Annotated in this window: 403 protein-coding genes, 1 tRNA gene and 1 pseudogene (2 of these 405 cut by a window edge); 172 read left to right on the plus strand and 233 right to left on the minus strand. The window is 69.9% G+C overall.

Annotated elements, in window-relative coordinates; all coding sequences use genetic code 11:
• The 3 genes from ACQP2T_RS41125 to ACQP2T_RS41135 form a co-directional block, all read left to right on the plus strand.
• On the plus strand, positions 1-18 hold the 3' end of the coding sequence (locus ACQP2T_RS41125) for a sensor histidine kinase (protein WP_433510249.1). The gene continues 1305 nt to the left of window position 1, outside the view; only the last 18 of its 1323 coding nucleotides appear in the window; its start codon lies off the left edge, out of view; the stop codon is at positions 16-18.
• A gap of 11 nt (positions 19-29) precedes the next feature.
• Entirely contained in the window at positions 30-674 is a 645-nt protein-coding gene (locus ACQP2T_RS41130) for a LuxR C-terminal-related transcriptional regulator (protein WP_433510250.1), read from the plus strand.
• Between the two features lie 89 nt (positions 675-763).
• Positions 764-1492 (plus strand): HAD family hydrolase, encoded by a 729-nt coding sequence (locus tag ACQP2T_RS41135; RefSeq protein ID WP_433510251.1) that lies wholly within the window; start codon positions 764-766, stop codon positions 1490-1492.
• Positions 1493-1543: 51 nt separating this feature from the next.
• Here the strand turns inward: ACQP2T_RS41135 and ACQP2T_RS41140 are convergent, their stop codons facing one another.
• Positions 1544-2473: an oxidoreductase gene (locus ACQP2T_RS41140; protein ID WP_433510252.1), complete on the minus strand. Its 930-nt coding sequence runs from the start codon at positions 2471-2473 to the stop codon at positions 1544-1546.
• An 81-nt stretch (positions 2474-2554) separates the two neighbouring features.
• Here ACQP2T_RS41140 and ACQP2T_RS41145 point away from each other — a divergent pair, with 81 nt between their 5' ends.
• The gene (locus ACQP2T_RS41145; protein ID WP_433510253.1) at positions 2555-3274 is read left to right on the plus strand and encodes a TetR family transcriptional regulator; all 720 of its coding nucleotides are present in this window, start codon (positions 2555-2557) and stop codon (positions 3272-3274) included.
• Here ACQP2T_RS41145 and ACQP2T_RS41150 read toward each other — a convergent pair.
• Positions 3202-3993, minus strand: coding sequence for a DUF4253 domain-containing protein (locus ACQP2T_RS41150; RefSeq protein WP_433510254.1), 792 nt, complete (start codon positions 3991-3993; stop codon positions 3202-3204). The genes ACQP2T_RS41145 and ACQP2T_RS41150 overlap by 73 nt on opposite strands.
• A 79-nt stretch (positions 3994-4072) precedes the next feature.
• Between ACQP2T_RS41150 and ACQP2T_RS41155 the strand changes: the two genes are divergently transcribed.
• On the plus strand, positions 4073-4903 hold the full coding sequence (locus tag ACQP2T_RS41155) for a helix-turn-helix transcriptional regulator (protein ID WP_433510255.1): 831 nt from the start codon (positions 4073-4075) through the stop codon (positions 4901-4903).
• Positions 4904-4947: 44 nt separating this feature from the next.
• The gene (locus ACQP2T_RS41160; RefSeq protein WP_433510256.1) at positions 4948-5910 is read left to right on the plus strand and encodes a quinone oxidoreductase family protein; all 963 of its coding nucleotides are present in this window, start codon (positions 4948-4950) and stop codon (positions 5908-5910) included.
• A gap of 150 nt (positions 5911-6060) precedes the next feature.
• Here the strand turns inward: ACQP2T_RS41160 and ACQP2T_RS41165 are convergent, their stop codons facing one another.
• Positions 6061-8553 (minus strand): glycoside hydrolase family 2 TIM barrel-domain containing protein, encoded by a 2493-nt coding sequence (locus ACQP2T_RS41165; protein WP_433510257.1) that lies wholly within the window; start codon positions 8551-8553, stop codon positions 6061-6063.
• A gap of 58 nt (positions 8554-8611) precedes the next feature.
• Complete coding sequence (locus tag ACQP2T_RS41170; protein WP_433510258.1) at positions 8612-9913, minus strand: MFS transporter; 1302 nt, start codon at positions 9911-9913, stop codon at positions 8612-8614.
• Positions 9914-10044: 131 nt separating this feature from the next.
• On the opposite strand from ACQP2T_RS41170, the gene ACQP2T_RS41175 reads away from it, so the two are divergent.
• Both ACQP2T_RS41175 and ACQP2T_RS41180 read left to right on the plus strand, forming a co-directional pair.
• On the plus strand, positions 10045-10992 hold the full coding sequence (locus tag ACQP2T_RS41175; protein ID WP_433510259.1) for a LacI family DNA-binding transcriptional regulator: 948 nt from the start codon (positions 10045-10047) through the stop codon (positions 10990-10992).
• 70 nt (positions 10993-11062) lie between these two features.
• Positions 11063-11989 (plus strand): nucleoside hydrolase, encoded by a 927-nt coding sequence (locus tag ACQP2T_RS41180; protein WP_433510260.1) that lies wholly within the window; start codon positions 11063-11065, stop codon positions 11987-11989.
• Positions 11990-12197: 208 nt separating this feature from the next.
• Here the strand turns inward: ACQP2T_RS41180 and ACQP2T_RS41185 are convergent, their stop codons facing one another.
• The 3 genes from ACQP2T_RS41185 to ACQP2T_RS41195 all read right to left on the minus strand — a co-directional run bounded on the left by ACQP2T_RS41185 (position 12198) and on the right by ACQP2T_RS41195 (position 14889).
• The gene (locus ACQP2T_RS41185; protein ID WP_433510261.1) at positions 12198-13106 is read right to left on the minus strand and encodes a hypothetical protein; all 909 of its coding nucleotides are present in this window, start codon (positions 13104-13106) and stop codon (positions 12198-12200) included.
• Between the two features lie 651 nt (positions 13107-13757).
• Positions 13758-13937 (minus strand): DUF397 domain-containing protein, encoded by a 180-nt coding sequence (locus ACQP2T_RS41190; RefSeq protein ID WP_433510262.1) that lies wholly within the window; start codon positions 13935-13937, stop codon positions 13758-13760.
• A gap of 16 nt (positions 13938-13953) precedes the next feature.
• The gene (locus ACQP2T_RS41195; RefSeq protein ID WP_433510263.1) at positions 13954-14889 is read right to left on the minus strand and encodes a helix-turn-helix domain-containing protein; all 936 of its coding nucleotides are present in this window, start codon (positions 14887-14889) and stop codon (positions 13954-13956) included.
• Positions 14890-15098: 209 nt separating this feature from the next.
• Between ACQP2T_RS41195 and ACQP2T_RS41200 the strand changes: the two genes are divergently transcribed.
• On the plus strand, positions 15099-15614 hold the full coding sequence (locus ACQP2T_RS41200) for an ATP-binding protein (RefSeq protein WP_433510264.1): 516 nt from the start codon (positions 15099-15101) through the stop codon (positions 15612-15614).
• A 358-nt stretch (positions 15615-15972) separates the two neighbouring features.
• On the opposite strand, the gene ACQP2T_RS41205 is transcribed toward ACQP2T_RS41200, so the two are convergent.
• On the minus strand, positions 15973-16680 hold the full coding sequence (locus ACQP2T_RS41205) for a DUF3105 domain-containing protein (protein WP_433510265.1): 708 nt from the start codon (positions 16678-16680) through the stop codon (positions 15973-15975).
• Positions 16681-16801: 121 nt separating this feature from the next.
• Here ACQP2T_RS41205 and ACQP2T_RS41210 point away from each other — a divergent pair, with 121 nt between their 5' ends.
• Both ACQP2T_RS41210 and ACQP2T_RS41215 read left to right on the plus strand, forming a co-directional pair.
• Entirely contained in the window at positions 16802-17455 is a 654-nt protein-coding gene (locus ACQP2T_RS41210; protein ID WP_433510266.1) for a DUF305 domain-containing protein, read from the plus strand.
• Positions 17456-17612: 157 nt separating this feature from the next.
• Entirely contained in the window at positions 17613-19010 is a 1398-nt protein-coding gene (locus tag ACQP2T_RS41215; protein WP_433510267.1) for a phytoene desaturase family protein, read from the plus strand.
• Between the two features lie 139 nt (positions 19011-19149).
• Here the strand turns inward: ACQP2T_RS41215 and ACQP2T_RS41220 are convergent, their stop codons facing one another.
• From ACQP2T_RS41220 to ACQP2T_RS41240, 5 genes are all read right to left on the minus strand, one after another.
• A complete protein-coding gene (locus ACQP2T_RS41220) occupies positions 19150-20196 on the minus strand; it encodes a threonine aldolase family protein (protein ID WP_433510268.1) in 1047 nt (348 codons plus the stop codon).
• Positions 20193-20822 (minus strand): SDR family NAD(P)-dependent oxidoreductase, encoded by a 630-nt coding sequence (locus ACQP2T_RS41225; RefSeq protein WP_433510269.1) that lies wholly within the window; start codon positions 20820-20822, stop codon positions 20193-20195. Before ACQP2T_RS41225 ends, ACQP2T_RS41220 begins: the two co-directional genes overlap by 4 nt.
• A complete protein-coding gene (locus ACQP2T_RS41230; RefSeq protein ID WP_433510270.1) occupies positions 20819-22921 on the minus strand; it encodes a DUF6421 family protein in 2103 nt (700 codons plus the stop codon). The genes ACQP2T_RS41225 and ACQP2T_RS41230 overlap by 4 nt, the downstream gene beginning before the upstream one ends.
• Before the next feature lie 88 nt (positions 22922-23009).
• Entirely contained in the window at positions 23010-24515 is a 1506-nt protein-coding gene (locus tag ACQP2T_RS41235; protein WP_433510271.1) for a serine/threonine protein kinase, read from the minus strand.
• Entirely contained in the window at positions 24515-26038 is a 1524-nt protein-coding gene (locus tag ACQP2T_RS41240; RefSeq protein WP_433510272.1) for a hypothetical protein, read from the minus strand. Before ACQP2T_RS41240 ends, ACQP2T_RS41235 begins: the two co-directional genes overlap by 1 nt.
• 106 nt (positions 26039-26144) lie before the next feature.
• Between ACQP2T_RS41240 and ACQP2T_RS41245 the strand changes: the two genes are divergently transcribed.
• A complete protein-coding gene (locus ACQP2T_RS41245) occupies positions 26145-28145 on the plus strand; it encodes a hydantoinase/oxoprolinase family protein (protein ID WP_433510273.1) in 2001 nt (666 codons plus the stop codon).
• Between the two features lie 23 nt (positions 28146-28168).
• Complete coding sequence (locus tag ACQP2T_RS41250; RefSeq protein ID WP_433510274.1) at positions 28169-29938, plus strand: hydantoinase B/oxoprolinase family protein; 1770 nt, start codon at positions 28169-28171, stop codon at positions 29936-29938.
• 407 nt (positions 29939-30345) lie between these two features.
• Here the strand turns inward: ACQP2T_RS41250 and ACQP2T_RS41255 are convergent, their stop codons facing one another.
• The 10 genes from ACQP2T_RS41255 to ACQP2T_RS41300 all read right to left on the minus strand — a co-directional run bounded on the left by ACQP2T_RS41255 (position 30346) and on the right by ACQP2T_RS41300 (position 40478).
• Positions 30346-30996 (minus strand): adenosylcobinamide amidohydrolase, encoded by a 651-nt coding sequence (locus ACQP2T_RS41255; RefSeq protein ID WP_433510275.1) that lies wholly within the window; start codon positions 30994-30996, stop codon positions 30346-30348.
• A gap of 90 nt (positions 30997-31086) precedes the next feature.
• Positions 31087-31890, minus strand: coding sequence for an ABC transporter ATP-binding protein (locus tag ACQP2T_RS41260; RefSeq protein WP_433510276.1), 804 nt, complete (start codon positions 31888-31890; stop codon positions 31087-31089).
• Between the two features lie 106 nt (positions 31891-31996).
• Positions 31997-32995, minus strand: a complete 999-nt coding sequence (locus tag ACQP2T_RS41265) for a FecCD family ABC transporter permease (protein ID WP_433519901.1) — start codon at positions 32993-32995, stop codon at positions 31997-31999.
• A gap of 11 nt (positions 32996-33006) precedes the next feature.
• Positions 33007-33966 carry an ABC transporter substrate-binding protein gene (locus ACQP2T_RS41270; protein ID WP_433510277.1) on the minus strand — a complete coding sequence of 320 codons (960 nt, stop codon included), beginning with the start codon at positions 33964-33966 and terminating at the stop codon, positions 33007-33009.
• Between the two features lie 200 nt (positions 33967-34166).
• Positions 34167-35030 carry a Gfo/Idh/MocA family protein gene (locus ACQP2T_RS41275; protein WP_433510278.1) on the minus strand — a complete coding sequence of 288 codons (864 nt, stop codon included), beginning with the start codon at positions 35028-35030 and terminating at the stop codon, positions 34167-34169.
• Between the two features lie 292 nt (positions 35031-35322).
• A complete protein-coding gene (locus tag ACQP2T_RS41280) occupies positions 35323-36138 on the minus strand; it encodes an SDR family NAD(P)-dependent oxidoreductase (RefSeq protein WP_433510279.1) in 816 nt (271 codons plus the stop codon).
• A gap of 78 nt (positions 36139-36216) precedes the next feature.
• Positions 36217-37503 (minus strand): cytochrome P450, encoded by a 1287-nt coding sequence (locus ACQP2T_RS41285; RefSeq protein WP_433510280.1) that lies wholly within the window; start codon positions 37501-37503, stop codon positions 36217-36219.
• Positions 37500-38456: a phosphotriesterase family protein gene (locus ACQP2T_RS41290; protein ID WP_433510281.1), complete on the minus strand. Its 957-nt coding sequence runs from the start codon at positions 38454-38456 to the stop codon at positions 37500-37502. Before ACQP2T_RS41290 ends, ACQP2T_RS41285 begins: the two co-directional genes overlap by 4 nt.
• An 87-nt stretch (positions 38457-38543) precedes the next feature.
• A complete protein-coding gene (locus ACQP2T_RS41295) occupies positions 38544-39305 on the minus strand; it encodes a phytanoyl-CoA dioxygenase family protein (RefSeq protein WP_433510282.1) in 762 nt (253 codons plus the stop codon).
• A 402-nt stretch (positions 39306-39707) separates the two neighbouring features.
• The gene (locus ACQP2T_RS41300) at positions 39708-40478 is read right to left on the minus strand and encodes a hypothetical protein (protein ID WP_433510283.1); all 771 of its coding nucleotides are present in this window, start codon (positions 40476-40478) and stop codon (positions 39708-39710) included.
• Between the two features lie 174 nt (positions 40479-40652).
• Between ACQP2T_RS41300 and ACQP2T_RS41305 the strand changes: the two genes are divergently transcribed.
• From ACQP2T_RS41305 to ACQP2T_RS41315, 3 genes are all read left to right on the plus strand, one after another.
• Positions 40653-45116: an HAD-IC family P-type ATPase gene (locus ACQP2T_RS41305; protein ID WP_433510284.1), complete on the plus strand. Its 4464-nt coding sequence runs from the start codon at positions 40653-40655 to the stop codon at positions 45114-45116.
• Between the two features lie 112 nt (positions 45117-45228).
• The gene (locus ACQP2T_RS41310) at positions 45229-45354 is read left to right on the plus strand and encodes a hypothetical protein (protein ID WP_433510285.1); all 126 of its coding nucleotides are present in this window, start codon (positions 45229-45231) and stop codon (positions 45352-45354) included.
• A gap of 296 nt (positions 45355-45650) precedes the next feature.
• Positions 45651-46562 (plus strand): TIGR03621 family F420-dependent LLM class oxidoreductase, encoded by a 912-nt coding sequence (locus ACQP2T_RS41315; RefSeq protein ID WP_433510286.1) that lies wholly within the window; start codon positions 45651-45653, stop codon positions 46560-46562.
• Here the strand turns inward: ACQP2T_RS41315 and ACQP2T_RS41320 are convergent.
• Positions 46552-47562, minus strand: coding sequence for a zinc-binding dehydrogenase (locus tag ACQP2T_RS41320; protein WP_433510287.1), 1011 nt, complete (start codon positions 47560-47562; stop codon positions 46552-46554). The genes ACQP2T_RS41315 and ACQP2T_RS41320 overlap by 11 nt on opposite strands.
• A gap of 59 nt (positions 47563-47621) precedes the next feature.
• Between ACQP2T_RS41320 and ACQP2T_RS41325 the strand changes: the two genes are divergently transcribed.
• Positions 47622-48206, plus strand: a complete 585-nt coding sequence (locus tag ACQP2T_RS41325; RefSeq protein ID WP_433510288.1) for a histidine phosphatase family protein — start codon at positions 47622-47624, stop codon at positions 48204-48206.
• Here the strand turns inward: ACQP2T_RS41325 and ACQP2T_RS41330 are convergent.
• The 6 genes from ACQP2T_RS41330 to ACQP2T_RS41355 form a co-directional block, all read right to left on the minus strand.
• Positions 48199-48465 carry a sigma factor gene (locus ACQP2T_RS41330; protein ID WP_433510289.1) on the minus strand — a complete coding sequence of 89 codons (267 nt, stop codon included), beginning with the start codon at positions 48463-48465 and terminating at the stop codon, positions 48199-48201. The two genes, ACQP2T_RS41325 and ACQP2T_RS41330, sit on opposite strands and share 8 nt — an antisense overlap.
• The gene (locus ACQP2T_RS41335; RefSeq protein WP_433510290.1) at positions 48465-49346 is read right to left on the minus strand and encodes a hypothetical protein; all 882 of its coding nucleotides are present in this window, start codon (positions 49344-49346) and stop codon (positions 48465-48467) included. Before ACQP2T_RS41335 ends, ACQP2T_RS41330 begins: the two co-directional genes overlap by 1 nt.
• 21 nt (positions 49347-49367) lie before the next feature.
• Positions 49368-50126, minus strand: coding sequence for a hypothetical protein (locus ACQP2T_RS41340; RefSeq protein ID WP_433510291.1), 759 nt, complete (start codon positions 50124-50126; stop codon positions 49368-49370).
• Positions 50127-50173: 47 nt separating this feature from the next.
• On the minus strand, positions 50174-50425 hold the full coding sequence (locus ACQP2T_RS41345; protein ID WP_357960055.1) for a hypothetical protein: 252 nt from the start codon (positions 50423-50425) through the stop codon (positions 50174-50176).
• Between the two features lie 87 nt (positions 50426-50512).
• The gene (locus ACQP2T_RS41350) at positions 50513-50749 is read right to left on the minus strand and encodes a DUF397 domain-containing protein (protein WP_225299640.1); all 237 of its coding nucleotides are present in this window, start codon (positions 50747-50749) and stop codon (positions 50513-50515) included.
• Positions 50750-51571, minus strand: coding sequence for a helix-turn-helix domain-containing protein (locus tag ACQP2T_RS41355; RefSeq protein WP_225299863.1), 822 nt, complete (start codon positions 51569-51571; stop codon positions 50750-50752). It lies immediately after the preceding gene.
• Between the two features lie 221 nt (positions 51572-51792).
• Here ACQP2T_RS41355 and ACQP2T_RS41360 point away from each other — a divergent pair, with 221 nt between their 5' ends.
• Together ACQP2T_RS41360 and ACQP2T_RS41365 are read left to right on the plus strand one after the other, a co-directional pair.
• The gene (locus ACQP2T_RS41360; RefSeq protein ID WP_433510292.1) at positions 51793-52299 is read left to right on the plus strand and encodes an ATP-binding protein; all 507 of its coding nucleotides are present in this window, start codon (positions 51793-51795) and stop codon (positions 52297-52299) included.
• A gap of 79 nt (positions 52300-52378) precedes the next feature.
• On the plus strand, positions 52379-54799 hold the full coding sequence (locus tag ACQP2T_RS41365) for a helicase-associated domain-containing protein (RefSeq protein WP_433510293.1): 2421 nt from the start codon (positions 52379-52381) through the stop codon (positions 54797-54799).
• Here ACQP2T_RS41365 and ACQP2T_RS41370 read toward each other — a convergent pair.
• Positions 54783-55844, minus strand: a complete 1062-nt coding sequence (locus tag ACQP2T_RS41370) for an ABC transporter substrate-binding protein (RefSeq protein ID WP_433510294.1) — start codon at positions 55842-55844, stop codon at positions 54783-54785. The two genes, ACQP2T_RS41365 and ACQP2T_RS41370, sit on opposite strands and share 17 nt — an antisense overlap.
• Positions 55845-55939: 95 nt before the next feature.
• Here ACQP2T_RS41370 and ACQP2T_RS41375 point away from each other — a divergent pair, with 95 nt between their 5' ends.
• From ACQP2T_RS41375 to ACQP2T_RS41395, 5 genes are all read left to right on the plus strand, one after another.
• The gene (locus ACQP2T_RS41375) at positions 55940-56980 is read left to right on the plus strand and encodes a FecCD family ABC transporter permease (protein ID WP_433519902.1); all 1041 of its coding nucleotides are present in this window, start codon (positions 55940-55942) and stop codon (positions 56978-56980) included.
• A complete protein-coding gene (locus ACQP2T_RS41380; RefSeq protein WP_433510295.1) occupies positions 56977-57984 on the plus strand; it encodes a FecCD family ABC transporter permease in 1008 nt (335 codons plus the stop codon). Before ACQP2T_RS41375 ends, ACQP2T_RS41380 begins: the two co-directional genes overlap by 4 nt.
• A gap of 55 nt (positions 57985-58039) precedes the next feature.
• Positions 58040-58858 carry an ABC transporter ATP-binding protein gene (locus ACQP2T_RS41385; protein WP_433510296.1) on the plus strand — a complete coding sequence of 273 codons (819 nt, stop codon included), beginning with the start codon at positions 58040-58042 and terminating at the stop codon, positions 58856-58858.
• A gap of 45 nt (positions 58859-58903) precedes the next feature.
• Entirely contained in the window at positions 58904-59377 is a 474-nt protein-coding gene (locus ACQP2T_RS41390; RefSeq protein WP_433510297.1) for a hypothetical protein, read from the plus strand.
• A gap of 69 nt (positions 59378-59446) precedes the next feature.
• The gene (locus tag ACQP2T_RS41395; RefSeq protein ID WP_433510298.1) at positions 59447-60562 is read left to right on the plus strand and encodes a hypothetical protein; all 1116 of its coding nucleotides are present in this window, start codon (positions 59447-59449) and stop codon (positions 60560-60562) included.
• A gap of 134 nt (positions 60563-60696) precedes the next feature.
• Here ACQP2T_RS41395 and ACQP2T_RS41400 read toward each other — a convergent pair whose 3' ends face one another.
• The gene (locus tag ACQP2T_RS41400) at positions 60697-61218 is read right to left on the minus strand and encodes an RICIN domain-containing protein (protein WP_433510299.1); all 522 of its coding nucleotides are present in this window, start codon (positions 61216-61218) and stop codon (positions 60697-60699) included.
• A 238-nt stretch (positions 61219-61456) separates the two neighbouring features.
• Between ACQP2T_RS41400 and ACQP2T_RS41405 the strand changes: the two genes are divergently transcribed.
• Positions 61457-64453, plus strand: a complete 2997-nt coding sequence (locus tag ACQP2T_RS41405; protein WP_433510300.1) for a helix-turn-helix transcriptional regulator — start codon at positions 61457-61459, stop codon at positions 64451-64453.
• On the opposite strand, the gene ACQP2T_RS41410 is transcribed toward ACQP2T_RS41405, so the two are convergent.
• Positions 64422-64886 carry a TetR/AcrR family transcriptional regulator gene (locus ACQP2T_RS41410; RefSeq protein WP_433510301.1) on the minus strand — a complete coding sequence of 155 codons (465 nt, stop codon included), beginning with the start codon at positions 64884-64886 and terminating at the stop codon, positions 64422-64424. The genes ACQP2T_RS41405 and ACQP2T_RS41410 overlap by 32 nt on opposite strands.
• Positions 64887-65090: 204 nt before the next feature.
• On the opposite strand from ACQP2T_RS41410, the gene ACQP2T_RS41415 reads away from it, so the two are divergent.
• Both ACQP2T_RS41415 and ACQP2T_RS41420 read left to right on the plus strand, forming a co-directional pair.
• Positions 65091-65405, plus strand: coding sequence for a rhodanese-like domain-containing protein (locus ACQP2T_RS41415; RefSeq protein WP_433510302.1), 315 nt, complete (start codon positions 65091-65093; stop codon positions 65403-65405).
• A 94-nt stretch (positions 65406-65499) separates the two neighbouring features.
• On the plus strand, positions 65500-66795 hold the full coding sequence (locus tag ACQP2T_RS41420) for an FAD-dependent oxidoreductase (protein WP_433510303.1): 1296 nt from the start codon (positions 65500-65502) through the stop codon (positions 66793-66795).
• Here ACQP2T_RS41420 and ACQP2T_RS41425 read toward each other — a convergent pair.
• Positions 66746-67999 (minus strand): ArgE/DapE family deacylase, encoded by a 1254-nt coding sequence (locus ACQP2T_RS41425; protein WP_433510304.1) that lies wholly within the window; start codon positions 67997-67999, stop codon positions 66746-66748. The two genes, ACQP2T_RS41420 and ACQP2T_RS41425, sit on opposite strands and share 50 nt — an antisense overlap.
• Before the next feature lie 66 nt (positions 68000-68065).
• Between ACQP2T_RS41425 and ACQP2T_RS41430 the strand changes: the two genes are divergently transcribed.
• Positions 68066-69001 carry an endonuclease/exonuclease/phosphatase family protein gene (locus tag ACQP2T_RS41430; RefSeq protein ID WP_433510305.1) on the plus strand — a complete coding sequence of 312 codons (936 nt, stop codon included), beginning with the start codon at positions 68066-68068 and terminating at the stop codon, positions 68999-69001.
• A 76-nt stretch (positions 69002-69077) separates the two neighbouring features.
• Entirely contained in the window at positions 69078-69371 is a 294-nt protein-coding gene (locus ACQP2T_RS41435; protein WP_246652531.1) for a GroES family chaperonin, read from the plus strand.
• A gap of 6 nt (positions 69372-69377) precedes the next feature.
• Here ACQP2T_RS41435 and ACQP2T_RS41440 read toward each other — a convergent pair whose 3' ends face one another.
• Both ACQP2T_RS41440 and ACQP2T_RS41445 read right to left on the minus strand, forming a co-directional pair.
• On the minus strand, positions 69378-70376 hold the full coding sequence (locus ACQP2T_RS41440; RefSeq protein WP_433510306.1) for a hypothetical protein: 999 nt from the start codon (positions 70374-70376) through the stop codon (positions 69378-69380).
• A 55-nt stretch (positions 70377-70431) separates the two neighbouring features.
• Positions 70432-70887, minus strand: a complete 456-nt coding sequence (locus tag ACQP2T_RS41445; RefSeq protein ID WP_433510307.1) for a TIGR02611 family protein — start codon at positions 70885-70887, stop codon at positions 70432-70434.
• A gap of 175 nt (positions 70888-71062) precedes the next feature.
• On the opposite strand from ACQP2T_RS41445, the gene ACQP2T_RS41450 reads away from it, so the two are divergent.
• The 3 genes from ACQP2T_RS41450 (at position 71063) to ACQP2T_RS41460 (ending at position 74409) form a co-directional block, all read left to right on the plus strand.
• Positions 71063-71959, plus strand: coding sequence for an aryldialkylphosphatase (locus ACQP2T_RS41450; RefSeq protein ID WP_433510308.1), 897 nt, complete (start codon positions 71063-71065; stop codon positions 71957-71959).
• Between the two features lie 318 nt (positions 71960-72277).
• Positions 72278-73705 (plus strand): sensor histidine kinase, encoded by a 1428-nt coding sequence (locus ACQP2T_RS41455; protein WP_433510309.1) that lies wholly within the window; start codon positions 72278-72280, stop codon positions 73703-73705.
• A 53-nt stretch (positions 73706-73758) separates the two neighbouring features.
• The gene (locus ACQP2T_RS41460) at positions 73759-74409 is read left to right on the plus strand and encodes a response regulator (protein ID WP_433519903.1); all 651 of its coding nucleotides are present in this window, start codon (positions 73759-73761) and stop codon (positions 74407-74409) included.
• A gap of 83 nt (positions 74410-74492) precedes the next feature.
• Here ACQP2T_RS41460 and secY read toward each other — a convergent pair whose 3' ends face one another.
• Positions 74493-75785 (minus strand): preprotein translocase subunit SecY, encoded by a 1293-nt coding sequence (gene secY / locus ACQP2T_RS41465; RefSeq protein ID WP_433510310.1) that lies wholly within the window; start codon positions 75783-75785, stop codon positions 74493-74495.
• An 88-nt stretch (positions 75786-75873) separates the two neighbouring features.
• On the opposite strand from secY, the gene ACQP2T_RS41470 reads away from it, so the two are divergent.
• On the plus strand, positions 75874-76455 hold the full coding sequence (locus ACQP2T_RS41470; protein WP_433510311.1) for an AAA family ATPase: 582 nt from the start codon (positions 75874-75876) through the stop codon (positions 76453-76455).
• A gap of 37 nt (positions 76456-76492) precedes the next feature.
• Here the strand turns inward: ACQP2T_RS41470 and ACQP2T_RS41475 are convergent, their stop codons facing one another.
• Entirely contained in the window at positions 76493-77272 is a 780-nt protein-coding gene (locus tag ACQP2T_RS41475) for a putative hydro-lyase (RefSeq protein WP_433510312.1), read from the minus strand.
• Between the two features lie 75 nt (positions 77273-77347).
• Here ACQP2T_RS41475 and ACQP2T_RS41480 point away from each other — a divergent pair, with 75 nt between their 5' ends.
• Positions 77348-78979, plus strand: coding sequence for a sodium:solute symporter family protein (locus ACQP2T_RS41480; protein ID WP_433510313.1), 1632 nt, complete (start codon positions 77348-77350; stop codon positions 78977-78979).
• Entirely contained in the window at positions 78976-79137 is a 162-nt protein-coding gene (locus ACQP2T_RS41485; RefSeq protein WP_433510314.1) for a hypothetical protein, read from the plus strand. The genes ACQP2T_RS41480 and ACQP2T_RS41485 overlap by 4 nt, the downstream gene beginning before the upstream one ends.
• Before the next feature lie 49 nt (positions 79138-79186).
• Here the strand turns inward: ACQP2T_RS41485 and ACQP2T_RS41490 are convergent, their stop codons facing one another.
• Both ACQP2T_RS41490 and ACQP2T_RS41495 read right to left on the minus strand, forming a co-directional pair.
• The gene (locus ACQP2T_RS41490; protein WP_433510315.1) at positions 79187-79423 is read right to left on the minus strand and encodes a helix-turn-helix domain-containing protein; all 237 of its coding nucleotides are present in this window, start codon (positions 79421-79423) and stop codon (positions 79187-79189) included.
• Positions 79423-79647 carry a DUF6158 family protein gene (locus tag ACQP2T_RS41495; RefSeq protein WP_357959988.1) on the minus strand — a complete coding sequence of 75 codons (225 nt, stop codon included), beginning with the start codon at positions 79645-79647 and terminating at the stop codon, positions 79423-79425. The genes ACQP2T_RS41490 and ACQP2T_RS41495 overlap by 1 nt, the downstream gene beginning before the upstream one ends.
• 97 nt (positions 79648-79744) lie before the next feature.
• Here ACQP2T_RS41495 and ACQP2T_RS41500 point away from each other — a divergent pair, with 97 nt between their 5' ends.
• Entirely contained in the window at positions 79745-80677 is a 933-nt protein-coding gene (locus ACQP2T_RS41500) for a LysR family transcriptional regulator (protein WP_433510316.1), read from the plus strand.
• A 107-nt stretch (positions 80678-80784) separates the two neighbouring features.
• On the opposite strand, the gene ACQP2T_RS41505 is transcribed toward ACQP2T_RS41500, so the two are convergent.
• On the minus strand, positions 80785-81312 hold the full coding sequence (locus tag ACQP2T_RS41505) for a histidine phosphatase family protein (protein WP_433510317.1): 528 nt from the start codon (positions 81310-81312) through the stop codon (positions 80785-80787).
• Between the two features lie 106 nt (positions 81313-81418).
• Between ACQP2T_RS41505 and ACQP2T_RS41510 the strand changes: the two genes are divergently transcribed.
• Positions 81419-81495: transfer RNA gene (locus ACQP2T_RS41510), tRNA-Ile, on the plus strand.
• A 465-nt stretch (positions 81496-81960) separates the two neighbouring features.
• On the opposite strand, the gene ACQP2T_RS41515 is transcribed toward ACQP2T_RS41510, so the two are convergent.
• Both ACQP2T_RS41515 and ACQP2T_RS41520 read right to left on the minus strand, forming a co-directional pair.
• Positions 81961-82389, minus strand: a complete 429-nt coding sequence (locus ACQP2T_RS41515) for a MarR family winged helix-turn-helix transcriptional regulator (protein ID WP_433510318.1) — start codon at positions 82387-82389, stop codon at positions 81961-81963.
• 80 nt (positions 82390-82469) lie between these two features.
• Entirely contained in the window at positions 82470-82607 is a 138-nt protein-coding gene (locus tag ACQP2T_RS41520) for a hypothetical protein (protein WP_433510319.1), read from the minus strand.
• Positions 82608-82698: 91 nt separating this feature from the next.
• On the opposite strand from ACQP2T_RS41520, the gene ACQP2T_RS41525 reads away from it, so the two are divergent.
• Positions 82699-83478 carry an oxidoreductase gene (locus tag ACQP2T_RS41525; RefSeq protein WP_433510320.1) on the plus strand — a complete coding sequence of 260 codons (780 nt, stop codon included), beginning with the start codon at positions 82699-82701 and terminating at the stop codon, positions 83476-83478.
• Here the strand turns inward: ACQP2T_RS41525 and ACQP2T_RS41530 are convergent.
• The 9 genes from ACQP2T_RS41530 to ACQP2T_RS41570 all read right to left on the minus strand — a co-directional run bounded on the left by ACQP2T_RS41530 (position 83442) and on the right by ACQP2T_RS41570 (position 95992).
• Positions 83442-85937, minus strand: coding sequence for a glycoside hydrolase family 2 TIM barrel-domain containing protein (locus ACQP2T_RS41530; protein ID WP_433510321.1), 2496 nt, complete (start codon positions 85935-85937; stop codon positions 83442-83444). The genes ACQP2T_RS41525 and ACQP2T_RS41530 overlap by 37 nt on opposite strands.
• A 62-nt stretch (positions 85938-85999) precedes the next feature.
• Positions 86000-87487: a family 20 glycosylhydrolase gene (locus ACQP2T_RS41535; protein ID WP_433510322.1), complete on the minus strand. Its 1488-nt coding sequence runs from the start codon at positions 87485-87487 to the stop codon at positions 86000-86002.
• Positions 87488-87670: 183 nt separating this feature from the next.
• Entirely contained in the window at positions 87671-89140 is a 1470-nt protein-coding gene (locus tag ACQP2T_RS41540) for a family 43 glycosylhydrolase (protein ID WP_433510323.1), read from the minus strand.
• A complete protein-coding gene (locus tag ACQP2T_RS41545) occupies positions 89137-90060 on the minus strand; it encodes a carbohydrate ABC transporter permease (protein ID WP_433510324.1) in 924 nt (307 codons plus the stop codon). Before ACQP2T_RS41545 ends, ACQP2T_RS41540 begins: the two co-directional genes overlap by 4 nt.
• The gene (locus ACQP2T_RS41550) at positions 90057-90968 is read right to left on the minus strand and encodes a carbohydrate ABC transporter permease (protein WP_433510325.1); all 912 of its coding nucleotides are present in this window, start codon (positions 90966-90968) and stop codon (positions 90057-90059) included. Before ACQP2T_RS41550 ends, ACQP2T_RS41545 begins: the two co-directional genes overlap by 4 nt.
• A 51-nt stretch (positions 90969-91019) precedes the next feature.
• A complete protein-coding gene (locus tag ACQP2T_RS41555) occupies positions 91020-92387 on the minus strand; it encodes an extracellular solute-binding protein (protein ID WP_433510326.1) in 1368 nt (455 codons plus the stop codon).
• A gap of 26 nt (positions 92388-92413) precedes the next feature.
• A complete protein-coding gene (locus ACQP2T_RS41560; RefSeq protein ID WP_433510327.1) occupies positions 92414-94489 on the minus strand; it encodes a beta-galactosidase in 2076 nt (691 codons plus the stop codon).
• Positions 94490-94680: 191 nt separating this feature from the next.
• Positions 94681-95700 (minus strand): LacI family DNA-binding transcriptional regulator, encoded by a 1020-nt coding sequence (locus ACQP2T_RS41565; protein WP_433510328.1) that lies wholly within the window; start codon positions 95698-95700, stop codon positions 94681-94683.
• 19 nt (positions 95701-95719) lie between these two features.
• On the minus strand, positions 95720-95992 hold the full coding sequence (locus tag ACQP2T_RS41570) for a hypothetical protein (RefSeq protein ID WP_433510329.1): 273 nt from the start codon (positions 95990-95992) through the stop codon (positions 95720-95722).
• A gap of 291 nt (positions 95993-96283) precedes the next feature.
• On the opposite strand from ACQP2T_RS41570, the gene ACQP2T_RS41575 reads away from it, so the two are divergent.
• On the plus strand, positions 96284-96847 hold the full coding sequence (locus tag ACQP2T_RS41575) for a TetR family transcriptional regulator (RefSeq protein WP_433510330.1): 564 nt from the start codon (positions 96284-96286) through the stop codon (positions 96845-96847).
• Positions 96848-96861: 14 nt separating this feature from the next.
• Here the strand turns inward: ACQP2T_RS41575 and ACQP2T_RS41580 are convergent, their stop codons facing one another.
• The 12 genes from ACQP2T_RS41580 to ACQP2T_RS41635 all read right to left on the minus strand — a co-directional run bounded on the left by ACQP2T_RS41580 (position 96862) and on the right by ACQP2T_RS41635 (position 109376).
• Entirely contained in the window at positions 96862-97017 is a 156-nt protein-coding gene (locus ACQP2T_RS41580) for a hypothetical protein (protein WP_433510331.1), read from the minus strand.
• Between the two features lie 51 nt (positions 97018-97068).
• The gene (locus ACQP2T_RS41585) at positions 97069-97452 is read right to left on the minus strand and encodes a hypothetical protein (protein ID WP_433510332.1); all 384 of its coding nucleotides are present in this window, start codon (positions 97450-97452) and stop codon (positions 97069-97071) included.
• A gap of 207 nt (positions 97453-97659) precedes the next feature.
• Positions 97660-99453 carry a thiamine pyrophosphate-requiring protein gene (locus ACQP2T_RS41590; RefSeq protein ID WP_433510333.1) on the minus strand — a complete coding sequence of 598 codons (1794 nt, stop codon included), beginning with the start codon at positions 99451-99453 and terminating at the stop codon, positions 97660-97662.
• A 71-nt stretch (positions 99454-99524) separates the two neighbouring features.
• Positions 99525-100664, minus strand: coding sequence for a hypothetical protein (locus ACQP2T_RS41595; RefSeq protein WP_433510334.1), 1140 nt, complete (start codon positions 100662-100664; stop codon positions 99525-99527).
• Positions 100661-101506 carry an acetylxylan esterase gene (locus tag ACQP2T_RS41600; RefSeq protein ID WP_433510335.1) on the minus strand — a complete coding sequence of 282 codons (846 nt, stop codon included), beginning with the start codon at positions 101504-101506 and terminating at the stop codon, positions 100661-100663. Before ACQP2T_RS41600 ends, ACQP2T_RS41595 begins: the two co-directional genes overlap by 4 nt.
• 4 nt (positions 101507-101510) lie before the next feature.
• Positions 101511-102437 (minus strand): acetylxylan esterase, encoded by a 927-nt coding sequence (locus tag ACQP2T_RS41605; protein ID WP_433510336.1) that lies wholly within the window; start codon positions 102435-102437, stop codon positions 101511-101513.
• A complete protein-coding gene (locus ACQP2T_RS41610; RefSeq protein ID WP_433510337.1) occupies positions 102434-103534 on the minus strand; it encodes an ABC transporter ATP-binding protein in 1101 nt (366 codons plus the stop codon). Before ACQP2T_RS41610 ends, ACQP2T_RS41605 begins: the two co-directional genes overlap by 4 nt.
• A 3-nt stretch (positions 103535-103537) precedes the next feature.
• Positions 103538-104431: a carbohydrate ABC transporter permease gene (locus ACQP2T_RS41615; RefSeq protein ID WP_433510338.1), complete on the minus strand. Its 894-nt coding sequence runs from the start codon at positions 104429-104431 to the stop codon at positions 103538-103540.
• Positions 104428-105333, minus strand: a complete 906-nt coding sequence (locus tag ACQP2T_RS41620; RefSeq protein WP_433510339.1) for a carbohydrate ABC transporter permease — start codon at positions 105331-105333, stop codon at positions 104428-104430. The genes ACQP2T_RS41615 and ACQP2T_RS41620 overlap by 4 nt, the downstream gene beginning before the upstream one ends.
• 2 nt (positions 105334-105335) lie before the next feature.
• Positions 105336-106664: an extracellular solute-binding protein gene (locus ACQP2T_RS41625; RefSeq protein ID WP_433510340.1), complete on the minus strand. Its 1329-nt coding sequence runs from the start codon at positions 106662-106664 to the stop codon at positions 105336-105338.
• 11 nt (positions 106665-106675) lie between these two features.
• Positions 106676-107980 (minus strand): hypothetical protein, encoded by a 1305-nt coding sequence (locus tag ACQP2T_RS41630; protein ID WP_433510341.1) that lies wholly within the window; start codon positions 107978-107980, stop codon positions 106676-106678.
• Positions 107981-108152: 172 nt separating this feature from the next.
• On the minus strand, positions 108153-109376 hold the full coding sequence (locus ACQP2T_RS41635) for an oxygenase MpaB family protein (RefSeq protein ID WP_433510342.1): 1224 nt from the start codon (positions 109374-109376) through the stop codon (positions 108153-108155).
• Between the two features lie 156 nt (positions 109377-109532).
• On the opposite strand from ACQP2T_RS41635, the gene ACQP2T_RS41640 reads away from it, so the two are divergent.
• Both ACQP2T_RS41640 and ACQP2T_RS41645 read left to right on the plus strand, forming a co-directional pair.
• Positions 109533-110216 carry a TetR/AcrR family transcriptional regulator gene (locus ACQP2T_RS41640; RefSeq protein WP_433510343.1) on the plus strand — a complete coding sequence of 228 codons (684 nt, stop codon included), beginning with the start codon at positions 109533-109535 and terminating at the stop codon, positions 110214-110216.
• Between the two features lie 48 nt (positions 110217-110264).
• Positions 110265-113102 (plus strand): hypothetical protein, encoded by a 2838-nt coding sequence (locus tag ACQP2T_RS41645; protein WP_433510344.1) that lies wholly within the window; start codon positions 110265-110267, stop codon positions 113100-113102.
• 76 nt (positions 113103-113178) lie between these two features.
• On the opposite strand, the gene ACQP2T_RS41650 is transcribed toward ACQP2T_RS41645, so the two are convergent.
• Both ACQP2T_RS41650 and ACQP2T_RS41655 read right to left on the minus strand, forming a co-directional pair.
• Positions 113179-114213 (minus strand): phosphotransferase family protein, encoded by a 1035-nt coding sequence (locus ACQP2T_RS41650; protein ID WP_433510345.1) that lies wholly within the window; start codon positions 114211-114213, stop codon positions 113179-113181.
• Between the two features lie 36 nt (positions 114214-114249).
• On the minus strand, positions 114250-115443 hold the full coding sequence (locus ACQP2T_RS41655; protein ID WP_433510346.1) for an acyl-CoA dehydrogenase family protein: 1194 nt from the start codon (positions 115441-115443) through the stop codon (positions 114250-114252).
• A gap of 100 nt (positions 115444-115543) precedes the next feature.
• On the opposite strand from ACQP2T_RS41655, the gene ACQP2T_RS41660 reads away from it, so the two are divergent.
• From ACQP2T_RS41660 to ACQP2T_RS41680, 5 genes are all read left to right on the plus strand, one after another.
• On the plus strand, positions 115544-116131 hold the full coding sequence (locus tag ACQP2T_RS41660; RefSeq protein ID WP_433510347.1) for a TetR/AcrR family transcriptional regulator: 588 nt from the start codon (positions 115544-115546) through the stop codon (positions 116129-116131).
• A gap of 71 nt (positions 116132-116202) precedes the next feature.
• On the plus strand, positions 116203-117618 hold the full coding sequence (locus ACQP2T_RS41665) for an FAD-dependent oxidoreductase (RefSeq protein ID WP_433510348.1): 1416 nt from the start codon (positions 116203-116205) through the stop codon (positions 117616-117618).
• 32 nt (positions 117619-117650) lie between these two features.
• On the plus strand, positions 117651-118034 hold the full coding sequence (locus ACQP2T_RS41670; RefSeq protein WP_433510349.1) for a hypothetical protein: 384 nt from the start codon (positions 117651-117653) through the stop codon (positions 118032-118034).
• Positions 118035-118039: 5 nt separating this feature from the next.
• On the plus strand, positions 118040-118822 hold the full coding sequence (locus ACQP2T_RS41675) for an SDR family NAD(P)-dependent oxidoreductase (RefSeq protein ID WP_433510350.1): 783 nt from the start codon (positions 118040-118042) through the stop codon (positions 118820-118822).
• A 40-nt stretch (positions 118823-118862) separates the two neighbouring features.
• Positions 118863-119621, plus strand: a complete 759-nt coding sequence (locus ACQP2T_RS41680; RefSeq protein ID WP_433510351.1) for an SDR family NAD(P)-dependent oxidoreductase — start codon at positions 118863-118865, stop codon at positions 119619-119621.
• Between the two features lie 136 nt (positions 119622-119757).
• Here the strand turns inward: ACQP2T_RS41680 and ACQP2T_RS41685 are convergent, their stop codons facing one another.
• From ACQP2T_RS41685 to ACQP2T_RS41715, 7 genes are all read right to left on the minus strand, one after another.
• The gene (locus ACQP2T_RS41685; protein ID WP_433510352.1) at positions 119758-120798 is read right to left on the minus strand and encodes an MBL fold metallo-hydrolase; all 1041 of its coding nucleotides are present in this window, start codon (positions 120796-120798) and stop codon (positions 119758-119760) included.
• Positions 120795-122288, minus strand: coding sequence for a class I adenylate-forming enzyme family protein (locus ACQP2T_RS41690; protein ID WP_433510353.1), 1494 nt, complete (start codon positions 122286-122288; stop codon positions 120795-120797). Before ACQP2T_RS41690 ends, ACQP2T_RS41685 begins: the two co-directional genes overlap by 4 nt.
• 16 nt (positions 122289-122304) lie before the next feature.
• Entirely contained in the window at positions 122305-122625 is a 321-nt protein-coding gene (locus tag ACQP2T_RS41695; protein ID WP_433510354.1) for an EthD family reductase, read from the minus strand.
• A gap of 4 nt (positions 122626-122629) precedes the next feature.
• The gene (locus ACQP2T_RS41700; protein ID WP_433510355.1) at positions 122630-122998 is read right to left on the minus strand and encodes a hypothetical protein; all 369 of its coding nucleotides are present in this window, start codon (positions 122996-122998) and stop codon (positions 122630-122632) included.
• Between the two features lie 19 nt (positions 122999-123017).
• Entirely contained in the window at positions 123018-124202 is a 1185-nt protein-coding gene (locus ACQP2T_RS41705) for an ABC transporter substrate-binding protein (RefSeq protein ID WP_433510356.1), read from the minus strand.
• 177 nt (positions 124203-124379) lie between these two features.
• Positions 124380-125006 carry a TetR/AcrR family transcriptional regulator gene (locus tag ACQP2T_RS41710; protein ID WP_433510357.1) on the minus strand — a complete coding sequence of 209 codons (627 nt, stop codon included), beginning with the start codon at positions 125004-125006 and terminating at the stop codon, positions 124380-124382.
• 160 nt (positions 125007-125166) lie between these two features.
• Entirely contained in the window at positions 125167-126990 is a 1824-nt protein-coding gene (locus ACQP2T_RS41715) for a CocE/NonD family hydrolase (RefSeq protein ID WP_433510358.1), read from the minus strand.
• Between the two features lie 121 nt (positions 126991-127111).
• Here ACQP2T_RS41715 and ACQP2T_RS41720 point away from each other — a divergent pair, with 121 nt between their 5' ends.
• Complete coding sequence (locus ACQP2T_RS41720; protein ID WP_433510359.1) at positions 127112-127807, plus strand: alpha/beta fold hydrolase; 696 nt, start codon at positions 127112-127114, stop codon at positions 127805-127807.
• Here ACQP2T_RS41720 and ACQP2T_RS41725 read toward each other — a convergent pair whose 3' ends face one another.
• From ACQP2T_RS41725 to ACQP2T_RS41785, 13 genes are all read right to left on the minus strand, one after another.
• Positions 127808-128956: an acetyl-CoA C-acetyltransferase gene (locus ACQP2T_RS41725; RefSeq protein ID WP_433510360.1), complete on the minus strand. Its 1149-nt coding sequence runs from the start codon at positions 128954-128956 to the stop codon at positions 127808-127810. It abuts the gene before it with no gap.
• Between the two features lie 57 nt (positions 128957-129013).
• Complete coding sequence (locus ACQP2T_RS41730; RefSeq protein ID WP_433510361.1) at positions 129014-129841, minus strand: enoyl-CoA hydratase/isomerase family protein; 828 nt, start codon at positions 129839-129841, stop codon at positions 129014-129016.
• On the minus strand, positions 129838-130590 hold the full coding sequence (locus tag ACQP2T_RS41735) for an SDR family NAD(P)-dependent oxidoreductase (RefSeq protein ID WP_433510362.1): 753 nt from the start codon (positions 130588-130590) through the stop codon (positions 129838-129840). The genes ACQP2T_RS41730 and ACQP2T_RS41735 overlap by 4 nt, the downstream gene beginning before the upstream one ends.
• Positions 130587-131357: an SDR family oxidoreductase gene (locus ACQP2T_RS41740; protein WP_433510363.1), complete on the minus strand. Its 771-nt coding sequence runs from the start codon at positions 131355-131357 to the stop codon at positions 130587-130589. The genes ACQP2T_RS41735 and ACQP2T_RS41740 overlap by 4 nt, the downstream gene beginning before the upstream one ends.
• Positions 131354-132571 (minus strand): acyl-CoA dehydrogenase family protein, encoded by a 1218-nt coding sequence (locus tag ACQP2T_RS41745; RefSeq protein ID WP_433510364.1) that lies wholly within the window; start codon positions 132569-132571, stop codon positions 131354-131356. The genes ACQP2T_RS41740 and ACQP2T_RS41745 overlap by 4 nt, the downstream gene beginning before the upstream one ends.
• Positions 132572-133537 carry a phosphotransferase family protein gene (locus ACQP2T_RS41750; RefSeq protein WP_433510365.1) on the minus strand — a complete coding sequence of 322 codons (966 nt, stop codon included), beginning with the start codon at positions 133535-133537 and terminating at the stop codon, positions 132572-132574.
• Positions 133534-134736, minus strand: coding sequence for an acyl-CoA dehydrogenase family protein (locus tag ACQP2T_RS41755; protein WP_433510366.1), 1203 nt, complete (start codon positions 134734-134736; stop codon positions 133534-133536). Before ACQP2T_RS41755 ends, ACQP2T_RS41750 begins: the two co-directional genes overlap by 4 nt.
• A gap of 25 nt (positions 134737-134761) precedes the next feature.
• A complete protein-coding gene (locus tag ACQP2T_RS41760; protein ID WP_433510367.1) occupies positions 134762-135907 on the minus strand; it encodes a thiolase family protein in 1146 nt (381 codons plus the stop codon).
• Entirely contained in the window at positions 135904-136293 is a 390-nt protein-coding gene (locus ACQP2T_RS41765) for a Zn-ribbon domain-containing OB-fold protein (protein ID WP_433519904.1), read from the minus strand. Before ACQP2T_RS41765 ends, ACQP2T_RS41760 begins: the two co-directional genes overlap by 4 nt.
• Before the next feature lie 12 nt (positions 136294-136305).
• Positions 136306-137094, minus strand: a complete 789-nt coding sequence (locus ACQP2T_RS41770) for an enoyl-CoA hydratase/isomerase family protein (RefSeq protein ID WP_433510368.1) — start codon at positions 137092-137094, stop codon at positions 136306-136308.
• An 85-nt stretch (positions 137095-137179) separates the two neighbouring features.
• Positions 137180-138301 (minus strand): acyl-CoA dehydrogenase family protein, encoded by a 1122-nt coding sequence (locus ACQP2T_RS41775; protein WP_433510369.1) that lies wholly within the window; start codon positions 138299-138301, stop codon positions 137180-137182.
• A complete protein-coding gene (locus tag ACQP2T_RS41780; protein ID WP_433510370.1) occupies positions 138301-140850 on the minus strand; it encodes an ATP-binding cassette domain-containing protein in 2550 nt (849 codons plus the stop codon). The genes ACQP2T_RS41775 and ACQP2T_RS41780 overlap by 1 nt, the downstream gene beginning before the upstream one ends.
• A 10-nt stretch (positions 140851-140860) precedes the next feature.
• Complete coding sequence (locus tag ACQP2T_RS41785) at positions 140861-141730, minus strand: branched-chain amino acid ABC transporter permease (protein ID WP_433510371.1); 870 nt, start codon at positions 141728-141730, stop codon at positions 140861-140863.
• 209 nt (positions 141731-141939) lie between these two features.
• Between ACQP2T_RS41785 and ACQP2T_RS41790 the strand changes: the two genes are divergently transcribed.
• Entirely contained in the window at positions 141940-142980 is a 1041-nt protein-coding gene (locus ACQP2T_RS41790; RefSeq protein WP_433510372.1) for an NAD(P)-dependent alcohol dehydrogenase, read from the plus strand.
• Between the two features lie 4 nt (positions 142981-142984).
• On the opposite strand, the gene ACQP2T_RS41795 is transcribed toward ACQP2T_RS41790, so the two are convergent.
• From ACQP2T_RS41795 to ACQP2T_RS41815, 5 genes are all read right to left on the minus strand, one after another.
• Positions 142985-143797 carry an LLM class flavin-dependent oxidoreductase gene (locus ACQP2T_RS41795; RefSeq protein ID WP_433510373.1) on the minus strand — a complete coding sequence of 271 codons (813 nt, stop codon included), beginning with the start codon at positions 143795-143797 and terminating at the stop codon, positions 142985-142987.
• Positions 143794-144711: an alpha/beta fold hydrolase gene (locus ACQP2T_RS41800; protein ID WP_433510374.1), complete on the minus strand. Its 918-nt coding sequence runs from the start codon at positions 144709-144711 to the stop codon at positions 143794-143796. The genes ACQP2T_RS41795 and ACQP2T_RS41800 overlap by 4 nt, the downstream gene beginning before the upstream one ends.
• A 66-nt stretch (positions 144712-144777) precedes the next feature.
• Entirely contained in the window at positions 144778-145689 is a 912-nt protein-coding gene (locus ACQP2T_RS41805; RefSeq protein ID WP_433510375.1) for a LysR family transcriptional regulator, read from the minus strand.
• A gap of 57 nt (positions 145690-145746) precedes the next feature.
• Positions 145747-147033: a S1 family peptidase gene (locus tag ACQP2T_RS41810; RefSeq protein ID WP_433510376.1), complete on the minus strand. Its 1287-nt coding sequence runs from the start codon at positions 147031-147033 to the stop codon at positions 145747-145749.
• A 154-nt stretch (positions 147034-147187) separates the two neighbouring features.
• Positions 147188-148207 carry a LacI family DNA-binding transcriptional regulator gene (locus tag ACQP2T_RS41815; RefSeq protein WP_433510377.1) on the minus strand — a complete coding sequence of 340 codons (1020 nt, stop codon included), beginning with the start codon at positions 148205-148207 and terminating at the stop codon, positions 147188-147190.
• 124 nt (positions 148208-148331) lie between these two features.
• On the opposite strand from ACQP2T_RS41815, the gene ACQP2T_RS41820 reads away from it, so the two are divergent.
• The 5 genes from ACQP2T_RS41820 to ACQP2T_RS41840 are packed head-to-tail and all read left to right on the plus strand — an operon-like array spanning position 148332 to position 154974.
• On the plus strand, positions 148332-149660 hold the full coding sequence (locus ACQP2T_RS41820; RefSeq protein ID WP_433510378.1) for an ABC transporter substrate-binding protein: 1329 nt from the start codon (positions 148332-148334) through the stop codon (positions 149658-149660).
• 29 nt (positions 149661-149689) lie between these two features.
• Entirely contained in the window at positions 149690-150562 is an 873-nt protein-coding gene (locus tag ACQP2T_RS41825) for a carbohydrate ABC transporter permease (protein ID WP_433510379.1), read from the plus strand.
• Entirely contained in the window at positions 150559-151368 is an 810-nt protein-coding gene (locus tag ACQP2T_RS41830; protein WP_433510380.1) for a carbohydrate ABC transporter permease, read from the plus strand. Before ACQP2T_RS41825 ends, ACQP2T_RS41830 begins: the two co-directional genes overlap by 4 nt.
• Positions 151369-151371: 3 nt before the next feature.
• Positions 151372-153498: a family 43 glycosylhydrolase gene (locus ACQP2T_RS41835; RefSeq protein ID WP_433510381.1), complete on the plus strand. Its 2127-nt coding sequence runs from the start codon at positions 151372-151374 to the stop codon at positions 153496-153498.
• 3 nt (positions 153499-153501) lie between these two features.
• A complete protein-coding gene (locus ACQP2T_RS41840; RefSeq protein WP_433510382.1) occupies positions 153502-154974 on the plus strand; it encodes an alpha-N-arabinofuranosidase in 1473 nt (490 codons plus the stop codon).
• Between the two features lie 17 nt (positions 154975-154991).
• Here ACQP2T_RS41840 and vanY-N read toward each other — a convergent pair whose 3' ends face one another.
• Positions 154992-155564 carry a D,D-peptidase/D,D-carboxypeptidase VanY-N gene (gene vanY-N / locus ACQP2T_RS41845; protein ID WP_433510383.1) on the minus strand — a complete coding sequence of 191 codons (573 nt, stop codon included), beginning with the start codon at positions 155562-155564 and terminating at the stop codon, positions 154992-154994.
• A gap of 201 nt (positions 155565-155765) precedes the next feature.
• Here vanY-N and ACQP2T_RS41850 point away from each other — a divergent pair, with 201 nt between their 5' ends.
• Genes ACQP2T_RS41850 through ACQP2T_RS41860 form a run of 3 tightly spaced genes read left to right on the plus strand, consistent with a single transcriptional unit; the run spans position 155766 to position 158411 of the window.
• Positions 155766-156440 carry a response regulator transcription factor gene (locus tag ACQP2T_RS41850; protein WP_358552555.1) on the plus strand — a complete coding sequence of 225 codons (675 nt, stop codon included), beginning with the start codon at positions 155766-155768 and terminating at the stop codon, positions 156438-156440.
• 7 nt (positions 156441-156447) lie between these two features.
• Positions 156448-157923: an ATP-binding protein gene (locus tag ACQP2T_RS41855; RefSeq protein ID WP_433510384.1), complete on the plus strand. Its 1476-nt coding sequence runs from the start codon at positions 156448-156450 to the stop codon at positions 157921-157923.
• Positions 157920-158411, plus strand: coding sequence for a hypothetical protein (locus ACQP2T_RS41860; protein ID WP_433510385.1), 492 nt, complete (start codon positions 157920-157922; stop codon positions 158409-158411). The genes ACQP2T_RS41855 and ACQP2T_RS41860 overlap by 4 nt, the downstream gene beginning before the upstream one ends.
• Positions 158412-158444: 33 nt before the next feature.
• On the opposite strand, the gene ACQP2T_RS41865 is transcribed toward ACQP2T_RS41860, so the two are convergent.
• Complete coding sequence (locus ACQP2T_RS41865; RefSeq protein WP_433510386.1) at positions 158445-159188, minus strand: aminoglycoside phosphotransferase family protein; 744 nt, start codon at positions 159186-159188, stop codon at positions 158445-158447.
• Positions 159189-159244: 56 nt separating this feature from the next.
• Positions 159245-160264 (minus strand): DUF5937 family protein, encoded by a 1020-nt coding sequence (locus ACQP2T_RS41870; protein WP_433510387.1) that lies wholly within the window; start codon positions 160262-160264, stop codon positions 159245-159247.
• Between the two features lie 59 nt (positions 160265-160323).
• On the opposite strand from ACQP2T_RS41870, the gene ACQP2T_RS41875 reads away from it, so the two are divergent.
• A complete protein-coding gene (locus ACQP2T_RS41875; RefSeq protein WP_433510388.1) occupies positions 160324-161535 on the plus strand; it encodes an MFS transporter in 1212 nt (403 codons plus the stop codon).
• A 27-nt stretch (positions 161536-161562) separates the two neighbouring features.
• On the opposite strand, the gene ACQP2T_RS41880 is transcribed toward ACQP2T_RS41875, so the two are convergent.
• Both ACQP2T_RS41880 and ACQP2T_RS41885 read right to left on the minus strand, forming a co-directional pair.
• Entirely contained in the window at positions 161563-162084 is a 522-nt protein-coding gene (locus ACQP2T_RS41880) for an NUDIX hydrolase (RefSeq protein ID WP_433510389.1), read from the minus strand.
• A 76-nt stretch (positions 162085-162160) separates the two neighbouring features.
• Positions 162161-162616, minus strand: a complete 456-nt coding sequence (locus tag ACQP2T_RS41885) for a MarR family winged helix-turn-helix transcriptional regulator (RefSeq protein ID WP_433510390.1) — start codon at positions 162614-162616, stop codon at positions 162161-162163.
• Between the two features lie 100 nt (positions 162617-162716).
• On the opposite strand from ACQP2T_RS41885, the gene ACQP2T_RS41890 reads away from it, so the two are divergent.
• A complete protein-coding gene (locus tag ACQP2T_RS41890; protein WP_433510391.1) occupies positions 162717-163571 on the plus strand; it encodes an NAD(P)H-binding protein in 855 nt (284 codons plus the stop codon).
• Between the two features lie 134 nt (positions 163572-163705).
• Here ACQP2T_RS41890 and ACQP2T_RS41895 read toward each other — a convergent pair whose 3' ends face one another.
• Genes ACQP2T_RS41895 through ACQP2T_RS41915 form a run of 5 tightly spaced genes read right to left on the minus strand, consistent with a single transcriptional unit; the run spans position 163706 to position 169308 of the window.
• A complete protein-coding gene (locus tag ACQP2T_RS41895; protein WP_433510392.1) occupies positions 163706-164419 on the minus strand; it encodes an alpha/beta fold hydrolase in 714 nt (237 codons plus the stop codon).
• Positions 164420-164437: 18 nt separating this feature from the next.
• Positions 164438-165922: a glycoside hydrolase family 43 protein gene (locus tag ACQP2T_RS41900; protein ID WP_433510393.1), complete on the minus strand. Its 1485-nt coding sequence runs from the start codon at positions 165920-165922 to the stop codon at positions 164438-164440.
• 34 nt (positions 165923-165956) lie between these two features.
• Positions 165957-167516 (minus strand): DUF3502 domain-containing protein, encoded by a 1560-nt coding sequence (locus tag ACQP2T_RS41905; protein WP_433510394.1) that lies wholly within the window; start codon positions 167514-167516, stop codon positions 165957-165959.
• 23 nt (positions 167517-167539) lie between these two features.
• Positions 167540-168403: a carbohydrate ABC transporter permease gene (locus ACQP2T_RS41910; RefSeq protein WP_433510395.1), complete on the minus strand. Its 864-nt coding sequence runs from the start codon at positions 168401-168403 to the stop codon at positions 167540-167542.
• Positions 168400-169308, minus strand: coding sequence for an ABC transporter permease (locus ACQP2T_RS41915; RefSeq protein WP_357952524.1), 909 nt, complete (start codon positions 169306-169308; stop codon positions 168400-168402). The genes ACQP2T_RS41910 and ACQP2T_RS41915 overlap by 4 nt, the downstream gene beginning before the upstream one ends.
• A 298-nt stretch (positions 169309-169606) precedes the next feature.
• Between ACQP2T_RS41915 and ACQP2T_RS41920 the strand changes: the two genes are divergently transcribed.
• Entirely contained in the window at positions 169607-170593 is a 987-nt protein-coding gene (locus tag ACQP2T_RS41920) for a hydroxyacid dehydrogenase (RefSeq protein WP_433510396.1), read from the plus strand.
• A complete protein-coding gene (locus tag ACQP2T_RS41925; protein WP_433510397.1) occupies positions 170593-171636 on the plus strand; it encodes a LacI family DNA-binding transcriptional regulator in 1044 nt (347 codons plus the stop codon). Before ACQP2T_RS41920 ends, ACQP2T_RS41925 begins: the two co-directional genes overlap by 1 nt.
• A gap of 17 nt (positions 171637-171653) precedes the next feature.
• Here the strand turns inward: ACQP2T_RS41925 and ACQP2T_RS41930 are convergent, their stop codons facing one another.
• Positions 171654-172223: an ArsR/SmtB family transcription factor gene (locus ACQP2T_RS41930; RefSeq protein ID WP_433510398.1), complete on the minus strand. Its 570-nt coding sequence runs from the start codon at positions 172221-172223 to the stop codon at positions 171654-171656.
• A 130-nt stretch (positions 172224-172353) separates the two neighbouring features.
• Between ACQP2T_RS41930 and ACQP2T_RS41935 the strand changes: the two genes are divergently transcribed.
• Positions 172354-174648 (plus strand): M20/M25/M40 family metallo-hydrolase, encoded by a 2295-nt coding sequence (locus tag ACQP2T_RS41935; protein ID WP_433510399.1) that lies wholly within the window; start codon positions 172354-172356, stop codon positions 174646-174648.
• Between the two features lie 10 nt (positions 174649-174658).
• On the opposite strand, the gene ACQP2T_RS41940 is transcribed toward ACQP2T_RS41935, so the two are convergent.
• Positions 174659-175288, minus strand: a complete 630-nt coding sequence (locus ACQP2T_RS41940) for a methyltransferase domain-containing protein (protein ID WP_357952517.1) — start codon at positions 175286-175288, stop codon at positions 174659-174661.
• The gene (locus ACQP2T_RS41945) at positions 175285-176061 is read right to left on the minus strand and encodes a TIGR04282 family arsenosugar biosynthesis glycosyltransferase (protein ID WP_433510400.1); all 777 of its coding nucleotides are present in this window, start codon (positions 176059-176061) and stop codon (positions 175285-175287) included. The genes ACQP2T_RS41940 and ACQP2T_RS41945 overlap by 4 nt, the downstream gene beginning before the upstream one ends.
• Positions 176062-176202: 141 nt before the next feature.
• Between ACQP2T_RS41945 and ACQP2T_RS41950 the strand changes: the two genes are divergently transcribed.
• The 3 genes from ACQP2T_RS41950 to ACQP2T_RS41960 are packed head-to-tail and all read left to right on the plus strand — an operon-like array spanning position 176203 to position 179023.
• On the plus strand, positions 176203-177510 hold the full coding sequence (locus tag ACQP2T_RS41950) for a hypothetical protein (protein ID WP_433510401.1): 1308 nt from the start codon (positions 176203-176205) through the stop codon (positions 177508-177510).
• Positions 177507-178619: a molybdopterin-dependent oxidoreductase gene (locus ACQP2T_RS41955; RefSeq protein WP_433510402.1), complete on the plus strand. Its 1113-nt coding sequence runs from the start codon at positions 177507-177509 to the stop codon at positions 178617-178619. The genes ACQP2T_RS41950 and ACQP2T_RS41955 overlap by 4 nt, the downstream gene beginning before the upstream one ends.
• Positions 178616-179023, plus strand: a complete 408-nt coding sequence (locus tag ACQP2T_RS41960; RefSeq protein WP_433510403.1) for a hypothetical protein — start codon at positions 178616-178618, stop codon at positions 179021-179023. The genes ACQP2T_RS41955 and ACQP2T_RS41960 overlap by 4 nt, the downstream gene beginning before the upstream one ends.
• Here the strand turns inward: ACQP2T_RS41960 and ACQP2T_RS41965 are convergent.
• Both ACQP2T_RS41965 and ACQP2T_RS41970 read right to left on the minus strand, forming a co-directional pair.
• Positions 178956-179615 carry a glycosyltransferase family 2 protein gene (locus ACQP2T_RS41965; protein ID WP_433510404.1) on the minus strand — a complete coding sequence of 220 codons (660 nt, stop codon included), beginning with the start codon at positions 179613-179615 and terminating at the stop codon, positions 178956-178958. The two genes, ACQP2T_RS41960 and ACQP2T_RS41965, sit on opposite strands and share 68 nt — an antisense overlap.
• Before the next feature lie 17 nt (positions 179616-179632).
• On the minus strand, positions 179633-180628 hold the full coding sequence (locus tag ACQP2T_RS41970) for an NAD-dependent epimerase/dehydratase family protein (protein WP_433510405.1): 996 nt from the start codon (positions 180626-180628) through the stop codon (positions 179633-179635).
• A 389-nt stretch (positions 180629-181017) separates the two neighbouring features.
• On the opposite strand from ACQP2T_RS41970, the gene ACQP2T_RS41975 reads away from it, so the two are divergent.
• The 4 genes from ACQP2T_RS41975 to ACQP2T_RS41990 all read left to right on the plus strand — a co-directional run bounded on the left by ACQP2T_RS41975 (position 181018) and on the right by ACQP2T_RS41990 (position 186640).
• Positions 181018-181977, plus strand: a complete 960-nt coding sequence (locus tag ACQP2T_RS41975) for an AraC family transcriptional regulator N-terminal domain-containing protein (RefSeq protein WP_433510406.1) — start codon at positions 181018-181020, stop codon at positions 181975-181977.
• Between the two features lie 147 nt (positions 181978-182124).
• Complete coding sequence (locus ACQP2T_RS41980; RefSeq protein WP_433510407.1) at positions 182125-185340, plus strand: ATP-binding protein; 3216 nt, start codon at positions 182125-182127, stop codon at positions 185338-185340.
• Positions 185341-185471: 131 nt separating this feature from the next.
• Complete coding sequence (locus ACQP2T_RS41985) at positions 185472-186161, plus strand: type 1 glutamine amidotransferase domain-containing protein (protein ID WP_433510408.1); 690 nt, start codon at positions 185472-185474, stop codon at positions 186159-186161.
• Between the two features lie 44 nt (positions 186162-186205).
• Positions 186206-186640 carry a VOC family protein gene (locus ACQP2T_RS41990; protein ID WP_433510409.1) on the plus strand — a complete coding sequence of 145 codons (435 nt, stop codon included), beginning with the start codon at positions 186206-186208 and terminating at the stop codon, positions 186638-186640.
• 25 nt (positions 186641-186665) lie between these two features.
• On the opposite strand, the gene ACQP2T_RS41995 is transcribed toward ACQP2T_RS41990, so the two are convergent.
• The 6 genes from ACQP2T_RS41995 to ACQP2T_RS42020 form a co-directional block, all read right to left on the minus strand.
• On the minus strand, positions 186666-187715 hold the full coding sequence (locus ACQP2T_RS41995; protein WP_433510410.1) for a LacI family DNA-binding transcriptional regulator: 1050 nt from the start codon (positions 187713-187715) through the stop codon (positions 186666-186668).
• A gap of 82 nt (positions 187716-187797) precedes the next feature.
• Positions 187798-188838, minus strand: a complete 1041-nt coding sequence (locus ACQP2T_RS42000) for a LacI family DNA-binding transcriptional regulator (RefSeq protein WP_433510411.1) — start codon at positions 188836-188838, stop codon at positions 187798-187800.
• An 81-nt stretch (positions 188839-188919) separates the two neighbouring features.
• On the minus strand, positions 188920-190008 hold the full coding sequence (locus ACQP2T_RS42005; RefSeq protein WP_433510412.1) for a LacI family DNA-binding transcriptional regulator: 1089 nt from the start codon (positions 190006-190008) through the stop codon (positions 188920-188922).
• Positions 189992-190906 (minus strand): carbohydrate ABC transporter permease, encoded by a 915-nt coding sequence (locus ACQP2T_RS42010; RefSeq protein ID WP_433510413.1) that lies wholly within the window; start codon positions 190904-190906, stop codon positions 189992-189994. Before ACQP2T_RS42010 ends, ACQP2T_RS42005 begins: the two co-directional genes overlap by 17 nt.
• Positions 190903-191898 carry an ABC transporter permease gene (locus ACQP2T_RS42015; protein ID WP_433510414.1) on the minus strand — a complete coding sequence of 332 codons (996 nt, stop codon included), beginning with the start codon at positions 191896-191898 and terminating at the stop codon, positions 190903-190905. Before ACQP2T_RS42015 ends, ACQP2T_RS42010 begins: the two co-directional genes overlap by 4 nt.
• Before the next feature lie 40 nt (positions 191899-191938).
• Positions 191939-193627 (minus strand): hypothetical protein, encoded by a 1689-nt coding sequence (locus ACQP2T_RS42020; protein WP_433510415.1) that lies wholly within the window; start codon positions 193625-193627, stop codon positions 191939-191941.
• Positions 193628-193927: 300 nt separating this feature from the next.
• On the opposite strand from ACQP2T_RS42020, the gene ACQP2T_RS42025 reads away from it, so the two are divergent.
• Together ACQP2T_RS42025 and ACQP2T_RS42030 are read left to right on the plus strand one after the other, a co-directional pair.
• A complete protein-coding gene (locus tag ACQP2T_RS42025) occupies positions 193928-195382 on the plus strand; it encodes a glycoside hydrolase family 43 protein (protein WP_433510416.1) in 1455 nt (484 codons plus the stop codon).
• A gap of 129 nt (positions 195383-195511) precedes the next feature.
• Positions 195512-197287: a cellulose binding domain-containing protein gene (locus ACQP2T_RS42030; protein ID WP_433510417.1), complete on the plus strand. Its 1776-nt coding sequence runs from the start codon at positions 195512-195514 to the stop codon at positions 197285-197287.
• Positions 197288-197299: 12 nt separating this feature from the next.
• Here the strand turns inward: ACQP2T_RS42030 and ACQP2T_RS42035 are convergent, their stop codons facing one another.
• A complete protein-coding gene (locus tag ACQP2T_RS42035) occupies positions 197300-200089 on the minus strand; it encodes a BTAD domain-containing putative transcriptional regulator (RefSeq protein WP_433510418.1) in 2790 nt (929 codons plus the stop codon).
• 138 nt (positions 200090-200227) lie between these two features.
• The gene (locus ACQP2T_RS42040; RefSeq protein ID WP_433510419.1) at positions 200228-201169 is read right to left on the minus strand and encodes a LacI family DNA-binding transcriptional regulator; all 942 of its coding nucleotides are present in this window, start codon (positions 201167-201169) and stop codon (positions 200228-200230) included.
• 165 nt (positions 201170-201334) lie between these two features.
• Here ACQP2T_RS42040 and ACQP2T_RS42045 point away from each other — a divergent pair, with 165 nt between their 5' ends.
• From ACQP2T_RS42045 to ACQP2T_RS42065, 5 genes are read left to right on the plus strand one after another with little or no spacing between them, the layout of a single operon-like run.
• Complete coding sequence (locus tag ACQP2T_RS42045) at positions 201335-202126, plus strand: ABC transporter permease (protein ID WP_357640695.1); 792 nt, start codon at positions 201335-201337, stop codon at positions 202124-202126.
• Positions 202123-202914 (plus strand): ABC transporter permease, encoded by a 792-nt coding sequence (locus ACQP2T_RS42050; RefSeq protein WP_433510420.1) that lies wholly within the window; start codon positions 202123-202125, stop codon positions 202912-202914. The genes ACQP2T_RS42045 and ACQP2T_RS42050 overlap by 4 nt, the downstream gene beginning before the upstream one ends.
• A complete protein-coding gene (locus tag ACQP2T_RS42055; RefSeq protein WP_357952505.1) occupies positions 202911-203888 on the plus strand; it encodes an ABC transporter ATP-binding protein in 978 nt (325 codons plus the stop codon). Before ACQP2T_RS42050 ends, ACQP2T_RS42055 begins: the two co-directional genes overlap by 4 nt.
• A gap of 13 nt (positions 203889-203901) precedes the next feature.
• On the plus strand, positions 203902-204951 hold the full coding sequence (locus ACQP2T_RS42060) for a polyamine ABC transporter substrate-binding protein (RefSeq protein WP_433510421.1): 1050 nt from the start codon (positions 203902-203904) through the stop codon (positions 204949-204951).
• The gene (locus ACQP2T_RS42065; RefSeq protein WP_433510422.1) at positions 204948-206021 is read left to right on the plus strand and encodes an adenosine deaminase family protein; all 1074 of its coding nucleotides are present in this window, start codon (positions 204948-204950) and stop codon (positions 206019-206021) included. Before ACQP2T_RS42060 ends, ACQP2T_RS42065 begins: the two co-directional genes overlap by 4 nt.
• A gap of 81 nt (positions 206022-206102) precedes the next feature.
• On the opposite strand, the gene ACQP2T_RS42070 is transcribed toward ACQP2T_RS42065, so the two are convergent.
• Positions 206103-207275 (minus strand): serine hydrolase domain-containing protein, encoded by a 1173-nt coding sequence (locus ACQP2T_RS42070; RefSeq protein ID WP_433510423.1) that lies wholly within the window; start codon positions 207273-207275, stop codon positions 206103-206105.
• A gap of 603 nt (positions 207276-207878) precedes the next feature.
• Between ACQP2T_RS42070 and ACQP2T_RS42075 the strand changes: the two genes are divergently transcribed.
• The 5 genes from ACQP2T_RS42075 to ACQP2T_RS42095 all read left to right on the plus strand — a co-directional run bounded on the left by ACQP2T_RS42075 (position 207879) and on the right by ACQP2T_RS42095 (position 213210).
• Complete coding sequence (locus ACQP2T_RS42075) at positions 207879-209762, plus strand: PIG-L family deacetylase (RefSeq protein ID WP_433510424.1); 1884 nt, start codon at positions 207879-207881, stop codon at positions 209760-209762.
• Between the two features lie 370 nt (positions 209763-210132).
• Positions 210133-210315 carry a hypothetical protein gene (locus tag ACQP2T_RS42080; protein ID WP_433510425.1) on the plus strand — a complete coding sequence of 61 codons (183 nt, stop codon included), beginning with the start codon at positions 210133-210135 and terminating at the stop codon, positions 210313-210315.
• A gap of 129 nt (positions 210316-210444) precedes the next feature.
• A complete protein-coding gene (locus ACQP2T_RS42085; protein ID WP_433510426.1) occupies positions 210445-210993 on the plus strand; it encodes a TlpA family protein disulfide reductase in 549 nt (182 codons plus the stop codon).
• Positions 210986-212803 carry an ABC transporter ATP-binding protein gene (locus tag ACQP2T_RS42090; protein ID WP_433510427.1) on the plus strand — a complete coding sequence of 606 codons (1818 nt, stop codon included), beginning with the start codon at positions 210986-210988 and terminating at the stop codon, positions 212801-212803. Before ACQP2T_RS42085 ends, ACQP2T_RS42090 begins: the two co-directional genes overlap by 8 nt.
• Positions 212800-213210, plus strand: a complete 411-nt coding sequence (locus ACQP2T_RS42095; protein ID WP_433510428.1) for a S26 family signal peptidase — start codon at positions 212800-212802, stop codon at positions 213208-213210. The genes ACQP2T_RS42090 and ACQP2T_RS42095 overlap by 4 nt, the downstream gene beginning before the upstream one ends.
• Positions 213211-213267: 57 nt before the next feature.
• Here the strand turns inward: ACQP2T_RS42095 and ACQP2T_RS42100 are convergent, their stop codons facing one another.
• Positions 213268-214818 carry a carbohydrate-binding protein gene (locus ACQP2T_RS42100; RefSeq protein WP_433510429.1) on the minus strand — a complete coding sequence of 517 codons (1551 nt, stop codon included), beginning with the start codon at positions 214816-214818 and terminating at the stop codon, positions 213268-213270.
• Between the two features lie 318 nt (positions 214819-215136).
• On the opposite strand from ACQP2T_RS42100, the gene ACQP2T_RS42105 reads away from it, so the two are divergent.
• The 4 genes from ACQP2T_RS42105 (at position 215137) to ACQP2T_RS42120 (ending at position 218663) form a co-directional block, all read left to right on the plus strand.
• Positions 215137-215610, plus strand: a complete 474-nt coding sequence (locus ACQP2T_RS42105) for a hypothetical protein (protein ID WP_433510430.1) — start codon at positions 215137-215139, stop codon at positions 215608-215610.
• Between the two features lie 115 nt (positions 215611-215725).
• Positions 215726-216580, plus strand: coding sequence for a hypothetical protein (locus tag ACQP2T_RS42110; RefSeq protein ID WP_433510431.1), 855 nt, complete (start codon positions 215726-215728; stop codon positions 216578-216580).
• Positions 216577-217815 carry a WD40 repeat domain-containing protein gene (locus tag ACQP2T_RS42115; RefSeq protein ID WP_433510432.1) on the plus strand — a complete coding sequence of 413 codons (1239 nt, stop codon included), beginning with the start codon at positions 216577-216579 and terminating at the stop codon, positions 217813-217815. Before ACQP2T_RS42110 ends, ACQP2T_RS42115 begins: the two co-directional genes overlap by 4 nt.
• Complete coding sequence (locus ACQP2T_RS42120; RefSeq protein ID WP_433510433.1) at positions 217812-218663, plus strand: hypothetical protein; 852 nt, start codon at positions 217812-217814, stop codon at positions 218661-218663. Before ACQP2T_RS42115 ends, ACQP2T_RS42120 begins: the two co-directional genes overlap by 4 nt.
• A 61-nt stretch (positions 218664-218724) precedes the next feature.
• Here the strand turns inward: ACQP2T_RS42120 and ACQP2T_RS42125 are convergent, their stop codons facing one another.
• Positions 218725-219411, minus strand: a complete 687-nt coding sequence (locus ACQP2T_RS42125) for an SDR family oxidoreductase (protein ID WP_433510434.1) — start codon at positions 219409-219411, stop codon at positions 218725-218727.
• Between the two features lie 98 nt (positions 219412-219509).
• Here ACQP2T_RS42125 and ACQP2T_RS42130 point away from each other — a divergent pair, with 98 nt between their 5' ends.
• Positions 219510-220076 carry a TetR/AcrR family transcriptional regulator gene (locus ACQP2T_RS42130; protein WP_433510435.1) on the plus strand — a complete coding sequence of 189 codons (567 nt, stop codon included), beginning with the start codon at positions 219510-219512 and terminating at the stop codon, positions 220074-220076.
• A gap of 50 nt (positions 220077-220126) precedes the next feature.
• Here the strand turns inward: ACQP2T_RS42130 and ACQP2T_RS42135 are convergent, their stop codons facing one another.
• From ACQP2T_RS42135 to ACQP2T_RS42145, 3 genes are read right to left on the minus strand one after another with little or no spacing between them, the layout of a single operon-like run.
• Positions 220127-221413, minus strand: coding sequence for an NAD(P)/FAD-dependent oxidoreductase (locus ACQP2T_RS42135; RefSeq protein ID WP_433510436.1), 1287 nt, complete (start codon positions 221411-221413; stop codon positions 220127-220129).
• A complete protein-coding gene (locus ACQP2T_RS42140; protein WP_433510437.1) occupies positions 221410-222819 on the minus strand; it encodes an NAD(P)/FAD-dependent oxidoreductase in 1410 nt (469 codons plus the stop codon). The genes ACQP2T_RS42135 and ACQP2T_RS42140 overlap by 4 nt, the downstream gene beginning before the upstream one ends.
• Entirely contained in the window at positions 222816-224237 is a 1422-nt protein-coding gene (locus ACQP2T_RS42145) for an FGGY family carbohydrate kinase (RefSeq protein ID WP_433510438.1), read from the minus strand. Before ACQP2T_RS42145 ends, ACQP2T_RS42140 begins: the two co-directional genes overlap by 4 nt.
• Before the next feature lie 95 nt (positions 224238-224332).
• Between ACQP2T_RS42145 and ACQP2T_RS42150 the strand changes: the two genes are divergently transcribed.
• Positions 224333-225076, plus strand: coding sequence for a GntR family transcriptional regulator (locus ACQP2T_RS42150; protein ID WP_433510439.1), 744 nt, complete (start codon positions 224333-224335; stop codon positions 225074-225076).
• A gap of 16 nt (positions 225077-225092) precedes the next feature.
• Here ACQP2T_RS42150 and ACQP2T_RS42155 read toward each other — a convergent pair whose 3' ends face one another.
• Complete coding sequence (locus tag ACQP2T_RS42155; RefSeq protein WP_433510440.1) at positions 225093-225728, minus strand: TetR/AcrR family transcriptional regulator; 636 nt, start codon at positions 225726-225728, stop codon at positions 225093-225095.
• A gap of 96 nt (positions 225729-225824) precedes the next feature.
• Between ACQP2T_RS42155 and ACQP2T_RS42160 the strand changes: the two genes are divergently transcribed.
• Together ACQP2T_RS42160 and ACQP2T_RS42165 are read left to right on the plus strand one after the other, a co-directional pair.
• Positions 225825-226226, plus strand: coding sequence for a hypothetical protein (locus ACQP2T_RS42160; protein ID WP_433510441.1), 402 nt, complete (start codon positions 225825-225827; stop codon positions 226224-226226).
• A 24-nt stretch (positions 226227-226250) separates the two neighbouring features.
• Positions 226251-226391: a hypothetical protein gene (locus ACQP2T_RS42165; RefSeq protein WP_433510442.1), complete on the plus strand. Its 141-nt coding sequence runs from the start codon at positions 226251-226253 to the stop codon at positions 226389-226391.
• A gap of 95 nt (positions 226392-226486) precedes the next feature.
• Here ACQP2T_RS42165 and ACQP2T_RS42170 read toward each other — a convergent pair whose 3' ends face one another.
• Positions 226487-227125, minus strand: coding sequence for a TetR/AcrR family transcriptional regulator (locus tag ACQP2T_RS42170; RefSeq protein ID WP_433510443.1), 639 nt, complete (start codon positions 227123-227125; stop codon positions 226487-226489).
• A gap of 91 nt (positions 227126-227216) precedes the next feature.
• On the opposite strand from ACQP2T_RS42170, the gene ACQP2T_RS42175 reads away from it, so the two are divergent.
• From ACQP2T_RS42175 to ACQP2T_RS42190, 4 genes are all read left to right on the plus strand, one after another.
• Positions 227217-228116 (plus strand): NADP-dependent oxidoreductase, encoded by a 900-nt coding sequence (locus ACQP2T_RS42175; protein ID WP_433510444.1) that lies wholly within the window; start codon positions 227217-227219, stop codon positions 228114-228116.
• 94 nt (positions 228117-228210) lie between these two features.
• Positions 228211-228816 carry a flavin reductase family protein gene (locus ACQP2T_RS42180; RefSeq protein ID WP_433510445.1) on the plus strand — a complete coding sequence of 202 codons (606 nt, stop codon included), beginning with the start codon at positions 228211-228213 and terminating at the stop codon, positions 228814-228816.
• Between the two features lie 68 nt (positions 228817-228884).
• A complete protein-coding gene (locus tag ACQP2T_RS42185) occupies positions 228885-229205 on the plus strand; it encodes a hypothetical protein (protein ID WP_433510446.1) in 321 nt (106 codons plus the stop codon).
• A 69-nt stretch (positions 229206-229274) separates the two neighbouring features.
• Positions 229275-230741 (plus strand): serine/threonine-protein kinase, encoded by a 1467-nt coding sequence (locus ACQP2T_RS42190; protein WP_433510447.1) that lies wholly within the window; start codon positions 229275-229277, stop codon positions 230739-230741.
• Between the two features lies 1 nt (position 230742).
• On the opposite strand, the gene ACQP2T_RS42195 is transcribed toward ACQP2T_RS42190, so the two are convergent.
• The 3 genes from ACQP2T_RS42195 to ACQP2T_RS42205 form a co-directional block, all read right to left on the minus strand.
• Positions 230743-231564, minus strand: a complete 822-nt coding sequence (locus tag ACQP2T_RS42195) for an SAM-dependent methyltransferase (RefSeq protein ID WP_433510448.1) — start codon at positions 231562-231564, stop codon at positions 230743-230745.
• Positions 231565-231654: 90 nt separating this feature from the next.
• The gene (locus ACQP2T_RS42200) at positions 231655-232407 is read right to left on the minus strand and encodes a peptidylprolyl isomerase (protein WP_433510449.1); all 753 of its coding nucleotides are present in this window, start codon (positions 232405-232407) and stop codon (positions 231655-231657) included.
• 97 nt (positions 232408-232504) lie between these two features.
• Complete coding sequence (locus tag ACQP2T_RS42205; RefSeq protein WP_433510450.1) at positions 232505-235210, minus strand: LuxR C-terminal-related transcriptional regulator; 2706 nt, start codon at positions 235208-235210, stop codon at positions 232505-232507.
• 191 nt (positions 235211-235401) lie between these two features.
• On the opposite strand from ACQP2T_RS42205, the gene ACQP2T_RS42210 reads away from it, so the two are divergent.
• On the plus strand, positions 235402-244968 hold the full coding sequence (locus ACQP2T_RS42210) for a LamG-like jellyroll fold domain-containing protein (RefSeq protein ID WP_433510451.1): 9567 nt from the start codon (positions 235402-235404) through the stop codon (positions 244966-244968).
• A 41-nt stretch (positions 244969-245009) separates the two neighbouring features.
• Positions 245010-245324 (plus strand): hypothetical protein, encoded by a 315-nt coding sequence (locus ACQP2T_RS42215; protein ID WP_433510452.1) that lies wholly within the window; start codon positions 245010-245012, stop codon positions 245322-245324.
• 7 nt (positions 245325-245331) lie between these two features.
• Here ACQP2T_RS42215 and ACQP2T_RS42220 read toward each other — a convergent pair whose 3' ends face one another.
• A complete protein-coding gene (locus tag ACQP2T_RS42220) occupies positions 245332-245685 on the minus strand; it encodes a VOC family protein (protein WP_433510453.1) in 354 nt (117 codons plus the stop codon).
• Positions 245686-245774: 89 nt separating this feature from the next.
• Here ACQP2T_RS42220 and ACQP2T_RS42225 point away from each other — a divergent pair, with 89 nt between their 5' ends.
• Both ACQP2T_RS42225 and ACQP2T_RS42230 read left to right on the plus strand, forming a co-directional pair.
• Positions 245775-246194: a helix-turn-helix domain-containing protein gene (locus tag ACQP2T_RS42225; protein WP_433510454.1), complete on the plus strand. Its 420-nt coding sequence runs from the start codon at positions 245775-245777 to the stop codon at positions 246192-246194.
• 42 nt (positions 246195-246236) lie between these two features.
• Positions 246237-247460, plus strand: a complete 1224-nt coding sequence (locus ACQP2T_RS42230; protein ID WP_433510455.1) for an MAB_1171c family putative transporter — start codon at positions 246237-246239, stop codon at positions 247458-247460.
• On the opposite strand, the gene ACQP2T_RS42235 is transcribed toward ACQP2T_RS42230, so the two are convergent.
• From ACQP2T_RS42235 to ACQP2T_RS42275, 9 genes are all read right to left on the minus strand, one after another.
• On the minus strand, positions 247393-247746 hold the full coding sequence (locus ACQP2T_RS42235) for a hypothetical protein (RefSeq protein ID WP_433510456.1): 354 nt from the start codon (positions 247744-247746) through the stop codon (positions 247393-247395). The two genes, ACQP2T_RS42230 and ACQP2T_RS42235, sit on opposite strands and share 68 nt — an antisense overlap.
• Positions 247747-247758: 12 nt before the next feature.
• Positions 247759-249714 (minus strand): TOMM precursor leader peptide-binding protein, encoded by a 1956-nt coding sequence (locus ACQP2T_RS42240; protein WP_433510457.1) that lies wholly within the window; start codon positions 249712-249714, stop codon positions 247759-247761.
• On the minus strand, positions 249707-251974 hold the full coding sequence (locus ACQP2T_RS42245; protein ID WP_433510458.1) for a YcaO-like family protein: 2268 nt from the start codon (positions 251972-251974) through the stop codon (positions 249707-249709). The genes ACQP2T_RS42240 and ACQP2T_RS42245 overlap by 8 nt, the downstream gene beginning before the upstream one ends.
• A 6-nt stretch (positions 251975-251980) precedes the next feature.
• Positions 251981-253417, minus strand: coding sequence for a SagB family peptide dehydrogenase (locus ACQP2T_RS42250; protein ID WP_433510459.1), 1437 nt, complete (start codon positions 253415-253417; stop codon positions 251981-251983).
• Positions 253414-254442 (minus strand): thiopeptide maturation pyridine synthase, encoded by a 1029-nt coding sequence (locus ACQP2T_RS42255; protein WP_433510460.1) that lies wholly within the window; start codon positions 254440-254442, stop codon positions 253414-253416. The genes ACQP2T_RS42250 and ACQP2T_RS42255 overlap by 4 nt, the downstream gene beginning before the upstream one ends.
• Positions 254443-254445: 3 nt before the next feature.
• Complete coding sequence (locus ACQP2T_RS42260) at positions 254446-255408, minus strand: lantibiotic dehydratase C-terminal domain-containing protein (RefSeq protein WP_433510461.1); 963 nt, start codon at positions 255406-255408, stop codon at positions 254446-254448.
• Entirely contained in the window at positions 255401-258115 is a 2715-nt protein-coding gene (locus ACQP2T_RS42265) for a lantibiotic dehydratase (RefSeq protein ID WP_433510462.1), read from the minus strand. The genes ACQP2T_RS42260 and ACQP2T_RS42265 overlap by 8 nt, the downstream gene beginning before the upstream one ends.
• A gap of 58 nt (positions 258116-258173) precedes the next feature.
• A complete protein-coding gene (locus ACQP2T_RS42270) occupies positions 258174-258362 on the minus strand; it encodes a thiomuracin/GE37468 family thiazolyl RiPP peptide (protein WP_355448036.1) in 189 nt (62 codons plus the stop codon).
• A gap of 179 nt (positions 258363-258541) precedes the next feature.
• Positions 258542-261346 (minus strand): BTAD domain-containing putative transcriptional regulator, encoded by a 2805-nt coding sequence (locus tag ACQP2T_RS42275; RefSeq protein ID WP_433510463.1) that lies wholly within the window; start codon positions 261344-261346, stop codon positions 258542-258544.
• A gap of 205 nt (positions 261347-261551) precedes the next feature.
• Between ACQP2T_RS42275 and ACQP2T_RS42280 the strand changes: the two genes are divergently transcribed.
• Together ACQP2T_RS42280 and ACQP2T_RS42285 are read left to right on the plus strand one after the other, a co-directional pair.
• Positions 261552-262067: an ImmA/IrrE family metallo-endopeptidase gene (locus ACQP2T_RS42280; RefSeq protein WP_433510464.1), complete on the plus strand. Its 516-nt coding sequence runs from the start codon at positions 261552-261554 to the stop codon at positions 262065-262067.
• Positions 262068-262141: 74 nt separating this feature from the next.
• Entirely contained in the window at positions 262142-263155 is a 1014-nt protein-coding gene (locus ACQP2T_RS42285) for a LacI family DNA-binding transcriptional regulator (RefSeq protein WP_433510465.1), read from the plus strand.
• A gap of 80 nt (positions 263156-263235) precedes the next feature.
• On the opposite strand, the gene ACQP2T_RS42290 is transcribed toward ACQP2T_RS42285, so the two are convergent.
• From ACQP2T_RS42290 to ACQP2T_RS42305, 4 genes are all read right to left on the minus strand, one after another.
• Positions 263236-263841 (minus strand): bifunctional 4-hydroxy-2-oxoglutarate aldolase/2-dehydro-3-deoxy-phosphogluconate aldolase, encoded by a 606-nt coding sequence (locus ACQP2T_RS42290; RefSeq protein ID WP_433510466.1) that lies wholly within the window; start codon positions 263839-263841, stop codon positions 263236-263238.
• Positions 263828-264589, minus strand: a complete 762-nt coding sequence (locus ACQP2T_RS42295; protein ID WP_433510467.1) for an IclR family transcriptional regulator — start codon at positions 264587-264589, stop codon at positions 263828-263830. The genes ACQP2T_RS42290 and ACQP2T_RS42295 overlap by 14 nt, the downstream gene beginning before the upstream one ends.
• A complete protein-coding gene (locus ACQP2T_RS42300) occupies positions 264561-265526 on the minus strand; it encodes a sugar kinase (RefSeq protein WP_433510468.1) in 966 nt (321 codons plus the stop codon). Before ACQP2T_RS42300 ends, ACQP2T_RS42295 begins: the two co-directional genes overlap by 29 nt.
• Positions 265527-265726: 200 nt before the next feature.
• Positions 265727-266563 (minus strand): NAD(P)H-binding protein, encoded by an 837-nt coding sequence (locus ACQP2T_RS42305; RefSeq protein WP_433510469.1) that lies wholly within the window; start codon positions 266561-266563, stop codon positions 265727-265729.
• 82 nt (positions 266564-266645) lie between these two features.
• On the opposite strand from ACQP2T_RS42305, the gene ACQP2T_RS42310 reads away from it, so the two are divergent.
• The 7 genes from ACQP2T_RS42310 (at position 266646) to ACQP2T_RS42340 (ending at position 275962) form a co-directional block, all read left to right on the plus strand.
• Positions 266646-267587 carry an AraC family transcriptional regulator gene (locus ACQP2T_RS42310; RefSeq protein WP_433510470.1) on the plus strand — a complete coding sequence of 314 codons (942 nt, stop codon included), beginning with the start codon at positions 266646-266648 and terminating at the stop codon, positions 267585-267587.
• A gap of 199 nt (positions 267588-267786) precedes the next feature.
• Positions 267787-268788, plus strand: coding sequence for an alpha/beta fold hydrolase (locus ACQP2T_RS42315; RefSeq protein ID WP_433510471.1), 1002 nt, complete (start codon positions 267787-267789; stop codon positions 268786-268788).
• A gap of 85 nt (positions 268789-268873) precedes the next feature.
• Entirely contained in the window at positions 268874-269905 is a 1032-nt protein-coding gene (locus tag ACQP2T_RS42320; protein ID WP_433510472.1) for a hypothetical protein, read from the plus strand.
• 154 nt (positions 269906-270059) lie between these two features.
• Positions 270060-271094 carry an LLM class flavin-dependent oxidoreductase gene (locus ACQP2T_RS42325; RefSeq protein WP_433510473.1) on the plus strand — a complete coding sequence of 345 codons (1035 nt, stop codon included), beginning with the start codon at positions 270060-270062 and terminating at the stop codon, positions 271092-271094.
• Between the two features lie 163 nt (positions 271095-271257).
• The gene (locus tag ACQP2T_RS42330) at positions 271258-271428 is read left to right on the plus strand and encodes a hypothetical protein (protein WP_433510474.1); all 171 of its coding nucleotides are present in this window, start codon (positions 271258-271260) and stop codon (positions 271426-271428) included.
• Between the two features lie 61 nt (positions 271429-271489).
• Positions 271490-271786, plus strand: a complete 297-nt coding sequence (locus ACQP2T_RS42335) for a hypothetical protein (protein WP_433510475.1) — start codon at positions 271490-271492, stop codon at positions 271784-271786.
• 6 nt (positions 271787-271792) lie between these two features.
• Entirely contained in the window at positions 271793-275962 is a 4170-nt protein-coding gene (locus tag ACQP2T_RS42340; protein WP_433510476.1) for a hypothetical protein, read from the plus strand.
• 84 nt (positions 275963-276046) lie between these two features.
• Here the strand turns inward: ACQP2T_RS42340 and ACQP2T_RS42345 are convergent, their stop codons facing one another.
• The 7 genes from ACQP2T_RS42345 to ACQP2T_RS42375 are packed head-to-tail and all read right to left on the minus strand — an operon-like array spanning position 276047 to position 288683.
• Positions 276047-278785 (minus strand): endo-beta-N-acetylglucosaminidase, encoded by a 2739-nt coding sequence (locus tag ACQP2T_RS42345; RefSeq protein WP_433510477.1) that lies wholly within the window; start codon positions 278783-278785, stop codon positions 276047-276049.
• An 8-nt stretch (positions 278786-278793) separates the two neighbouring features.
• On the minus strand, positions 278794-281181 hold the full coding sequence (locus ACQP2T_RS42350) for a glycoside hydrolase family 3 N-terminal domain-containing protein (RefSeq protein WP_433510478.1): 2388 nt from the start codon (positions 281179-281181) through the stop codon (positions 278794-278796).
• 25 nt (positions 281182-281206) lie between these two features.
• Positions 281207-282508 (minus strand): glycoside hydrolase 5 family protein, encoded by a 1302-nt coding sequence (locus ACQP2T_RS42355; RefSeq protein WP_433510479.1) that lies wholly within the window; start codon positions 282506-282508, stop codon positions 281207-281209.
• A 1-nt stretch (position 282509) separates the two neighbouring features.
• The gene (locus ACQP2T_RS42360) at positions 282510-283358 is read right to left on the minus strand and encodes a carbohydrate ABC transporter permease (protein ID WP_433510480.1); all 849 of its coding nucleotides are present in this window, start codon (positions 283356-283358) and stop codon (positions 282510-282512) included.
• Positions 283358-284287 carry a carbohydrate ABC transporter permease gene (locus ACQP2T_RS42365; protein WP_433510481.1) on the minus strand — a complete coding sequence of 310 codons (930 nt, stop codon included), beginning with the start codon at positions 284285-284287 and terminating at the stop codon, positions 283358-283360. The genes ACQP2T_RS42360 and ACQP2T_RS42365 overlap by 1 nt, the downstream gene beginning before the upstream one ends.
• A complete protein-coding gene (locus ACQP2T_RS42370; RefSeq protein WP_433510482.1) occupies positions 284284-285576 on the minus strand; it encodes an ABC transporter substrate-binding protein in 1293 nt (430 codons plus the stop codon). Before ACQP2T_RS42370 ends, ACQP2T_RS42365 begins: the two co-directional genes overlap by 4 nt.
• Complete coding sequence (locus tag ACQP2T_RS42375) at positions 285573-288683, minus strand: alpha-mannosidase (protein WP_433510483.1); 3111 nt, start codon at positions 288681-288683, stop codon at positions 285573-285575. The genes ACQP2T_RS42370 and ACQP2T_RS42375 overlap by 4 nt, the downstream gene beginning before the upstream one ends.
• Positions 288684-288821: 138 nt before the next feature.
• On the opposite strand from ACQP2T_RS42375, the gene ACQP2T_RS42380 reads away from it, so the two are divergent.
• Together ACQP2T_RS42380 and ACQP2T_RS42385 are read left to right on the plus strand one after the other, a co-directional pair.
• Complete coding sequence (locus tag ACQP2T_RS42380; protein WP_433510484.1) at positions 288822-289934, plus strand: LacI family DNA-binding transcriptional regulator; 1113 nt, start codon at positions 288822-288824, stop codon at positions 289932-289934.
• A complete protein-coding gene (locus ACQP2T_RS42385) occupies positions 289931-291892 on the plus strand; it encodes a beta-N-acetylhexosaminidase family protein (RefSeq protein ID WP_433510485.1) in 1962 nt (653 codons plus the stop codon). The genes ACQP2T_RS42380 and ACQP2T_RS42385 overlap by 4 nt, the downstream gene beginning before the upstream one ends.
• A 6-nt stretch (positions 291893-291898) precedes the next feature.
• Here the strand turns inward: ACQP2T_RS42385 and ACQP2T_RS42390 are convergent, their stop codons facing one another.
• Positions 291899-293800 carry a beta-galactosidase gene (locus tag ACQP2T_RS42390; RefSeq protein WP_433510486.1) on the minus strand — a complete coding sequence of 634 codons (1902 nt, stop codon included), beginning with the start codon at positions 293798-293800 and terminating at the stop codon, positions 291899-291901.
• A gap of 71 nt (positions 293801-293871) precedes the next feature.
• On the opposite strand from ACQP2T_RS42390, the gene ACQP2T_RS42395 reads away from it, so the two are divergent.
• The 8 genes from ACQP2T_RS42395 to ACQP2T_RS42430 all read left to right on the plus strand — a co-directional run bounded on the left by ACQP2T_RS42395 (position 293872) and on the right by ACQP2T_RS42430 (position 303749).
• Positions 293872-294894, plus strand: coding sequence for a LacI family DNA-binding transcriptional regulator (locus ACQP2T_RS42395; RefSeq protein WP_433510487.1), 1023 nt, complete (start codon positions 293872-293874; stop codon positions 294892-294894).
• 126 nt (positions 294895-295020) lie between these two features.
• Complete coding sequence (locus tag ACQP2T_RS42400; protein WP_433510488.1) at positions 295021-296337, plus strand: carbohydrate ABC transporter substrate-binding protein; 1317 nt, start codon at positions 295021-295023, stop codon at positions 296335-296337.
• Position 296338: 1 nt separating this feature from the next.
• Positions 296339-297286, plus strand: a complete 948-nt coding sequence (locus ACQP2T_RS42405) for a carbohydrate ABC transporter permease (protein WP_433510489.1) — start codon at positions 296339-296341, stop codon at positions 297284-297286.
• Positions 297287-297297: 11 nt separating this feature from the next.
• The gene (locus ACQP2T_RS42410) at positions 297298-298161 is read left to right on the plus strand and encodes a carbohydrate ABC transporter permease (protein ID WP_433510490.1); all 864 of its coding nucleotides are present in this window, start codon (positions 297298-297300) and stop codon (positions 298159-298161) included.
• 15 nt (positions 298162-298176) lie between these two features.
• Positions 298177-299631: an alpha-L-fucosidase gene (locus tag ACQP2T_RS42415; protein WP_433510491.1), complete on the plus strand. Its 1455-nt coding sequence runs from the start codon at positions 298177-298179 to the stop codon at positions 299629-299631.
• Positions 299628-300653 carry a hypothetical protein gene (locus tag ACQP2T_RS42420; RefSeq protein WP_433510492.1) on the plus strand — a complete coding sequence of 342 codons (1026 nt, stop codon included), beginning with the start codon at positions 299628-299630 and terminating at the stop codon, positions 300651-300653. The genes ACQP2T_RS42415 and ACQP2T_RS42420 overlap by 4 nt, the downstream gene beginning before the upstream one ends.
• 47 nt (positions 300654-300700) lie before the next feature.
• Positions 300701-302971 carry a discoidin domain-containing protein gene (locus ACQP2T_RS42425; RefSeq protein WP_433510493.1) on the plus strand — a complete coding sequence of 757 codons (2271 nt, stop codon included), beginning with the start codon at positions 300701-300703 and terminating at the stop codon, positions 302969-302971.
• Positions 302972-302993: 22 nt separating this feature from the next.
• On the plus strand, positions 302994-303749 hold the full coding sequence (locus tag ACQP2T_RS42430; RefSeq protein ID WP_433510494.1) for a hypothetical protein: 756 nt from the start codon (positions 302994-302996) through the stop codon (positions 303747-303749).
• An 83-nt stretch (positions 303750-303832) separates the two neighbouring features.
• On the opposite strand, the gene ACQP2T_RS42435 is transcribed toward ACQP2T_RS42430, so the two are convergent.
• The 5 genes from ACQP2T_RS42435 to ACQP2T_RS42455 form a co-directional block, all read right to left on the minus strand.
• On the minus strand, positions 303833-304843 hold the full coding sequence (locus ACQP2T_RS42435) for a pectate lyase family protein (protein ID WP_433510495.1): 1011 nt from the start codon (positions 304841-304843) through the stop codon (positions 303833-303835).
• A 19-nt stretch (positions 304844-304862) separates the two neighbouring features.
• Complete coding sequence (locus ACQP2T_RS42440; RefSeq protein ID WP_433510496.1) at positions 304863-305858, minus strand: pectinesterase family protein; 996 nt, start codon at positions 305856-305858, stop codon at positions 304863-304865.
• 154 nt (positions 305859-306012) lie between these two features.
• On the minus strand, positions 306013-307764 hold the full coding sequence (locus tag ACQP2T_RS42445) for an acetyl/propionyl/methylcrotonyl-CoA carboxylase subunit alpha (protein WP_433519905.1): 1752 nt from the start codon (positions 307762-307764) through the stop codon (positions 306013-306015).
• A 2-nt stretch (positions 307765-307766) separates the two neighbouring features.
• Positions 307767-308012, minus strand: a complete 246-nt coding sequence (locus ACQP2T_RS42450) for an acyl-CoA carboxylase subunit epsilon (RefSeq protein WP_433510497.1) — start codon at positions 308010-308012, stop codon at positions 307767-307769.
• Positions 308009-309547: an acyl-CoA carboxylase subunit beta gene (locus ACQP2T_RS42455; protein WP_433510498.1), complete on the minus strand. Its 1539-nt coding sequence runs from the start codon at positions 309545-309547 to the stop codon at positions 308009-308011. Before ACQP2T_RS42455 ends, ACQP2T_RS42450 begins: the two co-directional genes overlap by 4 nt.
• 88 nt (positions 309548-309635) lie before the next feature.
• Here ACQP2T_RS42455 and ACQP2T_RS42460 point away from each other — a divergent pair, with 88 nt between their 5' ends.
• A complete protein-coding gene (locus tag ACQP2T_RS42460; RefSeq protein WP_433510499.1) occupies positions 309636-310310 on the plus strand; it encodes a TetR/AcrR family transcriptional regulator in 675 nt (224 codons plus the stop codon).
• A 4-nt stretch (positions 310311-310314) separates the two neighbouring features.
• Here ACQP2T_RS42460 and ACQP2T_RS42465 read toward each other — a convergent pair whose 3' ends face one another.
• The 5 genes from ACQP2T_RS42465 to ACQP2T_RS42485 all read right to left on the minus strand — a co-directional run bounded on the left by ACQP2T_RS42465 (position 310315) and on the right by ACQP2T_RS42485 (position 314885).
• Positions 310315-311337 carry a TIGR03617 family F420-dependent LLM class oxidoreductase gene (locus ACQP2T_RS42465; protein WP_433510500.1) on the minus strand — a complete coding sequence of 341 codons (1023 nt, stop codon included), beginning with the start codon at positions 311335-311337 and terminating at the stop codon, positions 310315-310317.
• A gap of 9 nt (positions 311338-311346) precedes the next feature.
• A complete protein-coding gene (locus ACQP2T_RS42470) occupies positions 311347-312894 on the minus strand; it encodes an AMP-binding protein (RefSeq protein WP_433510501.1) in 1548 nt (515 codons plus the stop codon).
• A 49-nt stretch (positions 312895-312943) separates the two neighbouring features.
• Positions 312944-313861: an SDR family NAD(P)-dependent oxidoreductase gene (locus ACQP2T_RS42475; protein WP_433510502.1), complete on the minus strand. Its 918-nt coding sequence runs from the start codon at positions 313859-313861 to the stop codon at positions 312944-312946.
• Between the two features lie 32 nt (positions 313862-313893).
• Entirely contained in the window at positions 313894-314118 is a 225-nt protein-coding gene (locus ACQP2T_RS42480) for a hypothetical protein (protein ID WP_433510503.1), read from the minus strand.
• Between the two features lie 155 nt (positions 314119-314273).
• Positions 314274-314885, minus strand: coding sequence for a TetR/AcrR family transcriptional regulator (locus tag ACQP2T_RS42485; protein ID WP_433510504.1), 612 nt, complete (start codon positions 314883-314885; stop codon positions 314274-314276).
• 143 nt (positions 314886-315028) lie between these two features.
• Here ACQP2T_RS42485 and ACQP2T_RS42490 point away from each other — a divergent pair, with 143 nt between their 5' ends.
• The gene (locus ACQP2T_RS42490; protein WP_433510505.1) at positions 315029-315325 is read left to right on the plus strand and encodes a DUF3817 domain-containing protein; all 297 of its coding nucleotides are present in this window, start codon (positions 315029-315031) and stop codon (positions 315323-315325) included.
• A gap of 38 nt (positions 315326-315363) precedes the next feature.
• Here the strand turns inward: ACQP2T_RS42490 and ACQP2T_RS42495 are convergent, their stop codons facing one another.
• Positions 315364-316854, minus strand: a complete 1491-nt coding sequence (locus ACQP2T_RS42495; RefSeq protein WP_433510506.1) for a serine/threonine-protein kinase — start codon at positions 316852-316854, stop codon at positions 315364-315366.
• Positions 316855-317006: 152 nt separating this feature from the next.
• Complete coding sequence (locus tag ACQP2T_RS42500; protein WP_433510507.1) at positions 317007-317393, minus strand: PPOX class F420-dependent oxidoreductase; 387 nt, start codon at positions 317391-317393, stop codon at positions 317007-317009.
• 93 nt (positions 317394-317486) lie between these two features.
• Between ACQP2T_RS42500 and ACQP2T_RS42505 the strand changes: the two genes are divergently transcribed.
• A complete protein-coding gene (locus tag ACQP2T_RS42505; protein ID WP_433510508.1) occupies positions 317487-317939 on the plus strand; it encodes a winged helix-turn-helix transcriptional regulator in 453 nt (150 codons plus the stop codon).
• A 74-nt stretch (positions 317940-318013) separates the two neighbouring features.
• On the opposite strand, the gene ACQP2T_RS42510 is transcribed toward ACQP2T_RS42505, so the two are convergent.
• Entirely contained in the window at positions 318014-319138 is a 1125-nt protein-coding gene (locus ACQP2T_RS42510; RefSeq protein WP_433510509.1) for a D-2-hydroxyacid dehydrogenase, read from the minus strand.
• Positions 319110-320180 (minus strand): FadR/GntR family transcriptional regulator, encoded by a 1071-nt coding sequence (locus ACQP2T_RS42515; RefSeq protein ID WP_433510510.1) that lies wholly within the window; start codon positions 320178-320180, stop codon positions 319110-319112. Before ACQP2T_RS42515 ends, ACQP2T_RS42510 begins: the two co-directional genes overlap by 29 nt.
• Between ACQP2T_RS42515 and ACQP2T_RS42520 the strand changes: the two genes are divergently transcribed.
• From ACQP2T_RS42520 to ACQP2T_RS42535, 4 genes are all read left to right on the plus strand, one after another.
• Positions 320167-321249: an ABC transporter substrate-binding protein gene (locus ACQP2T_RS42520; RefSeq protein WP_433510511.1), complete on the plus strand. Its 1083-nt coding sequence runs from the start codon at positions 320167-320169 to the stop codon at positions 321247-321249. The two genes, ACQP2T_RS42515 and ACQP2T_RS42520, sit on opposite strands and share 14 nt — an antisense overlap.
• 68 nt (positions 321250-321317) lie before the next feature.
• Entirely contained in the window at positions 321318-322178 is an 861-nt protein-coding gene (locus tag ACQP2T_RS42525; protein ID WP_433510512.1) for a carbohydrate ABC transporter permease, read from the plus strand.
• Entirely contained in the window at positions 322175-323053 is an 879-nt protein-coding gene (locus ACQP2T_RS42530) for a carbohydrate ABC transporter permease (RefSeq protein WP_433510513.1), read from the plus strand. The genes ACQP2T_RS42525 and ACQP2T_RS42530 overlap by 4 nt, the downstream gene beginning before the upstream one ends.
• A complete protein-coding gene (locus ACQP2T_RS42535) occupies positions 323050-324717 on the plus strand; it encodes an alpha-amylase family glycosyl hydrolase (RefSeq protein WP_433510514.1) in 1668 nt (555 codons plus the stop codon). The genes ACQP2T_RS42530 and ACQP2T_RS42535 overlap by 4 nt, the downstream gene beginning before the upstream one ends.
• Positions 324718-324780: 63 nt before the next feature.
• Here the strand turns inward: ACQP2T_RS42535 and ACQP2T_RS42540 are convergent, their stop codons facing one another.
• The 3 genes from ACQP2T_RS42540 to ACQP2T_RS42550 all read right to left on the minus strand — a co-directional run bounded on the left by ACQP2T_RS42540 (position 324781) and on the right by ACQP2T_RS42550 (position 327221).
• The gene (locus ACQP2T_RS42540; RefSeq protein WP_433510515.1) at positions 324781-325263 is read right to left on the minus strand and encodes a hypothetical protein; all 483 of its coding nucleotides are present in this window, start codon (positions 325261-325263) and stop codon (positions 324781-324783) included.
• A 218-nt stretch (positions 325264-325481) separates the two neighbouring features.
• Positions 325482-325919, minus strand: coding sequence for a MarR family winged helix-turn-helix transcriptional regulator (locus ACQP2T_RS42545; RefSeq protein ID WP_433510516.1), 438 nt, complete (start codon positions 325917-325919; stop codon positions 325482-325484).
• Positions 325920-326069: 150 nt separating this feature from the next.
• On the minus strand, positions 326070-327221 hold the full coding sequence (locus ACQP2T_RS42550; RefSeq protein WP_433510517.1) for a phytoene desaturase family protein: 1152 nt from the start codon (positions 327219-327221) through the stop codon (positions 326070-326072).
• Between the two features lie 108 nt (positions 327222-327329).
• Between ACQP2T_RS42550 and ACQP2T_RS42555 the strand changes: the two genes are divergently transcribed.
• Complete coding sequence (locus ACQP2T_RS42555; RefSeq protein ID WP_433510518.1) at positions 327330-327833, plus strand: RNA polymerase sigma factor; 504 nt, start codon at positions 327330-327332, stop codon at positions 327831-327833.
• Positions 327830-328312, plus strand: coding sequence for a hypothetical protein (locus ACQP2T_RS42560; protein ID WP_433510519.1), 483 nt, complete (start codon positions 327830-327832; stop codon positions 328310-328312). The genes ACQP2T_RS42555 and ACQP2T_RS42560 overlap by 4 nt, the downstream gene beginning before the upstream one ends.
• 117 nt (positions 328313-328429) lie before the next feature.
• On the opposite strand, the gene ACQP2T_RS42565 is transcribed toward ACQP2T_RS42560, so the two are convergent.
• Entirely contained in the window at positions 328430-328732 is a 303-nt protein-coding gene (locus tag ACQP2T_RS42565; protein WP_433510520.1) for a hypothetical protein, read from the minus strand.
• A gap of 223 nt (positions 328733-328955) precedes the next feature.
• Here ACQP2T_RS42565 and ACQP2T_RS42570 point away from each other — a divergent pair, with 223 nt between their 5' ends.
• Positions 328956-329945 carry a GNAT family N-acetyltransferase gene (locus tag ACQP2T_RS42570; RefSeq protein ID WP_433510521.1) on the plus strand — a complete coding sequence of 330 codons (990 nt, stop codon included), beginning with the start codon at positions 328956-328958 and terminating at the stop codon, positions 329943-329945.
• On the opposite strand, the gene ACQP2T_RS42575 is transcribed toward ACQP2T_RS42570, so the two are convergent.
• A complete protein-coding gene (locus tag ACQP2T_RS42575; RefSeq protein ID WP_433510522.1) occupies positions 329942-330886 on the minus strand; it encodes a GlxA family transcriptional regulator in 945 nt (314 codons plus the stop codon). The genes ACQP2T_RS42570 and ACQP2T_RS42575 overlap by 4 nt on opposite strands.
• Before the next feature lie 143 nt (positions 330887-331029).
• Here ACQP2T_RS42575 and ACQP2T_RS42580 point away from each other — a divergent pair, with 143 nt between their 5' ends.
• The gene (locus ACQP2T_RS42580) at positions 331030-331440 is read left to right on the plus strand and encodes a DUF6010 family protein (protein WP_433510523.1); all 411 of its coding nucleotides are present in this window, start codon (positions 331030-331032) and stop codon (positions 331438-331440) included.
• Here the strand turns inward: ACQP2T_RS42580 and ACQP2T_RS42585 are convergent.
• Complete coding sequence (locus ACQP2T_RS42585) at positions 331437-334268, minus strand: BTAD domain-containing putative transcriptional regulator (RefSeq protein WP_433519906.1); 2832 nt, start codon at positions 334266-334268, stop codon at positions 331437-331439. The genes ACQP2T_RS42580 and ACQP2T_RS42585 overlap by 4 nt on opposite strands.
• A 135-nt stretch (positions 334269-334403) precedes the next feature.
• Here ACQP2T_RS42585 and ACQP2T_RS42590 point away from each other — a divergent pair, with 135 nt between their 5' ends.
• Positions 334404-335195 carry an acetoacetate decarboxylase family protein gene (locus ACQP2T_RS42590; protein WP_433510524.1) on the plus strand — a complete coding sequence of 264 codons (792 nt, stop codon included), beginning with the start codon at positions 334404-334406 and terminating at the stop codon, positions 335193-335195.
• A 10-nt stretch (positions 335196-335205) separates the two neighbouring features.
• Here ACQP2T_RS42590 and ACQP2T_RS42595 read toward each other — a convergent pair whose 3' ends face one another.
• Entirely contained in the window at positions 335206-335721 is a 516-nt protein-coding gene (locus ACQP2T_RS42595) for an HAD domain-containing protein (protein WP_433510525.1), read from the minus strand.
• A gap of 51 nt (positions 335722-335772) precedes the next feature.
• Positions 335773-336324 (minus strand): helix-turn-helix domain-containing protein, encoded by a 552-nt coding sequence (locus tag ACQP2T_RS42600; protein ID WP_433510526.1) that lies wholly within the window; start codon positions 336322-336324, stop codon positions 335773-335775.
• A 74-nt stretch (positions 336325-336398) separates the two neighbouring features.
• On the opposite strand from ACQP2T_RS42600, the gene ACQP2T_RS42605 reads away from it, so the two are divergent.
• Positions 336399-337244 carry an alpha/beta fold hydrolase gene (locus tag ACQP2T_RS42605; protein ID WP_433510527.1) on the plus strand — a complete coding sequence of 282 codons (846 nt, stop codon included), beginning with the start codon at positions 336399-336401 and terminating at the stop codon, positions 337242-337244.
• Here ACQP2T_RS42605 and ACQP2T_RS42610 read toward each other — a convergent pair.
• Positions 337177-337770: an ATP-binding protein gene (locus ACQP2T_RS42610; protein WP_433510528.1), complete on the minus strand. Its 594-nt coding sequence runs from the start codon at positions 337768-337770 to the stop codon at positions 337177-337179. The genes ACQP2T_RS42605 and ACQP2T_RS42610 overlap by 68 nt on opposite strands.
• Positions 337771-337968: 198 nt before the next feature.
• Here ACQP2T_RS42610 and ACQP2T_RS42615 point away from each other — a divergent pair, with 198 nt between their 5' ends.
• The 4 genes from ACQP2T_RS42615 to ACQP2T_RS42630 all read left to right on the plus strand — a co-directional run bounded on the left by ACQP2T_RS42615 (position 337969) and on the right by ACQP2T_RS42630 (position 341562).
• Positions 337969-338751: a helix-turn-helix domain-containing protein gene (locus tag ACQP2T_RS42615; RefSeq protein WP_433510529.1), complete on the plus strand. Its 783-nt coding sequence runs from the start codon at positions 337969-337971 to the stop codon at positions 338749-338751.
• Positions 338742-338963 (plus strand): DUF397 domain-containing protein, encoded by a 222-nt coding sequence (locus ACQP2T_RS42620; protein WP_433510530.1) that lies wholly within the window; start codon positions 338742-338744, stop codon positions 338961-338963. The genes ACQP2T_RS42615 and ACQP2T_RS42620 overlap by 10 nt, the downstream gene beginning before the upstream one ends.
• A 722-nt stretch (positions 338964-339685) precedes the next feature.
• The gene (locus tag ACQP2T_RS42625; RefSeq protein ID WP_433510531.1) at positions 339686-340408 is read left to right on the plus strand and encodes a MerR family transcriptional regulator; all 723 of its coding nucleotides are present in this window, start codon (positions 339686-339688) and stop codon (positions 340406-340408) included.
• A gap of 35 nt (positions 340409-340443) precedes the next feature.
• The gene (locus ACQP2T_RS42630) at positions 340444-341562 is read left to right on the plus strand and encodes a serine hydrolase domain-containing protein (protein WP_433510532.1); all 1119 of its coding nucleotides are present in this window, start codon (positions 340444-340446) and stop codon (positions 341560-341562) included.
• Here the strand turns inward: ACQP2T_RS42630 and ACQP2T_RS42635 are convergent.
• Positions 341528-341800 carry a hypothetical protein gene (locus tag ACQP2T_RS42635; protein WP_433510533.1) on the minus strand — a complete coding sequence of 91 codons (273 nt, stop codon included), beginning with the start codon at positions 341798-341800 and terminating at the stop codon, positions 341528-341530. The two genes, ACQP2T_RS42630 and ACQP2T_RS42635, sit on opposite strands and share 35 nt — an antisense overlap.
• A gap of 317 nt (positions 341801-342117) precedes the next feature.
• Between ACQP2T_RS42635 and ACQP2T_RS42640 the strand changes: the two genes are divergently transcribed.
• Positions 342118-343035 carry an aldo/keto reductase family protein gene (locus tag ACQP2T_RS42640; RefSeq protein ID WP_433510534.1) on the plus strand — a complete coding sequence of 306 codons (918 nt, stop codon included), beginning with the start codon at positions 342118-342120 and terminating at the stop codon, positions 343033-343035.
• Between the two features lie 39 nt (positions 343036-343074).
• Here ACQP2T_RS42640 and ACQP2T_RS42645 read toward each other — a convergent pair whose 3' ends face one another.
• Both ACQP2T_RS42645 and ACQP2T_RS42650 read right to left on the minus strand, forming a co-directional pair.
• Complete coding sequence (locus tag ACQP2T_RS42645) at positions 343075-344514, minus strand: dihydrolipoyl dehydrogenase family protein (RefSeq protein WP_433510535.1); 1440 nt, start codon at positions 344512-344514, stop codon at positions 343075-343077.
• 1 nt (position 344515) lies between these two features.
• Positions 344516-345076, minus strand: a complete 561-nt coding sequence (locus ACQP2T_RS42650) for a hypothetical protein (RefSeq protein WP_433510536.1) — start codon at positions 345074-345076, stop codon at positions 344516-344518.
• 127 nt (positions 345077-345203) lie between these two features.
• Between ACQP2T_RS42650 and ACQP2T_RS42655 the strand changes: the two genes are divergently transcribed.
• Together ACQP2T_RS42655 and ACQP2T_RS42660 are read left to right on the plus strand one after the other, a co-directional pair.
• Positions 345204-345806: a TetR/AcrR family transcriptional regulator gene (locus tag ACQP2T_RS42655; RefSeq protein WP_433510537.1), complete on the plus strand. Its 603-nt coding sequence runs from the start codon at positions 345204-345206 to the stop codon at positions 345804-345806.
• A gap of 126 nt (positions 345807-345932) precedes the next feature.
• Complete coding sequence (locus tag ACQP2T_RS42660; RefSeq protein ID WP_433510538.1) at positions 345933-347090, plus strand: glycerophosphodiester phosphodiesterase; 1158 nt, start codon at positions 345933-345935, stop codon at positions 347088-347090.
• 42 nt (positions 347091-347132) lie between these two features.
• Here ACQP2T_RS42660 and ACQP2T_RS42665 read toward each other — a convergent pair whose 3' ends face one another.
• From ACQP2T_RS42665 to ACQP2T_RS42675, 3 genes are all read right to left on the minus strand, one after another.
• Entirely contained in the window at positions 347133-348329 is a 1197-nt protein-coding gene (locus tag ACQP2T_RS42665) for a hypothetical protein (protein ID WP_433510539.1), read from the minus strand.
• On the minus strand, positions 348326-348844 hold the full coding sequence (locus ACQP2T_RS42670; protein WP_433510540.1) for a SigE family RNA polymerase sigma factor: 519 nt from the start codon (positions 348842-348844) through the stop codon (positions 348326-348328). The genes ACQP2T_RS42665 and ACQP2T_RS42670 overlap by 4 nt, the downstream gene beginning before the upstream one ends.
• Before the next feature lie 268 nt (positions 348845-349112).
• Positions 349113-349757 (minus strand): acyl-homoserine-lactone synthase, encoded by a 645-nt coding sequence (locus ACQP2T_RS42675; RefSeq protein WP_433510541.1) that lies wholly within the window; start codon positions 349755-349757, stop codon positions 349113-349115.
• 184 nt (positions 349758-349941) lie between these two features.
• Here ACQP2T_RS42675 and ACQP2T_RS42680 point away from each other — a divergent pair, with 184 nt between their 5' ends.
• Complete coding sequence (locus tag ACQP2T_RS42680) at positions 349942-350379, plus strand: hypothetical protein (RefSeq protein WP_433510542.1); 438 nt, start codon at positions 349942-349944, stop codon at positions 350377-350379.
• A 90-nt stretch (positions 350380-350469) separates the two neighbouring features.
• Positions 350470-352704 (plus strand): Orn/Lys/Arg decarboxylase N-terminal domain-containing protein, encoded by a 2235-nt coding sequence (locus ACQP2T_RS42685; RefSeq protein WP_433510543.1) that lies wholly within the window; start codon positions 350470-350472, stop codon positions 352702-352704.
• Between the two features lie 35 nt (positions 352705-352739).
• On the opposite strand, the gene ACQP2T_RS42690 is transcribed toward ACQP2T_RS42685, so the two are convergent.
• A complete protein-coding gene (locus ACQP2T_RS42690; RefSeq protein ID WP_433510544.1) occupies positions 352740-353582 on the minus strand; it encodes a hypothetical protein in 843 nt (280 codons plus the stop codon).
• Positions 353583-354010: 428 nt separating this feature from the next.
• Between ACQP2T_RS42690 and ACQP2T_RS42695 the strand changes: the two genes are divergently transcribed.
• Both ACQP2T_RS42695 and ACQP2T_RS42700 read left to right on the plus strand, forming a co-directional pair.
• Positions 354011-354940 carry a hypothetical protein gene (locus ACQP2T_RS42695; RefSeq protein ID WP_433510545.1) on the plus strand — a complete coding sequence of 310 codons (930 nt, stop codon included), beginning with the start codon at positions 354011-354013 and terminating at the stop codon, positions 354938-354940.
• On the plus strand, positions 354880-355617 hold the full coding sequence (locus ACQP2T_RS42700; RefSeq protein ID WP_433510546.1) for a phospholipase A2: 738 nt from the start codon (positions 354880-354882) through the stop codon (positions 355615-355617). The genes ACQP2T_RS42695 and ACQP2T_RS42700 overlap by 61 nt, the downstream gene beginning before the upstream one ends.
• A gap of 165 nt (positions 355618-355782) precedes the next feature.
• On the opposite strand, the gene ACQP2T_RS42705 is transcribed toward ACQP2T_RS42700, so the two are convergent.
• Entirely contained in the window at positions 355783-360633 is a 4851-nt protein-coding gene (locus ACQP2T_RS42705) for a DUF4132 domain-containing protein (protein WP_433510547.1), read from the minus strand.
• Between the two features lie 312 nt (positions 360634-360945).
• Here ACQP2T_RS42705 and ACQP2T_RS42710 point away from each other — a divergent pair, with 312 nt between their 5' ends.
• Positions 360946-362334: a cytochrome P450 gene (locus tag ACQP2T_RS42710; RefSeq protein WP_433510548.1), complete on the plus strand. Its 1389-nt coding sequence runs from the start codon at positions 360946-360948 to the stop codon at positions 362332-362334.
• A gap of 54 nt (positions 362335-362388) precedes the next feature.
• On the opposite strand, the gene ACQP2T_RS42715 is transcribed toward ACQP2T_RS42710, so the two are convergent.
• From ACQP2T_RS42715 to ACQP2T_RS42750, 8 genes are all read right to left on the minus strand, one after another.
• Positions 362389-363318 (minus strand): SPFH domain-containing protein, encoded by a 930-nt coding sequence (locus tag ACQP2T_RS42715; RefSeq protein ID WP_433510549.1) that lies wholly within the window; start codon positions 363316-363318, stop codon positions 362389-362391.
• A 90-nt stretch (positions 363319-363408) separates the two neighbouring features.
• The gene (locus ACQP2T_RS42720; RefSeq protein ID WP_433510550.1) at positions 363409-363864 is read right to left on the minus strand and encodes an SRPBCC family protein; all 456 of its coding nucleotides are present in this window, start codon (positions 363862-363864) and stop codon (positions 363409-363411) included.
• Positions 363865-363991: 127 nt separating this feature from the next.
• A complete protein-coding gene (locus ACQP2T_RS42725; RefSeq protein ID WP_433510551.1) occupies positions 363992-364816 on the minus strand; it encodes a hypothetical protein in 825 nt (274 codons plus the stop codon).
• A 256-nt stretch (positions 364817-365072) separates the two neighbouring features.
• Complete coding sequence (locus tag ACQP2T_RS42730) at positions 365073-365555, minus strand: S26 family signal peptidase (protein WP_433510552.1); 483 nt, start codon at positions 365553-365555, stop codon at positions 365073-365075.
• Positions 365552-367405 (minus strand): ABC transporter ATP-binding protein, encoded by a 1854-nt coding sequence (locus ACQP2T_RS42735; RefSeq protein WP_433510553.1) that lies wholly within the window; start codon positions 367403-367405, stop codon positions 365552-365554. Before ACQP2T_RS42735 ends, ACQP2T_RS42730 begins: the two co-directional genes overlap by 4 nt.
• Positions 367402-368004, minus strand: coding sequence for a TlpA family protein disulfide reductase (locus ACQP2T_RS42740; RefSeq protein WP_433510554.1), 603 nt, complete (start codon positions 368002-368004; stop codon positions 367402-367404). Before ACQP2T_RS42740 ends, ACQP2T_RS42735 begins: the two co-directional genes overlap by 4 nt.
• Before the next feature lie 132 nt (positions 368005-368136).
• Positions 368137-368322, minus strand: a complete 186-nt coding sequence (locus tag ACQP2T_RS42745) for a hypothetical protein (protein ID WP_433510555.1) — start codon at positions 368320-368322, stop codon at positions 368137-368139.
• 134 nt (positions 368323-368456) lie between these two features.
• Positions 368457-371186 (minus strand): BTAD domain-containing putative transcriptional regulator, encoded by a 2730-nt coding sequence (locus ACQP2T_RS42750; RefSeq protein WP_433510556.1) that lies wholly within the window; start codon positions 371184-371186, stop codon positions 368457-368459.
• A gap of 84 nt (positions 371187-371270) precedes the next feature.
• On the opposite strand from ACQP2T_RS42750, the gene ACQP2T_RS42755 reads away from it, so the two are divergent.
• The gene (locus tag ACQP2T_RS42755) at positions 371271-371792 is read left to right on the plus strand and encodes a MauE/DoxX family redox-associated membrane protein (protein ID WP_433510557.1); all 522 of its coding nucleotides are present in this window, start codon (positions 371271-371273) and stop codon (positions 371790-371792) included.
• A 47-nt stretch (positions 371793-371839) separates the two neighbouring features.
• On the plus strand, positions 371840-372751 hold the full coding sequence (locus tag ACQP2T_RS42760; protein ID WP_433510558.1) for a LysR family transcriptional regulator: 912 nt from the start codon (positions 371840-371842) through the stop codon (positions 372749-372751).
• A gap of 19 nt (positions 372752-372770) precedes the next feature.
• Here the strand turns inward: ACQP2T_RS42760 and ACQP2T_RS42765 are convergent, their stop codons facing one another.
• From ACQP2T_RS42765 to ACQP2T_RS42830, 14 genes are all read right to left on the minus strand, one after another.
• Positions 372771-373904 (minus strand): HupE/UreJ family protein, encoded by a 1134-nt coding sequence (locus tag ACQP2T_RS42765; RefSeq protein WP_433510559.1) that lies wholly within the window; start codon positions 373902-373904, stop codon positions 372771-372773.
• A 58-nt stretch (positions 373905-373962) separates the two neighbouring features.
• On the minus strand, positions 373963-377928 hold the full coding sequence (locus ACQP2T_RS42770; protein WP_433510560.1) for a metallophosphoesterase: 3966 nt from the start codon (positions 377926-377928) through the stop codon (positions 373963-373965).
• Positions 377929-378163: 235 nt separating this feature from the next.
• Positions 378164-379066, minus strand: a complete 903-nt coding sequence (locus ACQP2T_RS42775) for a CHRD domain-containing protein (protein ID WP_433510561.1) — start codon at positions 379064-379066, stop codon at positions 378164-378166.
• Positions 379067-379206: 140 nt separating this feature from the next.
• Entirely contained in the window at positions 379207-380538 is a 1332-nt protein-coding gene (locus tag ACQP2T_RS42780) for a BNR-4 repeat-containing protein (protein ID WP_433510562.1), read from the minus strand.
• 229 nt (positions 380539-380767) lie between these two features.
• The gene (locus tag ACQP2T_RS42785; protein WP_433510563.1) at positions 380768-382606 is read right to left on the minus strand and encodes a glycoside hydrolase family 97 catalytic domain-containing protein; all 1839 of its coding nucleotides are present in this window, start codon (positions 382604-382606) and stop codon (positions 380768-380770) included.
• 110 nt (positions 382607-382716) lie between these two features.
• Positions 382717-384438, minus strand: coding sequence for a protein kinase domain-containing protein (locus ACQP2T_RS42790; RefSeq protein ID WP_433510564.1), 1722 nt, complete (start codon positions 384436-384438; stop codon positions 382717-382719).
• A gap of 231 nt (positions 384439-384669) precedes the next feature.
• The gene (locus tag ACQP2T_RS42795; RefSeq protein ID WP_433510565.1) at positions 384670-385545 is read right to left on the minus strand and encodes an amidohydrolase family protein; all 876 of its coding nucleotides are present in this window, start codon (positions 385543-385545) and stop codon (positions 384670-384672) included.
• Between the two features lie 15 nt (positions 385546-385560).
• Positions 385561-386745 (minus strand): VWA domain-containing protein, encoded by a 1185-nt coding sequence (locus ACQP2T_RS42800; protein WP_433510566.1) that lies wholly within the window; start codon positions 386743-386745, stop codon positions 385561-385563.
• Complete coding sequence (locus ACQP2T_RS42805; RefSeq protein ID WP_433510567.1) at positions 386738-387613, minus strand: AAA family ATPase; 876 nt, start codon at positions 387611-387613, stop codon at positions 386738-386740. The genes ACQP2T_RS42800 and ACQP2T_RS42805 overlap by 8 nt, the downstream gene beginning before the upstream one ends.
• Positions 387610-387912: an EthD family reductase gene (locus tag ACQP2T_RS42810; RefSeq protein ID WP_225295367.1), complete on the minus strand. Its 303-nt coding sequence runs from the start codon at positions 387910-387912 to the stop codon at positions 387610-387612. Before ACQP2T_RS42810 ends, ACQP2T_RS42805 begins: the two co-directional genes overlap by 4 nt.
• Positions 387906-388925 (minus strand): xanthine dehydrogenase family protein molybdopterin-binding subunit, encoded by a 1020-nt coding sequence (locus tag ACQP2T_RS42815; RefSeq protein WP_433510568.1) that lies wholly within the window; start codon positions 388923-388925, stop codon positions 387906-387908. Before ACQP2T_RS42815 ends, ACQP2T_RS42810 begins: the two co-directional genes overlap by 7 nt.
• A gap of 2 nt (positions 388926-388927) precedes the next feature.
• Complete coding sequence (locus tag ACQP2T_RS42820) at positions 388928-390367, minus strand: xanthine dehydrogenase family protein molybdopterin-binding subunit (protein WP_433510569.1); 1440 nt, start codon at positions 390365-390367, stop codon at positions 388928-388930.
• Positions 390364-390885 (minus strand): (2Fe-2S)-binding protein, encoded by a 522-nt coding sequence (locus ACQP2T_RS42825; RefSeq protein ID WP_433510570.1) that lies wholly within the window; start codon positions 390883-390885, stop codon positions 390364-390366. The genes ACQP2T_RS42820 and ACQP2T_RS42825 overlap by 4 nt, the downstream gene beginning before the upstream one ends.
• 196 nt (positions 390886-391081) lie before the next feature.
• Positions 391082-391900, minus strand: a complete 819-nt coding sequence (locus tag ACQP2T_RS42830) for an FAD binding domain-containing protein (protein WP_433510571.1) — start codon at positions 391898-391900, stop codon at positions 391082-391084.
• Between the two features lie 98 nt (positions 391901-391998).
• Here ACQP2T_RS42830 and ACQP2T_RS42835 point away from each other — a divergent pair, with 98 nt between their 5' ends.
• The 4 genes from ACQP2T_RS42835 to ACQP2T_RS42850 all read left to right on the plus strand — a co-directional run bounded on the left by ACQP2T_RS42835 (position 391999) and on the right by ACQP2T_RS42850 (position 394302).
• Complete coding sequence (locus ACQP2T_RS42835) at positions 391999-392676, plus strand: GntR family transcriptional regulator (protein WP_433510572.1); 678 nt, start codon at positions 391999-392001, stop codon at positions 392674-392676.
• Positions 392677-392890: 214 nt separating this feature from the next.
• Positions 392891-393379 (plus strand): hypothetical protein, encoded by a 489-nt coding sequence (locus tag ACQP2T_RS42840; protein WP_433510573.1) that lies wholly within the window; start codon positions 392891-392893, stop codon positions 393377-393379.
• A 327-nt stretch (positions 393380-393706) separates the two neighbouring features.
• Positions 393707-394057, plus strand: coding sequence for a hypothetical protein (locus tag ACQP2T_RS42845; protein WP_433510574.1), 351 nt, complete (start codon positions 393707-393709; stop codon positions 394055-394057).
• Complete coding sequence (locus ACQP2T_RS42850) at positions 394054-394302, plus strand: hypothetical protein (protein WP_433510575.1); 249 nt, start codon at positions 394054-394056, stop codon at positions 394300-394302. The genes ACQP2T_RS42845 and ACQP2T_RS42850 overlap by 4 nt, the downstream gene beginning before the upstream one ends.
• A gap of 422 nt (positions 394303-394724) precedes the next feature.
• Here the strand turns inward: ACQP2T_RS42850 and ACQP2T_RS42855 are convergent, their stop codons facing one another.
• Positions 394725-395303, minus strand: coding sequence for an HAD family hydrolase (locus ACQP2T_RS42855; protein ID WP_433510576.1), 579 nt, complete (start codon positions 395301-395303; stop codon positions 394725-394727).
• 272 nt (positions 395304-395575) lie between these two features.
• Here ACQP2T_RS42855 and ACQP2T_RS42860 point away from each other — a divergent pair, with 272 nt between their 5' ends.
• The 4 genes from ACQP2T_RS42860 to ACQP2T_RS42875 are packed head-to-tail and all read left to right on the plus strand — an operon-like array spanning position 395576 to position 398929.
• Positions 395576-396796 (plus strand): riboflavin synthase, encoded by a 1221-nt coding sequence (locus ACQP2T_RS42860; protein ID WP_433510577.1) that lies wholly within the window; start codon positions 395576-395578, stop codon positions 396794-396796.
• On the plus strand, positions 396793-397551 hold the full coding sequence (locus ACQP2T_RS42865; protein WP_433510578.1) for a class I SAM-dependent methyltransferase: 759 nt from the start codon (positions 396793-396795) through the stop codon (positions 397549-397551). The genes ACQP2T_RS42860 and ACQP2T_RS42865 overlap by 4 nt, the downstream gene beginning before the upstream one ends.
• Before the next feature lie 8 nt (positions 397552-397559).
• Positions 397560-398426, plus strand: coding sequence for a class I SAM-dependent methyltransferase (locus tag ACQP2T_RS42870; RefSeq protein ID WP_433510579.1), 867 nt, complete (start codon positions 397560-397562; stop codon positions 398424-398426).
• A 2-nt stretch (positions 398427-398428) separates the two neighbouring features.
• Entirely contained in the window at positions 398429-398929 is a 501-nt protein-coding gene (locus tag ACQP2T_RS42875) for a hypothetical protein (protein WP_433510580.1), read from the plus strand.
• Here the strand turns inward: ACQP2T_RS42875 and ACQP2T_RS42880 are convergent.
• The 3 genes from ACQP2T_RS42880 to ACQP2T_RS42890 form a co-directional block, all read right to left on the minus strand.
• A complete protein-coding gene (locus ACQP2T_RS42880) occupies positions 398912-399130 on the minus strand; it encodes a hypothetical protein (protein WP_433510581.1) in 219 nt (72 codons plus the stop codon). The two genes, ACQP2T_RS42875 and ACQP2T_RS42880, sit on opposite strands and share 18 nt — an antisense overlap.
• A 126-nt stretch (positions 399131-399256) precedes the next feature.
• A complete protein-coding gene (locus ACQP2T_RS42885; RefSeq protein ID WP_433510582.1) occupies positions 399257-399988 on the minus strand; it encodes a hypothetical protein in 732 nt (243 codons plus the stop codon).
• A 75-nt stretch (positions 399989-400063) separates the two neighbouring features.
• A complete protein-coding gene (locus ACQP2T_RS42890) occupies positions 400064-400750 on the minus strand; it encodes a hypothetical protein (protein WP_433510583.1) in 687 nt (228 codons plus the stop codon).
• Positions 400751-400999: 249 nt separating this feature from the next.
• Here ACQP2T_RS42890 and ACQP2T_RS42895 point away from each other — a divergent pair, with 249 nt between their 5' ends.
• A complete protein-coding gene (locus ACQP2T_RS42895) occupies positions 401000-402412 on the plus strand; it encodes a hypothetical protein (protein WP_433510584.1) in 1413 nt (470 codons plus the stop codon).
• Between the two features lie 26 nt (positions 402413-402438).
• Here the strand turns inward: ACQP2T_RS42895 and ACQP2T_RS42900 are convergent, their stop codons facing one another.
• The 4 genes from ACQP2T_RS42900 to ACQP2T_RS42915 form a co-directional block, all read right to left on the minus strand.
• Positions 402439-403263: an STAS domain-containing protein gene (locus ACQP2T_RS42900; RefSeq protein ID WP_433510585.1), complete on the minus strand. Its 825-nt coding sequence runs from the start codon at positions 403261-403263 to the stop codon at positions 402439-402441.
• Positions 403253-404122: an MEDS domain-containing protein gene (locus ACQP2T_RS42905; RefSeq protein ID WP_433510586.1), complete on the minus strand. Its 870-nt coding sequence runs from the start codon at positions 404120-404122 to the stop codon at positions 403253-403255. The genes ACQP2T_RS42900 and ACQP2T_RS42905 overlap by 11 nt, the downstream gene beginning before the upstream one ends.
• 327 nt (positions 404123-404449) lie before the next feature.
• Positions 404450-404971, minus strand: coding sequence for an NUDIX hydrolase (locus ACQP2T_RS42910; RefSeq protein WP_433510587.1), 522 nt, complete (start codon positions 404969-404971; stop codon positions 404450-404452).
• A 40-nt stretch (positions 404972-405011) separates the two neighbouring features.
• The gene (locus ACQP2T_RS42915) at positions 405012-406358 is read right to left on the minus strand and encodes a transcriptional regulator (RefSeq protein ID WP_433510588.1); all 1347 of its coding nucleotides are present in this window, start codon (positions 406356-406358) and stop codon (positions 405012-405014) included.
• 182 nt (positions 406359-406540) lie between these two features.
• On the opposite strand from ACQP2T_RS42915, the gene ACQP2T_RS42920 reads away from it, so the two are divergent.
• Positions 406541-406813 carry a hypothetical protein gene (locus tag ACQP2T_RS42920; protein WP_433510589.1) on the plus strand — a complete coding sequence of 91 codons (273 nt, stop codon included), beginning with the start codon at positions 406541-406543 and terminating at the stop codon, positions 406811-406813.
• Between the two features lie 458 nt (positions 406814-407271).
• Here ACQP2T_RS42920 and ACQP2T_RS42925 read toward each other — a convergent pair whose 3' ends face one another.
• On the minus strand, positions 407272-409887 hold the full coding sequence (locus ACQP2T_RS42925; protein WP_433510590.1) for a glycoside hydrolase family 6 protein: 2616 nt from the start codon (positions 409885-409887) through the stop codon (positions 407272-407274).
• Positions 409888-410118: 231 nt separating this feature from the next.
• Here ACQP2T_RS42925 and ACQP2T_RS42930 point away from each other — a divergent pair, with 231 nt between their 5' ends.
• Positions 410119-411036, plus strand: a complete 918-nt coding sequence (locus ACQP2T_RS42930; RefSeq protein ID WP_433510591.1) for an LLM class F420-dependent oxidoreductase — start codon at positions 410119-410121, stop codon at positions 411034-411036.
• A 91-nt stretch (positions 411037-411127) separates the two neighbouring features.
• Here the strand turns inward: ACQP2T_RS42930 and ACQP2T_RS42935 are convergent, their stop codons facing one another.
• The 12 genes and pseudogenes from ACQP2T_RS42935 to ACQP2T_RS42990 all read right to left on the minus strand — a co-directional run bounded on the left by ACQP2T_RS42935 (position 411128) and on the right by ACQP2T_RS42990 (position 424216).
• Positions 411128-412024, minus strand: a complete 897-nt coding sequence (locus tag ACQP2T_RS42935; RefSeq protein ID WP_433510592.1) for an ABC transporter ATP-binding protein — start codon at positions 412022-412024, stop codon at positions 411128-411130.
• Positions 412021-413070 (minus strand): ABC transporter ATP-binding protein, encoded by a 1050-nt coding sequence (locus ACQP2T_RS42940; protein WP_433510593.1) that lies wholly within the window; start codon positions 413068-413070, stop codon positions 412021-412023. Before ACQP2T_RS42940 ends, ACQP2T_RS42935 begins: the two co-directional genes overlap by 4 nt.
• Positions 413067-413936 (minus strand): ABC transporter permease, encoded by an 870-nt coding sequence (locus ACQP2T_RS42945; RefSeq protein ID WP_433510594.1) that lies wholly within the window; start codon positions 413934-413936, stop codon positions 413067-413069. The genes ACQP2T_RS42940 and ACQP2T_RS42945 overlap by 4 nt, the downstream gene beginning before the upstream one ends.
• A 4-nt stretch (positions 413937-413940) precedes the next feature.
• Complete coding sequence (locus ACQP2T_RS42950) at positions 413941-414927, minus strand: ABC transporter permease (RefSeq protein ID WP_358173603.1); 987 nt, start codon at positions 414925-414927, stop codon at positions 413941-413943.
• Positions 414928-414981: 54 nt separating this feature from the next.
• Positions 414982-416673: an ABC transporter substrate-binding protein gene (locus ACQP2T_RS42955; RefSeq protein WP_433510595.1), complete on the minus strand. Its 1692-nt coding sequence runs from the start codon at positions 416671-416673 to the stop codon at positions 414982-414984.
• Positions 416670-419051 carry a glycoside hydrolase family 2 protein gene (locus tag ACQP2T_RS42960; RefSeq protein WP_433510596.1) on the minus strand — a complete coding sequence of 794 codons (2382 nt, stop codon included), beginning with the start codon at positions 419049-419051 and terminating at the stop codon, positions 416670-416672. The genes ACQP2T_RS42955 and ACQP2T_RS42960 overlap by 4 nt, the downstream gene beginning before the upstream one ends.
• 92 nt (positions 419052-419143) lie before the next feature.
• On the minus strand, positions 419144-420166 hold the full coding sequence (locus tag ACQP2T_RS42965) for a LacI family DNA-binding transcriptional regulator (protein ID WP_433510597.1): 1023 nt from the start codon (positions 420164-420166) through the stop codon (positions 419144-419146).
• A complete protein-coding gene (locus ACQP2T_RS42970) occupies positions 420163-421398 on the minus strand; it encodes a CoA transferase (RefSeq protein ID WP_433510598.1) in 1236 nt (411 codons plus the stop codon). Before ACQP2T_RS42970 ends, ACQP2T_RS42965 begins: the two co-directional genes overlap by 4 nt.
• 69 nt (positions 421399-421467) lie before the next feature.
• Positions 421468-421836: a YybH family protein gene (locus tag ACQP2T_RS42975; protein WP_433510599.1), complete on the minus strand. Its 369-nt coding sequence runs from the start codon at positions 421834-421836 to the stop codon at positions 421468-421470.
• 105 nt (positions 421837-421941) lie between these two features.
• Positions 421942-422733 carry a YbfB/YjiJ family MFS transporter gene (locus ACQP2T_RS42980; protein ID WP_433519907.1) on the minus strand — a complete coding sequence of 264 codons (792 nt, stop codon included), beginning with the start codon at positions 422731-422733 and terminating at the stop codon, positions 421942-421944.
• A pseudogene (locus tag ACQP2T_RS42985) lies at positions 422725-423288 on the minus strand (YbfB/YjiJ family MFS transporter); the annotation flags it as partial. The pseudogene ACQP2T_RS42985 and the gene ACQP2T_RS42980, both read right to left, overlap by 9 nt.
• Before the next feature lie 217 nt (positions 423289-423505).
• Complete coding sequence (locus tag ACQP2T_RS42990) at positions 423506-424216, minus strand: SDR family NAD(P)-dependent oxidoreductase (protein ID WP_433510600.1); 711 nt, start codon at positions 424214-424216, stop codon at positions 423506-423508.
• Positions 424217-424428: 212 nt separating this feature from the next.
• Here ACQP2T_RS42990 and ACQP2T_RS42995 point away from each other — a divergent pair, with 212 nt between their 5' ends.
• The 5 genes from ACQP2T_RS42995 (at position 424429) to ACQP2T_RS43015 (ending at position 431763) form a co-directional block, all read left to right on the plus strand.
• Positions 424429-425373, plus strand: a complete 945-nt coding sequence (locus ACQP2T_RS42995) for a LysR family transcriptional regulator (protein ID WP_433510601.1) — start codon at positions 424429-424431, stop codon at positions 425371-425373.
• A 128-nt stretch (positions 425374-425501) separates the two neighbouring features.
• On the plus strand, positions 425502-426905 hold the full coding sequence (locus tag ACQP2T_RS43000) for a glycoside hydrolase family 28 protein (RefSeq protein ID WP_433510602.1): 1404 nt from the start codon (positions 425502-425504) through the stop codon (positions 426903-426905).
• Positions 426906-426993: 88 nt separating this feature from the next.
• Positions 426994-428229 carry a barstar family protein gene (locus tag ACQP2T_RS43005; protein ID WP_433510603.1) on the plus strand — a complete coding sequence of 412 codons (1236 nt, stop codon included), beginning with the start codon at positions 426994-426996 and terminating at the stop codon, positions 428227-428229.
• A 57-nt stretch (positions 428230-428286) separates the two neighbouring features.
• A complete protein-coding gene (locus tag ACQP2T_RS43010; protein ID WP_433510604.1) occupies positions 428287-430890 on the plus strand; it encodes an ATP-binding protein in 2604 nt (867 codons plus the stop codon).
• Positions 430891-431004: 114 nt separating this feature from the next.
• Positions 431005-431763 (plus strand): hypothetical protein, encoded by a 759-nt coding sequence (locus tag ACQP2T_RS43015; RefSeq protein WP_433510605.1) that lies wholly within the window; start codon positions 431005-431007, stop codon positions 431761-431763.
• A gap of 165 nt (positions 431764-431928) precedes the next feature.
• Here ACQP2T_RS43015 and ACQP2T_RS43020 read toward each other — a convergent pair whose 3' ends face one another.
• From ACQP2T_RS43020 to ACQP2T_RS43030, 3 genes are all read right to left on the minus strand, one after another.
• Complete coding sequence (locus ACQP2T_RS43020) at positions 431929-432102, minus strand: hypothetical protein (protein WP_433510606.1); 174 nt, start codon at positions 432100-432102, stop codon at positions 431929-431931.
• Positions 432103-432358: 256 nt separating this feature from the next.
• A complete protein-coding gene (locus tag ACQP2T_RS43025; protein ID WP_433510607.1) occupies positions 432359-432820 on the minus strand; it encodes a GNAT family N-acetyltransferase in 462 nt (153 codons plus the stop codon).
• 75 nt (positions 432821-432895) lie between these two features.
• Complete coding sequence (locus ACQP2T_RS43030) at positions 432896-435637, minus strand: protein kinase domain-containing protein (protein ID WP_433510608.1); 2742 nt, start codon at positions 435635-435637, stop codon at positions 432896-432898.
• Between the two features lie 257 nt (positions 435638-435894).
• Here ACQP2T_RS43030 and ACQP2T_RS43035 point away from each other — a divergent pair, with 257 nt between their 5' ends.
• The 3 genes from ACQP2T_RS43035 to ACQP2T_RS43045 all read left to right on the plus strand — a co-directional run bounded on the left by ACQP2T_RS43035 (position 435895) and on the right by ACQP2T_RS43045 (position 437774).
• Positions 435895-436272, plus strand: a complete 378-nt coding sequence (locus ACQP2T_RS43035; protein WP_433510609.1) for a DUF4440 domain-containing protein — start codon at positions 435895-435897, stop codon at positions 436270-436272.
• Between the two features lie 148 nt (positions 436273-436420).
• Positions 436421-437002, plus strand: coding sequence for a hypothetical protein (locus tag ACQP2T_RS43040; protein ID WP_433510610.1), 582 nt, complete (start codon positions 436421-436423; stop codon positions 437000-437002).
• A gap of 13 nt (positions 437003-437015) precedes the next feature.
• Positions 437016-437774, plus strand: coding sequence for an SDR family NAD(P)-dependent oxidoreductase (locus ACQP2T_RS43045; RefSeq protein WP_433510611.1), 759 nt, complete (start codon positions 437016-437018; stop codon positions 437772-437774).
• 54 nt (positions 437775-437828) lie between these two features.
• Here the strand turns inward: ACQP2T_RS43045 and ACQP2T_RS43050 are convergent, their stop codons facing one another.
• Genes ACQP2T_RS43050 through ACQP2T_RS43065 form a run of 4 tightly spaced genes read right to left on the minus strand, consistent with a single transcriptional unit; the run spans position 437829 to position 442654 of the window.
• Positions 437829-438215, minus strand: coding sequence for a Zn-ribbon domain-containing OB-fold protein (locus ACQP2T_RS43050; protein WP_433510612.1), 387 nt, complete (start codon positions 438213-438215; stop codon positions 437829-437831).
• A gap of 10 nt (positions 438216-438225) precedes the next feature.
• Entirely contained in the window at positions 438226-439389 is a 1164-nt protein-coding gene (locus ACQP2T_RS43055) for a thiolase family protein (protein ID WP_433510613.1), read from the minus strand.
• Positions 439386-440174 (minus strand): crotonase/enoyl-CoA hydratase family protein, encoded by a 789-nt coding sequence (locus tag ACQP2T_RS43060; protein ID WP_433510614.1) that lies wholly within the window; start codon positions 440172-440174, stop codon positions 439386-439388. The genes ACQP2T_RS43055 and ACQP2T_RS43060 overlap by 4 nt, the downstream gene beginning before the upstream one ends.
• 2 nt (positions 440175-440176) lie before the next feature.
• Positions 440177-442654, minus strand: coding sequence for a CaiB/BaiF CoA transferase family protein (locus ACQP2T_RS43065; RefSeq protein ID WP_433510615.1), 2478 nt, complete (start codon positions 442652-442654; stop codon positions 440177-440179).
• A gap of 309 nt (positions 442655-442963) precedes the next feature.
• Here ACQP2T_RS43065 and ACQP2T_RS43070 point away from each other — a divergent pair, with 309 nt between their 5' ends.
• Together ACQP2T_RS43070 and ACQP2T_RS43075 are read left to right on the plus strand one after the other, a co-directional pair.
• The gene (locus ACQP2T_RS43070; protein WP_433510616.1) at positions 442964-443881 is read left to right on the plus strand and encodes a LysR family transcriptional regulator; all 918 of its coding nucleotides are present in this window, start codon (positions 442964-442966) and stop codon (positions 443879-443881) included.
• Between the two features lie 235 nt (positions 443882-444116).
• Complete coding sequence (locus tag ACQP2T_RS43075; protein ID WP_433510617.1) at positions 444117-445508, plus strand: MFS transporter; 1392 nt, start codon at positions 444117-444119, stop codon at positions 445506-445508.
• A 53-nt stretch (positions 445509-445561) separates the two neighbouring features.
• Here the strand turns inward: ACQP2T_RS43075 and ACQP2T_RS43080 are convergent, their stop codons facing one another.
• The 3 genes from ACQP2T_RS43080 to ACQP2T_RS43090 all read right to left on the minus strand — a co-directional run bounded on the left by ACQP2T_RS43080 (position 445562) and on the right by ACQP2T_RS43090 (position 449422).
• Positions 445562-446455: a sugar phosphate isomerase/epimerase family protein gene (locus ACQP2T_RS43080; RefSeq protein ID WP_433510618.1), complete on the minus strand. Its 894-nt coding sequence runs from the start codon at positions 446453-446455 to the stop codon at positions 445562-445564.
• Between the two features lie 10 nt (positions 446456-446465).
• Positions 446466-448589, minus strand: a complete 2124-nt coding sequence (locus tag ACQP2T_RS43085) for a PQQ-dependent sugar dehydrogenase (RefSeq protein WP_433510619.1) — start codon at positions 448587-448589, stop codon at positions 446466-446468.
• A gap of 185 nt (positions 448590-448774) precedes the next feature.
• Positions 448775-449422 (minus strand): TetR/AcrR family transcriptional regulator, encoded by a 648-nt coding sequence (locus ACQP2T_RS43090; RefSeq protein WP_433510620.1) that lies wholly within the window; start codon positions 449420-449422, stop codon positions 448775-448777.
• A gap of 193 nt (positions 449423-449615) precedes the next feature.
• Here ACQP2T_RS43090 and ACQP2T_RS43095 point away from each other — a divergent pair, with 193 nt between their 5' ends.
• From ACQP2T_RS43095 to ACQP2T_RS43105, 3 genes are all read left to right on the plus strand, one after another.
• Positions 449616-451097: an MFS transporter gene (locus tag ACQP2T_RS43095; protein WP_433510621.1), complete on the plus strand. Its 1482-nt coding sequence runs from the start codon at positions 449616-449618 to the stop codon at positions 451095-451097.
• A 212-nt stretch (positions 451098-451309) separates the two neighbouring features.
• A complete protein-coding gene (locus ACQP2T_RS43100) occupies positions 451310-452431 on the plus strand; it encodes a PASTA domain-containing protein (RefSeq protein WP_433510622.1) in 1122 nt (373 codons plus the stop codon).
• A complete protein-coding gene (locus ACQP2T_RS43105) occupies positions 452428-453027 on the plus strand; it encodes a hypothetical protein (RefSeq protein WP_433510623.1) in 600 nt (199 codons plus the stop codon). The genes ACQP2T_RS43100 and ACQP2T_RS43105 overlap by 4 nt, the downstream gene beginning before the upstream one ends.
• Before the next feature lie 85 nt (positions 453028-453112).
• Here ACQP2T_RS43105 and ACQP2T_RS43110 read toward each other — a convergent pair whose 3' ends face one another.
• Positions 453113-453484, minus strand: coding sequence for a winged helix-turn-helix transcriptional regulator (locus tag ACQP2T_RS43110; protein ID WP_433510624.1), 372 nt, complete (start codon positions 453482-453484; stop codon positions 453113-453115).
• 68 nt (positions 453485-453552) lie between these two features.
• On the opposite strand from ACQP2T_RS43110, the gene ACQP2T_RS43115 reads away from it, so the two are divergent.
• The gene (locus ACQP2T_RS43115; protein ID WP_433510625.1) at positions 453553-454389 is read left to right on the plus strand and encodes an SDR family oxidoreductase; all 837 of its coding nucleotides are present in this window, start codon (positions 453553-453555) and stop codon (positions 454387-454389) included.
• 84 nt (positions 454390-454473) lie between these two features.
• Here the strand turns inward: ACQP2T_RS43115 and ACQP2T_RS43120 are convergent, their stop codons facing one another.
• Positions 454474-456075 carry a carboxylesterase/lipase family protein gene (locus tag ACQP2T_RS43120; protein WP_433510626.1) on the minus strand — a complete coding sequence of 534 codons (1602 nt, stop codon included), beginning with the start codon at positions 456073-456075 and terminating at the stop codon, positions 454474-454476.
• Positions 456076-456456: 381 nt separating this feature from the next.
• Here ACQP2T_RS43120 and ACQP2T_RS43125 point away from each other — a divergent pair, with 381 nt between their 5' ends.
• The 5 genes in view from ACQP2T_RS43125 to ACQP2T_RS43145 are tightly spaced (at most 54 nt apart) and all read left to right on the plus strand, a layout consistent with a single transcriptional unit that may run on beyond the window.
• The gene (locus ACQP2T_RS43125; protein ID WP_433510627.1) at positions 456457-459114 is read left to right on the plus strand and encodes a sensor histidine kinase; all 2658 of its coding nucleotides are present in this window, start codon (positions 456457-456459) and stop codon (positions 459112-459114) included.
• A complete protein-coding gene (locus tag ACQP2T_RS43130) occupies positions 459107-459532 on the plus strand; it encodes a roadblock/LC7 domain-containing protein (RefSeq protein WP_357641159.1) in 426 nt (141 codons plus the stop codon). Before ACQP2T_RS43125 ends, ACQP2T_RS43130 begins: the two co-directional genes overlap by 8 nt.
• Complete coding sequence (locus ACQP2T_RS43135; protein ID WP_433510628.1) at positions 459529-459879, plus strand: DUF742 domain-containing protein; 351 nt, start codon at positions 459529-459531, stop codon at positions 459877-459879. Before ACQP2T_RS43130 ends, ACQP2T_RS43135 begins: the two co-directional genes overlap by 4 nt.
• Positions 459860-460441, plus strand: a complete 582-nt coding sequence (locus ACQP2T_RS43140) for a GTP-binding protein (RefSeq protein WP_433510629.1) — start codon at positions 459860-459862, stop codon at positions 460439-460441. The genes ACQP2T_RS43135 and ACQP2T_RS43140 overlap by 20 nt, the downstream gene beginning before the upstream one ends.
• Before the next feature lie 54 nt (positions 460442-460495).
• Positions 460496-461373: the 5' portion of a PucR family transcriptional regulator gene (locus ACQP2T_RS43145; protein ID WP_433510630.1), read on the plus strand. Its footprint extends 682 nt past the window's final position; 878 of the gene's 1560 nt are visible here — the first part of the coding sequence; its start codon is at positions 460496-460498; its stop codon lies off the right edge, out of view.

Consider the following 461373-nt stretch of genomic DNA (forward strand, 5'->3'; position numbering starts at 1 on the left):
CTTCCCCCGCACCTGTGAACGGGCCGCGCATGCGTATCGTGATCGCCGAAGACGTCGTGATGCTCCGCGAGGGCCTGTGCATGCTGCTCACCTCCCACGGCCAGGAGGTGGTGGCCGCGGTGGGCGACGGCGACGCCCTGCGGGCGGCGGTGGCCGAACACCGTCCCGACATCGCCGTGGTCGACGTACGCATGCCCCCTTCGCACACCGACGAGGGCCTGCGCGCCGCGATCCGCATCCGCCGCGATCATCCAGGGGTGGGCGTGCTGGTCTTCTCCCAGTACATCGAGACCCGCTACGCCGCCCAGCTGCTCGCCGACGGCGCCCAGGGGGTGGGATACCTGCTGAAGGAACGAGTCGCCGACGTCAAGGACTTCCTGGCCGCGCTCGACCAGATCGCAGCCGGACAGACCGTCCTCGACCCCGAGGTCGTCACCCAGATCATGGGCGCCAGCCGACGCACGCAGACCCTGAGTACGCTCACCCCCAGGGAACGCGAGGTGCTGTCCATGATGGCGGAAGGACGCTCCAACAACGCCATCGCGAGCGCGCTGTTCCTGTCGTACGGCTCGGTGGAAAAGCACGTGACGCAGATCTTCACCAAGCTCGACCTGTCCCCATCGGACAACGACCACCGCCGCGTACTCGCCGTCCTGCGCTACCTGCAAGGCTGACGGTCCTGCGCTGTCCGCAGGCGTCACGATGGCGGTACACGCTCACGCGGGTCGGCCCAAGCCGCCCGCGCGCCGCTATGTTTGCCGATGTGATCCGTGCCGTGGTGATTGATGTGGACGACACGCTCTGCCTCACCGAGGCGGTGTGTTTCGAGCTGGAAAACGAGGTTTTGGCGCGCATCGGCCGCGAGCCGATGCCTCGAGCCGTGCACCTGTCCACGTGGGGACAGCCCCTGCTCGAAGCGATGCCACAGCGTTCGCCCGGCCTTGACCTCACGACCTTCGCCCCTGTCTATCAGGCGGCGCTCCGGGAGTACGTGGTGGCCGGGCGGCTGGATGTCGTCGCACCGGAGAACCTCCGGGCGCTCGACGATCTCGCCGCCGCAGGGCGCAGCCTCATGCTGCTGACCTCACGCACCGAAGCGGAGGTGGAGCACCTCCTGGCCCCGGACCATGCGCTCACCGGCCGGCTCGCCGCCGTCTACCATGCGGGCAACATGCGCTTCAGCAAGCCCGACGGCCGCGCCTTCGACGAACTTCTGGCCGCCACCGGACTGGAGCCTCGCCAATGCCTGTACGTGGGCGACTCCCCCGGTGACGCGCAGGCGGCCAACGGAGCCGGCTTGCGCTTCATCGCCTGCATGCAGAGCGGTCTCAGGCAGCGCACGGAGTTCGACGCACATCGTGTCGACGCGTTCATCGACACGTTCCCCGACATGGTCGACGCCATAACTCACCTGGAAGGAGGACACGTGCGGCGCTCGCCCTCATACGAGCCCGAAGCTCCGCCTTCGCCACGTACAGCGCGGGGTTACTGAGGGGCGTTGTAACTGGCAGGGGGTGTCGCCGAGGCCTCGCCTCCCTCGGGCTCAGCCAGTGACAGGAAGCGCGTACCGCACAGCGGTCAGCCGTTCCGACAACTCCCACAGCCGGTGTCCAGCCTCGGCGTCGGCGGCGGCCGGGGCCAGTCGCACCCGTGTTGGCGCGCCGCGCAGTTCGCCCATGCCGTCCGGCCCGAAGAACTGCCCGCCGGACGCGTCCGGGGCGGTGGCCGCGTACAACTGGGGAAGTGCGCCCCGGTCCGAGGGCTGGGCGAGCGGGGTGAGGATACGGCCGTACAGCATTTTCACCATGCCGACCGGTGCGCTCGTCTGCAGGTTGGTGGCGGTGTAGCCGGGGTGGGCGAGCATGCTGGCCACCGGGCTGCCGGCGGCGGTCAGGCGGCGGTGGAGTTCCCAGCCGAAGACCGCGTTGGCGAATTTCGACTGGTTGTAGAACTTCATCGGCGCGTACGTTCGCTCGCCGGACAGGTCCTCGAAGAACAAGCGGCCCTGCCGGTGGTTGGTCGAGCTGACGGTGACCACGCGGGGGTCGTCGCCGTCGGCCAGGAGGTCGAGCAGCAGGCCGGTGAGGGCGAAGTGGCCGAGATGGTTGACGGCGAACTGCAGCTCGTGGCCCTGCGCGCTGAGGGTGCGGGGCGGCGCCATCACGCCGGCGTTGTTGATGAGCACGTCCAGCCGTGCGTGGTCGGAGCGCAACCCGTCGGCGAAGGCGCGGACGGAGTCCAGATCGGCCAGATCGAGGCGGCGTATCTCCAGGCGGGCGCCCGGCTGCTCAGCGGCGATCTTCGCGACCGCCTGGCGGGCCTTGAGCTCGTCGCGTACGGCGAGGATGACGTGCCCGCCCTTGCAGGCGAGCGCTTGGGTGGTCGCCAGGCCGAGACCGCTGGTGGCCCCGGTGACGACGAACGTCCGTTTGGTCTGGTCTGGAATGTGCGCGGAGGTCCAGGATTTAGTCACGCGGCACACGCTGCCCTTGAAGGCACTGAGTGTCAAGTCGCGCTTCCGTGCCACCAGCGGCATGGGATGTAAGATGGGCCGGTGACCACCCGCCCCGAAGTGAGCCTGGCCCAGCGCAAACGTCAACTCGTCTCTGACGAGCTGACACAGGCGGCGCTGAATCTGCTGACCCGGAAAGGGTTCGACGCGGTCACGGTCGACGAGATCGTGGCCGCCGCGGGCGTTTCCCGACGCACGTTCTTCCGATATTTCGCTTCAAAGGAGGACGTGGTGGTCCAGTTCCTGGCCGAGATGGGCGCCGGCATGCGTGCGGAGCTGGCGGCCCGCCCCGCCGGGGAACCGCCCTCGGCCGCACTGCGGCACACCGTCTGGGTCTCCGTCAATGCCTGCGCCGGCCATGCCGACCGGGCGCTGCGCGTAGTACAGCTGATTCTGGACACACCGGCCCTGCTCGCCCGTTTCCTGGAGCGCCAGGCGCAGTGGCGTGCGGAGTTGACGGCGGAGCTGGCCCACCGGCTGGAACTCGACCCCGCGACCGACCTGTATCCGCAGATGGCGGCCGGGATGGCACTGACCGCCTTCGACGCCGTGCTGCGGCGGTGGAGCGACAGCGACGGTTCCGAGGACCCCACGGCGCTGATCGGCCAGGCTTTCGCCGTGATCGCGCCGGCGCTGGACACCGTCGATGGCGAAGGCCCTGGACCGCGAACCTTGGCTGCGCCGCGCGATCAGTCCCACCAAAAGGACCAGGCAGGAGCATCCACGATCTCAGCCGCGTACTCTTCGAAGTCGTTGTCCTGACCCAGGTCGGGACAGAACGCGTAATGCTCGACGGCCACGCGGCGCGCGTGCTCAAGAGTGCGGGGCGGCCAGGCAACGGAGACATTGAGTGTGTCGGGGCCGAGTGAGCAGAGCCGCACACCGAACCGCTCCTGCCAGCTGCGCAGCACGACAGTCGCCCTCTCCTCACCCGCCTCTGAGCTCCAGCCGACGGCGATGATGGCCTCGGCACCGTCGCGGGCCGGGACGAGGCCGAGAAAGGGACTATGGTCAGTTCCGGTGAGCAAGCGACGGATGCCCGATGGGGTGGTGGCCAGGTCGAAGGCCCGCCGGTCAGGGTCCAGTCCCTGCTCGCCTGCGGCGGCCAGGCCCGGCCACGTGTCGAACCGGGGTGGCTCTTCCTCGAATTGGCGTGAGAACTCCCGCTCCCGGTCCCACGTCGAGGAGAGCTCTCCTTCCACGTCCAGCTCATCCGCCCAGCTCGACGGAACCGGAGCCAGATCGCCGACGTGCCAGGGGGTGACGTGGTCACCGCGGTTGCCGAGCAGGAGGGGCCACAAGCCGCTCTCGCGATGGCGAGCCAGGAGGTCCGCCCAAAGACGGCCCGCCTCCTGATCATCCAGAAGGTCGTCGGTGATCCATAACACCGGTTCGGTCACGGGCTCTCGAGTCCGGGCCATTGCGGATTTCGGCGTGACCAGGCGGCCCCGCAGCCCGTCCGGCACCTGAAATCTGGTCATCGGCATGTCCTTCCTCGGTGGATCCCCTTGCCGGGTGTACCAGATATCCGCGGTGCATATCGTCGCCTATGGTGTTTTTGTGACTGCCAGTCAGGACCGACGTGACCAGCTCAAAGAGTTCCTGCGTGCCAAACGGGAAGCTCTCTCCCCCGCCGACGTCGGCATGCCCGCCGGAGGGCGCCGCCGCACTCCGGGACTCCGCCGGGAAGAGGTGGCAGTGCTCGCCGGGGTCGGAGTGTCCTGGTACACCTGGCTGGAACAGGGACGCGACATCAAGGTCTCCGATGCCGTGCTGGACGCGGTCGCCCGTGTGCTGAAACTTGACGAGGCGGAGCGGGCGCACCTGTACGTACTCGCCGGGCTGAATCCCCCGGACCCCACAGGCCGGCCGGGCGCACCGGTGACCGATCAGTTGCGCGCGGTGCTGGACGCATGGATGCCCAATCCGGCGCACGTACTGGATCGGCACTACAACCTGGTGGCGATGAACGACGCCGCCAGGTGGGTGTTCGGATTCGACGACGATGTCCGGAACTGCATGGTGGCGTTCTTCACCCACCCGATCTATCGCGGCAGGTTCACCGAATGGCAGGAGTTCGCCCCGGACATGGTGGCCGACTTCCGTGCCAGCGCGGCCCGCTATCACGACGACCCGGTCTTCGGGCAGATCGCCGACGAGCTGTGCGGCGCCAGCGCGGACTTCGCCGAGCTGTGGGCCCGGCCGGATGTCCGTAGCCGCTCCCAGGGGATCAAGGCGATCACCCACCCCGAAGCCGGGAACCTCACCTTCGAGTACTCACTGTTCCGGCTGCCGGATCGTACGGACCTCAATGTGGTGCTGCACACACCGCATCCCGACACCGACACCAAGGAGAAGGTGGAAAGCCTGGTGGTGGCACACCCTGGATGAGCTGACACTGCCTCCCCGGAAGCCGTCCCAGCACGATGGACGGCATGAAGGCAATCACGATTCCCGAATTCGGCAGTGCTGATGTCCTCCGCCTCGACGAGGTCGAGCTCCCCGAGCCCGGCCCCGGGCAGGTCTCCATCGACGTGGCCTACGCGGGCGCCAACTTCGCCGAGATCCTCTACCGGCAGGGCGTGGTGGACGTACCACTGCCCTTCGTGCCCGGCATCGAGGTCTCCGGCCGCATCCGGGCGCTCGGCCCCGGCGTCGAGGGGCTGCGGGTGGGCCAGTCGGTCGCCGCGCTGACGATCGTCGACAGCGGCGGCTACGCGGAGGTGGTGACCACCTCCGCCGACCTGGTGGCCCCATTGGACGGCCACGACCTGGGGCAGGGCACCGCGGCGGCGCTGCCCTCCAACAGCACCACCGCGTTCCTCGTACTCGACCGGGTGGCCCGCATCGAACCAGGGGAAACCGTGCTCGTGCACGCCGCCGCCGGAGGCGTGGGCAGCCAGCTCGGCCAGGCCGCCCGGCTGCTGGGCGCGGGCCGCGTGGTGGGCACCGTAGGCAGCCCCGCCAAGATCGAGACCGCCAAGGCGTTCGGCTACGACGAGGTCGTCCTGCGCGAGCAGGTGGCCGAGGCCGGTCGGTTCGACGTCGTGGTGGACATGGTCGGCGGTACGGCACGACGCAACAGCCTGGACCTGCTCGCGCCGATGGGCCGGATGGTGGTGATGGGCAACGCCTCCGGCGCCGAGGACGTCGGGATTTCGGCCAACGAGCTGTGGTTCACCAACAAGACGGTCTCCGGGTTCAACCTGGCCGCGTTCTCCGCCGCTTTTCCGGCAGAGACGGGCCGGGCGCTGAACCGGGCTGTCGCGGCGGCCGCTGGCGGGGAGCTTCGGGTGCAAGTCGAGTCGCTACGGCTGGAGCAGGCCGCACAGGCGCACCGCCGCATCGAGTCCGGCCGTACGACCGGCAAGCTCGTGCTCGAAGTCGAACGAATCTGATGTTTGCTCGATCCGCCTCGCTCAATGAGGGCGGTTCTCTGAGGAACCGCTCCAGCTCCGCCTGCGACGGAGCACGGCCGGCCCGAGTGGGCTGCCCGCCTGCCGTTGTGCCTGGTGTCCTGGGCCAAGGGCCAGGACACCAGGCATGGGTCACGGGGCTGTGGGTTCGTGAACGGGTGTGATGTCGGGGATGGTGCTGAGCGGCTGGTGGAGACCGATGGTCATCATGGTCGGCTTGAGCCCGTCGGCGTGGGCGGTGACCGTCACCGTACCCTCACTGCCGGTGGGGCGGATCACGGCCAGTGCCTGGCCTTCGTAGGTGGTGCAGGAGGAGCCGAGAAAGGATTCCTCGGTGGAGGGTCTGGCGGTGGCCAGGGCTTGCAGGGTAGCCGGGCCGTCGACGGTGAGGGTGATGGTGCGATCGCCGATCGGGTTGACAGTGCCGTGCTCGTCGGTCAGGGCGATGTCGAGGTAGGCGAGGTCCTGCGGGTCCGCGTTCACCTGCTCGCGGTCGGGGATTAGTCGCAGGTGGGAGGGGGCCGCCGCGGTGGTGAGCCGGCAGTGGCCGGTCTCGGTGCCGTCGCGGTAGGCGACGGCTGCCAGTACGCCGGGTTGGTAGGGCAGTTCGGCCGTGGCCAGGAACGCCTTGTCGCGGCCGACCGGGACGCGTGCGGCGGCCTCGCCGTCGAGCAGGAACTCGATCTCGTCGGCGTCGGCATAGGCCTCCACCACGACGGGGGTGCCGGGCGGGATGTCCCAGGTCCAGCTCGCGACCGAGTCGCTCCAGGCCCAGGCGTTGGCCTTGAAAGGGTGCTCGCGGTGCTCGGGGCGTTGCACGGCCAGGTAGGGAGTGCCGCGCAGGCCGAAGACGATCTCGCGGTAGTAGGAGACCGGGCGTCGTCGGCCGGTGATGTCGAGGTCGCCGGTGGAGGCGGTCAACCACGGGTATGGGGCGCCGAAGGAGGGTCCCTCGCCGGGGTAGACGGGGCGGCCGATGCCGCTTTCGCCCAGGTAGTCCCAGCCGGTCCAGGTGAAGTCGCCGATGATGTGCCCATGCTCGGTGACCAGCTTCCAGTACCGGTCGATCAGCGTCGGGAAGGTCTCTGAGCCGACCACCACCCGGTGAGGGAAGGCTTGCCGGTCGATGAGGTAGCGGGAGTCGCCGTAGTTGAGGCCGACGACGTCGAGCACCGCTGCGGACTCGGCGAGCCGTTCGCCGACTTCGGGCAGGGCCGTAAGCCCCGCCATGACGTCGAGCATGGACCCCTGCGCGTCGTTGAAGCCGCCGCCGGCGGAAGCACCGTCACCCGTCTGTGCCTGTGCGGCGAGTTCGGGCATCTTGTCCAGCACCGTCAGCATGCCATTAAGGGCGTTGGTGAGCAGGCGTGTGGGGTCCTGGGCCCGGACGCGCTCGGCGAGCAGGCGTCCCCAGCGGGCGCCGTGTGGGGTGCCCGCTTCGAGGATCTCGTTGCCGATGGAGTAGAAGATCACGCTGGGATGGTTGAAGTCCTTGGCGACCAGGGCGTCGACGTCCCGCTCCCACCACTGCGGGAACCGCCGCGAGTAGTCGTCGTGGGTCTTGGACTGGGCCCACATGTCGAACGTCTCGTCCATCACCAGCATGCCGAGCCGGTCGCACGCCTCCAGCATCGCGGTGCTGATCGGGTTGTGCGCGGAGCGGATGGCGTTGAATCCGGCGTCCTTGAGCAGTCGGACGCGCCGTTCCTCGGCCCGGCCGATGGCGGCGGCGCCGAGGGGGCCGTTGTCGTGGTGTACACACGCGCCGCGCAGTTTGACGGTGGTGCCGTTGATGCGCAGGCCCCGCAGGGGGTCCACCGACAGGCTGCGGATCCCGAAGGTGGTGCGGGCCTCGTCGGCCTGGCCGTCGGCGTCGATCAGGCGGACGGTGGCCGTGTAGAGGTTCGGCTCCTCGACGCTCCACAGCGCGGGGTCGCGGATGTAGGCCCGCTGCCGGACGACGGCCCGCTCGCCGGCCAGCACCGTGAGCGGGGCGCGGTCGGCGGCCACCAGCGTTCCGGCGCCGTCGTGCACCTCCAGCAGCACCTCGACGGTCCGCGTGGTGGTGTCCTCGTTGGCGACCTCGGTAGCGACCGCGGCGGTGGCCAGCTCGTCGTCGATCTGCGGGGTGGTCACCCGCGGTCCGGTCGGGGTGATGTGCAGCAGGCCGCCGATCAGCAGGTGTACGGGGCGGTGGATGCCGCCGCCGCTGTACCAGCGCGAGTCCTGGCGGGCCTGGGCCTCCACCCGGATGGCGTTGGTCTGGCCGTAGCGCAGGTATGGGTCGGCGGCGATGTGGAAGGTGGCGTAGCCGTTCGCCCACTGCCCGGCGTAGGCGCCGTTGATGAACACCATGGCGTCGCGGTAGACACCCTCGAACTCCAGGGTGACCCGCTTGCCGGCCCAGTCGGCGGGCACGTCGAAGTCCTTTTCGTACTGCCAGGCGCCGGGCCGGTGGTAGCCGGTGTGCGAGCCGTCCGAGCCCTCGGCGGACCTGCCGCCGGCGAGCATCGCGTCGTGCGGCAGCGTCACGCCGACCGCCTCCGCGCCGCCGCCGCCCAGTTGCTCGAAGATGGACGTACGCGGGGCGACACGCCATCCGTCGTTGAAAGTTTCGCGAATCATGGCTCTCCTAGGAACGGGGCCCGCGCCCCGGACGAGCGGCGGGCCGGCGATGTGTCCGTCAGCGGACACCTTTGATGAAGCGCACCGACAGGGCTCCCAGGACGGTGCAGACGATCAGCATCACGAACACCAGCCGGTAGTCGCCCGTGGCGCCCACGACGGCTCCGGCGAGGCTGGGGGCGATGATCTGCGGTCCGGCGTTGGCGATGTTCATGACCCCCAGGTCGCGGCCGGCGTTGTCCACGTTCGGCAGCACCCGCGTGATGAGGGCCTGATCGACCGCCATGTACATGCCGAACGCCGCCCCGGTGATGGCCGTGGCCACCCACGCCCCGGCGAGCGTGGGCACGAACAGGTAGATCAGGCCGGCTGGGACAAACATGAGGGTCGACAACCCCACGAACAGCCGCAGCCGGCCCGCCTTGTCGGAGATCCAGCCGCCGAGCACGGCGAAGGCCAGGCTCAGCAGGGTGCTCACACCCGACAGCGCGACGAGGGTCGTGCCGGCCCGGCCGATGTCACCGATGCCGATGTAGTCACGCAGGATGTACAGCTGGAAGCTGCTGAGCGAGAAGTTGCCCAAGATGAGCAGGAAGCGTCCGGCGAAGGCCCACCAGTAGTCCGGCGCGCTGCGCGGGCCAGGAATCTTGCCCGCGGCCTTGCGCTCGGACTGAGGCATGGCGCGTAGGTCGGGCGCCGGCCGGTCCTTGGTGGTCAGGGCGAAGATCTGGGTCAGCAGCAGGAAGAGCCCGGCGACCAGCAGGTAGCCCATGAAGATATCCTGCGACAGCCCGGCCAGGGCTACTCCGGCGTATCCGCCGATGATGCCGGCCGCTCCCAGCACGCCGGACATGCTGCCCCGCAGCCGCTCGGGCACCCGCTCGGGGAGCACGGCCGTCAGGCTGGCCTGGGTGGCATTCAGCGGCCACATCATCACCGCCCAGACGACGGCGATCGCGATCGTAGAGGTCAGCTGCGACATGGCGATCAGCCCCAGCGCGCTGACGATGCCGGCGCCGAAGATCCACACGTTGCGCCGGCCGAGGAAGCGGGTACGAGTGCGATCCGACAGCCGTCCAGCGATCGGCTGAGAGACCACGCTGGAAACGGCCGACACGCTCAGCGCCAGGCCCAGCGCGGCCGCCGAGGCGGCCGGTCCGGGCACGAGGGCCGCGATCTGCTTGCCGAGCAGCACCTGCATCACGCCGCCCCACACGGTACTCATCCCGACCATGGCCAGCGGATAGATCACCCACAGCCAGCCACCGACGGCGGTCGGCATATCCGGGGAGGCCGTATCGGGGCCGTCACCGGTGGGAGCTGGTGGTGTCGGATCTGGGGGAGGCAGCGTGCTGGCCATGGTCTTCACCCTCTCGAAGCATTCACACGTGTGAATCACACGTGTGAACGGGGAGCGTAGATGGTGACCGGCTGCGCCGTCTAGCATCTGACCAAGGGAAAAACCGCAAGGGACACGGGGAAGAAACGCCGATGACGGTCAGTAGCGAAGACGTCGCCCGGCGTGCGGGCGTGTCCCGTTCGACCGTCAGCTACATCCTCAACGGGCAGGGCGACCGGTTCAGGCCGGCCACGCGCGAGGCCGTCGAGCGAGCCGTGGCCGAGCTCGGCTACCGCCCGCAAGCCGCCGGGCGGACGCTCGTCCGGGGGCAGAGCGACCTGGTTCTCCTCGTGATGCCCATCGCGGCCAACGGCCGCTTCGGACAGGCCATCGACGTGCTCACCGACGCGCTGGCCGAGCACGGCCTGTCCCTGCTGATGCGCTCGGCCACGTCATCCCTGGAGTCCTTCACCGCGATGATCACCACCATCCGGCCTCGAGCGGTCATCGCGCTTTCGGACCTGACCGATGGCGAGCACGCCGTGCTGCGCGCGACCGGCGTGCGTACCCTCGACATCGCCCGGGCCACCTCCCAGCCCGGCGCCTGGAACTGGACCATGGGACGCGCGCAGGCCGAGCACCTCATGCACCGCGGCTACCGGCGCATCACCTACGCCCGTCTTTCCGAAGCCCGCAACGACGTCCTGATGCACGCGCGCGAACTCGGCGTACGCGAGGCGTGCCGGGCCGCCGGGCTGGCGGAGCCCGAGACGATCACCGTGGCGCTCCGCGCGGACGCCGACCTGGAGGCGATCGCCTCGCTGCCCGACAGTACAGGCGTCGCCTGCTACAACGACGACACCGCCGCCGCGGCCCTGGGAGCCGCACGGGTCCTCGGCAGACGGGTGCCGCAGGACCTGGGCTTCATAGGGATGGACGACACCCCGGTGGCCACCCAGACCACGCCCCGTCTGACCACCATCGGCGTCGACATGGACACCGACATGCGCCGCCTCGCCCAAACCGTCATCCAGCAGGACGATTCCCTCGACTTCTCCGGGGTGGGCGAGTACTGGCTCGTACAAGGCGAATCAACCTGAATGGACCCACCCTCTACTCCGGCCGGAAAAGCCGTGGCAGGCCGGCGCGACGGGCGACAGGATGCCTGACATGCGCTTGCACATCGACACCGACCTGGGCGGGGATCCTGATGACCTCTGTGCCCTGGCGATGGTTCTGGGCTGGCCCGGCGTGGAGGTCGTCGGCATCACCACGACCGCCGACCCTGATGGCCGGCGAGCCGGTTACGTCGCGCACTGTCTCCAACCGGTCGGGCGCCCGGACATCCCAGTCGTCGCCGGTGCTGGAAGATCGCTCACCACGGGCCGGCCCATGGGCGACCTACCCGATCACGAGCGGTACTGGGGCGTTCCCGTCGCGCCCCGTCCCGCGCCGCCGGAAGCCGCGATCGACCTGCTTGAGCGCAGCATCCAGCTGGGTGCCACCATCGCGGCCATCGGACCCTTCACCAACCTGGCTCTGCTGCACAAGGCCCGGCCCGGTCGTCTCGACGGGGTGCCAGTAGTGGCCATGGGCGGATGGGTGCACCCCCTCGCCCCTGGGCTGCCCGCGTGGGGCCCGGGGATGGACTGGAACACACAGTGCGACACCCAAGCCGCCCGGCTGCTGGCCGAGCACGCCCGGCTCACCCTGGTCACCCTCCCCGTCGCCTTCAAGGCGCACCTACGGGCCGCTCACCTGACCCGCCTGGCCGCCTCTGGGCCCCTGGGCGAACTACTCGCCCGTCAGTGCAGGGCCTACGCCATAGATGGCGGTATGACGGAGCTCGGCCGCGCCCATGCGGGACTACCCGATGACTTGATCAACATCCACTGGGACCCGGTCGCGTGCGCCGTGGCGCTCGGCTGGAGCGGGGCCGTCGTCCAGGAACAGCGCCTGCGGACCGTCCTCGAAGCGGAGCAGCTGTGCTTCACGGGCGATCCGAACGGGCGGCGGACGCAGGTGCTCGCCGACCTGGATGATCAGGCCTTCAACGAGACCTGGATCGAGGCTGTCGAAAGGGCGCAACAGCAGTAGACCGAACCCGCTCGATCAAGCACGGCACGGTGCGTGGGTGCACGTGCCGTTCACCGGGTGGGTCGCCGAACGCCCTGGCCACTCCGTGCCACATCTTGCGGGAGTCGGTATGCCCGCCGAAGCAGCCGCCGGCCCAGAGCCCGGGATCCGGTCAAGGTCATCGTCGGGAGCAGGTCGTCGAGCCAGCGCCGACCAGGCGGCCTGGCACTCAGCCCACTTCGTCGAACAACCCTTGGAGAGTCTGGGCGGTGGCCGCTCGGGCGAGCCAGGTCTCGAGTTGGGCAAGGTCCGTGCAGGTGACGATCCGGGTGCTCACGTCGTCGGGAACTTTGAAGCCACGGGCGTCCAGTACGAGCAGCACCGACCTACTAGCCTCTTCCGTCTTGCCCTCCGTCCTGCCCTCCACCTTACCTTCGGCCTTGCCTTCTGCTTTCCCGCGGCCGAAGTGCTCGCGGGCGAAGGGGCTGTAGACCGGCCATTCGGTGGACGCGGACTTCATGATCTCCTCCAGGAGGCTGCGGATGTCGGGCCCGGACATGCTGTAAGCGTATTCATAGTACTTCGGAGCGTGTTCGTCGGTCACGTCTGCCAGCGCGGTGGTGAACGCTTCGACGACCTTGCGGTCACGGCCGTGCACCATGACCGACATGGCCGCGAGCTCCGGGTGGGCGGCGGCCTCTTGGGGGTCGGTGATGACCGGGATGTCGTCCGGTCCGAGCACCCAGGGCCGCGGGCGGTAGCCGGTCAGCCCGGACTTGATCGGCTGTGCGTAGTGGTCGGCGGCATTGCGGTCGGGGCAGACGACCAGGATCGAGACGTCGCAACTCAGCATGAGCCACAGGGCGGCGGCGTAGCGCGCGAGTTGCTTCTCGTCCTTGGACTTGTCCCGCTGGACCTCCACGATGATGGCGTGGACGGGCTTCTGCGGCGGCCCCATGACGAAGACCAGATCGGACTCGAGATCATCGGAAGGGCGGGTGTTGAAGGTGCTGCTCTCCCGCCGGATCAGCGGAGTGACGGGCAGGTCCGCCCCCAGGTAGTCGCGCAGGATCTCCACCGCCAGTTGAGGGCGGTTGGCGAACAGATTGACGAGGGCGTCATGTGGGGGAGAGGGCATGGCGCTCATTGTTACATAGAGAACACGTAAAGTGACGATCATTCGCTCACTTGCGGCCTGGCGCCTGCCGGACGTCAAGGCGCCACAGCGTGTCGGCCATCCCCTAGTACTCCAGTGACACCGCCCAACGGATACCCGCGGTCTTCACCATGGCCATCAGCGGCCTCTCCATGGGTGCCGAGCAGCGATAGAAGGCCAGTTCACCGCTGGCTGGATTGCGGCGGATCAGCAGCTACCGGTATCCCTCGGCGGTGGTTTCGTCGATGCGCGCCCAGGCATTACCAGCGCTGGCCTTTGGCGCCTTGGCCGGCGCGGTAGCGGTGCCAGTGCCGATCGGCCACGCCGACGGCGATATCGGCGGTGCTGCTGTCGCTTCCATCCAGTTTCACCCGTCGGTTGCCAGTACGTAGCCGACTCCGCATTGCTCCAGCAGGCCGCTTAGGCGCGGGTCCTGGCCGTAGACCTCATCACCGCGCACCTGCTGGGCCGCCGGTCCAGTGGCCTGTGCCCCCACGTCTGACAGCCGCGACGGGATCGCGTCCGGGGGTAGCGGGGGCCGGCAGGCCCCGCTGAAAGGCGGAGCCCCGAGAAGACGGCGTGAGCGGGCACTTGTGAGAAAAATGCGGAAAGCCTTTAGGGTCGCAGGACCGATCAGAGCAAGTCGTCGAATTCGCCGTCCTTGATGCCACCGAAGAACGCCTTGAGCTCAAGATCGGTGAAAGCCAGGACGGGACCGCAGGGGTTTTCGCTATCGCGGATAAGCACCAGAGGCCCGCGGTCGGCCTTGTGGGGGGCGTCGGAGGGTGCGGCGTCAGAAACTGCGACTTCCACGCACCCATTGCCCCCGTCACTGCGCCGGCTCTTCCGCCAGATGAGGGTGGCAGGGTCGATCGGGTTGCTGTGCATGTTTCGCGGGTCCTCTTTCCAGCTGTAGACGGTCGGCCGCCTGAGAGATCAACTCTGCCGACTCATCAGGGCTCACAGCGATCGCGCGCAGTTGATCAAAGGCAAGGCTAAATCGATGAACCTCACTGTCGTCCTCAATCCACAGGCTACTCGTGAGCGTCTCAATGTAAACCACGTCGGGGTCGTAGACCTCAGGGAAGGCCAGGATGGAGAAAGGAGTGGTCGCGCCGGGGTGTGCGCCCACAGCACTCGTGAGGATCTGAATCGTCACGTTGGGCAGCTCGCTCTGTTGGATCAAGAACTCACACTGCCGCCTCATGATGTCGCGGTCGCCGACCACTCGATAGAGAGCCGCCTGATCGAGGATCATCCAGATATTCAGTGGAGGGTCCTGTTTGAGGATCTTCTGTCGCGTCATCCGAACCTCAACACGACGTTCGATCTCGGCGGCCGGGGCAAACGGTATCAAAGCCGCCCGAATAACCGCGTGGGCGTAGTCTTCGGTCTGCAACAAGCCGTGGACCAGGGTTTGCGAGATGCACCGGATAGACCTGGCCTCAGACTCCAGGCCGATGTAGTTGGCGTATTCCGTCGGGATCGATTCGTAGGTGTCCCACCAACCGCGCTGCGCAGCGGTCCGCGCAAGCTTCGTGAGCACGTCTCGCCTGTCGTCCGACACGCCATACAGCTCGAGAAGAGCCGCGAGGTCGCGGGCCCTGACGCCGACCTGACAGGTCTCGATCCGGCTGATCTTACTGACCGACCATCCGAGTTCGCCGCCTGCCTGCTCCCCGGTGAATCCAGCACGCTCACGCAGGATGCGAAGCTCCGCCGCGAGCCTGCGGCGGCGGAGAGTGGGACCTCGTTCCCCAGTCATGTGCGGCACTCCTTCCGCTGTGACTCACAGTGTTCCGCATGTGACAGGCGCACGTATAACGAGTCACCCAGAAAGAATGGACCAGCAAATTTGCAGTTCCGCTTGCCCTCACTGGATACGGTGCGCCACCATGCGATTACGTTGATGTGAGCTCGGCGCGGATCACGAGGTCGCAGGCCAAGCCCATGACCGGACGGTGAGGTGAGCCTGTGAACGGAACAGCCAATGGCGAGTGGCCCTTGTCTGGAGGAATCCCTTTTGACGCTTTTGCAGCAGACCAGGCGGATCCTTCAAAGGGTGCTGCGGTGAGAAGACACCTGGGTCATTTCCTGCTACCTGGCGCAGATGTTTCGGTCTCGGTAGCGCGAAAGTGCGCGGCGGCAGTACTGGCGGCTGCGGGGTGTCGGAACATCGGTGACGCACTGCTGGTGACGAGCGAGCCGGTGACAAACGCCGTCGTCCATACCCGCTCAAACGAGGGCTGGGTAATGGTGGGAATGCACGACACCGGCAACGGTCTGATCGGCATCGAGGTTCTCGACGACGGCGCCGCGACCGTGCCCTTTCCCCGCTTGCCGGACGACGGCGAGGTCTGTGGGCGGGGGCTCTGGCTGGTGGATGAGCTGTCGGCGAAGTGGGGCGTTCGCCGCACGAACGGCATGCGATCAGCAGTGTGGGCGCTTGTGGACACATCCGAGAAAGCGGCAGCGGCAGACCGGGATTGATCAGTATCGGCGGCCGCATGCGTCTCAGACCGAAAAGTGGTCTGAGTGTCTGCGAGCACGCCGATCGCAAGTCGGAAGCCGGTTCTGCAGACGCCTATGCGGTGTTTGTGATTGCCAGTCCAGGCCGCCGTGACCAGCTATCACTTAATGCTGGATCGTGGCGGTCGCCAACGGTGAAACGCCTGCTGGCTGCCTACGACGGGATCGCGTCCGGGGGTAGCGGGGGCCGGCAGGCCCCCGCCGAAAGGCGGAGCCCCCGAAAAGGCAGCCTGAGCGAAGAGCGAAGACCATGCTTTTTCGGGGGTCGAAGGGGGCGGAGCCCCCTGGGAGACACGTCCGGAGGTCCGCGCTTTGGGGGCTACTTGTTGGTGGGGCTCGGGCTGATCATTTCCGTTGGGGGCTGGCTGGCCTGGCCCTTGGGCTCCGGAGGGAGGGGGGCCTGGTCTGCCGTCGTGGTGATGGCGTCGGGGCCGCCGCAGATGGCGCCGGCTTCAGGGGTGTCCGGGCCGTTCTGGTACTTCTTGATGAACGCCGCGAGCTTCGGGTCGTCGGCCTTGTCGAGCTTCAGTTGGTGGCCCCAGGACGATGCCACGACCGGAGCGGGCAGGTTCGGGTACGGGCTGACCAGCATGTAGTCCTGCTGACCCGTCGAGGTGGCCGTCTTCTTCAGCGCGTCGACCTGCGCCTTGGGCAGGTCGGGGCGGTAGGTGATCCACAGGGCGCCGTGCTCCAGCGAGTGGACGGCGTGCTCGTTGTGGATCGGCTTGTCGTAGACCGCGCACTGCTGCCAGTAGTTGTTGTGCTGGCCGCCGACCGGCGGGTTCTCCTTGTACGTGACCGCGTTCCAGACGTGCTGGCCCGCTTCGTACTTGTAGTTGGCCACGTCCCCCAATGACGTCTCTTTGGCCTGTTTGACCAAGTAGAAACCGACCACTCCGACGAGCAGCACGATGACGAGTCCGCCTGCCCCCCACATCAACAGCGCGGCGCGGCGCTCCTTGCTCTTCTGTTGCGCTCGCATCTTCTGCAGATGCTCGCGCCGCGCCTGCGCCTTCTCCTTCGTCATCGTTCCTCCATCGGCATGCCAACTCCGGGTCACCCTATGCCCTTGGGCAGTATGCGGAGAATAAGAGCGTCTTAAGTACCCGGACACGCCTCGGCGATGAGATGGGTACGCTGGACGAGCCATGGAAAAGCCCGCCAAGAACTCACTGCTCATCGCCTGCGCCGTGCTCATACTCGCCGGAGCGGTGATCTTCCTCGTATGGGGTCGGAGCGGCACCCCCGGCGACGCCTCGGCGGAGGCCGGATTCGCTCGCGACATGGCCACGCATCACGCGCAGGCCGTCGACATGTCGTTCACGATCAGGGACAAGACGCAGTCCAAGGACATCAGAAACCTGGCCTACGACATCATCACCACCCAGTCCAACCAGCGGGGCATGTTCCAGGGGTGGTTGCAGCAATGGGAGCTCGACCAGGCCACCGACCGCCGGCCGATGGCCTGGATGGCCGGGCACGGGCACAGCGGGTCGGGCACGTCGGCCGCCCCCGCGGCCGTTCCCGTGGGCGGGTTGATGCCGGGCATGGCCTCGCCGGACCAGCTGACCCAGCTCAAGGAGTTGCAGGGCACGGCGGCCGAGGTGCTCTTCCTGCAGCTGATGATCCGCCATCATGAGGGCGGGGTGCAGATGGCCGAGGGTCTGCTGAAGCTGTCCACCCGGGACGAGGTGGTCAGCATGGCGCAGAAGATCGTCAATGGGCAGACCGGCGAGATCAAGCTCATGACCGAGATGCTCAAGCAGCGCGGCGCGCAGCCGTACCCGACCATCCTGAAGTGAGCACCAGGCGCCGTGGATTGAGGCGGGCCCGAAGTGAGCGCCAGGCGTCTCAGGGCATTGAGCAGGATTGAGGCGGGCCTCGAGTGGGCTCGCGGCGCCAGGGACTGAAGCGGGGATGAAGTGAGCGCGCGGCGTCACGGATTGAGGCGGCCCTGAGGTGAGTGCCGACGCCGTTGTGGTGGGGTCCGGGCCGAACGGGCTTGTCGCCGCCGTTCTGCTGGCTCAGGCCGGGCGTGAGGTGCTGCTGCTGGAGGCGGCCGATCAGTTCGGCGGGGGGCTGCGGTCGGCGGAGGTGACGTTGCCCGGGCGGGTGCACGATCTGGGTGCGACCGTGATGGCGATGGCGTTGGCCTCACCCGTCTTCAGAGAGCTCGGCCTTGATGGGGTCGAGTTCGTGCATCCCGCTGTGGTCGCCGCTCATCCGCTCGACGATCGCCCTGCCGTGCTCGTGCACCGTGATGCCCGCCGTACCGCGGCGGGTTTGGGGCGGGATGCGGCGGTGTGGGAGCGGACGGTGGGGGCGGCGGCGCGGGGCGGGTTGCCGCTGGTCGATCTGCTGCTCAAGCCGCTCGGGCCCTGGGAGCCACGGCCGCGGGTGTTCGCGCAGGCGGCCAGGTTCGGGGTGGCGGCGGGGCTCCCGGTCACGACGCTCGGGCGGCGGGCGTTCCGGACCGTCGAGGGGCGGGCGGTGCTCGCGGGCATGGCCGCCCACTCCATGCTCGACCTGCGCTCGCCCATGACGAGCGGGTACGGCCTGCTCCTGGCGGCCCTGGCGCACCTGGTGGGGTGGCCGGTGGTGAAGGGCGGGTCGCAGGTCCTGGCCGACGCCCTGGTGGCCAGGCTCAGGGCGCTGGGCGGGGAGGCGGTCACCGGGCATCGGGTACGTCACCTGCGGGAGCTGAACGCCGAGACGGTGGTGCTCGACGTGACCCCCCGGCAGTTCCTGACGATGGCCGAGCTGCCGGTCGGGTATCGCAGGCGGCTGGAGCGCTATCGGTACGGGCCTGGGGTGTTCAAGCTGGACTGGGCGCTCGACGGGCCCGTGCCGTGGCGGGATCCGGCGGTGGCGGCGGCCGGTACGGTACACCTCGGGGGCACGCTGGAGGAGATCGCGCTCAGTGAGGCCGAGATGGCCCACGGGCGGCACTCACCGCGGCCGTACGTGCTGCTCGTGCAGCCGTACGCGGCCGATGACAGCCGAGGCGGGCACACGTTGTGGGCCTACTGTCATGTGCCGAACGGGTCCAGGGTCGACATGACGGACGCCATCGAAAGGCAGATCGAACGGTTCGCGCCGGGGTTCCGCGACAGGGTGCTGGCCAGGCACGCGATGGGGCCCGCCGAGCTGGAGGCGGCCAACCCCAACCTGGTGGGCGGCGACATCGGGGGCGGGCTGGCGAGCCTGGGGCAGTTCGTCAGGCGGCCGGTGTGGTCGGCGGCGCCCTGGCGGACGCCGCTGCCGGGGGTGTTCCTCTGCTCGGCGGCCACCCCGCCCGGGGCGGCCGTGCATGGCATAGGCGGCTGGCAGGCCGCCCGCCTCGCACTCACCCGCTGACTCGCACTCACCCGCTGGCTCTCATTCACCCGCTGAGAGGCGCGCTCAACCCCCGAGAGACCCGAGCGACCCGAGCGCTCCGAGGACACTGTGAGCGCGCGAGCCCAAAGAGCCCGAAGAGCCCGAAGAGCCCGAAGAGTCAGCCCATCTCCTCCCGGATCGCGGCCGCGAACGCGTCCACGTCCGCTTCGGTGGTGTCGAAGGCGCACATCCACCGCACCTCCCCCGTCGCCTCGTTCCAGGTGTAGAACCGGAACCGCTTCTGCAGCCGCTCCGTCACCTCACGCGGCAGCACCGCGAACACCGCGTTCGCCTCCACCGGGCGCGGCACCTCGACGCCGGGGATGTCGCGGACCGCCGCCGCGAGCCGCTGTCCCATGGCGTTGGCCTGGCGGGCGTTGCGCAGCCACAGGTCGCCGGAGAGCAGCGCCTCGAACTGGGCGGACACGAAACGCATCTTCGACGACAGCTGCATGAACGTCTTGCGGATGTAGTCGATGCCACTGGCCGCCTCCGGATTGAGCACCACGACCGCCTCGCCGTACAGCAGGCCGATCTTGGTGCCGCCGAAGGAGAGGACGTCGACGCCCGCATCGGTGGTCAGCGCCCGCAGCGGGACGTCGAGGGCGGCGGCCGCGTTCGTGAGGCGGGAGCCGTCGAGGTGGACGAGGAGGCCGCGCTCGTGCGCGTGGGCGCAGACGGCCGCGATCTCCTCGGGGGTGTAGAGGGTGCCGAGTTCGGTGGTGTTGGAGATGGACACGACGCGGGGCTGGGCGCGGTGGACGTCGCCGAAGCCCCAGGCCTGGCGGTCGATCAGCTCCGGGGTGAGCTTGCCGTCGGGCGTGGGTACGGTCAGCAGCTTGATGCCGCCCACGACCTCCGGCGCGCCGCCCTCGTCGGTGTGGATGTGGGCGGTCTCGGCGCAGATGACCGCCTCCCACTGGGCGGTCATGGCGCGCAGGGAGACGACGTTCGCGGCGGTGCCGTTGAACACCGGCCAGACCTGGGCACGTTCGCCGAAGTGCCGCTGGAAGACGCTCAGCAGGGCCTCGGTGTAGACGTCGTCGCCGTAGGCGATCTGGTGGCCGCCGTTGGCGTCGGCGATGGCGGCCAGGATCTCCGGGTGCACCCCCGCGTAGTTGTCGCTGGCGAAGCTCTTGAGCTGCGGGTCGTGCCGGGGAATCACTGAGTGAGGTCCAATCTGGTGCCGTTGAGCTGCGCGGCGGGCCGGTCGTAGAGGTCGCCGATCGCCTCTGCCAGCGTATTGACGTCGGTGAAGCCGGTGAAACGGGCGTCCGGCTTGGCTGCGCGCATGGCGTCGTTCACCAGGGCCTTGATGACCAGGATCACCGCCGCGCTGTGGGTGTCCTTCAGGGCGTCGGCCAGGGCCAGGGTCCACGCCTCCGCGGCCGCCTTGGCGGCGGCGTAGGGAGCGCCGCCCGCCGTGGGGTGCTGGGCCGCCTTGGCAGAGACGATCACGAACCGGCCATTCTGGCTTTTGCGCAGCAGCGGCTCGAAGGCCAGCGAGACGTGCTGGAGCGTGCGGATCAGCAGGTCGTGCAGGGTGTCCCAGTCGTCGAGGCTGGTCTCGGCGAACGACTTCGCGCCGCGCCAGCCGCCGACCAGGTGCACCACCCCGTCGACGTGGCCGTGCTCGGCGGAGATCCGGTCCGCGAGCGCCTGCACGGCCGCGCGGTCGAGAAGGTCGACGTCGTCCCTGCCGACCCCGATCACAGTGTGCCCATTTTTCCGGAAAAATCCGGAGACGGCCTGACCTGTGGGGCCGCCGGCACCCGTAACCAGAATGATCATGCCCGGATCCCCTTAGTCGATTCGACCACTTCGGCCAGCTTACGGCGCAGTGCCTCATAGAACATGCTCAGCGGGAACTCGTCCGCCAGCACCGCGTCCACCTTGGCCTTCTGCTCCTCCGGCAGCGCCTGGATCCCCTTGGCCCACGTCGATCCGGGGCTCGGCTCGACGTACCCGCTCACCAGCTCGTACGCGGCCAGCCAGTGCGCCAGCTTGGACCGGTCGATGCTGTCCCGGTACAGCTTCTCGACCTCGCCCCGCAGATCGGCGACGCCGCCCGCCACGCGCTCCCAGTCGACCGTGAGCCGGTTGTCGGTCCACCGCACCACGTCGTTGCGGTGCAGGTAGGCGAAGAGCAGCTGCCCGCCGAGCCCGTCGTAGTTGCGCACCCGGTCACCGGTGATCGGGAAGCGGAACAGCCGGTCGAACAGGATGGCGTGCTGGACGTACCGCGCCTGCGGCACACCCTTCTCCTCCAGCCGTACGGCCTCGCCGAACGCCGTCAGGTCGCAGCGCAGCTCTTCGAGCGAGTAGAGCCAGTACGGCATGCGCTGCTTGATCATGAACGGGTCGAACGGCAGGTCACCGTGGCTGTGTGTACGGTCGTGGATCAGGTCCCACATGACGAAGGTGTCCTGGGCCAGCCGCTGCGACTCCAGCAGCCTGGCCGCGTCCGGCGGCAGGTCGAGCTTGAGCGTCGCCGTGGCGGCCGTGGCGACCCGCCGGAACCTGGCGGCCTCACGGTCGGCGAAGATGCCGCCCCAGGTGAACCGCTCGGGCGCCTGACGTACGGCCACCGTCTCCGGGAAGAGCACGGCCGAGTGGGTGTCGTAGCCGGAGGTGAAGTCCTCGAAGGCGATCGGCACGAACATCGGGTTGTCGTAGCCGGAGGACTCCAGCTCGGCCAGCCAGTCCGGCCAGATCGTCCGGAGCCAGACGGCCTCCAGGGTGCGGTTCGGGTTGCCGTTCTGGGTGTACATGGGGAACACGACGAGGTGCTCCAGGCCGTCCACCCGCTGGGTGTCGGGGTGGAACAGCTCCAGGGAGTCGAGGAAGTCCGGTACGCCCAGATCCTCGGCGCTCCACTTGGCCAGGTCGGCGCGGACGGCGGCCAGGTAGGCGGCGTCCTGCGGGAAATATGGCGATATTTCGGCTAGCTGGCTGTCGATCGCAGCCACCAGCTCCTTCGCCTGGGGCTTGTCGGCGGGCACCGAGCCGTCCTTGACCTGGAGCGGGCGGAGCTCTTCGACCGTCGCCTTGAGGGCGGCGAACAGGGCCGCCTTCCGCTCGTCCCGGGAGCCGGTGGCGCCGTCGTCCGGCACGCGGGCCGCCCAGGTGACCACGTTCCCCCACAGGGCGCGGTGGTCGTAGTCCTCGATCGAGTCGTCGCCGAACAGGTCCGAGTCGGCGAACACCACGACCCGGCCGCGCCCGTGCCGCACGGCCACCGCCAGCGGCGCCCCTGCCGGATCGGCGCTCGCCGAACTGGCGAACAGCACGGTCGCGTCCACCGACGAACCCGCACCGGCCGACGCCGCGCCCACCGACGAACCCGCGAGGGTCAGCGCGCCGGAGCGGTAGAAGCAGGCGGCCTTGACCCCGGCCAGCACCCCGTCACTCGAGGCCCGCTCGCCGAGCACCCAGGTCGCCACCCCACGGTGAGCGTGCCCGGGATCCCGCACCGTGGCGTGCGTCACACCCACCCCGAACCGGCCCAGCAACTCCGCCAGGTTGTTGCCGTACTTGTCCTGCTCCTCCTCCGCGAGCACCACCAGCCCACCGCCACCGGCGACGAACGCCTCCACCGCGTCCAGCTCGGCGGCGGAGAACACCGGGCTCCCCTGCCCCGTGGTGCGCTCCCACCGCTCCCCCGACGGATGCGCGATGACCAGCACGTCCTGCTCCTGGAGCGTTCCCGCGTCCAGCGGTCCCGTCAGATGGGCCGCCACCGTGTGCCCCAGGCGCCGCAGCAGCTCGGCCGCGCGGGCGTAGCTGTTGTCGTCGGGGTGGGCCGGGTTGATGGCCTCGGCGACCTCACGCCGGATGGTCCACGACTCGCTGTGGGCCTCGTCGAACAGCACCCTGGGGAACGCCTGCATGAAATATCTCCCGCCATAAGCATCTTCTACGGGAAAATATACATATAGGGATGCCCAAAACCGCCAAACCTGTCCGCATGGTGAGATGTCAGGAGAGGTGGACGCTCTGCCTGACGCGGCCCTCGGTGGCGTCGTCGCAGCGGTTCTTGGCGCAGAAGTACAGCACCAGCAGCGGTTTGGGCCGGCGGTCGATGACGTAGCTGACGAAGCCGAGCCGGTTGCCGCTGTTACGGTCGCGCAGGGAGCCGTCGTACCGGGTGGCATCGCTGTCGCCCGCGCGGTCGGGTACGGGCTGGTCCACCACGATCTCGCCGGGCAGCAGCCCTTCGAGCATGGCCTTCATCTGGGCGGCGGTCGCGCTCGCGCTGAGCGCGTCGGAGACCTGCACGTACACGCCCACGGCGTTGTCGGTGTCGCCGGTGATGACCTGGTTCACCGCGGTCCAGTCCGCGGCCGCGCCGGAGACGAACATCCCCTCGAACTCGGCGGCATGCGGCGAGGCCACCGCGAACAGGTCGCCGTGCGTCTTGACGGTCCAGTCGGCCGGGTACTCGAAGGTGAGCGGCGCGGCGGTGGTGCTCTGGTAGCGGGCCCAGGAGTCGCCCTTCTGGGTCATAACGAGCAGCACGACCAGCGACAGCGCCGCGATGGCCGCGATCACCGTGGCCACCACGAGTGGCAGCCTGCTGGGGCCGGAGGCCGCCTTCTGGCGCTGGCGTACGGCCGACGACGGGGTGGGCGGCGGCCCGGCGGGCTGGCCGCTGATCGCGTCGCGCAGCGCGGTGACGAACGCGGTGCACGACGGATAGCGCTGCTCGGGCGACTTGGCCAGCGCCCGCATCATCACACCGTCGACCTCGACCGGCAGCTCCGGCCTGACCTGTGACAGCGGCGTGGGCTGCTCGGCCAGGTGCGCCCAGAGCAGCGCGATGTCGTTGTCGCGCGGGAACGGCAGCCGCCCCGACAGCGCCTCGTAGGCGACGCAGGCCAGCGCGTACTGGTCGCATCGCCCGTCGATGTGCTCCTTGTTGATCTGCTCGGGCGCCATGTAGCGGGGCGTGCCGATGAACTGGTCGGTCTGGGTCAGCCCGGAGATCGACGTGCGGTGCTTGGTGATGCCGAAGTCGGTCAGGTAGACGTGGTCCCCGGCCAGCAGGATGTTGGCCGGTTTCACGTCGCGGTGGATCAGGTCGTGCGCGTGCGCGGCGTCGAGCGCGGCGGCCACCTGGGAGATGATCTGGTTCGCCTGCGCGATCGGCAGCGCCCCCCGGTCGTAGATGAGGCGGCGCAGGTCGAGCCCGTCGACGTAGCGCATGGCGATGTAGAGCACGCCGTCGGCGTCGGCGTTCGCCTCGTAGATCGGGATGATGTTGGGGTGCTCGATGCTGGCGACCGTCCGGGACTCCAGGATGAAGCGCTGCCTGAACCGGTCGTCGACGCTGAGCACCGGGTTCAGGATCTTCAACGCCACCCGCCGGCTCAGCCTCGGATCGAGCGCCAGGTAGACGACGGCCATGCCGCCCTTGCCCACGATGTCCTCGATGTAATAGCCGGCCACCTCCTGGCCCACGAGCGATCTGTCGTTCACGGGCATCACGTCTCGATGGGGTGGCCGCAGTAGCCGCAGAAGCGGTGCGCGGCCCCCAGCCGCATTCCGCACGCGGTGCAGTATTTGACCGACGGCTGGTCCTGCTCGGTGAGCACCTGCTTCTGCTGTGGGATCACCTGGAAGGGCTGCGACCGGCGGACCACGACGGTCTGGTTCGCACCCTCGTCGAGCGACACCGGCGGTGAGGTCGGCGCGGACGACACCGACGAGGCCGCGGCCGCCGCCGCGGCCGCCGCGACGAGCGGTGGTGGCTGCTCGGGTTGGTCGTCAGGAGTACGGCGGCGCCGCCACAGCAGGAACGCCCCGGCGCCCGCGGCCACGAACAGCACCCCGGCGGCGACGATGAACGGCCAGAGCGGCATGCTCCTGGGCGCCGGTGCCACGGCCTGCCTGCTGCCCGCGTCCTCCGGGCCGCCCCGCTTCTGCAGGGAGGTCTGCAGCAGCGTGGCCGCCACCACGTTGCCCGGATAGAGCTCCAGCACGCGCTGGAAGCCCGGCGCGGCCTCGGTGTAGTACTTGGTGTGGTAGCGGGTCAGTGCCGCCTCGAAGGCGGCGTCGATGGCGCCACGGCGCGGCGCGACCCCGGCCTTGGCCAGCGCGGCGAGGATCTCCCTGACGCCGATCATCCTGGCTTCCTTGCCGCCGCCGATCAGCATGCCGATGACGTGGCCGTCCTTGTCGCCGATGACCGGCGCGCCGAGCAGGCCGCGATCGGCCAGGGCGCCGAGCTTCACGGACTCGTCGACCTTCTTCTCCGGGTCGGCGAACTGCCTGCCGGTCTCGGTGCCGCCGCCACCCTTGCCCAGGTGGGCGATCTCGACGGTCTCCTTGACGTTCGGCCCTGGCCTGCCGGTGAACCCGGCCAGGTTGGTGGGCGAGCCCTGCTGTTCGGGCACCTTGTCAGCGAGTGGAGCCGTGGGCAGGCCGACGCTGCCGACGATCCTGCCGGAGGGCATCAGCACGGCCGGGCTGTCGGGGACGGCGCCCAGCTTGACGATGTCGGCCTTGAGACCCTTGGGGTCGGCCGGGGAGACGTTCGGAAATATCGTGATGTCGGTGGTGATGTTGACGATGCACGTGGCCAGCTTCGTGTAGGGCGGGTAGCACTCCTTCAGGTGGTGGTTCAGAACGTCGTCCTTGACTGTGTGCCGCGCGAAGTCGAGCGGAATCTTCACCTTGTGGTGCTCGGCGAAGATCTTGTTGGCCGCCCACACCGCCACGTCCTTGTCGGTCTTGACCACGCGGGTGAGCGTGACGACCGCGCCATCGGGATTGACCACAATGCCGGTGCCCACACCTATGGGGAGATCGTAGGACCGTTCCACATGTAACAGCTCACCCACGTGATCGAGCAGAGTGATCTCGACGTGCGAGGAGGCTTCCACGCGAACCACGGCCGGGGTGACGAGGTCGGTGATCCCGCTGGGGTGCTCGTGCGCCGCCGCGGGCAGGGCGAGCAGGACGAGTGTCGCCGCGACACCACCGGCAAGAGCTGTGAGACGTGCCATCTCCGCTCCAATTTCGCAGTTATCGAAATAAGGGTCTCAATCACCTGCCGGAAGTCAATAGACGTGTTCATAGACAAGCGCTTGCTTGGACGTCTACGGTACCGGAATGGGCTACGCGATCGGCATCGACGTAGGCGGTACCTTCACCGACGTGGTCCTGCGCGGTCATGCGGGCGAGGTAACGGTAGCCAAGTGTTTGAGCACCCCCTACGACCCCATCGCCGGAATTACGGACGGTGTTACACGCGTGCTCACCGGCGTGAACCCCGCACTGGTCACCCGGGTCGTGCACGCCACCACGCTGGCCACCAACGCCGTGCTCGAACGCAAGGGCGTGCGAGTCGCCTACGTCACCACCCAGGGCTTCCGCTCGGTCGTCCCCCTTGGGCGATACGCCCGGGTCGAGGAGGACCGCTACGACCTGCGTTTCACCCCGCCGCCCCCGCCGGTGGCCGCGGGCGACTGCTTCGAGGTGGTGGAGCGGGTGTCGGCGCGCGGGGCCGTACTGACGCCCCTCGATCTGGAGTCCGTACGGCTGGTGGCGGCGGAGATCGCGCGGCGGGGCATCATGTCGGCGGCGGTATGCCTGATGCACTCCTACGCCAACCCCGACCATGAGCGGCAGGTGGCCGCGATCCTCCGCGAATCGGTCGAGAACGTGGTCGTCTCGTCCGAGGTGTGGCCGGAGATCCGCGAGTACGAGCGGGCCACGACGACCATCATGTCCGCCTACATCGGGCCGATCATGGCCTCGTACCTCTCCAGGCTGCGTGACCAGCTGGCCTCGCTGGGCGTGGTGGCGCCCGTCCACGTGATGGAGTCGAGCGGCGGCGTGATCTCGGCCGAGCTGGCCGCCAGGCGGGCGGTCGCCATGATCGAGTCCGGCCCGGCGGCCGGGGTGCTCGCGGCGGCGGGCAGCGGGTTCGCGAACGTCATCTCCTTCGACATGGGCGGAACGACGGCCAAGACCTGTGTGGTGCGTGACGGACGGCCGGAGATCACGCACGAGTTCCACGTCGGCGGCAAGGGCAGCTTCGGCGGACGACGGGCCGGGACCGGAGTACCGATCAAGACCCCGGCCATCGACCTGGCGGAGGTGGGCGCGGGCGGCGGCAGCATCGCCTGGCTTGACGCCGCCGGAGCGCTGCGCGTCGGCCCGCACTCGGCGGGCTCCGAGCCGGGACCCGCCTGCTATGGCCTGGGCGGCTCCGAGCCGACGGTCACGGACGCGAACCTGGTGCTCGGCTACCTGACGTCGGCGTCGATCCCGCTGTCCGCGCCGCTCGCCGACAAGGCGCTGGAGCGGCTGGCCGGGCCGCTCGGGGTGTCCAGGGCGGCGGCGGCACATGCCGTGCACGAGATCGTCAGCGCCTCGATGGCCGCGGCCGTGCACGTGGTGACCGTGCAGCGGGGGATCGATCCGCGGGGGTACGCGCTGGTGGCCTTCGGCGGGGCGGGGCCGATGCACGCGGCGCGGGTGGCGGAGCGGTTCGGGATCGAGACCGTGGTGGTGCCCGCCCACTGCGGCGTCGCGTCGGCCGCCGGGCTGCTGGTGGGCGACCTGTCGACAGACCGGGTGCTGTCGCGGCTGGACGCCGGGGATCCCTTGGAGGTGTTCGACTCGCTGGCCGCGTCGGCGGCGGAGGATCTCGGGGTGTCGCCGTCCGATCCGGGGGTGCGGCTCTCACGGTCGGTGGACGTACGGTTCCGAGGGCAGTCGCATGATCTGACCGTGCCGTGGAGCTCGTCGCGTACGGAGCTGGAGACGCGGTTCTTCGACCGGTACGAGCGGGTCTACGGGATCTCGCAGCGGGGCGAGGTGGAGATCGTCAGCTACCGGGTCCGCGTCACCCTGCCCGCCGCCCCCGTCCCGGCGGTTACCGACCTCCCCGGGGCTGCCTCGGGGTCTATCGGAGCGCGGTCCGCTTATTTCGCGGAGCTGGGCGGGTATGTCGAGGTGCCGGTGCACACCCGCGACACGCTGGCGGTGCTGCCCGGTCCGGGGATCATCGAGGACGCCGAGTCCACGATCGTGGTGCCGCCCGGGTGGACCGCCACGCTGGGCCCGGCACGGGCCGTACATCTGAGCAGGGAGCCGCATGAGTGACGTGGCTTTTGAAAAGGAGCCGCATGAGTGACGTGTTGACCGCCGAGGTGCTGCGGAACGCGCTGGTGGTGGCCGCTGAGGAGGCCAGCATCGTCGTCGTGCGGTCGGCGTACTCGACGTTCATCGTCGAGGGGTCCGACGCGTCCGCCGCCGTCCTGGACGCGCGCGGGCGGCTGATCGCGCACTCCATGGCCACCACGCTCATGAACAGCATGGCGCTCAAGGTCGCCCTGCCGGAGCTCGTCCGGGACGTGCCGCTGGAGACGATGCGGCCCGGTGACGTGTACGTGCTCAACGACGCCTACCGGGGCGGCGTGCACACCAACGACCTGCTCGTCTACCGGCCCGTCTTCGTCGGGGACCGGCCCGCGTACTTCGCCGCGACCATGATCCACGTGTCGGACCTGGGCGGGCTGTCCGCCGGTGGCATGGCGCCGCTGGCCACCGACATCTTCCTCGAAGGGCTGCAGCTGCCTCCCGTACGGCTGGCCACCTCCACCGGCCTGGAACCGGCCGTGGAGGCCATCCTGCGGGCCAACAGCCGTACGCCGGACAAGGTCATGGGCGACGTGCGGGCGCTCGTGGCGGGCACCGCCGTGGCGGCCGCCCGGGTCGGGGCGCTGGTGGCGGAGTACGGGGCGGCGGGGCTGGCGAGCGGGATCGACGATTACCTCGACTACACGGAGGCCAGGACGCGGACCGCGCTGGCCGACCTCCCGGAGGGCCGCTTCGAGGCGTCGTACCCGATCGACGACGACGGAATAAGTCCCGAAAAATCGCATGATGTTCGGGTAGCCATCACCCTGGAACGCCGCTCCTCTGGTGACGGGCGCGGCGAGCCTCAGGCGCCCGAGACTCGGACGGACGGCGAGCCTCAGGGGCCGGAGATGCGGGCAGGAGTGGATGTCGAACCGCCGGAGATGCGGGCTGTGGTGGACTTCGCCGGGACCGGGGCGCAGGTGCCGGCGGCGATCAACGCGTCCGCGTCGCAATCGCTGGCCGCCGCCGTGTTCGCGGTGCGCTGCTTCCTCGATCCGACGATCCCCATGAACGACGGCTGCCTGCGCGCGATCGAGGTGCGGCTGCCGGAGGGCTCGCTGCTCAACGCCCGCTCCCCCTACCCGTGCGGCGGACGGTACGTGCCGATCTACGCGGCCATGGAGGCCATCTTCCAGGCACTGTCGGACGCCGTACCGGAGCGGGCCATCGCGCCCAGCGGCATCCTCCAGCCGTTCTCGATCGCGGCGGTCGGGGCGCCGTACTGGATCCACCTGTCGTACGACTTCGGCGGCGTCGGCGCGCGGCAGGGGCTCGACGGGCCGGACGCGACAGGCGTGCACTTCGGCATCGGCCGGAACTCGGTGCCGCAGGCCGAGCCGGTGGAGAGCCGCTGCCCGCTGATCGTGGAGTCGATCGAGACCATCCCCGACTCCGGCGGCCCCGGACGGCATCGTGGCGGGCTGGGCTCGCGGACCGTGTACCGGTTCCTGGCGGACTGTCATGTCACGACGCGCGGTGACCGACTGCGCCTGGCCCCGCCGGGCCGCGACGGCGGGCTGCCGGGACGGGTCGGCGGCTTCTTCAAGCGCCACCTGGACGGGACGGTCGAGCGACTGGCGTCGAAGGTGAACAACGTACGGTTCGCCGCGGGTGAGGCGTTCGTGGTGGAGACGACGGGCGGGGGCGGAATGGGCTCCCCGTACGAGCGGGACCGCGAAGCGGTGCTCGCCGACCTCGACGCGGGCCGCGTCACGGAACGCGGCGCCCAGGAGGACTACGGCCTCACCCGCTGATCCGGCGACTGCGGACATTCGCTCTTCCCCACCCCCAGATCCCACCAAAGGTGGCATCCCTCCACGAGGACACCTCAATCCGCTCCCCCGGAGAGGCATTCCCTCGTGCGCCCCAACCACCACGGACCGCCCTACTCTCCCGGAGAGGGCATCCCCGTGGGGCCCCAACCACCACGGACCGCCCCCGTCCCCGCCCCCGAGGGGGGCCATCCTCCGTTGGGACCCAAACCACCACGGACCGCTCCCCTCACCCAGAGAGGGCATCCCCCGTAGGGACCCCAACCACCACAGACCGCCCCCATCCCCTCCCCCGAAGGGGGTATCTCTCCACAAGGACCTCAGCCACCACGGGCCGTCACAGGAGATCGAGACGGCCGTGGGGACGAACCACCCCGGGGGACCTCGTCCTAGATCCGGGGTCGCCAGGAGGCAGCGCCCTGGTGGACGGCGGAGTGGACGGCGCGAGCCAGGCGGGCGCCCCAGGTCGAGCGCGGGCCGCCGAAGAGCTCCTGCGGCCCATCAGCGCGTACGGCCAGGCACAGGGCGTCCGAGGCGGTGCCGGTGCACGGGAAGCCCGCTTCGATCAGCGCCTGCGACTTGGCCTCCGTCATCGTCATCACGGCGTTGACCAGGGCGGCGTCGGTCATCGCGACCGGCACCACGGCCATCAGGTTGATCGTCCCCACGGGCGGCGCGGGGGTGCTGAGCATCGGGGCCAGTTCGGGGTCGGTGGCGCCCTCGGGGGCGGCCGCCCAGGTGGGGACGCGTAACCCGACCGTCGCCACGACCTCCGCGCCGCCGTCCACCGCCCGCGCGTAGCGCTCCACCGAGGCCGCGGTCATCATCCCCACCCCGCTGCCGTCAGGCCCGAGATCGGTCAGGTGCTCGACCGGGTCCATCCGCGAGTAGCCCGCCACGACCTGCGCGTTCAGCACCCACGTACGCTCCCCGATCCCCCCGCCCAGGAGCGCCGACGAGATCATCCGCCACCCCGGCCCGAACTCCCACAGCAGCGACCCGAGCCGCACCCCGTCCTCGACCCGATACGTCAGCTCCACGAGACCCCCTTCAGGACGACATCCTCGACCCGGTAGGCCACCAGACCCCCTTCAGGACGACGCCCCCGACCCGATAGGCCAGCGCCGCTTTCACGAGACACCCCTGACCAGGTGCACCACAGGCCGGCCTCCGGGGCCCGGCGCGATCTCCACCCGGGCGTCGAAGTGGGTGCCGACCAGCGCCTCCGTGAGCACCTGTCCCGGCTGCCCGGCGGCGACGGCCCGGCCGCCGGCGAGCAGGAGGAGCCGGTCGGCGTACTGGCCGGCGAGGGTCAGGTCGTGCAGGGTCGTCACCACGGTCAGCTCGTCGGCGAGCCGGAGCCGGTCGACCAGCTCCAGCACCTGCTGTTGGTGCCCGAGGTCGAGCGCGGTCGTTGGTTCGTCGAGCAGGAGCGCGGGCGCCTCCTGGGCCAATGCCCTGGCCAGGACCACCCGCTGCCGTTCGCCGCCGGACAGCTCCCCCAGCCGGCGCCCGCCGAACTCGGTGAGGTCGAGGCGTTCGAGCACGGACCTGGTGACCTCTTTGTCGTGGCGGCTCTCGCTGCCGAGGTAGGGGATGTACGGGGTGCGGCCGAGCAGGGCGTAGTCGTACACGGTGATGTCGGGCGGCAGCGAGGGCGTCTGAGGGGCGTAGGCGACCAGCCGGGCCCGGTCCCTGGGCCTCAGCGTGCTCGCGGCCCGGCCGCCGACGGTGACGTCGCCCCGGTGGGCGACGACGCCCATGACGGCTTTGAGCAGGGTGGACTTTCCGGCGCCGTTCGGGCCGATGATCGCCAGCCATTCGCCGCGCCGTACCGAGAGGTCGACGTCGGTGAGCACCTCGCGCTCGCCGAGCCGTACGGACAGGCCGCTCGTCTCGATCATCCGGGCCGGCCGGGCCGTGTCGGCGGTCATGTGGCAGCCTGCCGGGACGTGGTGACGGTCTGCCCGAACGTGACGGTCTGCCCGAACGTGACGGTCTGCCTGAACGTGACGGCGGCCTGCTGGGCGGTGGCGGCGGTCATGTGGCGGTCTGCCGGGTCATGCGCAGGACCGCCACGAAGAACGGCGCGCCGACGAACATGGTGACCACCCCGATGGGCAGTTCGGCGGGGGCGATGACGGTGCGCGCGACCAGGTCGGCGAGCACGAGGAAGGCGGCGCCGCCGATCAGCGACAGCGGCAGCACGATGCGGTAGGAGCCGCCCGCCAGCCGCCTGACCACATGCGGAATGACGATGCCGACGAACCCGATGAGCCCGCTCACCGCCACGGCCGCCGCGGTGGCCAGGGAGGCGGCGAGCAGTACCGCCAGCCGTACCCGCCCGGCGCGGACGCCGAGGCTGGTGGCCTCCTCGTCCCCCACGGAGAGCACGTCCAGCATCCGCCCGTGCGCGAGCAGCAGTACGGCCGAGACGGCGGCGTACGGCAGGACCAGCCAGAACTGGTCCCACCCGCCGCCCACGTCGCCCAGGATCCAGGAGTAGATGCGCTGCAACTGCTCGACCTTGAACTGCTGGATGAACGTCTGGATCGCGGTCAGGAACGAGGTGACGGCCACCCCGGCGAGCACCAGCGTAGCGGTGCCGCCCGAGCGTCCGGCGGTGTTGCCGAGCACGTACGCGAGGAACACCCCGCCGACCGCACCCACGAAGGCGGCCACCGGGATGCCGACCGCTGGGGTCGGCACGAGCACGATGACCACGGTGGTGGTCAGCCCGGCTCCAGCTGCGGCGCCCAGCAGGTAGGGGTCGGCCAGCGGGTTGCGGAACACCCCCTGGTAGCCGGCCCCCGCGATGGCCAGCAACCCGCCGACCACGGCCGCCACCAGCACTCTGGGCAGCCGCAGCTCGAACAGCAGCCCCTGCTCCACGGGCGCCAGCCCCGAGTCCACGTGTACGTACGGCAGCCAGTCGAGCACCTGGAGCACCACCTGCCACGGCGAGATGTCGGCGGCCCCGCCGAGCAGCCCGGCGACCATGGAGACGGCGAGCACGGCCAGCGCGCCCGCCGTCCACATCGGTCTGGACCTCACTGGCGGGTGGCCGCCTTGCCGACGGCGTCACTGATGGTCTGCGCCAGGTCGACGACCCGCGGGCCCCAGCGCGAGGCGATGTCGTCGTCGAGCTGGATCACCTGGTCACCCTTGACCGCCGACAGTCCCTTCCAGCCGGGGCGCTTGGCCAGCGTGTCCTTGCTCTGCTGGCAGCACTTCACGTCCGCCAGGAAGATCAGGTCGGGGTCGGCCTGGGCGACGAACTCCGCCGACAGCTTGGGATAGCCGCCCGCCGGGTCCGGCGCCTTGTCGGCGATGTTGGTGAGGCCGAACATAGCGTAGATCTGCCCGATGAACGTGCTCGACGTCGCCGCGTAGGGGGTCTGGTCGAGTTCGTGGTAGTAGGTGAGCTTCTTGTCCTTGGGGGCGTTCGCCGAGAGCTTGTCGAGGGATGTCTTCATGCCTGTCACGACTTGTCCGGCCTTTTCGGTGTTGCCGGTGGCGGCGCCGAGGTCAGTGATCTCGTCGTACGCCTCGTCGAGCTTGGTGGCGGCGGGCTCCAGGAGGACCGGCACGTTCACCTTGCCCAGCTTGGCGACGATGCCGTCGATGTCGTTGGAGACGACCACCAGGTCGGGCTTCTGGGCGACGATGGCCTCGACGTTCGGCTTGAAGCCGGACAGGTCGGTCTTGGGGACGCCGGCCGGGTAGTTGGACTGGTCGTCCACCGCGATGACCTGGGGGCCCGCGCCGATGGCGAAGAGCGTCTCGGTGTGGCTGGCGGAGAGCGAGACGATCCGCTCCGGCCTTTTGGCGATGCTGACCTTGCCGTTGCCAGCCTCGACCGTCACAGGGAAGGCGGCGGAGCCGGTCGTACCGGTGGAGCCGGTGGGGCTCGCGGGGGACGGGGTGGTGGTAGTGCTGGTCTGACCGCATCCGGTCAGAACGAGCGTTCCCAGCAGCGCGCCCGCGAAGGCCGTGCGTACGGGCCTCACGAGAAGTCCTTTCACACTGTCGGAACCGAGAGACCCGCTCGAGAGCGACGGATCACCCTTTTCCACGAGGGTTGATGACGTCAGCGCGGAGGCAGGCGACCTGGCTATGACAGTTGCGGGACAGCGCCGGACTCGCACCGGACTTCGCTGCAACTCTGCGCGTCGGACAGACGCTATCAATGCGCCAGATGGGCGTTAAGTCAAGGGGTGCCCACTTGGGCTTCCGCCTCGGCGATGATCTCTTGCAACCTGAGCCCGTGGGCCGCGTCCAGCGGGTGGCCACCGCCCTGGCGTACGGTCCGCGCGAACTCCTCGGCGACGGTCTCGAACGGATCGTCGTCATCACTGGGCAGCAGCGTCACGCTGCCCGTCCTGCCGTACACCGCGACGCTGGCCGGCGGCAGGTCGCCGGCGGCGGCCATGCACAGCGACGCCTCGCTGGCCGCGCCGCCCTCGTGATCGAGCAGCAGTCCGGTCCAGCCGAGCGGGTTGCCGTGCGCGCGCACGCCGGTCACCCTGCCGAGGGCGGCGTCGAGCAGGTCGATCACGTGCGGCCCGACGTCCAGGAGCGCCCCGCGCTCGAGCCGCCACGGGGTGCCGAAGAGGTGGCCGCCCAGCAGGACATTGGAGATGTTCGCGGCGTGACCGCCGAACGCCTCGATTTCCGCGCAGCGCGCCAGGAACTCCCTGACCTGCTTCATATAACGCATGCTGAGCACCATCTGGGAGGCCACACCGGCCTCGCTCACGGCGTCGGCGAGCCGCCGCGCGTTCTCCAGCGAGTCGGCGAGCGGCTTCTCCAGCAACAGCGCCTTCCCGGCCTTCGCCGCGCGCACCCCCAATTCGGCCTGTACGCCCGGCGGCACGCAGAACGCCACTGCCTCGCACGCCTCGAACAACTCCTCGACCCGCTCGAACACCGGCGCCCCCAGCCGAGCGGCAGCCTCCGGACGCCGAGCCCACACGCCGGCGAACCGGAGATGCGGGCTGTTGACCAGCATGGGCGCATGCGCGCGCTCCGCCCACGGCCCCGCCCCGACCAACCCGACCGACACCGGCTCCATCCATCCCCCTTGATCCGCCACAACCCTAATGCGGTTCCTGGGAATGTTCTCCGGGTATCCGGTCTTCCGCTCCCCCGCAGGGGTGTCCCCTCCGGGGGACTCCCGCCACGACAGACCGTCTTCGGACCGGCTTCCTCCGCAACCCCGGCGCCCTCCAAGGACCCCAGCCACGACGGACCGTCTTCTTCCTCGCCCCCGTAGGGGGTACTTCTCCCAAGGACTCCAGCCACGACAGACCGTCACAGGGATCGAGACAGTCGTGTGACGAACCACTCCGGGGAATCCCGGTGCGTCACCCCGCCGCGTCGCGCCATTGGCGCAGGGCGTGTTCAGGGCGGTGGGCCACCGTGCCCGAGTCGATGACGATGGTCTGTCCCGTGATGCACCGCGACTCGCCCGAAGCGAGGAAGGCGACGAGGTCGGCCACGTCGTCCGGGGTGCAGGCCCAGGGCAGCAGCCGTTCGGCCGCCTTGTCGGCCAGCCGCTCCCGGCCGAGGGCCTGCGCGGCCGCGTCCGTCAGGACCAGCGCGGGCGCGACGGCGTTGCAGCGGATGCCGCGCGAGCCGTACTTGGTGGCCACATAGCGCACGAAACCGGTCAGCGCCGCCTTCGAGGTGCCGTACGCGACGTGCGCGACGTCGCCCAGCAGGCCCGAGACCGACGAAGTGACGACGAACGCGCCGCCGTCGGCCATCACGGGGGCCGCGTGCTTGACCATGAGCAGGCAGCCACGCAGGTTCACCGCCATCGTGCGGTCCCAGACGGCGACGTCGAGATCCTCGAGGTCGCGGTCGCGGCCGTAGGTGCCGGGGTCGAGCGCGGCCGCGTTGGAGTGAACGACGTCCAGACGGCCGAACGAGGCGAGCAGGTCGCCGATCGCCCCGGCCACCTGCTTCTCGTCCGACACGTCACAGACGAGCGCCGTGGCCGTGCCGCCCCTGGCGCGGATGGCGGTGGCGACCGACTTGGCCCCCGCCGCGCGCACGTCCAGGACGCCCACGCAGGCGCCCTCGGCGGCCAGGCGCGACGCGCACGCCGCGCCGATCCCCGACCCCGCCCCCGTCACGAGGGCCACCCGCCCATCGAACCGACCCGTCGCCGCACTCACCACGTCACCTTCCCGCCAAACAAGCCCGGCGCCACGCTCACCACGTCGCCCTCCCGCCAGACGGGCCCAGCACGGCACTCACCACGTCACCCGCAGGGCCGTCAGTCCCCGGCCCACGAGGGACTTGCGGTAGACGATGGGCTCGTCGGCGAGCCTGAGCGAGGGCAGACGGCGGCCGAGCACGTCGAGCGCCGTCCGAAGCTGCAGCCGGCCGAGCGCGGCGCCCACGCAGAAGTGGATGCCGTAGCCGAACACCATGTGGGCGTCGGCGTTGGCCCGGTCGATGACGAACCGGTCCGGGTCGGGGAAGACGGTCTCGTCGTGGGCGGCGGAGTCGGTGGAGAGGAGCACCAACGACTTCTCCGGAATTACCACGTCGTGTAGCGAAATATCCGTAGTGGCGTACCGGAAGGACCCGAGGGAGGCGCCGTCGATGCGCATGCACTCCTCGACCGCGTTCTGGATCAGCGGCGGCGCGACCGGCCAGGCGTTCTCGCGCAGCAGCCGCAGGACGCTGTTGGCGAGCTGGTTCGGCACGGTGTCGTTGCCGCCGAGCAGGATCGTGGAGATTAGCTCCACCACCTCGCGGTGACTGAGCTCGGAGCCGATCAGCGAGGTCATGAGCGAGGTGAAGTCGTCGCGCGGCTCCTTGGCGCGGGCCGCGACCAGCCGATCCACGTAATCCAGATAGGTCAGGAAACTGTCGGCCAGTTCGAGCTGGCGGTCGGGCGGCTGCGGCGACAGGAAGAGCTGGAACCAATCCTTCACATGCGCCTGTACGAACCCCTCGTCCGACTCGGGGACCCCGATGAACCGGGCGGTCAGCTTGATCGACGGCTCGTGCCCGATCTCGGACACGAAGTCGGCCTCGCCCCTGGGCGCCACACGGTCGAGCAGGTCCTCGTTGAGCCGCCGGAAGTGCTGCTCCATGGCCGAGACCGCCCGTGGCGTGAACGCCTTCGACACCGAACGCCGCAGCCTGGTGTGGTCGGGCGGATCGACGTTCGCCACGAAGCTGGACAGGAACGACCCGTGCTCGCCCAGCCTGTCGCGCGTCTCACGGGTGAGGCTGCGGGAGATGGTCAGCGAGCCCTCTGAGGAGAACCGCCTCGGGTCGCCGTACGCCGCGCGCACGTCGGCGTGCCGGGTCAGCACATAGGCGCCGAGGTGCTCGCTGCGGAACACTGGCCGCTCCCGGCGCAGCCTGCCGAGGAACTCGTACGGCGAGGCGACGTGCCAGTCCGAGCCGACGTCGAAGTCCTCGATCTCGTCCCCGATCGTGCCGTCAGTCGCGCCCTCGGTCGTCCCGCCGGTCGTGCCATCGGTCGCGTTCTTGAGCGTCCCGTCGGTCGTGCCCTCGATCATGCGAAGATCCTCCGGGGATTGTCGACGAGCATCTGGTGGATCTGGTCCTCGGTGACGCCCCTCTTGCGCAGCTCGGGCAGGACGTCGCGGGAGATGTGCAGGAGGTGGTAGTTCGGGTGGCGCTGCCGTACGACCTCGGCGTCAAAACGATCGTTGAAGCAGTACGAGTCGTGACTTAGCACCATTTGGTCGGCGTGGCCGCGCGCACACATCGTCGCCACGATCGACACCCGGTCCTCGAACGGCGAGAGCGTCTCGATGCCGAAGCGGTCCATGCCGAGGTAGGAGCCGTTCGCGGCCAGTTCCTCCAGGTAGGCGACGTCGGTCGAGTCGCCCGCGTGGCCGATGACGACCCTGGTGAGGTCGACGCCGAGCTCGCCGAGCAGCCGCTGCTGCTCCAGGCCGCCCCTGGAGGCGCTGTGGGAGTGGGTGGTGATGGGCACACCCGTCTCCAGGTGCGCCTCGGCGACCGCCCGGAACACCCGTTCGGTCCCCTTGGTCATGCCGAGATGGTCGGTGGCGCATTTGAGCATGCCCGCCTTGACCCCGGTCCGGCCGATGCCCTGAACGATGTCCCGTACGAAGAACTCCCCCAGCCGATCAGGCCCCCCGAACAGCGAGCCGGGACCCCGGTTGCCGAAGTACGGAGGGAGGGCGTCGTAGGTGTACAGGCCGGTGGCGGCGACGATGTTCACGCTGGTCAGCTCGGCCACCCGCTGGACGGCGGGGATGTACCTGCCGAGCCCGATGACGGTCAGGTCCACGATCGTGTCGATGCCCTCGGCCCGGAGGTCGTTCAGTTTGGCCGCCGCCTCCCTCGCCCGCTGCTCGAGGTCCCACCCCTCTGGGATGTCCGGCCAGTTCCAGAGAATCTCCGGGCTGAGCCCGAACACGTGCTCATGCATGAGCGTGGCGCCGAGCTCGCCCACCGGCCCTCTCACGGTCTCAGGCATGGGCGTCGTCTCTCATCTGTACGACTGGTCTCATCTGTACGACTGGTCTCGTCTGTACGACTGGTCTCGTCTGTACGTCTGGGGCGCTCACACGCACGGGAACCTCGGGTGGTCGAACGGCCGGTTCACCTCTAGGTCGAGCCCGTCCGTCTGCTGGTACGGCGTGCCGGTGTAGAGGGCGTTCGCGTCGAAGTACGTGACGGTGAACGACAGGCGCGGCTGGTCACGGTGGTTGGCGGGTGCTCCGTGCACGGTCAGCGCGTGATGCACGGTCGCGTCGCCCGCCGCGAGGTCGAGGGGCGGCGACAGCTCCAGTTGCTTGAGCCACGGGTGCTGGCTGAGCTGGTCGTCCCCCGTCCGGGTGAAGCTCCGCCCGAGCAGTCCGTACCGGTGCGAACCGCTGAAGAAGCGCAGCGACCCCATGTCCGCCGGTACGTCCACCAGTGCCAGCCAGACTGTCAGCATCGCCGAGCGGTCCATCGGCATCCACGGGAAGTCCTGGTGGAACTCGGTCGCCGCGTGCTCCCCGGGCTCCTTGACCAGCAGGTTCGTGACCTGCACGCGCACGGCCTCCACACCGTGCAGCAGCCGGGTCGCGTTCTGGCCCATGGCCGGGCTCAGGGCCAGCTCCCGGAACGCCTCGTCGCTCTCGGCGATGTCGCGCGACTGCCCGAACGCCTGGTCCACCAGCGTCCGCCGCTCCTTCGCGCGGGCCGCGAGGTAGCCGGTCGCCCGCTGCCTGAGCTCGGCCACGGCGTCGGGGGGCACAAGGGCGGGCAGCCGCACCCATCCGTGCTCGTGAAAGAAGCCCGCCTCGTCGTCCGACGCGGCGCGCACGGGGATCTCCATGCCCCACAGTCTTGCACCTGAGCAAGCGCTTGGTAAGTGCCCTTGCCCCTTGGGTCAACTAGAGCCCTCAAATACGGAAGGGGAACCATAAAACGGATACACGGCCATAAAAGTGGGCAGGGAACTCTTGTTCGTCGCGCGCGGGGGAGGCGTTCGACGTCCGCGATATGGGGGAGGAATCATGGCCGTTGCCCAGTCTCGAGCGCGTTCGTCCAAAGAACTGGCGATCAATCTGCCGATGATGAGCGTTCAGGTCCATCCCCCGGATCTGCGGATGCCGCACGTCGAGATGCCGCGTCTGGGGTTGCCACGTCTTGGGCTGCCGCGCCTTTCCCGGCGGGAGCTCGGTCACGCCGTGGACGTGGCTCGGACGTTCCTTCCGCCGCCCGAGCGCCTCGCGTACTACGGCGCGCTCGGCGCGCTCGCGGCGTTCGGCGTGCTCGACTGGCCGGTGGCCGCCGCCATCGGTGCCGGTGCGCTGATCGCGCGGCGCGGCCAGGAGGGGCGGCGCGGACAGCGAAGGGAGAGCGGGACACCCGCCCGCGCTACGCAGGCGTCAACGCCCACCACCGCCCGCGCCACGACATCCGGCACCCGCGGCCGCACCACGACCTCCACCACCCGCGGTCGCGCCACCACCTCCGGAACCCGCAGCCGCACCACGACCTCCACCGCCCGTGGTCGCGCCACGACATCCGGCACCCGCAGCCGCACCACATCCGCCACGACCCGCGGCCGTGCCACGACCTCCGCCGCGCGCAGCCGCACCGCGACCGCCACGACCGCCGCGACCGCCACGCCGAAGAGCGACACCGAGCAGAAGCCGGCAACCACGTCCAGGAGCTCGGCCGCACCGAAGAAGACCACCACGTCCAGGAGCGCCACCACACCAAAGAGCACCACCACCTCCAGAAGCACCACCACGCCAAAGAGCACCACCACCTCCAGGAGGACCGCCGCACCGAAGAGCACCGCCTCGGGAGGGACCGCCACCTCGGGTCGGCGTACCGCTTCGGGCAGGCGCGGCACCTCCTCAACGAGCGCCGCCGCGACCACCGGCGCCTCGAAGAGGGCCTCCTCCCAGCGCAAAACCGCCTCTGCCACCACGTCACGGGGTGCTCGGGCGAGCACCACCGGGCGTGCGCGGTCGGGCCGGTGAGACCGGGTTGCCACGTGTTCTGAGTAGCCTGCGCGCCTGCACGGTTCCACCGAGCAGTCTGCGCGCCCGGACGATCCCACCGGGCAACCTGGGCGCCGCCCGGACGGTCCCACCGCGCGGCCTGTGCGCCCGGACGGTTCCACCGAGCAACCTGCGCGCCACCTGGACGGTTCCGCTGAGGGGACGACATGTGGCCGTTCTCCGCTGACACGGTCCTGAGCGTGCTCCCCGAGCCGGTACGGAGCATGCTCCCCCGCCCTCGCCGGATACAGAAGTGCGCGGGTGGCGTACGCATCGAACTGCGGCACGTCGGCGCCCCCGGCACGGATTCGGCCGCCCGCGTCCTCGAAGACCGGCTGCGCGCGGCCGGGGTGGACCGGGCCGAGGTGAACGGCGCGCTCGGCTGCGTGTTCGTGAGCTGCGACGCGGCCACGGCCGATCTGGACAAGCTCGCGACCATCGTCGACGAACTCGACGTGAACGGCGCCGGTGGCCCGGTGGCGCTCGACGGCGTGCAGCAGCAGGCCCGCGCCGCGATGAGCCTCGGCCTGCACGTCCTGGGCACCGGGCTCGCGCTGGCCGGCCGGGTCGCCCGCCTGCCGAGCCTGTCGCCGGCCGTACCCGCCGTCCTGTCGCTGGCCGAGCACACCCCGCGGATCCGGCGCGAGCTGGAGCGGTACATGAGCGTTCCCACCGCGGAGGCGGTGGTCGCGTCCACTCGCCTCGTCTCCCAGACGTTGGCGGTACGGCCCGTGTCGATGCTCGTCGACTCCGTCGCGGCGGCCATCCGCTTCGTCGACTCGTGCGCCGGGCGGCGGGCCTGGGAGCTGCGCGAGGAGGAGTTCGCCGACGCCGACGGGGCGTACCGGCACATCAAGGTCGCGGAGCGGCCTCGGCCTGTTCCGCTGCCGCACGGGCCCGTCGAGCTGTACGCCAATGCCGCGAGCACCGCCACGGTGGTGACGCAGGCGGTCACCACCGTGGCGGGCGGCGGCCACGAGCGGGGGCTCTCCGTGCTCATCACGGGGATCCCGAAGGCCGCGCACTTCGGCAGGGACGCCTTCACCAGCGTTCTCGCGCGCGCCCTGGCCAACCGCGGTGGAATGGTGCTCCATCGCCGCGCGCTGGGCCGCCTGGATCGCGTCGACACGGTCCTCCTCGACGCCGCCGCGCTGACCACGGGCGGGTGGACGATCGACGGCATCGTCCCGCTCGGCGAGAACCTCGGCACGGACCGCCGCGCGAACCACGGCGCGAACCACGGCGCGAGCCTCGGCGCGGACCGCCTCTCGAACCTCGGCACAGACCACCGCACGGCCAGTGGCGCGGACCACCGCATGGGCGTCGGCGTGGACCTCGGCACAGACCACGGCGTGGACAAAGGCCTGGACGAGCTGCACGCGCGGATCTACACGCTGCTCGACCTCACCGATCCGGCGGCCCGGCGCGAGCGGGACGGCTGGTCGGTGGGGCCGTACTCGGCGACGCGCGAGCCCGCGGAGGTGCGGAAGTGGCGCCGCCAGGGGATCCGGCCGATCAGCGTCTCTCGGCAGGGGGTCCCGGTCGCGCTGGTCGGGGTGGCGCCGGAGCTCCACCCGCTGGCCGAAGCCGTGGTCGCCGCCGCGAAGTGCGCGGGTGACGTGGTCCTGGCCGGTGGGGAGGCGTACCTCGGCCCGCGACTCGGTGTGGATCGGGTCGTCGACGGCGGCTCCCGGCTGGTCTCCGCGCTTCGGTCACTGCAGTCCGAAGGGCATGTCGTGGCCGTGGTGTCCCGTACGTCGAGGCGTGGCCTGCGCCAGGCGGACCTGGGCATCGGCGTGCTCAGGGGGGCGCGGCGCGTGCCGTGGGACGCCGACGTGATCAGCGATCTCGACGGGATCCACCTGCTGCTGCGCTGCGTCCCGTACGCGAAGAAGGCCAGCAGGCGCAGCGTGCGGGTGGCCGCCGCGGCGGGGGTCGTCGGCGCGGGCCTGGCCGTGCTCGGCCCGGCCAGGACGGCGGTGGCGCGGGCGCACCTGGTACGCGACTGCACCTCGGTGGCCGCCCTGGTCACCGGGGAGTGGGTGGGACGGAACGTCAGGCGGACGGCGCCGCCGGTGCCCGCCGATCGCACGCCGTGGCACGCGATGGCGGTGCCCGACGTCCTCGCCCTGCTGCGTACCTCGCCACACGGGCTGAACGAGAAGGAGGCCGAGCGCCGCAGGACGAAACCGGCGCGGCCGGATTCCGCCGGGCCCACCTCCCTGGTCATGGCGTCCCTGGAGGAGCTCGCCAACCCGTTGACGCCGGTCCTGGCGGCGGGCGCGGGGCTGTCGGCCTCGGTCGGTTCGGTCCTGGACGCCGTACTGATCGGCGGCGTGATGGTGGTGGACGCCGTCATCGGCGGGGCGCAGCGGCGCGGCGCCGATCGGGAGGTGCACCGGCTGACCGAGGTCACCGCCGTCCGGGTTCGGCTGCGCAGGCCCGGCGGGGGCGTCTCCGGCGTCGCCGACGACCTCGTGAAGGGGGACGTGATCGAGCTGCGCGCCGGTGACGCCGTACCGGCCGACGGCAGGCTGATCCAGGCGGTCGGCCTGGAGATCGACGAGTCCACGCTGACGGGCGAGTCGCAGCTCGTGTCCAAGACAGCGGTGCCCACCGTGGCCGCCGCCGTCGCGGATCGCCGGTCCATGGTGTACGAGGGCACCACAGTGGCGGCCGGACACGGACTGGCCGTGGTCGTGGCGACCGGGGAGGAGACCGAGGCGGGCCGGACCGCCGGACTGGCCGCGGAGGGGCCGCCGGTGAGCGGTGTGGAGCTGCGGCTGCGCAGGCTGAGCCGGCGCATCCTGCCCGCCGCGATCGGGTCGGGCCTGGTCCTGATGGTGACCAACCTGCTGCGTGGTTCGCCCCTGTCCGCGGCCCTCGCCCCCGCGGTGAGCCTGGCCGTCGCCGCGGTCCCCGAAGGGCTGCCCTTCATCGCCACCGTGGCCGAGCTCGCCTCCAGCAAACGGCTCTCCCAGCGCAACACCCTGGTCCGCAACCCGTCGACGATCGAGGCCCTGGGCCGGGTCGACGTGCTCTGCTTCGACAAGACCGGGACGCTGACCGAAGGCCACATCAGCCTGCGCCAGGTCTCGGACGGAAGCCACGCCCGGCCGGTCGAGACGTTGACGCCGGAGCTGAGGGTGATCGTCGGCGCGGCGCTCCGGGCGAGTCCCCGCTTCGAGGGCGGGCGGGCCATCCCCCATCCGACGGACCGCGCCGTCGTGGACGGCGCCGCCAAACTCCACGTGGCACCCAAGGACGGCCTTCGGGAGTGGCACCGGGTCGACGAGCTGCCGTTCGAGCCCGCGCGCGGTTACCACGCGGTGCTCGGCCTGTCCGAGTCGGGTCACCTGCTGAGTGTCAAGGGCGCCCCCGAGGTCGTCCTCGACCGCTGCACCCACCTGATCCGCGGCGGCGAGCAGGTGCCCATGGGCCCGAGGACCAGGCGCGAACTGGAGAAGGAGGTGGAAAGGCAGGCGTTGCAGGGCTTCCGCGTGCTCGCCGTCGCCGAACGCGAGGCGTCCAGCCGCGCCGATCTCGACGAGGCCCGCATCCAGCGCCTGTGCTTCCTCGGTTTCCTCTGCCTGGCCGATCCCGTACGGCCCACGGCGAAGCGGAGCGTCGAGGGGCTGATGCGCGCCGGCGTGCGGGTCATCATGATCACTGGTGACCATCCGAGCACGGCCGAGGCCATCGCCGCCGAGATCCACGTTCTGAACGGTCAGCGGGTGATGACGGGACCCGAGCTGGAGCGGCTGGACGACGACGCCCTGACCAAGGTGCTGCCCGAGGTGGCGGTGTTCGCGCGTACCACGCCCGAGCACAAGGCCCGCATCGTCTCCTGCCTGCGGCGCGCCGGCAAGGTGGTGGCCGTGACCGGTGACGGCGCCAACGACGTTCCCGCGATCCGACTCGCCGACATCGGCATCGCCCTTGGACCGCGTGCCGTCCCGGCCGCCAGGGCCGCCGCCGACATCGTGGTGATCGACGATCGCATCGAGACGATCATCGACGCGATCTCCGAGGGCCGGGCGATGTGGGGCTCCGTCCGCGACTCGCTCGGCATCCTGCTCGGCGGGAACGTCGGAGAGATCGCCTTCACGGTCGGCTCAAGCCTGCTGTCCAGGCGCAGCGCGCTGAACGCCCGCCAGTTGCTCCTGGTCAACCTGCTCACCGACATGCTGCCCGCCATGGCTGTGGCCGTTCGCCCGCCGAACGCCGAGACCCCGGAGAAGCTGCTCGCCGAGGGGCCGGAGGTCTCACTCGGGACCGCCCTGACGCGGGACATCTACGTACGCGCGGTCACCACCGCGGCGGCGGCGACCGCGGCGTGGCTGCTCGGCCGGATGACGGGCACGCCGGGCCGGGCGTCCACCGTCGGGCTCATCGGCCTGGTGGGAGCGCAGCTGTTGCAGACGCTGTCGGTGGGTGACGGGGATCGGCTGGTGTTCCTCGCGTCGGTGTCGTCGCTGGCGGCCCTCATGGTGATCATCTCCGTCCCGGGGCTGAGCCAGGTCTTCGGCTGCCGTCCGGTCGGCCCGTTCGGCTGGGCCATCGGGCTGGGCTGCGCGGTGGCGGCAGCGCTGCTGGCGACAGCGATGGAGCGAGTGAGTATGAGCGAGTGAGTGCGGAGTAGTCATCAGCGGTTCACCAGATAGACACCCGAATTGTGGCCTTATCGCAACTTTTATGGCTGATTATCCTCTTAACGGTAGCTTTACTGATTTGAGGTACTCGGTGTCTGATTTTCTGGCCTCGCTGCTCGCGAAGGCGGGCATGATGCTCTTGGAAATGCTGATCGCGCGGATCATCCATGCGCTGGTCACCTCCCTCGCCGGCCGGGCAGCCTTCCGTCCGGCCTGAACCGCGCACTTCCGTCCGGCCTGAACCGCGCACTTCCGTCCGGCCTGAGCCGTGCGGCGAACCCGCGGAGATGGTCAACTATGCGCACGTAACGGCGCCCGGCCATGTGCGGGTTCAGCGGCCGTTTTCCTGGAGGCCCTCAGCCATGTGCGGCGGGTGGCGGGTGGGGCGGCTGTGCCGTACAGGAAGCAGAGGCCCTGACCGGAAGGCACGCGCGGTGGGTGCCATGGCGGGGTGATCGCCTCTAAGCTGGCAAGTGTCCTAACACAAGCGCTTGCTCAAGCAAGGAGAGGCACGTGCGGCGGTTCAGGTTCGGGGCGGTGGTGCGGCAGGCGGAGTCGGGCAAAGCCTGGGCGGAGAAGGCCAGGCGGCTGGAGGGTGCCGGGTTCGACGTGCTGCTCGTGCCCGACCATCTGGTCGGCCCGCGATTCGCCCCCGTGGCGGCGCTGGCCGCCGCCGCGAGCGTGACGACGCGGCTTCGCGTGGGGACCCTCGTGTTCGCGAACGACTTCCGGCATCCGGCCGTGCTGGCCAAGGAGACGGCGACCCTCGACGTGCTGTCCGACGGGCGGCTCGACGTGGGGCTCGGGACCGGCTGGATGGCCGAGGACTACCAGCGGGCCGGCCTGCCGTTCGAGCCGCCCGGGGTGCGGGTGGACCGGTTGACCGAGGCCGTGGCCGTGCTCAAGGGGCTGTGGGGCGACGGGCCGTACACCTTCGACGGGGCGCACTACCGAATCCGGGCGCTCGACCAGCAGCCCAAGCCCGTGCGGCGGCCGCATCCGCGGCTCCTGCTGGGCGGCGGCGGGCCGCGGATGCTGCGGCTGGCCGCCCGGGAGGCCGACGTGGTGAACCTGGGGATGCGGGTACGCGCCGACGGCACCGGGCCCGACGGGAACGACGGCGGGCGGCAGGCGTTCATGGACAAGCTGCGGACGGTACGCGCGGCCGCCGGCGACCGCTACGACCGGCTGGAGCTGGGCACGAGCGTGGTGCAGGTGGGTGTGCGCAAGCCGGAGGAGACCTGGAGCGCCGCCGACACCTCGCAGCTGGACGAGACGCCACAGGTACTCCTCGGAACCCACCACGACATAGTCGACAAGCTCCGCTATTGGCGGGATGAGCACGATATTTCGTATTTCGTGGTGCACCACGAGCGCGACCTCGACGCCTTCACCCCGATCGTCGAGGAACTCGCTACGGGATGAGGATCACCTTGCCCATGGTGTTCCTGCTCTCCAGCGCCGCATGGGCGGCCGCTGCCTGCTCCAGCGGGAAGGACTGGACGGCGGGCGTGAGCTCGCCGCTCGCCGCCGCCTCCAGCGCCCGGTCCCGCAGGTCGTCCATGCCGCCCTGGCGGCCGAGCAGGTAGGCGATGCCGTCGTACGAGGTCACGCCGCGGGCCTTCAGCTCGGCCTCCTCGGGATGGAACCACTCCCCCGACGCCTGCCCGAACACGACCTGCCGCCCACCTCCGGCGCCCGGCCCCGAAGCGCCCCCACGCTCTGCGGCGTCCCCGCCGAGGAGGTCGAAGGCGGCTCTGCCGAGTTCGCCGCCGACCCCGTCGAAGACGATCGTGACGTCGCCGGCCGACTCCCGCACGACGTCCGTCCAGCCGGGCGTGCCGTAGTCGACCGCCAGGTCGGCGCCCAGCGAGCGGACCCGGGCCGCCTTCGCGGGGCCGCCCGCCGCTCCGACGACCGTCGCGCCCACGCGGTGGGCGTGCTGGACGAGCAGCGTGCCGATCCCCCCGGCGGCGGCCATGACCAGCACGACGTCCGAGGCCGTCACAGGTGCGAGCTCCAGCAGTCCCAGCGTGGTGGCGCCGGTCGAGTGCATGGCGACCGCCGCGTCGTACTCCAGCCCGTCGGGCAGCGTCGTCAGACCGGCGGCGGGCGCGACGGCGAGCGAGGCGTAGCCGCCCGAGGTCACCTCGCTGGTCACCACGCGACTGCCCAGCAGGTCGGAGCCGACGCCCTCACCGACCGACTCCACCACCCCCGCCACTTGGCGGCCGAACGTCGTGGGCAGGTCGGGCGCGGGGTGCGGGCCGATCGGGATGCCCCGCCTGAACAGTGTCTCGATGAAGTGCACACCGACGGCGTGTACGGCGATGCGGATCTCGCCGGGGCCCGGCAAGGGATCGGGGACGGCCTCATAACGGAGGTTCTCGGCAGGGCCGTAGGAATAGAGCCTTATCGCGTGCATGCCGCCCAGCCTGCTACCTGAACCACGGTTGAGGTCAACCGTGCCGGATGATGGAAGTCATGGACGAGATGGTGTTGCTCCGGCACGGCGCTACAGAGTGGAGCAAGGCGGGCAGGCACACGGGACGCACCGATGTGCCGTTGTTGGCCGAAGGCGAGGAGCAGGCGCGGGCGCTGGCGCCGCTGGTCAAGGAGATGACGTTCGACCTGGTGCTGGTGTCCCCCGCCCAGCGGGCCCGCCGGACGGCGGAGTTGGCCGGGCTGGAGGCGTACGAGGTGGACGCGGATCTGTGGGAGTGGGACTACGGCGGCTACGAGGGCATCACCACGCCCGAGATCCGGGAGACCCGGCCGGGCTGGTACCTGTGGCGTGACGGCGTGCCCCCCGGCGACGCCGAGCATCCCGGGGAGAGCGCGACCGACGTGAGCGCGCGCGCCGACCGGGTGATCGCCAGGGCGAAGGCGGCCGATGGGCGGGTGGCGCTGGTGGCGCACGGACACTTCCTGCGCGTGCTGACGGCCCGCTGGCTGGACCTGCCGCCCACCGACGGCCGCCTGTTCAAGCTCGACACCGGCACGTACTCGCGGCTGGGCTACGAACACGCCGAGCCCGTGGTGACGACCTGGAACGCACCGGTCACCTGACCTCTGCCTTCACTGCCGAGGCGTGCAGCGCCTTGCTCACCAGCCAGCCGCGCAGTGAGCCGTTTCGGGGCTCGTACGACAGCGGCCGTTCCCACAGCCCGACGAACACGTCCTGGGTGATCTCCTCGGCGGACACCCGGTTCCCCGTGATCTTGATCGCCACCCCGTACACGAAAGGGCTGTGCTCGTCATAGGCGGCGGCCAGCGCGTCGAGGTCGCCCGCGACCAGCCGGGCGTGCAGGTCCGCGTCGGGGCCCATCAGTCACATCCCAGCGTGGAGGCGGCCCGCATCAGCTCGCGGGCGAGCGCGGGATCGCCCTCGGCCGCGTACGGGAAGGAGTCGGGCGGCCACCGGCCGGCCAGCAGCTTGCAGAAGTGGACGGCGTCCGCCGACACCAGCACGGCGACGCGATCCGGCGTCGGCGAGAGCGGCACCGTCCAGGTGCCGCCGCCGGGCCCGGTCAGCACGACGGTGGCGGCCACGTCGCGGCGCGGCCCCTTGACGGCCCTGGGCAGCATGGCCAGCCCGAACTCGGCGATCATCCGCACGTGCGCGTCGGCCGGGGGCGCCGTGGATCTGGCGGTGGCGGTCCTGATGTCGTCGGCGTGCGTCCAGGTCTCGAACGTCCGCTGGACAATCGCGTGCCGCAGCGGCCCGCGCGCCGGGCTGGTCCCGGCCAGCTCCACTTCGACGCCGAGCAGCACCCCGGTGCTGCCGGAGACGCGTTCGAGCAGGGATCCGGCCTGCTCGCGCCAGCGCCGGTGGACCGGCAGGCCGGCGACAGCCGGTACGCCCATGAAGCCCGCGACACTGGCGTCGTTGGCGGCCAGGTGCTCGACCATGCCGCGCACGGTGCCGTGCTTGGCCAGGGGCGCCTCCCATTGGGCCACGCTGAGCTCGCCCAGGAGTTCGTCCATGAGCGCGACCTGCTGGGCATAGGGAACGGCCACGGCCGCGACCGCCTTCTCGGCGGGGGTGCGCCGCAGCCGCGCCTTGGCCAGCATCGCCTCCCGCAGCCCAGGCGGCGGAGAGGCCGCCTCCCCCTCGGCGTCCAGGAGTGCGATGGCCGCGCCGCAGTCCGGGCATGAGGCGACGTGGTCCTGGGAGCCCTGCCCGTTATAGAGGTACGAGTCCGTCATGGCTACCTCCGCAGCCCGACGCTAACCCGATGTGCCTCCGGGCGCCAGACGGCTGCCGGGGAAGGGCGAAAGGAGGGTCTCGCGCCACGGCCCGTCGAGGAAGTCGCGGGCCCGCTTGGCCCAGTCGAGCAGGCGCGGGTCCGGCGGCACCTCGTCGTCCAGCCCGAGGGCGGCGTCCCGGGCCCGCTGGGTGCGCAGGTGGTCGTCGAGCGACACGCCCCAGACCGTGACGGCCTCGGTGTCGCAGAACAGCACCTCGTACAGGCCGACCAGGTGATGCCCGTGCTCGGCCAGCAGCGGGGCGCGTTCGGTGCGGACCGCCTCCAGGTAGTCGAGGGCGGCGCCGGGTCGTACGCGGGCGCTCTCGAACACGTAGAACTCGGCGGTGGCCACCTCGCTCAGGTCCGGGCAGCCCGGCACGGCGCCGAGCGGGCGGGAGAAGGCGGAGAAGCGCAGGTCGTCGATGTCGGACAGGAACAGACGTTCGTCCACCCCTTGGTAGATCTCCATCATCTGGCGCCAGCCGCCGTCCCAGCCGCCGTGGCAGTCCCACAGCGTGACCGCCTTGAACTGGGGGTGCCCGGTGATGCCCACGGCGTAGAAGGCGCCGGCCAGGTCGATCTCGCGGGACCTGATGGACATGCCGGAGGTCAGCGTGGGCGCCTGGCGGGCCTCGTCCTCGCGCTTGTAGCGGGTCAGCCAGGTGAGGTACTCCATCGGGCGCCGGGAGTTCATCGGCCGGAAGTCGACCTCTTCGAGAAGGTAGATCCCACGCCGCATCCCGGGCTCCTTTGACCAAGCGATTGCTCGGCCTCAACCCTAGCCGATCAAGCGACCGCTTGGGTAGGCTGCGGCCCTCTCCCCGTCAGCCACTCCAGCACCCTGCGGTGCCCGGAGGTGGCGTCCTCGAAGTGGCCCCAGTGCCAGTAGCGCGGCTGGTCACGCAGACCCGTGACCCACGTGCGATAGGAGACGGCGGCACCGGAGGGCGCGACGCCGTAGGTGCGGATCACGACCTTGCCGCCGGGTGCGAAGAGCACGTCGTCGGCGATCGGATAAAGGGTCATCTGGTCGAGCATGTGCTGATCATGGATCCCGCCGGAGGCGGGGTGGTTACGCCTCCGGCGCGCCCCCGTTAAGGGGACGCGCCGGAGGTTAACAGCCTGTTACACCAGGAGGCCGTCGAACTCCCCATCCTTCACTCCGAGCACGAGGGCTCGGATCTCGTCGCGGGTGTAGATCAGGGCCGGGCCATCGGGGAAGCGCGAGTTGCGCACCGCCACCCCGCCGTCGGGGAGCTTCGCGAGCTCGACGCAGTTCCCCTGTGAGTTGCTGTAGTGGCTCTTGCGCCAGGCGACCTGCTGCAGGTCGGTCGCCGGCATGCCGTTGTAGGTCTGCTTCATCTACATCTTTCTGAGAAGACCGCCGATGAGCTCGACGGTGCCCCCTGGCGTGGTGCTCTCCACGCATAACTGCTCCATAGCCGTGAGATATGGATCGATGTCCTCACGCTTGTCCAGGTACAGGGCACCCCAGAGCTGCTCGACATAGACAACGTCCGACAAGTCGGACTCGGGAAATCGCAAGATGCTGAACGCGCCACCTTCAGCGGCGTGCATGCCATATCTGAAGGGCATCACCTGAATGGTGATATTGGGAAGGGCAGCGACTTCCAGCAAGTGCTGAAGCTGCTCGGACATGACCTCCCGCCCGCCGATGGTCCTCTTGAGGGTCGCTTCGTCGATGACCGCCCACAGTCGCGGGCCGTCCTTCTGCGTGAAGCGCTCTTGTCGCTGCATGCGCAGATGCACGCGGCGCTCGATCTGCCCAGGGGTCTCATCGGGGTTGCCGAGTTGGTATACCGCGCGTGCGTATGCGGCCGTCTGCAACAGACCGGGCACGAACTGCACCTCATAGGTACGGATCACGCTGGCTGCTTCCTCTAGCCCCACGTACGTGGTGAACCACGCGGGCAGAACGGCTGAATACTTGTGCCACCACCCGGGGGTGTTGGCTTCGCGGACCATCTCCAGCAGGGCACGGCGCTCGGCGTCGTCGACGACGCCGTACAGGGTGAGCAGGTCCTCGACGTCACGTGTCTTGAATCCGACACGACCGAGTTCCATGCGGCTGATCTTGGACTCGGACGCCCGGATGTGGAATCCGGCCTGGTCGCGGGTGAGCTCGCTGGCTTCACGCAGCCGCCGCAAACTGGCGCCTAGCATGATGCGCCGAACGGTCGAACCTGAACCGGGCGGATCGAGGGACACGCGCTGCTCCTTGGTCGTTTCCTTAGCACACAGTCTGTCACTCCACGGCCGATAGATCATATGCCGCGGACAAGATCCCCTTTCCCACTGATTGACCTTTTGGGGCAACGGTAGCGCTTGCACACGGTGTCTGCACGTGCATTCGCTCTTGCACCTGCACGAGAGTTTGCTCCAGAATGATCAACGTGCAATCCACCACGGCGACGCAGGGCTCGTGGACCACGTTCGACTGGTGGCCCCCGGTCGGGTGGTGGCCGGAGGCCGCGCGTGACCTGCTGGTCCCAGGCCCGGCCTCGAGCGCCACGTTCGTCCTCCCGCCCACGGCGTCCTCGATCCACTCCGTCCGCAGCTTCACCAACGGCACCCTGACGGGATGGGGGCTCGGCGAGCTGATCGAGAACATGGAGCTGGTGGTCTCCGAACTGGCCACCAACGCGCTGCGACATGGATTACGCCTGGCCGAGCCGCATTGCCATCGCCCGGTCCACATGTCTCTGGTGCGCCGCGGCACGCTGGTTACCAGCGCCTTCACCGATCCAGGCTCATCGGTGCCCGTGCTGAGATACCCTGGCCCTCTCGACACCGGCGGCCTCGGACTCCACATCGTCGAATCGCTCAGCCACCGATGGGGCTGGTCCGCACTCGCGCCCCACGGGAAGATCGTCTGGGCAGTCCTCTCCTGACCGGGGGTGATCTGCATTACCGTGGATGGTCATGGCTCACGGTGAGTCCCTGCGTGCGACCCCATGAGAGTGCTGACAGATGGATGATCACCTGCTCGGCTGGCTACGAACACTTGACGAAGACAGGCTGGGCCGCATCCTGGCGACCCGGCCCGACGCCATCGCGGCCCCCTGGCCGCGGCGGCTCGACACCCTTGCCCAACGGCTCGGCAACGGATTCGCCGTGATGGAGGCCCTGCGCGGCCTCCCCCTCCCCTGCCTTGAGCTGGCTCAGGCGTGCCTGGTCGTGCGGCACGCCACTCCCGAGCGACTGGCGGCCTTCCTCGGCGTGCCGGCCGAGGAGCTGAGCCCCTGGCTCGACCTCCTGCATGACCACGCGCTGGCCTGGCCCGACGGCGAGGGCGTCATCCGCCTGGCCGAGCCCGTGTCGCGCTGGTGGACCGCGCCCCTCGGCCTGGGCGAGCCGCTCGACCACTACCTCAACTCCTGGACGATCAGCAACGACACACTGCGCTCGCTCGCCCGAAACCTGGGGCTCCCGCCCGACGGCAACAAGCGCCGCACGGTCAGCCGGGCCAGCGAGGTGCTCGGCGACCCGGCCCGGCTCGACGCGCTGCTGCGCGCCGCCCCCGAGGGCACGGTCCGGCTGCTGGACGGCTTCGCCTGGGAGGGCCCCGTACGCGATGTCGACGGCGGCCGGTTCGTCATGCCCGGCACGCCGGAGAAGTGGGCCGCCGACCACGGCCTCCTCTACCGGCCGAGCTGGCACGTGGCCGAGATGCCGCGCGAGGTGGCGCTCGGCCTGCGCGGTTCCGGCTACCACCCGCCGTTCACCCCCGAACCGCCCGAGGTGGCCACGATCCCGATCGACCCGGAAGAGGTCGACCACCTGATGACGCTGGCCGCTCCGCACGTGGTGGAGCGGTGCGCGGCGCTGCTCGACAACGCCTCCAAGGCGCCGCTGCCGCTGCTCAAGACCGGTGGCGTGGGCGTGCGCGAGGTACGCAGGATGGCCAAGGAGACCGGCTGCGACGAGGACGAGACCCGGCTGCTGCTGGAGATCTGCACCGTGGCCAGGCTGCTGGCCTGGGACGAGCCGTCCGGCGGCATGATCCCCACCGAGCGGTTCGACCGCTGGCGGCTCGACGAGGGCTCGGCCAGGCTGCGGGTTCTGCTGTCGGCCTGGTGGCGCATGGAGCGCTCGTCGCTGCGCAAGATCGACGGCAAGTACGGCACCGTGCTGGGCGACGACCAGTCGGGCGCCGCCGTGGCGCGCGTGCGCCGGGCGGTGCTGTCGGTCCTGTCCCACCTGCCGGCCGGCACGGCCTTCGCCGATCGCGCCGGCCTGGTCCGCAACGTCCGCTGGCACTCCCCAATGCTCGACCAGGACCTGCTGGCCGAGTGCGCGTCCGCGGTGCTCGTCGAGGCGCGGCTGCTCGGCCTGCTGGCCAACGACTCGCTGACCGACCTGGGCCGGGCGCTGGCCGGGCTGGCCGCCAAGGCGGGCGAGGAGAGCGACGACGCGGTGCCGCTGGTCGAGCACGACCCGATACTCGCGGAGGCGTCGACCAGGGCGCTGGCCAGCGTACGCAGGAGCGCGCTGTTCGGCCCCGACCTGACCGCGGTGGTGACGGGACCGCCGTCCGCCGAGCTGGCCGCGCTGCTCGACCGGGTGGCCGAGCGGGAGTCGCGGGGCGCGGCCTCGGTGTGGCGGTTCACCACCGAGAGCGTGCGCCGCGCGCTGGACCACGGCTACGAGGCCGACGAGCTGCTGGAGGAGCTGTCCGACGTCGGCACCATCCCGCAGCCGCTCGAATACCTCGTACGCGACGTGGCCCGCAGGCACGGCGAGGTGACGGTGACCACGGTGGGCTGCGTGGTGCAGGCCTCCGACCCGACCCTGCTCGCCGAGATCGCCGCTCACCGGCGGCTGAGCCGGCTCGGCCTGCGGCTGCTCGCGCCCACCGTGCTGGTGAGCTCGGCGGGCGCCGAGCGGACACTCGCCGCGCTGCGCGAGCACGGCTACTCGCCCGTCCCCGTCGCCGACGGCGGCGAGATCACGATCCGCCGGACCCGCGTCGAGGAGCCCCAGAACGGCAAGCTCATCCTGCTGCCCGGTGGCCAGGTGGCCGAGCTGTCGGAGCTGGCGGCGATCGGCGGGGCCGAGGCGATCCCGCACATCATCGCCGAGCCGATCCCCGACCCGCACGAGCACGCCGCCCGCCTGATCAGCGCCAGCCGGGCGGCGAACGACCGCGCCGGGCGCACCTGGGCCGTCATCGGCCGGATGGCGACCAGGCTGCCCACGGCGCAGCAGTCGCTGCTGGGCTTCGTCGTGGACCGGGGTGTGCGGGCCGGCATCACGCTGACCGACGGCCTGACCGCGACGATCAGCCATGGCGAGCTCAAGGGCGGCGCCCTCGACGCCTGGTGCGAGGAGGCCGGCGACTACCTGGAGTTCCCGCTGGCCGAGATCGTCGAGGTCACCGGAGCTTATTAGCCTTCTTCAGGTTGGCCACGAGGCCCTCCACGAAGTCGGCGTAGCCCTGGTAGCTGTAGGGGGCCTCGGCGCTCCACGGGTAGAGCTGCCCGGCCTTGACGGCGGGCAGCTTGGCGAAGGTGGGCTTCTTCATCATCTCGGCGGGCTTGAGCGACTGGGTGCGGGTGTCGTAGAGGATGACGTCGGCGTCGTAGGTGTCGGCGTTCTCCCAGCTCAGCGTCTGGAAGAAGCCGCCCTCGTCGACCTTGGCGGGTGTGACGACGGTCAGGCCGTTCTGGGTGAGGTGCACGATGTCCGGATATTCCGGCGGGTTCACCACCCACATGGCGTCGGGGCCTGCCGAGACCATGAGGATCTTGAGGTCCTTGAACGCCGCCAGCTCCTTGCCGGCCGCCGCCAGCCGGGCCTTGGCCTCCGGCACCCCCCGCAGATCGGCGCCCAGGGACGTGGCCAGCTCCTCGTACTTGCCGATCACCTCCATGGCGCTGCGCCCGGTGAGCATGATGCCGGCCGTTGGGGCGACCTGCTCGATCGTGGCCTTTGACTTCTCCGGTACGTACCAGAGCGTGCCCTTGATGTACATGCTGCTGACCAGCAGGTCGGGCTGGAGCGCGATGTACTGCTCCACGTTGAACTCGTCCCAGACGTTGCCCAGCCCTGTGACCTTGGTGATGTCGACGTTGCCCACCTGGGGGTCCCTGGCGCCGTCCTTGAGCTTGTGCGGGCCGAAGACACCGATCGGGCGCACGCCGAAGTCCCACAGCGCCGCCGCGGCGCCGACCTGGGCGACCACCCGGGTGGGGCGCTTGGGCAGGCTGAGCTTCTTGTCCCGGTCGTCGGTGAACGTCCATCCGCCGCCCGTGCCCCCCGTGCCCCCCGTGCCCGCCGTGCCCCCCGTGCCCGCCGTGCCCCCCGTGCCCGCCGTGCCGGTCGGGGCCGCCTGGGTGGCGGCGCCCTCGCCGCCGCAGGCCGCCAGCGTCAGGGCCGCCGCGACGCCCGCCGTGGCCGTGAAAAAGCCCCTGCGAGGCAGTACCGGTCCCGACATGTCCATCTCCTAAGGTTAGGCTTGCCTTGGTTGTGGGGCTTTACCTTAGCCTCGCCTAAATGTGACCGTGACGAAAGGGGTGCGGATTGCCCGCGGTGAAAGAGCGCCCGGCCGAGGTCGAGCCCGTGGCGTCCCGGGGGCGTCCGGCGGCGCTGGCCGGTGGGCTGGTGGTCGTGTTCGGCGTGCTGGTGCTGGTGGCGATGGCCAGCGTGGCACTGGGCGCGCGGTCGGTGCCGCTGTCCACGGTGCTGGACGCGCTGACCGCCCCCAACGGATCCGGCGACCACACGGTCATCCGCGAGCTGCGCGTCCCACGGACCCTCCTGGGCATCGGCGTGGGGGCCGCGCTCGGGCTGGCGGGGGCACTGATGCAGAGCCTGACCCGCAACCCGCTGGCCGACCCGGGCCTGCTCGGCATCAACGAGGGCGCCGCGCTGGGCGTCACCCTCGCGCTCGGGCTGTTCGGGCTCACGGACCCGGCCGTCTACGTGTGGTTCGCCTTCGCCGGCGCCGCCGCGGCCTCCGTCGTCGTCTACGCGCTGGGCTCGGCCGGCCGCTCGGGCGCCGGTCCGGTACGCCTGGCGCTGGCCGGCATCGCCGTCGGCATGGTGTTCACGGCGGTGGCCTCGGCCATCCTGCGCATGGACCCGCAGACGTTCGACCGGATGCGGTTCTGGCTCACCGGCTCGCTGGCCGGGCAGACCTCCGACGTGCTGCTGCGGATCGCGCCCTTCATGGCCGTCGGCCTGGTGGTGGGGCTGCTGCTGGCAAGGCCGCTGAACATGCTGGCGCTCGGCGACGACGCCGGCAAGGCCCTGGGCGTGGCCGTCACCCGTACCCGGGTCCTCACGGCCGTGTCGGTCACGCTGCTCTGCGGCTCCGCCACGGCCGCGGCCGGGCCGCTGTGGTTCGTCGGGCTGGCCGTGCCGCACGCCGTACGGGCCGTGGTGGGTCAGGATCAGCGGTGGGTGCTGCCTTACACGGTGCTGGCCGCGCCGGCGCTGCTGCTGGCGGCGGACGTGGCCGGGCGGCTCATCGCCCGGCCCGGCGAGGTGCAGGTGGGCATCATGTGCGCCGTGGTCGGCGCGCCGATCTTCATCCTGATGGCCAGGCGCAGGAGGCTGGCCGCGCTATGAGCATCCGCTTCGGTCCCTGGTCCGTACGGCTGGCGCCGCGGTCCCTCGTCGTCGCCCTGGTTCTCGTCCTGGTCGCGTTCGCCGTGACCGTGGCGGCGATCTCGACCGGCGAGTTCACCGTGTCCGTACCCGATGTGCTGACCGCGCTGTTCGGCCAGGGCACGCCCGTCGCCGAGCTGATCGTGAGCAAGCTGCGCGCGCCCCGGGTGATCACCGGGCTGCTGGTGGGTGCGGCGTTCGGCCTGAGCGGCGCGATCTTCCAGAGCCTGACCAGGAACCCGCTGGGCAGCCCCGACTTCATCGGCTTCACCGCCGGCGCCTCGACGGGCGGCATCCTCGGCGTGATCGCCGGCGGCACGGCGCTGCAGATCGCGGGCGGCGCGCTGGCGGGCTGCGTCGGGACCGCCGTGCTGGTGTACGCGCTGGCCCATCGCGGGGGCGTGCAGGGCTACCGGCTGGTCCTCGTCGGGATCGGCGCGAACGCGCTGCTCCTGTCCGCCAACTCCTACCTGCTGACCAGGGCGAACATCAACGACGCCGCGACCGCGGGGGCGTGGCTCACGGGCAGCCTCAGCGGGCGCGGCTGGGACCACGCGATCCCGGTGGCGCTGGCGCTCGCGGCGCTGCTCCCGGTCTGCGCCGCCGTGTCGCGGCCGATGCGGATGCTGGAGATGGGCGACGACTCGGCGCGGGCCATGGGCATCAGGGTCGAGGCCGTACGGGCCACGGCGATCACCGTGGGCGTGCTGCTGTGCGCGGTCGCCACAGCCGCCGCCGGGCCGGTCATCTTCGTCGCCCTGGCGGCTCCGCAGCTGGCCAGGCGGCTGACCCGGTCGCCCGGCGTGACGATGGGCGCCTCGGCGCTCATGGGCGCCGTCCTCCTGACCGGCGCCGATCTGGCGGCCCAGCGCGTACTCGCCCCCACACAGTTGCCCGTCGGCGTGCTCACGGCCGCGATCGGCGGCGCCTACCTCGCCCTCCTCCTGCGAAAGGACCGCCACTGATGCCCGCGCGAAAGGACCGACGGCCGCTGATGCCCGCGCGAAAGGACCACCGCTGATGGCACTCCCCCAGTCCCAGCCCGCCCGGCTGTCGGGCAGCGACCTCACCCTCGCCTACGACCAGCGCGTCGTGGCGGCCGAGCTGGACGTGACGATCCCCGACGAGTCGTTCACCGTGATCATCGGCCCGAACGCCTGCGGCAAGTCCACCCTCCTGCGCGCCCTGGCCAGAATGCTCAAGCCCAGGAAGGGCGCGGTCCACCTCGACGGCAGCGTGATCACCTCGCTGCCGTCGAAGGAGGTGGCCAGGCGACTCGGGCTGCTGCCGCAGAGCTCGATCGTGCCCGACGGCATCACCGTGACGGACCTGGTGGCCCGCGGCCGCTACCCGCACCAGAAGCTGATGCGGCAGTGGTCACGCGCGGACGAGGCCGCGGTGAGCGAGGCGATGCGCGCCACCGACGTGTCCGAACTGGCCGACCGGATCGTGGACGAGCTGTCCGGCGGCCAGCGACAGCGCGTATGGCTGGCGATGGCGCTGGCCCAGGAGACGCCGATCCTGCTGCTCGACGAGCCGACCACGTTCCTGGACATCTCCCACCAGATCGAGGTGCTGGACCTCTGCGCCGACCTGCACGAGGCCGGCCGCACGATGGTGGCGGTCCTGCACGACCTCAACCAGGCGTGCCGCTACGCCACCCACCTCATCGTCATGCGCGACGGCGCCATCGTGGCCGAGGGCGAACCGGCCGGGATCGTCACGCCCGACCTGGTCGCCCAGGTGTTCGACCTGCGCTGCGAGATCATCGAAGACCCTCAGTCGGGCACCCCGCTCATCATCCCGGAGGCCCGCCGCCAGGTGAGAACGACGGCCTGATCCATCTCTCCCCGGAGGGGTGATCACGTGAGGTAGAACGGCGACATGGACGCCGCAGTACTTGCCCAGATGTTGGACGAGACCTTCGATCACGCCGTCGTGCACCACGGATACACCAGCTACATGCGCGACTACGAGGTCATCGTCTACGTGACGGCAGATCCCCGCACCGGGGTCGAGTCGGCTTACCTGCGGTATCTCTTCAGGTACTGCGTCGAGGCCCGGTGCGAGTCGTCGCTGGCGCCCGAGATCTGGCGTGTCTCTCTCGACGACCGCCTCATCGACTACGAGACCGGTGTCGAGCTCGACGGATACGTCTGGGGTGTGAAGTGGCATGGCTTGTATCCAGGCGCGGAGGTTATCCCTGAGTCGCAAGCGGCCCGCCGTTGGGCACAAGCCGTCGGGATCGACTTCCACGAGGTTCGCCTCGAAACCAATGCGCACCGTCTCACCCTGCTCTTTTCGGACCTGCGGGTCAGCGAGGTCCCGACCGGATACGCCCCCTTCATCACCGGCTAGCGGGCCGATTTCGTCGGAGCCGGCGAATATCGTCATCCCGCCGATCTCCCATCAAGGTCTGGAGGGCTCGTGGCGGGCTTATTGCGTGCGGTTGACGACGAGGTGCCCATCTCCCACCGGCGTTTCGAGCTCTTCGACGAGTGCGGCGAGTTGGATGACGAGGACGCGGTGCAGACGGGCTCGCTGTGCACGAGCATCGCGTCCGTCGAGATCGAGAGCGCGTACGGCGCCGCGAACGCGACCGTTCGGTTGGAGGCGTGGGATGAGGAGCCTCCCCCGCCCGGCGATCTGTGGGTCGGCAAGGGCGAGACCGTCTACTTGAGCGTGACGGGTGTGGTGTCGATGTTCGGTCCGGGGGTGGGCGGCACCGGGGAGAAGCTGCTGATCGGTCCACCGTTCTTCGCCTATGGCCTGCGCGCCTACGCGGCTCCGCCCGCGGATCAGGACGAGTACGGCAGAGCCGTGGCGGAGCCCTGGCTGCTGCGGTTCTGGCCTCTCTGCGACGCGGCTGGGCCGGCCATCGGCCCCGAGTCCGTTGTGCTCGGCGAGGAGGCGCGGCGGATGACCGCGGTGCTTCCGCTGGATCCAAGCGACGCGGACGTGATGGGCGACTGGCCCGCCCTGCGCCCGCTCCCCGCACCCGAGCCCGCGCAAGGCACTCTCGTGGTGAGCTTCGGCCCGCTGTACGAAGGGGGTGACGTCGACCCGGGCCGGTTCGCCATCCCGGAGGAGGAGTCGCACCGTCAGGCCCGGGTCGAGGAGATCCTGGGCGACCTGCGGTTCGAGCTGATGACCGCTCCGCCGCCGCACTTGGAAACCTGGTCCGACGACAGGTTGTCGCGATATCTGACCGAGTTGCAGGCCGATCTGCGGATCGCGCGCGAGCTGAACCCGGACGGGCAGCCGACGCTGCGACTCGACGCCGACGTCCATGTCAGCCTCCCGTTGGGCGGCCCATGGCCCGGCTTCAGTGGGCGTGCGTGGGTCTGGTCCGCCGACGACACCGCCCACTCCGACGTCCTTGCCAGGGATCGCCAGGTGATCACCCGCGATCCGATCCGGCGGTGCACCCTCCTCACGGGCATCGTGACCATCCTCAGAAAGGAGGGCGAGCGCGTCGAGGTGCGCGCGGCGACGGTGGACGAGGCCGAGCGCGTCCTGGCCGCCGAACGCATTCGCGCCTGACCCTTCATGGCGATTCTCCGGATATTTCGCGTCCCGGCCAAAGAATTCGACGGCCCGGCCGGGAAATGACGCGGGCTCCCCGGAATGCCGGCGAAGCCCGCTTCTGATTATGGACCACGTTTGGCGGCGGCGTTCTAGTCCGCCGAGCTGCCGACGAACGCCTGGTTGTTGCCGTTGTGGTAATACCAGGTGTCGATGGCCGCGCCTTGGGCACCGCTCGCGTCCATGACGTCCATGACCAGGCCGCTGGCCACGTTCGTGATGGGGTAACCGATCAAGTTGCCCGGGTTCAGGTTGGTGTCCCAGAGCTGCTGGTCGGTGCCCTTGCAGCGCCACTGGTAGAGCTGGTGGGCGACGCCGCCGTCGCTGGTGATGCACTTGCCGCTGTGCCGGTTGACGATCTGGAAGTGCGATCCGACCGGCTGGAACTGCCAGATCTGGTTGTCACCTGATAACGGCCACTGGATGATCTTGGCGCCGTCTCCCGTGGCGCCCCCTGCGACGTCCACGAACAGGAACGGGTTGGACACCGGAGAGAGCCGGACGTTGAAGCCGCTGGCGGCGTTGGCGCTGCCGGTGCCGGCCAGCAGCGCGGCGGCGGAAACGGCGCCGATCGCCGCGATGGTCTTTGCCGCTTTGAGCGAGGTCTTGAACATTTTATGCTCCTGTCGAATTTCTTCCGGTCGAATTACCGGGTGGCGAAATGAACGTTATTCGCTAAGGAGCCGGCCGCACTTCGGGCAACGACCTTATTCGTGGCCCAGGCCGTACCTTAGATCTGTGGAGGCTCCCCCCTAGCTGCGAGCTTCCAAGGCATCGGGCGGCAGCCCGCCTACGGCGGCTGCCTTATCTCGGATCTGTACAGGATTGTCGGCAGGTGCGAGTGTTGCGGTCATGCGCGGGATGGTGGTCAGCCCGGTCTTCGTGGGACGACACGAGGAGCTCGCGACTCTGGCGAGTGAGCTGTCCAAGGTACGAACGGGACGTGCCTGCTTTGTCTTGGTCGGGGGCGAGGCCGGCGTCGGCAAGACGCGACTGGTCGATGAGGCCACCCGGCTGGCCGAGACGTCCGGTCTGCGTGCCCTCACCGGCCGCTGCGTGGAGCTCGGCCCGGAAGGGCTGCCGCTGGCGCCGCTGGCCGAGGCGTTGCGGACGCTGAGCCGGTCGGCCTCGCCGGAGCAGGTGGACGCGTGGCTTGGGCCTGCCCGGGGCCCGCTGGCCCACGTGCTGCCCAGCCTGGAGCCGATCCCTGGCACGGCCGCCGATCAGGCCGCGCACCTTCCCGAGCTGGTGCTGGGGTTGATCGAACGGCTCAGCGCGGACCGACCGCTGATGCTGGTCCTGGAGGACCTGCGCTGGGCCGACCAGAGCACGCTGAGCCTGCTCACGTACCTGATAAGGACCCTGCGCGAGGCCCCCGTGCTGATGGTGGGGACCTACCGGTCCGACGAGCTCCACCGCAGGCACCCGCTGCGCCCACTGCTGAGCGGCTGGGAGCGGATGCGCCAGGCGCGCCGCCTGGAGCTGGTCAGGTTCCGCCGCGACGAGGTGGCCGCCCAGGTCGCGGCCATCCTCGGCCGGCCCGCCGACCCCGGCACGCTCGACCTGGTGCTGGATCGTTCCGAGGGGAACGCCTTCCTGGTCGAGGAGATGGTCGAGGTGGTACGCGACGGCGGCGGCGATGCCGCGGGGCTGTCCCCGACGCTGCGCGACCTGCTGCTGATCCGGGTCGAGGCGCGCTCGGCGGCGGCCCAGCGATTACTTCGGGCGGTGTCGGCGGCCGGACGGCAGGTGCCCGAGCGGCTGCTGGCTGCGGTGGTCGGTGGGGAGCCGGCGGCGCTGTTCGAGGCGCTGCGCGAACTCGTGGAGAACCATCTGCTGCTGGTGGACGAGGGCGGGCAGGGGTACGCCTTCCGGCACGTCCTGGCCAGGGACGCGGTCTATCACGACATGCTGCCCGGCGAGCGGGCCCACTGGCACGTGGCGTACGCGCGGGCGCTGTCGGCCCATCCCGATCTGGCCGCCGATCAGGCGGAGGTGCCGGCGGCGCTGGCCCATCACTGGCTGGCCGCGCTGGACCTGCCCGCCGCGCTCCCCGCGCTGCTGGCCGCGGCCAAGGCGTCGGCGATGTACGCGCCGGCCGAGCAACTCAAGCATCTGGAGCGGGCTCTGGAGGTCTGGCCCCGGGTGCCGGACGCCGCCGCGCTGACCGGCACCGACCTGATCGAGGTGCTGACGGAGGCCGGGAACGCCGCCTACCGGGCCGGATGGGTGGACCGCTCACGCTCCCTGGTGGGCCAGGCGCTCGCCGAGCTGGGCGAGGACGGCTCGGTCTCCCGGCGGGCACTGCTCATGTGGCGAAGCGGGCGCACGCTGCTCGATCTCGGACAGCATGACGAGGGCATCTCGATCCTGCGGGCGGCGCTCGACCTGCTGCCCGCCGAGCCGCTGGAGTACGCCCACGCCGCGCTGCTGACCCCGCTCGCCGCGACGTACTTGCGCGACGGGTCCATGCGGGAGGCGGCGGCCGTCGCCGAGCGCGCGGTGGCCGTGGCCACGGCGGTGGGTGCGCACACCGAGCAGGCCGAGGCCCTGATCACCCTGGGCTCGATGCGGGCGTTCCTCGGCGAGGCCGAGGCCAGCATCGCCACGCTGATGGACGGGCTGCGGCTGGCCGAGCGGATCGGCGCGGTGGAGACGGCGATGCGCGGCTGGATCAACGCCAGTGACGTGCTGGAGATGTTCGGCCGCCACCAGGAGGCGATCGACAGCGCGAACGTGGGCCTGGAGCTGGCCCGGCGCACCGGCAGCGTCCGCACTTACGGCGCCTACCTGGCCGGGAACATGATCGAGTCCATGGAGCGCCTGGGACGCTGGCAAGAGGCGCGGCGGGCGATCGCGCAGGCGCTGCGCAGCGAGCCGGAAGGGATGTTCTCCGCGTCGCTGCTCGTAAGAGCGGCGAAGATCGCCGTGCTGAGTGGCCGGGGCGAGGAGGCCGCCCGGATCGCCGGCCAGGCCAGGGCTCTGGTGATCGACTCCAACGAGCCCCAGTTCCTGTTCCCGCTGGCCGGTGACCTGGCCGAGGGGCAGCGCCTGGCCGGTGACCTGGACGCCGCCCTCGCGACGATCACCGAGGCGCTACGGCATCCCGGCCATGCCCATCTGGCCCGCTACTCCCTGCCGCTCATCTGGCTGGGCAGCAGGATCGGGATCGACCGCGCGATCCTTGCCCGCGACAGGCGAGAGGCCGGCTCCTCCGACGAGGTCGTCGAAAGGCTGCTGGCCATGGCCGGCGACTTTCCCGCGATCACCCCCGCCGACCGGGGGTACGCCCTGGCGATCGCGGCCGAGCAGACCCGGCTCCCACCGGCCGGTCCCCTGTCCACTCAGGAGTGGCGCGGCGCCGTCACGGCTTGGCGGGCCGCGGACGAGCCGTACATGCTGGCCTACTGCCTGTTCCGACTGGCGGAGCGGCAGTGCGCCATGGGTGATCGGGGCGACGCGGTGCGGTCGGCCGCCGAGGCGTCCCGGCTGGCCGCGGGGCTGGGCGCCGAGCCGCTGTCCGCCGAGATCGACGCCCTGGCCAGGCGGGCCCGGCTGGTGCTCCCCGACGAGCCCTCCGAGCAACCGGCGCCCGCCCCACCGGATCCGATGGCGCAGTTCGGTCTGACCGAGCGTGAGCGCGAGGTCCTCGGCCTGCTCGCCGCCGGGCGGTCCAACTCCCAGATCGCGGCGGAGCTGTTCATCAGCCCCAAAACGGCGAGCGTGCACGTGTCCAACATCCTGGCCAAGCTGGGCGTGACCGGCCGGGTCGAGGCCGCCGCCCTGGCCCACCGGCTCGCCCCCGCTCATCCCGCTCTCAGCCCACCAGGGCACCGACCAGGGCGGTGATCGCGTCGCGGGCGCGGGCCTCGCCGTACTCCTCCCTGAGCACGCCCGCCACCTCCGCCGCGGTGGCCGCCAGCAGCGCGTGGGACAGGACGTCCGCGTCGGACCCCGGGCGCGAGGCCGCCAGCAGGATGGCCGTGTGGCGGTGCCAGAAACGGTAGGCCCCGATCCGGTAGCGGGCGCCCGGACTGGCCGTCTCGGACATGCGTACCAGGTCGAGGTGGGCGAACAGGTAGTCCAGATAGGCGTCGACGAATGCGATGAGCCGGTCGCGCGCGGGCGCACCGGGACCCAGCGGCGGCGGCCCGGACAGAATGCGTTCCTGCAGCACCCGCTCGCGCTCGTCGAGCAGTGCCACCGCCAGCCCCGATTTATCCCCGAATCTGCGGAACAGCGTGCCCTTCCCCACTCCTGCCTCCGTCGCTATCGCGTCCATGGAGACCGCTTCGACACCCTTCTCAGCGAACAGTCTGGCCGCGGCGGCAAGAACCTTCTCCCTGTTGCGTGCCGCGTCCGCACGTTCGTTGACCGGGCCCCCGCGAAGCAGTTCCAGTCTCTGTCTTGACGAACCGGACTGCGGTCCGTTAGCTTTCGAGCCATCCACAAAGCGGACTGTAGTCCATTTGAGCCGGAGGCCACAATGACCATCACCCGCGACGAGCTCCGAGCTGCGCTCGGCACGGTCACCCTACTCGACACACTCGGCGGTGCTTACTACGACCAGCAGCACCTGCCGGGTGCCATCGCGCTCGTCGAGAGCGAGGTCGCCGAGCGGGCACCCGCCCTGCTGCCCGACAAGGACGCGCCGATCGTCACCTACTGCTCGAACCCGGCCTGCAACAACAGCAAGGCCGTCGCCCGCCGCCTGACCGCCCTCGGCTACACGAACGTGCGCAGGTACGTCGAGGGGATCGAGGACTGGGTGACGGCGGGCCTGCCGGTCGAGTCCTCGTAGAACATCGTTCTTGGAGCGTGCCAAAGGACGTGGAAGCGGGCGGCAGGCGCGGGTGACCCTCTGGGAGCCACAACTCATTCAGGGGGGAACCACCATGGATCACGCCATCGTGATCGGGGCGAGCATCGCGGGCCTGCTGTCCGCCGCCGCTCTGCACCGCAGGTACGCCAGAGTCACCGTGATCGACCGCGACACACTGCCCACGGCCGACGCTCATCGCCGGGGCGTCGGCCAGAGCCGCCACGCCCACGGCCTGCTGGCCAAGGGCCGTGAGGTCATGGACGAGCTGCTGCCGGGGCTCACCGCCGAGCTCGTCGCGCAGGGCGCGCTCATGGGCGATCTGCAGAGCCGGGCCCGCTGGATCCACAGCGGGCATACGCACGCCCGCGCGGAGAGCGGCCTGATCGGGCTGTCGGTCAGCCGCACGCTGCTCGAAGGGCAGATCCGCCGCCGCGTCAGCGCCTTGCCGGGGGTGCGGGTGCTGGACGACCGCCCCGTCACCGATCTGCTCGCCAACCGGGGCCGGGTATGCGGCGTGGGGCTGGCGAGTGGTGACCCGATGCCCGCCGACCTGGTCGTCGACGCCTCGGGGCGCGGCTCGCGTACGCCGTACTGGCTGTCCGAGCTCGGCTACGAGCGGCCCGCCGAGGAGCGGGTGACGATCGACCTGAGGTACGGCACGCGCGAGTTCCGCCGCCTGCCGCACGAGCTCGACGGCGACCTGGTGCTCGTGGTGGCGCCCACGGCCGAGATCCCGCGCGGCGGGGTGGCGCTGGCGCTGGAGGGCGACCGCTGGATCGTCACCATGGCCGGGTACGCCGGCAACGGGCCGGAGCTCCCACTCCGGCAGTTCGCCGCGTTCGCCGAGACGCTGCCCGCGCCCGACCTGCACCAGTTGATCACGGTCGCGGAGCCGATCGGGGAGCCGCGCTCGTACCACACCCCGGCCAGCGTCAGGTATCGCTACGAGCGGCTCTCGCGCTTCCCCGAGGGCCTGCTGGTCGTCGGGGACGCCATCTGCGCGTTCAACCCGTTCTACGGCCAGGGCATGTCGGTCGCGGCGCTGGAGGCCAAGGCGCTGCTCGACCCGGATCTGCGGCCGCTGCCGTTCTTCCGGCGGATCACCAAGGTGCTCGACGCGCCATGGGACATCGTGGTCGGTGGTGACCTGCGGCTGCCCGGCGTGGAAGGGGAGCTCACGCCGAAGATCCGGATGATCAACGCCTACCTGGGGCGCTTCCACGCGGCGGCGGCACACGACGCGGACCTGGCCAGGCGCTTCCTCCGCGTGTCGAACCTGATGGACGCGCCGCCGTCGCTGATGAGCCCGGGGGCGCTGCTCAAAGTGTTCCGCAACGGCGCACCACGAGCGTTGCCAGCGCTCGTGTGACCTCGCGCAACTCCCGCAGCTCGACCTGCTCCCTGGGGGCGTGCGCGTACCGTACGTCGCCGGGGCCGTAGTGCAGCGCCGGGATCCCGCCCGCCGCGTAGAGCCGCAGGTCGCTCCCGTACGGTGCGGCCTTCTCCATCGGCCGCGCGCCCGTCGTGTCGGCGATGGCCCCGGCCACCTCCGCCAGCAGCGGGTGCGCCTCGGGCAGCCGCCCGCTGGCGAACTGGCCGCCCGGCCAGGTGATCGCCGGCGGGTGGTCGCGCAGCCATGGGTGCGCGACCGTCAGCACCGCCTCCTCGAACCCGGCCCGCGCCGCCGCCGGGTCCTCGTCGAGCCGCACGCCCATCCGGCCCTCGGCGACGAGCAGGTCGGGCACGCTGCTGGCCCAGTCGCCCGCACGCACGGTGCCGACCTCGATCGGGTACGGCATCGCGTTCCCCGCGAAGATGGCCGGCACGTCGCGGTTGCGCTCGGCCTCCAGGCGCCGGATCGCCTCGAACACCGGCCAGAACACCTCGACCGCGTTGACCCCCTCGTACCGGGTGGCCCCGTGCGCGGCCCGGCCCACCACCTCCAGCCGGAACGTCAGCGCCCCCGCGTTGGCCGTGATGACGGCGCCACTGGTCGGCTCGGTGATGACCGCCGCCTCCGCCGTGTGGCCCCTGGCCAGCGTGGCGAACGCGCCGAGGCCGCCGTCCTCCTCGCTCACCACGCAGTGCACGGCGAGCGGCCGGGCCAGTCGTACCCCTGCCTTCTTGAGCGCGCGGACGACGGCGAGGTTGGCCACCAGCCCGGCCTTCATGTCGCAGGCGCCACGGCCGTGCAGGGTGTCGCCGGTGATCCTGGCGGCGAACGGGTCGTGTCCCGCCCACTGGGCCGGGTCTCCGATGGGCACGACGTCGACGTGGCCCTGCAGGGCCAGTGCCGGGGTGCCTTCGCCGCCGGTCACGGCCACCACGCCGTAGCCCTCGGCCCTCGGCGCCTCGGTGCCGGGGAAGCCCGCGCGACGGCCGAGGTCGTCGAGGTCCAGCTTCCAGACGTCCACGTCCAGATCGGCCTCGGTGAGCACGCGGGCGACGCGGTGCTGCAGCTCGGACTCCGCGTCGGTGCCGGTCACGCTGGGCACTCTGACGGTCTCGGCCAGCAGGTTCACGGTGTCGGTGTCGTCGATGGCCTGGAGGACCCTGGCTTCCGCGTCGCGCATGGAGGCCACCATCTCATGACGTGAACCTCTGTGATGATTCGCGGCAATACATGGGGGGAGGTGCGGGTGCGAACTTTGGTGAGCGTTCTGGTGTGGTTGGTGGTGGCTCCGTTCGCGGTGTGGGCGGCGCTGCGGGTGAGTCCGTACGACGGGTTGTGGCCGTGGGTGCCGATCGTGGCGTTCACGCCGTATGCCGCGGCGGCCTCCGTGCTCGCCCTCGCCCTGGCCGGGGCGCTGCGGCGGTGGGTCGCCGGGGCGGTCGCGCTCGTCACCGTGGCGGCCCTGGCGCTGACCGTACTGCCTCGCTGGTTCGCCGACGGCGAGCCGGCCGCGGGCGGGCGAACGTTGCGGGTGCTTGCGGCCAACCTGATGGTGGGCTCGGCCGACACGGCGGGGCTGATGGACCTGGTCGCCAGGCTCCGGCCGGACCTCCTGACGCTGCAGGAGCTCACCCCCAAGGCCGCGGCCGCCCTCGAGCGGGCGGGGCTGCGCAAGGCGTTGCCGCAGGCCGTGGTCCGGGCGCTGCCCGGCGTGGGCGGCTCCGGCGTCTACTCGCGCTATCCGCTCACGGCGGGGCCGGCCATCCAGTTCGGGGCGTTCGGGCAGGCCAGGGCGGTGCTCACGGAGCCGGGCGGGACGAAGATCGAGGTGGTGTCGGTGCACCCGTGCGCGCCCAAGTACGAGGGACGTACGCCCTGCTGGCAGCAGGGGCTGGTCGCGCTGCCTCGCGGCGGTGGCGCCGCGCGGGTGCTCGCCGGCGACTTCAACGCCACGCTCGACCACGTGCCGATGCGCGACCTGCTGGCCGCCGGCTACCGCGACGCGGCGGACGTCACCGGACGGGGGTTCACCGCGACGTACTGGCCCAGCGGCGGGCGGGCTCCCGGCGTGGTGATCGACCATGTGCTGGCCTCCGCCGGGATGGGGGTACGCGCGTTCTCGGTCGAGTCGCTGGCGAACACCGACCATCGGCCCGTCTTCGCCGAGCTCACACTGCCCTGACGTCGCCATTGCCGGTTCGCGGGGGTCCGGATGACCGTAAACTGAGCGCGTGGTAGCACCCAAGTTCGAGATCCAGATGCTCAACGACCGGGTGATGATCCGGCTTGAGCAAGAGACCGAGGAGCGGCGCAGCGGCTCCGGGATCGTCATCCCCGCGACGGTCAAGATGGCCAACCGGCTGGCCTGGGGCGAGGTCTGCGGGGTCGGCTCGAACGTGCGCGCGGTCAAGGTGGGCGACAAGGTGCTGCTCAATCCGGAGGACCAGTTCGAGGTGGAGCTGCACGCGCAGGTCTACCTCGTCATGCGCGAGCGTGACCTGCACGCCGTCGCCACGCAGGAGACCGACCACGGCACCGGCCTCTACCTGTAGTCGCCGTCAGCGTGGGGTCCGGGTGAAGGCCACCCAGAGCCTCGCATTCCACGTCCGGGACGGGATCTCGGCCAGCACGCGGGTCACCTTGCCCGTCAGATCGACCACCGACAGGCGGTGGGTGCTCTGGTCGGTCATGACCGCGATGACATGGCTCTCGTCCCACCAGCCGAACAGCGTCATCTGGCCGATGGGCAACCGCCTCGTGACGCCGGTGGCCGGGTTCAGCAGGCAGAGCTGCTCCGTGAAGCGTGCCGGGCACCACATGGTCAGGCGGCTGCCCGACGGCGAATAGGCGTCCTCCGGGCCGGTCGGCACCCCGACGCCCACGAACGTACGCAGGGTCGCGCCGTCACCGGCCCGGTAGGTCCGCAGGCCGCCGCCGTACCTGGCGACGAGGTTGCCGCCGGGGTTCCACGAGAAGGCGGCGGCCCCGTCGATCCCGGCGGGACGGACCGTGCGCGCGGTGCCCGTCACCACGTCGACGACGGTGAAGCCGACGGTGCGCCACTTCCCGCCGACCTTCTGCTCGACGGTGAGCGCCACCCGCTTGCTGTCACGCGACCAGGAGATGTACGAAGCGGCCAGCGGCTTCTTGACCGTGCGCACCCGTCGGCCCTTGCCGCTCGCGCGGTCGGTGAGGATCAGGGAGTCGTAGCCCGCCCGGTAGGACTTCGGGACGCCGGCCACCGTGGCGGCGTCGGGCGAGACCGCCGCTTCCGACAGGGTCGGCTGCTCGGCGAACGTGTTGCCGGTCTTGGCCCTGAGGTAGGTGCTCTTGGTGCCCAGGCCGTAGCTGCTGAGCCGTACGGGATCACCCACCTTTTCCTGATATTTCACACTGACGCCTGGAAGGGGCAGTGTGTCCGCTTGGGCGGTCGAGGGCGCGGCCTGGGCGGTCAGGAGCTCGGCGGCACCGGCAGCGTCGGCGGTACCGGCAGCGTCGGCGGGCGAGGCCGGAGCGAGCAGGGCGAGCGACAGGGCGACGGCGATGTGGGCGATCACGCCCCGCAGAATAGGCACCGGCTGGCCTGATTTCCGGCAGCGATAACGACCCGGTCTAGATAACGCGCTGGGCCAGCTCGATCAGATCGATGCCGAGCGTCCTGAGTCCGACGTAGACGATCACGGCCGCGACGACCACGGTGACGATGAGCACGATGACGCGGACCGTCCAGCCCTGCCGTTTGTACCATTCGGTCCAGTCGTGCAGCACCCGCTTGCCGAACTCCAGCGCCCGGCGCGCCCAGTGGAACTCGGTGGCCAGCACGGCCAGCCCCGCGAACACGACCAGCCAGCCCGGCCCGGGGAACGGCACCATGATCAGGCCGCCCACCACCATGATCGCGCCGATGGCGCCGATGACGATCTTCAGTGTGAGCGCGCCCGCGCGGGTGGACCGGATGCCGTCCAGCCAGCCGTGAATGCCCGATCGGCGCTCAGGCATGCTGGAACCATCGGCCGCCTCGGCCTTGATCGCGTCGGCGTCTCCGGTCTCGGAGTCCTGGATCGGCAACGTACTCCCCCGCACGGTCGATGTGCCCCCCAGGATACGGCCCAGCGGCCCTCAAATAGGCTGCCTAACCAACCCGACAACCCGCCAAATCGACAAACCGCTCAAAACGTAAAATTTCATGCTTTTATAGGCGACTTCGGGCAAAAATCGGTTACCGTCTCGTATGCCCGAGGCCATGCTTCGTACCGTCACCGGTCCCGTACCCGCGACCGCCATCGACGGCGCCGTCCTTCCCCGCGAGCACCTGCGCACCGACATGCGCTGGGCGACCGGCATCGACTCCGACCCCTATCGGTGGCTCGACGAGGACCAGACCGTCACCACCGAACTCCGCGAGGTGCGCCAGTCCGACCACCTCGGCTTGATCATCGATCTTACCTGCCTGGGCATGGGCCGCGACGCCGCCGCCCTGGCCAGGATCGCGATGGGCAGCCGGGTTCCGGTGATCGCCTCGACCGGCCTGTTCGCCGGACCGTTCAGCGGTCCCCGCGACACGGACGTCGAGACGCTCACAAGGCGGCTGATGAGCGAGATCTCCGACGGCCTCGACGACATCGGCGTGTTCCCCGGCGTGATCGGCCAGGCCGGCTGCTGCGGCACCGAGCCCACCCCGGCCGAGGAGCGCGGCCTGATCGCCGCCGCCCGCGCCGCACTGGCCTCCCGCCTGCCCGTGGCCACGTACGGGCACAACGGGCTGGCCATGCTGGAGATCCTCCTCGCCCAGGGCCTGGCGGGCGACAGGGTGAGCGTGGGCTACGCGGGCAGCGACCCTGCCGTCGCCCGCAAGATCGCCGAGGCCGGCGCGTACGTCAGCCTGGGCTCACTCAGCCTCGGCACGGACCAGTCGGCCAGGATCGCGCTCGCCCTGATCGAGGACGGCCACGCCGACCGCCTCCTGCTCAGCACCGGTGTGAGCCGGATCGCCCAGGTCAACCGGTACGGCGGGCCCGGCTACGCGCACCTCTTCCACACGCTGCTGCCGCGCCTGCGCGAGTCGGGGGTGACCGAGGACACGATCCGCCTTGTCACCCGGGACAACCCACTGCGCTGGCTCACCAGCGGATCCGCCTGACCCGAACGGCGCTCCAGGCGGAGCCGCCTGACCTGGGCAGCGCTCCAAGCGGCCGTCTGCGCTTCAGGCTGCCGGCTGTGCTCCAGGCGGAGCCGCTTGACCCGAACAGCGCCCCAGGTGGCCGGGATTGCCGACTGCGCTCCAGGTTGCTGGCCGCACCCCTGGTTGGCGGCGCTCCGGGTTGGCGGCGCTTCAGGCGGGCAGCTGACCGCCCACCGCAAGATCGTCTCGCGGAGGTCCAGGCGGTCGGCCGCCAACCGGAGGGCCGGAAACTGGCTAGGATTATGGGCTGAGCGAGCCTGGCCAGGTGGGGGGACGGTGACCGAGCACACGCACAGCGGTGACGGCCCGCGCGGGCCGTTCAAGGCGCTGTCCCGCATGGCCCGGCTGGGTGACGTCCCGGTCGTGATCATGCTGGCCTGGGCCGGCTGGCTGGCCGTCCCGTGGTCCTTCAGCGGCCTGGCCCAGGCACGCGCCGCCGCTGCCGCGGCCGCCGCTGAGGCCGAGCCGCCACCGGTCATCTCCACGGGCACGGCAGGAGCCGGCAGCACCACCGATGCCGTACGAGTCGGTGCGCTCGCGACCGCGACGCCCGCCAGGGCTTGGGGTATCCCGGCGGTCCACAGCCTCGCCCCGGCACACCGCACGGTCCGCGCCCTCCGTGACGACGTCCCCTGTGACGGGGCAGTGGGTGACGCCGCGTCGGATGGCGGGCCCCGGGAGGATGTGCTCGCCGCCGAGCGGGCGCGGATCGCCGGGGAGGTGCACGACGCCGCCGGGCACGGGTTGGCGGCCATCGCCCTCCAGGCCGGGCTCGCGCTCGTCACGCTCGACGACGACCCCGAGCAGGCGCGCGCCTCGCTGCTGGCGATCAGGGAGACCAGCACGACGGCCCTCACCCAGCTACGCGCCGCACTCGACCGGCTCGACCCGCGCGACAGCACCCATGACCCGCACGCCGGCGCCAATGACGCGCGGGACGGCGCCCATGACCTGCCGAGCCTCATCGACGGGGTCCGGGCCGCGGGGCTCGCGGTGGACGTGGAGCCCGCCGACCCCGTCGTGCCCGCCCACCTCGGCGCGACCGTCTACGGGGTGGTGCGCGAGTCGCTCACCAACGTCCTGCGCCACGCCGGCCCGACACAGGCGCTCGTCCGGCTGTCCAGCGACCCGGCCGGGCCGCTCGTCCTGGAGATCGCCGACCGAGGCGCCCTCCGAAGCCCTGGTCTAGGCGCCGACCGGCTTGGAGCGACCGAGGAGCGGAGCCGAGGTGTCGACCAGCTGGAAGCGGCCGAGGAGCGCGACCATGGCGCCGACCGGCCGGGGATAACCGAAGAGCGCGGCCGTGACGCCGACCGGCCGACAACGGCCGAAGAGCGTGTCCAAGCAGGGGCGACCGGAGAGCGCGGGCGAGCAGGCACGATCGAGGAGCGCGGCCGGGCAGGCATGACCGAGGGCCGGGGGCTGGCCGGGATGCGGGCCAGGGTGCTCGCCGCGGGCGGACACTTCACGGCGGGCCCACGGGACGGCGGCGGGTTCCAGGTCCTCGCCACATTCCCGCGGCAACCCGCACTCCGGACCGGCCTGGCTCAGCACAACCAGCAGCCCGCACCCCAGAACGACCCGGCCCAGCACAACCAGCAACCCGCACCCCAGAACGACCCAGCCCACCGCATCTGGCAGCCCGCGCTCCAGAACATCTCAGCCCACCACAACACCGCCGACTCCCCGGCAGACCTCACGTGACCCCCGCCTCAGCCGAGGAACCCGAGGAAGCCAAGGGAACCGAGCCGGGGCCGGTGATCCGGGTGGCCGTAGCCGACGATCAGGCCGTCGTACGGATGGGGCTCAGGGCGTTGCTGGATCGGGAGCCGGGCCTGGAGTGGGTGGGCGAGGCGGCCGACGGCGCGGCGGCGCTCCAGCTCATCCGCCGCACCCGTCCCGACGTACTCCTGCTCGACATCCGCATGCCCGGCATGGACGGCCTGGCGACCCTGCGGGCCATCGCCGGTGACCGCGAGCTGAGCGGCACCAGGATCGTGGTGGTGACCACGTTCGCCGTGGACGAGTACATCTTCGCCGCGCTCCAGGCCGGAGCCAGCGGGTTCCTGCTCAAGGACAGCGCCCCCGACGAGCTGGTCGGCGCGGTCCGGGTGGTGGCCGCGGGCGAGGCGCTGCTGTCGCCCGCGATCACCAGGAAGGTCATCGGCCTGTTCGGCCGCCACGGCACCGAGCCGGTGGAGGGCCTCGACACCCTTACCCCGCGCGAACGCGAACTGGTCGCCTGGGTGGCGACCGGCCGGTCCAACGAGGAGATCGCCAAGAAGCTGGTGATCAGCCCCGACACCGTCCGCACGCACGTCAGCCGGGCCATGGTCAAGCTGCGCGCCCGCGACCGCGCCCAACTGGTCGTGTTCGCCATGCGCGCCGGCCTGGCCGTCCCAACGTAACCAGCCGACCTGGCCGTCCCAACGGAGCCAGACGACCTGGCCGTCCCAACGGAGCCAGACGACCTGGCCGTACACCAACGTGGCTATTTCCTGAGGAAGCCCTCGTAGTTGCGCTGCTGGAGCTGCGCCTCGATCTGTTTCACCGTGTCCAGCCCCACCCCCACCATGATCAGAATGCTGGTCCCCCCGAACGGGAAGTTCTGCTGGGTGCTCGGATCCCGCAGGATCGCGAACGCGAGCAGCGGCAGCAGCGCCAGCACCCCCAGGTAGACGGCCCCGGGCGCGGTCAGCCGCGACAGCACGTACGCCAGATACCGCGCGGTCGGCGTGCCAGGGCGGATGCCCGGCACGAACCCGCTGTACCGCCGCATGTTGTCGGCCACCTCGACGGGATTGAAGGTGATCGACACGTAGAAGTACGCGAATCCCACGATCAGCAGGAAGTATCCGATCATGTAGAGCGGGTGCGTGCCGGCGGTGATGTTCCGCGACACCCAGCCGCCTACCTCATCACCGAGCAGTGGGGCAGCGAGCGTCGGCAGGTACAACAGCGACGTGGCGAAGATGACCGGCACAATGCCCGCCTGATTGACCTTCAGGGGGATGTAGGTGCTGCTCCCGCCGTACATCCGCCGCCCCACCGCCCGCTTGGCGTACTGCACGGGGATGCGCCGCTGCGCCTGCTCGATGAACACCACGGCCGCCACCAGGAACATCCCGGTCACCAGCAGCATGGCGAAGGCGAACGGGCTGAGCACGAAGATGGTCGACATGTACGACGGGAAGAAGGCAACGGTCTGGGTGAACATCAGGATCGACATCCCGTTCCCGATCCCCCGGTCGGTCACCAGCTCGCCCAGCCACATCACCATGCTGGTCCCCGCCACCAGGGTGACCACCACCACCGCGACGCCCAGCAGGCTCTCGTCGCGCAGCAGTGGCCGCGCGCACCCGGGCAGCAGCTGCCCGCCGCGCGCCAGCGCTACCACCGTGGTGGCGTTGAGCACGGCCAGCCCGATGGTCAGGTAACGCGTGTACTGGGTGATCTTCGCCTGCCCCGACTGCCCTTCCTTCCTGAGCGTCTCGAGTCGCGGCACGACGACGGTCAGCAGCTGCATGATGATGCTCGCGGTGACGTACGGCATGACGCCCAGCGCGAAGACCGACAGCTTCAGCATCGCGCCCCCGCTGAGCATCTGGACCATGTCGAACAGCCCGCCACGCGCCGTACCCAGGCACTGCTGGACCGCCACGACGTCCACCCCCGGCGCCGGCAGGATCTGCCCCAGCCGGAACAGCCCGATGACGGCCAGCGTGAACAGTAATTTCTTACGGAGATCCGGCACCCGGAACGCCCTGAACAGCACGGTCAGCATGAGCCGAGTCTGTCGACGCGCCCGCCGCCGGTCGTCCGCCGAGCCGCGTCACCCGCGTACGCAGATCCGCGTACGCGAAACTGACCACATGAGCACGCTTTGGGTGATCAGCGGCCCGCCGGGCGCGGGCAAGTCCACCGTCGCGGCGGCGCTGCTCGCCCGTCTCGACCCGCCGGCCGCCCTGCTCGACAAGGACACCCTGTACGGCGACATCGCCGCCGAGATCCTCCGGGGGTACGGCAGGCACCACGGCGAACGCGAGGGCCCGTGGTACGACGAGCACATCAAGGTGCACGAGTACGCGGGCATGACCAGGACGGCCAGGCAGATCCGCGAGCACGGCTGTCCGGTGCTGCTCGACGGCCCGTTCACCGCCCAGGTGCACTCGGCGGAGCTGTGGGAGCGCTGGGTCGGCGAGCTGGGTGGTGACCCGGTCAGGCTCGTCTGGGTCCGCTCGGACGGGCCGACCCTGCGCGAGCGCCTGGTGGCCAGGGGACTGGAGAGGGACGCGGGCAAGCTGGCGGCGTTCGAGGCGTACCTGGCGGCGATCCGGGTGGCCGAGCCGCCGGCCGTACCGCATCTGGAGATCGACAACCGTCCTGGCGCGCCGCCGGTCGGCGAGCAGCTGACGAGGGCGGGCATCCCACCGCGCCCTTACAAATCAGGTTGACGAGGGCGGGCATCCCACCGCGCCCGGACACGTCAGGTTAGGGAACCCGATACTCGTCGTCGCGCGCGTCGATGATCGCCATGTGGCCCGGCAGGTGGCCGATCGCGAAGTCCACGCCACTGGCCATGATCACCGCCTGCGGCGTCACGCCGCAGGCCCAGAACAGCGGCACCTCGCCGGGCCGTACCTCCACCGGATCGCCGAAGTCGGGCCGGCCGAGGTCGGCGATCCCGATCGCGGCCGGGTCGCCCACGTGCACGGGCGCCCCGTGCACCTGCGGGTAGTGGCCGCTGACCGCGATCGCGACGTCCACCAGCGCCGCCGGGACCGGCCGCATCGACACCACGAGCGGGCCCGACAGCGGGCCGGACGGGTGGCAGGGCACGCTCGTCCGGTACATCGGCACGTTCGTCCCCAGCTCCAGGTGCCTGATCGGCACCCCGGCCCGCAGCAGCGCCTGCTCGAAGGTGAAGCTGCAGCCGATGAGGAAGGCCACGAGGTCGTCACGCCACTCGGCGACCACGTCGTCGAGGTCGGCGACCGGCCGCCCGTCGCGATAGACGCGGTATCCCGGCAGATCGGTACGCAGGTCGCCCGGGAACAGGGCGGTGGACCACGCCCCCGGCTCCCCCACGTCCAGCACCGGGCACGCCTGTGCGTTCAGTTGCGCGAACAGCAGCAGCTCGTAGCCCAGCTCCTTGGGCACAGCGATCAGATTGGCCTGTGTCCAGCCGGAGCACCAGCCCGCGGTCGGTACCCGCTCGCCCGCGCGGAAGCGCTCGCGCGCCTGCGCCGGGGTCAGGTCTGCGACATCCACACCTCGAGATTACGCCCGGTAACTGGGCCCGCAATCGCCGACATACTCTGACTTTTCGGGGTAGTAGGGAACGCCGTGCGCCTTGATGTGAACCTCCTCGACTACGCGCTCATCGCGATCTACTTCGCAACCGTGCTCGGCATCGGCTTCGCCGCCAAGCGGCGGATCAGCTCGAGCCTCGACTTCTTCCTGGCCGGCCGTGGATTACCCCCGTGGATCACCGGGCTGGCCTTCGTCTCGGCCAACCTCGGCGCGATCGAGATCCTCGGAATGGCGGCCAACGGCGCCCAGTACGGCGCCATGACCGTGCACTACTACTGGATCGGCGCGGTGCCCGCGATGGTGTTCCTCGGCATCGTGATGATGCCGTTCTACTACCGCTCGAAGGTACGCAGCGTCCCGGAGTTCCTGGGCCGCCGCTTCAACGGCGCCACCCAACTCCTGAACGCGCTCTCCTTCGCCGTGGCCCAGATCCTCATCGCCGGGGTCAACCTCTACGCGCTCGCGCTGGTCATGGAGGCCCTGCTGGGCTGGCCCCTGCCGGTGTCGGTGGTGGTGGCGGCCGTGATCGTGCTGTCGTACATCACGCTCGGCGGGCTGTCGTCGGCGATCTACAACGAGGTCCTGCAGTTCTTCGTGATCCTGGCCGGGCTGATCCCGCTGACCATCCTCGGGCTGGCCAAGGTGGGCGGCGTCTCCGGCCTGTTCGACAAGGTACGGCAGAGCGCGCTCGGCGAGGCCGGCCTGCACACGTGGGCCGACAGCGCGGGCAAGAACCCGATGGAGGCCCACTGGCTCGGCATCGTGTTCGGCCTGGGCTTCGTGCTGTCCTTCGGCTACTGGACCACGAACTTCGCCGAGGTGCAGCGGGCATTATCCGCCCGCAACACCAACGCCGCCCGGCTCACCCCGATCATCGCGGCCTACCCGAAGCTGTTCATCCCGCTGGTGACCGTACTGCCGGGGTTGATCGCCCTCGTCCTGTTCAAGGACCTGGGCAAGGGCCAGGACTACAACAACGCGATCCCGCTGCTCATGCAGGACCTGCTGCCCAACGGCGTGCTCGGTGTGGCGGTGACCGGGCTGCTGGCCTCGTTCATGGCCGGGATGGCGGCCAACATCAGCGGGTTCAACACCGTGTTCACCAACGACATCTGGCAGGCGCATCTGGCCAAGGACCGCGACGACGGCTACTACCTGCGGGTCGGCAGGATCGCCACCGTCGCGGGCGTCGCGCTGGGCGTCGGCACGGCGTTCATCGCGGCCGGCTACTCCAACATCATGAACTACCTGCAGGCGCTGTTCTCGTTCTTCAACGCGCCGCTGTTCGCGACCTTCATTCTCGGGCTGTTCTGGAAGCGGATGACGCCGTGGGCCGGCTTCTGGGGCCTGCTGGCCGGGACCGCGTCCGCGTTCGCCTCGTACATCGCGTACAAGGCCGGAATGCTGGACTTCGGCACCGAGCTGAACGCCAGTTTCTGGGGCGCGGGCGTGGCCTTCGTCGTCGACCTGCTCGTCTCGGTGGTGGTCACGCTGGTCACCACGCCCAAGCCCGTGGAGGAGCTGCGCGGGCTGGTGTACGGGCTCAGCGCCGTCGACCTGGCGGACGACGCGCTGGCCGGTGACAAGAAGTGGTACCGCTCGCCCGTGATCCTCGGGACGGGCGCGATCGTCCTGGCCGCCGCGATGTACGGGGTGATCCTGTGAGCGACATCAGAATGGTGATCGGCGGGCTGTTCCTGATCTACGGGGTGATCCTGATCATCGCCGGGGTGGTGGGGGCGGCGGTCAACCTGTGGACCGGGCTGGTCATGGCGGTCTTCGGGGGCGCCTTCGTGATCTGGGCCCGCGCCAAGCGCATCTGAACGCCGGAGGGCGGCCGGGCCATCGGCCCGCCGCCCCCTGTCGAGGTTTTCAGTAATCGAGCCCGAACGTATGAGCGCCCAGGCCGAACCCGTTCCCCCGCGGCACTACGTACCCCTGCTCGATCAGCGTCGCCACGCTCCGCCGTACCTCTCCCTCCTCCAGACCGGTCGCGCGGATCAGCGCGCCGAGCTCCGCGCCGCCGGACTCGACCGCCTGCGAGGCGACCGCCTCGTAGACATGGATGTCGATGTCCGACAGTGCCTGCACATCGTGATCTCGGGCCATCAGCGTCGCCTCGCTCCCTCTCTGAGCCGCCCGGGGTCGATGTCGCGCTCCGGGTAGCGGCGCAGGTATTCGCTCTCCAGTTGGTTGGTCCGCGTGGTGTGGCGCGCGAGCGCGTCGTCCGAGCCGTGCAGGAAGGTGTCGGTCCGCGTGGTGTGCAGTTGCCGCAGCTCACGCAGCAGGTCGTCGTCCTGGAGTTGCGCTGGATCGATTCCCATCATCGTCATGGAGTAGCCCCTACCCCAGAAGGCGCCCGACAATATGTGTCACATTTCCTGACATAAGGGCATTGTCGGGAGGAGATCACCGCTTTACCTTCCCGTTATGGACCTCGAGCTCAGGCACCTCAGGATCGTTCGCGCGGTCGCGGACGCGGGAAGTGTGAGCAAGGCCGCGTCCCTGCTCGGGCTGGCGCAACCGGCCCTCACCGCACAGCTCAAACGTATCGAGCGGGTACTCGGCGGCACCCTGTTCGAGCGCGACAGGCACGGCGCCCGGCCCACCCGGCTGGGCGAGCTGGTGCTCGCCCGCGCCCGCGTGCTCCTCCCGGCGGCCAAGGAACTGCAGGACGAGGCCGTACGGTTCGCCCAGGCCCCCTCCCCCGGCTTCCGCATCGGCGCCACCAACGGGCCGATACTCGGCGGCCTCGTCGACCGGCTCGCCGCGGAACGGACGGTGAGCACGTACACCTCATGGTCGGCCGACGAACTCACCGCCATGACCGAGCTCGGCCGGCTCGACTACGCGCTGACCGGCGCCTGCGGCGACGGCGGCACCCCCACGGGCTCGCTGCGATGGGAGACGATCAGCTATGACCCGGTCTTCACACTGCTCGCCGAGACCCACCCGCTGGCCGGCGAGAAGGAGCTGGACCTGTCCGAACTCGCCCTCGAAAGCTGGGCCGTCACGCCCGGCGACGGCTGCTTCGCCGACTGCTTCGCCACCGCCTGCGCCCGCGCCGGCTTCACCCCGGGAACGATCTATGAAACCGACGTGGCCACCTGCACCCATCTCGCCCGGGTCGGCCGGGCCGTGGCACTCTGCCAGGCCACCCACCAGCCCGCTCCCGGCCTTGCCGTGGTCCCGCTCGCGGGCGCGCCATTGCGCTGGCGGCAACTCCTCGGCCACCATCCCGCCGCCCCGGATGCCGCCTGGGTGGCAGAACAGGCCAAACAGACCCACGCGGAGGTGGTACGCCGAAGCACGGTTTATCAGGACTGGCTGGTACGGAACACCGGCTTCGGCACCGCTCCCTAACCTGTCCTGATGTCCAATCTCCGCGCTGGGCCGCGATCTCGTAAGTGAGGGCCGGGGGAGCCACGCCTCCCCGGGCCCGCCAGGGAGCTTCTTGGGGCTCTTGGCGCTCAGGCCAGGGTGTACTCCCACCCCGGCTTCCAGTCGAACGGAGCATCCACAAGCTCCTCCAACGCCACGCCCTCAAGCAGATTCCGCAACGCCCACCGATTGGCCGAGTGCGAGATGACCAGCACCGTACGCCCCTGCCACTTGTCCATCACCTCCTCCAGGAACGCCGCGGTCTCCGCCACCACCTGCCGATAGCTCTGCCCCCCGGGCCACGGCATCTCAATGAACCGCCGCCGCAACCTCGCCACCTCACTGACGGGCCGCCCGTTGTAGATCCCGTAGTCGCACTCCCGCAACCGGGAGTCGAGCCGAATCTCCCGCCCATCCCCGAACGCGACCTCCGCCGTCTGGACCGCCCGCCGCAGATCAGAGGCGTAGACCACATCCACGTCCCGCCGCCGCACCCCCAACTCCACGGCCAACTCCCGCCCGGCCTGGGACAACTCCCCCGGCAACCAGCCGGTGGCGACCCCCGTCTCGTTGTCCACCGTGAGGGAATGCGTCTCGTAGATCAGCTTGACCGCCATGGCCCGACGCTACCCATGGATCCCGGTGTCTGGCGTACGCGCTGAGTGAACGAGGACGATCTATGCTGGCATGAGGGCTCAGGTGTGGAAGACTGCATGTTTGCAAGGGGCGGTAGCTCAGCCGGTCAGAGCATCGGACTCATAATCCGTGGGTCGTGGGTTCAAGTCCCACCCGCCCTACCATCCTTGAGCAGCAAAAAAAGAGCCCCTGACCAGCGGTAACGCAGGTCAAGGGCTCTCTTGTTGTGTGCGGTAGTGTGCGGCTAGCGGCGGGCGACTGCGGGTGATCGTGCCAAATACGTGCGCAAGATTCCGTACCGGTTCCGGATCACTCCTCATCCTTGAGCGCATCGGAGATTCGACGCTTGGCTGCTTCGTCCTGGCCGACGATGCACTTGGCGTAGATCCTCAGGAGCTTGCGAGTTCCTCCGGTGTCCGTCCCGCGCGCACCAGCTCCACCATCTGCCGGCGAAACTCCGGCGGATAGTTGTTCGGCACAGTGAACTCCTTCTTCCGGGAACCAGGGTTCCTCAGAGATCAGGTGTCCACCAAACCGGGGCAAGACCAGTGAGGTTGCGGACCATGAAATGGGCTACGTGGGCCTGGTGTCCGAGATGCCAGCAGATGGGGCTGAACGTCTGGGAGGCTTCAGTGGCGGGAGATGGCTTGCTGCAGCAGGTCCTGGAGTGCGTCTTGCTGCTGCTGGGTCAGGCCGGTCATCAGAAGTTCCTCGCCCCTCAAGGATTCCAGCAGCTTTTCCCGACGCTCGGCGCCTTCGGGGGTGAGCATCAGCTGCTTGGCCCGGCGATCGGTGGGGTGGGGACGCCGTTCGAGCAGCTGCTGACTCTCGAGATTGTCGATCACGACGGTGGCGTTAGACGGTTCGCAGCCCATCCGCTCGGCCAGTTCCCGCATGGTCATCGGGCCCGTCAGCTCGCGTAGCGCGGAGGCCTGCGCGATCGTGAGACCCAGACTGCCCACCCGCTCGCGCTGCCGCGCGTTGTTCTGCAGGTCCAGCTCGTGCACCAGCTTGGCCAGTTCCCAGTCCGCGGCTACCTGCGAATCCGACATGGTCATGAGTCGAGTTTAGCAATCTCCTTCAACCCATGATAGGTATTGTCATAACCTTTCAAGTCATATCTAAATGGAAGTCGGACTCATGCCGGACACGCCGCCTTCGTGATCAGCGCGGGCGGGCACCGGGTGATCGCCTTCGGCGACGCCTTCCACTCCCCGATCCAGATCAGCCACCCGCTGTAGGAGGTCCCCGCCGACCACAACGTTGAACAGTCCACCGGTCGACTCCCTGAGCCGAAGCGGTGCGCCGGCCTAGTTGAAACGCTCGCCATCCATATTTTTTACCGTTAGTTCAAGAATTGGAGTGCCGTGAACCTCAATCTCACCGCCAAGACAGCCGTCGTCACTGGTGCCAGCCGGGGCATCGGACTCGCCACCGTCCGGACCCTGATCGACGAAGGCGTCTGTGTCGTGGGCGCCGCTCGCACCATCACACCTGAGCTGCAGCAAACCGGCGCGTATGCGGTGTCGGCCGACCTGAGCACCGCGGAAGGAGTCTCCGCCCTCATCGACACAGCTCTCGCCGAACTGGGTGGCATCGACCTGCTGGTGAACAACGTGGGAGGCGGGGACAAGGCGACCGTCGGCTTCCTCGATGTCGACGACTCCGAGTGGACCAGCATGTTCGACATCAACGTGCTCGCCACCGTCCGTGCCACGCGTGCGGCGCTGCCCAGCCTGATCGAGCGTCGGGGCGCGATCGTCAACGTCTCGTCCATCGTCCCCCTGATGCCTGGGGGGCTCCCGGTCGCCTTCGCCTCGGCCAAGGCGGCGCTCACCGCGCTCGGCAAGTCCCTGTCCGAGGAGTTCGGGCCCCGAGGCGTACGCGTGAACACCATTTCCCCCGGCCTGGTCCGCACCTCCGTCTACCAGGACCCCAACGGCCAGGTCAGCCAGTGGGCAGCCGCGGCCGGCATGAGCCTTGACGAATTCGTCCAGCAGATGGTGAAGGCCCAGAACGTCACCACCGGCCGTATGACCGAGCCCGAGGAAGTGGCGGCCCTGATCGCCTTCCTCCTGTCCGAGGCGGCCGGAAACATCACCGGCGTCAACTACGTCATCGACGGCGGCGCGATCAAGACGGTCTGAACCGGAAGCATGCCGACCGCTCGCAGACGGCGCCCGGCTTCTCCGCCGCCGTCGAGACTGACCTCGGCCGGCTCGCAGTCCTCGGCCGACACCCGGATGACGATCTCTCCTGAACCCGCGCGTCGTACGATCGCGAGCGCCCGCCCATCGAAGGTCTCGTGCCGGGCGGTGCCGTAGGTCTCGCGAGGAGCGGGGTTTCCGCTTCCCAGCGCCACGAGCTCCGCAGGTCCGGTGACCTCGACCTCCACATCGCGATCCGCGCCGGTGAATACGGTCCCGTCCGAGTCGACCACCGCGATTCGGGCGAACAGCTGCTGTGCCGTGACGTCGGCCTCCTCGACCGTGACCGCCAGGCGCGGCTGTCCGGTGGCCGTAGCGAGGCTGAATGACTCAGCCCGGACCCCGTCCCTGATGGCCGTCGCCGTCAGCGTGCCGGGTTCGAAGGAAACGTCGAACACCGCGGTGTAGCGGTTCGCGCTTCCCGCCGCCGCAGAGCCGATCACCTTTCCGTTCACGGCAAGCTCCACCCGGTCCGCATCGCTGTACACCTCGACGCCGAGCGTCCGGCCATCCTGGCCGGCCCAGGTCCAGCTACCGATGCTGTCGCTCCACGCCCACGGCCCGGCAGAGAGGGCCTTGCCGTCTCCGCCCGGACGCCGCACCGCGATGTAGGGCTCGCGACGCAGGCCGAAGACGATCTCGCGATAGTAGGAGGCCGGCCGGCGCTCGCCGATCAGGTCGAGGTCGCCGCACCAGCCCGCGATCCACGGGTAGGGCGCGTTGGACGGCTGCTCGCCCTCGGCCAGATACTGAGAGCGCCCGAGGCCCACCTCACCCAGGTAGTCGAAGCCCGTCCAGGTGAAGTCGCCGATCACGTGCGCGTTCTCGGTCACGAGGGCCCAGGTGCGGTCGATGGCCGTCGGGAAGGTCTCCGTCCCGACGATGACCCGGTTGGGGAACAGCTTCTTGTCCAGGACGTACCGCGAGTCGATGTAGTTCATCCCCGCGATGTCGAGCAGACCGAAAGACTCTGCGGTCTTCTCGGTGACCAGCGGGGAGGCACTGATCTCGTTCATGATGTCGAGCGGCCCGGCCATGAGGGTGTTGATGCCGGTGGCGTCATCGGCGTCGCCTCCGCGCTGCGCGGCGATTGCCTTCGCGTCGTCCATCACCGCGAGCAGCCCGTTGATGGCGTTCGTCACGAAACGCGTCGGGTCCAGCGCACGTACCTTCTCGGCGAGCGCGCGGCCGATCAGGCCGCCTGCGGGCGAGCCCGTCTCGGTCACCTCGTTACCGATCGAGTACATGAGCACGCTGGGGTGGTTGTAGTCCTTCGTGATCAGGGCCTCGACGTCCCGCTCCCACCACTCGGGGAAGACGAGGGAGTAGTCGTGGTCCATCTTGGGCGCGGTCCACATGTCGAAGGTCTCGTCGATGACGTACATCCCGAGACGGTCGCAGGCCTCCAGCAGCGCGACGCTCATGGGGTTGTGGGCGGAACGGATGGCGTTGAAGCCCGCCTGCTTGAGCAGCCGGACGCGTCGCTCCTCCGCCTCGGGGATCGTGGCGGCCCCGAGAATGCCGTTGTCGTGGTGGATGCAGGCGCCGCGCAGTTTGACGCTCTCGCCGTTCACGCGGAGCCCGTTGACCGGGTCGATCTGGAGCTTCCGGATGCCGAACGTCGCCGCCGTGTCATCCAGCGGCGTCGCGTCGCGGGCGATGCGAGCTTCGGCGGTGTAGAGCGCAGGGTTTTCGGCGCTCCAGAGCTCGGGCGCGCGCACGTAGAGTCGTTGCCTGCTCAGCGAGCTGCCGTGGGGAGGCACCGTGACGGGCACCACTCCCCCGGCGACCTCGGCTCCGCTCGGATCGGCGACGCTGACGGCGACGTCCACGGTGGTCCGCCGGTTGGTCGAGTTCGCGACGTGTACCGCGACTTCCACGATGGCGCCGGCCCCGTCGATGTCCGGTGCGCTCGCGCGCAGCCCGTGCGGGGGGATGTGGACCGGCGAGCCGGCGTGCAGCCAGACGTTCCGGTAGATGCCGGCTCCGGTGTACCAGCGCGAGTCCTGCCCGTTGCGGCATTCCACCCGGATGACATTCTCTTCACCGGGGCGCAGGAACTCGTCGGCGTCGATGGTGAAGAGGGAGTATCCATAAGGACGATGCCCGGCGAAGGTGCCGTTGATGAAGACCGCCGCGTCCCGGTAGACGCCCTCGAACTCGAGCACGATCCGGTGGCCTTCGAGGTCTTCCGGAACCGCGAACGTCTTGCGGTACTCGTAGGTGCCTCCGGGGAAGTAGGCCGCCGCCCTGTCCCCGTGCGGATCGCGCTCGCGTTCGATCATCGCGTCGTGCGGGACGAAGACCTCGACGTAGGGCGCCACCGCTCCGCTCAGTTCGTCGAAGGGGTTCACCTTCTGCCGGAACTGCCAGCCGTCATTGAAGGGAAGGCGCTGCACCGAATTTCCTCTGGTCGGAGGCCGTCCGCGCGCCGGGCGGGCGCGGGCGGCCTCGGGTTGGTTCACTGGTTGTCAGGTGATCCGACTTGGTCGATGATCGGCTGGAAGCCTGTGTAGTCGGCCGCGGGCTGCGGGGAGTTCCACGTCTTCTGCGCCATGATCCGCATCCGCGGGTAGATGTCCGTGGCGGCCTCGTCCGCGGTCCAGGTCCCGCCGCTGTTCCAGACGTTCAGCATGGAACCGCGGTGCGCTTGGGCTCCCACGGCCACCGTCTTCACCGGCAGGTACTTGATGTAGGTGCCGTCCTGCTCGCGGTACAGGTAGCCGTAGAACTGCTCGACCGACCAGGAGTCGTACAGGTAGTTGACGTGAATCTGAGGCGTCTGACCGCCCGACGGGTAGGCGTACGTGGGCAGCAGACTGTCATTGACGATCTGGTAGCCCTTGTCGAGCAGCGTCTGCGGCGTGTACGGGCCGTTCGGGCCGAAGAAGTCCTCACTGTCGGAGTCGGTCCAGTACTGGATGACGACGTTCGTGTCGACTTCGATCGTGGTGCCGGGACCTACGTTGTCGTTCCATGCGCGCCCGATCTTGCCCTTGCCGCGGACGAACGCGTTCATCTCGTTCGCGAACTGGATCACCGAGTCCTTCGCGGTGGCGTCGGGTCCGACGGTCGCCTTGGCGTACTGCTCCAGCTGCGGGTAACGCGCGTACTGGCTGTTGGCAAGGTACTCGTCCTGGCCCAGGTGCCAGTACTTGCCGGGGAACAGCGGCAGGTACTCCGCGACGATGCTCTTCAGCAGATCGCGCGCTGCCGGGATCGTGAAGTCGATCTTGGCCGGTGAGACATTGCCGTCCTTGTCGACGAGCCGGTACTGCGGGTACTTCTGCAGCAGCACGCCGAGGTGAGCGGGCATGTCGATCTCGGGGATCACCCTAATGCGGTATCTGGCCGCGTAGGCCACCAGGTTCTTGATCTCGTTCTTCGTGAGGTACTGAGCCGACTGCAGACCCCGGTCGCTCTCGACGCGCCAGCCCTCGTCGTCGGTCAGATGGAGCTGAAGCGTGTTGAGCTTGAGGTAGGCCATGTCTCGGACGCGGGCCTTGAGCCAGTCCAGCGAGAAGTACATGCGCCCGAGATCGATCATGACGCCACGCTCGGGATAGGTCGGCCAGTCGTGGGCGGTGCCGGCGGGGATCGTGTTCCCGTTCTTCAGCAGTTGCAGGATCGTGCGGGTGCCGTTGAAGGCGCCGTCCACGGTGCCCGCCGTGACTATGGCGCTCTTGGCTACGGCCAGTCTGTAGCCCTGGTCCCCGACGTCGGCGATGCCGTTCTGTAGCCCTAGGACGATGTCGCCTGGGCGGGGCCCGTCGTCGTTGCATGCAACCTCGACCGTTGAGCCGAAGCGGCTGCCGAGTTCGGAGGCGAGGAGGGCGGCGACCGGCTTCAGCTTGGGCAGGTCACCTGGATGGACGAGCACCCGGCTCTTGCCGGTGAACGTGAACTGTCCCGTTCCCGCGGTCCATGAGCGCAGGGCCGGAATCGTCACGGGTGTCGTCGTCGATGAGGTCGCTATGGCGGGCGACGCTACCGCCGCGAGGCTGATTCCCACAGCGGCGACGAGTGTCGCTGCGAGAATACGCACTGTTCTGTACCTGTTCTTCATCCACTTTCCTGTCCATTGTCGGATGTGGGTCTGGGGGGTGCGACTGGATTGCGGATGCCGGGAGCGCTAGGAGAGAAGCCCCTGCGTCTCGGTGAGCGCGGAGTACGAGTCGCTGCCGCGATACACGAACTCGTGCACGACGGCGTCCTGGTTCTCAGCGAGGAGTCCGACGAAGCGTCCGGTGAAACCGCCGGCCACCTCGGTGGAGAGGTATCTGCCGTCAATCCGGCCGAGGTCACGCCACTCACGACCGTCGAAAACGCGCGCGACGATGAGATCCGGGCCGTGCCGCAGGGTGCCCGCGCGTTCAGGTGACGGTTCCGTCCGCAGCTCGATCGTCGAGGTGCCGTCCGCGATCAGTTCGCCGAGTGCTATCGGTATGTCGCCGATCGTCGCCACTGCGCGCACCGACTGGGAGCCGACCCGCACGCTCACGCGGTGGTGCGGGTCGATCCGAAGCTCCAACCCGACGCCCGGCCCGACCTTCGCCCGCGTACTGGTGAACAGGTGCTCCTGCCGCCGCCCGACGAAAGCGTTCTCCCCGAGATGCCATCGCCCGCCCTCGATGCGGAGGAGGTCGGCCGGGAGACCCGACGGCGAGACGAACGACAGCGGGATGCCATCGGCGGTGAGTGCTTCGACGAGCACCTCGTCGCGGTCCGGCTCGATGGCGGCGCCGACGCGGGGCCAGCCGTCGTCCCACGAGAGCCAGGCGGCGAAGGTCTCACGGCCGAGAACGTGCCAGGCGGGCGTCGAGCCCCGTGGCCGCGTGCCGAGGAAGACGATCACCCATGACCCGTCGGCGAGCTGGACGAGATCGGCGTGACCTGTGTTCTGCGTCGGCCGATCCGTTCCCCGAGCCGTCAGGATGGGGTTGAAAGGGCAAGGCTCGAAGGGGCCGTCCGGCGACGAGGAACGCGCCACGGTGACGGCATGCCCGCGCTCGGTGCCGCCCTCGGCGATCACCAGGTACCAGAAGCCGTCCTTCTTGTGGAGATGCGGGCCTTCTGGGAACTGGCCTCCGGTGCCACGCCAGGCGACCGCCGGCTCCGAGAGCAGCGATCCGGTCACGGGGTCGAGCTGCGCCTGGAGGATGCCCTGCTGTCCGGCGGGCAGCTCGCCCGACCATGACAACCAGCAGCGTCCGTCGTCGTCCCAGGCGAGATCGGGGTCGATGCCGTGGGCGTCCATTATGCGCAGCGGGTCCGACCAGGGGCCGGCGGGGTCTTCGACCGTGACCAGCAGCTGGCCGGGTCCATTCGTGACGTTGGTGGTGATCATCCAGAATCGGGCGTCGTGGTGGCGCAGCGTCGGCGCGTAGATGCCGCCGGACGGTCTGGCGTTCACCCGCTCAAGCTGTTCCGGGCGGTCCAGCACATGTCCGATCTGCGTCCATCGACGTAGATCGCTGGAGCTGAAGAGGGGAACGCCGGGGGCGTACTCGAAACTGGACGTAACGAGGTAGTACGTGGAGCCGACGCGGCAGATGGACGGGTCCGGATGGAACCCGGGGATGATCGGCGTTTCGGGGATCATCCCTTCACCCCTCCGGTCGCGAGCCCGGACTGCCAGTACCGCTGCAGGAAGATGAACGACGCGATGAGCGGCAGGACGGAGACGAAGGACCCAGTCAGCACGGTGGAGAACAGCACCTGGGCGCCGCCTCCCGCGGACGCGGTGCCCTGCCACTGGGCCAGGCCGACCGTCACCGGGAACAGCGACGGCGTGTTCAGCATGATCAGTGGCAGGAAGTAGTTGTTCCAGGTGGCCACCAATTGGAACAGCAGGACGGTGACGATGCCCGGGGCGAGCAGCCGCAGCCCGATGGTGAAGAAGATCCGGAACTCTCCGGCGCCGTCGACGCGAGCGGCCTCCAGGAGGCTGTCGTCCACGGCGTCGGCCGCGTAGACGCGCATCAGGTACACGCCGAACGGGCTGACGAGCGAGGGCAGGATGATCGCCCACACGGTGTCGGTCAGATTGGCCGCCGCGAACAGCAGGTAGGTCGGCAGCGCGAGGGCGGTGAGCGGCACCATGATGGAGCCGAGGATCACCGAGAACACCACCGTGCCGCCGCGGAAGCGGTACTTCGCGAGCGCGTAACCGGCCGCGGTCGCGAGCATCGCCGCGCCGACCGAGCTGATCACGGCGTACATGACGGTGTTGAGCATCCACTGCCAGAAGACGCCGCCCTGGAAGGTGAACAGGCTGCCGATGTTGTCGAAGAACTCGAAGTTCTTGCCGAACCACAGGCCGAACGTCGCGAACAGATCGCTGTTGTCCTTGGTCGTGGAGATCGTCAACCAGAGCAGCGGAACGAGGAAGTAGGCGACCGAGATCCAGACGAAGAGCGTCAGCAGGGTGCTTCTGCGCTTGTCCCGTGCTGCGCCTCCACGGCGCTTCGGCGGACGGGCGACGGGCGCGGCCTCGGTGGCGAAGGGTGTGGTGGTGGTCATCGAATTCGCTCCCTTCGGCTGGAGGCCGTCTGGACCACGAAGGAAACGATCATGATGATGATGCCCAGGAGGAAGGCGATGGCTGCCGCGTAGTTCACTTCCTGGTGCTTGAAGGCGATGTTGTAGGCGTACAGGTTGGGGGTGAAGTCCGTCCCGATCGCGTTGGGCGCGATGTTGAACAGCAGGTTCGGCTCGTTGAAGAGCTGGAAGGATCCGATGATCGAGAAGATGATCGTGAGGAGGATCGCGGGCCGGATGGCCGGGAGTTTGATGCTCCACGCGATGCGCCACTGCCCCGCCCCGTCGATCTCCGCCGCCTCGTAGAGATCCGTCGGTATCGAGCGGAGAGCCGCGTAGAGAACGATCATGTTGTAGCCGATGAACTCCCACCAGACGACGTTCATGGTCGAACCCAGCACGTTCTGCGGAGAGAGCAGGTTGGGCGCCTGCACCCCGAGGCCCTCGAAGATCTGGGTGATGAGGCCGAAGTCGGCCCCGTAGAGATAGCCCCACATCAGCGCGGCGACCACGGACGGGATCGCGTAGGGGACGAAGATGAGCAGGCGGGCGGCCTTGCCGCCGCGGACCCGTCCGCTGTCCAGCGCCAGAGCGAAGAAGATCGACGCGACCAGCCCGATCGGCACCTGGATGAGGAGGAACAGGGTCACGCGCCTGAGGCCCGCCCAAAAGCTCGGGTCCTCCAGTGCCCGCGCATAGTTGGCGAACCCGCTGAAGACCTCACCCCCCACGAGTTGAGAGGTGAAGAGGCTGATGTACGCGGAGTACACCAGCGGCACGATGAACATCGCCGCGAAGACGAGAAGGAACGGGATGACAAGCAGCCACGCGGCTCGTGTCTGCCCGCGCCGGAGAGAGAAGGCTTTCCGGCGCATGGGGAGTGAGGCCATGGATTCTCCAGGAGACTGGCCCGGGCGAGGAAACCGGGCCGGTCGGATCGTTTACTTGACGGTGAAGCCCTGCCGCTTCGCGTAGGACACCAGATCGTCCTGCCACTGCGAGAGCCCGGCCACGAGGTCTCCCTTCTCGGAGATCGCCTTGCCCAGCGTGTCGTTGAAGCTGGTGTTGGCGTAGTCCATGAAAGGCAGCCACGCGAAGTCCTTGTCGACCGTCTTCGACACGTCGGAGAAGAACTGGTTGACCTTTTGCCCGCCGTAGAACTCGCCGGCCTGGCCGGTGAACTTCGGGTCCTCGAGGGTGGCCTTCTTGGTCGGGAAGAGGAACTGCTCGTTGGCGAGCTTCAGCGTGGACTCGGGGTCGTGGTTGATGAACTTCGCCAGCTGGTACGCCGCGATCGGGTTCTGCGACGAGGCGAGCACGGCGTTCGACGACCCGCCCCAGTTGCCGGAGACGTCCTGGCCGGCCTGCCACTGAGGGATCTTCCCGGCGCGCCACTTCCCGGCGGTGTCCTTCGCGGTTCCCTGCAGGAACACCGGCCCCCACGCGGCCACGAGCCAGCTCGCGTACTTGTCGCGGGACAGGCCCTGGTAGAACTCGTCGGTGAAGTCGGCGTCCGTCGACACCAGGTCCTTCTTGATCAGGTCCTGCCAGTACGACATGACCTTCTTCTCGACGTCACCGGGGAGGTCGATTCCGACGGTCTTGTCGCCGTCGTAGGAGAAGGGCTTGGCTCCGGCCTGCCAGAACAGGCTGATGATCTGCGGCATGTCGTTGCCCGGCAGGTTGGTGATGTACGCCCCGGTCTTCGACTTCACCTGCTCGGCCGCCTTCGCGAAGTCGTCCCAGGTCGCCGGGGCGCCGTCGAGTCCGGCCTTGCGGAAGAGGTCGTCGCGGTACAGGGTGCCGAGGGGCCCGGAGTCCTGGGGGATCGCCCAGACACCCTTGGAGTCGGCTACCTGGTTCCAGACCCAATCGACGTAGTCGCCGGCGAGTTCCTTGCCACCGTAAGGCGTCAGATCGAGCAGGCTGTTGGTCTGCTTGAAGGAGCCGATGTAGTCGTAACCGATCTGGGTGACGTCGGGCGCTCCCTTGCCGGCCTTCAACGCCGCGCGCACCTTGGTGTAGCTGCGGGTCGCGTCCGTTGTGTTGACGAGGTTGACCTTGATCTTCGGGTACTTCTTCTCGAAGAGATCGACTTCCTTCTGGAGGTCGGGCAGCCATGCCCAGAGGGTGAGCGTGGTCGGGGTGTTCATCGCCTTGTCGATGTCCGCCTGCGTGACGTTCTTGATCTGCTTGTCGCCCGAGCCGGAAGCGGAGCTGGAACCGGAGCCGGAACAGCCGGTGAGCGCCAACGCGGCCGTGATCACCAGTGCTCCCAGCGCCCCCGCTGTCTTATGTGCAGGCATCATGGGCCTCTTTCGTGAAGATATTCGAGCTACTCGGGCGAGTAGCCGGTGGCCTCGAGCAGCAACGCGGCGCGCCGCTCGAGTGGAATGTGGGCGCCGAGCTCCCAGTCCTCGCCGGTGACGACGTCACGAACGGCGAACGGCGCCGTGACCTGCGTCGGCTCGGCGGACCAGTTGGAGACGAACGCCAGGCGACGCCCGTTCGCCTCGCCGGTGGAGACCGTGACGGAGGTGCTCGCCGCCCATGTGGTCGTCGCTCGATGGGGAACCAGCCAGCGCGCGAGGCTGCGCGACAGCGGAGGGTTGGGCACGGTGGCCACGTAGGTGACCCGTCCCGCCTCGAAGGGACATGTCGAGATCGCGGCCTGCGCGCCGAGTTCCGTCCGGTCGAACTCGGCGAGGACTTCAGCGTCGTCGACGCGAAGGACCTCCACCCACGCGGTGGCCGCGGTGCCCTCTTCCAGCTTAAGACCACTGGTCGAGCGGACAGTGAGCGGAGTGTCGATGTTGCTGTACTCGTCGTAGCTGATGCCCGCCGCGTCCGCGAGAAAGGCGGGAGCGACCGCCAGCCGCGCGCGAACGAGCTCGTCGGCGTATCCGGTGCGGATGCCTACGACGAGATGCCCTCCGGACGCCGCGTACGCCCGAAGATGCTGGAGCGTCTCATCGTCGGCGACGTAGATCGCTGGGGCGACGATGACCGGATACCGGGCGACGAGTTCCTCAACCGGCGTCGCGAGGAACTGGCGCGTGTGCTTGACCCGGACCTGCGCGCCCGCCTCGAACAGTCCGCGGTAGAAGGCGTCGAAGATGTTGAGGTAGGCCGCCGTGTCGGGGCCGCCGCCTGGCAGCGGCAGCGGCGGATGTGCCTCGAACGACCACTTGGTGTCCGTGGAGTACAGGAGGAGAACGTCGGCGTCCGGCACGTACGCGTCCAGCGCCGGTCCGATCGCCTGCAACGCGGCACCGAGCTCTGCCACCTCCCGGTAGATGCGCCCGGGCTGCTGGCTGTGCGGCAGGACCCCGCCCCAGTACGTCTCGGCGCCGAAATGCAGCGTGTGCCAGTGCCAGTACGCCACCATCCGAGCCCCGCGGGCCAGGAGCGCGAACGCCGCCTGCTTGATCTGCCCGGGGTACGGGGGGTGGTTCTGCCACGGGTCGCCGACGGACTGGGCGTTGGTCTCGGTGACGAGGAACTGCGTCTGGGCCGACGAGTAGGCGCGGTCGCCCCATTGGAAGAGCGCCCACACCCCGGTGTGCCACCACAGCACTTCCCGCGGCACGTCCACGCCGGCCTCGAGCCCGTCCTGCATCTTGTAGTACGCGTTGCCGGCGACCACGTCGAGGGACGCGACCAGTTCGTCATCGGAGACCTGCGGCCGTGGATAGGAGATGCATGTCGTGACGAACTGGTCCTCGCGCGCGTACTCCCGGACCACGTCGGCCTGCCAGCCGATGAGCTCGGTGGCGAGCGTCGACTGGAAGCGGCGCCACTCGATCTGGTACTGCGGAGTGGTGTTCGCGTCGGGCCGCCACAGGTCGGCCCAGTCCGAAAGCCGGTGCGACCAGTAGACGAGCCCCCACTCCCGGTTGAGGTTCTCGACATCCCCGTAGCGGGCCTTGAGCCAGTTGACGAAGCGCTGGAAGGTGTGCTCGTTGTGCGGCAGATGCAGGCCCGGCTCATTGTCCACCTGGAAGCCGATCACCGCGGGATGATCGGCGTACCGGCTGACGACCTTGCGGACGACGCGCTCGGCGTAGAAGCGGTACGCCGGGTGGCTCTGGTCCATCTCCTGCCGGGCGCCCCACCCGTTGCGGACGCCGGTCTTCGACTCGGCGGCGATCTCCGGGTGAAGACGCTGCAGCCACGGCGGCACGGCATAGGTGGGAGTGCCGAGGATGACCGCGATTCCTCGTGCGTGGGCGGCATCGAGCACAGGCTGCAGCCAGTCGAGGTCGAACTCTCCTTCGCGGGGCTCCCACGTGGACCACACCGACTCCCCCACGCGGATGGCGCTGAATCCCGCCGCACGCATCAGGTCGAGATCGCGTTCGAGCGTGCCTTCCGGCTGGTACTCGGCGTAGTACGCAGCGCCGAAGAGCACGCCAGAAAAGGTGGGATTGGCGGTCATGGACACCCTAACTTCAGAAGATGTTGTCGACAACATTGCCGTGAGGCTACGGAGTCGGCAACCGAAAGCGCAAGCCACGCCCCGAGCTTGTTACCTAGCTGAGGCATGAAGCCGGGCCGTCATGGATGAAGCCCGCGGCGCCGCCGGGACGCCATGCGGGAGCGTCAGGCGACCCGCGCCGTGGAGCTCCGAACGATCAGGTTGGGGCTGTACTGCTCCTCGTCGGCGCTGCTCACCGGGCTGGCCTCCCGCTCCGAACCGGCCGCCGAGATCCGGTCGATCAATTGGGCTGCGAGGTGAGCCCCTTCCCCCTCGAAGTCCAGTTGCACCGTGGTCAGCGCCGGCCGCATGAAACGACCTTCCTCGAGATCGTCGATCCCGATGACGCTGAGCTGCTCGGGTATGGCTCGGCCGTCGTCCAGGGCGGCGGCCATCACACCGATCGCCATGGCGTCGTTCGCCGCCGCCACCGCCGTCACAGCTCGTTCCTGATCAGCGAGGGCTTGCCATGCTCGGTATCCGGAGTCAGCAGACCAGTCGCCTTCCCGTATCCATACGACTTCCCCTCCCGCATCTTCGACAGCCGCGAAGAAGCCTGCCGCCCTGTCGCGTGCCGCGAACCAGCCTTCTGGGCCGCTCACGTACCCGATCCGCCGATGACCGAGCTCGAGAAGGTGTTCTGCCGCTCTCCTGCCGACAAGTTGACCGATCAGAACGCCGCTCACCGGGTCGACGATTTGAGCATCGATGATCATGGGAACCTCAAGGATGCGACGCTGCAGTCGTTCCAGCACAACGTCCGTCTGCGCGGTGGCCAGAATCCCCGCCACCTGGTGTTCGGTCGCAAGGTCTATGGCGGCGTCGACCGATTCCGGACCTTCGCCATCGACGGCGATGATGTCGCTGACGAACCCCCGCTTCTGGACCATCTCCGTCACGCCCCGGACAATCAGAGCCGGGCCGCCCTGGCCGATTCTGTCCGCCAGGACCGCTATGCGGTTGGACTTGCGCAGGCGGAGTTGCCGCGCAGCCAGGTTCGGACGGTACTGGAGCCGCTCGAGTGCCGCCTCCACCCGCTGACGCGTGCTGGCGCGGATCCCCTCGTATCCCTGGAGATAGCGGGTGACGGTCTGGTGCGACACTCCCGCTTCCCGCGCGACGTCGTAGATCGTGGGAGGCTTCATGGGTTCATTCATACAGTGCTCACAGCCGAAGCACCGCAACGACAGTCGTCAGCAGAACTTGTACGGCGTCCTCACAGCGCTCCCCAGAAACAGTTGAGGCTGACCGCGGCTTGCGGCCAGTATAGCCAGTGTTGTCGACAACATCGACGGCGGCCGGATCGGTGACGTCCACGACCAGGTCGGCGCCTTCGGTCACCTCGAGGGTGATCACCTTGACGCCGTCGGCCTCGAGGCGGATGGCGGCGGCCTCGCCCAGACCGCTGACGCCGCCGGTGATGAGCGCGGTGCGCATGAGGGGGTCCTTTCAGTGGGATGCGCGCGGCACGGCGCCACCGCTGGAGCCTATGAGGAAGTCGAGGTCGGCGCCGGTGTCGGCCTGCTGGCTACTGGGCGGTCGCGGCACTGCACCACGGCCCCGAGCTGGCCGAGGGCGTCGACGCCTTCCTCGAACGCAGGCGGGCACGTTTCAACCGCTGACCAGCAGAACGAGCGCGCCGCGACCCGCCGTACAATCAGTTGTTAACCGAACGTGGGAGGACGGTTGACAACGCGGAAGGAAAGACAGGCCAAGCGAAGCGGACCTGTGTCGCCGGAGCTCATCGAAGAAGCGGCGATCAAGCTCTTCAGCGAGAAGACCTACCCGGTCGTGGGCATGCGGGACATCAGCGACGCCGTCGGGCTCCTGCCGGGCAGCCTCTACGTCCACATCAGCAAGAAGGAGGACCTGCTCCAGAGCATCGTGGAGAACGGCATCCAGCGCTACCTCGACGCGATCGAGCCGGTGGTGGAGTCGGACCAGACCGCGCCGGAGCGCCTGCGCGGCGCGATCAACGCGCACATGGGCGTGCTCGCCGAATCTCTGGAACAGACCCGCGTCGCCTTCCACCAATGGACCTACCTCGCCTCCACCGGCAGGCGCCGCGTCGTCAAGCTTCGCCGCCGGTACGAGGCCCTCTTCTCACAGATCATCGACGAGGGCATCGAGGCGGGCGAGTTCAGGGCGGTCAAGAGCGCGCGGGTGACGGTGCTGGCCATCATCGGCATGCTCAACTCGGCCACGGAGTGGTTCTCCCCGACCGGCGAACTCACCGCGGAGCAGATCGCCGAGGTCCTCACCGACGGGATGCTCACCGGCCTGGAGGCCTGAGGCCGCACCTCGGCTCACTTAACAAACGCTTGTTCATCCCCCACTTTGCGCTTCAGCCAGCCGATCCTGTGCCTGCCGAAATTCCATCCATACAGGTCAATGGTCGCGCCAAGGGCATCGGCGGCACCCGCGCCGGCGCGCTGCGCAGGGCCAAGATCCACTTTCGACACACGCTGACTCGTTCAGCCCACGCCGGTAAGCGAACCCGAGAATGCCCTTTGTCAGCGGGAAGGGGCAGGACCAAGCGATTCGATCCAGGACGCGAAGTCCGCGGACACGACGTCGAAGTCCGCAGGCTCCAGATCGCCCAGACCGGAGGAGAACACAGCGGAGTCCGGGTCATCGGCACGCAGGAGGAATCCGTGGCCACCACTGTCATCGCCGACGAGGAGGAATCCTGGTGCATACCGCGCGACTTCGTAAGTGGCGTTGCGTTCACCGATGTCCCCTGCCGAGTACACCGCGACACCGGACGCTGTGAGAAGGCCGTCCCTCACGCTCCACAGTGCGAGCAGCGGAGCTGGAAGGCTCATCGCCGTCTCGGCCCGCGCCCGCATCACATCGTCCGGCGTTGCCGCCGCCAGCCTCGAAACCGACCCCGCCACCCCGCACCCCTCCCAACAGACCCCGGGCGCCCTGACCAGCAGCGGCACAGCCACTCACACCAGGACCGCTCCCAAGCAAACCACTACAACCGGCCGACGGCGGCCCCAACATGATCACGATCTCAGTGAACGAAATCGTGGATGACCGCGAGGTAGAGCGCGAACAGCACCGCCCACCACGTAACCGGTTCGAGGGCGTCCCGGCGCTCAGCCCCTGCCGCGCGTGAACAGCTCCTGGGCCTTGGTCTTCAGGCCCTTCTTGACCACGCCGATCGCGTCGGGGTCGCCCTTGATGATGGCCTCGGCGGCGTCCTTGATCTGCTCGAAGTCCGTGTGCGGCGGGATCGGCGGGATGTCGGGGTCGCAGTGGACGTCCAGGACGACGGGCCGGTCCGCGGCCAGGGCGCGGTCCCAGGCCGGGCCGATCGCCTCGGGCTTCTCGACCTCGATCCCCTCCAGATCCAGCGAGCGGGCGAAGCCGGCGTAGGACACGTCCGGCAGGGTCTGGGACTCCTCGAACTTGGGCGCGCCGCCCATGGCCCGCAGTTCCCAGGTGACCTGGTTCAGGTCGTTGTTGTGCAGGACCGCCACGATCAGGCGCGGATCGGCCCACTGGGCGGCGTACCGCTTGATCGTGATGAGCTCGGCCAGCCCGTTCATCTGCATGGCGCCGTCGCCGACGAAGGCGATGACGGGCCGGTCGGGGTGGCCGAACTTGGCGCCGATCGCGTACGGCACGCCCGGCCCCATCGTCGCCAGCGTCCCCGACAGCGAGCCGCGCACGCCGGCGCGGATCTTCAGGTCGCGCGCGTACCAGTTCGCGGCCGAGCCGGAGTCGGCGGTCACGATGGCGTTGTCGGGGAGCCGCGGGTTCAGCTCCCAGAACAGCAGCATCGGGTTGATCGGGTCGGCCTCCACCTTGGCCTGCCGTTCGACCGTGCTCCACCAGCGCGCGAGGTTCCCCTCGACGGTGTCGCGCCAGGACCGGTCCTGTTTGCGGTTCAGGCGCGGGATCAGCGCCCGCAGCGTCTCGGCGGCGTCGCCGACGAGGTTGACCTCGGTCGGGTAGCGCATGCCGATCATGCGGCCGTCGATGTCGATCTGCACGCCGCGCGCCTCGCCGAAGGGCGGCAGGAACTGCGTGTACGGGAAGTTGGACCCGACGATCAGCAGCGTGTCGCAGTCGCGCATGAGCTCGTAGGAGGGCCGGGTGCCGAGCAGGCCGATGGACCCCGTGACGTACGGCAGGTCGTCGGGCAGGACGTCCTTGCCGAGCAGCGCCTTGGCCACCCCGGCCCCGGTGAGCTCGGCGAGCTCCATGACCTCGGCGGCGGCCGCGCGGGCCCCCTGGCCGACCAGGATCGCCACCTTCGACCCGGCGTTGAGGACCTCGGCCGCGCGGCCGATCTCCTCGTCCGGCGCGCGGGTCACCGGCGGCGTGTAGCCGGGGGCCGACGACGGCACGTTCTTGAACGCGTGTGCGGGCGGCTCGTAGGGCTCCTCCTGCAGGTCGGAGGGGATGATCACGGCGGTCGGAGCGCGCTCGGCGACGGCGATGCGCATGGCGCGGTCGATGAGGTTGGGCAGCTGCGCCGGGACGGTCGCCATCTGTACATACGCGCTCGCGACGTCCTTGAACAGGCTCAGCAGGTCCACTTCCTGCTGGTAGTTGCCGCCCATGGCGCTGCGGGCCGTCTGGCCGACGATCGCCACGACCGGGACATGGTCGAGTTTGGCGTCGTACAGGCCGTTCAGCAGGTGGATCGCGCCGGGCCCGCTGGTGGCCAGGCACACCCCGGGTTTGCCGGTGAACTTGGCGTATCCGACGGCCTCGAACGCGGACATCTCCTCGTGCCGGGACTGGACGAACCGCGGGCGGTCGTCGGCGCGTCCCAGCGCCGCGATGATCCCGTTGATACCGTCGCCCGGATAGCCGAACAGGTGCTCCACACCCCACTGACGCAAGCGTATGAGCAGGTAATCGGCAACGGTAGGAGCCATGACCAGGTCCTCCCTGCGATAGCGGCTTTCCCTGGGCCCTGCCCGGGCCACCAGATTGAAACTGGGGCCCGTCACGCGTCCCGTCCGGCTCTTTCGCCATCTCCGGAGCTCAGGTGCCGAACCAGTGCGTCGAGGACCACCAGGTCCTCCCCCGGCTCGATCGTCTGCGGGTTCAGCGCGATCGCGTCGTCGGGTACGCCGGACACACCGACCGCGATCCGCGGGTCTCCCTCCCACAAAGCCCGCACCAACCCGTCCCGGGTCCAGCCGCTGGATGTCAGCAGTCGGACAACCGCTCGCCCGTGCGGCTGGCCCGCCTCACTCGGGTACCCGCGCTCGGCGATGACACCCGGCACTGCGCGCAAGCCGGCGATCCACCGGTCGACCATCTGCTCATAGCTCGCGAGCAGTGCCTCCTCGTCCTGCTCCAGCGTCCACTCGACCGCGGCGTACAGCCCGAGCAGCTCTTCCTTCCCGACCTTCATCCCGCGCCCGATCTGCTGATTCGGCGACGCGTGCGCCCGGCACCTGTCGACGATCCACCGCTTCCCCAGCACCAGCCCACTGGACTGCGGCCCGCGCAGCCCTTTCCCACCGCTGAAGATCACGGCATCCGCACCGAGCTCCGTGGTGAATCGCCACAGCGAGGAGACGGGTGGGATCTGGGCCGCCGCGTCCACGATCACCGGCACAACCGGTGGACCGACGGGGGCCGGGCCGGTCGAGGCGAGTTCCCGGGCGGCTCGGAGCACGTCCTCTATCGGCAGAGCATCCGCCGCGTAGTGGGCGCCGGCGAACCACAGTACGCAGGCGGGGCGGCGTACCAGGGCGGCCCGGAGCTCCTCGATCGACGGACCGACTTCTACGACGCGGGCGCCGGTCAGGCGGGCCGCGTAGTCGTAGCCGTTGCGCTGGCCGGTGAACATGACGACCTCGGCATCGGCCGGGAACGCCTGCGCGGGCTCACCGACACACGACGCGACCGTGAGGGTGATCGCCGCCGCGGCGCCGGACGTCACGCAGGCCGCCTCGTTGCGGGTGAGCGCGGCCAGGCGCTCACCGACGCGGTCGTGGAGTTCGGGCAGGTCGACGAAGTGGGCCGCCGCCTCCGTCATCGCCTTCAGCACCGAGGGCGGCATCAGCGAGCCGCCCAGTGCGGTGAGTGTCGCGGAGGCGTTGACGACGGGCCGGACCCCGAACGGATTGGTCATACGAGGAATCTCGACATCGGTGGCACACCGGCGAGTTCGGCCAGCCAGGCATCCAGGAAGTCGTTGTCGGTGCCGTCGAAGTGGGTCAGCTTGTAGACGCTCGCGGCGGGCAAGGCCCCGACCAGTGCGGCGCACCAGTCCGGATCATCGACGGCGAGCAACGTCCGAGCGGTCACCGCGGACGCGTGCCGGACCGGGTCGAAGTAGGCAAGAGTGTTGTCAACAATCTGCGCCGACGAGCCGGCACGGAGGTGATCGTTGAGCTCCTCGAGCGGATAGCGGCTCGACTTCAGCCGTGCCTCCGCCGCCCGGTAGAACAGCAGCTCCGAGAGCCGGACCGCGCTGAACCCGGGCCGCCGGGCGGCCGTCAGCAGCGCCAGGTCGTCCCCGCTCACGGCCACCCGCGCCGGGTCGACCTCCTCCAGGCTCATCAGGAACTCCGCGGCCCGCAGGCAGTCCGCCGCGATCCCGCGATAGATGTAGGACGCCGGGTCGTCGATGCCCATCGTCAGCAATCCCGGGTACGCCGCCGAGAACCCTTCGTCGGCCAGCCGCTGACCACGGTGCGTCAGGGCGAACACGACGTACCGGCTGCGATCGTTCGGGTGCGGCACGAGGTTGACGCTCCCGTGGCGCGGCGTCTGCAGGAGCGCGGGGAACGGCCCGTCACCGGCCGGGATGCTGAGATGACCGAAGACGCGGTACGGCCCGGTGCTGGTGAGCCGCACGGTGTAGCTGGTCGCCTCGTCCGTCGTCTGCGCCGGCGCCAGGTCGAGCGCGGGCCGAGCGGAGATCGCGGCCAGCTCCTCATCGATGGCGGACCAGTAGCCGTCGAAGTCCATCGGTTCACCGTCCCGGCGTGAGGTGTTCGGCAAGGAAGTCCTCCACGATCCGCATCACGCCTGGCAGCCCGGCGTGGTGCGCGCAGTGCGGGTAGGTGTGCAGGGTGGTCTCACAGGTCAGCACCCGGTGCAGCGCGAACCCGGTCTCCGGCGGGCACACGTCGTCCTCGAGCCCGAGGTATATCAGCGTCGGCGCCCGCACCTTCGGCGCGAAGTTGAGCCCGTCGTAGTACGCGACCGTCTCCCGCACCCGGTCGACGTCCTTCGGGTGCGTCCGCAAGTACTCGTTGATCTCCTCGTACGGATACGACCGGGTCAGTGTCGGTGCGGTCATGATCCCGCACAGGTACGGCGCTCCCGCCGCGACGCACCGGATCACGTCCGGCAGGAGTGCGGCCGTCGAGATCCCGAGGCCACCGCCCTGACTCGACCCCTGCAGTCCGATCCGCAGATCATCGACTTCCGGACGATCGAGCAGTACCTCGACCGCCCGCACCACGTCGAGGTAGAACCCGCGATACCCGTAGGTGTTGTGGTCGATGATGTTGTGCGTCAGCAGTCCCGGGTAGCCCGGGTTGAACACGTCGTTCGAGCGCAGCTTTCCGCGCGGCGCGACCGCGAGCGCGGCGTACCCGAGCTCGGACCATTCCTTCGGGATCGCCGGCTCGGAGATGTAGCCGGGGATCGTCACCAGCGCCGGGTGCGGGGCCGGCCGATCGCGCGGGACGGTGTACCAGCCCGCGATCCGCAGACCGCCATAGCTGGTGTAGCGCAGATCGTGGACGATCACCTTGTCCGTGGACAGCGATGGCATTTCGGTGAGGACCGGGTCCAGCGGGTACGACGCGCAATCCGCCAGGCCGGCCGCCCAGAAGTCGTCGAAGTCGTCCGGCAGCTCGACCTCGACGATCGCGTTCTCGGGGTCTCTCAAGAGCGTTCCTCTCGATGGGGGGCATGCAGCGCGGTGCCGTCGGAGGCCTTGAACAGATGCAGGCGGTTCTGGTTGAAGCCGACGTACACCGTGCTGTCATGACCCAGCCGGAACGGCACCGGGACGCGGGCCTTCAGCAGCTCGCCGTCGATCCGGACCGTGACGAGCACGTCCGGACCGAGCGGCTCGGACACGAACACCTTCCCGGGCTGGTAGCCCGCGACCGGGGTCGGCGACAACGTCACGTCCTCCGGCCGGACGCCCAGGACGACGGCCGGGTCGTCCGGCGAAACGTCGTACCGGCCCAGCTCCTGGCTCAACGCGCCGCTGCGGAAGGTACGGACGCCGTCCACGTCGGCCAGTTCACCGGTGACGAAGTTCATCGGCGGCGAGCCCATGAACGACGCGACGAACCGGTTCGCCGGTCGTTCGTAGATCTCCCCCGGCGTCGCGCACTGCTGGACGACGCCGTCGCGCATCACCGCGATCCGGTCCGACATCGTCATCGCCTCGACCTGGTCGTGGGTGACGTAGATGAAGGTCCGGGCGACGTCCACGTGCAGCCGCTTGATCTCCGCGCGCATCAGCACCCGGAGCTGCGCGTCTAGGTTGGACAGCGGCTCGTCGAGCAGATACGCGCCGGCGTCCCGTACGATCGCGCGACCCAGTGCGACCCGTTGCCGTTGACCACCGGACAGCTCGCGCGGCTTGCGATCCAGCAGGTCCTCGATGTCCAGCGTCCGGGCCGCCCGCAGCACCTGCTCGTCGATCATCGCCTTGGGCACCCGCATCATCTTCAGCGCGAACCCGATGTTCTGCCGGACCGTCTTGTGCGGGTAGAGCGCGTAGCTCTGGAACACCATCGCGACGTCGCGCTTGTTGGCCGGCAGCCAGCTGACCGGCTTGCCGTCGAAGAAGATGTTGCCCGCGGAGGCCCGTTCCAGGCCGCAGATCATCCGCAGGGTTGTCGACTTCCCGCAACCGGACGGGCCGACCAGGGTGAGGAACTCCTGATCCTCGATGGTCAGATTCAGGTCCTTCACCACGGTCTTGGCGCCGAACGACTTGGTGACGCCTTCGAGTCGAACCTCTGCCATCTGTCAGCCCTTCACGGATCCGGCGGCCATGCCCTGGACCAGCTTGCGCTGGAAGAGCAGGGCCAATGCCAGGGGTGGGACGACCGCGAGCACGCCGGCCGCGGCCATGACGGTGAACTGGGTGTTGAAGTCGGTGGCGAAGTTCGCCGCCACCACCGGGATCGTCTTCGCCGCCTTCGTGCTGGTCAGGAACAACGCGAACATGAACTCGTTCCACGCGGTCATGAACGCGAACACCGCGGCCGCGACCAGCCCCGGCGCCGCGACCGGCAGGAACACCGACCACATGGTCCGGAACCAGCCGCACCGATCCACCCGGGCCGCCTCCTCCAGCTCGCGCGGCACCGAGCGGAAGAAGTCCTTCAGGATCCAGATCGTGATCGGCAGCGCGAACGTCGTGTACGAAAGGATCAGCGCCAGGTAGGTGTCCAGCAGCCCGAACGTCCGCATCAGCAGGTAGAACGGGATGATGATCGCGATCCCCGGCACCATCCGGGTGAGCAGGTAGAGCATGAGCAGCACCTGACTGCCCCGGAACTTCAGCCGCGAGAACGAGTACGCCGCGAACGTGGCCAGCGCGAGATTCAGGATCGCCGTCGAGGTGGCGACGATCAGGCTGTTGCGCAAGGAGTACGGCGTCTCGTCGATCGCCCGGCCGCCGACGAGTTGCTGGGCCTCACTCGGATGAACGAAACCGAGATAGTTCTCCAGCGTCGGGCGGTCCGGAACCCAGTGCGGCGGAACGGAGATCGCGTCCACCTCGTGCATGAAGCTCATCGCGACGATCCAGTAGAACGGCAACACCAGATACAGCGCGAACACGACCGCCAGCACGTACAGGACGATCTTCTTCCAGGGGATCCGGTAGCGCAGGGGAACCTTCACCACGGTGCTCATACCTCGAAGTCCCCCTTCCGGTAGAGCAGGCCGATGTAGCCGACCGAGATCAGCAGGGTGATCGCGGTGATCACCCAGGCGTAGGCGCTGCCCAGGCCGAAGTCGGTGAAGGTCAGGACGGTCTGCACGTCGAGCAGGGCGATGGTGGTGGTCGCGTCACCCGGTCCGCCGCCGGTCAGCACGTAGATGGTGTCGAAGGCGCGGAAGGCGTTCATCGTCTCGAGGATCAGCACGATCAGCAGGGGGTGCAGCAACCACGGCACCGTCACCTGGACGAACCGCTGCACCGCACCCGCCCGGTCGACGGTGGCGGCGTCGTACAGCTCCGAAGGGATCGTCGACAGTCCGGCGAGCAGGATGATGACCGAGAACGGGAGCGTGTTCCACACCTGGGCCAGCGCGGTGAACAGGAACGCGCCGGTCCCGGACGTCAGCCAGGCCTGGTATTCGTCGATCAGCCCGAGCTGCGTCAGCAGACCGTTCAGGGCGCCGGTCTTCGCGTCGAAGATGGTCCGCCACATCAGGCCGTTGACCACCCCCGGCATCGCCCAAGGCAGCAAGGCCAGGCTGAGCAACAGACCGCGGCCGCGGAACTGCTCGTTCAGCACCAGCGCCAGGATCAGCGCGAGGACGACGGTCAGCCCGAGCACCACGAGGACGAACAGGGCCGACACCTTCAGCGCGGACAGGAAAGCCTGATCGCTGAGCAGGGCCTGGTAGTTGTCGAAGCCGATGAAGCTCTTCGCCCGCGGGCGCTTCAGGTTGTTGCGTTGCAGGCTGACCCAGAACGAGTACGCGATCGGGTAGGCGACCAGCAGGGCGATCACGATCATGGCCGGCGCGTTCAGCGCCCAGGCCTTGGCGTTGTCGCCCAGCGGCCGGCGTTCGTCGAGGACGGCCATCCTCAGCTGTACTTCTTCTTCAGCGTCTCGGCGGACTGCGCCAGGCTCGCCACCGCCGCGGCCGGCTGCGTCTGGTTGCTCAGCACGCCCTGTACGACCTTGTGCATCTCGGTTTCGAACTCGGTGTACCACGGCATGCCGAGCACGTTGCGCGGCTTGGCGATCTCGCCCAGGTGGGCGTAGATCTCCGGGTCGGCGAACTTCTTCAGCGACGCGGTGATCTCCGGGTCGGTCGCCATCGACTTGTAGGCGAACCCGAGACCACGCTGCAGGAACCAGAACTTCGCGGTATTAGGCTGCTTGTTCGCGTCGAGCCCGCCCAGATAGGTGAGCAGCTTGAACGCGTTGTCCTTCACCTCGGTGTCCTTGGCCAGCGCATAGAGCCGGGTGTTGCTGACCGTCCCGTGCACCTGACCGTCGAGGCTCGGTATCAGCGCCATCCGGATCTTGCCCGCGGCCTTGGACTTGGTCGCGTCGTTGTAGTCGCGGCTGGCGTACCGCGCGCCGATCGTGTACGCGTACCGGTTCGCCTTCATCGCGTTGTCGATCGGGACCGGCAGCAGCTGCAGGCAGGCCGGGTCGATCACCTTCGACTTGTTCGCCGCCTGCTGCAGCCAGGCGAAGACGTCCTTCACCACGGTGTCGGTGGTGTTCATGATCGGCGCCTGCTGGTCGTCGAACATGTTGCCGCCGCTGCCGTAGACCAGCGCCCACACCCAGGACCACCAGGTGTCGGACAGTTGCGCCGGTACGCCGATCGGGTACTTCAGGAGGCCGGCGTTCTTGATCTTGACCGCCTGCGCTTCCAGCTCCTCCAGGCTGGCAGGCGGTTTCGTGATCCCGGCCTTGGCCAGGATGTCGGCGTTGTAGGTCAGGGCGTTGGAGTCGGTGTAGTACGGCAGGCCGTAGCGCTTGCCCTGGTAGGTCATCGCGGTCGCGTTGCCCGGGTAGATCGCGTTGTACACCTCGTCGACGCCGGGCATGCCGTCGAGCGGCTGGAGGTAGTCCCCCTCGACCCAGCCGGCGAGGGAATCGTCGTACACGTAAAGGGCGTCCGGGCCGCCGCCGCCGGTGAACTCGGCGACTACTTTCTGAACGTACTGCGCACTCGTGATCGGGGTGTAGTTGACCTTGATCTTGCTGGTCTTGGTGAAGTTGTCGAGGTTCTGCTGGACGAGTGCGGCCTCGTAGTCCCAGCCCTCGAACTTCACGCTGCCGTCGCCGGAGCCCGCCGACTTGTCGTTGGAGCAGGCGGACAGCAGGGGCGATGCGGCGGGCAGGGCCAGGCCGAGGCCGGCGTACTTCAGGATCTGGCGGCGGTTGAACTCCATGGGGGGTCCCTTCAACGGGAGGAGCGCGGTAGCGCTTGGGCGATGCGTAGTCGGTACAGACGCGTCGGGCGTCCTTTCGGATGGTGCTGAGCAGTGCCTTCGACGCTCACCAGGCCCCCAGCGTCGAGTGTCCGGATCAGTCGGCGCCCGCTCTGATCCGTGATGCCGAGATGGTCGGCGAGCTCACCGGGCGAGATCGCGCGACCTTCCAGTTCGTGCTCCAGTGCCGCCAGCCGGGAGACGGTCGCGGCGCTGAGGCCGACGGACTTCGCGAGCCGTTCGACGTCGTCGCCGTGCTCGCGGTAGGAGTAGCTGAGCGCCGCCCGGACCGGACCCATCGGGCCGATGATCACGCCGCTGTCCTCGATCAGGTAGCCGCATGGCTCGCTCTCCCGCTCGGCTCGGGCGGCCGCCTGTTCGGCCAGGGCCACGCAGCCGCGGGCGGACGCGCCGACGCCGAACCCGGCCGAGACCTGCGCGCCGAGCGCCGTGGCCGCCTCGGCGAGCGCGGGTACGGCGACCCAGTTGCGGGTGATGCGCTCGAACAGGGCCTTGTGGGCGAAGACGACGACACCGCGCCGGCCGCGGTCCTCGATCCACGCGCCGGCGAACTCGGGGGTGTTGAGCAACAGGTTCATCAGGCCGATCCGGGCCCGTTCCTCGTCCTGCGAATGCGAGATCAGGAAGACTCCGGCGGCGAAGCGTTGTGCGCTGGCCCGCTCGGACTCGATCCGGAGCGCGAGCTCGTGCAGCTCGGTCCGGATCGTCGCCGGCACCGGCATGCCGCTCATGATCGGGATCTCGCCGGACAGTCGCTCGCGGACGGCCGCGCGGACGCTGATCACGTAGCTGCGCTCGCCGAACCGGTGGTACGCGGAACGGTGGAACTCGACGATGTCCGCCACGGATTGCGTGGGGGCGTACGGCAGGCAGTCGATGGCGTCGGCGTCGAGCTCGAGCGCGAGGGCGACCGCCTCGACCGCCTCGGCGGGAAAGGTGTCGATGCTGACCGGGGTGCGACCCCAGCCACGCTCCTGGGCGCGGTAGAGCGCGAGGGTCAGGTCGAGCGCCGACGAGCGGATCACGCCGACCGGGAGGCCGGGTGGGAGGAGTTCGCGGCTGGCCGTGTACGGGACCGGGCCGGCCAGGAAGCCGTCGAGCCGGGTCGTGCTCAGGAACTCGGCGACCTTGGCGCGGATCTCGTCCTCGTGGTCGTAGCTGACCCATTCCAGGTCGACCCCACGAAGCGTGTTCGCGGCTTCCCGGAACAACTTCCCGTGCATGGAGTGGGTCACCACTCCGATCACCATCGCCACGACACCCCTTTACGAACTAGGTTCGTAAATGACTCGTAAATCCGATTCCGACCAAACTCTCCCCTCGCAGGGGTCCAGGTCAAGGGATCAGCCAAAAGAAATTCCCCGGCGGCAAGCCTGCCGCCGGGGACCGATGGTGTACCGAAGGAATGTCGAAGCAGCCGGACCGTGATCAGCTGGGCCGGTTGCCCGTCGGAATCACGATCTTGGTTTGCGCCCCCTTGGTGAGGTAGTACGTGGTCCACTTCTTGACCATCTCGTCGATGAGCCAGGCGGCGGCGGGCACCAGCGGCAGCCCGATCAGACCCTCCCGGAACCGCACCAGTAGCGGCCACGCGGTCTTGATCACCGGGTCCCACAGCGGCTCGTGCCGGATGCCGTTCCAGTCGGCCACCTGGTCGCCGGTGAGGTACCTGGAGAACGCGTTGACGAGAGGTTTGTCAAGGCCACCGGGGCTGGTCAGCTCCGCGAGCATGTCCCGCAGTATGGCGTTGAGCTCCACCCCTTCCGAGGTCGGCCCCATGTTCCTGGGCAGGACCAGATCCGACTGGGTGTAGGAGGATTCCCAGGTGGCGGGGAGGAACTCGTCCCTGATGCCGAGCATGTGCCCCAGCATCTGTACCGAGTGCAGGTACGCCGCGGCCTCGGCGGAGGAGATGCGCACCTGCCACTCCCGCATCCCGCGCATGGAGTAGGTCGCCAGGGTGTGCCACGTGACGAGCATGTCCTCCTGGCTGATCGGGATGGGGCCGGACCAGTGGGGAGAGGACTTCAGCAGGTGCCGCACCGCCGCGTGCACCAGCCGGGTCTTCACGGCCTCGACCACGGCCGTGCCCCCGGCACCCCAGGCGTTCTGGGGTCTGACCGCGTACGCCAGGATGTTCGTCTTGGCGATCCGATCCTTCAGATCCGCACCGCCCGCGGAGTAATAGACGGCGCGCGCCTCCTTGGGGATGGCGGTGGCCAGCATCCCGGCGCCGACGATGGTGAGGACGACGATGTAGTTGCCCTTGAGCGCGTGGAAGCGCCCCGCGGCATCCAGCTTGGCCGGGTCGGCCCACGATGGCAGCTGACGCGCCTGCTCGATGAAGGCCCGCAGATCCTCCGGCAGCCCCGCGGGCAGGGGCTGGTCGTTGCGGTTCCAGTCGTACAGCAGCCGGTTGACCTCGGGTATGGCACCGCGGTCGAGCAGGGAGGCGAGGAGCGGGTCGGCCACGTCGTCCCACACCCATCGGGGGTCGGCGCCGCTGCCGGAACCCGCGATCGAACCACTGGCCGGCCAGCCCCAGTCGCCGAACAGGGAGTCCGCCTGGGCCGGGGAGGCCATCCCTAACGCGCCGAGCGCCCCCAAGGCGGTGCCCGAGATCAGTACTTCGCGCCTGCTCAACTCTGCCATGCTCCGCACTCCTTCGAGGTGGGGGGTTCTGCTCAGGGCACGCGAGAAATGGTTGATACGGAGAAACAGGTCATGAGTCTGTGTATCATCATCAGAGCACAGTGTGACGAGCATCACAAGACCGCGTTTGAGGCAGAATTCCCCTAGGAGGTGACCGTGGAATCTGTGCTGTCCGGATTCATGGCGCCGTCGGACTCCGATTCGCTGCTGGAGCGCGCCTATGTCGATGCCGTCGAGCGCGTCGACGACAGCGACGAGCTACGGGCGCGCATCCTCGACGCGGCGTACGAGCAGTTCTGCCGGATGGGCATCAGGCGCTCTACCATGGAGGACGTCGCCCGGCTGGCGAAGGTGTCGCGGATCACGGTCTACCGCCGGTTCGACACCAAGGACACGCTGATCGAACACGTGGTGCGCCGGGAGTTCCGCCGCTATTTCGACCAGTTCCTCATCGACATAGAACAAGCCGGCACCGCCGCCGACAGGGTAGTGCTGGGCTTCGTAACCTCATTGCGGGCAATTCGCGGCAACCCACTGATCGGCGGACTCATCGCCACGGAACCGGACCTGCTGGTCCCCTCCATGACGGCCGACGGGGGTCAGACCCTCGCCACCGTGCGGCATTTCGTCGCCGGTCAGCTCCGCAGCGAGCAACGCGCGGGCAACGTGTCGAGCGGCCTCGACGTCGACCTCGTGGCCGAGATGATGGTGCGGATCTCCACGTCTTTCCTGACGATCCCCAGCACCATCATCAACCTGGACGACGACGAGGAACTGGCCGCGGTGGCCCGGCGATTCCTCGTGCCCATGCTCGAGCCACCAGCGGCCGGATCCGTCTGAGTAGCGTCTACTCATGCGGCTCACGCAGTGGCCGCTGATAGTGGCCGCATGCAGATCAAGCCGGCAATCCGCTACGCGGTCGCGCTGGTCGTGGCGCTGGCCGGGGTGTTCGTCACCTCGCCACCGGCCACGGCCGAGACGGCCTTCCAACCGCTGACCTTACGCGTGCTCCTGGTGAACTGTGTGGACCCGTGCCGCAACGAGGGCCTGGAGGCCGCGGACGAGAGCGCTCCGGACTTCTACGCCGAGATCACCTTCGACGGGTTCGACACCTACACCACGCCCAGAGCGCCGGACGACCAGGTCCAGGTCGCGCCGAACTGGTCGCTGACCAAGCAGATCCCGACCACCAAGACCGAGCAGAAGATCAGCGTCCTGATCAAGGACCACGACGACACCAGCCCTGACGACTGGGGGGACGCCTCGCCGCGCCACGACGACCCGTACGCGCGCTTCACTGTGAACCTCATCCACGGCACCGTCACCGGCGACCTGACCTCCTCGACGGGCTGCGTGGCGGGCAACGGCGAGCCCGGCGGCGGGATCTTCGGGCCGGACCCGAAGCCCTCGGTCCAGGTCTGCGTGGACATCACGCCGTACCCCAGCGCGGACACCGACGGGGACGGGTTCACCGACTACGAGGAGTACCGGGGCCGGGACTTCAACAACGACAACGTGGTCGACCTGACGCTGCCGGGCGCGGACGCCGAGCGCAGGGACGTCTACGTCGAGGTGGACTGGATGCAGGGCGAGGCCCCGCAGACGGGTGTGCTGCAGGACGTCGAGGGTGTCTTCAACAACGCGCCCGTGATCAACGATCAGCACAGGACGGGCATCGGGCTGCACCTGCTGGCCGACGAGGCGGTACCGCACGTCGCCACGCTGGAGTTCAACGACCATCCCGCCGGCACCCTGGACGACTTCGACGACCTCAAGCTCGGCAACCCGGAGCGGGCGTGCGGCCCCACCGCCACCGGTCACTTCGGCACCGCGCGGGACAGGTCCAGCCCGTTGTGCGAGGACATCATGCTGTTCAAGCGGCTGCACTTCCGGTACGGGATGTTCATCGACTCGCTGCCCACCTTCAACTCGGGAATGGCGGAGCTGGACGAACGCGGCAGCAACGACTTCGTGGTGGCGGTGGACGGCCTCGGGTCCTCGCTGATCAACACCCTCGGGGGCAGGAAGGTGGCCGAGGAGTCGACGTTCCTGCACGAGCTGGGCCACACGCTCGGCCTGGGGCACGGCGGCCGCTTCGACAACGGTGACCTCGACCGGCACAACTGCAAGCCCAACTACCTGAGCGTGATGAACTACCTGTACCAGTTCCCCGACGTCGACACCACGCGCCCGCTGGACCTGGCCACGGTCGCCACGGACACGCTGACGGAGAACGGCGGGCTCGACGAGATCAGGTCGCCCGCGCTCGCTCGGGCCGGCTCGCGGCTGATCGTCCACGGCGTGGGCGGCAAGCCCGCCAACCACCCGGCGAACAAGGCCATCCATTGGGCCGGCGAGGACGGCTCCTACTCCGACCACGCCACCGAGGACGTCAACTTCATCCCCGTCTACGGCCCTGAATGCGCCACCGCCAGCCCCGGCGACACGCTGCTCAGCCACACCGATTGGGACCGGCTCCAGTTCAACTTCACCAGCAGCAGATACTTCTCCGAGGGCGCGCACGGTCAGGCCATCGACGAGCTCAGCGCGGCGGACCTGGAGCGCGTCCATTCCATCGACCTGGCCGTGACCAAGACCGTGGACAAGAGCGACGCCCAGGCTGGCGACACGCTCACCTACACCGTGCGAGGCACGAACAAGTCCGCCAACGAGGCCTCCTCGGTCACCCTCACCGACACGCCGCCGAGCGGCGAGCCGATCACGAGGGCGGTCAGCGCCCTGCCCGCCACCGAAACCTTCACCTACCAGGTTCCCTGTACGGCGGTGGACGGCAGCACGCTCACCAACACCGTGAAGATCTCCGGCCGCAACGCCGCCGGCGAGCCCGAGGTCGAGACGACCCTGGCGGACAACACCGCCACCGCTTCGACCACCGCCCACGCCCCGGTCCTGACCCTGTCGCAGACCGCGACGCCGTCGGCCGAGCCCGGGGAGGCGATCACGTACACGCTGGCGTACCGCAACACCGGCAGCGCCCAGGCGACCGGCGCCACGCTGACCCAGACGCTGCCCGCCGACCTGTACTACAGCCAGGCCCTGGACAAGGGCTCCGGCCCGCGCCCGGGCACGGTCACCCGCAACGCCGACGGCACCACCACGCTGACCTGGACCGTGGGCGCCCTCGCCCCGGACGCCACGGGAAGCGTCACCGTCACCGCCCGGCCGAGCCTGCTGACCCCGCCGGGACCGCTGACCGTCCAGGCCGCCCTGCGGTACGGCGGGCAGAACGGCTGCGCGTTCACCCCCGCCACCGCCCAGGCCACCACCCAGGTCACCGAACCGGCTCCCACCAAGAACCCGCAGCTCACCGCGGTCTGGGCGCTGCGCGGTGACCTTCGTACCCCTGAGGTGCTGGCCCGCGTCCAGGCGACGGACACCCGATTCGACGGGGCCGACGGCAGCACCCCGGACGGGGCGCTGTCCCAGGCGGAGGCCACGGCCGTCCTGACGCTGCCGGTTCTGCAGCCGCGCACGCTGCGGGCCGAACTGCTGGCCACCACGCTCAACCTGGCCACTCACCGGATCAACGCCGGCACGGCCATCCGCACGATCACCATCGAACGGCTCGGCCTCCACACGGTCGCCGACGCCTACCGCTTCACGGCGGCCACCCTGGCGCTGCCCGTCCTGCCGAACGCGATCCGCTACACCGACAACACACTGGCCCTGACCGAGATCAACTCCAACCTCGCCGAACGATATTGACCGCCTCTCGCGTCGGCCCCGGCGCTTCGCCGGGGCCGCGCCCGCGCTTGCCGACCGCCATCCGGTACTGCGGCCTTCAGGCGGGCCTCGCCAGGGCGTGCAGACCGGCGGCGGCCAGCGGCGCGACCGCCTGGCCGACGGATTCGAAGCCCGATCCCCGCGTCATGCCGCGCTGGAAGCGGGCGTGGATCCCTTCCGCGATGACGGCGATCTTGAAGTAGCCGAGACCGAGATAGAAGTCGAGCCGGCCGAGGTCGCGGCCACTGATCGTGGCGTATCGCTGGGCGAGTTCGGCCGGCGGGGGCAGGCGGTCGCTGGTGGAGGCCGCTGCGCCGCCGATGACGGGGGCGAACGCCGGATCCGCGTACACAAGGTGCAGTCCCAGGTCGGCCAGCGGGTCGCCGAGCGTGGCCATCTCCCAGTCCACCACCGCCCTGATCTGGGCGGGGTCCTGGTGGGAGAGGATGGCGTTGTCGATGCGATAGTCGCCGTGGACGATCGAGCCGCCGCTCTCCTCGGGGCACGCCTCGGCCAGCCGCGCGTGCAGCCGCTCGATGTCGGCCAGGGGGCGGGTCCGGACCCGTTGCCACTGGTCGTGCCAGCGCCGCACCTGCCTGGCCAGGTAGCCGTGGGGACGGCCGAAGGCCCCCAGCCCGACGGCCTCGGCATCGACCGCGTGCAAGCGGGCCAGCACCTCGAGCAGGCTGTCCGCGCATCGGGCGATATCGCCCTGGGACAGGGTGAGCAACTCGTCCGTAGTCCGGATCACGGTCCCTTCTACGTGCTCGACCACCGAGAAGGGCACGCCCAGCACCTCGGCATCGGCCAGGGCGACCGCGCGTGCGACCGGGACGTGGCTGCCGGCCAGGGCCTCGACGACGCGGTACTCGCGGCCCATGTCGTGTGCCGACGGTGTGAGCGCGCCCAGCGGCGGACGGCGCAGCACCCACTTGTGCCGGCCGTCGCCGAGCAGGTACGTCAGGTTCGACCGCCCGCCATGGAGCAACTCGGCGGTGAGGCGACCGGCGAAGCCGGGCACGCGCTCGGCGAAGAACCTTTCGAGCGCGGGAAGATCCAGGCCGTCGAGCGCGGACCGGTCAGTGTCCGTCATCGCGCCGCCTCCACGTCCCGCCAGTCTTCACGCCGGTCATCGCGCCGCCGCCGCGTCGTGGCGGCGCAGGACGCGCCTGGCGATGGCCCAGCGGTGAGTCTCCGACGACCCGTCATAGATCCTGAACGGGCGCACCTCCCGCAGGTAGCGGCTCAGCAGAACGTCGCCCGAGATGCCGAGGGCGCCACAGATCTGCACGGCACGATCGACGACGCGCCAGATCGCCTCCGCGCAGAAGGTCTTGGCGACGGCGGTGGACTGCGACGCGCTGTGGCCTTGATCGAGCTCCCAGCACGCCCGCAGGATGAGGCCACGGGACGCGGCGATGTCGATCTCGTTGTCGGCGATCATCTGCTGGACCATGCCGAGCTCGCCCAGCCGCGACCCGAACAGCCGGCGCTCCGCGGCCCGCGCCACCGCGATGTCCTGCGCCCGTCGCGCGATGCCCAGCCAGCGCATGCAGTGCGTCATGCGGGCCGGGCCGAGCCTGACCTGGGCGTAGCGGAAGCCCTCGTCGACCTCGCCGAGTATCGCGTCCTCCCCCACCACGCAGCCGTCGAAGACCAGCTCGACGTGGCCTCCGTACAGGCTCTCGTCGAGGGTGTCGATGTGCCGGACCGTCTTCATCCCGGGGTTGTCGCCGTCGACCAGGAACATCGTCGCGCCGCCCGCCTCGCCCGGTTGCCCGGAGGTCCTGGCCATGCAGATCGCGAAGCCCGCCCCGTCAGCGCCGGTGATGAACCACTTGTGGCCGTCGATACGCCATCCGTCGGCCGTACGCGTGGCACGCGTGGTGAGGGCGCTCGGATCCGAGCCCGCGCCCGGGGCGGGCTCGGTCATCGCGAAGCACGAGCGGACCTCGCCCGCGGCGAGTGGCCGCAGGTAACGTTCCTTCTGCTCGTCGGTGGCGATGGCCTCAAGCATGTGCATGTTTCCCTCGTCGGGCGCCGCGATGTTCAGCGCGAGCGGTCCGAGCAGGGAGTAGCCGGCCTCCTCGAACACGGCGGCCCGGCCGCGCATGTCGAGCCCGAGCCCGCCGTACTCCCGCGCGACGTGCGGGGCGAAGACACCGGCCTCCTTCGCGGCCTGCTGCAGCGTCCTGCGGACCTCCTCCGACCGCGCGACGCCGTGTTGCTCCTCCTCGACCGGAATCACCGCCTCGCGAATGAACGTCGCGGTGCGCCGGGCGACGTCGGCGACATCTGGTTCGGGGGCAAGGTCGACGGCCATGGGGTCTCCCATCTGGCTAATGAGCGTTAGCCGAACCGTAGCCTCTGGCGGTGGCAATGCGCCATCATTGCAGCTAACCAATGTTAGCCGAGGAGTCGATGTGGACCGGGTCGAGCACATTCGTTCGGTGGCGCTGGAGTTGTTCGCCGACAAGGGGTACGAGGCCACCACGATGGCCGACATCGGCGAAGCGGTGGGGATACGCGCGCCCAGCCTGTACAAGCACGTCGCCTCCAAGCAGGAGTTGCTCGCCCAGATCATGGAGGCGACGATGCGCGAACTGCTCGCCGCCAACCGCGCCGCGGTCGCGACCACGACCGACCCCGTCGAGCGCCTGCGGCGGGCGACCGAGGCCCACGTCCGCTATCACGCCCGGCACCGGCTTGAGGCGTTCGTCGGCAACCGGGAGATCCGCAGTCTCACCGAACCGCATCGCGGCCGGGTGCTGGAGCTTCGCACCGAGTACGAGACCCGGTTTCGTGATCTCGTACAGGCGGGATCGCGACAGGGGGTTTTCGCCGTGGCCTCGGCGCGGTTGGCGTCGTACGCGATCCTCGACCTCGGCATGGGCTTGGCGGCCTGGTATCGAGAAGACGGCGAGCACGGCGAGGACGCCGTCGTGTGGCAGTACAGCGAGTTCGCCCTCCGTCTCGTCGGTGCGGGAGGGCCTGCTCTTGAATTGAATTGAGTTTGGTCTATTGTGGCACGCGAGACGCCTGGCAGTCCGCTGAGCAGCAGGGACCGATGGAGGAGAGCCGCGTGCGCGCAGAAGCAGAAGCCGTCGATCTGCTGATCATCGGCGCCGGCATGGCTGGGCTGACGGCTGGTGCGCGAGCCGTGCGCGACGGTCTGTCGGTGTTGATCGCCGAGATCGGCGGCGACGTCGGCGGATCGGCGCGCTTCGCCGGGTACGCGTGGACCGCTCCCAGCCACGAGATCATGGATCAGCACAATCCGCGCGGAGAGGCCGCGCTGAAACGCGCCCTGGTGGACCGGTTCGCCGACGGCGTCTCCTGGATCCGCTCCATCGGCGTCGAGACCGGGGACGAGCAGGGAATTCTCAGTTTCGGCCGCGGGCATCGGTTCGACACCAACCACTACCTCGACACCTGCCGCCGGCTCATCCTCCAGGGCGGCGGCGAGCTGCTGCTCGACACCGACACCGAACGTCTGGTGACGGAGAACGGTGTCGTGGCCGGGGCGGAGCTGAGGTCGGCCGACGGCACGCGGAAAACGGTGCGGGCTCGCTCGACGCTCATCGCGACCGGCGGGTTCCAGGGCGACCTCGCGCTCCGTACCGCCCACGTGCACCCGCGAGCCGACCGTATGGAGCTGCGCTCGAATCCACACAGCCGTGGTGGCGGCTACCGCCTGGCCACCCAGGCCGGCGCGGCCACCGGTCACGAGGACGCCGGCTTCTACGGTCACCTCATCCCCAGCGGCATCCCCTTCGCCGATCCGGCGGACTTCGTCGACCTGTCGCTGTACTACAGCGAGCACGCGCTCCTGTTCAACCTGAACAACGAACGGTTCACGGACGAGACGCTGGGCGATCACCTCACCACCATGGCGTTGCTGGAGCAGCCCGGAAGCCGCGGCCTGCTCGTCGCCGACGCCCGGGTGTTCCGTGACTGGATCGTCGGCTCCTATGTCGAGGGCGCCGTCGCCGTCGACAAGTTCGCCCTGGCCAGCAGGCGGGGCGGTCGCGTCGGGCTCGCCCAGGACCTGGACGAGCTGGCCTTCCTGCCCGAGGAATGGGGCTACCACGGCAAGGCCGTCCGCGACGGCGTCGAGCTCTTCAACCAGCGCGCCTCGGCGGGGCTCGACCTGCGGCCCGGCCGCGAGCTGGACCGCCTGCCACTCGACGAGCCGCCGTACTACGTCATCGAGGCGGTGCCGGCCATCACGTTCCCGTTCCACGGCGTGCGCGTCGACGACCGCGCCCGCGTCCTGGGCGAGGACGGCGAGCCGATCGGCGGGCTGCTCGCGGCGGGGTCGGACGTCGGCGGTTTGTGGAACCGCGCGTACGCGGGCGGCATCGCCGCGGCTCTCGTCTTCGGCCTGACCGCCGCCGACACGGCCACCGAGACAACCGGCAGAACCGCCACCGGCGCAGCCACCGAGACAACCGGCCAAGCCGCCGCTGGCGCGGCCACCAGCGCCGCCGACGCCTAGAAGACTTCAGGAAGACGCTTAGAAGGAGCCCCATGACCACCGACACCCCCCTGCTCGACGCGTGGTTCGCCACGATGGACTCCGACGAGCCAGAACGCGTGCTCACGAAGATCACTGACGACTTCGAGATGTCCGTGGTGTTCTCCAAGGGCGGCGGGCAGACCGCCGAGTTCCGCGGCGACCGTGCGGGCCTGGTCGGCTATCTCGAACAACGCGAGAAGAACGCGCTGGTCCATCACCTGGTCCGGGCCACGGCCGTCGGCGACGTCGAGCTGGGGTTGGGGACGGTGACGCGAGACGGACGGTTCGAGGCGTCGTTCAACGTGACCGCGCTCGTGGACCCCGCCTCAGGTAAGTGCCGGCGGCTGCTGATCTGCCGTACGCCGGAAATAGCCTTCCCCATGAGCGACCAGTGAGTGGCATGAGCAGGTTCGAGGGGGCGGTCGCGCTGGTCACCGGAGGCGGGTCCGGGATCGGAGCCGCGGTCGTACAACAGCTGGATCGCGAGCGGTGCGCCGCGGTCTACGTGGCGGACGTCAACGAGGTCGGAGCGCGTACGGTGGCCGTCACGACCAGGTCCGGCCGCCCGGTCGCCCTGGACGTCACCGTCGCCGCCGATGTGGAGGCGCAGGTCGAACGGATCGTCGCGGCACACGGCCGGCTGGACGTCGTCGTGAACACCGCGGGGGTCGACGATCCACGCGCCAAGGAGCGGATCCTGGCCGCCCAGCAGTCGGGCGAGCCCCTTGACGTGTTCCGGCACCTGGAGGACGAACAGTGGCGCCGGGTCATGGCGATCAATCTCGACGGGTCATTCCATGTCCTGCGGGCCGCGGTGCGGGCGATGATCCCGGCCGGTCGCGGCGCCGTCGTCATGGTGGGGTCGTCGGCGGCCTTCGACACGCTGGTGGGCTACGCCCACTACGCCGCGTCCAAGGCGGGCGTGCACGCGCTCGCGCAGTCGGTGGCCAAGGAGGCGGCGGCCTTCGGGGTACGGGTCAACGTGGTCGCGCCGGGTCCCGTGGACACCCCTATGGCGGCTCGGACCCCGGCGGCCGTCCGGCAGGCGATGGCGGCCTCAGGGCCGATCGGGTACGCCTCACCCGAGGAGCTGGCGGACAACATCCTGTACCTCGCCTCCCCCGCCGCATCGAACGTGGTGGGCGCCGTGCTGCTCAGCAACGGCGGCCGGTTCACGGTCTGAGGACCGCAGTTTCGCATTGAGATCGACAGAGGAGATCGCCGTGAAAGCTCGACTGTCCGGCCGCGTGGCACTGGTGACCGGCGCGACCGGCGGGATCGGGGAGGCCGTCGTCCGGCGGTTCGCCGAGGAGGACGCGACGGTCGTGATCACCGATGTGGACGCCGAACGTTGTGAAGAGGCCGCCGACCAGCTCACGAAGGCGGGCGGACGGGCCATCGGCCTCGGCCTCGACGTCACCGACGAGGGCGCCTGGGAAGCGGTCGTGAACGAGGTGGCCGAACGGCTCGGCGGCATCTCCGTGCTGGTCAACAACGCCGGCATCGCCAAGATGACGGACGTGGAGACGGAGACGCTGGAGACGTGGGAAGCCGTCGTCGCGGTCACCCAGCGCGGGGTCTGGCTCGGGATGAAGCACGCCGGCCCGGTGATCGAGCGTTCCGGCGGGGGGTCGATCGTCAACGTCTCGTCGATATTCGGCGCTGTCGGCGGATTCGGCGGCCAGTTCTCCTACCACGCCGCCAAGGGCGCGGTCCGGCTGATGACCAAGAACGCGGCGCTGCACTGGGCGCAGCGTGGGGTCAGGGTCAACTCGCTGCATCCGGGATTCATCGAGACCCCGCTGTCACGCAAGCTCTGGCGGGGTACGCCCAGGCTCGACCTGATGCTCGACAACACGCCGATGGGGCGGCTGGGCCGTACCGACGAGGTGGCGAACGCCGCGCTCTTCCTGGCCTGCGACGAGTCGAGCTTCGTCACCGGCTCCGAGCTGTACGTCGACGGCGGCTACACCGCCCGCTGAGCTCCAGGACGCGCGGCGGCTACACCGCCCGCTGAGCCCCGGGACCGCACGGTGCCGCACCACCCGCTGAGCTTCCGGGACCGCACAGCGGCCGCACCGCCCGCTGTGTCCCAGGACAGTACGACGGCGCGGTCGATCACTCCGCGTCGCCGTCCACGCGCGTGTACTCGCTCACGCCGCCGTCGACCGTGACGATCACCTGTCCGCGCGCCGCGAGAACGTCGAGGTGCGCGACCGTCTCGTTGACCGCGAGCATCTGGTTGAAGTCGTCCAGGCTCGCGAACGACACCTCGCGCCGGGTCCAGGTCAATTGCCGCGCCACCGCGTACGCGTTCAGCGTCCGGTCGCCAAGGGCCCGCAGCGCCTGCGCCAGTCGTACATCGTGGTGGGTCAGCAGTTCGGCGACGCGCGCGTGGGCGCTCCCGGTGACCGGGCCGTGCGCGGGCAGCAGCCGCGCGTCGGCGAAGCAGGTCATCAGCCGCAGCGAGGCGAGATAGTCCGCCAGCGGAAACCCGGGGTCGCCGAGCTCGAAGCCGATGGACGGCGTGATGTGCGGCAGCACGTGGTCACCGGAGAACAGCAGGCCCGCCGCCTCGTCCAGGTACACCACGTGTCCCCTGGTGTGGCCGGGGGTGGGGATGACGCGCAGGCTCCTGCGGCCGAGGTCGAGGACGCCCGCGCCGATCCAGCCGTCCGGCGCCTCCCAGTCGCTTTCGGCGAAGAGGCCGTAGTCCAGGCGGGAGAGCCGGTCGGCGAGGTCGCCCGCGCCGCCGTGGCGGAGCACCTCCAGGGAGGTGACCGGCACGTTGCTGCGCACCTCGCCCAGCGTGTCCAGGCCGGGTCGCTCGCCGGCGCCGAGGTACACCCGCGACCCCAGGAGCCGGCGCAACGCCACCGCCTGCGTGTAGTGGTCGCGATGGATGTGGGTGACGAAGATCTTCGTGATCCGGCCGAGGTCGTGCCCCAGTGACGCCATGGCCTGCTCAAGGACATGACGGGATTCGGGCAGCGCCCAGCCGCCGTCGATCATGACGATGCCGTCGTCCTCTTCGAGCAGATAGACGTTGACGGCGCGCAGACCGTCTCCGGGAAGCGGCAGCGGGACGCGGTGCACGCCGGGCCGGATCGTCTCCGCTCCGGCCTCGGCCCACTGGCCGCTCCGGGCCGGCGCTCTCACGCCTCCGCCTTGCCCGCCGGGCTGGGCAGGCGGGCGAGCAGGTCACGGGCGAGGTCGCGGGCGCCCGCCCGGGAGATCTTGCCGACCGTGGTCTGCGGCAGCGCGTCGACGGCGAACACCAGCTCGGGCCACTTGGTCTTGGAAAGTCCGACGCTCCGCAGATGCCGGGTGATCTCCTCGAGCCCGATCCCGTCTCCGTCGGTGAGGGTCACCAGCGCGGCCACCCGTTCGCCGAGGATCTCGTCGGGGACCGGCACCACGCAGACTTGCCATATGCCCGGGTGGGTCGCGACGGCGCGCTCCACCTCGGTGACGTCGATGTTGCGTCCGCCCCGGATGATCACGTCCTTCTCCCGGCCCATGACGCTGACGGTCCCGTCCTCGTTGGCCATCATGAGATCGCCGGTGGGGAAGAACCCGTCCGCGGTGAGCGCCGGCGGCTCCGGCCTGCCCTCGTGCGCGTACCCGAGGAACAGTGACGGCCCGCGGACCTGGGCCCGGCCGACCTCTCCCCGCGGCACCTGGCGACCGTCCGGGCCGACCATCCGCAGCTCCGTGCCGGGGAACGGGCGCCCGTCACGGCCGAGCCGGATCTCCACCGGCTCCTCCGGCGACGGCGAGGTGTGGCCCAGGCACTCCGACATCCCGAACACCCGCAGGATCCTGGTGCCCAGCGACTCCTCGGCACGGGCGAGGGCCCCGACGTCCATCGGACCGCCGCCGACCGTCATCGAACGCACGCCCTGGAGCGCCCGCGATCCGGCGGCGGTCGCGCCGAGCTGGAGCGCCATGGTCGGCACGCACATGGTCCACCGCACCCGCGTCGCGGCCATCCGGGTCAGCGCCGTGGCGGGGTCCCACCTGCTCCACAGCACCAGCGGGCCCGCCAGCGTCAGAGCCATGAAGACGCCGAAGCAGTACGCCGCGGTCGAGGACAGCGGCACGAGCGCCGCGACCGCGTCCCCTTGGCTCAGGCCGTTGACGGCGATGGTCCGCGAGCAGGCGTAGCGCAGGGCGTCCTCGGACTGGACCACTCCCTTGGGCCGCCCCGTCGAGCCGGAGGTCAGCCCGATCAGCGAGCCACCGGACCACCGCGAGACGTCCCGCGGCCCGCCGTCCGACCACACCCCCCAGCCGTCCCAGACGCCCCCGGCCGCGGGCACGGACCACTCCGCGAGAGCGGACGGTTCGGCCACCATGGCGTCGGGCCGGATGTCCTCGAAGGCCGCAGCGAACTCGGCGGCGGTCGTGTGGCGGTTGACCACCGCCAGCACGCCCCCGCTCATCCCCACGGCCAGGGTCGCCGCGACGGTCCGCCAGGAGTTGTCGGCCTGCAGGAGCACGGTCCCGGCGCCGCCGCCCAGGGATTCGGCGAGCCGCGTGGCGCGGGCGAGCAGGTCCCGCGCCGTGTGCTCGCCCGAATCGTCGATGACGGCGACGAAGTCCGACTCCTCGGCCCGACGCCGGAACTCACTCACCAGTTGCCGCATTCGGCCCCTTCCACAATCAGCTGGTGAACATCTCCAGCTCGGTCCCCATCACCGCGATCCGGCGGCCCCTCATGTCGCCGACCTGGGCGACCGCCGCCGCCCACTCGGGGCTGTCCAAAGCCTTACGGAGATCTTCCGGGCTGTCGAAGCTCAGCACCGACATCCCGTCCCACCCTTCGGACCGGCTTCCCAGCGCCGCCTCTATCTCGGTGTGCCGCCACGCCCGCAGGCCCGGCAGCCGACGGGTGAGCTCCGCGTGGTCATTCCGCCACCAGGCGATGAACCGGTCGTGGGTCCACTCCGGCGGTCGCGCGGCCAGAAGCACGAGGTTGTACATGCCATCACTCCGATCCGGGCGCCGCCGGCCAGTCCAGCAGCTCGAACGAGGTCGTGAAGAACGACTGGTAACGCAGCATCCGCCCGTTGGCCGACACCACGGCGGCGGAGTGGAACGCTCCGGTGGGCCTGCCCGACTCGGTGACCACCCCGTAGACCATCTCAACGTTCCCGTCGACCGCCGAGCGCAGGACGTTGTGCACGCGTTCGACCGCTTCGCGGCCGGTGATGTACCGGGCGAAGTCCTCCTTGGACTGCCCGCTCACCTGCCCGCCGGGAAGGGCGAGCAGGAAACGGAAGTCCGGCTCCACGTACTCGAGCGCCTTCTCCGGGTTCTGGCCGTCCATGCGGGCCATGTACTCAAGCAGCACCATATGTACATCCTTCCTGGTCTCAGCGGTCCGGCGGGGTGAAGAAGTCGCCCTCAGAGACGAACTGGCCGCCCTTCACGACCACTTTCTGCACCGCGCGGGTGCCCAGGTGGTTGGCCGCGCTGAAGTTCATGACGGGCGCGACACCGGGGTCGATGTTGCCCGCCTTCTCGTACGCCGCGACGAGCGACTGCGAGGTGACCGGACCCTGGACGGTCTGCGCGATCTGGACGAACACCTTGGCGGCGGTCCACCCCCACAGGGCGATGAAGTCCGCGGGCTGTTTCGGCTCGTACTTGGCCATCGCGTCGCGGAACTCCTTGACGGCCGGATCCTCGTCGCTGGGTACCTTGACCAGTTGGACCGCCTTGAAGCCCTCGGCGGCGTCACCCGCGAGGGTGAGCGTGGAGGCCGCGGCGGTGGGCGCGTACCCGTACGTCGGCACCGACAGGCCCTGCAGCTTGGCCTCCTTGAGGAAGGCCGCGGCCTCCGGCGAGGCGAGGATGACGATCACCGCGTCGGGTTTCTTGGCCTTCACCTGCGTGATCGTCGGGCTCCAGTCGGTGGACTGGAACTTCACCGACAGCAGTTCGGCGGTGCTGCCCGGGCTGACCTTCTGCAGGACGGGCCCCACCTGCTTGGCCACGTTGACGAACGCGGCGGGGTCGCTGTGCACCACCAGCACCTTCTTGGCGCCGTCCTCCGCCGCCCAGGCCGCCAGGGCCGCCGCCTGGTCCTCATAGAGGGTCTGGGTGCCGAACAGGCCGGGACGCGGCGGCGTGTACCAGGTGGCGGCCCCGCCCAGCTCGTTGAGGATCGGCACCTTCGACTGCTGCAGGACGAACGGGAAGCTCGCCTCGCCCTGCGCGGTGCCGTTGGCGGCGACGATGGCCACGACCTTCTCCTGGCCGATCAGCTCCCGGGCGATCTGCACGGTCTGCTGCGGGTCGAAGGCGTTGTCCTTGACGATCCAGTTGATCTTGCGGCCGTTGACGCCGCCCTTGTCGTTGATCATCTTGAAGTACGCGTCGGCGCCCGCGCGCTGCGGGACGCCGGAGGCCGCCACGGCACCCGTAAGGGGATACCAGGCGCCGATCTTGATCTCTTTGTCGCTCGCGGCGCTGGAGCCGCCCCCGCCGCAGGCGCCCACGGCAAGGACGAGGGCCGCGACGCAGGTGGTGAGAAGGTGTGTGGAACGGAGGCGCATGACGTTCTCCCACAACTGAGTTCAGTTCAGTTTACGAGACTGTATCGCCGCGCTCACCATGGGGCAATAGCGGAATGCCGGGAAAAGGAAACATCGGGCGCGCGACTCGCCCCAGGCCCGGAACAGAGCGACCGGCACGACCTTAGGCGCAGGTCGTGCCGGTCATTGTGGCCAGCGTTACGGCGCGACCATCCGCACGCAGCAGTCTTCGGTCAGCTCGCTCACGGAGGACAACGTCACCAGGCCCTTGGGGCGATACCAGCGCCAGACGCTCACGATCATGCCGAGCATGTTCAGGGCCAGCGTGTGCGCGTCACGGCGCGCGAAGACCCCCTCGGCCATCCCGCGCTCCAGCAACTCGGTCCAGGCCGCCTCGATGCCGTGCACGAGCTCGCGAGCCGCGAGCCGCTCGGCCTCCTCCTTCTTGGAGTTGCGGGGCACCGCGAGAATGGCCAGGTTGTTCTGCAGGATCCGCATCTGCAGCACATTCTGCTCGGACACCGCGTACGCCGAACGCACCGCCGCCCGCAAGGCCTCCATCGAGTCGGGCTGATCGGCGGTCGCCTTCGTGAACATCTCCAGCGAACGCTGGAGCTCAAGCCGCATGATCGTGAGCAGGCAATGCGCCTTCGACTCGAAGTAGTGATAGAGCGCGGTCTGCCCGATCCCCACCTGATCGGCGACCACCGACCACTTGGTGGCCTCGTAGCCGGTCTTACCGAAGTTCTTGACCGCGGCCGCCAGGATCGCCCGCCGCTTGGAACGGGGGCTTTCGTCCGGCTCGACGATCTTCGTCGCCTTCATCACCGCACCCCCCATGTATGCGCCTGGGAAACGTCGCGGCCCGGCCGGCCGCTGCCGCCGACCTGACTTGAACTCGGTTCTAGTTTCATTCCCCGTCATCTTACCCATCGAAGGTGCTCGCGCGTCCCGGTTGTCGGTCAAGCGACCGCTACACCCGCCATTAGCGCTGGCAAGGGTGGCCCGGCCGTTCGGCGGACCAGTCCATGGGCTGGGAGAGGCCACCGCTCGTCGGGGTGACCGCACTGGCTGCCGTACGGAAGCATTCTGCGGGCAGGAGCGGCAGGCTCACCGAGGACGACCCGCGTCGCACTTGGTAGACGCCACCGGGCACCGTGGCCTGCGCCGGCGCGGTGAGCGCGCACGGAAGGACGTTGGCGCCCGCGCAAGCGGCGGCGGGGGTCTGGGTGGTGAGCGTGAGGCGAACGGAATGTCCGGGGCGCACCGCCCAGAGGCGCGGGTGGAGCGCTATGTCGAAACGGGTGACCTCGCCCGGTGTCAGGTAGCTGTCGCCGGTCTGCCGGGTGTAGGGGCGGATGATCGTCCCGTCGCGGTCACGCCAGGTCTTCCCGGGATCGAGGGCGCGCTGGCTGCCGAGCACCGCCCCGAACGTGATGGGCGCCGCCGTCCCGTCCGGTGCGACGTCGGAGAGGGTGGCGATCAGCTCGAGGTTGGTGTTGCTGGAACTGGCGTACACGGCCGCGCTGACGGGTCCCGCCAGGGTGGCGCCGTCGGCGAGAGGAGGCGTCGAGTAGGTGAGCGTGCCGCCCGCCGCGTCCGGCGCGGCCCACGCGATCGGGTCGCCGCCCTCGGCCGACCGGGTGGGCTTGAGCGCCCCGTTCGCGTGGAGGTAGTACGTGGTGTAGTCGGTGACGATCGGGTATCGTGCCGCGTTGACCCAGCGGTCGGTCCGCAGTTCGTACAGGTGCATCGGGGTGCCCGTCCGGTCGATGCCGGTGTTGGCGTGCTTCAACCACGTGTCGTACCACTCGAGCATGATGGTGTTGTCGAGCCCCTGACCGTGCCCCCAAGGGCCGACGATGATCTGATAGCGCCCGGTCACCGGCTGGCCGGGATCCATCGCGGCCTGGACGGGGCGGTCGTGGTAGGCGTTCTGCAACCCCGTGTAGAACTCGGTCGCGCCTCGAATGACCACGTCGTCCCATCCGCTCCACAGCAGGGCGGGGATGTCGTTGTCCACGATGTCCTGGGCGAAGGTGATGGGCTGGCGCGAACGCCAGAAGTCACGGTTGTAGGCGGCGTCGCCTCCGCTCTCGATCTCCGTGACCAGGCCGGCGAAGAAGGACTTCGCCGAGGGGGTGTCGCCGACGGAGGCGGCCGCGCGCTTGAGGAACGGGAAGTCCCCCGTCAGGATCCCGTCCACCAGGAATGTCTCGCGCAGGTAGTCCTGCGCGGTGCAGGTGGGGATGATCGTCTTCAGGGGCGAGCCGCGGCCGATGCCGGCGGCGGTGTAGAGCTGGGTCTCCCCGGCGTAGGAGCAGCCGTATCCACCGACGACGCCGTTGGAGCCGTCCAGTTCACGGGCGGCCCAGTAGACGGTCCGGACGCCGTCGCGGTGGTCGCGGGCCGACACGTAGCCGAACTCGCCACCGGACGTCCCGGTCCCCCGTGACCGGACGGTCGCGAAGATGTATCCGTACGGGACGAAGAACGGATTGACCGCGTCCGTGTACGGCGTCTGCTGCAGGATCACCGGGAACCGGCCGGAGGCGCGCCGCCCGGTCGCCGGATCCGTCGGATAGGCGACCGTGGCCGTGAGGGTCACGCCGTCGTCCATCCGGACGGGAACGTCCGAGACGACCGTGGTGCCGTAGCGGGCGGGTCCCGGCTCCCATCGCCCGCCCGGCCATGGAGTGGGCGCCTGCCGGTCGGCCCGTGCGGGGGCCTGACCCCCGGCGAGCAGGACCGCGGCGAGCACGCCCGCGAGGACGACGGACCAGGCCCGCCGATGCCAAGATGTGGCCATCTCGCACCTTCCCGAACTGAATTCACTTGATCTAAGAAGCAGTGTGCGACAGGAGCGGTCCTGTACGCCAGAGCTGAATTCAATTAGGGTTCGCTGGTAGTCATCCACGAGGAGGCCTCCCATGCCGTTCGTACTCATCCATGGCGCCGGCTTCGGCGCGAACTGCTGGGACGAGCTGATCCCCCATCTGAACGCCGAGGCGCTGGCCGTCGACCTTCCCGGCCGTGGCACGCGCGCCGGAGCCGACCTGCGCACGGTCACCCTCGCCGACTGCGCCGAAGCCGTCCGCGAGGACGTCGAGGCGAAGGACCTGCGCGACATCGTGCTGGTCGGTCACTCCTTCGCCGGGGTCACCGTGCCACGCGTGCTGGACCTCGTGCCGGAGCGGATCCGGGCCGTCGTTCTCGTGTCGGCCGTCGTGCCTCCCGACCGCTCACGGGTGCTCGACCAGATCGATCCGGGCGTACGGGACCTGGTCGAGCGGTCCATCGCCGGTGGCGTCTACCACCAGACCCGCGAGGGGGCCGCCGCGATGCTGTGCGACGACATGGACGAGGCGACCACCACGGCGACCCTGGACCGGCTGATCGACGACTCGGCCGCGCTGCTGAGCGAGGTCGTGGACCTGAGCGGCTACCACCGCGCGATCCGGCGCACGTACGTGCACCTCACCCGGGACCTGTGCTACGTCGAGGAGCTGCAGCAACGATCCATCGCGCTGCTCCGCCCGGAGGTCGTCGATCTCGACACCGGGCACATGGCGATGATCAGCGCGCCGGACAGGCTCGCCGCCATCCTCAACGCCGTCCACGGCTGATCACATCCGTTCGATGATCGTGGCGTTGGCCATGCCGCCTCCCTCGCACATCGTCTGCAGGCCGTAGCGTCCCCCGGTGCGCCGCAACTGGTGCACCAGGGTCGTCATCAGCCGCGCCCCGGTGGCGCCCAGCGGGTGGCCGAGCGCGATCGCTCCCCCGAACGCGTTGGTCCGCTCGGGCGCCGCCCCGATCTCCTTGCGCCAGGCCAGCACCACCGACGCGAACGCCTCGTTGATCTCGATCAGATCGATGTCGCCGATGGACAGACCAGCACGATCCAGGATCTTCTCGGTGGCCGGGATGGGCCCGGTGAGCATGTAGATCGGGTCCGAGCCGACGACGGCCATGCTGTGGACCCGGGCCAGCGGCGTGAGCCCGTAGCGGCGCACCGCGTCCTGCGAGGCGACGAGCAACGCGGCGGCGCCGTCCGAGATCTGGCTCGACACCGCGGCGGTCAGCCGGCCGCCCTCGCTGAGGGTCCTCAGCCCCGCCATCTTCTCCAAGCTGGTGTCGCCCCGCGGCCCCTCGTCGGCCTCCAGGCCGAACGCGGGCACGACCTCCTCGCCGAAAACCCCGTCCGACCATGCCGCGACCGCGCGCCGATGACTGTCCAGGGCGAAATGCTCCATGTCCAGCCGCGAGACGTCCCACTTTCGCGCGATCAGCTCGGCGCCACGAAACTGCGACACCTCCTCCTCGCCGAAGCGAGCCCGCCAGCCCGCCCCGTCGTACGGCGCGCCCATGCCCTCACGCTCCCCCAGGACGGCCGGGCTTGAGATGGGCACCAGACTCATGACCTCGACGCCGCCGGCGACGACGAGGTCGGCGGTGCCGGACATGACGGCCTGGGCGGCGAAGTGGACGGCCTGCTGCGACGAGCCGCACTGCCGGTCGATGGTGGTGCCGGGCACGTGCTGGGGCAGCCCGGCGGTCAGCCATGACGTACGGGCGATGTTGCCCGTCTGCGCGCCGATCTGGCCGACGCAGCCGAAGAAGACGTCATCGACGGCCCCGGGGTCGATCCCGGTGCGGGCGATGAGCGAACGCATCACGTGGGCGCCCAGGTCGGCGGGGTGAACCCCGCTCAGCGCCCCGTTGCGGCGTCCGACAGGGGTACGGACGGCATCGACGATGAAGGCTTCGGCCACAATGATCCACTCCGGTCAGTCAATAAGGGAGATAAGGGAAAGGTCTGGCGGCTCGGGTCACAGGCCGCGCTGCTCGGTGCCGCCCAGGAAGCGAGCGGGGCGCTTGCCCAGGAAGGCGGCCACGCCCTCCTCCCCTTCGGGGGAGGTCGCCGCCGAGGCCAGAGCGCGGGCCTCACGGTCCAGGTGCGCGTCGAGGTCGCTGGACAGCGCGTCGGACACCAGCCGCCGGGTCGCGCCGAAGGCGCCGGTCGCCCCCCGCGCGAGCGTGGCGGCCACCCGCCGAGCCTCTGCCGGCAGCCGCTCGGCGGCCACCACGGTCGTCACGAGCCCCATGTCGGCCGCTTCCCGCGCGGAGATCCGGCGGTTGGTGAGCAGCAGGTCCAGCGCCCGCTTGGGACCGACCAGCCGAGGCAGCGACCAGGTCACCCCGGCGTCCGGCGAGTAGCCGATGCCGGTGTAGGCGAGCGTGAACGTCGCGTCGTCCGCCGCGATGGTGAGGTCCGCGGCGGCGGCCAGTCCGACTCCGGCACCGGCGACGGCTCCCTGCACCTGCGCGACGAGCGGCGCGTCCATCGTGGCGAAGATCCGCAACGCTCCGTGCAGCGCGTCCGTCACCTCGATCAGGTGCTCCTCCAGCGCTCTTCCCCGCAGACCGGAGAACTCGCGCAGATCGCCGCCGACGCAGAAGGCTCGCCCCGCGCCGCGCAGCAGAACCGCCCGGACGTTCTCGCTCAGGCAGACCTGGGCGGCGTTCCGCAGCTCGCGCGCCAGATCCAGATCGATGGCGTTGCCGCGCTCGCCCCGGCACAGGACGATGTCCGCCACCCCGTCCAGGACCTCCACCGTGACACTCTTCTCGCCGACACTCTTCTCGCCGACGCTCATCTAGCCGTCCAGCCGCCGTCTACGACCAGAACCTGTCCGGTGCAGTACGAGGAGGCGTCCGAGGCGAGGAAGAGCAGGGCGCCGTCGAGCTCGGCGGGATCCCCGCCACGGCCCAGCATCGTGTTCCTCTCGACCCACCGACTGGACCGAGCGTCGGCGAACAGCTCCTCGGTCATCTCGGATCGGAACCAGCCCGGCGCCAGCGCGTTGACCCGCACGCCGGCCTGACCCCACTGGCCGGCCAGCTCGCGAGTCAGCCCCACCAGCCCCGCCTTGGAGGCCGCGTAGCTCGCGCCGCCCATCGGGGCCGCCGACACCAGGCCCAGGATGGAGGCGACGTTCACGATGCTGCGGCCGGTGCCGGACGTCGCGGCCATGAGGTTGGCCATATGGAACGGAGCGACCAGGTTCACGGCGAGAACGTCGGCGAAGTCCTGCGAGCTCTCGTCCTCGGCGCGGGTTCCGCCCGCGACACCGGCGTTGTTGATCAGGACGTCGAACCGGCCGGTCTCCGCCACGGCGGTCGCGACCAGCCGTTCGCGATCGTCTTCGCGGCTGACGTCGCAGGCCACCGGGTGGATACGGGGATCACCGGCCGCCAGCTCCGCCAGCCGGTCGGCCCGCCTGGCCGCCGCGAACACGGTCGCCCCGGAGGCGGCCAGGACCGCCGCGAATCGGGCCCCGAGTCCGGAGGAGGCCCCGGTGACCACGGCCGTCCGCCCGCTCAGGGAGAACAGGTGGTCGATCACCCGTCGACCCCGATCGGCAGAGCCAGCGCGCCGCCGTCGATGACGAGGGTCTGGCCGGTGATCCAGGAGGAGGCGTCCGAGGCCAGGAAGAGCGCCGCGCTCGCCACGTCCTCGGGCGTGCCCAGCCGCCGCAGCGGCAGCTTCGCGGTGAGAATGGGCTCGCGCGCCTCCCAGACGGCCCGCGCCAGCTCGGTCTTGATCAGTCCCGGTGCGATGGCGTTGACGCGCGCCTTGGGGCCGAGCTCGTAGGCGAGCTGCCGAGTCATGTGGATCATGGCGGCCTTGGTGGCGTTGTAGTAGCCGATGTGCGGGTCGACGATCAGCCCGCCCACCGAGGCGATGTTGACGACGGCGCCTCCGTGTTCGGCCATCGAGGCGTTCCAGGCGCATCGGGTCCAGGCGATCATCCCGTACTGGTTGACCCGCACCGTCTTCTCCGCGCGGGGCAGGTCGAGGTCGAGCAGGTCGCCGTGGTACGGGTTGGTGGCGGCGTTGTTGACCAGGACGTCCACCCGGCCGTAGCGCTCCATCGTCTCGTCGATGCAGCGCTGTGCCTGCTCCGGCTCGCCGGCGTTGGCCACGACCGTGTGCACGTCCCCGCCCGCCTCGGTGCGCAGCAGCTCGGCACGGGCGCCGGCCAGCCCCTCCGCCTTGCGCGCGGCGATGACCACGTGCGCTCCCGCGGCCCGGTAGGCGTGCGCGATGGCCAGCCCGATGCCGCGGGACCCACCGGTGATCACCGCTGTCCGGCCGTCGAGCTCGTTCATGCCGCCCCCTTGTTTCGGTATTTGGCCAGTTCCTGGCGGGCGACGGTACGCAGGTGGACCTCGTCGGGCCCGTCGGCGATGCGCAGCGCCCTGGTGATCGCGAACAGCCGGGCCAGGACGGTGTCGTCGCTGACCCCGGCCGCGCCGAACGCCTGGACGGCCCGGTCCACCACCCGGTGCGCCGTCTCCAGCGCCGCCACCTTGATGGCCGCGACCTCCATGCGGGCCGCGGAGTTGCCGACGGTGTCCATCAGCCACGCGGACTTGAGCACCAGCAGCCGCACCTGTTCGACCTCGATGCGGCTGCGCCCGATCCATTCGCGCACGACGCCCTGGTCGGCCAGCGGGCCGCCGAACGCCTCGCGGTCGAGCACGCGACGGCACATGAGCGCGAGGGCCCGTTCGGCGAACCCGACCGCGCGCATGGCGTAGTGCATCCGCCCTGGTCCGAGCCGCCCTTGGGCGAGCGCGAAGCCGTCGCCCTCGCCGCCGAGCAGGTTGGCGGCGGGTACGCGTACGTCCTCGAAGAGCACGTCACCGTGCCCGAGCCGGTCGGTGTAGCCGAACATGGGCAGGTCTCGCAGCACCGTGATGCCGGGGGTGTCCCGGGGGACGAGCAACATGCTCTGGCGCCGGTACGGGTCGGCGTCCGGGTCGGTCACCCCCATGAGGATGATCAGCTTGCAGTCCGGGTCGAGGATACCCGAGGTGTACCACTTGTGGCCGTTGACCAGGTAGCTGTCGCCGTCGCGGGTGATCCTGGTGCGCAGGTTCCGGGGGTCGGAGCTGGCCACGTCGGGCTCGGTCATGGCGAAGCACGACCGTATCTCGGCCGCCAGCAACGGGCGCAGCCACCGCTCCTGCTGCTCGGGGGTGCCGAACAGGGCCAGCAGCTCCATGTTCCCGGTGTCCGGGGCGGAGCAGTTGAACACCTCCGGCCCGAAGACGCAGCCGCCGGCCAGTTCGGCGAGCGGCGCGTACTCCAGGTTCGTCAGGTTGGCACCCCAGTCGCCGTGGGACATGAACAGGTTCCACAGGCCCTCGGCGCGCGCCTTCTCCTTGAGTTCGAGCATCACGGGGGGCAGGGCGTGCGGGTCGCCGGCGGTGGCGAGCTGCCGGTCGTAGACGGGTTCGGCGGGGTAGACGTGCTGCTCCATGAAGGACCGCATCCGAGTCTGGAGCTCGCGTGCGCGGGGCGAGTAGGCGAAATCCACTTATGTCCCTAGAAAGTCGTGCGCTGTGCGGATCATGGCGGCGATGGTCGGCGGCAGGCGTTCCTGGTCGGGGTCGTGGATCCGGCCCTCGCGGTGCCGCCGCAGGTTGTGGCCCATGATCGCGGCCATCTTCATCCGGCCGAGCGCGCGGAACCAGTCGAAGCGGGGCAGCGGCGCGGCGCCCGCGAGGTAGGCGTCCAGCAGCTCCGCCTCGGTGGGCAGTCCGGGCAGTTCCCTGCCCAGCGAGGGGAAGTTGCGGTGGTCGGCGAACAGCAGGAACCAGGCCAGGTCCGTACGCGGGTCGCCGACGCTCCAGATCTCCCAGTCGACGACGGCCGCCGCCTCCCGCGCCCGGTACAGGACGTTGCCGAGCCGGAAGTCGCCGTGCACCAGGACCGGCGGCAGATCGGCCGGCACGTCCTGGGCGAGCCGGTGGAGCAGGTCGTCGGATCCGGGGCGCAGCTCGGCGGGAACGGCGCGCATCGTGCGGCTCCACTGGCCGAGCTCGGCGACCGCGTCGCGAGGCGGTGGCGCGTCCAGCGTCAGGGAGGCGACGTCGAGATCGTGCAGCCGCCGCAGGACGCGGGCGGCTTCCAGCATGCGGGCGCGGGCCAGCTCCGGAGTGAGATCGTGCTCGTCGAGCACCGGTTCCGCGGCCTCACCGGGGACGAACTCCATGGCGAACCAAGCCGGTCGCCGCTCGTCGACCGCCACCACCTCCGGGACGGGCACCGCCGTACCGGCCAGCGCCTGGAGCACCCGGGCCTGGCGGAGCATGTCGTTGCGGCCCACCGGCCGCTCGGCGGGCGGAACCGCCTTGACGACGTGCTTGCGCTCTCCCACCGTGACCACGTAGGTGAGTCCGGAGTGGCCGCCGGCGAGCGTCTCCAGCGGGCCCACCCGCTGCCCGGGGAACGCGCCGGCGACCCGGTCGGCCAGGTCTGGCGAAGCGAGGTCGGCGGTCATCGTACGGGCTCCTTGGGCAGGCCGAGCACCCGCTCGGACAGGATGGTGCGCTGGATCTCGTCGGTCCCGCCGGCGATGCTGTAGCCGGGCGCGCCCAGCAGGTGCTCGGTCCAGGCGAAGGTGCCCCACTCCCCGGTGTCGGCGACCAGGCGCGGCCCGAGGAGTTGCAGGACCAGGTCGCTGGTGCGGCGCATGGTCTCGGTGGCGTAGAGCTTGCCCACCGACGCCTCGGCTCCCGGTTCACGGCCGGAGACCAGCGCCGCGGTCACGCGCAGGCCGATGAGGCGCTGGACGAGCGTGCGTACGTACAGGTCGGCCGCGAGGTTCTGCTCGTGGCCGGTGAGCGGCCGCGGCAGGTGCCGGGCCAGCTCGACGGCGCGGTCGGCGTTGTCCAGGCCGAGGGCGCCGGAGTCGAGCCGTTCGGCGGCCAGCACCGTCAGGGTGACCCGCCATCCCTCGCCGACGGGGCCCAGCCGATAGGTGTCGGGGACGACGACGCCGTCGAGGTATACCTCGTTGAAGCTGATCCCGCCGGTCATCTGCCGGATGGGGCGAATGGTGACGCCCGGGGCGTCCATCGGAACCATGAACACCGTGATGCCCGCGTGTTTGCGCACGTCAGGATCGGTACGGCAGACGGCCACGCCCCAGGACGCGACCGTCGCCCCCGAGGTCCACACCTTGTGCCCGTCGAGCACCCAGGTGTCGCCGTCGCGAACCGCCCGCGTACGGACCGCGGCCAGATCGGACCCGGCCTCGGTCTCGGAGAACAGCTGGCAGGCCAGCTCGTCCGCGCGCAGCATCGGCCTGATCCAGCGCTCCCGCTGCTCCGGCGTGCCCCAGATCCGGACGGCCGGGGCCACCAGTTGCTGGGTGACCGGGAAGATCTCGGTGCGGCGCGGGACGTCGAAGGCGGCCTCCTCCTGCCGGTAGAGCTGCTCGTAGAACACGGGCAGGCCGCGTCCGCCGAACTCGGCCGGCCAGCTCAGCGCGCCCCAGCCCGCCTCGAACCGGGTCACCTCCCAGGCTCGGATCCGTTCGGTGTGCTCGCGCTCCTCCTGTTCGGACCAGTTCTCGAACACCGCGACCGAGTCGTCGCCGGTGCCCCAGGCACCGTTCGCCCGCCGCGGCCGGGCGACCGACGCGAGCCAGTCGCGGGCCTCTGCCCTGAACTTCTCAGATGCCGGACTATCGCTCATCAGTTCCTCTATCGGGACAGCACCGTTATAGGGACAACACCGTGCAGGCGCTCACGCCCGGGGCGCCGTACACGTGGGTGAATCCGACTCTCGGCCGGCCGGGCACCTGCCGGTCTCCGGCCTGTCCGCGCAGTTGCCGGACCACCTCGCAGACCTGGCGCAGACCCGACGCGCCGATGGGCTCGCCGTTGGCGATGCAGCCGCCGTCGGTGTTGACCGGCAACGAGCCGCCGATCTCGGTGGCGCGCGAGGCGATCAGCTTCTCCTGCTCACCGTCCTCGCAGAACCCGCACTCGGCCATGTGCATCACCTCGGCACCGCTCTCGGTGTCCTGCAGCTGGCACACATCGACGTCGCCGGGGGCGACCCCGGCCGCCTCGAACGCTGCCGCCGCGGCGTCCCTGGTCACGCTGCTCAGCTCGCCACCGGCGATCCACGGGCTGAAGACCTCGAACGAGCCGAAGCGGCGCGAGCGCACGACCGCCGATCGCAGGGTCACCGGAACGCTCGTCAGCTTCCCGGCTACCTCGGCGCTGCACAGCACCAGCGCGGCCGCGCCTTCTCCTGGGGAGCAGAACATGTAGCGGGTCAGCGGGTCGCTGACCAGGCCGGAGGCGAGGATCTCGTCGGCGGTCATCGGCGTGCGCCGCCAGGCGTTGGGGTTGCGGGCGCCGTTGCGGTAGGCCTTCTCCGCGACCAGCGCGAGGGTACGGGAGCTGATCCCGTGGTCGTGCATGTAGCGGCGGATCTTCATGCCGAAGAACTGGGTGGTGACCATCAGCCCGTCGCGCCCGTAGGCCTCGTCCAGGCCCCAGTCGGCCGGCATCGGGTCGAAGGCGCCGCGTGGGTGCTTGTCGAACCCGACGGCCAGCACCACGTCGGCCATGCCGGCGCGGATGGCGTTCACCGCCGACACCAGGGCGCTGCCGCCCGTCGCGCAGCCGTTCTTGACGTTGACGAACGGCAGGCCGGTCAGACCCAGCTGGGCCACCAGGGTGTCGGCCAGCCCGGCGGCGTCGCTGCCGCCGAACGCCGCTCCCACCCGTGACCACGCGATCCCGGCGTCGGCGAGTGCGGCGTTCACCGCGTGCACGGCATGCCGGCGGCCGGTCGTGTGCTCGGTGCGCCCGAAGGGCGACATGCCGGCACCGGCGATCAGGACGTCCGTCATCGGGCGCCCTCGATCGGGACAGCGCGTGGCACTCCGGTGGCGGGCTCGGTCGGGACCGCGCGTGGCACTCCGGTGGCGGGCTCGATCCGCAGCGGCATGCCGATCCGGATCGAGTCGAGGTCGCCGACGTCGAGCACCGCCGCGACGCGGACGCCCTCCGGCAGCTCCACATACCCCACGGCGAACGGCCGGAAGCCCTCCGGCGGCGGCGCGTACGGGGGTGATTTCGGGGCGAACCGCTGAACGGTCCACGTCCACAGCTCCCCCGCCGAGGACAGCGTCACCTCGGACGTCGCCCGCCCGCACCGCGGACAGGCGTCGTCGGCCGGGTAGACCGTCACCGCGCACTCACCGCACCGCGAGCCCCGCAGGCCGGCCGGTGCCATCGTCGACACCGGTCAGCGACCCTTCCACTTCGGCTCGCGCTTCTCCAGGAACGCGGCCACGCCCTCGGCGGCGTCCTGGGAGTTGAGCGTCACGCCGACGGCCAGGTGCTCCATCACCATCAGCGACTGGATGTCGGCCTCCAGGCTGCGGTCGATGGTCATCTTGGTGATCCGCATCTGGAAGGGGCTCTTGTCGGTCAGGTGGCTGATGAACTCATCGACCGTGGCATCGAGCTCCGCCGCGGGCGCCGACTTGTTGATCAGGTCGAAGTCGGCCGCCTCGACGCCGCTCAGCAGCTTGCCGGTGAGCATCAGCTCCTTGGTCTTGCGGATGCCGATCATGCGGGGCACCCGGTAGATCGGTCCCGCGCCGCCGAACAGCGCCCGGCGGATGTGGAAGTCGCCGATCTTGGCGTCGTCCGCGGCGATCGCGAAGTCACAGGAGATCATGAGCTCGAACCCGCCGGCCGTGACATGACCCTCCAGCACCGCCACCGAGGGGGTGCTCATCGAGTACAGCCGGTCGCAGACCTTCGCCGAGATGACCGCCACGTCCATGGCCGTGCTGCTGCCGATGTAGTCGGCCTGCAACTCGTCGAGGTCGAAGCCCGAGCAGAACGTGCCGCCCCGGCCGCGCAGCACCAGGACGCGTAGTTCGGGGTCGGCGTCGACCTCGGTGATGATCTCGTCGAGCCGCTTGAGTATCGGCAGGGTTACACAGTTCTTCTTCCACGGGCGGTTGAGCCAGACTCTCGCGACGTTGCCATCGCGCTCGAACTGGATCTCTTCGTCTACCGACAACGTTCCTCCTTGAACTGAATTCAGTACAGTTCTATGGGCCGACTGCGGCCCTGTCAATAGCGGGTATTGTGCGAAATCTCGCCTGTCAGACCGCGTTCAGGCCGAGCAGACCGCCCAGTCGCGCCCGGTGGTCACCGGCCGTGCCGAACAACACCTCCGCCGCTCGGGCGCGGCGTAGATAAAGGTGGGCGGGGTGCTCCCAGGTGAACCCGATCCCGCCGTGCAGTTGCACGTATTCGGCCGTCGCCCGGCTGTACACGCCGGAGCAGACCACCTTCGCCGTACTGGCCGCCGCCGGCAGATCCGGCGACGAGGCGGTGACGCACGCCACCGCGTAGACCGCGGCCGAACGTGCCGCCTCGATCTCGACCAGCAGGTCGGCCAGCCGATGCTTGATCGCCTGGAACGAGCCGATCTGCCGGCCGAACTGACGGCGCTCCAGCACGTACGACACGCTCGCGTCGAGCGCGTGCGCGCTCCCGCCGACCTGCTCGGCGGCCAGCGCGGCCCGCCCGATGTCGAGCACCCGCCCGGTGAACGCGGCGGCGTTCCCCTGCTGCCCGATCGGTACGAACGGAGCGTCCGCGAAAGCGACCAGGGCCTGGGGGCGGGTGCCGTCCAGAACCGTCCGGGCCGTCCGGGTGACGCCTTCCGCGCCAGGCTCGCACGCGAAGAGACCGGCTCCATCGGCGGTCCGCGCCGCGACGAGGATCAGGTCGGCCCCGCACCCGTCGAGCACGAAGTCGGCCGTCCCGCTGCCGGTCCACCCGCCCTCCCCCGGCCTGGCTCGTAGCACGCCGCCGTCGTCGAAGCCCGCGACCGTCGCGGTGAGGGTGCCCGCGGCGATGCCGGGAAGGTAACGGGCGCAGGCTTCGCGATCTCCGCTGAGCAGCAGGGCGTAGGTCGCGAGCACGTTGGTGGAGAGCAAGGGGGCGCACAGCAGCGCCCGGCCCGCCTCCTCGAAGACCACCGCGAGCTCCGCGAACGAGAAGCCCGACCCGCCGTACTCCTCCGGTATCGCCAGGCCCTGGACGCCGAGCTCCGTGGCCATCCGCGCCCACAGCGCCGGGTCGTGTCCGCGGCCGGTCGCCAGGTGCTCGCGTACGTCCTCCGACGCGACGGCCTCGGCGAAGAAGTCGCGCAGGACCTCCCGTAGCTGCTTGCGTTCATCGGTGTCGCCGAGCAGCGCCGGATCGACGTCGAGCATCAGGCCTCCAGTTCGTTCACATCGCTTAGCTTGAGCTCACTTAGCTTGAGCAAGGTCGCGGCCTCCCCACCGAAGTAGGCCAGCTCCGCGGTCTCGGCGAACGAGGGGTCCGACGCGTCTCCGCACGCGGCCACCCGGCCCTCGTGCAGCACCACCACCTCATGGCAGGAGGTGAGCGCCCTGCTGAGCAGTTGCTCCAGGAGCACGATCGTCATCCCCTCGCGGGCGAGCTGGTTGATCCGGGCGTAGACCTCGTCGACCAGGGCCGGCGCCAGCCCCAGCGCGGGCTCGTCGAGGATCAGCACGTCCGGCCGGGCCATGAGGGCTCGTGCGATGGCCAGGATCTGCTGCTCTCCTCCGCTCAGCCCGGCCGCGGCCACCGACAGGCGGCCGCGCAGCCGCTCCGGCAGCCATGCGGCGGTCTCGTCGAGGCGGGTGCGCAGGGCCGAGCCATGGACGCCCGCGGCGTAACCGGCCACTTCGAGGTTCTCCCGCAACGAAAGGGTCTTGAAGAGGGCACGGCCTTCGGGGACCAGGCTGCCGCGGACCGGGGGCGCGCCGGACTCGCCGATCCGCACCTGCCCCGACGACGGGCGCAGCGAGCCATGAATGATCTTGCCGAGCGTGCTCTTGCCCGCGCCGTTCGCCCCGACGACGCCGATGACCGAGCCCTTGCCGATGTCCAGGTGGACGTCGTGCAGGGCGGCGACACCACCGTAGTGGTGGCTGACGTCGCGCAGGGCGATGGCGACGGTCTCGTCGGGGCGGTCCGGCAGTTCGGCGCGGGTGGCGGTCAGGCCGAGGTACGACGAGCGCACTTTCGGGTCCGCCAGAATGGCGCCCGGCTCGCCGGAACCGATCGGCTTGCCGAAGTCGAAGGCGACCACCCTGTCGGCGACGGCGAAGAGGTCGTCCAGAACGTGATCGATGATCACGACGGCGGCGCCCCGCGCACGCAGGCGGACGATCTGCTGGGCGGCCAGTTGACGCTCTGTGGCGTCCAGGCCGCCGAACGGTTCGTCAAGGATCAGCAGCTTCGGCTCCTCGGCGATCGCCCGGGCCAGGTCCAGGCGCTTCTGCAGCCCGAACGGCAGTTCGGCCGGGTAGCGGTCGGCCACGTCGGCCAGCCCGGTGAGGGCGAGCAGCTCATCGGCCCGGGCGCGGTCCGCCGTGCCGACCCAGCGCTTGGTGCACAGCACGTTCTCCGCGACCGTGAGCTCCGAGAAGGTCTCCGCGTGCTGGAAGGTGCGGGCGATGCCCAGCCCGCGCCGTGCGGTGGCCCTCGTCCCCATCAGGTTCACACCCGCGTAGCCGACCGCACCGCTGATCCGCGCACCGCCGATGAGCCCTGAGACGGCGTTGAGCAGCGTGGTCTTGCCGGCGCCGTTCGGGCCGATGATGGCGAGCACCTCGCCAGGCCGTACGTCGAGCGACGCGCTCTCAAGGGCGTTCAGACCGCCGAATCGCACGGACAGGCCATCGACGACCAGCAACGGCGCCACGTCGTCCGCGGCCGGGGTGGCGGGAGCGCTCTCCCCGCTGTCGGCGGCTGTCGCGCTGACGTGGTGCTCGCCGTCTAGAGGGCCGGGGGCTCGCCTGCCCAGCGCTCTTCGTACCAGCGTGCCCAGGAACGGGACCACTCCACCGGGGAGGAAGATCAGCGCGGCGATCAGCAGAACGCCCTGCACCACCGGCTGCGGCACCGACACGGCGTCGGCTACCGTCGGCACCCATACCAGGTAGACCCCGCCCACCACGGCGCCGAACACCGTGCCGACGCCGCCGAGCACGCAGGCCGCGATGATGGTGACGCCGAAGTTCAGCGAGAACGTATCAGGGCTGACGAAGCCGGTGATCAGGCCCAGCAGCACGCCGGCCAGGCCGGTGAACGCCGCGCTGACCGCGAACGACAGAGCGGTCTGCGCCTCGGGCACGATGCCCACGGAACGGGCGACCAGCGGGTGTGCCTTCGCCGCGACCAGTCGCATGCGCAGCGCGGTCGACCTGGCGAAGATCGCAACCGCGAACACCACTCCCGCCACGAGGACGGCGAGATACTGGGCCTCGCCGCCGCCACTCGGGACCGCGCCGAACACACTGTCCAGCGGGGCCACCGCCACGCCCTGGTCGCCGCCGGTCACGCTGGTCCACCGGTTGATCACCTCAAGGGAGACCAGGCTGAACGCCAGCGTCAGCAGGGCGATATAGAGCACCGAGAACCTGGCGCCGGCGTACCCGAGGAAGGCGCCCATCAGCGCGCACGACCCGATCGCCCCCACGATCACCCACTCCAGCGGCCACTGGTGCGCTCCGCCGTACGCCGCGAAGTAGGCGCCCACGGCGACGAACGCGGGATGACCCACGGACCACACCCCCGACCAGCCGGCCAGCAGACCGACCGAGAGGACGACGATCGCGTAGACCGCGGCGAGCCCGACCGAATAGGCCTGATAGGCGGGGATCGCCCCAGATTGCATCAGCGCGACGAGGGCCAGCCCGGCGACCGGGCCGAGCGCGGCCATCGCGAGATTCGAGCGGGTGAATACCATGTGCTGCTCCTCAGACCCGCTGGAAGGTGCGTGTGCCGAACAGGCCCTGCGGGCGGATCAGCAACACGAGGACGGTGAAGGAGAACACGAAGGTGTCGCGGAAGCTGGCCGAGACGTAGCTGGCCGCGAGGTTCTCCAGCACCCCGACGGTCAGGCCGCCGATGACGGCTCCGTACATGCTCGTGAGCCCGCCGAGGAAGATCCCGGCGAACGCGCGGAACAGTGGAGCCGCCAGCACCGTGGGCACCAGCCCCGACCTGGGCGCGTACAGGCAGGCGGCGAGGGCGGCCAGAGCGAGGCCGAGCGCCCACGCGATCCGCGCGACGCGTTGCGCGCTGATGCCGATGAGCTGGGCGGTGTCGGCGGACTCGGCGACGGCCCGCATCGCCGACCCCAGCGTGGTGCGCCCGAACAGGAACGCGACGGCCGCCATCGCCACCGCCGCGATGCCGATGGTCACCAGGCTCTGCGCCGGCAGCGCCGCGTCACCCCATCGGACGGTGCCGTCCACCAGGCTGGGAAAGGTCTTCGGCTGGGTGCCCCAGATCGAGTCCACCACGCTCTCGACGATGAGCGAGACACCCATCGTCACCACGAGCGCGGAGAACAGCTGCCCCTGTCCGAGCGGCCGGATCACCACCTCCCGGACGAGCACCCCGGCCAGCGCGGTCACGGCGATCGCGGCGAGCACGCACAGGAGCATCGCGACGCCGCTGTCACGGAAGGTGATCGCGGCGTAGAGTCCCAGTGTGGCCAGGGCGGCGAGGGCGAAGTTCACCACGTCCGTCGCCCGGTAGATGATCACCAAGCCGAGGCCCATCAAACCGTAGATCGCGCCGCTGGCGACGCCGCTCACCAGGACGAGCAGGAACTGATCCATTCCGACCGTCACCCTCTCGCAGGGCGATTCACGCGCTCCGCGCCCCGTCACCCAAAATGAACTCAGTTCGAAAACCTTAGACGACCAGCCACCCTCCAGCAAGGGGTCGCCTCCGATACTGAACCAACTTCAGTTTGCTACTGTGTCGCCATGCTGGTGCCGACCATGACAGAAGCCGAGATCCGCCTCACGGCGCATCGGACGGCGCGGTGAGAGCGCTCCGGCTGCCGGGCTGGGGTCTGCCGCCCGTCCTCACCGACGTCGAGCAGCCGGCCCCGCGAGAGCTCGAGGTCCTCCTGCGTGTGGAAGCCGCCGGACTCTGCCACTCCGACCTGCATGTTCTCGACGCGGGTCCGGGTGACATGCCCTTCCCCGCGCCGTTCACCCTCGGCCATGAGGTCGCCGGCCGGGTCGCGGCGGTGGGCTCGGCCGTCACCGGGATCACCGTCGGCGAGCGGTACGTGGTGTACGGCCCCTGGGGCTGCGGCGAATGCCGGCGCTGCGTGGCGGGCCGGGAGAACTACTGCGACCGCCGGGCGGAACTGCCGTGGGCCGGGATGGGACTGGGCCGCGACGGCGGGATGGCCGACTACGTCCTCGTGCCGGCGGCCCGCCACCTCCAGCCGATCGGCGAACTGGATCCCGTGCAGGCCGCCCCGCTGTCCGATGCCGGTCTGACGCCCTACCACGCCATCCAGCGGTGCCGGGCGTCCTTGGACGACGAATCGACGGTCGCCGTCATCGGGGTCGGCGGCCTCGGGCACCTGGCCATTCAGATCCTGCGCGCGTTGACGCCGAGCCGGGTGTTCGCCGTCGACGTGCGCGAGGAGGCCCTGGCCGTCGCCGACAGGTGCGGCGCCCACCTGAGCACCCGCCTTTCGCCGGACACCGGCCGCATCCTGCGGGCGGCGAGCGGCGGCAGCGGCGTCGACGTCGTGCTCGACTTCGCGGGCAGCCAATCAACGGTCGACCTGGCCGCCGCCGGCCTGCGCGCCGGCGGTGACCTCGTCATCGTCGGCAACGGCGGCGGGCACCTGACCGTCCGCAAACCGGGTCCGCTGCCCCCGGGCGGCAGGATCTCGCTGCCGTTCTGGGGCACCCTGCCCGAACTCGCGGAGGTGATCGCCCTCGGCCGCTCCGGGGCGCTGCACGTCGAGGTCGAGCGGTTTCCGCTGTCGGCCGCCCATGAGGCGCTGGCCCGGCTGCGCGCCGGAGAGCTCAGGGGACGCGCCGTCCTGACGCCCGGCTGACGCGTCACCCAACCGGGCCGTCGCGGAGTACGCCACGCACGACGTCGAGCCGTACGCCCGGGTCGAACTCCGGCAGCCACCAGGTCGCGCCGGCCTTCGCGTACGGCTCGGGATCGACGCCGAGCGGCAGGCTGATGGCGATGTCGTACGAGTCCATCTCACCTTGGCGCAGTTGGGTGAGGGTGGCGACGACCTCGGTGAGCTGGTCGGGGTGCTCGAGATTGACCGGGAAGAAGCCATCGAGCCGGGCGGCGCGGCGGATCGGCTTGGCGTTGCCCGGGAATCCGGCGGCCCACACCGGCACGCCGAGCCGCTGAACCGGCCGTGGCAGGAACGCGATGTCGTCGACGGTGTAGTGCTCGCCGCGATGGCGCACCGGCTCGCCGGACCAGGCGGCGGCCAGGATGGCCAGGGACTCGTCGAGCATCTGTCCGCGCCGCCGGTCGTCGAGTTGCTCGCCGGTCTTGGACAGCTCGCCGGCGAAACGGTCGCTTCCCAGACCGACGCCGAGGGTCAGGCGGCCGTCGCTGAGCCGATCAAGCGTCGCGGTCTCCCGCGCGACCTTGGCCGGCCGTCGACGGGGAAGCGCCGACACCATCGGGCCGAGCCGCAGCCGCTCGGTCGCCATCGCGATCGCCGCCAGCGCGATCCACGGATCAGCGACCTGCCGGACCGGCGCTCGCCAGCACAGCTGATCCCATACGAAGCAGCCGTCCCAGCCGGCTGCCTCCGCGTCGGCGGCAAGGCGCGCGACCGCTCGCGGGTCGGCGAGGTCGTCGAAGAGCGGCAGCCAGAGCGCCGACCGTAGCCGGTTCATGAGCGGCCCTCCTCCGTGTGCCGTACCGGGGGTTCCGTGCGCCGAACCGGAGGTTCGGTGTGCCGTACCAAGGGTTCGGTGTGCCGTACCAGGGCCGACACGAGGTCATTCCATACCGGGCGCGGCAGGTCGTGTCCGGCCCCTTCCAGGACCAGCAGCTCGGCGCCGGGGATGGCGTCGCGGAGCGCCTGGCCGTGCGGCAGCGGCAGGAGCGGGTCGTGGTCGCCGTGGGCCACGAGTGTCGGCGCCGCGATGTCGCCGAAGCCGCCCTGGGTCGGCTCGTCGAACTCGATGGCGTAGTGATTGGCCAGAGTCGAGGCGTAGTTCCTGGCACGCGCCACATCACGTTCGGCCAACGCGCGGATCGCGGCCTCGTCGAAGTACGGCGAGCCACCGGCGCAGGCCCTCGCGCCGGCGACCACGTACTCCACGAGCGCGGGCGCGTCGAAGGAGTCCGGCTCGGCCGGCATGGCCAGATCGCTCGAGGGCGGCGGCAGGTCGTCGGCACCGGTCGAGGTCGAGACGAACATCAGCGACGCGACCCGATCGGGATGGTCCACACCGAGAATGAGTCCGATCCCGCCGGACATCGACTGACAGACCACGTGGGCGCGATCGATGCCCAGGGCGTCCTGAATGCCGAGCACGTCCAGGGCCAGGTCGGCGAGGGAATAGGCGGGCTGTCCCGGCGGGTGGCAGGTCGACCGGCCGGTGTCTCGATGGTCGTACCGGACCACGAACCGGCCACGGGCGGCGATGCGTTCGCACAGTTCGGCGTCCCACCACAGCATCGAGGCGGCCGCCCCGGCCACCAACACGATCGCCGAGCTCGCGCGATCTCCGAAGGTCTCCACGCACAGCTCGACGCCGTTGATCGGCAGGAGCTGCTCGCCATGGGATTGATGAGCGTTCATGCCTGGAAGGCTAAGTACCGCGACTCCATCGTGAAAAGCGATGATTATCGATCAACATGATCGTCTCTAGCGATGAATCTGGCTGGCCAGCTCTTTTGCGCCTTCGACGGCCATGGCGATGGCTCGGGTCGCGAGCGGCGACTGGGTGCGTCCGGCCGGCCAGTACAGATACCACGTGGTAGCGGGCGATGGTCGCAGTTGGTGGATGCTGAGCCGGTCGTCGGACCAGGCGTCGGATCCGTGAAGGGCGAGCCACGGCAGCACCGCCGACCCTATGCCCGCCCGCACCATGGACACGATGGTTTCGTGGCCGGCGGTTCGGAACACGATCCGTGGCCGCGCGCCGGCGCCGGCCAGCTCTCGCTCCAACCATGTCTGGTGATAGGTGGGAGGCCAGGCGACCAGCGGAGCATCGTCGAGCAAAGTCACCCGTACTGGACCATCGGGAAACGCGCCGGCGCCGGCCACCAGGAGATACGGCTCGTCGAGCAGCTCGACGTGCTCGACGTCGCCTTCGATCCGGCCGTAGTGGAACAGCAGGTCGAGATCCCCGATCTGTGGATCCTCCGGTTCCACCTCGGACAGCCTGATGTCGCAGCCGGGATGCTCGATCAGCAGCCGGCGCACGACGGCCGGCAGGATCAGGTTGGTCGCGCCCTGAAAGGTGCCGATGTCGATCCGGCCGTTACCCGCCCTGAAGCGATCGACGGCGTCGGCCAGCGTCTCCGCCTGCGTGAGCAGATCGCGCCCGTGGGCCAAGACCACCTCGCCAAGGCGAGTGATTCGTACCGGCCTGGGACCTCCAGGCCGATCGAAGACGGCGCCACCGACGGCCTTCTCCAGCGCGGCGATCTGCTGACTCACCGACGATTGGGTGTAGCCGAGCCGAACCGCCGCCCGCCCGAATGTCCCCTCCTCGGCTATGGCAGCCATGGTCCTCAGGTGGCGTAGCTCGACATCAGCCATGACGTCGAGCATAGCGAACGGCGATCGACTTGATCAGAGACAATCGTTTCTCTTAATGTGTCGACGCTGTTACGGGTTGGGGTCGGTGACCAGCTTGAAGGTAAGACCGGATTTCTTCGCCATGTTGAAGATGTACGTAAGCGATGACCAGTACGACGTTTTATCAAGCCCACAGATCAGCCCTGAAGACCCATGCAGGATCCCGTAGGCCTTGTTGTCGACCTCACTGTACAGCGGGCTGCCGCTGTCCCCAGCGTTGGTGCAGATGTTCGACTGGAAGCCTCCATCCTTTTTCGTGATTTCGCCGCACCTGGTGTTGTCCGACCTCGCGCCGGTCGAACACACGGACCAGCCCTTGAGGACGTCGTCATACCCCCACATTCCGTACATCGGGAATGCCTTGTTGCCATAGTGAATCACCGTGTTATACGGCCATATCGCCCAGATTTTAACGTATTCTTGGAAGCCCCTGGTGACGAATGGCATGAGCGCTCCATCCGCCGGATATTCCGAATTCATGGTCAAGGGTTCGCGACGGCCGACGAAAACGTCGGTGTGCTTCGTGTAATAGCCCGGACCCGTGAGACAATGTCCCGCCGTAAGCGTGTACTTCCACCCGTTCGAGCCCTGCACATTGAAGCCGCTGGTGCAGTAGTCTCCCTGGATCTTGTTGTAGTTCACGTCGTAGAGGTCCAGCCTCAAGCCGCCGCGCATCGGGGGAAAACACGCCTGGATCTCACACGGACCCCGCTGGGGCGTGATGGCCGGCGGATCGATCACGGTAACGTCCAGGTCGCCGGCTGTGGCGATCCGGTCGGCCGATCCGCGCACCGCGGCCGCGGCCTGGTTGTGCAGTTCGACGCGATTCTCCTGCTCGTTGATCACCGGCGCCTGCTCGGGCGTGAGCCCGAGGCGGGCGCTGACGTCGGCGGCCTTCGCCTTCAGCTCCTTGAGGGAGTGCCGCGCGGCCGCGACGCGGATGTGGTCGCGGTCCGGGATCGCTCTCAGCGCGGGGGCCAGCGCGTCGGCGGCGGTGCTCTCGACGACCAGCACACCGCCGTTTTCCTGGTCGATCCAGGACCCCGCATAGGTGTCGGCATAGTCGCGGGCGAGCACAGCGTGCAATGCTCCGGAGGTTCGCTGCAACTCCAGCCGGCGCATCGCCTCGTCGACACTGACGCCGTATTTCTTCGTCAGGTAGTCGACGGAACCGGAAACGTCCGCCACCCGTAACTTCGCCGGGGCGGCCAGCCGGATAGCGGGGGCGGCCAGCGCCGTATCCGGAACGGCGACCAGGCCGGTGACGACGATCAGGCAGAATGCCGTGGCCAGTCTCCAGCTCGCTCTTTTTCGCACGCGGGTCGAACCTTTCTCTGCTCTGGAAGCTCAGACCTTTCGCGTCGACTTTGTCAGGCGGCTGTGAATACGAAGTGGATGGATACTTCACGGGTGCTGTATCGGCGGACCAGACGCAGGCGCTGCGCACGATCGCCCGCAGCCACAGCCTTGGCTACTTCCCCGGCAAATCCGTGCTCTCCCGAAATGCCAGTCGATGCGGCACGCACACCTCGTGCGCCTTCTCCGTCCCGCCGCCCAGTCGCTCGGCCAGCAGGTCCACCGCCGCCTGCGCGATCAGCGCCTTGTCGGGTGCCACGGTCGACAGTGTGGGCGTGGCGAACCGCCCGTCCTGGATGTCGTCGAACCCCATCACCATCACCTCGCCCGGCACCTCGTACCCCCGCTTGAGCAGCGTTCGCAGGGCGCCCAACGCGAGCGTGTCGTTGAAGCAGAAGACCGCGTCCGGCGCGCCGGAGTCGAGCAGGCGGCCCATGGCCTCGGCGCCGTCGGCGCGCCCCCAGCTCGCGACCGGCGCGACCAGCGACGGGTCGGCGGGGAAGCCGGCCTCGGCGAGCGCCTGCTGGTAGCCCTTCAACCGCAGGCGGCCCGTCGCGGCGACGGCCGTGCGCTGCGTGCCGATGGCGGCGATCCTGCGCGCGCCGCGCTCGGCCAGGTGCAGGGTGGCCGCCCGCGCGGCGGCCACGTTGTCGATGCCGACGTGATCGTACGGCGAGCGGCCCATCCCGACGCGCTCACCGAGCAGCACCATCGGCGTACGCTCGTCACGCCCGGCCAGGTCCTTGCCCGTCAGCGCGAGCGGGCTGAACAGCAGCCCGTCGATGAGGTGGTCGCGGATCCCGGAGACCACCACGCGTTCCTTGGCCCGGTCGCCCTGGGTCTGGTCGATGAGCACGGTCCAGCCTCGCCGGTCGGCCGCCTCGATGACGTTCGTGGCCAGTTCGGCGAAGTAGGGGTTGTCCAGGTCGGGCACCGCCAGCGCGACCACGCCGGAGCGGCCCTGGCGCAGGCTGCGCGCCGACAGGTTCGGCCGGTAGGAGAGCTCGGCTATCGCCGCCTCCACCCGGGCCCGTGTCTCGCCGCTGACATGGGGATAGTCGTTGACCACGTTGGACACGGTCTTGATCGACACCCCGGCCAGTTCGGCGACGTCCTTAAGCCTCGGCCGCACCATGCCCCCTTCGCCGTCCGAACCCTACCTGGTTTACAACGATGTAACGAACTGGCGCCAGACAATTTACAACGTTGGAACCAACGTTGTAGAACGTCCGTAACCTCACGGGCAGGAGTGATCTGGCATGTCCCTCGACAACCTCTCCAGGCGGCACGCACTGGGACTGGGCCTCGGAGCGCTGGTCATCAGCGCGGCGGGCTGCGGCGGAGGCGGCGGCCCCAAGCAGGCGCAGGCGCCGGCCACCACGGCGGCGCCCACCGAATACACCGGCGCCTCGGTCTCGCTGAAGTTCTGGAACGGCTTCACCGGCGGCGACGGCCCGGTCATGAAGAAGCTGGTGGACCAGTTCAACGCCGAGCACCAGAACATCAAGGTGTCGATGAACGTCTACAAGTGGGAGGACTACTACGCGAAGGTCCCCGCGGCCGTCTCCGCTGGTCAAGGCCCCGACATCGGCATCATGCACGTCGACAGCGTCGCCACCAACGCGGCACGTCAGGTGGTCCTGCCCCTCGACGACGTGGCCAACGCGCTCAACCTCACCGAGGCGGACTTCTCCCCGCCGGTCTGGAAGGCCGGCGTCTACAAGGGCGCGCGCTACTCGATCCCGCTCGACGTGCACCCGCTCGGCTTCTTCTACAACAAGACGGTCATGAAACAGGCCGGGCTCGACCCGGAGCAGCCGCCCAAGACCGGCGAGGAGTACATGAAGGCGCTGGAGGCGCTGAAGAAGGCGGGCATCCAGGGACACTGGGCCACACCGTTCCAGTTCACCGGAAGCATGCAGTTCGGGTCGCTGCTCTACCAGCACGGCGGCCAGCACTTCGCCGACGACGCCAGCGTCTCGCGCTTCGCCGAGGACCCCGGTGTGCAGGCCCTGACCTGGCTCGTCGACCTCGTCAACAAGGGCTACAGCCCCAAGAACGTCGGCCAGGACGCCGACTTCATCGCCCTGCAGAACGGCAAGGCCGCCTTCAACTGGAACGGCATCTGGTCCATCAACACGCTCAAGGAGATCAAGAACCTGGAGTGGGGCGTCGCGCCGCTCCCGCAGATCGGGGCGAAACCGGCGGCGTGGGCGGGCTCGCACCAGTTCGTGGTGTTCAAGCAGCGTACGCCCGACCAGAACAAGCTGACCGCGGCCAAGGTGTTCATCAACTGGATCAGCGGCCACTCCCTGGAGTGGGCCAAGGGCGGCCAGGTGCCGGCCCGCAAGTCGATCCGCGACGGCGCGGAGTTCGCGGCGCTGAAGGAGCAGGCCACGATCGGCACCCAGATCGACTACCTGTACTTCCCGCCGTCGGTGGCGGGCATCGGGGACGCCTTCGCGGCCGTCGACCAGGCGATCAACGCGGCGATCCTGCTCAAGAAAAGCCCCAAGGACGCGCTCACGGAGGCCGCCGCCAAGGCCGACAAGATCCTTGAGGCCAACCGGAAGAAGTACGGCGCCTGATGGTCGCGACCTCTGTGAAAGGGCCGGGCGTGCGCGTTCCCCGGTCGGGCAAGGCGACGCCGTACCTGTTCCTGGCGCCGTACCTGATCCTGTTCTCCGTGTTCGTGCTGGCCCCGGCCCTGTTCGGGATCTGGGTGAGCCTGCACGACTGGGACTACATGCTCGAGGGCAAGCCGTTCGTCGGCCTGGACAACTACACGGCGCTGTTCGACGAGCAGTCGCCCGTCTACGGCGACTTCTGGATGTCGATGCGGGCGACCGGGATCTTCACCGTGTTCAGCGTGCCGTTCCTGGTCGTGCTGCCGCTCGGGGTGGCGTTGCTGCTCAACCGGCCCTTCCGGGGCAGGACGTTCTTCCGGGGGCTGTTCTTCGCGCCGTTCGTGCTCGGCGTGGCGGTGGTGTGCCTGATGTGGCGGCTGCTGCTCGACCCGAACCTCGGCCTGGTCGCCTGGATACTCGGCACGCCGATCCCCTGGACCACCGCCACGCCGTGGGCCTGGATCGCGCTGGTCGGGGTGACGGTCTGGTGGACGCTCGGCTTCAACGCGGTGATCTACCTGGCCGGGATGCAGGACATCCCGCGCGAGCTGTACGACGCGGCGAAGGTGGACGGCGCGGGGCGGTGGGGCGAGTTCGTCCACGTCACACTGCCGGGGCTGCGGCCCGTCGCGCTGTTCGTGGTGACCACGACGATCCTGGCCTCGGCGAACATGTTCGGCCAGTCGTACCTGCTGACCCAGGGGGCGCCGGGCGGGGAGACGCGGACCGCGATCATGTACATGCTCCAGCAGGGGCTCAGGGAGTACAAGATGGGCACCGCCTCGGCCATGAGCTACCTGCTCACCCTGCTGCTGATCTTGATCAGCGTGGTCAACTTCCGGCTGTTCAGGACCCGGTCGTGAAGCGCTACACGGGCCCGCTGGCCCTCGCCGTGGTGTTCGTGGGGCCGCTGGTGTGGGCCTTGGGCGTGTCGTTCAAGACGCAGACCGAGGCCACCCGGGTGCCGCCCACGCTGCTGCCCGCCGAGCCGACGACGTCCGCGTACGGGACGGTCTTCCAGGGCACCACGGACACGCCGGTGCTGCGCTGGTTCGCCAACAGTGTCATCGCCGCCACCGGGCACATGCTGCTGGTGCTCGCGGTGTCGTCGCTGGCCGCGTACGCGCTGGCCAGGCTGGAGTTCCGCGGCAAGAAGCTGATGTTCGGGATGATCGTCGGCACGCTGCTGGTGCCGGGGTTCGTCTTCCTCATCCCGCAGTTCCTGATCGTCGACCGGCTCGGCTGGCTGGACAGCCTGACGGCGCTCATCGTGCCGGGGTCGGCGGGCGCGTTCGGGGTGTTCTTCCTGCGGCAGTTCTTCGTCGGGCTGCCGCGTGAGCTGGACGAGGCCGCGCTGATGGAGGGCGCCAACCACTGGCACATCTTCTGGCGGATCACGCTGCCGCTGTCGCGGCCCGCGCTGGCCACGCTGGCCGTGCTGAGCTTCCTGTCCAACTGGAACGACTTCATCTGGCCGATCTACGTGATCTTCAGTCCCGAGTACTTCACGCTGCCGCCGGGACTGTCGATCCTCCAGGGCGCGTACACGATCCACTATCCGGTGATCATGGCGGGCGCGGTGCTGGCCAGCATCCCCGTCCTGATCCTCTTCAGTCTGACCCAGCGGTACGTCATCGAAGGCATCTCTCGTAGTGGCCTGAAGGGCTGACACATGCACCCATTGGCTGTCATCGCCACACTGATCCTCTCCCTCTTCACCAATCCGGTGTCCAACTCCTTCTCCGACACGTTCGCCGACCCGTCGGTGATCCGCGGGCAGGACGGCTACTGGTACTCCTACGGCACCTCGGACCCGCTGCGCGAGGGTGAGAAGGTCCTGCACAGGCTGCCGATCTCCCGCTCCAGCGACCTGGTCAACTGGACCTACGTGGGCGACGCGTTCGGGCCGGACAACCTGCCGTCGTACGCGGCGCCGGGAAGTCTGTTCTGGGCCCCGGACATCCGTTACCTCGACGGCCGGTACGTCATGTACTTCACCGTCACCGACACCGCCACCACGCCCGCCAACTGGGACTACTCGATCGGCGCCGCCACGGCGCCCACGCCGACCGGGCCGTGGACGCACATCGACGCCCCGGTCGTCGCCCCGCGCCCCTCGGGCAACTCCTACTGGAACACGATCGACCCCGCGCAGTTCACCGACGTGGACGGGCGCAAGTACCTGTACTTCGGCGGGTTCTTCGGCGGCCTGTGGGTGACCGAGCTGTCCGCCGACGGGCTGCGCGCCACCGGGCAGCCGCAGCAGGTCGCGATCGACAACAAGTTCGAGGGCGCGTACGTGGTGCGCCACGACGGCTACTACTACCTGCTCGGCTCCTCGGCGAACTGCTGTGCCGGGCCGACCACCGGCTACTCGGTGCTGGCCGGGCGCTCGACCAGCCCGCGCGGCCCGTTCGCCGACCGCGAGGGCGTGCCGCTGCTGGCCTCGCGCGCCGGTGGCACACCCGTCCTGGACCAGAACGGCAACCGCTTCATCGGCACCGGCCACCACGCCCAGCTCACCGACCTTTCCGGTCAGGACTGGATGCTCTACCACGCAATTGATCGAAACGACCCGTTCCTGGACGAGCCTTACGGGATCAACGAGCGGCCCATGCTGCTGGACCGGCTGGACTGGATCGACGGCTGGCCTACCGTGCGTGCGGGGGCCGGGCCTTCCGAGCAGTCGCGGGAGACGCCGGTGACCCGCGGGGTCGTGGACGATCGGTTCGCGGGCGATCTGTCGGGCTGGCGGAACACGGCCGGCTGGACCGTACAGGATGGGTATGTCCGCGGCCAGGGCACGCTCATCAGCCGCAGGTCGCTCGGCGGGGACGTCCGCGTCGAGACCGACCTCAAGACGGACAAGTCCGCTGGGATTCGCCTAGGTGGCACGACCGCGGTCGTCTCGCGCGACGGGTTGACGCTCACCTCGGGCGGCGCGTCCCGTACGGTGGCGCTGCCCGGAGGGGCCGCGACCTGGCACAACCTGGCCGTCACGGTCAAGGGACGGACGATCACCGCCGAGGTGACCGAGGCCCGGCTGCGTGACCCGCGGGCGAGCGTCACCGTCACGGGCCACGCCAACGGCCCGATCGGGCTGGTCGCCGACGGGGGCGCCGACTTCGACAACGTCTCCGCCGCCCCGCTGTTCAAGGCCGTCACCAAGGCGGCGCCGACGCCGCGTACGGGCAGGCTGCTGGACGCCGACGAGTTCGACGGGCCGCTCGACTCCCGCTGGACCTGGGTGCGGCAGGACGCCGCGGCCAGGACCGAGGAAGGCGTGCTGCGCTGGCCCGTCCAGGGCAGCGACCTGGTCGGGGCCGGCAACAAGGCGTCGGCGCTGCTGCGCGAGGCCCCCAAGGGCGACTACGTCGTGGAGACCAAGGTCACGCTCGACCTGGGCGAGGACGCCGTACGCAACTACCAGCAGGCCGGGCTGATCGCCTACGCCTCCGACGACGACTTCGCCCGCCTGTCCCAGGTCGCCATCTGGAACACCCGCCAGGTCGAGTACGGCCGCGAGCTGACCTTCGCCGACCGCCTGTCCTACGGCGGCAACATCGTCGGCCCACCCGCCAAGACCACCTGGCTGCGGCTGGCGCACCACGCGGACCCGGCCAACGGGGAGCACGAGTTCCGCGCCGGATCCAGCCGCGACGGCAAGACCTGGACCTGGGGCGGCGTGTGGACCTTCCCCAAGGACACGGACGTGCGCGTCGGCCTGGTCGCCCACGGAGGGGCCCAGCCGGCCGTCAACGCCGACTTCGACTACGTACGCGTCTACCGAGGAGCCTGACCTGTGCCACAAGCACACCTGACCCTTGACCCCTCTTTCCGCATCGCCCCCGTCGACCGGCGCCTGTTCGGCTCGTTCGTCGAGCACATGGGCCGGTGCGTCTACACCGGCATCTACGAACCGGGCCACCCGGCGGCGGACGACAACGGCTTCCGCACCGACGTGCTGGAGCTGACCCGCGAGATGGGCGTGAGCGTGGTCCGCTATCCGGGAGGCAACTTCGTCTCCGGCTACCGCTGGGAGGACGGCGTCGGCCCCGACCGGCCCTCCCGGCTGGACCTGGCCTGGCGGCAGATCGAGACGAACGCGTTCGGGCTCAACGAGTTCATGACCTGGGCCCGGGTCGCCGGGGTGGAGCCGATGATGGCCGTCAACCTCGGCACCCGGGGCATCCAGGAGGCCTGTGACCTGCTCGAATACGCCAACCACCCCTCGGGTACGCAGTGGTCGGACCTGCGAGTCAAACACGGAGTGACCAACCCGTACGGGATCAAGCTCTGGTGTCTCGGCAACGAGATGGACGGGCCCTGGCAGATCGGTCACAAGACCGCGCACGAGTACGGACGGCTCGCGAACGAGACCGCCAAGGCCATGCGGCTCGTCGACCCCGGCATCGAGCTGGTGCTGGCCGGCAGCTCCAACAGCGGGATGCCGACGTTCGGCGCGTGGGAGGCCACCGTGCTCGAACACGCCTACGACGCGGTCGACTACCTGTCGCTGCACAACTACTACGAGGAGAACGGCGATCTGCCCGGCTTCCTCTGCAGCGCCGTGGACATGGACCGCTACATCTCGGCCATCGTGGCCACGGCCGACCACGTCGGGGCGAAGCTCAGGCGCAAGAAGAAGATCAACCTGTCCTTCGACGAGTGGAACGTCTGGAACCAGAGCCGGTTCACCGGGCGCGAGCGCTCGCCGTTCCAGGAGGCGCCGGAGCTGATCGAGGACACCTTCACCGCCGCCGACGCCGTGGTGGTGGGGGACTTCCTGATCACGCTGCTGCGGCACGCCGACCGGGTGAGCATCGCCTGCCAGGCGCAGCTCGCCAACATCATCGCGCCGATCAGGACCGAGCCCGGCGGCCCGGCCTGGCGTCAGACGATCTTCCACCCGTTCGCGCTGACGGCCCGGCACGCGCGCGGCACCGTGCTGCGGGTGGAACCGTCCGGGCCGCTCCTGGAGACCGAACGGTACGGCGAGGCGCCCGCGCTGTCGGCGGTGGCCACCGTCGAGGGGTCCCAGGTGGCACTGTTCGCCGTCAACCGGTCGCCCGACCAGGACCTCGACCTCACCGTCCGGCTCCCGGCGGCGGTCAGGCCGGTGTCGGCCTCGGTGATCGCCGCCGAAGACGACCCGCACCGGGTGGAGGCTCTTCCGCAGTCGCTGGCCGTACAGGCTGACGGTGACCGGCTGACGGCACGGTTGCCCGCAGCCTCGTGGACGATGATCCTCGCGGAGTGCGACAGCGGCAACTAGCGACCTCTGCGCATGGGCTACGTCTGACCCCCGTTCTCGATGACGTAGCCCATGCCGGGGTGGGGACGCCGACGTGGTGGCGTGCCGCACCTGTCCGGGCGGTGCTCGAAGTGCCACCACTCGTTGTCGTACATGCGGTAGAGGTCGTAGCGGGCGCCGTATTCCTCGAGCCAGCGCGCGCCTTCGTGCGGGCGCACGTCCAGCGCGATGCCCTTGACGTGGCTGGACTCCGCCGGGGGCAGCACGAGCATGCGGGCCGAGGCCGGGGAGCCGGAGCGGCGCACCTCCTCGTCGAACATCCGCTGCTGGACGACGGGATCGCGGTATCCCGAGGTGAGGCCGATGAGCTGGCCGTGACGCCACAGCGCCTCGGTACGCGCCGCGGTGAACGCCGCCATGGCGCCGTCGGTGAGCCCGGTGAGGTCCTCGGCGGGGAATCGCATCCACAGCGCCCAGCGGCAGGCCAGTTCGCGGGCGCGGCCGGGGCGGCGGACGAACGCCGCGGGCAGCAGGAGCACGGCGAGCACCAGCGTGATCGCGGCGTACAGCCGATCTCGGGGCCGAGGTGGGATCGTGCGTGGCTCGTTCATGGCGACTAGGCTTGACGCCGAATGTGCGTGCGTTGTCAGCCGCATGTCACCGTTTCTCGACGGCGACCTTCCGCCAGCACGCGTGGCCATGACTGTGACACAACGATGACATGGCGCGGACGAGGCGGGGACACGACCGGCCGACAGTGGATGGGGTTGACCGACAGGCAAGTTACGGAGCGTGCTGTGATACTCGGCGGCGTGTCGCGAGTGTTGTTGATCGAGGATGACCCGGCCGTACGAGAGGGCCTTGAGCTGGCCCTGACCCGGCAGGGGCATCGGGTGCGCGCGGTGGAGTCCGGCGAGGAGGGGCTGGACCGGCTGCGTGCGGATCTACCCGACGTCGTCGTGCTCGATCTGATGTTGCCTGGCATGGACGGGTTCGAGGTCTGCCGCCGCATTCGGGCCGCCCGTGAGGTGCCGATCATCATGCTGACCGCGCGCGGCGACGACATGGACGTGGTGGCCGGGTTGGAGGCGGGCGCCGACGACTACGTGGTCAAGCCGGTGCAGCCCAGGGTGCTCGAGGCGCGCATTCGCGCGATACTCCGGCGGATCGGCCGGGACCAGGCGGAGCTGGAGCGGCACGGTGACCTGACCATCGATCGGGCCGGGCTGGTGGTCGTCAACCGCGGCGTACCGGTCAGCCTCGCCCCGACCGAGCTGCGCCTGCTGCTCGAACTCTCCGGCACGCCGGGCCGGGTGCACAGCCGCCAGCAGCTGCTGGAGTCGGTGTGGGAGCAGGGGTATTTCGGCGACTCGCGTCTCGTGGACGCGTGCGTGCAGCGGTTGCGCGCGAAGATCGAGGACGACTCGGCGGCGCCGGTCTACGTGCAGACGGTGCGTGGGTTCGGGTACCGGTTCGGGCCGGTATAGGCCGCCCGTGACACCTCAGCTGAACCTGGGGCTGCGTACCCGGCTGCTGTTCGCGTTCGCCCTGCTGTGTGTGGTCACCACGGCGGCGGTGGCCGGCGGGCTCTACGTCCAGGCCCGCAACGACATCCTGCAGCGCGCCCAGGATGCCACGGTGCAGACGATGAGAAGCCGCCTGGCGGCGCTCTACCCGTTGCGGAGTCCGGTGCCGGGCCAGAACGAGCTCGACGCCATCGCCGCCGCCGTGCCCGACCAGGACAGCGTGGAGTACGCGGTCGCCATCTACCACGAGACGCACTCGCCGGTCGCCCCGCCGGGAGGCTTGAGGCCGGGCGGAAGGGTGCTGGCCTTGGATCTCGGGGTGATTTCCCCACAGTTGCGGCAGGCGGTGGCCGACGGCCAGATCGCGTGGCAACGCGTGGTACGGCAGGACACACCCTGGCTGATCATCGGCGCGCCGTTGCTGATCACCGAGCCGGGCCGTACGACGCGGGTGTCCGGCATCGAGGTGTACGCCGCGCGCAGCCTGCTCGCCGAACAACGCAGCATCGACGGGCTCACCGCGTCCGCCTGGCTCATCGGCGGGGCGGCCCTGGCGTTCGCGGTCGTCCTGGCGTTGCTGGCCACCCGTGGCGTGCTGCGCCCGGTGCGCGAGCTCGGCCGGGCGGCGCGCCTGCTGGGCGAGGGCGAGATGCGGACCAGGATCGCGGTCCGCGGCTCCGACGAGCTGGCCGACGTGGCCCGCACGTTCAACCACACCGCCGCGGAGCTGGAACGGCACGTCAAGCAGCTGCGCGAGATGGAGGCCGACGCCCGCAGGTTCGTGGCCGACGTGTCCCACGAGCTGCGCACCCCGCTGGCCGCGCTCACCGCGGTCGCCGACGTCCTCGACGAGGAGGCGGCCCAGCTGCCCGAGCCCGCCGGCCGGGCCGCCAGACTGGTCAGCCAGGAGACGCTCAACCTCACCGGGCTGGTGAACGACCTCATCGAGATCAGCCGGTTCGACTCCGGCGTCGCGGCCCTCGCGCTCAACGAGATCGACGTGGCGGAGCTGGTGCGCGCGAGCCTGCGTACCCGGGGCTGGACGGAGCAGGTGCGCACCGAGCTTCCACCCGAGGTGACGGCCCGGCTGGACCCGCGCCGAGTGGACGTCATCCTCGCGAACCTGGTCGGCAACGCCCTGCGGCACGGCGAGCCACCGGTGTCGGTACGGCTTTCCGCCGACCCGCAATGGATCGCTCTCGAGGTCCGCGACCACGGACCGGGGCTGAGGGAAACGGTGCTGCCGCACGTGTTCGACCGGTTCTACAAGGCCAGCGCGGCCAGGGCCAGGTCCGAGGGCAGCGGCCTCGGCCTCGCCATCGCGCGGGAGAACGCGCGCCTGCACCAAGGCGACCTCACCGTCATCAACGCCCCGGACTGCGGCGCCATCTTCACGCTGCGCCTGCCACGCCGGACGCACGATCAGGACGGAGGCCCCGAGTGAAGACCTGGCTCGCCCGCCGCGTGCTCGCCGCGGGCCTCGTATCGCTCATCGCCGTGGCCGGCTGCGGCGTGCGACCCTCCGACGTCATCCGCGTCGGCGACCCGCCGAGCGGACCCGTCGCACGACTCACGACGACCACCCTCTACCTGGTGAAGAACGGCCGGCTCAGCGCGGTGACGCGGTACGGTCCGCCGCGGTCCCAAGCGGACACGCTCGCGCTGCTGGCAATCGGCCCCACCCCGAGCGAACAGGCGTACGGACTCACCACCGACGTGCCGCCCGAAGCCGCCCCGTTCTCGGTGACCGACGCGCCAGGCCGTCAGCCCGGCCACCTGGCGGTGAACCCGTCCACTCCAGCCGGCAAACTGTCCACATTGGCCGTGGAGCAGATCGTGTGCACGGCCGCCGCCACGGCACCGCAAAGCCCTGTCTGGGTCACTGTCGTCGGTGCCGGGCAGAACGTCGGCCGCCGGAACTGCCCGGGGTAACGGTACGCTCGTGGCCGCCAGGCTCGTGCGGCCTCACATCCGGGATCTCAGCACGTCGACCTCGCAGCCTGGCAGGAACGGGTCGAAGCCGTGCTCGGCCAGCCAGCGGACCGCCAGCAGGCTGCGCAACGACCACCACGCGCGGATCACGTCGAGGTCGACGTCCGTGCCATAGCCGGCGACGACGTCACCAAGGCGCTCCTCGTGCCCGAACGTCAAGATGGCCAGGTCATGCAGGGCGTCGCCCCGGGCCGCCTCGGACCAGTCGAGCACGCCGGTGATCTCGTCACCGTCGACGAACACGTGGGTCACCTGCAGGTCGCCGTGCGTGAACACCGGCGTCCACGGCCGGAGCGCGTCCTCGGCGATCCGGCGGTTGCGCGTGACCAGGTCGGCGGGAAGGACACCGTTCGACACGAGCCGCTCGCATTCGCCGTCGAGGCGGGCTGCGATCTCGTCGATGCTCCGGCCGGGCCATGGCGGCAGCGGCGCGTCGTGCAGCATCCGTACGGCGGCACCCGCCGCGGCCCACGCCGACGACGACGCGGCCGACGGCTCGCCGAGGCGGCCGAGCGCCGTCCCGGGGAGGGCGGCGAGCGCGAGCACGGGCGGCTTGCGCCACAGGACCTCCGGAGTCGGGATCGGCGCCATGGCCATCGCCTCGACCTCGACGTCGATGCGCGTCTGATCGGCGTCGATCTTCAGGAACACGTCGCCGACGCGCAGGGTCGCGCGCTCGTTATGGGCGACGACGACCTGGACCTCCTCCATGTCCATGTCCACCTCCTAAACGTCAGCCATTGTCGCGGGATGACCATCGACGTCGCCACGAGTTAATCGCGAGCGGCTGCTTGATCGCGGGCCGCCAGGGCCGCGCCCAGCGGCGTGTGCTCGTAGCGGACGGCCCGGCCGGCGCGGGTGCGGGTGACCAGGCCGGCATCGCGCAGCACCGCCAGATGGCTGCCGACGGTGCCCAGGCTCAGGCCGAGCTGGGCGACCAGCTGCGTCGTCGTCGCGGGTACGTCCAGCGCGCGCAGCACGTCCGCGCGGTGCGGGCCGACCAGCCGGCTCAGGGCCGCACCGCCCGGTGCGCGCGCCGCAGGACCGAGCAGGTCCGCGATGCCCCGGGCGGGATAGACCAGGGCGTAGGGCCATGGCGGCTCGACGTAGCTGATCAGAGTGCCGAACACCGTCGGCATCAGCAGCAGGCCCTTGCCGGCCAGCCGGTGCCGGTCCCACTCGGTACGCGAGCCCGTACGCACCTCGATGGTCCCGGCCTGCCCCTCGGAGCGCCAGCGCACCCGCGGGTCGAGATCGGACAGCGCCGCCGCCCAGCCGTACATCGCCAGGTGCCCGGCGCGGCGGACCAGGTCACGCTCCAGCACCGTCCGCAGCCGCGGCCAGTCGGGCTCGACCAGCGCCTGCCAGCTCGCCTCGAGCGCGTCGGCGAGCCGGGTGACCACGTCCGGCGCGTCGAGGAGGCGCCGCACGTAGCGTGGGGGCGTCCGCAGTCCCGCCAGGTTGCGGGCCAGTTCCAGGCGGGCACGGGGCAGCGGCGTGGCGCGAACGGCGGCCAGCTCGGCGGCGAAGTCGCCGCCGGAGCCCGACGGCGGCGGATGGATGAAGTCGGCGTTGTAGCCGCCGCGCCGGAACAGCGCCGTCAGCGCCCCGACCGCGGGCACCTGCCGGCGCAACTCCGCGTACCGGGGCGCGATCCGCTCGGCCCACGGCCGGAGCGGTCCTGCGGCCTGCACGCCGGCCGCGACGCGCAGCGCCTGCATCGCCTCGCCCAGCGGCGAGATCGCGTAGCGGGTGTGCGCCACGTCGACGGGCCCTACCTCGATGGCCAGCATGTTTAGCCTCCACGCGAAAGCATAGCCACCATGGCCGGGCTGCCGTGATGCTGTCGGCCATGACCGCCACGTCCGTCGCGCCACGCCCGGCCACCTACCGCGAGGTGTTCGCCGTGGGCCAGTTCCGCGTGCTGTTCGGCAGCTACACGCTCTTCCTGATCGGCGAGACGGTGCGGATGCTCGCACTGTCCGTGACCGTCTACGCGGCGACCGGGTCGCCGCTGATGTCGGCGCTGGCGTACGCGGCGGGCTTCCTGCCCTATGCCCTGGGCGGCACGCTGCTGCTGGCTTTCGCCGACCGCTGGCCCCCGCGCACCGTCATGATCGGCTACGAGGTGCTGCGCACCGCGGTCAGCGCCGTGCTCGCGGCCGGTCTCCTGCCGGTACCGGCCATGCTGGCGCTGGTGTTCGTCACGGGTTTACCCAGTGCCGTCGCCTCCGCTTCGCGCACCGCCCTGCTGCCCGATCTGCTGGACGGCGACCGCTACGTGCTCGGCCGTGCCGTGTTCTCCATGGCGGCCGGCGGCACGCAGGTGCTCGGCTTCGCCGTCGGCGGCGTGCTGATCGCCGCTGTCGGCGCGCCGGGCGCGCTCTGGATCACCGCCGCGACCTGCCTGGCCTCGGCGGGGCTGCTGCGGCTGCGCCTGGCCGACCACCCACGCCGCCGCACCGGCGGTCCGGCCGGCATCAGCGAGACCTGGCAGGTGAACCGGGCGCTGCTGCGCCGGCCCGCGGTCCGGGCGCTGCTGCTGGCGCACTGGCTGGCACCGGCGCTGATGGTCGGCGCCGAGGGCGTGCTGGTCCCGTACGCCACGCAGGCCGGCGCGCCTGACGCGGCCGGTCTGCTGTTCGCGGCGGTCGCCGCCGGGATGTTCGCCGGCAACCTGATCGTCGGCCGTCTGGTACGCCCTGCCGGCCGGGAGCGACTGGCCGGCCCCCTCGCGCTCGCGCTCGGATTGCCGCTGCTGGGGTTCGCGCCGCACCCCGCACCGGGATACGCCGCCATCCTGATGGCACTGTCCGGTTTCGGCGTCGCCTACCAGCTCGGGCTGGCCCGCAGGTTTCTCGACGCGGTGCCCGAGACGCACCGTGGTCAGGCGTTCGGCCTGCTGCTGACCGGGACGATGACGCTGCAGGGCCTGGCCGCCGCGGCCGGCGGCGCGCTGGGCGAAGTCGCGACCCCGGGGCTGGTCGTCACACTGGCCGGCGCGGCCTCGGCCATCGCCGCCCTGACGTCCTGGCGAACGCTGTCGCCCACACGGCGACCCTGACCACGACCCACGCACCGAACGCGCCGATCACCTGGCTCCCACCCCGCCCGCACCGCCGCCGAATCCGGACCGCAGATATCGGCGCAGAGCTTCCCGCCCTCCCGGGACGAAAGACCATTGATCAACGACCGCAAGCAGCTCGCTCACTGTCAGCCAGTCCTGCCAGTCGATCTCACCCGGGTCCGGGACCAGGACCTCCGTCACGACGGCCTCATGCACCCCGAACCAGATGGGGCTGATCCCTTCCCGGCAAAAAAACTTGAACAGGAAGCGCACCGGCACCCGAACGCCCAGCTCTTCAGCCAGCTCGCGGACCGCCGCCTCCTCATACGACTCGCCCACGTCCACGGCACCGCCGACCAACACGTCGTAGTAGCCCGGGAATCGGGACAACGTCCGGGCTCGTCGCAGCACCAGGATCCGCCCCTCGCGATCACGGCAGATCGTCACCGCGATGCGGTGCGGCCAGTTCTCGCGCACCGCCTCCTCACGCTCGACGACTCCCAGCACGCGGTCATGCTCATCGACATGCTCAACCAGTTCGCCCACAGAGGCACGATCTCAGCCCGCACCGACAACACGGCCGGGCCTCACGAGCGACGATGGAGGGTGATACGTCGCGGCGTCAGGTGGTGGCCGGGTCGCGGTCGTCGATGGGGGCGTCCAGCAGGGCGGCCGCCGCCCCGTGGATCTTCGTCAGCGCGTTGAGCAGATGTTCGCGCTCGGCCTCCGTGAGATCGGCGGTGACCTGCTCTTCGAGCAGCCGGCGCTCCCTCTCGACGGGAGCTTGCAGGGCACGCCCGGCGTCGGTGAGCCACAGCCGGACCAGCCGGTTGTCGCGGTCGTCGCGGCGCCGGGTGAGCAGCCCGGCCGTGGTCATCCGGGTGGCCGCCTTGACCACGTTGGGGGTGGTGACGTTCAGCGCGGCGGCGACCTCCCCCGGAGTGCGGCCGTCCTGCCGCCACAGCACCGCGAGCAGGTGGTCTTGCCCCAGGTGCAGTCCGTGGCGCCGCACGGCCGTCTCGGCCGCCGCCCGCAGCGCCTTCGACATCTTGCTGTGCAGGTCCAGGAACTCGGGCACGTCGAGGCCTCCGGTGATGTCGCGGCGCGATTGACAACCAAATCATGAACCGGTTAACGTTCTGCTCGATCATTAACCGGTACACGATCTAGGAGTCCTCATGATACTGGTCACCGGCGCGACCGGGAACATCGGCCGCGAGCTCGTCCGCCAACTGGACGAACTCGGCGTGCCGTTCCGCATCCTGATCCGCGACCCCGCCCGCGCCGCCACACTGCCCGAGCGGGCCGAACGGGTCGCGGCCGACCTGAGCGACCCGGCGACGCTGCCGCCCGCCTTCGCCGGAGTCGACCGGCTGTTCCTGCTCACCCCCGGCATCGGCCTCGACCACACCAGGCACGCCGTCGCCGCCGCCCGGGCCGTGGGGGTGCGCCATATCGTGCACCTGTCCTCGTTCAACGTGCTCGGCGACCCGATGCCCGCGATGGGCCGCTGGCACCACGAACGCGAGCAGACCATCCGGGCCTCCGGCATCCCGGCCACGTTCCTGCGGCCCGGCGGTTTCATGACCAACGCCTTCGACTGGCTGCCCACCATCCACGAGGCGGGTTATGTACTCGATCCGGTCGGCCCCGGCCGATACGCGCCGATCGACCCCGCCGACATCGCCGCCGTGGCCGCCCTGGCCCTGACCGGTGACGGCCACCAAGGCCAGGAATATGTCATCACCGGCGAGGAACTGTTCACCATCACCGAACAGGTCAAGATCCTGGCCGCGGCGGCCGGCCGGGACATCGCGATCCGGCCGGTGACCACCGCGGAGGAGGCCGTAGCCTCCCGATTCCCCAACGGGGCACCTCCGGCGCTGGCCGAGGCCATCATCGAGGGGTTCCACCTCATGCGCGCCGACACCGCCGGATTCCGCACCGACACCGTGGAGCGCCTGCTCGGGCGCAAGCCCCGCACCTTCGCCGACTGGTGCGCACGCAATGCCGACGCCTTCCGGACCACCTGATCCGCATCAAGCCGCAGCAGTCCGGGGAGACACCGTCATCGTGACGGCGTCTCCCCGGCTCATCGCATGGTTCCGACTGGCCGGACGCGAGCGGCAAGGCGATGACAGGGTGTGATCATGCTGTCACCGCGAACTCAGCGTCCCCACGCGGACAGCACGACCTCGACGAACCTCTCCGGCTGTTCCAGGTGCAGGAAATGCCCCGCCTCCGGCCACACCACGGTCGCCGAGCCGGAGTGCGCGGGCAGGCTCGCCTCCCACCGCGCGGCCTCCGGCACGTTGTGGACGGCGAGCACGGGGCAGTCGCGCCTGGCCAGGTAGCGCTCCGACTCCCTGCGCACCCCGAACGCGCCGGGCCCCGCGTACATCCCGGCGTAGCACTCGGCCAGCACATGGCCGGGTGTGGCGGCCAGTTGCTCGGCGATCGGCCCGGGCAGCGGCCCGAGCTGCCGCGACGCCACGTCCGCGCCATCGGCGCGCAACGCCGCCAGCCGCCCCGGGATGAGCCGCTCCTCCGCCTCGTCCGCTCCGTACGCGGGAGCGACGACCACCAGCGCGCTGACCAGCTCCGGATGCTCGACCGCCAGAGCGGTGACCACCTGCGCGCCCATGGAGTGCCCGATGGCCACCACCGGCCCGTCCAGCAGCGGCACCAGGTCGCGGGCCAGGTCGACGGGCCGGTATCCGCGGGCGGGAACCGGGGACCTGCCGTGGCCACGCAGGTCGGGAGCGATCACCCGGCGCTCGCCGAAGTCCAGGGCGCGCCACGTCCGGTGGTCTCCGCCCCAACCGTGCACCAGAAGCAGTGCGGGCCCGTCGTGGCCCCGGGTCTCAACGTACGGCTTCATACCGAAGTACCCCGAGTCTCAACGTGCGGCTTCATACCGAATCCGCTCGAAGCGCGCCGTGCAGCCCTCGCCCGCCAGGTCCTGCACCCAGAACCCGGCGAACGCGCCGGTGAAGCCGAAAGCGCGCATCTGGCCGTCGACGCGCTCGTCGGCATGCTCGTCCGACAGGACCGTCGCGTCCAGCTCGGGGCCGTGGTTGAAGCGCACGACCGGCCCGTCGAACTCCACCCGCAGCCTGACCTCGCCCGCCGCGGGGCCGAGCAGGTGCTCGGTGCGGGCGCCCCGATCGCTGCTGGTCAGCACGAGCCCCTCGGCGGTCACCGCGAGATAGAACCAGTTACGCGAGTTGTAGTACGCGGTGATGCCGGCGGACTGATGGACGGTGCCCGGCTCGAACCGCATGACCGCCTCCAGCGAGCACTTCTGAGCGGTGACCCGGTGGGCGACCAGGCTCGGGCCGCGCAATCCGTACGGCGACTGACCGCCGTGCACGGTGAGGCCGTCGTGGTCGGCGGCCAGCCAGTCGGGCGAGGGGGGTCGCCGCAGCGTGCTCCAGTCCCGCTCCAGCCCGTTCCAGCCGTCGGCCGCCGGCCACGGGTGGGCGGGCAGCGCGGGCGCGGCCACCTCCACGGCGGGTACGCCGCCCGCCACGCGCGGCCAGCCGTCCACCCACTCCACGCGCTGCAGCGCGCTCTCGCGGCCGAGCACGCAGGTGCGGTTGTGGTAGGGCCGGGCCACGAGGTGGGCGACGTACCACTCCCCCGCCGGCGTCTCGACGAGGCAGCCGTGGCCCGCCTTCTGCAGCTCCAGGCTCGGGTCGTGGCGCGAGGTGAGCATCGGCCCGGCCGGGTCCTCCTCGTACGGCCCCGCCATCGAACGGGAACGCAGCACCGTGACCCCGTGCTCGTACCCCGTGCCGCCCTCGGCCACCATCAGGTAGTACCAGCCGTCGATCTTGTACAGGTGCGGACCTTCGGTGATGTTGCGGTTGGGCAGGATCAGCTGGGGTTTGCCGCCTTCGAGGGGTTGCAGCTCGATCCCGGCGAACCCGCGTCCGGGGCGGGAGTCGAAGACCATGTTGAGCAGCCAGCTCCGGCCGTCCTCGTGGTAGAGGGAGGCATCGAAGCCGCGGCCGGGCAGCCGGACCGGGTCGGACCACGGCCCCTCGATCGAGGGCGCGGTGACCAGGTAGTTGGCGATGTCCTTGTAGCCGAGGGCGTAGTTGTCCATCACGCCGTAGACCAGGTGGAACAGCCCGTCGTGGTAGGTCAGGTCGGGCGCCCAGACGCCGCCGGAGTCCGGCACGCCGGACAGGTCGAGCCGGCCGCGCTCGGTCAGGATGCCGCCGAGCGGGCGCCAGTTCACCAGGTCGCGGGAGTGGTGGACGCGTACGCCGGGATACCACTCGAAGGTCGAGGTGGCCAGGTAGTAGTCCTCCCCCACCCGCACGATCGACGGGTCGGGGTGGAAGCCGGGTAGGACGGGATTGCGGATCAAGCTCATTCCTCCGAGAAAAGCACGAGTGCTACCTCGCTGTTCACTGACCCTTGAGATACGCGTCGGCCTGCTTGGCCATCTCCGCCTGGAGCTTGGCCAGGCCCGCCCGGTCCAGCGCCTTCTTCAGCTTGTCCAGGCCCTGGTCGACGTCCACCGCGCCGATGAACAGCGGGTTGGCGAACTGCGTCATGGCGGCGGTGACCTGGGCGTTCTCCCGCTTCACCGGCTCAGGGTCGGGGACGAAGCTGGCGTACGGGTCGATGGTGAAGTTGTTGATGTCCTGCGCCCAGTCGAACCACTTGGCCTCGGACTCGGTCATGTCCTTGATCCGGCGCTCCAGCTTGGCCCGCCAGGCGAGGGCGAAGCCGGGGAAGGTGTAGGTGGAGACCTTCTCATACTTGTCGTCGCCGACGGGCTTCCAGTCCTTGCCGGGGATGCCGTAGTTGAGCAGGTCGTGGTTCTCCTTGATCGACGCCCAGTCCTGCAGCTGCATGGCCTTCTCGTTGCTCTGGCCCTTGGCGTTGAGCACGACGAAGTTGTCGCTCTGGAAGGTCTGGTACGGCTTGGCGTTCTCACCGCCCTTGAGCGGCATCACGTTCGCGATCATCGCGCCGGGGACGTTCTTGGTCAGCTCGGGCAGGGCCGCGGAGGACAGGCCGTCGGTCATGGCCCAGGCGGTGGCGACGCGGCCGGCCTTGAACTGGGAGTCCAGCGCCTTCGAGTCGAGGGTGAGCGCGTTCTTGTTGAACAGCCCGTCCTGGTAGTACTTCCGGACCAGGCGCAGCGCGTCCATCATCCCCGGAGCCTCCCAGAACGGGATCGGGTGGGACGAGCCGGTCTGCTTGCCGTCGGCCGCCAGCACGAAGTTGAGCGACTCGCCGGTGAAGGAGGCGAGGCTCATGGTGGGGTTCTCCCACATGTACGGGTTGAGCCAGCCGACCGGGTTCCACGCCACCAGCAACTTGGGCAGGCGGGAGTTCAGCCCGATCGGGGTGATGTCCTTGTTCTTCTGCTTGACGTCGTACCAGAACTTCTCCAGCCCCGCGAAATCCGTGATGTCGCTCATGCCGTACTTGTCGGCCAGGTCCTGGCGGATGCTGAAGTGGTGGAAACGAGCGACCGAGTTGATCTGGGGCAGGCCGTAGAGTTTGCCGCTCCACCGGTTCAACTCGATGATCTTCGGGTCGATCGTGGCGGTCAGGTTGGGGTATTTGCCGCTGGACAGCAGGCTGCTCAGTTCGACGATCGAGCCGCTCGCCGCCAGCTGGGTCATGTTGAGCCAGCGCGCCTGCAGCGCGGTGTCGAACTTCTCCCCCGCGGTGAACTTCAGCAGCGCCTGCTGGCCGTAGCTGGTCCACGGGATGAACTGCGGTTTGATGGTGAAGCCCAGGTCGGCCTGGAGCTTCTTGTTGACCTCGGCCAGCACGGCGTCCCAGCCGGCCGGCACGTCACCGGGCAGCAGCAGGCTCAGCGCGAGCGCGCCGCCGGCCTGGTTGTCGGCGGTCTTCGGCTGGGAGGAGCAGGCGGCGAGGAAGGCGGCCACGGACAGGCCGCCGCCGGCGGCCAGCAGGCCGCGCCGGGACATGGTGGGGTTGGACACGGTAACTCCAGAAGGTGGGGGGATCAGCCTTTGGTCGCGCCGAGGGTGATGCCCTTGACGAAGTAGCGCTGGGCGAAGGGGTAGGCGAGCAGGATCGGCCCGATGGCGACGGTGGTCAGGGCCAGCCGGAGCTGGTAGACGGGAGTGGCCGTCTCTGCCAGCTGCGGCAGCATCTGCGTGAAGGAGATGTTGGAGATGAGGTTCTGCAGCACCAGCGGGAGCGGGAACTTGTGCACGTCGTCGATGAACAGCAGCGCCATGAACCAGTCGTTCCAGTAGTGCACGGCGTAGAACAGGCCCACGACGGCCAGGATCGGCTTGGACAGCGGCAACGCGATCGTGAAGAACATGCGCAGTTCACCCGCGCCGTCGATCTTGGCCGATTCAAAAATCGACTCCGGCAGCTGACGGAAGGCGCTGACCTGGACGAAGACCAGGAAGGGCATGACCAGCAGCGGCAGGATGACCGAGAAGTAGCTGTTCTGCAGGTGCAGATACTGCGTGACCAGCAGGTAGAGGGGGACGAGGCCGCCGGAGAACAGCATCGGCAGGTAGGAGAAGACGGTCAGCGGCCGGCTGATGCCGGGCACCCGGCGGGCGATCACCCAGCTCAGGCCCGAGGTCACCGCCAGGGACAGCGCCGTGCCCACAACGGTGATGAAGACACTGGCGAGGTAGGCGTCCAGCACCGCGGGACCCGTGAAGATCATTTTGTAGGCGGTGAGATCGAAATCCGGGAAAAGGCTGTATCCGGTCGTGGCCAGCACGGACTCGCTGGTGAACGAGCCTGAGATGATCATCCAGAAGGGGACGGCGCAGGCCAGCACGGCCAGGCCGACGCCGACGATGCTGAAGACGGTGAACGGTTCCAGCTTTCTGCCGCTCATAGGATGCTGGTCTCCTTGGAGTACTTACGCTGGATCAGCACCGCGATCACCACGAGGATGAAGCCGACGACCGACTGGAACAGGCCGATCGCGCCGGTGGTGCCGAAGTCGCCGAGCTGGCGCAGGGCGCGGAAGACATAGGTGTCGATGACGTCGGTGTTCTCGAACAGGGTGCCGTTGTCGCCGATGATCGCGTAGATGGTGCCGAAGTCGCCGTAGAAGATCCGGCCGACTCCCAGGACCAGCAGCACCGCGGCGGTGGGCTTGAGCAGCGGCAGGGTGATGCGCCAGGCCATCTGGGCCCGCGAGGCTCCGTCGATCATCCCTGCCTCGTAGACCTCCTCGGGGATGCCGGTGATCGCGGCCAGGAAGATGACGCTGAGGTAGCCGCCGAGCTGCCAGACCTTCACCACGGTGAGGATCCACGGCCACGGTCCCGGCTCGTTGTACCAGTCCACCGTGGGCAGCCCGAGGCCGGTCATGGCGTCGTTGACCGCTCCTCCCCCGCCGGAGGCCCCGGCGAGCAGGACCTGCAGGATGATGCTGATCACGACCGGGGAGACGAAGTAGGGGAAGAAGACCACGGACTGGGAGGCCCGCTTGAAGAAGGTGCCGCGGATCTCGTTCAGCATGATCGCCAGAAGGATCCCGGCAGCCAGCGTCGCGCCCAGGAACAGCACGTTGAGGAAGAGCGTGTTGAACAGGATCCGCGCCGCGTCCCCGGACTCCAGGAAGTAGGCGAAGTTCGCCAGCCCGTTCCATGGGCTGCCGAAGATCCCCAGGTTGACGTCGAACTCCTTGAACGCCACCACCAGCCCGGCCATCGGCAGGTAGTTGAAGACCAGGAAGAAGACGACCGCCGGCAGCGCGAGCAGCCCGACCGACCAACCCGTCCGGCCCGTCACCTTGCCACGTGTACGGCGTTCGCGGGCGGGCGGCCCGGAAGGCGGACTCGTCTGAGACTCATGCCTCGTCTGTAGCGTGCTCATCACCTAGGTCCCGTCTGAGGGGCAGCAGCTGACTCTCGAAGTTCGATAGAAACCGGTCGCTGCGAACGCTACGACTGAGTGACGCCTGCCTACAAGGCCGCGTTACGAATACGTTACATATAGGTGCATGTACTGCTGTGACGTCATCCGTTGACCGGAAGTGGCCGCGCCTCTAGCGTAGAAACCGATGTCTATCGAATGGAGGGCTACCCCCGTGTCCCCACGCCCGAAGGCGCTGTTCGCCATGCGCGAGGAACACCTCGCACTGCTCTTCCCCGCGCCCTTGCTGCGGCGGCTGGACACGCTGGCCGACATCGACGTGACACTGGTCGCCGAGCGTTTCGACGATCCGCGGCTCGACCTGGCCGACACCGAGATCCTCATCACCGGCTGGGGCTGCCCGCCGGTGGACGAGGCGGTGCTGGCCGCCGCCCCCCGCCTGCGGGCCGTGCTGCACGCCGCCGGTTCGGTGAAGGGCCTGGTCACCCCCGCTTGCTGGGAACGCGGCCTGCTGATCTCCTCGGCGGCCGCGGCCAACGCCGTCCCGGTGGCGGAGTACACCGTCGGCACGATCCTGCTGGCCGGCAAGGGGGTCTTCGCTCTGGGCGAGCGCTACCGGCGCGAACGCGGCTTCACCCTGGCCAAGATCGAGCCGCTGGTCGGCAACAACGGCCGCAGGGTCGGCATCGTGGGCGCCTCGCGAATCGGACGCCGGGTGATCGAGCTGCTGGCGCCGTACGATCTAGATATGTGCCTGTACGACCCGTACACACGGGTTCCCGGAGTGCGGCAAGCCTCCCTCGAGGAGTTGCTGCGCGGCAGTGACATCGTCAGCCTGCACGCGCCCGCCATCCCGGAGACCCGGCACATGCTGGATCGCGCCCGGCTGGCGCTGATGCCGGACGGCGCGGTGCTGATCAACACCGCCCGTGGATCGCTGGTCGACACCGACGCGCTGGTCGCCGAGCTGAAGTCCGGACGGCTGTCGGCGATCCTCGACGTCACCGAGCCCGAGCCACTGCCGCCCGGCTCGCCGCTGTTCGACCTGCCCAACGCCTTTCTCACTCCACACATCGCCGGCTCGCACGGCAACGAGGTGGCCCGGATGGGGACCCTGGTCCTGGACGAGTTGGAACGCCTGACCGCCGGGCAGCCTCTGGCGCACCGGGTGACCGATGACGACCTGGACCGGGTGGCTTGATGAACGACGATCGTGCCACCGTCCGCGACGTGGCCGCCCGGGCCGGAGTCTCCCCCTCCACGGTGTCCCGGGTGATCAAGGGGGACTACCCGGTCGCCCAGTCCACCAAGACACGGGTGCTGCGGGCCATGCGAGAGCTGGACTACGTGCTCAACGTGCACGCCCGCGCCCTGTCCGGGGCCAGCACCAAGACGGTGGCGTTCGTGCTGGACGACGTCACCGGCCCGTCCTTCGCCTACGTCGCCAAGGGCGTGGAGCAGCAGGCCACCGCCGAGGGACGCCTGTGCATGGTGTGCGCCACGAACGGCGACCCCGCCCGGGAGCTGGCCGTGGTCGAGGCCATGCGCGAGCAGCGCGCCGACGCGGTCATCCTGGTCGGCGGCGGCGCGCTGGACGACGCCTACCGCGAACGCATGTCCCACTTCGCCCACGCCCTGGACAAGGCCGGCTCCCGGCTCGTGCTGTGCGGCCGCCCCCCGCTGGGCGACGACGTGCCGACCACCGTGGTCGAGTACGACAACGAGGGCGGCGCCTACGCCATGACCAGCCACCTGCTCTCCCAGGGGCACCGGCACATCGCCCTGATCGGCGCCGACCACCCCGGCCAGGCGAGCACGACCAAGCTCGACCGGGTGCGCGGGTTCGTCCGGGCTCACGAGTCGTTCGGGGTGCCCTACGACCCGGACCTGATCGTCCCGGCCGGCTTCGACCGCGCCGACGGACAGGCCGCCGCCCGCCGGCTGATCACCCTCGGCGCCCGGTTCACCGCCGTCTTCGCCGCCACCGACATGGTCGCCATCGGCGTGCTCGCCGCACTGCGCGAGGCCGGACTACGCGTGCCCGAAGACGTGTCGCTGGCCGGCTACGACGACATCCCGTTCGCCGCCGACCTCTCCCCCGGCCTCACCACCGTACGCATCCCCACTGAAGAGCTGGGCAGGACCGCGGTCAGGCTCGCGCTCGACCGCCGGCAACCCCAGCACGTCGTCCTGGGCACCCACATCGTGGTCCGCGGCTCGGTCGGCCCCGCCACCCCACGCTGACCGTACGGGACCTGTCGTCAGGACGGCGGGTCCTCGGAGGCGGGCATCGTGAAGAATCTCAGGAACACCGGCCGCGCCCCCGGCGAGGCGTCCTCCTGCGCGCGGCCGAATCTGGACAGCAGTTCCATGTACGCCTCGAAGAACTCGTCGAGCTCTTCCCGGGTCAGGTGAGTGAGCCCACGGGACGCCTTCGCCCACTCCCCGTACCGCTGGTGGTCTCGGAAGAAGCGCCGGGCGAGTTCCAGCTCCTGCTCGACCTTGAACTCGGTGATCTCGTCGAGGAGCTTCTGTGATTCCTCGTCCATCTCACCCGCCGGCGGCCACCTCAGGTCGGCGCTGATCTGCCGCCACCAGCGCTCCTTTCCGGTCGACCGCTCGGGGATCTCCTCGATGAACCCGTTGCGCTCAAGCTGGCGCAGGTGATAGCTGAGCGTCCCGGTGTTCTCACCGAGCGCCCGGCCGAGCGTGGTGGACGTGGCCGGGCCGTGGATGCCGAGATGCCGCAGGATCCGCTGTCGCAGCGGATGGCCGAGCGCCTTGTGCGCACCTGGATCACTGAGCTGCCGGATCGACGGTCTGTTCGCCACGCAGTGAGCCTACCGCCCCCCGCTCCCACATTGCAGAATTTTCGCTGCAGCATTTCTTCTGCAATACTCCATCGCCGTGACCTCCGATGCCACGACACACAGGACACACGAGCCCGGGGAGTGACCGAGGATGACATCAGACGAGCATGTAGCCAGACGGCGCTCACTCGTTGCCGGGCTGCTGGCCCTGGGCGTGCTCCTGCTGATCGCCGTCGGCGCGATCAGGGACACCACCCCCACCGCGGTGAGCCCGGCCACCGCCCCCGACCGGGAATTCAGCGCGCAGCGGGCCTTCGCCCAGGTCGAGCGCTTCGCCGTCAAACCCCACCCGGTCGGCACGGCCGAGCACACCCGGGTCCGCGACTACCTGGTCGGCGAGTTGCGGCGGCTGGGCCTGCGGCCCGAGGTGCAGGAGGCGGTGGGCGTCTCACCCATGGACGAGCGGGGCGACCCCGTCACCGCCGGGCGCGTCTTCAACATCGTCACCGTGATACCCGGGACCGCTCCCACGGGCCGGGTCTTCGTCACCGCTCACTACGACTCGGTCCCCGAGGGACCGGGTGCCAACGACGACGGGGCCGGTACGGCGGCGGCGATCGAGACGGCCAGGGCGCTGGTCGCGGACGGCGCGCGGTTGCGCAATGACATCGTGTTCCTCATCACCGACGCCGAGGAGGCCGGGCTCCTGGGTTCGGAGGCGTTCGTCAAAAACCACCCGCCCGCACGGGGGCGGAGCGTGGTGCTCAACAACGAGGCGCGCGGGGCCAAGGGGCCGGTGCTGATGTTCCGGAGTACGGAGTCGAACGCCGGCCTGATCTCCATGTTCGGATCGGCGGCGCCCATGCCCGTGGCCGACTCCGTGTACGCCGAGCTCATGAAACTGCTCAACAACGACACCGACTTCACCGCTTTCAAACCCGGCGGGATGGCCGTGCTGGACTCCGCCTACGCCAACGCGGGGACCCTGTACCACAGCGTTCTCGACGACCCCGCGCACGTCGATCTCGCGGCGCTGCAGCAGATGGGCGACAACACGCTGGCGCTCGTGCGCGCGTTCGGCGGCACCGACCTGGCGCGGCTGACCACCGGGAACGACCTGGTCTACTTCAACCTCCCGCCCGGCCTGCTGGTTCGCTATCCGACCTGGGCGGCCACGCTGCTGGGCGCCGTCGCGCCGCTGGCGGCGCTGGCACTGATCCTCCTGGCCCGCCGCCGGAGCGTGGTCACCTTGCGGCGTACGTTCCTCGGCACCGCGCTCGCCCTGATCCCGATCGGACTCGGGGTGGTTGCCGGTGTCTACTTCTGGGACCTGCTCAAGGCGATCCGGCCCGAGCTCAGCGGCACCGCCACCACGACGCCGTACCGGCCGGAACTGTTGTGGCTCGCCGTACTGATGGTCGCGAGCACGATCCTCATCGCCTGGTACGCGCTGCTGCGCCGTCGCGTCGGCCCCGCCGAACTGGCGCTGGGCATGCTGACCTGCGTGGCCCTGATCGGTCTCGGGCTCGGCATCGTGTCGCCAGGAGCATCGCACCTCGCCGCCTGGCCCGCCTTGGGCGCGGCACTGGGCGGACTGGCCGCACTCCGCTGCTCGCCGCGGTGGCGCGTCCTCGTTCTCGCCGCCGCTCTCGTACCGGGCGCCCTGATCCTGCTGCCCAGCGCGTGGAACAGCCTGCCGACGGGCCTGCAGTACGCGGGCTACGCCCCCATGCCGCTGATGATCCTGTTCGGCGGCCTCCTGCTGCCGCTGATCGAGGTGGTCTGGCCTCACAGGCGTACCCCGCTGATCCCGCTGACCGCGCTGGTCGTCTCCATCGCCCTGGTGGCGGCGGGCCTGCTGGTCGAGCCGGTCGACAAGGAGCACCCGCGGCGAACCAGCCTGGCGTACGGCCTCGACGCGGACACCGGCGAGGCCGTCTGGCTGACCTCGAAGGCGCCCGACCAGTGGGCCCGCCGCTATGGCGGCGCCAACGCGGCCGGCCAGCCGCTCGCGGAGCTGTGGGGCGGCGGGTCCAAGCTCCTCAGCCCGGCGAAGGCCGCCGCGCTGCCGGCGCCCTCGCTGCGGGTGCTCGCGGACACGACGGGGCAGGGCGTGCGAACCCTGCGCGTCCGGATCCGCTCCGAGCGCGGAGCGGACATGGTCGGCCTGCGGGTGTACGGGGACACCTCGACGGTCCGTTCGCTGACCGTCGAGGGCCGCTCCATAACGCCCGATCCGGCGGGCTTCGTCTTCCACGCCCCGGGGCCGGCGGGAGTCGAGGCGTCGCTGACCATAAAGGCTTCCGGCGACAAGGTCCGGCTGCGGGTCACCGATACGAGCCGGGATCCCAGTGAGATGTCCGCGCTTCCCGGCTTCATCGCCCCACCGGACTGGCTGTTCCTCGGCGACACCAAGATCTCCGTCACCAAGGCGTACACCATGTGACGGCACGGGGTCACCCCAGCGGGCGTGCTGGGCGCAGGGCGGCGAACCAGCGGCCCTGCTCCTGCCAGCTCTCGGCCAGGTCGAAGCCGCTGGATTCGGCGAGCCGGCCGATGTCGTCGGCCGACACCACGGCCCAGGCGAACCAGTCGCCCGCGATGTCGGCACGGCGCAGGCGGACGCGGTCGACCCGGCTGGTCACGCCCGGGGGTTCGACCTCGGCGACGACCTCACCTCCTGGCCGTACCAGCTCGCGAACCCGGCGCAGCAGGACACGTGGATGTCCGCCGATGCCGATGTTGCCGTCGGCGAGCAACGCGGTCTGCCAGCTTCCCGTGCGGGGGATCACGTCGAAGACGCTCCGGAGCAGCGCGTAGCCGCCCGCTCGCCGGGTCAGGTGTACGGCGCGCGGCGCGATGTCGATGCCGAGAGCGTGCACGCCCCGGTGGTTCAACGCGACGGTCAGCCGGCCGGGACCCGATCCGATGTCGAGTGTGGGGCCCGCGCACCGGCTCAGCATCGCCTCGTCACCGTCGATCGGCTCGAACCAGCCGGCCACGTTCAGCGGCCGACGGGTCCCGTCGGCGTGCTCGATCTCGACGGTGGCGCCGGACAGTGCCTCGGCGTAGATCTCGCCTATCATCGGCCCGCGCCCGCCTCGGCCGTCGGTGCCACCCTGGCGGCCGGTGTCAGCTGGGCCGACGGCGCCACCTCCGCCAGCGGTGTCACCTGAGCCGACAGCGCCACCTGAGCCGACGGCGCCACCTCCGCCAGCGATGCCACCTCGGCCAGTGTCGCCGCGAAGCGGGAGCCGGGAGCTTCGGCGGCGACGTGGAAGGCGTCGGCCGCCGTGTCGACGTCGGTCAGCTCGGGCAGGTGCCGAACGCTCAGGCCGGCTTCCGTGAGCCGGTCGAGCTGGGCGCGGCCGGTGTACGGCTGGGACATGGGCACCCCGAGGAGCAGGCGCGGATCGGGCCGCCGCAGGCCGAGCAGCCAGAAGCCGCCGTCGGCCGACGGGCCGTAGACCGCGTCGTGCTCGACCAGGGCGCTGGTGGCCGCGTCCAGCAGGGCGGGGCTGACCTGCGGGGTGTCCATGCCGATGAGCACGACCGGCTCGGGGCGCAGCCGGTAGGTGTCGGCGAAGGCGGCGGCCAGGCGTTCGTCCAGGCCGTTCCCGCGCTGCGGGATGACCACGAAGCCGTCGGGCAGCCAGTTGCCGGGCAGTCCGTCCAGGGCCAGGACACGTTGGGTGGCGGGCGCCCGTGCCACGGTGGTCAGGCTGTCTTCGAGCGACGCCTCGGCCAGGCGGGCCGCCTGGCCTGGCGTGAACGGTGGCGTCAGGCGGGTCTTGACGCGGCCCGCGATCGGTTCCTTGGCGATGACCACGAGCTGCGCCGCCCCTGGAGTGATCTTCATGGTCCGACAGTAGGGCCGGTGACCTGGGGCGACTCTTACGGGATTGTTACGGGTGGCCGTCTCTTACGCTGTCTCTTACGGGGTTGTTACGGGTCGCCGTGGCGACGGCCTCAAGCGGGCAGAGGGTGACACGCTCGGTTCGTGAGCAGACACACGGTGTTCGCCGGCGCGACGCTGGTCGCCCTGGTGCTCGTCCTGATCAGGATGGCGTTGGGCGGGCCCGGCCTGCTCGGCTGGTACCTGCTGGCATGGGGCTTGTTCGCGGCCGCCTTCTGGTGGGCGCGCAAGGTGCCGAAGCGGGAGCTGACCCTGCTGGTCGTGGCGGGCGGGATCATGGTGACCGCCACCGGCCTGGTCGCGCCGCCGAGCACGAGCACCGACTCCTTCCGGTACGCGTGGGACGGCCGGGTGCAGGCAGCCGGGCACTCACCGTACGACTACACGCCCGCCGATCCGGCGCTCGGCCCGCTGCGCGATGACTGGCTCTTCCCCGATGACTGCGCCGCGCCCGACCTCGCCCACCTGGCGGAGGGAGTCTGCACGCGCATCAACAGGCCGCTCGTGCACACCATCTACCCGCCGCTGGCCGAGGGTTATTTCCGGCTGGTGCACTGGTTGTCGCCGGATGGGGCGCGGCACAAGCCGTACCAGGTGGGTGGCGCGCTGATGGCGATCGCGGTGCTGCTGGCGCTGTTGCGATGGATGGGCGTCAGACAGGCCGCGTGCTGGGCGTGGTGCCCGGCCGTGCCCGCGGAGGCGGTCAACAACGCGCACGTCGACATGCTGGGCGTGCTGCTGGTGGTGCTCGCCTTCTGCGTGGTCCGGGGCAGAGGGGCGCTGCTCGGCGCCGGGATCGCGGCCAAACTGCTGCCGGCCGTCACGCTTCCCGGCGCGCTGTCCGGGGTGTTGCGCGACGGGGTCGCCTGGCGGCGTGTCCTGGCGATCGTGCTGCCCGCCGGGGCCGTCGTCGTGCTGAGCTATCTGCCGTACGTGCTCGCCTCGCGGGCTTCCGTGCTGGGCTACCTGTTCGGCTACCTCCAGGAGGAGGGCTACGAGGCGCCGTCGGCGAGAGCGCGGTACGGGGTGTTGCGGCTGGTCATGCCGGATTCCTGGACGCCGTTCGCCGCCATCGCCGTCCTGGGGCTGGTGGTCTGGCTGGTGCTACGCCACGGCGACCCGGACCGCCCGTGGGCGGGGGCGCTGCTGGTCAGCGGATCGCTCCTGCTCCTGCTCACCCCGGCCTACTCCTGGTACGCGCTCCTGGTCGTCGCGCTGGCCGCCATGGACGGGCGATGGGAGTGGCTGGGCGTGGCGCTGGCCGGCGCGGTCGCCTACCTGTTCGGCCCGTCCACCCTGGCCTATGCCCTGGCCACGGTGGGGGTCGTCGCGGGCTGGGCCGTACGGCAGAGGCGAGCGGCCGGCACCCTCGAGGAGGCAGGAGCACGATGATGTTCATCCAGACGCTCTCGGCCAGATTCACCAGCCGCCTGAGGTCGGAGCAGGTGTCGGCCAGGCTGGGCATGTGGCTGGGGATCAGCTTCACGCTCGCCTTCGCGACGGGGCTGTTCAGCCACTTCACCCAGCATCCGCCCGCCTGGCTGCTGTGGCCGTCGCGGCCGGTCAACCTGTATCGCGTCACGCAGGGCCTGCACGTCATCGGCGGCATCGCCACGGTGCCGCTGCTCCTGGCGAAACTGTGGGCCGTCTACCCGAAGCTGTGGCAGTGGCCGCCGCTGCGCTCCGTGGGCCACGCGGCCGAGCGGTTGTTCGTCCTGCTCCTGGTGGCGGGGGCGCTGTTCGAGCTCGTCACCGGGCTGATGAACATCGCCTACGACTACGCCTGGCCGTTCGGTTTCATCCAGGCGCACTACTGGACGGCTTTCATCGTCTACGGCGCGCTCGTCGTCCACGTCGTCAACGAGTGGGCCAAGCTCCGGCGGCACCTGTGGACCAGGGTCCAGGAGCCTGACCGCCGTCGCTTCCTGTACACGATCGCCGCCGCCTGCGGCGTGGCCGCCCTGGTCACCGCGGGCGAGACCGTCGCCCCGCTGGGACGGCTGGCCGTACTGGCGCCACGCAACCCGCGCATCGGCTCCCAGGGGGTGCCCGTGAACAGGTCCGCGCTCGCCGCCGGCATCACCGGGGCGATCGGCGACCCAGGCTACCGGCTGGTCGTGATGGGCGCCGTCCGCACGCCGCTCTCCCTCACCTACGCCGATCTGGTACGACTGCCGCAGCACACGGTCAGCCTGCCCATCTCGTGCGTGGAGGGCTGGAGCGTGGAGTGCGAATGGACCGGAATCCGGCTGCGCGACCTGATCGCCCAGGCAGGCGGCGCCCCCGAGGCGTACCTGACGGTCGAGTCACTCGAACAGAACGGCTACTACCGCAGCAGCGAGATCCGGCCACCGCACTGGAACGATCCGCTGACCCTGCTCGCACTGAAGATGAACGGCCGGGCCCTGGACGCCGACCACGGCTACCCGGTCCGGCTGATCGCGCCGAACCGGCCCGGGGTCATGCAGACCAAATGGGTCACGAAGGTGAGGGTGTCATGAGGTGGCTCGGATACGCGTTCGGCGGCGCCCTGGTGGCGCTCGGCTTCGCCGGGCTGCTCATGGACAGCGACCCGCCCGGCTGGGCGTTGTGGTTCGGCGGCGTCCTGATCGCGCACGACGCCGTGCTGGCGCCCGCGGTGCTGCTCGCCGGCGTACTCGTGGCCAGGGCGGGCGCGGCGCTGAGGGCATGGCTGATCGTGGCGGGGCTGGTGACGCTCGCGACGCTGCCGACGGTCCTGGCGGTGGGCAGGCGGGCGGACAACCCGTCGATCCTGCCGTACGACTACGCGCTCAACCTGCTGATCGTCCTGGCCGGGACCGGGCTCGTCGCCGCCGTCATCCGTCTCGCAGGACGGCTCGCATGTCGGAGATCGCCCGAACGGTCCCGCGAACGGTCCCGGTGACCTTCGACCGCCCGCGACGGGCCAGGTAGTCGATGTCGACCTCGGCGATCCGCCACCCGCCGCCCGCCGCCCGCAGCACCATCTCCAGCGGGTAGCCGAACCTGCGGTCCCGCAGCCCGAGCGCGAGGAGTTCGGCCCGGCTGCAGGCTCGCATCGGCCCCAGGTCGTGCAGCGCCGCACCGGTACGGCGGCGCAGCTTCGCGGCCAGCACCGCGTTGCCCAGCCTGGCGTGCAATGGCCACGACGCGCCGGGCCGGCGCACCCTCCTGCCGAGCACCAGATCGCTCTCCCCGCCCAGGACCGGGGCGACGACCTCGGGCAACTGCCGCGGATCGAGGGAGGCGTCGGCGTCCATGAAGCACACCAGCTCGGACGTGGCGGCCAGCAGCCCCGCGTGACAGGCCGCCCCGAACCCGCGCCGCGGCTCGCTCACCACGAGCGCGCCCAACTCCGCGGCGATCTTCGCCGAGGAGTCGGTGGAGCCGTTGTCGGCCACGATCGGGCGGTAGCCCGGCGGCATCCGCTCAAGCACCCAGGCGAGGGCGGCTTCCTCGTTCAGGCAGGGCAGCACTACATCGATGGTCGTTGTCATGGCGTCCCCAGAGCTGGTCATGGCGTCCCCAGAGCGGCGGTGGCGAACTCCTTCATGCCGGTCTCGAAGCCGATCTCGGCCTCGAACCCGAGCTCGGCGCGGGCCCGGCCGGGCGCGGCGACGATGTGCCGGACGTCGCCCAGCCGGTATTCGCCGGTGACGACGGGCTCGGGCCCACCGCGCTCCGCCGCCAGGGCGGCGGCCATCTGCCCGACGGAGTGCGGGACGCCGCTGGCGATGTTGTACGCGACCAGGCCGCCCGCGACCGGCTCGGCCTCGGCGGCCGCCAGGTTCGCCCGCGCCACGTCGCGCACGTGCACGAAGTCGCGCATCTGACAGCCGTCCTCGAACACCCGGGGCGCCCGTCCGGCTTCCAGCGCCGACCTGAAGATGGCGGCGACACCCGCGTAGGGCGTGTCGCGCGGCATCCGCGGCCCGTACACGTTGTGGTATCTCAGCGCCACCGCGCTCCCGCCGGTCTCTCTCGCCCAGTTCGCGGCCAGGTGTTCCTGGGCCAGCTTGGTCGTGGCGTAGGCGTTGCGCGGGTCCATCGGCGCGTCCTCCCCGATCACGGCCGAGCGCACCGCCTCGCCGCAGACAGGGCAGGACGGGTCGAACCGCCCCCGCTCCAGGTCGGCCGCCGAGCGCGGGCCGGGCCTGACCCGGCCGTGTTCGGCGCAGTCGTAGGCGCCTTCGCCGTAGACCACCATCGAGGAGGCCATCACCAGCCGCCCGACGCGATGTGCGGCCATCGCGGCCAGCAGCACGGCGGTGCCGTACACGTTGACCGAGGCGTAGTCCGGCAGGTCGGCCACGTTCACGCCGAGCCCGACCTTCGCCGCCTGGTGCACGACCAGATCCACTTCGGGCAGCAGCCGATCCAGGGTGTCCCGGTCGCGCAGATCGGCCCCGTCGCGCAGATCGAGTCCCGACACCTCATGCCCGGCCGCCTCGAACGACTCGACGACATGACTTCCAATGAAACCGGCTGAACCGGTGACCATCACCTTCACCTAACTGACAGTAATGATCGGAACCGGTCGGCCGAAGGAGGCTGGGGCTCACGTTCGCAACCTGTAAGAACCTCGAAGAGAAAGCCGATCGTGGCGTTACCGAGGAGAAGGAGCGCACGGACAGGCGTCGGCGGTGAAACCCAGGTTCCTTGGGATGTGGAAAATTACATGGTCATCCCCACCGGGACTCCGGCAAGCTCCTCGCGGGCTCCGCGATCTGGGCGACGTCCTCGAACGAGGGCCCGAAATGACTATCCGAGCTCCTCAGCGGAGCGAGGGCCGCGTCTCCAGCTTTCGCCAGGCGTTGCGCTGACCTGACAGCACGTGCTGGAGTCGGGATCGGGACGCAAGATGTGCTTCACATATTCGTGGCCGCAGGAAGGCTCACCATGACGACCTCGGAGATCGAGCACCGCGAGAGTTCGGCGGACCTCATCTCGGTGCTGGACGCGCGCACGCCCAAGACCGGCGGCAACGACGGCGGCTGGCCAGGTCTGACTCTTTACCGCTTCACCGAGCCGGTGGCTCCCGCCTGGGAGGAGATTCAGTCACTGTCGCTCGGGATCGTTTCGCAGGGCAGCAAGGCGGTGATCGTGGATGGCAGTCGCTACGTCTATGACCCGTTCCATTACCTCGTGCTCGGCGGCAATCTGCATTTCCAGGCCGAGATCCTGCAGGCCAGCCCCCGCGAGCCGTTCCTGTCCTTTGTGCTGGAGATCGATCCGGCGCTGGTGCGAAAAGTCTCCACCGACATGCTCGGCCGGCGCCCCAGCGCGTTCGGCGCGGTTTCGGAGCCGGGCGAGGCCGACCGGTGCGTCGTCTCCCCCCTCGATCCAGAGCTCATGGCGGCGGTCCTGCGGTTTCTGCGCTCGCTCGACAGCGGCGCCGATCGACGGGTGCTGGCGCCGATGTGCGTGGAGGAGATGGTCTATCGCGTCTTACGCCGCGAGCAGTTCTCCCGGATGCTGCACCTCGCGGCCAGGCAGGCCGCGCGCACCCCGATCTCCGCCGCGCTCACATTCGCCCGAGCGCACTACGCGGAGCCGTTGACGGTCAATGACCTGGCCAAACAGGTGGCCTTGAGCCCGTCCGCGTTCTCGGCCCTGTTCCGCGAGGCCACCGGCCGCACGCCGTATCGGTTTCTCAAGGACTACCGGCTCGACCGGGCGCGCGAGCTGCTTGTCGATCGCCGGATGACGGTCTCCGAAGTGTCCCGTCACGTGGGCTACGCGAGCGTTTCGCATTTCATCAAGGAATTCCGCAACCGCTTCGGAGATACACCGGCGGCCTACGTCGACGCGCACAACCTGGAGGCAGAGCTACGCAGGATGCGCTCAGACGTCGAGTAAGGCCGGCCGCACTGACCGCCCATAGTCATGGATTTCCTATACGGGTTCAGCGTCGTAAACTCATCCCGCGCAGGGTGGGTACGTACGACCGTGGCCCGCACAGTCGGCGATCCGTCATATCAATCCAGGGGGTTGGCAGGCGTGGCTGTGCCAGTTCGTCCGGGGGGCGGCGAGGCCGGGCCGGCCTCCGGCGTACGTCTGCAGATTCTCGGTCCGTTGCGACTTTGGCGTGATGGTGTCGAGCTGGACACCGGCCCCCGGCAGCAGGCCTACCTGCTCGCGCTGCTCCTGGCCCGTGAGGGCCGGCTGGTCAGCACGAGCGAGCTGGTCGAGCTGATCTGGGACGGCGGCGATCCCGCCAGTGCCGTCAACGTCATCCACAAGTATGTCGGCGCGCTGCGGCGATTACTCGAGCCCGCGCTGCCGATCCGCGGCACCGGCTCGTACCTGCGGCGGAGGGGTAACGGGTATCTGTTCGTCGCCGGGACCGGCATGCTGGATCTGGTCGTCTTCCGGCAGCGTGTCCAGGCCGCCGGCGCGGCACTCGCGGAGCAGCGGCGCGAGGCGGCGCTGGACTCATACGTGGCGGCGTTGGAGCTCTGGCAGGGCTCCGCGGGCGAGGGGCTGGCCTACGGACCGGCCGCGATGTCGATCTTCGCAGGGCTGGATGACGAGTTCTTCGCCGCGTGCGCGGCGGCCGCCGAACTTGCGATGTCGCTGGGCCGGCCGGAGCGCGTGCTGCCCCACGTGCAACTGGCCGCCTCGATGGCGCCGCTGCACGAGCCCGTGCAGGCGAGTCTCATCTCCACCCTGGGCGCCGCCGGACAACCGGCGCAGGCGCTGGCGGTATACCGGACGGTCCGTACGCGTCTGGTCGAGGAGCTCGGCATCGATCCCGGCCCGGCGTTGCGGGCGGCGCACCGGCGGGTGCTGAGCGAGACTTCGACGACGGCCGATGGGCAGCCGTCGACAACGGGGCAGACGGCCGCGGCATCCGAGCCGCAGCCTGCCGGTGGCCTGGTCGGCCGGGCCGAGGAACTCGCGGTGCTCCGGCAGGCGGCGGAGTCGGCGATGGCCGGAGGCAGAGGGCTCGTCGTCGTCGACGGCGAGCCGGGGGTGGGCAAGACCCGCCTGCTGGAGGAGATCGCCGCCGAGGCGGATCGGCGTGGTGCGCTCGTCGTCTGGGGCCGGTGCCTGGAGGGCGAGGGAACGCCGTCGATGTGGCCGTGGGTGCAGGTGGTCGGCACGGTCCTGGAGGCGCTGCCCACGGCGGCGCGGGCGAAGTGGCTCTCCGGCGCGCTCGGCCGGCTCGTCGACCCGCGCGAGCACGGCATCGACGCGCCGACGCTGTCGGAAGGCGGCGCCCAGTTCCGCCTGTTCGAACGGGTCGTGGCCGCCATCGGCGAGCTCTCGGCGCGGCGGCCGGTGCTGCTCGTCATCGACGACCTTCAGTGGGCCGACGTCGCCTCGCTGCATCTGTTCAGCCATCTGGCGGCCCGGCTGCCGGGTGGCGCCGTGATCATCGGGGCGCTCCGCGACCGCGCGCCCGTGCCAGGCACGGAGCTGTCGCGGATGCTCGCCGCGGCGAGCCGGGTGTCCGGCCAGCGCCGCGTCCACCTCGGCCCGCTCAACCTGGCCGAGGTGACCGAGATCGTCCGTGGCGAGATCGGCCAGGTCCCGGGCCCGGACGCCGCCAGTGGCATCCACGCCCGTACCGCCGGCAACCCGTTCTTCGTCCGGGAACTGTCCCGGCTGCTCGCCGACGGCGGCGCGCTGACCGCGGACGCCGTGGCCCGGGCAGGAGTGCCGTCCACCGTGCGTGACGTCGTACGCGACCGGATGGCCGGTCTCGACGACGGTGCCCGGGGCCTGCTCCAGATGGCCGCGCTCATCGGCCGGGACGTCGACCTCCGCCTGCTCACCCGCACCGCCGGCCTCGACATCCCGACCTGCCTGGACCGCCTCGAACCGTTGGAGGCGCTCGGCCTGCTCGGGCCGGCCCTCGATGACCCGTACTCGTTGCGTTTCGCGCACGACCTGGTCCGCGAGTCGGTCGCCGGGACCACGCCGCGGCGGCGCACGCCCCGGCTGCACCTGAGCGTCGCGGACGCGCTGGAGGGCATCGACTCCGAGGGCGAGTCCGGCGCCGAACGCCTCGCCTACCACCTGTGGGCGGCCGGCCCGCTGGCGGACCCGGCCCGGACCGCGGGGGCCCTGGTGCGCGCGGGCCGCCGTGCGGCGGCCAAGTCCGCGTTCGAGGCCGCCGAGCGGCAGTTGCGGACGGCCGCGCAGGTCGCGCGGACGGCGGGCCTGGCCGAAGTGGAGTTGTCCGCGCTGTCGCAGCTCACCGCGGTCGTCGGGATGCGTTCGATGTACGGGGCCGCGGCACTCGAGCTGCTCGAACGCGCCGAGCACCTGGCCCGTGACCTCGGCCGGGAGCTGGAGGCCACCGACTTCCTCTTCTCCCGCTGGGTCGTGCACGCTCAGGGCATCCAGCTCGACCGCAGCGGCACGCTGGCCCGCCAGCTGCTAGATCACGGCCAGGCGTCCAGCGACCCGATCGTGTACGCGTACGGCCTGGAAGCCTGGGGCCTTCACCAGTGGGACGTGGGCAACATCGGGGAGGCTTTCCACTTCCTGAACAAGTCCCACCAGATCATGCTGAACGGCCTCGCCAGGCGCGAGGAGAACCCGGTCCGGCACGACCTGCAACTGCTCATGGCCGGAATGCTCGCGGAGATAACCGCGCTCCATGGTGACGTCGAAACAGGGCGGGCGCTGCTCGACAAGCTGGAGACCGAGGCGGGCGACGCCACCTACGCGGTGACGATCTGGTCCGCCATCGCCGTGCGGATGGCAGCGATCAGCGGTGACCCGGCCGGGGCGTTCCGCGCGGCGGAGCGGGGGATCGCCGCGGACCCCGAGTTCTCCTTCGTCTTCCTTGGCACCTACCAGCGGCTGGCCCGGTGCTGGGCGCTGGCCATGACCGGCGAGGACCCGGCCGGCGCCGCGGCGGAGGCCGAGCGGATCATCGTCGCGCACCTCGTCGACCCGCCGCTCTCGTGCGTCGCCACCTGGTACGGGCTGCTCGGCGAGATGCGGCTCGCCGCCGGGATGCCGGCCGAGGCCGCCGCGGCGCTGGACCGGGCCGACTACTACCTCGACGCCTACGGCCAGCGCTACTCGGAAGGGCTGATCCTGCTGCTACGAGCGCGACTGCTGCAGGCTCTCGGCGAGCCCGTCGCGGTCGTCCGGGCCGCCGCCGAGAAGGCCCGGGTGTTGTCCGCCGAACGTGCGGCCCATCTGTTCACCCGCCGCGCCGAGGAGTTCCTGGCGGAACTCGGCGCTGATCGCGCCCGGTGATGGGTTGAGTACGGGTTCACTAGTCATCAACAAGGGTGTGCGCGCGGGTTCCACTTGCCGTCCAGTAGCCGTCAAGCACGTACCTCGTATGTTTCGGGCGTAGCCGACGAACGACACGAGGAGCGGGAACCGTGAAGGTTTTGATCGTGCTGACCTCGCATGACCAGCTGGGTGACACCGGACGCAAGACCGGGTTCTGGCTGGAGGAGCTTGCCGCGCCGTACTACCACTTCAAGGACGCCGGGTGGGAGATCACGCTGGCCTCACCGAAGGGCGGGCGGGCGCCCTTGGACCCGAAGAGCAATGAGGAACAGTTCAAGACCGACCAGACCCGCCGGTTCGAGGCCGACGCCGCCGCCGAGGCTCAGCTGGACCAGACGGTGCGGCTGGAGTCGGTGTCGGCCGACGACTTCGACACGGTCTTCTACCCGGGCGGGCATGGCCCGCTATGGGACCTGGCCGAGGACGAGGCGTCGATCAGGCTGATCGAACGGATCGTCGACACGGGCAAGCCCCTGTCGATGGTGTGCCACGCGCCGGGCGCGCTGCGTCACGCCAAGAAGCCGGACGGCACCCCACTGGTGGCCGGCCGCAGGCTGACCGGCTTCACCGACAGCGAGGAAGAGGCCATGGGCCTGACCAAGGTCGTGCCCTTCCTGGTGGAGGACGAGCTCATCGCCAAGGGCGCCGACTTCTCCAAGGCCGGCGACTTCGCGTCGTACGTGGTGACCGACGGACTGCTCATCACCGGACAGAACCCCGCCTCCTCCGGACCCGCCGCACTCGAGCTGATCGCACTGGTCGGCAAGAGCGCGGCCTAGCCCTCCCGTCAACTCCCGAATGACTCACAGATGAGGAACCACGAATGAGCGATGCCACCGCACCCCCCTTCGCCGGCCTGGCCCATTTCGCCTTCACCGTCAGGGATCTCGAGGCCAGCGTGGCGTGGTACCAGAAGGTCTTCCAGGCCGAACTCGTGAACGGCAAGCTTCCCCACTACGGCCGCGAGTGGACCGGATACGCGGAGCTCGTCATCGAGCCCCGCACCGGCCTGGCCATCGGCCTGCACCACAACGCGGGCAACCAGGGCGAGGAGTTCGACGAGGTGCGGACCGGCCTCGACCACATCTCCCTGAAGGTGGACGGCCGCGAAGGACTGCTCGCCTGGTCGGACTGGCTCGACAGGCTCGGCGTCGCGCACTCCGGCATCCAGAGCGTGAAGGAGCCCTTCGTCTACTCGGTGGTCATCTTCCGGGACATCGACAACATTCAACTCGAGGTCATGGCCGTCGGCGTCTGACGCTGTCACCGCCAGGCGACCCTGGTCAGTCGCCTGGCGGTGGAGCGGTGCTCTGCCGGATCGTGAGGGTGGTGGCCAGTTCGAGGCCGGTCCGCGGCGTCTCCTCTCCGCGGCCCAAGGCGAGGGCCAGTTCGGTGGCGGCCGCGGCCATCTCGGTCAGTGGCTGGTGAACGGTGGTCAGCGGAGGATCGACCAGGGCGGCCACAGGCAGGTCATCGAAGCCCACCACGCTCAGGTCCGCCGGGATCCGCAGCCCCAGCGCCCGCGCGGCCTGGTAGACGCCGAGCGCCTGCAGGTCGTTGCAGGCGAAGATCGCCGTGGGGCGCTCCGGGCGGTTCAGCAGGTCGAGCGCGGCCACGCGGCCGTCCTCCATGGTGAGGTCGGTGCGTACGACGAGGTCCGCGTCCACCGGCAGGCCGGCGGCATCCAGCGCGGAGCGATAGCCGTCCAGCCGGGCCCGGCAGCACAGCACCTCGTCGGGGCCGCTGATCATCGCGATCCCGCGGTGTCCCAGCTCGATCAGGTGACGGGTGGCCGAGCGGCCGCCGGACCAGTTCGTCGCTCCCACGAAAGGGACGTCGTCCGGCAGCTCGGTGGTGGGGTCGAAGACCACGAACGGGATGCCTCTGGCCCGCAGCTGCTCGCGCTGCTCCTGCGACAGCTGCGCCACCGTCACGACGCAGGCCGGGCGGCGGGCCAGGGTGTCGTCGTTCGGGTAGCCGACCGCGTCACCCCGCGGGCCGAACTCCGTCAGCACGACTCCGACCCGCTGCCGGCGGGCCACCCGCTCGACGCCGCGGATGATCTCGATGCCCCACATGTCTTCGAGCTCGTCGAAGACCAGTTCCATGATGTTGCTGCGGTTGGACCTGCGGTAGCCGTACTCGTTGATCAGCGCCTCGACGCGGGCGCGCGTGTCGGAGGACACGCCGGAACGGCCGTTGATGACCTTAGAGACCGTCGGGATCGACACCCCGGCGGTCTCGGCGATGTAGGAGATCGTCACGGGTCTGGCCGGATCGCCGCGCGGGCGTTCCCGGTCGGCCACCGGTTCGCCCGACTCGGCGTACGACAATGGGGCTTCCCTCCCTCACCGCCGGCCCGGTGCGGTCACCCGTCGCGGGCCCGTTCTCGGCGCAAGAATAACCTGTCGCGCCTCACCCCTTGGGGGGAGCGGTGCTGTTCCGGACCGTGAGTGTGGTGGCGATTTCCAAGCCGACCTGTGCCGGTTCCTCGCCCCGGCCGAGAGCCAGTGCCAGCTCTGTCGCGGCCACCGCCATCTCGGTCAGCGGCTGGTGGACGGTGGTCATCGGCGGGTCGACCCAGGCCACGACCGGCAGGTCGTCGAAGCCCACCACGCTCAGGTCGTCCGGGATGTGCAGGCCGAGCTCGCGGGCCGCCTTGTAGACGCCCAGCGCCTGCAGGTCGTTCGCGGCGAAGATGGCCGTAGGGCGGTCGGGGCGAGTCAGCAGAGCCTGCGCCGCGGCGCAGCCGTCCTCGCTGGTGAGCGGGGAGTGGACGATCAGGCCGGGGTCCACGGGCAGTCCGGCCGCCTCCAGCGCCGAGCCGTAGCCCGCCTGGCGGGCGCGGAAGCACGAGACGTCCTCCGGTCCGCCGATCATGGCGATGCGCCGGTGCCCCAGCTCGATCAGGTGGCGGGTCGCGGATCGGCCGCCCCGCCAGTTGGTGGCGCCGACGAACGGCACGTCATCGGGCAACTCGGCGGTCGGGTCGAAGACGACGAAGGGGATGCCTTTGGCTTTCAGCTGGTCGCGCTCGGCCTCCGACAGCTGGGCCACCGAAAGTACGCAGTGCGGGCGCCGCTCCGTCACGTCGCCCAGGGTGCGGCCGGGGGCGTCATGGAGACCGAACTCGGAGACCATGACCCCGACCCGGTTCTTGCGGGCCACCCGCTCGACGCCTCGGATGATCTCCACCGCCCACATGCTCTCCAGCTCGCGGAACACCAGCTCCACGGTATTGTTGCGGCTGCCGGGCGGCTTGCGGTAGCCGTACCTGTTGATCAGCTCCTCGACGCGGGCCCTGGTGTCGTCGGACACTCCCGTCCGGCCGTTGAGCACCTTCGAGACGGTGGGGATCGACACGCCCGCCGACTCCGCGATGTAGGCGATGGTGACCGGCCCCTGCGCGGCATCCCGCGGACCCTGGCCGTTGTCCGCCGGTAGGTTGTCCGCCACGGCGCTTTCCCCCGTCACCATCTCGTTACCGCCTGCCTCGCGGGAGGACATCCGCCCCGCCCGCCGTCGCCGCCGCCGCTTTCATACTGGCAGATCTGAGGGACCGCCCAGCGCGCCGCCGACCGCCGGCCCGCCGGTGAACCTGGCTCCCGAGGAGCCCCGTACGACGAGCCTCGGCGGAATCAGCGTGGCCCCGGCCATCGGCCGGCCGGACAGTCGCGCCATGGCGAGCCGGATGGCGCCGCGGCCCATCTCCTCCGCGGGGATCGGCACACTCGTGAGGCGCGGCGAGGTCTGGAGCGCCACCTGGTCCGGGCAGATCGCGACGACCGACACGTCCTGCGGAACGCCGCGCCCGAACTGCCGCAGCAGGTTCATCAGCGGGCCGACGGCCTCCTCGTTCTGCACGACGATCCCGCTCGTCGCGGGCCGCTCGTCGAGGATCCGGGTGAGCGCGTGCGCGGCCGAGTCGAAGGTGCCGTCGCACGGGGTGTGCGTGGCGCGCAGGCCGCGTTCCCGCGCCCGGTTCATGAAGCCGCTGACCGTACGGGCGGCGAATCCGGTGCGCCGGTGGTAGACGCCTGCGCTGAGGCCGATCAGCGCGACGTCGTCGTGCCCGAGGTCGGCCAGGTGGTCGGCGCAGACCCCACCGGCCGCCTCGAAGTCCAGGTCGATGCTGGCCAGGTCACCGGGCTCGGAGGGGAGTCCCACCGTCACGGCGGGCATGGACATCTCGCGCAGCACCGGAATGCGCTCGTCGTGGAGCTCGACGTCCATGAGCACGGCGGCGTCGGCGAGGCCGCTGGCCGCGACCCGCCGCACGCCGTCCGTGCCCTCGTCTCCGGTCAGCAGCAGGATGTCCTTGCCGTGTGTACGCGCGGCGGTGGTCATGGCCATCAGGATCTCCATGATCACCGGTACGTACATGCCGGTGCGCAGGGGCACCATGACCGCTATGACGTTCGACTGGCTCGACGCCAGTGACCGGGCCCCGGCGTGCGGGTGGTAGCCGAGGTCCGCGACGGCCCGCATGACGCGTTCCCGGGTCGGCCCGGAGATCCGGCGCTTGCCGCTGAGCGCGTAGGACACGGTGCTCATGGACACACCGGCGTGCGCGGCGACGTCCGCGATCGTCACCCCCGCCGCCCGGCCCTCAGCCCTTGATGGCACCCGTGAGAGCTCCCTTGGCGAAGTGCTTCTGCATGAAGGGGTAGACGATCATGATGGGGATCAGCGTGAGGACGACCACCGCCATCTGCAGGGCCAGGGGCGCGGGCTGCCCGTGACCCGCCACGTCGTGGGCGGCGGCGGCACCGGGCATGAAGGCGCCCTGGTTGACGTACTCGTACAGCACATACTGGATGGGCCATTTGCGGTCGTTGGCCGGCATGTACAGCATCACGTTGAACCAGCTGTTCCAGTAGCCGACGCCGTAGAAGAGGGCCATCACCGCGTTCACGGCCTTGGAGGTGGGCAGGACCACCGACCACAGGATCCGCCAGTCGCCCGCGCCGTCGATCCGCGCGGCGTCGATCAGGTCGCGCGCCGTGCTCATGTAGAACGCCCTGATGATCAGGATGTTGAACACCGACACCGCGCTGGGCAGGATCAGCGCCCAGTACTGCTCGTAGCCGCCGAAGAGGTTGGCGACCACGATGAACGTGGGGATCAGGCCGCCGCTGAAGAACATCGTGACGACGAAGGTCAGCAGGATCGTACGGTGGCCGAAGGAGTTCTGCCGGGACAGTCCGTACGCGCAGAGCACGGACACGACCATGGAGATCGCCGTGCCCACGAGCGTGATCCCGAGGGCGATGATCATCGCTCTGGTCACCACCCCGCCGCCCAGCATCTCGCTGTAGGCCTGGAGGGTCAGCCCGTGGGTGGGGACGATGACGATCCCGCCGGCCTCGTTGATGGAGGCCTGCGTGGAGAAGCTGGTGATCACCACGCAGTAGAGGGGAACCAGGATCAGCAGCAGCACGACGGCCAGGCTCAGACCCTTGGTGAGCTGCCCGAGGACGGTGGGCTTCTCCTCCCACACCGGGCGCGAGGATGTGATGGTCACTTGCTCCTCCTGTACATGCCGTCTTCGCCGAGGAGGTGCGCGACCTTGTTGGCCGCGAGGATGAGGATCAGCGACACGACTCCCTTGAAGAGCCCGGCCGCCGCGCCGACCCCGTAGTTGTTGGCGACGACGCCGTAGTAGTACGCGTACGTGTCGAGCACCTCGGACACGCCCGAACCGACCCCGTTGCGCTGGATCAGGAACTGTTCGAAGCCGACGCTCAACGCGTTGCCGAGGCGCAGCACCAGCATCAGCACGATGACGCCGCGCATGCCGGGCAGCGTGATGTGCCACATGCGGCGCCAGCGCCCGGCGCCGTCGGCCGCCGCGGCCTCGTAGAGGCTCGGGTTGATCCCGGCGATGGCCGCCAGGAAGACGATGATCCCCCAGCCGGCCTCCTTCCAGACCGCCTGCGCGGTGACCAGGTACTTGAAGGCGCCGGGATCGGTCATGATGCCCCAGGTGCCCAGGTCGTGCAGGCGCAGGAAGTGGTTGAGCACACCGGCGCCGCCCAGCATCTCCTGGAACAGCGTGATGACGAGCACCCAGGAGAAGAAGTGCGGAAGGTACACGACCGCCTGGAAGAACGAACGGACCTTGGAGCTCAGCACCGAGTTCAGCATGATCGCGAGGGCGATCGGGACCGGGAAGAAGAGGACAAGCTGGACGAAGCTCAGAACCAGGGTGTTCTGGAGCGCGTGCCAGAAGTTCGCGTCCATGAAGAGCTGCTGGAAGTTGTCCAGACCGGCCCAAGGGCTGGCGAAGAAGCCGGAGATGTAGTCGTAGTACTGGAACGCCGTGACCGTGCCGAACATCGGCAGGTAGTTGAAGGCGATGATCAACGCCAGCGCCGGCAGCGTCATGATGATCAGCGTCTTGTCGTGGCGCAGGCGTACGCGCCAATTCAGCCCCGGCTGTTTCGCGCCTTTCCCTCCGGCGGCTCCCTCACCGACGTCAGGACCTGCCGTCCCGCCCCTGGTCAGCGTTGCCACAGCGTCCTCCTCGCCGGACCGTCCGGCCGTTCGGCGGCCGTCACTGTCCGGTGCCGTACTTGTCGAGGACATTGGTCTGGTACCAGGCGATGAGCTGGTCGCCGCCGGCCGCCTTCCACGTCTTGACGGTCTCCTTGAAGTCGGCGACCGTCTTGGTCCCGCAGGTCACCTGAGTCATGATGTCGATGACCTGCTGCGCGGTGTGGACGCTCGCGAAGCGGCTGGGGACGGTCACGTTCATGTTCCAGAACACCGGTTTGACGGCGTACTTGACCGCGTCCGCCGACCAGGCGCAGTAGGCCTGGGTGATGGCGTTGAAGCCGGGATTGCTCACGACGCTCTCGGGCGCGCACAGGAACTGGTAGGTGACCTGGTTGGCTTCCTTCCGCCCCTTTTCGGTGTACTCCGGGCCGTTGTCGCCCCTTTTCCAGTCGACCCCTTCGACGCCGTAGTTGAGCAGCGTGTACTCGTAGGTGCCGAACGGCGCGGCCAGGAAGTCCGCGATACGCAGGCACTCCTCGATCTGCTTCTGCGACAGACTCTTGTTGAGGTAGCTCATCTGGCTCGTGGGCGCGCCCAGCAGGATCGTGGGGGTGCCGCCGTCCGCCGAGAAGACCTTGAACGCGCCGCGTACGTAGGATGGCTCGGCCGCCATGCCGGTCTGCGCGTCCATGACGTTCCAGCCGCCCTTGCCACCGGGCTGCACCAGCTCCTTGCCGCTGTAGAAGCGCTGCGTCGCGCTGCTGGTGTCGTTGGCCAGGGCGTTGGGGTGCACATACCCCGACTTGGCGAGCTTGTAGGCGAACTCCAGCGCCGCCTCCATCTGGGGTGACTCGTAGCTGCTGTGGAGCTTGCCGCCTTCCACGTAGAACTCGGACGGCACCTTGTACATCTGCTGGAGCATCAGCCAGAGGTTGTCGAAGGCCCACACGTTGGACTTCGCCGCGGTCAGCTGGCCACCCAGGTGGTACAGGTCGTCGGCGGACCTGACCTCGTCGGGGTTGATGCCCCGGGCGTCGAAGACGTCCTTGCGGAAGTAGAGGACGCCGGCCAGCTCCTGCTCCGTCGCGAACGACGGGATGCCGTAGAGCTTGCCCTCCCACGCGCCGGCCGCCCAGCCGCCGGTGGGGATGGCGGCGAGGTTCGGATATTTCTTGATGTTGCCGCCCGACAGGTACGGCGTCAGGTCGGCGAACCTCTTGGCGGCCAGCTCGCCTGTGTTGAACATGGCGTTCCACCAGGTGGGCAGCTGGATCCAGTCCGGCAGCTTGTCGCCGGCGACCAGCGTCGGAATGGTGGTCGCGTACGTGTTGCCGTTGGCGGGGCTGACGACGAGCTCCGCGCCGAGCGCCTTGTTGACGGCCTGGTAGTACGCGTTGCCCGAGCGGGGTATCGAACCCCACAGTGGCGTGATCGCCTTGTAGGTCCCGCCGGCCCCGGGAGTCTGCTTCACGGTCTTGACCAGATCGGCCGGATAGTTCAGGAACCCGGGGGTGGTCCTGGCTCCGGAGGCGCCCGGGACGCTCGCGAGGTCCGGCTTCACTCCGCCGGTCGAGGGCACGTACTCGGGCAGCACCGCCGCGAGCCCCTTCTTGTCGCTGACGCCTCCGGCGGTACCGGAGCCGCCGCAGGCCGCGAGCAAGGGCGTGGCGAACGCCGCGGCACCCAGCGTGAGCGCGGAGTCACGCAGGAACCCTCTGCGGCTGAGCCCTGTGGAGTCATTCCCCATCGGATGAGCCTTTCTCGTGGAAAGTTTCCGAAGCGTGGCAGCCGACATGGAGCACCCTGGTGGCACGGAGGAGTGCGGCGCGATGCCCGGACTGCCCGACGAACGCCCTCGGATCAGCCGCGACCATGCGGAAGAGGGAGGCGTGTGGTTGTCGAAACGCTTGAATGTTGCCGTGAGGTTAAGCGCCTCCCGCGGCGCCGCGCAAGGGTCTCGCCCAGAAACATAAACATCTCACGATGTTTCTATTGCCATGAAACTTTCTCTTGACGGCCCGACCGGTGCGTGCCAGCGTCGAGACGCATGACGAACCCCGTGATCCCGGGCTTTCACCCCGATCCGACGATCTGCCGCGTCGGACCGGATTACTACCTGGCGTGCTCCAGCTTCGCCTACTTCCCGGGCGTCCCGATCTTCCACAGCCGCGACCTCGTGAACTGGGCCCAGATCGGCAACGCGCTGGAACGGCCGAGCCAGCTGCGCCTGCCGGTCACCGGCTCGTTCTCCGGCGGCGTCTACGCCCCCACCCTGCGCCACCACGACGGCCGGTTCTGGCTGATCACCACGAACGTGGACGACGGCGGGAACCTCCTGTTCACCGCGACGGATCCCGCCGGGCCCTGGTCGGATCCCATCCGGGTCCCGGGAGTGACCGGCATCGACCCGGACCTGGCCTGGGACGATGACGGCAATTGCTGGTGCACGTACGCCGGGATATGGCAGGTGCGGATCGACCCGGAGAGCGGCCGCACCTTCGGCTCGCCGCGACGGCTCTGGTCGGGCACCCCGGGGGCGCTGGCTCCCGAAGGACCTCATCTGTACCGGATCGACGACCAGTGGTACCTGCTCATCGCGGAGGGCGGGACCGAGCGGGGCCACAGCGTCTCCATCGCCCGCGGCCCGAGCCCGCAGGGCCCGTTCGAGCCGTGCCCCGCCAACCCGATCCTCACGCATCGCAGCACCGACCGGCCCGTCCAGAACACCGGCCACGGCGATCTCGTGCAGGCGCCCGACGGGTCGTGGTGGCTGGTGCTGCTCGGCGTCCGGCCGCGCGGCGGCACGCCCGGCTGGCATGTCCTCGGGAGGGAGACGTTCCTGGCGCCGGTGCGCTGGGCCGACGGCTGGCCCGTCATCGGCGAGCTGACGTCCGCCGTCGACGCCCCCGCACCGCCTGTACGCGATGACTTCGACCAGGAGGAGCTGCACCCACGGTGGCTGTCACTGCGCGGCCGTTCCTCAGAAGTGTGCACTGCCGGGGAGCGTCCCGGCTGGCTGACGCTGCACGCGCGCGGCGCCTCGCTCGACGAGCCCGACGTCACCTTCGTGGGACGGCGTCAGCAGCATCTCTCGTGCCGGGCCCGGACGTTGATCGACCCGGCCGACGGTACGGGCGGGCTCTGCGTCCTTCAGGACGACCGCCATCACTACGAGATCGAGGCCACCGGAACCGAGGTCCGCGTCACCGCGAGGGTCGGATCGCTGCGCACGACGGTCGCCGCCCAGGCGGTAGCCCCCGGCCCGGTGGTCCTGCGCGCCGACGTCCTGGCGAACAAGGGCGGCGGCGACGCGCGGGCCGAGCCGGACACCCTGGAGCTCGGCGTGGAGGACGAGGACGGCGCGTTCACGGTTCTCGCCTCGCTCGACGGCCGCTACCTGTCCACGGAGGTGGCGGGCGGATTCACCGGCCGGGTCATCGGCATGTACGCGGCCACCGGCACCGTGCGCTTCGACTGGCTCGACTACGAGCCCGCCGACTGAAACTTTCAGCCCCTTGGCCCGATGAACCCCAGGCCCGCGCGATCACCGGCACGGACGCGTTGACGGCTCCCTCCCGCCTCATTACGCTCCGCTCGAAACTATCGGGATATCGAGCGAGAAAGTTTCTCCATGCCTAGTCGCTTACCGAAACGTGTCGCCCGGCTGCTCTCTCTCGTGACCCTCGCCGCGGCCGGCCTGACCGCGAGCACCACGCCACCGGCATCCGCCGCGGCGACCGCCACCGTCTCGATCGACGCCAACCAGCGGCTGGCCACCATCCCCGCCGCGGGTGTCGGCATGAACGTCGCGGTGTGGGACGGCCGCATGAACGATCCGGTGACGTCCACCCTGCTGAAGGACGCGGGCGTCACCGCCGTCCGCTACCCGGGCGGCAGCTACGCCGACGGCTACCACTGGCAGACGCACACCACCGAAGGCGGCTGGTACATCGCCGCCAACACCGAATTCGACAAGTACGTCGCCACGACCCGCGCGGCCGGCGCCCAGCCGATCGTCACCGCCAACTACGGCTCCGGCACCCCGCAGGAGGCCGCCGACTGGGTGCGGTCGGCCAACATCACCAAGGGCTACGGCATCAAGTACTGGGAGATCGGCAACGAGGTCTACGGCAACGGCCACTACGGCGCCGAATGGGAGATGGACAAGCACGCCAGCAAGACCCCGGCCACGTACGCCACGAACCTGGTGCAGTACGCGAACGCCATGAAGGCGGTGGACCCGACCATCAAGATCGGCGCGGTGCTGACCACGCCGGGCAACTGGCCGGACGGCATCGTCGGCTCCGGCGACACGATGGACTGGAACAACACCGTCATGTCCATCGCCGGCTCGCGGATCGACTACGTGATCGTCCATCACTACCCCAACAGCGCCAACGAGGGCGAACTGCTGACCAAGCCGCAGACCGAGGTCGCGACCATGACGAGGGCGCTGCGCGACCTCATCACCCGGTACGCGGGCGCCAACGCGCCCAACGTCGGCATCGCCGTCACCGAGGAGAGCTCCAACTTCGCGCTGAACACCTCGCCGTCCGGCCTGTACGCCCCGGACGTCTACCTGACCTGGCTGGAGAACGGCGCCTTCAACATCGACTGGTGGAACCTGCGCAACGGCACCGACTGCAAGAACGTCAAGACCATCCAGGGCGCGACCGACTACAACGACGGCGGCGTGGTCTCCAGCGGGGAGACCTGCGAGCCGGCGGCCAACACGCCGTTCCCGCCGTACTACGGCATCCAGATGATGACCAAGCTCGGCGGCCCCGGCGACACCCTGGTGCGGGCCACCTCGTCCGGCTCACTGCTGTCGGAGCACGCGGTCAAGCGCGCCAACGGCGACCTGACCGTCATGCTGATCAACAAGGACCCGGCCAACGCCGCGACGGTCAACCTCTCCTACAGCGGCTACACGCCGTCGTCCGCCGCGCCGACCGTGTACTCCTACCTGAAGAACGCCTCGGCGATCGGCACGGCGACCACCGGCACCGCGGCCACCCAGACCGTGCCCGCCTACTCCATCGCGGTCGTCCGGCTGCGCGCGGGTGGCGGTGGCGACCCCGGCGACCCCGGCACCGGTGCCTGCCGGGTCGACTACACCAAGAGCGAATGGCAGGGCGGGCTGACCGCGAACGTGACCATCAGGAACACCGGCGGCAGCCCGGTCAATGGATGGCGGCTCACTTTCACCTTCCCCGGCGACACCCGGATCACCCAGCCCTGGAACGCGAACGTGACGCAGAGCGGTGCGGCGGTGACCGCGACCAACGTGACGTACAACGGCGACATACCGGCGGGCGGCTCGCAATCGTTCGGCTTCCAGGGCACCTGGAGCAGCAACGACGCCAACCCGACCGGCTTCGCGCTCAACGGCTCCCCCTGTAGCTGAACCTGGAACCGGTCAGGGGCCACCGCGGCAGGAGCGTCTAACTCGTCGCTCGGCGCCCACCAGGTCGGGCAGGTCGAGATAGTGGAGCTTGTCGCGGATATCGCCCGCCGTCGCCGGATCGACCTCGTCGACCAGGGTCAGGGCGCGTTGCCAGTCGGCCCTGGCCGCGTCCTGGTCACCGGCCGCGCGGTGGCTGTCGCCGAGGTGGCGCAGGGTGCCGACCTCGTTGTAGCGGTCGCCGATCTCCCGGTAGAGGGTCAGGGCGTGCCCGTAGTACACGATCGCCCGCTCGTACTCGCCCATCCGGTGCAGGGCGTAGCCGAGGCCGTCCAGGACCCCGGCGTCGCCGTAGCGGTTGCTCAGGCCGTTCAGCTTGATCAGCGCCTCCTGGAGGTAGGAGGCGGCCCGGCAGTTCTGGTCCAGCCTGATGTGGGTCCAGGCGAGCGCGTGCAGCATGCTGGCCTCGCCGGCCGGGTTACCGGTGACCGCGTAGAGGTCGAGCGCCCGTTCGGCCTGGACGATCGACTCCTCGTACCGTCCGACGCGGTCGAGCAGCCACGCGTGGCTGCGGTGGGCGGTGGCCAGCCCGCTCAGGTCGCCCAGTTCCTCATACAGCCGCAGTGAATGCCGGATGCCCTGCCAGGCCACGTCATAGTCTCCCAGTCGCGCGGAGGCGCGGGCCAGTGCCCGATGGAGGTGCGCCTGCGCGGTCCTGTGTCCCAGCCGCTGGGCGGCTTCGAGCCCGTGGCGCTGTACGGTGGCGCAGTCGCGCCAGTGGCCCTGCTGGTCGAGGAAGCGCTCCAGCGCCCAGGCCAGTTGCCAGCTGTGCGTGTCGTACCCGCCCTGGGCCGCCAGCTCCACCACCGGCATCAGGACGGGGTGCTCGGCGGTGAACCAGGCCAGCGCCTGCCGGTCGTCATCGAAGTCCGGCACGGGCCCGGACAGCTCCGGACGCACCCAGAACGGGGCGAATCTCCTGCCGGCCCCATGCGCCTGTCGCGTGTAGTGGTCGAGCAGCCGTCGTACGGCCGCGGGCCGATCGTCCTCGGCGTCCTCCAGGAGCTCGGTGGCGTACGCGCGCAGCAGATCGTGCGCGATGTACCGGCCAGGAGCGTGCTCGGTGAGCAGGCTGGCCATGGTCAGCTCGGTCAGCGGACGCCGTACGGGTTCACCCGCGAGAGCGGCGGCCGCCCCGGCGCTGACGTCCGGCCCCGGATGCAGCGCCAGCAGCCGGAACAGGCGGGCCGCCCCCGCGCTGAGCGATCGGTACGACCACGAGAACACCGCCCGCACGTCAACGGCCGGATCTCCGTCCGCGAAGGCGTCCAGTGTTCCGGGCGTCTCGCGCAGCTCGGCGGCGATCGCGGAGAGCGGGAAGGCCGGGTTGGCGGCGGCGCGGGCGGCCACCACGGCCAAGGCCAGCGGCAGCCCGCCACACCGGTCGACGAGCTCGTCCACCGCCGACGGCTCTCGCAGAACCCGCTCCGCGCCCAGGCGCCGGACCAGCGACTCCCGCGCGTCCTCGGCCGGGAGCAGGTCCAGGGTCATCGGAAACGCGCCCTCTGTCGCCACCAGGCCGGGCAACCGGTCCCTGCTGGTGACGAGCACCAGGCAGCCGGGGCTGCCGGGCAGCAGCGGGCGTACCTGGTCGGCGTCGCGGGCATTGTCCAGCAGGATCAGCACCCGGCGCTCGGCCAGCAGGCTCCGGTACAACCCGACCCGCGCGTCCATCGCGACCGGGATCCGGTGCGGCGGCACGCCGAGCACCTCCAGGAAGCTCCGCAGGGCCTCGGCGGGGTTCATGGCGGAGCCGAGGCGGTCGAAGCCGCGCAGGTTCACGTACAGCTGGCCGTCCGGGAAGCGGTGGGCCACCTGGTGCGCCCAGCGCACCGCCAGCGTCGTCTTGCCGATGCCCGCCATGCCGCCGATGGCGCTGATCACGACCGTCTTCAGCGCGTCACCGTCGAGCAGGGCGAGGGCCCCGGCCAGGTCGGCCCGCCGGCCCGCGAAGACGGCGAGATCGGCGGGCAACTGAGCGGGCCGAACCACAGCGGCCGCCTCTTCCCTTTCGTCCACCGGCTCGTCCACCGGCGCCCCCGTCGGCCCGGCCGCCTCGCTCAGTACGCGCTGCTGTGCGGCGCGTAACTCGGGGCCCGGTTCGATGCCCAGCTCTTCGGCGAGTTCGTCACGGACCGCCTGCCAGGTGTCCAGCGCCTCGGCCTGGCGGCCGGTGGCGGCCAGGGCGAGCACCAACCTGGCCTGGAGCCGCTCGTCCAGCGGATGCCGGGTGGCCGCCGCGCTCAGCGCGGGCAGCAACGCCACCGTCCCGCCGTGTTCCAGCGCCAGGTCGGCCGCCGCCAGCGCGAGCGTGACCCTCTCCTGCTCCAGAGCGGCGAACACCGGCCTGGACCGTACCTCGGCCGGAATGCCGGACGCCGCCTCTCCTCGCCATAGGTCCAGCGCGTCCGTGTACAGCTTCACCGCCTCCGCGGGGGCGGCCGAGCGGGCCTGTTCGGCCAGGTGGCGGAAGCGCAGCAGGTCGAGCGTGCCGGTGTCGGCCTTCAGGTGGTACCCGCCCGCGCCGCCGAGCAGCCACTCTCCCTTGGCCCTGGTCGGCAGTCCCGGCTCCAGCAACCGGCGCAGGTTGCCCACGTACCTGTGGACGATGTTGGTGGAGCTGACCGGCGGGTCCCGCTCCCAAAGGACGTCGACCATCTCCTCCAGGCTCACGGGCCGTCCCGCGTACGCCAGCAGGAGGGCGAGCAGGGCCCGTTGCTGCGGCGGACCGGCGTTCAGCTCCACGTCTCCTCGCCAGAGGCGCACAGGCCCCAGCACCGCGAACCGCATCCGCCGTATCCCCCTCTGTCGCCACTGACATTCGGGAGTATTTTGGACCGGCCATGCAATCGGATTGCAGCGGACTGGATATCGGGCAACGCCCTAGCTGATCGGTACCGTGAGGCGGCGTCTGGTGGGCGGTGGCTCCTTGCGCTCGCCGAGGAGGGTCATGAGCTGGTCCATGGCCACCTCACCGAGCTTCTCGCCGTCCACGTCGATCGCGGGGACGTCGTCCAGGCCCAGGCTCTCGACGATCATGCGCTCCGAGCTGACCACGACATCGCGGATTCCCCGGCTGAGCAGGGCGAACATCAGGCCGAGACCGATCGAGGTCGCGTAGGGGACCACGGCGGTGGCGCGGGCGGCCACCACGGCCTCCGCCGTCCCCACTCCAGCGGCGAACGTCGAGGGGTACGGGCCGAGCATGGTCAGCGTCGCGCCGCTCGACTCGGTGGCGGCGCGGACGGCGGCCTGGCGCTGGCGGTCCTGCCACGAGCCCGCCGGGCCGCCGATGTAGACGATGCGCTCGTGACCCTTCTCGACGAACCAGGAGACGAGCGCGCCGAAGGCGCTGGCCGTGTCGGCGACCGCCGAGGTCATGCCCTTGATCTCGCGGTCGATGAGCACGGTCGGCTTGAACGACGCGGCGGCGCGGACGATCTCGTCCGAACCTCGGGGCGCGGTGAGCAGGAAGCCGTCGACCTGGTGCGCGAGCTGCTCGATCGCGGCGATCTGGGCCTTGTGCTCCAGAGAGTGCACCGAGATGGTCAGCTGCATCCCCGAGTCGGCCGCGCGCGCCTGGGCCCCGCCGATGATCGGGGTGAAGAAGGTATTGTCGAGCGTGGGCACCACGACGGCGACCACCCCGGTCCGCCCGCGGGCCAGCTGGGTGGCCGCCCGGTTGGGGACGAAGCCGAGCTCCTCGGCGGCCGCGCGGACGCGGGCCACCGTCTCCGGGGCGGCCTGGTCCGGCCGGCCCAGCGCGCGGGAGGCCGTCGCCTTCGAAACCCCGGCCAGCGCGGCGACGTCCGCGAGTGTCGGCACTCATCCTCCTAGGTTCGTTACCTGAATTTCACACAGGGGTTTGTGCGCGAGGCCGCTCATAACTTATGGTCAGGGCTCGTGGAACCGGTTCCGCAACCGGTTCCAGGCAAGCGTACGCCACTGAGAAAGGACGCCGACATCTCCCGCACATCGGCCTTTCTACTGGTGCCTGGTCTCGTCCTTCTCGTCGCAGGCTTCCTCATCCCCTCCGCCGCGATGCTCTTCGCGCCGCCGGACGTGGCGACCAGCGAGATCTTCGCGCGCCTGGGCGAGATGCTCACGGATCCCTACGACCTTGAGGTGATCGGGCGCACTGTCGGGTTGGCGCTGGCTGTCACGATCATCTGCGTCGTCCTCGGCTTCCCCATCGCTTACTGGCTCGCCCGCTCGCCGTCCCGCTGGAGCGGGGTCTTCCTGGCTGTGGCGATCTTCCCATTGATGCTGAGCAATGTGGTGCGAACCTTCGGCTGGCTGGTGATCCTCGGCTCCAAAGGGGCGCTCGGCCAGCTGCTCGTCCAGCTCGGCATCGTCGAGGTGGCGCCGCAGCTGCTCTACACCAAGCTGGCGATCATCCTCGGACTCACCCAGCTGTTCCTGCCGCTGGCGATCATCTCCTGCTACTCGGCCGTCGCCCAGGTCGATCCCGGCCTGGACGACGCCTCGCGCGGGCTCGGCGGGAGCAGGATCCGCACGATGTGGAGCGTCGTCATCCCGCTGACCATGCCGGGCATCGTGGTGGCCGCCACCCTGGTCTTCGCGGGGTCCGTCACCGCCTACACCACGCCCTATCTGCTCGGCGGGTCCAGCCAGCGGATGCTCTCGACGCAGCTGTTCAACTACGCGAGCACCACGGTCGACTGGGCCTCCGCCTCGGCGACGGCGCTCATCATGACGGTGCTGGTCTTCCTGGTCTCCGGACTGTCCTCGCTGATCGGGCGGAAGGGGGCCACCTCATGAAGCGGCCCATCACCGCGGCGCTCGCGGTCATCGGCTACGTCATCATGATCGTGCCGATCATCTTCGTGGTCGCCACCGCCTTCACAGCGGGCAGCACTCTGAGGTTCCCGCCCGACGGGATCTCGCTGCGCTGGTTCGACGAGGCGCTCGGCTACGAGCCGTTCATCGGGGCCGCGCTCTCCAGCCTGGAGCTCGCCGTGCTCGCCACCGCGCTCGCGCTGCTGGTCGGCGTGCCTGTCACGCTCGCCATCCACCGGGGGAAACTCCCTGGCAAGGGGCTGGTCGAGGGGTTGTTCCTGTCGCCGCTCATCGTCCCCGAGCTGGTCGTCGGGCTCGCGCTGTTCCAGCAGCTGATGGTCGGCCTGGACCTGGACAACTTCAGCACCCTGCTGGTCGGGCACACGGCGCTGATGCTGCCTTATGCCGTACGCGTGACCGGCGCCTCGCTCGCGCTGGCCGACCCCGGGCTGGAGGAGGCCGCCCGCGGGCTCGGCGCCTCGCCGCTGCGCGCGTTCTTCAACGTGACGCTGCCCATCCTGCGGCCGGGCATCTTCTCCGCCGGGTTGCTCAGCGTGGTCACCTCCTTCAACAACGTGCCGCTGTCGCTCCTGCTGCAGGGACGCGACTTCCGTACGTTGCCGGTGACGATGCTCGACTACGTCCAGCAGTCCTACGACCCGATGGTCGCCGCCGCGTCCACCCTCGTCCTGGCCACCACCGTGGTCATCGCGGTGATCGCCGAGCGCACGGTCGGATTCGCCAAGATCTTCGGAGGGATCAACCAATGACCGCCGCCGCCGAGCTGATCGGAGTCACCCAGAGGTTCGGCTCCTTCACCGCCGTCGACGAGATCGACCTCACCGTGCCGTCCGGGCAGCTGACGACGCTGCTGGGCCCGAGCGGATGCGGCAAGACCACCACGCTGAGGATGATCGCGGGCTACTCGGCACCGACGTCGGGGACGATCCGCATCGACGGGGTCGACAGCACGCGGACGCCGCCGGAGAAGCGGAATCTGGGGATGGTCTTCCAGTCGTACGCGCTGTTCCCGCACATGACGGTGGCAGACAACGTCGGTTACGGGCTCAAACTGCGCAAGGTGCCCTCCGCGGAACGACGGTCGCGGGTCATGGAGACGCTGGAGCTCGTCGGGCTCGCGCACCTGGCCGACCGCAAGCCGAAGAAGCTCTCCGGCGGTCAGCAGCAGCGCGTGGCGCTGGCCAGGGCCATCGCGATCAGGCCCAAGCTCCTGCTGCTCGACGAGCCGCTGTCCAACCTCGACGCCCGCCTGCGCGTCCAGATGCGGGCCGAGATCAGGCGCATCCAGGCGGAGACCAAGCTGACCGTCATCCTCGTCACCCACGACCAGGACGAGGCGCTGGAGATGTCCGACGAGATGGTCATCATGAACGAGGGCCGGATCGTGCAGCAGGGCTCTCCTCAGCAGATCTTCCCCCGTCCGGCCGACCGCTTCGTCGCCGAGTTCCTCGGCTACGAGAACTTCCTCACCGCGGCCGACGGCACCCCGCTGACCATCCGGCCCGAGCATCTGCGCCTCGCCGAGCAAGGTCAGGGCCTTGACGCCAAGGTGGTCGACGTGGCCTTCCGCGGCGTCGACCTGCTGGTCTCGCTCGACGTGGTCGACCCGTCCGGCGCGACCGTCAGGCTGCTCGCCGACGTACGCAGCGGCACGCCACTGACTCCCGGATCGAGCGTCTCGGTCATCGCGCCGGACGACCATCTGGTCTCCCTCCCCCGCTGAAAGAAGGAACTCCATGCCAACGCGCCGTGCCGTACTGGCCGCTGCCCTGACGCTGCTCGCCGCAGCCGGATGCTCCGGCTCTGGCTCCAGCTCCGCCGAGAAGCAGAACACCATCGTCGTCAGCACCTTCCCCTTCGGAGTGAAGGAGTTCGAGCAGGCGGTCGTCGCTCCGTTCACCAAGCAGACGGGGATCAAGGTCGAGCTGGACACCGGGTCCAACTCCGACCGGCTGTCGAAGCTGCGGCTCGCCAAGGGCAAGCCGGAGGCGGACGTGGTGCTGATCTCCGACTACTTCGCCGCGCTCGGGCAGAAGGACGGCCTCTTCCAGAAGGTCGACGTGCCCAACATCAAGGAGCTCGCGCCGTTCGCGACCGAGGGCGCCTTCGAGGGGCCGGCCTACACCCACCAGCTCAACGGGATCATCTACAACACCGGCAAGCTGAGCCAGAAGCAGGCCGCAGACTGGGCGCTGTTCGCGGACGCGGCCAACAAGGGCAAGGTCGCCCTTCCCGATATTTCAGTGACCGCCGGACAACTCATGATCTCGGGCGTCGGTGAGTCGTACGGCAAGGGCCCCTACGACATCGACACCTCGTTGAAGACCCTGTCCGGCTGGGCGCCGAACGTCCTGCAGTTCTACACCTCCTCGACCGAGGTCACGAACCTGCTGACCCAAGGCGAGATCGTCGCCGCCGACGCGCTGAGCGGCTTCGCCACCAAGCTGGTCACCTCGGGCGAGCCGATCGCCTGGACCGCTCCCGCCAAGGGCCGCTACATGGCCACCAACCGGGCGATGATCCCCAAGGGCGCGCAGAACCAGCAGGGGGCCGCGAAGTTCATCGACTACATGCTGTCGGCCGAGGCGCAGAGCGCCATGGCGAAGGCCGCCGGTGACCTGCCCACGAACCCGAAGGCCGAGATCCCGGCCGACGTCGCCAAGGTGACGGGCGAGGCGGCGAAGGACCCCGTGGCCGCCGGGTTCAAGACCCTCGACCCCGCCCAGCTCGTCGACACCCGCACCACCTGGGTCGACCGCTTCACCCGCGAGGTGGCCGGCAAGTGAACCTCGACCTGATGCCCAAGGTCGATCTGCACTGCCACCTCATCGGCACCGTGCGGGCCTCGACCTTCGCCGAGCTGGCCAGGCGCGAGGGGCTCGACCTGCCCGACACGCCCGAGCGGATCTACGCGGACGTGAACTCGCTCCCGCCGGACCCGGCCCTCTACCTGAACACCCGGATCCCGGTTCCGCAGGGCAGGAGCGCGGACGAGCCCGCGGTCTCCTACTCGCTGTTCCAGGTGTCCTCGTGGGTTCTCCAGGTCCTGCGCGACGCCGACGATCTCACCAGGATCACCTACGAGGCGTTCGAGGACGCCCACCGGACCAGCGCGACCAGGCATCTCGAGGTCTCCTTCGACACGCTGACCGCACACCAGGAGAAGCTCGGCTACGCCACGGTGGTCGAGGCGTACGCCGAGGGCATCAGGATGGCCGAACGCGACTTCGGCATGTCGGGCCGGCTCATCGCGGCCGTCGACCGGAGCACTTCGGGCGAGGAGGCGCTCTCCTGGATCCGTACGGTGGTGGACAACCCCCACGACTACGTGGCCGGGATCGGGCTGGACAACCTGGAGACCGCCGGGCCGCCCGAGCGGTTCGAGGCCGCCTTCCGGCTCGCCGGTGAAGCCGGGCTCCGCCGAACCGCTCACTCCTCCGAGCACGCGCCGGTCGCCGTCAACACGGTCACCTGCCTCGACGTGCTCGGGTGCGACCGGATCGACCATGGCTATTTCGTCCTCGAGGACGACGAGGTCGTCGCCAGGGTCAGGGACGAGCAGGTCCCGTTCACGGTCATCTCGACCACCTCGCGGCGCTCGTGGCGGCCGTGGCGGCGGGCGTCGATCGCGGCGATGCTGGAGGCCGGGCTCAACGTCATTCCGGCTTCCGACGACCCTGGGATGTTCCCGACGTCGCTGGCTCAGGAGTATCGGATCCTGTCCGATCAGCTCGCCGTACCGGATGAGCGGTTGCGAGCGATGGCGCTGGCCGGAGTGGAGGCGTGCTGGCTGCCGAAGCCGGAGAAGGACGCGCTGCGCGGGCGTTTTGCGAGCGAGCTCGCGAACCTGGAGTGATCGGCGCGGCGGGCGCGCGTGCGCACGCCGGGATCGGTCATCGCGACCTGCGGCGGGCGCACGTGCGCGCGTCGGGATCGCTCATCGCGACTTCGCCGCCCCACCAGGCAGTTTGTACGGCTCGCCGCAGAAGTAGCGGTTGAGCGCGTCAACGGCGGCCAGCAGCATGCGCGCGACCGCAGGATCGTTGCGATGCACATTGACCGACAGCGTCATCCGGCGCTTGCCCGTGGCATCGGCGAAGCTGAAGGTCTCGTAGCCGGGGATCGAGCCGGTCGCGCCCCACATCTCGCCGCAGGTGAGCCCTACCGCCTCCAGCCCGAGCCCGTACCGGGGGAAGATCGGGGCCTGGGGCGTGGCGACGCCGGTGCGCATCTGCGTCAGCAGGTTCTGGCTGACCAGCCGGCCGCTGAAAAGCGCCTGGTAGAAGCGGTTCAGGTCGCGAGCGTCGGACACCACTCCGTACGCCGCCCAGGCGAAGGATGGGTTCAGCCGCGTGATGGGCCGCAGGGCGCCCGGCTGTCCGGGGTCGGCGCCCGTGGGCAGGTGGTAGCCGGTGGCGTGTGGGCCACGGATGCCGTCCCAGGTCGCGGGCAGGTAGGAGCGCGTCATCCCGGCCGGCCGGAAGATCCTCCGGTCGAGCTCGCCGCTCAGCTTGTGGCCTGTCACCTTCTCCACGAGCAGCCCGAGCAGGATGTAGCCGGTGTTGGAGTAGGCGAAGCGGCCCCGCTCGGGCTGGGGCAGCCGCTCGGCCTCGTCGATGAGCCGCTGCGGGGTGTAAGTCCGCTTGCCGTACTGCTCGGGGTCGGCGAACTCGGCAGCATTGTCGTAGGTGGCCAGGCCGCCGGTGTGGTTCAGCAGCGCCCGCACCGTGATCTGGTCACCGCCGTCGATCTGGCCGGGCAGCCGGTCGCCGATCGGCTCGTCCAGACTCAGCCTGCCTTCCTGGACCAGTTGCAGGACGGTGGCGGCGACCATGCTCTTGGTCACGCTGGCGACCCGGAAGCGCGCCTCGCGCGGCACCGGCTTCCGGGTGTCCAGATCGGCGGTCCCGCTGGTGCCGATCCAGGTCCCGCGGTCGTCGTCGATCCGGGCCAGGATGCCAGGGGCGCCGGCGGCCACGGTCGCGTCGAGCGCCTGCCGTAGTCCGGCGGGCTCTTCGTGCCGCACCTGCGCGCCGGCCGGGACGGGCGACAGCAGGCCCGCGGCGACGAGCACGGCGACCGTTATGCGCTTACCGTTCATTGAGGACATACGCCTTTTCTTTGGTGGAGATCGTGGAACGATCTCCACTCTGGCGGCACCGGCAGTCGCCCTCGTCCACACTCGTGATGATCTGTGCCTGCGACCGTAGTCGCACCGGGTAATACTCCAGGCCGACCAAGATCGGCGCCGAAGGCGGGATCCGCGAACTCGGCCTGAGGACCGGCACGACCTCGCAGGACACCGCGGCACCGGTCCGGACCGGCGGGGCATTTCGTCGAATTCTGACCGGCCGTCAAATTCAATGAACAGCGAAAATGCTTCGAATCCTTCGCGAAATTCCTCGTCCCATGGGATTTTATAAAGAATTTATACCGGCGGCTCAGTCGATCTCAAAAGAGAACACCAGGCACGCCCATTCGTTCACGTCGAGGGCGGCCGGAGCACCAGGTCCGCAACCACCCAAACGCGTCGCCCCAGGCCAGAGCCGCTTTCTCAAGAAATTCGGAGCGCGTTACGCAGTTGTTATCAAGCTTCCCCTTGCTCTCGACTCAAGAACTATTCACTATTCGACCCTGGACCCTAGAACCCTTTGTCCGGTACGGCCTGCGTGGGGGGAACAACATGCGCGGAGGCAGATCAACATCGTTCTGGGTGCGGCTGTTAGCCGTGCTCGCGACGCTCGTCGTGTTGGTGCCGATGGGCGGGGTGGCCGTCGCCACGCCTGCCATCGCACCCGGCGCGTTCATGCAGATCGTGGCGCATGAGGACGACGACATCCTGTTCATGAACCCCGACATCGACGACTCGATCCAGTCGGGGGCGGCGAACGTGACGGTCTTCATCACCGCGGGGCAGGTCACCGGAGACGGTGACACCGACGAGCAGCGGGCCCGCAATAGGCAGCGCGGAATGATGGACGCCTACGCCCGGATGGCGGGAGCGCCGGATGTGGATCCGGCCGCCCAGGAGGAGTGGACCGGGGTGGCCTGGACGATCGCGGACCGGCAGGTCGAGCGATACACGCTCACGAGTCATCCGCAGATCCAGCTGGTGTTCATGAACATGCGGGACAACGAGATCGGCTGGTTCAACGTCGTGGACGACTTCGTCGATCACACGATCATCCCGGAGAACGGCCTGGTGAGCGAGTCGTACACGTACGAGCGCGCTGACGTGATCGCCGTACTCGCGGGGTTGATGAACCACTACCAGCCCAACGTGCTCCGCGCCCAGGACCCCATCGTCGACAGCCGCTACGACCCGGGCCACGGCGACCACGTGGCCGCGGGACGGCTGGCCGGGGACGCCGCCCAGGCGTCGGGCTTACCGATTCTGCTGGTGAACTACCGCGACTACAACATCGCCGACGCGCCCATGAACCTGACGACCGCGATCAGCGCCCGCAAGAGCGCGATCATCGATCACTACATCCAGTACGACCACGCGTTCGACCCGAACGTGTGGCCGACGCGGATGTACTACCGCTGGGCCAGGGGAACCCATTGGGCAGGCCGGAACGCTGACGGCAGACCCCAGATCTTCGTGGTCCGAAACGGTGTGGTGACCACCTACGGGCAGACCCCGGCCGGAGCGTGGGACGGCCCGTACACGCTGGCCGGCGCGGGCGGCGCTGTGGCACCCGCGATCAGCGTGGGCAAACAGGCCGACGGCCGCCTGGCGATCTTCGCCAGGCGGATGACCGACCACCACATCGTCACCATGTCCCAGACCGCGGCCAACGGCGCCTGGACAGGGAACTGGACCGACCTTGGCAATCCCCACTCGAACTGGGAAGTCCAGGAACAGATCGGTCTGCCCGTTGTCGCCTCCAACGCCAACGGCCGCATGCAGATGTTCGTCAAGAACGGCAATGGCGGGGTCAGCAGCCGCGTCCAGACCGCGGCCAACGGCGGCTGGGGCGCGTGGCAGAACCAGGGCGGCACCGACGTGCAGGACGGCCTCAGCGCCATCACCACGCCACTGGGCCGCATCGAGCTGTTCGCCAGTTCCAGGACCCGGCTGCTGCGCTGGTATCAGTCCGTCCCCAACGGCACTTTCACCCGCGACACCACCGTCCCGTCGATGACCCCGGCCAGCCCGCCCTCGCTCGCTCTGTCCCAGGACGGGCGCCTCCACGTGGCCTACCGCCGCGCCGGCACCGCCGCGATGGTCGTCAGCTACCAGCTCGTCGCCGGTCTCGCCTGGAGCACCACGCCTGCCGTGATCGGGGGACACGCGGGGGTCGGTGAGCCCGCGCTGGTCACCACGCCGCCTGGTCTGGACTCGCGGATCCTGATGTTCGAGCGCAACGCCGCGACCGGGGTCAGCATGACCAAGCAGTCGATCGCGAACGGCAGCGGTTATGGCACGTGGGCCGACCTCGGCGGGACCATCGTCGATTACCCGGCGGCCACCCTTGACGCGAACGGGGCCGCGGTGATGTTCGCCGTGGGGACCGACGGCGTTGTCCATGCTCGCAGGCAATCGGCTCCGGGAGCCGACAGTCCGTTCGGGGACTGGGAAGCTCTGCCCTGAGCGGGTCCTCACCACCGCCGGGCGGCGCAGGCGGGCCGCCCGGCAATCGAAGGACCTGGGGAAATTCCGGTGAACAATATTTCACGATTTGGAGGCCTTGACGGACACATGCACGGCTGCTTGACTCCGTGTGATCAAGACCGTGCAATGTCCAGAAAGGGGGTAATGGCGCGCTCACTCCTATTCCCCAGGACCAGTTCGGCAGCAAGCCCTGTCCCGGAACGAGGCGGAGTGCGGCATAGCTGACCAGCGCCCATAACGCTCTGAATCCATGCCTGCGCGTCGCCAAAAGCGCATTTCAGGCATTTCCCTTTCGCATTATCAGCAAATGCGATATTCACCGTTCTGCATTCTCAGAAGTGAGGGATTCATGCGTATCTTCAAGGACCTCAGTGACCGTATGGTCGCCATGCTCGTCCCGAATGTCAAGGCCGCCGCCGGCTGCCCGCCGGACTGCTACCAGCAGTGGAAGGGGTCGGGCACCTGCTACGTGCGTACCTGCTGCTACACCGGCGCCTGCGCGGTCAACTGCAGCGCCTGGAGCAAGTGCTAGTCGTCAGCCGACTCCGCAGTCCGGGCCGCACCTCAATGGGCCCGGCCTGCTCAACTTTCCGGGCGGCATGCTCGTGATCTGTCTCGCCCCGGCAGCCGGGTGGGACCTGTTCGTGATGAGGAGCTCGTGATGGATTTCGCTCTGTGGGCGGCAGTGTTCGTCTTCGGCCTGGTGTCCCTGCTCAACCTGGTGCTGATGGTCGGCGTCATCCGCCGGCTGCGCGAGCACACGGAGCGGCTCGACGGCCTGTACGAGCGAACCGGCAACCCGGGGTCTGGGCTGGAGGCCGGCGAGGTGGCGGGCGAGTTCGAGGCTACGACCAGCGAGGGCGAGACGCTGTCGGCCGCCGCTCTGGGTGAGCGGACCCTCATCGGCTTCTTCTCTCCCTCGTGCGCGCCGTGCAAGGAGCTCGCGCCCAAGTTCGCCGAGCTGGCCGCCGGGCGTGACGGGGTGATCGCTGTGATCGCGGGGTTCCCCGAGGAGATGGGCGGCATGCTCGACCTGCTCTCCCCGGTCGCCAAGGTCGTCAGTGGCGATCCGGATGGCGGGCCGCTCGCCAAGGCGTTCAAGGTGGAGGCCTTCCCCCGGGTGTTCATGGTCGACGAGACCCGCACGGTGCTGGCCGCCGGTCACACGCTCGACGCGCTGGACGGTGTCCTCACCCCCGCCCGTGGCTGACCGCCCCTGGCCGCGCGCGCTGACCGCGGTCGCGGGGCTGGCCTGGCGCAGCGCGCCGGCGATGGTGGTGCTCTACGCGGCCGCCACCCTCGCGCAGGCCATCCTTCCCGTCGCCATCACCTTGCTCACCAAAACGCTGCTCGACGCGCTGACAACACGACAAGGGTCGGTGCTCGGCGCCGTGCTCGGGCTGGCCGCGTGCGGGCTGGCCGCCGGGCTGCTGCCGGGCATCTCCACGTACGCCAACTCGGCGCTGGGCCGGTCGGTCGGGCTGCGCGCGACCGACCGGCTGTTCGCGGCGACCGAGAGGTTCGTCGGGCTGCGGTACTTCGAGGATCCCGACTTCCTCGACCGGCTGCGCCTCGGGCAGCAGGCCACGCTCACCTGCCACGGGCTGCTCGGCTCGGCGTTCGAGAGCGCGCGGTCGACGCTGACGCTCGCCGGGTTCGTGGGCGCGCTCATCGTGATCAACCCTTGGATGACGGCGATCGTCCTGGCCACGCTCGTGCCGACGCTCGCCGTACAACTGCGCCTGGCCAGGCAGCGGACGGCGATGATGTGGCAGACCAGCCCCGCGCAGCGCCGCGAGTTCTTCTACAGCCAGCTGCTGACCGGCGAGGAGGCCGCCAAGGAGATCAGGCTCTTCGGCGTCGGGGCGTTCCTGCGCGAGCGCATGGTGCGCGAACGCGGCCTGGTCAACGCCGCGCAGCGCCGCATGGACCTGCGGCAGCTCACCATGAACGGCGCGCTGGAGCTGCTCACCGCGCTCATCGCGGGCGGCGGCCTGGTGTGGGCGGGCCTGGCCGCGCGCGACGGCGCGCTCAGCGTCGGCGACGTGGTGATGTTCGCGGGCGCGGTCGCCGGCGCGCAGCTGGGACTGAACACGCTGGTGCAGACGATCGCGCAGATCGCGCAGAACCTGCTGCTGTTCGGCCACTACCTCGACGTCACCGAGACCGCCTCCGACCTGCCCGTGCCTCTCCAGGCCGCGCCGCTGCCCGCGCTGAGGCGCGGCATCGAGCTGCGCGACCTCTGGTTCCGCTACAGCGACGACCATCCCTGGATCCTGCGGGGCCTCACCCTTTCCATCCCGTACGGCGAAGCCGTCGCGCTCGTCGGACTCAACGGCGCGGGCAAGAGCACGCTGGTCAAGCTGCTCTGCCGCTTCTACGACCCGACCAAGGGCACGATCCTCTGGGACGGAGTGGACATCCGCGACGTCGACCCCGCCGAGCTGCGTGCCAGGGTGAGCGCCGTGTTCCAGGACCACATGTCCTACGATCTGTCGGCGGCCGAGAACGTCGGCCTCGGCGACCTGCGGCGCATCGAGGACCGGCCGGCCGTCGAGAGGGCGGCGCGGCAGGCGGGCGTCCACGACCTGCTGGCGTCGCTGCCGCAGGGCTACGAGACGCTGCTGACCCGCGTGTTCTTCGGCGTCTCCGAGGAGGACGACGACACGCGGGCCGCGGGCGTGGTCCTGTCGGGCGGGCAGTGGCAGCGGGTGGCGATCGCCAGGGCGATGCTGCGTGACCAGCCGGAGCTGATGATCCTCGACGAGCCGAGCTCGGGGCTGGACCCGGAGGCCGAGTACGACATCCACGCCAGGATGCGGGCGAGCAGGGCGGGCCGTACGAGCCTGCTGATCTCGCACCGGCTCAACACGGTCAGGGACGCCGACCTCATCGTGGTCCTGGAGGAGGGCAGGATCGTCGAGCAGGGGCGGCACGACGAGCTGATGGAGCGGCAGAGCGCGTATGCCAGACTTTTCACCCTGCAGTCCACGGGCTACGTGACGGAGAGCGCGGAATGAGAGTCGCGGCGGTCGGTATCGGAGTGGCGGGGCTGGTCATCGGGGGCGTGCTGCTGTGGCTGCGGAGGCGGCTCATGGTGGTCACGGTCGTGGGTCTCAGCATGGAGCCCACGCTGCGTGCGGGCGAGCGGCTGCTGGCCAGACGGGGCGCCGCGGTGACCCGCGACATCGTGGTGATCCGCAATCCCAAGAGCGACCCGCCACTGCTGGTCAAGCGGCTGGTCGCGAGTGCGGGCGAGGAACTGCCCGCCGCGCTCGGCGGCGGGGTCGTACCCGCGGGCAGGGTCGCTGTGCTGGGCGACAACGCCCAGCACAGCCTGGATTCCCGGCACTTCGGGCTGCTTCCCGTCGAGGACGTGGTGGGGGTCGCGCTCCGGCGGATCGGCGGCGGCGCGCTGAACGTCTGAGGGGACCACGGCCCATGGATCACGGCCGGCCATCGGGGTCGGTCGTGGCGTCGCCGGCTAGCCGAAGGTGACCACGAGGCGGCCGTCCGCGGCGAAGGACCAGTGCAGGGCACCCGAGTAGGAGGAGCATCGAGACCCGTTCGAACCGGACCAGAACTGGTTGGAGCTGTCGGCGTTGCCCACGATCCTGTCGTTGGTCCCGCTGCCGCTGCGGCACGAGACGTTGTTGCGGAACACCGAGGTGCCGGCGTCGAAGGAGTAGTTGCGCTCGGTGTTGTCGATGCTGACGTTGTCCGAGATCGACATCGTGCCGGGGTTGCGGTTGTAGGTGAACCCGTGCTTGCCGTTGCGGTAGGCGATGCTGCGCCGGATCACGTGATTGACCGCGATGTCCTCGCCACCGAGCTTGTAGCCGTTGCGGTCACCGTTGCCGTTCTGGGTGCCGTTGCTGAGAGTGCCGTTGTTGTAGGAGAGGGAGTCCTCGATGGTGACCGGGCCGATGGCTCCGGTGTCCGTCTTGGTGTAGAGGTCCCAGCCGTCGTCGATGTTGTTGTGGGACACCGCGTAGCGGAAGACGTTGCCGGGGCCGGAGGTGAGCTTCGCGGCGAAGCCGTCCGCGTCCTCGCCGTCGGAGTCGGCGTTGTCGTGCGACTCCGAGCTCAGGATGAGGTTGTTGGCCGGCCACTGGCTCTGGGGGGTGTCAGAGGCGATCCGTGAGATCTGCAGCCCCGAGTCACGGTTGAAGCGCGTCACCGTACGCTCGATGATGTTGTTGCTGCCGCCGACGAAGATCCCGTTGTCACCGGCCCGCTCGACGACGATGCCGTAGAGGTGCCAGTACGACCCGTTCAGGGCAAGCCCGCGGTTGGCCGAGTCCTCGCTCATGGCCGAGAAGTTCAGTACGGGCGTCTCCCCCGGGTAGGCGGACAGTTTCTTGCGGGCGCTCGAGGTGCCGTTGTTGCCCGCCGCGATGGTCAGCGTCTGCGAGAGGTTGTACGTCCCGCCGCGCGCGTAGATCACCCCGCCCGCGGTGACGCGGGTGATCGCCGAGGCGAGCGTCGTCGGGGCCGACTCCGTTCCGGGCGCGCTCGCGCTGCCGTTCGGCGAGGCGTACAGCGTGCCGGTGGGCGGCGGCGTGCTTCCGGTCGTGACCTCGAGGTAGTCGATGTTCGCCAGGCCGGTGCTGCCCGTGGGGTCGAGCCGGATGGTGTTGCTGCCCGAGGCCAGGTTGACGGTCAACGTCTTGGTGGTCCAGGCGTCCCATGTACCCGTGCCTTCGAACGACACCGACTGCACGGTCGTACCGTTGACCAGCAGGTTGGTGGGACGGGCGCTGGTGGTGCCGTTGGCGAACCGCACCCCGAGCGTCGCCGAACCGGCCGCCGAAGTAGTGACCGTGTACTGGACGTAGGCGCCCGCGGCATTGGTGCCGTTGCAGAAGCCGCTGCCGGAGTAGCCCGCCCAGTTGGAGTCGATCGTCCCGGTGCAGACCGCCGGAGAGGTCTCGGCCTCGTACCGGGTGGTCGCGGCATTCGCGATGGATGGTGACAGTGCGACGAGCACGCCGGCCAGCAGGCCGGCGCACGCCATGACGGCTTTTAGGCGCATCCTTCGTCTCCGTGAGCTTGGTAAGCGCTTTCCGATGGATGAGCGAAGCTAAGCACGCACCGTTGAGCCTGGAAAGGTCTCACGTACGCGGACGCTCCTGCGGCCTCAACCCGGAGACGGCACGTCAGCCGAGGTCACAGGCGGTGGAGAGCATGGGGAGAGCCTCATCCTCATGCGGTGCGGCGGTGAAACTTTCAGCGACGACGACAGATCGTCGGCACGGCGGAGCGACGCGCTGGGCGTGAGAGACTACGCCGACCTTGACGTCGAGTTGTGGAGTTCTGTTTCGTGCGGTCACGAGTCATTGCCTGTGTTCCGGTGCTGTTGCTCTTCCTGAGCGCCTGCGGGGAGAAATCCGAGCCGGAGGCGGCACCGTCCGCCACCCTGGCACCGTCCTCTACCCCGGCACCGTCCTCCGCCCTGGCGACGCCCACCACACCGACACCGGAATCCCCCAAGACGAAAGCACCGGAGACGGCGGCGCCGACGACTCGGCCCTCACCCTCGCGCAAGCTCGCCGGGCCTGGGACCGTGTGTGGTGAGCTTCAGCCGCCCGGCGGCGGGCCCATGGCCGCGGTCGCCGTGTCCGCGGGGCGGGCCGATTGCCGTACGGCAGTGAAGGTCTTCCGGACCTACTACCGGCCGGACACCCCCAAGCAGGGCAGCGCCGGGGTGGCGACCGTCGGTGGCTGGCGTTGCGCCAGCAACTCGGCCGCGCAGGCGAGCATGAGTGGGCGTCTCTCCTCGTGCCAGAAGGCCGCCGCCAGGATCGTGGCGGACGTCATCCCGTAGGTCATTGGGCGCGCCAGGGGCAGCAAGGGCACGACCGCAATCTGATCGCAATCGGTCGTTCCTAGTATTCGATCTCGTGTCGGGCACCTGGTCTCACTTAGCCAGGCGGTCCCGGGTGCGCTATCGCATTCGGGTGGCCGCCGTTCTTCTCGCGACAGCCGGAGGCGTCCTCCTCCTGTTGGCCCTCTGGCCGCGCAGTACCGGTCAGCCCATCGTGTACGGCGAGGCGTCCGACTGCGGCGACGCGGCGTGTCACGGATGGAGCCTGCGTCTCGCCTCAGGCGAGGTCTACCCGCTTCCGTACGCCGCCCAGGAGCCCGAGATCGCGATCAGCGACGACGGGCACCGGGTGGTCTACCTGGATCTGGCCGATCGCCGGGTGATGGCCCGCGACCTGCGGGACGGCACGTTCCGCTCCCTCTCGCCCGAGCTCACTGCGGATCAGGCCGTGAACATCGGCGGCTTCGTCTTCTCCCACGACGGCGGCCTCGTCGCTTACTCGGCTCAGTCCGACAGCCGGATCATGGACTTCGGCACCGGGAAGGTCCGGACGATCGCCGGGATCTGCCAGGTGTTCGGGCTCAGCAAAGACCTCATCTGGGGAGTCCCACGCTGCGGGCCCGGCAGTGGGGAGAACCGCCGGATTGTCGCGATCCGCGCCGACGGCAGCGGCTTCCTCGTGCCGGGGTTGGATGACGAGGGCGTCCTCCTCTCTCCCGACGGCCGGCGACTGCTGCGAGTCGGCATCGACTACAACGAGATCGTCGACGCCGTCACCGGAAAGAGGCTGGCCCGGATGAAGAGCGGCGGTTGCGAGCGGGTCGAGAGATGGCTCAACGACCGCGAGGTGCTGTGCAAGCGCTCGAAGAGCTACCAGGCGATCGACATCGCGCGGGCGACAAGCCGGACCGTCACGGGGGTGCCCGCCAGATGGGGCACAGGTTTCGTACTCGGGAGAGTGGAGCGGTGAGCGAATGGGAGACGCCGCTGCTGCGCACGGCGACGCTGCTGGTGGGCGACCCGTCCAAGGCGGAGAGGATCACGGCGATCGCGCTGCTCAAGCACGGGGACAACAAGAGTGCATATTTCACGCTCTATCGGAAGGCGCGTGCTGAGCGGGCGGTCCAGGTGGCGCTGCACTACGACGGGTGGAGCGAGGAGGACACCGCCGACCTGACCGGATTGAGCGTCGTGAAGGTCCGGGCGCTGGCAGGGGAGGTCCCGCTGGAAGCCGCCCCCGAGGTCGATCCGTCGGGCTTGCCGCGACGCAAACGACTGATCCGCCGACACCGCAGGCTTGTGGCGAGCGCCTGTCTCCTCCTCGCCGGAGCGGCGGTGTTCACGATGCTGTGGCCGAAGCACCACTTGCTCGAACCGGAACCGGCCACCCCGCGTCTCTCGCCCGTCCTGGCCGCGACCACCAAGACTCCCATCCGGTACGGCCTGCGGGTCGAGGACTCCTTCCCCGAGGCGCCCGCCCCGTGGAACGCTTTCCCGGGCAGGAGCGGCTGCGCGGTGATCGACGTGACCGGAGCCCGGTGGCGGATCCCCGACGCCGACGGGCTGTCCGGTGTCGAGGTGAGCCCGGACGGGCACAAGCTGGCCTACTACAGCCTCTCCCGCCACCAGGTGATCGTCCGCGATCTCACCACCGGCTCGGTCGTACCGGTCCCCACCGACTTCACCGCGAACACGCTCCGCTTCTCCGCCGACGGCCGCTATCTGGCGGCCCAGGGACCCTCGGAGCTGACCCTCGTGATCGCCGACACCTCGACGGGAGAGCTCCGGCGCGTGGCTGTCCCGGAGCAAGAGCTGCAGGGCTGGGCGGGTCACCAACTCGTCCTCGACGACGGCACCACCTTCCGGATCGGCGAACACACCATCCGCGACCCCTTCGACGGAGGAGGCGATGTCGCCGCCTCTCCCGACGGGAGGTCCATGGCGGTCTTCCCCTGGGAGAAGAACCAGATCCGCCTGATCGATCCGGCCACCGGCAGGACAATCCGCGAGATCCGCCCGCAGCTGCCACCGACCGCCGTAATGAGCCGCCTGTACCGGTGGGCGGGGGCGAACGAGGTGGTGGTCTTCGCACCGGGATACCACTCGGCGGCCGTCTACGTGGTGAATCTGGCCACCGGCGCGGCCCGGGGCGTGCCGTACCTGCCGGACATGTCATCAGCAGACCTGACCATCGGAGCGGTATGAAGCGCGCGGTGATCCTCCTGGTGCTCGCCTTGGCGGCCTGCACGCCCGAACCGAGCGCGCCTCCGGAGAAGGGCGTCGTCGCCTTCCATCCGACGACGGCGCCCATCCGCTGGACCGACTTCGCGGAGGGCGGCCTGAGCCTCCACCTCGCGACGGGCGAGGACATACTGATCAAGGATGCCGACCGGGAGATCGTGGTCAGCATCGACGGGCATCGCCTCGCCTACCTCGACTCCGCCACGAACCAGTACGTCGCCCTGGACCTGCGCGATGGCCGGTCGCGTCCCCTCACCCGCCGGCTCACCGCCGCGGAGCTGGACAGGCAGAGTCCTGGCCCCACTCCCCTGGCGGTCTCCGCGGACGGCAGGCTGTTCGCGGCCGCCATCGCGGCGGAGCAACGGATGATCATCACCGACTTCGAGACTGGCGGCACCCGGACCATCCCGAAGCTGTGCGTGGTGTTCGGAGTGACCAGAGACAAGATCGTCGGCTCCCGGGAGTGCGGCTGGGACGGTGCGATCATCTCCGTCGACAACCGGGGCAAGGCCAGGACCGTTTCCGAGTACATCAACGCCGAGAGGGTGAAGAGCCTCTCCCCCGACGGGAAGCTCCTGATGGGCTGCCACGGCTTGATCACCTTCTGGGACGCCACGACCGGCGCCCGGGTCAGGGATTTCCCTACCCCGGGCTGCGGCGAACTCGTCCAGTGGCTCGACGACCGGCGCGTCATCCTGAACTCCATCCGCGGCTTCCTCGTCATCGACGTACGGACCGGAGCGCTCACCAAAGCCCCTGGTCTGCCGGCCTACCTGGACCACCGCATGGTCGTCGGCATCGTGCCGGAGTGAGGGTGTGAGGGCGCCGCCCTCAGCCTCCGTCGCCGTCCTTGACGGCCGCTTCAGGCCTGATTCAGACCGGGTTCAGCGTGGTGGACAGGCTCTGCTTGATGTTCCGGGTGACCTCGTCGGCGAGGATTTCGGGTCGGCCGTTCTCGATGCCGCGCAGGACCTGGGCGGCGACGTCGGCGGGGTCGGCCTTCTGGTCGGCGGGAACGCCGGCCGCCATGTCGGTGTCCATGTACCCGACGTGCAGCGCCGAGACGGTGATGCCGCGCGGCGCCAGTTCCTCGCGGACCGCGTTGGTCTGCGCCCAGGCAGCGGCCTTGGCCGCGGCGTAGGCCCCGGTGACGGCCGGGTGCCACCAGGACAGCACGGACAGGACGTTGACCACGGCGCCGCCGCCGTTGCCCTCGATGACCGGGGCGAAGGTGCGCGTCACGGCGAGGGGGCCGAAGTAGTTCGTCTCCATCTCCAGGCGCACCGCCTCCAGGTCGCTGGTGATCAGCGGGGTGCCGGTGGAGATTCCGGCGTTGTTGATCAGCAGAGTCGCGTCCGATGCGCGGCGGGCCGCGGCGCGGATGGACTCTTCGTCGGTCACGTCCAGGCGCAGCGGGATGGCGCCGGCCACGTCCACGCTCTCCGGGCGGCGGGCCGCCGCGTACACCTTCGCTCCGCGCTCCAGAAGCTGGACGGCCAGGTGGCGGCCCAGTCCTCGGTTGGCGCCCGTGACCACGGCGACCGCGTTCTCCAGTTCCATGTCTGCTCCCAGCGTTGCGGATCCATTTAGATTGCGTTCGTAATCTAAGCTGGAGCATAGGATAGATGACAGCCGACATCCAAATGAGGGGGTGGCCGATGGGCCGCGTGTCACAGGCGAAGGCGCAGGAGAACCGCAGGCGGATCGTGGAAACCGCCTCCCGGCTGTTCCGGGAGCAGGGCACACATGTCAGCGTCGCCGACCTCATGAAGGCGGCCGGACTGACCCACGGCGGCTTCTACAAGCAGTTCGCCTCCAAGGAGGCGCTCATCGACGAGGCCACCAGCCATGCTTTCGCCGAACTCGCCCAACACCACACCGCCGCGTTCGAACAGCACACCGGACAACCCGACGCCGCCCAGCAGGCGTTGATCGACGCCTATCTCTCCATCAAGCACCGCGACAACCCCTCGGACGGCTGCCCCGTCGCGGCGCTCGCCGGCGACATGGCGCGCGAACCCGGCAACCACGAGGCCCACCGCGTCTACACCCAGGGAGTCAGCGACTTCGCCGACGCGCTCGCCACCCCTGACCAGGACGGCATCACCCGGCTGTGCATCATGCTCGGCGCACTCGTCCTGGCCCGCGCCACCAAGGACTCCCCCCTGTCCGAAGAGATCCTCGCCACCGCGCACGCCGCCCTGACAGCGACAGCGACTCCGTGATCAGGCGCCGACGGTCATTTCCGTGCGAGCGGTCAGTCCGGCGCGAGCGGTCAGTCCAGTGCGAGTCGTACGGGCCCGCCCGCCGGGTCGGCGCCCGTCACGAGGGTGAAAGGTACGCGGAAGACCCGGCCTGGGGCGGCGGGCCAGGGTAGGCGGGTACGGCCGAGGAGGCGCCCGTCCTGGGTCGCGGCGATCCGTGGGAACCTCCGGAAAGCGTCGGACCACAGCAGGAGCCTCCCCCTGGAGGGCGGCGGCCCGCCGGGGCGTACGATCTGCGGCGCGACCCAGCGCAGCGGCGCCTCGGCCACCAGCGGCACCCCGCCGGCCGGGGCGGGGTGCCCGGCCAGATGCCGCAGGACGGCGGCGGCCACGTGGCGGCCGTCGAGCGCGGCGATGTCGGCGGTGTCGACCGGGTGCAGGAGGTTCCCCGCCGCGAACACGCCGGGCAGGCTCGTGGCCAGGGAGGTGTCCACGCGCGGCCCGAGTGTGGACTCGTCCATGTCCAGGCCGCCGGTACGGGCCAGCTCGTGGTCGGGGATCCAGTCGCCGGTGGTGATCACGGTGTCGCAGGGGACGCGGTGGCGTGCACCGGTGTCGAGGTTCTCGATGTCGACCGAGGTCACGCGGCCCTTGCCGTTGACGGCGACCAGCCGGGTGCGGGTGCGGACGAGCACGCCGAAGGCCAGCCGGCCCGGGACGTGGAAGGCGGTGTAGGCCTCGGGTTTGGCGTACTCGCTGGTCATCAGCACGGTACGGCAGCCCGCCTCGCGCAGGGTCAGCACCGCTGACCAGCTGACCAGCTCCGCGCCGACGACCACGGCGCGCCGCCCGACCTCGCGATGGTGCAGGTGTACGAGGTTCTGCAGCTGGCCGGTGGTGTAGACGCCGTCGGGCCGGTCACCGGCGATGAGCCGGGCCGAACGAGGCCGCTCCCGCGCCCCGGTCGCCAGAACCACCGCGTCGGCCTGGACGAGGCGGCGGCCGCGCGGCGAGGTCACCTCCAGGGTCCGCGGTTCGGCCCCTCCGGTGACAAGGGTTCGCGGTTCGGCCCCTCCAGTAGGCAGAGCCCATCCGGTGACCATGGCCTCCGTCTCCAGCCGCGCCCCGGCCTCGTGGGCGGCGCGGGTCAGCCGGCGCGCGTACTCGGGGCCGGAGACGAATCGGCGCAGGTCGCGCATGCCGTAGCCGGGATGGTCGCTGTGCCGGGGGATGCCGCCGGTCTCCGGCTCGCGCTCCAGGACCAGGACGTCGCCGTCCACTGCGGGGGCGAGGGCGGCGGCGGCCGTCAGTCCCGCCGGTCCACCGCCGATGACGGCCACGCGTACCCGCTCGGTCATTCCGTCTCCCCCTCGAAGATCTCTCCCTCGTAGATCTCTCCCTCGTAGATCTCGCGTACCCGGGCTCCGCAGAAGAAGCCCTGGCAGCGTCCGTTCATGGCTCTGGTGCGACGGCGCAGGCCGTCCAGCCCGGCGGGCGGGATCACCGACGTCATCGCGTCGCGGATCTCCCCCCGCGTCACCCGCTCGCAGAAACAGACGATGCGGCCGTACTCGGGGTCGGCGGCGATCGCGGCGGCGTCCTGGTACGGGCGCGCGAACGCCTCGCCCAGGTTGGGCATGCGCGGCGGCGCGGGCAGGCCGGCGCGCGCGGTGAGGTCCAGATGGCCGGCGAGCAGGTCCCCGATGTGTTCGGCGATCGCCATCCCGGCGGTCAGGCCGGTGGAGCGGATGCCGCCGATCAGGAGGTAGCGCTGTGCGGCGTCGAGGTCGATGAGGTAGTCGTCGTACCCGATCGAGGCCCGCAGGCCCGCGTACGTCGCGGTGACCTCCTCCTTCATCAGCCGGGGCATGAGCGCCGCGCCCTTCTCGCGCAGGAACGCCAGCCCCGCTTCGGAGGTGCCGGTGGCGCCGCGGTCGGTCAGGTCCTCGGCGGTCGGCCCGACCATGACGTTGCCGTAGATCGTGGGGCTGACGAGCACGCCCTTGCCCGCCGACGAGGGCACCGGCAGCACGATGCAGGGCGCCAGCGGCCGGGCGAGCTTGTCGAGGACGAGCAGTTCGCCGCGGCGCGGCGTGACAGTGAAGCGGTCGTTGCCGAAGAGGGCGTCGAGCGTGTCGGCGCCGAGTCCGGCGGCGTTGACCACCCAGCGGGCGGTGACCTCGCCCGCGGTGGTCGCCAGCCGGGTGGTGTCCGCGCCGACGTGGACCTCGGTGACGCGGTGGCCGCGCAGCAGCGTCACGCCGCGGTTGACGGCGTCGGTGGCCAGGGCGAGGTTGGTGGTCCAGGTGCAGATGATGGACTCGCCGGGAACGGTCAGGCCGCCGAGGGCACCAGGGCCGAGGGCGGGGACCCGGCGGTAGACCTCGGCCGCGTCGACGGTCTCGCAGGCGGTGTAGCCGTTGCGCTCGGCCTTGGCGCGCAGCTCGGGCAGGGCGTCGAGCTGTTCGGGGGTCCAGGCGACGAGCAGCGCTCCGGTACGTTCGACCGGGATCCCGGTGACCTCCGCGTAGTCGCCGAGCAGGTCGTAGCCACGGGCGACCAGGCGGGATTCGAGGGTGCCGGGTTTGGCGTCGAAGCCGGTGTGCAGGATGGCGGTGTTGGCCTTGCTGGTGCCGTCGCCCACGTCGTCGCGCGCCTCCAGGAGCGCCACCGACAGGGCGGTGCCGCCCAGCAGCCGCGCGATGGCCGAGCCGACGATGCCGCCGCCGATCACGGCCACATCGTAGGTACGGGGTGCGTTCACGAAATCTCCTTCGACAAGCGGGCAGCCGCCTGCCATCGCTCCAGATGCTCGGCGGCGCGAGCGGCTGGCCAGGCGGGCTCGTAGACGGCCGACGGCCGCCAGCCGCCGACCACCGTGGCCGCGTCCAGCGAGGGGTCGAGGGCCATCAGGGCGCAGGCGGCGGCGCCGAGCGGCGTGGCGTGCGGTGACGGGTAGACCTCCACGGGGAGCTGGGCGAGGTCGGCCTGCGCCTGCATGAGGACGCGCGAGCGGGTCAGGCCGCCGTCGACGCGCAGCCGGGACAGCGGCGCGCCGAGGTCCGCGCCGACCAGCGCGGTCAGCGCGGCGACCTGGGCGGCGACGCCCTCCAGGAGTGCCCGTACGAGGTGCCCGCGGCCGGTGCTGAGCGTCATGCCGGTGAAGGAGGCGGTGGCGGCGGCGTCCCACCACGGTGCGGCCAGGCCGGCGAGCGCGGGCACGCACAGCACGCCGTCGCTGGAGGGTGCCGCGACGGCGTCGAGTTGTTCGGCGCCGGAGATGAGGCCGAGGTCGGCGAGCCAGCGGACGGCCGAGGCCGCGGTGTAGACCTGGCCGTCCACGCAGTAGCGGGTCTCCTCGCGCAGCCGCCAGGCGATCGACGTCGCCAGGCCCGACGTCGATCGGGTGGGGGACGTACCGAGCTGGGCGAGCAGGAAGGCCCCGGTGCCGTAGGTGCACTTGGCGGTGCCCGCCTCAAGGCACGCCTCGGCCAGGAGCGCGGCCTGCTGGTCGACGATCAGGCCGGTCACCGGGATCTCCGGCCCGAAGGCGGTGGTCGTACCGACGACGGCGTCACTGGCGACGATCTCGGGGAGCCGTTCGGAGCCGAGCCCGAAGACGTCGAGCAGCTCACCGCTCCACCGCCCGTCCGCCAGGCCGAGCAGCAGCGACCGACCGGCGGTGGCGGCGTCGGTGACGAACGCCCCGCACAGCCGGTGCACCAGCCAGGTGTCGGTGGTCGTCACGACGCCTTCGGTGGTGAGCTCATCACGGATCCAGCGCATCTTCGGCGCGGAGAAGTAGGGGTCGAGCACGAGGCCGGTGAGCGCGGCGACCCGGTCGGCGTACGGAGCCCTGGCCGCGCACAGCCGTTCGGCCCGGCGGTCCTGCCAGACGATGGCCGGAGTGAGCGGCTCGCCGGTGGCCGGGTCCCAGGCCAGGACGGTCTCGCCCTGGTTGGCCAGGGCGACGGCGGCCAGCGGCACGCCCGCCGCCGCGCCGGCCCGCCGTCCGGCGGTCAGGACGGAGTCGAGCAGGGCGTGCGGGTCCTGTTCGACACCGCCGCCCTCCAGATAGCGCGGGCGCAGGGCCTCCTCGGCGATCGCCAGGACGGCCCCGCCCCCGTCCACGACGATGGCCTTGGTCCCGGACGTACCCTGGTCGATCGCGAGGATGTACATCGTCAGATCTGCTCCTTTTGCCCGAAATCGCCCTTTGGTATATACCATGTGGCTTAGACCATAAGGTATCGTCCAAGCGGGCTAGGGTGTCAACCATGGGGACGAAAGTTCACAAGGGCGCAGCCTCGCCGCGTTACGTGACGATCGCCGCGGAGCTCCGCGACCGCATCACCGGCGAGAAGCTCGGCCCGCACACGCTCATGCCGTCAGAACGGGAACTCAGCGAGACCTACGGCGTCAGCCGGATGACGGCCCGGCAGGCCCTGGCGCTGCTGGAGAAGGAGGGCTACGTCTACCGGCGGCCGCCGCGCGGGACGTTCGTGGCCGAAGCGCGGGTGCCCTTCCACATCGGCAGCTTCTCCGACGAGATCATCCTGGCCGGACGGCGCCCTTCCGCCCAGCTCATCTGGGCCGAGGAACGCCCGCCCACCCCCTCGGCCCGCGAGGCGCTCGACCTGGCCGGCGAGGAGACCGTGCACGCCCTGCACCGGCTGCGGTTCGCCGACGACGAGCCGATCGCGCTGGAGACCACCTACTTCCCCAGCGCCCTCACGCCCGGACTGCTGGAGCAGCCTCTCACCGGGTCGCTCTGGCACATCCTGCGCACCCACTACCGTGTCGTACCGGCCGACGCCTCCGCCGTCATCGAGTCCATCGTCATCGACGACGCCTCCTGCGCCCGGCTGAAGATCCGCAGCGCCTCCAACGGGATCCTGCTGACCCGCCGCACCTACACCGCCGATGGGCGGTGCGTCGAGTTCGCCCGCGACGTGTACCGCGCGGACCGCGCGTCGTTCAAGGTCGAGGCCCGGATTCCCGTACCGGTCGAAGACGTCTGAGCCCCAGCGACGGCTCTCAGCTCTGGGCTGAGAGCCAGGGCGGCGACGCCGCATCGGTGGCGGACGCGTGCAGGCGTCTCTGGATGGCGCTCCTGGCCCGCCGGTAGGCGACGGGATCGTCGTGCAACAGTGAGACGGCGTTGGCGGTCTCCATGAACGCGATCAGTTCGAAGGCGAGCTGATCGGGTTCGGTGTCCTCGGTGAGCTCTCCGAGCCCGCGCGCGTCGCCGACGGCGCCGGCGACCAGCAGGTTCCACTCGCGACCCGCGGCGGCGACGGTGTCCCGTACGCGACCGGGGCGGGCGTCGAACTCGGCGGTGACCGTGAAGAAGAAGCACCCTCCGGGGAAGACCCGCCGCTCCGAGTAGCTCAGCCAGCGCTCGCACAACTGCCACACCCGCCCCAGGCCCGGCGGCTCCGCCAGGGCGGGGTGGACGACCTCGCCGAGGTAGACACCCGTCGCGGCCCGGATCGTGGCGAGCTGGAGCTCTTCCTTGGAGCCGAAGTAGCCGAAGAGCCCGCTCTTGCTCACGCCGAGGTCGACGGCCAGCCGCCCGATCGACAGGCCCTCCAGCCCGTCCTTGGAGGCGATGTCCGCCGCTCGGCGCAGGATCGCGTTCCGCGTCCCCTCGTCTCGTGGCCGGCCCGCCATTGCCACCCCTTTCGCGCACGAACGTTCGGTCAATTATGCCGCACCGTGATACCGTCCCATCCAAGCACGAACGTTCGTGCTGAAAAAGGAGGTGTCATGAGCATGCTGAGAAGCCGTTGGACCTCGGGGCCGGCCGTGGACATCGCCGGGCCCGTGCTGGTCGCGGTGACCGCGTACCAGGCCGACAGAGCATGGGACCTGCCCGGTATCTACCGGTCCGGGATCGCGCTGCGCCGGGCCTGGCCCCAGCTGGAGGGCGCGGTCGGGATGTGGCTGTGGACGCGGCCGCTGGAGCTCAGGTGCGGCTCGGTGTCGATCTGGCAGGACGAGCAGGCCCTGCGGCGGTTCGTGGGGTGGCCGGAGCACGTCGCGATCGTGCGGCGCTACCGCGGGCGGGGGCGGCTGACGTCCACCACCTGGAACGCCGCCGGCTTCGAGCCCGCGGCCATCTGGGCCGAGGCTCGGCCGCACCTCCAGCACAGAGCACCTGCCCAATAACCGTTCCTTCCGGGAGGAGTCCCCGTGCTGAGACCCTTGTTCTATTCCGGTCCTCCGCTGGAAGTGCTGCATGAGCAGTACGCCAAGAATGACCGCATCGATGCCACCGCCCCCATCCGGGCGGTCACCCGGGTCATCGTCGACACGGGCCTAGAGGCCGTGTGACGCGTGCTGGCCGACCCACAGTGACGGACCTGCCTTCGGACAGGTTCGTGCTCCCCGGTCGCCGTCCGCGCCGAGCTGAGAGGAAGCCGGCTCGGCTACCGGCAGGCATCATCCGACGCGGGCGCGGGGCCGCGCAGCAGGGTCATGAGCTGGTCGTGCGCGATGCGGCGGTAGTCCTCCGACAGCGGGTCGACGCCGAGGATCGCCGCGACGTGGTCGGGCAGCGCGAGAGGCGCGAAGGTCAGCGCGTACGCGAGCAGCATCACGAACTCCGGTGACGGCGCGTCGCTGATCTCCCCGTCGCGCTGCCGCCGGCGCAGCCGCTCGATGCCGTCGCGCAGCTGCTCGCGCTGGGCATTGGACATGCCGCCGCCCTCGCCGGGATCGTCGCCGAGTGCCTGCCAGAGCACCATGCGCGCCCATTGGGGCCGTTCGAGCGTGGCGTCGAGGACGGCGGCGAAGGAGTCGGCGAAGGAGGACTCCGGCGGCGGCAGCCCGGCCCCGGTCTCGGTCCACCGTCTGCGCAGCTCCGTCAGCAGGCCCTGCTTGCCACCGAAGTGGTAGCTGATGAGCTGCTGGTTGACCCCGGCTCTGGCGGCGATGGCCGCCGTGCGGGCTCCGGAGTAGCCCTTGGCCCCGAACTCCTCCAGCGCCGCCCGCAGGATCCGCTCCCGGGTCCGCTCCGCGGCGGTCCCCCGCTCGTCCTCGGTCACCGCACGTCGCCGCGTCGTCATGGCCGCCATCCTAGCGATTCAATCGTTCAGTTGACAAAATTCATCCAAATGGGTGAGTCTTTGGCCCATGACACGACGAAGGGATCACCCGATGAGCAAGGCCATCGTCTTCAACACCTACGGCGGCACCGACGTCCTGGAACTCGTGGACACCGAACCGCCCGTGCCGGGACCGGGCCAGGTACGCCTGCGCGTACGGGCGGCCGGCGTCCAGCCGTTCGACAACCTCTTCCGCGACGGCTCCGCGTCGCGGTACGCGCCCGCCATCTTCCCCCAGCGCCTGGGCAACGAGGCGGCCGGGATCGTGGAGGCGGTCGGACCCGGCGTCACGGACTTCGCCGTGGGCGACGAACTGCTCGGGCCCGTCACGCTCGCGGCGTTCGCCGAACACGCCGTGGCCGACACCGAACAGCTCGTCCGCAAGCCCGAGTGGCTGCCGTGGAACGAGGCGGGCGCCCTGTCGGCCTCCGGGCAGACCGCCCACACCGCGCTGCGCGAGCTGGGCGTGGGCGCGGGCGACACGGTCCTCATCCACGCCGCCGCCGGGGGCGTCGGCCACCTCGCGGCCCAGATCGCCATCGCGTGGGGCGCCAGGGTCATCGGTACGGCCGGCACAGGCAACCACGACTTCCTGCGCACGCTCGGGGCCGAGCCGGTGACCTACGGGCCGGGGCTGGCCGAGCGGGTGCGCGAGCTGGGCGGCCGGGTGGACGCCGCGCTGGACTGCGTGGCCACGCCCGACTCCCTGGACGCCTCCGCCGAGCTGGTCAAGGACCCCGGCCGGGTGGGCACGATCGCCTTCTCCCCGCTCGCCAACGCGCGCGGCGTCCGCCGCCTGGGCACTTCCCGCTCGGCCGAACGCCTGGCCGAACTGCTGGAGCTGGGCGTCAGGGTGTCGGTGCAGGCGACGTACCCACTGGAGCGGACGGCGGCGGCCTGCGCGGCGGTCGAGTCGGGACACGTACGCGGCAAGGTGGTCGTCACGCCGTAGCGGCCCTCCAGAGGCGCGGCTTTCGCACAAGCTTCAGGTCCGCCGCCCGCGTGGCGATTGGCGAACAGGGCGCGAACGACGAATATTGATCATCATGCGCGTCGACTTCGATCCTGCGGAGATGGGCGGGCCGGCTTTCTACAGGTTCCTGACCTCGGTCGTCGTCCCGCGCCCGATCGCGTGGGTCTCCACCGTCACGCCGGACGGAACCGTCGAGAACCTCGCCCCGCACTCGTTCTTCAGCATCGCCAGCACCGATCCGCCGATCGTGCAGTTCACCTCGATCGGCCGCAAGGATTCCCTGCGCAACGTGGAGGACACCGGCGAGTTCGTCGTCAACTTCTCCGCCGAACCGCTGCTACAGCTGATCAACGCCACCGCGACCGACTTCCCGCGGACCTTCAGCGAATTCGACTACGCGGGAATCGAACGCGAACCCAGCCGTCATGTGCGGCCGCCCAGGGTGGCGGTCTCGCCCGTGGTCATGGAGTGCCGTTCGCACACGACCCTGCACATGGGCAACTCCACCCTGGTCTTCGGACGGGTGTTCCTCGCTTCGGTGCACGAGGACTACATCGTCAACGGCCGGCCCGACGCCGAGCTGCTGCGCCCGCTGACCAAGCTCGGCGGGGACGAGTGGGGGACGCTGGGCACGATCCTGCACCTGAGCCGCATCCCTTACGAAGAGCCGGCGATGTGACGCGGCTGTTTCGTGGTTCTCGTCGGGGTAGGGGCCGTAAGGTCTGACGGTTCTCATGAGGAGGGGAAATGCCTCGCGGATCGAGCAAGAAGCGGGAACGCCAGTACGAGCACATCAAGGACAGCGCCAAGAAGCGGGGAGAAAGCACCAAGCGCGCGACCGAGATCGCCGCCCGTACCGTGAACAAGGAGCGGGCCAGGGCCGGTGAGTCCCGGACCGCGAGCCGCACATCCACCAAGGACATCTCGTCGAGCCGCCGGGGCGGGCTGCGCTCCCATTCCGGCGCGGGCGGTCGTACCAGGGATCAGCTGTACGCCGAAGCCAAGAGCCGCAACATCAAGGGCCGCTCGAAGATGAGCAAGGCACAGCTGGAAAAGGCCCTTGGCTGACCCGGGTCGTACGGGGGCCCTGTGACACAAGAGGCTGAATTGTAGAATATACGTCCGTATAATCGCGTGATGGCCATCGTCGCGAGCCGCTACCGACTCCTGGCACCGCTCGGTCAGGGCGGCATGGGCACGGTCTGGCGGGCCGTGGACGAACTGCTCCGGCAGGAGGTCGCGGTCAAGGAGGTGCGCCTGCCGCCGGAGCTCGACCACGCGGCCCGGGCCGAGCTCACCGAGCGCACGCTGCGCGAGGCCAGGGCGGCGGCGCGGCTGCGCTCACACCCCTCGATCGTCACCGTGCACGACGTGGTCATGGACGGCGGGCGGCCATGGATCGTGATGGAGCTGATCCACGGCCGCTCCCTCGACCAGATCGTGCGTACGGACGGCCCGCTGTCGCCGCGCCAGGCCGCCTGGGTGGGCCGGCATGTGCTCGACGCGCTCGGTGCCGCGCATGCGATGGGCGTGCTGCACCGCGACGTCAAGCCCGGCAACGTGCTGCTGACCGACGACGGCCGCGTGCTGCTGACCGACTTCGGCATCGCCACGGTCGCCGGGGACGCCGCGCTGACCCAGACCGGCCTGCTCAACGGCTCGCCCGGCTACATCGCCCCAGAACGGTTACGCGGCGAGGACGACGGGCCCGCCGCCGACTTATGGTCGCTCGGCGCCACGCTCTACACGGCGGTGGAGGGCAGCCCGGGGTTCTCCGGTCCCAACGCGGCCGCGGTCATGGCCGCGGTGCTGATGCGCGATCCGGCCCCCGCCAGGTTGGCGGGTCCGCTCGCGCCCCTGCTCGCGGCCTTGCTGGAGAAGGATCCCCAGCGCCGGTGTACGGCCGAGCAGACGGCCCACTGGCTCCACGACGTCACCCAAGGCGACACCCCGGCCACGATCCCCGCACGCCGCGAAGCCCCCGTGAAGCGCCGCCGTACCCTCGTCGTGGCGGGCGCGCTGGCGGTGGCGGTGTGCGGCACGGCCGCCACGGCGATCTGGCTCAATCTGCCGCCCGCGACTACGGACGCGCTCGCCGAGCCGTCATCGAAGTCTCCGGCGTCCGCGAAGCCGTCCCCGACGAAGACCGCCGTGAAGCTGTTCCGCCAACCGCCCAGCACCTGCAAGCTCCTGACCAACGCGCAGGCGCGCACGCTGCTCGGGGGCACGGCGCGACGCCAGCCCCCGTCCACCATGCGGTGCCAGTGGCAGGGTGTCGGCAACGCCAGTGTGACGGTGACGACGTACCGCAACCCGACCGTCAAGAGCTGCGGCCTCAACCTCGATGGCATGGTCACCCTGGCCAAGGACGAGCGTGCGCGCCACCCCGACACCAAGCTGCGCTCGATGCGGGTCGTCGGCGACAGGACGTACGCCTACACCCGCCGCGACCCCGATGTGGCCGCGGGCTTCCACAACACGCAGGTGTCGTTCTGCCTGGCCAACGTGCTGGCGTACGTCAACTACCTGGGTCCACGGCCGGGCTACGGGACCGCCGACCAGGCGGCCAAGCACGTCGCCGCGGCCTTGAAGGCCCTCCGCTAGGTCAGGGGACCCGGCCGACGCCGCCCAGGATGCCGCCCTTCTCCAGCCCTGGGACGATGAACGGGTCGTCATCGCGCCAGTCCTGCACCGGCACGACGCCGGGTTCGAGCAGCTCCAGCCCGTCGAAATACGTGCGCACCATGTCGCGGTCCCGCAAGTGCAGCGCGCCGGAGGTCGTACGCCGGTAGACGCCCTCCGTTTCGATCCGCCGGCCGGGGGTGCTCTGGTCCCTCTCCACGTACGCGTGGGTGATGATCAGGTGACTCCCCGGCACCAGCGGCTCGCGCAGAGCCCGGACGATGCCGGCCACCTCGTCATCGCTGCTGAAGTAGTGGAACAGCGCGACGGCCAGGACCGCCACCGGCTGGCTGAAGTCGAGGTGCTGGGCGGCGGCGGCCAGGAGGCCCTTGGGGTCGTGCGCGTCGCCGTCGATGATCACCGTGTCGGGGTTGTCGGCCAGCAAGGCGCGGGCGTGGACCAGCACGATCGGGTCGTTGTCCGAGTAGACGACCTTGGCGTCGGGGATGATCCGGTGCGCGACCTGGTGCACGTTGTCCTGAGTGGGCAGGCCGGTGCCGATGTCGAGGAACTGCCGCACACCGGCCCTGGCGACCGTGTCCACGGCGCGGATCAGGAAACCACGGTTCGCCCTGGCCATCTCCCGTACGTCCGCGCCGCCCTCGCGGCTCAGCTCGATGATCCGCTCGGCCGCCTCGCGGTCAGCCGGGAAGTTGTCCTTCCCGCCGAGGAAATAGTCGTACATTCGGGCGACGGTCGGGACGGTCGGATCGATCTTCCCCGGAGGCCGCTCAGGCTCGGTCACGCTCCACCTTTCATCATCTATGACGGCATCTTATGGGGAATCTGCGGATTTGTGATCAGGACCGGCCAGGTGCCCGATATTAAAGACGGCCTACCTGCGGCACACCCGGGCGTCTCGGATGTCGGCCGGAAGCACGGGCTTGCCGTCCACCGGCGGTGTGGGACCGTCCGGCTCCGGCTGGATGCCGCCGGCGGCGATGCGGTCGAGGACGGCGAGCCCGGCGGCGTCGACCGTACCGAAGATCGTGTAGTTGGGCGCCAGTCCGGAATCACCGTAGACCAGGAAGAACTGGCTGCCGTTGGTGTTCGGGCCGGCGTTGGCCATGGCCAGCACCCCGCGCGCGTACGTCTTGCGCACCCCGGTCGTATCGCCCGGCCACGGCGGCAGGTCCGTGGGCAGCTCGTCCTTGTACTTGTAGCCCGGCCCGCCCTCACCGGTGAAACTGGGGTCGCCGCACTGCAACACCTTCAGCCGGTCGTACGCGGTGAGCCGGTGGCACGACGTGGCGTCATAGAACCGGTGCTGGATCAGGTGCACGAAGCTCTGCACCGTGCACGGCGCCTTGGCCGGGTCGAGGGCGAGCCCGATGTCGCCGTGGTTGGTCCGGAGCACCGCGGAGACCGGACGCGTGGGCGTGCGGCGCGGGTCCGGCGGCAGCGGCACGTCACGCACGGCCGGGTCGTCGGGGGTCTCGGTGTACTGGCACGGCCCCTTGGTCGTTCGAGGCGGCTTGTCCAAGGCCGCCGCCGAGGCCGGCAGCGCACCGATCGCGATCAGCGAGCCCGTCGTGACCGCGGATAACGCGGCGCGGGCCGCGAGTCGTACGAATGCTCTGCCGGACATCTGTCCTCCACTGCGTGATGATCGCTGGGTTTCCTGAGGTCTAGTCGATCTGACCAGCGCGGTCAAGGGTTCGGTACGCGCCTGTCCACCCTGGACGTCACTCGGCGGCCGGCGTGATCGTCCCGATGCCGGTGGCGGCTTGCCGTACCAGATCCGCCAACTCGGTCCGGGAGGTGATGCCCAGCTTGGGAAAGGCGCGATAGAGGTGGAAGCCGACGGTCCGCGGGCTGAGGAAGAGCTGGGCGGCGATCTCCCGGTTGGACGACCCCTGCGCGGCGAGGAACACCACGTGCCGCTCCTGCGGCGTCAGCCCGCGCAGCGCTTCCGGCAGCGGCCCCGCGGAGCTCGACTCCCCCGAGGCGCTCAGTTCGGCCGCGGCGCGCTCCGCCCAAGGGGCCGCCCCCAACTGCTCGAACGCGGCACGCGCGGCCCGCAGATGAGAGCGGGCTTCGGACCTGCGCCGGATACGGCGGAGCCACTGCCCGTAGGCGAGCTCGGTCCTGGCCCGCTGGAAAGCGGTCAGGGACGGGCTGTGCAGGTCGAGCGCGCCGAGGAAGAGCGGCTCCGCCTCGCTGTCCGGCGCGGTCAGCGCCCGGCAGCGCAGCGCCACCGCGCCCACCCAGCGCTGGCGCGTGTCCCCCGCCCACCGCTCCAGCAGGGCGAGCGGCTCGACGGTGGCGCCTGGCAGGTCGGCCTGTACGGCCGCGTCCACCAGATCGGCCGCGCAGTGGACGGCGATCACCGGGTGGTGCGCGGGGCCCGCGACCACCCGCTCGAGGTGCGCCACAGCGGCGCCCGCCCGGCCCAGCCCCAGCTCCAGCAGGCCGAGCGCCCAGGTGGCCAGCGCCGCGCTGGCCGGCGCGTCGTGGTCGGCGCAGTAGTCCAGGCTCGATTCGGCGTAGGCCCGGCAGCGCTTCTCATCGCCGCTCAACGCGGCGATCAGCGCGACCAGGCCGCTCAGGTGCCCGACTCGGTGGGTCTGGCCGAGGTCGCCGGCGAGCTTCAGCCCCTCGGTGGCCAGGCTGAGCGCTTCGGCGATGCGGCCGCTCAGCATGAGGGCCTGGGCCTGGAGTTGCAGGGCGTACGGCAGGAGGCCCAGCAGGTCCTGGTGGCGGCAGTCGGCCACCAGTGTGGAGGTCAGACGCAGCGCCGAGCCGGCGTCGGCGGCCATCAAACCCAACGAGGTGGCGGTGATGGCTTGCTGGGTCGCCAGGGCGGGCGTGTGCTCGACCAGCTCACCGATGGCGGCGAAGCCGCTGAACGGGTCACCGGCCATGATCTTCGCCAGCGTGGGCAGCGACCGGGCCAGCGGAGCGGACCAGGTGGGCTGGGCCCCTGACCCCGCCGGTGCCGACCAGACGGCGGCGGCGATCTCGGCCGCGAGCCCCTCGTCGCCGCTGTAGCCGAACAGGCGGATCGCGTCGGCGATCATGACGATGGCCATGGCGTGGTCGTCGTCGCCGATCCTGGCCGCCGCGTCCAGCAGCATCCGCGCGGCCTTGGTCGGCGAGCCGATCTCGGACTCCACGGTGGCCAGCACGCGGGCGGCCGAGGCCAGCGTCGAGGGTTCGGCGCTCAGCTTGGTCGCGTACGTCGCCAGGTCCGCCGCGCGGCGCAACTGGCCGGCGTCGCACGCGGCGACCGCGGCGGCGGCATAGCGCCGGGCGCGGGGCTCGGGGTCGATGGTCAGCTCGGCCGCGCGCTCCAGCGCCGACGACGTCCCGACGGCCTCCAGCTCGCACGCGATCTCCTCATCCGGCCCCAGCACGGCGGCGGCGAGGTGCCAGACCCACCGCTCGGACGACGCCTCGGCCAGGGCCCGGTGCGCGGCGATGCGGGCCGAGACCGGCGCGGACTGGTAGGCGGCGACCAGGATCAGCAGGTGGCGAGGGGTGAGCTTGTCCGGCCGCACCTCCACCAGCCCAGCGGTCTCGGCGGGCTCCAGATCAGCCGGAGTCGCTCCGGTGGCGGCGAGCAGTTCGGGCAGGGAGGCCGCGGGGTCGGCGGCGGCCAGCAGGAGGAGGAAGCGAGTGCGCTCAGGTAGGGCCCGTAAGCGCGCGCCGTACAACTGATCGGCCCGCCGCGACCGCCCGGCCCAGCCGGTGTGCAGGCCCAGCGGTGACAGCCTGCCCTCGACCTGCGCGGGGCTGATCCCCGTGGCCAGCTCGCGCAGGGCCAGCGGATTGCCGCGAGCCTCCTCGACGATCCGCTCACGCACCTGCGGGACGATGCCCGGCCGGCACTCGGCGACGATGTCCAGCGCCGCCTGTCTGTCGACACCGGGCAGGTCCAGCTCGTCGGTCCCCTGGAGCGCGGGGACCTCGCCTCCGGCGGCCACCAGGATCACCACGCGCGCGGCGGCCAGGCGGCGGACGCAGAAGGACAGGACCGCCAGGCTCTCCCGGTCCAGCCAGTGCGCGTCGTCGATCAGGCAGAGCACCGGCCGCTTGCCCGCCAGGTGGCGCAGGAGGTTCCAAACAGGTAGGTACGGCGAGGCAGGTTCGCCGCTGTCGAAAGGCCCCGGCTCGCCCAGCTGGTCGAGGACGTCGCGCTGCTGGGCGGGCAGGTGTTTCCAGCGCGGGCGGGTGGTGGCCAGCAGCATGTGCAGGCCGCCGTACGGAAGGTGCGACTCCTCCGGGCTGCCCGAGGCGCGCAGCACGATTTGATCACTCGCGAGCTCGGCCGCGAAGGCGAGCAACGCGCTCTTGCCCGCCCCGGCTTCCCCGCGCACCATCAGGGCGCCGCTCTCACCAGCGAGAAGTCGCGTGATCCTGGCCTGCTCCGCGATGCGCCCGTGCAGCACCAGGCGAGAGTACCGGACTCGGAGTTGATCTCATACCTAACCCGGAGCATTCCGACACCCTCGAACCAGGTCATCCGTACAGATGTGGGACGGATAGCCGACTACTACGGTCGCCGCCGGAGGTCGGCATGAGGAATCGTTGGGCCACTCGTCTTTGCTCGGCACTGACAGTGACCACCCTTGTCATCAGCATGGCAGGTCAGGGAGCCCACGCGGCTGCCAAGGAGCCGACGCTGCCCGAGCAGCGTCTGGGCTCGGCGGCGAACCGCGCGCACCAGGTGGCGGCGGACGCGACCCGGGCGCAGACCGAGTTGCCGGAGAAGAAGGCCGCCAAGCTGCCCAAGGGGGTCGTGCCCCGGGAGGCCCAGCAGCCGCCCAAGCTGGTCTCCCGCCTGTCGAACAAGCCGCAGCTGGTGGGCAAGGCGACCGGCAAGCCCGGCAACGGGGAAGTGCACGGGTTCGACGCCAAGCAGAGCCGGGTGGCCCCCAAGCTGGGCGACGCGACGTCGAAGGTCTTCCAGAACCCCGATCAGACCTACACCGTGCGTACGTACTCCAGGCCAGTGAGGTATCGGACGGCCACCGGTGAGTGGGCCGACATCGACCTCAACCTGACCGGCGCGGACGGACGCTGGCGGCCAAGAGCCAACGACGTCGGGGCCGAGCTGGCCGACGACGCCGCCGACCCCAGGCTCCAGTCGCTCACCTTGGACAACGAGCACAGCCTGTCCTTCGCCCTCCAAGGGGCAAAGAGCACCAAAGCCAATATTTCGGGAAATATCGCGAAGTACGGTGAGGTGCTGCCGGGGACGAACCTCGAGGTCGAGGCCGCCTGGAACGGGATCAAGGAGTCGCTCGTCCTGACCTCGCGCCAGGCCGCGACGGGCCCCTGGGACTTCCCCTTCCAGGCCAAGGGCCTGACGCCACGGAACTCGCCGCAGGGCGTGGAGTTCGTCGACGAGCAGGGCGCGGTGCGCGTCACCGTCCCCGCCGGATTCATGCGCGACGCCAAGGGCGCCCGCTCCGACGCGGTCCACTACACCCTCGTCGGCGACGTCCTGCGGGTCAGCGCCGACCAGAAGTGGCTGCACGCCAAGGACCGCGCGTTCCCGGTGGTCATCGACCCCTCCTCCTACGTACGCACCACCAGCGGCGCCTCCTCCGACACCTACGTCGACAACCACTCCGGCGCCAACCACTCCGGCGGCGACCAGCTCCTGGTCGGCTCCCAGGACGGCACCAAGCGCAACAACGCCTACATCAACTTCAACCTCGCCGCGCAGATCCCCCACGCGTACGTGACCGGCGCCGCGCTCTTCCTCTACAACACCCTGTCGAACTCCTGCGCGGCCAACCCCGTCACGGTGAAGCAGATCACCAGCAGCTGGAACGTCGGCACGATCTCCTCCTATCCCGGCGTGAGCCTCGGCGACACCTGGGGGTCGGCCAGCTTCAGCGGCGGCGTCACCTGCGGCGGCGCGGGCTGGGCGTGGATCGGGATCAACAGCTCGGGCCTGTCGGCCCTGTCGGACTGGTCCAACGGCGCGGGCAACAACGGCCTGGCGCTGACCGCCGACAGCTTCAAGGAGTTCGCCAGCGCCAACTCGGCCAACCCGCCGTATCTCCAGGTGGACTACAGCCCCTGGCGGGCGCTGTACGCGATCGACTCCGGTGCCACGATCGACCCGCCGGTGACGGCCAACAGCTTCGGCAGGCTGCCCGTCACGGTGATCAACAACGGGATGAACTCCTGGTCCCCCGGCTCGGTGAAGCTGGGCTACAAGGTGTACACCCTCGGCGGCAGCTTCGTGGGCAGCTCCACCGCGGCCGCCACGCTGCCCGCCACCATTGGCAACAACGGCTCGGCGAAGGTGAGCGCCACGATCGACCCGCTCAATCCGGGCTCGTACCAGGTCTGCTGGGACATGGTGGCCAACGGGCAGTTCTTCTCCGACTGGGGCGTACCCGTCTGGTGCGTGAGCCTGAGCGTGGTCAACGTGCCGCCCCAGATCGACTCGATGTGGCCGGGCAGCGGGTACGTGGAGTCCACGCTGATGCCGGAGTTCACGGTCACCGGCCATGACCAGGACGAGTGGCCCGGCGGAGAGCTGAACTTCATCTTCAACATCTGCCTGGTCTCGGCCCCCAGCACGTGCCCGGCGACCGGCCTGGTCACGGGCGACTCCAACACCGGTGCGCAGACCGCGAACTGGACGGTGCCGCAGGGCAAGCTCAAATGGGGCGAGCAGTACATGTGGCAGGCCCTGGTCACCGACGGCAAGACCTCAAGCCCGGCGACCGGATGGAGCACCTTCCGCACGGTCGTGCCGCAACCCCTGGTCTCCTCGCACGTCTCCGACAGCGCCGGCACGGCCGCCGTCAAGGGCATCGACCCGCTGACCGGCCAGTACGCGGCCACCACCACGGACGCGAGCCTGACCACCGCCGGTCCCGCCCTGGCGATCACCCGCTCGTACAACAGCCTGAACTCCCGTTCGGGGCTGTTCGGCGTGGGCTGGACCACGGCCTACGACATGAAGATCGTCACCGACAGCGACCTGACGGGCAACGTCGTGGTCACCTACCCGGACGGGCGGCAGGCGCGCTTCGGCCGTAACTCCGACGGCACGTACGCGCCGCCCGAGGGCCGGTCGGTGAGCCTGGTGAAGGCCGACACGGCGTGGTTCCTGCGTGACAAGTCCGGCGGCGCGTACGTGTTCGACACGAACGGCCGGTTGACCGCGATCTACGACGACGACCAGCACGGCGAGTTCCTCACCTACAACGGAGACGGCACCCTGGCCAAGGTCGTGAACAAGGTCAGCGGCCGCGGCCTCTACTTCACCTGGACCAGCGGGCTGGTGACCTCGGTCGCCACCGATCCCGCCCAGGGCGCACCCGCGTGGACGTACGGCTACGGCTACGGCCTGCTCGCCCAGGTCTGCCCGCCGGGCACGACGACGGCTTGTACGAAGTACACCTACAAGATGCTGTCCCACCACCGGACGGCCGTCGTGGACGCCGCCCCCGCGATGTACTACCGGCTCCACCAGAGCACGACCAACGAGACCCAGATGTTCGTCGGCCAGGACGACGCGCAGGCGGTCAACCTGACCTACGGCGCGGCGGGCGCCCCGGCCGGGACGACGGACGGCTCGGCGACGTTCAACGGCACGAGCTCCTACGTGCGCATGCCGTACAACATCACCGACGACACCACCTACGCGGCCGTCGGGATGTGGTTCAAGACCACGAAGGCCGGCGTGCTGTACGGCGCGCAGATGAACACGCTGGAGGACTCCCGGGGCCCGCTCCCCTGGGGCTTCCTGCCGATGCTCTACGTCGGGACCGACGGGAAGCTGCACGGCCAGATGGCCGACGACGGCAGCTGCGGAGGGATGACATCGACCGCGGCGGTGAGCGACGGGGCCTGGCACCATGTGGTGCTGACCGCGAGCGGGACCTGGCAGGGCATGTACCTGGATGGGGCGATCGTGGGCAGCCGCTTCAACCAGGTCAAGGCGACCCACCTGCCGAACGCCAGCATCGGCGCGGGCTACGTGAACACCTCGGGCTGGTGCCCCGCCGCGCCCACGGACACGCGCGGCCACTTCACCGGCCAGATCGACGACCCCGCCTTCTACACCCATCCGCTCGGCCCCACGTCCGTCGCCGCCCAGTACGCGGCCGGGCAGTACACGGGCGCGCTGGAGACGGTCAAGCTGCCCTCGGGCAAGCTGCAGGCCACCCTCGCCTACGACACCCAGAGCGACCGCGTCGCGTCGATGACCGACGCCAACGGCGGGCAGTGGAAGGTCTACCCCGCCCAGACGCAGGCCAGCACGGAGTACTACCCGAACGCGGTCCTGAGCGCCCGGCCGCGCGAGTACTACCGCCTCGCCGAGTTCTCCGGCACCCAGGCGGCCAGCGCCGCGTACGGCGACGGGCGCGACACCGACGCGACCTACCACAACGTCACCCTGAACCAGAGCCCACCCATCGTCCTGGCCACCGGCGGCGACACGGCCGCCGGGTTCAACGGCTCCAGCTCCTACCTGGAGCTGCCCGAGGGCGAGATCAAGGGCGGCGGCGACCTGTCGGCGGAGCTGTGGTTCAAGACCGCCAAGCCCGGCGTCCTGCTCGCCTACCAGGCCCAGGCCATCACCGACCCGGCCGGGCCGCAGGCGAACTACACGCCCGCGCTGTACGTCGGGACGGACGGCAAGCTGCGCGGCCAGTTCTGGGACGGCGCCGCGGTGGCGCCGATCACCACGAGCGCGGCCGTGACCGACGCGAGCTGGCACCACGCCGTCCTGACGGCCTCCGGTGACACCCAGTGGCTCTGGCTGGACGGTGCCGTGGTCGGGACCAGGTCCAAGGGCCCGGTGTCCACGATCGCGCAGAACCATGTCTACGTCGGCGCCGGTTTCATCGCGGGCAACTGGCCCGCCAAGCCCTCGGACACGCTGGGCCACTTCAACGGCAGCATCGACGAGGTGGCGATCTACTGGAACAGCCTGCACACCGACGCGATCCAGGCGCACTACAAGGACGTCGCGACGTTCGGCATTCCCGCCACCACCGTGCTCGCCGCCGATCCGCGCGGCAAGGCGATGGTCTACAGCTACGACCCCAAGAACGGCGGCCGGCCGACCTCGCTGTACGACGCCTCGGGCGGCACCACGCGCTACGGCTACGACCTCAACGGCAACCTGGCCACGGTGAGCGACCCGGACGGGCACACCACGCAGCTGTACAACGACGACCGCGGCAACCCGGTCATGAAGGTGACCTGCCGCGGGCCGCGCTCCTGCCAGACCTCCTACTTCACCTACTACCTGGACGCCGGCGACCCGCTGAACCCCCGCAACGACAAGCTCACCGGCGCGTACGACGCCCGCGCCAGCGCCGGGAACGACGCGGCGCACCGCACCAGCTACACCTACGACATCTCGGGCGACCTGCTCAGCGTCACCACGCCTCCCGTGGCCGGAGCCACCAACGGCGGCACCACCAATTACGCCTACACCGATGGCGACGAGGCCGCCACGGACGGCGGCACCGTCCCGGACGGGCTGCTCGCCTCCACGACCACCCCCGGCGGCAAGACCACCCGCTACAGCTACCGCCAGAACGGCGACCTCGCCCAGGTGGTGGACGCCGCGGGGCTCACCACGAAGTACGACTACGACAGCGCCGGCCGCCCCATCTCCGAGACGAAGATCTCCGACACCTTCCCGAACGGCGTCAGCACCTCCATGGGCTACGACGCCCTGAACCACCTCACCGCCACCGTCGGCCCCACGACCACAGACGTGATCAACGGCGTCAAGCATCTCCCGTGGGTCATCTACACCTACGACGTCGACGGCAACGTCACCAAGGCCGAGCGGACAGACCCCACCGGCAAGGACGTCACCCGCACCACGAACTACACCTACGACTCCGCCGCCCGCGTCTCGTCCGTCAAGGACCCCGAGGGCAAGACCACCACCTACGGGTATGACGTCTACGGCAACCTCACCAGCACCGTGGACGCCACCGGCGCCGACTTCCGGCACACCTACGGACCGACCGGTCTGCCGCTGACCACAAGCCTGGCCAACTGGGTGGGCGACCCGCTGGACAACGACGCAGCCAAGGAACTGGTCCTCGAATCCCGCGCCTACGACCCGGCCGGGCGCCTGGCCACGGTCACCGACGCCATGGGCCGGACCACCCGCTACCGCTACTACGACGACAACCTGCTCGAATCGGTCTGGGCCGAGGGCTTCCGCAACGCCGACGGAACCACCCGGGACATCCCGCTGCAGCAGAACACCTACGACAGCGCGGGCAACCTGATCAAGCGGGTCACCGGCAACGGCAAGAGCACGACCGCCTACACCGTGGACGCCGCCAACCGGGTCACCGAGGCGCTGCTGGACCCCTCCGGCATCAAGCGCAAGACCACGTACGGCTACGACGCCGACGGCGGCGTGGTCTCCCTGGTCCAGGCGCAGGACAGCGGCTACACCTGGACCGCGTTCGACCTCGACGCGCTGGGCCGGCCCCTGTCCCAGAAGGTCTGGGACGGCGCCGAATGGCTCACGACGTCGTGGACCAGGGACCAGCGGGGCCTGCCGAAGACGATGACCGACCCCCGTGGCGCGGTGACCGACTACACCTACGACGAGGCGGGCCGGCTCACCACGACCAAGGCGCCGACGGTGGCCATCGAGCACTCGGGCGGCACGCCGTACAACGTCAGGCCGACGACGCGGTCCGGCTACAACAGCTTCGGCGACGTCGTGACGAGCGAGGACGCCGAGGGCTACCGGACCACGATCACCTACGACGGCATGAGCCGGCCGCGCGTCGTCACCTTGCCCCCCTACCGGCAGCTCGGCGCCGGTGCCACGGTGACGGCGAGCTCCACCACGACGTACGACGCGCTGGGCCGCGTGACGCGCGTCGAGGACGCGCTCGGCCACGGCGACACCCACACCTACGACCAGCTGGGCAACCGGGTGGCCACCACCGACTCGGCGGGCAACCAGTCGCGCTCGGGCTTCGACGTGGCCGGGGAATGGCTCTGGACACGGGACCAGGCGGGCCGGGTGACCGGGGCGACGTACGACGACCTCGGCCGCCGGATCTCCAGCACCGCCGTCGACCGCACACCGGCCGCGGCGGGATACACCACCGCCTACGAGTACGACGACGCGGGGAACCTGACCTACGTCACCACACCGTCGGGCGCGCGCACCCAGTACGGCTACAACGCGGCGGGCGAGGTCGTGGTCGACGTCAACCCGCTGACCCAGGGCCACTGGTACACCCGCGACCACGCCGGCCGGGCGACCAAGGTCGCCAACCCGGACGGCACCAGCAGCACGCTCACCTTCGACGGCGCCGGCCGGGCGACCGCGACGGCCGATTTCGACGCGGCGGGCAAGCAACTGCGGTCCACGACGATCGGCTACGACGACGCGAGCAACCCGGTCACCGTCAGCAAGCCCGGCGGCGGAGTCACCACCTACGACTACGACGCCCTGAACCGGCTGACCGGCCAGCACGAGAAGTCCACGGCGACGCACACCATCAACACGACCTTCGGCTACGACGCGGTCGGCAACCGCACCCGCTTCACCGACGGCAACGGCAACGCGACCGTGTACGGCTACAACCCGTGGAACCTCCAGACGACGATGCTCGTCCCGACGACCACGGCCTACACCACGCCGGCCGACCGCCAGACGATCACCGACTACGACGCGGCCGCCCGCCCGGTCCAGGTCACCAAGCCGGGCGGGGTCACCGTCGCCCGCACCTTCGACCCGCTGAACCAGGTCACGGCGGAGACCGGCGCGGGCGCCGAGACCGCCACGACCGCCCACAGTTTCGGCTACGACACCGTGGGCCGGCTGACCTCGGCCGGGGGCAACACCTTCGGCTACGACGATCGCGATCACCTCGTCAGCACGGCGGGGCCGTCCGGCACGGCGTCCTTCACCTATGACGCCGACGGCCGCATGAAGACCCGTACCGACAAGGCGGGCACGGCCGCCTACGACTACGACGCGGGCAGCCGCCTCACCACGGTCCGCGACCCGCTCACCGGCGGCACCTCCATCTACTCCTACGACACGATGGACCAGCTCAAGGGCGTGGACTACGGAGGCGCCAAGCGCTCCTTCGACTACGACGCGCTGCACCGGCCCACCTCCGACACGCTCAAGACCACCGCGGGCGCGTCACTGGCCGGCATCACCTACGGCTACGACGACGCCGACCGGCTCACCACCAAGACCACGACCGGTACGGCGGGCGCCGCCGCCAACACCTACGGCTACGACCTGGCGGGCCGGCTGACGTCGTGGAACTCGGCCGCCTACGAGTACGACGACGCGGGCAACCGAACCAAGGCCGGCCCGGCCGCCTCCGTCTACGACGCGCGCAACCAGCTGGTCTCCGACGGATCGGCCGGCTACGCCTACTCGGCGCGCGGCACCCTGAAGTCCAGGACGCCGAACGGCGGGAGCGCGAGCGCGGCGAGCTACGACGCGTTCGACCGGATGATCACCGACGGGGCCTCGACCTACGCCTATGACGGGCTGGACCGGCTCGCGTCCGCCGCGGGCCGCACGTTCAGCTACTCCGGCATGGGCAACACCCCGGCCGCGGCGGGTGCCGAGCTCTACGGCAGGGACCCGGCGGGCGACATCGTCTCCGTCGCGGGCCTGTACGCCTACACCGACCGGCACGGCGACCTCACCGCCACCTTCACCGGCGCGGGTGTGCTGACCGATTCGGCGGCCTACGACCCGTACGGGAAGACCGTCGCGAGCTCGGGCACCAAGCGGGACGTCGGCTACCAGGGCGGCTGGACCGACCCGGCCACCGGCAAGGTCAACATGGCCGCCCGCTGGTACGACCCCGGAACCGGGGCGTTCCCCAGCAGGGACACACTCGACGTGAACCCGATGCCGTCGATGAAGGGCAACCGCTTCGCCTACGCGGACGGCGACCCGCTCAACCAGATGGACCCGACCGGTCACTTCGGCTGCCCCGCCTTCGTGTGCGGCACCGCCAAGCAGGTGGCCAAGGTCGTCTGGAAGGACATCGCCAGGCCGGCCTGGAACGCGGCCGACTACGTCCTCACCGGTGGCGGGGAGTTCGGCGCGGCCGCGCGCAGCTCGCGGTTCTGCGGTCCGGCCTGGCTCTACTGCCTCGCGGCGGTCGGCGTCACCGCCGGCGCGGCCTACTACGGGGCGAAGTGGTGGAGGGACAACTGGTGGAAGGGCTGGCCGGACGGCAGCGGGCCGTACCTCCAGTACCCGGACGGCGGCGGCTCCCCCGGCAAGGGCAAGTCCGACGACGGACCTGGCGACGACGGGCCCGGCGACTCGCCCCACAAGGGCCCGAAGGGCACACCCAAGGCGGACCCGCCGCCGCCTCCGCCGCCCACGCCCCAGGAGCTGGCCGACATCGCCGCGAAGACGCGCGCGAACAAGCCAGGCCCGGTCGACCACGACCAGCTGCCCGGTCCGGCGGGCATCTCGCTCGCCGACGCGCTCGACAAGGGGCTCAACCACCGGGTCGACAACGCCATCGACAAGATCCTGGACAAGGTCGGCGTGGCCTTCACGCCGATCGAGGCCCAGGCGGGCGACGGGCAGCCCAACGGCGGCCTCGACCCAGCCCCGCATGTCGTCGGCCAGTGCTCAGGGGTGTTCGGCGCGGACGCGATGCAGGACTGCCGCGTCGACCCGGGCCCCGGCGTCCCGCCGGACCCGGCGGTGCAGCTGGCCCCCTGCCGTGGCGTGACGGGCGCCGGCGCCGCCTGCTCCTCCTCCGAGGAGACCGCGGCGGACCTGGGGAGTGCGGGCGCCGGCTTCGGCGACAACTTCCTGACGCTGGCCCGCCGCCCCGGCGATCGGCCGAAGTGGAGCGAGAGGCTCCCGATGAACATGGACACGGTCCGGCGGGTGGCCCAGGACTGGGACATCCGGATCGACGACCTGACCATCAGGATCGACAAGGTGAAGGACGGGCAGGCCGGCGTGACCTTCCCCAACCAGATGGTCCTGCTGCGGCGAGCCGCTTTCCGCAGCGAGGAACTGCTGGCCCGCACCCTCGCCCACGAGCGGTTCCACGTGGAGGACATACGCGGGGGCGGCGTCTTCCCGAAGACCATGAAAGAGGCGGAACCATGGGAAGACCGGGCCTATGCCTTCGAGGACGACTGGTGGGACAACCATCCACGTAACCAGTGAGGGACCATGGGCGAAACGGCTCAAGCACCGAGGTGACCCCAGTGTCGAACACTCATGACGAGGCGCTCCGATGGGAGAGCTGGCTGCACGCTTATGAGCAGGCACGGGACGAGCTGCCCGGACCGATCACCAGGCGTTGCCCGAACTGCGGACGGGCCTGCCTCCGCCTGGTGTATCGGCTCCGGATCCCCCACCTGCTCATCGGTGACGCCCACTTCTGGTGCGACCACTGCCTGCGGGGGCCGTACCTCGGCCGCGTGGAGATCCCCGAAGCCGCCGCGGCGGCTTCGGGGGAGCAGGAGTATCAGCGGGTGAGACCCACGATCCCGAACTACGAGCTCATTCCCCCCGCGTGAGGCGCTGTCAGCTGGGCTGCCACAGCTCGATCCGATTGCCCTCAGGATCGGTGACCCAGCCGAACCGGCCGACACCCTCCATGTCCTGAGTCTCCTTGGCCACGTCCGCGCCCTTGTCACGCAGTTGCGCGAGCATCGCGTCCAGGTCGCGGACCCGGAAGTTGAGCATCGCCTGCTGGGCGCGGGAGCCGAAGTATTCGGTCTCGGACTCGAAAGTCGCGAACACCGTCTCCCCGGCCTGCTGACGCCACAGGCCGTTCTCATCGGCGTCCAGGCCCAGGCAGTCGCGATACCACGCGCCCAGGGCCACCGGGTCGGCAGCGCGCAGGAAGTATCCGCCGATTCCAAGCACACGTTCCATGCCGTTATCTTGCCAGGACCCGCCCGTCAACCTCTGTGTAGGATGACGGCAAAATCGCTAAACTCTGGCTGTTAAGGATCGGCACTCCGATGAGCGTTGATGAGACTCCCCGGACGCTGGCCGACAAGCTGAACCGGCTGTTCCAGACGGTTCGCCGCCAAGGTGACGCCGAATACAGCAACGTCGCGGTCGCGGAGGCCATCAGCAAGGACCAGGACGTACAGATCTCGCACACCTACATCTGGCAGTTGCGCACGGGCCGGCGGGTCAATCCCACGATCATGCACCTGACGGCGCTGGCCGCGTTCTTCGGGGTGCCGGTCGCCTACTTCCTGGACGACGCGGAGACCGCCAAGATCGACAAGGATCTGGAGCTGCTGGCCGGCATGCGGAAGGCGGGTGTCACGCACATCGCCCTGCGCAGCGCCGAGCTGACCCAGGGCAGCCGCGCCGCCATCACCGAAATGGTCAATCAGCTCTGGAAGCTGGAGAATCCCTCCGATGAATGATCTCTTGGCGGCCGATCTTCGGCGTCTCGTGGCGCGCCCATCTTGATCGGCCTGGCCGTCGCCGGCTGGATCGCGGTGGGCATCAAGCTGTTCCACCTCCGCGCCCAACCTGACTGCCGGTCGACGCGCTGGCTGTGTGCCGCGCTGCTGGCGCTCTCGGTGTCGATCTGCTTGCAGGACCAGACCGTCCACGAGGTGATCGACGACCACACGGCGCTCAACACCGCGGGCACCCTCTCCAACTGCCTGACCTTGATCGCCGCGACCTCCGGGCAGTGCGCGTTTCTCCACATGGTCTACCCGGCGGAGCAGGCCATGCTTAGCGCCCGGCTACGCCTACGGCTGCTGACCGGCGTCCTGGCACTGATCGGCGTTCTGCACGCGACGACACCGTCCAACTACGCGGCGGCCCTGGCCAGTCAGCGGCTGGCCGAGCAGATCCCGGTGATCTCGGCCGGCGCCTACGTCTATGTCGCCTATCTGGCGTTGACCGTCACCGAGATCGCGCGCGCCACGCACTACCGCGCGAGCGCCGCGAGAGGCTTCTCCCTCCGCAACGGCCTGCGGCTGCTGCTGCTCGGCCTCGCCTGCACCATCGCCTACGCCGGGCTGCGGTTCGCCGCCATGTCCGCCCACCTTCTCGGATGGCACGTGCCGTGGCTGAACGGCAACCTGATCGGGGATGTGTTCCGCCTGGCGATCCTGTTCGTCGTGGCCGGCATTCTGCTGCCCGTCACGGGCCCGCGACTGGGCCTGGACCATCTCGCCCGGTGGTGGTCGCTCGACCGCTCCTATCGCAAGCTCTTCCCGCTCTGGAAATCGCTGTACGACGAATTCCCGGCCATCGCCCTCGATCCACCGAGGACCCGGCACGTCGATTTCCGGGAACCGGAGCAGGCCCTGTACCGGCGGATCGTGGAAATCTGGGACGGCCGCCTGCTGCTCCTCCCCTATTTCGACCCACGCGTCGCCGAAACGCGAGGCGCGCGGGCCACGGGCCTGTCCGATGACGCGCGCACAATCGCCGTCGAGGCCGCGCTGATCACCTCCGCCCTGCGCCGCAGCAGGCTCGGCGAGCGGCCGGACCCGCGCGGACCGGCGATCCCCGACAACAGCCCGGCCGACCCCGATACCGAACTCGACTGGCTGATCCGGTTGGCGGCGGCAGTCAGGGCCGACGAACGGCAGGCGAACCCGCTCATCCTGCGTGCAGGTGGTCTCCTTCCAGCGCGGCGCCGAGCCCTGCGAGACTCTCGTACACACTGATGCCCTCCGCGATGGCTTCGAGCTGGAAGACGCTCACCGACGTGGGCGGGTAGCCGATGAGCTCGATGACGCGGCTCACCCGGGCGGGCCCGTCCATGGCCTCGGCGGAGTCCCAGAGGTAGACCGCCCCCCAGGTCTGGCGGGCGGGATTGGAGAACCACGCCTTCAGCCGCATCCCCTCCAACGTGGCGTAGGCGTCGACGGCGTAGTCCCGCAGGTAGTCGCGCAGGCTCTCCACGGTCTCCGTGGACCTGCTGAGATCCCAGGCGACGATCGATACGAACATGGGCCGGCCCTTCTAAGGGAAAGCGTGCGGGTACGGGTTGACGTCCTGCGGCTCCAGAGGCCGATCCCGGTAGCCGAGCCGGTACGGCACCTCGTACAACCTCGGCAGCCCGTCGACCCGCCGGTAGTCGTGGCCGAAGGTGACCGGCAGGGTGCCGGGAATGACGACCTTCACGCAGGCCAGGTCGGACACCTCGTGCTCGGGGGTCGTCTGATCCACCACGATGACGTCGGCACCGGTGACGAGGTAGCGGTCGACCAGCTCGATCAGGTCGTCCCGGAGATCGGCGTTGCGGAGTTCCGCCGGCGACGGAAGGTCGTCGATGTGCCGCCGCCGTGGCGTCTCGGTGAGGAAGCGCAGCCGGTCGTACGTCCGGTGGTCGCCGTACAACAGGCGATGGTCCTCCATCTCCTTCACCAGCGACGAGTCATCCACCATCCGGGCGGCCTCGTCCATGTGGTCGGGATAGCGCTTGATGAGATCGGCGAGGAGCGGGCCGAGCTCGTTGAGCGCGTTCTCGATCGCGCGTTCCGGAACGGGGTGGGCGCCCGCCGAGCAGGCGGCCTTCGGGCGTTTCTCGTCGTCGCCGAGATCGACGGCCATCGCCCAGACGCAAGGGATGCCCTGTTCGAGGGTGGTGTCGAAGAGCATCACCTGGTAGCCGCTCTCGGCCTCGATGGCTTCGATGATCAGCGGGATCATCGAGTCGCGGGCGGAGGTCACGTCGATCCGCGGGACCGGCATGCGCGCGTACCACGTCATCATGAAGGCGTCGCGCTCGGCCACTTCGAGGATCCCGTGGAAGACGGCCTCCTCCAGGCTGCCGCCCAGGGCGCAGCCGTTGGAGACCTCCTGGACGAACGGTGGGCGTTCGGCGTCGTGGTGGCGGGCCCGGTAATAGGCGTAGGTCTCGGGGACCAGCACGGGAGCGCCGCGGGCGAAGGAGTACCCCCAGACCCAGCGGCACACCTGCGCCTCGTCGAACGGACGGTACGGGAAACCGGGGATCCGATGCCGCTCCGCCGGATAGAGGCCGAGCGTCCGGGGGTCGATCGCGTCATGTCGGACCTCGGCGTAACTGGCCGACACCGTGGTGCGCTTTCCCCCTGGTTCCATGCCGCCGTGCCGTTCCAGCGTCTCCAGCATGGCGGTGACCTGGCTGCCCTGGTAGTTACGGGTACGTCCGAAGCCGTACTCGGTGGAGCCCTGGCGCAGGCCCATGGGCGCCGCGGCGACCACGATGCCGCCTTCGGTGCTCTTGAGCACGGATCGGATGAGACCGCTCTCGCCGTCGACGTACCTGGCCTTGAGCGTGTCCACCTCGCCGGTCATCGAGCGAAGCCGGTAGACGTCCGGGGCCGGTTTGGGACGGGACCGGAGGGAGATGTCCGCCCGCGAACGGTCGTCGGGCGGCAGCGTCCCGCAGGTGCCGCAGAGCGGGTCGGGCAGGAACGGGTGCGGCTCGACGGCCAGCGTCTCCAGATCCAGGTAGACGAAGGCGGACCTCGTGCGCGCGGTGACCACGGCTTCCCGGTTGACGAGCCGTGCGACCTCCTCGGTGACCAAGGTGGCGGCGAGATCGGCCGCGAGTCCGGTGAGCCAGGCCGACGGCAACACGGACAGGGTGGCCCCCTGCTCCCGCCACACTGTCTCGTGCCCGTCCGGCTGGAGATGGGCCAGTCGCCGCCGGAACTCACCGCAGTCCACGCAGCCGGGAAGCCCGTCCTCCTCCAGGGGGCCGAGGACGACTCGCCCTAATTCAGCACGTACCGGCAACCAGGGCACGCCCGCCTCTGCGGCGGCGGCTCTGACCTCGGCGTAGCCGGACAGGTCCCAGCGGTCGCGAGCCACGACGGCCGCGACCGCACCGGACGTCAGGAACGGCGAGACGGAGGAGCCGCCGCCTGACAGCGCCGCGACAATGCTCTCCCTCAGCAGCCCTTCACCGAGGACGGCGATCTCATGCATGGGTCAGCACCACGCGGACGGTGTACGGCATGATCGAATGAACCTCACGGTCGTGGTCGAGGGGCACCGCCACCGGCGAGAGACCGCGTCTGACCAGCGCGGACACCAGACTCGCCGAGTCGGTACGGGAGGCGTCGGGCAGACGGCGGATCGCCGAACCGCGCAGCTCGGGCGGTATGCCCGGCGGTGCGGGTGGTGCGTAGGCGGGCTGGGCGTTCTGCCGCGCCTGGTAGTGGAGGAGGGCCTGTTCGAGCGCGCCGGTCACGGCTTCGGCCGCCGACGACCCACCGGCGTATCCGACAGGCGTGTCACCCAGGTAACTCACGGCGGCCGGAATCTCCGCCGGCCCGGTGAGGTCGTAGCAGGTGACCACCTCGCCCGTGGCCTGGATCATGGACCTGTACCGTTCGCCTCGCGGTGGAAGCCACCCGCTGTCCAGGTCGAACCGGGGCAACGGCGTCGTCCGGTGCTCCAGGTCGGCGAGCGCCAGCCGTCCCGCCTGCTCGGCCAGCGCGACGTCGACGGCCTCCTGCCAGCTGTATCCCGCGGCGATGCCCGCAGTGGTTCGTGCGGCGATGCCCGCAGCGGCTCCCGCAGTGATTCCAGCAGTGGCTCCCGCAGTCTGGGCCGGCGCCCGGCCGTCGGCCAGGCTCGTACCGGACAGCACGGGGAAGGCGACGTCGGCGGCGACGGCTAGCCTTCCGCCGTCGGCGAGCCGGTGGCCGAGGACGAACCCGCTGATCCTGCCGGCTCGCAGGCCCGCGAGCAGGACATCGGGGTCGGACTCCGGCACGGCCAGCGGCGTGCGGCCGTCCGCCGAGAGCAGTCGGCGCGGATCCACCATCAGCGAGGCGTAGACGGCGAACGCCTTCAGGGCGGCCTGGTGGCGCGCGGACTCGAAGTCGAGGCCCGTGCCGACGACCCTTGAGACGGCACCACCGAGCAGCCCGACCGGGTCGGGCACCTCCACCTCGCTGACGTGCAGGGGAATCTGCGCATAATCGCGTTCGGTCGGCTCCCCGAACACACCAAGGAGATCGTCGGCGCACACCACCGCCCGCCGAGAGAACCCCTCCCGACCGAGAACCGCACCGTCGCGGGCCGGGTCAGCAGATCCGGGGAGCGCGAGTTCAGGGAGCGCGGATCCGGGAAGCACCGATCCGGGGAGCGCGGCTTCGGGGAGCGCGGCTTCGGGGAGCGCAGGTTCGGCCGACCGGGCGTAAGGGTGCGGGACGAAGGCATGTGACGTCCGGCGCAGCGTGGCAAGGTCGATCCTGGTCAGCCGGGCACGGCGGTCGTCCAGCAACCCGGTGGCGGTCCGAAAGGCCATTTGGACCAAGGCGGCGGCGATGGCGACGGCCCGCGTCTCCGCGACGACCCCGGCAGGGGCGAGCGTCTCGACGGCAACCTCCGTCTCGGCGACGACCCCGGCAGCAGCGTGCCTCGCGGCGGCGATGGGCGGGCGTGGCGCGGGCCGGGCCGCCACCCGGCGGCGGTCCGCCGTCCAGCTCGTCACCCGGCGCAGGCCCGCCGTCCAACTCGCCGCCGATCGCGTGCCGAGGTCCTCTGGGCCGAGCCAGACCTCGCCGTCCAGCATGACCACCTGCGCCAGCGGGATCCCCCGCTCCACGCAGAGCCGGTCGAGCAGCCGTTCATGCGCCGCGCCGCCGGAGACGTGCAGGACGAGGTCCGCGCTGTCGAGCAGGGGCGCCAACCCCTCCTCGTTGAAGTCGGCGAGGAAGTGCCGCTCGACCTTCTGGTCAGGGGTACGCCGCCCGCGCTCGACCCATTCGACGCCCAAGTGCTCCAGGCTCGCCATCTTCACCAGGCGCGACCCCGTCCGTACAGCGGCACGCGCCACCCACGGCACCATGTCCCCCGCTCCCAGAACGAGCACCACTTTATCCCGATATGCCCGAAATATGCTTATAGGCGAGTCTCGGAAATGCCCGATGAAAGCCACCTCATGGCGATATTCCGGATATTCCAGGGCGGCCTCCGGGTCCGCAGTGCCGACGTCTCTCACGACGCCCCGCTCCACCAAGGCCGTGAGCAGGCTCTCCACGGCGGCCCGTCGCTCGGGCGGCAACTCCTCCGTCAGCTCGGCCAGCGTGTGCCGCCCGTCGAGATAGGGCTTCAGCAGGTCGAGCAGCGGGCCGACAGATCGGCCTTTCAGATGGCTGGATCCCCGATACGTGAGCAGGTACATCCCCGCCGAATCCGGGGCATAGAACGCATCCGGGCGTAGCAGTAGGCCCACGTTCGTTTACTCCTGTTCCTCGTCGGCGGCCGGTTCCTCGTCGGCCGCCAGGCTCGGCCGGCTCCCGAGCATGAACTCGCCCACGCTGGCCTCGACCACCGGATCGGCTCCCGTGGCCCCGTTGAAGGCCGGCGCGTCACCTCCGCCAAGACCGGAGGCGGCCAGCCCCATCGCGGTCGCGACCAGGTACATGGTCTGGAAAAGCACCCCGACATGCTTGAGAATCAGGGCGTACGGCATCTCCTCGTACGTCCACATCACCCGCCCGAACCTGGCCGACACCACGATCAGGACCTGGGGCCACGTAGTGGTGGCCGCCGCCCGGCTCGCGGTCGCGAGCAGCCGCCCGACCGCCGGGCCGGGGTCAGAGACGAGGCGCAATCGGTGCTCGTGCCCGTCGTAGTGGTACATGCCGGGCGCCAGGCCTGCGACATTCCGGACGACCGGGTACAACTCCAGCTCGTCGACCCCGCCACCGGCGGGACGGGGCGTGTCGACGTACTCCACGCCCTCCCACATGTTGACCTGGCGTACCCGGGCACATCGGTAGAGCAGCTCCGCGAGCTGATCGACCGTGATCGGGTGCTCGTCGTCGTGCTCGCGGATCGAGCGCCGCTCCTCGATGGCGTCGGTCAGCCCGAGGTCGCGCACGCGGATCTCGTCCAGGTCCGGCACCCGCAGGTCGATCGCGGGTCCCGGATAGGGTTCCCGGCGCGCGGGGAGCGGCGGGAACTGTCCTTGTCCCCATTTCGTCCGGCCGAATCCGGCGTCGAAGTAGCCGCCGTTCCCGTTGCGGCTGCGCGAGTGGAACCACAGGTCGTGCGGTCGCCACTGGCGTAGGCGCCACTCCGACTCCGCGTCGCTCCCGGCGGGGATCGCGATGCCGGTCCAGCGCAGGTCCCGCAGCAGCCTGGCGATCAGCTCTTCGGGCAGCGGGCCCTTCAACGTGGCAGTCGAGAGCGGCCGCGCCATCTCCGTGAGCATGGCCGCGACCTCCGGGTCATGGATCAGCACCTGTGCCCACGAGGTCGGCGCCTCGGCGAGGATGTCGTCCCCTTCACGCCGGAACACCGCGAAGCCGGACAGCCGCACCTCGTGGTCGATGTCCTGGTCCTCGTCGGGGTCGGGCGCTCGGACGGGCTGCACGGTGTATAACGGCCTGCCGAGGTGGCTCAGCGTGGTCGTCACCCATCCCCCGCTCCGCAGGGCCCCGAGGAAGTCCGGGTCGGACGCGCTGATCGCCGTCAGCTCCGACGGCGGGCACGGCCCCTCGGCCAGGCGACGCAGTACGGCCCGACCGCCCGCGCCCACCGGCCCGAACGACGCCACCCTCCGCCACAGATCATGACGGAACAGGTGCAGCTCGCCGTTCGCGCCCGTCGCGCTGTAGACCCCCGGCCGCAGCCGCAGATGTTCCTCGTACGCCGGAGCCTCGCCGCTCATGATCCACTTCCTTCCAGGTACGCCTCCACGGTGTTGGCGAGCAGATGACACAGGAGAAAGCGCTCGACCGGCACGAGGCCGAGCCGGGTCATGTGCAGGTAAGCGAGGTTGAGCATCAGCCGATACAGAAGGAACTCGGGTGCGTCCCGGATCTCGGCCCACACCGGATCGGCGTAACCCGCCCGATGAAAGGGACTCGACTCGGCCAGCTTCGACTCCTGCTCGGCGCTGACGGTCGGCACAAGGAACGCGCCCTGTTCGAGGAGCCGCGCCCCCCGCCGTCGATACGGGATGAGCGCGGTCTCCCAGTCCGCCAGCAGCGCGGCGTCCACGTCGTCGCCGCCGAGCACCGCCCGCAGCTGGGCGAGGAGGGTCAGGTGGTGTTCGCGGTAGTAGCCGTCCCACATCGGCCTCATCCCGCGCGCTTCAGGAAAGGTCGACAGGAACGCCTCGGCGTGGGACCTGAAGGTGAAGTATCCCTGGGAGATGTCGGTGCCCGACAGGCGGTGCGCCGTCGCCACCATCAGCTTGAACGCCAGCTGCCGCCGTCGCGCGCCGCCCCCGGCCTCGGTCATCGCGAAGGCGAGGTCGGTGGTGTCGGCGTAGAAGTCCGCCACGAGGTCGGCCATGTGCGGCCCGCCCAGCACCTCTGTCCGGTCGTCGTACTCGGCGACGCGGAGGGTGTTGTCGGGGAACCACGGCGTCAGAGGGCCGGAGTCCCGTTCCAGCTCGGCCAGCCGCTGATGCGCGGAGAGCTCCTGCTGGGGGTCGAGCGGCAGCGATGAAGGGTGCTCGGCCAGGCAGTCGCCGATGATCTTTTCCGCGGCGGGCCGCACCACGTGCGTGAAGGTGTCGTGGTCGGTGCGGAAATTGAGCCGCAGATGCGGTCCCTGCCGCCAGTGCCGGGTGTAGGAGAGCCCCGCCACCTGCCCGGCCAGCTCGCGGAAGAGCGGGCGCACTCCGTGCAGGATCAGCGGGTCCTTGTCGTGGTCGTAGTAGCGGACGTGAATGCTGTTCCAGCGCACGTACTATCTCCCCTCCCCCGCGAGCACGGCCACCGCGTCCGCGCACAGCAGCCGGACGGCCCCCTCTTCCTGCACGGTCACGCCCAGCCGGTTGCAGACCAGATGGGCGCAGATGTCGAGAACGGTGAGGACCTGCCGCGTCTTGACCGCGCCCTCCCCCTCCCAGCCTCGGGGCGGCGGCTCGAACCGGCCGGCGGCGGCCTCGACGGCCAGCGCGTCACGGAGCGTGGACACCGATCGGGCCCACTCCGCCAGGGAGCCCGGCCCGGAGACGTGCTCCAGGCGCGTGGCCAGCTCCCTCATCCCACGAGCCAGACCGACGACGCGATCACGCTGGCGCCCGGTCGGTCGCGCAGCTGGTTGGGTGAAGCCGGGCCGGTCCTGGTCGACGCTGACCCACGGCGCCAGCCGGGACACATTCCGTTCGCCGCAGAACCAGGTGAGCAGGATCATCGCGGCTCCCGCCGTGGTGCGGTCCTCCGGCCGCAGGCCGTCGCGCAGCAGGCCGAGGGCGATGTGGCTGGACTCCGCGAAGTGCCGCTCCACCGCCTCCATCGAGGCCCCGGTGCCATAGCGGTCGTGCTCACGCCGGTACGGGATGAACGACAGCGAATTGTTCGGAAAGAGCCGCTCGGTATGGCCGGGAAGCCCCTCCCACTGCGCCAGGGCTTCGCCTATGCCGGCATAGTCCCGCTGGCTCATGGCACGACCCGCCGGGTTCTCGGCGAGGTACTTCTCGAACCGCTCCGCGATGACCCGTTCCACCTCGGTCCGGTGCGCGGGGTCGGCAGGCAGCGCGCGGAAGCGCAGGTGCGGCCCTCCGTCCCAGTACCTCAGGAAGAACGTGGCCTCCGCGAGCCCGCTCCCGGCCAGTTCGGCGATCAGCGGACCGGCCGCGTTCGTCAGCAGCGGGTCCAGGTTCTCGTGATAGAAGACGTGGGCGCTGACCCAGTCCGATTCATGCATGCCGGCCGTCCTGGTCAGAGATCTCGATGAGAAATTCGGTGACGCTGGGGTCATCGGGGTCCGGCCCCAGCGCGTCCTCGAAGTCGGGCAGCACCTCGTCGAAGATCACCATCGGCCCTGAACTCGCGAGCATCTTCTCGAAGGCCGTGACCAGGAACCAGTTGGCGAAGTCGACGTAGACGGGCTTGCGGGATTTGTCGAAAATCCACTGCGTCCAGTCCTCCGTCCCCTCGCCCGCGCCCCCGTCCGGGCGGGCGAAGCGGACGAAGGATCGCACCGGGATGTCGTGCTCGTGCAGCCACGACGCCAGGCGCAGCAGATAGGCGGCGTCGGTCTCGCCCTTCGCCCGTTCCGGAAGCGTCTCCTTCGGCACGATCCAGCGGGCGCGCTGGATCACCACGCCGCCGATCTCCACCCGGGGATAGGCCACCAACGACGAGGGGTGGAGGTCCAGATCGGCCGGATCCGCCAGCAACGGAATGCTGGGATGCACGTAGTGCGTCTCTCCCGAGACCTGGATCAGCAGGCGGGCCGCCGGTGGGAGCAGCAGGTCGGACATCATGCCCAGATGCAGTGCGGACAGATCGGCGCCCAGCCGCTCCGAGACCACTTTGAGCAGGCCGCCGCGCGGATCGAGGACCACCCCGAGGTCTCCCAGCGGGATGCGCTCCTCCGTGGGACGGCTGCTGACCGCGAACGGATAGTCGATCTCGTACGCCACGTGCGGCACGCGTCTGTTCAACGCCGACGCGGCCACTCCGCCCAGTTCGGCGAGCACGCGGCCACTCGGCCGGCGCTCCGTGGCCTGGCTCTCGCCCGTGGCCTCCGCCATCAGGGCCAGCACGCGGCTCCGTCCACGGCCGTAACCGGTGTGCGCCGCATTGAGCACCAGGCCGATCCCGCCGTGGCCGGGGACGACCTGCACGTAGCAGGCGAGGGAGCGCGGCGGGATCACCCATGACGGCCAGTCCTCCGTCAGCTTCCTGATGAGCTCCGCCGGGACGCTCACGACACCGTCCTTCTCCGGCTGGGCGAGCACCGCCTGACGTGCCTCCCGCTGGATCGCGGCCAGCTCCCGCAGCCGTGGCAGCCGGCTCTCGGACAGCGCGCCGCCCGCCCCCATGGACGGGCCCATCAGCCGGGCGACCTCGCGCGCCGCATGGCTCGGCTCGGCGGCTTCGCCGTCCTGCTCGCGCGCCGCATGGCTCGGCTCGGCGGCTTCGCCGTCCCGGGCGAGCACCTCCTGGAGCGCTCGGTGCAAGACCAGGAGGGGAACGCGGGCATCCGGGCCGAACCGCTCGGAGAAGTAGGCGCCGAGGGCGATCCGGAACGGCAGCGTCAGGTCGAAGGCGCCCAGCCAGCGCCGTACCACGTCCAGATCCTCCAGAGCCGGACGCCATGCCGCCGACCCGGCCTCCGCCACCGGAGCCGTGAAGACGGCGTTCTCGCGGAAGGTGTGCCGTCCCTGCCCGTCGAGCGCGGCCGGCTCGAAGCCGAGCGGTTCCGCCAGGTCGGTGAGCGCGGTTTCCAGTTCGTGCTGCCGTTTCCAGTGGCCCTCGACGTCGTCCACGACCACGGGCAGCCGCGCCTGCCCACGTACGCGCCGCAACGCCTGGACGACGTCCGCGAACTCGGCTCCCCCATGGTCGGCGACCCATTCGGCCAGGTCGCCCAGCGGGTCGGCCGACTGGTCGGCGACGGGGTGCTGCTCCTCCAGGAGCCCGGCCCGCACCAACGCCTGGAGGAACGCCTCGACCGGGGACTCGTCGGCGGCGCCGCCCGCCAGGCGGGAGCGGAGCTCGGCCAGCGTGGATCCCGGGCGACGCGCCGCCAGGTTCAGGCATGCCTCGACCGCGGCGGTGGCCGGCAGGGTCACGATGGGTTCCTCGGTGGAGCGCCCGATGAAGCTGACGGTCCCGTCCCGGAAGGTCGCGCTCGGGTTGACCCGCAGGGTCAGGTGCCGGGCCAGACGTGGATCGCGGGTGAGCGTCTCGCCGATCCGCTGGAGGAGGAAGGTGTGGATCTCGAGCACTCCATGGACCTCGGCGGGGGTGAACCGTACGGGTGACTCACCGTCCGCCCACGTCCCCGTGCCACTGGCCATGAAGGTGCCGTACGGGCTCGTCTTGGCGGCCGCTCTCGCCAGGTACTTCGCCAGCCGGGCCATGGACTGCCTGCGCGGTCGCCGCCGCGCGTCGGCCAGCCACTTGGCCAGCTCGCCGAACAGGGCCGGGCTGGCCTGGGACAGTGCCCGGCGGAAGCCCGGATGACCGGCCACATCGCGCAGGACGAGCTCCTTCTCCCGCAGTTCGACGGCGAACACGTCGTCGAGCGCGCGGCGCCCCTCGTCGAGGCGGTGCCTGGTGACGATCCAGGATTCGATCGCGTCGCCGATGTCGGCGGGGACGAGCGCGGCGACACGCGCGTTCCATTCGGTGTCGCGGGGCAGTCGTCGCTGGTGCAGCGCCCGGCGCAGGCCGACCAGCGCCGGCTTGGCCGCGCCGGGGTCCAGCGCTCCGATCAGGGGATACAGTGCCTCCGCCAGCTCCTCGCCGTCGCGCCGTAACGTGGCCGCCTGCCGGGCCAGCTCTTCCGCCCGGCCGTACGCGCTGTCCAGGCGCAGTCGCGACAACGCCGCCACCGGCACACCCGCGACCCGCACCACGACAGACGACTCCACGTGGGCGCCGCTCGTTAAGATCACCATTTCCTCCGGAAGCGCCAGAGCCGGGCCGCCCGCGCCACGCCGACGGCCCGGCCGGGAATCAGCTGCTGCTCGAGCTCGTCGACGACGTCGAGGTGCTGCAGACGCTCGGGCAGAGCACGGACGCGCCGTTCTCCGCCATCCCGTGGCCCGCGGTCAGCGACTCGATGGCGAGGCCGCTGTCGGCGAGGTCGAAAACGTCCATCGGCAGGTTCTTGAGGTCGAAGTCGAGCTTCTGGGAAACGCTCATTCTCTTTTCAGCCTTTCTCTGGAGAAAATCGCAGGACCCATAGCCGCGAATAATCCGCCAGGAGAACATGCGGCTATCGGCTTCCGACGGAAGGCTAACTCCGCCGCGCGGAGAACCGCCTTTCGCCGACCTGTCACCGACCTGTCGGCGCGCTGAAACGCTCCCTGGAAAGGCCGCTCTCACCCGGCGGACGCGAGAACGGCCTCGATGTCGTGGGCTCGCTGGTCGGCCAGCCCGGTCATCAGGTCGAGCGCCGTCCGCAGGATGCCGCGCGCCAGCACGTCGTGTCCGGCCCCGTTGAGCGCGTGGCCGAGATCGGCGAGGGTGATCGCCTCCCAGCGCTGGTTCCTCGTACGGCGGAACAGGTCGATGGACTGGCGGAAGGCGCGGACGGCCTCACGGGTGTCGCCCGTCATGACGTAGGCGCGGCCCAGGTGGCGCAGGCACATCGCGTCGGAGGTGTACTCCCTGAGCCGCAGGTTGATCCGGTGCGCCTGCTTGAACGCCTTGACCGCGCATCGGTAATGGCCCGCCACGGTCTGCGCGATTCCGATGTTGTCCAGGGCCAGGGCGATGCCACGGGGATATTCGTTGCGCACGTGCAGATCCAGCGCGCGCATCAAATGCCGCTGCGCCTTTCCGTATTCGCCGGCCTCGCCATATGTCATGCCGAGATTGCAGAGCGCCATGGCCTCGCCGTACGGGCTCTTGCTCCGCTTGAAATGAATGAGCGCTTCGCGGAAATGCCGCTCCGCCAGATCGACGTCACCTCTGTCGGAGTAGATGCAGCCCACGGAGTTGAGGGTGTACGCCTCGCCGATGGGCTCGCTCGCGGCCCGAGCCGCGCGCACCGCCGACTTCAGGCTGTCCAGGCCGTCGGACCACGGGATGCGCGCGTCGTAGAAGCTGGTCATGGCCATGGTCGTACGCCATGAGTAGTGAGCCCACCCGTTCGTGGCCGCCCACGACATCACCGCCCGGAGGGAGTCGTACTCCAGCTCCAGCCACGCCATCGCCTCGTCGGCGTCGGCGAACGCGAGCGGGCGCCGGCGCGGCCGCAGCGGCGCGAGGAAGTCGCGGCGGCGGTACGGCACCAGGTGCCGGTCGGCGCTCACGGCGGTGAAGAGGTAGTGATCGAGGAACCGCCGCACGGCGGCCTGCCGCTCGCCGGGCGGCATGTGCAGCCGCGCCTGATCGACGGCGTACAACCGGATCAGGTCGTGCAGCTGGTAGCGGCAGGGACGGCGCTGTTGGAGCAGATGGGCCGCCACGAGCTGGTCCAGGCCCCGCTTGACCTCGGCGGGCGGAAGGCCGACCAGTGCCTCGACCGTCTCCAGCGCGATGTCACTGGCGGGGTGCAGGCCGAGCGCGTGGAACGTGGCGGCCGCCGCCGGGCTGAGCGCTCCGTAGGACCAGGACAGAACGGCACGCAGGTCGATGTTCGGATCGTTCTCGCCGGTCCCCAGGTTGTCGAGGCGGGCCTTCTCGTCCGCCAGCCCCTCGACGACTTCGGCGAGCGTGGCGGCGCGCTGCGCGCGTTCGGCGATGATGGCCAGCGCGAGGGGCAGATGGTCGCACAGCTCGACCAGCCGGGAGGCCGCCGCGGGCTCGCGGGCGACCCGGGCGGGGCCGACGGCCGCCGCCAGCAGCTCGACGGCCTGGGATTCCGGCATCGCGCCCAGCGTGACGCGGTGCGCGCCGTCACGGATCGACAGAGACCGTAGCTGGTCGCGGCTGGTCACGATGACCAGGCCGCTGGCGCCCGGAAGCAGCGGGCGCACCTGGTCGGCGTTGCGGGCGTTGTCCAGCAGGATGAGCGCGTGCCGGTCGGCGAGGATGGTACGCAGCAACGCGCACCGCTCGTCCACGTCGACGGGGATGGCCTCGCTCTCCACGCCGAGACCGCGCAGGAGGCTCTCCGCCGCGGCGGCCGGGGTCATCGGCTCGCTCGGCCCGTAGCCGCGCAGATTGAGGTAGAGCTGGGCGTCGGGGTAGTGATGGGCGACTCGGTGGGCCCAGTGCGCGGCCAGCGTCGTCTTGCCCGCCCCGGGAGCGCCGTCGATGGTCACGATGATCGGGGCGTTCGCGCCCGCGCCGTTCCGGCCCGATGCCGCCACGCCTGAGGGCAGCCGGTCCAGTGCCGCCAGCTCCTCTTCCCGGCCGGTGAAGCGGGCGATGCCGTGGGGCAACTGCCGAGGGCTCGGTGTCCTTCGCCGGACGGCCGTGCTGCCCGGGTGGTCGTCGGCGTCGCCCAGGAGAACCGTCTGGTGCAGCTGGACCAGTTCTTCGCTCGGGTCCAGGCCGAGCTCCTCGCGCAGCACCGTGCGTACGCGCTGGTAGGCGCTCAACGCCTCCGCCCGCCTGCCGCTGCGGTGCAGCGCGGTGATCAGGCGCGTCCACAGCGGCTCGCGGCTCGGGTAACGCTTGGTCAGCTCCGTCAGCTCGGCGATGAGGCGCCCCGGCGGCTCGCTGGCCAGCTCCAGGTCGATCCGGCGCTCGGTGGCGCCGAACCACTCCTCGGTCAGGAGGGGTATCACCTCGTGTTCCAGCCAGGGGCCGCTGGCGTTGCCGAAGGGCTGACCGCGCCACAACCGCAGCGACTCGCGTAACAGGTCCATCTCCTCCTGCGCGGAGCCGGCGTCGTCGGCGCGGCGCACGAGGCCGCGGAACCGGTGCAGGTCCACCGCGTCGGGCTCGACCTGGAGCTGGTAGCCGTCCGGCTCGGTCTGGATGAGGTCCGCCCCGATCAACCGCCGCAGCCTGGTGACATAGGTGTGCACGGCACCGCGCGGCCAGCCCGGCCCCTCGCCCGGCCAGAGCCGCTCGGCGAGCGTGGGCGTCGAGACCGACTGGCCGACCGACAGCAGCAACGACGCGAGGACCGTCCGCAACTGGCCGACGGGCACCGCCACCGCGCCCTGACCGACCCGCACCTCCCAGGGCCCCAGGACGCCGAAGCTGACATCGCCGCCATGTGCTCCCACAGCCGTTCCGGATGACGCGCCTGCCAAAGCCTGACCTCCCACGGCATGGATGGTGGATGAACGGCAGTTGCGCGCCACGATGCCGCGAAGCCGCCGCCCCCATCAATCTAAGCTACGACTTGCGGCCGTGCGCTTAAACATCTGTTGAAGCATTGCGAGCGCTTATGATGTGGATGTTGTGGCCGGTGCGCCCATGAGGAGGTTCGTGAGCGGCGAACGCCTGGAAGAGATCGTCGAGCGGCTGGAGATCACGCACCCGTTCGACATCGTGGAGTTCACCCACCAGGTGGCGCGGGCCCGGGAGCGCCGCATCGAGCTCAGGCCCGTCGACACCGCCGCGGACGGCCCCAGCGGCATGTGGCTGGCCACCGACACGGTCGACTACATCTGCTACGAGCAGCGGACCAGCCGCTCCCATAGGGAGCACATCATCCTGCACGAACTCGGCCACATGCTGTGCGAGCACGCGTCGGCGCCGATCGCCCCCGACGACCTGCTGCGCATCCTGCTGCCGACGCTGGACCCGGCCATGGTCCGCTCGGTGCTCGGCCGGACGACATACTCCGAGCCGCAGGAACACGAGGCCGAACGGTTCGCGATGCTGGTGCTGCGGCAAGCCGGCCGTCTTCCCACGATGCGCAGGCCGCCGCTCTCGGCCGAGGCGGCCGGGATCCATGACCGCATCCAGGCGGCACTGGCCCCGCGCACCAGGCCATCCTGACGTCCGCGGGACTTGGCGAGAAGGGATACCCCATGGTCGCGCCCGAGCGACGACGACGAGTGACCATTTCCGACGTGGCGAAACACGCCGGGGTCTCCAAGGCGGCGGTCTCGAAGGTCATCCGCAACGACTACGGGGTCAGCGAGGCCATGCGCGACCGCGTCCAGCGGGCCATCGAGGAGCTGGGCTACCGGCCCCAGGCCGCCGCGCGAGCGCTGCGCGGACGGGCGTACACCATCGGCGTGCTCCTGCGGCACATCGGGATCCCGTTCTACGCCGAGATCATGACCGGCCTGGTGGAGCACCTCGCGGAGTCCGGCTATCAGGCGATCATGATCCAGGGCGGCACCGAGGACAAGACCGAGGAACGCGCGATCGACGCCCTGATAGATCGGCAGGTGGACGGCATCCTCATGATCGCCCCGCTCGCCAGGCGCACCCGGCTGGAGCAGGTCGCTCGCGAGATCCCCACCGTGGTGCTCGGCCGGCACGACCGGTCCTCGGCGTACGACTCGATCGTCGATGACGACCGGACCGGCTCCGAGCTCGTCATGGAGCATCTGATCGCACTCGGCCACCGGCGCATCGGGCACATCACCTTCCAGCAGGACCAGCGGCAGCCCGCCGACCAGGTGCCGCACATCAGGGCCGAGAGCTACGAGCGCGTGATGCGCGATCACGGCCTGGCCGAGGAGATCGCCGTGGTCGCGACCTCATATTCCGAAGAGGGCGGCCATCGCGGCGCCCATGAGCTGCTGAGCCGGTCGCCACGCCCCACCGCGATCTTCGCGGGCTCCGACGAGGCGGCTCTCGGCGTCCTCGCCGCCCTCCATGAGGTCGCTCTCTCCGTCCCCGGCGACGTCTCCGTCGCCGGCTACGACAACACCCGACTGGCCGCCCATCCCAACATCGCGCTGACCACGGTCGATCAGGACGGAGCGGTCATGGGCCGGACGGCGGGACGGCTGCTGCTGGAGCGCATCGAAGGCCGCACGTCGGCGGTGCACTTCTCCGTCACGCCGACCTTGGTCGTCCGCCGCTCCACCGCGCCTCCCGGCGGCCAGGCCCAGGACTCGGCATCCGTTTGACAGGACCGCTTCCTCCCGGTTCAGACGACTTCAGATGACAAGCGGCGCACTCACTGGCTGCGACAGCCGAAGTACGGCCGTCAACGATTCGTCACCTCGCGCAGCCGTTCCAGGGCGTCCGGGTCGTTCAGCGCCGAGCCCAGGGCGACACCCCGGCATCCGGCCGCGAGGAAAGCGGCGGCGTTGGAGGCGTCGATGCCCCCCGTCGCGACGAAGCTGACTCCGGGGAACGGCGCGAGCTGCGCCTTGATCCAATCGGCGCCGAGCTGCGCCGCGGGGAACGCCTTCAGCCAGGTGAAGCCGCGAGCCAGGGCGGTGGCGATCTCCGTGGAGGTGGCCACCCCCGGCAGGTGCGGCAGTCCGAGCCGCAGCGATTCCGTCGCGACCTCGGGATGCAGTCCGGGCGCGACCGTGAAGGCGACGCCCAGCTCACTGACGGCCGCCAGCTGCTCCGCCGTGGTCACCGTGCCCGCGCCGACGCTCTTTCCGTTGGCCCTGGCCGCGTCCAGTGCCGCGCGCAGCGACGGGAACGCGTCGGCCGTCTGCACGGGCACCTCGATGAGCTCGATGCCGGACGCCCAGGCGCGCTCGCACATCCGTACGGTGGCCCGGGGGTCGAGGTTGCGGAAGATGCCGAGGACCGGGTTGCGGCCGAGGTGGCTGCCGAAGAACTCAGCGGCGTCCATATTCGTCTCCTGTCCAGCCCAGAGTCTTGGAGACCTCGTGGGCCGCTTGGCGGAAGTCGTCGATGTGCTCACGCAGCCGCTCCAGCGGCGCGACCGCGCGCAGGGCGGTGATGGAGACGGCGTGGGTGACCTTGCCGCGGGCGTCGAACACCGGCAGGGCCACGCAGTTGATGTAGTCCTCGTGCTCGCCGTCGTCCTCGGCCCAGCCCCGCTGCCGCGTCAGGGTGAGCTCGGCTTCGAACGTGCCCGCGTCGGTGGTCGTCGTGGGGGTGAAGCGGGTGAAGGCGGCGTGTTCCAGGACGCGGGCGCGGGTCCTGTCGTCCTGGTAGGCGAGGATGACCTTGGCGACGGCCGCGGTGTGCGCCTGGGCGGGCAGCCCGATGCGGGAGCCCATGGCCACACTGCCCCGGCCGTCGATCTTGTCCACGTACACGACCTGGTCTCCGGCCAGCTCCCCCAGGTGGACCGTGTGGCCGTACCTCTCGCTCAGGTCGTTCAGGATCGGGTGTGCCAGCGAGCGGGCCTCGACCTGGTCGAGGGCCAGCTGGCCGAGCGCGATGAGCTGGAATCCCATGCCGTACGCGCTGCCGGGGACGCGCCGCACGAAACCGCCCTCCTCCAGCGTCTGCAGCAGCCGCAGCGCGGTCGACTTGTGCACGCCCAAGTGCTCGGCGATCTCACCGAGTGTGCGATGTCGTACGGAGACGAACCCGATGATGTCAATGGCACGAGCGACGGTCTGCGACATGGTGCTGCCCTCCTTCCGCGAGCAGCGAGACGACCTCGTCAGCGGGGGGAAGATCGGCCAGATCGGCCGGGGACATCAGCACCCGGGAGGCCGCGTAGTGCCCCAGGCGCAGCCGCGTGACCTCGTCGCGGCCGTCCAGGAATCCGCTCAGCCACCCGGCCGCGAACGCGTCGCCCGCGCCGACCGCGTCGATGACCTCGACCGGCAGGGACGGCGCCCGGTGCACCCCTGTCGGGGTGAAGCCGACCGCCTCGATCGCGGCGTCCTTGACGATCAGGTACGTGGGCCCGCCGAGCAGCGCGCGCACGCTTTCGGCGTCCGTGGTGCCCCACAGGGCCGCGGCCTCGTCGCGGCCGACGAAGACGATGTCGGCCCGCTGCGCGAGCTCCAGCAGCACGGACGCGGCGTCGGCGCCGTCCCACAGGCGCGGCCGGTGGTTGACGTCGAAGCTCACCACGGACGGCCGCAGCGGCCGGTCGAACACGATGTGCCTGGTCAGCTCCCGGCACTGCGGGGAGATCGCCGCGGTGATGCCGGAGATGTGCGTCACCCTCGCCGGCCGCGCGGCCCAACCCGCGACGTCGGCGACGGTCATGACCGAGGCGGCCGAACCGCGCCGGTAGTAGTAGACGGCGGTGCCCGAGGCGGTCGGGTCCTTGAAGTACACGGCGGTGGGCCGCTCGTCGTCGCGGTGAACGAGGCCGACGTCCACGCCTCGGGCGCGGAGCGAGTCGACCACGAGGTCGCCGAGCGGATCGCGGCCGACCGCACTGGCCCAGGCCGTGGTGTGGCCGAGCTGGGCGAGCAGCGCGGCGACGTTGGACTCCGCGCCGCCGGGGCGCAGGATGAAGCTGCTGTCGGCGTCGAGGCGGCCGCCGGCGGTCGGGGTGACCATCACCATGGTCTCGCCGATCGCGAGCACGTCTGCGGGTCTCATCGGCCGCTCATCCCTCATAGGCGCTGGAGTCGATGCACATGTGATCTTGTTGCATTATTTGCAATGACCGTGCTTCATTTGCAATGATAGTCGACGCTTCCGCCTACCACGGATCGGGGTACGGGTCCGGTGGGACCATGTCACGCGGCGCCCACCGGCCTCCGCCTGACATGGTGCCCACCACAATGGTCGGCGCCCGATCAGTTCCAGTGACCGGCCGCGACAGCCTCGGTGACGTAGTCCTCGAAGGACCTGGCCCGGCGGCCGAGGGCTCGTTCCACGTCGCCGGAGACCTCGGTGCCCCCGCCGTCGCGAACGGCCACCAGGACGCCGGCGAGCAGCGACGCGGCCTCAGGCGGAACACCGAAACCCACCTGACGCTCGACGAAGACCTCGGGAGCGACGTCGACGTGCCGGACCGTACGCCCGGCGGCCTTGCCGATCAGATCCGCCGCCTCACCGAAGCCGATCGCACGCGGTCCGGTCAGCTGATAGGTCTGGCCGTGGTGGCGGTCTTCCGTCAGCGCCGCCGCGGCGACCTCGGCGATGTCCTCGGCGTCGATGAACGGAACGCGCCCGTCGCCGGTGGGCAGGGCCAGGGTGCCCGCCATAACCCCTGGCAGCCAGGGGCCCTCGCTGAAGTTCTGCGCGAACCAATCGGGCCGCAGGATGGTCCAGCTCACACCGGAGCCGCGCACGGCCTGCTCGGCCGCCTTGAGGGGATGATCGTCGATCTGGTCGACGCCGGCGGCGGTCAGCAGCACCAGCCGCCGCACACCAGCGGCGACCGCTTCGGACACGAACCTGGGGATGCGCTCCCGGCCCTCGGCGCTGCTCTGCAAACTGGGCTCCATGACGTAGGCGGCGGTGACGCCGTCGAGCGCGGGTGCCCAGGTCGCCGGGTCGCCCAGGTCGAGGCGGACGTCACCGGTGGCGCGTGACGCTGTGCGTACGGGCTGACCGGCGGCCCTGAGGTGCTGGGCGATGCGGCGGCCGGTCTTCCCGTTGCCGCCGCCCAAGATGAGGATGTTCGTCATGTGCCTAGCGAACTCCAGGGAGGCCAAGACGGTCCATGGGAGAAAGTCCGGGATACCTTTGTGATCGTCTACGGTGGGCCTCATGGACGTCCTGAGCGATCTGCTGCATCGGGCCCGCGCCGGCAACGCGACGATCAGGCAGCTGATCCAGCGGCCGCCGTGGTCGCTGACCTTCGCCGACGCCCCTCCGCTCACGATCGTGGCCACGCTCGGCGGCCACGCGTCGGTCCGCCTCGACGAGGCCGATGCCGCACCGGTGCTCCTGTCCGCGGGCGATCTCGCCCTCATCAGCGGCACCGGTCGTCACACGATCGCCGACGACCCGTCCACTCCACCCCAGGTCATGCTGTACCAGGGCAGGAAACAGCTTCTCGACGGAAGCGAGGTGCCTCCGGGGGCCCAGCGGAGGCTGGCTCCCCGCACCTACGGCGACGGTCTGCCGGGGGCCACGACCATGATCCGGGGCGGCTACGACCTCTACGGCGACGTGGGTGACCGCCTGCTGACCATGCTCCCGCCGCTCGCGGTCATCCCCGCCGGCCCCCGTACCCGGGCAGCGCTGGATCTGCTCGCCGCCGAGATCGCCCGCGAGGAGCCCGGTCAGGACGCCGTCCTGGGCCGCCTGCTGGATCTGGTGCTCGTACTGGCGCTGCGGGCCTGGTGCGCCACCCCACAGGCGGCATCCCCCGCCTGGTATCGGGCGCTGACCGTTCCCGCCATCGGCGACGCGCTGCGCCTGCTCCACGAGGAACCCGCGCACCGGTGGACGGTCGCCGGGCTGGCCGCCAAGGTCGGCATGTCCCGCGCCGCCTTCGCCGCCCGCTTCACCGACCTGGTCGGCGAACCCCCGCTCACCTACCTCACCGGCTGGCGGATGACCTTGGGGTCGGACCTGCTCCGCGACACCGACATGAGCATCGCCGCCGTGGCCCGTGCGATCGGGTACGAGGACCCGTTCGCCTTCAGTGTGGCGTTCAAGCGCGCCCGCGGCGTCAGCCCGTCTCTCTGGCGCCGAGCGCGCTGATCTTGAGTCAACGCGACGTAGTATCCCCGAGCGGGTTTGCCAAAGCGGCAACCCGATTCGCGGCGGGCTCACTGCCTCCCGGATGATTCCGCGAAAGCCGCCGGCCGGTGGTGGCACTCGGCCGGGGAGGATCGAAAGTCTTGGAGGATCGATGGTGCGACCCGCTTCGGACACGAAGCTCACAAGCCTTGGAGGATCGATGACGGAGCTTACACATCGGCTGGTCAAGACGCGCGCCGGCCGCGTCCATCTGATGGAGCAGGGCTCCGGGCCGCTGGTGCTCTTGGTGCACGGCTTCCCTGAGTCCTGGTACTCCTGGCGCCACCAGCTGCCGGCACTGGCCGCGGCCGGCTACCGGGCGGTCGCGATCGATGTACGTGGCTATGGCCGCTCCTCCAAGCCTGCGGACATAGCCGCGTACCGGATGCTCGACCTGGTCGAGGACAACGTCGACGTGGTGCACGCCCTGGGCGAGCGGACGGCGGTGATCGTGGGCCACGACTGGGGCGCGCCCATCGCCGCCAACTCCGCCCTTGTCAGGCCGGACGTCTTCCGCGCGGTCGGGCTGCTCAGCGTGCCGTACACCCCGCGCGGCGGGCCGCGGCCCAGCGAGATGTTCGCGCGCATGGGCGGGGAGGAGGAGTTCTATGTCGGCTACTTCCAGGCGCCCGGCCGGGCCGAGGCCGAGATCGAGCCCGACGTCCGCGGCTGGCTCGCCGGCCTCTACGCCGCCCTGTCCGCCGACACCATGCCGCCCGCTGACGCCCCCCATCCGCTTCTCGTCTCCCGTGGCGGGACGCTGCGCGAGCGCTTCCCCACCGATCGGCTGCCCGCCTGGCTCAGTGAGGACGACCTCGACGTCTACGCCGCGGAGTTCGAGCGGACCGGGATGAGCGGGGCGCTCAACCGCTACCGGAACATGGACCGGGACTGGGAGGACCTCGCCGACTTCGACGGCGCCCCCATCACCCAGCCGTCCCTGTTCATCGGCGGCGCGCTGGACGCCTCCACCGCCACCTGGCTGGCCGGCGCCATCAAGGCGTTCCCGGCGACCCTGCCGGGCCTGGTCTCCTCACACATCCTCGACGGCTGCGGGCACTGGGTCCAGCAGGAACGCCCCGCGGAGGTCAACGAGATCCTGACCGGCTGGCTCGCCGACCTGCCGGCACCGCAGACCGGGAGTTCCAACAATCGTGACTGACCGCTATGAACATAGGCCAAACAGTGAGGTATCGGGGGGTCGCATAGGCAAGAATCGGTAAAGACCGTATTCGAGGAGGTTCTCCGTGCGCGCGTTTCTCACCGCCGTGCTCGCGACGCTCACCCTGTTGGCCCCCATGGCCACCTCGGCAAGCGCCGCACCATCCCAGTCGTCCTTGCCCGGCGGGAAGGCCAACTTTGTGGTCTCGCAGGGCTTCCTGCGCACCGGGTCCACCCAGAACTGGGTGCGTCTGGGTACGTACCAGTTCAAGACCGGCGGCACCGTCAGCGCGAACACCTACCTCTGGTGGCAGCGCAAACCCGAGAGCAGGCAGAAGACCGGTGTCGTCCCGGATTCGAGCTGCGCGACCAAGGCGGGCGGCTCCAGCACCCGCGTACGCGCCTGCGACGTGCTGACCGCCGCCGGTTTCACCGGCGCCCCGGACGAATCCCGCACGGGAACGTACACGCTGGCCGGCGACGTGCTGAGCATCAGGTGGAAGATCGCCCAGACCTGGACCGAGAAGTGGCGCGTGAAGCTGTCGCCTGACGGCAAGCTCGCCCAGCTGCAGTTCGCCGGCGGCACCCTGGCCACCAACGGATACGGCTACGGGAGCAACGCCTCGCTCACCACCCGCCGCGCGATGAGCTCCGTGCGAGCCTTCTCCGGAACGCTCAAGCAGGACCTGGTCTCCTGGGCTGGCAATAACATCGTGAAGTCGGACGGCCAGGTCTTCAAGCAGTCCTCCTTCCGCAACTGCGCCACGACGACCTGGTGCCTGACGTACCTGCAGCCGTCGTCGCCGGGCGCCTGCCAGAAGTCCGGCGGTTGCCCCAACGTCGGCGGCGGCACCAAGGCGAACATCAGCTCCATCCAGTATTACCTCGTCAAAGTCTCCAACCGCGATCGCCGCGACACCCTGTGGCACTGGTGCACCTGCCTGGCCATGGAAGCCAAGCAGTTCTGCTACTCGGGCAACTCCCACGTCAAACCGCTTGAGCAGATCATCGACGACAGCGGAGCCTTCCGCGGCTGGGTGGGCGCCGAGGCGTCCTTCGGCTCCGGGGCCAGGACCAAGGACATGATGGCCGTGTTCCGCGTGTCCGACTTCCGCTGACACGTGCGCGCCGGTGGCGCTCGGCCCCCGCACAGGGGTCGGCGCCGCCGACGCCCCGGGTCCGGAGCGGCCCGAGATCGGCGACCCGGTGGCGCGGGCGCGCCGAGCCCGCGGCTATTCTCCCGCTGCCAGGAATGACGAGGGAGGAACCACCGTGCCGCTACCCACGCGACCGCTGCGCAAGCTGGGTTTCCTGACGATCGGGCTGTTCGACGGTGACGACCCGCGCCCCGGCCACGAGTCGACGCTGCGGATCATCGAGCTGGGCGAACGGCTGGGCTTCGACAGCGCGTGGGTGCGCCACCGTCACCTCCAGTACGGCATCTCCTCCCCCGTCGCCGTCCTGGCGGCGGCCTCCCAGCGCACCACCCGCATCGAGCTGGGCACCGCGGTCATCCCCCTCGGCTGGGAGAACCCGCTGCGGCTGGCCGAAGACCTGGCCACGGTGGACATCCTGTCCGGCGGCCGGCTCAACCCGGGCGTCAGCGTCGGCCCGCCGCTCCACTACGACCAGGTCAAGGACGCGCTCCACCCCGGCACCGCCGACCAGGAGGACTTCAGTTACGAACGGGTGCGGCGGCTGCTGTCCTTCGTCCGTGGCGAGCCGGCCACCGACTTCAGCGGTGTGGAGGGCTTCGAGGTCTTCTCCGATCGGGTCCAGCCCCACGCGCCCGGCCTGGGCGCCCGCATGTGGTACGGCGGCGCCAGCCTCCGCTCGGCCGCCTGGGCGGGTGAACACGCCATGAACTTCCTGACCAGCAGCGTCGTGAAGGCGGAGGAGTCGGAGGACTTCGTCGAGATCCAGCTCTCCCACGTACGGGCGTTCCGCGAGCGGCACCCTGAGGGTGAGCGGGCCCGCGTCTCCCAGGGCCTGGTCGTCATCCCCACGGACACGGCCACGCCGGAGCAGCGAGCCAGGTATCAGGCGTACGCCGACAAGCGCACGCCCCGCACCGCCACGCCGCAGGGGCCGGCCCGCATGATGTTCGCACCCGACCTCGTGGGCAGCTCCGCCGAGATCGCCGAGCGGCTGTACGCGCACGCCGCCTTCCGGGAGATCGACGAGGTGGCTTTCGCGCTGCCGTTCACCTTCGAGCACGACGATTACGTGCAGATCCTCACCGACATGGCCACCCGGCTCGGGCCCCAACTCGGCTGGCGGCCCGCCGCGGACCGCGGCCCGCGGTGAGGCTCGGCGCTGCGGCTCCCCCGCCTGACGTGGATCTCCGCCAGATCACGCTCCAGCTGCGACAAGGAGCCGGCCACACCAACTCCCTCCGTCTCCCCGGTGGGACAACGCGACACCCACCGCTGGTTCGAGCAACCGGGAGTGCGCCCTGTAGATTCGAGGCATGAGCGCGGAAGACCGGCGGCCTCCGCTCTTCGAGGTCCTCCCGGACCAGGACGAGCGGCCTGAGCCGATCACTATGCACACCTCGGACGGCACCCTGAGTGTGGCGGCCGACCTGAGCGCCGAGGAGTTCGAGATCCTCGACGAGCTCCGGCGGGCGGCGGCCAAGTGACAAGGATGAGGCATCGGGGTGAGCTGTACGATGCTCAGGTGATCTCTGGCGGCACAGAGGAATGACGGGCCCCGGTTACAACGCGCGGCCGCACGGCATCCGTCAGCAGGGGAAGGCTTCCGCCGAGGAGGCCGAGCGCATCCGGGGCATCCTGCGCGACGTACGCGAAGCGTTCGCGGCGGCGGGGCGGCCGATGGGACATGACCAGTACGGCGCCCAGATGGAGAAGGACTTCCCCAGCATGCGCGACGGCGTCATCAACGCCTTCAACGACCACATCGACCGGCTTGAGGGCGTCGGCGACGGTATGCATGTGACGGCTGCGAACTACCAGGTCGCAGAGCACCCCGGGACCTGACGGGCGGTGCTGCTCGACGGGGAGATACCCGGCTGGATGCGGCCGTGGATCGGCTGGGTCGTCGGCATGGACTGGCCCGAGGGCGACGAGTCCAAGCTGTTCGCGCTGGCCGACGCGCTGGCGGATGCGGCCTACCGGGTCGCGGAGGGTAGTGGCGTCGCCGTTCCCGACCGGGACACCTGGGACGGCGAAGCGCTCCAGGCCTTCGTCAGGAACGCCTCGCTCAAGGTCGGCGAAAGCGAGGCCAACCTGCTCAAGCGTCTCGCGGGGATGGCGATGGCGCTGAACGACCTCGGCGTGCAGGTCCAGTACACCAAGCGGCTGATCAAGCTGTCGATCGGGTTCCTGGTCTTCCAGCTGTGGACGCTGGTGCCGGTCATCGCGAACCCGGCCACGGCCGGGACCGGGCTGGCGGCCGCGGGGTGGCGCGCCCGCTTCACCCGGGCGATCGTCAGGCAGCTGGCCAAGCGGCTGCTGTTCAACATCGGGCTGTTCGGCGGCCTGATGCTCGCGATGGACCTGGGCGTGCAGGCGAGCCAGGAGCGGCGCGACAAGATCGACTGGGGCCAGGCGCTGACCTCGCTGGGCACGGGCGCGCTGAACGGCGTGTTCCTGACCGGCGCGACCTGGCTCGCGCCGCCGCGGACACTGCTGGGCTTCATGCTCGCCTCCGGCGCGGCGGGCGGCCTGACCGACGCGACCACGCAGGCGTTCGACGGGCAGCCGTTCGACCTGGAACGGCTGCTCAAGGGCGTCTCCTCCGGCGCCATCGGCGCCGCGGACGCGCACTGGGCCAGCTGGAACCCACACCTCGGCAGGTCAGGCGGCGACGGCCCGCCGATCCCCGACCCCCGCGGAGGCCCCAACAACCACGGCGGCCCCGATCCCGAGCCCTCCCCCACAGGCAGGTCCGACGCGACCGACCTGGCTGGGTGGCGCCACGGTGCCGAGGACCCGGCGTTCTCAGGCGGACCCGATCCAGCCGGTTCCCGCCACGACCCGGTGCCGCGCCCTGGGGAGGCGGCCGCGCAGCGTCAGCAGTTCCTCATCCGCCACTTCAGAGAGGAGACCTGGTCCGGCCTGTGGTTCCGCAACCGGGAAAGCACCGACATGAGCGTCACGGGCGACATGCGCCGCCGCCCGCCACTGCCCGGCCACGTGGACATCGGCATCCGCGCCACCTCCGACGGCTTCCTGGTCGGCGGCTTCCGCCGGCTGCCCGCCGACGTGCCGCCCGCCCTGCGCGAGCTCGTACCGGGCCGTGGCATCCACATCGACGCCGCCGACCTGGCGAGCGTGTTGCGCGAGGACCGGCGGCTGACGGCCCAGCCGGACGCCGCGCTGCGGATGTTCGGGCCGCACGCCCGCCATGACGCCCTGCTGCTGCAGGACCTGGCCGACCGTACGGGCCGCGTCGTGGTCGCCGCCGACAACGGCATGCCGTACGGCACCGCCCAGGGGTATCGCGGCCCGTTAGAAGGCCGCTGGCAGCGCTTCGAGCCGCAGGTCACCGATGCCCCACGCGCCGAGCCCCGCGGCCGAATCGAGAGCATGCTCAACTGGGGCCAGGACCGGCCGGCCGGCAACCCACCGCGGCCCCAGTCCGAGTTCGATCAGGCAGCCGCCAAAGGGACGAAGGGCCCATGGGAGCCCGCCGGTCTCGAGAGCGCCAGGGTCACGCTCTCCGACGGCTCGCCCGCGATGCGCATCGACTTCGCCACCCGGGAGGCCAGAGACGCCAAGGTGCTGGTCGCCTCGCTCGGCGAGGAGCTCGGACTCAAGATGCCCTCGATCCACCCCATTGGAGACACCCGGCTGCTGCTCGAGTGGGTGTACGGCGATCCGAACCACATGAGCTGGAGCGGCGAGGCGTGGAACCTGCCCGGCACCGTGGCCACTCGCGACGGCGTCCTGGCCGGACTGCTCGGTGCCCTGTTCAAGGACGACCCCGTGCTGCTGGACGCGCTGTCCGGCGAGGCCGCCCTCATGCCGCAGCCCGCCATGGCCAAGCTGATGAGCCGGTTGTTCGTCCGCGAGGTGGGCACCCTCCCGGAGGGGTGGGCGGCCAACCCGCTCACGCCGGCGGACGTCGTCAGGATCCAGCGCGCCGTGAAAATGCTGGGGCTCGACTTCGCGGACGCGGGTCTGGCGGAGTCGCACCGGCGGATCACCGACTCCCTGCGGATGATCGCGGACAACGCGGTCGGCACCGACTCCATCTTCAAGGTCCGTTCCGACGAGACCCTGCCCGAGATCACCACGCGGCAGCTCAACGACCGGGCCGAGCGGCTCGCCGACCTGGCCGCCGACCTCAGGGACACCACCCCGCCAGGCGCGGGACACCCCCTCGTGGACCCCGTACAGCGACTGGTGGACAACCTCGACGACGTCGTGGCCTCGCGCGAGTCCGGTCTGGGGCGCGTCGTGACGTTCGGCGACGGATCGCAGGCACTGGCACTGACCGGCACGGCCGCCGCCGACGCGCTGGAGTCCGCACTGGCCCGGCGTGCGCTCGGTCTGGACGGCCCCGCGGTCCACCAGGCGAGCGATGGCACCGTGTACCAGACGCACGGCAGCGACCGGCTCCGCGCCGCCCTGGCCACCGGCGTCCGCGAGAGCGACGTGGTGTCGCTGACCGGGAACAGTGCGGAGGTGGTGACGTTCAACGACGGAACCAGGGCCCTGCGTCACGAGTTCGTCAGCATCGCCGACGCGGACGAGTTCGAGGGGCGCGCCCATGCGGCGCACGCCACCATGGACGGCGTACAAGGCGTCTACCGGGCCGCGCCCACCGTCGTGTACGAGCACCGCATCAGCCCGTGGCACTGGAACGACGAGACGCGCGCCGTGCCGGCGTCCCTGCGGCACGAACTGGACAGGCGAGCGCTCCATGCCTGGATCACCCCCACGGACCTGTCCACAACACATTCGATGGGCAACCCGCGCATGGAGCACCTCGTGCCGGGCAAGGCGCTGCTCACCGAGGCCGACAGCGCCGCGTTACGCGCCAGGTTCGAGGCGCTGCGACCGGAGTACGAGAGCTACGGGCTCGCCGACCGCTACCAGCAGCACCTCGACCTGATCAGCCATGTGTCCCCGCACGCCCCGCTCGATCTCGGCCCGCTACACGACCACTCCCCGCTGGTCCCCGACTTCCGGGAGACTCCATGGCGGCCGCCCGGCGGCCAGGTGCCCGCCCTGCCGCACCTCCTGGAGGGCGGCAACCTACGCCAGGTGAACGAACTGGCCGTCGGACGCGCGGACGACCCCTCACTCGTTCCCTCGGCCGAGGCGATGCTCGACAGGGCCGACGCCGAACTCGCCACCAGGGCGACCACGTCGGGCCACGTCTCCGCCCGCGTCCCCGCGGACTGGCTGCCGCGCGCCGTCCGGCCGGGCGAGGAGGTCGTCTTTCACGGACTCCTGGAGGGCGTCGACGATCCCGGCAAGCTGGGCGATCTGCCCGACAGCGTCCGGCTGACGATCAGGGCGAGCGAGTACGCCGACGTCGAGGACCTGTCGGGCAAGCCCGCCCACGCGCTGTTCAGGTCCGGGGTCAGGCTGAAGGTGCTGGCCGTGCAGGAGTCGTTAGGCGAGCGGCACCTCCTGGCCATCCAGGTCCCCCAGGGCCGCAGCGCCGACTCCATGGCGCTGCGGGTGCCGCGGATGAGGCCTCCCCTCACCGCCGAGCTGAAGCACCACCTCAAGCAGCACGTCGAGGAGACCGACGCGGGTGTCTGGCTGCGCGACCTCGACCACCCGCACGACGCCGGCCTGGCCTCCTCCGCGCGCAAGGTGCGGCGCGTCGACGGCGCCCTCTACGTGGACGGGCACGGCTCGAAGAAGGGAAACAGGATCGGCGACCAGACCCTGGACGCGGCGCAGATCTCGGACCTCCTCCTGAACCTGCCGAAGCTGAAGCCGAGCGACGTCATTCTGCTGGCCAACTGCGACATCGGAACCGGCCAGCACCCCCTGAACGTCGCCCGGCGCACCGGACACGTCGTGATCGCCGCCGATTCGGCGATCGTCGTCACGAAGGAAGGCCACATGAGCGCGGTCTCCAGCGAGTACGGCCATCTGGGCGGCCGCGGCCAGTTGCGCATCTACCTGCCGAGCGACCCCGTCTCCGGCCGGACGTACGACACGATCAACGCCTGGTTCCAGGCGCCCTGACGATGGGGACGTACCGGCGGCGAGTCGGCTTGTGATCGACGTGGGCGCCCAGGGGGGCGCCCACGTCTCCTCTCGCCTTCGTACTCAGTTGCCGCGAAGCACCGTCGTGGCCTTGTTGCCGGCGTAGTCCTCCAGAATGGCGATCACCTTGCTGGTGGCGCCGGACATGGTCACCGTTTCGGCGGCACGCGTGGTGCGGCCACGGATGATGTACGGCTTGGCGCCCGAGCCGTACGTCGTCGCGAACGACTTCGCCTGGCCGTCCTCAAGGATGGTCAGGGTGTGCCAGTCCGGAAGCGTCGGCCGGGAGAACGTGAAGGTGTTCCCGTTGATCGCCACCGCCGAGGCCGGGTAGGGGCTGATCTCGGTGTCGGCGAACGTCCCGCGTACCCCGGTGACCGTGCCCGTTCCCGCCCGCAGCGTCAGGAGGTAGCCGTCGCCGTTGACGGGCACGCCGGTCAGCGTCGTGGTCGAGCTCGTTCCGGGAACTTCGACCTGCTTGGTGTACGGGTGGGCGGTATCGAGACTTTTGACCGTCAGCGTGATCGGCTGCCCGCTCGCTGGAGGCGTCCAGGCGGCCGTCAGCGTGCCGTCCGGCTTCGCCGACGCCTGCACCTTGCCCGGCGCCGTGGACAGGTCGAACGACGTGGTCGCCGCCGGGCTCTCCGAGCCGTCCGGGCCGACCGCCACCAGCTTGATCGTCCCCGAGGTGGCCGTGAAGCGCTTGACGTAGTAGACGTCGTCGTAGGCGCCACCCAGGTAGGTGTCGTCCAGGTAGACGTCGTAGCGGCGTACCTTGTCGTAGCCGGAGCGCTTCCAGGACAGGAACAGTTCGCCGGTCCCGGGGAGCAGCTCGGTGATACGCAGGTCCTGCGGCGCGGCGGGGGTGCGGTTCGTGCCGTCACGCAGGGCCAGTGCGCCGAGGTTGACCTGGTAGCCCGCGATGGGGCGGGCGCCGGCGGCGACGACCAGGCCGAGCGCGGCCACCTTCTGACCGGCGTACGCCGACAGGTCGGCCGACCGGGTCGTCCAGCCCGTGGTGCGCCGGCCCGAGCCGGTCAGCGGAAGCTGGATCACCTTCGCAGTGCTCATGGTCGCGCTCCCTACGGGCCCGGCCTGGTCACGCAAGCTACCGCTGCCGAGCCCTACTCGCCGCTCCGGGTCGGAGGCGAGGACGAGGCCGAGCCGGAGTTCGGAATCGTCGCTGGCCGAGGGCTTGTTGTAGGTCAGGTCGAGGGTCGAACCCTTGTTGATCCGCAGGTCCGTCTTGTAGAGACGCACGGTGTTGTCGCCGGCGAGCGTCCCGCTGAGGACGAGGGAGCTGCCGCCGTTGTAGGCGCCGATCTTCTGGTAGGAGAACCGGCTCGCCGGTGTGTACGCGGGGCCGTAGTCGAAGTCGGCGCTGAGCGGCGTACCGGCCGCGTCCACCCACCACTGCCAGGTCACCGGGATGTCCTGGAGGTTGATGTTGCCCCACTCCCGCTGGTTGGACAGCCGGCCCTTGGTCCAGGTGGACAGGCCGTGGCCGGTGTTGAAGGAGGTGGCGAACGTGGTGCCGCCGATGACAGAGCGTTCGGCGACGTACTTGGACATTCCCTTCCAGGTGCCCTCCGGCGTGGTGGTGCCGGCCGAGGAGCCGGTCCACCAGCGGCGTTCCCGGTCGAAGACGTCCCGCTGGGCGGCGTCGTCGGTCTTGTTCGCGTAGTCGGACGAGACGAAGTCGGCGCCGAGGGTGGCGATGGCGTTCATCGGCGCGCCGTTGGCGTCGAGGTTGTCATCGAGGTTGTACGGCTGGTTGAACTGGTACTGCCCGGCCTCGACACCGGCGAAGACGCTCTTGCGGGAGTCCAGCCCAAGGCCGGCGGCGTAGCTCTTGGAGTTGGTGAGCTTGGTCCTGTTCCACCAGTAGTTGAGGAAGATGGAGTCGGACACGTCGCCGAGTTTCGCGTCGCGCACGAACGGGCCGTTGACCGCGTTGAACTCGTTCTGGTACGAGATGGCGCCAGTGGAGTTGTCGATGGAGTCGTACCACTGCACGTACAGGCCGCCCTCGCGCAGCTGCCGCAGAAACTCCTTGTACACCGGGATGTCGGCCGGCGCGACCCGCGCCTCCTGGTTGATGAAGTAGCCGTCGAACCCGTAGAACTTGGCCGTCTGGATCAGCTTGGCGGCGACGGGGAACCCGCCGTTCGCGTCACGGACCAGGAGCTCGTTGTAGGTCTGGTCGCCGCGGTCGTTGTCGGAGAAAAAGAGGCAGCCCAGCGAGCGCACCCCGTTCGCGTGGGCCGCGTTGGTATATCCGGGGTTCGGCAGATTGAGCATCCCGAACTCGAACCACTTCTCCCGCCAGTCCTTGGTCGGGTCGTAGTAGCTCGTCGGCACCCCCTCTGTGGGCATGCCGTGCCAGGAGCCGTAGAAGTCGGCGTACTGCCAGTAGGAGAACAGGTACTGGCTGAACTCGTTGGTGTAGGGGTGGCTTTCGAAGAAGGCGTTGCCGTAGTCGCCCGCCAAGGTGAGCTGCTGGGTGGTGGCGGGCAGCGCCGGGTTCCGCTGCGTGGCGGCGTTGGCGGCGTTGCGCTTCTGGAGCGGCACCTTGGCGCGCAGGAGCTCGGCGTGGGCGTCGTCGGCGGGGTTCCAGCGCAGCAGGTCGGTGACGGAGTAGCCGTGCTGGTACGGCTGGTTGGCGCCGACCGCGCTGTCGCCCGTCCAGGGCAGCGTGTCGCTGGCGGCGGCACCGCCGGCGGCGAGCACGACGGCGAGCATGGCCGCCAGGGCGGCGGTGCCCGCGCGGGCCGTCGCCCGTCTGCGATGTGATCGGGCCATCACAACTCCTAACTGTCGGGAATGGGCTCGGCCGATCCGGAGTGGATGGCGGCCTGGGGGTGACTGACCTGGGGGTGACTGAATGGTCGGATGGTCGCGTGCAGGTCTTCGACGTACAGGTCGGTGACGGCCCGGTCCGTCGCGCCCTCGGCGAAGCAGCGCGCCGCGGGCAGGTTCCAGACGACGGTGGTACGAGCGCCCGGCGGGACGGTGACCCGGCGGAAGGCGAGCAGTTCGCGCAGGCGGGGCAGTACGACGCCTCCGGTACGCCGCCCGAACAGCGGCACGATGGCCTCGGCTTCGGCCGCGCCGGGGTTGACGACCTCGACGCTGACCTCGACCGTGTCCGCGTGTGCCGTCGCGGTCAGGCGGTCGAACCGGACGGGCCGGTAGCGCAGGCCGGAGCCGAAGGGGAAGAGCACCGGGCCCGGCACGTCCTGGTAGACGCCGTGGGCCGGGTGCCGGTCGTTGTGACGTACCGGCACGGCCCCCGGATGGCGTGGCGCGGTGAACGGCAGGCGGCCGACCGGCTCGTAGCCGCCGAGCAGCACCTCGACGATCGCGGGGCCGCCGTGCGGACCGGGGTAGCCGGCCCACAGCAGGGCGTCGGTGTGGGCCAGCACGCCGGTGAGCACGTGCGGCCGACCAGCGATGACCACGGCCACCACGGGGCAGCGGGCCCGCGCGCGGACGGCGGCGACCAGGTCGTCCTGACCGCCTGGCAGGGATATGTCGGCCAGGTCGACCCCCTCCCCGGCGGTCGCGACGGTCGCCGGTCCGGTGATCGCTCCGTTGGCGGCGAAGTCCTCCGCGTACGTGCGGTGACTCGTCCCGCCGAGCGCAAGGATCACGACGTCGGCGCCGCTCAGCTCGGCCGCCGTGGGCGCTTCTGAGGCGCACACCACCTCGGCGTCCGGTAGCGCCTGCCGCAGTGCCAGGTCCAGTCCGGCGGCCGACCCCGTGGGCAGCGGCGGTACGTAGTCGCCCAGCAGGGCGGTGACGTCGCGGGCGTTCGGACCGGCGAGAACCACCTTGGTCAGGGTCCGCCGGTCGAGGGGCAGGAGGGCGTCGGCGTTGTGGAGCAGGACCAGCGACTGCCGGGCCAGGCGACGCGAGTGGCCGTCGGCGACACGAGAGGCCCGCGCGAGGTCGTCGGCGGTGCGAGCGACCAAGGTGACCCTTTCGCGAGCGGCCGGGGTGGCGGAACCGGTCGCGGGTGTTGCCGGACCCGTCGCGGACGTGATCGGACCCGTCGCCGACGTGATCGGACCCGTCGCCGACGTGGCCGGACCCGTCGCCGACGGGCGGTTCGCGAGCAGGCCGACACGTTGCTTGAGGGTGAGCACCCGGCGGCAGGCGTTGTCGACCAGCTCGGCCACTCGCGGGTCCTCGGCGGCAGCCTGTTCCAGCAGGCCGAAGGAGTCGTCCCAGAGCGACAGATCCACGCCGGCCTCGATCGCGGCCACGGCGGCGGTCGTCCCGTCGCCCGTCATCGCGATGAGCCGATCCACCGCCAGGCCGTCGGCCATGACGATCCCGTCGAAACCGCACTCGGCCCGCAGGAAGCCGGTGAGGAGGTCGCGGTTGGCGCAGCACGGCACCCCGTCAATGTCGTTGTAGGCCGCCATGAACCCCATGGCCCCGGCCTCCACTGCGGCCCGGACGGCCGGGAGGTGCAGCTCGCGCAGGTCGCGGGGACCGATGACGGCGGATTGGCCGTTGCGCCCGCCGACGGCCTCGCCTTGGGCGGCCAGATGCTTGAGCACGATCGCGACCCCGCCACGACCCACCGCGCCACGATCGCCACCCTGCATGCCGATCACCAGCGCCCTGGTGAGCTCCGCGGCCAGCAGCGGGTCCTCTCCGAAGCACTCCTCCGCCCGGCCCCAGCGCGGGTCGCGCAGCAGGTCGAGCGCGGACACCAGGGCCAGGTGCACCCCGCTCGCCGCGAGCTCGGCCGCGACGGCGGCCGCGGCCTCGGTCAGCAGCTCCGGATCCCAGCCCGCGGCCACCGCGAGGTTGGTGGGCAGCAGCGTCCCGCCCAGCGCCTGGTGCCCGTGCGGGGCCTCTTCCGACAGCAGCACCCCGATGCGGTGCCCGCCGGCCCGCGACACCTCGTCCTGGACCAGGGCCGCGACCTCGGCGCGCTCCTCCGGCCGGATCCCGTCAGCCCACGAGCGGCCCGACCAGGCGTCGGCGCGGAAGACCCCGTACAGGGCACCGAGCCCGCCCCACCGATCGAGCTCGGCGCGGGCGAGGTCGGTGAGCCGGAACCCGCCTCCTCGTGCGGCCCGCTCGACGGCCTGCCAGCCGAAGAGCCGCTGGTTGAGCTGGCCGACCTTCTCCCGCAGGGACAGCTCGCTGAGCAGCCGCTCCACGGGCTCACCGCTCCGCACGCGCGGCTCCACGGGCTCGACGTGCTCAGCGTTCCGCATGTGCGGCCGTCCGGTTGAGTACCTCCACGTCGCTGACGGAGCTGTAGAACGTGCGCCCCGTCGGCTCGGCGTGGACGAGCCGTTCGACGCCGCGAGCCCGCAGCGCCGACGGGTCGGCCGCGACCGTGGAGGTGACCACAGTGGGGCGGGCTCCGGCGCGGGCGCGGCCCATCCAGGTCTCGAAGACGCCGCCCCCGGGCGACAGCTCCGCCCGGGACACGGGAACGTCCTCGGAGTCGACCGGTACGACGACCGCCTCCCGCCGTGGGGAAGGCCGCGGCCGGTCCCGCAGCTCGGCGGCCAAGTCGGCGAAGCGCCGGCCGATCGGTTTGACGGTGGCGTCGGCGTCGATCAGGCCGAGGCTGTACTCCAGGCCGGGGAAGTCGCCCAGCCGGCGTTCCACGTCGTGCGAGCACCACCACGTGACACCCCACAGGGCGTCGCTGTCGGCCGCCGCGCGCACGGTCGCCTCACAGAAGTCCGGCGCCTGGTCCTCCGTGAGGTGGTTGAGCGGCGCGCCGACCTCCTGCAGCCACACCGGGCGGGCCGGGTCGAGGGCGAAGGCGCGCGACAGTTCGATGAGGTACGCGGCGTGGCTGACGCTTTCGTGCGACATCGCGCCGTACCCCTGCGCCGTGCCGTTGAAGATCCACGAGTGGATCACGCTCATCCGGCCGTGCCGGGCGGAGTGCGCGGGGGTGAAGGCGTGACCGTCGGCGTACCAGACGGCGTCGTATTCGGCGTTGAGCCGGAAATGACGCCGGTCGCGCGGGCCGTCGCCGTGCAGCGCCCGCAGCCAGGCCGTGACCTGCCGCGCGGTGGCCGGCATCGGGCTCGGGTGCAGGGCGGAGGTGAACTGGTTGACCTCGTTGCCCAGGGTCAGGCCGAGGAAGTTGGGCAGGTCGTACAGGTGCCCGTCGAGGGCTTCGACCAGCTCGGCCTGCGCGACGATGGCGTCGGGGTCGGTGAACATGCTGCGCCGGTGCCAGTCCGTCAGCCAGCTCGGCACGAAGTCGAACCCCGACAGGTGTCCCTGCAGGACGTCCACGCTGGCGTCCAGGCCGGCCTCGCCGGCGATCTCCACGACGCGGCGCACGTCGTCGAGGGCGCGGCGGCGGATCAGCGTCCGGTTCGGCTGCAGAACGGGCCACAGCGGCATGACCCGGACGTGGTCCAGGCCGAGACCGGCCAGTGCCTCCATGTCGCGCCGGGTGACCGCCCAGTCCGGATCCAGCCAGGAGTAGAACCAGTCCCGGGAAGGCGTGTAGTTGACCCCGAATCTCAGCATTTCACCCTTTCAAGCCTCCCGCTTCGAGCCCGCGGAAGAAGTAGCGCTGCAACATGGCGAAGAACGTGACGATGGGCACCAGGGCGATGATCGTGCCGGCCGCGATGAGGCGTGGATCGTCGTAGAAGGTGCCGCGCAGGCGGTTCAGTCCGACGGTGAGGGTGTAGTTGTCCTCGTCGGACAGCACGATGAGGGGCCACAGGAAGTCGTTCCAGGAGCCGACGAAGGCGAAGATCGCCACGACGGTGATGACGCCCTTGACCTGGGGGACGGAGACGCGGATGAACCGCTGCCAGGCGTTGGCGCCGTCGATGACGGCCGCCTCGTCGAACTCGGCTGGCAGGTTGGCGAAGGCGTTGCGCATGAGCAGGACGTTCAGCGCGGCCACGATCGTCGGCAGGACGACACCCAGCAGGGTGTTGGCCAGACCGGCACCCCTGACCAGCAGGAACTGGGAGATGAGGACGGTCTCGGCCGGGACGAGCAGGGCCGCGACGAAGATCCCGGCCGCCACCCCGCGCCCGCGGAAGCGCAGCTTGCCCAGGGCGTAGCCGGCGCAGGTGGCCCCCACCACGTTGCCCGCGACGGCCATGGCGGCCACCAGCAGGGAGTTGACCAGGTAGTGGGGTACCGGGATGCGGTCGAGGACCGTGGCGAAGTTCGCCAGGGTGGGATGGCCGGGGATCAGCTCGGGCGGCCGGGCGTACAAGTCGTCGCCGACGCCCTTGAGCGACAGTGAGAGCTGCCAGATCAGGGGGCCGGCCAGCAGTACGGCCATCAGGATGAGAATCAGGTAGCGGCCGACGACGCCCGGCGTGACGCGCCGCCGTCCGGCGGCGGAGGTGGGCATCAGAAGGTCCTCTGCTTGCGCTGCATGACGAGCTGCGCGATCAGCAGCGCGCCGAGGATGACGGACATGACCAGGCTGATCGCGCCGGCGTATCCGGTACGCGCCTGCAGGCCGGTGCCTTCGCGCTGGATGAGCATGGTCATCGTGAGGTCGCCGCCGCCCACGCCCCCGGTGCCGTCCGTGAGCACGTAGATCTCACCGAAGACACGGAAGGCCGCCACGGAGGACAGGACGCCGATGAGCGCCATCGTCGAGCGCACGCCCGGGACGGTGACGTTCAGGAAGGTACGCACCGGGCCGGCTCCGTCCATCGCCGCCGCGTCGTACAGGCTGGGGTCGATGTTCGCCAGCGCGGCCAGGTAGATGACCATGTAGTAGCCCAGGCCCGTCCACACGGTGACGAACATCGCGCTGAACAGCAGCAGCCAGCGGTCGGTGAGGAACGGCACCGGCTGGGCGGCGAGCTTGAGCGTGCCGAGCAGCTCGTTCACCAGGCCCTGCTTGTCGAGCAGGTTCGTCCAGATCAGGCCGACGATCACCGGCGACATGATCACCGGCAGGTACATGGTGGTGCGGAAGAACCCCATCAACCGCCCGGCTCCGCTGAGCAGCGCGGCGAGAATGAGCGGCAGCACCACCATGAACGGCACCACGCACACCACGTACAGGCTGGAGTTCAGCAGCGCGGTGCCGAACCGCTCGTCGTCGAACATCCGCCGGAAGTTGTCCAGCCCGACGAAGTCCCCCGGCCGCAGCAGCATCGAGTCCGTGAACGCCAGCCGCAGCGTGTTCACGAACGGCACGAGGACCAGGAGAACGACGACGGCCAGCCCCGGCAGCAGGAACAGCCACGGAGTCGCCCGCCACCGGTGGGTGGCCAGAGCGGTGTCCCCGCCGCGTGGCGGGGACACCTTGTGCTTGGGTGTCATCCGTGCGAGGCCAGCCGGTCGTTGGAGTACTTCACCGACGCGTCCAGCGCCTCTTTCACCGTCTTCTTGCCCAGCAGCGCCTGGGCGATCTGCTCGCGCAGCGTCTCGGCGTCGGTCGAGCCGGAGAACGCCGGGGGCCACCACACGATCGCCTTCTTGACCTGGGCGGCGCTCTCCAGCCGCACCTTCGTGGCGGGGTCGCCGTCGTCCTTGGTGAAGTACTCGTCGTCCATCGACCCGGCCGACGAGGGGAACACCGAGGCCTTCTTGCCGAAGGCGAGCTGGTTGGCGGGGTTGGTCACGTACTTGGCGAAGGCCATGGCCAGCGGCTGGTTCTTGCCGGTGGCGTTCACGACGAGCGACTCGATGTACATGTTGGGCGCGGCGGTGCTGATCCGCGGCCCGATCCCGAGATTCTTGTAGATGTCGGGCGCGGTGTCCTTCAGGTCGTTGAGCGTGTACGAGCTGCCCGACAGGTACGCCAGCCGCCCGGCCTTGAACTCCTCCACCTCCTTGGTCTGGAGGTTGTTCAGCGACTCCTGGGTCAGGCCCCTGCCGGCGTACAGCTTCTTGTAGCGCTCGACGAACTCCACGCCCTTGGCGTCGTTGTAGGTGAACTGCTTGCCCGCGGCGTCCATGAGGGGCACGCCGTACTCGCCGAAGTTCTCGATGGCCGGCATCCTGACGATCATCGACACGTCCGAGCAGTTCTTGGCCATGGTCTCGGCCTGGGTGAACAGCTCGTCATAGGTGGCGGGCAGCTTCTCCGGGTCCAGGCCGCACTTCTTGAACAGCGCCTTGTTGAAGAACGACGGCCCGGTGTTCAGGTACCACGGGTAACCGTAAGTCCCGCCGCCCAAGCCGCTGAACGTCATCGCCTGCCACGCCTTGTCCAGGAACAGGCCCTTGGCCTGGGGGTCGGCCTTGTTGAGGTCGAGCAGGACCCCGGCCTGGGCCAGGGTGTAGGCGGCCTCGGGTCCCATGTCGACGACGTCGGGCAGCGCCCCCGCCGCGGCGTCGGCGGACAGCTTGTCCTGGTAACCCTCGGCGGGCTGGTCCACCCACTTGATGTCGGTGCCCGGATTGCTCTTCTTGAAGGCGGCGATGAGCTCGGTGAAGTAGGGCGTGAACTTGTCGTTCTTCAGGTTCCAGGTCTGGAACGTGATCGAACCCGACAGCTTCCCGTCCGACGCCTTCTGCGTCGTGTCACCGCCGCCGCATCCGGACAGCAGCAGCGATCCCAGGGCGAGTGCCGCTACGCCGGTCCAGCCTCTTCCGATTCTGGTCATTGGGGGTCCTCCTTAGGTGATGCGTGGGGGGCGATCCGCAGGGTCGCCACCTGGAAGGGGCCGAGCTCCAGCCGGGCCTCGCTCACGGGACGGCGTCCCCCGGCCAGTGCCGCGGGCAGTGCCATGGACGGGTCCTCGTCGCCGCCGGGCTCCCGTGCGTCGCCGCTGAGCTCGCGTTCGAGCAGGTCGGTCTCCCACAGGACGGCTCCCGTGGCGAGTTCCTCGTGGCAGTGCAGCCGGGCGCTCGCCCGTCCGCCCCACGTCTCGTACACCCGTACGACCAGGTCCCCGGAGCCGTCGTCGGCCAGCTTCACCCAGTCGATGAGCGCGTGCCCAGTGAGCGGTTCCAGCCGTACCAGCGGAGCCGGCCACGACAGCCCGGCGATGTCGGGCGCGTTGAACGCGTAGGCGGCCTCGGCCGCGGCGGGCACGTCCGCGCCGGGCAGCACCGCCCAGTGGAAGGCATGGGTGCCCTGGTCGGCGCGGGGATCGGGGAAGCGCGCGCTCCGCAGCAGGGACAGCCGGACCACGGTGGAGTCGCCGTCGGCGCGGGCGTCGGCTCCGTACATCGAGTCGTTGACGATCGCGACGCCGAAGTCGCCGTCGCCCACCTGGACGTAGCGGTGCATCGCCGCCTCGAACATCGCCTCCTCTGTCGCGGTGTTCGGCAGCAGCGGGCGTTCGACGTATCCGTACTGGGTCTCGAACCGCGCGGTCCGTGCCATGACCCGCGTCGGGACGGCCACCTTCAGCAGGCGTTCGCGCTCCTGCCAGTCGACGGCGCACTCGGTCTCGAACCGCCCGGTGCCGGCGCGCAGCCACATGGTCAGCGTGATCGTCGACGTGCCGACCCGCCGGACCAGCTCCACCCCGGCGTCGGGCCCGTCGCGGACCACTCTGCGGCCGGTGACCTGGTCGAGCACCTGGGGGTGGCGCAGCGTGTGCCGGTCCACGTCCCAGGCGTCCCAGCGCACCGGCTCGTCGCGGAAGAGCTGCAGCTCGTTGAGTCGCCGGCCGGGCGGAACGACCTCCCGGCCGCTGCGCAGGTCGAGGAGCGAGGTGACGTGGCCGTCGTCGCCGATCACGACGCGCAGCAGGCCGTCCTCCAGTACGGTGCCGCCGTCGTCGGTGACCTCGACGGCGCGCGCGTCCGGTTCCGCTGTGGTGAACGGGGGGAGCAGAGGGCCGCTTTCACCGTCGCCCAGTGCCGCGCTCGCCTGCTTGATCAGGTCGTGCAGGCGTTCCTCGACCGCCCGATAGGTGTCGCGGGCCTCGCGGTGCACCCAGGCGATCGAGGTGCCCGGGAGGATGTCGTGGAACTGGTGCAGCAGCACGGTGCGCCAGATGTCGTCGAGGTCGGCATGCGGATAGGGCGCCCCGCGCAGTGCGCTCGCCGCCGCGCTGAGATATTCCGCCGCCCGCAGCAGCGACTCGCAGCGCCGGTTGTGCCGCTTCATGGCCGCCTGCGAGGTCAGGGTGCCCCGGTGCAGCTCCAGGTAGAGCTCACCGCGATAGACCGGCTCCAGCGGCCCGGCGTCGCGCAGTTCGGCCTCGGCCTCCTGGAAGAACTCCGCCGGCGACCTGGAGGTCACGCGGGGCGCGCCTTCCAGGTCGGCGAAGCGGCGTAGCCGCTCGGCCATCTCCCTGGTGGGTCCGCCGCCTCCGTCGCCGTACCCGTAGGGCAGCAGCGAATGGGAGGCGATCGCCTTGTCCTTGAAGGTGGTGACGGCGTGCCGGAGTTCGGCGGCGGTCACCTCGGCGGCGTACGTCTCCGCGGGCGGGAAGTGGGTGAAGATCCGGGTGCCGTCGATGCCCTCCCACCAGAAGGAGTGGTGGGGAAAGACCGTGGTGTCGTTCCAGGAGATCTTCTGGGTCAGGAACCATCGGGACCCGGCCCGGCGGGCCAGCTGTGGCAGGGCGCCCGAGTAGCCGAAGGAGTCGGGCAGCCACATCTCCCGTGGTTCCCGGCCGAATCGGTCGATGAAGTACCTCTTGCCGTAGGTCAGCTGGCGCACCATCGACTCGCCGGTGGGAATGACGCCGTCCGCTTCGACCCACATGCCGCCGACCGGTACGAACCGGCCCTGCTCGACATGGTGCCGCACCCTCTCGAACAGCTCCGGATAGTGCTCTTCGAGCCAGCTGAAGTGCTGCGCCGCCGACATCGTGTACACCAGCGAGGGGTCCGCGTCGAGCAGGGCGAGCGCGTTGGAGACCGTACGGGCGAGCTTGCGTACGGTCTCGCGCAGCGGCCACAGCCACGCCGTGTCCATGTGCGCGTGCCCGACGGCGGTGATCCGGTGGGCGCTGGCGTGCGCCGGCGCGGCCAGGAGCGGGGCGAGGATCGCGCGCGCCCGCCGGGCGCCGGCCTCGGCGTCCGCCTCGTCGTAGGCGTCCAGTGCCTCCTCTATCGCGCGCAGCAGCCGCCAGTGACGCGGCTCGTCCGGGCTCAGCTCGGCGGCGAGCCCGCCGGCGACGTCCAGGTCACAGCTCAGGGCGTGGATCTCGGGCGAGAACGCGGCGACCTCCGCGCGGCGCAGCCTGAACTGCTCGAACGGCTCCTCCCCCTGCTTCTCGCCCAGCTCAGTGACGACGAACGGCGGTAACCCGAGCAGCAGGGGGTTCGCCGCCGCCTCGAGGTAGAGCAGGAACGCGCCGTCGTCGTCGAGCACACCGGGGACGGCTCCGTCACCACGTAACCGGATGGTGGACTGCCGAGGGTGCAGGCCCTTGACGATCGTCCCGTCCGGGGTGAAGACCAGGCCCTCGCAATGACCGCCCACGGAGTGGTCGAACCAGCCCAGGTCGAGCACGAGGTCGACGGGGGTGTCCCCCTGCGGTCCGACCGTGCCCCGAATCCGGAACCAGGTCGTCGACCACGCCTCCCCCCAGGCCGCGCCCAGCGGGAAGGGGCGGTAGCCGGGAGGGGTGCGGCCGGGGTCTTGGGCGAGCCCGAGGGCATGCCGGGCGCTCACCGGCTCCCCGTCGTCCGCGACCGTCCATGCCTCGACCTCGGCACCCGACAGCCGGGTGTGCGTCCGGGACAGGATCCGTTCGCGCTTCACGCGGGCGAGCCGCTCAAGCGTGCGGCTGAGGTGGTTGTGCATCTGTACCTCTCCGTAGCGGAGATATGACAATATGCCTGATACGTTTTAGTTGTCCTGAGTGACCGCAGACTAATACGTTTGAGTCCCCAAGGTCACCGGGGAGGATCGTCTCGTTTGCGTAACGACGATGGAGGAGCGATGCCGCCGAAAGATGAGGTTCCGTCCCAGGACGCCGCCGCTTCATCGGACCCTCCCGCGAGTGCCGCGCCGGCCCGGCTGCGGAGCACCGACATCGCGCGACTGGCAGGGGTCTCCGTCTCGGCGGTGTCGCTGGCGTTCAACCAGCGTCCCGGCATCAGCGACGCGACGCGCAAGCGCATCCTCGACGTCGCCGAGGAGCTCAACTGGCGCCCGCACCGGGCCGCCCGCGCACTGAAGGGGGCCAACAACGACGCGGTCGGCATCGTCATCGCACGTCCGGCGCGCACGCTGGGCGTCGAGCCGTTCTTCGCGCACGTCCTGTCCGGCCTGCAGTCCCGCCTGTCCAACGAGGGCATCGCCACGCAACTCCTCATCGTCGAGGACACCCAGGCGGAGGTGGCGGTCTATCGTCGCTGGGCCGCCGAGAACCGGGTCGACGGGCTCGTGCTCTTCGACCTCGCGGTGGACGACGTCCGGCCGCGGCTCGTCGCCGACCTCCGCATTCCCGCCGTCGTCCTGGGCGGCCACGGGGCCCCCTTGCCGCTGAGCAGCGTCTGGGTCGACGACCACGCGGCGATGACGCGCGTCCTCGCCTACCTCGCCGGGCTCGGCCACCGGCACATCGGCCACGTCGGCGGCATCCCCTCCTACCAGCACACGCGACGCCGCCTCCAAGCCATCGCCGACGGGCGCGAAACGCTCGGCATCGACATCGTGAGCGTGGCGACCGACTACTCCGACACCCAAGGCGCCTCGGCCACCCGCAGGCTGCTGGCGTCGAGCCCTCCGTGCACGGCGATCATCTACGACAGCGACGTCATGGCGGCGGCGGGCCTGGGCGTGGCTACCGAGCTGGCCGTACGGGTGCCCGATGACATCTCCATCGTGTCCTTCGACGACTCCATCCTCACCCAGCTGCCGCATCCGTCGATCACCGCGCTCACCCGCGACACGTTCGCGCTCGGCACGCTCACCGCGACCGAACTGCTCCACGTGCTGGCCGAGCGTCCGGAGCCCCGTGCTGTACAGGCTCCCACCCCCGACCTCGTCCTACGCGCCAGCACCGCTCCTCCTCCTTCAGCCGGCACTGACGAATGGAGAGTTCCGTGAGAAGACGCAAGATCACCCCCACCGCGGTCCTCGCACTGGCCGCGACCCTGTGCGCCGGGGCACTCCTGCCCATCCCCGCGGCCTACTCCGCTCCTGTTCCGAACGGCTCCTTACCCTCGGTGTCGCCGACTCCGCAGTCGCTGAGCGGCATCGGCGCGGCCGCCGTCGTCACCAGCCGGGTGCTCGTGATCGCCGACGACCAGACCGACCCCGCCGCCCGCGACCGCCTCGTACGGGAACTCAAGGCACACGGCGCCGGCCGGGTGGACATCATCGCCCCTGACCGGACCCCCACGGCCGGCCTGCTCACCGTGCGCCTCGGCCCGGCGGCACGCCCGGACATCGCGCGGGCGCTCGGCGACGCGGTCGTGCCCGACAAAGCCGAGGGATACGCGTTACGGGTCTCCGGCGGCCGGTCGCGCCAGATCGCTCTCGGCGGGAGGGACGCGGCGGGCCAGTTCTACGCCGTACAGACGCTGCGCCAGTTGTTCGTCCCCTCCGGCGACGGCTGGCAGGTGGCGGGGGTCCTGGTCAGCGACTTCCCGTCCATGCCGCTGCGCGGCACCATCGAGGGCTTCTACGGCGCTCCGTGGACACACGCCGAACGCCTCGACCAGATGAACTTCTACGGCGACGTCAAGGCCAACACCTACATCTACGCCCCCAAGGACGATCCCTACCACCGGGAGAAGTGGCGCGATCCCTACCCGGCGGACAAGCTCGCCGAGCTGGGCGAGCTGGTGGCACGGGCCGCCGCGAACCATGTCCGCTTCACCTTCGCCCTCTCCCCCGGCGTGTCCATCTGCTACTCCGACCAGGCGGATCGGACCGTCCTCAAGCAGAAGCTGCAGGCGCTCTATGACCTGGGCGCCAGGGCGTTCTCCATCCCGCTGGACGACATCAGCTACACCAGCTGGAACTGCGCGGCGGACGAGGCCGCGTACGGCACGGCCGGGCGCACCGCCGCGGCGAAGGCCCAGGTCGATCTGCTCAACGACCTGCAGCGGAACTTCATCGCGACCCACGAGGGCGCCCAGCGGCTGCAGATGGTGCCCACCGAGTACGGCGATCTGACCGACACCACGTACAAGCAGACCATGCGGGCCTCCCTCGATCCCGCGATCGAGGTGATGTGGACCGGCACCGACACCGTGCCCCCGGAGATCACCAACGCGCAGGCCGAGAAGGCGGCGGAGCTGTTCGGCCGCAAGGTCTTCGTGTGGGACAACTACCCGGTCAACGACTACGGCAACACCAGCGGGCGGCTGCTGCTGGCCCCCTACGACAAGCGTGAGGGCGGCCTGGCCGCGCATCTGTCCGGCATCGTGGCCAACCCGATGAACCAGCCGTACGCGAGCAAGGTCGCCGTCTTCGGCGCCGCTGACTTCACCTGGAACGACCAGGCGTATGACGCGCGGAAGAGCTGGCCGCGCGCGATGGCCTATCTCGCCGGCGGCGACAAGGCGGCCACCGAGGCTCTGCTGGTCTTCGGCGACCTGCAGCACATAGCCCCGACCTTCGGCGGCACCCCCTGGCAGCCCCAGGCGCCCGTGCTCGCCGCGCGGGTGGCCGAGTTCTGGCGGGCATGGGACGGCGGGCGGCCCGCCGACGCGCTCGCCGCGCTGCGTCCGTACGCGAAAGCCATCGCCACGGCGCCGGCCACCATCCGCGGCGGGTCGGTGCAGAAGGGCTTCACCGATGACGCCGCGTCATGGCTGAACGCCACCGAGCTGTGGGGCCGGGCGATGGTGACCACGCTCGACGCGCTCCAGGCTCGGCAGGCCGGAGACGGGACCAAGGCCGCCGCGCTGTTCGCCGAGTCGCGTGAGCTGCAGCGGCAGGCCCGCGCGATCCGGGTCAGCCCGCCGCGCAACCGCTGGGGCGCGGCCCAGCCCCAGGTCGGTGACGGGGTGCTCGACGTCTTCCTGGCCCAGGCCGAGGCCCGGCCGCAGGGGTGACGCGGGTCAGCCGAACTCCTCGACGTACTCCTCCGTAGGTCCCAGCTCGGGGCGGTCCCGCAACTCCAGGACCGCTCCGAGCCGTTCCAGTTCGAGGACGGTCACGATGTTCTCGCCCGCGCGGAGCAGGGGCGCCGGGCAGTACAGCGTGACCTGCGGCCCGATCTCCCAGTAGCGGCCCAGCAGGAACCCGTTGACCCAGACGAGGCCCCGGCTCGAACCCGGCAGGGCGACGAAGGTGTCCGCGGGCGTTTCGACGTGCACGGCCGCGACGGCGAACCCGGCGTGCGCGGCCGGGCCGCCCGCGTCCGCGGTCACGGCGCCGGGGGCGTGCGTGGGCGCGGGGCCGGGGGCGGCCGCGCGGGTCAGCTCCGTGGCGGACCACTCCTGCAGGGCGATCGGCGTGCTCTCCCAGCCCTGTACGATGCGCCGGTCGACGAGGACGGGACCGAGCAGGCCCTTGTGCCGGCCGATGCCCGGCCCGTAGTTCACCCGGCCAAGGCTCTCGACCAGGATCTCCAGGCGTACGACATCGCCGGTTCCGTGTATCGGAAGGTCCGCGTCACCGGCCTCCGCGACGCCCAGAAGGGCGCCGTCGACGAAGACCAGGGCCCGGTCGCGTACGTCGGTGAGGACGAGCCGGTGCTCGCCCGCCGGGATACGCGGGCGCGCGGTGTACAGGACCATCCCCGCGTCGAGCCCGAGCCGCTCGAACGAGGCCGGGCGCGGGCCGGTCGAGGTGGGCGCGGGCACGGCCCTGAGGCCCGCGAGCAGGTCGGCGCGATGGACGAGCGGGACACGGGCCGGCGGCAGCGTCGGCATCCTGGCGGGCATCCGAACCGGGCCGCGAGCGCCGAGCGCCTCCCGCACGGCGAAGAACTTGGCGGTGAGCGTGCCGTCCTCGGCGACCGGCGCGTCGGAGTCGTAGCTGGTCACAGTGGGCTGCAGGCGCCCCTCGTGCTCGTTGGCGCCCGCCCAGAGCCCGAAGTTCGTCCCGCCGTGCGCCATGTAGACGCTCACGCTGCCGCCGTCGGCGACGATCCCCTCAAGCGCGCGTACGACGCTGCCGGCATCGCGGACGTGGTGCCGCTCGCCCCAGTGGTCGAACCAGCCGTTCCAGAACTCGGCGACGACGAACGGCTCGTCCGGCCGCCGCGCCGCGAGGAGCCGCCGGGCGGCGTCGGGGTCTGAGCCCAGGGTGACGGCGGTCAGAGTTCCCTGCAGGGCGCCGCCGTCCAGCATCAGCTCGGTCGGCCCGTCGGCGGTGAACAGCAGCTCCCGGATGCCACGCGCGGTCAGAGCGTCGCGGCTCCAGCGCAGGTACGCATGGTCGTCGCCGAAGCTGCCGAACTCGTTCTCCACCTGCACCGCCACGACCGGTCCGCCCTCGGCGGCCTGCAGCGCGGCGACGCGCGGGACCAGCTCGTCGAACCAGCGGCCGACCGCGGTGGTGAACGCGGGGTCGGAGCTGCGGATCGCCGCGTCGCGGCCGGTGAGCCAGCTCGGCAGGCCGCCGTTCGACCACTCCGCGCAGATGTACGGGCCGGGCCGGACGACGACGTCGAGACCCTCCTCCCCCACCATGCGGATGAACCGCTCCAGGTCCCGCCAGCCGTCGAAGCGCGGCGCCTCGTCCTCGCGGGGCTGATGGAAGTTCCACGCGACGTAGGTGTCGACCGTGTTGAGCCCGAGGTCGGCGACCCGGCGGATCCGGTCTCGCCAGAGGTCGGGGTGGACGCGGAAGTAGTGCAGCGCCCCGGACAGGATGCGGTGGGGGACACCGTGCCGGTACAGGCGGCGCCCGCGCCAGGTGAGCGCGCTCGCGTCCGGCGCCGCATCAACCGTGGGTGTGGTGGTCGTGGTCGTCGTCGGGGCCGGTGAGATGTCCGGCGCGGGCAGCTCGATCACGATGGCAGCCTATGTTATCGATGCCATACGTAACAGAGCCGCTAGAATCTGGCGACGGCGAGAGGAGCGCTATGACCAGAGCCACCGAGCGGCCCGCGCGGCAGCCGAGCATGGCCGACGTGGCCGTGGCCGCCGGAGTGTCGGCGCAGACCGTCTCGCGCACGCTCCGCGACTCGCCGAACGTCAACCCGGAGACCAGGAGGCGCGTGCTCGCCGCCGTCGAACGGCTCGGCTACCGCTTCAACAACGCGGCCCGGGTGCTCTCCTCCGGGCGCAGCCACACCATCGGGCTCGTGCTGCTGCAGTCCGGCGGCTACTACTCGCGCTCGGCGGTGACCGCCGGCGTCGAGGCGGCCGCGGGACAGGCCGGATACGCGGTGAGCATCGCGACCATCGCCGGGCTCGACACCGGCCTGATGGAGCGTTCCCTGTCCAAGCTCGCCGACCAGGGCGTGGACGGCATCGTCATCGCCGTGCCGCTCATCTCGGTGACGCAGAAGATGGAGGACATCACCCAGGCCATCCCGACCGTCACGCTCGACGGCTCCCGCACGGCCAGCGCCCGGGTGCTCGGGATCGACCAGGAGGAGGCGGGCCGCATCGCCACGCAGCACCTGCTCGACCTCGGGCATCGCCAGGTGTGGCACGTCTCCGGACCGGACGAGTGGATCGAGGCGCGCCAGCGGCGACAGGGCTGGCAGGAGTGCCTGGCCGCGGCCGGGATCCAGGCGCCGCCCCCGCTGGAGGGAGACTGGTCGCCCGACTCGGGATACCGGCAGGGTCAGGTGCTCGCGATGATCCCGGACGTGACCGCCGTCTTCGCCGCCAGCGACGAGATGGCCTTCGGGGTGATCCGCGCCCTGCGCGAGCGTGGCCGGTCGGTGCCCGGCGACGTGTCCATCGTGAGTGTCGACGACATCGCCCTGGCGGCCTACTGCCAGCCGCCGCTGACCACCGTACGGCAGGACTTCTACCGCTCCGGCGCGGCGGCCGTCGCCCTGCTGCTGCGCGGAACCGACGCCGAGCCCACTGAGTCTCTCGCCACCGTGTCCCTGTCGGTGCGCGACTCCACGGCTCCGCCACGTCGTCACTGAGCCAGGGCACGACTGTCCGTAAAGTGCCTCTTGCGCCCTCATGTTATCGATGCCACTGTAACAACATCCGGACCCGGACTCGTTCCCACCGCCCCCCGCAGATGTCCATGGGAAGGATCCAGAACCATGAGGAGATCACTCGTCCTCGTGAGCGTCGCACTGCTCGGACTGCTCACCGGTTGCTCGGCCGACGGGGGCGGCACAGTCTCCGGCAAGACCACCCTTGACGTCGCCGCTTTGGAAGGCGGCTACGGCCGGGACATGTACGCCCAGGTCGTCCAGGCGTACAAGGCCACGCATCCGAACGTCGACGTGCGGTTGCAGATCTCGAAGAGCATCGAGGACGAGATCACCCCGAACATGAAGGCCGGGCGGTTCCCGGACGTCGTGGTGCTCGGCCAGGGCCGCAAGGCCGCGCTCACCGAGACGCTCATCAAGGACAAGGCTCTCGAAGACCTCACGCCCGTGCTGAAGGCGAAGGTGCCCGGCGAGGACAAGACCGTGGGCGACAAGCTCATCGAGGGCATCGTCGGCAACCTCAACACCAACCCCTACGGCACGGACCAGACGTACACGATGCCGATGTACTACGCGCCGAGCGGGCTCTTCTACAACAAGGGGCTGTTCGCCGAGAAGGGCTGGAAGGTCCCGGCGACCTGGGAGGAGATGTTCGCGCTGGGCGGGTCGGTGAAGGAGCAGGGGTTCTCGCTGTTCACCTATCCGACCGCCGGATACCTCGACGCGTACTTCTTCGCGCTCCTCGCCGACGTCGGCGGGGAGCAGTTCTACAAAGACGCCATGACGTACAAGCAGGGCGTGTGGCGGACACCCCAGGCCCGGCAGGCGCTCGACATCACCACCCGGCTGCTGAAGTACGCCGCGCCGACCACGGTCGGGTACGCCAACGAGCAGGACTTCACCAAGAACCAGCAGTCGATCCTCGACAACAAGACGCTGTTCATGCCGAACGGAACGTGGGTCGTCGGCGAGATGAAGGACGCCCCGCGGGCGAAGGGCTTCCAGTGGGGCCTGACGCCGCTGCCGCCGGTCGTCGTGGGCAGCCCGCGCTACCTCACGACGTCGGTCGAGTCGGTCTGGATCCCCCAAGCCGCCCAGCACAAGGACGCGGCCAAGGAGTTCGTCGCCTACCTGTACTCCGACGAGGCCGCGAAGATCTTCGCCAAGTCGAACGCGATCCAGCCGATCAAGGGCCTCGCGAGCAGCCTGACCGGGGAGAACGCCGAGTTCTACAAGATCTACGAGGACCCGGCGGTCAAGGCGCTCGTCGGCGGGTTCGCGAGCACCGCGCCGGTCCAGGGCGTCGACATCAAGGCCACGCTCTTCGACACCGCCAACAGCGTCATCAGCGGCGACAAGACCGAGGACCAGTGGCAGAACGCGCTCGACGCCGCCAGCGAGAAGCTGCGCCAGGCGGGTGGCTGACGTGCCCGTGCCCTTGCCGGACCCTGGCACCACCGCGGCCGGCTTCCCCGCAGCGGCGACGGTCCGCAGGCGGGGCAACGGCGGGTTCGTGCTCGCCTGTCTCCTGCCCGCGCTCGTACTGTTCGCGGTGTTCATGGTCGTCCCGACCGTGAACGTGTTCCGGATGTCCTTCTACACCTGGAGCGGCTTCTCCCCGGACATGCGCTGGGTGGGGCTGGACAACTTCACCCGGCTCCTCGACGACGCGCAGTTCGTCCGCGCGTTCCAGAACACGATCGCGCTCCTGGTCGTCGTGACGGTCGTGACGATGGGCATGGGCCTGTTCCTCGCCGCGATCATGACCCGGCAACGGCTGCGCGGACGGGCCCTCTACCGGTTCGTCCTCTACATCCCGAGCGTGCTGTCCGTGGTCGTCATCGCGGCCATCTTCTCCGCCGTCTTCGACCAGGAGAACGGCCTGCTCAACGGCACACTGAGGCTGCTGTCGCTCGACGCCCTGCGCCAGGTCTGGCTCGGCGACCAGGGGCTCGTGCTCTGGTCCGTCGCGATCGCGATGATCTGGCAGTCGCTCGGCTACTACATGGTCCTCTACATGGCGGGCATGTCCGCCATCCCGGAGGAGCTCTACGAGGCGTCCGCGCTCGACGGCGCCTCCCCCGGCCGGCAGTTCTTCGCGATCACGCTGCCGCTCATCTGGCAGAACCTCCGCACGACGCTGACCTTCTTCGTCATGAGCGCGGTCAACCTCAGCTTCGTCCTCGTCCGCGCGATGACCGGCGGCGGGCCCGACGGCGCCTCCGAGGTCCTGCTGAGCTACATGTACAAGCAGGCGTACACGAACTCCTCCTACGGCTACGGCATGGCCATCGGCGTCGTCATCTTCGCGTTCTCGTTCCTCGTGTCGCTCCTGGTGAGCCGGGCGACGCGGCGCGAACCCATCCAGTTCTGAGGACGGCCACCATGACCACGATCTCCCCGCGCCGGGTGCTGACCTACGTCCTCGTCACCGCGGTCGCCCTGGCCATCGCGGTCCCGGTCGCCTGGGTGCTCTTCGCCTCGGTCAAAGGGAAGAGCGAGTTCTACGGCAGCCCCTGGGCGCTGCCGGAGGGCCTGCGTCTGCAGAACTACGTGGACGCGTTCGTCACCGCGCGCATGGGCCAGTACTTCCTGACCTCCGTGCTCGTCACGCTGCTCGGGCTGGTGTTCGTCGTGGCGGTCTCCGTGCCGGCGGCCTACGTCATCGCCAGGTACGACTTCCGCGGCCGGGGCGTCGTGGAGGTCGCGCTGCTGGCCGGGTTGTTCGTCAACGTCAACTACATCGTCGTACCGATCTTCCTCATGCTCGTCGGCTGGGACCGCGCGCTCGTCGACGTGCTCCCTGGCGGCTTCTTCATCGACAACCCCGCGGTCCTGTCGCTCGTGTACGCGGCCACGTCGATCCCGTTCACCATCTACCTGCTCACCGCACACTTCCGGTCGATACCGGCGGACTTCGAGGAGGCCGCTGCCCTGGACGGGGCCTCCCGCCTCCAGGTGATGGTCAGGGTCATGCTGCCGATGGCGCGGCCGGCGCTCACGACCGTGATCCTGTTCAACTTCCTGGCCTACTGGAACGACTTCATCATCGCGCTCACTCTGCTCCCCGGCGAGGGCAAGACGCTGCAGGTGGGCCTGCTCAACCTGATGACCGCGCAGAAGGCGGCGGCCGACTACGGGCGGCTGTACGCCGGCATGGTCATCGTGATCGTCCCCGTCCTCATCTTCTATGCGCTCATCCAGCGCCGGCTCATCGAAGGCATGGCGTCCGGCGGTGTGAAGGGCTGACACGGAGGAAGGCTCATGCAGGAATCGACGCGCACCAGAACGACCGGGGGTGCGCTCGACGGGCCGGCGCTTGCCGCGGTCCGGCCGAGCGGACGCCAGCTCGCGTGGCAGGCGATGGAGTTTTACGGGTTCGTCCACTTCGGCATGAACACGATGACCGACCGCGAGTGGGGCGAGGGACACGACGACCCGGCCGCCTTCGACCCGGCCGGGCTCGACGCCGACCAGTGGATCACGGCGCTCAAGGCCGCCGGGATGACCGGCGTGATCTTGACGTGCAAGCACCACGACGGCTTCTGCCTGTGGCCGAGCGACGTCACCACGTACACGGTCGCCTCGTCGCCCTGGCGCGAAGGGCGAGGTGACGTGGTCGCGGAGGTCGCGGACGCGGCCCGGCGGCACGGCCTGCGGTTCGGGATCTACCTGTCGCCCTGGGACCGGACCGAGGCGTCCTACGGCACCGGGGCCGCGTACGACGACTTCTACGTCGCCCAGCTCACCGAGCTGCTCACCTGGTACGGGCCGGTGTTCTCGGTGTGGCTCGACGGCGCGAACGGCGAGGGGCCGAACGGCAAGCGCCAGGTCTACGACTGGGAGCGCTACTACGCGGTGGCCCGCGAGCTGCAGCCGGACGCGGTCATCAGCGTGTGCGGCCCCGACGTCCGCTGGTGCGGCAACGAGGCCGGGAACAGCCGCCCCGACGAGTGGAGCGTGGTCCCGCGCGCCCTGCGGGACGCCGAGCGGATCGCGGACCACTCGCAGCAGACGGACGACGGCGCCTTCGCCCGGCTGGTCCGCAGCGACGACCGCGACCTCGGCAGCCGCGCCGCCCTGTCGGGGCACGCGGACGACCTGATCTGGTATCCGGCCGAGGTGAACACCTCGATCCGTCCCGGCTGGTTCCATCACCCGGCCGAGGACGCCGCGGTCCGCTCCGTGGACGAGCTGTTCGGCATCTACCTGCGCGCCGTCGGCGGCAACTCCTGCTTTCTGCTCAACGTCCCACCGGCTCGTGACGGGCTGGTACGGGACACCGACGTGGCGGTGCTGGAGCAGCTCGGACGGCGCATCGCCGACTTCCGGGCGCGGCGCGTCGAGGCGACCGCGACGGTGTCGTCCGGATCTCCGGGCGACGTCGCGACCGCGTGGCCCGGCAGAGGGCGTACGCCGTGGCGGCCGGACGACTCGGACCCGCTGCCCGGTGTGACGCTCGCCTTCGCCCGGCCCCGCTCGGTCGAGGCGGTCGTCGTGGGTGAGGACATCACGCGGGGGCAACGCGTCGAGCACGTCGTCGTCCGGGGCCGCCGCCGGGACGGCCGGTGGACGACGCTCGCGGAGGCTAACGCGGTGGGATACCAGCGCATCCTGACATTTACGCCGATCGAGGTCGACGCCGTGCTGGTCGAGGTGTCCCAAGCCCGTGACACACCCGTCATCACCCACGTGACAGCGATCGGAGCGACCTCATGAAGGCCGTGGTCCTGGTCGCCGGTATGGTGACCGCTCTGGCCGCTCTGCTGGTCGCCGGAGTGGCGCTCACCCATCGCACCGACAGGGTCGCCGCCATCGACGGCCATGCCGTGACCCACGACGAGCTGCTCTTCCACATGCGCCGCCTCGCTCCACGGGTGCAGAACGACCTACGCAACCAGTACCACCTCCAGGACGGCTCGATCGACTGGACCGCCAAGGCAGGCGACAAGACGGCGCTCCAGCGGCTCGCGGCGCGCGCCCTCGACGAGATCCGGCGGGACAAGACCACGCTCGTCCTCGCGAACGAGGAGGGGCTGATCGGCTCCGTCGACCACGCGGACTTCCTCGGCGAGCTGGCCGCCGAGAACAGGCGACGCGCCGATGCCATCGCCAAGGGCGAGGTCGTCTACGGCCTGGCGGAGTTCTCCCCCGAGGAGTACTACTCGCACCGGCTCACCGAGCTCACGACGGCCCTGAAGCAGCGGCTCGGCACGAAGTCGGACGGCCCGCTCAAGGTCACCGACGCCGATGTCCGGAGCGCGTTCGACGCCGACCGGGACGCCTGGAGCGCCAACGCGACCACGTACACGTACGCCAAGCTCGTGGTGCCGGTGCCCGACGGCGCGTCGGCGGCGTACGCGGCCGGGCTCCAGCGGCGGGTGGCCGCGGCGGACCGGCTGGCGGAGGTCGCGGACCGGGAGCCCGGCGCCCGCCTCACGACCGCCACGCAGGACGGAGGCGGCTCGACCGCCCGCGACCAGGACCTCATGGCGGTGCTCGGCAAGCTCGCTGCGGGCCAGATCTCCGCCCCGGTCCCGAGCGCCGGCCAGATCACCTACTACGAACTCAGCGGCAAGACCGTCGACGAGAAGGCGGCGTTCGCCGCGTACTCCCGGCGGATCCGGCAGTCCCTCATCGAGGAGAGGTTCGACCAGTTCCTCCAGCGCCGGGTGGACGTCAGTGACCTCGAAGTCGACGCGGCGGCGGTGGACGCCATCAACGCAGAGGATGTGCAATGAAACCTGTCGGCACCACACCTCGCCCCCCGGCACGGAGGGCACCGCGCATGGTCCTCGCGGCCCTGCTCGCCGCGCTGCTCGCGGGATCGCTCGCGCCCGCCGCGGCGGCCGCGGACCGCTCCCCCACCGCCGTCAAGGCGGACTTACCGGGCAACACGCCGAACCAGACGGGTGGCAAGGACTACTTCATCGACGCCAGGAACGGCCGCGACAGCGCGGCGGGCACCTCGCCGCAGACCGCCTGGCGCAGCCTGACCAAGGCGAACGCGACGACGTTCCGGCCCGGCGACCGCGTCCTGCTCAAGGCCGGCGAGCAGTGGAACGACCAGCAGCTGTGGCCGAAGGGCTCGGGCAGCGCGGGCAAGCCGATCACCATCTCGGCGTACGGTGACGCGCGCGCCCGCCGACCGTACATCGCGACGAACGGCAAGGTGCCGAACCCCTTCCGGGCCGACGGCACGAAGAACTCCGACACGGTCGGCCGCACCGGGGCCATCGTGCTGCGCAACCAGCAGTACTTCGAGATCAACAACGTCGAGCTGTCCAACGACGACGACTTCGCCACCGACATCACGACCGGGTCCTACGTGCGCGACGGCATCATGGTCTCCATCAACGCCGACCTCCTGCCGGCCGGCGCGGACAGCATCATGGACCACTTCCGGATCTCCAACGTGTACGTCCACGATCTCGACGGCCCGAGCACCTGGCAGAAGATCCACTACGGCGGCGTCGACTTCCAGGTCTTCGGCAGCCGAAGCTACAAGGACTACGGCACCGGCGGCTACTACTTCAAGGACGTCCGGATCGAGAACAACACCTTCACGAAGGTCGAGCTGCACGCCGTGCAGTTCGCGTTCAACTGGTTCGCCGCCGACGGCGCGGGCGCCGGACAGTACGACGAGAGCGGCAAGTTCCACGAGGGCTGGGAGCAGCTCTGGGTGCGCACCCGCGACCTGTACAGCCGGGACGTCTACATCGGCCACAACTACGCCGAGAGCGTCGGCCAGGGCGCGATCCAACTGGCCAACACGAAGAACATGACCGTCGAGTACAACGAGGTCAACGGCTTCCTCAAGCGGTATGCCGCGGTGTCCTGCGGGCTCTATCTGTGGGCGGGCGCCGATTCGGTCATGCAGTTCAACGAGGTCTACGGCGGCCCGGACAACGAGTATGACGGCACCCCGTGGGATCTGGAGTACACCAACTTCAACGTCACCTACCAGTTCAACTACTCGCACGACAACGCGGCGGGCTGGATGGCGTACATGGGCAACAGCTCCAACTCCGTCGCCCGCTACAACCTGAGCGTCAACGACAACGGCGTCCTGGTGAAGAACATGCTGTCGACGAACTACTCGCCGACCTACTTCGCGAACAACACCTTCGTGTACGACGGCGCGGACCTCGGCTACGTCCACGACGAGACGTTCCTGAGCAAGGTCTACTTCCTGAACAACATCTTCTACAACTCCTCCAGGACGAAGTCGACGCCCTGGTACCGCCGTACCGGCGCCCTGCGCCAGGCCGTGTTCGCCAACAACGACTACTACGAGGCGAGCGGCACCCACTCCGGCCAGGAGCCGGTCGACCGGGCCGGGCCGCGGCTCGACCCCAGGTTCGCAGGCGACCCGGCGAAGTACGTCACCGGGGCGGGCGTGGACAACATCCGGACGGCCGCGGCGCACTTCAAGCTGCGCGACGACTCACCACTCATCGACGCCGGACGCTACAACCCCCACCTGGGCACCGAGGACTTCCTCGGCACTCACATCTACTACGGCAAGGCGCCGGACATCGGCATCGCGGAGAGCCCGATCGGTGTGAAGGTCACCAACCCGGTGGACACAGACCCCATCGAGGACGATCCAGGCGACAACCGGGTCAACCTCGCCCTCGGCAAGCCGGTCACCGCGAGCTCGACCCACCCGGGCGCGGGCGGCACGCTCGGCGCGGAGAAGCTGACCGACGGGAATCCGGCGACCCGCTGGGCGGCTGCCGATGACGCGACCTACCCGATCACGCTCGACATCGACTTCGGCGCGGCCACCACCTTCGACGAGGTGGACCTCGACGAGTACACCGACTCAGGCACCAACCCGCGCGTCCAGACCTTCGATCTGCGGCGATGGGACGCCGGGACCGGCGCGTGGGTGACGTTCGCGAGCCGTGCCAACGGGATCGGACACGACCTGGCCGTGACCGGCTTCGGCAGCGTCACGACCTCCCGGCTCCGGGTGGCGCTCACCGGGAAGGTGCCGACGGAGGTGTACACCCCGACTCTGACCGAGATCGCCGTTCACCGGGCTGGCGAGTAGGTTTGATCGCTAATGTACCGGGATGAGTGAAGCGTTCCCCAGACATGTGTTGTGCGTACTCGGCTCCGGGCTGGCCCTTTCAGAGATGGAACGGATCGCGTCCGGCTTCGGCGGGTTCGTCCTCGACCGTGAGTACTCCGAGGCCGAACCCGACCCCCGGATGCCGGAGGCGTTCGAGGCCAGCATGGCCGCGGCCTCGTTCGACGAGTCGGACTGGGCCGCGGTCGAGTCGCACGACACGGTCGGCTACCTGCTGTCCATGCCGATGATGCGGGAGCTGGCGTTCGACACGTCCCGGCGGCTGCTGGCGGTGACGGCCGCGCTGCTGCGGTCCGGCGCCACGGCGGTGAAGAACGAGAGCAGCGGGATCACGCACGGCCGGGACCGCTGGCTCGCGCTGGCCGACCGGGCGGCTGACGCCAAGGACGAGGACCTGGCCGACGCGCTCGCCTCCGCCTGGGTGAAGCGGCCGATCTACGACGGCCAGGTGCTCTACAGCTGCGGCATGCACCTGCTCGGCGCGCCCGAGGTGGAGATCGAGGTCGGTCCGGAGCCGCCGACGAAGGACGAGCTGCCTGAGCTGGTCGAGCACCTGGACACGCTGGCGATCTACCTGCTGACCGATCCGCGCGCGGCGGAGATCGAGGACGGCGCCGGCTTCCGGATGACCGAGGACGCACCCCGATGGCTGCTGCGCACCGGCCCGTGCGACCGTTACGACGAGGACGATCTGTTCTTCAACCCGTACGGATACGTCCGGCTGACTCGCTCGGAGTGACGGACGCCAGTCCCCTTCCGGGATCTCAGTCGCCGGCCGCCCGCGTCCCAGGTGGTGGACGCGCGCGGCCCGCGACGTGAGCGTCAGGTGCCGATGTTCGCCTGGGGTCCCGCGTACGTCCTGAGCAGGGACGGGACGTCGGCGGCCGGGTCGAGCGTGTAGGAGTAGAACGAGCCGGGGGTGAAGGCCGAGCCGCTGGTGGTGCGCTTGCCCGTGCAGCTGACGCAGACGCTGCCGCTCTGGCGGAGCTGGGCGGTGGTGTCGGGGTAGTAGGGGTCCTTGACGTGGTCGTAGTAGCTGTTCTCGATCACCATCTTGGTGGCGCCGCGTGAGTAGTTGCCGTAGCCGGTGATGTTCTGCAGGTAGTTGTTGTAGAGGTGGGCGTAGGCGACATTGTCCGTGCTGGGGTTGCGCTGGTTGTTGTCGTGAATCCAGTTGTGGTGGATGGTCATGCGGGCGGTGACGTTGTCGGTCCAGCCGATGCCGAACGACTTGTTGTTCTCGGCCATGACGTTCCAGGAGACCGTGAGGTAGCTGGTGTCCTTGCGGCTGTCGATCAGGCCGTCGTTCATCCGGATGACGCGGTTGTGGTCGATCCAGACGTGGTGGGCGGTGTCCAGCTGGATGCCGTCGTAGTCGTAGAGCTTGTCGTCGGGGTCGTCGTCGGCCATGCGGGTGTCGCGGATGGTCAGGTTGCGGATGATCACGTTGCTGACGCCGGCGCCCAGGAAGAAGCCGCCGTTGACGATGTGGCCGCTGGTGCCGACGCCGACGATGGTCTTGTTGGCGGCGACCTTGATCTCGGTGCCGTACGGGGTGACGGTGATCGCGCCGTTGACCCGGATGGTGTACGGGGTGGCGGAGGTGGCGTACTTGACCAGGTCGGCGTAGGTGGTGACGGTCACCGTGGCACCGGCCGCGCCGCCGGTGGTGGTGCTCAGGCCGTTTCCGCTGGTGGCGGCGAAACCGTCGGCGGTGCTCGGCCAGGTACGGGCGGCGGTCACCGGGTCGAAGGCCCGTCCGTCCGCGGCGGGAGCGGCCACCCCGAGCGTGGCCACGACGGTCAGCGCGGTGAGCGTTGCACGGAAGTTCATGATTCTCCTTTGCGGGATGTCAGGAGATGGGGTTCCAGCCGTCGGAGCCGGCCAGATACCTCTGGGGCGTGTAGTTCGCGGCCTGGGCGTCGCTGTACTGCGGCCGGTTGGCGTTCGAGCCCGCCCCCGAGCCGTTGTTCCGGTACTCGAAGAAGCGGGCGTTCTTCCACGAGTTGCCGGACATGTCGGTCCACGGCTGGGCGGTTTTGATCACCGAACTGAGCGTGGACTCCCGGTAGAGCACCTGGGCATTGGGCCGCCAGGGACGGCCCAGCGTGGTGGTCCCGGCCGAGGACCCTCCGGAGATCCGCGACCTGTAGAACAGGAAGCCGTAGGTCTTGGCCGCGTCGGTGCTCGCGGCGGTGATCGGGCCGCCGGTGCTGCGCTTCTCGTAGACGTCGCAGTTGTCGAAGACGATGGTGCCGCCGCCGAAGATGAAGTCGACGGTGCCCTCGACGTAGGAGCCGGCGACGTAGGCGCGGGCCGCGTTGTTGACCAGGAAGGTGTCCTGGTCGCCGAGCAGGCGTACGTTGCGCAGGACCGCGCGGTCGGCGTTCAGGTTGAGCGCGACCGCCTGATGGCCGGTGACGTTCGGGTTCTCGTCGAAGTCGTTGGAGATCGTCAGGTTGGTGGCGACGAAGTCGTGGCCATCGACGAAGGCGGTGGCGCTGTTGAATGTCCCGTACTGGCCCGCGTAGTGATTGTTAACGATCACAGTCTGGGCCGCCGAAGATCCAAGCCCCTGGAGCGTGATGTACGGCTTGTTCGACGGGACCCGGACGATCTCGCGATACGACCCGGGCGCGATGGTGATCGTCACCCGGCCGGCATTGCCCGCGGGCACGGCGTCGACGGCGGCCTGCACGGTCCGGTAGGTGCCGGAGCCGTCCGCCGCCACCGTGGGCTTGGCCAGGGAATCGAAGGTGCCGGTGTCGGCCGCCGCCTGCGGTACGGCTCCGCAGACCATCGCCGTGGCCGCCAGCAAGGCGGCGCCTGCATGCTTGCGTACGAACATGTCGCGTTCCCCTTCCTCTCGTCGTCACCGAGGAAGAGGCACCTTGACCGGGAAGTCAACTCAACGAGGGCAGGCGAGTCGAAATCCCAAGGTCACGCGTGAAGCTTTCAGGCCGGCGCGGACGCCCCGGCGACCAACCGCCGGGGCGACGGGGTCACGACGGGTCCTTGATCTCGCAGATCACCGCGCCCGCCGCGACCGTGGCCCCCACGTGGGCGGACATCCCGACCACGGTGCCGTCCTTGTGGGCGGTCAGCGGCTGCTCCATCTTCATGGCCTCCAGGACCACGATGGTGTCGCCCTCTCGCACGGTGTCGCCGTCGGCGGCCACCAGCTTGACGATGGTGCCCTGCATCGGGCTGACCAGGGCGTCTCCGCTGGGCGCGGACCGAGCGGCGCTCGCGCCTCGGCGGCGCGGGGCGGCGGGCCTGGGCGCGCCGGCGCTCCGCGGACCGCCGAGACCGGCGGGCAGGACGACCTCCAGGCGCTTGCCCGCCACCTCCACGGTGACCCGCTCCCGCTCCGCCGGTTCCGCCGTGGCGGCCGGTCCGGCGTACGGGGTGAGGTGGTTGTCGAACTCGGTCTCGATCCAGCGGGTGTGGACGGTGAACGGCTCGGCGGTGAACGCCGGGTCGTCCACGACCGCCCGGTGGAAGGGCAGCGCGGTGGGCATGCCGTCGACCTCGAACTCGGCCAGCGCCCGGCGGGCGCGCTGCAGCGCCTGCTCGCGGGTGGCGCCGGTGACGATCAGCTTGGCGACCAGGGAGTCGAAGGAGCCGGGCACGGTCTCGCCCTGCTCGTAGCCGCCGTCGAGACGGACGCCGGGGCCGGAGGGGGCGTGCCAGCGGGTGATCATGCCGGGGGCGGGCAGGAAGCCGCGGCCGGGGTCCTCGGCGTTGATCCGGAACTCGATCGAGTGGCCGCGGGCCGGCGGGTCGTCGTAGCCCAGCGGCTCGCCGTCGGCGACGCGGAACATCTCGCGTACGAGGTCGATGCCGGTGACCTCCTCGCTGACCGGGTGCTCGACCTGCAGGCGGGTGTTGACCTCCAGGAAGGAGATCGTGCCGTCCTGGCCGACGAGGAACTCGCAGGTCCCGGCGCCGACGTAGCCGGCCTCGCGCAGGATGGCCTTGGAGCTGTCGCGCAGCAGGGCCTCCTGCTCCGTGCTGAGGAACGGCGCGGGCGCCTCTTCGACCAGCTTCTGGTGGCGGCGCTGGAGCGAGCAGTCGCGGGTGCTGACCACGACCACGCCGCCGTGGGCGTCGGCCAGGCACTGGGTCTCGACGTGGCGGGGCCGGTCGAGGTAGCGCTCGACGAAGCACTCGCCCCGCCCGAAGGCCGCCACGGCCTCGCGGACCGCGCTGTCGTACAGGTCGGGGATCTCCTCCAGGGTGCGGGCGACCTTGAGCCCGCGCCCGCCGCCGCCGAACGCCGCCTTGATGGCGATCGGCAGGCCATGCTCCCGCGCGAACGCCAGTACCTCGTCCGCCCCGGACACCGGGTCGGCCGTTCCGGCCACCAGCGGCGCCCCTACCTTCTGGGCGATGTGCCGGGCCTCGACCTTGTCGCCGAGTGCGGTGATCGCGGACGGCGGCGGGCCGATCCAGACCAGCCCGGCGTCGATGACCGCCTGGGCGAAGGTGGCGTTCTCCGCCAGAAAGCCATAACCGGGATGTACGGCGTCGGCGCCCGACCGCGCCGCCACCTCGATGATCTTGTCGATCGACAGGTACGTCTCCCCCGGCGTGGCGCCGTCCAGCGCGTACGCCTCGTCGGCCATGCGGACGTACAGCGCGTCGCGGTCGGGATCGGCGTAGACGGCCACGCAGCCGATGCCTGCGTCCCGGCAGGCGCGGACGATGCGGACGGCGATCTCGCCGCGGTTGGCGATCAGCACTTTGCGCAGGCTCACAGGTGTCCTCCCAGGTTCCAGCTCGACTCCCGCCAGCCGCGCGGGCCTGGCACGAGGGGACGGCGCAGCACGCGCCGTGGGCGGGTGACCGCCGGTCGCGGAGCGTCGGCCGCCGGTCGCGCCAGGCGCAGGGCCACGACCAGGGCGGCGAGCTCCTCCGGCGTCGGAGCGCCCTTCACCACGCGCACCTCGGCTTCGGGCGCCCGCTCGGCTCCCTCGTCCCCGGGCTTGATGTCGCTCACAGCGGGATGTTCCCGTGCTTCTTGGGCGGCAGGGCGTCGCGCTTGCCGCGCAGCAGCCGCAGCGCCCTGGTCACCTCGCGGCGGGTCTCGCTCGGCCGGATGACGGCGTCCACATAGCCGCGTTCGGCCGCCAGGTACGGGGTCGCGAGGGTGTCCTCGTACTCGTGGACCAGCTCGGCGCGCAGCGCGTCGGGGTCGTCGGCGGCGGCCAGTCGCTTGCGGTGCAGGATGTTGACCGCGCCCTGGGCACCCATGACCGCGATCTGGGCGGTCGACCAGGCCAGGTTGACGTCGGCGCCCAGGTGCTTGGAGCCCATCACGTCGTACGCGCCGCCATAGGCCTTGCGGGTGATGACGGTGACGAGCGGGACGGTGGCCTCGCCGTAGGCGTACAGGAGTTTGGCGCCGCGCCGGATGATGCCGTTCCACTCCTGGTCGGTGCCGGGCAGGAAGCCGGGCACGTCCACCAGCGTGAGCACCGGGACGCTGAAGGCATCGCAGGTGCGGACGAACCGGGCGGCCTTCTCGGAGGCGTCGATGTCGAGCGTCCCGGCCAGCCGCATCGGCTGGTTGGCCACCACGCCGACCGGCCGGCCCTCGATCCGGCCGAAGCCGACCACGATGTTGGGCGCGAACAGCCCCTGCACCTCCAGGAACTCGCCGTCGTCCAGCAGCGCGCCGATCACCTCGTGCATGTCGTACGGCTGGTTCGGCGAGTCCGGGACCAGCACGTCCAGCGCCAGGTCGTCGGCGGAAGCCTCCAGGTCCGCCTCGAACACCGGGTGCGGCGGCTCGTCGAGGTTGTTGTCCGGCAGGTACGACAGCAACGCCCGGACGTAGTCCAGCGCGTCGTCCTCGTCGTGCGCCAGGTAGTGGGCCACGCCGCTGCGGCTGTTGTGCACCCGCCCGCCGCCGAGCTCCTCGAACGTGACGTCCTCGCCGGTCACGGTCTTGATCACGTCCGGGCCCGTGACGAACATGTGCGAGGACTCGTCCACCATGACCGTGAAGTCGGTGAGCGCCGGCGAGTACACGTGACCGCCCGCGCAGGCGCCCATGATGAGGGAGATCTGCGGGATCACGCCGGAGGCGCGGATGTTGCGGCGGAAGATCTCGCCGTACAGCCCGAGCGAGACCACACCCTCCTGGATGCGCGCCCCGGCGCCCTCGTTGATGCCGACGATCGGGCACCCGTTGCGCATCGCCAGGTCCATGACCTTGCAGATCTTCTGCCCGTACACCTCCCCCAGGCTGCCACCCGCGACCGTGAAGTCCTGCGAGAACACGCACACCTGGCGGCCGTCCACCGTCCCGTACCCGGTCACCACGCCGTCGCCGTAACCGAGCGAACCCTTCATGAGGGCGTCCAGTTCGACGAACGAGCCGTCGTCCAGCAGCCGCTCGATCCGCTCGCGGGCGGTCAGCCTGCCCTTGGCGTGCTGCTTGGTCGCGGCCCGCGCCTCGGCGACGTGGACGGCCTCGTCGAGCCGCTCCTTCAGGCGGGCGAGGCTGCCCGCGGTGTCAGGTGGTCTCATCCATCACCGTCCATGGGACTGAGTTTCATAAGTACGGTACTGAGTTTCGTACGTTTTGGACACCCCTGAATCCGGAAGAATGGCCCCTGTGCCGAACCCGAGCATCAGCCACCGCCTGGCCGAAGCCGCCGTCGCCCTGTTCGACGAGAACGGCTACGACGCCACGACCGTGGACGACATCGCCGCCCGGGCGGGCGTGAGCCGCAGCACGTTCTTCCGCCATTACCACTCCAAGGAAGACGCGATCTTCCCCGACCACGATGCGCTGCTGGCCAAGATCGACACCCGTCTGCGCGCCTCCGCGGCCGACACCGCGATCGTGGCCATCACCGACGCCGTGCGCCTCGTGCTCGCCCACTACGTCGACGACGCCGAGGTGTCGCTGCGCCGCTACCGCCTGGTCCGGGAGGTGCCCGCGCTGCGCGACCGGGAGATCGCCAGCGTGGCCCGCTACCAGCGGCTGTTCCGGGAGTTCGTCGGCGAATGGCTCGGCGACTCGCCCGACGCCGGACTGCGGGCCGAGCTCATGGCCGCCTCCGTCGTGGCGGCGCACAACCAGGTCCTGCGCGGCTGGCTGCGGGCAGGCGGCGCCTACGATCCCTTCGGGCTCCTGGACCACGCTCTCGGCTACGTGATCGCCACGTTCCGCCACCTGGAGCAGCCCCAGGAGAAGGGCGAGCAGGTGGTGGTGGCCACCTTCAGCCGCTCGGCCTCGCCGCGGGCCGTGATGGACGCCATCCAAGCCCACCTTGAGGCCCGCTGAGAGCTCACCCGTCGTGGAGGGTGGCCAGGGCCGCGCGGATCTCCGTCTCCGGCGTGCCCGCCGGCGGATGGAGGTGCACCTGGTCGACCAGCCCGCCGAACCGGCGGCGCAGCTCCGCCGCGACTTCGGGCAGCGTGCCGCTCGTACAGAACGTGTCGAGCACCTCGTCATCGACGAGGTCGGCCATCCGGTCCCAGCGGTCGGCCTCCGGACGGACCGACAGCGCGTGGAGCCGCTCGTGCAGCTCCTCCCAGCCGTGGAGGGCGAGAACCCCTCGGTAGGCGGGGGTGGAGCCGTAGAAGGCGACCCGGCCGCGCAGCATCTGCCGCTGCTCGTCGACGGAGCCCTCCGGTGCGTACACGTGCGCGAAGCCGGGACAGTGGACGCTCATCTCGGACCGGTCACGACCGGCCCGTTCCAAACCCTCCTCCAGAGCCGGCAGGGTGACCTCGCGGAAATACCGTTCGGTGCTGAAGCCGTGCGGTATCAGCCCGTCCGCCACCTCACCGGCCAGCCGCGTCATGGCCGGGCCGACCGCGGCGAGGTGGATCGGCGGATTGTCGTGACCGTGCGGCGCCGGGCGGAAGGTCGCCGTCATGAGCGTGTGCCGGTAGTACTCCCCCGTGTGCCGGACCTCCTCGCCCTTGTTCCAGTCGTTCCAGATCGCGCGCAGGGCGGTGATGTACTCCCGCATCCGGGTCACCGGTTTGCCCCACTCCATGCTGAAGCGGCGGGTGATGTGGGGCTTGGTCTGGGTGCCGAGGCCGAGGACGAAGCGCCCTCCGGACAGCGTCTGAAGGTCGTTGGTGATGTACGCCAACGCCATCGGCGTGCGCGCGAAGGCGACCGCGATGCCCGTCGCGAGCCGCACCCGGCTGGTCGCCTGGGCGGCCAGCGTCAGTAGCAGGAAGGGGTCGTGATCGACCTCGGCGCTGGTGACGACGTCGAAGCCGGACTCCTCGGCCCATCCGGCGAACCGCGCGACCTCCGACGACGGCGGGCCGCCGACATGCACACCTACCTTCACGTCCACTCCTTAGATGTAGGCATCGCGCAGCTTGCGGCGTTGCAGCTTGCCCGTCTCGGTCCGCGGGAAGTCGGCGCGGAACTCGTACCGGCGCGGGATCTTGAACGAGGCCAGGTACTCGGCGCAGTGCGCGCGGAGTTCGGCGGCCAGCTCGTCACCGGGCACCGCGCCGGCGACCGGCTGGACGACCGCGAGCACGCTCTGGCCCCAGTCCGGGTCCGGTACGCCGATGACCGCGACGTCGGCGACCGCCGGGTGTGTGATCAGGGCCTGCTCGATCTCGGCCGGATAGATGTTCACGCCGCCGGAGATGATCAGGTCCGTCCGCCGGTCCAGCAGGAACAGGTAACCGTCCTCGTCGAAGTAGCCGTAGTCGCCGACGGTCGCCAGGTCACCTCGGCGGCCGGCGGCGGTCTTGGCCGGGTCGTTGTTGTACTCGAAGGCCGGGCGCCTCCCCGGCGTACCGAAATAGATCGTGCCCGCCTCGCCGGTGGGCACCTCCTTGCCGTCCTCGTCGAGGATCTTCACGTCCGTGTTCGGCACCGGCCGTCCCACGGTGCCGGGCTTGCGCAGCCACTCGCGCGGGCTCACCAGGGAGACACTGCCCTCGGTCGACCCCAGGTACTCCCACACCAGCGGGCCCAGCCACTCCAGCATCTGCTGCTTGATCGGCACCGGGCACGGCGCGCCCGCGTGGATGACCGCCTCCAGGCTGGACAGGTCGTACGCGGACCGTACCTCCTCCGGCAGGCGCAGCAGGCGGTGGAAGTGCGTGGGAACCATGTGCACGCTGGTCACCCGGTGCTGTTCGATGGCCCGCAGCACCCCCTCGGGATCGAACCGGCCCTGGATCAGCACCGTGTGACCGCTGTGCAGGAAGGCGAAGGCGTGCCCGCTGGGCGCGGCGTGGTAGATCGGCGAGCACACCAGGTGTATCCCCTCGGCCACGTTGATCTCGTAGCGGGCGGCCAGTCCGGTGAACGACCTGATCACCGTCTCCGGAAGGACGTCCGGCAAGGCGACCCGTACTCCCTTGGGGCTGCCCGTGGTACCCGAGGTGTAGCCCATGACGGACCCGAGCCGGCGCTGCGGCGGCGCGTCGGACGACTCGCCCGGGCCCAGCTCCGGATAGGGCCGCCAGCCGTCCACCGCGCCGCCGACCACGAACCGGTGCTCCGGCGGCGACTCGGGCGGCAGCGTCGCCGCCTGCTCGGCGTCCATGACCACGACCTTGGCTCCGGAGTCCTGGATGATGTACCGCATCTCGGCCGGGGTCAGCCGCCAGTTCACCGGGACCAGGTACATGCCGATCTGTCCCGTGGCCAGCGACAGCTCCAGATACTCGTGGCCGTTGTGCACCGCCACCGCCACGGCGTCGCCCGTCGTGAGGCCGTGCGAGCGCAGGGCGCGCGAGACGCGGTTGACCCGCGCCAGCAGCTCGCCGAAGGTGAGAGCCGATCCGTCCGGGTCTATGACGGCCACCCGGCCGGGGTCGGCGGCGGCGATCTCGTAGAAGCCGATGGGTGCCGTGGTGGTCGATGGGGTGGTAGAGGACATAGCGCTTCCCTCTCCTGTCGGCATGAACTGGCCTGAGGTGCTGATCGGCTCACTTGGGGATCTGGGCCATGAAGAGCGATGGCGGCAGGCCGTCGGCCTTGGGGCGGAACGACTTCGCGACCTTGTCCGCGAGGTCCTGGAGGTCCCACGGACCGTCCGAGGCGACGGTCTCGACGACCTCGGGGGTGTTCCACAGCCTGACCTCGTACCCGGCGGCGCCGAGCGTACGCCCCGACAGCCAGTCCGACTCGGTACCGGCGATGTAGGTGACGATCGGCCCGATGTTGTCCGGCGACATGACCTCCGCGAGGCGGGAGTCGTCGCCGAGCTTCTTGTCGTCCGGGACGGTGGCGGTCAGGCGGGTGGCCGCGCCGGGGGCGATGGCGTTCGCGGTCACGCCGTACCTGGCCAGGCCGTTGGCGAGTGAGGCGGTCAGGCCGATGATGCCCATCTTCGCGGCGGCGTAGTTGGGCTGGCCCGGGGAGCCCTGGAGCGCCGAGTCCGAGGTGAAGTTGATGACGCGGTAGTGGCCGTCCGGGTTGCGCTGCCCGCGCCAGTACGCGGCCGCGGGCTTGATCGTGCTGTAGTGGCCGCGCAGGTGCACCCGGATGACCGCGTCCCAGTCCTCCTCGGGCAGATTGAAGATCATCTTGTCGCGGAGGATGCCGGCGACGTTGACGACGATGTCGAGCCCGCCGTAGTTCTCCACGGCCAGGTCGACCAGGCGCCGGCCGGTCGCGGTCTCGGCGATGTCGCCGGTGTCGGCGACGGCCTGGCCGCCGAGGTCGTTAATCTCCTTGGCGATGTCCCGTACGGGACCGGCGTCGCCGCCCGTGCCGTCCGGGCCGGCGCCGAGGTCGTTGAGCACGAGCTTCGCGCCCTGGGCGGCGAACATCCGGCCGATGGAGGCGCCGATGCCGCGGCCCGCGCCGGTGATGATGGCGATCCTGCCGTCGAGAGCTCCCATGGAATGCCCTTCCTGTGTGCGACGCAGCGGTGTTAGGACCGTTCAGTTGGGATCGGTTCTGTCAGGTAGGCGAACACGGCGGAGGAGAGCAGGGTGGCGGTGACGACCCACGAGGCGTCCGAGACCGAGGCCGACAGCAGCTCGGGCAGTTTCGGGATGACGGCCGCCACGAGGGTGAGCATCATGGAGACGACCATGCCGCCGAAGGCCGGCACCGCGACGATCCGGCCGGGGCGGCTCTCGTCTGTGAGCGTCACGGGCTGGGGGCCATGTCTGTGCTCCTTCCGGGAGACCGCGTCAGGGCCGAATCCGTGAGCCGATCAAGCCGTTTGGCGCGCTGATCCGCACGCTAATACAGACGAACTTGGTCTGTAAATAGCCGCTCCGCAAGTGCCCGATTGTCCTGGAACAGTCAGACCGCTGACCGGTAGCCGACGGCCGACAGCACGAAGTCGACGGTCTCCTCGGCGAACTTCTCCTTGCGCTTGATCAGCGCGGGCATCTGGCTGGCCGGAGTCGACAGAACGTGGTTGGTGAGAATGCCCGCGACCGCGTCCAGCACCCGAGCCGGGGACGTCCCCGCCGGAAGTTCGCCTCGGTCGATGGCGCTCACCACGATGGCGCGGCCGTCCCTGATGCGCTCTCGCTGGAGCCGCTCCAGCGCATGACCGAACAGCTCCGGATAGACCTTGGCCTCGATCTGCGCCCGCAGGATGACCAGACCCCGGCGGTCGAAGTAGCCGTCGAGGATGTTCACGGCCATGACGACCAGGTCCTCCCGCAACAGCCCCGACCGCTTCGGGGCATTCGGGTCAGGATCGGGGTGCATGGCCGTCAGCGCGTCGACGATCAGCTTCTCCTTGCTGCCCCACCTGCTGTAGAGGGCCGCCTTCCCCACCCGCGCCCGTCGCGCCACCACGTCCAGGCTGAACCCCGCCCAGCCCACCTCGCCGTACAGGTCGAGCGCCGCGGCATGGACCCGGGCTTCGAGGTCCGGGTCCGGCGGGCGACCTCGTCCACTCATGGACTCAGTGTGCCAGACGATCATGCACCCCAGAACGCCCCGCTCCCCGGCCGGCGGTTGAGCGCGCGCGCAGGTGCGCACCACCCTCGCCATCCTCTACAGCCTGTAGAGTATCCGCGTCATTTCGGGCGAAAGGGTGAGAAATGCTGGGTTGGTTCCGGGTCGTGGCGGTGGCCGAGGCATGCTCGTGGGCAGGGCTGCTGGTCGGGATGTTCTTCAAGTACGTGACCGCGACCGGCGAACTCGGCGTGAAGGTGTTCGGCCCGATCCACGGAGCGCTGTTCGTGCTGTACGTGATCGGCGTGCTGCTCTCGGCACGCGAGGCGGGCTGGAGCCGGGGCGCGGTGGTGCTCGGCCTGGCGTGCTCGGTGCCGCCGTTCTGCTCCCTGTGGTTCGAACGGCGGATGGCGGCGCGCGCGGCGGCCGATCAGCCCGCCTAAGGGCGACGGGCGCCGCGCCGACCGTCGGCCGGGCCGGGCTACAACGCCTGGATCAGGGCCACGATCACCGAGGTCAGCGCGATCGGCCCCATCACGGCCACCGACACCACGATCGCGGTGCGGCCGGGCAGGAAGCGGGCGAGGATGTCCGAGGCGGCCCACCGCACCGTCCCCGAGCCGGGCAGCACGAACAGCCCCAGCGTGAACGCACCGGCGGCCAAGGACTCCGCGTTGCCGACGCTCAACCGGCTCATGTGCAGGAAGGTAACGGCGGCGATGCCGAACGCCAGCGACCCGAGTATGTGGCCCCCCGCCACGAGGGCCTCTCTGGACAACGTCCGCTCGTTGCCCGCCAGGAAGTATTCGGCGACGCGCAACGCCACCGTGAGCGCCGCCGCCAGCAGGCCCACGGCGACCGGCATGAGCATGGTCAACGCCACCAGCGTCACGACCGCGAGCGCCCCGACGAACCCGCTACCGGCCAAGAACCGCTGGAGGTCGAAGGGTTCCTTGGGAGCCGGGGCCGGGCGGCGCTCCTCCGGCTGATCTGTGTGGACGGTCGGCGCCGGGGCGGGTACGTACGGCGGCGGCTCGTGGCGGGCGTAGTCGACCGGCGGGAGCAGGTCGGAGACGGCGTCCATGGTGAGCGTGCTGTCTCCGAGCCCCTTGGCCGCGCCCGGGCGGCCCGCCGGCGTACGATCTCCGTGCCATCCGGCCTGAGCCGGGCGGCCCGCCGGATCGAGCGCCCTGGCCATTCGCAGCAGCTCCCGCGCGTCGGGCCGAGCCGCCGGATCGACCTCGAGCGCCCGGCCGAGCCAGTCCCGCAGCCACACCGGCGCCTTGTCGAGCTGCGCCCGCCCTTCCATCGTGTTGAAGCAGACCGTCTCGAACGCCCCCGTACCGAACGGCGGCAGCCCCGTGGCGGCGAAGAACACCGTCGAGGCCAGCGCGTGCACGTCGGCCGCCTGGGTGATCTGCGAGTCACGGATGATCTCCGGCGCCAGATACCCCGGCGTCCCCACGAACATGCCCGTCACCGTGAGCCGGGTCGCGTTCACCAGATGCGCGATGCCGAAGTCGATGACCAGCGGCTCGCCGCCGACCAGCATGACGTTGGACGGCTTGAGGTCCCGATGGATCACACCGGCCGCGTGCACGTCCACCAGCGCCTGGCACAGCCCCTGGGCGAGCCTGATGACCTCGCGCGCCTCCATCGGCCCCTGGGACAGCACGGTGTCCTCCAGCGTGCGGCCCGCAGCGAAATGGGTCACCACATACGGCCGGCCGCCCGTCAGCTCGGCGTCGATCACCTCGGCGACGTACGGGCTGCGCACCCGCCGCATGGTCTCCACCTCGCGGACCAGCCGGTCACGGGCCTTGAGGTCGGCGGCCACGTGCTGGTGCAGCACCTTGATCGCGACTTTGCGGCCCGCGCCGTCGAGACCGAGATGGACGACCCCCATGCCGCCCTCACCGATCTTCTCGATCATCCGATAAGGGCCGAGCTGCTCCTGAGCCTGAGTGCTCATTCCCGACGTCATCCTCCGTGATCCCCCTGGCACGCCGCGCATTCTTACGCCCTCGCTCGGACATTCTGCCTCAGCGATTTCCCCGAGATGCACAGTTAAGCGAAGATCGATGCTTCTCCGCGCCAAGCGAGATGACATGCGGCAGGGCGGTCTCAGCCCATGGTCTGCCGATCGGGCTCGATGAGCGCGACGACCCGCTCCACATCGCGCGTGTAGGGGCCGCCGATGTACTTCGCCGAGATCCGGTCGACGATCTCCCAGGCGGCGTCGCCCTCGATCCACTCGACGACCCTGCCACGGACGAGGACCGGCTGGAACGGGTTGTCGGGCGGCGTCAGGGAGAGCGCGACCCGGGGGTCGCGCCGCAGGTTGCGGGCCTTCTGGGAGCCCGGGCCTGTCATGATCGCGACTTGGTCGCCGTACGTGCCGACCCAGACCGGAACGGAGTGCGGAGCGCCGTCGGGGAGAACGCTGGCGAGGTGGGCGAGCGAGGTGCCGTCGAGCACGCGGCGTACGTCGGCGTCGAGCATCGTGATCATCTCCTGGCGCGAGTTCTTCGGGTTCCTTGAAGAGACTCCACGACCGTAACACTCGAAGTTCCCTGAGGGAACCCCAATTGTTAGACTCCGCTCATGCAACGCACGAACTTCAGGGAGATTGCCTGCTCCATCGCACGCACTCTCGACGTGATCGGGGAGCCGTGGTCGCCGCTGATCCTGCGTGACGTGTGGGCCGGGGTGAGCAGGTTCGACCAGATCCAGGCCGACCTCGGGATCTCCCGCAAGGTGCTGACCGAGCGGCTCAACCACCTCGTCGACCAGGGCGTGCTGGAGCGCCACGCCTACGACCTGCGGCCGCGCTATGAGTACCACCTGACGGCGAAGGGCGGCGAGCTCGTCGACCTGCTCATGGTCATGGCCGGCTGGGGGGACAAGTGGCTCGCGGGCGAGGCCGGCCCGCCGGTGCTCTACCGCCATCACGCGTGCGGTGAGATCAGCGGCGTCGACCTGCGCTGCGCCCACTGCGGCGAGCCGATGCACGCGGGCGACGTCGACCTGCTGCCGGGCCCCGGCGCGGCCGGGTGATCGAGGCGGGGACGGCGTCACTCCTTCCGCGAACCCGGCACGTCGGCAGAACTCACCTTCACGAACCCGGCAGGTCAGTAGAACTCGACCGTGTCGACGACGTTCACGAGCGGATGCCCGTCGAGCAGCCGCGTGGCGTTGTCGGCGAACAGCTCGACGACGGCCGCCTCCTCATCGACGGCGAGGGCCGCCGTATGCGGGCTGATCAGGACGTTCGGCATGGTCCAGAGCGGGCTCTCGGCGGGCAGCGGCTCGACCTCGAACACATCGAGGGCGGCGAAACCGATCCGTCCGTCCTCCAGCGCCGCGATGAGCGCCGATTCGTCGACCACGGTGCCTCGGCCCACATTCACGAATGTGGCACCGGGTTTGACCCGGGCGAGCAGTCGTTCTCCGACGATTCCTTTCGTCAGATCGGTGCCCGGCAGCGCGCACACGATCGCGTCCATGTCTCCGATTGCCTCGGTCAATTCATCGACGCTGACAAATCTGTCGACATCGGGGTGCTTGGCGTCGGTACGGCGCGAGGTGGCCGTAACACTCATGCCCAGCGCCGAGAGAGATCGAGCAACGGCCCGGCCGATCCCGCCGAAGCCAAGAATCAACACCTTTTGCCGGGAGATTTGCCGAGACATCCACCGTTCGCTCCAGCGGCGCTGGCTTTTCAATCGCAGCAGCCGGGGAAGGTCTTTGGCACCACTGAGAATGCCCAGCACCACGAACTCCGACAGCGACGACCCATGCACGCCGGCAGAGGTGGTGAAGGTGACCCTCTCGAGGTCCGACGGGCTCAGTCCGGCCCTCCCGACCTGCTGACCACCGCCGGCCGAGGTCGCGTGCACCCAGCGAAGACGTGGGTTCGACCGCACCGCCCGGCCCAGCGCCGCGGCATCGACGTCAGGGATCCCGAGCAGCGCGTCGGCTGAATCGAGGAGGGCTTCGAATTCCGCCTGCTGTTCAGGGGTCCGCCGGAATTCGGGGTCGCCGGAGAAATCCGCCCTGTGCCGTATCGGGGGAAGCAGTGAGAGATCATTGAGCAGGGTCACACGGGGTTCGCGCTCTGTGATGCGCTGGTAGGACTCCTCATGAAGAGGATTGGCAACAACTACGCGAAGGCGTTTCTGGCCGGGCAAAAGTCGTTCCTCGTTCAGTTTTTCGTCGTTACTAAATTCAGCTCTCGACAAAGAGCCGTTGCGCACGCTTCCAAGCCTCTACGGAAGTCTCCATGTGCACCTTCATCGCGTGCCGCGCCTGATCAGGGTCGCGTTGTTCGATCGCGCGCAGGATCTCCGTGTGCTCCTCCAGCGCCAGTGAGATCGCGCCAGGAAGACGATCAGTAAGCTGACGCGCGTTCAGGAGAAGATCGCCCACGCCTTCGAGCACGTTGCGGAACGCCACGTTGTGACTGGCGACCGCCAGCGCCGCGTGAAAGGCGACGTCGGCGCGGTAGGCGCCGTGGCCGTCCCGGTGGGCGCGCTCGTAGTCCTGCAGGGCGAGGCCGATCGCTTCAAGGTCGGCGGACGTCGCCTCGGTCGCCGCACGCTCGGCGATCGCCGTCTCCAGCACCCGCCGCAGTTCATAGATGTCCCCAACGGCCTCCCCTGCCAGTAATGCCGAGATGGCCGCGGACTCGACGGCCTCGTCCACCGGTACGGAGGTCACCCTCGCCCCGACGCGTGGGCGGACATCGAGGTACCCCATGGTCACGAGCGACTGAACCGCCTCCCGGACGGTGTTGCGGCCGACCCCATAAGCCGCCATGAGCTCCTTCTCGTTCGGCACCTTCGAGCCCGGTGGCAGCTGACCGCTCTTGATCTTGAACAGGAGATCGTCGGCGATCGAGGCCGACAGGTTCCTCCTGGTCGCCTTGACACGAGGTTCGATCATGTGCTCTACTCCATTCATCCTACAAATGGGATTAATCGGAATACTAGCGAGATTCCGACATATCAGCAAATCCCCGCCGACTTGATTTGTGGCGCTCCGACGACACACCTCACAAGCAACCAGAGAAAGCACAATGATGTTGACAGGTGAACGACGTCTGTTCCGTGCCGTTTCGGTGATCGGGGCGGTCTCAGCGCTGGCTGTAGCTCTCACAGCGTGTTCCGACTCCCAGAAGTCGGACACCACCAGTGCGCCGCTCGATTCCGCGCAGGCCAAGTCGGCGAAGGGAAATATCTCGGTCTGCGGGCCGACGGACTCGTCGGGCGTCTGGAAGGCGACGATGGCGGCCTTCAATAAGGCGCACCCGGAGGCATCGGCCAATTACGTGGAGCTGGGAGCGTCGGCCGACGACCAGCTTCAGCAGATCACGCAGCGAATGCAGACGAAGTCCACCCAGTGCGACGTCGTCCGGCTGGATGTCGTTTGGACGGCACAGCTGGCCGCTCAGGGATGGCTCGCGGACATGAGCAACGTCATCAAGTCCAAGCTGGACAAGCTCATCCCCTCCACGGCCGGCACCCTGCTCTACAAGGACAAATACTGGGGCGTCCCGTTCTATTCGAATACGGGCCTGCTCTTTTACCGCACCGACCAGGTCAAGGCTCCGAAGACCTGGCAGGAGCTCTACTCCTACGGTGAGGCGGACCCCAAGAAGGGATTCCTCTACCAGGCGTCGCAGAGCGAGTCGCTCACCGTCAGCTTCCTTGAGCAGCTGTACAGCGCGGGCGGCGAGGTGCTGAACGACAAGGGCGAGGTCGCCATCAACTCGCCGAAGACGGTCGAGGTGCTGACGTTCATGCAGAACGGCATCACCAAGGGCGCCGCGCCGAAGACCGTGCTGACGTACGACGAGGACGCGACCCGCCTCGCGTTCGAGGGCGGCGCCGGGGCGACGATGCGTAACTACCCCTACGCCTATGCCGCCGGTCAGAAGTCGGCGATCGCCGGCAAGTTCGCCGTGACGCCGCTGCCCGCATGGCAGACGGCGGGCGAGGGCGTCGGCGTGCTCGGCGGCAGCAACGTCGCCGTCAGCGCGTTCTCCAAGAACCAGGCGGGCGCCCTCGCGATGATCGACTTCATGACCAGCGACGACTGGCAGGAGCAGATCGCCGTCAAGAACTCGCTCGCTCCCGCCATCGCGGCGGCCTACACCTCCGAGCCCGTCAAGAAGGCTCTGCCGTTCTCGGACGTGCTGCTGAAGGCACTGACGAACGCGAAGTCCCGGCCCGTGTCGCCCGTCTATCCGCAGATCTCGCAGGCCATCTACCAGACTGTGGGCAAGGTGCTCTCCGGAGAACTGGCTCCGCAGCAGGGGGCCACGCAGATGGCAGACAAGGTCGCCAGCGCACTGAAGACGTTCTGATAGCGATGCTGTTCTCCCGATCCTCGAGGCACCTCTCCGAATCCAACGAGAGGCGCCTCGCAGGGCGTATGGTCGCGCCCGCCCTCATCCTCATGGCCGGCGTCGCCGGCTATCCCGTGCTCTACGCGATCTGGCTTTCGCTGCACCAGTACAGCGTCATCACCCCCGGGCTCTCCCGGTCCGTCGGCCTCGGAAACTACATTGAGCAGCTCACCTCGCCGACGTGGTGGAAAGCCGTCGGCAACACCTTCCTTTTCACGCTAATCTCGGTTCCGCTTGAGCTGGCCATCGGCATCGGACTGGCGCTCATGCTGAACGTCGCGTTCCGGTTCAGGACGCTGCTGCGCAGCATCGTGTTGCTGCCGTACGCGATTCTGACCGTCGTGAGCGCCATTACCTGGCGGACCATCTTCGACCCGGACCTGGGTCTCGTGTCCACCTTGCTCAGCTCCCTCGGCGCCACCGACTCCGGCGTGGTCTGGCTGGGTCAGAGCGGATACGCGATGGCGGTGGTGATCCTGGCGGACGTCTGGAAGACGGCGCCCTTCGTCGCGCTTCTCGTGCTCGCCGGGCTCCAGGTCATTCCCGCGGATCTGCGCGAGGCCTCGCAGATCGACGGCGCCGGCGCATTCCGGCACTTCCTGAGCATCACGCTGCCGCTGCTCTGGCCGGCGATCGCACTGGCGATGATTTTCCGGACCCTCGACGCACTGCGCGTTTTCGACCTGCCGTTCGTGCTGACGCGTGGCGCTTATGGCACGGAGACGATGTCCGTACTGGCCTATCAGACCTTGCGCGGCAACCAGCTGATCGGCGAAGGATCCGCGGTGTCGATCCTCACCTTCGCCATCGTCATGCTCGTGTCCTTCATCTATATCCGCTTCGCCGGCGGCAACATCCGTTCGGTCGCCAAGGGAGGCTCGCGATGACCAAGCCGGACACCCGCCGGCGGCCATCAACCCGGCGCAAGCCCCGACGGCGCGGAGCGGAGCACAATCCGCTGTTCTGGTGTGCCGTCATCGTCGTCATGATCTTCTCGCTCGTGCCGCTCTATTGGCTGATCAACACCTCGTTGAAATCGGGCCCCGATCTCTCCACGGCGAGTCTCACCCCGCCCCACCCAACTCTCGGGAATTACCTGGCGATCCTCGGCGACAGCCATTTCCTGGGCGCCCTGGTCAATTCCGTCATCGTGGCGTCGACGACGACCATCCTCGCGCTCGCCGTCGCGTCGTTCGCCGCCTATCCCCTTGCCCGGCTCAGGATGCGCGGTAAGTTCCTCATCCTGAGCATCGTGCTCTCGGTGACGACTTTCCCGGGCATCGCGATCGCCGCGCCGATGTTCGCCCTGTGGAACGATCTGGGGCTCTACAACACGCTCGTCGGGCTGATCATCCCCTACCTGACGTTCACGCTGCCGCTGTCGATCTACACCCTCGTGTCCTTCTTCAAAGAGATCCCCGTGGAACTCGAAGAGGCGGCCTACATCGACGGCACCTCTCCATTCCAGGCGTACTACAAGGTCATCCTGCCGCTCGCCGCCCCCGGCATCGCCACCGTGGGAATCCTCGCCTTCATCTTCGCCTGGAACGAGTTCCTGCTCGCGGCCACGCTGACCTACAGCCCCGAGGCGCGCACGGTTCCGGTCGCCATCGCGTTCTTCACGGGCGCGAGTGAGTACGAACAGCCGCTCGGCACGATCAGCGCCGCGTCCGTGATCATCTCCATCCCGCTCGTCCTCCTGGTGCTGGTCTTCCAGAAGAAGATCGTCTCCGGCCTCACCGCAGGGGCGGTGAAGGGATGACCACCCGGGAACCAGGACAGTGGTGGCGCGAAGGGGCCTTCTACCAGGTGTACGTGCCGTCGTTCCAGGACGGTGACGGGGACGGGTTCGGCGATCTGCGGGGCGTGGAGCGGCGCCTCGACTACATCGCGGCACTCGGCGTGACCGCGATCTGGCTGAGCCCGATCTACGCTTCGCCGCTGCTGGACTTCGGCTACGACGTGTCCGGATACACGGAGGTCGGGGCGGTGTTCGGCGATCTGGCGACCTTCGAGCGGATCGTCCGGGGGGCGCACGATCGAGGACTGCGGGTCGTACTCGACTACGTGCCCCAGCACACCTCCAGCGAGCATCCATGGTTCCGTGACGCCCTGTCGAGCCGCGACAGCGCGCACCGGGACTGGTATCTCTGGCACGACCCGAAGCCGGACGGCGGCCCGCCCAGCAACTGGGCCTCCGCGTTCGGCGGCTCCTCCTGGACCTTCCACGAGCCGACCGGCCAGTACTACTACCACGCGCATCTGCCGGAGCAGCCGAGCCTGAACTGGCGCAACCCGGACGTCAAGAACGCGATGTTCGACGTGATGAGATTCTGGCTCGACCGTGGGGTCGACGGGTTCCGCGTGGACGCGGTGTGGCGGCTCATCAAGGACGCGCGCCTTCGCGACAATCCGATGGATGACGGCAGCGAGTCGTTCGAGATCGGCGGCGCGGCGGCCCACACGACGGTGCGGCAGATTCAGAAGTACACCGCCGACCAACCCGAACTTCCGGGCCTCCTCGCGGAGATGCACACGGTCACCGAGGACTATGCCGACCGGATGCTGATGGGTGAGCTCCATCTCAAACTCGAACGCGTCGCCGCGCTCGGGTCGCGAGGGCTGGACATCGCGATGAACTTCTCCCTCATCGACACCCCCTGGAACGGCGTCGACCTGGCAGAGCTCATTGAGCGCTATTACGCCGCGCTCCCGGCCGGCTCGCACCCCAACTGGGTGCTGAGCAATCACGACCGCTCTCGTCTGGCCAGCCGAATCGGAACGGAACGCGTACCCGGCGCACTGACCCTGCTGCTCACCCTCAAGGGAACGCCGACGCTCTATTACGGCGACGAACTCGGCCTCCCCGATTCCCCCGTCGACGGCGAGCACGCCCGCGACTGCGCCGAACTACGCGCGCCCGGTCTCGGCCTCGGCCGCGACCCGCAGCGGATGCCCATGCCGTGGCAGGAGAAGCCGGCGCACGCCGGATTCAGTCCCGATGACGTCGAGACCTGGCTGCCCATACCTTCGTGGGCGGGAGAGCTCAGCGTCGAGAGCCAGGAATTCGACCCCGGCTCGGTCCTCTCCCTCGTCAAAGAACTCCTGTCGCTCCGGAAAGAGCTGGCCGTAATGCGCGAAGGCGGTATCAGCGTGTTGTCCGCCCACCCGGACCATCTCGTCTATCGCCGGGGTGACGGCGAAGACGCGGTTCTCGTGGCGGTGAACCTTTCCGACCGTGACCAGAGAATCGCATTTCCCGGATCCACGAGCACGCTTTGGTCCTCGCACGCGATCGTCGACGAGCGAGACCAGCCGACCGACGCGGTCACGCTCGCGCCTTTCGAGGCACGGCTCCTTACCGGGCCTCAGGGGAATGGTTTCGCATCCGCCGTACGACCAGCAGTCCACCGACGCCCGGAATGACGGCGCGCCGGCGGACGCCCGGCGGGAGGGCGGCCGCGGCGAGCCGCAACGTACGCAGGAGGGTCATGCCGTGGCCGAGCCGGGACGGACGATCATCAGCACGACGACGGTCGCCCACAGCAGGTTGTAGATCCCGGCGAGCATGGAGAGCTTGCGCAGTCGCTCGCCACCGTCGGGGGTGGCGAGCGCTTCGCTTTGCCGGGGGTAGATCTGCAGGGCCAGCAGGCCACCCGCCACCGCGGTGAGGATCATGGAGACGGTGATCCAGATCTCGCCGATCCGGCCCTGGACCATGGCCGCGGCGATCCCGACCACCGGCACGACGATGCCGAACAGGCCGTAGCCCCGGGTGACCCGGTGCAGCGCGACGGCCACGGCCCGATTCCGCTCAGTTGGGACCGGCGTCGGCGCGTCGACGGCCGCCGAACCCACGGCAACCTCGGCGGCGACGGGTGCGTAGCGGGGAAACAGGCTGGCCGCGATGGCCGATCCGCCGACGAACACGATGCCGGCGAGTACGTGTATCGACAGCAACAGACCTTCCATGGATGCTCCCTCATAGCCTTCAGGTAGCCTGAAGGCTAACACGAAAGCTTCAGTGAGACTGAAGGTCGTGTGAGCGAGATGTGCCACTGAGCCGCGCGATCAGCCGACGCGCGAACCGGCAGCCGGCAGCGCTCGACGGAGTCAGCGACGCTTGAGGCGGCCGGCGAGCCTCGAAGCAGTCAGCGACGCTCGGTGCAGCCGGTGACCCTCGAAAACAATCAGCGGGCCTCGAAGGCGGCTCGGACGGCGTCGGCGATCTGCCGCTGGATCGGGTCGGACTCGGGGCCGAACAGGTGCTCATCGACTCCGGCCACCGCCTCTTTGGCCGCCTCGAGGAGGCGCGCACCCTCAGGCGTGAGCTCGATTGTCGAGGCGGAACCGGCGCGGGCGACACTGTCACTCACGAGCCCAGCGGCGGCCAGCGCCTTCACCGCGCTGTGCGCGCTCTGCACCGTGGTCCCCGACATCCGCGCCAGATCGCTGAACGACACCCCGGGCACACCGGCGATGTGACCCAGCAGCCCGAGCTTGCTGACCGTGAGGTCGAGCGCGGCCAGAGCGGCGTTGAGCTCGGCCTCGATCCGGCGCGCCAGAGTCAGCAGCACGACGGAGACACTGGTCACGGGCGGACCGGGACGGCCGTTCTCGGTGGTCATCCCTCCAGTTTCCCGCACCTGGAGCAGCCGCGCCGACACAGGGAGACGCGCGGCTTCGCACTGCCGAGGAAGTACGCCGAGCCGCAACACCGGAACCGGAATCGCGCAGCCGACCCTGGCCACTGGGATCGGCCTCGATCGTGGCGAGTATCAGGCTCGGGTGAGGGCCTTGGCGGGCCTGGGGGTTTCGCCGAGCTGCTGGAGGGCGAGTTGCGCGGCGGCGATTCCGACCTCGGCCAGCAGTCCGGGCGCGGCGGATTGGTCTGTGGCGACGGTGAGGGTGTCGCCGCGGCTGATGGCCGGGCGGTCGTGCCAGGTCGTCCCGGGCAGGTCGAGGGCTCCTGTGCAGTCCGTACGCAGGGCGCTGCGGTACCACTGCACCCTGGCGCGCCAGCCGGGCCAGGACTCGTCGAGAAGGTGCCGCACCCGGCGTTCGGCATCGGCTTTCCGCTCGCCCGGGGCGCATGCGGCGGAGATCTGGATGAGTTCGTGCCCGGGCGGGGCCAAGGTGAGGTCGGCGAGGCTGTAGCGGGCGACGTAGATCCGGTCGTCGAGGTCCATGACCCGGAACCAGTCCGGTCCGTCGTCGGCCCGCAGGCCCAGGTCGATTGTTGCCACGCGGGCACTGGGCCAGGTGAGCGATTGGTCGCCGGTCAGCTGACGCGCGGTGGCCAGGCTGGTGGCCAGGATCGTCGGGCCTGCGGGCAGGGCGGATACCCGCGTGTGAGTCCGTATCCGCACCCCGAGGTCGGCGGCTCGCTCGGCCAGAAGATCGACCAGGGTGGACCAACCTCCGGTCACGTACCGGACGTATCCGGCCAGCGCCCGTCGCAGGCGCTGGTGAGCGAAGGCGGCCGAAAGCCGCCCGGGGTCGTGGTCGAAGGTGAAGATGAAGGCGACTCCGATGATGGCCTCAGCCGTCTTGGCGTCGACGTACCGGAGCAGCCAGACACGAAACGCTTCATCTGCTGGGGCCTCGGCGGGTAGCGCGGCGATGGCCTGGCTGAGTTCGGCCGGCCACGGGCCGAGCCGGCCTCCGGCCCGGACGAGGCCGACATGGCGCGGCGCTCCCACGATGGGCGGGGTGAGGTCGCGGCGCTCCAGCCACGCCCACCACGGCCCGTCCACGTAGACCGCGTGCGTGCCGAGGTTGGCCCGGTAGGGGTTGGCCAGCGTGCGTGCCCGCCCGCCCGGCCGGGAATGCGCCTCGGCGACCGTCACCCGCCGGCCGTGCTCGGCCGCCTCGATGGCGGCGGTGAGCCCGGTCAGGCCGGCGCCGACGATGTGCAGATCTGGTTTCACAAGATGGTCCTCTCCGCGTGATGTCCTCCTGATTGGAAAGTGGCGGGGAACCCGCGAAAGGTTCCAGCCGATCTTCTCGTAATCACTCGTTCTTGTAATCTTCCTGGCGTGGACCCCGAGCTCGTCGTCGCCGCTCAGCAGGGGGACGCGCTCGCGTTGGACCGGCTTCTCGATGAACTGGCCCCGTACGTCCGCCGATTGTGCGCACGGATCGCCCCGGCGGCGGCCGACGACGCGACGCAGGAGGCCCTGCTGGCGATCTTCCGGGGCCTGCCTTCGCTGCAGGCTCCTGAGGCGATCCTGACCTGGGCACGGTCGGTCACCGTCAGGACGGCGATCCGGCTCGCCCGCCGGCAAGACATGGAGGCCCCCACGGACGCGACAGCGGAGGCAACGCTTACGGGCCGCCACGCCCCCTCTCAGGAAGGGCTGGTGGACATCGACGACGCCCTGGCGCGTCTGCCGATCTCCCAGCGCGTCGTGCTGGTCTTGCGTACCCGGGAAGGCCTCAGCGAAGAAGAGATCGCCACCACTCTGGGGATCCCCGCAGGAACCGTGAAATCCCGGCTGCATCGGGCCAGGGCCGCGTTCCGGGAGGTGTGGGAATCATGAACGATCCCGGCGCGCACCCCGATATCGACCCGATCGACCGCCTGGCCATTCTCGCGGCCGCCTTGCCCGGCGCCGCTGTTGGGCAGCGCCACATCGCCGCCCCCTTCGAGGCGGTGTGGCAGCTCATCGCGGACCTGGAACACTCCACCCCCCGCTACGAACCCGATGTCGCCCAGGTGCGCGTCATCGAGCAGCGCGGCGAGTTCCTGAGCCTGCTGGTGCGGGACACCGCCGGCCGCGAGGACGCGATGGACGCCAGGCTCCGCCCGGGCTGGTGCGTCATGCAATCCGCCACCGTCGTCATCGCCTTCGCCGCCCGCCGCCTGGGCGACGAGACCCTGCTGGCACACCTTGAACACCGGCGCGGGCAGGCTCCGGCGCCCGGCCCGAGCGGACCGGAGACCCGCCGCGCCGCTCTCGCGAAAATCGACCAGGAGCTCCACACCATCGAACGGCTCGTTACCCGGTCTGAGCGCTGAGTTCCGGGAGCTCAGCCGGCGAGGTCCCCACGGTGCGGAATGTCCGGATCTGTGGCGCCAGTACCGCGGCCGCAGAAATGCGAGCGGAGGGCCGGACACCCAGCCCTCCGCTTTCCGTCAGTCTTCGCCGTGATAGGCGCGCAGTTCGCGGCGCGCCTGGCGACGGCTGCGGCGACGTCCTTCGCGCCGGAAGAAGTACCACTCCCGGCCGCCTTCGCCACCACCGCAGTCGAACCAGTAGTGGTCGCTGGCCCGCCAGTGACAGCCGCTTGTACGGTGGTTCAGGGACGCGCTGACAGCGGTGATCTCGTCCGGGAGCGTGCATGGCCCGAACCGATGATCATGGATGGGCAGACAGGTCACCATCGGCTCGTCGGCGATCCGCACCCACCAGGGCCGGGTCTTGTCGGTCTTGCTCATACGGTCACCTTTCGGCTCCGTGACACCCCGGGATGGGGCTGTCATGAGACCGGATGCACCGTGATCACCTCCAACTTGACGCATGCCATATCAGGGCAGACATCGACATCGACCCCGATTCCAACATCACCACGAAGACTAGCCAACAGGAAATCTCAGCAGCGGCGGGCGAGGCCGGTTCTGTAGGTTGATGGCGACATGGACCGGCCTTCGGGGAGGCTCAGTGCGAGATGGGCAGTGGATGATCCAGCCGATCGATCTCGACCAGCCGGGCGACCTGGTCACAGACCTGTACGACGCGTTCGTGGCCGGCAACGACGACGACCACGGCCCCGTACCGTCCCTGCCCTGGTTCTCCTACGTCGTCCGTACGGGCGGAGCGGGCGGGCGGTCCGAAGCGTGGGTGGCGGCCGAGGGCGGCAGGGTGGTCGGCGGGTACGCGCTGGCGCTGCCCGAGGACGACAACACCCACGTGGGCCGGCTGTTCACCCTCGTGGTGCGGCCGGAGCGGCGCGGCCGGGGCCTGGGCTCGGCGTTGTTCGAGCATGCCCTTGAGCGGCTGCGCGCCCGCGGTCGGACGCTGGTCCTGGCCGCGACGCCCGACACCGGGTCGGGCGCCCGCTTCGCCGCCGCGCGCGGGATGACGCTCTCGCTCACGGAAGCCCGCCGCACGCTCGACCTGCGTACGGCCGACTGGGCAGCGCTGGAGCGGATGCGGCCCGAGGTGGACGGCTACCACCTGGAGCGCTGGGTCGGCCCGGCCGGCCCCGAGTCGCTGCAGGATCTGGCCACGCTGATGGACGGCATGAACGACGCACCGCGCGACGCGGACATCGAGGCCGCGAACTTCTCCGTCGACCGCGTGCGCGACCGCGAGCAGGCCCTTCCGGTCATCGGCCGCATTCCGTACACCATGATCGCCAGGCGCACGTCCGACGGCGCCCCCGCCGGCTACACGCGCATCCTGGTCGACCAGGACCGCTCCGGCGGCTGGGGCTATCAGGGGGACACGACCGTGCTGCGCGAGCACCGGGGCCACCGCCTGGGCCTGCTTCTCAAGATCGGCAACCTGCTCTGGCTGCGCGAGCGGGAGCCCCGCATCGAGCGTGTCATCACATGGAACGCCGTCTCCAACGCCCACATGCTGGCCATCAACGAGGCCATGGGATTCGAGTTCTTCGACGAGCAGAGGGAGTGGCGGTCAGAGATTTAGGCGCTCCGGAAGGAGGCGCGATAGGCCTGCGGGGTGACGCCGACGACGCGCTTGAACCGCTCCCGGAAGGCGGTGGGCGAACCGAACCCGGCCTGCGTCGCGACGCGCTCGACGCCATGGTCGGTGGTCTCCAGCAGGAGCTGCGCCCGGCGTACGCGGGCTCGTAGGAGCCACTGCAGCGGAGTGGTGCCGGTCTGCTCCCGGAAGCGGCGGCTGAAGGTCCGCTCGCTGAGCCCGCCGCGCCTGGCCATCTCCGCCAGGGTCACCTCCCGGGCGAGGTTGTCCTCGATCCACGCCAGTACGGGCTCCAGCAGCGAGCCCTGGGGCACCGGCGGCTGAGCGTGCGTGATGAACTGCGCCTGTCCGCCCTCTCGTTCCAGCGGCATCACCGACAGCCGGGCCGAGTCGGCGGCCATCGCAGAGCCGAAGTCCCGCCGGATGAGGTGCAGGCACAGGTCCAGGCCGGCCGCGGCGCCGGCCGAGGTCAGGATCTGGCCGTTGTCGACGTACAGAACGTCCGGCCGTACATCCACCCGTGGGAACAGCTCGGCAAGCCGATGGGCCGCGATCCAGTGCGTGGTCGCGCTCAGCCCGTCGAGCAGCCCGGCCGCGGCGAGGGTGAACGCCCCCGCGCAGATGGAGGCGATCCGGGTTCCCGCGGCCGCCGCCGCGCGCAGGGCGTCGAGTGCTTCCCGGTCCGGCGGGGCGGCCTGTTCCGAGCAGCCGGGCACGACGATCGTGTCCGCCTCCCGCAGCGCCTCCAGCCCGTACGGGGCGAGGAGCGTGAACGCGTCACTGGCCACCTGCGGCGTCGCCGCACAGACCAGGACCCGGTACGGGCGGCGCCCGTCCGCCAGCCGGGCCCGCCCGAACACCTCGATCGGGGTCGCCATGTCGGCCGCCACCACATGGTCCAGAGCCAGAACCGCCACCGTGTGCATAGGGACACCGTAGGCCGCGCCGGATGGCGGGAACCCGTTGGAAATTGTCGATTCAGCCCATGGGGCCGAGCGGGCGAGCCGATCTAGCCTGGCGCTGCTTTCGACTTCGCCTCGCATGTTCGCAGAACGGATCATCACTCTTCATGTCCATCCTCATGCCGATCCTGATCGGTCTGATCGCCGTCTCCCTCGTCTCCCTGATCCCCGAGCCGCACCGGCGCCGCGCGAATGCCCTGGGAGTCGCCGGCGCGGGCGCCGCCTATCTCAGCGGTGGCGGGCTCGGTTACTGGGAGTTCGTGCTGCCGGTCGTCATGTGGTACGTCGCCTACCGGGGGCTGGAAAGCTGGACGTTCATCGGTATCGGCTGGCTGCTCCACACCGCCTGGGACGTACTGCACCATCTCCAGGGCAGCCCGATCCTCCCCTTCGCCGCGGACTCCTCCTTCGGCTGCGCCATCTGTGACCCGGTGATAGCGCTCTGGTGCTTCGCGGGCGGGCCTTCGGTCTTCGGATGGCTCCGCACCCGCCTGTCCCGCCGCCGGCCTGCGATTTAGGGCTCTCCGCGGGCGATGTCGATCATATGGCGCGCACGCGCGGGCCAGGTCGGATGTCCGTGTCTGTTCATGAGGTCGTGGCAGCGTACGAAGTGCTCCGCCGCCGCCTGCCGCTCCCCGCGTTCAAGGCTGAGTTCGCCGAGGAAATAGGCGGACAGCGCCTCGCCGTACATGTCGCCTGCCTTCGCCGACATGGCCGACAGCTGGTGCATGGTGTTCACCGCGTCATCGTGTCTTCCGACGGCGTGATAGACCTCGCCCAGCCTGCGTAGCACATAGCGTTCGCCCGGACCCCAGCCCAGGTCGTGAGTGAGGTCAAGGCAGTCCTGGTAACGAGCGATGGCCGCTTGCGGGGCGTCTTGGCGAAAGAGGGTGATTCCCTTGATCAGGGTGCGGAGGAAATCCATGACGGGTTCGCGGCACTGCGGGTTCTGGGCAAGAAGTAATGCCTGCCGGAAGATGCGAATGACTTCCTGATGCTCCTGCGGCTGTGCTCCGCAAATGGCGATCAGGCTGTCGAGCAGATTGTCGATGCCGTCAGCGGACTTGAACCGCGAGAGGACTTCCCGGATGCTGGTTCGCGGTCGTTGATCGGGTTCTGCTGCCAGGAGATCGCAGGCGACCAGGCCGGTGAGCGCGTAGGCGGCCGAATGGGCGTCATCCCCCAGGTCGAAGTGGTCGAACGCTGTCTGGAACATGGTCCGCGCCGGCTGGAAATGCCGCCGTTCCAGCTCGATGTCGGCCAGGGCGAGGTGCGCGAGCATGGCGGTGCCGTGGACGCGTGCTCGCTGGGCGACGTTCCGCAGGAGGCATTCGGCGTCCGGCTGGAAACCGTTCGTGATGAGGAACGGAGCAAGGCGAAGGGCGAGTTCGGCCGCGGCCTCGGAATCCGCGACCCGGGTAACCGTCAAGAGCGTCTCCCGCTCCGCGGACAACCATTGAGAAGGCTTGTTGGTACCCGCCGGCGTCATCAAGGGAACCACCGGTGGTGGATATTCCAGACCCGCTACACGTACTCGCGCCAGACACTCGTCGACCAGCCGTCGCAGCGCCATGTCGCGTTGCTCAGGTGAATCCTCGTCCTGCGCGCGCTCACGTGCGAATTTCCGCAGGAGATCGTGCATGCGGTAACGCGATTGACCGCTCTGATCGACTTCGCCGGTGCTCAGCAGGCCGGCCGCGACGAGCGCTTCCAGCGACGCGTCCGCCTCGCGGGAGGATTCGCCCAGCAGCGCCGTCGTGATCCACTCCGCGGCGCTGTCGATCCCGGCGAGGCCGATCAGCCGGAAGGCGCGGCGGGGCATGTCCGGCAACAGCCGATAGCTCACGGCGAAGGTTTCCCGGATGTCCAGCTCGCCCAAAGCCAGCTCATCCAGCGGGCGGCCGCCTGTCAATCGCGTGGCGAGCTCCCGCAGCGGCCAGCTCGGCCTCGTGGAGAGCCTGGCCCCGGCCACCCTGATGGCCAACGGCAGGCGGCCACAGGCCAGCACGATCGTACGTGCCGCGTCGGGTTCGGCCCGTACCCGATCCGCTCCGGCGATCCGCTCCAGCAGCGACCGGCCCGCCACCTCGGACGGCACATCGAGCGGTATGCGAGCGGCGCCTGCCAGGGTGGAGAGCGGGCCTCGGCTGGTGACCAGAACGGCGCTGCGCGGCGTGCCGGGCAGCAGGCAGCGCACCTGGCCCTCGTCCTGGGCGTCGTCGAGGACGACGAGCACGGCTCGATCGGCCAGCAGCGACCGATAAAGCGCCGCCCTGCCTTCGGTGGAGTCCGGGATCTCCGGCCCCGGCAGCCGCAACGAGCGCAGCGCGTCGGCGAGGAGAACGGCGGGCTCGCGTGCGGTGTTACCAGTCCTGAGGCTCAGATAGAGCTGACCGTCGCGAAAATGGTCGCGTAGCCGGTGGGCGGCGTGCACGGCCAGGGTGCTCTTGCCCACGCCGGGCGGCCCGGTCAGTACGGCGATGGCCGGCGCGGTGCGGACGGCCGCCGGGTGCAATGCCGTGATCACATGATCGAGCTCTTCGGCTCTGCCCACGAAGTCCGCGATGGCCGGCGGAAGCTGGCAGATTCGCTGCCACGTATCCGACTCCTCGACGATCACGGTGTCGGCCAGGATGTCGGCCTGGAGCCGCTGAAGCTGCCGGCCGGGCTCGATGCCGAGCTGATCGATGAGCGCCGCGCGGGCGCGCCGGTAAGCGTCCAGGGCCGCATCACGCTGCCCGGCCTGCGAAAGGGCCAGCATGAGCAGACGCCACGCGTGTTCGCTCAGTGGCTGCTCGGCCACGAAGGCGCGGAGAGCTTCGACCACCTCCGCGGACCGGCCCAGGCCGAGCTTCATCTCGGCCCAGCGCAGCCGTACGGCCGCGCGCCGCTCTTCCACCTGGGTGGCACGGGCGAGGGCCGGGCCCGCGAGCTCGGTCCCTTCGGCCAGCCTCCCTCGCCATAACGCGAGCGCTCGCTCGTACTGATGGACGGCGCCCCAGACGTTTCCCTGGGCATGCTCGGCTTCCGCCAGCCGTACCGTCTGTTCGAAGGCGAGCAGGTCCACCTCCTCAGAGGTCGCCTCGAAGAGGTATCCCGCTGCCCTGGTGACAAGCCGGGTGCCTGACGGGAGGGCTCGGCGCAACTGGGCGATGTAGGTCTGCAGGTTGGAAACGGCCGAGGCGGGAGGAACCTCCCACAGCGCCTCCATCAACCGTTGCTTGGAGACCAGGACGTTGACATGGAGCAGCAGGCTGGCCAGCACGGCGCGCTGCTTGCCGCTCAACGAGGCCTCCCGCCCATCTGACCAGCGCACTCCCACCGGTCCCAGGATCGTGAAGGTCACCTCGCCCAAGTCCAGCTCCCGCCTGTGCTCACTTCATGGTGCAAATGTGGCGCCAGGGCCCATTGTTGGTCACGAGTCGCTCGCGGTCGAGGCTCACTGTGAAATGAAGCGCATCGTCCCTTTTGGAGGCATTCCATGCTGCACGGCTACACCCTTCCCCTCTCCCCGCGCGGCGAGGCCAACCTGGTTGGCGCACCCCCTTGGCACTATGCGGGTGACGTGGTCGGGGTGGAGTTCTGGACCAGCTCCGAAGCCGCGGCCGCCACGCTACCTCCGGGCTTGACTCCGGATCCGTCCGCATCCGGACATGCCACCGCCATGTTCATCGACTGGCAGTTCTCGGCCGCCGGCCAGGACTACCTTGATCCGGTACGCAGCCAGTACCGCGAATTCATGGTCCTCATCGATGCCATGTGGCAGGAAACGCCCGTCGCCTGGTGCCCGTACATCTACGTCGACAACGACGCCGCTCTGGCCCGCGGGTGGATCCAGGGCTTCCCCAAGAAGCTCGGAACCGTACACCAGACCAGGGCCTTCGCCGCGCAGGGTCCGGCCACGCCGCAGGTCGGCCCGGGCGGCCGGTTCGCCGCCACCGCCTCGGCCGCCGGACAGCGCATCGCCGAAGCCCTGGTCACCTTGGACCAGCCCGTCCCCGACGCGGCGGCGTTGCTGTCCCGGCCCACCGTCAATCTGCGCCACTTTCCCCAGCTCAGCGCCGGCCGGCACGACAAGCCCGCCGTACACGAGTTGGTGATGGCCGTCTTCGACGACGTCCGAGTCGACAACGCCTGGATCGGTGCGGGGGAACTGTCCTTCCTTCCCGCACGTGGTGAGGAATTGGCGGCGCTCGCTCCGGTACGCACAGGGATGGGATTCCGCGCGTCCCTGTCCTACACGGTCAACGACCTGCACGTTCTCGACAGCTGAGTTTCGCGGGTCACGAGTTGCTTGACGTCTCCCGAAGCCAGGCGTCAAGGATGGCGAAGTCCTCGTGGGTGAGACCGTTCGCGGAGTCGACGCGGTGAAGAAGGGCCGGTCCGCGATGGTGTCTGGCGACCCATATCCGGTCGAGGTCGGTGATCTCATCGTCGACCCAGACGAACGGACGGCCGGCGGCGGTCTCGACGAGCGCTTGTGTCTTCCAGTGCAGCACACCGGGGTCGTCTTCCTCCGGGGCATCCGGAAGATCGGCCACCGGAAGCTCCGGCAGGCCGAGCAGTGGAGCGATCACCTCATTGGCGTCGTGCATCCACGCCGTGGCCCAGACGAGCTCGCAGGACAGCGCCAGCAACCGCGGGCTGTGCGCAAGATCGAGCTTCGCCAGCTGCGGATTGGCCGCGTCCTGCCATGCCGCCCACTCATCGAGGGATGACGGGCGCCGCCCGCCTCCATGGGGCAGGAGCGTCCCGTCGACGTCCAGGAACAGCAGTGGGCGCTGGACAAGATCGGTCATGGCCGCACAATATCGGCCGGAGTGCGCGCTTTGCGTCGGGACCGACAGCGACTAACCACCGACTTCAGGCGCGGGCGGCTGCTCCGCAGGGAACAAGATCGCACTGAGCAGGTACGGCGTGCGGCCCGGCGAGGGCGTGTTGGCCAGCCGGTCGCGCAGCACCACGAGGAGGTCGGCCAGCATTTCAGCGAGCTCGTCCGGGCTCAGCCAGACGGTGCCCTGCCGATAGGAGACCGAGTCGGCCTCCGGGCTGGCGCCGTCGCGGTCCAGATAGGCGTTGAACTCGGCGATCAGGACGGCCATGGCCGCGGCGAATCCCCGGCGGTGGTCGTCGAGCGACATCGTGGCGGCCTCGCCGGCGCCGATCCTGGGCCGGTCCTGACGCAGCCGGTAGCGGCGCTCGACGGCGCCGCGCACCCGCTGCTCGCCGTCCACTTCCAGGAATCCTCCCTCGGTCAGCTGGGCGACCTGCCGGTACATCGTGATCTTCGGCACCTCGGGCATGCGGGCGCACATTTGCGCGATCGTCAGCGCGCCCGCTGCGGACAGGGCGTGCACGATGCGCAGCCGCACCGGGTGCAACAGCTGCTCGACAGGATCCATGGCTCAACGATTTCATATGAGATACCGTTATCCAAAATGAAAACGTTGTGCTCGAAGGACTCGAAGGAGGAGCCATGCGAGACGCCCCCGGACAGCTGGTGCCCGTCAACGGCCGGACCGTCTATGTCGAGGAGTCCGGCCAGGGGCAGGACTGGGTGGTCTTCGAGGCGGGCAGCGGCTGCGGCCGGACCTTCTGGGACCCGGTGCTGCCACCACTGGCCGGCAAGGCGCGGCTGGTGACCTACGACCGCGCCGGGCGCGGGCTCAGCGGCCGTACCACCCAGCAGCTCGGCATCGATGACCTGGCCGCCGACCTGGTCGCGATGACCGAGGCCGTCGTCCCGGGCGAGTTCGTGATCGTCGGGCACAGCATGGGCGGGCTGGTCGCCCGCCGCGCCGCCGAGCGCCTGGGATCCCGGCTGCGGGGGCTCCTGCTGGTCGACCCCACACCGGAGACCTCGCCGGTGTACGACGCGTGGGACCAGACCACCAAGAAGATCGACCGCATGCTGGCCGTGACGCAGACGCTCAGCCGCTTCCGCCCTCTGGCGCGGCTGTTCAGCGGCAACATCCGGCCCTTGTTCTCCGCCGACACCTACGAGGCCATGCTCGCCGAGAATTTCAGCCCCGCCGGGACCGCTCAGACCCGCAAAGAGATGCAGGCGGTGGCCGACGCCATCCCGCGATTCCGCGCCCAGCCGCCCCAGCTCCCGAAATGCCCGACGATCGTGCTGTCGGCGGCGCGCGCCGCCAAAGGGCGGGAGCGGCAGAACGCCGCCATCCGCGAGCACCAGCGGCGGTACGCCGAGACTCTGCCCGACGGGCGTTACGAAGTCGTCGACTCGGCGCACTTCATCCAGGCCGAGCAGCCGCACCTCGTCGCCGACCGGATAGGCCGGCTCCTCGGCCGCGACTCCTGATCACGCGTGCGCTTGCCTGATCGACGATCTGCTCTGGCGCGTCCAGGCATGCCATGCTCGCCGCGACAGGGCCCAGCTCGAACCATATGGTCCGGCCGACCCAGTGCCTTCTGACGCCCCATTTCGTCGCCACGGCCGCCAAGATCTGCAGCCCTCGCCCGCCGGTCTCGTTCGCGTCGTCGCGGAGTCGCGGCCCCGTCCACCAGCCCTGGTCGCTGACCTCGACACGGATCCGGCCGCCGCCACCGAGCCACATGCGGACGCGAAAAGCTCCGTTTCTCCAGCGGCCAGAAATAGTATGCCTTATCGCATTGGTGGCGATTTCGCTGACCAGAAGCCGTACGTTATCCAGAAGGTTCGCATCGTCGGCGGCTTCAGGCAGCTCCCTGACCAGCCAGCTAGCGGCATAAATCCGCACATCGCTAACGACCTCGGGGCGTCCGGGAAACCGCATGTCGCCGACGATCCGCATGCCGACTTCTGTCATTTTTACCACCCATTTCCCACCCGTCGTGGTTTGGCGCATCCCACCATCGCTCGCGCCAGGATCCTGTTATGAGAATTGCCACTTCAAACAGTGCAGGCAACGGGCTACATTGTGTGGGGAAAAAATCCCAGAGCGGTCCCAGACTTCTCCTGGCATCAAACCAGAAGAGCTGGAACAGTCGCGGCCACAGGGGGATCGATGCCAGCACCCAAAGAGCTCGACCCAACCATCGGACCAATGGCACGCTTCGGTGCCGATCTACGGAAATACCGATACGCAGCTAAATGGACTCAGGCGCAGCTCGCCGAGCGCATCGGCTACAGCAAGAGTCGTATTGGCAACGTAGAACGCGGAGACGAGAAGCCCACGCGCGAACTGATCGAGCTCTGCGAAAAGGCGCTGGGGCTGGACGGCGCGCTGCTCACGCACTGGCCGGCCATCAGCGGCAACCGGATACCCCAGTGGTATCGGCAGTGGCCACCGATCGAGCGAAAGGCGGATCAAATCATCAGTGTTGCCCCATTGATCGTGCCGGGGCTGGCACAGACCGAGGAGTACGCTCGTGCGATCTTCGCCGGGGAGCCACAAACGACACCGGAGCAGGTAGAGGAAGCCATCCAAGCCCGATTGGAACGGCAAACTATCTTCAACCGGCCTATTCCTCCCCAATACCTCGCTGTCGTGGACGAAGGCATCCTGTATCGTCCAATTGGCGACGGCTCCGTGACCCGCCGTCAGCTGGAACACCTGATCGCCATGGCCGAGAACAACTGGTTCAGCGTCCAACTCGTCCCATACGAAGCTCTGTGCACGGCAGCCCTGGTGGGGCCGGTCGTTCTCGCCCAGGAGAATGGAGTGACGATCGCTGCGTATGTCGAATCCGCTCTCCACGGTCACGTCATCGACAAACCCGCCGAGATCAAGCGACTGGTGGATCGGCTCGAATGCATACGCAAGGCGGCACTTCCCGAGTACCTGTCGATGCAGCGGATCAAGGGGAGAGTGGCAGCATGGAGTTGAGCGAGAAGATCGGGCTAGAGATCGCGAGCCCCACCGGATGGATCACCGCGTCCAGCGGTCAGGGCGGCGAGTGCCTGGAAGCCAAGCATCTGTCCGACGGCCGCGTCGCCCTACGCGACACTGAGCAACCGGACGCCGAGCCCTGGGTGGTCCGCCGGGCGGTCTGGGACAAGTTCGTAGCAGGCGCGAAGAACGGAATCTTCGACTTCTAACGCCATCAACCATGCGGCCCCCGACAAATCCATCGGGGGCCGCACCCGTTGATCACATCCCTCTAGGCCGGATGTCGGCGTTTGGTATGTGCGGCGGCTTTGTCGAGCTCCTGAGTACGGGGTTGAGGAACCCAGGAACAGCGGTTGGCGCTGAGAATGATCATGGTGCGGGAGGCGGTACCGGGTCTCGATGTGGTGAAGGTGCAGCGGGCGGTTGGCGGGGGTTCTGGGACGATCCGAGGCATGGTGCGTGGTGATGGTGGCGGCAGGGACGGCCGGGGTGAGCCTGAGTAGCGGCCGGTGAGCGACGTGGACATGATGACCGCGGTCGTGCTGGAGCAGTTGGGTGTCAACCGTGAGCAGTTGCGGACCCTGGAGCCGGCGCGGCGTGGGCATCAAGACCTTGGCGGGGACGCTGGCCCGGCAGGCGAACCAGTTCCCGGACGCGTCGCCGGTGCAGGTCCGCCGGGGACGCGGGCGCGGCATCGCTGGCCTCGGCCGCCCGGGAGACCGGCCTGGACCTCGTCGAAGCCCTCGCCCAGCTGGCATGGGCGACCAAAGGCTCCCCCTCCTCGCCGCCGGCGCCGGGCCGGACCCCATCACCCCCGCCGGCGGGCTTCGCGTCACGGTACAACTACCCGCCGCACCACCATTCGGCGCCAGACGTACAAAACGCTAGGCTCAAGATCTCGAACCAGAGCGCGCGTGCTAGAGGGGCTGGATTGCTGACCATCGGGCAGCTGGCCGCACGGGTGGGCGTGACCATCCGTGCCATCCGGCATTACCACCAGCGTGGCCTGCTACCCGAGCCCGAACGCGACGCCTCGGGTTACCGCCGCTACGGCCCGCGAGCCGTGGTCGATTTAATCCGGATCAAGACGCTGGTGGCCGCGGGCGTGCCGCTCGCGCGGGTCGAATACTTGCTCGCCGGCGGCCAGGACAAGTTCGCCGCCGCGATCGCGGAGATCGACCGGCAGATGGCGGCCAAGGTTGCCGAGCTGGAGGAGCATCGCGCCCGGCTGGCCGAGCTGGTCGCCGGCGATCGGCTGTTCCTGCCGCCGGAGGTGATCGAGCTCCTCGACCGGCAGCGGGCCCTCGGGGTGAGCGAGCGCATGAACGACATCGAGCGCGACTCCTGGATCATGATTACCGCGCTGGCGCCCGACCAGGTGCTGGAGTGGGCGGCCACCAAGAACGCCGCCTTGGAGGATCCCGAGCTCGTCCGCCTCTACCTGGCCATGGACCAGGCGTGGGACTGGCCGGCCGACGATCCGCGACTCCCGGGACTGGCCGAAGCGATCATGGCCTGGGACGGTCGCAACCCGCGGCGAGATGAGGCACCGGAGGGACTGGCCGCCCTGATGAACTCCAACGCGTTCGGATCCTCGCCATCCTGGGCGCGGCTGCGGAGGCTGATGGCCGCTCGATCCGCGAAACACCCTTGACATTGACCCTGCGTCAGGGTTCGAGCATCGGATCCATGACGAACTCAACGACATCGAAGACGTACGACCGATCGGTACTGGAGGCCGACCTGAGGGCCATCCACGACCAGGGCGTCCCCGGGCTGCTCGCCGCGGCGCACACCGGACGGGAGCTGCTGACCGTCCGGTACGGCGTGGCCGAGCTCAATTCCGATCGGCCGATCGCCTACGACAGCTACTTCCGGATGGGCAGCACGAGCAAGACGTTCACCGCCACCGCGGTACTCCAGCTCGTGGGCGAGGGAGTGCTCACGCTTGATGACCTCGTCGAGGACTGGCTTCCGGGGGTGGTCCATGGCAACGGCAACGACGGCACCAAGATCACTATCAGGCGGCTGCTCCAGCAGACCAGCGGGCTGCCCGAATACATGTACGATGTGCCGATCTGGTCGGCGAAGGACTTCCGGGAGCATCGGTTCGACTCCTACACCCCGGAGGAACTCGTCGCCATCGCCATGCGGCACGAACCCAACTGGGTGCCGGCACCAGGCGACCAGCGCTGGAGCTACTCCAACACCAACTACATCCTCCTTGGAATGATCCTTAAGAAGGTCGCCGGAGCCGAGCGATCACAGGTGGTGACGGATCGGATCATCCGTCCCCTCGGACTCGATCACACCTTCATCCCAGGGGATGATCCCCGGCTTCCGGAGCCGCACCCGAAGGGCTACACCGAGTTCCCCGACAGTACCGAGCCGGTGGAGACGACCGAGTGGAACCTGACCCCGGCGGACGCCGCGGGCGATCTCGTCACCACGGCGGCCGACCTCGTCCGGTTCTGGCAGGCTTTGCTCGGAGGCGAACTCCTCGCGCCCGCTCAGCTCACTGCGATGAAGGAGACCGTCCCCGCTCCCGAATGGGACCCCGTCTTCCCCGGCGCGTCCTACGGCCTGGGAATCGCTCGGTTCCGGTCTCCCTGCGGCCCGTACTGGGGCCACGCCGGAAACACCCCCGGCCACACCGCCCACAGCGGCTTCACCGAGGACGGCCGCCGCGGCATGGTGCTGTTCACGACGTTCTGGGCACCGAACGAGCACGCCCTCCCGATCGAGAAGCTGGTCAATGACGCGATGGACCACCTCATGTGCAGCGCTGACGGCCCACGCACGAGATGAGGGATCGATGCCGTACGGCTGGCGCGTCACGCCATTCCGGTCGATGCCCTTGCCAGCCGTCCGGTGTCCCGGGATCGGCGCTGTAGTACTCGACGCTGACCCCGGCCAGCGTCGCGACCTCGCCTCGGCGCAGGCCGGGCACGCGCCGCTGCCCGTACGCGGGCAGACCCGCCTCCTCCGGCGTGATCTTGTCGCGGCGGGATCTCAGGAAAGTGCAGACCTCAGCCGGGTTGTCCATAACCCCAGCACAGGAAGGACGTAGCGGCCAGTTAGGGCGCGTGAAGGCCCAAGGTAAACCGGGCTCCCGGTCAAGAAGGCCCGCGAAGGAGTCCCTAGCAGCACCCCCATGTCTCGCCGTAGGACCCGCCATCCGGCATTAAAGTCGGAATCAGATCACTCGTTGGCGCAAACACGCAGGCCACACGGGCCGGCGGCGCCGCCGGCACAGCAGCATGCTCCTTCCAGGCAACACGCCGAAGGTGACGACGACAACCAGGCCGCCAACGCGCGCACCACCGTCATGGCCGCAACCCGAGCACACATCCAGGAGGACCCGTGACCACCTCACACAGCAGGACACTCGCACCTGGGGTCGACATCCCGCTCCTCGGGTTCGGCACCTACCTCATCCCCGACGCGGAAGCCGCCGACGCCGTCGAGGCGGCGCTGCGCGCCGGCTACCGCCACATCGACACCGCGGAGGTCTACCAGAACGAACGCGGCGTCGGTGAAGGCCTTCGCCGCGGGATGGCCGCCGAAGGACTCACCCGCGAGGACCTGTTCATCACGACCAAGCTGTGGCCGGGAGACGGAGACGAGTCCTTCAAGTCGACGCAGCAGGCCGTCGACGCCTTCGAGGAGAGTCTCCGGAGGCTCGGCCTCGACCACGTCGACCTGTACCTGATCCACGCGCCGTTCAACCGGGCGCAGCGGCTGGAGCAGTGGCGTGCGCTGGTCGAGCTGTACGAGAAGCACAAGGCGCGGGCGATCGGCGTGTCCAACTTCAGTGCCGCGCACATCGAGGAACTGACCGCGGCGGGCCTCCCCTTGCCACACGCGAACCAGATCGAACTACACCCGTGGTCTCAGAAGCCCGAACTCGTGCGCTTCCTCGACGAGAACGGCATCGTACCCATCGCCTACAGCAGCTTGGTGCCACTCTCGACCTGGCGGACCGCCCCGGGCCATCACAGTGGCAAGACGGATGAGATGCGGGCCGACAGCGCCAGTGGAGATTCGCCGTTCAAGCTCCTTGCCGCCAAGTACGGGGTCACCGAGGCGCGGCTGTTGCTGCGGTGGGGCATCCAGAACGGGTACCCGGTCCTGCCCAAGAGCACCAACCCCGCACGTATGCGGGAGAACGCGGACTTGTTCTCGTTCGCCATCGACGACGAGGACATGCGGGCCATCACCGCGATGGACCGCGGCCAGGGCGTCGCGTGGGGATCATCCGACCCCACGCACGCCACTTGATCGCCGCACTCAACCCATCGCAGCCTGGTGAGCGTACGGTCAGCGGCCGTACGCCTCCAGCAGCCGCAGCCACACCTCGCTGACCGTGGGGTACGACGGAACCGCGTGCCACAGCCGGTCCAGCGGAACCTCGCCGACAACCGCGATCGTCGCGGCGTGCAGCAGTTCCGCGACGTCCGGACCCACGAGCGTGAAGCCGACGATCACTTTCCGGTCCTCGTCGACGACCATGCGGGCGTGCCCCTGGTATCCGTCGGCGTGCAGGGCGGATCCGGCGACGGCGCCCAGGTCGTAGTCGACGACGCGGATCCGTGTCCCGGCGGCCTCGGCGGCGGCCGCGGTCAGCCCCACCGACGCGATCTCCGGATCGGTGAAGACCACCTGGGGCACCGCGCGCTCGTCGGCCGTGGCCGCGTGCCGGCCCCAGCGGCCGTCCTCCACCGCCTCGCCCTTCGCACGCGCCACGATGACGTCGCCGACCGCGCGGGCCTGGTATTTGCCCTGGTGGGTCAGCAGCACTCGCCGGTTGACGTCACCGGCGGCGTACAGCCACCCGTCACCGATCGGTGCCCCGTCCTCCCCGACCACGCGCAGCGTGTCGTCCACCGTGAGCCAGGCGCCCGGCGTCAGGCCGACGGCGCCGAGACCGATGTCCTGGGTGTTCGGTGTCCGGCCGATCGCCACCAGAACCTCGTCGGCCTCGACCTGCTCGCCGTCGGTCATCGTGATGTGCGCCGTTCCGGCCTCGTCGCGGTGCACCGATGCGGCTTCCGCGCCGGGGCGCACCGACACACCGGCCTCCCGCAACGACTCGGTGACCCGCTCGCCGGCGAACGGCTCGGCCAGCGGCAGCACACCGTCACGGACCAGCATCGTCACCGAGGCCCCCAGGGCGGCGAAGGCGGTGGCCATCTCCGACGCCACCACGCCACCGCCGATGATCGCGAGCCGCCCGGGGACCGCGCTCGCGGCGGCCGCCTCCCGGCTGGTCCACGGCGCGGCCTCCCGCAAACCGGGAATGCCGGGCAGCAGCGCGCCGCTTCCGGTCGCGATGACCACCGCGTGCCGGGCCGTCAACGTGATGGCGACGCCGTCGTCGCCGGTCACCTCGACCACGCCCGCGGCCACGATCCGGCCCTGGCCACGGTGCAGGGCGATCGCGGCCGAATCGAGCCAGCCGACCTGACCGTCGTCCTTCCAGTCCGAGGCGAAACGATCCCGCCGGCCCAGCACCGCGGCCGCGTCGAGACCACCGGTCACCGCCTCGCGCGCACCCGGCACCTGACCTGCTGCCCGTAACGCCGCCGCGCTGCGCAGCAACGCCTTGGTCGGCATGCAGGCCCAGTAGGAGCATTCCCCGCCGACGAGCTCGCGCTCGACGACGGCGGCGCTCAAGCCGCCCCGCACCACCCGGTCGGCGACGTTCTCCCCGACCGGACCGGCCCCGATGACGACGACGTCGTACGTTGTGCCGTCCACGTCAGTTCCCCTTCGCGGCGCGGCCGAGGCGGAAGGCCGAGATGAGGAAGAAGACGCCGCCGGGGATGGCGTAGCCGGCCGCGTTGGCCAGCGTCGGGTTGGCCGCGGCGGCGCCGACGACGAACGACGCACCGGCGAGTACGGAGATGCCGCCGCTGATGATCATCGGCCACTGGCCGCCCATCCTGCGCCGGGTGACACCCACGATCAACTGGACCAGCCCGGCGACGACCGCCCAGGCGCCCCACACGCGCAGCACCGCCGGGATGCCGGACGCGCAGGCGATGGCCACACCGATGGCGGTGATCAGGCTGACGGCGACGTTCACGTACAGCAGGGCAGGTGATCCGGTGGCGCGCGACGCGCGGGCGTCGATGACGGCGGCGGCCACGTCGAACAGTGGGTAGAGCACGAGCAGGGTGACGGCGAGCGGGCCCAGGTTCGCGGCGGTCGTGAACATCGCGAGGGCCCAGACGATGGCGAACGCGAACCGGACGAAGTACAGCCGCCGCAGCGCGGACGCGGTCCCGGAAATACCGGGCGACGCGGCGATGGTGCTCATGTTGATCCTTTCAGCGGATGAGCGCTTCAGCGTTCCTCGGGTAGACAGAACGTTCTATCGCGGCACAGCATGGCAATCTGCGGCACGGTCTGTCAAGACCGAACGTTCTATCCGCTAGGCTGGCGACATGCCCACCGCACCCGAAGGCCGGCCGTCCGAAGCGCGGTCCCGGCTGCTCAACACGGCCACCCGGCTCTTCTACGCGGAGGGCATCCACTCCGTCGGCATCGATCGCATCGTCGCGGAAGCGCAGGTGACGAGGGCCACCCTCTACCGGCATTTCCCCGGCAAGGAAGACCTTGTCCTCGCCTACCTGAACGAGGTCGACCGGGCCATGCGGGGACAGGCGGACGAGGCCGTCACCGCCGGGCTACCGGCCGCCGGCACCATCCGGGCCCTCAGCGAGTCCATCGCCCAAGGCATCCAGTCCGCCGGATTCCGGGGATGCGCCTTCCTCAACGCCGCCGCCGAATATCCCGACCCGGAGTCCCCGGTGCACAAGGCCGTGCTCGCCCATCGCGAATGGTTCCTGGACACGGTCACGGAGCTGCTGGCCAAGATCCAGGAGACCGGCGCCGAGCCCGCCGCCCGCCACTTCGTGATGATGCGCGACGGCGCCATGGCCGCCGGCTGCCTGTTCGACCCGGTGCTGATCTGCGAGACGTTCCTGCACGGAGTCGAGAGGCTCCTGACGGTCTATGCCGCCACCGACTACAGCGACCCAGCCTGATGGGGATGGCTCGTCACCGGAAATTCCGCCGTTATTGGCCCATAGCTAGATTTCGGTCATTACCATAATCCCTCGCGGTGATCATCGGTGAGAGTCTCCGGTACAGATGCCGCAGGGAGTTCCAACGTGCGGAAGATCGCAGCCACCACCCTCGCCGTCCTCGCCGGAATCGGAGCTGGAGCCGGCACAGCTCCAGCAGCAGCCCAGTCCGCACCCGACCGGTCCCAGATCGTCATCATCGGCCACCGCGGCGCGGCGGGCCACCGCCCCGAGCACACGCAGGGCGGCTATGAGCTGGCCGTGGCCATGGGCGCCGACTGGATCGAGCCCGACCTGGTGCCGACCAAGGACCACAAGCTGGTCGTCAGGCACGAGAACGAGATCTCCGGCACCACCGACGTGTCGCTGCGCCCCGAGTTCGCCGCGCGCAAGACCACCAAGGTCGTCGACGGGCGCAACGTGACCGGGTGGTTCACCGAGGACTTCACCCTGGCCGAGCTGAAGACGCTGCGCGCGGTCGAGCGGCTGCCCGCGATCCGCCAGCGCAACACCGTGTACAACGGCTACTACCAGGTGCTCACCTTCCAGGAGGTGCTCGACCTGGCCAAACGGCTCTCGCGCCAGTACGGCAAGCAGGTCGGCGTCTTTCCCGAGACCAAGCACCCGACCTACTTCAGGTCGATCGGGCTGCCGCTGGAGGAGCCGCTGATCGAGACCGTCAAGCGCAACGGGCTCAACCGGCCGGACAGCCCGGTGGTGGTGCAGTCGTTCGAGCCGTCCAGCCTGAAGCGGGTGGCGAAGGAGCTCCGCGTGCCGCTGTGGCAGGCCCTGGGCACCACCGGCCAGCCGTACGATCTGACCGCCGCGGGAGACCCGACGACCTACGCGGACATGATGAAGCCCGAAGGGCTGGCCAAGATCGCGCAGTACGCGAAGTGGATCGGGCCGGACAAGTCATCGGCGATCCCGCTCAACCCGGACGGCAGCTCGGGCACCCCGACGACTCTGGTGTCCGACGCGCACAAGGCCGGGCTGAAGATCGGCGTGTACACCTTCCGCAGCGAGAACCAGTACCTCCCCCTCCAGCTCCGTCGCGGCCAGACCCCGACGGACCACGGTGACGCGCTGGCGGAGTACCGGGCGCACATAGACCTGGGCGTGGACGCCTTCGTCACCGACTATCCCGACGCCGCCGCCCTGGCGAAGGCTGAGCAGGGCAAGCCGCGCGAGCAAGTACAGCCGAAGCAGTTCGACAACGGCCTGCCGGAAGAGGGGCAGGAGTAGCCAATTACCCCGCCTCCCGGCCGGCCGGGAGGCGTCCACACGTCACAGGGTCCCGGGGTTGCCGGGGAGCACGATGGCGAAGAAGTCCTGGGCGGTGTAGGTGGCGAGCTTCCTGGCCTGGCCGGTCTTGACGTTCACCGCGTAGGCGGTGAAGGGAAGGTACGGAGGTTCCAGGGTCGAGACAGGGTCGGAGGGGCCGCTCTTCTTGCACACAAGGGTCTGGGCAAGGGCGGTGACCTCCTGAGGGCCGGTCCAACCGCGCAGATAGACGCGATTGCTGGTCGTGAACAGGCCCCGTATGGGGACCCTCCGGGCCACCTTGCCGGTTTCCCGGTCCAGCTGCACAAGATCCCGGCCGCTTCTGAAGCATCCGGTGCCGGGCACCTCTTCGCTCTCCACCGCGATGACGGTCTTCCCATCGGGACCGAGCCCGCCGACCAGGTAGTCGCCGGTGACGTCGACGGTCTTCACGATGACCGCCTTGGCCGGTTGCCAGAGGCCGGAGATGGTCCGCAGCCGCGTCCTGCCCGCGTGCTCCGCCAGGGTGATCGTGCCCCCGTCCGAGGACAGGCCGATGGGATTCCCGCCGTTCGGCAATGGCTGGACCCTGCGCTCGCGCATGTCGAACAGCATGGCCGGGTCCTTCAGCGGCGGTCTCTTGGTGAAGGCCAGGAAGCGGCCGTCGTCCGACAGCAGGAGATGGGCGATGCTGCCGAGCTGGGCCTTGGACACCTTCGCCGGGGCCATCAGCACGGATCCGGAGGCGAGGTCGCGCACCGCGAAGGTGCGGGCCCCGACGTCGTAGTAGGCGATCTTGCTGCCGTCCCCGCTGATCGCCAGGGGGCTGGTCACGAGAGTGGGCTGGGTACCGCGCAGGGCCTGCGCCACTCGGTAGGTCCTGCCGCTGCGGGTGACCACCCGCCAGCCACCGTCCACGCACCCGGCCGGCACCTCGCCGCTCTGCGGATGGCAGAACGTCATATAGGCGTGGCTCAGTGGCTCCACCCCGCGGGCCGGCAGGTCGGACACCGCCTTGGGGTCGGTGGCCGCCTCCGGCTCCGCCGGCAGCAGTCGTACGACGGCCGTCGCGGCGAGCGCGGCGGCGATGACCGCGGCGGCCGCCACGAGCGGAGCGATCCTGCGCCGCCGCCGCTCGCGGGTTCTGATCGTCCGCTCGGTCAGGTCCACCTGGGGCGCGTCGTCGGCCACGTCGTTCAGCGCGTCTCGCAGCCAGGTCATCGGTGTGCCCCCTTCAGCTCTTCCATCTCGGCGAACTTCGGTGCCAGCTCCGGCGCGAGCGCCCGTAATCGGGCCAAGGCGTCGTGAGTCTGGCTCTTGACGGTGCCGAGTGAGCAGTTCAGCAGCCTGGCGGTGTCGTGTTCGGTGAGATCCTCGTAGTAGCGCAGGACGATCACCGCCCGTTGCCTGGGTGGCAGCCGCGCGAGCGCCTGCCGCATCGCGAGCCGGGCGATCGTGGACTCCTCGCTGGAGTAGGGCCGCTCCGGTGGCTCGGCGATCGGCAGCTCAGTCGTCCAGACCAGCCGACGACGCCAGGAGATGTACTGGTTGACCAGCGCCTTGCGGGCGTACGCCTGAGGGCTGGCCAGCTTGGGCCAGCGCCCGAGCAGCTTGACCAGCACGCTCTGCAGCAGGTCCTCGGCGTGGTGGGCATCCCCCGTGAGCAGATACGCCGTCCGCATCAGCGACTGCTGGTGTACGGCCATGAACTCGCGGAAGCTGTCATTGTGGTCCAAGACGACTCCTCTCGCCGTTAGCGACGCGGTCCGGCGGGCGAAAGGTTGGGCCGAGGCAGTCGTTCAGTGTCTCAGGAGATCGGAAACCGGGCGGCGGCGTTGGCGTGGCCACTGGGTTCACTCATGCCGACGCCCCGGCCTCCAGCGAGACCGGGGCGTCTTCACCCGTACGTTTTGGTGCCTCAGGGCCCCCGACTGAGGCATGTCGAGATTATTCCTCCAAGTCCGTTTTGTACAGCTTTTCGCAGATGGAGCTGCCGTAGCGCCCTCAGCGCCGCCCGTCCAGGCAGTGCGGATCCCCTTCCGGCACGGGGAGCGCGTTCTCCAGGAAATCCCTGGTCGACGTGGTGTAGGCCGAGCAGAGAAGCTTGCCGAAGCGGGTCGCCTTGCCGTCGCCGAGGCGCCGGGTACGAACGCCCATGGCATGCACACTGCGTTCCACGGCCACGCTGGAGACCGCGACGATCGTGTCACCGCGCCGGTCGACCCAGCGGAACGCCTCCCAGAGCAACGCGCGGGCGCGGGGACCGAAACCCGCCACCACGCTACGGGACCAGGCCCGAGCGGTGGCCAGGCGGCTGAGCTCCCAGACGGCCGGATCGTGCGGAGCCGGGTCACCACGTAACGCCTCGGGGAAGACATCGCGGAGCATGTAAGGGCCATCGCTGGGCAGCAGGCGGCAGCACCCCGTGATCTCCCGGCAGCGTTCCGCATAGCTGATCACATAGACCGGATCGCAGTCGTCGAAGGAATCGCGCTCCCTTCCGTGGAGGCTGTGGACGTCCCAGCGGAGGCGTTCGTGGAACACCTCGTGACGCAGGCGGAACATACCGTCGAGCAGCCATGCCGGCAGTTCGCCCGCACGGCCGGCGACGATCTGTTGCGTGCATTCCCCCACCGACGGATCGTCCATGTGCACCCTCCGCGAAAGAAGCGACTCTGGTGATCGCTTTTCTTTCCGTCATTCGCGGAATCGCGGTTTCCGGATGGCAATTGACGCAATCGCCGGCGACTCGTCAGAGCGCTGAAAGCGCATTGCAGGCGGCGTGCCCGTCAATGGTTACGCATACGGTTCACGCCGTCACCAAGGAGATCCGATGAAGCGCATCATCCGTACCATGCTCGGAGTCGCCGCCACCGCCGGCATCCTCGCCCTGGGCGTCCCGGCCTTCACCGGCGCCGCGAACGCGTCGACCATGTCCACCACGTCCGCCACCTCGTCCGCCGGTCTCAGGCAGGGTCAGTCCTTCCTGTTCAATTACACCTTCAACGGCCATCTCAAGGTCGCCGGCGGCAATTTCACGGTCGATCACCGGGTCTACCTGGTCGTCAAGTTCAACACCGGCCGGGTGGCGTTCTCCAAGTGGGAGATCGCCCGGACGCACCCCATCACTCCCGGCGGGGCCATTTATGTGGAGACGACGATCGCGGCGCCCTGCGCGCCGGGCAACAACGGCTACGCCCGCGCGTATGACGAGGCCACCAGGACATGGTCTCCGAAGCTGCCGGTGACCATCTGCCAGCGGATCGACTGACCTTCGCAGGACCGGCCGGGCACCCTGAGTGACGATCAACGACTCAGGGTAAAGAGCGGAGCGACAGTCCCCCCGGCCATGGAGTTTCGCATGGAACGTACGGTTCTCGCCGCAGTCGCCGAGCGCCCCGACGCCGACACGGCACTCGCCGAGCAGATCCGCCGCGTCGGCGCGGCGATGGACGGCCTCGGCGTCCAGGTGCGCTGGACGCATCGCACGCAGGACGCGCTGGCGGTGATCGGCTCGGACGCCTCACTGTCCGGGATGCTGGCCGACTGGGACGCGCCCGGCGCCGATCAGGTGCTGGGCGCGGTCACCCAGCGCTTCCGCGGCCTGCCGGTCTTCCTCATGACCGCCGAACAGGAGCTCCCCCTGTGGGTGTACGAGGTCATCCAGGGCTATGTGTTCCCACTTGAGGACACACCCGACTTCATCGCCGGCCGCATCGCGCACGCCGCCGAGGAGTACGCCGAGCGGATCCTGCCGCCGTTCTTCCGCGCGCTGCGCAAGCTGCAGGACCACCACCAGTACTCCTGGCACACCCCGGCGCACGCCGGCGGCGTCGCGTTCCTGAAGTCGCCGGTCGGGCGGGCGTTCTTCGACTTCTACGGCGAGCGCCTGCTGCGCACCGACCTGTCCATCTCCGTCCCCGAACTCGGCTCACCGCTGGACCACACCGGCCCGATCGGCGAGGCCGAACGCAATGCCGCCCGCGTCTTCGGCGCCGACCGCACCTTCTTCGTGATGAACGGCAACGCCACCGCCAACCGCATCGTCGGCCACCACGCCATCGCCCGCGACGAGACTGCCCTGGTGGACCGCAACTGCCACAAATCCCTCCAGCACGCGCTGACCATCAGCGGCGCCCGCCCCGTCTACCTGGTGCCAGAACGCAACGGCCTCGGCCTGGCCGGTCCCATCCCGCCCGCCGCGCTGCGGGCCGACGCCCTGCGCGCCCGCCTGGCCGGCCACCCGCTCGCGCGGACCGACCCGGCCTACGCCGTGATCACCAACTCCACGTACGACGGGCTCTGCTACGACGCCGTACGGGTCGCCGAGCTGCTGAGCGAGAGCGTCCCCCGCGTGCACTTCGACGAGGCGTGGTTCGCCTACGCCCGCTTCAACCCCCTGTACGCCCGCCGCTACGGCATGGCCGTGGACGAGCGGACGCTGCCGGGGCCGCGGCGCCCCACCGTGTTCGCCACCCAGTCCACGCACAAGCTCCTGGCCGCTCTGTCGCAGTCGGCGATGCTGCACGTCCGGTCGGCCGATCGTGCCCCGGTGGACTACGAGCGGCTCAACGAGACGTACCTGATGCACTGCTCCACCTCGCCGCTCTACCCGATGATCGCCTCGCTGGACGTGGCGGCGGGGATGATGGACGGTCCGGCCGGGCCGTACCTGACGGGCGAGGCCGTCATCGAGGCGGTACGGTTCCGGCAGGCCATGGTCCGGCTGGCCGCCCGCATCCGGGAGGACGGCCGGCGGCCGGACTGGTACTTCGGCGTCTGGCAGCCCACGCATGTCACCGACCCCCACACCGGCCGGCCCGTCTCCTTCGCCGAAGCCGACCCCGTCCTGCTGAGCACGGATCCGGCGTGCTGGACGCTGGAGCCCGGCGCCGCCTGGCACGGCTTCCAGGGCCTGACCGACGGCTACTGCCTGCTCGACCCCATCAAGGTGACGATCACCTGCCCCGGCGCCGACGCCGCAGAAGGCACGCTCGACTGGGGCATTCCCGCTCGGATCGTCGCCACCTACCTGCGGGAGCGCGGCATCGCCGTGGAGAAGACGGGGGATCACACGCTGCTGGTGCTGTTCTCGATGGGCATCACCAAGGGCAAGTGGGGCACGCTGATCGACGCGCTCACCGACTTCAAACGCGCCTACGACGACGACCTGCCCCTGGCCGAGGTGCTACCGGGCTTCGGCCCGCCGGCCATCACGCTGCGCCGTTTCTGCTCCGACGTACACGACAAGCTCCGCGCGCTCGAACTCGGCGCGCTCCTCGACCAGATCTTCACCACCCTCCCTCAGCCCGTCCGCACCCCGGCCGACAGCTACCAGGCCCTGATCCGCTCACGCACCGAACGCGTCCCGCTCGCCGACCTGCCCGGCCGTGTCTCGGCCGCCACGGTCGTGGTCACGCCGCCGGGGATCCCCATGCTGATGCCCGGGGAGGCGACCGGGCCGGCCGACGGCCCGCTGATGGCGTACCTGCACGCCTTGGAGGACTTCGACCGCTCCTTCCCGGACCTGGCCACCGACATCCACGGCGCGCACCGCAGCGACGACGGCCGCTACCACGTCGAAGTCGAACGCTGAGGAGCGGTCACCGGCCGGGCCGGCGCTGGTGGGGTTCAGTCCTCGTGGAGCCTGGCCAGCTCCCCGGCCTCGACGGGGTGCAACGAGCGCAGCGCGGCGAGCAGCTCTTTCTTGCCCAGCGTCGGGCTCTCGATCCGCACCAAGTCGTCGCCGTACCACGCGAAGATGACCTTCTGGGCGCCACTGGAAACGAGCCATGCCCCCGGTGACACCTGCCGGCACTTGTCCTCCTCTGGGAGGTAGTAGTTCAGCGCGGCATAGTCGCAGGCGCCCTTGGGGCTATCCGTGCTCCCTGACTCAACGGCGACGTCAACCCGCGAGACCAAGTCATCGCGGGCGTACCTGAGCTCCAGCCGCCCATCCACGCCCTTCAAGGACCAGAGCTGGTAATCCGGCAGCGTGGGCGCGACAAGCGGGACCCCGGAGCGGGTCAGTCTGTGGGCGCGCGCCGAGTCGGCGAGCACGTCCTGTGCCGACCACACGGCCAGGTACGCCACGGCGACGCCCGCGACCGTCAGGACACGGAGTCTCCGGTGCACCGGCATGACCAGACCGCCCGCGGCCAGGTAGGCGGTCGCGCCCAGAGCCACGAATGACAGACCCATCTGCCAGTCACCCGAGTCCATGGTCTCGGTGGCGCTTACGAGGGGGAGATCGGCGAGGAGGAATATCACGATGACGGCCGGGCCCACCAGACCCACCCCCCACCAGCTCGGCAGACCGCCCCACCAGGACAGGAAGAACCCCAGGCCGGAGGACAGGAAGACCGTCATCAGCAGGTCGAGCATTCCTATGTCGTCTCCCCGCCAGCAGAGGAGGACGAACTGGGCCAGTCCGACCACTGCCCCTACGAGCGCGGCCCGCAGCGATGCGTTCATGTTCCGATCATGTCGAAAGAACTGCGTCCATGGCGGAAATCAGGCGATTTGGTGCGACGACCACCGCCGCCCGCCCTGCGGCCACCGGCGCGCCCACGGACCCTGGCGGGCGACTTCAATGCCACGTTGGGCCATGCCTGCACATTTTTGAAACAGCCATCACAGCCGCCCTGAAACGTCTTTACATTACACAAAGAGAATTATCCGCGAAGGTGCCACATAATCACTATATTTCCGCCACACAGGTGCTTCTACCAGCGCTTATACATATCAGTTGACGCACAGAAACCTTTCAGAAATCGCCTTCCAAGGGTGGCTTCGTACGCGATTTGAACATCGAATTAAACATCTGTCCAGACCCTTGTTGAGCGACTTTCCATCATTTACTGTCCAGGGGATCAATTCGCTCTCTTAATGAGGAGGACCGGTTGCGTCGATTAACATTCACCGTCGCTGTCGCGGCAGTGCTACTCCCCCTGCTCTCCCCCACTGCATCCGCCGTCACCACGACCACCAATGAGGCGGACCCGGACAACGTCCAACAGGTCGGTCCGGGGCTGTACTTCACCGACACCGACACCTTCAAGATCAGCGAGACCGACGTAGCGGCCGGGGCGATCGGCCGCTCGCACGGCGTGGCCACCGGAGGCGGCGACCTGGCCCGACCGCAGTCGGCCCTGGCCTCCCGCCCCGAGATGGCGGTGTTCGGGCCCGGCTGGACGGCGGAGTTCCTCGGCGGGATGGTCGACCGGAAACTGGAGACCCAGAACGGCGCCATCGTCGTCACCGAACTCGACGGCGGCACCACCTCGCGCTACGACCTCAAGAGCAGCATCTCCTTCCCCGACGGTGGCGGCGTCCAGCGCTACGAGACCACCGACGGCTCCAAGATCACCGAAACGACCCGGTGGGACGCCGCCGCCGGAGCGATGCGCACCTCCATCACCGAGACCATCGCGATGGACAAGGGCGCCACGGAGGCCGGCGACGACACCTTCACCCAGAGCAACGCCGACCTCAGCCTCACCTACACCTGGAGCAAGATCGACGGCCTGCAGGGCACCGACACCTGGCGCGCGACCAGCACCGGCAACACCGCGTACGGCACCTCATCGGTGACCTACGATCCCCAGGGCCGCATCAGCAGCATCAAGGAACCGGCCGGCGGCGAGACCCCCGAGGAAACCTCACCATCCACTACGCCGCCACGACCACGGCCACCGGCGCCTCCTTCGGCGACTTCGCGGGCCGGCTCAAAGACATCACCCTCACCTCCGGCTCGGCCGCCCCGCAGACCGTGGCCCAGTACGGATACGACGCCAACGGTCTGCTGCGTACCGTGGCCGACCCCGGCCTGAGCAGCACCCCCGCCGCCACCTATGGCTACGACCAGCTCGGCCGCCTGAACTCCATCGACTCCCCCACCGACGGCAGCTGGCAGCTGGCCTTCGCCAACGGCACCGCCTCCCCCACCGCGACCGCCACCGGCACCGCCCAGCCGACCCCTGGCGACCCGATGCAGGGCGCGACCGGCATCAACGACCCCAACGCCACGGAGCCGTCCCCGGGCGACTTCCTGCCCGGCGACGTCTCCAACCCCCAGGCGTACCCGTCGTACTGCAACGACGCCTGGAAGTGGCTGTACTACCAGCGGGCCGGCTGTTCGTCCTGGGTCGCGCACAACGGCTGGCACAAGCCGCTGTGGAAGAAGCTCCCCAGCAAGCGTTATGTCGTCGGCATCACCTTCGACCACTGCACCAACGCCCCCGACCGGCCGACGGGCTTCGACTTCCGGCCCGCCTGCGACATGCACGACTACGGGTACGGCCTGATCGGCAACACCTACAAGCACTACAAGTACTACCTCGACAGGTACCGCAAGTCCCAGGTGGACGACGTCTTCTACAGCACGCTCAAGAACTGGACCTGCAACGCCTACTTCATCCTCGTCCGGCCCGCCTGCCGGAGATGGGCCTTCATCTACCGCCAGGGGGTTCGCCTCGGCAACCCCAAGAACGGCGCTGACAAGACCTGACCTGGAGCACACTCTGATCTGAGAAGGCCGGCCGGATGGTGTGATCGCTCGCCATCCGGCCGGCCTTCGTCGCATGACCGCCTTGATCCCTGTAACGGTCCGTCGTGGCTGAGGGCCTTGGGGATGTACCCCCTCCGGGGGAGCGAAGAAAACGGTCCGGGAACGTCACTCCAGCCGGGCCGCGGCCTCAAGTGGCTCGGACGAACGGAGGAAGCGCAGGTCTTCCATGACCAGGGCCGCATCGGTGGCGCCGCCGCGGCGGAGGGCCGGCGCCAGCGCGTCCAGGTCGGACCAGCGGGACGGGCGGAGGTAGACGCGGTAGCCGTCTCCGGCGGGCTCCAGGGTGAGGGCTTCGCCGATGGCGAGCCTGCTCTCCGGGAGGTGGGCCGCGGTCGCTCCGGCGGCTCGCTCCAGGGCGGTGACCGAGGTGACCCCGGCGGCGATGGGCAGGGCCGTGTCCGGGCCGGTGACGTGTTCGTGCAGGTCACGCAGGCGGGCGGCGGCGGTCGTACGGGCGGGGTGGTCCTTGGGCAGGCGGTCGGCCAGGAGCCTCGCGGCGCGGGCGATGTGACCCAGCGGAGGCACGGACGCACGCTCGCCGAGCAGGGCGATCAGCGCCTCCAGGGCGTCCTCGGCGCCGGAGGCGAGGATGACCCACTGTTTGGTGGTGAGCGGGGTGAGCCTCGGGTGGCGTTCCGTCCAGTACGCGACCGCCCGGTCCAGGTCGGGGCCCGTACGCCAGAGGTCGGCGGGGTCGTCGGGCATGAGCAGCTCGACGACTTCGACGGCCTCGTCGGCGGTGGTGAGCGCCTCCAGGGAGAGCGCGGCGATGCGCAGTTCGATCTCGGTGAGGTCGAGTTCGCGGGCGCGGGCGCGGTCGCCCTTGCGGAAGGCGGCGACGCGGCCCCGTGCCCAGCCGTCCGGCCAGGAGAGCGTGCGGGCCGAGGTGGAGAGCAAGATCAGGCACTGGGCCGGTGACAGGCCGGTGGCCTCGGCGAACGCCCGTACGGTCGCCTCCCGGTCCACGGGCGGCGGGCCGTTCTCGGTGATCAGGTCGAGGGCCCGCCGGAGCCGGTCCTGGTCACCCCAGCCGCGGCAGGTCCGCAGCTCGACGGCGCGGTTGCGGGTGAACAGGAGCGGGTCGGGGCCGTCCGGGGTGTAGAGGAGTGCCGTGACCGCGTACCCGTGCCCCACCTGCTCGTAGTCGGCGACGGCGGCGGCCGCGATGGGGCCGAGGCCCGAGCGGATCCGCCCGAGTTCGTACTCCGGGCGCAGCCGGGCGACGTGCCAGGTGCCGTCGGTTCGGAGGAGTTCGGGGACGGCGGTCAGTTCCAGAAGCTGCGCGCGCCCGCCGCCGTTGCCCCACGCGGCCTTCAGGACGGCGGCGCCGAGGCGGCCCAGAGTGTTCTCGACCCCCTTGGTGGCGGAGGCGTTGAATGTCGCGATCGTCGTGTCGTACGGCACATCGACGGCGGCACGGGTGAAGTGGACGATCCTCTCGTACGCGGACTCAGGTCCCGGATCGTCCGGCTCGGGGGACTTCTCGGACCGGACGGCGGGCGCCGCGGCGGCGGGCGCCGAGCGCAGGTGGGGCGGCGGGGTCAGCGCCAGGCGTTCCAGCAGGGCGAACGCGCGCTCGCGGCATTCGACGGCCGTCCACACCAGGGACGTGACGCCCTTCCGGAGCGACTCGTCGGTGATCTCCGGCAGGAGCGGGCGGAGCCGTCCCGCCAGCTCGTCGCGGACGGCGACCTGCTCCTGGTACCGGCTCTCGGGGTCCAGCACCCGCATGAGGTCGGCGGCGAGCGCGGCGTCCGCGACGTCGATCAGGGCCTGCGCCTGCTTCTCGTCGACGGCGCGCAGCGCCCTGGATCCTTCGGGGTCGCGCGGCCGCATCGCCGACCACCGGCCGGGCGGCGCGACCAGGCGAGTCCCGGACGCGTAGCGGTGGTGCTCGACCGTGCTGATGTTCTCGGCGCCGTCGTGCTCGGGCACCCTGCCCCAGCCGCGGACGTAGCGGCCGATGGTCCGCCCGGCCGGGTCCCGCAGCTCGATGATCCGCCCCTGGCCGCGCCACACGGTGGCCTCGGCGCCACCGGGGAAGACGACTCGTTCGCCGTCGGCCGGTACGACGCGGCGGGCGGCGGGGTGCGCGCTGCCGTGCGGGCAGTGCGGGCCGCCGTGGTCAAGTACGGTCACCCGGCCGTTCACGGCGATCAGGCAGCGGTCGTAGAGGTCGCGCGCCTCGGCCCGTTCGTGGGACCGGCTGGAGATGACCTCGTACGTTCCGAAGCCGTGGCCCGGACCGACTCCATCCGGTGTGACGACGGAGGCGCGGAACTTGTGCTCCCAGAGCCGGCCGGACTGGATCAGAAGCAGGTCTGTGCCGCTCTCTTCCAGGTAGTTGGTGATGGTTCTGACGTGGCCGGGGACGAAGGCGGGCAGCTCCAGTTCGTCGAGGACGCCGCCGCTCAGCGTGGCGGCGAGCGCCCGGGCCGGATCTGTCCCAGTCGCGATCGTCCGGACGCTGTCCAGGAGAGGGCCGGGGACCCCGGCGATGGTGAACCGTTCGGCGTCGCACAGGGCGGCGTGCGCGTCCGGAAGCCCTTGATGGAGAATCCGCCCGGCATGCTCGGCCAGGATGGCAGCGACGATCCGCGCCGTTCCCGGCGTCGCGGTCAGGGCCCGTACGGTCTCGGGGGCGGTCTGCTTCGGGACGGCGGGCTCGGTGACGTTCAGCTGGTTGGTCACGTTGCCCACGATCGCGTCGCGCAGCAGCGGAGCCCAGTCCGGGTCGGCGGCGACGGCGGCCAGGTCCGTGCCCGCTCCGGAGGCGAGCCGGTCGTACAGCTTGAACGTGTGCAGCAACCGGGGTCGCGCGAGCGGGACGCCGCGGTCAAGGAGAAGATCGAGGAGGGGGAGGTCGGCGGCGGTCTCCTCCCAGCGGTTGACCTCGTCCTCGTCCACTCCCAGCACCGCCTCGTGGCCGTCGCAGGTGAGGCCCTCCGCGCGCAGCCGCGTACCGGCGTCGTGCAGGAGGTCGCCGAGACCGGCGACGGGGAGCGCGAGCCCCGCGTACCGCTTCAGGAAGCGGCCGAGCCAGTCCGCCACCGCCAACCCAGGGGACGTGCTGAACGGGGCGGTCAGGCCCGCGCCCGCGAGGTTACCGAGCAGGAGAGACACTGCCGCGCTCTTGGCCTTGGGGGTGTCCCCGACGGGCAACGGCAGGACGCCGAGGAGCGCGCGGCCGATGCCCGCGTCCGCCCGTGCCATCGGGCCGAGCAACGGAAGGATGAACTTCCAGAGGGCCTGCGGAGCCGACTCCATGCAGCCGCTCTCCAGCAGGGCCCGTACGGCGCGTTCGTCCTCGGGCCCGCCGAGCGCGTGCCCGGCGGCCTTCGCCAGGGCCGCCCAGCCGTCGGCCAGGGCCAGCGCGCCGTCCGCGCCGTCCGGGACTTCCTCGCACCACTCGATGAGCAGGCGGCGGTGCCAGAGGTACGCGCCGGGGGCGGGATGGCGGGCGGCGAGCCGCTTGCCGTGCTTCTTGAGTGTGGCCGTTCCGGCGGCGTCCGGTCCCGCGGCGAGGTGCGCCGCGACGAGCGCGGCCTCGTCGACCAGCAGCGCGTGCGCGCCCTCGGCGGCGCGGGCCTTCTCGAAGAAGGCGGCGGCGAAGCGGGCGCTGCCCGCGGCGGCCATGATCCGCGCGCACTCCTCGTAGAACGGCGGCAGCAGCTCGGGCGCGTGCGTCTCCAGGTCGTCGCCGGTACGGGTGAGCGCGGTGCGCGCGAGGCCGGGCTTGCGGGCGGCCAGACCGTGAACGGCCCGCAGGTCGGTGTGCGCGGCCAGGATGCGGGCGCGGTGCGCCGGGTAGCGGTGCAGGGCGGAGGCGAGGAAGCCGAGCGGGCCCGCGTGCACGGTGCCGACGCCGGTCTTCGCCACCGGGTCCAGGTCGTACAGCGACTTCTCGGCCTTGTCGCCGTCGACGGCCGCGCGCCGGACGAGTGCGACGACCGGCTCGTCCAGGACGGAGTGCTCGTAGCGGACGGCGACGCACATGTCCTCGTCGGAGCCGGCGGGCGGGCCCGGCAGCACCGCCCCGGCGCGCAGCAGCACCTCGCGGGTCGGGGCGGCGATGCCGGAGGGCACCACGGTGCCGGGCTCGCCTTGGTGGGCGTCGCAGTAGCGGGAGTACGCGTCGGCTGCCTCCACCACCGGCTCCGTCTCCTCCACGGTGCGGTCCGCGTACAGAGCCATGAGAATGCGGATGCCCTCGGACCAGGCGATGTCGCCGATCTCCCGGCCACCCGCGGCGAAGCTCAGCCCGTCCATGTAGGCCGGGCTCATCGGCCCGTTCCAGTGCAGGTCGATCTCGATGCCGAGCGGCTCGGGCGCGTGCACGGTGAACCGCGCCCTGTTTCCCCTGACGCGCCCGCCCAACTCGTGTACGCGGCGCTCGAACACGCCGCCGCTGTCGTACCAGGCATACATGTAACCAAAAGTGTTGACCATGCCGAACGCACGGTCCATGCTCGCGGGACGCGTCCACACCTCACGGCGTAACTGCTCGACGACCTGCGTGAGGTTCCGTCCCCGCCAGATGGGCAGCTCGTCTCCGAGCAGCAGCGGGTGCGGGATCGCGAAGGCGTTCGCGCCCGTCCACGCGCCCTCGCGCAGGAGCGCACAGCGGGCGAGGTCGGGCGTGCCGTCGACGATCGGGGCGATGACCAGGTCGGTGAGCGTCTCGCGCCACACCGGGTCGTCCCACACGGCCGCGAACACCGCGGCCGGGACGGGCAGCGACCGTACCATCCAGGACTCGACCCGGTCGTGCACCGCCCGCGCGTGCTCGCCGAGCCGGTCGCGGAGGGCGGCGAGGCGTACCGCGATCGGATCCTTCCTGACGTTGGCGGGCACCTTGGCCAGCACGCGGCCCGCGGCCGTCCGGCAGGCGAGCACCGGCCGCCGCGTCCCCTCGACGGTGAGCTCGTGGCCCGTCGCGATCCCGATCCATCTCATGGCGCCATTCTTGATCATCCCTACGACATTCCGCTGTTGATCTCCCGGAGCAGCTGTTCGTCGCCGAGATGGCCGATCGGCCGATTCTCGTATTGACCGGGCAGAAAACGTGATTCATAGTCACGTTATCCCGCTCGATCAGGAAGGATGGTGACACAGAGCCGTGCGACTGTTACGCCATATGGCTGCCCGCCTCGTCGGCAAGGTTCGCGTCAGCGGTCGATACATCTACTGGCCGTACCACCACGGTAAGTAAGTAAGCCCAGCCAGTTGGACACAGCACGCCCACCGGGGCCTCGCGGTCACTGGCTGATGGGCAATGCGGTCGATTACGACAAGGACCGCATCTCTTTTCTCCGTCGCCATCATCGTGAGTACGGCGACGTGTTCTCCTTCGACGACCGGGTCGTCTTCACCATCGACCCGCGGCTCACCCACCAGGTCCTGACCGCCACCAACCGCGACTACGTCACGGAGTTGGCACCGTTCGCGGGCTCGTCGGCGCTGCTCGGCGCCGGCGAGATGATCGACCCGTGGATGGGAGCGCGCCGCGTGGTGCGCCCCGCTCTCGCCGATGACGCGGTGGCGGGCATGGACGGCCGGATCGTCGCGATCCTGGACGCCGTGCTCGACGCGACGGCGGGCCGGCCTGTCGACGTGCTGCCGGTGATGCTCGACTTCGCCGGGCAGGTGGTGGCCGATCTGTGCTTCGGCGAGGACGCGGCGGGCATCCCCGAGTTGCTCGCGGCCAACCACGCGGCGTTGCTCCCGTTCGAGAACGCCGGCTTCCAGCTTCCCGCGTGGGTGCCGTCGCCGCGCAATCGCCGGTTCTTCCGCGTCCACCGCCGCACGGTCGAGACGCTGACCCGGTTGGTCGCCGCCAGACGCGCCGAGCCCGCCCGGCGACGGCATCGGGATCTGCTCGACGTCCTGCTCGGAACCCCGTACGACCCCCGTCCGGCAACGACCGAGGACCCGGCCGGCCCCGGGAGTTCGACGGTGAGCGACAAGTCGGTGGTGACCACCCTGTGGAGCATCCTGATCGGTGGGCACGGCGTGCCTGCTGCGGCGTTGACGTCCATGGTCCGCGAGCTCGCGATCCGCCCACGTCTGGCCGCCGCCCTCGCGGCAGAGGCCGGCGCGTCGGTGGGAGCCGAATGCCCGGCGGACCGTCTTCCACCGGCCGGGGCTGAAGGTCTACACGCCCGCCGTCCGCTGACCGAGGCCGGATACCCGCACGCCCGTCTTCCGCTGGCCGAGGCGGTGGTCAAAGAGGCTCTCCGGCTGACTCCCCCGGCGTGGATGATGACCCGGGTCGCGCGCACCGACGTCGCGCTCGGCGAGTGGCGGTTGGGGCCGGGAGACGAGGTGTTGATCACCCCGTACCTGATCCATCGCGACCCTCGCTGGTGGTCTCACCCGGACGAGTTCGACCCGTCTCGATGGGACACCGTCCGCCCGGCCCCCGGGACCTACATACCGTTCGGCTCCGGGCCTCGCTACTGTCCCGGCTCGGCGGCGGCGATGCGTCAGCTCACCCTCGCCACGTCCCGGATCGCCCAGCGCTTCCACGTACACGCGCCGAACGCGGACGCCGCGGAACCCGAGTTCTGCGGACGCCTCGCGCCGTCGGGCCTGCGCGCGGCGTTTCTCCCGGTCGACCTGCGCGCCGACTTCCGCCCGACCGGCCTTGGGTCTTGACGGGTACCGCTCGAATGCCTGCGTCCTGGTCTATGCGTCTATGTGTCTATGCATCTATGTGGCGCGTGAGGCCCCGTTCTTCGCGGCGGAGCGTTCGAAGGAGGGCGGAGTCAGCTCGGGCGTGGCCGAGTCAGTCACGGCCTGCTGCTCCGGCGAATCAGCGGCGTCCACAGCCCGCTGCTCCTCGGCCTGCGCCGCCACCGAGCCCGCGGCGTCCACAGCCGGCCCGCTTCTCGCGGAGCGCTCGAAGAAGCGCAGCAGCTCCACGGGTAGCGGCATGACCAGCGTGGAGGTCTTCTCGGCCGCCACCTCAACCACGGTCTGCAGCAGCCGTAGCTGAAGCGCGCCGGGCGCCTCGGTCATGATGGCCGCGGCGTCGGAGAGCTTCCGCGCGGCCTGGAACTCTCCGTCCGCGGTGATCACCCGCGCCCTGCGTTCCCGCTCGGCCTCGGCCTGGCGGGCGATGGATCGCTTCATGCCCTCGGGCAGATGGACATCCTTGATCTCCACGCGGTCGATGTGGATGCCCCAGCCGAGCGCCGGGCTGTCGATCATCAGCGCGAGGCCCTTGTTCAGCTGCTCGCGGTTGGACAGCAGGTCGTCCAGATCGCTCTTGCCGATGATCGAGCGCAGTGAGGTCTGCGCCACCTGCTCGATCGCGAACAGATAGTCCTGCACCGCGATGGCCGCCCGCAGCGGCTCCACCACGCGGAAATAGGCGACGGCGTCGACCTGAACGGAGACGTTGTCACGGGTGATGCCCTCCTGCGTGGGCACCGGCATCGTGACAATCTGTACGTTCACCTTCTTCATCCGATCCGCGACCGGAATGAGGAAGGTGATCCCTGGCGGGCGGACCTCCCGCTGAGCCCTGCCGAAGCGGAAGACCACACCGCGCTCCACCTGGTTGACGACCCTGATGGAACTGACGGCCACCCAGACCGTCAGCAGGACGATCAGCCCGAGCACGATATTGATGATCATGGCGTGCCCCTTCCAGCTCAAGGCTAGATCCGGGGACGCACCTGTCAGGCAAGGAGGGCGTCAAGTCCTGGTCAACGGCACGAACAAAGCTCAGACCCGGCCCGCCTGCGCGTCGGCATGGAGCAGATCGGCCAGGCGACGGATGTCGGCACGGATCGCCCGCCGCAGCAGCCACCCCAGCACCGGCTCCAGCAGCCTCTCAGAGGCGGCGCGCGGAGTGACGCGTACGTGGAAGGCGAAGCGGCACCGGTCCGCGCCGAGCGGCACGACGCTCCTGCCCCCTTCGGCGTCGATCCCCGAGGTGGTGTGCCAGTCGAACGAGCGCCCCGGCTCGACTCCGGTGACCTCCCCACCGTTGCGGTAGGTCCGGCCCGCGAACCGCATCACCTCCGCGGTGGTCGTGCCCACCCGGACGATCCCGTCAGGGCGCGGAGCCATCGTTTCGACGCCCTTGCGCCAGCGCGGGTCCTGCCCGTAGTCGGCGACGACCGCCCACACGGCCGCGGCCGGGCAGGAGATCTCGCCGTGCTCACGCACTTCGATCACTGGGTGATGATACGGCCGCGGCGGAACCCGAGTTCGGCGGGTCCGCAGGCCGAGCTTGGGTTCCGCCCGAGGGCCCGAGGAGGGTGACGGCGCGCAGTCGTCGCTCTCCTCGGGCGTCATCGATGGCTCAGCTGGGCGGGATCATTCCGTTCTTGGAGACCGGCACGGCCAGTTGCAGAGCGCCGGTCAGTGTGGCGTTCTCGGCCGGCAGGTTCCCCAGCACCGGGTTGAGGTGCTTCAGGGTCAGCGACACCGGCGTGATGGCCGAGGCGGTGATGTCGAACTTCTCCAGGTCGACCCACCGCACGATGTTCATGATGTCGCCCGGGATGTCGTCACCGGCCTTCTGCACCGGCACGCAGAGCTGGCGGGCGGCGCCGACCCGGGCGTCCGAGGTCGGGATCTGGCTGGTCAGCACCGGGTTGAGCTGGGTGAGGGTAAGGCCGACGTTCATGAGCGGGTTCGGGGTGTGGGCGTAGCACAGCAGGTCGATGTGGGAGATGAGCCGCACGACGTCCGGGGCGGGCACCACGCCGTTCTTGGAGACCGGGACGCACAGATGCTCGGGCACGTTCAGGACGACCCCGATGCCCGGTACGTTCGCCAGCACCGGGTTGAGATGGCGCAGCGCCAGGCTCCGGTTGATCGAGGGGCCGGTGACCCGGTAACACGACAGGTCGACGAACCTGACGAAATCGAGGACGCCCGGCGGCGGGATCACATTGTTCTTGGCTACCGGAACGCACAGTTGCTCGCGCTGTCCGAGCGTGACCTGGACGGGCGGCAGATTGGCGAGCACGGGGTTGAGGTGCCGCAGATTCAGGGTGGTGGCCGGCGGCTGGTACGGGGTGGTCTTGAAGCATTCCAGGTCGAGGTTCGACACGAATGCATTCGGCGTCGGCAGGGCCAGGGCCTGCGCGGGCGGCGCGACGAGGAAGGCCACGACGAACATGGCGATTCCAGCGGAGAAGAGACGTCGCACGAGGTTTTTCGCGCGGCGTTGTGGTGCGACCGTTCCGTCCATAAATAGCACTCCATTCTGGTAGACGGTGCCTTGACTGTGCGCCCGCGCGACCGGCCCAACAAGGCCGGTGACCGCTTTTTGCCATAATGGAGAAACGACCGGGGCCGATGAAAAGACTGGCCCATTTTCGGCCAGAAATATCCGGCCTATTCTTCGCGTATTCAATAGCGAATCGGCGAAGCGGCTAGCCGACCTTGCGGAGCACCACGCCGAGCAAGCGGTCCGTCGTCAGATATCCGGCGCGGCGGGAGTCGTACGAACGGTCCGCGTTGTCCCCCAGCACGACCAGGTGGCCGGCGGGCACATGGGTGCCCGGCGCGGTCCGCAGCGCGGGCACCGTGTCCCTCGGTATCGGGTCACCCGGGACGGCCGCGACGCGCTTGACGATCCAGCCCGTGCCCGCCTCGTCCGCGAGCGACCCTCCCACCGCGCCGGCGCGAGACCCTCTCGCCGCTCCCGGGCGCGACCCTTTCGCCACGCCCGCGAGCACCACGATCTGCCCGGTACGCAGTGAACGGGGTGATGTCCGCCGGACGACCAGGCGCTCGCCCGGCCGATACGTCGGCAGCATGCTCTCCCCATGAACGGTCACCACCACATACCGCCTGCGCAGCCACAGGACGATGACGAGCGCCACCACGGCGACGCCGATGAGCGCGCCGATCAACGCGCCGCTCCCGTCGGGTGAACCTCGTCCCGGTAACCGGTGGCCTGCCGGGTGAACAGCCGCGCGTACGTCCCCCCGTCCGCCAGCAGGGCGGTATGCGTGCCCTCCTCGGTGACCACGCCGTCGGCCAGCACCACGATCAGGTCGGCGTCGCGCACCGCGCCGAGGCGATGGGAGATCACCACGCTGGTGCGCCCGGCCCGCAGGCCGGCGAGCTGACTGTGCACCTCGTACTCGGCCTCGGGATCCAGCCCGGCGCTGGGCTCGTCGAGGATCATCAGGTCGCGGTCGCGGCGCAGGAACGCCCGCGCCAGCGCCACCCGCTGCCACTGCCCGCCCGACAGCAGCACGCCCGCCTCCTCCTCGCCTTCCTCCTCCGGGGTGAATTGGCGGCTCAGGAGCGTGCGATAGCCGTGCGGCAGCGCCGCGACGGTGTCGTGGACGCCGGCGTCCCGTGCCGCTCGTTCGACGCGCGTCCGGTCCTCGGTGGCGGCCGGGTCGCCCAGCGCGATGTTGTCGGTCGCCGTCATCTCGTAGGCCACGAAGTCCTGGAAGACCGCGCCGACCCGGGCGCGCAGCGTCTCCGGCGCCACGTCGCGGAGGTCCACGCCGTCCCACAGGATCGCGCCGCGCGTCGGGTCGTAGAAGCGGCACAGCAATTTCACCAGCGTGCTCTTGCCGCCGCCGTTACGGCCGACGAGCGCGACCGTCCGGCCGTACGGGATGAACAGGTTGACGCCGCGTAGGACCCACGGATGGTCGTCGCTGTACCTGAACCAGACGTCCCGCAGTTCGATGCCCCGGCGCAGCGGCGCGAGCGGCCTGGGCTCGCCCGGCACCGGCAGGTCGGGGCCGGCGGTCACGATCGTGACGTGGTGGTGGAAGGTCAACAGCTGTTCGTAGGCCATCACGCCGGCCGACACCATGACGTTCAGCGCGGCCTGCACACCGGCGACGGCCGCCACGAACATCGACACGTCGCCCACACTGAGCTGCCCGCGACCCGCCGCGAGGATGGTCCAGACGAGTCCCACGCCGGCCACGGCCGCCGACGTGCCCGACAGGCTCGCCTGTACGAGGAACTCCCGCCGGTCCATCCGCCGGCGGGCCACGTTGGCGGTCCGCAGCTCGGCCAGCATGCGCAGGCGCAGGAACGCGCCGAGGTCGAACAGGCGGATCTCCTTGGCGGCGTCCGCGGTCGACATCAGGTGCGCGTAGAACAGCTCCCGCCGCTCGGCCGGCCCGATCCGCCACATCATCGCGACCCGCTGTCGCGACAGCCGCAGCTCGATCAGCAGAGCCGGTACGGCCGACAGCAGGACCAGGACGGTGAACGCGGGACTGATAAGCGCCAGAGAGCCGACGAACCCGACGACGGTCACCGTGCCGCGCGCGGCGGAGCACGCGGTGTCCACCAGCCGGCCCGGGTTGCTCGCACTCTGCTGGGCCAGGCGCAGCCGGTCGAGGAAGGCGGGGCTCTCGAACGGGGCCAGTCCCGTGAAGCGGGTCACCGCCGCGAACAGCTCGTCCTTGGCGCGCTGTGCCGCCCGGCGGTCCACCTCGGCCCGCAGGTAGTGCGCGGCGTGCGTCACCGCCACTGCGGCCGTCGTCACGACGGCGATCGTCACCGCCAGGCCGAGCAGCATGGTGGTCCGGCGGTCCGCCAGGCCGTCCAGTACGGCCTTCGTCAGCCAGGCCAGGGCGATCGGGGCGACCGCGCCCACGAGCGTGACCGCCAGATATCCGAGTACGTGGGCCGGCGCCGACCGCCACACCATCCCGGCGGCGCGCAGCCCGCATCCCGCCAGGACCCGGGGCGCCGGCGCCGTCCCCGGCCGGCGATCGCTCACGCCGGCTGCTCTTCGGCCTGCCGCTCCGACGAACCAGCGGTGGCCACGGCCGGCGAACCGGCCGTCAACCGAGAGATGCGGGGCGCCCTCGCGAGCAGCTTGCCGCCCTCGGCCACCTGGAAGAAGGTCGGGAACGACTGAACCCGGAACGCGTTGGCGACCCGCGAGGGCGCCTCCTCCACGATCACCTGGGCGACGGGCGACAGCTTGGTGACCAGGGGCGCGGGATCACCCGAGCGCCCGTCGACCACCGCGAGCACCCGCGACCGGTCCTGCCCCGCAGCCCAGGAGGCCACCTCGGGAAGCTGCTCATGGCAGCCTTGGCAGTCCGGCGACATGAACGCGACGACCGTCCCCTCGGGCAGGAGGTCACGTGTCACGCGGGCGCCGTCCACGGTCGTCGCGTCGAAGTCACCGACGACCTCTCCGACGGGCAGACCGGAGTCCGCTCCGGCCAGGACGCCCGTGCCGACGGCTTCGTACAGCGCGTCGATCAGCTTCGTCTGCTCCCGGAGCCGCCGGATGACGCCGAGGGTCAGCAGCAGGTCCAGCAGACACAGGGCGCCGACGAGAACCACGATGGCGATCAGGTAAGGCACTAGACATCTCCGTGTCGAAAGCTCATGAGGGTGTGCCCGGCCGCGGCCGACCACCGCCGGGCACCGGTCATCGCGGCGTACTCGTCACCGTGAAGGCCCGCGCGCTACGTGAGCGGGCTCGGGGACGAGTGGTTACGAGCAGTAGATGTAGCTCTTACACCCGCCACACGACACGTGACCGTTCGGGTAGTAGCAGCAGTACTTCGCGGTGAACGCGGGGAAGCTGCAGCACTCGTAGGCGCAGTCGGCAGCCCGGGCCACAGTGTGCGGCGCGACCAGCTCAAGGAGTCGGTCGGCCATTTTGGTCACGATGCTCATCGAACCTCCATATCGGCGGCGGTTCCGGCGGGCCATCGCCCGGCCGGCACGGCAGAGAACGGACGGCCCACGCCGACCGTCCCGCCGCGCCACGCAGCCTGCACCCGGGGGCTGAGCGATTTCTCAACGAATTCTTAACGCTCCTGGTCATGGGCGGCGATGCGGTCACGCACCTTGTCGGCCTGCGCGTCACCGAGGGCGTCATAGCATTCCGCCGCCCGCTTCCAGGCGTCGAGCGCGGCGGCGGTGTCGTCGGCCCGCAGGTGCGTCTCGCCCAGCCGGACCAGCGTCTCGGCGGCCGGGTGGAGGTCGTCGCAGCCACGCAGCAACTCCACCGCCCGCTCGTAGGACGCCACGGCCTGCGCGAAGTCGCCCTTGGCCTCCAGTACGACGGCGATGCTGTCCCAGGTGTGGCCCTCGCCCTGGGCGTACCCGAGCTCGGCCAGGATGCGCTGTGCCCGGCGGCAGTCGGCCAGCGCCTGGTCGTACTCGCCGAGCCGGGCCCGCAACCAGCCCGCGTTGTTCAATGCCCGCGCCTCGCCGATGGCATCGCCGGCCTGCCGGAACAGCTCCCGCGCGCGCAGCGTGTGGTCCAGTTGCCCGGCCGGTCGCACCCGGTTCAGCGAGACCGTCAAGCCCAGGTGGACGTGCGCTTCCAGGACCGGCTCGTCGAGGTCGCGATGCAGCTCGATCGCCCGCTGGAAGTGCTCGACGGCCACCAGGTCGCGGCCGAGCCTGACGTGGGCGCGCGCGACGCAGTTGTGGCACCGGGCCTGGGCCAGCCGGTCGCCGAGCCGCTCGGCGGCGTCCAACGCCACCGCCTGAACGCCCAGCACCTGCTCCCATGGGCCGCGGCGCTGCATGAACTCCGAGAACGCCCACGCCAGCTGCCACACGTGCCGGTCCAGCCCGGCCTCGGTCGCCTCTGTCAGCAACGCGGGCAACGCCACCGACTCGTCGGCGTACCAGCGCAGGGCCTCCGCCTGATCGGCGAACGGCTCCGTCACGGCACCTCGCGCCCGCGGTTCCAGGTCGAGCTTTTCGCGGTGCGGGTAGCAGACCTCGCTGGCCGCGCACGCCGAATGCAGGTAGTGGTCCAGCAGCCGCCTGGTCGTCCCCCGCCGTACCGTCCGGCTGTCGGCGGCCCGCTCCTGCTCCGACGCGTACACGCGCAGCAGGTCGTGCAGGTGCAGGCGGCCGGGCGCGCGAAGGTCGACCAGGTTGGCGCGGTCGAGCCGCGCGGCCAGCTCCCGGGTGCGGTCCACCGGCAGGGCGGCCAGACTCGCCGCCGCGGCGAGCGACGCGTGCGGCCCGGGGTGGCGACCGAGGCGCCGGAACAGCCGGATCGCGGGCTCGGGCAGGTCCCGATACGAGCGCCCGAACACTCCGCGCAGGTCGATCGCCGGGTCGCTGTGGGCGAACGGCTCCAGATCGGCGCCGGGCCGCGCGAGGTCCGCGGCGACCTCGGCCAGCGGCAGGTCGGTGTGCCGCGCCAGTTGCGCCGCGACGATCGCCAGGGCCAGCGGCAGCCGGCCGCACCGGCGAATGATCAGCGCGGCGGCCTCGGGCTCCGCCGTCAGCCTGGGCTCGCCCAGCCGCGCCGCCAGCAGGCGGTAGGCGTCGTCGTCCGGCAGGACGTCCAGGCGTAGCAGGGAGGCGCCCGAGGTGACCGCCAGGCCGGTCAGCTCGGCCCGGCTGGTGATCAGCGTCAGGCACCCCGGCGCGCCGGCCAGCAGCGGGCGTACCTGCTCGGCGCCGCGGGCGTCGTCGAGCACGACGAGGACCCGCCGGGAGGCCAGCAGGCTGCGGTAGAGCCCGATCCGGGCCTCGACGTCCGACGGGATCCGGGCTTCCGGGACCGCGAGCGCGCCGAGGAAGCGGGGCAGGACCACGGCCGCGTCGGCCGGGTCGACCGTGCTGAGGTCGGCGTACAGCTGCCCGTCCGGGAAGCGGTCGCGATTGAGGTGCGCCCAGCGCAGCGCGAGCGAGGACTTGCCCACTCCGGGCGGTCCCGAGATCGCGCAGACCGCCGCGCTCGCCGGCCGGTCGCCGGTCGCGGCCTCGGCCAGCCGGTCCAGCTCCGCCGCCCGTCCGACGAAGCCTCTCAGGTCGACCGGCAGCTGGGCCGGGACCACGTGCGTGGTCTCGGCCACGTCACCGGAGCGCAGCAGCATCCGGTGGACGCGCCGTAATGCCGTACCGGGCTCGACGCCCAGCTCGTCGGCGAGCGTCCGGCGTACCCGGGCGAAGTGCGCCAGTGCCTCGGCGGTCCGCCCCCACGTGTGCAGCGCCTCGATCAGCGCGGCCGCCAGCAGTTCGTCCAGCGGGTGTTCGTCGGCCAGCGGCGTCAGCGCCGCCACGGCGGCCGCGGCGTCGCGGCCGGTCACCGTGCGCGCCCACCGCAGCATGGTCGCCTTGCGCTCGTCACCCAGACGGTGACGGGCGCGCTCGGCCCATTCGCCGGGCAGCCCGGTCAGCGGGTCTCCGCGCCACAGCGCCAGAGCCTCTCCCAGCAACGGCGCCGGGTCCGGCTCGGCCATCGCCTGGTAGGCGAGGCTCCGGAAGCGCGACACATCCACCGCGGACTCGTCCACGTCGAGCAGATAGCCGCCGGTCCGCTGGACGACGGCGCCATCGCCGGCCAGTACGTCGCGGCGGATGCGGGTGATGACGGTATACAGGGTGCGCCTGGCGCCGGGCGGAACCTGCTCGCCCCAGACCCGGGCGAGGAGCGTCTCGACGGACACGACCCGGCCGACCTCCCACGCGAGCGCGGCCAGGGCGAGCGCGACCTGCGGTGGCCGTACGGGGCGGGTCTGGCCCGAACGCTCCACCTCGACGGGTCCGAGCAACCGAATCAGCACGACGGTCTACTCCCTGCTCGTGGATCTTCGAGCGAAACGCGGCCCCTCTTGCTGGATCCGCTCGCCCGTGGCTACCTTGTGATCATGCAGTACGTCGACGTGGCGAGCAGACTGCTGCTGCTCACGATGTTCACACTCGCGCTGGTGGGCAAGGTCTCCAGCCGCCGGGCCTGGGACGAGTTCGTCGTGTCGGTCGGCGCGATGGGGCTGGTCGGCGCCGTGAAGGTCCCGGCGGCGGTCGCCACGGTGGTGGCCGAGGGCGGGGTCATCGTGCTGGCCGCGATTCCCCTTCGCTGGGCAGGATCGGCGTCGTTCGTCCTCGCGGCCGGGCTGCTCGCGTGTCTGGCCGTCGCCGTGGCGCTGGTCGTCCGGAGGGGCAACAAGGTGGCCTGCCGCTGCTTCGGCCCCACCCAGACGCCCTTGGGCGTGGAACACGTGGTGCGCAACGTCGTGCTCGTCGTGATCGCTCTGCTCGGGCTGGCGGGGTCGCTGGTGAGCGGTTCCTTCGACCCGGCGCTCAGCGTGGTGGTCGGCGTCTTCGGCGCTGTCCTGGGCCTGCTGTTCTCCCGATGGGACGATCTCGTCTCGTTGCTGGCGCCGTCGTGATCAGTGCGGGTGATTGATCGCCGGGGGCCGTCGCTACTCTGAGCGAGATGGACATCCAGCAGCTCCGTTACTTCGTGGCCGTGGCCGGGGAGCTCCACTTCGGGCGCGCCGCCGAACGGCTGCACGTGACGTCGTCCCCGCTCAGCCGCCGCATCCGGGAGCTGGAGAAGGAGCTCGGCAAGGATCTGTTCGACCGGGGCTACCACCACGTCGAGCTGACCGCCTTCGGGCGGGCGTTCCTGGAGCCGGCCCGCGACGTGCTGGCCCGCTTCGACGCGCTGGCGGACCTCGCGGCCGGGCCCGCCGTCGTCGCCCCGGCCGTGCGGGTGGGTGCCACGCCGCTCGCTCCCACCCAGGTGCTGGACCTGGTGCTGGAGACGTTCGCGCGGGTGAGCCCCGGGATCGAGCTGCCGGTGAGCCTGGAGCCGTCGGCGGGGCTGCTCGCCCTGCTGGCGGCGCACCGGCTGGACATCGCCGTCGTCCACCTGCCGGTGGACGCCCCCGGCCTCGACAGCCTCGCCCTCGCCGAATACCGCTTCGCCATCGCCATGCGGGCCGACGACCCGCTGGCCGGCCGGACCCGGGTCACGCTCGGCGACCTGGCCGACCGGCAGATGCTGCTCACCTCGTTCAAGGTGCACCCGCTGGTGATGAAGGGGCTGCGCGACCACCTGCGCGAGGGCGGGGTCACCCGGATCCGGGAGATGCCGCACAGCGACGTCGTACAGATGGCCGCGCACATCACCCACTCGCGCGCTCTGTCCCTGACCCCGGCCAGCACGATCGCGGGCCGCGTCCTGACCGAGTCCGGGCTCGTCCTCGTGCCGCTGGACGACCCGGACCTGCACTTCCGGCTCGGCGTGGTCTGGCCCGCGGGCGCGGCGGATCGCGGCGGCCCGCTCGCGCGCGTCGTCACCGCCCTGCGCGAACGCGCCGCCGACCCGCTCACCATCCTCTGATCGCCTTGGCTGGTTCCGCTCAGAGAGGCAGCGGGATGCGATCGACGAACCAGTACAGGCTGACCGCCACGATGGGGACCGACAGCGCGACCACCCCCCAGCGAGCGGCGGGTGTGCGGCGCAGCAGCACCAGCAGCGGAAAGAGCACGGCGATGATCGCGAGCTGCGCGGCTTCGACGCCGAGGTTGAAGCTCAGCAGCGACAGGAGCAGCTCCCACGATCCGCTCTGGTCGATGTCCAGCGCGCCCGCGAAGCCGAGCCCGTGCACCAGGCCGAACGCGAACACGATGGGCAGCCGCCACCTGCCCAGCCGGTCCTCGCCGCGACCCAGGAGGTTGGCGAGGGCCACGACGATGATCGAGCCCGCGATGATCGGCTCGACGATCTGGCCGGGCACGTCCACGACCCCCATCGCCGCCAGCAGGAACGTGATGCTGTGGGCGGCGGTGAAAGCCGAGGCCGTGATGACGACGTCCCGCAGGCGGCGCGCGCCGATGAGCAGCGCGAGCAGGAAGAGGACGTGGTCGAGGCCGAACAGCAGGTGCTCGGCGCCGAGCAGGAAGAACTCCCCGATCTGGTTCGGCGCCGGATGCTCGCCGACCTTGAGCGTCGGGTTCTGCGCGGCCAGGACGGCGGAGCCCTTCTCGCCGTCGACGTCGTAGCGGACGATGGTCTTCGTCCCCTGGACGAAGCCCTCGGTGTCGGGGAACAGCGCGCTGGAGATCGCGTGCGCTCCCCCGCCGTCGCCCTGGCAGGCGTAGGCGTAGGTCAGCACGGCGAAGGCCACCTTGTCGCGCAGGCGGATGTCCGCCGCGCCCACCTGCGTGGGCGCGCACGGCTTGTCCTCGTACGCCACGGCGAAGCGGCGCGTGACGTACGTGGTCACGGCGTCGCGGTTGATCGTGAGCTGGCGCAGCTGCTCGGCCCGTTCCTTGGCCTCGTACGCCTCCGCGTAGAGCCAGGCCGACTTCATGAGCAGGTCGTACTCGAGGTCGAGCACGACTTTGACGTTCGTCCCCGTGCCGGTCACCTCGGCCTGGGCGGTCGTCGTGACGCCGTGCGCCGCCGCCGGGGCGGGACGCGCCAGACCGGCCAGCACGCCGCCGAGGACGACGGCGAGGACAAGGGTGGCCAGCCGCCGCATATGGGGCATGTCTTGTGTCTCCAAGAAGGGGATGCCGCCCCGGACCAGGTCCGGGGCGGCGGATGGATCAGCGGTTGAACCAGTGGTACATGGGCGAGTCAGGTCCCCACTTGCCCGGACGGCCGTCCTTGTCCTTCGTGACGAAGACGCTCGGCTCGGAGGCGGTCACACCGCCGCCGGACGAACGTGCCGTGACGAACCAGGCGTAGGCCGTGTCGTCCTTGAGCCGGTCCCAGGTGACCGAGGCCACCTCGCCCGACGTCACCGTGCTCTTGCCGATGATCCGGCTGGGCTTGTAGAGCGCCAGGGAGTCGGTCTGGAAGCTCGTCGTACGGGAGGTGAGATCGACCGGCAGCACCATGTTGTCCTCCTTGCCGTTGTAACGGCGCAGCGGATCGAACTCGGTGGCGCCGAAGTCGTTGAGCAGCGGCGAGTAGGTGTCCACGCTCAGCTCCGCCCGCTTGACGTTGAACGACAGCAGCCGGAAGAAGCTCGCGCCGAACTGGAGCTGGTCGTCCGGCTTGTACCCGCCGATCTCGGTGAGCCCGAGACGGTCGGCCGAAACCGTGTAGAACTGGTAGTCCGCCAGCAGCTCGACGACGCCGTTGCCGACCTGGCCCACCTTCGGCTTCACGTTGGTGCCCACGCCGTGCTCGTGACCGGCGAGGATCAGGAAGACGTTCGGGTTCTTCTCGACCACCGTCTTGTACAGCATCGAGCCGTCGGGCGCGGAGAATCCGGCGCCGCGCCCGTCGGGGTTGGTGCTCGGCACGAGGTAGTCGTGGGAGAGCAGGATGCCGTTGCGGCCCGGGAACTTCTTGAAGATGGAGTCGGCCCATTCGGCCTCGTCCCTCGTCACGCCGTACGACAGGCCGACCACCACGAAGTCCAGCCCGCCGGCGGAGAACAGGTCGTAGTGGTTCTGGTTGTCGCCTTCCTTCCACGGGCCGCCGTACTTGGCGTGCTGCCAGCCCTGTGAGGCGTCCTGGTACCGATTGGGGCCGTAGTACTTGTTGTAAATGGCCTCCGGTCCCTCCTCGGTGCCCGACTGGTTGTCGTGGTTGCCGGCGATCACGCCGTTGGGGATGTTCGCCTCGTCCAGCACGCGCTGCTGCTTCGACGACACCTCGAACTCGCCTGCGACCTGCTTCTGCGTGGCCTCGTCCGCGGGCTTGCGGATGTTGTTCTCGATGATGTCGCCGGTGTGCGCGACGTAGGAGATCTTGCGCTGGTCCTTGTTCGCCTTGATCCAGTCGACGATGCCGGAGTAGGCGCGCTCCCACACCGCGCGCTCCTCGGGCGTCTCCTGTTCGACCGCGCCCTCGGAGATGTACTGGGTGTCGGTGAAGTGGACCATCGAGAAGTCGTACGTGGCGGGGTCGGCGAAGCCGTTCGGGTCGCCGGGCTCGACGTCGTCGGCGAACGGGTCCTCACCTGTCACCATGACGTGGACCTGCCGCTTGTCGATGTACTTGGTGTCGACCACGGCCGTGAGGGCGGTCTTGCCCGTGGCGGCGCCGCGGGCGCTCGTCAGCAGGTCCCACGCCTTGTCCTTGGTGTTCCACACCCGCAGCGCGACCAGGCGCTCGGGGTCGATGGCACCCTCCCACCGCAGGACCGGCGCGTCCACGTGCCCCTCGACCTGGACGTCGAACCGCTGGTACGTGATGTCCCGGCCGGTAGGCGCGTCGAGCGTCTTGCCGTCGGCCGGGTCGAGCCCGTCCGTCCTGACGCGCTTCTCACCCGGAACCTGCAGGGTCGTGGGAAGGGACTGGGTCGTGCCCTGGTACGCCTGGTCCGGCGCCAGGATCTTGGCCTCCGAGAACGTCGCCGTCAGCCGGCCGCCATCGGGCTCGGCGACCTTCGCCGAGAGCTTGACCGGATCCGAGACGTCGACGGTCCCCAGCGCCGGGGTCAGCTCGGCGGGGACGTCCGGGATGCCGGCGGACTCGAAGACGACCTCGCGGACCGCGGTGTTGCCGAGACCGTCGGCGCCGGTCACGGCCAGCGTGTGCTTGCCGGCTCGAAGACCGGGCCCCACCTTGGCGCCCAGTTCGATCGGCTGGCCGTCGAGCTTGACGTCCGGACCGGACACCACGGCCGAGGCGTCCTCCAGCTTGACGTCCAGGATCACCGCGGCGGTGATCTTCTCGTTCGCGGCCGGGACGCTCTTGGCGACCTTCGGCGCCGAGTTGTCCGTGACCAGCAGGCGCGTGGCGGCCTTGCCCGCGGCCGAGGTGGCCTCCAGCGTGTGCTTGCCGTCCTTGATGGCCTTGGTGTCGAGGTCGGCGCGCAGGCCGCGGGCCTGGGCGTCCACCAGGAACTCCAGGTCGATCTCGGTCAGCGGGTTCACGTTGTCGCCGCAGTTGCCGTCGCCCATCCCGTACGAGGTCTTGACCATCTGACCGGTCGCCGTGCCGCCCACCGGGGTGAGGGCGATGTTCGAGATCGCGAAGTCGTCGCGGTTGCTGCCGCACGAGGTCGGGAAGGTGCCGGCCACGAAGTCGATGGTGTTCCAGCCGGGCACCAGGAACTCGTTCGGGATGGTGAAATCGACGCGGCGGCTGACGAAGTCGCCGTCGAGCACGACCTTCTGGCCGTTGACGAGCAGGTAGTTCTGGTAGCGCGCCTCGATCGAGTTGGTGCCCACGTTGAAGCTGAGGGTCGCGTCGCCCGAGCCGAGCGTCTCGATGACGTGCACCGCCGGGGCGTCGATCGTGTAGCGCAGCTCGGCCTCGCGCAGGGCGCTCTGGTCGCTGCCGCAGGTGCCGTCGCCCATCTCGTACGACGACTTGATGTCCTGGCCCTTCACCGTGGCGCCGTCCAGAGCGAGGTCGAGGTTGGTGATGGTGAAGTCGTCGCGGCCGTTGCCGCAGGTCTCCTTGTAGTCGCCGGTGACGAGCTTGATCGTGTTGTCGCCGGGGACCAGGAACCTGGCCGGGACCGCGACGGTCACCCGCCGGCTCACCCAGGAGCCGCCCAGGTCGACGCGCTTGCCGTTGACGAGCAGGAAGTTGTCGTACTTGTCGTCGATCGAGTCCGCGCCCACGTCGAAACTGAGCTTCGCGGCGCCGTTGCCGAGCGTGGCCTTCGTGACGGGCCCGGCGCCGTCGACGGTGAGCGACTTGACGCCGCCCTCGCCGATGGCCGGGACGTTCGCGAAGACCGGCTTGGTGCCCGCCACGAGTGTGCCGTCCGTGGGCATCAGCCGCGGCGCGCCGGCCGGGGCGTTGTTCACGGTCACGGTGTTCTTGACGCTCGCCCCGGCCGCGGTCGTGGCGGTGATGGCGTGCTCGCCGTTGGCCAGCGTCGTCGTGTCCACCTCCGCCGCGAGACCGGTGGTGCCCTGCGGGTCGGCCTGGACGAAGAACTTGAGCGTGGCGCGCTTCAGCAGCGAGGTGTTCGTGCCGCAGCTGCCGTCGCCGAAGGACAGCGTGTACGGGTTGTCCTCGCCGTCCGCGACCTCGCCGAGCAGTTCGAGGCCCACGTCGGACAGCACGAAGTCGTCGTAGTTGGTGCCGCAGGAGGACTGGACGGTGCCGACGACGATCTCAACGGTGTTCTCGCCCTTGACGAGCTGCTCGTTGGGGATGTCGATGGTGGCCCGTTCGTTCACGTAGTCGCCGATGTCGCTGCGATGCGCGCCATTGACGAGGACGTAGCTGTGGTACTGCGCTTCCGTGGAGTTGGAGCCCACGTCGAAGCGGAGCTTGGAGACGCCCACGGTCTTGGTGGCGTTGACCGCGGCGCCGTCGATGGCGAGCTTCGTGACACTGTCCCCGGCCGCGACCGGGGTCGCGGCGACCTTCACCTTGCCCTCGAGGTAGGACCCGCTGATGGGAGTGAGCGTCGGTGGGCTCTGGGAAGTGGTCGGCGTCGGGGTGGGCCTTCCCCGGTCCGATTCCGCCGGGCCCGGGTCGGCGTACGCCGCCGTCACGAGGCTGCTCACGAGTAGCGCCACGGCCGTGCCGACGGCGGCCAGGCGCCCCCGGCTCCGTACGCCGCCGAATAAATGTCTTGCTGCTGGCCGCATCAGGCGCAGTCCCTTCACTTGCATGCACGCACGGGCAACCGGCCAAGCCGGTTGCCCTCGAGCGGACACGTTGGAGGGCACGTGTGAACGGTGTGCAGAGAGAGACTGACGGGAAGAAGAACTGTGGGTGCTCGCTGCCGCCGCCGTCGGCCATGACCTGGTCGATCACCCGCTTCCAAAAGGCTCACGCGCCGTGCTTCCACGGCGCGTGAGCCTTGCGTTGCGGGGGGACGGCTTACCAGTCGCCCTTGTAGAGCTGGCCGCGTACCGCGCCGCCCGGGAACGCGGCGGTGTGCAGGTTCGCGTACCAGTTCTTGGGCTTCTTCCAGATGCGGCGGGCCACCGCCGTAGAGGTGGTCGTGCTGCCGGCGATGCCGTTGACGCTGGCGGGCAGGCCCTTCTCGGCGGCGAAGAAGGGCACGACCACCGGCCCGTTCTTGCCCTTCGGGGCGCGGTGGATGTGCGCGCCGACCGGCGGCCCGACCCCCGCCCAGGCGGCGGCGAACCACACGCGGTTGCCCTCCGGCTGCACCAGCCACCCGGCGCGCCCGTCGCGGTCGCCGACCTTCATGCCGGGTGCCGGTATCTCCTGGCGCCCGTCGGCCCGCGTGGTGAGCGTGGCACCGAACCCGTGCGAAAGTATCGACTCCAGCTCCACCGGGCGGATCCGGGTCAGCTGGGCCCGTACGGCGCCGCCGCCGAACTCGGCGTTGTGCAGGTTGGCGTACCACTTTCCGGGGTGACTGACGATGCGGCTGAGCAGCGCGCCGTCCTGCACCTGGACCGTGCCCTTGACGGCGTGGAACGTGGTGGGCAGCGCCTCGACGAAGAACGGGACCCTGACGTCGCCGTTCTCACCCGCCTCGCCACGGTGGATGTGGAACCCGCTGGGCGCGTCCACTTTGCTCCACCGGACGGCGTAGTCGACCCGGTTGCCATGGATGCGGAACACGGCGAGCGCGCTTCCGTCCGCGTCACCTACCTTCATGCCCTGGGCGGGCACTTCGTTCGAGCCTTTTAGCGACGCGGCCAGGTAGACCGGGGTGGTGGTCGCTTGTGCGGAAATCGGGCTGAGCGAGGAAGCGATCAGTACGAGGGAGGCAGCAATGCCGGGGACAATGAGGGTGCGCATGTTCATGATTACCCTTTCCGTTCTCTCTCGGCCTGGTACGGCTGCCTCCCTCGTGGGGTTCAACTGCGGATGAATGCGCGTTCTCGGTGATTTACGGAAAAGGCCGTGTCGCAGAGGCGCTGACCTGAGGAAACATGGCGCCCGATTCAGGCCGGGCCCGCCACGTAGACGTCGCCGTCGGCCACGGTGACCTCGCGGGCGCTCGACGCTCCGGTGGCCAGGATCCTGGCCGGGTCGCGGAAGCGGGTGATGAGCTCGATCCGCTGGACCGGCTTCGGGGTGGGGATCACGGTCTCGGGCGTCCACCGCCGGCCGTGATCCAGCCGATGGGTCGCGATACCGGGCTGCCCGTCCACTGTCGTGTAGACCCGCCACGTGTCCGGCCCGATCTGCTCCATCTCCCTGGTACGCAGCCCGGTGGCCACCTCGCTGGTCTGCCAGCCGCGCGGCGTCCACACCGAGGCGAAGTCGTGGAATCCGAGGGCGGCGTCCCTGGTGAACCAGACCACGAACGGCCGACCGATCCGTAGCCAGCCGACCAGCTGGATGTAGTCGGGCGAGACGACGTCGGCCGGGCGCTCAAGCGGCGTCACCGCCACCTTGCAGGGCCCCTCCATCTCGTCGTTGGTCAGCTGCGGCCCGAGATCGGTGCCGTCGGCCGCGTGGAAGGTCAGCGCGCTGGGGTCGAACCAGGCGTAGTGGATGTCTTTGTGGAAGTAGTCGTGCCGGTGCTGGGCCGGACCGCCGCCGGCCAGCGTCCACACCAGGTGCACACGCTCGGGCCATCGCTGGTATCTCAGCTGCCCGACGTAGATCTCGTTGAGGTTGTCCGCCCTGTCGGTCGAGCCGAGCACGTACGGCAGGCCAGTGAGCTGCTTGGAGCTCTGCCAGGTGACCCCGTGGTCGGTGGACCTCATGAACAGCATCGGCCGGTTGTCCGTCGGCGCGCTCGGATCCACGGTCCGGGTGGTCTCCCGGAGGAACACGAACAGGTGCCCGTTGGCCGCCTTGAACGGCATCGGATAGCTGGCCGCCGCGCCCTCCGCGACGACCCGGGCGCTCCATTCGCCGTCGATGGTGTGCGGCTGCGGGGACCTGGCGACCACGGTCTCGCCGTTGTGCATCCCGACGACCACCACGAGATGCCCGTCGTCCGCCTGGACCATGGTCGGGTAGTTGTGGGAGTCGCCCCGCCCGTCGATGATCTTCAGCGGCGCCGACCAGCGGCCGTGGCGGAACGCCTGGACGTAGCTGTCCTCGTTCGTCCCGCCCCAGGAGACGAACGTCGTCCCCGCCTTCGGGTCGTGGACTCCCCCCGCGACGGGTCGCCGGTCGGTCCTCGCCGCCACGCCGGTCGCGGCCGTCATCACCCGGAAACTCACCTCTCGGGCCGCCGACGCCGGTCCGGGTAAGCCGCCGGCCAGCAGTGCGCTCCCGGCCAGGACGCCCCCGGCCTTCAGCAGGTCTCGCCGATCCATAGGGTGCCCCTCATCGTGAATAGATCGGAGGTGTTAGGCACCAATGACGGTATTTCCGGCGTGGAGTGCGGTCAAGGCTCGGTAAAGATCCGAGTTTCTGGCTTCTGCAACCGCTTGCCGAACTACTTGTTCATGGTCGGCCAGGGACGCGGGCTTGGGTGCCCGCGTCCCTGGCCGCTGTTTCCTCAGCGAGCGCATCGGCCGGGGCGCCCGTGCTGTTTCCTCAGCCTCAGCGGGCGCAGGTCGTCAGGCCGGGGCGCCAGCGGCAGGCGATGGCGGCGAACCCGCCCTCCGCCTTGACCTCCACCGGCAGCGTGCCACCGTTCACCACGTGCGACTCGCGGACGAGCCCGTCGGCGCCGTCGCCGGTCACCTCGACCAGCCACCGGCCCCGCAGGAAGCCCGTCGGCACCTGCAGCGTCCGGGCCGCTCCGGAGACTCCGGCGCCGATGAACCAGCGGTCGCCGCTGCGCCGGGCCATCACCGTGTGGTCGGCCGGCTTGCCGGACAGCAGCCGCGTCTCGTCCCACACGGTAGGCACCTGATCGAGGAAGCGCTCGGCCTCGGGCCGCGCCTGGTATGCCTCCAGCGACCCGGCCAGGTTCTCCAGCCCCGACTCGAACACCACCGACAGCGCCAGTTCGTGCGCGTCGGAGGTGGGCCGGCTGGGGCGCTGGAAGGCCATCGGCGTGTAGTCCATCGAGCCGATCTCGTTCCTCGTGTACGGCAGGGCCGCCAGGTGGCTCGTGGTCAGGTTCGACGACTTCTCCGCGCCGTGCACGCCTTCCATGCTCATGACCTGGGGCCATGTGCGGTTGATCCCCTTGGGCACGGTCGAGCCGTGGAAGTTGACCATGAGCTGGTTGTCGGCCAGGTCGCGCAGCGTCCCGTCGTACCACTGCAGCCGTTCCTGCGCCTCGGAGTCGATGAAGTCCAGCTTGACACCCTTGACACCCCATTGGTGCAGCAGCCCGAAGCGCTGGACGCGCTTGTCGTGGGTGTCGAAGTCGGAGAATCGCAGCCAGGTCATGATGCCGACGCCGCGCGCCTTGCCGTACTCGACGAGCTCGGGTATCCAGGTGAATTCGGCCGTCCGATCCGTCCAGGCCCGCTCGCCGGTGACCGGATCGTCGTACCAGCCGGCGTCCACCAGCACGTACGGCCAGCGGTGCCGCGCGGCGTAGTCGACGAACTCCTTCTGCTTCTCAAGGCTCTGCTGCACGCTCCGGCCACCGGCCAGCCAGCTCCACAGCACCTTGCCGGGCTTGATCCACGAGGTGTCGGCGACCTGGGATCCGGGCGCGAGGTCGTCGACGAGGGTGGACTCGGTGACGGTCGCGAGGTCGCCCGTGACCATGACCCGCCAGGGCGTGGTCAGACCGTGGTCGTAGGGGACCCGCGCGTCCCAGAGGGCGATCTTGTAGGTGCCCTGGTCGCTCACAAGGCGGGGACCCGTGTAGGAGCCGTTCAGCGCCGATTCGGCCAGCAGGAGGTAGCTCTGGCCCACTCCGAACAGGGCGGGCATCTGATATTCGGCCGGGGGGACGTCGGCGTACTGGATGAACGGGTTCTCGTAGTCGCGGCGGTGGCCGGCCAGCCAGGCGGTGGACCCGGCGGGGACGGCGAACGCCGAAGCCTCGCTGAGGACGGCGCCCGCGCCGGGCAGCTCATAGCGGTAGGCGACGCCGTCGCGGGCGGCCCTGACGACCAGGTCGAGCTTGGCGTCTCCGCGGGCGAAGCGGAAGCGGGTCTCGTTCATCACGGACAGGCGATTGAGGCGCTTGCCGGCCGTGGTCGTGTACTTCTCGACGACCACGCGGCCGGAGCGGCCGGCCAGGCTCAGGCCGGTGGTGAGGTCGGCCCGTTCCGTGGTGAGGCCGAGCGGGCTGGGTTCGAGTATGGTCGCGCCGTCCCGCGACACGGCCACGGACGGTCGGCCCTGCGTGTCGAGGTGGACGGTGGCGACGGGCCCGCCTGTGGGGGCCTTGACGGTCCAGGTGTCGGCAGGGGTGGTGGTGGGGGCGGTGAGCAATCCGGCCAGCAGTGTGCCGGCGATAACCCAGTGCAACTGGTGCCTCCCGAGAGGGCTGGGGTGTGCAACCGATTGTACTGGTAATTAACTTCCTCAAGAATTGAATTGTCCAGCCGTGGGGTCAAGGGGACCCCGGGGGCCAGGGGTCAGCACATGGTCCACGACGTGGACTTGGTGCGCTGTGTCGGCGAGGTGAGCCGGAAGACGACCGTGTGCTTGGTACCGAGCTCGGGGGTGATCTGCTTCTTCGACCCGAAATAGTCGCTTCGGCCGTAGGACGGGATCCGCCTGGAGCCGCTCTCGATCACCTGGCCGTCGACGATCCACTGGTAGGAGAACGGCGCGCCCATCTCGGAGGAGTCAATGCCGATGCCGAAGCCCAACGAGCCCCTGTAGCAGGTGATCCCCTCGTCGTTGATCTTCGACGAGCCGGCGACCCGCACGTAGGCGAGGCTGAAGGAGGCGGTCTTGGTCTTCTTGGTCGCGGTCGGCGACGGTCGGGTTGTCGTCGGTTTCTTCGTCGCCGTGCTCGTGGGCTTGTTCGTGGGCGTGCTCGTGGGCCTCGGCGTGTTCTTGGGCGTGTTCTTGGGGGTGGAGCGGACGGGCGTGCGCTCCTGCGACGGCTCGGGGGTGGAGAGCGGGTGCGTGGGCTTGGGGGTGGAGCGCGAGTGCGTGGGTTTGGGAGTGATCGGTGAGGTCTGTGTTTTCTTGGGCGCGGCGGTCTTTTTGTGCTTGGTCGGGGTGGCGGAGGGAGACGGCTCGCTGGAGTTCGCGGCCAGAGCCGAGAGAGCTTGGCCCCCGTTCAGCGGGCCCTTCCAGACGATGACGCCAGCCGCCAAGCACACGGCGACCGCTCCGGAGACGCCCGCGACCAGCGGAAAGCGGCGCCGCAGATGCGTGGGACGCTGACGCGTGGGACGCTGACCGCCACCTGCGGGGGCGTGCCCCAGGCCGGGAGGGACGTGCCCAGGGCCGAGTGAGGCGTACCCGGGGCCGGGCGGAGTGTGTCCCGGGCCGGGCGGGGCGTACCCCGGGCCGGATGGGGCATGCTGGGCCGCTGGCGGCATGTGCTGGTTTCCGGCGCTGTTGGCGCCGCCGAGCAGGCGTAGCAGAACGTCCTGCATCTGTGGGCGGGCGGCCGGGTCCTTGGCCAGGCAGGTGTACACGACCGAGCGCAGCGGCTCCGGCAGGTCGCCCAGGAAGGGCTCCTGGCTCAGGATGCGGTTGATGACCGCGGGCAGCGAATCCTCGCCGAACGGCGGCGTGCCCGTCGCCGCGTACACCATGACCGAAGCCCAGGCGAAGACGTCCGCCGCCGGGCCGACGTACGCGCCCGCCAACTGCTCGGGGGCCATGTACGCGGGCGTTCCGACGACGCTGCTGGTGACGGTGACGGCGGAGTCGGCGACGCGGGCGAGGCCGAAGTCGACCACCCGCGGCCCGTCGCGGCCGAGCAGCACGTTGGCGGGCTTGAAGTCGCGGTGCACGATGCCCGCCTGGTGGATGGCGGTCAGCGCCGTAGCCGTGCTGACGGCCAGGCGCTGCAGATCGCCGCCGCTATGGCGGCCCGCCTGTTGCAGGGAGGGGCCTTCGACGTACTCGCTGACGATGTACGGACGGCCGCCCATCGACGCGTCGAGCACCTGGGCGATGCAGAACGGCTCCACGCGCCGGGCCGCGGCGATCTCCTTGGCGAAGCGGTCGTCGCCGCCGACGGACTGCCGCAGCACCTTGACGGCCACCGGCCGTCCGTCCGGGGCCTGACCCAGGTAGACGATGCCCTGGCCGCCCTCACCGAGACGCCCGACGATCCGGTAGGCCGCGATCACCTCGGGGTCGCCGGGGCGCAGCGGTTCGGCATTCGGCATGAGTGGAGTGACTCCTGTGACGGCCGGAACGGACCCCAAGCACCTTAACGGGATAGATCCCGATTTTCAGGCACGTTACGCGATCTCCACCACCGGCGCGGGCGCACGCTGGCGCGGCGCCGTGAGCGGTCGCGGGCGGGCGCGGGCGTCGCGGGCGGGCGCGGGCGGGCGCGGGCGTCGCGGGCGGGCGCGGGCGTCGCGGGCGGGCGCGGGCGTCGCGGGCGGAGCCGGTCAGAGGCGGTAGACGCGGGTGGCCGTCGCGGCGAACACGTCCCGGGTCTCCTCGGCTGATCGCCCCGAGAGCACGTCCTGCCAGGTAGAGAGCAGGGTGGGCAGGTCGGTCCAGAGCTTCTCGATCGGGAAGTTGCTGCCCCACATGCAGCGACCGGAGCCGAACAGCTCCAGGCACGTGACCGCCACCCGCTCGATCAGCGATCGGTCCACCCGATGCACGAAGGTGCCCTGGCCGGTGAGCTTCACCACGACGTTCGGCCGCTCGGCCAGCAGCCTCAGGCCGGCGGTCCACTCCGCGACGGCCGGCGGCTCGGTGCCCACCGGCATACCGGCGTGGACCAGCACGAACGTCACGTCCGGGAAGTCGGACACGAGAGCCGCGGCATCGGCCATCTGGGCGGGGAACACCTGCAGCTCGAACAGCCACCCCAGCTCGGCGAGCACGCCGATGTTGCGCCGGAAGACAGGATCCTTCATGCGGTCGGGGGCGGCGGCGAAGCGGAACTCCGGCCGTTCGTGCCAGTGCAGTTGCAGCCGGGTGCCGCGCACGAGCGGGGTGATGGCGGCCTGCCGGCGCAGCACGTCGGCCGCGCCCTCGTCGAACAGGTCGGCCGAACCCACCACGGCGGTGGGCCAACCGGTCTCGGCGTGCACCTCGCGCAGCCACCGCACCTCGTCCACGGAGCGGTCAAGCGCCCAGTTGGCCTGCACGTAGACGGCCGAGGTGATGCCGCAGGCGGTGGCCTCCTCGACGTACTCGGAGGCGGGGTAGTCGCGGCGAATCGGCTCGTACGGCCCGAAGATGCGCGGGACCATCTCCCCCTGGAGCCAGGGCAGGTCGGCGGCCCGCCAGATGTGATGATGCGCGTCCACGATTCCGTCCAAGACTCAAGCTCCCAAGGGTCGTGCGGTGGACCAGCGCCGCGCCGCGGTGTGGCGAGGGCCGGACAGGACGGCGGGAAGGCGGCGTACCTCCGCCAACGCGGTGGGCAGATCGCGTACGCCGCCGAGGTGGTCCAGGCTCGGGAGCTGGGCGGCCATGGCGCGCGTGGCGGGGCGGTAGGTCGGCGAGCAGGCCAGCGGGGACCACCAGACGAGCCGGTGGCCGAGCCGTGACAGGCGGGCCGTGGCGCTCACCATGGGGGTGCAGTCGCCGCGTTCGAGCCCGTCGGACAGCACGATCACGAGCGCGCCTCGGGCCAGCGCCGCGAAGCGCGGGTTGCCCAGGAAACGCGCCAGCGCCGCGCCGATCGCCGTACCGCCGTCCGCGTCCGTGACCAGCCCCGACACGGCCCGCAGCGCCTGATCGGCGTGCGGGTGCGACAGCGCGGCGGTGATCCGGGTGAGGCGGGTGCCGAAGGTGAACACCTCCGTACGGGCCGGCGCCGCGCGCAGCGCGGTGTGCGCGACGCGGAGCAGGTCCGGGGTGTGCAGCCGCAGCGAGCCGGAGACGTCGACCAGGATCAGCAGGCGGCGCGGACGCGGCGGGCGGGCCAGGCGGCGCAGCTCGATGATCTCCCCGTCATGGCGATGGGCGCGCCGCCACGCGTGCCGCACGTCCAGCCGGTCCCCCGACCGGGCCGGACGGCGCCGCCGTGACGGCGTGGCGGGGAGCACGGCGGGCCAGGCGGCTTCGAGCGTGCGCATGAGCGCGTGCCGCTGTTCGCCGGTCCGGCCGAACTCGCGCGTGCCGTAGGTGCTCAAGGTGCTGGCCTCGATGCCGTCGCCCGGCCGTACCTCACGTGGCGGGTCGTCCTCGCCGGGTCCGCCGGGGGACGGCGCCTCGCCGTCGTCGCCTTCGGGCGGCGAATCGGCGAACCCGGGTCCGCCCTGCCGGAACCAGGCGTCGAAGACCCGGTCGAAGGCGGGCAGGTCGCCGATGTCCTGGAGCAGGGTGATCCGGGCATACCAGTACAGCGTGGTCAGGTCGGGCGGCGGGGACTCGGCGATCACCCGCAGCAGGTCCGCGCGCTTGGTCGGTGCGGCGGGCACGCCCACGCCGCGCAGCGCGGTGAGGAATCCCCAGAGATGATCCGCGGCGAGTACGACAGCGGCGAGGGCCGGGTCAGGCATCGTCGAACACCTCCTCCGCGTGCGCGAGGAGCAGCCGGGTGTCCTCCTCGTCCTTGATCAGCAGGCCGAGTGCCCGGCGCAGCGCCACGGGCCACGCGCTACCGCCGTCGGCCAGCGCCAGCGCGCCGCGCGCCCACTCCACCGACTCGGCGATGCCGGGCCGCTTGAGCAGCGGCAGCCGGCGTACGCGCTGCACCGCCCGTACGAGCCCCTCCGCCGCCCGCTCCTCGAGCCCGGGAACGGCCGCGCGCAGGATCGCCCGCTCGCGGTCCGGCTCGGGGAAGGCGATCCAGTGGTAGAGGCAGCGCCGCTTGAGCGCGTCGTGCAGCTCGCGCGTGCGGTTGGAGGTCAGCACGACGATCGGCGGCGTGCGCGCCCGAACCGTGCCCAGCTCCGGGATCGTGATCTGGAAGTCGCCCAGGAACTCCAGCAGGAACGCCTCGAACTCGCTGTCGGCCCGGTCGATCTCGTCGATCAGCAGCACCGCGCCCCGCTCGGCCTGTACGGCGCGCAGCAGCGGCCGGCGCAGCAGGAACTCCTCCCTGTACAGGTCGCCGACGTCCTGGCCGCGGCTCTCGGCCACCCGGACCTGGAGGAGTTGCTTGGGGTAGTCCCACTCGTACAGCGCCTGGCCGGAGTCCAGCCCCTCGAAGCACTGCAGGCGGATCAGGTCCAGGCCGGTGACGCGCGAGAGCACCGCGGCGACCTCGGTCTTGCCGACGCCCGGCTCGCCCTCCAGCAGGAGCGGCCGGCCCAGCCGTAACGCCAGGTGGATGGCCGTGCACAGCCCCTCGTCGGCGAAGTAGCCCGCCCCCTCCAGCGCGGCGGCCAGCTCGCGCTCGCGCCAGAGCCCGGCGGCGGCGGTCACAGCTGGGCGTGCTCGGTGGTCAGCAGGTGGACGCGCTGGGAGGTGTGCGCGGCGGCGTCGGCCGCGGCGGCCTTGCCGTCCTCGGAGCCGAACGCGGCGGCGCGGGCGTCCTCGTCGTCGAAGTACAGCTCGTTCACCGAGTCGTAGGCCCCGCCGTCGCCGGTGGTGACGCTGACCGTGTACTTGCGCAGGCCGGGCAGCCTCTTGGCGAACTCGACGTGGTCCTCCACCACCCACTTGGCGAACTCCTCGTGGGACAGCCCCTCGGCCCGCTTGAGCAGGGAGACGACTTTCAGCATGATTCCTCCACTTTCAGGCGCAGGGCGTCGAGCCCGCGCAGGACGCGTTCGGGGGTGAACGGCATCGACTCCAGGCGCACGCCGCAGGCGTCGAAGATCGCGTTGGCGATGGCCGGGATCGGGGCGTTCGCCGTCATCTCGCCGATCCCCTTCGCGCCGTACGGGCCGTTTCCGGCCGGGCGCTCAAGGAACAGGCTGTGCTGTACGGGAATGTCGGCGGGGCCGGGCATCAGGTACCCGGCGAAGTCGCGCGGCCCGTGCTCGCGCGACGGGTAGTAGGGCTCGGTGGTCTCGAACAGGGCGTGCGACACGCCCATCCACGCCCCACCCTCCACCTGCTGCGTCGCCATGGCCGGGTTGAGCGCCCGCCCGATCTCGTACGCGTTGTACAGCTCCAGCACCTCCACCACCCCGGTCTCGTCGTCGACCTCGACGACGGCGGCCGTACACGCGTGCGCATGGCAGGAGTCGGGGTCCATCTCCCCCGTCTCGGGCACCGGCGCGCTCGGCTCCTTGAGGTAGATGCCGCGACCGGAGATCGTCCGCCCGTGCTTGAAGTGCGCCGCCATCGCCAGGTCGGTGATGTGGATGCGCTTCTCCTCCGCGCCCTTGAGCCGGATGAAGCCGGTGCCGTCGGTCTCCAGATCGGCGGCGTCGACCTCCAGCTCCTCGGCGGCGACCTCCAGCATCACGCCGCGCGCCTCGGCGGCGGCCATGATGACGGCGTTGCCGACGCGGTGGGTGCCGCGGCTGGCGAAGGTGCCCATGCAGTGCGGGCCGGTGTCGGTGTCGGCGGTGTCGACGAGCACGTTCCCGATCGGCAGGCCGAGCGTCTCGGCGGCGCACTGGGCGGCGATCGTCTTGATGCCCTGACCCAGGTCCACCGAGGAAAGCGAGATCACGAACGTGCCCGTGGTCGTGGCGTGGATCAGCGCCTGCGAGGGGTCGCCGCCCAGGTTCATACCGGTCGGGTAGTTGACCGACGCGTACCCGCGCCCGCGCAGCAGCGTCATCGCTACAGCCCCTCTCGGGTTGTGGAGGACATGCGGCGGTACGCCTCGGGCAGCTCGTGCCCGGCCATCTCCGCCGCCTTCTGGATCACCTCGATCAGGGCCGTACCCTCGGCGACCTTGCGGTGGGCCTTGATGTCGCCGTCGCGGTAGGCGTTGAGCAGGCGTAGTCGCAGCGGGTCCAGGTCCAGCGCGCGGGCGATCCGGTCCATCTGCGACTCCAGCGCGAAGTCGGCGATGGTCACACCGAACCCGCGCATGGCGCTGGAGGGCGTGCGGTTGGTGAAGACGCAGTGGCAGTCGGCCCACACGTTCGGGATCGAGTAGGGGCCGGGCAGGTGGGCGGCGGCCTTGGTGGTGCCGTACGGGGTGTGGCGGGCGTACGCGCCGGCGTCGACGTACAGCGTGACCTTGCGGCCGATGATCCGGCCGTCGGCCATCACGGCGTCCTTGATGTAGATGCGCTCGGCCGCGCGCGGCGAGGAGACCTGCATCTCCTCGGCACGGTCGTACACGAACTTGACCGGCCGGTCGGCCGCCATCGCGGCCACGCACGCGACCGGCTCGACCACCACGTCCACCTTGCCGCCGAAGCCGCCGCCGACCGTACCGCCGACGATGCGTAACTTGTTGAACGGCGTCTCCAGGATCAGCGCGGTGTTGTCCAGGGTGAAGAAGCACGCCTGGGTGTCGGAGTGGATGCGCAGCCGCCCGTCGGCCTGCGGGACCACGACGCAGCCGGTGGTCTCGGTGGGAGCCTGCTCGATCGGCGCGGACTGGTAGCGCCACTCGAAGACGTGATCGGCCCGCGCGAACGCCGCCTCCACATCGCCGAACCGGATCCGCCGGCAGTGGTGGCCCTCGTAGATGAAGTGGTTCTGCCCGTGGTACTCGTTGACCAGCGGCGCGCCCTCCCGCAACGCCTCCTCGACGTCGAAGACCGGCGGCAGGTCCTCATAGGCGACCCTGACCCTGGCCGCACCCTCCAGCGCGGCCGCCTCGGTCTCGGCGACCACGGCACAAATGGGCTCACCGAGGTAGCGCACCTTGTCCACGGCCAGGATGGGCTCGTCGTCGGGCCCGACGCCGATCAGCTTGAGCGGGGTGTAGAGGTTGTTCGGGATGTCGGCGTGGGTGAGAATCCGCAGGACACCGGGCACGGCCAGAGCCTCGGTCAGGTCGACGTCCAGGATCCTGGCGTGGTGCCGGTCGGAGCGGTGCATCTTGAGGTGGGCGAGCCGCGCCGGGGCCACGTCCTCGAAGAACTCGGTACGGCCGGTGACATGGCCGCGCGCGTCGGACCGCTGGACCACCGAGCCGATCACGGTGAAATCGCCGCCGCCGTCCACCCCGGTGCGCGCGGCGGCCCGCTCGTCGGCGAACGTACTCGTGTCAATGGGGGCGAGCCGGTACGTCGTCTCGGTAGGGGCGTGCCGGTAGGTCATCGCGCCACCGCCTCCTCCTTTTGCTGAGGCTCCTTTTGCTGAGGCTGGGCCCGCCGACGCCTGGCCGCCTCCAGGATGGCGATCACGATGGGCCGGTAGCCGGTGCACCGGCAGACGTTGCCCGAGATCGCCTCCACGACGTCCTCCTCACTCGGATCGGGATCCCGCTCGAGCAGCGCCTCGGCGACCATGATCATGCCGGCCGTACAGAAGCCGCACTGAGTGGCGAAGCAGTCGACAAAGGCGCTCTGCACCTCGTCCAGCTCACCACCGGCGGCGACCCCCTCCAGCGTGCGGACCTCGCGGTCGGCGACGGTCTCCACCGCGACCAGGCAGGCCACCTCGGGCCGACCATCGACCAGGACGGTGCAGGTACCGCAGGCACCCTGTGAACAGCCGCGCTTGGCCGCGGTGAGCCCCAGCGACTCACGCAGACTCGCGAGCAGCGTGGCCCCTGGCGCGGCGATGAACTCCCGCCGCTCCCCGTTGACTACGAGCGAGACGATCTGTGACGGCACGGTCCACCTCTTTCTGACGCGCGGGCATCCGTTCTTCCACTCCCCGAAGGGGCCTCTTCCTGGCAGCCCAGCCACGACGGACCGCCTTCCTCCGCGCCTCCGAAGGAGGTATCCCACCCAAGGGACCCCAACCACCACGGACCGTCGCGGAGATCGAGACGGTCGCGTGACGAACCCACCCGGGAAACCATCGTGGTCACCGCACCACGGGCGGAATGAACGCGCGCCGCAGATGCACAGGCAGCACCCGCCTCCGGTACCACGCACTGGCGTAAGCGTCATCGAACGGGTCGATGTCACCACGGGCGGCCGCCTCACCCGCCTCGGTGAGGACCTCGTGGGTCAGCTGACGCCCCCGCAGCAGCCGCTCGGCCGACACCGCGCGCACCGGACGCGGGGCGACACCGCCGAGCGCGATCGTGGCGGAGGTGACCAGGCTGTCATCGGTACGGGTCACGGAGGCGACGGTCACGATCGCCGCCGAGTTGAGGCGGCGGCGCATGGCCTTGTGGTAGTACCAGGTGCCCAGCTCAGGCACCGTAGCCCGTACCGCCACGACGACCTCACCCGAGCCGACCCCGAAGCCCAGCACGTCGGCCACCGGCACGTCGCGGGGCCCGTCCGGCCCGGCGATCTCGCAGGTCGCGTCGAGGGCGAGCAGGCACACGGCCAGGTCACCGTACGGCTGCGCGACGAACAGGTTGCCACCCACGGTGGCCTGGTTGCGGATGGTCGGAGAGGCGATCGTCCGCAACGCGGGACGCAGGAAGGCGAGCCCGGGATGCTCGCCGACGGCGGCGAGCGTGGCCGCCGCCCCGATCCTGGCCACCCCGTCGCGTACCTCGACTCCGTCCAGCCCCGCCCGGCGCAGACTGACCAACTCGGTCGCGGGCGAGGCGCCGCTGTTCACCAGCGGCATCACGACGGTCCCGCCACCCATGATCCAGCCACCCCGTGCCGAGCAGGCGACCACGGCCTCGGCGGACTCCGGCACATGCACCGCCTGGATCACCATGTCGCGGCCCTCCCAGCCCTCGGCGTGTAATTATCGATAATTGATTATCGAGGTATCGTCAGTCAAGACGGCTATCGATAATCGGTAGGATCACTCACATGGCTGATGAGCCCTCCAAGCTGCCGCGTCTCACGCTGGCCCGGCAGATCCGTGACTCGCTGGTCGGCAGGATCGTGTCCGGCCAGTTCAGGCCCGGCGAACGGCTGGTGGAGACCCGGCTCGCGGCGACGTACGGCACCAGTCAGGCGCCCGTACGCGAGGCGCTGCGGGAGCTTGAGGTGATGCGACTGGTGGAGACCCAGCCGCGCCGCGGCACCTTCGTCCGGCCCTTCGTCCAGGAGACACTCCGCGAGAGCTACGTCGTACGGGCGGCGCTGGAGGAGACGGCCACCCGGCTCGCCCTGCTGGCCGGGACCATGCCGGTGGAGGCGTTGCGTACGGACGTGGCGGCGATGCGGGCCGCCGCCGAGAGCGGTGACGGCGAGGCGTCGGCGCGGGCCAGCGTGTCCTTCCACCGGCGCATCGTCGAGGCCGCGCACAACGAGCTGCTCAAGCTCTCATGGGAGGGCCTGCAGATCGAGGCGCGCACGTCGGTCACGATGGTCGCCACCGAGGTCGACCTGTACGACATCGTCCGCGACCACGCCGACCTGCTGGCCACGATCGAGGACGGCGACCTGGAGACCGCCTGCCGGCACGCCCGCGACCACCAGTGGCACTACGCCGACCTCCCACACGACGCCCACGGCCGCACCCGCGACTCCGCCGCAGGCTGACCACCGGCCTCCCACTGGTGACGGCACACTCCAACGCCCGGCTTACTACGGCTGGTTGACGTCGGACGTGCGCTACCGCGGTTGGTAGAGGCGAATGTCCACTCAGCGGTTGACGACCGCCGAGTGGCTGACGGATAGCTTCGTCAGCACGGCAGACCTCAGGCTCGGCACGACGTTCGACTCGTCGTGACTTCGATCAACAGGGAGAGTGGCCATGCACATCACCCGCGCGATCAAGACCCCGCTACCCGGCCTGGCCTGTGCGGCGACACTCACGCTGGGTCTCGTCTCCTTCTCGACCTCCGCGAGCGCGACCTCAACCTCCGCGAGCGCGACCCAAGCGACAGTAGTGGCCGAGCACGCGGAGAGGGGTCCCGTGGCAGCCGGCAAATGGATCAACCTCTGGCACGACTCTCATTCGCCGACCAAGAGCTGGAAGACCCGCAGCTGGAAGTCCAAGGCCCGCGTGCTCCAGATCGCCGCCCGATGCTGGGGCGCGGGCGCGCACATGACGGTCTATCTCCAGTACGAGCGGCCCGGCCCACTCGGGTACAAGATCGTCAAGGATGGCAAGTGGGACTGCACCGGCGCCAACGGCTACATTCGCGTGCACAATGCGAAGATCGGCGGCACGTTCCGCGCCTACTTCGTGCTCAACCGCAAGCACACTGTTGAGTATTGGGCGCAAAACTGGATGCCCTAGAGGGTGTCTTCGAACCCAAATCGTTCGCCCCAAGAACGCAATTGTCTGCCTGAGCATCCCCCTGGGGTCGCTGGTCATGCCCACGCCCGCTCAGGCCGCCGGGCCCGTTCTGCCGGCGTCGGTCCAGGCTCAGGCTCAGGGTCGCTGGATCAACCTTGGCCCACCGGCACCGAGCTTGGCACCGGCGAGACCTCCGCTGTCACTGACATCGCATGTCGCAGACCACTGACCACTTCATGGATCCTGAACAATCCTCGACAAGGCGCGGCCTGGCTTCACTCCTGCAACCCGCTCGACACGAGCGGATTCACGAGCGAAGGAGACGGCATGAAGGCCGTCACGAAGATCCAGGCCGGGCTGCTGGGCGTCGCCTCGGCGGCGGCCCTGTCCCTGGCCTCGGCCCCCGCCCAGGCGACCGCCCTCACGCAGCAGGCTACAACCGCCGCCGCGCCGAGCACGGTCCAGAGGGCCGCGGCGGTCTTCGGCCAGGCGGCCGCCAAACGCGCCAAGTGGGTCACCCTCAAGCACCAGTCGAAGCGGGTCAACAGCTGGAGCGTGGTCTGGGATCGCAAGTACGGGCACCGGGTGATGCAGGTCAAGGCCCGCTGCTGGGGCAAGGGCCGAACCATGAACACCGCATTCGAGTACCGGAACCGGTGGCGGCCTGGAGGATCATGAAGACGGCCAAGTGGCCCTGCGACGGCGCTCCCCGCTACCTGCGCGTCACCAACGCCGGGCACAAGAAGTACGGCGCGCGCGCCACCGCGGTTGTGTCGGGTCATCGCCTTGAACGCGGCCTCTGGCCGGCGCAGCAGATCGGTCGCCTGGTCTCATCGCTGATGCTGGCGAGGATCTTGTGGATGCCGTCCGACACCCGCATAGGTGCGATTCCCAGCGCTTTGTCGCCTTTACCGACCTGCTGAGCAGTAAGAATCGCTCTGACCTGCGACTATGCGTCGCGTACATGTACGCGACGTAGGCATTCCAGTGGCCATGCCGAGCTGAGCGCCTTCCCAAGTCGCCACCAGCACTCAGACCTGATTGCGCGCACTACGCCAGACGATCAAGTACGCCACCGCACTCCGGCTGGGCAGCACTGAGTCCCATCAAATGCTGCGCCGCTTCACTCGGCGGCGGCCCAATCCCCGCCTACCAGGCGACCGAGGAACCCGGCCGCGTCGACAGATGATCTTCAACGTGACTACCCAGCCCACGAGGCACTGCGGAGGAAATTGGCGAGGGCCTGAACGTGGTGGAGGACCTGGCGGTGGCCTTTGGCCTGCAGCTGAAGGCCACGACGATTTCACAAAGATCCCACAACACAGTGGCAGGCACCAGGCCGTCGCTAGGTCATCACCGCGGCGAGGTCGCTCACCGTGCGGTAGTGGACGCCGGTCATGCCGAGCGATCTGGCCGCCTCCACGTTCTCCAGCCGGTCGTCCACGAACAGACAGCGCTCGGGCGCGGCACCGGCGAGTTCTGCCGCGATCTCGTAGATGCGCTGGTCGCGCTTGGCCACCCCGATCCGGGCACTGCTGACCACGGCGTCGGCGAAGTGAGTGAGTCCGACTCGGTCCAGGTGCTCGTCCAAGGTGTCCGTGGCATTGGTCATCAGCACCACCGGCACCCGCTCTTGTGCCTTCGCCAGCAGCGCCCTGACTTCCTCGTCCACCGTGAACGGTACGGCGATGAACTCGGCGACCGCGCACCTTGCCCGTTCGTCTCCGCCCAGGGCTACGGCGACCGACTCAGCCCATTCCTCTTCGGTGATCAGGCCGAGTGTGGCCGGCCCGATAAGGGCGGGGTCGAAGGCGGTCCGCATCAGCGGCAGCCCGTAACGGGCCTCGATCTCGGCCTGAACGGCATGGTCGAACTGGCGGAGCACGCCGTCAAGGTCGCAGAGCACTGCGTCGAAGGGCATCATGGCCCTTTATTGTGCGGTGTGGCCCGATGAGTGGGTTCCACCGCCCGAGCTCACCAATCCGTTGATCTTGACGGCGGTTGGGTGATATACGTGGATTGGTGCGATTCCAAGGTGCGGCGGTGACAGCCCGCCGGTTCCGCTGATTGCGGCGGGACGACTCGGTGTGATTCCGGGCCACGCGGTGACACCCCGCCACCTCTCGGGCCCTGCTCACGGCCCCTGATTCTTCATGCGGCGAGGACCGTCCTCCCGCTGTCGAGAGGTGGTGTCAGATGTTCACCGGGCACATCCAGGAAGTCGGCACGGTGGTGGCCGTCGACCAAGCGCGGATCGCGGTCAGAGCGCCCAAGGCCGCCGCGAGCGCGCTGGATGCGATCTGCCTGAACGGCGTCGGGCTGATGATCGTCCAGACCGAGCACGAGACGGACGTCCTGGAAGCCAGGCTTACGGCCGAGACCCGCCGCAGATCGACCCTCGACCAGATCCAACCCGGCACGCGGGTCAACGTGGAGGCGCCCTTGGCCCTGGGCGACCCGCTGGGTGGCCACCTGGTCCAGGGCGCCGTGGATGCCGTGGGCAAGGTCGTGAGAGCCGACGACGAGGGAAATGCACGGCGGCTGTGGATCAAGCCGCCGGAGCGGTTCCTCCCGCTGGTCGTCCCGAAAGGGCAGATCGCGGTCGACGGCGTCAGCCTGACCGTCGCCGAGGTGTCCCGCGACCGGTTCTCGGTGGCGCTGATCCCCGCGACGTTGCAGGCCACTGCGCTGGCGGAGCTGTCGGCCGGTGACCGCGTGAACCTGGAGTCCGACCTGCTCACCCGTCTGGTGCGGCGTTGGCCGGCCGACCCGGGGCGGGCGGTGAGCGAGGTGGTCGCGGCGCTGCCATGGGCGGGACGGGTCTCGGGCGGGCAAGGCATACAGAAAGCGCTGGCGCAGCTCGCGTCCGGAGGGGCAGTGGTGATCTGGGATCCCGACCGCGAAGGCGAGGGCGATGTGGTGTTCGCGGGGGCGCGGTTGCGGCCGGAGGCATTCACCTTCCTGCTCACCCAGGTCTGCGGCCATCCGACCGTGCCGTGCGCGCCCGAGGTCCTCGACCGTCTGGAGATCGGGCCCATCCCCGGGCCAGGTGATCGGCACGGCACCCGGCCGCACGTCCCGGTGGATCTGGCCGCCGGGACCGGCACCGGGGTGTCGGCGGCCGAGCGCGCCGCGACCGTACGCCGCCTGGCCCACCCGGAGTCCAGATCGTCCGACTTCCTCCGGCCCGGACATGTCTTCCCGCTGGCGGCACGCCCTGGAGGTCTCGCCGAGCGCCCCGGTCATACCGAGGCCACCGTCGCCCTGTGCGTGGCGGCCGGGCTGCCACCCGTCGGGGTGTGCTGTGAGGTCATGAACCCCGACGGGACCATGGCGAAGGCCGCCGAGTTGGAGGTCGCGGCGCTGCGCTGGGGTCTGCCGCTGCTCGACGTGGACGACCTGAGGAAGCACCTGTGATCACGGCGGGCCGCGATCTCTACGACGATCCCCACTTCTTCGAGGGCTACCGCCGGCTCAAGGATTCCGGTGCCGGGATCAACGAGGCCGTCGAGATCCCGCCCATGAGCCGGATGCTCCCTCCCCTGGCGGGCGCCGCCGTCGTCGATTTGGGCTGCGGTGCGGGCGCGCTCGCCCGTCGGCTGGCCGACGCGGGAGCGGCGAACGTGGTGGCGGTGGACTCCTCCCAGCAGATGCTGGCGCTGGCCGCCCCACATCCGCGGGTCCGCTACCTGCGCGCCGACCTGGACGAGCTTACGCTGCCCGCCCGTTCCCGCCGACCTGGTCGCCAGCAGCCTGGCGCTGCACTACGTCGCCGACTACCCGGGGCTGGTCCGGCGCGTCACGCACTGGCTGCGGCCGGGTGGACGGTTCGTCCTCTCGATCGAACACCCCATCTGCACGGCCGCCGATCCGATGACCGGATGGCGGAGAACCGGAGAGGGCACGGTATGGGCGGTCGGCGACTAGCCGCGGAAGGGCCTCGGACCCAGAACTGGATCATCGAGGGTGTGGAGAAACACCACAGGCAGGTGGCCACGCTGATCGGCGGCCTGCTCTCCGCCGGCCTAGAGCTGACCGGTATCGACGAACCCGTTCCCGGCCCCGCCACTCTCCAGCGCCATCCTCACCTCGCCGAACATCTCAGACGTCCGCCGCTGCTGGTGCTGGGGACTCGCCGCGGGCACGTCGATCCCGCCAGCAGAGAGGAGTGACGAGTGTCGTGAACGCCAACCCATACGAGACGATCGGCTTTGGCTACTCCCGCCACCGGCGCCCCGACCCCCGTATCGCCGACCAGATCAACCAGGCCCTGGGCTCCGCCACAACGGTGATCAATGTAGGCGCCGGGACCGGCTCCTACGAGCCCCGCGGCAGGCAGGTCACCGCCGTGGAGCCGTCCACGGTGATGATGCGCCAGCGTCCCCCCGGCTCAGCGCCGGTCATCCAGGGATACGCCGAGTCCCTCCCGTTCCCTGGCAAGTCGTTCGACGCCGCGATGGCCATCCTCACCGTCCACCACTGGACCGACGCGGCCGCCGGCCTCGCCGAGCTGCGCCGGGTGTCCGGCCGGCAGGTCGTCCTCACCTGGGACCCAGCCGTCACCGCACGATTCTGGCTGGTCGAGGAATACCTCCCGCAGATCGCCGAAACCGATGCCGGACTCGCCTCTCTCGACATTGTCCAGACCTGGTTCCGGCGCGACGGCGCACGGGTGAGCGTCGTCCCCGTGCCGGTGGCCGCCGACTGCACCGACGGATTCCTGGGCGCGTACTGGCGACGCCCGCACTGCTACCTCAACACCCGAGTTCGCGCCGGCATCTCCGCGCTGGCGAACCTCGACCAGCACCTTGTCGAGCGCGCGATGCGACGCCTCGAGATCGACCTCGCCACCCGACGCTGGCATGAACGCCACCAGAATCTCCTCGACACCGGCACCCTCGACCTCGGCTACCGCCTCGTCACGGCGAACCCACCCACCCGCGCCGATCAGCCGGACGCGAGCAGCACCGTTGCCGTGTGGAGGGCCGCTGCGCAAGCGGACTTGCCGGACTGGACAGCCGACCACATCGACGGGAACGAGGAATAGCCGTGCCGATCATCGACGCCTGGGCGCAACACCCGACCCAGCGCTTCCTCCAGGACGACATGTTCGATTCGCTGCGCCGCTGGCGCGGCACGTCGATCCCGGCCGAGCAACCGCCGGTCTCGGCCACGCTCGCCGCCATGGACGCAGCCGGCGTCGACCTCGCCCTGATCAGCGCCTGGTACGGCCCGCAAGGCGCGTTGATCTCCAACGACGAGGTGGCCGCCTTCGTCGCCGAGGTGCAGCCCGCAGAGCTCGCCGACCCGGAAGCCTCCATCGGCCAGCCGGTCCCGTGCCGCCGGCCGCGCCTCCACCAGGCGTTGGCGGGTTCCCTCGGGAAGGAGCTTCGGAGGGCGCAGCCGCACTGTCTTGGACGGCGTGAGCGGGTTGGCCGGCATCGTCGTCAGTGCCGGTCCGCCATGGCCGGCCGAACGGGCCTGCGTACTCGGCGCCGAGAGCCCCCATGTACCGCTGCAGGTCCCGCAGCGTCACCGTCTCCAGAGTGAGCCCACGAACTCCAGCCACCGCAGGTGATCGACCAGCAGGTAGGCGTAGACGCGGTCGGTGCCGCCCTCGCGGGTGCGCAGGAACCCATCCGCCGCCCGGTGCACCTCTCCGCCCGGCAGGACGACGGTGTACGTTCGCCGACCGTCGCCTCGTACTACTTGCCGAACCCGGACATCCCCGATGACCAGCCGACCAGCCATGCGTCCCCCGACGTGCTGCTGACGTCCCGAACATTCCGTCCGAAACCCAACAGTCCGCCCTTTCAAACAGGGCCAGGTCGTCTTCGATCGTGATCGTTCCGGCGAACCTCCTCAGGTCGCCGGACGTCAGAACATCACGGCGCGCCGGGCGATCACGAGCCACACCGCGAGCGTCGGGCCGAGCACCGCCATCAGCACGTACAGGTTGAAGCGTTCCTCGTTGTCGTCGTTGACAGCCTTTTCCCGGTGCCACGCGTACGCCGTGAACCCGGTCGAAAAGCTGGCGATCAGGAGCGCCACGACCGTGAACCAGAGGCTGACGGTCAGCTGCGCGCGCCCCATGGGGGTCGTGTAGTCCTTGGCCAGGTCGTCATATGCGAAGATCCCGCCGAGGGCGGAGAGGCCCAAGAAGCCCCCGATCACCAGGGACGCCGGCGCGATGTAGGCCCGCAGGTCAGGGACGAAAACGCGCGCGGCATCCTCGGACGGGGCGTCCGGTGGCGGAGCAGCGGGGCGGGATTCCGCCTGCGGATCCGGGCGCGGGTGGGGCTGCGGATCGAGGCGCCGATGGGCGTCTTGTTCGTGGCGCTGACGGGCCTCTTGTTCATGGCGCTGACGGGGCTCTGCGATCGGTGGCTCGGTGGGGGCGTCGTGGGGTGGCTGTGCGGAGCCGGGGGAAGCCGTCGGCTCGGTGCGCGTGGCAGCCGCAGGCGACGTTGGACGCGGCGCGTTCTCGGCCCCGCGTGTCCGCCAGGGTGCCGCCTGATTCCGGGAAAGGCGCACCTGCTGCCAGGCGAGGTAGATCTGTGGAACGCCGATCGCGATCGAGACGACCAGACTGATGATGCCTAAATCCACCGCTCCAGCTTGCCGCCCATGCTCATGGACTCGCAAGAGAGGGCGGTTCGGCAACTCAGCCGGCGTAGAAGCGAGTCACCTGCTGTGGGATTGGATGGGCAGGGGACTTCGAGTCCAGCGCGGGTCGACGGCGTAGTTCTCGATCGTCGACATAGCGACCAGGAATTGGTTCTTGCGGCGGATCTTTTGCCAATCGGCGAGCCATGGCTTCCCCTCGACGACCCAGTGATAAGGGTCGTCGATGCCAGAGTCGGGATCCATGATGATGGCGCCTGGCTTCAGCGTTTCGAGATCCCGCTGTGGTGTCGCGGAGGTGGCGAATTCGATCTCAACGGCGCTGCACTCCAAACCCGGCAGGTCGCCGGCGTCATAGGTGCGCGCGAGGTCTCCCGGGGCCGGTTTCCCGCGCAGTTTTCGCCAGTCGTCCCTGTTCATGGAGGTGTATTCGCACTTGGGGAACCGGTCGAGGAAGCCGTTCACCTCTCCATCCCAGACATACGCCCGTTGCTGGATGATGCTGCAGATCGACAGGAAGTCCTCGGTGTTCTTCGCGTCGTCGTTGCCTCGCCTGCATCGGTCGATGGTCAGACGGCTTATCTCCTTGGTCACGCCGGCGGTGCGTCTGGCTTGGTCGAGCCGGGCCACGACAGTACGCCGGACGGCATCCCTGCGCTTGGCCACGTTCCCATCGGACGGATCGATAGTGCGCGATTGTAAGTAGCCGCAGGCCGAGAGTCCCTCGATGGCCAATGTCGCCGTCACGAGCGCTATCACGATACGCCTGGACCTTCGAGACAGGAGCCGAGCCACCGAGGTTCCTTTCGGACGGAGGTATCTCCCGCCACATCGCCAATGACTGGACGCAGCCTGCTGAACCTCTCCAGCTGCCCCGCCACGGCGCTGATCATTTCAAATGGTGATCAACATAACAAGATCGGCAGCCGACTGCCGACCTCGCGACAAAGGCCGTTAGGCTGCTCCGGCCCCCTACACAGAGCGCGGAAAGCCCCGATGCGCGTAATGAAGTTCTTCTGGTCGGCAGCGGTGGCGCTGTCGCTGTGGAAACTGCTGGTCGAGCCGCTGCTCACTGAAACAGTGATGGTCACCTGCAGCAGCGCCGGACCGATGGACTGGCCCCAGCCCGTTCCGGTGGCCCAGGTGGCCAGTTTCCTCGGTGACTGGGCCGTCTGGCTCCAGCCCGTACTGCTGGGTCTGACCGCGTGCTGGGCGATCCGGTCGCGGCCCCAGGGCGGTCCCGACGCGGGCCGGGGCGGTTCCTTGCTCCCCGTCACGCTGGGACTGCTGGTCGCTCTGCTCCCCGCCGCGCTGGACGAGGCCGAGGACCGGCTGTCTCCCGACCTGCCCTTCGCCTGGCAGGAGTGCCTGCATGCGCAGATAACGCCGCCGTCCTTCGTGGCCGCACGCCTGACCCTGGCCTGGCTGCTCTCCCCCGCGGCCATGGTCCTGCTGGCCGGGATCGCGGGCGCGGGCATTCGGCCGCGTCTGACCGAGTTGCGCGCCGCCGGGCTGGGGGTGGCGGCCGTCGTACTGGCCGTGTTCCTGCCCGCCGCGCTGATCGGGCTGCCGGTCAACGCCGACGGCACTCCGCGGTACGCGGTGGCCGGCGTGGGCCGGCCGTACGTGCTCGACCTGAAGACCGGTGAGCCGGTGAGCCTGCTGCCGCAGGCGACGCCCACCTACGCTCAGTACGATCTCGTCGTCCGCGACACCGAACCCGGCCACTACGTGGCGGCGCTCACCAGCCTGTCCGGCCGCTACTCCCGTCTCTACCGGCTGTCCATGGGCGACGACGGCCGGATCACGGTCGGCGAGCGGCTCACCCCCACCCTCGAAGGCATGATCAACGGTCTGGCCGTCTCCGCCGAAGGCCGCATCGCCTACGGCCGGATGACGGACAAAGCCAGCTTCGCGGGCACTCTGGAACGCGAATGGCCGGTCAGCGGCTACGGTCTCCAGTGGCTGGACGCCCGGATCCTCGTCCTCCCCGATCACAGCGTCCCGGCCGGCGCCGTGGCCACCCTCGACGTGGGCACGGGCACGATCGGGGAGGTCGCCGCGCCGGCCGAGCACGAGAACACCCGTCCGCTCCTTCCCCTGCCGGGCGGGCGGCAACTGCGCGCGCTCGGCTGGCCGACCCGCACGCTCGTCCTGCATGAGGGGACGCGGCTGGTCAGGAAGGTCCTGGCGTTGGACTGCGGCCACATCCAATCGCTGGCGCTCGACCCGACCGGCCGCTACGTGCTGGTCGGTGTCGACCGGCAGGCCGACGAGATGGACCGGTCGCCTCTGGCCGGACTGCCTCCGTGTGGCGGCGTACGCTCGCAGCTGCTGCGCCTCGACCTCGAAACCGGTCGTACCCAGGTGGTGCCCGACGAGCAGGACCCCTCGGTCCAGGCATGGTGACAACGGAAACCGTTGCGGTCACCGCTCTAGTGGCTGGTGTCGTCGTAGGTGAAGGAGATGAATCCGAGGGAGTCAAGGCGTCCCCGGTGCTCCGTCGAGAGCCCGGCCAGGGCCATGGTCGCGCCCCGCGCGGCGGCGACGTGCTCCTGTGAGGTGACGAGGGCGGTGATGCCGGTGGAGTCCCAGAACGTCATGCCGCTCAGGTCCAGGACCAGCCGGAGCGGCTTGGTCGTCGAGATCAGGTCCTCGACGGTGGCGATGACGTCCGGAGCCGTCCGCTGGTCGAGGTCGCCGACCAGGCTAAGTGTGGTGCGGCCGTTCTGGGCGTGGCGGGTCAGCTTGAAGGCCGGGCGGAGCGGGCTGGGCAGCGCGAAACCCACGGTGACGACGGTGCCACTGGGGCCATGGCTCACGGTGTGGCAGTCGCTGAGGAAGCGGGCCATCCACAGCCCGTGCCCGAACTGGTACGGCCATCCAGGAGTCCCCTGCTCCGGGTGGGCGGCGCCGCTGTCGATGACCTCGCAGCACAGCATGCCGTCCGTGACCTCCAGGCGTACCCATCCGTTCCCGGAGCCGTGCAGGATGACATTGCTGGCCAGCTCGTGCCCGATGAGGACCATGTCCGAGGTTCGGCCCTCGGGCAGCCCCGCCTGGCTCGCGTGCGCCTCCAGTGTCGCCCGTAGCGCGTAGAGCGAGTCGCGGTCGAAGGGCTGGTCCAGGAGTACGGCCGACTCGACCGGCCCCGCTGAATGCCGCTGATCCTCCAGATCCCGCTGGCTCTCCAGACGCCGCTGATCCTCCAGCTCGCCGGAGGACGACGCCGGAGGGTCAGGTGGCCGGTTACCCGTCATGAGTGGCCACCAAGCTGAGTCCGGGCACCGCGGAAGCGCCGAGCAGGGCGAACCGCGGGTGGATGGCAGGGCTGCAGCGCAGTGTCGCTTTGCGAGGCGCGGGCAGGCTGTGAACGGCGTCAATGATCATACGAGCGCTGGCCAGGTCGATGAAGGAGAGTTCGGCCATGTTAACGGTGATGTCGTCATCGACCCGGATGGTCTCGCTCAAGGCCAGCCGGAGCGCGTCTTCGGCCGACCGGTCGAGCTGCCCGGCCAGCCGTATGCCCGGCGGGGCGTACTGACGGCAGATGCGCAGCAGCGCGTCGTGGTGATAGGTGGCCGCGGCGACCGTGTGGGTGTGATAGCCCGAGACCGAGGCGAGGGTGACCGGGTCGAAGCGTTCGCGGTCATACTGGCACAGGACCGCCGCGCCGCCGCCCGCCAGCGTCGCCGCGATCTCCTCCTCGAAGGCCGGCAACTGCTCGATGCCGCTCACCGGCGTTAAGGCCCAGCTCATGTCGAGCGCCACCCGCAGTCCGGGGTAACCCTCGCGCGCCGTGCGTACCATCTGATCGCGCAGCCACCGCGTGGCGTGCTCCGCGGTGAACGCCTGCCCGTCCAGCAGCCCGTCCTTGCAGGTCATGACCATCATTCGCCCAGCCGTCGTCGCCTCCCGCGCGACCACTCCCCGCCGGCCCAGCTCCGCCAGACTGCGCGCCGGCTCCTCTGCCAGCCAGACGACGCGCTGTCCCTCGGCCAGTCCGTCCCGTACGAAGGCGGTGGTGAGGTCGAGCAACTCCTCATGCTCCCCGAACGTCAGGCAGGCATGATCGTTGATGGTCAGATCCGTGATCTGCGTTTCAGCACCGACCGTCACCCATGCCACCTTCCCGATCGCGGCCACCTCCCGGAGCACGCATCGTTGCGGAACTTAGAGTAGTGACCAGCAGACCGTAAGGCATTCGGGGTGCCGCCCGTAACTCTTCCCCGCCCCACCTGCCCGATGAGCGCCCTCATAATCCGTGAATCGCGGATTCAGACGCCACCCCCGTACCACTCTGACGTGCTGTTTCTCGGCTCAGGCCGCCGCCCTGCAGCGAGTCTATGACCCCTGTGTGACGCGCCAGTCTCTGGCGTCCATACAGAGCACCAGAGGACACGAAGCGGCGAAAGCCGCTGACACCACCACAGCGGCCGCGTGCCGCTACATCCCCGTTACGTAGAGCAGAGCGTTCATGCTGGTTCCGCTGACGATGTCGCGCTTGTCGATCAGACGGCGGATGTCCGTAAGGGGGACCCACTCGATGCGTTCCGCCTCCCATGCTTCGGTGGGCGGCCCGATGTGCTGGGCGCTGTCGGCGCGGAAGATGTGGTGCTCGGAGTCGGAGATGCCGTTGGTGGGCTGGGTGTAGAGCAGTGGCGACAAGGGGCCGGGGCGCCAGCCGGTCTCTTCTTCGACCTCGCGGGCGGCGGCAACGATCGGCTCCTCGCCCTCCTCGATCTTGCCGATCGGGATTTCCCAACCCCAGGTGTCGGTGATGAAGCGGTGCCGCCAGATGAGCAGTACACGGTTCTGCTCGTCGGTGACGACAGCACCCGCTCCGGGCGCGGTACGAAGGAGCCGGTGATCGAGATGTCTTCCGTCCGGAAGCTCCACGTCGGCCACCCGAACGTCAAGCCAGCGGTCGGTATAGAGCGGTTCTTCCGAGTGGACCTGCCAGCGCATGCGGCTGCTCCCCTGGGTGGACGCCTGGACCGACACCACGCTACAAGGGGATGCCCGCCTGCCGCCTCGCGCGGGCGACAAACGCCTTGACCGGTTGCGTGTCGTAGGCGCTCAGGGCTGTCGTCACCGATTGGATGCGCTCGGCAAGGCGCTCGGACTCCATGCCTTCGGTGCAGTCGAGCATGCTTTCCGCGGTGGAGGCAGCCTGTTCCAGCTCTCCGCGTTCGGCCAGGATCAAGGCGAGAGTCGCCTGCCGGTGAGCTTGCCCCCGCAGATGGCACGTGCCGGCCAAACGCAGAGCTTCCTCTGCGTACGCCTGGGCAGGCGTCAGGTCGCCGAGACGTCGCAGGGTCTCGGCGTGCTGGCACTCAAGCAGACCCGGTTGTACGTAGCCGGTTTCCGGGGGCTCCTCTCCTTGCCGGATCTGTCCCGCCGTGGCCTCCGACAGGCGCATGTGCGCATGGCAGCTCGCCCGATCGCCAAGACGTGCGTACGCCTTGGCCTGGAGGATGTGGAGGTCTGTCGAGAGGGCGGGACTCAGGTGACCTCGTGCTCCCCGTAGCGCTGTCTCGCAGTACTGAATGACGCGCCGGTACTTCGCCTGCGCCATCGCCTGGTTCGCCAGCAACGCGATCACGTAACCGCCGAAGGCCGGGTTGCTCGACGCCTTGGCCATCCTGAGCGCGTGAAACAGGTAGCGCTGCGACAGCGCCTGCCTGTCGGAGTCGTACGCGCAGATGCCCGCGAGCGCGACCAGCCCACCAGCGACCCGGAACAGTCGCCTGCCGATCTCGTCGTCATGGCTACCTCTGAGCAACGGCGTCACGCCGGTGTTGAGGAAGGCCACGAGGCGCGGCCGTACCGGGACGCCGCCTACCCTGCGGTACATCTGCTCATAGCGCCCACGCGCGTCCTTGAGCACCTGGACGTCGTCCATCGACACTGCGCGCGGACCTCGCCGCGAGACATCGATCTCGTACGGCGGGTTCTCCCACTCGAAGACCGGTGCGATGGCGGCTGAGCCCTCGATCAGCGACGCGCCTACGGGGAAGACCTTGTTCCCCAGGTCCCCTCGCCACAGAGCGACGGCCTGGTCAACAGCTTTGGGCAGCCCCATTTCACAGTCGTCACCGGCCGTTCTCGCCATTCCGATATCTGACAGTGCGAGGACCCGCCCGACCTTGGGACCGATGATCTCGCAGATGATCTCCGGAACGTCGCCCCTCGGGATGGCGTTGTCTCTGACCCATCGGGCTACGGCCGTGTGGTCGTAGCGCGTAGGGCGACGGGCGGTCGCGGTGGCCTTGTTGATCCGTGCGGCCAGTCCCGCGTGCGAGATGCCCGCCTCCTCAAGCAAGGCATCCAACAGGATGTTCGGCTCACTCACTTCGGCCCCTCCATCAAGCGTCCATATCCGGAGTGTAAGCAGATAATCACAGAACGAATATGCAGGTTGACAGGCGAGCGCATCACAGCTTCATCGCATTCACACAGGGTGTGAACCGACTCCCACCACCCGTCTCGATCACGCGCTTATGAGGGCGATCCCGCGCCGAGTCCACTGGCTCCATGACCCGAAACCAACCAGAAATTACTCCCCCACCTCACCCCTTGCACGCCGCCCGTGACATAGGCCAAGCCCTTGTCGCACTCGGCGTCCCTGCTGACATCCACGATGGATACGGGCTGGCCCTCGTGTCGGTCTGGGTGGGCCTGGTGGTCTGGTGCGATGGCGACCGCTACTGGTGGCGTACCGGCTGGGACCCGCACCGCAAACGGGTCATCTACGCCTACCACCCCGCGCTCACCGTGCCAGGCTCATCGGGCGTAGCGGCACAGTGATCAGCATCCTCACCCACGGAACCAACGCCTTGATCCGACTTGACGGGGATCACTTCGACCTGCCCGTCGGCATTCGCCGCTGGCCTGTCCATTGGGATGACCTCACCATCGAGCCCGTTGCCGATGCGGGAACAGCACCCCCGCGCGAGTACCGGACGGGCGTCTCCGGAAGCAGGCCCGCCGTACTACATGCCGTGCTCCCCGGCACATCCACCGGCCTGTGCGCGGAGCCGGTCAAGCCCTCTGCCGATCTGCGGCTGGTCTCTGCCGTTCGCCCCGACCTCTCGCCGCGCCTGCGTCCGATGCGTGGCGTCGCTGGTGTCTTCGTCTTCACCGGCCGCCATTCGGTGATCAACTGGACGTCAGCAGGGCGTGCTCCGAGTCGGGTGCGGCACGAATATCTGCCTTCCTCCAGTTCAAAGCAACACATTTGCTGTTGGGCGGTAGAGCGGCCGCCGCTATGGGGCACCGGTCGGCAGCGGCGGAACCGCGTTCCGTGCCCGCTCAAGGGCCTGGTCGGGCCACCACTGGCCGGCGGCCGGGGTGACGATGCCGTACGCCGGGTCCGCCGGTCCACCGGTGCCCCGCGTGCACTGGCCGTTGGAGAACCCCGGGCTGTTGAGCCACAGCGACGCGTCGGCCAGCGGGGTGCCGGTGTCGGCGGTCGGGCGGGCGCCCGCGCCCCTGCCCGGAGGGTTGCACCATTCGTCCGGTGCCGGGAACCGGCCGGCCGGCGGCTGCCACTCGCCCGTACCGTTGCGGCTCGTGTCGACGACGAAGTGCGGCAGGCCGGGCGTGTCGTCCGGCACGGCGGCGAGGGCCGCGTCGGCGCACGGGGCCGTCCGCGACGCCGCCCTCAGGTAGACGCACTTGGACAGCTTCGCGGCGTACGCGAGTGACCGGGCGGTCGGGCGGTAACCGACCGCGTTGACGTAGAAGCCGTCGGCGCGGACCGCCCCCGCGTTGACCAGCCGGTCGGCGATCTGCGTGAACGCCGGCCACCCCGCCAGCCCACCGTCGAGGTAGACGGCGGTGCCGGCCAGGCCGGTGAGGGTCTCCACAGCGTAGGAGAGGTCGGCGTACCGCTGGACGGCGGCGGCCTCCCCGCCCTGCGGGCACTCCGGGCTGCCGGGCAGCCGGGCCAGGGCGCTGGGCTCCAGGGCGACGACGGCGGACCGGTTTCCGATGCCCTCGGCAACGGCGTCGATCCAGGTGCGGTAGGTGCCGGTGTTCGGGGCGCCGCCGTTCCAGCAATCACGTCCCGGGATGTTGTTGGTGACGAACACCGGGACGGTCCGCTGCCGGTCCGCCTCAGTGACCGTTTCGCGGACCGTACGGGAGATGTCGGCGGGCGAGCCGCCGCTGAGCCAGATGGCCTGGGGGACCTCCGACAGGGCCCGCATCAGGGCGGCGTCGGCCGTTCTGCCCTGTGCCGACCAGGTCCGCGCCTGGCGGGCCGCGTCGGTGTCCGGTTGGACGTAGAAGCGGACGTCGGCGACGCGAAGGGGGTTCTCGCCGGGGAGTTTCCGCCACCGCGTGGCCGCGTCCTGCGCCACGGCGGGGTTTCCGGCGGGTCGCGCGGACAAGCCGGGGAGCAGCGGGTCTCCTGGGGTGATCGCCAGGGAGGTGAAGACGGCACCCGCCGTCACCAGGGCGAGGGCGCCGCCGCCCCACACCCACCGTCGTCTCGACACCCGCCGTCGCGATGTGGCCCTGCGGCGGTGTTGCCGATCCTTGCCCGCCCCGGCGGCGACGCCACCGCCGCCTGGCTCTGGGGTCGTCGGCTGGCTCCTGGAATCGTCGCCCGGCGGCTCGGCCCCCAACGCTCCCGGTGCTGCGCGCGGCAACTCACCCCCGAACGCTCCCGGTGTTGCGCGGGGCAACTCACCCCCGAACGCTCCCGGTGCCGCGCGCGGGGACTCGGTCCCCCGCGCTCCGATCGACCCGCCCGGCGACGTGGGGTCGAGTGCGCCGGCCGGGGTCTCACCTACGGGGGCAGGTGGCCGTGCGCCGACACGGGGCTCGGTCGCGAGCGCGTCCGCCGGAGCCGGAGCCGGAGCCGGAGCGGCGTCGGGCGGGCCGACGGTGGGCGGGCCGACGGTGGGCGAGGCAGTGGTAGGTGAGGCAGTGGTGGTCGGGGCGGCGGCAGAAGCGGTAGCAGGCGGAGCGGCGGGCGGAGCGGCAGCGGACGGAGCAGCCGCAGGCGAGGCGGCGGTGGGCGGGAGGCGTCTCGTCGGGCCCTCACCGAACGCGTCCACGAGCTCCGCCGCCGTCGGCCGCGCCGCCGGGTCCTTGCTCAGCGCCCTCGGCACCAGCTCCCCGAGAACCCCCTCCAGCTTGGGGAGTACGGGATCGTCGTGGACCACCCGATAGAGCACCTCGTGCCCCGCCCCGTAGCCGAACGGCGGCTGCCCGCAGGCCGCGAAGACCACGACCCCGCCCCAGGCGAAGACGTCGGAGGCCGTCGCGAGCGGCAGCCCCCGTACCTGCTCCGGAGACATGTACGCCGGCGTGCCCATCCTGGTGACGGAGAGCGTGGTGGAGTCGGCCGCGAAGGCGAGGCCGAAGTCGATGACCTTCGGCCCCGCAGGGGACAGCAGCACGTTGGACGGTTTGAGGTCCCGGTGAACGACGCCCGCCGCGTGGATCGCCCCCAGCGCGACCGCCATGCTCATGGCGAGCCCTTCGAGCTCCGAGCCCACCATCGGGCCCCATTCCCTGACCGCGCTGTACAGCGTCGGCCCCGGCACGTACTCGGTCACCACATAGGCCAGGTCGCCGTCCAGATCGGCCTCAAGGACGGGAGCCGTGGAGAAGCGGGCGACCCGCTGCGCGGTGGCGACCTCGCGGCGGAAGCGCCGGCGGAACTCCGGGTCGCCGGCGAGGTGCCGGTGAATGACCTTGATCGCCACCAGTGTCCGCGTCCCGCCTGTCCGCGCCCCGCCCTCTGCGAGGTAGACCACGCCCATCCCGCCCGCGCCGAGCCGGCGGATGATGCGATGGCCGCCGACCCGCCGGGGGTCACCGCCGGTCGTCCCGTTCACCGCGTCGCCGTGCTTGGTGCCGTGTGCCATCGCCTGCCCATCTAGAAGAAGGACGCATAGGCGCCAGGTCCTGCTGACGCCTGCACGCAACAGGACTTTCCGCTCCAGACAGTCGTCAGAAGGTACGGCTCCCACGGCACCCGGGTTCAGGCACACTGCGGACCGCCGGAATACGGCAACGCGTGAATCGGGCATTAACCTGCCCCGATGATCCTTTACATATCGTGAGATCCACGGTGACAACGAGGCGGGGGAGTTGTGATGCCCGATACGACGATTGATGTCGCGGCGCTGAAGCGGCGCATGGGCCGGGTAGGGGTCTGGAACAGCACGCTGGGCGGCGAGTCGGCCTCGTTCGAGCGGGACGCGGCTGCCGAGATCGAGAGCCTGGGCTACGGGACCCTGTGGGTGGGTGAGGGGCCGAAGGCCAAGGAGGCGCTGGTCCATTCGGCGATCCTGCTGGGCGGCACGCGGCAGATGATGATCGCCACTGGCATCGCCAACATCTGGGCCCGGGACGCCACCGCCATCGCGACCGGGGCCAACGCCCTCGCGGAGGCGTACGATGGCCGGTTCGTGCTCGGCCTCGGCGTGAGCCACGCGCCTTTGGTGTCGGCGCGAGGCCACGACTACAGCAAGCCTGTGTCGGCGATGCGCGCGTACCTCGATGCCATGGACGCGTCGGAGTACGGCGGCCCCCTGCCGGAGCCGGCGCCGCGCCTGCTGGCCGCGCTTCGGCCGAAGATGCTGGACCTGGCCGCGAAGCGCGCCCAGGGCGCACACCCCTATTTCGTCACCCCGGAGCACACCGCGCGCGCCCGCGCGGTCCTCGGCCCCGATCCGGTCCTGGCGCCGGAGCAGACGGTCGTGCTCGACGCCGACCCGGAGCGGGCCAGGCGGACCGCCCGTCGTTTCATGGCGCTCTACCTCGCGCTGCCCAACTACGCCAACAACCTGCGCGAGCTGGGCTGGGACGACAAGGACCTGGCCGACGGCGGCAGCGACGCCCTGGTCGACGCCATCGTGGCCTGGGGCGACCCGGAGACGATCATCGGGCGGGTACGGGCCCACCTCGACGCCGGGGCGGACCACGTCTGCATCCAGCCGCTCGCCGAGACCGCCGGCGACATGCTGGAACACCTGCGCATCCTTGCCCGAAGCGACATCGTCTCAAGCTGACGCCTCACGGAGCGAGCTCGCCGTCGGACGCCGCGGGCTCGTCGTCCCCCACGACACCTCACGCCGCGGGCTCGTCGTCCCCCACGACACCTCACGCCGCGGGCTCGCCCTCCCCCAGGACGCATCGGACGCGGTGCTCCTCGCCGTAGGTGGGGATCTGGCCGGCGCACGCGTCGGCGGCGTACGGGCAGCGGTTGCGGAACAGGCACCCATCGGCGACGGGCGGGCCGCTTCTGCGCTCCTGCCGGGCGGGCCGCCCGTCCTCGTGCGCCGCCCAGGGGTCGGGGGCGGCCTCGGCCAGCAGCCGGGTGTACGGGTGCCGCGGCGCGAGGATGACGTCGTCGGCCGGGCCGCGCTCGACGATCTGCCCCCGGTACATGACCATGATGTCGCGAGCGAAGTAGCGCGCGGTGGCCAGGTCGTGCGTGACATAGAGGACGGCCAGCTCCTCCTCCCTCTTGAGCCGGTCGATCAGGTTGAGGATCTCCAGCCTGATCGACACGTCCAGCATCGAGACCGGCTCGTCGGCCAGCAGCACCTTGGGGCGCGGTGCCAGCGCGCGGGCGATGGCCACCCGCTGCCGCTGGCCGCCGGACAGCTCGTGCGGATACCTGCGGGCGTAGGCGGTGGGCAGGTTGACCCGCTCCAGCAGCTCTTCGGCCGTGCCCGGTGTCTTGTGGATCTCCAGGGGGCGGCGCAGGTGGTAGCCGATCGTGTGGGCCGGGTTGAGCGACGCGAACGGGTCCTGGAAGACCATCTGTACGTCTTTGCGGTAGTTCGAGGTCTCCAACCGGATCTCGCCCGAGGTGGGCTTGGCGAGTCTGGCCAGCATGCGGGCGATCGTGGACTTACCGCTGCCGCTCTCCCCCACCAGCGCGGTGGTCTCGCCGGAGCGCAGCTCGAAGGAGACGTCGTCGACCGCCCGAAGACGCTCCTTCCTGGACAGCTTGAAGGTCTTGCTCAGGCGGCTGACCGTCATCGTCGTCATGAGGTCACCTCGTGCTCAGAGTGGTTGACTTGCTCGAACTGGCGCTCCCGCAGGCGCCGGTCGGGGCGGGCGGGGTGCAGCCTGCGGTCGTACTGCAGGCAGGCGACCAGCGAGTCCTGGATCGAGTCCAGCTCGGGCTCGTGGGTGTGGCAGCCCTCGAACGCGTACGGGCAGCGGGGCGTGAACGAGCAGCCCGTCAGCTCCTTCGACAGGTCGGGCGGGCTGCCGGGGATGCCGTGCAGCGCCTGCCGTTCGCCGCGCAGGCTGGGGAAGGAGTTGAGCAGGCCGACCGTGTACGGGTGGCGGGGCTGGAGGAGGGTGTCCTTGCTGGTGCCGTACTCGACGATGCGGCCGCCGTACATGATCGCGAGATGGTCGCTGATCTCCAGCAGCAGCGACAGGTCATGCGTGATGAAGACGACGGCGAAGCCGAACATCTCCCGCAGCCGGTCGATCTCCTCCAGGATGTCGCGCTGCACCACCACGTCCAGCGCCGTCGTGGGCTCGTCCAGGACGACCACGTCGGGGTTGAGCGCCATGGCCATCGCGATCAGCACCCGCTGGCGCATGCCGCCCGACAGTTCGTGCGGGTAGGCGCCGATGCGTCCCGGGTCGATGCCGACCAGCTCCAGGAGCTCGCGGGAGCGCTCCTCCCGCTCGCGCCTGGACATCGACGGCTCGTGGGTGGTGAACACGTCGTGGAGCTGGCGCCGGACGCTGAGCACGGGATTGAGCGCGTTCATGGCGCTTTGGAAGACCATGGCCACCCGCCGCCACCGGAAGCGCCGCAGCTCCTCGCCCTCCAGGGCCAGCACGTCGATGGGGTCGCCGTCCTTGGGGTGGAAGACGACCTCGCCGGAGGTGGTCCGGCCGGGTGGCTGCAGCAGCCGGTTGATCGCGTACGCCAGGGTCGACTTGCCGCAGCCGCTCTCGCCCGCGATGCCGAGGACCTGACCGCGGCCCAGCTCGAAGCTCACGCCGCGGACCGCGCGGGTCTGCCCGTAGGCCACACTCAGATCGCGTACGGACAGGACGGTGTCGTTCATGCGGCCGCCTTTCGCAGTCGCGGGTTCATCAGCTCGTCGATGCTGAAGTTGATCAGTGAGAGCCCGGTGCCGAGCGCGGCGATGAACACCCCCGGCGGTACGAACCACCACCAGGCACCCATGGAGAGCGCGGAGCCGTTCTGGGCGAAGTAGAGCATGCCGCCCCAGGAGGTGACCGCGCCGCCGCCGAGGCCGAGCGCGGACAGTCCCGACTCGGTGAGAATGGCGCCGATGATCGCCCAGACGAAGCCGGAGGCGATGACGGGGACGAGGTTCGGCAGGATCTGGAAGACCATGATCCGCCAGCCGGGCTCGCCGCTCACCCTGGCCGCGTCCACGTAGTCGCGGTTGCGCAGCGACATGACCTGGGAGCGGATGACCCGCGCGGGGCCCGCCCAGCTGATCATCGAGATGATCATGGCGTAGGTGAAGGGGCCGCTGTCCTCGACGTAGTCGGCGACCAGGATCAGCAGCGGCAGCGTGGGGATGACCAGGGCGACGTTGCTGAGCAGGGAGAACGCCTCGTCCACCCAGCCGCCGAAATATCCGCCGACGACGCCGATGAGCAGCGAGCCCACCGTGCCCAGCACCCCGGCGATCACGCCGATCAGCATCGACCCGCGCGTGGCGTGCATCAGCTGGGCCAGCACGCTCTGCCCGGTGTCGGTCGAGCCGAGCCAGTGCTCCGCCGACGGTGGTTCGAGCCGGCCGGCCACCAGGGCCTCGGGGTCGCCGGCCAGGATGGGGCCGGCGATGGCGAGCAGGGCGAAGAAGCCGACGATCACCAGTCCGGCGACGAGCTTGCCCGATCTGGGCAGGCCGAGCACCCGGTCCCGGGGAGCGGCCAGGGTCACAACAGCGGTCACTGCCTCAGCCCGCCTTCCGCACTCGGGGGTCGATCAGCCCGTACAGCAGGTCGACCAGGAGGTTGGCGGCCAGCACGGCCACCGAGATGATCAGGAAGAGGCCCTGCATGAGCGGATAGTCGGCGCTGCCGACGGCCTGCAGCAGCGCGAACCCCACGCCCGGGTAGGAGAAGACGACCTCGGTGGCGACCTGGCCGCCGACGAAGAAGCCGAGCGTGATCGCGAACCCGGTCACGCTGGGCAGGACGGCGTTGCGGGCCGCGTACGCGACCATCACCCGGCGCGGCCGTAACCCCTTGGCCTGCGCCATGACCACGTAGTCCTCGGCCATGGTCGAGACCATCATGTTGCGCATCCCGAGCAGCCAGCCCGCGATGCCGGAGATCACCAGCGTGAGCGCGGGCAACGCGCCGTGGTAGAGCACACTGCCGATGAAGTCGCCGGTGAAGCCCATGCGTACGTGGGCGTAGTCGTAGGCGCCGTTCAGCGGGAACCAGCCGAGCCCGGCCCCGAGGAAGAACAGCAAGAGCAGGGCCAGCCAGAAGTACGGGATCGCGGCCAGGAACGTCGTGGTCGGGATCAGCCCGTCCAGCCAGCTCCCCCGCCGCCACCCGGCCACCATGCCCAGGCCGACGCCGAGCCCGACCGTGATCAGCAGCGCTATCGAGACCAGCCCGAGCGTCCAGGGCATCGCCTGGCCGATCACGGTGCCCACCGGGGCGGGGTAGTAGGTGACGGAGGTGCCCAGGTTCCCGGTGGCCAGCTGGCGGAGGTAGGCGAAGTACTGGACCCACAGCGGGTCGTCGCTCACCCCGAACATGACCTCCAGGGTCTTGCGGAACTCCGGCGGCGGGGGCTGCCTGCTCTGGAAGCGCGACAGGATGATGTCGACCGGGTTGCCCCTGATCAGGCGCGGGATGAGGAAGTTGATCGTGAGTGCGGCCCACAGCGCCACCGCGTAGAAGCCGAGCTTGCGCCAAAGGTATGCCATGTGATTCTCCCCGGGCGACCGGGGCGCGCGGCCCCGGTCGCGTCCTCGTCGTACTTACTGCACCGGCTGGAGGTTCTTGGCCACGATGCCGTTGTCGGGGTGGGAGAAGGGCAGGCCGAGCGCGTACGGGTTCTGCTCGCTGGGCCAGCCGGTGACGTTGGTGGTCCGGAATTCGGCCAGGGCGCTGGACTGCTGCAGCGGGATGTAGGGCAGGTCGGCCACGACGGCGTCCTGGATGGCGTAGATCGCCTGCTTGATCGTGTCCGTCTGCTCCGGCGGGGTGTCGGCGATGACCTTCAGCGCGGCGTCGACGGCCGGGTTCTTGTAGCGGGCCATGTTCTGGTTGGCCGGGGGGATGTTCTTGCTGTTGAGGATGTTGTCGTACATGTAGTACGGGTGCGGTCCGCCGTAGGCGTTCCACATCATCAGCTGGAAGTCGCCCTTCTGCTGCATGTCGACGAAGGCGTTGAAGGAGACCTCCTTCGACCTGAACTCGATGCCGATCTCCTTGAGCTGCTGCTTGATGACCTGGGCGGCCGAGACGTAGTCGGTCCAGCCGCTCACCAGGTGGCAGGTCAGCGACAGGCGCTTGCCGTCCTTGGCGTAGTAGCCGTCGCCGTCCTTGGCGTATCCGGCCGCCTCCAGGGTCTGGCGGGCCTTGTCCTGGTTGTACTCCAGCTTCGCGGTGGCGTACTTGGGCGAGAGGTAGTCCTGGAAGAGCGGCAGCACGATGCCCGCCGGGCTGGCCGGCTTGCCGAGCCCGGCGAACGCCAATTCGATGATCTTGTCGCGGTCGAGCCCGAGGTTGATGGCCTGCCGCACGGCCAGGTCGTTCATGGGGGCCTTGGTCAGGTTCGGCACCAGGTTGGTGACGTACAGCTGGGACTCGTTCTTGTAGGCGTTGTGCTCGGGGTCCTTGGCCACGAACTGCTTGTCGGGGTCGGCCATGAACATGCCGCCCCAGTCGAGCTGCCCGGTGACCATCGCCTGGAGGGAGGCGTCGTTGTTGTTGTACGACCAGAAGCGCATTCCGGCGATCTTGGGCTTGCCGGTGTCCCAGTGGGTCGGGTTCTTGACCATCGTGTAGCTCTGCGGCGTGAACTCGCCCATCATGAACGGCCCGGTGCCCACCGGCTTGGTGTTGGTCTCCTTGCCGGGCTTGTCGATCTTCTCCCAGATGTGCTTGGGCACCATGTACTGGTGACCGGCCACGTCCCACAGTTTGGTGTACATCTTCTCGGTGAAGCTGATCTTCACTGAGGTGGGGCTGAGGACCTGGGCGTCCTTGATGTTGGTGCCGGCCGCGTTCAGGTCCTTCTTGTCGCGGCGGTAGAGGAAGTTGAAGGCGACGTCCTCGGCGGTGAACGGCTTGCCGTCGCTCCACTTCACCCCGTCGCGGAGGGTGAAGGTGATCGACTTGCCCTCGTCGCCGAACTCGTACTTGGTGGCCAGCAGAGGCTGGACGTCACCCGACTTCGACTGGTTGAAGAACATGAGCGTCTCGTAGATCATCCCCCAGGTGCCCAGGAGGTTGGGCGCGCCCTGGACCAGGGGGTTGAGGTTCTCGTTGAACTGGCCGGTGCCGGCGATGACGTTCACGATGGTGTCCTTGGCGGCGCCTCCGGAGGCCGACGCCGGGCCTGAGGAGGGGGCGGTGCTGCCGGCGGTCAGTGGCACCCCGCCGCCCGAGCAGGCGGTGAGGAGGGCAAGCGCCGCCGCTGCCACGATCACCATGGTTCTTCTCATGTACTTCTCCCAGGGGGGTTAGGAAGGAGAGCGGAGCGGTCGTTCACCCACCTCATGGGCACATCAGCCCCGATTTCCCGATTTATCGTGAAGCGATGGCTTTCGCCGGGCAGGAGGGTGATGAGCTGGTCATCCACCTCGGCGTCGGGGTGCACCTGGTCAGGGAAGATCGCCAGATCCCGTACGAGCGTGTGCGCGCTGACGATCACGTCACGCCCCTCGACCGTCACCGTGCACCGCCCCCCGGGCAGGTCGAGGTCCTTGTCCGGCAGGAAGAACCACAGCGCCCTGCGCTCCCCCGCGCGCACCGCGATCAGCTCCCTCGCCGGGTCGGCCGGCTCGCCCACGCCAAGAGGTACCGTCACCACGCCGCGCGGCGGCACCTCGAGGTCGAAGCTCTCGGCCCGCAGCTCCGTACCGTCCACGCCGAGCCGCGCGGCCACCGCGCCGCTCACCCACGGCTCGTCGGTGTCGTTGACCGCCACGAGCGCCAGGCCGCCGTCGCGCGGCTGCACGGTCAGCAGCCGGTCGGCGTACGCCCGGCGCAGCGCGTGGTACAGCGGCTTCCTGCGCCCGTCACCGTCGATCGCGGACCACGAGGTGACGGGCCAGCAGTCGTTGAGCTGCCACACGATCGTGCCCGCGCAGTGCGGCCACAAGGACCTGAAGTGCTCGACCCCGAGCTGGATCGCCCTGGCCTGGTTGACCTGCGTCAGGTAGTGCCAGTCGGCGAAGCCCGTGGGCGGCGCGAAGTGCGGCTTGAGCCCGGCGGCCAGCTTGAGGTCACCGTCGATCGCCTTCTGGTGGAGGCGCATACCTGGCGAGTCGGGCGTGAGCGGCTCGTCGCTGATGGCCCGCTTGATGGTCGCGTACGTCGCGGGCCCCTGGAAGCCGAACTCCGCGACGAAGCGGGGCCGGTATTCGCGGTAGGCCGTGTAGTCGCGTTCGTTCCAGACGTCCCAGATGTGGATGTTGTGGTGGTCGGGGTCGTTGGGGTGGACGTCCATCGACCCCGAGTACGGGCTGCCCGGCCAGTACGCCCGGCCCGGATCGAGCTCGGCCACGATGCCGGGCAGCAGGTCGAGGTAGTAGCCCCCGCCCCAGGTGCGCCCGGCCAGCCGCTCGGGCCAGTGCCAGTCGAACAGGCCCCAGATGTTCTCGTTGTTGCCGCACCACAGGGCCAGGCTCGGATGCGGCATGAGGCGGGTGACGTTCTCGCGGGCCTCGGCCTCGACCTCCGAGCGCAGCGGCTCCTCCTCCGGATAGGCGGCGCAGGCGAAGGGGAAGTCCTGCCAGACCAGCAGCCCCAGCTCGTCGCACAGGTCGTAGAAGTCGTCGCTCTCGTACAGCCCGCCGCCCCAGACGCGCATCAAGTTGACGCCCACCTCGCAGGCCTGCGCGAGACGCTCGGCGTAGCGGGCGCGGTCGATCCTGACCGGGAAGCAGTCGTCGGGGATCCAGTTGACGCCCTTGGTGAAGATCAGGCGGCCGTTGACCACGATCGTGAAGGCGCCGTCGGCCGTGTCCAGCTCGACCGTCCTGAAGCCGATCTTCCCCTGCCATCTGTCGAGGTCGTCGCCGAGCGTCACGGTCAGCTCGTGCAGCGGCTGCTCGCCGTACCCGCGTGGCCACCAGAGCTCGGGCTGGTGAATGTCGACCTCAAGTACCGCCGTGTCCGATGGGAGCGCTCCCACGACAGACCTGCCGCAGACAGTGGCGGTGATCTGCAGTTCCTCCTGTACGGCGCGCTCGACCTCGATGTGCACGGCGACCCGGGCGACACCGTCCTCGACGGTCACCACCGGCCGCACGGCGGCCAGCCGGGCGCCGCTCCACTCGTGCAGCCCGATCGACCGCCAGATGCCCGCCGTGACCAGGGTCGGCCCCCAGTCCCAGCCGAAGCTGCAGGCCATCTTCCTGATGAAGTTGTAGGGCTCGGTGTAGGCGCCCGGCCGGTCGCCGAGCTCCTCCTTCAACCGCTCGGCGTACTCCCGAGCCGGCCGGAAGGTCACCGCCAGCCGGTTACTGCCGATGCGCAGCGCGGGGCGGACGTCGAACCGGTAGGAGCGGTGCATGTTCGCGGTCTCGCCCACGCGCACGCCGTTGAGCTCGATCTCGGCCACGGTGTCGAGCCCTTCGCAGACCAGATCGGTGCGCTCGTGCTCGGTGCCGTCCCACGAGAACTCCGTCTCGTAACGCCACTCCGTACGCCCCACCCAGGCCAGGCGGGTCTCGTTGTCGTCGAGGTAGGGATCCGGGATCAGACCGGCGGCGAGGAGATCGGTGTGCACGCAACCGGGCACGGTGGCCGGAGCCCGCACGTCGCCGCTCGCCGAGCGGACGGTCCAGGAATCGGTCAAGGGGCGGAACGGGGTCATCAACCCTCCGGATTCGAGCAGCGGAGATTAGCCGCCATGCCATCACTAAACCCGTTTAGTTGCAATGACTGATCGCGGACATTTCCGCGCGATTACTGAACCGATTCAGGGCAGGGGGCCGTGCTCCCCCTGTTCACCAGGCGCGGCTCGGCCTGCCGCGAGTCGGCCACCTCCCGGCCCTGGACCAGGCTGAGCAGCGACCGGGCGGCGTTCGCGCCGAACGCGGCGATATCCCTGCTCACCGCCGTCAGGTGCGGCCGGGCCAGCAGGCACAGGGCGGAGTCGTCCCAGGCCACGACGGACAGCTCGGCGGGCACCGAGAAACCCGCCTCGCGAGCGGCGGCGGTGCCGGCCACGGCCATCACGTCGTTGTCGTACACGATGGCGGTCGGCCGTTCGGGTCCGCGCAGCAGGTCGAGGGTGGCCCGCTCGCCGCTCTCACCGCTGTAGTCGGCGTACACGGTGACGGCCGTCACGCCCAGCCTGGCCGCCGCCTCCCGCATCGCGGCGGTCCTGACCTGGGTGTGCCTGAGCTCCTCCTGTCCCGCGACCCTGGCGATCCTGCGGTGCCCCAGCCCGGCCAGGTGCGCCATCACGACGCCGATCGCGCCGGCGTCGTCGCTCCAGATGGCGGGCAGCCGCCCGGTACCCTCTGGTCCGCCGATGACCACGGCGGGCAGCTTCAGCTCCTCAAGCACGGCGATCCTGGAGTCCTCGGCCCGCAGGTCGACGACGAAAACCCCGGCGACCCGGTGCTGCGCCCACCATTTCCGATAAATCGCGATTTCGGTTTCGGGGTCCTCGGTCATCTGCAGCAGCAGCCCCACGGACTCCGCCGACAGCGTGGCCTCGATGCCGGAGATCAGCTGCATGAAGAACGGCTCCAGCCCGAGCGTACGCGCCGGCCGGTCCACGACGAGGCCCAGCACGTCGGGCCGCCCGTCGAACAGGGCCCGTGCCAGGCTGTTCGGCTGCCAGCCCAACTCGGCGGCGATGGCCTGGATACGGCGGCGAGTCTCGCTGGAGACACCGGGACGGCCGTTCAACGCGAACGACACCGCGCCCTTCGACACGCCGGCCCGGCGGGCGATGTCGTCGATGGTGGGTCGCTTCATTCGGCCGTCCCTGGATTTACCGGTTCAGTTATAACCCCATGCTCGCGCAGCGTCGCGACGTCCTGGGCCGACAGTCCGAGCTCGGCCCGCAGCACCTCGCCGGTGTGCCGGCCCACCTGCGGCGCCGCCGCGGGCGGCGACTGCTCCCCGTCCATCACCACGGGCGAGCCGGGCGCCCAGTGCTCGCCGACTCCCGGCTGCTCGACCACGCCCATCAGCGGGTTCTCGCCCAGCTGCGCGGCCAGCTCGGTGAAGCCGCGATATCTCGACCACAGCACTCGGCCGGCCCGCAGCGCCGACTCGGCCTCGGCGAGCGTACGGGCCTCGAACCAGCCCGCGAGCAGTTCGCCGAGCACCTTGCGATGCCGGTAGCGGGCCGGCTCGTCGGCGAAGTCCACCCCGAGCGCGGTGGCCAGCGCGCTGACCACGTCGGTCAGGCCGGTCGCGGCCAGCAGCCCGCGCCAGTGCCGGGCGGTCAGCGCCACGACCATCAGCCGCCCGCCGTCGGCCGTGGTGAAGTCGCGGCCGAAGGTGCCGTAGACGTAGTTGCCGCCGCGTTCTCTCGGAGTGCCGCTCAGCTGCGCCTCGGCGAGGTAGCCGAGGTTCCCGGCGGTGGCCAGGGCGACGTCCTCCAGCGCGACCCGTACCTGCTGCCCCTCGCCCGTCAGCAGGCGGTGCCGCTCCGCGGCCAGCAGCCCGACCGCCAGGTACAGCCCCGCGGTCACGTCCCAGGCGGGCACCAGGCTGTTCACCGGCTCCGCCACGTCCTCCGGGCCGGTCAGCAGGGGGAACCCGGTCGCCGCCTGCACCGTGTAGTCCACCGCGGCCCCGCCGTCCCGGCGGCCGGTGAGCAGCACGTGGATCACGTCGGGGCGGCGGGCGCGCAACGCCTCGAAGGACAGCTCCGGGTAGCGCTCGGAGTTGCTGATCACGATCCCGCCGCGTGGCCCGCCGCTGACGATCAGCTCGCCCACGAGCGCGCGGCCCTCCTCGGCGGACAGGTCCACCTCGATGGCCCGCTTGCCCTTGTTCAGCCCCGACCAGTACAGGCTCGTCCCGCTCTCGGCCAGCGGCCAGCGCGTACGGTCGACCGCGCCGCCGATCGGCTCGACCCGGATCACGTCGGCACCCAGCTGGGCCAGCGTCATCCCGCTCAGCGGGGTCGCCACATAGCTGGAGATCTCGACGATCCGCAGGCCGCTCAACGGCTGCGAGCGCCGGGTGTCCGTCACCGGGCCGCCCCCTTCAGCACGAGGACATCAGCAGTGAGACGATAGCCGCCCTTTCCGCGCTTCAAGGGATCAAGGCAGCCGTGAGACCTGATAGTGATCGATCAGCCAGTTGTCGCCGGCCCGCCGCGCCAGCACGCACAGGTTGACCGTCACGACCGGCCGGTCGGTGAAGGTGAAATCGACGTGCAGGTAGCCGAGGACGAGGTTGTCGGCCATCCGCCGGGTCTCCAGGATGTTGTACGCGGCGGTCATGCCGAGCGGCTGCGAGTCGTAGTACTCGGCGACGCTCTCGGGACCGATGCCGTACGGGTGCAGACCTTGGAAGATCGCGTCGTCGGTGAAGTACGACGCCACGCGCTTGGGGTCGTGCGCGTCGACGGCGCTCTTCCATCGGTCGAGGACGGTGTGGAGGATCTCGGCCTCGGCGGTACTGGTCATGGCGCTCTCCTGTCGGTGGTCGGTCGGATGCCGGTGGTCGGTCGGATGCCGGTGGTCGGTCGGATGTCAGCGGTGGGCTGGGTGGATCGTGATGGGCATCGGCGCTCAGCTCCCGCGGGCGGTGTCGACCCGTCGGGGCAGGGGGCCGAGGTGATGCGGGAAGCGGTGGCGCAGCGCGGCGGTCGCGACCGCGGCCAGCGCGACGAGGGCGGCGCCGACGAGCAACGCCTGGTTGTAGCCGTGGTGCAGGAGCGGGGTGACGACCAGGGGGCCGAGGATCTGCCCGACGCTGTAGCCGGTGGTGAGGATCGCGACCGCCCGCGGGATCCGCAGATGGGCGCCGACGGCCAGGGTGAGGGAGGCGATGCCGAGGAACGTGGCGCCGAACAGCACCGCCGAGACCAGAGCCGCCGCGACCCCGCTGACCAGGACCGGTAGCGCGATGCCGACGGCCTGTACGACGAGCGCGACGAGAAGGAGCGTCGGCCGCGACCACGTACGGCTGAGCCAGGCCCACAGGGCCGACGACGGCAGGGCGCCCAGTCCGACGAGGATCCAGGCGGAGCTGCCGACCCAGCCGGGCGCGGTCTGATCGATCGCGGCGACCAGGAAGGTGCCGGCGATGATGTACCCGGTCCCTTCGAGGGTGTAGCCGACCAGCAACGCGCCGAACCAGCGCAGCCCGACCGCGCCACCGCGCCCGGACGGGACAGGCGCCGCATCGCGCGGGACCGGCGCCGCGTGAGACGGGACCCGCACCACGTGGGACGACGTCGGAGCCGCGTGGGACGGGACCGGGCCCGCGCCGGTCGGGACCCGCACCGCGTCGGACGACGTCGACGCGGCGTGGGACGACGTCGGACCGGCGTGCAGCGGCCAGGCCAGGACCGTGAACACGGCGGTCAGTGCGGCCGTGGTCCACCACGCCTCCTGCCACGTACCGGCGGTGCGGAGGATCAGCACGACGACGCCGGACAGGGCGATCCCGGCGCCGATGCCGCCGAAGGCCCAGCCGGTGAGGTGGTGGGCGTGGCCGCGTAGCCCGGTGAGCATCGCGTTGACCGCGACGACGAAGATCAGCGAGCTCGCGACCCCGGCGACCAGCCGGAGCAGCCACCAGAGCGCGCCGACGTGCGTGAGCGGCATCAGGGCCAGCGTGGCGATCAGGATCACCAGCGACAGGCGCAGCGTCGTCCGGGAGGCGGCCATCGTGGGGGCGATGATCGCGGCGACCGCGCCGAGGAGGTAGCCGATGTAGTTCGCGGTGGCCAGGCTCGCGCCGAGCTGCGGCGACAGCCCGGCTTGCGCGAGCATCAGGGGCAGGATCGCGGTGTAGGCGAAGCGGCCGATGCCCATGCCCGCCGCCAGCGCCGCCGCGCCCTGCCCGACGACCCGCCAGGGCCGCGCCGACGAGGTCGCCTCGATCGTCTGCTCCGGTACGGCTGTCAACATGCGCCTTTCTCTCGGCTCTTACGGCCATCGGGGCGGTCGGCGCCTTTACGGCGAGTGGGCCTTTCGGCAGGTGGGGCGGTCGGCGTCTTTACGGCGGGTGGGGCGGTCGGCGTCTTTACGGCAGGTGGGGCGGGCAGCGGCTCTTTCGGCAGGTTGGGGGCGGGCGGCGCCTGGGGTCACCGACCGCCCCCGCCCTGCCTCGGGCCCAAGGACCAGCTCAGTGACCGGCGCTCTGGCCGCCGTCGACGTGCAGAATCTCGCCGGTGACGAACGGAGCGTGCTCGAGATAGATGATCGCGTCGACGATGTCGCTGATCTCGCCCATCCGCCCGACGGGATGCAGTGCGGCCAGGAATTCGTGGGTCTCGACCGGGTGCATCGGAGTGCGGATGACGCCGGGCGCTACCGCGTTGACCCGGATGCCCCGGGTGGCGTACTCGGTGGCCAGCGACTTGGTGACCGCGTTGAGGCCACCCTTGGTCAGCGACGCCAGCGCGGACGGCACCTTCTTGTCAGCGTGATCCACCAGGCTGGTCGTGATGTTGACCACGTGTCCACCATTGCCCTGGTTGAGCATCGCCTCGATGGCCCGCTGGGAGATCTCGAAGAACCCGCGCAGGTTGACCCCGGTCACGAGGTCGTAGTCCTCGTCGGTGTAGTCGGTGAACGGCTTGGACACGAAGACGCCGGCGTTGTTGACCAACGTGTCGATGCGGCCGAACGCCTTCAGCCCCTGCTCGATGACATGCGCCCCGACGGCCGGGGCGGCGATGTCGCCGGCGACGGCCCGCACCATGGGGTCGTCGGAATCCGCGATCGACCGGGAGTTGGCGACGACCGCGTAGCCGAGCTTGCGGTAGGCGGTCACCAGCGCCGCGCCTATGCCCTGGGAGGCACCGGTGATCACGGCGACCTTTGGCGTACTCATTGCTTCCCCCTCGTGAGTGATGGTGGACGTGTGGCACCCGCACCGCTCCTGGGCGGTGCCGGCGTGGGGGGAATGGCTCAGACAGTGGGCGGCCGGGTCCCGACCTGCCCTGGGGCCATGGATTCCATCGTGCACCCAGCGGTCGCCGTGGCGCCACGACGGGCTTGCTCTCTGCTGGTAGGCATAGCCTCCTACCGCACTACGATGGGCGGGTGGAGCTACGCCAGCTGCGCTATTTCGTGGCGGTGGCCGAGGAGCTGAACTTCGGCCGCGCCGCGGCCCGGCTGCGCATCGCCGGCCCGTCGCTCTCCCAGCAGATCAAGGCGCTGGAGCGGGACCTGGGGGTGCGGCTGTTCGACCGGGACCGCCGCTCGGTCACGATGACCCCGGCCGGAGAGGCGCTGCTGGCCCCGACCCGGGCGCTGCTCGAACAGGCCGACGAGTTGCGCGCGTCCGCGGCCCGCCTGTCCGCCCCCGAACCGGTCCGGCTCGGGTACGTGAACTGGCGGCCCCCCGACCTGGCCACCCGCATGTCCGGCATAGCGCAGCTGCACGTCGACGCGTGGGTCATGCCGTCGCACACCCAGGTCGGCCGGGTCGCCGACGGCAGCATCGATCTGGCCATCTGCTGGGTTCAGGCCGACGATCTGGCCGCCTACGAGCTCGACGCTCGGCTGATCGGCGCGGATCGGCTCCACGCGGTCTCCGCGGGCACCGACGCGTCCGCGGTCCGAGCCAGGGAGACCCTGGTGCTGCTGGACACCGACACCGTCACCTGGGATTCCTGGAACCGCTACGCCAAGGAGTTCGCCCGCGACACCGGATCCCGGACCGTGCACATCGACGACGGCGGCATCACTGGCGCGGCGTTCTTCGACCACGTACGCCGATTGCGCCGCCCCGTCATCAACTCACCGAAGGGTCAGACCACTCCCCTGCCGCCCGATCTCGTCCGGCGGCCGGTGGTGGACCCGTCGCCGTACTGGACCTGGGCCCTGGTGTGCCGCCACGGCGAGAAGCGCGGCGCTGTACGGGCCGCCGTCGAAGCCCTGACCCGTGACGTCGGCAGGCTCGGCCTGGACGCCGATACGGCCTGGCTGCCGGTCGGCGACCCGTTCCGCCCGCCCGCACCGGGCGGGGGTCACAGCGACGATTAGCCCCGCGCCGCAGAGGCCGGCAGGAGATCAAGCGAATCTCATCATTTCCTTCGTCAAGAATTGAATTCCGTCCGGACCGCATTTACGCTCCAGAGATCCGATGTCTCCGCACCCCCCCGGTGGTGACCATGCCATCCAGACGATCTCTATTGAAGGCCGGCGGCGCTCTGGCCGCCGCAACACTCGTCCCCGGAACCGCGTCGGCGCAGGCCGAGGCCCGATCAGCGGATCCCTGGCACCAGCTGCCGGGCATCCTGCGCAAAATCCGGCCTCCTCGCTTCCCCAACCGAAGGTGGGATGTCACCGCGTTCGGCGCCGTGGGTAACGGCACGACCGACTGCACGGCCGCGTTCAAGGCTGCGATCAGCGAGTGCCACCGCAAGGGCGGCGGCCGGGTCGTGGTCCCGCCGGGACGCTTCCTCACTGGGGCCATCCATCTGCTCAGCAACGTGGAGCTGCACGTGTCCGAGGGCGGCGTGATCGCCTTCAGCACCGATCCGAACGCCTACCTGCCGGTCGTCTTCACCCGGTGGGAGGGCACGGAATGCTACAACTACAGCCCGTTCATCTACGCCCACGGTCAGCGGAACATCGCCGTCACGGGCAAGGGCACGCTCGACGGCCAGGCCAGGCAGGGCCCGTGGGAGAGCTGGTACGCCAACAGCGGCCCACAGGGCGCCGACCAGAGGGCACTGCGCAAGATGGGCGACGACGGCGTACCGGTCGAGCAGCGTGTGTTCGGGGCAGGCCACTATCTGCGCCCCGCCATGGTCCAGTTCGTGAAATGTCAGAACATCCTGGTCAGCGACCTCACGATCCTCGAACCGGCCATGTGGACCGTGAACCCGGTCCTGTCCACGAACGTCACCGTGCGCGGCATCACCGTCGTCAGCACGCTGTACAACACGGACGGCTGCGATCCGGAGGCGTCGTCGTACGTGCACATCCATGACTGCCGCTTCAACACCAACGACGACTGCGTGGCGGTCAAGTCGGGCCGCGACGCCGATGGCCGCCGGGTGGGCGTGCCCAGCGAGAACATCGTCGTCCAGGACTGCGCCTTCTCCGGCCGCTGGGGCGGCATCACGGTCGGCAGCGAGATGTCCGGCGGCGTCCGCAACGTCTTCGCCGAGCGGTGCGTGATCAATTCCCCGGACTTCCCCGGCAACTACCCGGTGAAGTACCCCGTCTACATCAAGGCCAGCAAGAAGCGCGGCGCCTACATCGAGGGCGTCTACGTACGCGACTTCACCGGCCAGAACGTGGACCGCGAGGTGATGTTCGTCAACATGGCCTACAACAGCAACGAAGGAGGCACCGAGCCGGTGTCGGTCCGCGACATCCGGATGGAGCGGACCAGGCTCGACGGCGCCGACGCCGTACTCAACCTCGTCGGCCTGGAGACCGACCACCTGACCGGGGTGCGCTTGGAGAAGTGCGCGTTCACGAACATCACCGGCACGAACACGATCGCGTTCACCGACGACCTGACCCTGCGCAAGGTGTTCGTGAACGGCGTGGAACAGCACTGAGTGGCCTTACCTTCAACGGGCATACGATGATCGGCACGCGCGGCAAGGTCTGGCCGGGAACGGTAGCTCGTCGGTGATCGGGGGTCGCATGAAGCCGGTGTGGACGTGGGATCAGGACGGGCCGCCGCGGTGGCTGCTGATCGACGAGTACACCGATTCCCCCGATGTCACTCTGGGGGTATGCGCTGACATCGACGGGCTGTTCGTCGATCCCGAGCCGCTGTCGGCGCCGGAGACGTACACCCTGCTCGGCTGCGAGCCGGTCGGCCCGCTGCTCGAAGCGCTGCGGGGACCCAGTGGCGCGAGCGCCTGGCTGCCCAGCGTCGTCCTGAGCCCGATCCACGATCCGCGACGGCCGCGGTCGGGTTGCCTGGACTACGGCTATTCCTGTTCATGCGAGGAAGAGCTTTTCGACGTCACCGTCATCGGCCACCGCCGGTCGAAGGTGCGGGATGGCCTGCTGGATATCGAATTACGGGGATATATCCGCTTTGACGAGGACAGCGAATATCCGTCGGAAGAGCCGCCCGATGGGACCGGGTTCCGGCTCTGCGGCGTCGATGACCAACCGCTGGGCACCTGCCTGGACACCGTCGGGGTCTTCCACGCGCGGCCGCTCCCGGACGCGCATCCGGTGACGCTGATCGGCTGCCGTCCCGAAGCGCCACTGCGAGCCGCAACCGAGGCCCGCTCCCCCAAGCGACGCCTGGTCCAAGCCTCGATCCAAGCCGTCGACGCCGCCGGTCTCGCGGTGGGGACACACAGCATGTTCAGCGCCACCGTCGTCGAATCACGTCCCTCGCGCCTGGGTGACGGGCTCGTCGACATCACGTTCGACGAGCCCGTCCACAACCCTCTGCCCGTCGGTGCCCGCCCGATCTGGCAGATGTGGTACGAGGGCCGCCCGACAGAGCCCAACCTGTGGGCCCACCTCGACCGAACCCTGCAGCACACGTGGTCGCGCGCGGCCCTGGCACACCATCCGTACGAGCGACCGGACCGTCCGGCCGGGCGCACGTACCAGCTCGATGGCCGGTACGTCACCAGCATCGACAGCTTCTACTGCGCCATCGGCGAGGCGATCAACGGCCCGGGCGGCTACTTCGGCTGGAACACCGGTGCCCTTGCGGACTGCCTCAGCTGGAAGTGGGGGGCCAGGACGCCGTTCCGGCTCATCTGGCACGACGCGGACGTGGCGCGTCGGCACCTCGTCCCCGGATACGACCGGCCGGAGTACAGCCGATGGACATGGGGACCGGCGATCACCCTGGAAGACCTGCTCAGCATCTTCACCGAGAAGGGGGTCGAGGTCGAACTGCGCTGAGCGGCGCCGCCCCCGAACGGCCTTACGGTTTCCGAGGATTTATCGGATACTGCGGGCATGCGGTTGCTGGAGCGGGAGCCGTCGCTGGCGGCGCTGGCTGAGTACGCGGCCGAGGCCAGGCAGGGTGCCGGGCGGCTGGTTCTGGTCTCGGGTGAGGCGGGCGTCGGGAAGTCGGCGCTGGTGGAGCGCTTCCAGGAAGAGCTGCCGGATGCCCGTTGGTCGTGGGGGATGTGCGACGGGCTGTTCACTCCGCGCCCGCTCGGGCCGCTCTTCGACGTGGCGGACCAGCGTCGCGGCGCGCTGCTGGAGCTGTGTCGCGCGGGGGCCGGACGTGAGGAGTTGTTCCGCGGGTTGCTGCACGAGGTCAGTGAGCCCGGGACGCTGAACGTGGTCGCGGTCGAGGACGTCCACTGGGCCGACGAGGCCACCCTCGACATGCTGCGCTTCCTCAGCCGGCGGCTCTGGAACGCCCCGGTGCTGGTCATCGCCACCTACCGGGACGAGGGCCTGGCAGCGGATGATCTGTTCCGGGTCGCCCTGGGCGATCTGGCTTCGCAGCGGTCGACGCGGCGGCTCGCGCTGGCGCCGCTGTCCGCCGACGCGGTGGGGCTGCTGGCCCGTGGGAGCGGGTGGGAGGCGTCCGCGCTGCACCGGCTGACCGGCGGGAACCCGTTCTACGTGACCGAGGTCGTACAGGCCGGGGTCACAGAGGTGCCCCCATCTGCGCGGGACGCGGTGCTGGCACGCGCGACGCGCCTGGACGGCGGGTCCCGTCAAGTGCTGGACGTGGCGGCGCTGACCGGGACCAGGGTCGAGTCGCGATTACTGGAGTCGGTGACCGGCTGCCCGCCGTCCGCCCTGGACGAGCTGCTCGGGTGTGGGCTGGTGATCGAGGACGGCCCGTGGCTGAGGTTCCGTCATGAGATCGCGCGGCTGGCAGTGGCGGGGGCGGTCTCGGCGCATCGCGGCCGGGCCATTCACGGCCTCGTCCTGACCGCGCTGGCCGACCTGGGGTGCGACGACGAGGCCCGGATGGCCTTCCACGCCGAGGCGGCCGGCGATGCCGAGGCGGTCCTGCGGCACGCGCCCGCCGCCGCCCGCCGTGCGGCGTGGCTGGCCTCGCATCGTGAGGCGGCGGCGCAGTTCCGGCGCGCCCTGCGGTTCGCGGACGGGGCGGACGCCTCGACGATCGCCCGGCTGTACGAGGGGCTGGCCGACGAGGCGGCGCTGCTCGACCAGTGGGAGGACGCGGCCGACGCCTGCGAGCACGCGCTGGCGCAGTGGCGCGCGGCGGGTGATCGGCTGCGGGAGGGCGACGCGCTGCGGCGGCTGTCGCGCACCCTGTGGAACCTTGTCCGCGCGGATCAGGCGGTCGCCGCCGTCGAAGCCGCCGTGTCGGTCCTGGAACCGCTCGGGCCGAGCGTCGAGCTGGCCTGGGCGTACGCCATCTTCGCCAACCGGCGCATGCTGCAGGCCCAGCACGACGCGGCCATCGACCTGGCACGGCGGGCGCAGACGATCGCCGAGCGTCTGGGCGCCACCGACGTGCTCAGCGATGTGCTCAACACCATGGCGGCGTCGGCCGCGGCCAAGGGCGAGGACTGGGTGGGGGGCATGCGCCGGGCGTTGGACCTCGGTCTGTCCGGGCATCACCAAGATCAGGCGGGCCGGGCGTTCGCGAACTTCTGCGCCACGTACGTGAGCGAGCGGCAGTTCGCCGAAGCCGAGCCTTTGCTGGTCGAGGGCCTCGCCTATTGCGATGAGCGGGATCTCACCACGTACGCGATGCACCTGCGCAGCGAGCAGGCCACCATGATGGAGCGGACGGGACGCTGGGACGAGGCGGTGACGCTCTGCGCCGAGATCCTCGCCGTCACGCCGCTCTCCTCGTGCAGCCGGTTGTGCATCGTACGCAAACTCGGTGCGATCCACGCCCGCCGGGGCGAGCCCGGCGTCTGGGCGTATCTCGACGAGGCAGCCGAGATCGCCGACCGTACCCGCGAGCCGCAGCAGATCGTGCCCGTACGGCTCACCCGCGCCGAGGCGTACTGGCTGGAGGGGAAGGCGGAGCACGCCCGCCGCGAGGCCGAACTGGCCGCGGACACCTCCGAAGGGTGCGACGCCTGGGATCTCGGCGCGGTCGCCGTCTGGCTGCGGCGGACCGGCTCTCGCCGCCGGGCGCATGGCGCGCACGCCGAGCCGTACCGGCTGGAACTCGGCGGTGACGTGGCCAAGGCCGCGCATGCCTGGACCGAGCTGCGCTGCCCGTACGACGCCGCGCTGGCCCTGGCACAGGCGCCACGGGAGCCGGAGCTCCGTCAGGCCCTGGAGATCCTCACCGGCCTCGGCGCCTTCCCCGCCACCCGCATCGTCAGGCGCAAGCTCCGCGAACTCGGCGCCCGGTCCCTCCCTGCCGGGCCGCGGGCGGCGACCCGAGGGCATCCGTTCGGGCTGACCCGGCGCGAACACGAAGTGCTCGCCCTGCTCTGCGCCCGGTGCACCAATGCCGAGATCGCCGCGAAGTTATTCATCTCCGCCAAGACCGTCGGTCACCACGTCTCGTCCATCCTCGCCAAACTGGGCGCCCCGAGCCGCAACGCCGCCGCCGACCAGGCCATCAGGCTCGGCCTGGCCGAGAGGGAGCCCAGGGCGGAAAGTTAGGCATCGCCCGCCGCAATATAGGGATCGGCCACCGATCCCCACCGCCGCCCCGTCCTCGTACGGTCGAGCCACTCACCACGGCACGGGGACTCACTACGGGGATAAGGGGGCGGCATGACGCGGAGTACCAGCCCGTCTGTCATGGACATGGACATGCGGCCGATCATCAGCGAGGGTCGCGCCGACCTGCTCATGGAGCTGCTGCGGCACATCATCGACCTGTTCCAGCCCACGGACTCGCGCGCCGAGCGGTGCCTGCTGGAACTGGGCGCCCTGCTGGCACGGCAGGATCATCCGCCGGTCGGAGGTATCGGCCGGTCGGCCGCGTCCTGCCACCGCTGGGGACGGCAATGGCGGATCGAGCTGGCCGGCCGGACCGCGTACGTCGAGCACAGCGTGGGGATGAACCACCTGGCGCTCCTGCTGGCCAACCCGTACCAGGAGATCTCCGCCCTCGAACTGGCCGCCGGATCCACGCTCCCCGGCCAGTCGGCGGGCCGTGACGGCGAAAGCGCCCAGCCGGTGCTCGACGACCTGGCCAAACGCCGCTACATGCAACGGCTGTCGCACCTACAGGCCGAGATCGACGAGCTCGAGTCGATGAACGACGCGGAACGGGTCGCCGCGGTACGCGCCGAGCGCGACTGGCTGCTCGACGAGCTGGCCGCGGCCACCGGCCTCGGCGAACGGACCCGCCACTTCACCGGCAGCGCCGAGCGCGCCAGGGTCGCGGTGGGCAAGGCCATCAGACGTACGCTGAACCGCATCGCGGAGGCCGATCCGGTTATCGGGGATGAACTGCGCACCACCGTGCAGACGGGCATGCGCTGCTGCTACCAGCCCAGTTGGCCACGGGCCTACCAGGACAGGTGAACCTAGTGGTCCGGCCGGCTGCGCCATGAGGTCGAGCTCGGCGAGACGGTCGATGGGTGTACGCGTTGTCCAACGATTTCGCGCGCGTGCCATGCCTCAGCGGCCGGCGGTGCTGGGGCGCCGAGAAAGGGGCCCAACCTGGTGAAGGGCTGGGTCCCTTCGCGGCTAATGGTGGTGCTTGAAACAGCCGAGCAGCCCCCACAGAACGGCGCCGCCGGCGGCGAGACCGGTCAGGAGTGCGGCGGGCCACGTGGAGCCGTCCGCGAGCATGAGAGCGGTCGAGATGCTGGTGGAGGCGACTATCGCGAGCGCTATGAGCAACGCGCGTTGCAAGTCCATACGAACCAACTCCTGTCCAACGAAGAACCCCATCCGAAGCAGGCTCCATGCGCGCCGTGCGCAGTGGACGCCGTCCGGGGTGGATCCAGTAGGAGAAGGCCCTCTACCTGGCACGATACGGGGCCTTGCCGCACGAGCCCCCGTTTTCGCGCAGTTTTGACATTGGCGTGTCTCAACGAAAACGCGCCCTACCGAATCGCCGATGGCGCGATCACCAACTTCTACGCCATTCGCAATCCAGACACCCGGTTCCGCGTCAGATCAGCCGATAGGAGCGTTCAGGGACCCTGCGGACCATGAACACGTCCACCGGGTCCTCGGTCTCCAGGGTGAACCCGTGCCGCTCGTACAGCCGCCGGGCCGGGCTTCCCTGCAACACGTTCAACCGGACAGGGACACCGTCACGGTCGCACCGATCCAGCAGCTCGCGCAGGACACCCGAACCGATGCCGGAACCCTGCAGGTGCGGGGCCAGGAAGAAGTGCTCCAGCCAGCGGGCGTCCTCGGCTTCCCGTAGCGCCACGCAGCCGGCGAACTCGCCGCCGACTTCGATCACCCAGGTGTGCGACGGGTCGTAGGCGTCCCTCATGCGCTGCCGTACTCGCTGCTCGTCGTACCGGCCGAGCCGCTCCAGATCCGCCCGCATCACCACGGCGCGTAGCTCGACCATCGCCTCGATGTCCGCCGCCAAAGCCCGCCGAATGCCCCAATCCACCATGATGCGGCACTTTACGGCACACGTGCCGCCCTCCGTAGCCAGGGATGCGGTGCAGATCCGGCGCGTTCTGCGGTGCTATGTGGCGCGCTTGGCGTCTGGGCCGCTCGCCGAGCCCATGGCCTGCTTGGTGATCGATGCGACGAGGGCGTTGAGCGCCGTGTTCCGCAGGGAGTCGTCGGTGATCTCCCGGGCGAACTGCTCGGCGCGGTGGACATCTGTCGCCGCGAACGCGGCAGCCGCGATGTACCGCAGATGATCCCGGCCGGGACCGTGGTATTCCCGCAGGAGCCGCTCAACGGCCTGCGGGTTCGGCAGGGCGGTCTCAGTGATCGACAGGTACGCGGTCGATCGCGCGGCCAGGGCGACCTCCAGCAGGTGGCGCAGGATGGGAACGGTTCGTTCGGGCCCGGAGTCGGCCCATGCTGTCGCCACGGCCAGCAGAGTTCTGGCGACGCGCTGCAGAGCATTCTTGTCGAGCCGTGTCTTGCCGGGCTGTCGCGCTCGGGTCTCAGCGAGGTCGATGAGGCGCATGGCCAGCTCCGGGTCGGCGGCGACGACGTCTTGGGCGACCGTTGTCAGCCGCCACGCGTCCAGGTCCGTGGCGTCGACGCGGCTCGTGAGGTACTGGGTGGCCTGCTGCGCGGTTTCCGGGGCCACGGTGGCGCCGACCTGCGCGATCTTTCCCATCGCGAGGAGCGCCCATGTCGCCTCGGCTTCGAGGGCGGTCTGGTACGCGGTGTCGAGCCACCACCGTGCCTGCAGAGGGTTGGTCTCGGCGATCTCGGCGGTCATGCCGGCGAATGCCTCACTCCGATCTCGGGCATCAGTGATCAGCGAGGCGATGGTTTCGGCCCGCGACGGGTCACACCATGCCGCGCCGATGGCGATGTAGCTCAGATGCGACGGACCGTAGTACCTCTTGTCGGCGCCTGCCTTGGGCCGGACTCCCCAGCGGGCCCACCAGGGTTCGGGCTTCACCGGGGCCGGTTCCTGGGCTGCGAGTTTCGCGAAGCTCTGTTCGGCCGCGTCGAGCAGAGGCCGATGATCCTGCCCGGCCGAGGCCGCCGCCTTGAGGCTGTCGCCCCAGGCAGATGAGCGAATGTACGCCTCCCGGATCTTGCTGATGATCTGTTCCGCCCGGGCGGGATCGACCTTCGCGACCTCCACAGCGGTCCACTTGAGTGCGAAGTTCCGCTCGCTGTCCTGGCCCGTAACGTCGAGCGCGGTCGCTTCGGCGAGATCGATCAACTGCTCGGCGTGCCGCCGATCGGCGGCGTAGCCGATCTTGGCGATCTCCGCCAGCGTTTGGGGCAGGACGAACGTGTAGCCCGGGTCGGGTGGGATCATGCGGGCTGCTTCTACTGCCTGGGCCATCAGCCTGGTGGCGCGGTCAGGCGCATTGACGGCCATCTTGTCGGCCATGGCCGCCAGCGCCCTGGCTCGCGGCTCGGGATCGTCAAAGGCCACGACACGCCGCTCAACGCCGTCGAGCAACGCAAGCGCTCGCTCAGGATCCACCGCGATGAGCTGGCCGACCAAGTACTCGAGCATCTCGTGTGCCATGGGGTTCGAGTCATCGTCCAGGAGCTGAACGATGAGTTGTTCGGCGTGACCGATCAGCCGCTGGACGCGGTCGGTGTCGGGCAGTTTCTCGGCGAGGGCCAGCAGAGCCGCTGCTCGACATCCCTCCGAGGGGATGCGCCGCAGATACTGCTCCGCGTGGTCGGGATCGGCCTCGACGATCGCGAGGGCGACTCCGTACAGCGCCTCTTCTCGCTCATCGGGATCGTCGATGGATCGAGCGATCTGCAGGGCGTGGTCGATCTCCGGATGGCGCCCCGGATCGACGGCCCGCCCAGGGATCGAGGCGGCCCGCCCAGGGATCGAGGCGGCCCGCCCAGGGATCGAGGCGGCCCGCCCAGGGATGGAAGCATCGCCAGAAGGCTCGGAGAGGTCCTCTTCGAGCTGGGTGATCAGCGCGGTGACCGTGGGCGGGAGCCATGGCATGGTGCTTTCGGCCGACGCGGCGAGCCGGTCGAGGAGATCGACGGGACCGGGCCGGTGCTCAGGAGTCTTGGCCAGGCAGGCGCCCACCAGGTCGACCAGGTCCTTCGGCAGGCCGGTGAGGTCGGGGTCGTCATGGAGGATGCGGTACATGACCGCGTGGCCCTGGCCGGTCCCGAACGGGCCGCAGCCGGTGGCGGCGAACACCAGCACCAACCCCAGCGAGAACACATCGCTGGCGGGACCCACCTTGTCACTTCGGATCTGTTCGGGGGACATGAACGCCGGAGTGCCGATCACGGCCCCCGTGACGGTGTGGGAGGTGGCCTCCAAAGCGCGGGCGATGCCGAAGTCGATGACCCGGGGACCATCGACGGCCAGGATCACGTTGCCGGGTTTGAGGTCGCGGTGCACTAGTTGGTGTTCGTGGATCTCGACCAAGCTCTCGGCCAGGCCCGCGCCCAGCACACCGATCGCCGCAGACGGCAGCGGTCCGTGCGTGGCGACGGCCTGGTGCAGGGACGGGCCGGGGATGTAGGCGGTGGCCAGCCACGGCGGATCGGCGCCGGTGTCGGCCTTCACCACCTCCGCGGTGTAGATTCCGCCGACCTTCCGGGCCGCCGCCACCTCGTCCGCGAACCGGCGCCGGAACTCCGCATCACCGGCCAGGTCCGACCGCACCACCTTCACCGCGACCGGCCGGCCTCCCCGGGACCAGCCCAAGTACACCTGCCCCATACCGCCGCCGCCCAGCCGTCTCGTCAGCCGGTATGGCCCCACCTGGCGTGGATCATCGGCCCACAGCGGCTCCATATGCCACCCTTTCCGCTGAACAACCCGGTACGCACGACAAGCACACCCTTTCAAGAAACGAACTGTCCGGGGATCGACTTGGTTCCATGCGCACGACTGATCAGCGGCTCACGTTGTCACCGGGCGGGCCCGAGATGACGTGACGCGGGCCAATTTTCGGCCATCGCCAGGAAGGCAGTCCAGGGCATTAACCGGACAAATTGGGAGGGCATTTTGTCCGGTGACCATTCCGGTTCTCCCGCTTATGCTCGGAGAACATGGAGACCACGGAGAAAGAGACGGTTCTCGACCTTCAACGGCAGTTCGACGCGGCGGAGCTGGCCGCCGACGCCGGACGCCTGCGTGAGTTACTGGCCGACGACTTCCAGTCGATCGGGCCCAAGGGATACGTGCTCGACAAGGAGCAGTGGATCGGTCGCCACGCCCAATTCCAGTACCACGCCCTGGACACCAGCCAGATCGACATCCGGATGTACGGCGACGCCGCGATCGTGCGCAACGTGCAGAGCAACCAGGCGACCTCTCACGGGCGGGCGGTGGCGCTGCGGGTGCGGGTGTCCCAGACGTGGGTCAGGCAGGAGGGTTCGTGGCGGCTGGCGGGCATCCAGTTCAGCCCGATGGCCGACGACGCATAGCCCATCCCCATCTCCGCATATGCCGCCTTATGTCCGGCAAATGTCCTAGCCCAATGTCCGGTAAATGTCCGGTTGCTGTCCTGGCCCGGTGATCCGCCGGGATAGAAGATGAAGGCCACTGCGCGATCCCCCCAAGGCGGTAACCACGATGACGACACAGACGACCCCTCCACTCGGCCGGGTGCTGCGGCACTGGCCGATTCTGGTCGGGGTCGCGACCGCCGTGCTCATGATCCTCGACATGGCCACGGGCCTCGAACTGGCCAAGGTACTGGCCGCCTCCGCGGTGGTCTACCTGGGCGCGGCCGCGTTCGGGAAACCCGGCTCGACCTGGCCCGTGTTCTTCCTGACCTTCGCCGTCATCCTGGCCGCGGACCTCATCGATGACGACTTCGAGGCGACCTGGGCGGTGCTGGGCCTGGGCGTCCTGCTGGGTGGCTACGGTCTGCTGCGCGGCTACGGCCCCCTGCGCGGTACGCGCCCTGAGCCCGGTGGGCTGCCGTTACAGCTGCTCGCCATGCTCGGTTTCGGCGCCGCGGCCACGATCGCGCTGTTCGTCAACCCGGCGGTGGGCAGCTACCTGGTGGCGCTGGGCCTGCTCGGCCACGCCGCATGGGACGTCTACCACTACCGGGCGAACCGAGTGGTGACCCGGTCGCTCGCCGAGTTCTGTCTCGTGCTCGACACCGCCCTGGCCGTGGCGATCATCGTCCTGACGGCGACGGCCTGACCCCGGAGGAACGATGAGCCTTCTCAAGGACCGGGTCGCCCTGGTCACCGGCAGCTCCCGAGGGATCGGGGCCGCCGTCGCGACCACGTTCGCGCAGGCCGGCGCCCGAGTCGTGCTGCACGGCCGCGACGAGGCCGCGCTCGCCGCGGTCCAGGCGCGCGTCGACGACCTCGGCGGCGAGGCCATCAGCGTGACCGGAGACGTCACCGTCGCCGCCGACCTCGATCGAATCCGGGGGCAGATCCTCGACCGGTACGGCCACGTCGACGTGCTGGTCGTAAACGCCGGCAGCACAGCCAGCCGCCCCACGCCCATCGAGGACATCACGGAGGAGAGCTGGCGGGCCGACATCGACCGGAACCTCACCGGCACCTTCCTGACCGTCAAGTGCTTCCTGCCCGGCATGAAGGAGCGCCGGACCGGCAACATCATCACCCTGTCCTCGGCGGCCGGGCGCAAGCCCAGCGAACGGACGATCGTCGCGTACGCCGCGGCGAAGGCCGGTGTGCAGCTCTTCACCCAGGATCTGGCCGCGCAGGTGGGCCCGTTCGGCATCCGGGCCAACTGCCTCGCCCCGGAGACGATCCTCACCGACACGAACCAGCAGTGGATACCGGCCGATGTCCAGCGCTCGCTGGCCGAGTCACACCCGCTGCGGCGGCTCGGCACGTCCGAAGACGTCGCCCGGGCCGCGCTCTTCCTCGCCTCCGACGATTCGAGCTGGATCACCGGCGTCATCGTCGACATCGCCGGTGGCGCGGTGCTGGTGTGACCCGTGGCTCGTGACTCGTGACCCGTGGCTCGTGAAACCGGCCTGATCAGCGGCTCACGATGACGCCGGGCGGAAGACCGGGACCGCTTCGCCGCCCTCGGGGTGCTCGAAGGCGACGCGGACCGGCATCCCGGCGTACACGTCCTCGGGCGCGGCGTCCGCGATCTGGAGCTGCAGCCATGGCTCCTCCGCCAGCTCGACGATCGCGACCACGGTCGGCGGCGCGCCCTTGGTGTGCACCACCGACCAGCTCACCACCGACCCTGTCCCGGAGGCGGCCGTCCAGGACAGCTCGGGTGAGCCGCACCTCGGGCACGTACGCGCCTGCGGAGCGGAGAAGCCGCCGCACTGATCGCAGTGCCGGATCAACAGTTCGCCGCGCGCGGTGCCGTCGAAGAACTCGGCGGTGGCCGCGTCGCGGTGGACGATTCCCACGGGCATCGGCATGCTCCTATCGCGCGTGCGGGCTGAGGATGAGGGTGGAGTGGTGGTCGAGTACGCCGCCGTTGCCGCTGACCAGCACCATGTCGTTGCGCGGGGCCTGACGGTCGCCGCCCTGGCCGCGGGCCTGGATGACGGCCTCCGACAGCGGGGTCATCCCCCACATGTAATAGGAGGAGAGCTGGCCGCCGCCGGTATTGACGGCCAGCGTCCCCTCCGGTCCCAGTACGCCGCTCGCGACGAAGGGGCCGCCCTCGCCCTTGGCGCAGAAGCCGTAGTCCTCCAGGGAGATGAGCGCGGTGTAGGTGTAGCAGTCGTACAGCTCGGCGACGTCGATGTCGCCGATCGACACCCCGGTCATCTTCAGCGCCGTCGGCCCTGACAGGGCGGCCCCGCTGACCAGGCCGAACTCGCTGTCCCTGCCCATGACGTACCCCGGGTGCGCCTGTCCCCAGCCGCGGATGTGCACGGCGGGCTGGGCGAGGTCGGCGGCCCGGTCGGCGGAGGTGACGATGACCGCGACGCCGCCGTTGCTGACCAGGCAGCAGTCGAGGAGGTGGAACGGCTCGGCGATCCACCGGGAGCTCTGGTGGTCCTCAAGAGTGATCGGGGTCCGCATCTGGGCCAGGGGGTTCCTGGCCGCCCAGGCGCGCTGCGCGACGGCTATGTGCCCCAGTTGCTCGCTGGTCGTGCCGTACTTCCGCATGTGCCGGCGGGCGGCCAGCGCGTACATGGTGTTGGCGCTGTAGATCCCGGAGGCCGCGGTCAGCCCTTGCCAGCCGGCCAGTCTGCGGCCCGCGCCGGCGTAGGCCGCGCCGCCCCCGGACGCCTTGTCCTTGAGCGGCGCGTCGGCGAAGACGCAGGCCACGACGTCGGCCATGCCGGAGGCGACGGCCATGGCGGCGTACTGGACCATGGCGCCGGCCGACGAGCCGTACGCCTGCACCTCCGACAGCAGGCGCAACTCGCGCAGCCCCAGGTCCCGCTGGAGGCTCAGGCCGACGTCGGCGGTGAGGCCGGTGTTGGTCAGCAGGCCGTCCACCTGACGCAGGTCGAGACCGGCGTCGGCGGCGGCGAGCCGTACGGCGTCGGCGGCGAACTCGGGCGCGCTCCGGCCGTAGACCTTGCCCATCTCGGTGATGCCGAGACCGGCGATGACCGATGTGCGGTTCATCGTCCCTCCCAAACCGGGGCGCGCTTCTCGGCGAAGGCGCGTGGCCCCTCCTTGGCGTCCGCCGACCGCATGAGCGCGGCGCTCTCGGCGGCGGTCCGTTCCCAGGCGGCCTGCTCGGACGGGATGGTGCCGTCGGAGATGCCGCGCGCGATCCGCTTGCTGGCCTGCACGGACAGCGGGGCGTTCGCGCTGACCGTCTCGGCCAGGGCGAACGCGGCGGTCAGCAGCTCGGCCGGCGGTACGACCCGGTTGACCAGGCCGAGCCGCAGGGCCTCGGCGGCGGTGACGGGCTCGCCGGTCAGCAGGATCTCCATGGCGATCTTCGTGGGCAGCTGCGCGGCCAGCCGGAACGCGCCGCCCGCGCCCGCGAGGATCCCGCGCTTGACCTCCGGCAGCCCGAACGCGGCGGTCTCGGCGGCCACCACCAGGTCGGCCCACAGGGCGATCTCGGTGCCGCCGCCGAGCGCGAACCCGTTCACAGCGGCGATGACCGGCTTGGCGATGGGATGCGTGACACACCCGGCGAAGCCCCAGTGCGGCTTGAGCCCTTCAGCGGAGAACTCCCCGCGGGCCACCGCCTTCAGGTCGGCACCGGCGCAGAACGCCTTGTCCCCCGCCCCGGTCAGCACCACGGCACGCACCGACGCGTCCGCGTCGGCCTCGTCCAGGGCCTCACCGACGGCGCGGGTCAGCTCCGCGTTCACGGCGTTGCGGACTTCGGGCCGGTTCAATGTGATCAATACGATGTGGTCGCGGCGCTCGACGAGCGCGGCGGGCTCACCCATGGTCAACTCCTCTTAGGTACGGTTGCTTCTTCCAGCACGCCCGCGTCGATGAGCGCCTGAATCTCGGACTCGGCCAGGCCGAGCAGCTTGGCGGCCACCAGCCGCGTGTGCTCCCCCGCCAGCGGCGCGGGGCGCAACTCGGGGTCGGCGACCCCACGGAAGGTGGCCGGGGCGTTCTCGGTACGCAGGGCGTGCTCGATGTACGGATGGCGCGTCTCCCGCAGGAACCCACGGGCGATGAGCTGGGGATCGTCCAGATACTCGATGACCCGCCGCATCATCCCGGCGGGCACCCCGGCCTCCTGCAGCCGCTCCATGGCCGCTCCCGGCGGGGTCACAGCCGTCCACCCGGTCACGGCCGCGTCCACGACGTCGCGGTGCGCGCGGCGGCCCGCGGCGGTGGCCAGCCGCGCGTCGGCGCGCAGGTCGGCGCGGCCGATCACCTCGCACAGGCGCCGCCACTGCTCGTCGCCGTCGACGCTCACCACGCACCACTCGTCGTCGCCCGCGCACGGGTAGACCCCCTGGGGCGCGTCCCACTCGCCGCTGTTGCCGTGGGCGGTGAACGAGCCGGGTTCCAGTGATTCGCGCAGGAAGCCGGTGGACAGCTGGGTGAGGATCGTCTCGGCCTGGGCGACGCTGACCGTTCCGCCCTTCCCGGTACGCCGCCGCTCGATGAGCGCGGCGAGCACGGCGACGGCGCCGACCCGCGCGGCGATGTGGTCGGGATAGATGGTGATGCCGTCGCAGAACCCGGCCTCGACCTCGGTGTCCCGCCAGAGCCCGGTCAGCCCGGCGGAGGCGCGGACGAGCGGGCCGTAGCCCATGCGCCTGCTCCACGGCCCGGTCGGGCCCAGGGCGCTGCTGTCGGCCATGATGATCTCGGGGTTCAGCTCGCTGATGACGTCGTAGCCGAGACCCAGCGACTCCAGCGTGCCCGGCTTGAAGTTGGACAGGATGACGTCGGAGCCGGCGGCGAGCCGCTTGAAGAGATCCAGGCCCTCGGGCGAGCGGAGGTTGATCCCGGCGCTGAGCTTGTTGCGGTGGCCCCAGGCGAAGCCGACGCTGATGACCTCGTCGCCGAGCGACTGGCGGCTGCCGTCCGGGTAGGCCCGGCTCTCGATCTTGATGACCTCGGCGCCCTGGTCGGCGAGCAACCGGCCCAGCTCCGCGCCGACCACGATGACACCCAGGTCCAGCACCCGGAGCCCGTCGAGGGGCCGCCGCGGCGCAACCTCGGCCGAGTCGGTGGTGACCGGCCTTCCGAGAGCCGAGTCCGTGGTGACCGGCCTATCGAGGGCCGTGCCGGAGGTGACCGGCCTGCCGGGTGTCACCGCGCCGAAGACCTCGTCGTCGTGCTCCCCCGGCTCGGGGGCCCGGTGCCGGAACCCGGCCCGTACCCCGTTCACCTCGACATACCCGGACGGCACCCGGCCGGTCAGCCCCGGGGCGATCTCGGTGTCGACCAGGCTGCCCCGCGCCCGGAAGTGCGGGCTGTCGAGCACCTCGCCGGGGTCGAGCAGCGCCGCGATCGGCACGCCGCGCTCCTGGCCCTGGGCCACGAGCTCGTCCCTGGTCCGGTCCCTGAACAGCTCTCCCATGAGGACGCGCAGCCGCTCAGCGGCTCCGAACCGGGCGGCCATGCTGTCGTACTTGGGGTCGGCGAACTCCTCCGGTTCCTTCAGCCAGCCGAACATCCCGCGCCACTGCCGTTTGGCCAGCACGCAGATCCGGACGTACCCATCGGCGCACGGGAAGATCGGGTACAGGTCGCCCGCCTGCGGACGGCCGCGCGGCAGGCGGGTGGCCGGGACCCCACCGGTGGCCGAGCCGCCCATGCCGAAGCCCGGGTCCAGGACCTGCGCGGTCATCTCGTACACCGAGCAGTCGACGTGGTCGCCGCGACCGGTGTCGAGCCGGTTCAGGTACGCCAGCAGGCCCGCCCACGCGGCCTGGACGGCCGCCGACTCGTAGGCCAGCGGGCCGGGCGGCATGACCGGCCGACGGCCGGGGATGCCGGAGCGCGACAGCACCCCGCCGAGCGCCAGGTGCGTCCAGTCGGTGCCGATCCAGTCCCGGTACGGGCCGGTCTGCCCGAAGTCGGTGATCGAGACGACGACCAGCGCCGGGTTGCGCGCCAGCAGCGCGTCCGCGCCGAGACCGAGGCCGTCGAGGGTGCCGGGGCGTTCGGTCTCGATGAGGAAGTCCGCCCCGGCGGCCAGGTCGAGCAGCCGGTCACGGCCGGCGGGGTCGCGCAGGTCCAGGGTGACGCCGCGCTTGTTGGCGTTGTGCGTGGCGAAGTAGAGGCTCACGCCGTCGTGGACGGGCTCCCAGTGACGGGTCGGCGCGCCGCCGGGCGGCTCGACACGGATGACGTCGGCGCCGAGGTCGGCGAGGAAGCGGCCGCACATCTCGGCCTTGCCGTCGGCCAGGTCGATGACCCGAAGACCGGCGAGGGGAAGGCCCCTGGCTGCGGGCATGGTGAATCACCCCACGGTGTGAAGGATGCGCGAGTACGCCGGACATGACCTGTCGCGGCGGAGGGATCCCGGCCCGCGAGCGGCGGTTCAGGGCCGCGTGCCAGGACCGTCGAGCGGTTCGGGACCGCTCGCCAGGATTTCGAGCGGTTCATGGCCGCTCGCCAGGATTGTTGCGAACAGGTTTCCTACAACCGTGAGGATGCCACCCAGTTTTCAGTCTGAAAACGTCCGAATCGGCAACGTGCTACGCGTCCCGATCGGCAACATGCCGGTTGACGCGCGGCGACGGCCCGCCACAGACTCCCGCTCATGGACGTACAGCAGCTGCGATGCTTTCTCGCCGTCGCCGAGGAGCTCCACTTCGGTCGCGCGGCGGAGCGGCTGCACCTGACTCCGTCGCCGGTCAGCCGGGCCGTCAAGGACCTTGAGCGCGAGCTGGGGGCCGAGCTGTTCGTCCGCCGCTACCACCAGGTGGAGCTCACCGCCGGCGGCACGGTCCTGGTCGAGCGGGTACGCGGCATCCTGGAGCAGGTGGACGGCCTGAAGGACGTGCTCCGGGAGGCGTCCGGCACCAGGAGCCGGGTGGTCCGCGTGGGCGGCACGCACCTGTGCCCGCCGGCCGTGATGGACCGGTTCTTGGCCGTGACGGAGCAGGCGTTCCCCTCGTTCGCGGTGGACGCGACGGCGGCGCCGTCCGCCGAGCTCCTGCCGGCGCTGGAGCGCGGCGGGCTCGACGCGGCCCTGGTCCACCTCCCGTTGGACCGGCCCGAGCTCGACAGTCTCGTCGTGGCCCGCTACGTGTTCTCGGCGGCGATGCGGGCCGACGACCCGCTGGCCGGCGCCGGCGAGCTGACGTTGCGGGACCTCAAGCACCGGATCTTGACCGTCGGCCCGCTCACGCCCCAGCCCCTGGCGATGGACCGGCTGCACCGGCGGCTGAAGAGCGCCGGCATCACCTCGCTCCACGAGATGCCGGACAACGACTCCGTCATGCTGGCCAGCCACATCCGCCGCAGCCACGGCGTCACGCTGACGCTCGACCCGCGCAACGGCGGCGCCGCCCGGGTCTTCGACGACCCGGCCTTCGTGATCGTCCCGCTCCGCGACGACCTGGAATTCCTGCTCGGCGTGGCCTGGCACCGGTCGCGGGCGGGGCAGGACGACGTCGTACGCCGGCTCGTCCACGCGCTGCGTCACGAGTGGTCCGGGCAGGCACTCACCCTTTAGGGCGTCCCCTTCGTTGCGTTTTCGCGCATGTGCACATGCGCCAAACCGCGATGGTCACCACCGCCGGGACCTGCCTACGGTTCCCAGCACCACCTCTACGTGAGCCCTGTCACAGCCCCCATCCCGCCGGCGCGGACCGCTCACCGCTTCATGTCCGCTCACTGCTCATGTCCTGGAAACCGCAGGAGAGCGCCTCCAGCTCGTGCTCCGTTTGCCCCATTCCAAGGAGGCCGCCATGTCTCAGACGCCCCTCGACTCGCCCGCCCCGGAACCGCCGGTGTCGGCCCGCAGCGTGGATGCCCGCATCGACGCCATGCCGAAAGTCGGGCTCAGCCGCGCGGGCTGGCTCGCCCTCATGCTCTGCTTCTTCTTCGCCAACTACGACATCTCCGTCCTGACCATCACGCTGCCCTCCATGCGGAGCGCGTTCGGGCTGGCCGGGGCCGAGCTGGGTTACCCGATCACGTGGAACCTCGTCGGTTACTGCATCGGCGCGTACGCGTTCGGGCACATCGCGGACCGGCACGGCCGGCAGAAGGGCCTGGCGCTGACCATCCTGGCGCTCGGCATCGGCGGGCTCCTCACGGCGTTCTCGTGGGACGTGTGGTCACTGACCTTCTTCCGGTTCCTGACCGGGTGCGGGATGGGAGCGGTGCTCGCGCTCTGCTCGGCCTACATCGGCGAGCTGGCACCCAAGAACCAGCGCGGCGGCTACCTGTCGCGCCTGTACATGGTGGGCACGGTGCTGCTCCTGGCGATCGGGTTCGTCTCGCTGCTGGTCCTGGGCGCCTCCCCCGACGGGTGGCGCTACCTGCTGGCCTTCGGCGGCCTGGTGCTCCTGGTGCTGCCGCTGGTCAGCAGGCACGCGCTGGTGGAGTCGCCGCGCTGGCTGGTGGCCACGGGCCGCACGGAGGAGGCCGACCGCATCGTCCGCGAGATGGAGACCCGTGTCGGCCTGCCGCCGGGCGGCGTCGTCCCCGCTGACGAGGAGGAGCCCTTGGAGACGGCTCCCGCCGAGGAGACGGTGCCGGCCCGCGCCCTGTTCAAGGCCCCGTACCTGGGTCGCATGCTGATCGTGCTGGGTTTCTGGTTCATCTTCTACATCGCGATGTACGGCTACGCCAGCTACCTGCCGCTCATCCTTGAGGGCATCGGCATCTCGACCTCCGACGCGGTCCTGGTCAGCGTGCTCACCCGGGCCATGCCGCTGGTCTCCACCGTCGCGGCCGTACTGCTGGTGGAGCGGATGGAACGCCGCACCATGGTCATCATCGGCACGCTGGTCTTCGCGGCCTCCCTGCTGCTCATCACCCTGGACATGGGCGAGGCGGTCGCCACCATCGGTGCCCTGTTCAGCTCGTTCGGCATCGCCTTCATGGCGACCCCCGCCTACACCTACACGGCCGAGGTGTTCCCCACCCGGGCACGGGGCACGGCGTCGGCCATCGCGGACGGAGTCGGGCATCTGGGCGGTGCGGTCACCCCCTTCGTCGTGCTGCCCATCCTGACCGGCTTCGGCGCGCGACCGGCGTCGTTCGTCCTGGTGGGGCTGCTGGTGGTCGCCGCCGGCATCATCCGCCTGGGCGTCCGCACCCGCGACCGCTCACTGACCGATATCGCCGCCTGACCCGGACGCCCAAGGAACCGGGCGCCCAAGTACCTGGGCGCCCGGAACAAACCTTAGAACCGCACCTTCCGCAGGTAGCGATATCCGACCTCGGCGGTACGCCGGGGAGTCACATCGGGAGTGTCGTTCTCCACGATGTACTCCAGCACGCGGTGCTTGTCGAAGATGCGCCGGAAGTCGATGGTCCCGGTGCCGAGGTCGGCCATGTCGCCGTCGGGCGCTCGATCCTTGACGTGGAACTGCAGCACCCGCTGCGGCGCCCTGCGGATGACGTCGAGCGCGAAGCGCACGGGGTCGGGGGCCCCGCTCCCGACGCCTCCGGTGACCACCCAATAGAGGTCGATCTCCAGATGGACCAGGTGCGGATCGAGCTCGGCGGTGAGCACGTCCCAGGGCGTCTTGCCGCCGCCGAGGTCGGTGGTGAACTCGTGGGCGTGGTTGTGGTAGCCGTAGCGCAGCCCGGCCGAGCGGGCGGCCCGCGCCTCGACGTTCATGCGCTCGGCCCACGCCTTCCACTCGTCCTCGCTGGTGGAGTTCAGGTAGGGCACGACCATGAAGGACTGGCCGAGGGTCAGCGCGTTGGAGATCTTCGTGTCAAGACCGGCCTGGTCGGTGGTGAGGCCGTCGTGGCTGGAGCTGGCCCGGATGCCGATCCCGTCGAGGAACTGGCGGAGCTGCTGGGCCGTACGACCGAAGTAGCCGAGCGCCAGCTCGACCTTCCGGTAGCCGGTCTCGGCCAGGTAGGTGAGCGTGGCGTCGTAGTTCTGGGCGAGGTCGTCGCGTACCGTCCAGAGCTGGATGCTGATCTGGTTCGGCGGGATGCACTCCCCGCCGGAGCGGCGCGGCGTCGCCGCGGCGGCGGGCGAAGCGGCGGCCAGCGCGGCCGCCCCGAGTCCGAGGCCCGCGGCGAGCAGGGAGCGCCTGCTGGGGCCATAGCCGAAGCACATGGGGAAACTCCTAACGTGTGGGCTGGAGGACGACCTGGTCGCTGCCGGTCAGCGGGGGCAGGTCGGTGCCGCCGGGGTCGGTGTAGCCGGCGACGAAGACGCCGGTGAGATGGTCGGTCTCCGGATCGTGTCCGCTCGGCAACGTGGTCTGGATGGAGCCCGTGCAGCCGCGGGCCGTGGTCTGCGGGTGGCCGTGGTCGTCGTGGCCGAGGATGTAGTCCACGGTCACCTTGGCGCAGTCCACCGGCTGGTCGTCGGTGACCCGTACCTCGAACTCGACGACGTCGCCGAAGTGGAAAGCCTGCCCTTCGGCGGGCCGGACCAGCTCCACGACCGGGGCGGCGTTGCCGACCACGATCCGTACCGACGTCGCCGCGGACATGCCGGCGGTGTCGGTGACCTTGAGCGTGGCGTTGTAGAGGCCGTTCTTCTGGTAGGTGTACGACGCCTCGGGGCTGCGGGAGTCGACCTTGCCGTCGGCGTCGAAGTCCCAGGCGTAGCGGAGCCTGTCGCCGTCGGGGTCGGTCGTACCCGCGCTGGTGAAGCGGACGGTCAGGGGCGCGTGGCCGTCGGTCGGCGTCCCGGTGGCGGCCGGGACGGGAGTGTGGTTGCCGGTGTTGCCGATGTAGTCGTAGCGCGCGAGCTGGGCGTCCGGGTTCTCCTGGAAGTAGCCGTCGCCGTACTCCAGCACGTAGAGCGCGCCGTCAGGGCCGAACTCCATGTCCATCGGGTTGTCGAAGACGAACGAGGGCAGCACGTCCTCGATCCGCCCGTCACGGTGGAACGCCTTGACGTAGTCGCGGGTCCACTCGTAGAAGAGCGGAACGCCGTCGAAGTACTTCGGCCACCCCACGGCAGTCCGGCCGCGCGTGTTACGCGGGTCGAAGTGGTACGCCGGACCGGCCATCGGCCCGATGCCGCCGGTGCCCAGCTGCGGGAACTCCGCCGAAGCCCCGTAGGAGTACCACACGTTCGGCTGCGTCACCGGTGGCAGCGCGCGCAGGCCGGTGTTGTGCGGCGACTCGTTGACGGGCGCGGCGCAGTTGAACGCCGCGCCTGACGTACCGGTCGCGAAGTCGTAGTCGACGTACGGGAGCCGCGCCGTCGCACAGTACGGCCAGCCGTAGTTGCCGGCCTTGCGGATCACCGTCCACTTGCCGGTCCCCGAGGGGCCGCGCTGGGGATCGGCCTCCCGCGCGTCGGGCGAGTAGTCGGCGACGTAGAGCTCGCCCGTGGACCGGTTGAGCTCGATGCGGAAGGGATTGCGCAGGCCCATCGCGTAGATCTCCGGCCGGGTGCGCGCCGTGCCGGGCAGGAACAGGTTGCCGCGCGGAATCGTGTAGGACCCGTCGGCGCGGACCTTGATGCGAAGGACCTTGCCGCGCAGGTCGTTGGTGTTGCCGGCGCTGCGCTGGGCGTCGAAGGCGGGGTTGTGGTCGGGCCGCTCGTCGATGGGGTTGTAGCCGTCGGAGGAGAATGGGTTGGTGTCGTCGCCGGTGGACAGGTAGAGGTTGCCGTCGGCGTCGAAGACGATGTCCCCGCCGACGTGGCAGCAGATGCCGCGGTTCACCGGCACGTCGAGGATGCGCTGTTCGGTACGGAGGTCGATGGTGGTGCCGGTGAAGCGGAAGCGGGACAGCCGGATCAGCCCGTTGAACGGCGCGAAGTCCGCCGGCGTGCCGGTGACCGGGGCGTCGCCCTCGTTGAAGTCCGGCGTCGCCGGGTCGTCGACGGGCGTGTTGAGCGGCGGGGAGTAGTAGAGGTAGACCCAGTCGTCGGCCTTGGAGCCCTTACCGAAGCCAGGGCTGAGGGCGATGCTCTGCAGTCCCTCCTCGTCGTGCCGGTAGACGTTGAGCCGGGCGGCCTCCGTGTTGAGGCCGGTCTTCGGATCGTGTAACCAGACCACACCGGGCCGGGTGGTGTGCAGGACCCTCGAATCCGGTAACACCGCCAGGTCCATGGGCTCGCCCGGATTGTCGTTCAGCGTCACCTTCTGGAACTGGCTGTCGGGCGGCGGAGCCGCGACGGTCCCACCGGCGTTCGTGGTGGCGGCGGCGGTCCCGGTGGCGTTGGCGGCGGCCGGCATGAGGATCGCCGCAGCGATCAGGGCGGCGAGCGCGGTTCTCGTTCTCATGCCTCTCCCTTCGTTCTGCTCAGGGGGATAAGAGAGGGCAAATTAACGTGAATGTAACCCGGCTTACGCCGATCGAGGAGGGCCTAATTACGCACGATCAAACAGCTTTCGCCTTAGATCGGACTAAGTACCGCACGCCGCTGGACCGTTCAGGTGCGGTGAGCTCTACCTGAACGGTCCAGCGGTTACGAGCGGGGCGTGACCGGAGCCAGCCAGAGACCGACGATCGCGTCGATCAGCCCGGTCGCGGCGTCGTGCCAGCTGGACCGGGGTGTGGGGGTGCCTTCGGCGAGCGCGCGCTCACGCTCGGCGATCATGTGCACCATCAGCTGACGCGCCATGTCGCCGCGTTCGAGGCGTACCTCCAGCGGGAGATCGGGAAGACACCGGTTGAGCCCGTCGATCGCTTGGCGCAACGACGGCGAGCTGATCGTCTCCTCGATCATGATCTCGCGCAGCGCGGGATCGGTCATCACCTGGGCGCTGAACCGGGCGAACCAGGTGGGGTTTCCCAAAGCGCCCAGGTGCTCGGTGACCGGGCGCAACAGACAGCCCACCCAGTCCCGCGCGTCCGTGGAGCCGGCCGTCTCGGCCAGCATCCGCAGGCGCAGCCGCTCCATCGGCTCGGTGTGCTTGCGCACGATGGCGCGTACGAGATCCGCCTTGGTGCCGAAGTGGTAGCCGACCGCCGCCGTGTTGCCCTGGCCGGCGGCCTCGCTGACCTGGCGGTTGGACACGGCGAAGACCCCGTGCTCGGCGAACAGCCGCTCCGCCGCCGTCAGGATCTGCTCTCGCGTCGCGCTCACGCGCTCGGCCCGGGCGGTTCTCTCCATCAGGTCACCACCGTACTGGAAGCTCGCTCAGTCCGCCGACGAGGCACGAATGAGCCCCGGCCCACCGTACGTCCTCCTCGAATTCGGCCCTCGGTACGCGCCCAGTCAACCGGCCCTGCTAATTTAAGTCAAACAGTTGATTTAAGTTGTGGCCGGATCGCAGATATCCGGCCGCTCGGACGGAGACCTTTCCATGCGCCATGCAAACGCTCAGCCCGTCGAGGCCGAGCCGCCCGGCCCGCCGCGGACCAATGCCGTCGTGGTGGTGCTGGCCTTCGCCGGGATCGTGGTCGCGCTGATGCAGACCCTGGTGATCCCGCTGATCCCCCAGCTCCCCCGGCTCCTGAGCGCCTCGCCCTCCGACGCCACCTGGGCCATCACCGCGACGCTGCTCGCCGGCGCCGTCGCCACCCCGGTCATGGGACGACTGGGCGACATGTACGGCAAGCGGCTCATGCTGCTCATCAGCCTGACCCTGCTGGTGGCCGGCTCGACCGTCGCCGCCCTCAGCGACTCCCTGGCGCCGATGGTCGTCGGACGGGCCCTTCAAGGGCTGGCGGCGGGCGTCATCCCCCTGGGCATCAGCATCATGCGCGACGAACTGCCGGCCGAACGCCTCGGCTCGGCCACCGCGCTGATGAGCGCCTCACTCGGCGTGGGCGGCGCGCTCGGCCTGCCCGCGGCCGCCTTCCTGGCCGAGCGCACCGACTGGCACGTGCTGTTCTGGACCGCGGCGGGATTCGGCGCCGTGGCCGCCGTGCTCGTGCTCACGCTCGTACCCGAGTCCAGTGTCCGCAGCGGGGGACGCTTCGACCTGGTGGGCGCGGCCGGACTGTCGGCCGCGCTGGTGTGCCTGCTGCTGGCCATCTCCCAGGGCGCCGGGTGGGGCTGGACCAGCGGCCGTACCGTCGGGCTGTTCGCGGCCTCGGTCGTCGTCCTGCTGCTGTGGGGCTGGTGGGAGCTGCGTACCAGGCAGCCGCTGGTCGACCTGCGCGCCACCGCGCGCCGTCAGGTGCTGCTCACGAACCTCGCCTCCGCCGTGTTCGGGTTCGCGATGTTCGCGATGTCCCTGGTGCTCCCCCAGTTGCTGCAGCTGCCCGAGGCCACCGGTTACGGGCTCGGCCAGTCGATGCTGGTCGCGGGCCTGGTGATGGGTCCGTCGGGCCTGGTGATGATGGCCATGGCACCGCTGTCCGCGCGCATCTCCAGGGCCAGGGGGCCCAAGACGACGCTGATGGTCGGCGCCGTCGTGGTCGCCGCCGGCTATGGCCTGGGCACCATGCTGATGTCCGCGATCTGGCAGCTCGTGCTCGTCTCCGCCGTCATCGGGGCCGGCATCGGGCTGGCGTACGGGGCCATGCCCGCGCTCATCATGGCCGCCGTGCCCCTGTCCGAGACGGCCGCCGCCAACAGCCTCAACACCCTGATGCGCTCGATCGGCACCTCGATCTCCAGCGCCGTCTCGGGCGCCATCCTGGCCCAGCTGACCATGTCCCTCGGCCCTGTGATCGTCCCGTCCCAGAACGGTTTCCGCGTCGTCTTGGCCCTCGGCGCCGTCATGGCCCTCATCGCCCTGGTGATCATGTCCTTCATCCCCGGGCGCCGCCCGGCCGCCCTCGCGGGGACGACGCGCACCGCCGTCCCCGCGCATGCCAAGGAGCCTTCCGCGGGCTGATTCACTCCGGCGGCCCTGAGGGGAGGCTGCCACGCAAGCAGGTTGACGTGCTCCTCGCCCTGTCACCGCCCGCCCGGCGGCCTCGTCGTACTGATGAATCCAGGAAGTGATCTCACGGCAGGGCACTCACCTGCCTGAGTTGAGTAGAGGCCTACTCATGACCCGGCCGGGCTGCGCGCCTAGCGTCAAAGCCCTGAGCCGGGGAGGTGGCGATGCGCCGGTACGGCCTGGTGGCCTACGTACTTGCCGCGAGCGTGATGGCGTTGATGGCCGCGTGCGTGATCGGGCTGAGCCCGGCGACAGCCGGGGCAGCGGGGGCGGCGGAGCCGACGGCCGAGGCGACGGAGGGGGCACCGACGGCCGAGCCGTCCTGCCCGACCCTGTCCGAGTGGAACAGCGTGACGCATGACGGCACCCGCTCGGGGCCGGTGCCGAACGTCATGGGGATGACCCGGGACAGCGCGGTCGCCGCGCTGGCCCAGGGTGGCTTCGCCACGGAGTCGACACCTTCCGACGCGGCGGGCGACTGGACCGTCACCGACCAGACCCCCACCAGCGAGGAGCTCGCGAACTGCGGCTCCACCGTCACCATCGACCTGCAGGCGCCGACCGTGGCGGTCCCGGATGTCGTGGGCGACCGGCAGGACGCGGCGGAGAAGAAGATCCGCGACAAAGGACTCGTCCCCTCGGTGGCCGAGGGAGAGGGGACGGGCGTGGTGGACGCCCAGGATCCCGCCGCCGGCACGCAGGTGCCCAGCGGCAGCACCGTGACGCTGACCCTGCGTCCCCCCGCGCCGACGTCCCCGACACCTGACGACCGCGTCGAGGTCCCCGACCTGAACGGGCTCAGCGCGAACGTGGCGCGGCGGCAGCTTCAGGGCCTGGGGCTCACGCTCGTCGTGGGCAGCGGGAACTCGGGCCGCGTGATCGAGCAGGATCCGGCCGCCGGCACCATCGTCGACCGCGGCAGCTCCGTCACCGTCACGCTGGCGGCGAGGCCCACGCCGACCGACCCCGCGAGCCCGGACGTCACCCCCACCGGCACCGACGAGTCGCCGCGGGTCAGCGACATCGACTCGGAAGAGACCGACTCGTCGAGCACGCCGCTGCCCGGCTTACTGGTGGGCGCGCTCGTGGCGGTGGGCGTAGTGGTCTGGGCGCTGCGCCGCGCCCGCCGAGGCCGGCGGAACTCCACGACGCCCTCCGTGGTCTGCGTCCCGTACGCCGACCTCTCGCCGAGCTTGCGGATCCGTGAGTTCGCGCCCTCGCTCAACCTCGACTTCGTCTGCCACCACGACCCGGGCCGGCAGGAGATCAGGGAGATCGTACGGTGACCGTTACCTTAATCACCCACCCCAGCACCGCCGACCTGCTGCTCTACGCCGACCCGAAACAGGCGGCCCAGGAGCTGGCGCGGGCCGTGGACGCCCGCCGGGTGCTCGACGAGATCAACCGGCAGGTCCAGACGCCGCCCGGCGAGCTGGCACGCCGGGCCGCGGAGGCGGGCGCCGACCTGCTCGGCGGCATCGATGTGGGGTCGGTGCTGCTGGGCGGCTGGGCGAAATACCGCAGCCTGCGCGCCGCGGCCCGCAGTACCTTGGACAACCCGGGCATGGGGAAGGTCGTGCCGCTGGCCGAGCACGAGGTCGTCTCCCACCACGAGCCCTATGTCGAGGTACAGGTCAACGGCCGGCCGGTCGGCCGGCTGACCTTCGGCGTGGACCTCATCCTGCATCTCACGGTGGTGCAGGCCAGGGTGCGCGGCGGCCGGCTGATGGGGCTGACCGGGGGCGACTGCACGGCCGCCATCGCCTGCAAGATCCAGGGCGTCGAGGTGGCCAGGAAGGAGTTCGTGGTGGTCACGCTGCCGATCAACCGCGACTTCGGGCAGGGCTTCGCTCTGCTGCCGGAGGCACGTACGGCGAACTGACGGCCGGCTGACACACCCGGCACGGACGACTCGGACGGCGAGCTGACGTGCCAGCGCGGACGGCCAGCTGATGTATCAGCGCGCCCTAACGGCCCTGGTAGCCCTCGCGGGCGGTCACGACGTCGGGCATGCGGTCCTCCAGCCAGGTGATGAGGGGGATCAGCCGCTCGGCGGCCTCGCGACCCATCGAGGTGAGGCTGTATTCGACCCGGGGCGGAATCGTGTGCTCGGCCACCCGCAGCACCATGCCATCGCGTTCCAGGGTCTGGAGGGTCTGGGACAGCATCTTCTCGCTCACCCCGTCGACGCGGCGGCGCAGCGCGTTGAAGCGGTAGGGCCCCTCGTAGAGGGCCACCAGCGCCAGGATCGCCCAGCGGCCGGTGATCGTCTCCAGCACCGACCGAGAGGTGCACTTGCGCGAGAAGACGTCGGCCACCAGGTTCTCGAACTCCTCCATGCGTGCTAGCTTACAGTGCTTTCTGATAGAAAGTACTAACCGTAAGTTCGTACTGAGAGGGAGTAATCATGATCGTGGTAACCGGAGCCAGCGGACACCTCGGCCGGCTGGTGGTCGAGGAGCTCAAGAAGCGGGTTCCCGCCGGGCAGATCGTCGCGGCGGCGCGTACCCAGGAGAAGGCCGCGGATCTCGGCGTAGAGGTCCGCGAGGCCTCCTATGACCGGCCCGAGACGCTCAAGAGCGCGTTCGAGGGCGCCACCAAGGTGCTGCTCGTCTCCGGCACCGAGGGCAACCGGCTCCAGCAGCACTCGGCGGTCGTCGACGCGGCCAAGGCGGCCGGCGCCACGCTCACCTACACAAGCGCACCCAAGGCCGACACCACCGAGGCCGGCCTCGCCGCCGACCACAAGGCGACCGAGGACTACATCAAGGCGTCCGGCGTGACGTACACGATCTTGCGCAACAACTGGTACCACGAGAACTACGAGCAGTCGATCGCGACCGCTCCCCAGCTCGGCGCGGTTTACGGCGCCGCGGGCGACGGCCGGATCGCCTCCGCCTCGCGCGCGGACTACGCCGCGGCCACGGCCGCCGTGCTGGCCGGAGACGGCCACGACGGCAAGATCTACGAGCTGAGCGGCGACACCGCCTGGACGCTCGCCGACCTGGCCGCCGAGATCTCCAAGGTCACCGGCAAAGAGGTCGCCTACCAGAACCTGCCGAAGGACGACTTCGCGGGCGTTCTGGCCGGCGCCGGTCTTCCGGCTCCGTTCGCGGCGCTCTTGGCCGACGTGGACGTCAACATCTCCCGTGGCTGGCTCGCCGACACTCCCGGCACGCTGAGCGAGCTCAGCGGCCGGCCGACCCAGCCGATCGGCGAGTATGTCCGCTCCCTACTCGGCTAGTCACAGCAGCATGCACCCCGCCCAGGGCCGGGGTTGTCGCCCCGGCCCTAGGCGTATCAACAGAAGTCGTACCAATAGCAGCGGTCAGAGCGCGTCCCACAGGTCGCAGTTGTGCTCGGTGGCCATCTCGGTGGCCGGGACCATCACCGACCGTCCGCCGGCCCGCAGTGACATGACGCGCGAGGTGCGGTTGTAGTCCGGCCACGGCGACGCGTACGGCGCCTGCGGCCGGGCGAGCCGGGTGAACGAGCCCCAGTAGTGCACCATGTCCGCCGCCAACCGGCGCTCGGCCGCGTCGAAGGTGGGCGCGATCGGCGTGCCGTTGTCGAAGCTCGGCCACAGGTAGGCCAGCTCGGCGGCGTGCCCGGCGCCCCACTCGTAGCCGACCGGCTCGGGGGTGAGGCCCGGCCCCGTACGGTGGTCGAACCGGTAGGCGAACACGCGGGTGTAGGCGGACAGGTCCTTGATGAACTTGAGCGTCGGGCAGCCGCCCAGACCGGCGATGAACCCCGAGTCGGTGAAGATCGCCGCCGCCAGGTACGCGCCGGTGAACCGGTCGGGCGTCGCCGGCCAGGGATACCGGCGCAGGATGGCGTCGGCGTTGGCGCCGTACAGGGACCGGACGAAGTTCTCGTACTGCGTTTGGGTCCAGTCCAGATTGCCCTGCGCGAACGTACGACCCTCGTCGCGGGTGGAGCCCACGATCAGGGGCACGCGCTGGAAGTGACCCGCCCGGACGGCGTCACCGGGAGCCTCCGGAAACACCGGGCCGCCGTGCACGAACGAGCTGAACTGCGGCCCGTCGACGAGCCGCGCCGGGGACAGCGCGCGCAGGCAGGCGACGGCGGTCGCGTCGTCGGCGCAGCCGAGCTGGCCGGCGATGGAGGTGCCGGACTGCTCCCCCTGGCTGACGGGCTGGCTGATGCAGGCGCCGCTCTGGATGATCGCGCGGTTGAAGAGCCCGCTCGATCCGGGGGCGGTGAGGTGGCCGCAGACGGAGAACCCGCCGGCCGACTCGCCGTCGATGGTGACCTGCCGGGGGTCTCCGCCGAAGGCGGCGATGTTGCGTTGCACCCAGCGCAGCGCCGCCTGCTGGTCGAGGAAGCCGTAGTTGCCGGACTGACCGGCCTCGCGGGTGAGCGCCGGGTGGGCCAGGAAGCCGAACACGCCCAGGCGGTAGTTGATGCTCACCACCACGACGTTCTCGAGCCGGGCGATCAGGCTGCCGTCGTGCTGGTTGCCGGAGCCGTTGACCAGGCCGCCGCCGTGGATCCAGAACAGCACGGGCAGCCGCTGCCCGGCCTTGGTGCCGGCGGGCCTGAACACGTTGAGGTACAGGCAGTCCTCGGTCTCGGAGCGCGGTCCGTTGGTGCTGGCCGCGGCGGGACAGCGGTTGCCCCACTCGGCGGCGTCGCGGACGCCCGTCCACGCGCGGGCCGGGCGTGGTGCGCTCCAGCGCAGGTCGCCGACCGGCGGCTGCGCGTACGGTACGGCCAGGAACCGGTCCACGCGATCGGCCACGGCGCCCTTGAGCAGACCGGTCTCCGCCCGCACCACCGGGCGGGCCGCGCCGGCGAGGGCGGGGGTCGCGGGGAGTCCTAAGAGAAGGGCGGCGACGGCGGTCAGCAGCGCGACGACGCGACGGCTCGTTCTCCTTTTCGGTGTAGGAACGAGGGTTTCAGGCATGTACGCAACTCCTTCGGGACGGGCCGGAGGGAATCAGGCGCCTGAAACATAGCTCTGGTCCGATCTCCCGAATAGCGCTCTCCCGGTGGATGGAAGGCTTTTACCGCAAACCCCGGCTGGGACGGGGATCCGGGCCGCGGCGGCGTCGACGCTCGTCACTGTGCGTCAGACGCAAACCGTCACGATCACGAACCGTGCACTGACGAGGAGTCAACCCGCCATTGTGCACGAATCTTCACATCTGGAGCTTGAAGTACATCTGCCCCATCGGCATAGTGGACGCACCACAGGCGTATCAGTCGTGGCGGGCATCCTGGGGGGCCGCTACCAGTTCACGACTGCCTAGCGGCGCACCACTACGCGCGGAATTGGACACGATGGATGAGCTCGCCTCCGCCGATCCGCACCAAACTGCTGAGGATCCTGCTGCTTCCGCTGGTCTCGATGATCGCCTTATGGGGGTTCATCGCCTACTCCAGTGTGGATGAGATCGCCGCGGTCTCCCAGACGCAGGACCGGTGGGACGCCATCGGGTCGCCGGTTCTGGAGCTGATCATCGAACTGCAGCAGGAGCGGCAGCTTTCGGCGGCGGCGCCGCGCGGCACCCGCACGTACGCGCTGCTGGCCGAGCAGCGGCCGATCACCGATGGCAAGGTCGCGCGGCTGCGCGACGCCATCGGATCCATCGGCACGGGTGGCGAGGAGTCGGAGGACGACACCCCGGCCGAGGTGCGGGAGCTGGTACGGGCGCTCGACGGCCTCCAGTCGCTGCGCGAGCGCGCGGACGAGGGCGCGCTGTCCCCGCCGCTGAAGATCATCGACGCGTACAGCAACCTGATCAGCATCGCCAACCGGCAGTTCACCGACTCCGACGCATTGAGCAGCCTCTCCTCCTACCGCGCGGTGCGCGGCATGGCGGCCTACAGCGCCACGGCGGAATACCTGGGCCAGGAGCACGCCGTGCTCACCAGCACGATCGTGCGCAGCAAGATGACCCCCACGGACCGTGCCTCGTTCGTCGCCGCCATGACCGGCCGCCGGCTCGTCTTCGCCAACGCCGAACGCGACGCGGGCCCCGAACTGCGGGAGAACTACGACAAGCTGGTCGCCAGTGCCCCGTACAAGCGGCTGCTGGCGGTGGAAGACCGGCTGTTCGGCTGGGACACCAACGGGTCGCCGCCGGTGGACCCCGACGAGTGGAAGTCCGACGCCGAGACCCTCCTCAGCGCGATCAACCTCGACACGCACGCCGAGCTGGGCCGCACCTCGGTGGAGGCCGAGGACCAGAAGACCGGGGCGTACTGGCGGATCTGGCTGGTCCTGATCCTGGGCCTGGCCGCGGTGGTCGCGTCGGTGGCGCTGTCGTACCGGTTCGGCCAGTCGCTGATCAGTGAGCTCAGACGGCTTCAGGCCTCCGCGGTCGAACTCGCCGAACAACGGCTGCCCCGGCTGGTCGAGCGGCTGCGCCGCGGCGACGACGTCGATCCGGCCACGGAGGCCCCCGGCCTCGACCCGGCCCACACCGCCGAGGTCGATCGCGTGGTGAACGCGTTCGCCGCCGTACGCCGGACCGCGGTCGAGGCCGCGGTGGGCCAGGCGACCCTGCGCAAGGGCGTCGCCCAGGTCTTCCTCAACCTGGCCTGGCGCAACCAGGCGCTGCTGCATCGCCAGCTCGCGCTGCTCGACACCATGGAGCGCCGGGTCGACGATCCGGAGGTCCTGGAAGACCTCTTCAAGCTCGACCACCTGACCACCCGCATGCGGCGGCACGCGGAGAACCTCATCATCCTGTCCGACTCCGCCCCCGCCCGCCGCTGGCGCGACCCCGTGCCGCTGTTCGACGTCGTACGGGCGGCGGTGCTGGAGGTAGAGGACTACACCCGCGTCACCATCGCGCCGATGCCGGACTCCCCGTTGCTGGTCGGCGCCGCGGTCACCGACGTGATCCACCTGATCGCCGAGCTGGTGGAGAACGCCGCCGTCTTCTCCCCGCCCGACACGACCGTGCACGTCCGCAGCATGACGGCGGCCAACGGCTTCGCGCTCGAGGTGGAGGACCGGGGCCTGGGGATGAACCAGGAGACCCTCGACGAGCTCAACGCCCGGCTGGTCGACCCGCCGGAGTTCGACCTGGCCGACAGCGACCGGCTCGGCCTGTTCGTGGTGTCCAGGCTCGCGGCCCGGCACAACATCAAGATCATGCTGCGCCGCTCGCCGTACGACGGGACCACCGCGATCCTGCTGCTCCCCACGGCCCTGCTCGCCAACGCCGAGGCCCTGGCCGTCGCCGCGGCGCACCCGGTGGGCCACGGCGGTCGCGCGCCCAGGCCCATGCGCGCGATCGGCACCGCGCCCGCCGAGGCCCGGCCCCGCGTGGTGTCCCTGTCCCCGGAGCCGTTCTCTCCGGAGCCCTTCTCTCCCGTCGCCTCGGATGCCTTCTCCGCTTCGGACGCCTACTCCGCCTCGGATGCCTTCTCCGCTCGCGGGGCGGAGGCCGTGAACGGCCGACAGGTCCCCGGCGACCCCGGCGGCCACGGGGTCTCGGCAGACCCGGACGGCCCGCCGGACGCGCCCACCCCCGCTCCGGAGCCCGAGCGCGCGACCTGGTTCGACGCCGGCCCCGTGCCGAGGCCGGCACCCGGCCCGGCGAGCGATGGGCTAGGGAGCGATGGGCTAGAGAACGGACCGGCGACCGGGCCGGGGAGCGAGGCCGTCGCCGAGCCGAGTACCGGACCGATCTCCAGGCGAGGGGTCGGCTCGGCCGGATCCCCCGGCCCATCCGTAGAGTGGAGCCGCACGGTGCCCGCCCAGGAGGCCGACGAGGACCTCGACGGGCTGCCCATGCGCGTACCTCAAGCCAACATGGCTCCTCAGCTGCGCACCGCGCGGCGCACAGACCGCAGCGCGGTCTCAGTGCGCTCGCCTGAGGAGCTTGCACAGATCATGTCGTCCATGCAACGCGGCTGGCAGCAGGGCCGCGGCCAGACGGAGCAGGAACACGACGTGTGGAACCGAAAGGACGACCAACCCGATGCCTGACGCCAGAAGTGAACTGAGCTGGCTCCTCGACGACCTCACCCAGCGGGTCCCCGGCATCCGGCACGCCATCGTGCTGTCCGCCGACGGGCTGGCGATGGGCGGGTCCCGGGAGCTGACGCGGGAGGACTCCGAGCACCTGTCCGCCATCTCCGCCGGCAGCCACAGCCTCGCCATGGGCGCGGGACGGCACTTCGGCCTGGGCGGCGTACGACAGACCATCATCGAACTGGAAGGCGGCTTCCTGTTCGTCACCGCGGCGGGCCAGGGCGCCCGGCTGGCCGTGCTCGCCTCGGGTGACGCCGAGCTGGGCATGGTCACCTACGAGATGGCGCTCATGGTCAAGCGCGTCGGGGAGCACCTCTCCTCTCAGCCGAGGGGAGCGGCACCGGCACCCGCCTGGAACGGCGCGAGACCGTGACCGGGGAGGATCCCGGGCCGCTGATCCGGCTCTTCGGGCTGACCGGAGGCAGGGCGCGACCTCGTGGCGAGACGTTCGACCTGGTGGCCATCGTCACCACGGTCGGCGGTTCCCACGAGCCCGCGGACCTGATCCCGGAGCATCGCACCGTGCTGTCGGTGTGCCGCAGGCCCACACCAGTGGCGGATGTCGCGGCCCACCTCAAGCTGCCGCTCAACATCACGCGGGTGATTCTGGGCGACCTGCGACGCGAGGGTCTTGTCACCATCGAGCGCCCGCGCCCCGCGGCGCAGACGATCGACGAACGCATCTACAGGGAAGTGCTGCATGGGCTACGCAGCCTCTGAGCCGGGGGCGACCGCGGTCGCCTCGGCCTTGGCCATCAAGATCCTCATCGCGGGCGGCTTCGGCGTCGGCAAGACCACCATGGTCGGCACCATCAGTGAGATCCGGCCGCTGCACACCGAGGAGCTCCTGAGCGAGCGGGGCATCGGGGTGGACGACACCTCCGGCGTCGACTCCAAGGTCACCACCACCGTGGCGCTGGACTTCGGCCGCATCACCATCCGCGACGGCTTGTGGCTGTACCTGTTCGGCACCCCCGGGCAGGACCGGTTCTGGTTCATGTGGGATGAGCTGTCGGTCGGCGCGCTCGGTGCCGTCGTGCTCACCGACACCCGCCGCCTGCAGGACTGCTTCCCTGCGGTGGACTACTTCGAGCAGCGCGGCATCCCTTTCCTGGTCGCCGTGAACTGCTTCGACGGGGCCAAGCGCTACGACCCGGCCAAGGTACGGCGGGCGCTCGGCCTGGCCGAGACCACCCCGGTGGTGCTGTGCGACGTACGCGAGCGCGAGTCGGTCAAGGAAGTGCTCACGTCGCTGGTCACGTACGCGGTGGAAGGGGCCTGACCCCCATCGGAGGAAGCTCCATAGAATCAGGTGCTGGCTGTCTATAGTTACACCGTGTTCACGCTTCAAGCCCTGGTGGATCGCGCCTCACTCGAACTGCGGGTGCTGGTGCCGGGCCGGCCAGGCGCGCTGGACGAGCCGGTCGCCTGGGTGCACAACACCGAGCTGGCCGACCCTTCGCACTACGTACGCGAAGGCGAGCTCGTCCTGACGAACGGCCTGTGGATCGACCAGGTGCCGCCGGAGCACTTCGTACGCAATGTCATGAAGGCCAAGGCCGGCGGCATCGTGTTCGGCCTGCGCGCCGAGACGCCCGCCACTCCCCCGGAGCTCGTCGAGGCCTGCCGCGAGGGGGAGCTGCCGCTGCTGGAGATCTCCATCGCGGTGCCGTTCACGGCGGTTTCGCAGGCCGTGGCCGACATGCTGACCGACGAGCGCAAGCAGTCGCTGGTCGGCATGGTGCGCCGGGGAGACGCCCTGGCCACGGCGATCTCCCGGGGAGCCGGCGCCTCCGGGGTGCTCGACGTCCTGCGGCGCGACCACGACCTGCCGCTCGCGGTGGTCGACAGGATGGCGCGGTCGCTCGCGATGGCCGGCGCCGATCTCGACGCGGACCAGTTGCACGCCGTGGCCACGGGGCTGGCCAAGAGACCGCCGGCTCTGGAGGTGGATCTGGGGGACGCGGGACGCGCGGCGCTGTTCCCGGTGGGCGCCGTCGGCGACATCGACGCGGCTCTCATCTGCCTGCGCCCCTTGCGCGAGCTCGCGGCGGACGAGCGGGCGGCGCTGGAGCAGACGGCCCGCTTCCTCAGCCTGGAGGTCGCGAAGCAGCAGGCGGTCCAGGCGATCGAGATGCGCTTCGCCAGCGAGCTCCTGGAGATGATCCTGTCAGGAGGCCGACGCTCCGCCGAGGTCCCCGGCCGGCTGCGCGC

The sequence above is a fragment of the Nonomuraea sp. CA-143628 genome (genome assembly GCF_050942315.1).
Classification (GTDB): Bacteria; Actinomycetota; Actinomycetes; order Streptosporangiales; family Streptosporangiaceae; genus Nonomuraea.

Excerpts from the sequence above, each read along its gene's own strand:
- ACQP2T_RS41635 (WP_433510342.1), bottom strand. The coding sequence starts at position 109,376 with ATGGCAGAGTTGAGCAGGCGCGAAGTACTGATCTCGGGCACCGCCTTG.
- ACQP2T_RS42655 (WP_433510537.1), top strand. The coding sequence starts at position 345,204 with ATGCCCACCGCACCCGAAGGCCGGCCGTCCGAAGCGCGGTCCCGGCTG.
- ACQP2T_RS42155 (WP_433510440.1), bottom strand. The coding sequence starts at position 225,728 with ATGGCGGGCCGGCCACGAGACGAGGGGACGCGGAACGCGATCCTGCGC.
- ACQP2T_RS42910 (WP_433510587.1), bottom strand. The coding sequence starts at position 404,971 with ATGCGCTGGCAGGTCCACTCGGAAGAACCGCTCTATACCGACCGCTGG.
- ACQP2T_RS41250 (WP_433510274.1), top strand. The coding sequence starts at position 28,169 with ATGAGTGACGTGTTGACCGCCGAGGTGCTGCGGAACGCGCTGGTGGTG.
- ACQP2T_RS42265 (WP_433510462.1), bottom strand. The coding sequence starts at position 258,115 with ATGGTGATCTTAACGAGCGGCGCCCACGTGGAGTCGTCTGTCGTGGTG.
- ACQP2T_RS42525 (WP_433510512.1), top strand. The coding sequence starts at position 321,318 with ATGGTCGCGCCCGCCCTCATCCTCATGGCCGGCGTCGCCGGCTATCCC.
- ACQP2T_RS41405 (WP_433510300.1), top strand. The coding sequence starts at position 61,457 with ATGCGCGGGATGGTGGTCAGCCCGGTCTTCGTGGGACGACACGAGGAG.
- ACQP2T_RS41705 (WP_433510356.1), bottom strand. The coding sequence starts at position 124,202 with ATGCGCCTCCGTTCCACACACCTTCTCACCACCTGCGTCGCGGCCCTC.
- ACQP2T_RS41610 (WP_433510337.1), bottom strand. The coding sequence starts at position 103,534 with ATGGCAGAGGTTCGACTCGAAGGCGTCACCAAGTCGTTCGGCGCCAAG.
- ACQP2T_RS42835 (WP_433510572.1), top strand. The coding sequence starts at position 391,999 with ATGGCTGATGAGCCCTCCAAGCTGCCGCGTCTCACGCTGGCCCGGCAG.
- ACQP2T_RS42790 (WP_433510564.1), bottom strand. The coding sequence starts at position 384,438 with ATGCCGAATGCCGAACCGCTGCGCCCCGGCGACCCCGAGGTGATCGCG.
- ACQP2T_RS42310 (WP_433510470.1), top strand. The coding sequence starts at position 266,646 with ATGGACGTCCTGAGCGATCTGCTGCATCGGGCCCGCGCCGGCAACGCG.
- ACQP2T_RS41185 (WP_433510261.1), bottom strand. The coding sequence starts at position 13,106 with ATGCCCTCTCCCCCACATGACGCCCTCGTCAATCTGTTCGCCAACCGC.
- ACQP2T_RS42800 (WP_433510566.1), bottom strand. The coding sequence starts at position 386,745 with ATGCCTGACCCGGCCCTCGCCGCTGTCGTACTCGCCGCGGATCATCTC.
- ACQP2T_RS41600 (WP_433510335.1), bottom strand. The coding sequence starts at position 101,506 with ATGGACTTCGACGGCTACTGGTCCGCCATCGATGAGGAGCTGGCCGCG.
- ACQP2T_RS41700 (WP_433510355.1), bottom strand. The coding sequence starts at position 122,998 with ATGGTGCTGCTTGAGTACATGGCCCGCATGGACGGCCAGAACCCGGAG.
- ACQP2T_RS41175 (WP_433510259.1), top strand. The coding sequence starts at position 10,045 with ATGACGGTCAGTAGCGAAGACGTCGCCCGGCGTGCGGGCGTGTCCCGT.
- ACQP2T_RS41205 (WP_433510265.1), bottom strand. The coding sequence starts at position 16,680 with ATGACGAAGGAGAAGGCGCAGGCGCGGCGCGAGCATCTGCAGAAGATG.
- ACQP2T_RS41940 (WP_357952517.1), bottom strand. The coding sequence starts at position 175,288 with ATGATAGGCGAGATCTACGCCGAGGCACTGTCCGGCGCCACCGTCGAG.
- secY (WP_433510310.1), bottom strand. The coding sequence starts at position 75,785 with ATGCTGACCGTGCTGTTCAGGGCGTTCCGGGTGCCGGATCTCCGTAAG.
- ACQP2T_RS42755 (WP_433510557.1), top strand. The coding sequence starts at position 371,271 with ATGCAGTACGTCGACGTGGCGAGCAGACTGCTGCTGCTCACGATGTTC.
- ACQP2T_RS42935 (WP_433510592.1), bottom strand. The coding sequence starts at position 412,024 with ATGACGACGATGACGGTCAGCCGCCTGAGCAAGACCTTCAAGCTGTCC.
- ACQP2T_RS41805 (WP_433510375.1), bottom strand. The coding sequence starts at position 145,689 with ATGCTCGACGTCATGGCTGATGTCGAGCTACGCCACCTGAGGACCATG.
- ACQP2T_RS43110 (WP_433510624.1), bottom strand. The coding sequence starts at position 453,484 with ATGGAGGAGTTCGAGAACCTGGTGGCCGACGTCTTCTCGCGCAAGTGC.
- ACQP2T_RS42425 (WP_433510493.1), top strand. The coding sequence starts at position 300,701 with ATGGTCCTCGCGGCCCTGCTCGCCGCGCTGCTCGCGGGATCGCTCGCG.
- ACQP2T_RS42130 (WP_433510435.1), top strand. The coding sequence starts at position 219,510 with ATGGGCCGCGTGTCACAGGCGAAGGCGCAGGAGAACCGCAGGCGGATC.
- ACQP2T_RS42235 (WP_433510456.1), bottom strand. The coding sequence starts at position 247,746 with ATGTTCGTATCGATCGTCGCCTGGGATCTCAGCAGGTCCACGGAGACC.
- ACQP2T_RS42025 (WP_433510416.1), top strand. The coding sequence starts at position 193,928 with ATGACGAACCCCGTGATCCCGGGCTTTCACCCCGATCCGACGATCTGC.
- ACQP2T_RS41330 (WP_433510289.1), bottom strand. The coding sequence starts at position 48,465 with ATGGGCCCCGACGCGGACCTGCACGCCCGGCTGGTCGCGGGCGACCTC.
- ACQP2T_RS42760 (WP_433510558.1), top strand. The coding sequence starts at position 371,840 with ATGGACATCCAGCAGCTCCGTTACTTCGTGGCCGTGGCCGGGGAGCTC.
- ACQP2T_RS42630 (WP_433510532.1), top strand. The coding sequence starts at position 340,444 with ATGACGAACTCAACGACATCGAAGACGTACGACCGATCGGTACTGGAG.
- ACQP2T_RS42940 (WP_433510593.1), bottom strand. The coding sequence starts at position 413,070 with ATGAACGACACCGTCCTGTCCGTACGCGATCTGAGTGTGGCCTACGGG.
- ACQP2T_RS41570 (WP_433510329.1), bottom strand. The coding sequence starts at position 95,992 with ATGCGCACCGCGCTCATCACCGGCGGCGTCAGCGGTCTGGGCGAGGCC.
- ACQP2T_RS41965 (WP_433510404.1), bottom strand. The coding sequence starts at position 179,615 with ATGACAACGACCATCGATGTAGTGCTGCCCTGCCTGAACGAGGAAGCC.
- ACQP2T_RS42895 (WP_433510584.1), top strand. The coding sequence starts at position 401,000 with ATGCGCGTAATGAAGTTCTTCTGGTCGGCAGCGGTGGCGCTGTCGCTG.
- ACQP2T_RS42610 (WP_433510528.1), bottom strand. The coding sequence starts at position 337,770 with ATGCGCCAAACCACGACGGGTGGGAAATGGGTGGTAAAAATGACAGAA.
- ACQP2T_RS41235 (WP_433510271.1), bottom strand. The coding sequence starts at position 24,515 with ATGCCCGTGAACGACAGATCGCTCGTGGGCCAGGAGGTGGCCGGCTAT.
- ACQP2T_RS42650 (WP_433510536.1), bottom strand. The coding sequence starts at position 345,076 with ATGAGCACCATCGCCGCGTCGCCCGGTATTTCCGGGACCGCGTCCGCG.
- ACQP2T_RS42675 (WP_433510541.1), bottom strand. The coding sequence starts at position 349,757 with ATGGACGATCCGTCGGTGGGGGAATGCACGCAACAGATCGTCGCCGGC.
- ACQP2T_RS41650 (WP_433510345.1), bottom strand. The coding sequence starts at position 114,213 with ATGACGGACACTGACCGGTCCGCGCTCGACGGCCTGGATCTTCCCGCG.
- ACQP2T_RS41645 (WP_433510344.1), top strand. The coding sequence starts at position 110,265 with ATGCAGATCAAGCCGGCAATCCGCTACGCGGTCGCGCTGGTCGTGGCG.
- ACQP2T_RS42520 (WP_433510511.1), top strand. The coding sequence starts at position 320,167 with ATGGCGGCCTTCAATAAGGCGCACCCGGAGGCATCGGCCAATTACGTG.
- ACQP2T_RS42845 (WP_433510574.1), top strand. The coding sequence starts at position 393,707 with ATGAAGGCCGTCACGAAGATCCAGGCCGGGCTGCTGGGCGTCGCCTCG.
- ACQP2T_RS42410 (WP_433510490.1), top strand. The coding sequence starts at position 297,298 with ATGACCACGATCTCCCCGCGCCGGGTGCTGACCTACGTCCTCGTCACC.
- ACQP2T_RS43020 (WP_433510606.1), bottom strand. The coding sequence starts at position 432,102 with ATGGACTTGCAACGCGCGTTGCTCATAGCGCTCGCGATAGTCGCCTCC.
- ACQP2T_RS41800 (WP_433510374.1), bottom strand. The coding sequence starts at position 144,711 with ATGAACGCTCATCAATCCCATGGCGAGCAGCTCCTGCCGATCAACGGC.
- ACQP2T_RS41910 (WP_433510395.1), bottom strand. The coding sequence starts at position 168,403 with ATGAGCGGCAGAAAGCTGGAACCGTTCACCGTCTTCAGCATCGTCGGC.
- ACQP2T_RS41295 (WP_433510282.1), bottom strand. The coding sequence starts at position 39,305 with ATGGAGATCCCCGTGCGCGCCGCGTCGGACGACGAGGCGGGCTTCTTT.
- ACQP2T_RS42580 (WP_433510523.1), top strand. The coding sequence starts at position 331,030 with ATGTCCATCCTCATGCCGATCCTGATCGGTCTGATCGCCGTCTCCCTC.
- ACQP2T_RS41625 (WP_433510340.1), bottom strand. The coding sequence starts at position 106,664 with ATGGAGTTCAACCGCCGCCAGATCCTGAAGTACGCCGGCCTCGGCCTG.
- ACQP2T_RS43040 (WP_433510610.1), top strand. The coding sequence starts at position 436,421 with ATGACGACACAGACGACCCCTCCACTCGGCCGGGTGCTGCGGCACTGG.
- ACQP2T_RS41925 (WP_433510397.1), top strand. The coding sequence starts at position 170,593 with ATGAACGACGATCGTGCCACCGTCCGCGACGTGGCCGCCCGGGCCGGA.
- ACQP2T_RS41555 (WP_433510326.1), bottom strand. The coding sequence starts at position 92,387 with ATGATGCCTGCACATAAGACAGCGGGGGCGCTGGGAGCACTGGTGATC.
- ACQP2T_RS42685 (WP_433510543.1), top strand. The coding sequence starts at position 350,470 with ATGGAACGTACGGTTCTCGCCGCAGTCGCCGAGCGCCCCGACGCCGAC.
- ACQP2T_RS42455 (WP_433510498.1), bottom strand. The coding sequence starts at position 309,547 with ATGAGACCACCTGACACCGCGGGCAGCCTCGCCCGCCTGAAGGAGCGG.
- ACQP2T_RS42170 (WP_433510443.1), bottom strand. The coding sequence starts at position 227,125 with ATGACGACGCGGCGACGTGCGGTGACCGAGGACGAGCGGGGGACCGCC.
- ACQP2T_RS41350 (WP_225299640.1), bottom strand. The coding sequence starts at position 50,749 with ATGAAGCAGACCTACAACGGCATGCCGGCGACCGACCTGCAGCAGGTC.
- ACQP2T_RS42710 (WP_433510548.1), top strand. The coding sequence starts at position 360,946 with ATGGGCAATGCGGTCGATTACGACAAGGACCGCATCTCTTTTCTCCGT.
- ACQP2T_RS41320 (WP_433510287.1), bottom strand. The coding sequence starts at position 47,562 with ATGCACGCGATAAGGCTCTATTCCTACGGCCCTGCCGAGAACCTCCGT.
- ACQP2T_RS41355 (WP_225299863.1), bottom strand. The coding sequence starts at position 51,571 with ATGCTAGGCGCCAGTTTGCGGCGGCTGCGTGAAGCCAGCGAGCTCACC.
- ACQP2T_RS42990 (WP_433510600.1), bottom strand. The coding sequence starts at position 424,216 with ATGAGTACGCCAAAGGTCGCCGTGATCACCGGTGCCTCCCAGGGCATA.
- ACQP2T_RS41435 (WP_246652531.1), top strand. The coding sequence starts at position 69,078 with ATGCTCAACGACCGGGTGATGATCCGGCTTGAGCAAGAGACCGAGGAG.
- ACQP2T_RS42590 (WP_433510524.1), top strand. The coding sequence starts at position 334,404 with ATGCTGCACGGCTACACCCTTCCCCTCTCCCCGCGCGGCGAGGCCAAC.
- ACQP2T_RS43080 (WP_433510618.1), bottom strand. The coding sequence starts at position 446,455 with ATGTGCTTCGGCTATGGCCCCAGCAGGCGCTCCCTGCTCGCCGCGGGC.
- ACQP2T_RS42100 (WP_433510429.1), bottom strand. The coding sequence starts at position 214,818 with ATGCGCCTAAAAGCCGTCATGGCGTGCGCCGGCCTGCTGGCCGGCGTG.
- ACQP2T_RS41990 (WP_433510409.1), top strand. The coding sequence starts at position 186,206 with ATGAGCGATGCCACCGCACCCCCCTTCGCCGGCCTGGCCCATTTCGCC.
- ACQP2T_RS43025 (WP_433510607.1), bottom strand. The coding sequence starts at position 432,820 with ATGGTGGATTGGGGCATTCGGCGGGCTTTGGCGGCGGACATCGAGGCG.
- ACQP2T_RS42125 (WP_433510434.1), bottom strand. The coding sequence starts at position 219,411 with ATGGAACTGGAGAACGCGGTCGCCGTGGTCACGGGCGCCAACCGAGGA.
- ACQP2T_RS42335 (WP_433510475.1), top strand. The coding sequence starts at position 271,490 with ATGACGGGCCCCGGTTACAACGCGCGGCCGCACGGCATCCGTCAGCAG.
- ACQP2T_RS41195 (WP_433510263.1), bottom strand. The coding sequence starts at position 14,889 with ATGACTGGGGAACGAGGTCCCACTCTCCGCCGCCGCAGGCTCGCGGCG.
- ACQP2T_RS41655 (WP_433510346.1), bottom strand. The coding sequence starts at position 115,443 with ATGGCCGTCGACCTTGCCCCCGAACCAGATGTCGCCGACGTCGCCCGG.
- ACQP2T_RS43085 (WP_433510619.1), bottom strand. The coding sequence starts at position 448,589 with ATGAGAACGAGAACCGCGCTCGCCGCCCTGATCGCTGCGGCGATCCTC.
- ACQP2T_RS42495 (WP_433510506.1), bottom strand. The coding sequence starts at position 316,854 with ATGAGCACTCAGGCTCAGGAGCAGCTCGGCCCTTATCGGATGATCGAG.
- ACQP2T_RS41130 (WP_433510250.1), top strand. The coding sequence starts at position 30 with ATGCGTATCGTGATCGCCGAAGACGTCGTGATGCTCCGCGAGGGCCTG.
- ACQP2T_RS41820 (WP_433510378.1), top strand. The coding sequence starts at position 148,332 with ATGTCCCTCGACAACCTCTCCAGGCGGCACGCACTGGGACTGGGCCTC.
- ACQP2T_RS42050 (WP_433510420.1), top strand. The coding sequence starts at position 202,123 with ATGAAGCGGCCCATCACCGCGGCGCTCGCGGTCATCGGCTACGTCATC.
- ACQP2T_RS41285 (WP_433510280.1), bottom strand. The coding sequence starts at position 37,503 with ATGATCGAGGGCACGACCGACGGGACGCTCAAGAACGCGACCGATGGC.
- ACQP2T_RS42380 (WP_433510484.1), top strand. The coding sequence starts at position 288,822 with ATGCCGCCGAAAGATGAGGTTCCGTCCCAGGACGCCGCCGCTTCATCG.
- ACQP2T_RS41345 (WP_357960055.1), bottom strand. The coding sequence starts at position 50,425 with ATGCTCGACCAGATGACCCTTTATCCGATCGCCGACGACGTGCTCTTC.
- ACQP2T_RS42355 (WP_433510479.1), bottom strand. The coding sequence starts at position 282,508 with ATGCTGAGATTCGGGGTCAACTACACGCCTTCCCGGGACTGGTTCTAC.
- ACQP2T_RS42435 (WP_433510495.1), bottom strand. The coding sequence starts at position 304,843 with ATGAACTTCCGTGCAACGCTCACCGCGCTGACCGTCGTGGCCACGCTC.
- ACQP2T_RS42505 (WP_433510508.1), top strand. The coding sequence starts at position 317,487 with ATGCAACGCACGAACTTCAGGGAGATTGCCTGCTCCATCGCACGCACT.
- ACQP2T_RS42300 (WP_433510468.1), bottom strand. The coding sequence starts at position 265,526 with ATGAGACCCGCAGACGTGCTCGCGATCGGCGAGACCATGGTGATGGTC.
- ACQP2T_RS41675 (WP_433510350.1), top strand. The coding sequence starts at position 118,040 with ATGAGCAGGTTCGAGGGGGCGGTCGCGCTGGTCACCGGAGGCGGGTCC.
- ACQP2T_RS41325 (WP_433510288.1), top strand. The coding sequence starts at position 47,622 with ATGGACGAGATGGTGTTGCTCCGGCACGGCGCTACAGAGTGGAGCAAG.
- ACQP2T_RS42975 (WP_433510599.1), bottom strand. The coding sequence starts at position 421,836 with ATGACCAGTACCGCCGAGGCCGAGATCCTCCACACCGTCCTCGACCGA.
- ACQP2T_RS42490 (WP_433510505.1), top strand. The coding sequence starts at position 315,029 with ATGCTGGGTTGGTTCCGGGTCGTGGCGGTGGCCGAGGCATGCTCGTGG.
- ACQP2T_RS41165 (WP_433510257.1), bottom strand. The coding sequence starts at position 8,553 with ATGATTCGCGAAACTTTCAACGACGGATGGCGTGTCGCCCCGCGTACG.
- ACQP2T_RS42500 (WP_433510507.1), bottom strand. The coding sequence starts at position 317,393 with ATGATCACGATGCTCGACGCCGACGTACGCCGCGTGCTCGACGGCACC.
- ACQP2T_RS41240 (WP_433510272.1), bottom strand. The coding sequence starts at position 26,038 with ATGGCACGTCTCACAGCTCTTGCCGGTGGTGTCGCGGCGACACTCGTC.
- ACQP2T_RS41385 (WP_433510296.1), top strand. The coding sequence starts at position 58,040 with ATGGCACTCCCCCAGTCCCAGCCCGCCCGGCTGTCGGGCAGCGACCTC.
- ACQP2T_RS41865 (WP_433510386.1), bottom strand. The coding sequence starts at position 159,188 with ATGGACATGGAGGAGGTCCAGGTCGTCGTCGCCCATAACGAGCGCGCG.
- ACQP2T_RS43000 (WP_433510602.1), top strand. The coding sequence starts at position 425,502 with ATGCCATCCAGACGATCTCTATTGAAGGCCGGCGGCGCTCTGGCCGCC.
- ACQP2T_RS42475 (WP_433510502.1), bottom strand. The coding sequence starts at position 313,861 with ATGGGAGCTCTCGACGGCAGGATCGCCATCATCACCGGCGCGGGCCGC.
- ACQP2T_RS41290 (WP_433510281.1), bottom strand. The coding sequence starts at position 38,456 with ATGCCTGAGACCGTGAGAGGGCCGGTGGGCGAGCTCGGCGCCACGCTC.
- ACQP2T_RS41370 (WP_433510294.1), bottom strand. The coding sequence starts at position 55,844 with ATGTCGGGACCGGTACTGCCTCGCAGGGGCTTTTTCACGGCCACGGCG.
- ACQP2T_RS42030 (WP_433510417.1), top strand. The coding sequence starts at position 195,512 with ATGCCTAGTCGCTTACCGAAACGTGTCGCCCGGCTGCTCTCTCTCGTG.
- ACQP2T_RS42225 (WP_433510454.1), top strand. The coding sequence starts at position 245,775 with ATGAGCGTTGATGAGACTCCCCGGACGCTGGCCGACAAGCTGAACCGG.
- ACQP2T_RS43055 (WP_433510613.1), bottom strand. The coding sequence starts at position 439,389 with ATGAACCGCACATCGGTCATCGCCGGTCTCGGCATCACCGAGATGGGC.
- ACQP2T_RS41870 (WP_433510387.1), bottom strand. The coding sequence starts at position 160,264 with ATGCTGGCCATCGAGGTAGGGCCCGTCGACGTGGCGCACACCCGCTAC.
- ACQP2T_RS42145 (WP_433510438.1), bottom strand. The coding sequence starts at position 224,237 with ATGTACATCCTCGCGATCGACCAGGGTACGTCCGGGACCAAGGCCATC.
- ACQP2T_RS41935 (WP_433510399.1), top strand. The coding sequence starts at position 172,354 with ATGACATCAGACGAGCATGTAGCCAGACGGCGCTCACTCGTTGCCGGG.
- ACQP2T_RS41515 (WP_433510318.1), bottom strand. The coding sequence starts at position 82,389 with ATGACCATGTCGGATTCGCAGGTAGCCGCGGACTGGGAACTGGCCAAG.
- ACQP2T_RS41230 (WP_433510270.1), bottom strand. The coding sequence starts at position 22,921 with ATGCAGGCGTTCCCCAGGGTGCTGTTCGACGAGGCCCACAGCGAGTCG.
- ACQP2T_RS43065 (WP_433510615.1), bottom strand. The coding sequence starts at position 442,654 with ATGCCCGCAGCCAGGGGCCTTCCCCTCGCCGGTCTTCGGGTCATCGAC.
- ACQP2T_RS41265 (WP_433519901.1), bottom strand. The coding sequence starts at position 32,995 with ATGTGGACGGCGGGCGCGCTGGCCGTGCTCGCCGTCTCCATGGTCGCC.
- ACQP2T_RS43070 (WP_433510616.1), top strand. The coding sequence starts at position 442,964 with ATGGACGTACAGCAGCTGCGATGCTTTCTCGCCGTCGCCGAGGAGCTC.
- ACQP2T_RS42690 (WP_433510544.1), bottom strand. The coding sequence starts at position 353,582 with ATGAACGCATCGCTGCGGGCCGCGCTCGTAGGGGCAGTGGTCGGACTG.
- ACQP2T_RS42950 (WP_358173603.1), bottom strand. The coding sequence starts at position 414,927 with ATGGCATACCTTTGGCGCAAGCTCGGCTTCTACGCGGTGGCGCTGTGG.
- ACQP2T_RS41245 (WP_433510273.1), top strand. The coding sequence starts at position 26,145 with ATGGGCTACGCGATCGGCATCGACGTAGGCGGTACCTTCACCGACGTG.
- ACQP2T_RS42665 (WP_433510539.1), bottom strand. The coding sequence starts at position 348,329 with ATGACCTGGCTGCGAGACGCGCTGAACGACGTGGCCGACGACGCGCCC.
- ACQP2T_RS42070 (WP_433510423.1), bottom strand. The coding sequence starts at position 207,275 with ATGTCCTCAATGAACGGTAAGCGCATAACGGTCGCCGTGCTCGTCGCC.
- ACQP2T_RS42440 (WP_433510496.1), bottom strand. The coding sequence starts at position 305,858 with ATGTTCGTACGCAAGCATGCAGGCGCCGCCTTGCTGGCGGCCACGGCG.
- ACQP2T_RS41780 (WP_433510370.1), bottom strand. The coding sequence starts at position 140,850 with ATGGTATTCACCCGCTCGAATCTCGCGATGGCCGCGCTCGGCCCGGTC.
- ACQP2T_RS41590 (WP_433510333.1), bottom strand. The coding sequence starts at position 99,453 with ATGGCTCCTACCGTTGCCGATTACCTGCTCATACGCTTGCGTCAGTGG.
- ACQP2T_RS41275 (WP_433510278.1), bottom strand. The coding sequence starts at position 35,030 with ATGGAGCCGGTGTCGGTCGGGTTGGTCGGGGCGGGGCCGTGGGCGGAG.
- ACQP2T_RS41565 (WP_433510328.1), bottom strand. The coding sequence starts at position 95,700 with ATGAAGCCTCCCACGATCTACGACGTCGCGCGGGAAGCGGGAGTGTCG.
- ACQP2T_RS41795 (WP_433510373.1), bottom strand. The coding sequence starts at position 143,797 with ATGAACCGGCTACGGTCGGCGCTCTGGCTGCCGCTCTTCGACGACCTC.
- ACQP2T_RS42055 (WP_357952505.1), top strand. The coding sequence starts at position 202,911 with ATGACCGCCGCCGCCGAGCTGATCGGAGTCACCCAGAGGTTCGGCTCC.
- ACQP2T_RS42430 (WP_433510494.1), top strand. The coding sequence starts at position 302,994 with ATGAGTGAAGCGTTCCCCAGACATGTGTTGTGCGTACTCGGCTCCGGG.
- ACQP2T_RS42565 (WP_433510520.1), bottom strand. The coding sequence starts at position 328,732 with ATGAGCAAGACCGACAAGACCCGGCCCTGGTGGGTGCGGATCGCCGAC.
- ACQP2T_RS43115 (WP_433510625.1), top strand. The coding sequence starts at position 453,553 with ATGATCGTGGTAACCGGAGCCAGCGGACACCTCGGCCGGCTGGTGGTC.
- ACQP2T_RS42615 (WP_433510529.1), top strand. The coding sequence starts at position 337,969 with ATGGCACGCTTCGGTGCCGATCTACGGAAATACCGATACGCAGCTAAA.
- ACQP2T_RS41360 (WP_433510292.1), top strand. The coding sequence starts at position 51,793 with ATGATCAACGTGCAATCCACCACGGCGACGCAGGGCTCGTGGACCACG.
- ACQP2T_RS43005 (WP_433510603.1), top strand. The coding sequence starts at position 426,994 with ATGAAGCCGGTGTGGACGTGGGATCAGGACGGGCCGCCGCGGTGGCTG.
- ACQP2T_RS42095 (WP_433510428.1), top strand. The coding sequence starts at position 212,800 with ATGAGAGTCGCGGCGGTCGGTATCGGAGTGGCGGGGCTGGTCATCGGG.
- ACQP2T_RS41210 (WP_433510266.1), top strand. The coding sequence starts at position 16,802 with ATGGAAAAGCCCGCCAAGAACTCACTGCTCATCGCCTGCGCCGTGCTC.
- ACQP2T_RS43035 (WP_433510609.1), top strand. The coding sequence starts at position 435,895 with ATGGAGACCACGGAGAAAGAGACGGTTCTCGACCTTCAACGGCAGTTC.
- ACQP2T_RS43050 (WP_433510612.1), bottom strand. The coding sequence starts at position 438,215 with ATGCCCGTGGGAATCGTCCACCGCGACGCGGCCACCGCCGAGTTCTTC.
- ACQP2T_RS41450 (WP_433510308.1), top strand. The coding sequence starts at position 71,063 with ATGCTTCGTACCGTCACCGGTCCCGTACCCGCGACCGCCATCGACGGC.
- ACQP2T_RS41895 (WP_433510392.1), bottom strand. The coding sequence starts at position 164,419 with ATGAAGCCGTACGTTGAGACCCGGGGCCACGACGGGCCCGCACTGCTT.
- ACQP2T_RS42135 (WP_433510436.1), bottom strand. The coding sequence starts at position 221,413 with ATGACCGAGCGGGTACGCGTGGCCGTCATCGGCGGTGGACCGGCGGGA.
- ACQP2T_RS41160 (WP_433510256.1), top strand. The coding sequence starts at position 4,948 with ATGAAGGCAATCACGATTCCCGAATTCGGCAGTGCTGATGTCCTCCGC.
- ACQP2T_RS42365 (WP_433510481.1), bottom strand. The coding sequence starts at position 284,287 with ATGACACCCAAGCACAAGGTGTCCCCGCCACGCGGCGGGGACACCGCT.
- ACQP2T_RS41420 (WP_433510303.1), top strand. The coding sequence starts at position 65,500 with ATGGATCACGCCATCGTGATCGGGGCGAGCATCGCGGGCCTGCTGTCC.
- ACQP2T_RS42020 (WP_433510415.1), bottom strand. The coding sequence starts at position 193,627 with ATGGGGAATGACTCCACAGGGCTCAGCCGCAGAGGGTTCCTGCGTGAC.
- ACQP2T_RS42840 (WP_433510573.1), top strand. The coding sequence starts at position 392,891 with ATGCACATCACCCGCGCGATCAAGACCCCGCTACCCGGCCTGGCCTGT.
- ACQP2T_RS42925 (WP_433510590.1), bottom strand. The coding sequence starts at position 409,887 with ATGGCACACGGCACCAAGCACGGCGACGCGGTGAACGGGACGACCGGC.
- ACQP2T_RS41305 (WP_433510284.1), top strand. The coding sequence starts at position 40,653 with ATGTGGCCGTTCTCCGCTGACACGGTCCTGAGCGTGCTCCCCGAGCCG.
- ACQP2T_RS42315 (WP_433510471.1), top strand. The coding sequence starts at position 267,787 with ATGACGGAGCTTACACATCGGCTGGTCAAGACGCGCGCCGGCCGCGTC.
- ACQP2T_RS42400 (WP_433510488.1), top strand. The coding sequence starts at position 295,021 with ATGAGGAGATCACTCGTCCTCGTGAGCGTCGCACTGCTCGGACTGCTC.
- ACQP2T_RS42395 (WP_433510487.1), top strand. The coding sequence starts at position 293,872 with ATGACCAGAGCCACCGAGCGGCCCGCGCGGCAGCCGAGCATGGCCGAC.
- ACQP2T_RS41720 (WP_433510359.1), top strand. The coding sequence starts at position 127,112 with ATGCCGTTCGTACTCATCCATGGCGCCGGCTTCGGCGCGAACTGCTGG.
- ACQP2T_RS42930 (WP_433510591.1), top strand. The coding sequence starts at position 410,119 with ATGCCCGATACGACGATTGATGTCGCGGCGCTGAAGCGGCGCATGGGC.
- ACQP2T_RS41750 (WP_433510365.1), bottom strand. The coding sequence starts at position 133,537 with ATGACCGCCGACCTCGCTTCGCCAGACCTGGCCGACCGGGTCGCCGGC.
- ACQP2T_RS42815 (WP_433510568.1), bottom strand. The coding sequence starts at position 388,925 with ATGACGCTGCTGCGCGGGCGCGGGTACGCGTCGGTCAACTACCCGACC.
- ACQP2T_RS42240 (WP_433510457.1), bottom strand. The coding sequence starts at position 249,714 with ATGCATGAGATCGCCGTCCTCGGTGAAGGGCTGCTGAGGGAGAGCATT.
- ACQP2T_RS41180 (WP_433510260.1), top strand. The coding sequence starts at position 11,063 with ATGCGCTTGCACATCGACACCGACCTGGGCGGGGATCCTGATGACCTC.
- ACQP2T_RS42120 (WP_433510433.1), top strand. The coding sequence starts at position 217,812 with ATGAAGCGCGCGGTGATCCTCCTGGTGCTCGCCTTGGCGGCCTGCACG.
- ACQP2T_RS42295 (WP_433510467.1), bottom strand. The coding sequence starts at position 264,589 with ATGTCGCAGACCGTCGCTCGTGCCATTGACATCATCGGGTTCGTCTCC.
- ACQP2T_RS41400 (WP_433510299.1), bottom strand. The coding sequence starts at position 61,218 with ATGTTCAAGACCTCGCTCAAAGCGGCAAAGACCATCGCGGCGATCGGC.
- ACQP2T_RS42705 (WP_433510547.1), bottom strand. The coding sequence starts at position 360,633 with ATGAGATGGATCGGGATCGCGACGGGCCACGAGCTCACCGTCGAGGGG.
- ACQP2T_RS41690 (WP_433510353.1), bottom strand. The coding sequence starts at position 122,288 with ATGCGGCAACTGGTGAGTGAGTTCCGGCGTCGGGCCGAGGAGTCGGAC.
- ACQP2T_RS42535 (WP_433510514.1), top strand. The coding sequence starts at position 323,050 with ATGACCACCCGGGAACCAGGACAGTGGTGGCGCGAAGGGGCCTTCTAC.
- ACQP2T_RS41955 (WP_433510402.1), top strand. The coding sequence starts at position 177,507 with ATGATGTTCATCCAGACGCTCTCGGCCAGATTCACCAGCCGCCTGAGG.
- ACQP2T_RS42530 (WP_433510513.1), top strand. The coding sequence starts at position 322,175 with ATGACCAAGCCGGACACCCGCCGGCGGCCATCAACCCGGCGCAAGCCC.
- ACQP2T_RS42200 (WP_433510449.1), bottom strand. The coding sequence starts at position 232,407 with ATGTCCGGCAGAGCATTCGTACGACTCGCGGCCCGCGCCGCGTTATCC.
- ACQP2T_RS42345 (WP_433510477.1), bottom strand. The coding sequence starts at position 278,785 with ATGGCCCGATCACATCGCAGACGGGCGACGGCCCGCGCGGGCACCGCC.
- ACQP2T_RS42855 (WP_433510576.1), bottom strand. The coding sequence starts at position 395,303 with ATGATGCCCTTCGACGCAGTGCTCTGCGACCTTGACGGCGTGCTCCGC.
- ACQP2T_RS41775 (WP_433510369.1), bottom strand. The coding sequence starts at position 138,301 with ATGCTCGACGTCGATCCGGCGCTGCTCGGCGACACCGATGAACGCAAG.
- ACQP2T_RS43095 (WP_433510621.1), top strand. The coding sequence starts at position 449,616 with ATGCGCCATGCAAACGCTCAGCCCGTCGAGGCCGAGCCGCCCGGCCCG.
- ACQP2T_RS42150 (WP_433510439.1), top strand. The coding sequence starts at position 224,333 with ATGGGGACGAAAGTTCACAAGGGCGCAGCCTCGCCGCGTTACGTGACG.
- ACQP2T_RS41975 (WP_433510406.1), top strand. The coding sequence starts at position 181,018 with ATGACGACCTCGGAGATCGAGCACCGCGAGAGTTCGGCGGACCTCATC.
- ACQP2T_RS43140 (WP_433510629.1), top strand. The coding sequence starts at position 459,860 with ATGGGCTACGCAGCCTCTGAGCCGGGGGCGACCGCGGTCGCCTCGGCC.
- ACQP2T_RS42765 (WP_433510559.1), bottom strand. The coding sequence starts at position 373,904 with ATGCCCCATATGCGGCGGCTGGCCACCCTTGTCCTCGCCGTCGTCCTC.
- ACQP2T_RS41715 (WP_433510358.1), bottom strand. The coding sequence starts at position 126,990 with ATGGCCACATCTTGGCATCGGCGGGCCTGGTCCGTCGTCCTCGCGGGC.
- ACQP2T_RS43030 (WP_433510608.1), bottom strand. The coding sequence starts at position 435,637 with ATGGAGCCGCTGTGGGCCGATGATCCACGCCAGGTGGGGCCATACCGG.
- ACQP2T_RS41340 (WP_433510291.1), bottom strand. The coding sequence starts at position 50,126 with ATGCGGCGTGGGATCTACCTTCTCGAAGAGGTCGACTTCCGGCCGATG.
- ACQP2T_RS41260 (WP_433510276.1), bottom strand. The coding sequence starts at position 31,890 with ATGACCGCCGACACGGCCCGGCCGGCCCGGATGATCGAGACGAGCGGC.
- ACQP2T_RS42545 (WP_433510516.1), bottom strand. The coding sequence starts at position 325,919 with ATGACCACCGAGAACGGCCGTCCCGGTCCGCCCGTGACCAGTGTCTCC.
- ACQP2T_RS42190 (WP_433510447.1), top strand. The coding sequence starts at position 229,275 with ATGGCCATCGTCGCGAGCCGCTACCGACTCCTGGCACCGCTCGGTCAG.
- ACQP2T_RS41785 (WP_433510371.1), bottom strand. The coding sequence starts at position 141,730 with ATGGATCAGTTCCTGCTCGTCCTGGTGAGCGGCGTCGCCAGCGGCGCG.
- ACQP2T_RS41415 (WP_433510302.1), top strand. The coding sequence starts at position 65,091 with ATGACCATCACCCGCGACGAGCTCCGAGCTGCGCTCGGCACGGTCACC.
- ACQP2T_RS41695 (WP_433510354.1), bottom strand. The coding sequence starts at position 122,625 with ATGTACAACCTCGTGCTTCTGGCCGCGCGACCGCCGGAGTGGACCCAC.
- ACQP2T_RS42860 (WP_433510577.1), top strand. The coding sequence starts at position 395,576 with ATGTTCACCGGGCACATCCAGGAAGTCGGCACGGTGGTGGCCGTCGAC.
- ACQP2T_RS43045 (WP_433510611.1), top strand. The coding sequence starts at position 437,016 with ATGAGCCTTCTCAAGGACCGGGTCGCCCTGGTCACCGGCAGCTCCCGA.
- ACQP2T_RS42330 (WP_433510474.1), top strand. The coding sequence starts at position 271,258 with ATGAGCGCGGAAGACCGGCGGCCTCCGCTCTTCGAGGTCCTCCCGGAC.
- ACQP2T_RS41365 (WP_433510293.1), top strand. The coding sequence starts at position 52,379 with ATGGATGATCACCTGCTCGGCTGGCTACGAACACTTGACGAAGACAGG.
- ACQP2T_RS42605 (WP_433510527.1), top strand. The coding sequence starts at position 336,399 with ATGCGAGACGCCCCCGGACAGCTGGTGCCCGTCAACGGCCGGACCGTC.
- ACQP2T_RS42955 (WP_433510595.1), bottom strand. The coding sequence starts at position 416,673 with ATGAGAAGAACCATGGTGATCGTGGCAGCGGCGGCGCTTGCCCTCCTC.
- ACQP2T_RS43015 (WP_433510605.1), top strand. The coding sequence starts at position 431,005 with ATGACGCGGAGTACCAGCCCGTCTGTCATGGACATGGACATGCGGCCG.
- ACQP2T_RS41755 (WP_433510366.1), bottom strand. The coding sequence starts at position 134,736 with ATGAGCGATAGTCCGGCATCTGAGAAGTTCAGGGCAGAGGCCCGCGAC.
- ACQP2T_RS42680 (WP_433510542.1), top strand. The coding sequence starts at position 349,942 with ATGAAGCGCATCATCCGTACCATGCTCGGAGTCGCCGCCACCGCCGGC.
- ACQP2T_RS42080 (WP_433510425.1), top strand. The coding sequence starts at position 210,133 with ATGCGTATCTTCAAGGACCTCAGTGACCGTATGGTCGCCATGCTCGTC.
- ACQP2T_RS42620 (WP_433510530.1), top strand. The coding sequence starts at position 338,742 with ATGGAGTTGAGCGAGAAGATCGGGCTAGAGATCGCGAGCCCCACCGGA.
- ACQP2T_RS42850 (WP_433510575.1), top strand. The coding sequence starts at position 394,054 with ATGAAGACGGCCAAGTGGCCCTGCGACGGCGCTCCCCGCTACCTGCGC.
- ACQP2T_RS41615 (WP_433510338.1), bottom strand. The coding sequence starts at position 104,431 with ATGAGCACCGTGGTGAAGGTTCCCCTGCGCTACCGGATCCCCTGGAAG.
- ACQP2T_RS42160 (WP_433510441.1), top strand. The coding sequence starts at position 225,825 with ATGAGCATGCTGAGAAGCCGTTGGACCTCGGGGCCGGCCGTGGACATC.
- ACQP2T_RS42880 (WP_433510581.1), bottom strand. The coding sequence starts at position 399,130 with ATGGCTGGTCGGCTGGTCATCGGGGATGTCCGGGTTCGGCAAGTAGTA.
- ACQP2T_RS43125 (WP_433510627.1), top strand. The coding sequence starts at position 456,457 with ATGAGCTCGCCTCCGCCGATCCGCACCAAACTGCTGAGGATCCTGCTG.
- ACQP2T_RS43120 (WP_433510626.1), bottom strand. The coding sequence starts at position 456,075 with ATGCCTGAAACCCTCGTTCCTACACCGAAAAGGAGAACGAGCCGTCGC.
- ACQP2T_RS42600 (WP_433510526.1), bottom strand. The coding sequence starts at position 336,324 with ATGGATCCTGTCGAGCAGCTGTTGCACCCGGTGCGGCTGCGCATCGTG.
- ACQP2T_RS41470 (WP_433510311.1), top strand. The coding sequence starts at position 75,874 with ATGAGCACGCTTTGGGTGATCAGCGGCCCGCCGGGCGCGGGCAAGTCC.
- ACQP2T_RS41960 (WP_433510403.1), top strand. The coding sequence starts at position 178,616 with ATGAGGTGGCTCGGATACGCGTTCGGCGGCGCCCTGGTGGCGCTCGGC.
- ACQP2T_RS41380 (WP_433510295.1), top strand. The coding sequence starts at position 56,977 with ATGAGCATCCGCTTCGGTCCCTGGTCCGTACGGCTGGCGCCGCGGTCC.
- ACQP2T_RS42270 (WP_355448036.1), bottom strand. The coding sequence starts at position 258,362 with ATGAGCGTTTCCCAGAAGCTCGACTTCGACCTCAAGAACCTGCCGATG.
- ACQP2T_RS41545 (WP_433510324.1), bottom strand. The coding sequence starts at position 90,060 with ATGACCACCACCACACCCTTCGCCACCGAGGCCGCGCCCGTCGCCCGT.
- ACQP2T_RS42960 (WP_433510596.1), bottom strand. The coding sequence starts at position 419,051 with ATGACCCCGTTCCGCCCCTTGACCGATTCCTGGACCGTCCGCTCGGCG.
- ACQP2T_RS42745 (WP_433510555.1), bottom strand. The coding sequence starts at position 368,322 with ATGAGCATCGTGACCAAAATGGCCGACCGACTCCTTGAGCTGGTCGCG.
- ACQP2T_RS42260 (WP_433510461.1), bottom strand. The coding sequence starts at position 255,408 with ATGCATGAATCGGACTGGGTCAGCGCCCACGTCTTCTATCACGAGAAC.
- ACQP2T_RS43100 (WP_433510622.1), top strand. The coding sequence starts at position 451,310 with ATGCGCCGGTACGGCCTGGTGGCCTACGTACTTGCCGCGAGCGTGATG.
- ACQP2T_RS43060 (WP_433510614.1), bottom strand. The coding sequence starts at position 440,174 with ATGGGTGAGCCCGCCGCGCTCGTCGAGCGCCGCGACCACATCGTATTG.
- ACQP2T_RS42575 (WP_433510522.1), bottom strand. The coding sequence starts at position 330,886 with ATGCACACGGTGGCGGTTCTGGCTCTGGACCATGTGGTGGCGGCCGAC.
- ACQP2T_RS42595 (WP_433510525.1), bottom strand. The coding sequence starts at position 335,721 with ATGACCGATCTTGTCCAGCGCCCACTGCTGTTCCTGGACGTCGACGGG.
- ACQP2T_RS41730 (WP_433510361.1), bottom strand. The coding sequence starts at position 129,841 with ATGAGCGTCGGCGAGAAGAGTGTCGGCGAGAAGAGTGTCACGGTGGAG.
- ACQP2T_RS41425 (WP_433510304.1), bottom strand. The coding sequence starts at position 67,999 with ATGCGCGACGCGGAAGCCAGGGTCCTCCAGGCCATCGACGACACCGAC.
- ACQP2T_RS42305 (WP_433510469.1), bottom strand. The coding sequence starts at position 266,563 with ATGACGAACATCCTCATCTTGGGCGGCGGCAACGGGAAGACCGGCCGC.
- ACQP2T_RS41505 (WP_433510317.1), bottom strand. The coding sequence starts at position 81,312 with ATGGCGGTCAAGCTGATCTACGAGACGCATTCCCTCACGGTGGACAAC.
- ACQP2T_RS41410 (WP_433510301.1), bottom strand. The coding sequence starts at position 64,886 with ATGGACGCGATAGCGACGGAGGCAGGAGTGGGGAAGGGCACGCTGTTC.
- ACQP2T_RS41390 (WP_433510297.1), top strand. The coding sequence starts at position 58,904 with ATGGACGCCGCAGTACTTGCCCAGATGTTGGACGAGACCTTCGATCAC.
- ACQP2T_RS42780 (WP_433510562.1), bottom strand. The coding sequence starts at position 380,538 with ATGGATCGGCGAGACCTGCTGAAGGCCGGGGGCGTCCTGGCCGGGAGC.
- ACQP2T_RS42220 (WP_433510453.1), bottom strand. The coding sequence starts at position 245,685 with ATGGAACGTGTGCTTGGAATCGGCGGATACTTCCTGCGCGCTGCCGAC.
- ACQP2T_RS42540 (WP_433510515.1), bottom strand. The coding sequence starts at position 325,263 with ATGGAAGGTCTGTTGCTGTCGATACACGTACTCGCCGGCATCGTGTTC.
- ACQP2T_RS42820 (WP_433510569.1), bottom strand. The coding sequence starts at position 390,367 with ATGACCTACCGGCACGCCCCTACCGAGACGACGTACCGGCTCGCCCCC.
- ACQP2T_RS43075 (WP_433510617.1), top strand. The coding sequence starts at position 444,117 with ATGTCTCAGACGCCCCTCGACTCGCCCGCCCCGGAACCGCCGGTGTCG.
- ACQP2T_RS41740 (WP_433510363.1), bottom strand. The coding sequence starts at position 131,357 with ATGAACGAGCTCGACGGCCGGACAGCGGTGATCACCGGTGGGTCCCGC.
- ACQP2T_RS41900 (WP_433510393.1), bottom strand. The coding sequence starts at position 165,922 with ATGAGCTTGATCCGCAATCCCGTCCTACCCGGCTTCCACCCCGACCCG.
- ACQP2T_RS42360 (WP_433510480.1), bottom strand. The coding sequence starts at position 283,358 with ATGCCCACCTCCGCCGCCGGACGGCGGCGCGTCACGCCGGGCGTCGTC.
- ACQP2T_RS42290 (WP_433510466.1), bottom strand. The coding sequence starts at position 263,841 with ATGGACGCCGCTGAGTTCTTCGGCAGCCACCTCGGCCGCAACCCGGTC.
- ACQP2T_RS41760 (WP_433510367.1), bottom strand. The coding sequence starts at position 135,907 with ATGACGGACGTCCTGATCGCCGGTGCCGGCATGTCGCCCTTCGGGCGC.
- ACQP2T_RS42420 (WP_433510492.1), top strand. The coding sequence starts at position 299,628 with ATGAAGGCCGTGGTCCTGGTCGCCGGTATGGTGACCGCTCTGGCCGCT.
- ACQP2T_RS42210 (WP_433510451.1), top strand. The coding sequence starts at position 235,402 with ATGGCAGGTCAGGGAGCCCACGCGGCTGCCAAGGAGCCGACGCTGCCC.
- ACQP2T_RS42175 (WP_433510444.1), top strand. The coding sequence starts at position 227,217 with ATGAGCAAGGCCATCGTCTTCAACACCTACGGCGGCACCGACGTCCTG.
- ACQP2T_RS41710 (WP_433510357.1), bottom strand. The coding sequence starts at position 125,006 with ATGAAGGCGACGAAGATCGTCGAGCCGGACGAAAGCCCCCGTTCCAAG.
- ACQP2T_RS42375 (WP_433510483.1), bottom strand. The coding sequence starts at position 288,683 with ATGCACAACCACCTCAGCCGCACGCTTGAGCGGCTCGCCCGCGTGAAG.
- ACQP2T_RS41875 (WP_433510388.1), top strand. The coding sequence starts at position 160,324 with ATGACCGCCACGTCCGTCGCGCCACGCCCGGCCACCTACCGCGAGGTG.
- ACQP2T_RS41170 (WP_433510258.1), bottom strand. The coding sequence starts at position 9,913 with ATGGCCAGCACGCTGCCTCCCCCAGATCCGACACCACCAGCTCCCACC.
- ACQP2T_RS42965 (WP_433510597.1), bottom strand. The coding sequence starts at position 420,166 with ATGAAGCGACCCACCATCGACGACATCGCCCGCCGGGCCGGCGTGTCG.
- ACQP2T_RS42725 (WP_433510551.1), bottom strand. The coding sequence starts at position 364,816 with ATGTTCGTCGTGGCCTTCCTCGTCGCGCCGCCCGCGCAGGCCCTGGCC.
- ACQP2T_RS42415 (WP_433510491.1), top strand. The coding sequence starts at position 298,177 with ATGCAGGAATCGACGCGCACCAGAACGACCGGGGGTGCGCTCGACGGG.
- ACQP2T_RS41620 (WP_433510339.1), bottom strand. The coding sequence starts at position 105,333 with ATGGCCGTCCTCGACGAACGCCGGCCGCTGGGCGACAACGCCAAGGCC.
- ACQP2T_RS42810 (WP_225295367.1), bottom strand. The coding sequence starts at position 387,912 with ATGCTGAAAGTCGTCTCCCTGCTCAAGCGGGCCGAGGGGCTGTCCCAC.
- ACQP2T_RS42085 (WP_433510426.1), top strand. The coding sequence starts at position 210,445 with ATGGATTTCGCTCTGTGGGCGGCAGTGTTCGTCTTCGGCCTGGTGTCC.
- ACQP2T_RS42900 (WP_433510585.1), bottom strand. The coding sequence starts at position 403,263 with ATGACGGGTAACCGGCCACCTGACCCTCCGGCGTCGTCCTCCGGCGAG.
- ACQP2T_RS42470 (WP_433510501.1), bottom strand. The coding sequence starts at position 312,894 with ATGTCCTCTACCACCCCATCGACCACCACGGCACCCATCGGCTTCTAC.
- ACQP2T_RS41945 (WP_433510400.1), bottom strand. The coding sequence starts at position 176,061 with ATGAAGATCACTCCAGGGGCGGCGCAGCTCGTGGTCATCGCCAAGGAA.
- ACQP2T_RS42060 (WP_433510421.1), top strand. The coding sequence starts at position 203,902 with ATGCCAACGCGCCGTGCCGTACTGGCCGCTGCCCTGACGCTGCTCGCC.
- ACQP2T_RS41890 (WP_433510391.1), top strand. The coding sequence starts at position 162,717 with ATGATACTGGTCACCGGCGCGACCGGGAACATCGGCCGCGAGCTCGTC.
- ACQP2T_RS41335 (WP_433510290.1), bottom strand. The coding sequence starts at position 49,346 with ATGACGGACTCGTACCTCTATAACGGGCAGGGCTCCCAGGACCACGTC.
- ACQP2T_RS42920 (WP_433510589.1), top strand. The coding sequence starts at position 406,541 with ATGACCCGAAACCAACCAGAAATTACTCCCCCACCTCACCCCTTGCAC.
- ACQP2T_RS41495 (WP_357959988.1), bottom strand. The coding sequence starts at position 79,647 with ATGACGATGATGGGAATCGATCCAGCGCAACTCCAGGACGACGACCTG.
- ACQP2T_RS42775 (WP_433510561.1), bottom strand. The coding sequence starts at position 379,066 with ATGAACATGCGCACCCTCATTGTCCCCGGCATTGCTGCCTCCCTCGTA.
- ACQP2T_RS42185 (WP_433510446.1), top strand. The coding sequence starts at position 228,885 with ATGCCTCGCGGATCGAGCAAGAAGCGGGAACGCCAGTACGAGCACATC.
- ACQP2T_RS41225 (WP_433510269.1), bottom strand. The coding sequence starts at position 20,822 with ATGATCATTCTGGTTACGGGTGCCGGCGGCCCCACAGGTCAGGCCGTC.
- ACQP2T_RS42560 (WP_433510519.1), top strand. The coding sequence starts at position 327,830 with ATGAACGATCCCGGCGCGCACCCCGATATCGACCCGATCGACCGCCTG.
- ACQP2T_RS42715 (WP_433510549.1), bottom strand. The coding sequence starts at position 363,318 with ATGATCATCAATATCGTGCTCGGGCTGATCGTCCTGCTGACGGTCTGG.
- ACQP2T_RS41540 (WP_433510323.1), bottom strand. The coding sequence starts at position 89,140 with ATGATCCCCGAAACGCCGATCATCCCCGGGTTCCATCCGGACCCGTCC.
- ACQP2T_RS42830 (WP_433510571.1), bottom strand. The coding sequence starts at position 391,900 with ATGGTGATCCAGGCGGTGCATGTGCCGGAGTCCGCCGAGGCCGTGGTC.
- ACQP2T_RS41150 (WP_433510254.1), bottom strand. The coding sequence starts at position 3,993 with ATGACCAGATTTCAGGTGCCGGACGGGCTGCGGGGCCGCCTGGTCACG.
- ACQP2T_RS41815 (WP_433510377.1), bottom strand. The coding sequence starts at position 148,207 with ATGGTGCGGCCGAGGCTTAAGGACGTCGCCGAACTGGCCGGGGTGTCG.
- ACQP2T_RS41500 (WP_433510316.1), top strand. The coding sequence starts at position 79,745 with ATGGACCTCGAGCTCAGGCACCTCAGGATCGTTCGCGCGGTCGCGGAC.
- ACQP2T_RS42250 (WP_433510459.1), bottom strand. The coding sequence starts at position 253,417 with ATGAGCGGCGAGGCTCCGGCGTACGAGGAACATCTGCGGCTGCGGCCG.
- ACQP2T_RS42485 (WP_433510504.1), bottom strand. The coding sequence starts at position 314,885 with ATGAGTGGACGAGGTCGCCCGCCGGACCCGGACCTCGAAGCCCGGGTC.
- ACQP2T_RS41765 (WP_433519904.1), bottom strand. The coding sequence starts at position 136,293 with ATGGCACCGGCCGGCCTGCGGGGCTCGCGGTGCGGTGAGTGCGCGGTG.
- ACQP2T_RS41835 (WP_433510381.1), top strand. The coding sequence starts at position 151,372 with ATGCACCCATTGGCTGTCATCGCCACACTGATCCTCTCCCTCTTCACC.
- ACQP2T_RS43010 (WP_433510604.1), top strand. The coding sequence starts at position 428,287 with ATGCGGTTGCTGGAGCGGGAGCCGTCGCTGGCGGCGCTGGCTGAGTAC.
- ACQP2T_RS42770 (WP_433510560.1), bottom strand. The coding sequence starts at position 377,928 with ATGCGGCCAGCAGCAAGACATTTATTCGGCGGCGTACGGAGCCGGGGG.
- ACQP2T_RS42370 (WP_433510482.1), bottom strand. The coding sequence starts at position 285,576 with ATGACCAGAATCGGAAGAGGCTGGACCGGCGTAGCGGCACTCGCCCTG.
- ACQP2T_RS41670 (WP_433510349.1), top strand. The coding sequence starts at position 117,651 with ATGACCACCGACACCCCCCTGCTCGACGCGTGGTTCGCCACGATGGAC.
- ACQP2T_RS41550 (WP_433510325.1), bottom strand. The coding sequence starts at position 90,968 with ATGGCCTCACTCCCCATGCGCCGGAAAGCCTTCTCTCTCCGGCGCGGG.
- ACQP2T_RS41595 (WP_433510334.1), bottom strand. The coding sequence starts at position 100,664 with ATGACCAATCCGTTCGGGGTCCGGCCCGTCGTCAACGCCTCCGCGACA.
- ACQP2T_RS41490 (WP_433510315.1), bottom strand. The coding sequence starts at position 79,423 with ATGGCCCGAGATCACGATGTGCAGGCACTGTCGGACATCGACATCCAT.
- ACQP2T_RS42180 (WP_433510445.1), top strand. The coding sequence starts at position 228,211 with ATGCGCGTCGACTTCGATCCTGCGGAGATGGGCGGGCCGGCTTTCTAC.
- ACQP2T_RS43090 (WP_433510620.1), bottom strand. The coding sequence starts at position 449,422 with ATGGAGAGAACCGCCCGGGCCGAGCGCGTGAGCGCGACGCGAGAGCAG.
- ACQP2T_RS43130 (WP_357641159.1), top strand. The coding sequence starts at position 459,107 with ATGCCTGACGCCAGAAGTGAACTGAGCTGGCTCCTCGACGACCTCACC.
- ACQP2T_RS42635 (WP_433510533.1), bottom strand. The coding sequence starts at position 341,800 with ATGGACAACCCGGCTGAGGTCTGCACTTTCCTGAGATCCCGCCGCGAC.
- vanY-N (WP_433510383.1), bottom strand. The coding sequence starts at position 155,564 with ATGAACGAGCCACGCACGATCCCACCTCGGCCCCGAGATCGGCTGTAC.